283 protein-coding genes, 2 tRNA genes and 1 pseudogene (1 of these 286 running past the window's edge) are annotated in these 331,729 nt (G+C 40.4%); 172 read left to right on the top strand and 114 right to left on the bottom strand.

All coding sequences use genetic code 11. The features are described 5' to 3' along the window. Positions 1-115 precede the first annotated feature (115 nt). The 4 genes and pseudogenes from DFQ04_RS07590 to DFQ04_RS18425 form a co-directional block, all read right to left on the bottom strand. Complete coding sequence (locus DFQ04_RS07590; protein WP_133554262.1) at positions 116-790, bottom strand: ABC transporter ATP-binding protein; 675 nt, start codon at positions 788-790, stop codon at positions 116-118. 7 nt (positions 791-797) lie between these two features. Beyond that, positions 798-2,054, bottom strand: coding sequence for an ABC transporter permease (locus DFQ04_RS07585; RefSeq protein WP_133554260.1), 1,257 nt, complete (start codon positions 2,052-2,054; stop codon positions 798-800). After that, entirely contained in the window at positions 2,051-3,193 is a 1,143-nt protein-coding gene (locus DFQ04_RS07580) for an efflux RND transporter periplasmic adaptor subunit (RefSeq protein ID WP_243739647.1), read from the bottom strand. The genes DFQ04_RS07585 and DFQ04_RS07580 overlap by 4 nt, the downstream gene beginning before the upstream one ends. Before the next feature lie 63 nt (positions 3,194-3,256). After that, positions 3,257-4,465, bottom strand: a pseudogene (locus tag DFQ04_RS18425) (serine hydrolase domain-containing protein). A gap of 76 nt (positions 4,466-4,541) precedes the next feature. Between DFQ04_RS18425 and DFQ04_RS07565 the strand changes: the two are divergent. Continuing rightward, positions 4,542-5,378 carry an alpha/beta hydrolase gene (locus DFQ04_RS07565; protein WP_133554254.1) on the top strand — a complete coding sequence of 279 codons (837 nt, stop codon included), beginning with the start codon at positions 4,542-4,544 and terminating at the stop codon, positions 5,376-5,378. A gap of 6 nt (positions 5,379-5,384) precedes the next feature. On the opposite strand, the gene DFQ04_RS07560 is transcribed toward DFQ04_RS07565, so the two are convergent. Both DFQ04_RS07560 and DFQ04_RS07555 read right to left on the bottom strand, forming a co-directional pair. Beyond that, positions 5,385-5,873 (bottom strand): VOC family protein, encoded by a 489-nt coding sequence (locus DFQ04_RS07560; RefSeq protein WP_133554252.1) that lies wholly within the window; start codon positions 5,871-5,873, stop codon positions 5,385-5,387. A gap of 12 nt (positions 5,874-5,885) precedes the next feature. Further along, positions 5,886-8,045 carry an alpha-glucuronidase family glycosyl hydrolase gene (locus tag DFQ04_RS07555; protein ID WP_133554250.1) on the bottom strand — a complete coding sequence of 720 codons (2,160 nt, stop codon included), beginning with the start codon at positions 8,043-8,045 and terminating at the stop codon, positions 5,886-5,888. A gap of 155 nt (positions 8,046-8,200) precedes the next feature. On the opposite strand from DFQ04_RS07555, the gene DFQ04_RS07550 reads away from it, so the two are divergent. Together DFQ04_RS07550 and DFQ04_RS07545 are read left to right on the top strand one after the other, a co-directional pair. Further along, positions 8,201-11,449: a UvrD-helicase domain-containing protein gene (locus DFQ04_RS07550; protein WP_133554248.1), complete on the top strand. Its 3,249-nt coding sequence runs from the start codon at positions 8,201-8,203 to the stop codon at positions 11,447-11,449. Continuing rightward, positions 11,446-14,283: a PD-(D/E)XK nuclease family protein gene (locus DFQ04_RS07545; protein WP_133554246.1), complete on the top strand. Its 2,838-nt coding sequence runs from the start codon at positions 11,446-11,448 to the stop codon at positions 14,281-14,283. Before DFQ04_RS07550 ends, DFQ04_RS07545 begins: the two co-directional genes overlap by 4 nt. Before the next feature lie 32 nt (positions 14,284-14,315). On the opposite strand, the gene DFQ04_RS07540 is transcribed toward DFQ04_RS07545, so the two are convergent. Next, positions 14,316-14,768, bottom strand: a complete 453-nt coding sequence (locus DFQ04_RS07540) for a YciI family protein (protein WP_133554244.1) — start codon at positions 14,766-14,768, stop codon at positions 14,316-14,318. A 609-nt stretch (positions 14,769-15,377) separates the two neighbouring features. On the opposite strand from DFQ04_RS07540, the gene DFQ04_RS07535 reads away from it, so the two are divergent. The 4 genes from DFQ04_RS07535 (at position 15,378) to DFQ04_RS07520 (ending at position 18,480) form a co-directional block, all read left to right on the top strand. Then, the gene (locus tag DFQ04_RS07535) at positions 15,378-15,737 is read left to right on the top strand and encodes a response regulator (protein WP_133554242.1); all 360 of its coding nucleotides are present in this window, start codon (positions 15,378-15,380) and stop codon (positions 15,735-15,737) included. A gap of 206 nt (positions 15,738-15,943) precedes the next feature. Beyond that, on the top strand, positions 15,944-16,741 hold the full coding sequence (locus DFQ04_RS07530) for an MlaE family ABC transporter permease (RefSeq protein WP_133554239.1): 798 nt from the start codon (positions 15,944-15,946) through the stop codon (positions 16,739-16,741). 3 nt (positions 16,742-16,744) lie between these two features. Then, entirely contained in the window at positions 16,745-17,503 is a 759-nt protein-coding gene (locus tag DFQ04_RS07525) for an ABC transporter ATP-binding protein (protein WP_133554238.1), read from the top strand. Further along, positions 17,500-18,480 (top strand): MlaD family protein, encoded by a 981-nt coding sequence (locus DFQ04_RS07520; RefSeq protein WP_133554236.1) that lies wholly within the window; start codon positions 17,500-17,502, stop codon positions 18,478-18,480. The genes DFQ04_RS07525 and DFQ04_RS07520 overlap by 4 nt, the downstream gene beginning before the upstream one ends. A gap of 30 nt (positions 18,481-18,510) precedes the next feature. Here the strand turns inward: DFQ04_RS07520 and DFQ04_RS07515 are convergent, their stop codons facing one another. Then, positions 18,511-19,263: an energy transducer TonB gene (locus DFQ04_RS07515; protein ID WP_133554234.1), complete on the bottom strand. Its 753-nt coding sequence runs from the start codon at positions 19,261-19,263 to the stop codon at positions 18,511-18,513. 29 nt (positions 19,264-19,292) lie between these two features. Next, positions 19,293-20,066 carry a hypothetical protein gene (locus DFQ04_RS07510; protein WP_133554232.1) on the bottom strand — a complete coding sequence of 258 codons (774 nt, stop codon included), beginning with the start codon at positions 20,064-20,066 and terminating at the stop codon, positions 19,293-19,295. 111 nt (positions 20,067-20,177) lie between these two features. On the opposite strand from DFQ04_RS07510, the gene pgi reads away from it, so the two are divergent. After that, complete coding sequence (gene pgi, locus DFQ04_RS07505) at positions 20,178-21,827, top strand: glucose-6-phosphate isomerase (protein WP_133554230.1); 1,650 nt, start codon at positions 20,178-20,180, stop codon at positions 21,825-21,827. Here pgi and DFQ04_RS07500 read toward each other — a convergent pair. Together DFQ04_RS07500 and DFQ04_RS07495 are read right to left on the bottom strand one after the other, a co-directional pair. Next, the gene (locus tag DFQ04_RS07500) at positions 21,824-23,362 is read right to left on the bottom strand and encodes a hypothetical protein (protein WP_133554228.1); all 1,539 of its coding nucleotides are present in this window, start codon (positions 23,360-23,362) and stop codon (positions 21,824-21,826) included. The two genes, pgi and DFQ04_RS07500, sit on opposite strands and share 4 nt — an antisense overlap. A gap of 73 nt (positions 23,363-23,435) precedes the next feature. Next, positions 23,436-24,677 carry an S-adenosylmethionine:tRNA ribosyltransferase-isomerase gene (locus DFQ04_RS07495; RefSeq protein WP_243739646.1) on the bottom strand — a complete coding sequence of 414 codons (1,242 nt, stop codon included), beginning with the start codon at positions 24,675-24,677 and terminating at the stop codon, positions 23,436-23,438. 29 nt (positions 24,678-24,706) lie between these two features. On the opposite strand from DFQ04_RS07495, the gene DFQ04_RS07490 reads away from it, so the two are divergent. Continuing rightward, entirely contained in the window at positions 24,707-25,789 is a 1,083-nt protein-coding gene (locus DFQ04_RS07490) for an o-succinylbenzoate synthase (protein WP_133554226.1), read from the top strand. Here the strand turns inward: DFQ04_RS07490 and DFQ04_RS07485 are convergent. Beyond that, a complete protein-coding gene (locus DFQ04_RS07485; protein ID WP_133554224.1) occupies positions 25,786-26,943 on the bottom strand; it encodes a lactonase family protein in 1,158 nt (385 codons plus the stop codon). The genes DFQ04_RS07490 and DFQ04_RS07485 overlap by 4 nt on opposite strands. A 171-nt stretch (positions 26,944-27,114) precedes the next feature. Between DFQ04_RS07485 and DFQ04_RS07480 the strand changes: the two genes are divergently transcribed. Further along, positions 27,115-29,649: a phosphoenolpyruvate carboxylase gene (locus DFQ04_RS07480; RefSeq protein WP_133554222.1), complete on the top strand. Its 2,535-nt coding sequence runs from the start codon at positions 27,115-27,117 to the stop codon at positions 29,647-29,649. A 50-nt stretch (positions 29,650-29,699) separates the two neighbouring features. Here DFQ04_RS07480 and DFQ04_RS07475 read toward each other — a convergent pair whose 3' ends face one another. The 9 genes from DFQ04_RS07475 to DFQ04_RS07435 form a co-directional block, all read right to left on the bottom strand. After that, on the bottom strand, positions 29,700-30,344 hold the full coding sequence (locus DFQ04_RS07475) for a hypothetical protein (protein ID WP_133554220.1): 645 nt from the start codon (positions 30,342-30,344) through the stop codon (positions 29,700-29,702). Between the two features lie 23 nt (positions 30,345-30,367). Then, positions 30,368-30,841, bottom strand: coding sequence for a hypothetical protein (locus tag DFQ04_RS07470; RefSeq protein ID WP_133554218.1), 474 nt, complete (start codon positions 30,839-30,841; stop codon positions 30,368-30,370). Positions 30,842-30,905: 64 nt separating this feature from the next. Further along, the gene (locus tag DFQ04_RS07465) at positions 30,906-32,132 is read right to left on the bottom strand and encodes a BamA/TamA family outer membrane protein (protein ID WP_133554216.1); all 1,227 of its coding nucleotides are present in this window, start codon (positions 32,130-32,132) and stop codon (positions 30,906-30,908) included. A gap of 146 nt (positions 32,133-32,278) precedes the next feature. Next, positions 32,279-32,935, bottom strand: a complete 657-nt coding sequence (locus DFQ04_RS07460; RefSeq protein ID WP_133554214.1) for an outer membrane beta-barrel protein — start codon at positions 32,933-32,935, stop codon at positions 32,279-32,281. A gap of 140 nt (positions 32,936-33,075) precedes the next feature. Further along, a complete protein-coding gene (locus DFQ04_RS07455; RefSeq protein ID WP_133554212.1) occupies positions 33,076-34,248 on the bottom strand; it encodes a helix-turn-helix domain-containing protein in 1,173 nt (390 codons plus the stop codon). A gap of 84 nt (positions 34,249-34,332) precedes the next feature. Continuing rightward, positions 34,333-35,055 carry a porin family protein gene (locus DFQ04_RS07450; RefSeq protein ID WP_133554210.1) on the bottom strand — a complete coding sequence of 241 codons (723 nt, stop codon included), beginning with the start codon at positions 35,053-35,055 and terminating at the stop codon, positions 34,333-34,335. Positions 35,056-35,228: 173 nt separating this feature from the next. Next, positions 35,229-35,777 (bottom strand): hypothetical protein, encoded by a 549-nt coding sequence (locus tag DFQ04_RS07445; RefSeq protein ID WP_133554208.1) that lies wholly within the window; start codon positions 35,775-35,777, stop codon positions 35,229-35,231. 3 nt (positions 35,778-35,780) lie between these two features. Further along, complete coding sequence (locus tag DFQ04_RS07440; protein WP_133554206.1) at positions 35,781-36,800, bottom strand: HAD family hydrolase; 1,020 nt, start codon at positions 36,798-36,800, stop codon at positions 35,781-35,783. A 54-nt stretch (positions 36,801-36,854) separates the two neighbouring features. After that, on the bottom strand, positions 36,855-38,423 hold the full coding sequence (locus DFQ04_RS07435; RefSeq protein WP_133554204.1) for an arylsulfatase: 1,569 nt from the start codon (positions 38,421-38,423) through the stop codon (positions 36,855-36,857). A gap of 479 nt (positions 38,424-38,902) precedes the next feature. On the opposite strand from DFQ04_RS07435, the gene DFQ04_RS07430 reads away from it, so the two are divergent. The 7 genes from DFQ04_RS07430 (at position 38,903) to DFQ04_RS07400 (ending at position 47,785) form a co-directional block, all read left to right on the top strand. Then, positions 38,903-40,303: a sugar porter family MFS transporter gene (locus DFQ04_RS07430; protein WP_133554202.1), complete on the top strand. Its 1,401-nt coding sequence runs from the start codon at positions 38,903-38,905 to the stop codon at positions 40,301-40,303. 601 nt (positions 40,304-40,904) lie between these two features. Continuing rightward, on the top strand, positions 40,905-41,633 hold the full coding sequence (locus tag DFQ04_RS07425) for a DUF2092 domain-containing protein (protein WP_133554200.1): 729 nt from the start codon (positions 40,905-40,907) through the stop codon (positions 41,631-41,633). Positions 41,634-41,638: 5 nt separating this feature from the next. Beyond that, on the top strand, positions 41,639-42,667 hold the full coding sequence (locus DFQ04_RS07420; protein WP_133554197.1) for a DUF6515 family protein: 1,029 nt from the start codon (positions 41,639-41,641) through the stop codon (positions 42,665-42,667). 214 nt (positions 42,668-42,881) lie between these two features. Continuing rightward, positions 42,882-46,031: an Eco57I restriction-modification methylase domain-containing protein gene (locus DFQ04_RS07415; RefSeq protein WP_133554195.1), complete on the top strand. Its 3,150-nt coding sequence runs from the start codon at positions 42,882-42,884 to the stop codon at positions 46,029-46,031. 176 nt (positions 46,032-46,207) lie between these two features. Further along, complete coding sequence (locus DFQ04_RS07410) at positions 46,208-46,882, top strand: hypothetical protein (protein ID WP_166637275.1); 675 nt, start codon at positions 46,208-46,210, stop codon at positions 46,880-46,882. A gap of 8 nt (positions 46,883-46,890) precedes the next feature. Continuing rightward, positions 46,891-47,448, top strand: coding sequence for a hypothetical protein (locus DFQ04_RS07405; protein WP_133554191.1), 558 nt, complete (start codon positions 46,891-46,893; stop codon positions 47,446-47,448). 127 nt (positions 47,449-47,575) lie between these two features. Beyond that, a complete protein-coding gene (locus DFQ04_RS07400) occupies positions 47,576-47,785 on the top strand; it encodes a hypothetical protein (RefSeq protein WP_133554189.1) in 210 nt (69 codons plus the stop codon). A 903-nt stretch (positions 47,786-48,688) separates the two neighbouring features. On the opposite strand, the gene DFQ04_RS07395 is transcribed toward DFQ04_RS07400, so the two are convergent. From DFQ04_RS07395 to tamL, 3 genes are read right to left on the bottom strand one after another with little or no spacing between them, the layout of a single operon-like run. Beyond that, positions 48,689-49,264, bottom strand: coding sequence for a phosphatase PAP2 family protein (locus tag DFQ04_RS07395; protein WP_133554188.1), 576 nt, complete (start codon positions 49,262-49,264; stop codon positions 48,689-48,691). Next, positions 49,261-50,172 (bottom strand): oxygen-dependent coproporphyrinogen oxidase, encoded by a 912-nt coding sequence (gene hemF / locus DFQ04_RS07390; protein ID WP_133554187.1) that lies wholly within the window; start codon positions 50,170-50,172, stop codon positions 49,261-49,263. The genes DFQ04_RS07395 and hemF overlap by 4 nt, the downstream gene beginning before the upstream one ends. Before the next feature lie 6 nt (positions 50,173-50,178). Beyond that, positions 50,179-52,626, bottom strand: a complete 2,448-nt coding sequence (gene tamL / locus DFQ04_RS07385; RefSeq protein WP_243739645.1) for a translocation and assembly module lipoprotein TamL — start codon at positions 52,624-52,626, stop codon at positions 50,179-50,181. On the opposite strand from tamL, the gene DFQ04_RS07380 reads away from it, so the two are divergent. Continuing rightward, the gene (locus tag DFQ04_RS07380) at positions 52,616-53,365 is read left to right on the top strand and encodes a TrmH family RNA methyltransferase (protein ID WP_133554186.1); all 750 of its coding nucleotides are present in this window, start codon (positions 52,616-52,618) and stop codon (positions 53,363-53,365) included. The two genes, tamL and DFQ04_RS07380, sit on opposite strands and share 11 nt — an antisense overlap. After that, positions 53,362-54,360 (top strand): bile acid:sodium symporter family protein, encoded by a 999-nt coding sequence (locus DFQ04_RS07375; protein ID WP_133554185.1) that lies wholly within the window; start codon positions 53,362-53,364, stop codon positions 54,358-54,360. The genes DFQ04_RS07380 and DFQ04_RS07375 overlap by 4 nt, the downstream gene beginning before the upstream one ends. Here the strand turns inward: DFQ04_RS07375 and DFQ04_RS07370 are convergent. The 11 genes from DFQ04_RS07370 to DFQ04_RS07320 all read right to left on the bottom strand — a co-directional run bounded on the left by DFQ04_RS07370 (position 54,345) and on the right by DFQ04_RS07320 (position 65,731). Then, positions 54,345-56,942 carry a mechanosensitive ion channel family protein gene (locus tag DFQ04_RS07370; protein WP_133554184.1) on the bottom strand — a complete coding sequence of 866 codons (2,598 nt, stop codon included), beginning with the start codon at positions 56,940-56,942 and terminating at the stop codon, positions 54,345-54,347. The genes DFQ04_RS07375 and DFQ04_RS07370 overlap by 16 nt on opposite strands. A 174-nt stretch (positions 56,943-57,116) precedes the next feature. After that, positions 57,117-57,377, bottom strand: coding sequence for an acyl-CoA-binding protein (locus DFQ04_RS07365; protein WP_133554183.1), 261 nt, complete (start codon positions 57,375-57,377; stop codon positions 57,117-57,119). A gap of 121 nt (positions 57,378-57,498) precedes the next feature. Then, on the bottom strand, positions 57,499-58,785 hold the full coding sequence (locus tag DFQ04_RS07360) for a citrate synthase (protein WP_133554181.1): 1,287 nt from the start codon (positions 58,783-58,785) through the stop codon (positions 57,499-57,501). Between the two features lie 246 nt (positions 58,786-59,031). Beyond that, positions 59,032-59,454, bottom strand: a complete 423-nt coding sequence (locus DFQ04_RS07355; RefSeq protein ID WP_133554179.1) for a BrxA/BrxB family bacilliredoxin — start codon at positions 59,452-59,454, stop codon at positions 59,032-59,034. A 24-nt stretch (positions 59,455-59,478) separates the two neighbouring features. Beyond that, positions 59,479-59,820 (bottom strand): DUF59 domain-containing protein, encoded by a 342-nt coding sequence (locus DFQ04_RS07350; RefSeq protein WP_133554403.1) that lies wholly within the window; start codon positions 59,818-59,820, stop codon positions 59,479-59,481. Between the two features lies 1 nt (position 59,821). Further along, the gene (locus DFQ04_RS07345; protein ID WP_133554177.1) at positions 59,822-60,253 is read right to left on the bottom strand and encodes a SufE family protein; all 432 of its coding nucleotides are present in this window, start codon (positions 60,251-60,253) and stop codon (positions 59,822-59,824) included. Then, a complete protein-coding gene (locus tag DFQ04_RS07340; RefSeq protein ID WP_133554175.1) occupies positions 60,250-61,473 on the bottom strand; it encodes a cysteine desulfurase in 1,224 nt (407 codons plus the stop codon). Before DFQ04_RS07340 ends, DFQ04_RS07345 begins: the two co-directional genes overlap by 4 nt. 6 nt (positions 61,474-61,479) lie before the next feature. After that, positions 61,480-62,748 (bottom strand): Fe-S cluster assembly protein SufD, encoded by a 1,269-nt coding sequence (gene sufD, locus DFQ04_RS07335; RefSeq protein WP_133554173.1) that lies wholly within the window; start codon positions 62,746-62,748, stop codon positions 61,480-61,482. Between the two features lie 17 nt (positions 62,749-62,765). Next, entirely contained in the window at positions 62,766-63,527 is a 762-nt protein-coding gene (gene sufC, locus DFQ04_RS07330; RefSeq protein ID WP_133554171.1) for a Fe-S cluster assembly ATPase SufC, read from the bottom strand. A 43-nt stretch (positions 63,528-63,570) separates the two neighbouring features. After that, on the bottom strand, positions 63,571-65,016 hold the full coding sequence (gene sufB / locus DFQ04_RS07325) for a Fe-S cluster assembly protein SufB (protein WP_133554169.1): 1,446 nt from the start codon (positions 65,014-65,016) through the stop codon (positions 63,571-63,573). Positions 65,017-65,257: 241 nt separating this feature from the next. After that, positions 65,258-65,731: an Lrp/AsnC ligand binding domain-containing protein gene (locus tag DFQ04_RS07320; RefSeq protein WP_133554167.1), complete on the bottom strand. Its 474-nt coding sequence runs from the start codon at positions 65,729-65,731 to the stop codon at positions 65,258-65,260. A gap of 384 nt (positions 65,732-66,115) precedes the next feature. Between DFQ04_RS07320 and DFQ04_RS07315 the strand changes: the two genes are divergently transcribed. From DFQ04_RS07315 to DFQ04_RS07305, 3 genes are all read left to right on the top strand, one after another. Next, a complete protein-coding gene (locus tag DFQ04_RS07315) occupies positions 66,116-66,631 on the top strand; it encodes a hypothetical protein (RefSeq protein ID WP_133554165.1) in 516 nt (171 codons plus the stop codon). Positions 66,632-66,718: 87 nt separating this feature from the next. Continuing rightward, positions 66,719-68,638, top strand: coding sequence for a M14 family metallopeptidase (locus tag DFQ04_RS07310; RefSeq protein ID WP_133554163.1), 1,920 nt, complete (start codon positions 66,719-66,721; stop codon positions 68,636-68,638). 3 nt (positions 68,639-68,641) lie between these two features. Next, the gene (locus tag DFQ04_RS07305) at positions 68,642-71,449 is read left to right on the top strand and encodes an alpha/beta hydrolase family protein (RefSeq protein ID WP_133554161.1); all 2,808 of its coding nucleotides are present in this window, start codon (positions 68,642-68,644) and stop codon (positions 71,447-71,449) included. Between the two features lie 70 nt (positions 71,450-71,519). Here the strand turns inward: DFQ04_RS07305 and DFQ04_RS07300 are convergent, their stop codons facing one another. Continuing rightward, on the bottom strand, positions 71,520-72,314 hold the full coding sequence (locus tag DFQ04_RS07300; RefSeq protein WP_133554159.1) for a thymidylate synthase: 795 nt from the start codon (positions 72,312-72,314) through the stop codon (positions 71,520-71,522). 116 nt (positions 72,315-72,430) lie between these two features. Between DFQ04_RS07300 and DFQ04_RS07295 the strand changes: the two genes are divergently transcribed. Next, positions 72,431-74,710 carry an efflux RND transporter permease subunit gene (locus DFQ04_RS07295; RefSeq protein ID WP_133554157.1) on the top strand — a complete coding sequence of 760 codons (2,280 nt, stop codon included), beginning with the start codon at positions 72,431-72,433 and terminating at the stop codon, positions 74,708-74,710. Here the strand turns inward: DFQ04_RS07295 and DFQ04_RS07290 are convergent. Further along, a complete protein-coding gene (locus tag DFQ04_RS07290; protein WP_133554155.1) occupies positions 74,688-75,728 on the bottom strand; it encodes an endonuclease/exonuclease/phosphatase family protein in 1,041 nt (346 codons plus the stop codon). The two genes, DFQ04_RS07295 and DFQ04_RS07290, sit on opposite strands and share 23 nt — an antisense overlap. A gap of 209 nt (positions 75,729-75,937) precedes the next feature. Between DFQ04_RS07290 and DFQ04_RS07285 the strand changes: the two genes are divergently transcribed. The 83 genes from DFQ04_RS07285 (at position 75,938) to DFQ04_RS06875 (ending at position 178,219) form a co-directional block, all read left to right on the top strand. Continuing rightward, positions 75,938-76,504, top strand: coding sequence for a DUF2911 domain-containing protein (locus tag DFQ04_RS07285; RefSeq protein WP_133554153.1), 567 nt, complete (start codon positions 75,938-75,940; stop codon positions 76,502-76,504). A 124-nt stretch (positions 76,505-76,628) separates the two neighbouring features. Next, complete coding sequence (locus tag DFQ04_RS07280; protein ID WP_133554151.1) at positions 76,629-79,043, top strand: penicillin acylase family protein; 2,415 nt, start codon at positions 76,629-76,631, stop codon at positions 79,041-79,043. Positions 79,044-79,049: 6 nt separating this feature from the next. Continuing rightward, a complete protein-coding gene (locus tag DFQ04_RS07275; RefSeq protein WP_133554149.1) occupies positions 79,050-79,421 on the top strand; it encodes a hypothetical protein in 372 nt (123 codons plus the stop codon). A gap of 105 nt (positions 79,422-79,526) precedes the next feature. Next, positions 79,527-80,045: a DeoR family transcriptional regulator gene (locus DFQ04_RS07270; RefSeq protein WP_133554147.1), complete on the top strand. Its 519-nt coding sequence runs from the start codon at positions 79,527-79,529 to the stop codon at positions 80,043-80,045. A gap of 144 nt (positions 80,046-80,189) precedes the next feature. After that, positions 80,190-82,790 carry a polysaccharide biosynthesis/export family protein gene (locus tag DFQ04_RS07265; RefSeq protein WP_208110508.1) on the top strand — a complete coding sequence of 867 codons (2,601 nt, stop codon included), beginning with the start codon at positions 80,190-80,192 and terminating at the stop codon, positions 82,788-82,790. Between the two features lie 18 nt (positions 82,791-82,808). Beyond that, the gene (locus DFQ04_RS07260; protein ID WP_133554145.1) at positions 82,809-84,128 is read left to right on the top strand and encodes a UDP-glucose dehydrogenase family protein; all 1,320 of its coding nucleotides are present in this window, start codon (positions 82,809-82,811) and stop codon (positions 84,126-84,128) included. A gap of 21 nt (positions 84,129-84,149) precedes the next feature. Then, a complete protein-coding gene (locus tag DFQ04_RS07255; RefSeq protein WP_133554143.1) occupies positions 84,150-85,223 on the top strand; it encodes a DegT/DnrJ/EryC1/StrS family aminotransferase in 1,074 nt (357 codons plus the stop codon). A gap of 3 nt (positions 85,224-85,226) precedes the next feature. Further along, positions 85,227-85,841: a DapH/DapD/GlmU-related protein gene (locus DFQ04_RS07250; RefSeq protein ID WP_133554141.1), complete on the top strand. Its 615-nt coding sequence runs from the start codon at positions 85,227-85,229 to the stop codon at positions 85,839-85,841. Between the two features lie 5 nt (positions 85,842-85,846). Beyond that, positions 85,847-86,947 (top strand): Wzz/FepE/Etk N-terminal domain-containing protein, encoded by a 1,101-nt coding sequence (locus DFQ04_RS07245; RefSeq protein ID WP_133554139.1) that lies wholly within the window; start codon positions 85,847-85,849, stop codon positions 86,945-86,947. 4 nt (positions 86,948-86,951) lie between these two features. Beyond that, entirely contained in the window at positions 86,952-88,079 is a 1,128-nt protein-coding gene (locus DFQ04_RS07240) for a DegT/DnrJ/EryC1/StrS family aminotransferase (RefSeq protein WP_133554137.1), read from the top strand. Beyond that, positions 88,076-88,657 (top strand): acyltransferase, encoded by a 582-nt coding sequence (locus tag DFQ04_RS07235; RefSeq protein ID WP_133554135.1) that lies wholly within the window; start codon positions 88,076-88,078, stop codon positions 88,655-88,657. The genes DFQ04_RS07240 and DFQ04_RS07235 overlap by 4 nt, the downstream gene beginning before the upstream one ends. 39 nt (positions 88,658-88,696) lie before the next feature. Next, the gene (locus DFQ04_RS07230; RefSeq protein WP_133554133.1) at positions 88,697-89,662 is read left to right on the top strand and encodes a Gfo/Idh/MocA family protein; all 966 of its coding nucleotides are present in this window, start codon (positions 88,697-88,699) and stop codon (positions 89,660-89,662) included. Between the two features lie 18 nt (positions 89,663-89,680). Continuing rightward, positions 89,681-90,823, top strand: a complete 1,143-nt coding sequence (locus tag DFQ04_RS07225; RefSeq protein WP_133554131.1) for a TDP-N-acetylfucosamine:lipid II N-acetylfucosaminyltransferase — start codon at positions 89,681-89,683, stop codon at positions 90,821-90,823. Beyond that, a complete protein-coding gene (locus tag DFQ04_RS07220; protein WP_133554129.1) occupies positions 90,823-92,295 on the top strand; it encodes a lipopolysaccharide biosynthesis protein in 1,473 nt (490 codons plus the stop codon). Before DFQ04_RS07225 ends, DFQ04_RS07220 begins: the two co-directional genes overlap by 1 nt. After that, positions 92,288-93,418, top strand: coding sequence for a glycosyltransferase (locus DFQ04_RS07215; protein ID WP_133554127.1), 1,131 nt, complete (start codon positions 92,288-92,290; stop codon positions 93,416-93,418). The genes DFQ04_RS07220 and DFQ04_RS07215 overlap by 8 nt, the downstream gene beginning before the upstream one ends. After that, a complete protein-coding gene (gene wecB, locus DFQ04_RS07210; protein ID WP_208110507.1) occupies positions 93,415-94,473 on the top strand; it encodes a non-hydrolyzing UDP-N-acetylglucosamine 2-epimerase in 1,059 nt (352 codons plus the stop codon). Before DFQ04_RS07215 ends, wecB begins: the two co-directional genes overlap by 4 nt. Before the next feature lie 3 nt (positions 94,474-94,476). Continuing rightward, a complete protein-coding gene (gene asnB / locus DFQ04_RS07205; protein WP_133554125.1) occupies positions 94,477-96,354 on the top strand; it encodes an asparagine synthase (glutamine-hydrolyzing) in 1,878 nt (625 codons plus the stop codon). 17 nt (positions 96,355-96,371) lie between these two features. Then, positions 96,372-97,520 (top strand): glycosyltransferase, encoded by a 1,149-nt coding sequence (locus DFQ04_RS07200; RefSeq protein ID WP_243739644.1) that lies wholly within the window; start codon positions 96,372-96,374, stop codon positions 97,518-97,520. Between the two features lie 3 nt (positions 97,521-97,523). Then, positions 97,524-98,810: a glycosyltransferase gene (locus tag DFQ04_RS07195; RefSeq protein ID WP_133554123.1), complete on the top strand. Its 1,287-nt coding sequence runs from the start codon at positions 97,524-97,526 to the stop codon at positions 98,808-98,810. Continuing rightward, positions 98,800-99,963, top strand: coding sequence for a hypothetical protein (locus tag DFQ04_RS07190; RefSeq protein ID WP_133554121.1), 1,164 nt, complete (start codon positions 98,800-98,802; stop codon positions 99,961-99,963). The genes DFQ04_RS07195 and DFQ04_RS07190 overlap by 11 nt, the downstream gene beginning before the upstream one ends. Continuing rightward, positions 99,926-100,999 carry a glycosyltransferase family 4 protein gene (locus tag DFQ04_RS07185; protein WP_133554119.1) on the top strand — a complete coding sequence of 358 codons (1,074 nt, stop codon included), beginning with the start codon at positions 99,926-99,928 and terminating at the stop codon, positions 100,997-100,999. The genes DFQ04_RS07190 and DFQ04_RS07185 overlap by 38 nt, the downstream gene beginning before the upstream one ends. Beyond that, positions 100,996-102,591 carry a DUF4091 domain-containing protein gene (locus tag DFQ04_RS07180; protein WP_133554118.1) on the top strand — a complete coding sequence of 532 codons (1,596 nt, stop codon included), beginning with the start codon at positions 100,996-100,998 and terminating at the stop codon, positions 102,589-102,591. The genes DFQ04_RS07185 and DFQ04_RS07180 overlap by 4 nt, the downstream gene beginning before the upstream one ends. Further along, positions 102,584-103,675: a DUF1972 domain-containing protein gene (locus DFQ04_RS07175; protein WP_133554116.1), complete on the top strand. Its 1,092-nt coding sequence runs from the start codon at positions 102,584-102,586 to the stop codon at positions 103,673-103,675. Before DFQ04_RS07180 ends, DFQ04_RS07175 begins: the two co-directional genes overlap by 8 nt. 56 nt (positions 103,676-103,731) lie before the next feature. After that, on the top strand, positions 103,732-105,390 hold the full coding sequence (locus DFQ04_RS07170) for a capsule assembly Wzi family protein (RefSeq protein ID WP_243739643.1): 1,659 nt from the start codon (positions 103,732-103,734) through the stop codon (positions 105,388-105,390). 217 nt (positions 105,391-105,607) lie between these two features. Beyond that, positions 105,608-106,912, top strand: a complete 1,305-nt coding sequence (locus DFQ04_RS07165; RefSeq protein ID WP_133554114.1) for a nucleotide sugar dehydrogenase — start codon at positions 105,608-105,610, stop codon at positions 106,910-106,912. Between the two features lie 175 nt (positions 106,913-107,087). Further along, positions 107,088-107,825, top strand: coding sequence for a polysaccharide biosynthesis/export family protein (locus DFQ04_RS07160; protein ID WP_133554392.1), 738 nt, complete (start codon positions 107,088-107,090; stop codon positions 107,823-107,825). Between the two features lie 10 nt (positions 107,826-107,835). Then, positions 107,836-110,220 (top strand): GumC family protein, encoded by a 2,385-nt coding sequence (locus tag DFQ04_RS07155; protein ID WP_133554112.1) that lies wholly within the window; start codon positions 107,836-107,838, stop codon positions 110,218-110,220. An 11-nt stretch (positions 110,221-110,231) separates the two neighbouring features. Continuing rightward, positions 110,232-112,025: an ABC transporter ATP-binding protein gene (locus DFQ04_RS07150; RefSeq protein WP_133554110.1), complete on the top strand. Its 1,794-nt coding sequence runs from the start codon at positions 110,232-110,234 to the stop codon at positions 112,023-112,025. A gap of 13 nt (positions 112,026-112,038) precedes the next feature. Beyond that, positions 112,039-113,130 (top strand): glycosyltransferase family 4 protein, encoded by a 1,092-nt coding sequence (locus DFQ04_RS07145; RefSeq protein WP_133554108.1) that lies wholly within the window; start codon positions 112,039-112,041, stop codon positions 113,128-113,130. Positions 113,131-113,141: 11 nt separating this feature from the next. After that, entirely contained in the window at positions 113,142-114,140 is a 999-nt protein-coding gene (locus DFQ04_RS07140; RefSeq protein ID WP_133554106.1) for an N-acetylneuraminate synthase family protein, read from the top strand. 5 nt (positions 114,141-114,145) lie between these two features. Continuing rightward, positions 114,146-115,303 carry a UDP-N-acetylglucosamine 2-epimerase gene (gene neuC / locus DFQ04_RS07135; protein ID WP_133554104.1) on the top strand — a complete coding sequence of 386 codons (1,158 nt, stop codon included), beginning with the start codon at positions 114,146-114,148 and terminating at the stop codon, positions 115,301-115,303. A gap of 113 nt (positions 115,304-115,416) precedes the next feature. Then, positions 115,417-116,109, top strand: a complete 693-nt coding sequence (locus tag DFQ04_RS07130) for a class I SAM-dependent methyltransferase (RefSeq protein ID WP_133554102.1) — start codon at positions 115,417-115,419, stop codon at positions 116,107-116,109. After that, entirely contained in the window at positions 116,106-116,801 is a 696-nt protein-coding gene (locus DFQ04_RS07125; protein ID WP_133554100.1) for an acylneuraminate cytidylyltransferase family protein, read from the top strand. The genes DFQ04_RS07130 and DFQ04_RS07125 overlap by 4 nt, the downstream gene beginning before the upstream one ends. 5 nt (positions 116,802-116,806) lie before the next feature. After that, on the top strand, positions 116,807-118,504 hold the full coding sequence (asnB, locus tag DFQ04_RS07120; protein WP_133554098.1) for an asparagine synthase (glutamine-hydrolyzing): 1,698 nt from the start codon (positions 116,807-116,809) through the stop codon (positions 118,502-118,504). Next, on the top strand, positions 118,501-119,904 hold the full coding sequence (locus DFQ04_RS07115) for a glycosyltransferase family protein (protein ID WP_133554096.1): 1,404 nt from the start codon (positions 118,501-118,503) through the stop codon (positions 119,902-119,904). Before asnB (DFQ04_RS07120) ends, DFQ04_RS07115 begins: the two co-directional genes overlap by 4 nt. 3 nt (positions 119,905-119,907) lie before the next feature. Beyond that, on the top strand, positions 119,908-121,050 hold the full coding sequence (locus DFQ04_RS07110) for a glycosyltransferase family 4 protein (RefSeq protein WP_133554094.1): 1,143 nt from the start codon (positions 119,908-119,910) through the stop codon (positions 121,048-121,050). Continuing rightward, the gene (locus DFQ04_RS07105; RefSeq protein ID WP_133554092.1) at positions 121,047-122,189 is read left to right on the top strand and encodes a glycosyltransferase family 4 protein; all 1,143 of its coding nucleotides are present in this window, start codon (positions 121,047-121,049) and stop codon (positions 122,187-122,189) included. Before DFQ04_RS07110 ends, DFQ04_RS07105 begins: the two co-directional genes overlap by 4 nt. Next, complete coding sequence (locus tag DFQ04_RS07100) at positions 122,182-123,255, top strand: glycosyltransferase family 4 protein (protein WP_133554090.1); 1,074 nt, start codon at positions 122,182-122,184, stop codon at positions 123,253-123,255. Before DFQ04_RS07105 ends, DFQ04_RS07100 begins: the two co-directional genes overlap by 8 nt. 233 nt (positions 123,256-123,488) lie before the next feature. Continuing rightward, a complete protein-coding gene (locus DFQ04_RS07095; protein WP_133554088.1) occupies positions 123,489-124,688 on the top strand; it encodes an O-antigen ligase family protein in 1,200 nt (399 codons plus the stop codon). A gap of 21 nt (positions 124,689-124,709) precedes the next feature. After that, positions 124,710-126,026 (top strand): phenylacetate--CoA ligase family protein, encoded by a 1,317-nt coding sequence (locus tag DFQ04_RS07090; RefSeq protein WP_133554086.1) that lies wholly within the window; start codon positions 124,710-124,712, stop codon positions 126,024-126,026. A gap of 470 nt (positions 126,027-126,496) precedes the next feature. Beyond that, on the top strand, positions 126,497-128,152 hold the full coding sequence (locus DFQ04_RS07085) for a hypothetical protein (protein WP_133554084.1): 1,656 nt from the start codon (positions 126,497-126,499) through the stop codon (positions 128,150-128,152). After that, entirely contained in the window at positions 128,145-129,206 is a 1,062-nt protein-coding gene (locus tag DFQ04_RS07080; protein ID WP_166637274.1) for a lipid II:glycine glycyltransferase FemX, read from the top strand. Before DFQ04_RS07085 ends, DFQ04_RS07080 begins: the two co-directional genes overlap by 8 nt. Beyond that, entirely contained in the window at positions 129,203-130,399 is a 1,197-nt protein-coding gene (locus DFQ04_RS07075) for a glycosyltransferase family 4 protein (RefSeq protein WP_133554080.1), read from the top strand. The genes DFQ04_RS07080 and DFQ04_RS07075 overlap by 4 nt, the downstream gene beginning before the upstream one ends. Then, on the top strand, positions 130,396-131,277 hold the full coding sequence (locus DFQ04_RS07070) for an NAD-dependent epimerase/dehydratase family protein (RefSeq protein WP_133554078.1): 882 nt from the start codon (positions 130,396-130,398) through the stop codon (positions 131,275-131,277). Before DFQ04_RS07075 ends, DFQ04_RS07070 begins: the two co-directional genes overlap by 4 nt. Next, on the top strand, positions 131,277-132,311 hold the full coding sequence (locus DFQ04_RS07065) for a glycosyltransferase (RefSeq protein ID WP_133554076.1): 1,035 nt from the start codon (positions 131,277-131,279) through the stop codon (positions 132,309-132,311). The genes DFQ04_RS07070 and DFQ04_RS07065 overlap by 1 nt, the downstream gene beginning before the upstream one ends. Continuing rightward, positions 132,312-134,159, top strand: a complete 1,848-nt coding sequence (gene asnB / locus DFQ04_RS07060) for an asparagine synthase (glutamine-hydrolyzing) (protein ID WP_133554074.1) — start codon at positions 132,312-132,314, stop codon at positions 134,157-134,159. A gap of 122 nt (positions 134,160-134,281) precedes the next feature. After that, a complete protein-coding gene (locus tag DFQ04_RS07055) occupies positions 134,282-135,250 on the top strand; it encodes a glycosyltransferase (protein ID WP_133554072.1) in 969 nt (322 codons plus the stop codon). A gap of 296 nt (positions 135,251-135,546) precedes the next feature. Next, complete coding sequence (locus tag DFQ04_RS07050) at positions 135,547-141,714, top strand: PKD domain-containing protein (protein WP_133554069.1); 6,168 nt, start codon at positions 135,547-135,549, stop codon at positions 141,712-141,714. A gap of 243 nt (positions 141,715-141,957) precedes the next feature. After that, positions 141,958-142,932: an MraY family glycosyltransferase gene (locus DFQ04_RS07045; protein ID WP_133554067.1), complete on the top strand. Its 975-nt coding sequence runs from the start codon at positions 141,958-141,960 to the stop codon at positions 142,930-142,932. Between the two features lie 460 nt (positions 142,933-143,392). After that, the gene (locus DFQ04_RS07040) at positions 143,393-143,863 is read left to right on the top strand and encodes a nucleoid-structuring protein H-NS (RefSeq protein WP_133554065.1); all 471 of its coding nucleotides are present in this window, start codon (positions 143,393-143,395) and stop codon (positions 143,861-143,863) included. A 25-nt stretch (positions 143,864-143,888) separates the two neighbouring features. Beyond that, a complete protein-coding gene (locus tag DFQ04_RS07035; RefSeq protein ID WP_133554063.1) occupies positions 143,889-144,464 on the top strand; it encodes a hypothetical protein in 576 nt (191 codons plus the stop codon). Further along, complete coding sequence (locus tag DFQ04_RS07030; RefSeq protein ID WP_133554061.1) at positions 144,461-145,300, top strand: hypothetical protein; 840 nt, start codon at positions 144,461-144,463, stop codon at positions 145,298-145,300. Before DFQ04_RS07035 ends, DFQ04_RS07030 begins: the two co-directional genes overlap by 4 nt. Further along, the gene (locus DFQ04_RS07025) at positions 145,287-147,737 is read left to right on the top strand and encodes a leucine-rich repeat domain-containing protein (protein ID WP_133554059.1); all 2,451 of its coding nucleotides are present in this window, start codon (positions 145,287-145,289) and stop codon (positions 147,735-147,737) included. Before DFQ04_RS07030 ends, DFQ04_RS07025 begins: the two co-directional genes overlap by 14 nt. A gap of 389 nt (positions 147,738-148,126) precedes the next feature. Further along, positions 148,127-149,074: a glycosyltransferase family 2 protein gene (locus tag DFQ04_RS07020; protein ID WP_243739642.1), complete on the top strand. Its 948-nt coding sequence runs from the start codon at positions 148,127-148,129 to the stop codon at positions 149,072-149,074. A gap of 14 nt (positions 149,075-149,088) precedes the next feature. After that, positions 149,089-149,772 carry a GNAT family N-acetyltransferase gene (locus DFQ04_RS07015; RefSeq protein ID WP_133554057.1) on the top strand — a complete coding sequence of 228 codons (684 nt, stop codon included), beginning with the start codon at positions 149,089-149,091 and terminating at the stop codon, positions 149,770-149,772. 66 nt (positions 149,773-149,838) lie between these two features. Then, positions 149,839-151,029 carry a dTDP-4-amino-4,6-dideoxygalactose transaminase gene (rffA, locus tag DFQ04_RS07010; protein WP_133554055.1) on the top strand — a complete coding sequence of 397 codons (1,191 nt, stop codon included), beginning with the start codon at positions 149,839-149,841 and terminating at the stop codon, positions 151,027-151,029. A 399-nt stretch (positions 151,030-151,428) separates the two neighbouring features. Beyond that, on the top strand, positions 151,429-152,907 hold the full coding sequence (locus DFQ04_RS07005) for a hypothetical protein (RefSeq protein ID WP_133554053.1): 1,479 nt from the start codon (positions 151,429-151,431) through the stop codon (positions 152,905-152,907). Beyond that, entirely contained in the window at positions 152,904-154,460 is a 1,557-nt protein-coding gene (locus tag DFQ04_RS07000) for a hypothetical protein (protein ID WP_133554051.1), read from the top strand. The genes DFQ04_RS07005 and DFQ04_RS07000 overlap by 4 nt, the downstream gene beginning before the upstream one ends. 365 nt (positions 154,461-154,825) lie before the next feature. Next, positions 154,826-155,647: a hypothetical protein gene (locus tag DFQ04_RS06995; RefSeq protein WP_133554049.1), complete on the top strand. Its 822-nt coding sequence runs from the start codon at positions 154,826-154,828 to the stop codon at positions 155,645-155,647. Positions 155,648-155,880: 233 nt separating this feature from the next. Further along, a complete protein-coding gene (locus DFQ04_RS06990; protein WP_133554046.1) occupies positions 155,881-156,387 on the top strand; it encodes a winged helix-turn-helix domain-containing protein in 507 nt (168 codons plus the stop codon). Next, a complete protein-coding gene (locus tag DFQ04_RS06985; protein ID WP_133554044.1) occupies positions 156,377-157,087 on the top strand; it encodes an O-methyltransferase in 711 nt (236 codons plus the stop codon). Before DFQ04_RS06990 ends, DFQ04_RS06985 begins: the two co-directional genes overlap by 11 nt. A gap of 81 nt (positions 157,088-157,168) precedes the next feature. Then, on the top strand, positions 157,169-158,083 hold the full coding sequence (locus tag DFQ04_RS06980; RefSeq protein ID WP_133554043.1) for a glycosyltransferase family 2 protein: 915 nt from the start codon (positions 157,169-157,171) through the stop codon (positions 158,081-158,083). Positions 158,084-158,483: 400 nt separating this feature from the next. Next, a complete protein-coding gene (locus DFQ04_RS06975) occupies positions 158,484-159,260 on the top strand; it encodes an ABC transporter permease (protein ID WP_133554041.1) in 777 nt (258 codons plus the stop codon). 249 nt (positions 159,261-159,509) lie between these two features. After that, positions 159,510-160,382, top strand: a complete 873-nt coding sequence (locus DFQ04_RS06970) for a class I SAM-dependent methyltransferase (RefSeq protein WP_133554039.1) — start codon at positions 159,510-159,512, stop codon at positions 160,380-160,382. Between the two features lie 109 nt (positions 160,383-160,491). Next, positions 160,492-160,755, top strand: a complete 264-nt coding sequence (locus DFQ04_RS06965) for a glycosyltransferase (protein WP_166637272.1) — start codon at positions 160,492-160,494, stop codon at positions 160,753-160,755. A gap of 172 nt (positions 160,756-160,927) precedes the next feature. Then, on the top strand, positions 160,928-161,719 hold the full coding sequence (locus DFQ04_RS06960) for a glycosyltransferase (protein ID WP_262709432.1): 792 nt from the start codon (positions 160,928-160,930) through the stop codon (positions 161,717-161,719). Between the two features lie 431 nt (positions 161,720-162,150). Further along, positions 162,151-162,411, top strand: a complete 261-nt coding sequence (locus DFQ04_RS06955) for a hypothetical protein (protein WP_133554033.1) — start codon at positions 162,151-162,153, stop codon at positions 162,409-162,411. 76 nt (positions 162,412-162,487) lie between these two features. After that, positions 162,488-164,020 carry an MBOAT family O-acyltransferase gene (locus DFQ04_RS06950; RefSeq protein ID WP_133554030.1) on the top strand — a complete coding sequence of 511 codons (1,533 nt, stop codon included), beginning with the start codon at positions 162,488-162,490 and terminating at the stop codon, positions 164,018-164,020. Next, positions 164,020-164,946 carry a hypothetical protein gene (locus DFQ04_RS06945; RefSeq protein ID WP_133554028.1) on the top strand — a complete coding sequence of 309 codons (927 nt, stop codon included), beginning with the start codon at positions 164,020-164,022 and terminating at the stop codon, positions 164,944-164,946. Before DFQ04_RS06950 ends, DFQ04_RS06945 begins: the two co-directional genes overlap by 1 nt. 51 nt (positions 164,947-164,997) lie before the next feature. After that, the gene (locus DFQ04_RS06940) at positions 164,998-165,750 is read left to right on the top strand and encodes an FkbM family methyltransferase (RefSeq protein WP_133554026.1); all 753 of its coding nucleotides are present in this window, start codon (positions 164,998-165,000) and stop codon (positions 165,748-165,750) included. Between the two features lie 252 nt (positions 165,751-166,002). Then, positions 166,003-166,803, top strand: coding sequence for an FkbM family methyltransferase (locus tag DFQ04_RS06935; protein ID WP_133554024.1), 801 nt, complete (start codon positions 166,003-166,005; stop codon positions 166,801-166,803). A 41-nt stretch (positions 166,804-166,844) separates the two neighbouring features. Continuing rightward, positions 166,845-167,786 carry a glycosyltransferase family 10 domain-containing protein gene (locus tag DFQ04_RS06930; RefSeq protein ID WP_133554022.1) on the top strand — a complete coding sequence of 314 codons (942 nt, stop codon included), beginning with the start codon at positions 166,845-166,847 and terminating at the stop codon, positions 167,784-167,786. 15 nt (positions 167,787-167,801) lie between these two features. Beyond that, positions 167,802-168,554, top strand: a complete 753-nt coding sequence (locus DFQ04_RS06925) for a class I SAM-dependent methyltransferase (protein ID WP_133554020.1) — start codon at positions 167,802-167,804, stop codon at positions 168,552-168,554. Between the two features lie 9 nt (positions 168,555-168,563). Then, positions 168,564-169,409 carry a DUF5672 family protein gene (locus DFQ04_RS06920; protein WP_133554018.1) on the top strand — a complete coding sequence of 282 codons (846 nt, stop codon included), beginning with the start codon at positions 168,564-168,566 and terminating at the stop codon, positions 169,407-169,409. After that, on the top strand, positions 169,402-170,664 hold the full coding sequence (locus tag DFQ04_RS06915; protein WP_133554016.1) for an ABC transporter ATP-binding protein: 1,263 nt from the start codon (positions 169,402-169,404) through the stop codon (positions 170,662-170,664). Before DFQ04_RS06920 ends, DFQ04_RS06915 begins: the two co-directional genes overlap by 8 nt. Then, complete coding sequence (locus tag DFQ04_RS06910; protein ID WP_166637269.1) at positions 170,657-171,583, top strand: glycosyltransferase family 2 protein; 927 nt, start codon at positions 170,657-170,659, stop codon at positions 171,581-171,583. The genes DFQ04_RS06915 and DFQ04_RS06910 overlap by 8 nt, the downstream gene beginning before the upstream one ends. Continuing rightward, positions 171,580-172,752, top strand: coding sequence for a glycosyltransferase WbsX family protein (locus DFQ04_RS06905; RefSeq protein WP_166637268.1), 1,173 nt, complete (start codon positions 171,580-171,582; stop codon positions 172,750-172,752). The genes DFQ04_RS06910 and DFQ04_RS06905 overlap by 4 nt, the downstream gene beginning before the upstream one ends. After that, positions 172,746-173,552: a glycosyltransferase family 2 protein gene (locus DFQ04_RS06900; protein WP_133554010.1), complete on the top strand. Its 807-nt coding sequence runs from the start codon at positions 172,746-172,748 to the stop codon at positions 173,550-173,552. The genes DFQ04_RS06905 and DFQ04_RS06900 overlap by 7 nt, the downstream gene beginning before the upstream one ends. An 18-nt stretch (positions 173,553-173,570) precedes the next feature. Further along, positions 173,571-174,563 carry a glycosyltransferase family protein gene (locus DFQ04_RS06895; protein WP_133554008.1) on the top strand — a complete coding sequence of 331 codons (993 nt, stop codon included), beginning with the start codon at positions 173,571-173,573 and terminating at the stop codon, positions 174,561-174,563. Positions 174,564-174,566: 3 nt separating this feature from the next. Continuing rightward, on the top strand, positions 174,567-175,577 hold the full coding sequence (locus DFQ04_RS06890) for a glycosyltransferase (RefSeq protein ID WP_133554006.1): 1,011 nt from the start codon (positions 174,567-174,569) through the stop codon (positions 175,575-175,577). 4 nt (positions 175,578-175,581) lie between these two features. Then, the gene (locus DFQ04_RS06885) at positions 175,582-176,430 is read left to right on the top strand and encodes a glycosyltransferase family 2 protein (protein WP_133554004.1); all 849 of its coding nucleotides are present in this window, start codon (positions 175,582-175,584) and stop codon (positions 176,428-176,430) included. Further along, complete coding sequence (locus DFQ04_RS06880) at positions 176,427-177,311, top strand: glycosyltransferase (RefSeq protein WP_133554002.1); 885 nt, start codon at positions 176,427-176,429, stop codon at positions 177,309-177,311. The genes DFQ04_RS06885 and DFQ04_RS06880 overlap by 4 nt, the downstream gene beginning before the upstream one ends. After that, positions 177,308-178,219 carry a glycosyltransferase gene (locus DFQ04_RS06875; protein ID WP_133554000.1) on the top strand — a complete coding sequence of 304 codons (912 nt, stop codon included), beginning with the start codon at positions 177,308-177,310 and terminating at the stop codon, positions 178,217-178,219. Before DFQ04_RS06880 ends, DFQ04_RS06875 begins: the two co-directional genes overlap by 4 nt. Here the strand turns inward: DFQ04_RS06875 and DFQ04_RS06870 are convergent. Further along, positions 178,216-179,043, bottom strand: a complete 828-nt coding sequence (locus DFQ04_RS06870; protein WP_133553998.1) for a hypothetical protein — start codon at positions 179,041-179,043, stop codon at positions 178,216-178,218. The genes DFQ04_RS06875 and DFQ04_RS06870 overlap by 4 nt on opposite strands. Positions 179,044-179,200: 157 nt before the next feature. Here DFQ04_RS06870 and DFQ04_RS06865 point away from each other — a divergent pair, with 157 nt between their 5' ends. The 3 genes from DFQ04_RS06865 to DFQ04_RS06855 are packed head-to-tail and all read left to right on the top strand — an operon-like array spanning position 179,201 to position 184,142. Continuing rightward, positions 179,201-180,370 (top strand): glycosyltransferase family 4 protein, encoded by a 1,170-nt coding sequence (locus DFQ04_RS06865; protein WP_133553996.1) that lies wholly within the window; start codon positions 179,201-179,203, stop codon positions 180,368-180,370. Continuing rightward, positions 180,364-181,974 carry a glucosamine inositolphosphorylceramide transferase family protein gene (locus DFQ04_RS06860; RefSeq protein ID WP_133553994.1) on the top strand — a complete coding sequence of 537 codons (1,611 nt, stop codon included), beginning with the start codon at positions 180,364-180,366 and terminating at the stop codon, positions 181,972-181,974. Before DFQ04_RS06865 ends, DFQ04_RS06860 begins: the two co-directional genes overlap by 7 nt. Continuing rightward, positions 181,971-184,142: a glycosyltransferase gene (locus DFQ04_RS06855; protein ID WP_133553992.1), complete on the top strand. Its 2,172-nt coding sequence runs from the start codon at positions 181,971-181,973 to the stop codon at positions 184,140-184,142. The genes DFQ04_RS06860 and DFQ04_RS06855 overlap by 4 nt, the downstream gene beginning before the upstream one ends. A 485-nt stretch (positions 184,143-184,627) precedes the next feature. On the opposite strand, the gene DFQ04_RS06850 is transcribed toward DFQ04_RS06855, so the two are convergent. Then, positions 184,628-185,851, bottom strand: a complete 1,224-nt coding sequence (locus DFQ04_RS06850; protein ID WP_133553990.1) for a hypothetical protein — start codon at positions 185,849-185,851, stop codon at positions 184,628-184,630. 527 nt (positions 185,852-186,378) lie between these two features. Between DFQ04_RS06850 and DFQ04_RS06845 the strand changes: the two genes are divergently transcribed. The 7 genes from DFQ04_RS06845 (at position 186,379) to DFQ04_RS06815 (ending at position 192,526) form a co-directional block, all read left to right on the top strand. Beyond that, complete coding sequence (locus tag DFQ04_RS06845) at positions 186,379-187,032, top strand: Crp/Fnr family transcriptional regulator (RefSeq protein ID WP_133553988.1); 654 nt, start codon at positions 186,379-186,381, stop codon at positions 187,030-187,032. Between the two features lie 72 nt (positions 187,033-187,104). Then, a complete protein-coding gene (locus DFQ04_RS06840) occupies positions 187,105-187,314 on the top strand; it encodes a hypothetical protein (RefSeq protein WP_243739641.1) in 210 nt (69 codons plus the stop codon). Between the two features lie 241 nt (positions 187,315-187,555). Beyond that, the gene (locus DFQ04_RS06835) at positions 187,556-188,197 is read left to right on the top strand and encodes a DUF6266 family protein (protein WP_133553986.1); all 642 of its coding nucleotides are present in this window, start codon (positions 187,556-187,558) and stop codon (positions 188,195-188,197) included. A 514-nt stretch (positions 188,198-188,711) separates the two neighbouring features. Beyond that, entirely contained in the window at positions 188,712-189,461 is a 750-nt protein-coding gene (locus DFQ04_RS06830) for a hypothetical protein (protein ID WP_133553984.1), read from the top strand. Next, a complete protein-coding gene (locus DFQ04_RS06825) occupies positions 189,461-189,889 on the top strand; it encodes a hypothetical protein (RefSeq protein ID WP_133553982.1) in 429 nt (142 codons plus the stop codon). The genes DFQ04_RS06830 and DFQ04_RS06825 overlap by 1 nt, the downstream gene beginning before the upstream one ends. A 316-nt stretch (positions 189,890-190,205) precedes the next feature. Beyond that, positions 190,206-190,457 carry a hypothetical protein gene (locus DFQ04_RS06820; RefSeq protein WP_133553980.1) on the top strand — a complete coding sequence of 84 codons (252 nt, stop codon included), beginning with the start codon at positions 190,206-190,208 and terminating at the stop codon, positions 190,455-190,457. A gap of 806 nt (positions 190,458-191,263) precedes the next feature. Further along, positions 191,264-192,526: a glycosyltransferase gene (locus tag DFQ04_RS06815; RefSeq protein ID WP_133553978.1), complete on the top strand. Its 1,263-nt coding sequence runs from the start codon at positions 191,264-191,266 to the stop codon at positions 192,524-192,526. Positions 192,527-192,541: 15 nt separating this feature from the next. Here the strand turns inward: DFQ04_RS06815 and DFQ04_RS06810 are convergent, their stop codons facing one another. Further along, positions 192,542-193,522, bottom strand: coding sequence for a polysaccharide deacetylase family protein (locus DFQ04_RS06810; RefSeq protein ID WP_133553976.1), 981 nt, complete (start codon positions 193,520-193,522; stop codon positions 192,542-192,544). Positions 193,523-193,901: 379 nt separating this feature from the next. Between DFQ04_RS06810 and DFQ04_RS06805 the strand changes: the two genes are divergently transcribed. Continuing rightward, complete coding sequence (locus DFQ04_RS06805; protein WP_133553974.1) at positions 193,902-194,153, top strand: hypothetical protein; 252 nt, start codon at positions 193,902-193,904, stop codon at positions 194,151-194,153. Positions 194,154-194,470: 317 nt separating this feature from the next. Here DFQ04_RS06805 and DFQ04_RS06800 read toward each other — a convergent pair whose 3' ends face one another. Further along, positions 194,471-195,400, bottom strand: coding sequence for a GNAT family N-acetyltransferase (locus DFQ04_RS06800; protein WP_133553972.1), 930 nt, complete (start codon positions 195,398-195,400; stop codon positions 194,471-194,473). Between the two features lie 278 nt (positions 195,401-195,678). Here DFQ04_RS06800 and DFQ04_RS06795 point away from each other — a divergent pair, with 278 nt between their 5' ends. The 7 genes from DFQ04_RS06795 to DFQ04_RS06765 all read left to right on the top strand — a co-directional run bounded on the left by DFQ04_RS06795 (position 195,679) and on the right by DFQ04_RS06765 (position 203,677). Then, entirely contained in the window at positions 195,679-196,494 is an 816-nt protein-coding gene (locus tag DFQ04_RS06795; RefSeq protein ID WP_133553970.1) for a polysaccharide biosynthesis/export family protein, read from the top strand. A gap of 3 nt (positions 196,495-196,497) precedes the next feature. Continuing rightward, positions 196,498-198,960, top strand: a complete 2,463-nt coding sequence (locus DFQ04_RS06790; protein ID WP_133553968.1) for a GumC family protein — start codon at positions 196,498-196,500, stop codon at positions 198,958-198,960. Positions 198,961-198,975: 15 nt separating this feature from the next. Further along, positions 198,976-199,701 (top strand): 3-deoxy-manno-octulosonate cytidylyltransferase, encoded by a 726-nt coding sequence (kdsB, locus tag DFQ04_RS06785; RefSeq protein WP_133553966.1) that lies wholly within the window; start codon positions 198,976-198,978, stop codon positions 199,699-199,701. Positions 199,702-199,872: 171 nt separating this feature from the next. Beyond that, a complete protein-coding gene (locus DFQ04_RS06780; protein WP_133553964.1) occupies positions 199,873-200,154 on the top strand; it encodes a GIY-YIG nuclease family protein in 282 nt (93 codons plus the stop codon). A 352-nt stretch (positions 200,155-200,506) separates the two neighbouring features. Next, positions 200,507-200,905, top strand: a complete 399-nt coding sequence (locus DFQ04_RS06775) for a GNAT family N-acetyltransferase (RefSeq protein ID WP_133553962.1) — start codon at positions 200,507-200,509, stop codon at positions 200,903-200,905. 145 nt (positions 200,906-201,050) lie between these two features. Next, complete coding sequence (locus DFQ04_RS06770; protein WP_133553960.1) at positions 201,051-202,556, top strand: S10 family peptidase; 1,506 nt, start codon at positions 201,051-201,053, stop codon at positions 202,554-202,556. Between the two features lie 38 nt (positions 202,557-202,594). Beyond that, entirely contained in the window at positions 202,595-203,677 is a 1,083-nt protein-coding gene (locus tag DFQ04_RS06765) for a serine hydrolase domain-containing protein (protein ID WP_243739640.1), read from the top strand. Here DFQ04_RS06765 and DFQ04_RS06760 read toward each other — a convergent pair. From DFQ04_RS06760 to DFQ04_RS06750, 3 genes are all read right to left on the bottom strand, one after another. Beyond that, a complete protein-coding gene (locus DFQ04_RS06760; protein WP_133553956.1) occupies positions 203,674-204,060 on the bottom strand; it encodes a response regulator in 387 nt (128 codons plus the stop codon). The genes DFQ04_RS06765 and DFQ04_RS06760 overlap by 4 nt on opposite strands. 168 nt (positions 204,061-204,228) lie before the next feature. Then, entirely contained in the window at positions 204,229-205,857 is a 1,629-nt protein-coding gene (groL, locus tag DFQ04_RS06755; RefSeq protein ID WP_133553954.1) for a chaperonin GroEL, read from the bottom strand. A 35-nt stretch (positions 205,858-205,892) separates the two neighbouring features. Next, entirely contained in the window at positions 205,893-206,171 is a 279-nt protein-coding gene (locus tag DFQ04_RS06750; RefSeq protein ID WP_133553952.1) for a co-chaperone GroES, read from the bottom strand. Positions 206,172-206,396: 225 nt separating this feature from the next. Here DFQ04_RS06750 and DFQ04_RS06745 point away from each other — a divergent pair, with 225 nt between their 5' ends. After that, the gene (locus tag DFQ04_RS06745; protein WP_133553950.1) at positions 206,397-207,107 is read left to right on the top strand and encodes a hypothetical protein; all 711 of its coding nucleotides are present in this window, start codon (positions 206,397-206,399) and stop codon (positions 207,105-207,107) included. Position 207,108: 1 nt separating this feature from the next. Here the strand turns inward: DFQ04_RS06745 and DFQ04_RS06740 are convergent, their stop codons facing one another. The 8 genes from DFQ04_RS06740 to DFQ04_RS06705 form a co-directional block, all read right to left on the bottom strand. Further along, complete coding sequence (locus tag DFQ04_RS06740; protein ID WP_133553948.1) at positions 207,109-208,050, bottom strand: sterol desaturase family protein; 942 nt, start codon at positions 208,048-208,050, stop codon at positions 207,109-207,111. Positions 208,051-208,193: 143 nt separating this feature from the next. Next, complete coding sequence (gene secG, locus DFQ04_RS06735) at positions 208,194-208,547, bottom strand: preprotein translocase subunit SecG (RefSeq protein ID WP_133553946.1); 354 nt, start codon at positions 208,545-208,547, stop codon at positions 208,194-208,196. Positions 208,548-208,557: 10 nt separating this feature from the next. Next, positions 208,558-209,301, bottom strand: a complete 744-nt coding sequence (locus DFQ04_RS06730) for a hypothetical protein (RefSeq protein WP_133553944.1) — start codon at positions 209,299-209,301, stop codon at positions 208,558-208,560. Between the two features lie 18 nt (positions 209,302-209,319). Then, entirely contained in the window at positions 209,320-209,853 is a 534-nt protein-coding gene (gene lptE, locus DFQ04_RS06725; RefSeq protein ID WP_133553942.1) for an LPS assembly lipoprotein LptE, read from the bottom strand. Further along, on the bottom strand, positions 209,840-211,129 hold the full coding sequence (locus tag DFQ04_RS06720) for a sigma-54 interaction domain-containing protein (protein WP_133553940.1): 1,290 nt from the start codon (positions 211,127-211,129) through the stop codon (positions 209,840-209,842). The genes lptE and DFQ04_RS06720 overlap by 14 nt, the downstream gene beginning before the upstream one ends. Before the next feature lie 61 nt (positions 211,130-211,190). Beyond that, positions 211,191-212,666 carry a tRNA (N6-isopentenyl adenosine(37)-C2)-methylthiotransferase MiaB gene (gene miaB / locus DFQ04_RS06715; RefSeq protein WP_133553939.1) on the bottom strand — a complete coding sequence of 492 codons (1,476 nt, stop codon included), beginning with the start codon at positions 212,664-212,666 and terminating at the stop codon, positions 211,191-211,193. A gap of 139 nt (positions 212,667-212,805) precedes the next feature. Then, the gene (gene dinB / locus DFQ04_RS06710; protein WP_133553937.1) at positions 212,806-213,909 is read right to left on the bottom strand and encodes a DNA polymerase IV; all 1,104 of its coding nucleotides are present in this window, start codon (positions 213,907-213,909) and stop codon (positions 212,806-212,808) included. A 91-nt stretch (positions 213,910-214,000) separates the two neighbouring features. Continuing rightward, entirely contained in the window at positions 214,001-214,726 is a 726-nt protein-coding gene (locus tag DFQ04_RS06705) for a YceI family protein (RefSeq protein WP_133553935.1), read from the bottom strand. 129 nt (positions 214,727-214,855) lie between these two features. Between DFQ04_RS06705 and DFQ04_RS06700 the strand changes: the two genes are divergently transcribed. The 7 genes from DFQ04_RS06700 (at position 214,856) to DFQ04_RS06670 (ending at position 220,976) form a co-directional block, all read left to right on the top strand. After that, complete coding sequence (locus tag DFQ04_RS06700) at positions 214,856-215,374, top strand: gamma carbonic anhydrase family protein (RefSeq protein ID WP_133553933.1); 519 nt, start codon at positions 214,856-214,858, stop codon at positions 215,372-215,374. Positions 215,375-215,447: 73 nt separating this feature from the next. After that, entirely contained in the window at positions 215,448-215,969 is a 522-nt protein-coding gene (locus tag DFQ04_RS06695) for a hypothetical protein (protein WP_133553931.1), read from the top strand. A 108-nt stretch (positions 215,970-216,077) separates the two neighbouring features. After that, entirely contained in the window at positions 216,078-216,791 is a 714-nt protein-coding gene (locus DFQ04_RS06690; RefSeq protein WP_133553929.1) for an esterase family protein, read from the top strand. 41 nt (positions 216,792-216,832) lie between these two features. After that, entirely contained in the window at positions 216,833-217,789 is a 957-nt protein-coding gene (locus tag DFQ04_RS06685; RefSeq protein ID WP_133553927.1) for an ATP-grasp domain-containing protein, read from the top strand. 8 nt (positions 217,790-217,797) lie between these two features. Then, positions 217,798-218,916, top strand: a complete 1,119-nt coding sequence (locus DFQ04_RS06680) for a carboxylate-amine ligase (RefSeq protein WP_133553925.1) — start codon at positions 217,798-217,800, stop codon at positions 218,914-218,916. A gap of 42 nt (positions 218,917-218,958) precedes the next feature. Continuing rightward, positions 218,959-219,789 (top strand): type 1 glutamine amidotransferase, encoded by an 831-nt coding sequence (locus tag DFQ04_RS06675; protein ID WP_394345579.1) that lies wholly within the window; start codon positions 218,959-218,961, stop codon positions 219,787-219,789. After that, positions 219,786-220,976 carry a hypothetical protein gene (locus DFQ04_RS06670; protein ID WP_133553923.1) on the top strand — a complete coding sequence of 397 codons (1,191 nt, stop codon included), beginning with the start codon at positions 219,786-219,788 and terminating at the stop codon, positions 220,974-220,976. Before DFQ04_RS06675 ends, DFQ04_RS06670 begins: the two co-directional genes overlap by 4 nt. A gap of 30 nt (positions 220,977-221,006) precedes the next feature. Here DFQ04_RS06670 and pyrE read toward each other — a convergent pair whose 3' ends face one another. Then, on the bottom strand, positions 221,007-221,654 hold the full coding sequence (gene pyrE / locus DFQ04_RS06665; protein ID WP_133553921.1) for an orotate phosphoribosyltransferase: 648 nt from the start codon (positions 221,652-221,654) through the stop codon (positions 221,007-221,009). A gap of 98 nt (positions 221,655-221,752) precedes the next feature. On the opposite strand from pyrE, the gene DFQ04_RS06660 reads away from it, so the two are divergent. After that, positions 221,753-222,439 carry an NUDIX hydrolase gene (locus tag DFQ04_RS06660; protein WP_133553919.1) on the top strand — a complete coding sequence of 229 codons (687 nt, stop codon included), beginning with the start codon at positions 221,753-221,755 and terminating at the stop codon, positions 222,437-222,439. On the opposite strand, the gene coaD is transcribed toward DFQ04_RS06660, so the two are convergent. Genes coaD through DFQ04_RS06640 form a run of 4 tightly spaced genes read right to left on the bottom strand, consistent with a single transcriptional unit; the run spans position 222,427 to position 224,861 of the window. Continuing rightward, positions 222,427-222,882: a pantetheine-phosphate adenylyltransferase gene (gene coaD / locus DFQ04_RS06655; protein ID WP_133553917.1), complete on the bottom strand. Its 456-nt coding sequence runs from the start codon at positions 222,880-222,882 to the stop codon at positions 222,427-222,429. The two genes, DFQ04_RS06660 and coaD, sit on opposite strands and share 13 nt — an antisense overlap. Positions 222,883-222,885: 3 nt before the next feature. Then, positions 222,886-223,704, bottom strand: a complete 819-nt coding sequence (locus DFQ04_RS06650; RefSeq protein ID WP_133553915.1) for a DUF3822 family protein — start codon at positions 223,702-223,704, stop codon at positions 222,886-222,888. A gap of 12 nt (positions 223,705-223,716) precedes the next feature. Continuing rightward, the gene (locus tag DFQ04_RS06645) at positions 223,717-224,301 is read right to left on the bottom strand and encodes a hypothetical protein (protein ID WP_133553913.1); all 585 of its coding nucleotides are present in this window, start codon (positions 224,299-224,301) and stop codon (positions 223,717-223,719) included. A gap of 50 nt (positions 224,302-224,351) precedes the next feature. Then, the gene (locus DFQ04_RS06640; RefSeq protein ID WP_133553911.1) at positions 224,352-224,861 is read right to left on the bottom strand and encodes an NUDIX domain-containing protein; all 510 of its coding nucleotides are present in this window, start codon (positions 224,859-224,861) and stop codon (positions 224,352-224,354) included. Positions 224,862-224,876: 15 nt separating this feature from the next. Here DFQ04_RS06640 and DFQ04_RS06635 point away from each other — a divergent pair, with 15 nt between their 5' ends. From DFQ04_RS06635 to DFQ04_RS06615, 5 genes are all read left to right on the top strand, one after another. Next, positions 224,877-226,322: an ATP-dependent DNA helicase gene (locus DFQ04_RS06635; RefSeq protein ID WP_133553909.1), complete on the top strand. Its 1,446-nt coding sequence runs from the start codon at positions 224,877-224,879 to the stop codon at positions 226,320-226,322. A 144-nt stretch (positions 226,323-226,466) separates the two neighbouring features. Continuing rightward, the gene (locus DFQ04_RS06630) at positions 226,467-226,865 is read left to right on the top strand and encodes a DUF1573 domain-containing protein (RefSeq protein ID WP_133553907.1); all 399 of its coding nucleotides are present in this window, start codon (positions 226,467-226,469) and stop codon (positions 226,863-226,865) included. A 158-nt stretch (positions 226,866-227,023) separates the two neighbouring features. Further along, positions 227,024-228,769, top strand: coding sequence for an ABC transporter ATP-binding protein (locus DFQ04_RS06625; protein WP_208110506.1), 1,746 nt, complete (start codon positions 227,024-227,026; stop codon positions 228,767-228,769). 8 nt (positions 228,770-228,777) lie between these two features. Then, a complete protein-coding gene (locus tag DFQ04_RS06620; RefSeq protein WP_133553905.1) occupies positions 228,778-229,194 on the top strand; it encodes a hypothetical protein in 417 nt (138 codons plus the stop codon). 13 nt (positions 229,195-229,207) lie between these two features. Next, the gene (locus DFQ04_RS06615) at positions 229,208-230,173 is read left to right on the top strand and encodes a metallophosphoesterase family protein (protein WP_133553903.1); all 966 of its coding nucleotides are present in this window, start codon (positions 229,208-229,210) and stop codon (positions 230,171-230,173) included. Positions 230,174-230,251: 78 nt separating this feature from the next. Here DFQ04_RS06615 and DFQ04_RS06610 read toward each other — a convergent pair whose 3' ends face one another. Next, a complete protein-coding gene (locus DFQ04_RS06610; protein ID WP_133553901.1) occupies positions 230,252-230,635 on the bottom strand; it encodes a single-stranded DNA-binding protein in 384 nt (127 codons plus the stop codon). Positions 230,636-230,888: 253 nt separating this feature from the next. Between DFQ04_RS06610 and DFQ04_RS06605 the strand changes: the two genes are divergently transcribed. The 6 genes from DFQ04_RS06605 to DFQ04_RS06575 all read left to right on the top strand — a co-directional run bounded on the left by DFQ04_RS06605 (position 230,889) and on the right by DFQ04_RS06575 (position 237,532). Then, positions 230,889-231,776, top strand: a complete 888-nt coding sequence (locus DFQ04_RS06605) for a DUF695 domain-containing protein (protein ID WP_133553899.1) — start codon at positions 230,889-230,891, stop codon at positions 231,774-231,776. A gap of 163 nt (positions 231,777-231,939) precedes the next feature. Further along, the gene (locus tag DFQ04_RS06595; protein WP_208110505.1) at positions 231,940-232,467 is read left to right on the top strand and encodes a RidA family protein; all 528 of its coding nucleotides are present in this window, start codon (positions 231,940-231,942) and stop codon (positions 232,465-232,467) included. Positions 232,468-232,575: 108 nt separating this feature from the next. Next, positions 232,576-233,469 carry a sugar phosphate isomerase/epimerase family protein gene (locus DFQ04_RS06590; RefSeq protein WP_133553895.1) on the top strand — a complete coding sequence of 298 codons (894 nt, stop codon included), beginning with the start codon at positions 232,576-232,578 and terminating at the stop codon, positions 233,467-233,469. 184 nt (positions 233,470-233,653) lie between these two features. Further along, positions 233,654-235,015 (top strand): Gfo/Idh/MocA family oxidoreductase, encoded by a 1,362-nt coding sequence (locus DFQ04_RS06585; protein WP_133553893.1) that lies wholly within the window; start codon positions 233,654-233,656, stop codon positions 235,013-235,015. Positions 235,016-235,048: 33 nt separating this feature from the next. After that, positions 235,049-236,083: a DUF6807 domain-containing protein gene (locus tag DFQ04_RS06580; RefSeq protein ID WP_133553892.1), complete on the top strand. Its 1,035-nt coding sequence runs from the start codon at positions 235,049-235,051 to the stop codon at positions 236,081-236,083. A gap of 108 nt (positions 236,084-236,191) precedes the next feature. Next, positions 236,192-237,532 carry a DMP19 family protein gene (locus DFQ04_RS06575; RefSeq protein ID WP_133553890.1) on the top strand — a complete coding sequence of 447 codons (1,341 nt, stop codon included), beginning with the start codon at positions 236,192-236,194 and terminating at the stop codon, positions 237,530-237,532. A gap of 37 nt (positions 237,533-237,569) precedes the next feature. Here DFQ04_RS06575 and DFQ04_RS06570 read toward each other — a convergent pair whose 3' ends face one another. From DFQ04_RS06570 to DFQ04_RS06545, 6 genes are all read right to left on the bottom strand, one after another. Further along, a complete protein-coding gene (locus DFQ04_RS06570) occupies positions 237,570-238,274 on the bottom strand; it encodes an HAD family hydrolase (protein WP_133553888.1) in 705 nt (234 codons plus the stop codon). A gap of 236 nt (positions 238,275-238,510) precedes the next feature. Then, positions 238,511-239,428 (bottom strand): alpha/beta hydrolase, encoded by a 918-nt coding sequence (locus DFQ04_RS06565; RefSeq protein WP_133553886.1) that lies wholly within the window; start codon positions 239,426-239,428, stop codon positions 238,511-238,513. 56 nt (positions 239,429-239,484) lie between these two features. Further along, complete coding sequence (locus tag DFQ04_RS06560; RefSeq protein WP_133553883.1) at positions 239,485-239,820, bottom strand: L-rhamnose mutarotase; 336 nt, start codon at positions 239,818-239,820, stop codon at positions 239,485-239,487. Positions 239,821-239,898: 78 nt separating this feature from the next. Next, the gene (priA, locus tag DFQ04_RS06555) at positions 239,899-242,418 is read right to left on the bottom strand and encodes a replication restart helicase PriA (RefSeq protein WP_133553881.1); all 2,520 of its coding nucleotides are present in this window, start codon (positions 242,416-242,418) and stop codon (positions 239,899-239,901) included. Between the two features lie 4 nt (positions 242,419-242,422). After that, positions 242,423-244,447: a thioredoxin domain-containing protein gene (locus DFQ04_RS06550; RefSeq protein ID WP_133553879.1), complete on the bottom strand. Its 2,025-nt coding sequence runs from the start codon at positions 244,445-244,447 to the stop codon at positions 242,423-242,425. 102 nt (positions 244,448-244,549) lie between these two features. Continuing rightward, a complete protein-coding gene (locus DFQ04_RS06545; protein ID WP_133553877.1) occupies positions 244,550-245,530 on the bottom strand; it encodes a GSCFA domain-containing protein in 981 nt (326 codons plus the stop codon). Positions 245,531-245,626: 96 nt separating this feature from the next. Here DFQ04_RS06545 and DFQ04_RS06540 point away from each other — a divergent pair. The 3 genes from DFQ04_RS06540 to DFQ04_RS06530 all read left to right on the top strand — a co-directional run bounded on the left by DFQ04_RS06540 (position 245,627) and on the right by DFQ04_RS06530 (position 246,916). After that, positions 245,627-245,699, top strand: a tRNA-Gly gene (locus DFQ04_RS06540). 124 nt (positions 245,700-245,823) lie between these two features. Then, positions 245,824-246,309, top strand: coding sequence for an RNA polymerase sigma factor (locus tag DFQ04_RS06535; protein ID WP_133553875.1), 486 nt, complete (start codon positions 245,824-245,826; stop codon positions 246,307-246,309). A 10-nt stretch (positions 246,310-246,319) separates the two neighbouring features. Then, entirely contained in the window at positions 246,320-246,916 is a 597-nt protein-coding gene (locus tag DFQ04_RS06530) for a hypothetical protein (protein WP_133553873.1), read from the top strand. Positions 246,917-246,930: 14 nt separating this feature from the next. Here DFQ04_RS06530 and DFQ04_RS06525 read toward each other — a convergent pair whose 3' ends face one another. The 6 genes from DFQ04_RS06525 to DFQ04_RS06500 all read right to left on the bottom strand — a co-directional run bounded on the left by DFQ04_RS06525 (position 246,931) and on the right by DFQ04_RS06500 (position 254,240). Continuing rightward, entirely contained in the window at positions 246,931-247,677 is a 747-nt protein-coding gene (locus tag DFQ04_RS06525; protein ID WP_133553871.1) for a DUF1835 domain-containing protein, read from the bottom strand. Further along, on the bottom strand, positions 247,674-248,099 hold the full coding sequence (locus DFQ04_RS06520; protein WP_133553869.1) for a DUF1801 domain-containing protein: 426 nt from the start codon (positions 248,097-248,099) through the stop codon (positions 247,674-247,676). The genes DFQ04_RS06525 and DFQ04_RS06520 overlap by 4 nt, the downstream gene beginning before the upstream one ends. Positions 248,100-248,101: 2 nt before the next feature. Continuing rightward, entirely contained in the window at positions 248,102-248,491 is a 390-nt protein-coding gene (gloA2, locus tag DFQ04_RS06515) for an SMU1112c/YaeR family gloxylase I-like metalloprotein (RefSeq protein WP_133553867.1), read from the bottom strand. Positions 248,492-248,573: 82 nt separating this feature from the next. Then, a complete protein-coding gene (locus DFQ04_RS06510; RefSeq protein ID WP_133553865.1) occupies positions 248,574-250,643 on the bottom strand; it encodes a S9 family peptidase in 2,070 nt (689 codons plus the stop codon). Position 250,644: 1 nt separating this feature from the next. Further along, a complete protein-coding gene (locus tag DFQ04_RS06505; protein WP_133553863.1) occupies positions 250,645-251,955 on the bottom strand; it encodes a D-alanyl-D-alanine carboxypeptidase in 1,311 nt (436 codons plus the stop codon). A gap of 65 nt (positions 251,956-252,020) precedes the next feature. Further along, positions 252,021-254,240, bottom strand: a complete 2,220-nt coding sequence (locus tag DFQ04_RS06500) for a sodium-translocating pyrophosphatase (RefSeq protein WP_133553861.1) — start codon at positions 254,238-254,240, stop codon at positions 252,021-252,023. Positions 254,241-254,508: 268 nt separating this feature from the next. Between DFQ04_RS06500 and DFQ04_RS06495 the strand changes: the two genes are divergently transcribed. Continuing rightward, complete coding sequence (locus DFQ04_RS06495) at positions 254,509-255,207, top strand: response regulator transcription factor (protein WP_133553859.1); 699 nt, start codon at positions 254,509-254,511, stop codon at positions 255,205-255,207. A 10-nt stretch (positions 255,208-255,217) separates the two neighbouring features. Further along, positions 255,218-256,666, top strand: coding sequence for a HAMP domain-containing sensor histidine kinase (locus tag DFQ04_RS06490; protein WP_133553857.1), 1,449 nt, complete (start codon positions 255,218-255,220; stop codon positions 256,664-256,666). A gap of 168 nt (positions 256,667-256,834) precedes the next feature. On the opposite strand, the gene DFQ04_RS06485 is transcribed toward DFQ04_RS06490, so the two are convergent. Genes DFQ04_RS06485 through DFQ04_RS06470 form a run of 4 tightly spaced genes read right to left on the bottom strand, consistent with a single transcriptional unit; the run spans position 256,835 to position 259,245 of the window. After that, complete coding sequence (locus DFQ04_RS06485) at positions 256,835-257,284, bottom strand: DM13 domain-containing protein (protein ID WP_133553855.1); 450 nt, start codon at positions 257,282-257,284, stop codon at positions 256,835-256,837. 12 nt (positions 257,285-257,296) lie between these two features. Then, entirely contained in the window at positions 257,297-257,908 is a 612-nt protein-coding gene (locus tag DFQ04_RS06480; RefSeq protein WP_133553853.1) for a Crp/Fnr family transcriptional regulator, read from the bottom strand. Then, a complete protein-coding gene (locus DFQ04_RS06475) occupies positions 257,905-258,795 on the bottom strand; it encodes a hypothetical protein (RefSeq protein ID WP_133553851.1) in 891 nt (296 codons plus the stop codon). The genes DFQ04_RS06480 and DFQ04_RS06475 overlap by 4 nt, the downstream gene beginning before the upstream one ends. Next, positions 258,796-259,245, bottom strand: coding sequence for a DM13 domain-containing protein (locus DFQ04_RS06470; RefSeq protein WP_133553849.1), 450 nt, complete (start codon positions 259,243-259,245; stop codon positions 258,796-258,798). Between the two features lie 109 nt (positions 259,246-259,354). Between DFQ04_RS06470 and DFQ04_RS06465 the strand changes: the two genes are divergently transcribed. The 3 genes from DFQ04_RS06465 to DFQ04_RS06455 all read left to right on the top strand — a co-directional run bounded on the left by DFQ04_RS06465 (position 259,355) and on the right by DFQ04_RS06455 (position 260,331). Beyond that, positions 259,355-259,633, top strand: coding sequence for a hypothetical protein (locus DFQ04_RS06465; RefSeq protein WP_133553847.1), 279 nt, complete (start codon positions 259,355-259,357; stop codon positions 259,631-259,633). Between the two features lie 282 nt (positions 259,634-259,915). Beyond that, positions 259,916-260,164, top strand: coding sequence for a hypothetical protein (locus DFQ04_RS06460; RefSeq protein ID WP_133553845.1), 249 nt, complete (start codon positions 259,916-259,918; stop codon positions 260,162-260,164). Positions 260,165-260,256: 92 nt separating this feature from the next. Further along, positions 260,257-260,331, top strand: a tRNA-Pro gene (locus tag DFQ04_RS06455). Between the two features lie 100 nt (positions 260,332-260,431). On the opposite strand, the gene DFQ04_RS06450 is transcribed toward DFQ04_RS06455, so the two are convergent. The 8 genes from DFQ04_RS06450 to DFQ04_RS06415 all read right to left on the bottom strand — a co-directional run bounded on the left by DFQ04_RS06450 (position 260,432) and on the right by DFQ04_RS06415 (position 273,022). Next, entirely contained in the window at positions 260,432-261,742 is a 1,311-nt protein-coding gene (locus DFQ04_RS06450) for a hypothetical protein (protein ID WP_133553843.1), read from the bottom strand. Between the two features lie 11 nt (positions 261,743-261,753). Then, the gene (locus DFQ04_RS06445; RefSeq protein ID WP_133553841.1) at positions 261,754-262,503 is read right to left on the bottom strand and encodes an HAD family hydrolase; all 750 of its coding nucleotides are present in this window, start codon (positions 262,501-262,503) and stop codon (positions 261,754-261,756) included. A gap of 61 nt (positions 262,504-262,564) precedes the next feature. After that, positions 262,565-263,923 carry a glutamate-cysteine ligase family protein gene (locus tag DFQ04_RS06440; protein WP_133553839.1) on the bottom strand — a complete coding sequence of 453 codons (1,359 nt, stop codon included), beginning with the start codon at positions 263,921-263,923 and terminating at the stop codon, positions 262,565-262,567. Between the two features lie 5 nt (positions 263,924-263,928). Further along, positions 263,929-264,993 carry a deoxyribonuclease II family protein gene (locus DFQ04_RS06435; RefSeq protein ID WP_133553837.1) on the bottom strand — a complete coding sequence of 355 codons (1,065 nt, stop codon included), beginning with the start codon at positions 264,991-264,993 and terminating at the stop codon, positions 263,929-263,931. Next, positions 264,986-265,957, bottom strand: coding sequence for a glutathione synthase (gene gshB / locus DFQ04_RS06430; protein WP_133553834.1), 972 nt, complete (start codon positions 265,955-265,957; stop codon positions 264,986-264,988). The genes DFQ04_RS06435 and gshB overlap by 8 nt, the downstream gene beginning before the upstream one ends. 82 nt (positions 265,958-266,039) lie before the next feature. Then, positions 266,040-271,451: an AAA family ATPase gene (locus tag DFQ04_RS06425; protein ID WP_133553832.1), complete on the bottom strand. Its 5,412-nt coding sequence runs from the start codon at positions 271,449-271,451 to the stop codon at positions 266,040-266,042. A 3-nt stretch (positions 271,452-271,454) separates the two neighbouring features. Beyond that, positions 271,455-272,171: a hypothetical protein gene (locus DFQ04_RS06420; protein ID WP_133553830.1), complete on the bottom strand. Its 717-nt coding sequence runs from the start codon at positions 272,169-272,171 to the stop codon at positions 271,455-271,457. A gap of 50 nt (positions 272,172-272,221) precedes the next feature. Beyond that, positions 272,222-273,022 (bottom strand): gamma-glutamylcyclotransferase family protein, encoded by an 801-nt coding sequence (locus tag DFQ04_RS06415; RefSeq protein ID WP_133553828.1) that lies wholly within the window; start codon positions 273,020-273,022, stop codon positions 272,222-272,224. Between the two features lie 228 nt (positions 273,023-273,250). Here DFQ04_RS06415 and DFQ04_RS06410 point away from each other — a divergent pair, with 228 nt between their 5' ends. Further along, positions 273,251-275,392 carry an alkaline phosphatase family protein gene (locus DFQ04_RS06410; protein ID WP_133553826.1) on the top strand — a complete coding sequence of 714 codons (2,142 nt, stop codon included), beginning with the start codon at positions 273,251-273,253 and terminating at the stop codon, positions 275,390-275,392. A 242-nt stretch (positions 275,393-275,634) separates the two neighbouring features. Here DFQ04_RS06410 and DFQ04_RS06405 read toward each other — a convergent pair whose 3' ends face one another. The 7 genes from DFQ04_RS06405 to DFQ04_RS06375 all read right to left on the bottom strand — a co-directional run bounded on the left by DFQ04_RS06405 (position 275,635) and on the right by DFQ04_RS06375 (position 282,659). After that, a complete protein-coding gene (locus DFQ04_RS06405; RefSeq protein WP_133553824.1) occupies positions 275,635-276,492 on the bottom strand; it encodes an SDR family oxidoreductase in 858 nt (285 codons plus the stop codon). 39 nt (positions 276,493-276,531) lie between these two features. Further along, complete coding sequence (locus DFQ04_RS06400; RefSeq protein ID WP_133553822.1) at positions 276,532-277,692, bottom strand: serine hydrolase domain-containing protein; 1,161 nt, start codon at positions 277,690-277,692, stop codon at positions 276,532-276,534. A gap of 99 nt (positions 277,693-277,791) precedes the next feature. After that, positions 277,792-278,352, bottom strand: a complete 561-nt coding sequence (locus DFQ04_RS06395) for a hypothetical protein (protein WP_133553821.1) — start codon at positions 278,350-278,352, stop codon at positions 277,792-277,794. A 142-nt stretch (positions 278,353-278,494) separates the two neighbouring features. Then, a complete protein-coding gene (locus tag DFQ04_RS06390; protein WP_133553819.1) occupies positions 278,495-278,710 on the bottom strand; it encodes a hypothetical protein in 216 nt (71 codons plus the stop codon). A gap of 214 nt (positions 278,711-278,924) precedes the next feature. After that, positions 278,925-279,545 (bottom strand): CatB-related O-acetyltransferase, encoded by a 621-nt coding sequence (locus tag DFQ04_RS06385; protein WP_133553817.1) that lies wholly within the window; start codon positions 279,543-279,545, stop codon positions 278,925-278,927. A gap of 100 nt (positions 279,546-279,645) precedes the next feature. After that, the gene (locus DFQ04_RS06380; RefSeq protein ID WP_133553815.1) at positions 279,646-280,872 is read right to left on the bottom strand and encodes an MFS transporter; all 1,227 of its coding nucleotides are present in this window, start codon (positions 280,870-280,872) and stop codon (positions 279,646-279,648) included. A 5-nt stretch (positions 280,873-280,877) separates the two neighbouring features. After that, positions 280,878-282,659, bottom strand: coding sequence for a tetratricopeptide repeat protein (locus tag DFQ04_RS06375; RefSeq protein WP_133553813.1), 1,782 nt, complete (start codon positions 282,657-282,659; stop codon positions 280,878-280,880). Between the two features lie 412 nt (positions 282,660-283,071). Between DFQ04_RS06375 and DFQ04_RS06370 the strand changes: the two genes are divergently transcribed. Then, positions 283,072-283,722: a hypothetical protein gene (locus DFQ04_RS06370; RefSeq protein WP_133553811.1), complete on the top strand. Its 651-nt coding sequence runs from the start codon at positions 283,072-283,074 to the stop codon at positions 283,720-283,722. Positions 283,723-283,965: 243 nt separating this feature from the next. Here DFQ04_RS06370 and DFQ04_RS06365 read toward each other — a convergent pair whose 3' ends face one another. Further along, a complete protein-coding gene (locus DFQ04_RS06365; protein WP_133553809.1) occupies positions 283,966-284,889 on the bottom strand; it encodes a DMT family transporter in 924 nt (307 codons plus the stop codon). A gap of 103 nt (positions 284,890-284,992) precedes the next feature. On the opposite strand from DFQ04_RS06365, the gene DFQ04_RS06360 reads away from it, so the two are divergent. The 5 genes from DFQ04_RS06360 (at position 284,993) to DFQ04_RS06340 (ending at position 289,757) form a co-directional block, all read left to right on the top strand. Beyond that, positions 284,993-285,487 carry a GNAT family N-acetyltransferase gene (locus tag DFQ04_RS06360; protein ID WP_133553807.1) on the top strand — a complete coding sequence of 165 codons (495 nt, stop codon included), beginning with the start codon at positions 284,993-284,995 and terminating at the stop codon, positions 285,485-285,487. A 107-nt stretch (positions 285,488-285,594) separates the two neighbouring features. Next, complete coding sequence (locus DFQ04_RS06355) at positions 285,595-286,113, top strand: hypothetical protein (protein WP_133553805.1); 519 nt, start codon at positions 285,595-285,597, stop codon at positions 286,111-286,113. 24 nt (positions 286,114-286,137) lie between these two features. Next, entirely contained in the window at positions 286,138-286,686 is a 549-nt protein-coding gene (locus DFQ04_RS06350) for an RNA polymerase sigma factor (RefSeq protein WP_133553803.1), read from the top strand. Further along, positions 286,673-288,004, top strand: coding sequence for a porin family protein (locus DFQ04_RS06345; protein WP_133553801.1), 1,332 nt, complete (start codon positions 286,673-286,675; stop codon positions 288,002-288,004). Before DFQ04_RS06350 ends, DFQ04_RS06345 begins: the two co-directional genes overlap by 14 nt. A 136-nt stretch (positions 288,005-288,140) precedes the next feature. Beyond that, a complete protein-coding gene (locus DFQ04_RS06340; RefSeq protein ID WP_133553799.1) occupies positions 288,141-289,757 on the top strand; it encodes a mechanosensitive ion channel family protein in 1,617 nt (538 codons plus the stop codon). Between the two features lie 59 nt (positions 289,758-289,816). Here the strand turns inward: DFQ04_RS06340 and DFQ04_RS06335 are convergent, their stop codons facing one another. Continuing rightward, on the bottom strand, positions 289,817-290,536 hold the full coding sequence (locus tag DFQ04_RS06335) for a DUF4397 domain-containing protein (protein WP_133553797.1): 720 nt from the start codon (positions 290,534-290,536) through the stop codon (positions 289,817-289,819). A gap of 204 nt (positions 290,537-290,740) precedes the next feature. On the opposite strand from DFQ04_RS06335, the gene DFQ04_RS06330 reads away from it, so the two are divergent. Together DFQ04_RS06330 and DFQ04_RS06325 are read left to right on the top strand one after the other, a co-directional pair. Beyond that, a complete protein-coding gene (locus DFQ04_RS06330) occupies positions 290,741-292,219 on the top strand; it encodes a pyruvate kinase (protein ID WP_133553795.1) in 1,479 nt (492 codons plus the stop codon). A 101-nt stretch (positions 292,220-292,320) separates the two neighbouring features. Beyond that, positions 292,321-292,695, top strand: coding sequence for a nuclear transport factor 2 family protein (locus DFQ04_RS06325; RefSeq protein ID WP_166637267.1), 375 nt, complete (start codon positions 292,321-292,323; stop codon positions 292,693-292,695). A 73-nt stretch (positions 292,696-292,768) separates the two neighbouring features. Here DFQ04_RS06325 and DFQ04_RS06320 read toward each other — a convergent pair whose 3' ends face one another. From DFQ04_RS06320 to DFQ04_RS06285, 8 genes are all read right to left on the bottom strand, one after another. Beyond that, entirely contained in the window at positions 292,769-295,036 is a 2,268-nt protein-coding gene (locus DFQ04_RS06320; protein WP_133553792.1) for a xanthine dehydrogenase family protein molybdopterin-binding subunit, read from the bottom strand. Positions 295,037-295,046: 10 nt separating this feature from the next. Beyond that, positions 295,047-295,505 (bottom strand): (2Fe-2S)-binding protein, encoded by a 459-nt coding sequence (locus DFQ04_RS06315; RefSeq protein ID WP_133553790.1) that lies wholly within the window; start codon positions 295,503-295,505, stop codon positions 295,047-295,049. 100 nt (positions 295,506-295,605) lie between these two features. Continuing rightward, positions 295,606-297,846: a xanthine dehydrogenase family protein molybdopterin-binding subunit gene (locus DFQ04_RS06310; RefSeq protein ID WP_133553788.1), complete on the bottom strand. Its 2,241-nt coding sequence runs from the start codon at positions 297,844-297,846 to the stop codon at positions 295,606-295,608. Between the two features lie 85 nt (positions 297,847-297,931). Beyond that, the gene (locus tag DFQ04_RS06305) at positions 297,932-298,822 is read right to left on the bottom strand and encodes an alpha/beta hydrolase (protein WP_243739639.1); all 891 of its coding nucleotides are present in this window, start codon (positions 298,820-298,822) and stop codon (positions 297,932-297,934) included. Between the two features lie 2 nt (positions 298,823-298,824). After that, positions 298,825-299,931, bottom strand: coding sequence for an aldo/keto reductase (locus DFQ04_RS06300; protein ID WP_133553786.1), 1,107 nt, complete (start codon positions 299,929-299,931; stop codon positions 298,825-298,827). 63 nt (positions 299,932-299,994) lie between these two features. After that, a complete protein-coding gene (locus DFQ04_RS06295) occupies positions 299,995-301,599 on the bottom strand; it encodes a carboxylesterase/lipase family protein (RefSeq protein WP_133553784.1) in 1,605 nt (534 codons plus the stop codon). A 21-nt stretch (positions 301,600-301,620) separates the two neighbouring features. Next, the gene (locus DFQ04_RS06290) at positions 301,621-302,073 is read right to left on the bottom strand and encodes a nuclear transport factor 2 family protein (RefSeq protein WP_133553782.1); all 453 of its coding nucleotides are present in this window, start codon (positions 302,071-302,073) and stop codon (positions 301,621-301,623) included. Positions 302,074-302,092: 19 nt separating this feature from the next. After that, a complete protein-coding gene (locus DFQ04_RS06285; RefSeq protein ID WP_133553780.1) occupies positions 302,093-302,542 on the bottom strand; it encodes a cupin domain-containing protein in 450 nt (149 codons plus the stop codon). A gap of 159 nt (positions 302,543-302,701) precedes the next feature. Here DFQ04_RS06285 and DFQ04_RS06280 point away from each other — a divergent pair, with 159 nt between their 5' ends. Beyond that, a complete protein-coding gene (locus DFQ04_RS06280; protein ID WP_133553777.1) occupies positions 302,702-303,610 on the top strand; it encodes a helix-turn-helix domain-containing protein in 909 nt (302 codons plus the stop codon). Between the two features lie 223 nt (positions 303,611-303,833). On the opposite strand, the gene DFQ04_RS06275 is transcribed toward DFQ04_RS06280, so the two are convergent. Next, positions 303,834-304,376, bottom strand: a complete 543-nt coding sequence (locus DFQ04_RS06275; RefSeq protein ID WP_133553775.1) for a fasciclin domain-containing protein — start codon at positions 304,374-304,376, stop codon at positions 303,834-303,836. Between the two features lie 179 nt (positions 304,377-304,555). Continuing rightward, complete coding sequence (locus DFQ04_RS06270; RefSeq protein ID WP_133553773.1) at positions 304,556-305,434, bottom strand: hypothetical protein; 879 nt, start codon at positions 305,432-305,434, stop codon at positions 304,556-304,558. A 249-nt stretch (positions 305,435-305,683) separates the two neighbouring features. Between DFQ04_RS06270 and DFQ04_RS06265 the strand changes: the two genes are divergently transcribed. Next, positions 305,684-307,024, top strand: coding sequence for an ammonium transporter (locus tag DFQ04_RS06265; protein WP_133553771.1), 1,341 nt, complete (start codon positions 305,684-305,686; stop codon positions 307,022-307,024). A gap of 62 nt (positions 307,025-307,086) precedes the next feature. On the opposite strand, the gene DFQ04_RS06260 is transcribed toward DFQ04_RS06265, so the two are convergent. The 6 genes from DFQ04_RS06260 to DFQ04_RS06235 all read right to left on the bottom strand — a co-directional run bounded on the left by DFQ04_RS06260 (position 307,087) and on the right by DFQ04_RS06235 (position 313,074). Then, positions 307,087-307,827, bottom strand: coding sequence for a family 16 glycoside hydrolase (locus DFQ04_RS06260; RefSeq protein WP_133553769.1), 741 nt, complete (start codon positions 307,825-307,827; stop codon positions 307,087-307,089). A gap of 108 nt (positions 307,828-307,935) precedes the next feature. Then, positions 307,936-308,457, bottom strand: coding sequence for a DinB family protein (locus tag DFQ04_RS06255; RefSeq protein ID WP_133553767.1), 522 nt, complete (start codon positions 308,455-308,457; stop codon positions 307,936-307,938). A 77-nt stretch (positions 308,458-308,534) separates the two neighbouring features. Continuing rightward, positions 308,535-309,119, bottom strand: a complete 585-nt coding sequence (locus DFQ04_RS06250; RefSeq protein ID WP_133553765.1) for a Crp/Fnr family transcriptional regulator — start codon at positions 309,117-309,119, stop codon at positions 308,535-308,537. Positions 309,120-309,183: 64 nt separating this feature from the next. Further along, the gene (locus DFQ04_RS06245; protein ID WP_133553757.1) at positions 309,184-310,584 is read right to left on the bottom strand and encodes a Gfo/Idh/MocA family protein; all 1,401 of its coding nucleotides are present in this window, start codon (positions 310,582-310,584) and stop codon (positions 309,184-309,186) included. Between the two features lie 29 nt (positions 310,585-310,613). Continuing rightward, positions 310,614-311,957, bottom strand: a complete 1,344-nt coding sequence (locus DFQ04_RS06240; protein ID WP_133553756.1) for a TolB family protein — start codon at positions 311,955-311,957, stop codon at positions 310,614-310,616. Between the two features lie 127 nt (positions 311,958-312,084). After that, positions 312,085-313,074 (bottom strand): aldo/keto reductase, encoded by a 990-nt coding sequence (locus DFQ04_RS06235; RefSeq protein ID WP_133553753.1) that lies wholly within the window; start codon positions 313,072-313,074, stop codon positions 312,085-312,087. Positions 313,075-313,378: 304 nt separating this feature from the next. Between DFQ04_RS06235 and DFQ04_RS06230 the strand changes: the two genes are divergently transcribed. From DFQ04_RS06230 to DFQ04_RS06195, 8 genes are all read left to right on the top strand, one after another. Next, entirely contained in the window at positions 313,379-314,146 is a 768-nt protein-coding gene (locus tag DFQ04_RS06230) for a hypothetical protein (RefSeq protein ID WP_133553751.1), read from the top strand. A 5-nt stretch (positions 314,147-314,151) separates the two neighbouring features. Next, positions 314,152-315,051, top strand: coding sequence for a helix-turn-helix domain-containing protein (locus DFQ04_RS06225; RefSeq protein ID WP_133553749.1), 900 nt, complete (start codon positions 314,152-314,154; stop codon positions 315,049-315,051). Between the two features lie 65 nt (positions 315,052-315,116). Further along, entirely contained in the window at positions 315,117-316,097 is a 981-nt protein-coding gene (moaA, locus tag DFQ04_RS06220) for a GTP 3',8-cyclase MoaA (protein ID WP_133553747.1), read from the top strand. Further along, on the top strand, positions 316,094-317,281 hold the full coding sequence (locus DFQ04_RS06215; protein WP_133553745.1) for a molybdopterin molybdotransferase MoeA: 1,188 nt from the start codon (positions 316,094-316,096) through the stop codon (positions 317,279-317,281). The genes moaA and DFQ04_RS06215 overlap by 4 nt, the downstream gene beginning before the upstream one ends. A gap of 4 nt (positions 317,282-317,285) precedes the next feature. Next, the gene (locus DFQ04_RS06210; RefSeq protein WP_208110504.1) at positions 317,286-318,023 is read left to right on the top strand and encodes a sulfite exporter TauE/SafE family protein; all 738 of its coding nucleotides are present in this window, start codon (positions 317,286-317,288) and stop codon (positions 318,021-318,023) included. Positions 318,024-318,318: 295 nt separating this feature from the next. Then, positions 318,319-318,558: a MoaD/ThiS family protein gene (locus DFQ04_RS06205; protein ID WP_133553741.1), complete on the top strand. Its 240-nt coding sequence runs from the start codon at positions 318,319-318,321 to the stop codon at positions 318,556-318,558. Between the two features lies 1 nt (position 318,559). Then, positions 318,560-319,630, top strand: coding sequence for a HesA/MoeB/ThiF family protein (locus DFQ04_RS06200; RefSeq protein ID WP_133553739.1), 1,071 nt, complete (start codon positions 318,560-318,562; stop codon positions 319,628-319,630). A gap of 6 nt (positions 319,631-319,636) precedes the next feature. Further along, complete coding sequence (locus tag DFQ04_RS06195) at positions 319,637-320,083, top strand: molybdenum cofactor biosynthesis protein MoaE (protein WP_133553737.1); 447 nt, start codon at positions 319,637-319,639, stop codon at positions 320,081-320,083. On the opposite strand, the gene DFQ04_RS06190 is transcribed toward DFQ04_RS06195, so the two are convergent. From DFQ04_RS06190 to DFQ04_RS06180, 3 genes are read right to left on the bottom strand one after another with little or no spacing between them, the layout of a single operon-like run. Beyond that, positions 320,084-321,301, bottom strand: coding sequence for a carcinine hydrolase/isopenicillin-N N-acyltransferase family protein (locus tag DFQ04_RS06190; protein WP_133553735.1), 1,218 nt, complete (start codon positions 321,299-321,301; stop codon positions 320,084-320,086). A 30-nt stretch (positions 321,302-321,331) separates the two neighbouring features. Further along, entirely contained in the window at positions 321,332-322,693 is a 1,362-nt protein-coding gene (locus DFQ04_RS06185) for a flavin monoamine oxidase family protein (protein WP_133553733.1), read from the bottom strand. Positions 322,694-322,724: 31 nt separating this feature from the next. Next, positions 322,725-323,303: a TlpA family protein disulfide reductase gene (locus DFQ04_RS06180; protein WP_133553731.1), complete on the bottom strand. Its 579-nt coding sequence runs from the start codon at positions 323,301-323,303 to the stop codon at positions 322,725-322,727. A 265-nt stretch (positions 323,304-323,568) separates the two neighbouring features. On the opposite strand from DFQ04_RS06180, the gene DFQ04_RS06175 reads away from it, so the two are divergent. Then, complete coding sequence (locus DFQ04_RS06175) at positions 323,569-325,830, top strand: Tex family protein (RefSeq protein WP_133553729.1); 2,262 nt, start codon at positions 323,569-323,571, stop codon at positions 325,828-325,830. Positions 325,831-325,943: 113 nt separating this feature from the next. Here DFQ04_RS06175 and DFQ04_RS06170 read toward each other — a convergent pair whose 3' ends face one another. The 4 genes from DFQ04_RS06170 to DFQ04_RS06155 form a co-directional block, all read right to left on the bottom strand. Then, positions 325,944-327,242: a hypothetical protein gene (locus DFQ04_RS06170; protein ID WP_133553727.1), complete on the bottom strand. Its 1,299-nt coding sequence runs from the start codon at positions 327,240-327,242 to the stop codon at positions 325,944-325,946. Between the two features lie 72 nt (positions 327,243-327,314). Next, the gene (locus DFQ04_RS06165) at positions 327,315-327,965 is read right to left on the bottom strand and encodes a response regulator (RefSeq protein ID WP_133553725.1); all 651 of its coding nucleotides are present in this window, start codon (positions 327,963-327,965) and stop codon (positions 327,315-327,317) included. Beyond that, positions 327,943-329,850: a tetratricopeptide repeat-containing sensor histidine kinase gene (locus DFQ04_RS06160; RefSeq protein ID WP_133553723.1), complete on the bottom strand. Its 1,908-nt coding sequence runs from the start codon at positions 329,848-329,850 to the stop codon at positions 327,943-327,945. Before DFQ04_RS06160 ends, DFQ04_RS06165 begins: the two co-directional genes overlap by 23 nt. A gap of 176 nt (positions 329,851-330,026) precedes the next feature. Beyond that, on the bottom strand, positions 330,027-331,729 hold the 3' portion of the coding sequence (locus DFQ04_RS06155) for a TonB-dependent receptor (RefSeq protein ID WP_133553721.1). Its footprint extends 1,054 nt past the window's final position; 1,703 of the gene's 2,757 nt are visible here — the last part of the coding sequence; its start codon lies beyond the right edge, outside the window — the gene reads right to left on this strand; its stop codon occupies positions 330,027-330,029.

Here is a 331,729-nt window from a genome sequence, read left to right as displayed (position 1 = left end):
AAATGACGGACTGGTTGATGCGATTGATGTTGATTTTCCATGTCTTGAAAGTTGTGTAACTCTCAAAAACGGTCAATCTATTTTAGACCTTTACAAGCTGAATACTGCCCACTGCCTACTGCCTAATTACTCGCCCATCTTTCATTTCAATAATTCGATCAGTACCCTCTGCAAATTCGGGATCATGGGTAACGATCAACATGGTCTGCTTAAATTCTTGAGCTAACTCTTTGAATTTATTGAATACGATGTCGGAGTTTTTCTTGTCGAGATTTCCTGTAGGTTCATCTCCCATGATCAAAAGCGGATCATTGATCAATGCTCTGGCGATGGCGACTCTTTGCTTTTGTCCTCCGGAAAGCTGATTGGCTTTTTTGAGTGCATGGTCCTGCATGTCAAAAATCCTAAGCTTTTCCATTGCTCTGTGCTCCAATTGCTCTCGGGAATATTCCCCCAATTTCAATCCCGGAATCATGACATTCTCCAAAACTGAAAATTCATTGAGCAGGTAATGAAACTGGAAAACGAAGCCGATTTTCTTGTTTCTGAGGTGGGAGAGGTAGTTGTGAGGCTTTCCAGTGATCAATTCCTCATCCATATATAGCTCGCCTTTATAGTCCGTATCCATGGTGGACAGGATGTATAATAAGGTGGACTTTCCACAACCTGATTTTCCCACTACCGAAACAAATTCACCTCTATCTACCTTGAAACTCACTTTTTTTAAGACCTGGGTTTCGGTAGGATTGTAAAAAAACTTGTCAATATTTCTTGCTTCCAGTACGGGCATAAAGCATTTATTTACCGCGGATGATTTCTACAGGATCGATTCCAGATGCTTTTCTGGCAGGGAAAAATCCCGCAAAGTAAGTGGTAATCAAACTGAAGGTGCCACCTATGATATAGTATTTAGGATTGTAATCCACGGGAAAAGTCTTGATCGTAGGAAGGGCTTCCGTTTCAAATGGAACCTGATCTATGCCAAGCCCAGCCAGAAATCCAAAGATCAAGCCCAAAGTCCCTCCAACGATTCCAATGGCCAAGGCAATGGAGATAAAAATTCGATTGACATCCTGGCTATTGAATCCTGTGGCTTTTAATATGGCTATGGTATCCAGTTTTTCATAAATCATCATGTTCAGGATATTGTAAATCCCAAAGCCTGAAACTACCAAAAGGGTAATTCCTACGGCATAGCTGATTAAAGTTCTGATTTGAGTTCCGGTTTCAAATTGGGCATTCACCGTCTGGATATCATCTGCGTCAATCTGAAATATTCCCCCCAATTCTTTTGCCATGGCTGGAGCTTGATTGAAGTCTTTCAGCTTGACTTGGATGTCTGTGATATAAGAAGATGGTTCACCAAGCATTTTTTGGACAGTGGTGATAGAAGCATAGCTATTTACATTGTCAAAGTCCCCCAATCCACTTTGATAATAGCCCACTACTTTCAATTGAACCCGATTACCTTGAGCGGTGGTGACTTGAATGACATCTCCGATTTCTGCCATCATCCGATCCGCTGCTCCTTTTCCGAGGATAATGGTGTTGATCTGATTGAGGTCTTGATAATTTCCTGCCGTCACATAATCCGTAAATGCGAAGAGTTCGGCTTCTTTTTCTACTTCAATTCCATTTACAATTCCTGTCAAGTCAATTGTTCCAACATTGAAAAAAACCTGAGCAGAAATCTTAGGGCTGACACCCAAAACACGGGAATCTTGCTCCAGATTTCGAATTATGTTGGAGCTATTGTGAATGGCCAGTCTGCTTGTGCTCGGTTTGATGGAGCGAATGATGTTGAGTGAGTTTTTGAATTCAGGACTTTGGTCAATCGGTTGATTGGGATTGGGTTTGATTTCATTGTAAAAGCGGATATGAGGCGTTCGGTTGAGCACCAAGCCATCAAGCATGGAATTCAATCCATTCATAAAGCCCAGTAAGGCTACAAACATGGTGATGCTAAACATTACCCCAGTTGCGGCAATCAAGGTTTGCTTCATTCTGGCAAACATCAAGGCCTTCGCTATTTCCAAAATCAAGGACCACTTCATTTTCCAGGCTGGATTAATTCAGTGGTTGAGCTGATTCCTTCCAGAATTTCAGCGTATTGATAGGTTTTGATTCCTACTTTCACCGGAATCGTGTCCCCATCTACGGTAATCACCTCATTGTCATTCCAGAGGTAATTTCTGGGAATAATCAGGGTATTCTCCTTGGTTTGGGTGATGATATTAGCCTCCAATGTAAGGTTGGGATAAAGTCGGCTTGGACCTTTGGTGAAAACCGCCTCAACTGTAAAGGTCTTACTTCTGCTATCCATAATCGGATAGATTTTGGTCACTTTTCCTTCAAACACTTCCTCCTTGAAGCTATCCATTTGGATCATGACTACCTGATCTTTTTTGACCTTGGCAATATCGTACTCATCCACTTGGAGCTCAAGAATAAACTCTCCGGCCTTTCCGATTACAGCCAAAGGAATCTGTGGACTTACCATTTCCCCGATCTCTTTGGGAATAGAATAAACCACTCCTTCAATTTTACTTTTCAGAATGTACTCTTCCTCCAAAACTTCACTTATGCGGAGATTTTTACTTGCGCTTTTGGAATTGAAGTCAATTTCCCTTTTCAAGTCTCGATATCGAAGTAGGGCGGATTCGTAGCTGGTCTTGGAGTTTTTATAATTCAGCTCCTTTTGCTCCAAATCTACCGCTGTGCCGATTCCTTTCGACCAGAGGTTTTTGGTGCGAACCCACAGCAGGGAATCATTTCGAAGTTTGCTTTTAGCTAATTCGATGGAAAGTTCCAGATCCTTAAGCCGAGTTTGATTGGCTTGCTGATCGGCGTAATTCTGCGCAAGCTGGGCATTCTCTCTCCTCAATTTTTCGGCTTCACTGAAGATTTTTAGAATTGGAGTGCCAATAGCTACTGTATCCCCTTCCGAGACAAAAATCTCCTGAATTGGACCATTTGCCAAAGCAAAAGCCTCATACTGGTCTTTCGCCTTGATCAGGCCTGAAGCGTAGACTGATTCGGTAATGGATTGAGTAGTTGGGGTGATGGTTGGGGTGTCAGACGTACCACAAGAAAAAACCAAAACTCCCAGACTTAGAGCCAGTGTTCCAAAGAGGATTTTTTGTTTACCAGAACCAGACATATGCATGAAACCGTGAATTGTATTGGTTGTCAAAGTAGGGATTTTTTAAAACGGAAAGGGTGATAAATATCATTTTCCATCCTTTGGGTCCCTCACTTATTCAATAGCCTGATAAACCATTTGCTTAAACTTGTTTTCATAAAACCCGCTAAATGGAGTCAGCTGGGTCATGAAAATTGCGACCGTATTTTCCTTTGGATCTATGAAGAAGTAGGTGGAATATGCCCCACTCCAATAAAATGTTCCCTCCGAACCAAGCGCATTGGTCGCTGCCAAATCATCCACCACTGCGAATCCATATCCAAAACCTTTTCCAGGATCTCCAAAAAGCCCATCCTCATGAGGTAGAGTCATCAGCTCTAAAGTCTTTGAACTGATAAATCTTTTTCCATTCCACTCTCCCCCATTGAGAAGCATTCTTGCGAAAAGGGAATAATCCTGAGCGGTTGAAAATAGTCCGTGAGTTCCTCCAAAAACCGTATTTCCAGAGGTTGGTGTTTGATTTTCGGTTTTGATGAGTTCTCCTTCCTTGTCATAGGCATGAAGTTGAGCCATTCTTGGTTTTTGGGAATCACTGAGATTATAGCCTGTATCCTTCATTTCAAGTGGACCGAAAAGTCTTTCCTGAAGAAAATCAGCCAGGTTTTTCCCGGAAATCACCTCGATCATTCGTCCCAAAATATCCGGTGAGGCAGAATAATTCCACTGCTTTCCGGGTTGTCCCACTAATGGAAGTGAAGCCAGGGTTTTAACCCTGCTTTCCAGATTCTTTTGTGGAGCATAGTAAAGTGCGTTTCGGACTTCCTCGTCAAGTTTGCTTGCAGAAAGTCCATGGGAAAAGCCTGCGGTATGGCTTAATACCTGGGCAATTGTGATCTGAGAATTTGCCGGTACTAACCCGCCTTCTGATCCCTTTGATGGATCTACGGCGACTTTTTATTCCTTGAATTCGGGTAAATATTTCGAAACCGGGTCAGTTAGGAAAAAGTGACCTTCCTCATACAGCATCATAAATGCAGTAGTTACAATGGGTTTGGTCATGGACTGGATATAGAAAATCTGGTCTGTGCGCATTGGCTTTTTGCCGGCAATGTCCGAATAGCCCAAAGCGGATTCATGTACCTTTTCTCCATCCTTATAGATCAAAGTGACTATGCCCGGCAGCTTTCCTTTTTCTATTTCACTTTGAAAAAACTCGTCGTAACGGTCTAGCCTTTCGGATGAGAATTTGGATTGGGAGAAGCCTGGAATGCTGAAAACAAGAGCAAAAAATAAAATCAGGATAAGGTTTTTTGAGTTTTTCATGGTTAGGAATGTTGACTTTTCCCAAATTAATTGAAATACCGCACTTTTAGTATCTTCATGGGCAAACAGATCGGATATGAATCATTTTGAGACCAGCTATTCTACCCATGACGGGAAAAAATTATATCTCCAAGCTTGGATGCCAGAAAACCCAAAGGCCAGCTTGCTCTTGGTTCATGGCCTAGGGGAGCATAGCGGGAGATATGCGCACCTAGTTGAAAAGCTGGTGGATGCTGGAGTTGCTGTTTTCACCTTTGATGGAAGAGGGCATGGAAAATCTGCCGAGGGAAAGATTAGCGCCTATTTTGACTCATACGAAGATTATCTGAAGGATATCGATGTGCTTTATGGCAAAGCTAAAAACTACCTTAAAGGTATACCCAGCTTTATCTATGGGCATAGCATGGGCGGAGGATTGGTTGCGGCTTATGTTTTGAAATACAAGCCTGAAGCCACAGGAGTGGTTTTAAGTAGCCCAGCCATCAAGGAAGCCGAAGGAACTTCCAAAATTCTGATTGCACTTTCTGGCTTGATGAACCGATTTTTACCAAAACTCAAGGCAGTCAAATTGGATATTTCGGGAGTTTCTAGAATTCCCGAGGAAGTAGAAAAATACATTTCCGATCCCCTGAATTATCAGGAAAATATACCTGTTCGAACCGGCTACGAATTGTATCAAATGATGCAGTTTATCCAGCAAAATGCGGGTCAATTCGAATTGCCTTTTTTACTGATTCATGGAGACTCAGATCGACTAACCAATCCAATGGGCTCGGTGGAGTTTTTTAAGCAGGCCAAATCATCCGATAAAACCTTCAAGCTTTTTTCCGGAGGCTATCATGAACTGATCAATGATTCGGATAGGGAAGAGGTGATGGAATTGATCAAGAATTGGGTTGGCGATAGGATTTAAGCCCTTTCACTCCGCTAATCTCAATAAACCGGGAATATCCAGTTGTCGGGTATACATGACCAATTCCCCATTTTCATCCTTTGGCCAGAGTTCCTTAGGCCTATCCCAATACAATTCTACTCCGTTTTCATCTGGGTCATCTAAATAAATAGCCTCAGAGACTCCATGATCAGCTGCACCTGAGAGAGGATAGTTGGCATCAATTAATCGGTTTAAAATGATGGCCAAATCCTTTCTCGTTGGGTAAAGAATGGCGGTATGAAATAAGCCAGCGGCGTTTTTGGGCGCCGGAATTCCTCCTTTGCTCTGCCAGGTATTTAGTCCGATATGATGATGGTAACCTCCAGCAGAAATAAACGCAGCATCTTTTCCATACATGGTAACCAATTCAAAACCCAACAAACCACAATAGAAATCCAAGGACTTTTGAATGTCACTTACTTTCAGGTGAACATGTCCAATTCTCGTGGAAGCTGGAATAGTATAGTTTTTCATGACTGGGAAAGATTACCACCTAGGCCGGATACCCGGTGCGAAAGGGAAATCCAAGCTTTTGTAATATTCCAGATCCCCTTCAGGCTTTTCGATTTCTGAAGGAAAAGGCCTATTGGAGAAGGTTTGGAAATAAAGTAAACATGCATTTCTCCACCATTCTGCTTCCTGAACCTGGATGGCTAGCAATTGACTAATGTGTGAAAATCTTTCTGGGTCTATCTGGCCTTCCAAGGAATCCCAAGTTGACTTCATTTTTCTGGCAGATTTTACTCCTTGGTCGTAATGCAAAGCGATTTCATTCCATAGCGTGTTACCCGATTTCATCCTGTAATCCCATGGAAGGTGATGAAACCAAAGCAGATATTTTTCCGGAATTTGGGTTGGGTCTGACCAGGAATTGGCGATTTCCGGCGCATATTGAGCCAAAGCATTTGAACCTGAATCTGTCCGATCGAATCCAATACCCAAACTGTCTGCCCGATGATAATACAGGGAGGTCCAATCCGCACGACCACCTTCAACCCAAGGACCTGGACCATAATGATGGCTTCTGCCCATGATGTGATGCAAGCCAAGTGGAGTCATGTAATTCACCGCTGCTTCATGGGAATCCAGCATAATTTCCTTGATTTTGGCATTGGAATCTGGTTTTTGACCAAAGGTCATTTTAATCCATTCAGAAGCAATTTCCTCTGAGCTCAAGTATGGATCCCAAGCCAATCTTCCGAAAGCAAACCAGTTGGATTGGGCCATTAGGTGTCCGGTCCAATTACGGTCAGTGCCGATATTAGACACGCCGGCCATTAGCGTAAGCTTTTGGTTTGAATCGCTTCCATCTACAATTCCTGCTACTGTTGAATTAGAACTTGGGCTGTAAGTTTTGGTATCCAATACCTCTTTCCACATAGGAGCGAGGTAAACCAATTGGGTTGCCTGTCCCAAGTATTCTTGGGTAATCTGAAATTCCATTCCCAGGTTGGTGTTTTTAACCGCTCCAAAGAGTGGGTGGAAGGGTTCTCTGGGCTGGAAGTCAATTGCCCCATTTTTTACTTGAATGATCACGTTATCCCTGAATTTTCCATCAAGCGGAACGAATTCCAGATTGGCCTGCTTATGCCGATCTTCATCGATTTCATGGGAATAGACAAAAGCCCTCCAAATCAAAATCCCACCATGCGGAGCCAAGGCATCAGCCAACATGTTTGCTCCTTCGGCATGGGTTCTTTTGTATTCATGTGGGCCTGGCTGTCCTTCCGAATTGGCTTTAACAAGAAAACCTCCAAAATCAGGGATAAAAGAATACATCTCGTCCGTTTTCTTTTTCCAGAAGCTAATTACTTCAGGATCTAAAGGGTCAGCTGTCTTAAGTCCTCCGATTTCCATGGGTGCAGAAAAGCGAGCAGTCAGGAAAACCTTGATGCCATAAGGTCTAAAAAGGTCCGCCAAAACCTTTGCCTTTTTCATAAAATCAGTGGTCAGGATTCTCGCATTTGCATTGACATTGGTGAGGGAAACCGCATTGATTCCCAAGCTTGCATTGGCTCGGGCATATTCGATATATCTAGGATCGATGTAGCCGGGAAGCTTGTGCCAATCCCAAATCGAAAAGCCTGCATAGCCTCTTTCAACGGTTCGATCCAAATTATCCCAATGGTTGAGCATTCGTAGTTTAACCTTTGGATAATCAGATTTTTCTGATTTTAGATTGAAAGTTTCGGTTTGAATACTTTTTAGCCAATCAAACACCCCATAGAGTACTCCAACAGGCTTATTTCCTATGATGGCGTAATAGGTATTTCCCTGAAAATCTATAGGTCCTCTCCAATATCCATCTTCGTCCAACTTCTGAATTTCAACCTGCTGCTGAAGGCCCAAGACCTGACTTAATTGTTCTCTCGTACCCAACCAGAGCTTGGTTGGGTTTAGTCGTTCAGTTCGGAAAACTGGGTCTTGATTTACCAGCTTTAATCCTGAAATAGCCAGTTCTTTTTTGACGATATCAAAGGTTGGGTTTTGACCAAAAAAATAAACTCCGCTAAACAAAGAGCTTACTTCATTTCTCAGTTGGGGATTGGAAATGGGCTGATAATCCAGCCAAAGTTCATAGCCATCCTTGGCCTGGGCTCCTAAGGAAAATAGAATTAAGAAAAGTATAGAGAATAGGTTTTTCATGGGTTTGAGAATTAATCGCCTTCAAAATGCCCAAAAATCAGGGTATTTACAACGCATTTTCTTTGAGGGGTTTTCCGACAATATTCGTCGAAGTCCTCCAACTACCAAAGGAAAAACCAAAGGCTTTTTTATCTTCGGACATTGACTTTTTTTCCATGGATCACAAACCCTTCATTATTTACAAATCTTCCGCTGGCTCAGGGAAAACCTATACCCTGACTTTGGAATACTTAAAGCTTGCCCTTCAGCATCCCAAATCGGCCTATAAGCAGATTCTGGCAGTCACTTTTACCAATAAGGCTACTCAAGAGATGAAGGAAAGGATTTTGAAAGTGTTGGGAAGATTGAGCAAGGAAGTGAATCCTAGTGAGCCTTTAGATCAAAAATTAATGAATTCCTTGGGCTTGGAGCCATCTCAGCTTCAGTCCAGAGCCAGAGAGACTCTGCTACATATCCTTCATGGCTATGGATTTTTTGCAGTAAGTACCATTGACTCCTTCTTTCAGCGGGTGATTAGGTCTTTTGCCAGAGAGATGGATTTGCAGGCAAAATTTGATCTGGAACTCGATACGGATGCGGTCTTGGAGCGACTGGTGGATAGGATTGTGGAGAAAGTCACTCAGGATAAAAACCTTCGAAAATGGCTCGTGGAATATGCTGAGGAGCAAATAGAGGACGAAAAGTCCTGGGATATTCGAAGTGGAATCAAAAGCCTTGGGCAGGAGATATTTAAAGAAAGGTTTAAAGCCTATCGAAGCCTATTTCAGCAAAGTGTAGCCAAGGAAGGATTCTTGGGAGATTTCCGAAAATATATCCGTGAGGAGCGTGCCAAAGCTATCAAGGAAGCTGAGGCAATGAGGCAAAAAGCGGAGGAAATCCGTGCGACTTTCGGTTTGGAATGGCTGGATTTTAAGGGTGGATCCAGAGGCTTCGCTTTAAATTTTTCCAGACTTGGAGATCCTGAAAATCCATTTTCCAAGCTGGAATCTACAAGAATTGAGAAGTTGAATGAGTTTTCCGAATGGAGTTCCAAAACTTCCAAGTTATTGTCCCAAATAGAAAGCGCTTATCAAGAAGGCTCATTAATTGGTATTCTAAACCAATTGCCTGAAAAGCAAAAGCATTGGAATACATTGCAAGCCTTGCATAAGAACCTGAATGCTTTTGGAGTCTTCAGGGATTTGATTTTGGAATTGAGAGAACTCAAAGAAGAGGAGGGAATTTTGCTGATTTCTGATGTCAATGACTTTCTTCAGGAAATCACCAAAGACAATGACGCTCCTTTTATCTATGAGAAAATCGGGAATCAGTACCGCAATTACCTGATCGATGAATTTCAGGACACCTCAGATTTTCAATGGACGAGTTTTAAGCCTTTACTGGAAAACTCACTGGCATCCGGAAATACCAATCTGCTGGTTGGGGATGTCAAGCAATCCATTTATCGCTGGAGAGGGGGAAAGCTGGAATTGCTCTTAACTGACGTTCAACAGCAGATTCGAGAAGACTACATCAAGATTGAAAACTTGGATACCAATTACCGAAGCCTTCCAGGGATCATCCAGTTTAATAATTCCCTTTTCACTGCTCTTCCTCATTTGATGCAGGAAGGAATGGAGCGGGAATTTGGATTAGATCCCAAAAATCTGCTTCAGGAGGCCTTTCATGAGGCAATTCAGAAGATTCCTGAAGAAAAAAAGAGCTTTGACTTTCAAGGGAAAATCCGTTTGGAATTTGTCCAAAAGGAAGCTAGTTCCAGATATTCCTCAACTGAAGAGGAGGAGGATGAAGATGAAGATGATGTTTTGAGTAAAATTCCTCCCTTGTTGAAAAAGCTTCAGGATCTAGGGTATGAGTTAAAAGACATTGCTTTCTTGGTTCGGAAAAATGCCCAAGGTGCCGAAATAGCCGATTATTTGATGACCTATGATCGTGAGCATCCAGACTCTGGGTATCGATTTGATGTCCTTTCAGAAGAGTCTCTCTTTTTGGATAAATCAGCTGCAGTGAAATGTTTGGTGGCCTTGTTTACCTATTTGAGCAATCCTGCTGATCGCGTTTCTATCAAAACTGCTTGGTACTATTATGCCCTTATGCATGAAATTCCATTTTCGCATGCGCTTTTTGAAAAGGATAAACTCGCTCCTGAACTCCAGTCAAAAGATGCGGAGTTGAAGTCGAATCTTCAAAATCTGCTTCAATTGCCCCTTTTGGAGCTATTGGAGGAATGCATTGAATTTTTGGATTTGATGAAAACCAGAAGCGATCTGGCATACATATCGGGATTCAAAGAGGCGGTTTTTGATTTTGTGAAAAAGAATCGGGCTGACTTGATTGGATTTCTGGATTGGTGGGAATTAAATAAAGGGAAAAGGACCGTCAAAATCCCCGAAGATCACGATGCCATGCGGATTTTGACGATTCACAAGTCCAAAGGTCTTCAATACAAAGTGGTTTTGATGCCATTTTTGGATTGGAAAATTGTAGCTACTGGATTGCAGGCTCCGGTGATTTGGTCTCCATTTGGCACTGAAAACGGACTAGAAACTGTCATACCCCTCAGCCATAGCACATCTTTGAAGAATTCCCTTTTTTCCAAAGCTTATGAGGATGAGATCAGATTGGCTTATTTGGATTCTTTGAACATGCTCTATGTGGCCTTCACTCGGGCGGAAGAGGTGATTTGGGGCCATTCTAATTTTACCAATAGCCAATCCAATGGTGTTTCTCAAAAGTCTACAGGGAATATTCTTTACCAGCTGTTTTCCTCGGGTTTTCAGATTTCTGAATTCGGTTCAAATCAAAGTTGGGACGCCGAGAATTTGATTTTTGAAGCAGGAGAATGGGGAAATAGCCCTGATAAAAAAGAAAACGGAGCCTTTGTCCCAAGATCCTTGCGTTGGGAATCCCATGACTGGAGAAGTAAGTTAAAGACTAAGAAAATGGCTTGGGACTTTTCTGGTTCCGGCCTTCAGGCAAGAGCCCAAAGAAAGTTGGGAGTGATCGTACACGAGATCTTGGCGGCTTCTCAAAATGAAAAAGATGCGGAGCTTTTGCTTCAGCAATATACTTTCGAAGGTCGTCTGGATAGTCAAACCGCAGAGGAAGTTGGGGGGCAGCTAAACAAGCTTTTTTCACTGAGCCAATTTCAAACCTGGTTTGGAAAAGAATATCAGGTTTTAGCTGAGCAGGGGATTTTACTTCCAGGAGGGAGCCAAAAGCGCCCAGATCGCATTTTGATCGGGGAGAATAAAATTCTCGTAGTGGACTTCAAAACCGGAGAAAAATATCCATCCCATATCCAGCAAGTCAAAGAATACATGGACTTGGTGGCGAAACTCAGTCCTAAACGGGTGGAAGGATTCCTTTGCTACCTAGAACCTACCGAAATTATCGAAGTATGATTCCTTTTTTGAAAGATACTGCGCGGCAAATTCTAGATTCTCAAAGAGATTTGAAGGATTTGGTGATCGTGCTTCCCAATAGGAGAGCGGGTTTGTTTTTTACTCGATACTTAGGCGAACTGATCGAAAACCCGGTTTGGATGCCTGAAGTCAGGACGATTGAGCAGGTGTTTTATGGGCTGGCAGGAAATACTCCGGCGGATGAGTTGACCCTGATTTTTGAACTGTACGAATTGTATCGTCAGATTCAGGAAGAGCCCGAGGATTTTGATCGATTTTATTTTTGGGGTGAGTTGATTCTCAAAGATTTTAATGATCTGGACCAGTTTATGGCTCCCGCCAAAGTCGTCTATCAAAATCTCGCAGAAATCAAGGAATTTGAGTCTGACTTAAGCTTTTTAACGGAGGAGCAAAAAGAGTTGATTTCTCAGTTTTGGTTGGCTTTTGCCAGACAGAATGAGCAGGAAAAGGAAAAATTCCTTCGGTTTTGGCAGATTCTGGGCCGATTGTATGATGACTTTCAGCATCGCTTGAAGACCGCCGGTTTAGCTAATTCGGGCCAGTTGTATCGGCAAGTGGCTGAAAACCTAGATCAGATACCCGGGCCTAAAAAGCATTATATTTTTGTCGGTTTCAATGCTTTTACGTTGACCGAAGAAAAGCTCATTAAACATTTTGTCAAGGAATTTGGAGCTGAGGTTTTTTGGGATTTGGACCAATATTATCTCCAAGATCCCCTCCAAGAGGCAGGTTTATTTTTCAGGGATTATCAAAAAGACAAAGTCTTTGGCAAAACCTTTCCTGAAGAAATTCCAGATCAAATCCGGCAAAAGAAAGATCAGATAAAAATTCATTCAATTCCCCTGAAAACCAATCAGGCCAATCTGGTTGGGAAGCTGTTGGAAGCGATTTCGGAAGAGGAGCCTTTGGAGGAAACGGTGATTATTCTGCCAGATGAGCAGCTGCTTTTTCCGGTATTGCATTCCCTTCCTGAGCAAATTGATAAGCTCAACGTGACCATGGGATATCCGGTCAGAAATGCCCCCGTTTATGCTTTTTTGGATGCGGTATTGGAGCTCCAGCGCTATGTCAAGGAAAAAGAAGCAGGAATTAGTTTTTACCATAAGCCGGTGACTGACCTCCTGTCTTTTCCCTACTTGATGGGAAAGGATGAGGACCATTTTTCGGCCTTGCTGGAAAAAATCAAAAAGGAAAATATACTTGAGGTACCTCAGGAATTGCTTTTGGGGAATTTGGAGATTTCCCACTTGGTATTCCAAAAAGTAGCTCCTTCTGATCTTTTTGACTATTTGGGGAAATTAATTGAGCATTTGGCAAAGGAACTTCAAGAAGATGAGGTTCAGCGAAGCTATTTGTTTCAGGCCTACAAGCAACTCAATCGAATTAAGGAGATTTTCCATTCCAATTCTTCGCATTCCCTGAAAATGGACTTTGTACTGAAGCTGTTTAGACAAATTTTCAGGGAGCTGAAGTTGCCATTTGAAGGCGAGCCCCTGCAGGGACTTCAGATCATGGGGGTTTTGGAGTCGAGAAACTTGGATTTCCGAAGAGTAATCATTTGCGACGTGAATGAGGGTAGTTTTCCTCCTGGTGGAGGAATCAATTCGATGATTCCATTTAACCTGAGAAGGGCTTTTGGACTGCCGGTTCAGGAACAAAACGATGCGATCTATGCCTATACCTTTTATCGCTTGCTGCATAGAGCCGAGGAAGTCCATTTGATCTACACTACTTCAGCAGATCAGGGGAAAGCAGGAGAAATGAGCCGTTTTATCCAGCAAATGCAAGCTGAAATGGAGGTTTCCAAACCTGAGATTGTCTTGGTTCCTGTGGGTTTGACCCCTTCAAAGGAAATTTCTATTCAAAAAACTCCTGAGGTTTTGGAGTCCATGAAGGTCTTTTTGGCGAAAGAAGAATCAGAAGGATTTACCAAGCCTCTATCTGCTTCGGCCTTGAACATGTATCTGGACTGTCCCCTGAAATTCTATTTCCGATATGTGGCAGGACTGAAAGAAAAAGAGGAAGTGGTGACAGAAATCGATCCTTCTACTTTCGGTACCATTTTGCATGGGGCAATGGAGCATTTGTATGGATTGGGAGAAAACAATCCACCAAGGAAAATCGATAGCCATGAGTTTGATCGATTGATTCCTCAAGTTCCTGCAGCAGTAGATTTGGCTATTCGGGATTTTTATCAAGTTCCTGAAGGCCAAACCATGGAGTATTCAGGTCAGCTGGAGATTGCACGGGAGATTTTCAAAAAGTATCTCCAAGCCATTTTGGAATACGATCAGAAGAATGGAGAATTTACAGTATTAGGTGTAGAGATGAATATTCCAGCTAAGATTCCGGTCACCCTGAATTCCGGAGAAGTAAAAGTGGCTCTTGGAGGAGTGATTGACAGAGTTGATCTTAAGGATGGCATGGTTCGACTAATAGATTATAAAACCGGAAAGGACAACAAGAAGGTTAAATCAATTGCTTCCCTTTTTGACCGAAAGGAGAAAAACCGAAATAAGGCGGCTATGCAGACTTTGTTGTATGCTTACTTTTTCCAATGGAAGCATCCCGACAATCAAAAGCCTCTCAAACCAGGAATTTTCAATATCAAGGAAATCTACAACCCAAAATTCAATCCATTTCTGCAACTGAATGGAGAGGAGATTCAGGATTACAGGGAAGTGGAAGGGGGATTTATGGAAGGAATTACCAATCTATTGACTGAGATTCTTAATCCCGAGAATCCATTTAATCAGACCGAAGATTTGAAAAAGTGCGAATATTGTCCATACAAGGAGATCTGTGGGAGATAGGTTATTGATTTAGGATAAGTTTGGAAAATCTCCTAGAAGCTTTTTTTAGCGATTTTTTCATGGAGTTCATTGACCATCAACAGAGCTGCTGAGCCATACCATTCTTTCAAATCCATTTTCAGGACCCCGGCCTTGATAGCAGGATCAGTTTCCGTCAAGGCTTTAGCTTCTTCAATACTTTGGACATCGAAGATGTAAATACCCCGAAGATCTTCATTTCCGAAAAATGGACCAGCCAAAACCAGCTTTCCCATTTCGGCCATTTTTCCAATATTGGCCATATGGCCTGCTTGAATTTCTTGTCTTTGCTCGGCGCTGTATTCGCTTATCCGATCCCCCCGGAGGAGGAAGGCCATGACGTATTTTTTCATTCCCAACTCATCCGCTCCCAGCTTAGTTGCTAAGGGCTCGTCGTATTGATTTTGAGAAAAACAAAGGGTGGAAAATCCAAGTAAGAGCGAGAGGGAAAACAGTAATTTCTTCATGTTGCTTAGGGTTTTTGAGTGGGTGAAAATGGGCTAAATTCTAGGTGTTCGTTGATAAGAAAACTATCTTATCTGGACAGGAAATTAATCGAATTGACTAGGCATAAAATAGCAAATTTTTAATGTTATAAACCAAGGTATATGGGTTTGGAATTTTCTATTTCTGTAATTCGGATTCATGAAGAGCTTATGAAATTAGGGTAGGGGAGCCTTGGTTTTTTCAAAAAAGTAGCCCCTCAAATTCAATGATTCTAGAATAGGCAAATCAGTTTCTTTCATCCAAAAGGGAGCGTTTCGATGAAAAATTATGGCCTGATCCTTGCAATTTCTAAGAGAATCCAAAATAATAATGGATGCCTTTGAGCACCTAAAATCCCTCCATTCTTATTTAATTTTATGATTTATTGAATAGGATTTAACTAGCTGATTTAAAATAGGATAAGACTGGTTTAGATAATACTTAATTTGCCGAGACTAAAAAATTTAGATTGAGCTAAAAAAGAAAGTTTCCATCCTTCTAAGTCCAACCAAGCTAGATATACCGTTTTTAATTTTAGTTTTAGATTTAAATAGACCTAATCAAGAAAATCGCAAGAAACCAGTTTTTCCATGCCAACTATTGCCTACCTAGATGACGACAGGATTCAGCATATTTTGATGAAGAAGCTTTTCCAGATTCATCTACCTTCTTTCGAAGTACAGACTTTTTCAAAACCAAATTCTATGGAAGATTGGCTTGGAAATAACGTGGTGGATATCATTCTTTCCGACCTGAATTTGGAAGGAGAATCTGCTTGGGATTGGATTGAAAGATTTACCAAAATTTCGTCTGCCCCTTTGGTTTTTTTGACAGCTCATGCTACTCCAGAAGACCTGGGTAAAATGGCTGATTTCCCTCAGGTGAAAATGATTTTTGAAAAGCCTCTTGCTGAGGATGACTGGCAAAAAATTGCTGGAATGGTATCCTGAAAAATGTCCCAACTTTTAAATAGAATTCTTTAGTAACGCGTTATTGCAATTAGTTTTTATTCAGGAAACGAAGGAAAATTTAAAAAGGAATTAACCATTTATAATTCAAAAAAACTCTTGTTCGGGCAGGGGATGGTTTTAATTTTGTTTTCTTTGTATAGCTTGCTTGATAGTGAACAATTGGCAAGTAGATAGCTTCTAAAACTATGGCCGAAGGATCGGATGTTAGAAAGCCTTTGCTTTCAAAGAAAATTGATAAGTTTTTTACAGGTCTGGCAGATGCCTGGAATTTTGTCAGGCGCTTCTTTCAGGAGGTGTTTTTGCCTCCCTACGAATTCAAAGAAGTAATTCATCAGTGTTACAGAATAGGGGTTGAATCCCTTCCATTGATTTCCTTGACTGGATTTATCGTCGGGATAGTATTTACAAATCAGTCCAGGCCCTCACTTTCAGAGTTTGGCGCTACTTCCTGGTTGCCTTCTTTGATTTCCATTGCCGTGGTAAGGGCAATGGGACCTTTGGTGACTGCCTTGATTGCAGCGGGTAAAGTCGGATCCAGTATCGGTGCAGAAATTGGCTCCATGAAAGTAACAGAGCAGATTGATGCCATGGAGGTTTCTGCTACCAATCCTTTCAAATTTCTGGTTGTCACAAGAGTTCTGGCCACCACCTTTATGATCCCTATGCTTGTGATGTACACAGACTTTGTGGCGTTAATTGGATCTTTTATAAATGTGAATAAAAATGAATTGGTAAGTCTTTCGACCTTCTTTGTTCAGGTGTTTGATTCTATTTCATTTTTGGATGTCTTTTCATCTGTATTAAAGTCCCTGGTTTTCGGTTTCACGATTGGGATTGTGGGTTGCTATAAAGGCTATAATTCTTCAAAAGGAACTGAAGGTGTGGGTAGAGCCGCCAATTCGGCTGTAGTAATGGCTATGTTTCTGATCTTTATCGAGGAGTTATTGTCTCTTCAGATTGTCAATGCAATACGGAGTCTATAGGTTATGGGAAATAGAGATGTTGTAGTCGAAGTAAGGAATTTGTATAAATCATTTGGTGATTTGGACGTTCTTATGGGCGTTGACTTGGATTTGTATAAAGAAGAAAACTTAGTCGTTTTAGGCCGTTCCGGAACCGGAAAATCTGTTTTGATCAAAATCATGGTTGGTTTATTGAAGCAGGACAGTGGCTCTATGAAGGTTTTGGGAAGAGAAGTTTCCGATTTGAATACCAAAGAACTCAATGCGCTTAGGCTGAAAATCGGCTTTTCCTTTCAAAATTCAGCACTTTACGATTCCATGACCGTAAGAGAAAACATGGAGTTTCCTTTGGTTAGAAATGTTAAAAACCTGACCAAAAAAGACATTACCTATAAGATTGAAGAGTTGTTGGATGCCGTAGGGCTTCCTCAAACGATCAATCAAATGCCTTCTGAATTGTCAGGTGGACAGAAAAAAAGAATTGGGGTAGCTCGAACTTTGATTTTGAATCCAGAAATCATGCTCTATGATGAGCCTACAGCAGGACTTGATCCGATTACCTGTGTGGACATCAATAACCTGATCAATGAAGTTCGGGAAAGGTATAAAACAACCTCAATTGTTATTACACACGACTTGGCCTGTGCAAAAATGACAGGAGACCGAATGGCTGTTTTATTGGATGGTCAATTTAAATCAATCGGAACCTTTGAAGAAATCTTCCCAAGGGCCGAGGATGAACGAGTGAAATCATTTTACGATTATAATTTTATAAACTCATGAGAGGAGAAAATAAACGATCCGTATTAGTTGGGATTTTTGTCTTTATCGGGATTGCAATCTTGGTGACAGGTATTCTGACCTTAGGAGGGCAACAGAAGAAGTTTGTCAAAGCGATCCATCTCAAGGCCGTCTTTGATGACATCGGAGGTCTTCAAACAGGAAACAACATCTGGTTTTCCGGGGTGAAAATAGGAACGGTTCGAAAAATCAATTTCTACGGAGATTCTCAGGTAGAAGTAGAAATGAATGTAGAAGAATCTGTTTCTGAATTTATCCGCAAGAATTCCAAAGCTACCATCAGTTCTGATGGTTTGATTGGTAATAAAATCATCGTGATTTACGGTGGAAGTACTGATTTTCCTCCTGTTGAAGAAGGTGACAGACTTGAGGCCGTAATGCCTTTGGACACAGATCAAATGATGGAGACCCTTCAGGTAAATAATGAAAACCTAGTAGAAATTACCGCTGATCTGAAGCTTTTGACAGGAAAGTTGGCGGCTGGTGAAGGCATTGTGGGAGCTGTAATGACTGATTCTACGCTTGCGGTTCGCTTTAAAGAAATCGTAAATAATCTGGATAAAGCTTCAGCAAATAGCAACAGAATGTTAGCCGAACTGAACACTTTCGCTGGAAAGCTAAATAAAGAAGGGAACCTTTTCAATGATCTAGTCACTGATACCGAAATTGCTGACGAGTTGCGCGCAACTATCGCAAGCTTCAAGGCAAGTGCAGAAAATACCCAGCAACTCACCAAAAAGCTGGAGGAGATTTCAGCAAAATTGGATGATCCTGATAATGCTTTGGGAACCATGCTTAATGATCCAGCTTTTGCTGAATCCTTAAGAAGCACACTTCAGAATACAGATTCTGCAACCTACAATTTGAACAGAGGTCTTGAAGCTTTGGAATATACCTGGCCTTTCAGAAAAGGATTCAAGCGGAAAGCAAAAGAGGAAGAAAAAGCAGGAGGAAATTAAAAGGAAAGCCGATCATTTGATCGGCTTTTTTTATCCCAATTTGAATCTTACCGGAACGTACATCCATTTCTGAATTGGATTTCCTTTTGCATCCAAGGCAGGAAAAAATGGTCCGGAATATAGCTCAATTACCCTCAAAGCTTCTTTTGCCAATAACTTACTCACCTCTCCAGGATTGGCAACTTCTGTTTTAAGCACTTTTCCATCCTCTGAAATCAACAAGGCTATTTGGACAGTTCCCTGTTCCATTTTTTGTCTGGCAGGAATAGGGTATTGGAGGTTTTTGGCAAAAATCTCATTCAACTTAGTTTTATCTAAACCAGGATAGAAATCATCTCGATCTGACATTTTTTTTGATTCGGGATTACCTCTCCAAACTTCAAATGAGTCAATTCCCACATAACTCACCTCTGCAATTTTTTCTCCTTCCTCGTAATAAAAAGAGATGTATTTCCCATTATCCAGATTTTTGATGGTTTGCTTGATCAGGCGATTTAAGGAATCAAATTCCTCAGAGATTTCTTGGTTGAATCCTCCTTCCTGATTTACTCCGACTTTCTTTTGGATTACCATTCGGTTTTCTGAATTCAAAATGTAAAAAACTTGCTCTTTTGCTTTATTTCTGAAGCTTTTCTGGGTATAGGCCAAGTTTTCTACATCCCCTTTTGGGATTTGGTAGAAATGCTGATTGAGATAGCTTATTGTTTCCTTTTGAGCAAAAGCGCTAAAAGAAAATCCGATTAGTAAAAACAAGAAAATTGAAAAGTAGCCTTTACGTTTCATAGATAAGGTTTTAATGAGTTGGGTTAGTTTTATTGGTAAATAATTCCTTTTTGGATCTTTTCAGGTTGATTTAGATTTAAGGGAATAGTGATCCATTCTCCTTTAGGATTTCCAAATGAATCCTTAGCAGGAAGAAAACTCCAGTTCCATTCCTTTATCAGTTCTATAAATCGGTCTGCAAATTTCTTTTCCCCACCCAAGGGATTTGCCCATTCAGTCTGGGTCACCATACCCTTTTCATCCACATAAAGAGCAGCAATGATCTTTTGGTCATAATCGGGTAATTCTGAAGGCCGAACCTTTAGGTTTTTACTCAGATAATTTATCCATTCCTCCTTTCCCGTGAACAGTTGTGGCAAAAAGTCATTTTCGAAATTCAGGGTTGGTTCTGGTTCGCCCGCTCTTTGGGTAAAATACTGACGATTCCCCTCATAAAGAACCTGTCCGACCTGTTCATTATCATGGAAATAAGTCTGGATAAATTTGTCATTCAAAAGATTCTCTGTCCTTCTCCAGAGTAATTTCCCATTTTCCTCAAACTGCTCCGTTGTTTTTTCATGGATATCTGGAGTAGGGGGAAAGGTTTTGATTTGACGAATCATTCGGTTTTCCAAGTCGAAAATCCGCTCGATCTTTATCGAATCAGGAGTATAAGAGACCAGCTTATTGAACTGATGAGTTAAGCTGTCCTCTTTGGGGATCTCATAAAAATGTCGATTAAGTCGAATAGGGACTCTTGACTGGGCAAAACTTGAAATAGAAAGAAGGACTTGAAAAGATACAAGGGAAATCCAAAAATGCATTGTTAAAACTTAGACTTTAATTGTTGAAAAATACGATCTAAATCCTTCTTTCCAAACTTAATCCAAGGGATAAACCTTATTTTTGCCCGAACCTAATACAAACCTTCACTAATGAATTCTATTAACCCTTCTCAAACCCAAGCCTGGCAAAGGCTGGGTACTTTGGCTGAGAAATACAACCACCTAGAAATAAAAGACCTTTTTAAAGAAAGAGAGCGATTCGAGAGATATTCGCTGGAGCTCGAGGATATTTTAGTCGATTTTTCCAAAAACCGGGTCAATGACGAGATCCTTCATGCACTTCGGGATTTGGCTGAGGAAACCAAGCTTCATTCAGCTATTGAAGCCATGTTTACCGGCAAGCATATCAATGGCACAGAAAACAGGGCAGTTCTTCACACGGCTTTGAGAAATCCTTCCAAGCAATCCGTCTATTTGGACGGAGAAGATGTGATGCCGGAAGTGACGGCAGTTTTGGCAAAAATGAAGTCTTTTGCTGATCAAATTAATGAAGGCAAGTGGCTTGGCTATACAGGAAAGCCTATCAAATCCTTGATCAATATCGGTATTGGTGGTTCCGATTTGGGTCCTGTGATGGTCACTGAGGCTTTAAAGCCTTATCAGAATCCAAATTTGGACGTATTTTTTGTTTCCAATGTAGATGGAACCCATATCGCAGAAACCTTGAAAAAGGTGGATCCTGAAACAACCTTATTTTTCATCGCTTCCAAAACTTTTACCACCCAAGAAACCATGACCAATGCCCATACGGCAAGGAATTGGTTTTTAGAAAATGCGAAAGATGAGAAAGCTGTTGCTAAGCATTTCGTGGCTCTTTCTACCAATGCAAAAGCTGTAGAGGCATTCGGAATTGACACCCAAAATATGTTTGAGTTTTGGGATTGGGTTGGAGGCCGATATTCTTTGTGGTCTGCGATCGGACTTTCCATCGCTTGTGCAATTGGCTTTTCCAATTTTGAAAAGCTTTTGGCTGGAGCCCACTCCATGGATGAGCATTTTCGCCATTCCCAATTCAATAGGAACATCCCAGTTCTGCTGGCCTTAATTGGTATTTGGAATACGAATTTTCTGGGAGCGACTACCGAGGCTATCCTACCTTATGATCAATATTTGCATCGCTTTGCAGCCTATTTCCAGCAAGGAAATATGGAAAGCAATGGAAAATATGTGACCAGAAATGGGGAAAAGGTAAACTACACCACCGGGCCTGTCATTTGGGGTGAGCCAGGAACGAACGGACAGCATGCTTTTTATCAGTTGATCCATCAGGGCACACATTTGATCCCATGCGATTTTATTGCTCCTGCAATTTCCCACAATCCAATCGGAGACCACCATCAGAAATTGCTTTCTAATTTCTTTGCTCAGACTGAAGCTTTAATGAATGGAAAGTCTTTGGAGCAGGTAAAAGCTGAAATGAATAAGGCGGGCAAATCTGTAGAAGAAATCGATAAAATCGCTCCTCACCGGGTTTTTGAAGGGAATCGACCAACCAATTCCATTTTGGTGAAGAAGATTACGCCCTACACCTTAGGCCAGTTGATTGCCATGTACGAACATAAAATTTTCGTGCAAGGCGTGATCTGGAATATTTACAGCTTCGACCAATGGGGAGTTGAATTGGGGAAAGTTTTGGCCAATGGCATTTTGCCTGAATTGGCTGGAGAAGAGGAAGTAAACTCCCATGATTCTTCCACCAATGGACTTATCAATGCCTATAAAAAAATGAGAAAGGCTTAATCAAGAATTCCTTTCAAATCGATTTCCATCAATCTCGGGGGAACAGTCAGCCCACCTACGCTGATTTGTTCTCCCGAGATTTTTATTTTCTCAGAAGAAAATAGAGCAATGCCCTCCGTTTGACTGGTTTGGGAAACACTTCCTAAATAGAAGGAATAAGCTGTGGAAGATGAAGGAATGGCTGCAGGAAGGGTATTGGGGTAGGCCAGAATGAATGATCTGGAGTTGAATCCAGTGGTTTCATAGCCAATAAAGACCAAACTTTTTCCATCAGGACTAAGGTCAGCGCCTGTTAATTTACCTGTTGCTTCAAAAACTCCAATTCGCTGAGCGATCCGATTTCCGGGAATATCATCAATGGCAAAAATCCCGGACTCATTGGTACTGGTTTCTTTGGTGAAAAGGTAAATCTTACCTCCCAAGAACACCATGGCTTCACAATCATAGGGAAGATCCGCATTGGCAGCACCACTTGGATCTTGGTAAATAAAGTTGATCACTTCGGCCTGAACCTGAGTTTGGTTCAAAACTGACTGGATTGGAATTCGGAGAATTTTAAGATCCTTTCTCGTTCCTCCATTATTTCCAAAATCTCCAATATAAAGGAAGTCTGGACCGGCAGCTAGGTCTTCCCAATCTACATTGGGAGCATTACTCACCTGGATAGTTCGAAGTATTAATCCCGTATCAGGGTTGATTTCCTGAATTTCAGCAAAATTTCCTCCATCGTTAATTGAAAAAAGTCTATTGACGATCCACTGGAGCCCGGATGTTTCTTTCAGTCCCTCAGCTAAGGTCCGAACTCGGTATGGATTCAATTGCTCCGGAAAACCATTGTTTTTTAGGGTGATGACTTGATTGAGATAAGTGAAATAAGGGTCGGAAATTAGGGCAGGCGGAGGATCTCCAGTTTCTCTTTGAAAATAAAATCCTCTGTGAGAAAATGCCTGGGCATCCCATCCCCATCGAAATGATTTCCCATTGCTTAGAGGGATTTCTACGGTGACGGGAGATTGACTCTTTGCATAGACGAAATAATAATTCCCTTTAGAGCCTAGAGGAAGGGTTTGAGGAAGTATGGTCTTAGGAATTCCTCCAAGATTATTTTTCTGAAAACTTAGGAGTTGAAAGTCTGAAACACCAGAAAGCCTTGTTTTCACTTGGCTTGAATTCACGGTAAGATTTCCACCAAATTGAATGGGAAGGGTGGTAGAGGCTTGCTCCTGAATTGGACTGGACTCATAGGAATATATTCCAAAGGGCAATTCAAAACTGCTTGAAGAATTGCCAAAATCAGAGCTGAATTGGATAGGGTAGGATTGTCCCGATTCCTTGGACGAAAATACCAAGAAGAAATTTGGAGGAAGTGGATGTTCCCAAACCTCATCGGCCAGGATTCTTGCACCTCCAGTTGAGGGCGCAGATAAATCAATGCCCTCAACTGTGACCAAAGCCTTTCCAGATTCTGGTTTTTCCTTGTTACAGGAAATCAGAAAAATTAAAATCAGGGGAAGTAAAAAACGGCTTGATTTCATTTTAAAAAGATTTATACCCATAATTAACGAAAGAGTGGGCAAAGGATTCAGTTTTTTATAGCTTTTCTATACCCTAAAGCCAAAGCAAACTGCTGTCTCCATAACTCAGGAATCGATAGTCATTGTCCAAGGCTTCTTGGTAAACCTTTTTCCAGTCCTCACCAAGAATGGTGGCAATCAATAAAACTAAGGTAGAACCCGGCTGATGGAAGTTGGTAATCAACCCTTCAATCATTTGGTAAGAGTACCCGGGGAAAATAAAAATTTCAGTTTGACCGAGAATAGTTTCCACCTGCTGTCTTTCCATTAAATCTAAAATTGCCTGCATAGCTTCAGCTCTGGATGGGATTCGCTCTCTTTTTTCGTAGGCAAATAGCTTTGGAACAAAGAAATCCTCGCCTTTTCCCTCGATCAGCTTTACTCCGTACCAAAACAAACTTTCTAAGGTTCGAACAGAAGTAGTCCCAACAGCAACGGTTTTCCCAGAATTGGAAAGCAGAATTTCTAAAGTCTCCCGATTCACTTGGATCTGCTCACTGTGCATGGGGTGTTCCAAAACATTATCCACTTTAATTGGCTGGAAAGTCCCCGCACTTACATGAAGTGTCACTTGCGCTTCCCTGACTCCTTTTTTTCTCAGTCTTTCAAAAACCTCCTCAGTAAAATGAAGCCCAGCTGTGGGAGCCGCTACAGCTCCTTCTTTTTTAGAATAAACTGTCTGGTATCGATCTTTGTCAGAGGCTTCGGCTTTTCGGTTTAGGTAGGGAGGAAGTGGAATTTCTCCGCTCGCTTCTACCAAATCCACAAAAGCAATTTCTGGATCATTCCAAGAAAATTCAACCTGCTTGGACTCCCGATCGACCAATTTTGCTTGAAGAACAACTTCTTTAGCTCCCATTTGGATTCGACCTTGGAGAATTTCTCCATCCTTCCACTTTTTCGCATTTCCGATCATCGTTTCCCAGGTCACTGGATGTTTGGCCAGCATGATTTCTGGAATTACTGTGGTAGGAGCCACCGGAGCCAATAAGAAAATCTCAATTTTAGCTCCTGTCTCTCGTTGAAAAATAAGGCGGGCAGGAATGACTTTGGTGTCATTGTAGACCAAAAGCGTATCCGTGGGAAGCAGATCCGGTAAGTCGTAAAAGTGATAATGGCGAATCTCTCCTTTGAGATATTGCAAAAGCTGGGAATGGTCCCGCTTTTCAAGAGGAAACTTCGCGATGCGTTCGTCTGGGAGTGTATATTCGTAATTCTTTAGGTCGATCTGAGGAATTTCCATCGGATTGGCTGATTTGGGTGCAAATATAGGCATCTAGAATTACCCAAAAATTGATTTGAACCATGTCGGAGTCGGTTAAGCTTCAGTTTTCTTTCATTAAACGTACACTTCAATTCAGATTTGATGCAGGGACCTCCCGTGGAGTTTTGAAAACTCGGGATGTGTATTGGATAAAAGTGCAGGATCCAAAAAATCCAGAAGTGATAGGTTGGGGAGAAGCTGCGCCTTTGGTTAAACTTAGTCCAGATTACCGAGAAGACTTTGAGGAAATACTAGCACAATCCTTAGCGAAACTCTCTCAGGAATCCTGGGAAATGGAAGAAAATTCTCTTTTAGAAAAAGTGAAAAGTCTTGTTTCCTTTGATTTACCCTCTCTACGATTTGGAGTGGAAATGGCACTTTTAGATTATTTTAATGGAGGAAAAAAGCGCTTTTTCTCCAATCCATTTTTTGACAAAAACCAGCCAATTCCGATCAATGGACTGATTTGGATGGGGGACAGAAGCTTTATGCTGGAGCAGATTGATCAAAAATTAAACGAGGGCTTTGACTGCATCAAAATGAAAATTGGTGCGATAGACTTTGAGCAGGAACTCGAGCTTTTGGGCTATATCCGGGAGCGGTATTCCAAAAAGCAAATCGTCCTCAGGGTAGATGCAAATGGGGCTTTTTCTCCAGAAAATGTGATGGAAAAATTGAGCAGATTGGCTCAACTGGATATTCATAGTATCGAGCAACCCATTCCTGCCGGAGATTGGAAAGCGATGCATGAGCTATGCAAAAAAACACCTTTGCCAATTGCCTTGGATGAGGAACTGATAGGGGTTCAGAAGAAATCTGAACTTTTGGACACCATCCAACCCCAACATATCATTCTTAAGCCCACGCTTCTGGGAGGGTTTTTAGAGACCAAGGAGTGGATCAGATTGGCTGAGGAGAGAAATATCGGTTGGTGGATGACCTCTGCCTTGGAGAGTAATATCGGCTTGAATGCAATATCTCAATTGGCTTCCTCCTTCAATACTCAGATTCCTCAGGGATTGGGAACAGGGAAATTATACCATAATAACCTCGATTCGCCCCTTGAAATCAAATCTGGAAAGATTCACTACAACGCAGCTAAACCTTGGGAAAATCCAGCCTAATTGGACAATCGGAAAAGGTACACCGGTTTATGTATCGTGGCTTTCCAAAGAGTCTGGGTAAGTTTTCCGGTTTCTGAATCTCTTTCGAAAATCACAATATCATTGCTGGCCTGATGAGCTGCCAGCAAATATTTTCCATCTCCGGTCAGGTTGAAATTCCGAGGCATTAATCCCCCTGAAGAGATATTTTGGATCCTTTCGTATTCACCATTTTGATTTTTCCCAAAGACAGAAATGGTATTGGCATCGCCTCTGTTGGAAACATAAACATGTTTTCCATCGGGTGAAATTCTGATTTCAGCTGCGCCCACATTTCCAGTAAAACCTTCATCCAAAAGACTCAACCTTTGCTTTGGAGTAAGTTTTCCTTCTTCATAAGAAAATACATCCATGGAAGCAGCCATTTCTTCGACTACCAAAACCTCTTTTCCATCTGCCGAAAAAGCCAAATGTCTTGGGCCATCACCGGGTGTTACTGGAAATTCATAGGATAAGCTCAGGGGTTCTGAATTTTCAGGATTGAAGTCGTAGACATAGATTTTATCAGTTCCCAAATCCGCTACCAAGACTCTTTTACCTTCCGGATCAAAGGTGGTGGAATGAACATGTGGTTTTTCCTGTCGATCGGGATTGATGCTTTTTCCGGTATGTTGAAATAGTTGCACGAAGTCCAACTGGCCTTCTGGCCCAACCTTAAAAATGGAAAGGCTTCCCCCCGTATAATTTCCCAAAATGATAAAATCCTCGTTTGGAGAAATGGAAATATGGCAAGGATGATCACCTTTAGATTCATCCTGATCCAATAAAGTCAATGAGCCATCTTCTGGATTTCTGGAAAAACTCAATACGTTTCCTCCCTGTATTCCGGCCTCTTCCTCAAGAGAATATACTCTTTTTCCGTCTTTAGTCGCGATCACAAAAGAAGGATTGGCCACTCCGGCAGCAATGGTCTCCACGGTCATCAAATTTTCCGAAGGAGAAAAGTAGAGATGGTTTATTCCTTGATTGATTGAATCGGTGTAGGTTCCGACTAAGAATTCATAAGAGAGATTTTCCACAGGGGGTACGGTTGATTCAGTAGAATTGGGCGAAGAACAGGAAGCCGTCAAAGCTATTGCAGTTGAGAAAAGACCGAGGTAGGGATTGAATTTCATAACTTGAAAGTAAAAAAATAATCGAGACTATTATTTTATGTTTTATTTAAAGATCATTTCAAAAAAGTATAAAAAAGGAAATTAATTACCTTTTTGTTTAGAGAATATCTAATTCTATAAAATAAAAAAGCAAAAATTGTTAATTTGCTGTGATCTATTAAAAAGACCCTAATGCAGCAAATTTATGACACGCAAGTCGCCAAGCGATTTACGATTTACAACAGTTTATTTTTAGACCTGCCTTTTGATGACATCTATGTTACAGGAACGCTTTTGCCCTTTTTGGGAAAAGCCTGTGAAAAAGGCTACCAAGAGGGAAAATCTCCTGTGGAAATCATTCAGGGCTTCTTCGAGGAAATGATGCCCAATGAATCTGAGCAAAGAAAAAATGATTTCTTATTTCAGATGATCCAATATGTCGAGCGTCAGGTGGTGCTTTTTGATTCTATTGAGGACGCGGCCTATGATAAAATCAATGACATAAACGGAAAGGGATCGGTCAAGGCTTTGATCAGTAGGGTAGAGACAGACAAGAAAAAGAAGGAATTGATCGAGAAGTTGAAGACTTTTTCGGTTAGGCTTACGCTCACAGCACACCCAACTCAGTTCTATCCTGGAAATGTATTGGGAATTATCACGGATCTGGAGCAGGCGATCCGAACTGATGATTTGGAAAACATCAACCTACTTCTTCAGCAATTAGGGAAAACAGGCTTTATCAATCGGGAAAAACCAACCCCATTCGATGAGGCGGTCAGTTTGATCTGGTATTTGGAGAATGTTTTTTATCATAGCATCCCGGATATCATTGTCCGACTTTTAAAAGGACTTGGAGAGCCTATTCATACTTGGGAAAATCCGGGGATTCTCAAAGTTGGTTTTTGGCCAGGAGGAGACCGAGACGGAAATCCATTTGTGACTCATGATATTACGGTGCAGGTAGCAGATCGATTGAAAAAATGGCTGATGCGCTGCTACTACAGAGACCTAAGAAAGCTCAAAAAGCGCTTGACTTTCAAGCATGTGGAGGAACTGATCACCAAGGCGGAGCGGGGAATCTATTTCACCCTTTTTGAAAACAAGAATGTCTATGAATCCAAGGAAGATCTTTTAGCCATCCTGTTAGAAGCGAGAGAAGTTTTGGTAAATGAACATGAAGGTTTGTTTTTGGATCTCTTGGATCAGTTTATCCTGAAAGTCCGAATTTTTGGGTTCCATTTTGCACATATGGACCTTCGTCAGGATAGCAGAAAGCATGACGCACTTTGGGAGGAGATTTTTTCTATTCAAGGAAAAGAATTTACTGGCACTGAGGATGAGTTAATTTCCAAAGTCATGAAGACCCGAGGAATTCCTGCCTTGGATGATTTCCAGGAGCCTTTTCATAAAGAAATGCTTCAGTCTTTGGCGACAGTAAGGACCATTCAAGCCCAAAATGGGGAAGATGGCTTGCATCGCTACATCATTTCAAATTCCCAATCAGCATTGCATGTTTTGGAAGTTTTCCAATTGGCAAGATTGACTTTGGGTGCTAAGGCGGATAATCTTCCTTTGGATATTGTTCCGCTTTTTGAGACCATCGACGATTTGGCCATGGCCCCGAAAATCATGGACAAATTGTACAAGTTGCCGGAATATGCCGCTCATTTGAAATCTAGAGGGATGAAGCAAAATATCATGCTGGGATTTTCTGACGGAACAAAAGACGGAGGATATCTTAAGGCGAACTGGTCAATTCTAGTGGCCAAGGAGGAGCTATCCGAAATCTCCAGAAAGCATGGAATCAAGGTGGTTTTTTTCGATGGTCGTGGAGGTCCGGTTGCACGTGGAGGAGGAAATTTGCATAATTTCTATGCTTCCCTTGGGCAGAAAGTGGAAAACTCAGAAATCCAAGTGACCATTCAGGGTCAGACTATTTCTTCTAATTATGGAAAGCAAGTCTCCTGTACCTACAATTTGGAGCAGCTGCTCAGTGCTGGTTTGGAAAATCACCTCTATCCTGATGCCGAAAAAAATCTGAATAAAGAACAAAGAAAACTCATTCAGGAATTGGCAGATTCGGGCTATGAGGCTTATAAAAAGCTTAAGAATCATCCCAAGTTTGTCCCTTATTTGGAGCATGTGGCTCCATTAAAGTATTTCGGAATGACCAATATCGGAAGCAGACCTTTGAAAAGAGGGAAGGGTGCCGGATTGAAGTTTGAGGATTTGCGCGCGATTCCTTTTGTAGGATCATGGGCTCAAATGAAGCAGAACATCCCCGGGTTTTTCGGAGTAGGTGCTGCAATTGAAGAATTGGAAGCAAAAGGGAAAATCAAGGATATTCAAGACTTGTATCAAGAGAGTTTGTTCTTCCGCACCTTGCTCAGTAATTCCATGCAGTCACTTAATAAGTGTTATTATCCTGCTACAGCTTACCTGAAGAAAAACAAGGAATACGGAGAGTTTTGGGAGATTTTATTCGAGGAGTTCAACAGATCTGTGGAGAAAATAAAGGAAATATCCAGTATGAGTGAATTACTGGAGGACAGTCCGGTTACCAAAAAATCCATTGAAATCCGGGAAAAAATAGTTCTTCCCTTGATCACCATTCAGCAATATGCAATTCAGACAATCTTGGATTCAGGAGGATCATCAGAGGTTTTGGATAAACTCATTCTCAGGGCCATGTTTGGTATTATAAATGCAACCCGGAATGCAGCATAAAAAAAGCCCTTGGATGAATTCCAAGGGCTTTTTCTTTTATTGGCTACTGCTTATTTCTTCTTTATAATAATTCCATCCTTAATCATTTGATCAGAAATTACCATGGCAAATGCTCTTGCAAACGCTTCCAAATTAGCAGGGTTGGTAGTTTCAGACTGGGAAGACCATACTAACTGCTCTGTGTTTACATCGTATAGGTTAGCCTCTAGGTAATAATTCTTGTCAGTAGTGTAATATCCTGGATCATACATCAAAGGACTATAGTAATTGTAGTATCCCCAATAAGATCTATAGTACCCTCCATAGCCCATAGGGGCATATGCTGTGGTTCCAGGAACATATCTTGTTTCATTAGTTTGATCCAAAAGTGCAACGGTAAGAATTGCATCATGTCCTTTTGCTCTTAATTGTTGCGCGAATTTCTCCTTTTCAGACTCAGACGGACGAGTTCCTGGAGGAATAATACTGGAGGAGTTAGAAGCCTTAATTCCATCCTGAGTCAAAACATTTTGGACCTGATCTTCAAAAGTTTGACGTCCAATTACGCTTTCAGAAATACCCAAAATCATAATGTCATTATATCCGCCTGCTTGTTTTTCTGGACTAGCCCAAGATCCTAGAATCTTTGTGCTCGGGGAGCAAGCAAACAGGATCATTCCAAGGGAGAGAATGAATAGGTTTGTAATCTTTTTCATAATAGAGATAGTTGATAGATTTTTTATTTGTACTCATCGATAAATGGCAATTCTTGCTGAATCGCATTTCGGATGGTGTTATGAATGTAAGTATCCAATTGAAGGAATTTAGCAGCATCTAAAGCCGAAACTGCTTTTTTAAACTTCTTGTAGTATTTCGAATGAAGTTTAGCAAGGGCCTCATCATTTTTGAGCGTTCTAGTAGCCAGATTATCGGCCTCCATTTCGCCAATTGTCGAATATCTCTTCATGTAATCGTCAATGATCATGAATCTTTCTCTGGCTAGGGTTCTACGCTCTGTTTCATACATTTCATAAACCGGCCAAAAGGCTACAGCCTTTGCATCGGACAGCTTTAAAACTTCCTGAACGATTAATTTTTTGTCTTGACCAAAGGCTTCTTGGATCATTTTTACCTCATCTTCGAGGGACTGTGCGCAAAGCAGGCTGCTCGTACTAAAAAATAGACCGAGAGCAATAAATAGAATCTTTTTCATGGGTTTGATTGGAGTTTTTGGGATAAAATTTTCGATATAATTTAAAGTTTTTCAAGGGTTAATTCTAAAACGACTCATTAATATTTAGGTAAAATCCAGAGTTTCCTTTTTGCCCAAAGGCATAATCCGCAGTGATAGTTGTTCTCTTTTCTTTGTTAATCATCACCCGAAGACCTAAGCCATAACCAGGATTGATTTTATCAAAAAGCTTTTCATAGGTATTTGGAACTCCTATAAAGTCCTTTCTTTTTGCTCCGCTAAAAGTCGCGCCATTCACGAAAATCGTTCCTCCAAAAGTGTCCTTCTCTTTTTGAAGAGGGAATCTCCATTCAGCTTCTCCATAGACCATGTTTTCTCCTCTAAATCTTCCCTGAGCATATCCTCTTCCGCCACGACCAAACATATCCCAACCGATAGAAGGTAAATTCATATAAGGAAGATTTCCGGAAACCAGAAAATTACCCATTCCCCAGACAGCAATCAGGTTTCGTTTTCTTTGCTTATCAAGGTTAAAGTAATGCCTGTAATCCAAAAGGAGGGTACTTGAACTTTGGTCTGAACCCAGAAATTCTGGATTGATTTTGTATTGAATCCAGGCAAAGTTTTTCTCATAGGGAGATACTGCCACATCCCGGTTTTCCATTACAAAATTTAGGGTAACACCAGACAAGGTGTATTTTTCAGTATCAAATCCTTTGGAGATGTTATAGGCGTCATGTGAAAATTGAAGTAAAGGGTCAATTCCATCCTCATAGAAATTTTCCACTTTACTATGAATGTCTAAATGGTATCCAAGGCCAAGGTAAAAAGGAGAATCTCCTACTTTTTTCAAAAAAGCTTCATGAAACCTAAAGAGGTTAAAATTCATTTGCTGCTCGCCCCAATAGGAAAGAGGTTGGTTTGGATTCTGCTCTGGTTCATTTGGAGCAGAGCTCCCCAGGCCGAAAGTAGGCTGTGAGGTGATGAAGTACCTCCAATCACCCATCAAAATGGTCTTGTTTTCGGAAAGGTAAATATTGTGTCTCGAGCTTAATATCCACTGTTTCTTGGTTGTATAAAGAAGGTTTCCTACCAAATTGGACATTTTGGTATTGGCCGGATTGCCCATATACCAAGAAGCAGAAGGCGCTAAACCAAACATCCAACCATTGGCAGGATTGGAAGCCACGGCCGGGAGAGGCACAAAGCTGAAATTGTAAATTTTATTGGGAGTATAGGTGCTTGTGTCTACCTGAGCTATTGCCACAGATGCCAAAAAAAAGCTGATAACAAAGGGTAAAATTGATTTCATAGGTGGATTTTGACAGGATTATATTTGGTAAGGACGAAAGATAAAATCACCTAGCCAAAGGATAATCTCAATTTCTACTATTGCTAAGAATTAGATTAGTACCAAATCCCTCAATTTTATGATTTAGTCCCAGCTTCGAATTAATCTCAGTTTTGAGGGAATTTAAATACCAATCCACCTTGGAAGCCAAACTGATAAATTGAAGAATAGGTGGAAACGCCTGTACCAATTCCTCCAGTACCAAAATAGAATCCGCCTCCAGCACCTTGCACAGCGGACATTAAGGAAGCCTGGATTTTAATCCCAACATTTTCTGCCAACCAAAAATTAGAGCCTCCTCTGATTCCCCAAGCAAACTTGGTGAAGTTTTGAGAATTCCCACTATCTGGATTTTCTACACTGGAAATAATCATTCCTATACCAGCACCAAAATAAGGTTCAACTTTATCGTTTACCTGGAAGTAATTGTTTCCGTTAACCAAGATATAGTTATTAGCCAAATCAAAAGTGGTTCTTTGGATTTGCCCTCCCAAGATTCCACCATCTTGGTAGACCATCGGAGCTTGAGTATCCTGACGTAGATATTGAAGTTCTATTCCCTTACCATTTGGAAGCTTGTATTCCAAGCCGGCTCCCCATTGGAATCCACCTTTGATAGTTCCTTCATAATAACTGGTTGAGGAGTAATAGCTATCCACGCGGTCATCAAAAACATAGCCTGCATAGGTATTCAGGCGAACTTCCTGAGAATTGGAGATAAATGAAATTAAACAGAATAAGCCGATGAGATAGATCTTTTTCATAGGTCAATGGATTACAGAATCGTATAGAAAGGTAGAATTATTTTAACTCAAGGTAGTCAATTTAACAGTTAAAATCAGGTTAAATCCTAGTCCTAACTCATCAAGATTTGAGGAATTGGAGCAAAAAATAAGGGGAGAACTTACTTTACCTGCTGCTCTTTCGAAAATTGTGAAGGAGTACATCCCTTGAATTTTTTAAAGGAGGCAATGAATGAATTTCGGTTATTAAATCCGCAATCCTCAGCCAAGGCTTCCAAAGTCAAGTGTCCAAATTCTCCTGAACTGATTTTAGCACAGCAGGCTTCAATCCTCTTTTTATTGATCAAATCTGAAAATGAGATGTCTAGGTTTCTATTTAAGTATTGAGTCAGTAAATAGGAGGGAACACTGGAGTCATTTGCCAAATCGTTAATTGAATATCCTTTTTCAAGGAACTTTTGATTTTGATCCAATACTAATTCCAGTTGCTGCTGAATGAATTGTGCTTTTTCCTCTGGAATTGGTTCGGGATTTTCATCTTTTTGGCTTTTTTGATTTCCACCATACTCAATCGGACTATCACTTAACCCATAAAGAACTTTTGGAAAGAAAAGAATCGTAATTGAATTTGTTAAAATCACCAAAGCGCCGGTAAAATGAATTAATTCAAAATAAAGTTGGGAATCCGCAATTTGATATAGGATGAAAAATGGTAAAAAAAGTAAAATATGACAGGAAATATAAATTTTCATCCAGAGGGTCCATTCTTTACCAAATGTGGAACCTGACTCCTTTTGGCTTTTGGAATATTGTTGAAGTATTCTGAAGGAAAACAGCCAATACACTCCAATCAAGATGGTTCTTCCTAGGGTATAAAAGTTTGGGGGAAAGAATCGACTTTGATTGAAATAAACAAAAACACTGGGGTCAGCTATTTCAGATTGGATTAGCCGGGCTTTTTCTTCGACAGAAGTCAGGAAAAGGATCGGAAAAAAATCAATAGTATATATTATTGCAGGAAGGAAGTGGATGAAATCTGTCCAAGCTAATTTTTGCTTTTTGGCAGTATTTCGGATATAAAGGTAGGAGAGCGGAGCAAACAAAAGGCCTGCAATATTACCTGTCCTATATAACTGAGGAATAAAGACATGGTATCCAGAACTGATTAGAAATGCCAGAATTATTCCATAGGAGATTGCCAAAAAAGAGAATCCAATCAGGATATTGGATTTTTGTCTTTTTTGGGCATAAAATATAAGAACAGCACTGGTGAGAAATCCTATAAATATTGAACCCAAATAAATTAGGTCCTTCAATCCTAATACAAACTCCATTGGAGACTTTGAAATTAAGACTTGAAATTAGGATTTATTTGGAAGGAACAAACAAGAAAAAAAGGACTTAGATTTTTCGCTTTGTTATTCTTTTTCAGCCGATTTCATTTTACCCCTTCCAATTGGCAGGTTTACAAAAAGCGCCCATTGACTATTCGTCTGTTTCCCCGGCTCCTCGATGAGCACATCTGACCAGCTTTCATGATGGCGAATTCCAAGGGTATTCACCTGATCCTTGCCGATCATAAATCCTATTCCGGTCAAATAGCCAAAATCCCATCGATTTACCTGATCTCTGATATCTTTTTTGTAGGAGAGAATATCCTTATCCTCACTGGATTCAAAAATATCTTTAGCACCAGTTCTCAAAGATATTTGTGGGCCGGCTTCCAAGAAAAATCGCTCCCCAAGAAAGTATCTGGCTGAAAGAGGAAGAGACAAGTAATTTATTTCCCGAGTTACTGAGGTGTTTTGAAAGAGCTGATCTAAGTTCTCATCTCCGAGGCTATATGCTGGAATTTCATTAGCCCCGCGTCGATATTTGGCAAGCATCTCCAGGTTTAGCATCCATTTATCATTCATTCGCTTGCTAAAAAATAAGCCCAAATTGAAGGAAGAAGTGGATTGAGACGGTTCGAAATTTGAAATGGTATTTAGACTTTCATTGAGGTGGATTCCAAAAAGATTGTCCTCTGAATTCAGTTTGTCACCAAAAATAAGACTCATGAGGACCTGACTATTTCCCACTAGGGGAAAGGTCATCCCCAGTCCAAAAACAAGAATGAGAAGGATGATTTTGATTTTCATGGAGATGGGGTTTTATTTTTTTGAGGATTTAAATCCTGGGAATCTGTAGTTCAAGTTCAGAAGAAATTGACTTCTTCTACCAAATACTCCCATTTCAGTTCGAAGCATCCAATTTTTATCCAATTGGTATTGGGCACCTAAAATCATGTTGAATGGAGCGGTTACTTTTTTGTCTAGTTACTTTTTCTCCAGATTCTTTTGTTGAAAGCAATCCCGAAATTCCAAGAATCATAGATTTCCTGTTTGTTTTCGTAAGAAAGATTGAGTGCAATCTCAAACTTTTCAGTGATTTCAAAGCTATACTCAGTGCCCAATTTCCAGAGGAAAAGACTTTCGTTTTTTTCAAATTCCCAGCCTGGACCGAGGTAAACGGACCAGTGTCTTTTGAAATGATAATGAGCTACAGCCGCTAAAGAAAAAGGATAGCTTCTTTCCAAAAGAACCCCTTTATGTTCCACCTCGAAACTTTGCAATTTCAAATCTCCTTGGAGGGCAAATGACCATCTGGGGTGAACAAAGTAATCGACATCAAATCCCCAATAGGGAATAATGGACACCTTTTTGTTTCCTTCGAATGCATTTGGTACATGGGAATTTCCTGTGATTATTGCTACTCGTATTGCAGGACTAAACTCCTCCTCAGATTCTGTTTCTTTTTCTTGTCCAAAGGCAAAGCTTACCACCAAAAAAGTTACTAAAAAGCCTAGGAAAACAGATTTCATTTCTTAATTGGGATAAATGGTGGACCAATCTTTTGCCATATCTACCACCACCCATCCTCTGGTCGGTGCTTCGATAAGCCCTCTTTTCAGATTTCCAATGGAAGAAAGACTGTCATAAGCATATTCCCGAACCGAATCGGTGTGGTGGATATAGATTCCTAATCTAGGACCTCCTGCTTCGGTGGCATATTGGATCATCTCAAAATCCCCATCAGAATTACCTACAGCGATGACTGGTTTCATTCCGATTTGCTGATGGATTCCTACAGGTTTACCGGCTTTGTCATCGATAAAGTTTAATTCCGGGATTTTTACTATTTGCATTTCCCCATCTACTTCCTCGTATTTGGCTTTGATCGATGAGCCCATCACTTGATAAGGAGGTATTCCATAGGCTTCTTCAGCCCATACTCTCAAAAAGTCAATTCCACCACCGGAAACGATAAAAGTCTTGTATCCATTGGCTCTCAAATACTCCAGAAGTTCAAGCATGGGTTGATAAATCATTTGGTTGTAGGGTCTTCCAGTTTCAGGATGCTTGCTGGAATTTAGCCATTCTTTGACATTGGATTTGAACTGATCTTCCGTCATTCCTGAGTGAGAAGCCATTACTACCTCAATGATACCATGCTCTCCTTTGGAAAGAATTCCCTTAAGATCGCCTTCCATAGCACTTTTAAGCACTGGAGATTTTCCCCATTCCGGATGATTTGGTCCTTCTTTTTTTACATAATCTATGGCATAAGCCAATTGGTAATAGAAGGGCTGCTCTCCCCAAAGCGTGCCATCATTGTCAAAAACTGCGATCCGCTCTGCCTCAGGAATAAAATCTGGATTTTGTGGATCAGTTGTCTTTGCGACAAAGTCCAAAATAGAACTTTTTGAGCTTCCTTCCTGCCAGGAGGGAAGGGATGGTTTTTCCTCAGGTGTGGATGTTACTGGCTCCTTTGAAGGGGGTTCGCAAGCTAGGAGGATTAACAAAAAAGCAGCGAAGAAATACGAGTGTTGGTATGATGCTTTCATAAAAAAGAAAAGAGCTATGCCAAGGATTGACATAGCTCTTAATTTAAGTGAATTTTATTGATTTTGGCCTTTGACCATGTTTTCGATTTGCTGTTCAACCTTTGTCAAACTCCAATCCCCAGCGGTTTGGCTAGGTGGATAATCTTTGAAAGTCGAAAGGAAATTAAAGGCATAGCCTTGAATTGCCATGATAATAAATGCACGATCGATGTACCAGTCATAATAGGTGTTGGAACCTTTCAAAGCTTTTTCAAATGGATCTCTTCTTAAGTTAAATAGGTAAGGGGCTCTTAATTCAACAAAAGGCTCTAACCAAATTTGGAGTTGGTCTGCTCTATTTTCCTGGAACATTACCTTCCAATCGTTATATCTAATGGCAGAAATACTTCCACCATCCGTCACGTAAACAAAACCTTCTCTTGGTGATTCTTTAACTTTTCCTGTTAGGTAATCCAATTGATTTACCCCATCAATGTAATTTTTATAAGTTTTGCCTCCAGCAGTGTATCCTTTCATGATTTTGGACTTGATGTCAGGATCTCCACCTGCTGCTGCAAATGTTGGCAACCAGTCTTCATGAGCCACAATACCATTAAGAGTTACTCCTGCAGGGATTTTACCAGGCCATCTTACGAAGGCAGGCACTCTGTAAGCACCTTCCCAGCTGGAGTTTTTCTCTCCATGGAAAGGAGTAGTTCCGGCATCAGGCCAAGTGTTGTAGTGAGGACCGTTGTCAGTAGAATAGAATACGATGGTATTGTCAGCAATTCCCAATTCATCCAAAAGAGCTAAAAGCTCACCCACATGCATGTCATGCTCTACCATGCCATCACTGTATTCGTCCTGTCCAGAAATACCTCTATGCTCCTCTTTTACGTGAGTTCTGAAGTGCATTCTGGTTGCATTCCACCATGTAAAAAATGGCTTTCCATCCGCAACTTGCTTTTTGATAAATTCCTTAGCGGCTGCCATACTTTCGTCATCGATGGTTTCCATACGCTTTTTGGTCAAAGCACCGGTATCTTCGATTTTTTGTCCACCTTTTCCATCAGCCCAGCTGTGGATTACTCCTCTAGGACCAAAGCGATCTTCGAATTTGGTTCCGTCTTTCAAAATCAATCCGGTTGGATAATCAGCTTGCTCAGGCTCTTCCTCGGCATTTAAGTGGTAGAGATTTCCGAAAAACTCATCAAATCCATGCATGGTAGGCAAGTGCTCATCCCGATCCCCTTGGTGGTTTTTACCAAATTGTCCAGTGTTATAGCCCAAACTTTTCATTACACCAGCAATGGTGATATCTGTCTTTTGCCACCCTTCTGCAGCACCTGGAAGACCCACTTTAGTCATACCAGTTCTCACAGGAACATTTCCGCCAAGGAAGGCAGCACGACCAGCAGTACAACTCTGTTGGCCATAGTAATCAGTAAAAGAAACACCCTCTTTGGCAATTCTGTCAATGTTAGGGGTCATGTAACCCATCATGCCCCGGTTATTGTGGCTGATGTTCCAAGTGCCGATGTCATCTCCCCAGATGACGAGGATGTTCGGCTTCTTTTGTTGGGCATATCCAAAAACGCTGATGCCCAGCGAGAGAAGGGAGAGTAAAAGAAGTTTTCTTTTCATTTTTTTTGAATTAAAAATTTTTTTCGATTCTAAAATTTAGAAAACAAAGTTGGAAAAATTGAGACCCAGTCCAATTTTTTAATGGTATAATAACATTTGTAGGTGTTAACATTTGTCTGATTTTGGCAAATAGACATGTTTTGTCATGCGGAAGCGAGAAGAAGGATGGTAGTTGGGAAGTAAGGAAGTAGGGAGGTCGGGAAGTAGGTCGACCGATGACCGGTCCGGGAATTTAAAAAGGTTTGACCCCTGCTAAGGGCTTTAATTCCAATTGGAAGTCATTGATTGAAATTAACACCGACAAGCAGAGCGATTTCAGGAGGATCAAACTGAAAAAACAAAGTCTTTAGATTAATCTTTTGGCGATTTTGAAATTTAAATTGCCTCAGGAAAAATGCCCAGGCCATTTTTCCGAACAAGCAGGATTGCTGGTCTAAAAATTTCCGGTATTTTTTGCTTCACCATTGAACCCAAGACCTATGTCCACTTCCTACTCCTATAACCAAACCTATCTCTGGCTGATCTCTCTTACCGCTGCTCTGGGAGGCTTTTTATTTGGCTATGATTGGGTCGTGATCGGTGGGGCCAAGCCTTTTTACGAACCTTACTTTGGAATTACCAGTGCAGCAGATCAAGGTTGGGGGACTAGTTCTGCCTTGGTCGGATGTATGATAGGGGCTGGGCTATGTATTTTTTTAAGCGATGCCTTGGGAAGAAAGCGGCTGTTGATTGCAGCGGGTTTTCTCTTTTCGGTATCGGCTATTGGTACCGCACTGGCGGAGAGTTTTTGGAGCTTTAATTTCTATAGAATCCTGGGTGGAATAGCCATGGGCGTGGCGCTCAACCTATCTCCACTTTACATTTCTGAAATGTCCCCTGCCGAAAAAAGAGGACGCATGGTGACCATCAACCAGCTCTTGATCATGTTCGGAGTTCTCCTTGCCCAACTGGCAAATTGGCAAATCTCTCTGCTGGATACCGAAATAGGAGACGAGGCTACTTTCGCCCAGATTGCTCAAAGCTGGAACGGGCAGGTAGGTTGGAGATGGATGTTTGGTGCTGAACTTTTACCTGCTGCTTTATTTTTTGTACTGATGTTTTTTGTGCCAGAAAGTACCCGATGGCTAATCAAAAACGGGCAACTAGAGAAAGCCAGAATGGTCTTGACAAAAATTGGAGGAGAGAGCTATGCCACTTTTTCTCTGAAAGAAACTCAGTCTACTTTGAAAAAAGGTGATGAATCCCAAGTAAACTTAAAGGCGCTATTTCATCCGAAAATCCTGAAGCTTTTGGCTTTGGGGATCTTTTTGGCCTTTCTTCAGCAATGGAGCGGGATCAATGTGGTGATCTATTATGCTGCCGATATCTTTCAGGCTGCCGGCTATAACCTAAAGCAGATGATGCTCAATATTGTGGTCATTGGTGGGGTGATGGTGGCTTCAGTTTTTGTGACCTTGGCGACTGTAGATAAATATGGAAGGAAGACCATTTTGATGATTTGTCTGGCGGCGATGACCTTGCTCTATGCAGGAATTGGCTATTCTTTTTATGCAGACTTGGGTGGAGGAATAGTGGTGGTTTTGGTTTTGGCCAATGTGATGTTTTATTCCATTTCTCTGGCACCTTTGCTTTGGGTCTTGCTGTCAGAAATCTTCCCAACGCGTGTTCGTGGAGCGGCTATTTCAATTGGAGCTTTAGCTCATTGGGTGGGGAATTTTACGCTGACTTATTTTTTCCCGGTGATCAAAGAAAACCTGGGCTGGGCCAATAACTTCTGGCTTTATGGACTGATTTGCGGGTTTGGGTTCTTCGTTCTTTGGAAGCTTCTTCCTGAAACCAAAGGAAAATCTCTGGAGGAGTTGGATAGGGAGTTGGGATAAGCAGTATGCAGTGGGCAGTGGGCAGTTTGCAGTAGGATGTTGGGGAGTAGGGAAGTATGGGAGTAAGGAGGTATGGAGGTTAGGAAGTAGGATGTCGGATGCCCGATGTTACGTCATTGCGAAGGGCAGTTTCACACTTTTTCTTAATGTTGAAATTTAAATGCCCTGAAGCAATCTTTTACTAATTGCTAGAAGTTTGATAACGGATAATGGATAGTCGGTATTCAATTTCAGTTTTTCCTTGTGCGATTCTCTATGTTCCTATGTGGTTTGGAAGTTGGGAGGTTAGGAAGTTGGATGTTGGATGCCTGATGACCGTTGTGGGGATGTTGGATGTCCGATGATCTTAATTCGATAATCAATATTCGGTGTTGGATATTCGATATTTTTTTGAACCCTTAATTCCTTTTATCCTTATCTACAAACCTGATGTTCCTATGTGGTTTTGAAAAATATTGGGCAGTGGTTTGCAAAAGCCAAAAGCCAAATAAAACCTTGCATTTTTTTTCATTTGTCAACATTTGGTAAATTAATGCAGGTTGAACCAGAATTTTTGGCTTGATCTCCAAGTGTTTTTCGATTTTTACTAAAACCTCCCTTTATGAAAAAACTATTGCTTTTCACCTTAGCTTTTTTGAGCTTTTTCTTTGCCGAAGCCCAAGAAACCTATCACGACTCCACAGCCCTGGCAATTTTGGATAAGATGAGTCAGACCATCGGGGAATTGAAATCCCTGAAGTTTAAAACTCATACCTCCCAGGATGTAGCCTTCAGCAACGATTATTTAATCAAGGATTTTAAATCCGGAGAATACATTTTCCAGGGCCCAGACCGCCTATTGGCAAAGGTTTCCCATAACGGAAAAGATCAGTTTTACCTGTATGATGGGAAGCAAATGGTCTATTATTCCCTAGCTGACAACACCTATGCAGCAGCAGATGCACCTGCTTCTACTTTGGAAATGCTGGATCAGATCAGCGATGAATTTGGGATAGAATTGGTGGTAGCTGATTTCCTTTATCCTGATTTTACAGCCAATCTGATGGAAAATATGGATTACATTGAGTTTTTGGGAAAGACCGAAGTTCAGGGGGAAAAGTACTTCCATATAGGAGGAGCCAATGATACCATGACATTTCAGATTTGGGTTTCTCAGGATTTAATTATGAGACCCAAGCGGGTTGTGATTACCTATATGGGGGATCCTTATGCCCGTCAATTGGAAGTCACATTTGAGGATTGGCAAATCAATCAAAGCTATCCGGAGTCAATTTTTGAGTTTATGCCCCCACCGAATTCCCGTCAAATTATTTGGACTAAAAAAGATTGAAGATCATGAAAACCTTGAATACTAAATTTTCTCTTGCCATCGGCTTAGTCTTTCTGATGGTTTTTTCGATTGCTGAAGATAGCCTAGCCCAGCGATTTGCGGGAAGAGGGGGAGGAAGAGCCAGCAGGCCAGCCATGTCCAGACCCACTACTTCCAGACCCACTCAAGCCAGACCAAGTACCCGTCCTGCCCAAGCTAGACCCAGCAGCCGTCCTGCTCAATCCAGACCGACTACAAGTCAGGCAAGACCTACCACTAGACCTACCAACAGAGAATCTGTCAATGGTGGATCTAATCGAGTCACTAGACCATCAAGGCCAGAAAGTAAGGTTGGTTCTTTTAAAGGCAATAATTCTGGTAATCGTACCAATAACATCAATACCGGTGATAGAGGATCAAACAATCGGGTGAATGTCGACAAAAGCAGAGGAGATGTTAATGTCAATATCAACAACAGTCGAAATACTGTCGTAAGAAACAATAGAAATGTAGCCTACAGACCTCCTTATCGACCCTATCCAAGACCTCCATATATGTGGGGTGGGTTTGGCTTTTATTGGTATAGACCCTATTACTACCATCCATTTGTTCCCTTTTATTGGGGGCCAGTATGGCATCCATGGGGCTTTTTCGTAGCGACCCTTGCAGTTACTGCAATTGTGGTTTCGGTGGATAATCAGGATTACCACTACGATGAAGGAGTGTTTTATGTCAAAGAAACGGATGGCTATGTGGTGGTAGAAGCCCCACAGGGTGCAAATGTGACCGTAATTCCAAAAGAATCTGAAGTGGTAGAAGTGAGTCCGACGGTCAATAATTACTACTACGGGGGTACTTTCTATGAACAAAAAGATGGAACCTACACCGTGGTACCACCTCCGGCAGGTTCGGTAGTTTCAGCCCTTCCTGAAGGAGCCGAGGAAGTAAAAGTAGGAGACCAAACCTTTGTGAAATATGGAGATACCTACTACATGCCTGTGGAAGTGGATGGAAAGAATATGTATGAGATTGTGCAGGTAGAGGAGGATAAATAAGAAATTTGAATTTTACCGCCAAGCCAATTAAGCCCGAAGGAAACTTCGGGTTTTCTTTTTAATCTCAGAGCGATGGGCGTATTCGGAAAGGTAGAGATCCCTACGAAAAGAAAAGAGACCAAGTCTTTGACAATTCCCGCCCTTCCTATTTCAAGCATTTTTCGTTTTGCGGCAAACTGATATCTTTAGGGATAAGTTTTTGATTTGTTTTTTGATGGCGCTATTCCAAAGTTCAGTTCTTAAAAAATACCTTGCCGCTCAGGCATCCCAACCCATTCAGGAAGCATTAGCTGCCTATCTGACTTATTTCCACAATCCCAGAATCAAGGAAAATATCCGCGCTGCCAAGGAAGAGCAGTTTCAGGAAGGTTTCCTTCGGGAATTGTTTGTCAAAATCTTAGGCTATACCATCAATCCTGAACCGGATTTCAATCTGACCACGGAACTCAAGAATATCAAAGATTCCAAAAAGACAGACGGAGCGATCCTTCTGGATGGAAAAGCTCTCGCCGTGATCGAGCTCAAAGGCACCGATACCAAAGACCTGGACAAAATCCGAGATCAGGCTTTCAATTACAAAAACAACCAACCCGACTGCGTCTATGTGATTACGAGCAACTTTGAAAAGCTGCGCTTCTACATCGACAATGCAGTGGACTTTGTGGAGTTCAATATCCTGGCTATGGATAATGAACAGTTTAAGCTACTCTGGCTGCTACTGCAAAAAGACAATCTTCTCCAAGGACTTCCCAAAAAAATCAAGGAAGAATCCCTGCTGGCCGAGGAACAAATCACCAAGCAACTCTACAAGGATTACTCCTCCTTCAAGCAGGAACTCTGGCAGGATTTGGTGGCCCAGAATCCCGAACAAGACGAACTCATCCTCTACAAGAAAAGTCAAAAACTACTCGACCGCTTTCTCTTTATTTTCTTCGCTGAGGACAAAGGACTGCTTCCTCCCAACTCCATCATGGAGATTGTCAATCAATGGAAAAAGCTTGGGGAACTGGACGAATACCGCCCCATCTACGAGCGATTCAAAAAATACTTCGGCTACCTGAATACCGGAAGAGTACAGCCGGGAAAAGCCGAAATCCATGCGTATAACGGAGGACTTTTCGCTACCGATCCGATACTGGAAGGTCTGAAAATCTCCGATAGCGTACTGGAAAAACATGTACGCAAGCTGACTGAGTACGACTTCGACACGGAAGTAGATACGAATATTCTGGGGCATATCTTCGAGCACAGTCTGAACGACATCGAAAATGTCCGTGCCCAACTTGCCGGGGAAACCGTAGACAAGTCCAAGACCAAGCGCAAGCGGGACGGGGTCTTCTATACCCCCAAGTACATCACCAAGTACATCGTGGATAATACCTTGGGAAGACTCTGCACCGAAAAGAAAGCCGAACTCGAACTCGTGGACGAGGAATTCTCCAAATACCACAGCTACAAAACCCCTCAAGCGGAAAAGAAACGCAAGGCTGAACTCAAGCAAAAGCTAGACACCTACCGCAACTGGCTCCTTCAACTCACCATCTGTGATCCAGCTTGTGGTTCCGGGGCATTTCTAAACCAAGTGCTGGAATTTCTGATTTCCGAGCATCGCTTTGTAGACGAACTGGAAGCCCAACTCTTCGACACGCCCCTGATTCTTCCTAACGTGGAAAACCATATCCTCGAAAACAACATCTTCGGGGTCGATATCAACGAGGAATCGGTAGAGATCGCCCGCCTCTCCCTCTGGCTGCGCACCGCCAAGAAAGGACGTAAACTCAGCAGTCTGAACTCCAATATCAAGGTAGGCAATTCCCTAATCGATGATCCTGAAGTAGCCGGAGACTTAGCCTTTAACTGGGAACAAGAATTCCCTCAAGTCTTTGCTAAAGGAGGGTTTGATGTGGTGGTAGGGAATCCGCCGTATGTGAGGCAGGAATTATTTGGTGAACTCAAACCATATTTGGAGCGGAATTATATAGTATTTGAAGGCACTTCAGACCTTTTCGCATACTTCTATGAATTGGCTTTCAAAATCTTAAAAAGAGATTCTTTATTTGGATTTATTTCAAACACATTTGATAAAACAAAAGCTGCAATCAAATTAAGAGAATATCTAAAGACCAATACTGTCTTTGTGGAGTATGTGGACTTTACTGAAGTTCAAATTTTTGAAGGAGCGACAACTTATCCTATTATACTAATTGCAAAAAATAATATCAAAGAGAAAAGTGAATTTGCATTTAAAAAAGTGCCAAAGAATTTGCAAGGCTTTGTGATTGATATTGATTTATTAGGAGAGTCCAAGGTAAATCAAGACACTCTTGTTTCAGAGAGTTGGAGTTTTAATCCAAATAGCGTTTTTGAAATCATTGAAAAAATAAAGAAGAATAAAACCATTAGGGATAAGTTTAGTAAATGTTTCTATGGAATAAAAACAGGGTATAATGAAGCATTCATTATTGACGGAAAAATTAAAAACGAATTAGAAATATTACATATAAGTTCAAAAGATCTGATCAAGCCATATTTTGAAGGAAAGGATCAAAGTAAATGGGTTTCAGAAGAAATTGATAAGTATATAATATTCACTCGTAGAGGAACAGATATAACTCAATATCCAGCTATTGAAAATTATTTAAATCAATTTAAGGAGCGATTGACTCCAAGGAATTCAGAAGATCAAGTAATTGGAAGAAAACCTGGGCCGTATAAGTGGTTTGAGATTCAGGATTCTGTGGATTATTATAGGCTATTTGAAAGCCCGAAAATTACATGGCCAAATTTGCAATCACAGCCAAAGTTTTCAATTGATTCGAAAGGATATTACATCAACGCACCTTCCGTAATCCTACCGTCAGAAAACCTCACATTATTATGTATTGTAAATTCAAAATTGATTTGGGAGTTTTTAAAATCTATTTGTGTAGTAAGGAGTGGGGGATATATTGAAGTCAAGCCACAATACTTTGAACAAATTCCGATTCCTGAATTAAAGAATGAGGATCAGTTTGAGCGACTTGCAAAATCAATAATCGAAGCTACCGCGTCAAAGCAAAGAGTTGAATCAAATTTTTTAAACCTTCTAAAATCAAAATTCTCAATAGAGAAGCCAAGTGGAAAACTCCAAAACTGGCCTGACTTGGAATTCAAGGGATTTTTGGGAGAGTTAAGCAAGGCCAAGGTAAAGTTAAGCCTAGCCGAAGAAGCCGAATGGATGGCCTATTTTACTGAACAAAAACAAAAAGCCAATACCCTCCAAGCCGAGATCAATCGAATCGATCGAGAAATCGATCAATTGGTCTATGAATTATATGGCCTGACCGAGGAGGAGATTAGGATTGTGGAAGGGGGTGAGGGGTGAACTGTTTTATAGACCAAGAATCTATTTCAAATAACTCTAGTTGGTTATTAGAAATTTCAATTACTTTTTTAGCATTTTTATTAGGCTTAATATCAACTATTATAATCAATAGATTTTCAGAAAGAAAGAAAAGAAAAAGACTGAAAGAGTTTTATTTGTCTTGGATTGAATTTTCTTTGGAAGCATTTGACAGACAAATAATCCTATTTAATGAATACATAAATGAAATATCCAATAAGAAATCTATAAGATTAAAATTTAATAATAATCAAATTGATAAACTAAATGATCTTAATAATGAGGAACTTTTTGATGCCTTCGTAATTAGTAATAAGGGAAATACAAAACTAAACTCTGAGAATTTACATAAATTAGGAAGTCATATATCTTATTTAGAAATTTCAATTCAGAATATTAAAGAAAAGTTCAATGAATTTAGGGAAGAAAACAAAAATTGGACTGAACATTGGAACACATCCTTTTTAGAATTTGGAAAAATAATAATGGATTATATCACAAAGCATAAAAGGAATTATGGAAAAAATATTGAAGATATTTTTTTATTGAAAGAAAAACTGAATGAATTGGGAAAAACTGATCAAGTTCCAAGTGAGGTAGTCTTTAATGAATTTATTACACCCATAAGAAAAATTTTTTCGCATCACCTAAATTTAAATCATGACGATATTTCCTTAAATGGAATAAAATCAAGCGAAAGATTAAATGCTTTAATTCTTCAAAAAAATCATCTTTATAAAACCCACATTGAAGGGATTGAAGATTACAAAAAACAAATAAGCTATACACTTGAAAAATCAAAAGAAATTGTTGAATATTTTAAAAATCAATAATACATAATATGAAAAAACTAATTTTTATACTTGTTATTTTATTTCCTATATATTCGTTCAGTCAAATTAATAATGAACAAATAGATAAATATTTGCAAGATGAAATTATTAGAGGGAACAATTTAAGGTTTATCTCAAATAAAGGATTAAGAATTTCAGTTTACCTAGAAGGGTTGGATGATATAAAAACTAAACTACCGTTTGATAAAGAAAGTTTAGAAAGGGATATCGAATTAAAATTAAATATTCACAAAATAAATTACACTCGAGAATATGACTTAATCGAAAGACCTGTCCTTTACTTATCTGTTATTGCATTAATTGACGAATATAATACAGTTTTTTATGGAGCAAACCTAACAATTGAAACTACTATAATTGAGGGAACAGATTATCGGAATCCAAATGAACCAATTTATAAATTTAATTCCTTAATACTTTATGACAAAAATACAATTGGTAAAGCTGGTGAATTAAGGTATTCCGGAATTAGGGATAATTTATTATCCCTCGTAGATAATTTTATTGCGGATTTTAATTATGCCAACCATAGTAAAAATCAGTAATGATTCAGTCACCCCCTTCTGGGAGTACAATACATGACTTAGCGTAGTCCACGATAGCGATCGGGAGCATCTACGCTTTTTTATTTCAAGGAATTTGTAATTTCCTAGGTATTAAAAGCTAAATCCCATGACCCACCTCTATACCCTATACCTAGGTGATTCCGATATGACTCTGCTTCAGGGATTGATGGAAGAAAAAATCAAGGAAATCAAAGCCCGGAATCCTGAGCAGCACAGTAGGGAGGCCCATCATCTAGGGAAGATAGAGGATTTGCTGGCCTTATTTCAGAATGGAGATACGACCATAGCTTCCTCTAATACCATGATGGGTGGGTAAAATACCTTCAGCTGGATACGTATTCCGAATGAACCCAAGGCTATTTTTTAAGCTATTCCCCTAGAATTTGTAATTCCTATTGCTCTACACTCATTCCATCCTTTATCCCGTAGGGATTATATCTCGGTAGAAATAATTAGACACCCGGATTTATTCGACCCCCATAGGGGTCGTACCAAAGGAATGATCTTGGATTTCTACCCATATCCGACCCGTACCGGGTCAAGCTCACCTAGGAGTAGAATACATGACTAAGCATAGTCCACGCTAGCGATCGGGAGCATCTACGCTTTTTTATTTTTTGATCCCGTACAGCTGTCGGGATGAAATTCCGAAACCCTAAATGGCTAAAGCCATTCTTAAATGTCGGTTTTCCGTGATATAGCCCCGGGTTTAAACCCGGGGCTATATTGGATCCCACCCTTGATAAAACCATTTCAATGGTTTTGCCAAAATCCCTTTCCCCTCTCGCCGGATTTATTCGACCCTGCAGGCCCAATGGGGGTCGTACCGAGGAAATGATCTTGGATTTCTACCCATATCCGACCCGTACCGGGTCAAGGCTATCATTTTGGTGCATCGTTCTACCCCGACAGGGGTAAAACCTTTCAATAGCTCAAAAACCAAGAATCCTCTCCCAGACCCCGAAAGGGGTCTAACTCTTCTAATCAGGTTCAACCCCTCCGGGGTTGCCGTTTAATTAGGACAATTTTTTCTATTCAAAGATTTGATCCTTTCAGGATCATATTCTTATCAATAATTACCCTCTGACTTTTATGACCCCGACAGGGGTCTAAATTTTTCAATAGTCTTGAGACCATCCACATTTTACCTCCAAATGCTGGGTGGGATTTTAGAACACCAGATTGTTGTTTTGTCAGGCGATTTTTCTTGCTTTTACATTTACTTCAAAGCAGATTTGATGATTTCCCGTTTGACAAATACGATAAAAAACCAGGAAATAAACCCTATAATGGCCCCGATGCTAGCGCCTAGAAGAATATCAAAAGGGTAGTGGACTCCGAGGTAAATTCGGGTATAGCTAACGACCACTGCATAGAGATACAGCCAGCCCAGATGCTTGATTTTACCTTTCATTTTCAGATTGAGGAAGGTGGCCAATCCAAAGGTGTTTGCAGCATGGGAGGAGACAAATCCATACAAGCCTCCGCATCGTCCATAATTATGCATCAATCCTTCCCATCTAGGGTCATGGCAGGGGCGAAGTCTCTCCATCAAGGGCTTCAAAAAACCTGAGGTAAATTGATCCGCTGCCAAAATAGTCAGCATCACTCCACCAAATACCCACCAACTTGCTTTGGGGTCCGCTTTGTAAATTTTGTAAGCCAAAAAAGCATAAAGGGGAATCCAAGTAACTGTTTCGGTCATTTGAAACATAATCGGATCCAGCCAGTCTGCGTGAAAGGAGTTTAGCCAGAGGAAAAACTCCTCATCCCATTGTTTAAAAAGCTCTATCATAGCTCATAAGTTAACCAATCGAGGTCTTTTTTCAGATGCTCCAGGGTAAAAGCTTCCGGACTGCCCGGAGCAGGCTGATGCATGTATTCCCATTCGGCTTGTGGAGGCATGCTCATCAGAATACTTTCTGTTCTCCCGTTGGTGTCTAATCCGAATTTGGTGCCTGAATCCCATACTAGGTTAAACTCCACATATCGCCCGCGACGGAGATTTTGCCAAGCCTTTTGTTCCTTGCCAAATGGGATTTGGCTATTCTTTTTCATGAAATGGGTATATACTTCTGGGAAAAGCCTTCCAATCGCTAAGGAGAAATCCAGTAGATGCTGAAATTCCTCATCAGATTTGGCACTCATCCGGTCATAGAAAATCCCTCCAATTCCACGGGTTTCATTTCGGTGTTTCAGGAAAAAATAATCATCCGCCCATTTCTTGAATTTGGGATAATAGTTCAGATCGAACTGGTCACAGACTTTTTTCACTTCCTGATGGAAATATCTTGCATCCTCCGGATTGATGTAATGGGGAGTCAGATCAATTCCACCCCCAAACCAATGCACTCCATTTTCCATCTCGAAATACCGGATATTCATATGGATAATCGGCACCATCGGGCTGAAAGGATGTAGGACAATGGATACTCCGGTAGCAAAGAAATCGGCCTGTTCCAAACCGAGTTTGGCTAGGATCTTTTCAGGAGTTGGCCCATGCACAGCCGAAAATGCAACGCCTCCTTTTTCAATGATTGCTCCATTTTCGAAAATGCGGGTTCTCCCTCCACCGCCTCCAGGTCTTTCCCAGGCATCTTCCTTGAAGTTGCCTTTTCCATCACCCAGTTCTAATCCTTTGCAGATATGATCCTGCATTTGACGGTAGATTTCCGCGATTTCTTCTTTAGTCTTTCTGCTCATCAAGTGTTAGAAGGGATAACCTATCCCGAAATTAAATACTGTTTGTCCCTTTGCTCCAAAAGGTCTGGAAAACGAAATATTATCCAAAACCCAACGACTTCCTTCATCTTGGGCTGGATCTACGGCTTTGGTTGCCAAATCTAAACGAATGACCAAAAAGTCAAAGTCCATTCGTAATCCTATCCCTGCACCCAAGGCAATTTCCTTGTAAAATCTATCCCATCTGAAATCTGCTCCAGGTCTGGCCGGATCCACTCCGATCATCCAGGAATTACCCGCATCAATAAACAGGGCCATATCAAAGAAGCCAACCAGATTTCTTCGGTATTCCAGCATACTTTCTAAAATCATCTCCGCCGGCTGCTCATTGATGTAGTCATAGGGTCCTCGTTCGCCGATCACCGGTTTGGAACTACCTGGTCCAAGACGTCTGGCTTGCCAGGCACGGATACTCGTTCCACCACCTGCAAAGAAGTATTTTTCGTAAGGTAAAACTCCCGCGGATATACCATATGGTGCTGCCCAACCGAAATTTAGGCGATAGGCAAAGGTTTGTTTCGTAGACACTGGGTAATACCTTCTAAAATCGACCTGAGTTTTTAGCCATTGGAAATTGGCGTATTCGATATCCGGTTCATCGTTGCTTTGCACATCAAAGAAATTCAAGGTCGTACCCCCGCTTTCTACAAAAAGTCGTAGCAAGGAAGCTCTCTTGGTAGTAAAGTCACCGTATCGATTGAAGTTTATAATAGTCTGTCCTGAAATACTGCTCACAAAAGAGGGGAGGAAAGACCAGATCAAGTTGTTTCCTCTACTTTGCAGGTCCTCCAATACGGCCAAAAATTCGGGAGTGAGTTTAGGTGTCCGGATATAACTCAAGTCAGCCGCATTGACAGTGAAGGATTGCCGGTTGTTTCGGGTATGCCAGGTATAGGAAAGCAATCCGTTAACTGAGTTTCTGGTGTATTCCGGTCTATTGGTATAGGTGTAGCCAAACTGAACTCGGGTGTTTGGATTGTATCGACCGAATTTCTGAAGTGCTCCAGGAGCAAAAGGAATCAAGAATCTAGGGAAAATTACAGAAAGAGAGGTGTTCACTTCCTGGCTTTGGTAAACACCCAAACCAGTTGCAGAAGCTACACCTTCCAATCCTGCTCTGAAGTTGAATTCCAAGATTTCTCCTGCCCGGAAGAAATTCCTGTTTCTCAGAGCTGTACTGAAAAATGGCCCTGGAAGCTGTTCGGTAATTGTCAGACCCACCTGATTGGTCAGCTGGTATTTTTGGTTGGGCTGGGTAAATATGTTTGCCGTCAGGGAAGTACCAAGCGTGTCAAATGAAATATTGACAAACCGAAAAAGATCCAGATTACTTAAAAGCCTTTGAGTTTCAATGGCATTCTGTCGGTTATATCTTCCTCCTTTTTCCATCATGATCCTGGAGGCAAGGATTTTTTCAGAATAGCGATCTCTGTAGAAAGAGAAATCGATTCCTCTAAAGTCCTTTTGGATTCTTTGGTCTATGAATTCATTATTGGGAGGATTGATTCTGAAATTAATGGAGTCCAGGGTATAAGGCTCATGCTTTTCTGCAAAAGTGGGTCTTTGGACTATCTCTTCAATGGTGACAATTTTTTCAGCGGTATCTTTGTAGACAATATAGTTGAGATAGGTCCGTGAAAACATGTAAAAACCATTGTTTTTCAACAAGTCTTCAATCCTGCTTCTTTCGGAAATGATATTATCCTGGGAATAATTTTCCCCCTGATGGAGAAAGGTTTGCTTTTGATTGGAGTCTAAAATCCGCTTGATCTCCTCGTTATCAGTTTTCCGATAAATGGAATCGATGATGTAAGGTTCTTTCTCTTGAATAAGGTAATTGACAAAAGCCTTTTGATCCTTTTTTTCTATTTCATAGGTGACTTTTGCATCAAAAAAGCCATGGTTAACCAAATATCCGGTGAGGTTATTCACTGACTTATCTGTGAGAGTCTCATCCAATATCACGACAGGATTCCCTGTTCGCATGACGCTATTCCCATAGTCCAGCTTTTTCTTCAGGCCCTCAATTTTTGAGGTTAGTTTATCTTGCCTTTTTTCCAGTTTTCGATTATCAGGAAGAGTATCTATTGATGCTTTTACACTCGCAAGTTCAAGTCGAGCCTCATTCCATTTTTCTGCTACTTGGCTGCTATCATAAAATTGTCTTCCGAATCGATAGATATTTACTCCAAGAGAGGTGCCCAAAAATCTGGTGTTCGGTTCTTGTTCGAGTAAACCGTAAAGATCCTCCTCGTTTGCCTTTTCTACGCCTTGAAGTTTATTTTCATAAACTACCAATTCATCCTCTTTCAGGTTTCTGGTCAAGGAGCAGCCAAAGCAAACCCAAAGCAGAGCGATAAAAAGTATATATTTGGAGGATTTCAACTTGTGGTAAACTAAGGGGATGCTGAGCAAAAATACAGTTAAGTTTATAAAATCCTTGCATCAAAAAAAATACCGAAGCCAAAGCGGGCAGTTCTTTGTGGAGGGTGAAAAAAGCGTTTTGGAAGTTTTGGATTCAGATTTTTTAGTGGATTTATTGTTGGTGACGGAGAATTTCCAACAAAAGTATGCCCGAAGACTGGAAAGATTTAAAGGAGAGAAAATTCTGGTCACACAAAATCAACTCGAGCAAGTGGGACAGTTCCAATCCAACGATTCTGCATTGGCTGTGGTAACCATGAAATCCAATGAGGCTTTTACTCCAACTCGGGATGAATTGATTTTAGCTCTGGATGAAGTAAGAGACCCGGGAAACTTGGGAACCATCATTCGAATTGCAGATTGGTATGGAATCAAAAAAATGGTTTTTTCTCTGCATACAGCAGAATTCTACAATCCTAAGGTAATTCAGGCCAGCATGGGTTCCTTTACTCGGGTAAAGTTCTTTTATGGAGACCTTCAGGAGGTTTTTACAAAATGGAGGCTTCCGGTTTATGGAGCCTTTTTGAAAGGGGAAAACATCCACGAAATGAAAAGTATTTCTCCTGGAGTAATTGTAATGGGCAATGAGTCTAATGGGATTTCTGGTGAAATAGAAAAGCTGGTAAACCATAAAGTTACCATTCCGGCATTTGGAGAAGCGGAGTCGCTCAACGTGGCTATTGCCACAGCTATCCTTTGTGATAATTTCAAAAGACTATTGGGTGCATGAGTAGACTTTCCCAAACCCTACAAAAAGTCGGAATTAATGGATTTCTCCTGGGCTTGTTTTTTGCCATTGGCATGGCCTCAATTTTTCCAGAAGTTGGTTCTTCTGAATCTGGGATTCCCTGGAAGCCCATCATTAATGTGGGGATTGCCTTTGTGTTTTTCTTTTATGGAGTAAAGCTTGATCCGGTTCAATTGAAGCAGGGGCTTTCCAATTGGAAACTACATTTGCTGATTCAGTCTGCCACCTTTTTGCTTTTCCCCGTCTTGGTTTGGGCTTTGATGAAGTTCATTCCTTGGATTGATGAGGACTTTAAATTGGGAATAATATACCTTTCGGCTCTGCCCTCGACAGTAAGTGCATCTGTGGTCATGGTTTCCATAGCTGGAGGAAATCTGGCAGGGGCGATTTTTAATGCCAGCATTTCAAGTTTGCTTGGCGTAATTTTGACCCCTGCTTGGATGGGTATTTTGGCGGGAGGAGTAGAAGGGGAGATAGACTTTTGGAGTACCCTTGGGGAGCTTTCTCTTAAAGTGATTTTGCCCGTTTGTTTAGGGATTTTAAGCCATGGCTGGCTTTTTCCTAAACTGAAAGGTCTTTTGCCGAAGTTGAAGTATGTAGATCAGTCCGTGATTATGATCATCGTATTTACCTCCTTCGCAGAATCCTTTGCGCAGCATATTTTTTCTTCCTATGAACTATCCACCTTAGTCCTAGTCGCCCTGACTATGCTTGGGATTTTTCTTTTGGTGATGGGGATTTTGGAAGTCCTTAGCAGAGTTTTGGGATTCTCATTTAAGGATCGGATTACCACACTTTTTTGCGGATCCAAGAAATCTCTGGTTCATGGGGTGGTCATTGGAAAGGTGATTTTTCCAAATCCAGCTGTATTGGGATTGGTGCTGCTGCCTGTGATGCTTTACCATATTCAGCAATTGATTATCGGAAGCATCCTAGCTGGATATTTTGGGAGAAAGCAAAATCAACTGTCTTCTTGATCCTTCTTCTTAGGAATTTCTAAGTTAGAAGGAGGAGAAATGACGTGTAAATCCCGCTGTGGGAATGGGATTTTGATACCGTTCAGTTTGAAGAGTTCATTGATTTTACTCACCAGATCTCCTTTGACAAAAGGGTAATCAAAATAACTGTTTAACCAGAAAACCACTTCGATATCAATACTGCTATCCGAAAATTCCATAGGAACGACTCTTGGGATAGGGAAATTTCTAATTCTTGAATCTTCGGAGACAATTCCTTTGATAACGGCGACAGCTTTTTCAAGATCAGATTCATAGGAAATCCCCACAACCAGGCTGAGTTTTCTTCCTTTTCCGGTAGTCCAATTGATTAGCTGCTTACTGATCAATTCTCCATTTGGAATTACTACCATGGATCCTTCAAACATGTTGACCACGCTGCTTCGGAAGCCGATGGATTTCATTGTTCCAGGTTTCCCTTCGATTTCTATCAAATCGCCAACTTTGACGGTGTTTTCAAAAGCTAAGATCAATCCACTGACCAAGTTGTTGACCAATCCCTGAAGACCTAAACCTATACCTACAGAAAGCGCTCCAAGGATGATGGTGATTTTATCCAGAGGAATTCCCGAAGCTGCAAATGCCAAAAATAATCCCAAGCAGATGACAAAGATCTGAACCAATAGCAGCCAGCTTCCAAAACTGATTCGCTTCCGCTGATCGTCCGAGTTGATGGCATCGGGGTCTGCAGAAAATAAGGAGAGTAGCTTTGAAATCAGTACAGAAATAAACAGGATGACAATAAAGACAAAGACCCCATTAATTGAAAAAGCATAAGAACCAATTACTCTTTCCTCGGTCAGGAATTCATTGATGCTCTGTGAGAATTGAGTGAATGCATAGAAATTTTTACCGATCAATAAGGCCCAGCCCAGGATCAAAAAGAAGTAAAATATTCCCGGTGCTCTTGTTCCTATTTTATCAAAATTGATGAAGAAATTCCCTTTCTCCGGGGTAGAATAGACCTTATTGGCAATGTTTAGCCCTTGATTGATCAGTCGGACAGTCCAAAGGAGAAAAATCCCCAAGACTATTCCCATATATCCTGAAACCATAAAGGATTTGGCCAAATTGAATCTTCCTGTAAAGTTTAAAACCATGGAAATGAATTCAAGTATTCCCAAAAGCCAGATGAAATACATGATTCTTTTTTCCTTGAGGTCTTCGGATTTTTTATTGAAGACCATATAGATCAAAAAGATCACGCCAATAGAAGCAATTCCATACATCAAGTAGTGTTCTTGAATTGTCGGAAGCAAAATCATATTTGCCAAGCCTGCCAAAAGGAAAAAGACAACGGTACAAACCCAGAAAAAGCTCCAGAAGGCTTTCAAAAATCCTTTGAAGACAAGAGAAAGAGCTATGCTTGAAATTAACCAAACTGTCCAATAAAAGATAAATGGAGGGTTAATGAAAAAGAATTGGAAAATTCCCAAGGTAATGACCAAGGCCGATTGAATTGGACTCTTTAAGATCAGGTTGTTTTCATCAAAAGGGTCATGACTCAGGGTTTCTGTAGTTCTATTTTTTAGGCGATTGATGAAAAGCCAAACGATTAAGAAAATCACTACTGTGAATAAAATTCTGCCTTGGTAAATGTTTACATAATATCTCAAAGCATATTTTTCCTTGATTATCGATGCTTCTATCGATTCTTTCAGGGATTGAGTATAGTAACGGTCCTGAGAATCAGAGGGAACTTCAGACTCAAAAATCTTAGTGTTCAGCTCACTTCTAGAAACATCAATTCCATCAACCAAAGAATTGAGTTGAAATATCAATTCATTTAATGAAGTTTGGATTCCGTCAACCTGTTTTTTTCTGAAAAGTAAGGAGTCTTCTATTGGGCGTGTTTGGATGGATATTTCAGTTACATCTTTAGAGTATTGAACTGCTTCCAAAGTATCCAAGGGAAGTTTGAAAAGTTCTGGTTGGGCTGAAATGGAATCAATTCTATAATGCGAAAGCCTCATTTCTTTCGCGTAAGTATCTACCTCCTCTTTTCTAGCCTCTGTTTTTTGGGAGATTTCTCTCAATATAGCCGAAGAAACTGCCAGGTTTCTTTCTGATTTGATAGTAGAAAAATTGTCATTAATTCCTTCTAGAATTTTTGGAAGAAGGTCTTGAATTTCAAGAAGTTCTTCAGAAATAAGGTCAAAGTTTGGGTGATTTGCCAAAATCCTTTTGAGCGCATTGATTTCATTTTTCAGATCAGAAATCAGGCTGTTTTGAGTAAGGTAATTTTTGCGGCTTTGATATTTTTCGAGGTTTTTGGAATAGGCCTTATTCAATTCCTCTTCCATTGCCTTCATCAAGTCAATTTCCTGGTTTTTTTGCAAATTGACCAAAGAAGAGTCTGAGGGAAAAATTCGAGTAAATGTGGGTTGATTCTGGGAAGAAAGCTCTTGGACTTTCAAGGTATCAATTACCGATAAAGAATCTGGAGTTTGAGAAAAAGCATGGAAGGAAGAAAGAAGAAAAACAAAAATGAATGTCAGAAGCTTTCCTAGTAAAAGAGGTTTTGAAGAAATTATTTTTCTCATTAGTGAGGAATAAATTGTTCATCAAACTAAATAAAAGAGGTGTAATAACCAAAAGCCCTTATTTCCAGTCAGGAGGGCGATTTAATTTCTAAAAATTTACGGTGGTAAAGGTTTGACCTTGAAAAAATATCCTTCATTAAAAATAAAAAGGAGAGCATTGCTCTCCTTTTTTATTTACATGTATTTTTTCGACAATTCATCTACTAAATCAAGATAAGCTGCTGTTGATTCTTCCTTAGATTTTCCTTTTAGCATTAGCCAAGCGTTATATTTTGCGGCAGCTTTAAAATCAAATCCACCAGGTCTTTCTTCTTCATTGTCTCCCTCAGTGGCTTGTTTGTATAAGCCATAAAGTCTGAGTAATTCTTCATTGCTAGGTCTTGTGGTGAATTTTTGGGTTAGCGCAACTGCCTCCTCTAATGTTGTTGGTTTCATGGTAAACTGGCTTGGGTATTTTCAGTTTCCAAATATTGTATCATTTTGGGGATTAAAAAATAGCTTGGGAATAAAAAAGGCCAGCTTTTGGCTGGCCTTTGAATTTATTTCAAGAATAGATTTAACGTCTGTTCATGCTAACGTAATCTCTTTCTGTAGCTCCAGTGTAGACCTGACGAGGACGGCCAATTGGTTCTCCGTTTTCTCTCATTTCTTTCCACTGAGCAATCCAACCTGGGAGACGTCCCAAGGCAAACATTACGGTGAACATATCGGTAGGAATACCCAAAGCACGGTAGATGATACCTGAGTAGAAATCCACGTTTGGATAAAGCTTTCTATCTACAAAATATTGGTCATTTAGTGCAGCATATTCCAATTCCTTGGCGATATCCAAGACAGGATCTTTTACACCTAGTTTAGCCAAAACGTCATCAGCAGCTTTCTTGATGATTTTTGCTCTTGGGTCAAAGTTCTTGTAAACTCTATGACCAAAGCCCATCAATCTGAATGGATCGTTTTTGTCTTTGGCTTTGTCCAAGTATTTCTTAGCATCTCCACCATCGGCTTTAATCGCTTCAAGCATCTCAATCACAGACTGGTTTGCACCACCATGAAGCGGTCCCCAAAGTGCATTGATACCTGCGGAAATTGACGCATAGATTGAAGCTTGAGAAGATCCTACAATTCTTACAGTAGAAGTGGAGCAGTTTTGCTCGTGATCTGCATGAAGAATCAACAAAGAATCCAATGCCTTAGAAACTACTGGATCTACTTCATATCGCTCTGCAGGAAGAGCAAACATCATTTTTAGGAAGTTGGAGCAATAGTCGAGTGAGTTATCTGGATAATTCACTGGATGCCCCATTTTGTTTTTATATGCCCAAGCAGCAAAAGTTGGCATTTTTGCAATGAGTCGAATGATGCTTAGGTTGATGTCATCAGCACTTCTGTTTGGATTCAAAGAATCCGGATAGAAAGCAGAAAGAGAACAAATCAAAGAAGAAAGAACGCCCATTGGGTGAGCATTGGAAGGGAAACCATCCAAAATCTTCTTGATATCTTCATGTACCAAAGTATGGTAAGTAATTTCCTTTGTGAAGTCTTCGTATTGAGTCTGAGTAGGCAATTCACCATAGATCAAAAGGTAGGCAACCTCGATGAAACTAGACTTTTCAGCTAAGTCTTCAATTCTGTAGCCTCTGTATCGAAGAATTCCCAATTCTCCATCTAAAAATGTGATTGAACTAGTAGTTGAACCTGTGTTTTTGAAGCCGGAATCTAGGGTGATTAGACCAGTTTCGCTTCTAAGTTTTGCAATGTCTATAGCAGGTTCGTTTTCTGTACCGATAATAACCGGGAATTCAAATTCTTGTCCGTTGTAGGACAGCTTGGCGGAGTCAGACATATATCGTTAGTTTGGATTTCTATTAAGTTGAAAACTCTAAAATCGGCCTTAAGTTAATAAAATCGCCCATTTTTTAGGGATTTTATTCCATAAGGAATACGATAATTATTTAAGAGTAAAAGAAAGGATTATTGGTATTTATAAAGAGTTGAAAATAAAGGTTTTGAAATCACCGTGTTCAGGGAATTTTCTTTGGCTGGTTTTAGCTTTGCTCCAAAGAAATAAAAAAGCCCCGAGGGGCTTATTTTATTCACAGAAATGTTCGAATACTTCAACCAAATGATCACCGATCATTTTGGCGTTTCTTCCTTCGATGTGATGTCTTTCAATAAAGTGTACCAATTCTCCGTCTTTGAATAAGGCCATAGCTGGAGAGGATGGAGGATAAGGAAGTACCAATTCTCTCACTTTTGCCACTGCGTCACGGTCATTTCCTGCGAAAACCGTAGCAAGCGTGCTTGGCTTTTTGGCAGCATTTTCCAAGGCATATTTTACACCCGGTCTTGCAGCACCTGCCGCACATCCACAAACAGAATTTACCACGACAAAAGTGGTTCCTTTATGATTTGGACCCAAATGCTCAGCAACTTGCTCTGCAGTTCTGAATTCCTGGAATCCTACATTTGAAAGTTCAGCCCTCATGGGCGCAATTAATTCTTCAGGATACATATTGTTGATTTTTTATTTACTGGTTTAGAGAAATCCTAGTTCAAGTTTCGCAGCCTCTGACATCATGTCTTGAGAATAAGGGGGATCAAAAGTCACTTCGACTTCCACATTGTTCACTCCTTGGATCTGCTGGATTTTATCCTTCACTTCAGAAGGAATAAACTCCGCTGAAGGGCAATTGGGTGAAGTCAATGTCATCTGAACGTAAACGTTGTTGACTGGATAAACGGTGATTTCGTAAATCAGCCCCAACTCGTAGACGTCCACGGGGATTTCAGGGTCATAGACCTGCTTGATCGCCGTGACTACTTTATCCCTTAAATTTTCCACTTGGCTTGCGCTTATTGTTTCGTTTTTAGCTTCCATTTCAGGCATTTTGCTTGGTTTGAAAAGCTAGAGCATACAATTTCATTTGTTTGATCATGGCTGCCAGACCGTTTGATCTTTGGCTTCCGATGATACTTCCCATGCCTATCTTATCAATAAAATTAAGTTCAGCATGGATAATCTCCTGAGGAGTACGATTGTTTAAAACCCGAATCAAAAGGGAAATCAGACCTTTGGTGATGTCCGTATTGGAATCTGCCTGATAGTGGACTTTTCCATCCTGATCATCTGCAATCAACCAAACTTTGGACTGACAGCCTTTGATGATGTTTTGTTCTGTTTTTTCTGATTCAGGAAAAGCCTCAAGATTGTTTCCGAGTTCCATGATATAGAAAATGGTAGACTCTTTATCATCTCCCAGGATTTCAAATTCTGAAATAATCTCCTCCTGAATATCTTTTATCGCGCTCATTTATTTTTAAATCTTGCTATCTGGGCCACACCCTCAGCTAATTTTTCAATTTCTGATTTGGTATTGTAAACCGCAAAAGAGGCTCTGACAGTTCCCTCAATCCCAAAACGTTTCATCAAAGGTTGAGTACAATGGTGGCCTGTCCTCACGGCAATGCCTTTGGCATCCAACATTTGCCCCACATCGAAGGGATGCATTCCGTTGATATTGAACGATAAAACGGATACTTTTTCTTTCGCAGTTCCAACGGGAATAAAGCCTTTTATGTCTTTTGTCAATTCTTTGGCATAGGCTAAAAGTGAATCTTCGTGCGCTTTTATCTCCGGTTTTGTGAGATCCTTGATAAAGTCCAAAGCAGCTTTGAAGGCAATCACATCTGCGATATTTGGTGTGCCCGCCTCAAATTTAAATGGGATTTCGTTGTAGGTGGTTTTCTCAAAAGTCACCTCTTTGATCATTTCCCCTCCCCCTAAAAACGGAGGCATAGATTCCAGGACTTCTCTTTTTCCATACAAAACTCCAAGACCGGTAGGACCATAGAGCTTGTGGGCAGAAAAGGCCATGAAATCACAATTCAAATCCTGGACATTAATTTCCAAATGAGAGGTAGATTGCGCCCCATCCAAAAGGACTTTTGCCCCAAATGAATGCGCCGCGTCAATCACTTTTTTCACAGGATTGATTGTCCCAAGGGCATTGGATGCGTGGACAATACTGACCAATTTGGTTTTTGGAGAAAGCAATTTTTCGAATTCTTCGTAAAGAATTTCTCCAGCCTCATTAATTGGAATTACTCTAAGAATTGCTCCTTTTTCTTCACAGAGCATTTGCCAAGGAACAATATTCGAATGATGTTCCATTGTCGAGATGATAATTTCATCCCCTTTTCCAATGAATTTTGAGCCAAAAGTCTTGGCGACCAGATTGATGCTTTCGGTAGTTCCCTTAGTAAAAATGATCTCTGCAGCTTCCTTGGCGTGGATGAATTCCCGCACAGCCTCCCGAGTCTCCTCGTAATACCGAGTGGCCCGATCAGCCAAGGCATGAGCTCCCCTGTGAATATTTGAGTTGTCAAACTCATAATATTTCGTCAAGGCCTCAATTACTGCCAGAGGCTTTTGGGTAGTAGCAGCATTATCAAAATAAATCAGGGGCTTGCCGTGTACTTCTTGATGAAGCACAGGAAACAAGCCCCTGATTTGGTCTATATTTAAACTCATGTGGGATTAAAATTTACTTCCCAAGCGATCCTGAATCAGGCCGACAGCGTAGTTTCGGAAGCTTTCTTCCTCAATTTTCTCCAAAACTTCCCCTGCAAAAGCATAAAGCAAAAGACCTTTGGCTGTAAGCTTATCGATTCCTCTAGCTTGAAGGTAGAAAAGAGCCTCTTCATCCAATTGACCCACTGTACATCCGTGAGAGCATTTTACATCGTCTGCCCAAATTTCCAATTGAGGTTTGGTGTTGACGATGGCATCCTCAGAAAGGAGAATATTGTTGTTTTGCTGGAATGCATTGGTTTTTTGAGCATCCTGACGAACAAAGATTTTTCCGTTGAAAACTCCTCGGCTTTGATCTGCCAAAATACCTTTATACAATTCATTGGATTCTGCGTGAGGGATAGTATGATCCACATTAGTATGGTTGTCTACGTGGCTTTTGCCATTCAACAAATAGATACCATACATATTTCCCTCGGAGTTGCTTCCCAAAAGATTTAAGCTCAGGTTGTTTCTAACCATATCTCCAGAAAGGGATAGGTTGACAGAAGTGAACTTTGCGTCTTTCTGAATGTCTGTCTCGATATTACTTACTTCAACACAGTTTTTTCCTTCGTTTTGAATTCGGTAATAATTGATTTGGGAATTGATTCCACCTTTAATTTCTACGACTTTGTTCAAGAAATAACTTTGCTCACCCAAAGAAACGCTTTGATCTAGAAAAGTCACTTCAGCAAAATCTCCAACTTGAATCCAAACTCTAGGTTGAACTACTTGGCCAGCATTTGCTCCATTGAAGGAAAGCAAAAGAATAGGTTTCTCGATCTGAGCTTTTTTAGGAACTGAAATAAAGATTCCATCTTGGAAAGAAGCCTGATTCAATGCTGCGAAAACATCTTTATTAGGTTTGGCGATGCTTCCAAGAGCAGTATCTTCTTTACCAGACAATAAAGAAACCTCAACTCCTTCAATTTTTGAAGAAAGCTCAGGGACAAAACTGCCGTTAGAAAATACCAAAACGTCACCTTCAAATCCTTCAATCAGGGCTGATTTCACTTGCTCTGCTGAAACAGCTAAAGGAAGGGCAGGGGAGAAGTTTTGAATCGAAGATTCTAACTTCTTGGTGATGTTGGTGAATTTATATTCTTCAGCTTTTACTGCAGGAAGACCTTGGGAAATAAAACTTTCCTTCCCGGTTGTTCTTACCGAAGGAAAATTGGAAGGAGATGCTGCAAGAAAAGCTTGAAATGTATCTTGTTGGGTCAAGGTACTCATGGTTTTAGGTTTTGATTTCAGACAGTTGCAGAGTCAACTTCTTCTTTTATCCAGTCGTAGCCTTTTTCTTCAAGCTCTAGAGCGAGTTCTTTGGTGCCGGACTTTACAATTCTTCCTTTATAAAGGACGTGAACGTAATCCGGAACAATATAATCCAGCAATCTCTGGTAGTGGGTTACCACAATGGTAGCTGTCTTATCAGACTTCAATTTGTTTACGCCATTGGATACAATTCTCAAAGCGTCAATATCCAAACCTGAATCAGTTTCATCCAAAATGGAAAGGGTTGGCTCTAACATCGCCATCTGGAAAATCTCGTTTCGCTTCTTTTCCCCTCCGGAAAAACCTTCATTCAGGGATCTGCTCAATAATTTTTGATCAATTTCCACCAAAGCCATTTTCTCTTTCATCAGAGAAAGAAATTTAACCGCATCCAAAGGCTCCAAGCCTCTATATTCTCTTACCTGGTTCAAGGCAGTTCTAAGGAAGTTGGTAGAAGAAACCCCAGGGATTTCAACTGGATATTGGAAAGCAAGGAAAACACCTTCTCTTGCGCGATCTTCAGGAGCTAAATCCAATAAATCTTTTCCTTGGAAAATTACCTCCCCGTCAGTTACCTCGTATTCTTCACGACCGGCAAGAACAGAAGCTAGAGTAGATTTTCCTGAGCCATTTGGTCCCATGATTGCGTGAACCTCACCGGCTTTTACTTCCAGATTGATGCCTCTTAGAATAGGAGTACCTTCCACTGAGGCGTGTAGATTTTTTATGCTTAACATGATTCTAAATTTTCAATTTTAACTTTCCAATTTTCCAATCGGATTAACCAACAGAGCCTTCAAGGGTAAGGGCAAGAAGCTTTTGAGCTTCCACCGCAAATTCCATTGGAAGCTGATTCAAGACTTCTTTTGCATAACCATTTACGATCAAGGCCACTGCATCTTCAGTAGCTATTCCTCTTTGGTTGCAATAGAAAATCTGATCTTCTCCAATTTTTGAAGTTGTGGCTTCGTGTTCCACCTTGGCGGAAGGGTTATTGATATCGATATATGGGAAAGTATGTGCTCCACATTGATCGCCCATCAACAAAGAGTCGCACTGTGAGAAGTTTCTAGCGTTATCAGCACGCTTCATCACTTGTACTTGACCTCTGTAAGAGTTTTGGGATTTTCCGGCAGAGATACCTTTGGATACAATTCTTGACTTGGTGTTTTTACCAATGTGAATCATTTTTGTACCTGTATCCGCTTGCTGGTAATTGTTGGTCACAGCAACGGAGTAGAATTCACCGATAGAATAGTCTCCTTTTAATATACAAGAAGGGTATTTCCAAGTCACGGCAGAACCAGTTTCAACCTGAGTCCAAGAAATCTTAGAGTGGTCACCGGCACAAATTCCTCTTTTTGTTACGAAGTTATAGATACCGCCTTTACCTTCTTTATCACCTGGAAACCAGTTTTGAACAGTTGAATACTTAACTTCTGCATGTGCAGCCGCATAAATTTCTACAACTGCAGCGTGAAGCTGATTTTCATCACGCTGAGGAGCTGTACAACCCTCCAAATAAGAAACATAAGAAGACTCTTCAGCAACGATCAAGGTTCTTTCAAACTGACCGGTGTTTGCGGCATTAATTCTGAAATAGGTAGAAAGCTCCATTGGGCATCTGACTCCCTTTGGGATATAGCAAAAAGATCCATCAGAAAATACAGCTGAGTTTAGCGCAGCGTAGTAATTGTCGGTCATAGGCACAACAGAACCAAGATACTTTTTCACTAGTTCTGGGTGTTCCTTTACTGCCTCACTGAACGAACAAAATACAATTCCTAATTTCGCTAGAGTACCTTTAAAAGTCGTAGCAACGGACACAGAGTCTAATACTGCATCTACTGCAATTCCCTGAAGTCTTTTTTGCTCATTCAAAGAAATTCCCAAACGCTCGTATATGGCGATCAATTCGGGATCTACTTCCTCTAGGCTTTTTGTTTTTTTGATCTGCTTAGGGGCAGAGTAATATTTTAATGCTTGCAGGTCGATCTTTGGGTATGTGACATTAGCCCATTCAGGCTCAGGCATATTCATCCAAGTCCTAAAAGCCTTCAATCTCCATTCGAGCAACCATTCCGGTTCTTCTTTCTTTGCAGAAATCCAACGGATGATGTCTTCGTTTAATCCAGCAGGTGCTTCATCGGCCTCGTAATTGACCGACCAACCATGCTCATATTCTTTAGAGGTGAGTTCTTCTAAGATTTGATTGTCTTTGCTCATGTGCCGAGTTATTTAGACTAATTACATTTTGATGCGAAGGTATAACATATTCTCAAAAAATAATGTTCGATGTCATTTGAAAAATCTATAGGGTATTTCCTATATGTATTGATTTTGTTTGAATTTGGCTCAAAAATCAGGGGTTTTAGAAAAAATAAAAATGCCCGATAATTTTCGGGCATTTGATTTTTTGGAAGAGGCAAAGCTTCTTTTTATTAATCTAGATTTAATCTAAATAGACTTATTTCTCTTTATCGAAGAATTGTATTGGTCTGTTGATACTCTCCTCCAATACAATCAAAGTTTCTGTTCTGTCAATTCCATCTACTTTTTGAATGCTGTCAAGAACTAATCTTAAATGGTTGGTATCTCGACAAATGATTTTTGCAAAAATCGAATAGTTACCGGTGGTATAGTATGCACTTACCACTTCTGGGATTTCTTTCAACTTTTCAATCACATTATCATAAAGGGAGCTCTTTTCTAAATAAATTCCCAAGAAAGCAGAGATGTCATAGCCCAATTTTGAAAAGTCTATATTTAATGTGGCGCTTTTAACTATTCCCATGTCTTCAAGCTTCTTCATTCGCACATGCACTGTGCCCGAAGAAACAAATACCTTTTTCGCAATTTCGGTATAAGGAGTTTTGGCGTCCTCGTTTAAAAGAGAGATGATTTTTAGGTCTATGTTGTCGATATCTAAAATTTTGTCCATTTTCCTTGAGAGGATTTAGATGATTTTTAATGAAAGTCGTGGTAAATTAGAGATTGTTCAAAATATTGCAAAATTATTTTTTCAATTTGTAATTATTAGTAAAATCCATTTACTTTGGCACTGATAGGAAGTTTCAATTAATTATTTTGTTTTTTTCTTCAAGACATATCAATTCAGTTGAGTTTTGGATTTAAGGCAAATAATTGATATTCAAAAGAAAACTTTTAATCTCTAAAGTTATATTTGGGTTTATATTCTGAAAAGGGTCTTGCTGCTGGCAAGACTTTTTTATTGGAAAAATTTTAATATAAAATGCAAAAAAATGTATTTGAAGTTTTTTTTATTGTCTAATTGTTATACTTTCGCATTGTTATGCTACTAGTCATGAAACTACTTTTCTCCTCCATTTTGATTTTGTTTTCTTCTTTCCCAGTTGAAAACCATGCTGCAATTGCTCAGCAAAACAATGAAGTATTTTCTGCTTCAGCTTTTTCTGTAACTTATAATCATTTGGTGATTAATAAATTAAATGAGTCGAATGAAGGAACAGAAATCTCATTAAAGGAAGAATTGAATTTTGAGCCTTTGACTATTGTTGAGGAAAAATTGGCAAAAAGCCTGAATTCTCATTGGGTTTGGCCGGAGTATACTCTAGACATGATTGATAGCTATTCTCCTTTTTTATTCAGGACAAAGAAAAGTCAGGCTATTGAAGAAGTTTCCGTTTTGCTTCAAGTCAATTCCAAAGGGGAAGTATCTGGATTCAAAATCCTGAGTGAAGTGGATAAGGGCCTTCACGAACGTTTGGATTACGTCATAAGGAAGTTGCCATCCTGTAAGCCAGTCCCGGGTTTTTCATCATACAGCCCCACGCAATTTGAATTGATCATCAAAAAATAACAGACCGAGTAATCGGTCTTTTTTTTTGAGCGGTTGGTAGGGCAATGGCTTCAATTTCTATTTTTAGCCTCCCAACCTAGTAAAATCATGAAAAATTTGATTCTCATTCCTGCATTTTGCCTTGTGGCAGGATCGGCCCTAAGCCAGGTGAAACCTTTCCAAGCGGAAAAGCTTTTTCCCGAGAAAAATCCCAAACTGAAATTTCATACAGTCTCAGGAGAGAGGCACGGACCTTCCTTTTTCAGAAAATTTGAATTCCCGGAAGTAGAATACACTCCTCAGGAAAAACTGACTTTTGATAAATACCACACCGTGGATGTCATGTATCACTGGTATGAAAAGTGGGCTCAGCAATTCCTAGATATTGTGGATTTGTATGTTGTTGGAGAATCTTATGAAGGTCGCCCGATTTACCAAATGACAATTACGAATAAAAAGACTGGGAAAGATACCAATAAGCCTGCTGCTTATTTTGAAGGGGGAAGGCATTCAGGAGAAATTACATCCAGTGAATCTATACTTTGGTTGACCCAGCATCTGTTGGAAAACTATGGAAAAGATGCCGAAATCACTGCCTTGATTGACTCAAAAGCCATCTACCTGCGTCCGCAGAATAATCCTGATGGCTCCAACCTTTATCTTTTTACTGAGCAAAGAAACCGAAGTACAGTAAAACCAGATGATACGGATCGGGATGGTTTGCTAGATGAAGATCCGGAAGAAGATATGGATGGGGATGGAGTAATCTATCAAATGCGTAAAAAGGCGGTAACCCCAGAAGAAAAAGAAAAAGCCAACTTTATCATTGATTCTCGAGATCCAAAAGGAAGGCTAATGAAAAGGACTTTTCCCGGAAAAGGGGAATACCTGATGTATACTGAAGGCATCGATAACGATGTTGACGGAAGCTACAACGAAGATGGAATCGGAGGATTGGATCTTCATAGAAATTACCCTGAAAACTGGAGACCGAATACCGGAGGCGACTTGACAGGGAGAGGATACACGCAATTTGGTGCGGGTGAGTATCCCTTGAGTGAAATCGAAACTCGTCACACTGCTCTTTGGGTTTTGAGCCATCCCAATATTTCTGTGGCCAACTCTATGGATACTCGTGTGCCCATGCACTTGAGACCACCGTCTACCTCTAAATCCGAAGAAAGAATGTATCCAGAAGATTTGGCGATTTATAAGGAGATCGATGAGTTAGGACTCTCTTTTACCAATTATCCTTGGGCTGGAGACGTGTATGAGACCTACGCCACACGATATAAAGTCAATTCAATGACTGGGGATCCTTTAAAGCCTGAACCTCTTTTTGGGCATGGACCTGATTTTGGCTATTTCTATTATGGAAGTATCTGGTATGGGGATGAGCTATGGAACAATGGTGCCATGAAAGATTATGACGGGGATGGAATCTATGATGATTACGACGGACTGATGTGGGATGATGAGGCAAATGAAAGCAAGGGCTTTAAAGTCTGGACTCCATTTACACATCCAGTTTTAGGGGAAGTTGAAATTGGAGGATTTCATCCTAAGTTTTTTGGTCAAAATGGCCCAACCTGGCAATTGGAAAACTGGGCGAAAAAGCAGGCTCAGTTTAATCTAGCCATGGCTAAAATGCTTCCTCAATTGAACATTTCTGATCTCAAGGTGAAGAAAATTACCAATGGTGAATTTGAAGTCACTTTAGAGTGGTCCAATACAGGTAAGCTCCCAGTGGCTTTGGAACAGGCTAAACTTGTCAAAATCGTTCAGGAAGATCGGGTGAGTTTGGACTTTGAAAAGGAACTGACCAAGGGATATGAAAATGCCAAGGTGAAAATAACCTCCCCGGAACTTTACGATAAGACAATCTATGCTGGCTACACCGGAATAGGTGAAAAGAAGTCAGCGACTTTCAAAGTTAAAGTTGAAGGAAGTGAGCCGGTTAAAGGAAAAATCAAGCTTTCCTCAACCAGAGGGGGGTATTATGAAAGAGAGTTTACATTAAATCAATAAAAAATGAATCGAAAGAAAATAGGTTTGGGGCTTTGGGTTCTTCTTGTCGTTCAGATTGCCGTTGGACAGCAAAAAAGATCCTTAACCCATGCGGACTACGATGGATGGGAGAGTCTTTCTTCAGCCAAAATCACTAAAAATGGCTTGTTTGTAGGATACCAGATTTCGCCTCAGGATGGGGATGGAAGGTTTGAGGTTTTTCCCTATAAAAATCCAGATCAAAAGACGGTTATTTCGAGAGCCTCTGCGGTAAGTTTTACTCCAGACGATGCATTTTTGGTTGGTAAAATTGTCCCTCAGAAGGATTCTGTCCGGGTTTTGAAATTGAAGAAAAAGAAAAATGACGATCTGCCTAAGGATAGTTTGTTCATTTTCAATCTGGCTTCAGGAGCGATGGAAAAGCTTCCAAGGGTAAAATCCTTTGGGATTCCTACCGAAAAAGGCAGCTGGATTGCCATTCATTTTGAAAAGGAACTTCCTCAAAAACCAGATCCTGCTGACTCTACGAAAAAAGCTGAAAAGCCGAAAAAGACCGATGGAACCAAGTTGTTGGTTCGCTCTTTGGATGGAAGTAAATCCTGGGAATTTGACAGAGTGAAATCCTATTCATTTGCTCCTAACGGGGATTATTTCCAATACACTTTAGCTGAGGAAGACACTTTAGATAACAGTGCAGTGTTTGTTCTGAATCTTTCCTCTGGAGAAAGCAAACTGGTCTTGGAAAAAATGACCACGTATTCAGATTTGACCTTTTCTCCTCAGTCTTCCAATCTTGCGCTAATTGCTACAGATGATTCTCTAAAGGCAAAAAAGCCAGTGCACTCGCTTTACCTCTATGATGTAAAGTCAGGAGCCATCTCCAAAAAGCTTGAAAAAACTGATTTGAAATTCAATCAAGGCAGAATCAGTCCGGATGGAAATATCAGATTTTCAGAAGATGAAAATAAGCTATTTTTTGGGGTAGCTCAGGATTATAAAGATTACGCCTACGCAGAGGATACCACAATTCTGGATGAGGAAAGAGTTTCACTGGATATTTGGGGATGGCAGGATGATGAGATTCAGCCCATGCAGTTGAAAAACAAATCTCAAGAGGAAAAGAAAACTTATTGGTCTGTCCTTGATCTTTCCTCAGGTCAGATCACCCAATTGACTACTCCTGAAGTGGATAATTTGGTCTTGGAAAATAAAATCACCAAAAACATTGCTCTGGCCTGGACCGATGCTCCTTACAGAAGAAGTTATTCCTGGGACATTCAAATTGGTAGAGATCTGTACTGGGTGGATTTCTCTACGGGTCAAAAGACCTTGATTGAGAAAAATGCCTCAGGCTTTGCCAGACTATCCCCGGAAGCTAACTATGCCTATTGGTACGATGGAAGAGATAGTTCTTGGGTTGCCTATGATTTGAAGGCTAAGTCAAAAATCAATCTTACCAAAGCTTTGCCTATTCCTTTTTACGAAGAATTACATGATTCCCCTTCTCTTCCGGGAAGTTATGGAGCAGTAGGATGGATGGCTGGAGACCAGGCAATTCTGATTAATGACCGATATGATATTTGGAAAATTGATCCTAAAAATCCTTCAGCGGCCATCAATTTGACTCAGGGCGAAGGAAGAAAGAATGCGATTACTTTCAGAAGAGAAACATTGGATTTTGAAGAACGAGCAATAGATCCAAAAGCTCCGTTCTTGTTATCAGCCTTTAATGAAGTGACCAAGGACAATGGCTTTTACATGGGATCCCTCGATGGAAAGTCCGCTCCAAAGCAACTCCTGATGACTGCACATAATTACAGTGGATTGCTAAAGGCGAAGGAGTCAAATCAGGTTTTGGTAAGAAGAAGTACCTATCAGGATAACCCTGATGTTTACCTGACTGACCTTAATTTCAAGTCTTTACAAAAGGCTTCAAATCTCAATCCTCAGCAAGCCAACATCAAGTGGGGAAGTGTGGAATTGGTTTCGTATTTAACCCTTCATGGAGATCCACTTCAGGGGCTTTTATTCAAACCTGAAGGATTTGATCCTTCTAAAAAATACCCGATGATGGTCTATTTCTATGAAAGAAATAGCGATACCTATCACAATTACCGAGCTCCTGCTCCAAGTAGATCGACTATCAATATTCCATATTTTGTAAGTAATGATTACTTGGTATTTGTTCCTGATATCAAATACGAAATGGGCCTTCCAGGACCTAGTGCCTATGATTGTATCATTCCTGGTGTTCAGGCAGTGATTGCCAAAGGCGGAGTGGATACCGAAAATATGGCGATCCAAGGACAAAGCTGGGGCGGATATCAGGTCGCCTACCTAATCACCCAAACCAATATGTTTAAAGCTGCCGGGGCAGGAGCTCCTGTGGTCAATATGACTTCTGCATATGGTGGAATCCGTTGGGGAACCGGTATGAGCCGCATGTTCCAATACGAACAAACCCAATCCAGAATAGGAGGGACGCTTTGGGACAAACCTTTGTACTATTTAGAAAATTCTCCACTGTTCATGATGGATCGTGTGCAGACTCCAGTATTGATCATGCATAACGACGAAGACGGCGCTGTTCCATGGTATCAGGGAATCGAAATGTTTATGGCCTTGAAGCGTTTGAACAAACCGGCATGGTTACTTCAGTATAATGGAGAGGATCATAACTTGACCCAAAGAAAAAATGCCAAGGATCTTTCAGTCCGATTAAGTCAGTTCTTTGACCATTACTTGAAAGGTGCTCCAACACCACTTTGGATGAGCGAAGGACTTCCTGCGGTTGAAAAAGGAAAAACACTCAAATATGAGTTAGGCGATTAAATGGAAAAAGCCCCGGATTTTCGAAAATCCGGGGCTTTTTTTAAATATCTGATTTCAAATATCTGTTTTCTTAAACCGCCACAGCTGCCTTGATATGAGGATGTGGATCGTAGCCCACTAATTCAAAGTCCTCATATTTAAATTCAAAAATATCCTTCACTTCTGGATTGATTTTCATGGTTGGAAGTGGACGGATATCCCGGCTTAACTGCAATTCTGCTTGCTCAAGATGATTAGAATACAAATGTGCATCTCCGAAGGTGTGTACAAATTCTCCTGGTTCAAGATCACAAACCTGAGCCACCATCATGGTGAATAGGGCATAGGAGGCAATATTGAAAGGAACTCCTAAAAAGACATCTGCACTTCGCTGATAGAGCTGGCAGGAAAGCTTCCCATCTGCCACATAAAATTGGAAAATAGTATGGCAAGGAGGCAAGGCCATGTGGTCCACATCAGCTACATTCCAGGCGCTTACGATATGTCTTCGGCTATCGGGTTTGGTTTTGATCTGATGAATCAGGTTTTTGATCTGGTCGATTTCTCCACCTTTCCCATCTGGCCAATGTCTCCACTGGTATCCATAGACCGGACCTAAATCTCCGTTTTCATCAGCCCATTCATCCCAAATGGATACTCCATTTTCTTTCAACCATTTGATATTGGATTCTCCCCTCAAAAACCAAAGCAATTCAATGATAATGGATCTAAGGTGTAGTTTTTTGGTAGTAACTACCGGAAAGCCATCGGCAAGGTTGAATCGCATCTGATGTCCAAAAATACTGATGGTGCCTGTACCGGTCCGGTCAGTTTTTTTTACCCCCTCATTCAGGATTCTCCTCATCAAATCGTGATATTGCTGCATGGTCTTCGAATTTATTATTGGGTGCCAAGTTAAGGGTTTGGGCAAAACTTGGAAACAAAAAAAGGACTTTGCTACTTTAAAAACTGACATCAATTTTCTCAAAACTTTGCTCCTGAATGTTTTCTAGAAAAAAGGCATTAATATTTTTTTGGTTGGGTTGGGTGCTGACTGCCTTGATTCTGATTTTTCCTCCTCAGCCCAGATTCAATTATGACTTCGAACAATTTTTCCCAACCGACGATGAAAATTTGTCTTTTTATCAAGACTATGAGTCCAAGTTTGGAAGTGATAATGATTATGTTTTAGTGGCTATTTCTAATCCAGCTGGCGATTGGCAGGATTCAGCCTTTTTGGAAAAAAGCTATAGAGCGCAAAATTCAATTCAGGAGATTGAAGGAATTGATACAATCATTTCCATTTTGGATTTGAAGCTTCCGCTGATCAGTCCTTTTGGGCTAAGATTTGAGAAGGTGTTGGATTGGAAAAGTCCTCAAAATCTTCAAACTAGTGAGCCTAAACTTGAGCAATTTCAATCTTCCCTGATTTCTAAGGACGGGGATTCCTTTTTGTTTTTGATAAAAAACTCCCCCCAACTGACCAAGGAGGAAGGAGATAAAGTATATCAGCAGATTCAGCATGTATTTGCCGAAAATGATTTGATTCCCAAAGCTTTGGCTGGAAAAATCCAAACCCAAAAGGATTTTGTAGAACTGATGCAGGCTGAGTTTGGGATTTTCTTGGGGATTTCCTTCCTGCTCATTTTGGTGATGTTGCTTCTTGTTTTCAGGTCTTTCTGGGGAGTTGGAATTCCGATTTTAGTCCTTTGCATTGCAATACTTTGGGCCTTTGCGATGATTCTATATAGCGGGAAAGCCCTGGATATCATGTCCGTGATGCAGCCTACTTTATTTTTGATTGTTGGGCTAAGTGCTTTAGTCCATTATTTCACACACCTGATTCAAAATCTCCGAAAAAATATTCCTCAAGAAGAGGCAGTAAGGCAGACTTTTACCCAATTAACTCCAGCGGTCGCCTTGACTATGGTTACCACTTCTTTTGGGTTTATTTCCCTTTATTTCACTTCTATTCCGGCTTTGAAAGAATTTGGTTTAGGAACAGGGCTTGGGATTTTTGTGGTCTTTTTAGCTATTCTACTTTTCACTCCTGGTTTCTGTTATCTCTTTTCGATCAAGATTTCTGGTTCCCAATCTAAAAGCATTCCAATATCAATTTTTCATACCTGGTTTTCATGGATTTTGAAAAGCAAAAGAACCATCGTTTCAGGATTTCTTTTGGTTAGTATCCTGTGTATTTGGGCAAGTAGCCAACTTAAAATCAATGGTTTTCTATTGGATAATCTTCCACTTTCTCATCCCATTCAACAAGATTTTAAGTATTTCGATGCCCAATTTGGGGGATCGAATCCTTTGGAATTGGCCTTAGAAGTCGGACCAAAAGCCTCGAATTTATTGGATAGAAAAGTACTGGAGTCATTAGATAAGCTTGAAAAGAAAATTCAGGAGGTTTTTGAGAATGGAGAATTGATTTCCCCTTTGAGTTTGGTGAAGACTCTGAATCAAGCCCAAAATCAGGGAAACCCAAAAGCTTTTTCTTTGCCTTCTCTAGGTCAATATCAGCGAATGACCAGGTTTTTTGGACAATTGGATAGGTTGGGAGGCAATCAGGTTATTTCGCAGGACTTAAAATCCGGAAGGATTTCAGGACGAACTGCCGATTTTGGAAGCTATGAAATGGGTTTTAAACGGCAAGAAATAATTGACTTTGCTGAAAAAGAACTAGATCCTGAATTAGTAAAAGTCAAGTGGACAGGAACGGGATACTTGATTGATCAAGGTCATGAATCAGTCACTTGGCAATTGGCAAAAGGGCTTGGAGTGGCGTTTTTGTTGGTTGGTCTGATTGCTGGGATATTATTTAAGTCTTGGAGGATTTCATTTATCCTTTTGATTCCCAATATGATTCCCTTACTATGGATGCTGGGGATGATGGCTTTGTTGGGGATTGATTTCAAGCTGACTACTGCTATTTTATTTACTGTCGCTTTTGGGATTGCGGTGGATGATACCATTCATTTTATGGCCAAACTGAAATCAGAATTAAGCCAAAGCAAGGATTTTATTTATGCCATAAAAAGAACCTTTTTGGAAGCTGGAAGAGCGATTTTTCTGACTTCCCTGATTTTGGTAGCTGGATTTTCTGTCTTGATTTTCAGCCAATTTGGGGTGGTTCACTTTACCGGTTTACTGATTAGCTTTTCCCTGATTTTTGCCTGGCTAGCTGATGTGTTTCTACTTCCTGTTTTGCTTTTTCCGCTCAAAAAAGTCTGGCAATCCAAGATTAAAATCTCAAAAATCAATTCATCCCATCCCAAGTAAAAGTCGCTGAAACAGGGTAGTGATCAGAGTAATCCACTTCCCGGTGCGTATGAAAATAAACCGGTTTCAAAGAAGGATCCGCAAAAATGTGATCAATTCTAAGGAAGAAAAGAACTCGGTTATAGGTAAATCCAAAGCCTTTTCCCGCTAATTCAAAAGCATTTTCCAGCTTTTGACTTAACCTGAAATAGGCGTAGGAATAGGGGATTTCATTAAAATCTCCCATCACAATCACGGGATGGGGACTATTACTCAAGTGCTCAAAAAGAATTTCCAATTGTTCGGCCCTCGCTAAGCTGCCCCGATGGAGTTTCCCTAAAGTCTTTCTGTAAACTGCCTTTGCTTGTTCATAATTATCCAAAGCTTCCGCTTGAATTGCCATGGATTCCAAGTGAGTATTGTACACACGGATTGTATCTGAGTTTACTCGGATATCTGCGAAAATTGCTCCATTCGAGTACTTTGCATCAAATACAACCCCCTCATTGACTATGGGGTATTTAGAAAAAATTGCCATCCCCACGGATCTTCTTGATTGATTTCCCTCGTTTGGATGATAGCTGTACTCATATTCTCCGTCCTTGCTCAGGATCTTTAGGGCGTCTTTAGTAGCTGAAGTATTATCCTGATAAAACTCCTGGAATACTTTTATCTCCGCCGGATGATCCTTTAGCCAGGTGAAAATATTTGGGTCAAATTCGCCTGTGGTTCTTCTTTTGTAATCAAACAAATGGGCATTGTAGGTCAATACTTTTAATCCCGGAGAATTCTCTTCTGTTAGATTATATTGGTAGGTGATAAGAAAAAATTTATAGCCAAATAGTAGGGCAGCAAGTGGGATAAAAGCCGATTTTTTTAGAGAAAAACCTAAAATGAGAAATAAAAAAAGGTTAATAAGCAAAAACCCAGGTATCAAAAATGGCAATAAACCTGCATATGGGAAATTCACCGGGGACACCAACACACTTAGGTATAGGAGGATAGTCAAACTAAAAATTACCCAAGAGATAAATTTCATGCGGTGAAAATAGACTTTTTGATTGGTGTTGGTTTCATTGACAATTTTAGGTCCAAAAAGGCAATAGGCAAAGGAACTGGAAAATCTTTGGACTTGGAATAGTTTGAAAACGTGAAAATTTGTTTTTCGTTATGGCTTGATCTTGTTTGATGTGAATCCAAAAACTTACCTTTACGTAATTACCCTAACGTCACCAAGCTTTACTAATCATGAAAAAGCAAATTTTATCTTTTCTTTTGACCACATCGCTGATGGGTTTTTATGGATGTGAATCCAATAAATCTGAAAAACAAGAAGAAGTCGTAGAAGCTACAGAAGAGGCTTCCGAAGGAGAACAGCGCCCAAGTCCTTTGGAAATCAAAGAAGGAACTATCGGTTCTAAAACCATCAAGGTTCAATATGGCTCTCCTTCAGTAAAGGGAAGAAATCTTTGGGGAGACCTGGTTCCTTACAATGTGGTTTGGAGAACTGGTGCCAACGAGGCAACCTTTATAGATGTAGCGGAGGCTGTAACTGTAGAAGGAAAAACCTTGGCTCCTGGAAAATATTCCCTCTTTACCATTCCAAAAGAGTCAGGTACTTGGACAGTAATTTTGAATTCAGATTGGGATTTGGAACATGGACATTTTCAGTATGACGAGAAAAATGATGTGCTTCGTGTAGAAGTTACACCAGTTTGGGAAACTACTTCTACGGAAAGACTTTCTATTGATATTGAATCACCAGGCTTGGTAATTCGTTGGGAAAAATTAAAACTTCCTATTGCTATCCAATAATCTTCTTGATCCCCGGTTTGCCGGGGATTTTTCATTACAGCTAAATTTTATTTAGTTTTCACTTCTCTTTTTGCCATCACCCAAAATAGGCGACAAAGAACCCAAATTAAACAAGCATTTGCCCATGAAATACGTGTCTTTCTTTCTGACCCTTGCAGTAAGTGTGGCATTGGCTATTCTGGTTTCCAGACCTATTGGCCAAATACCTCCATTAGCTCCCCTATTGGATCCTAATCATGGTTTTTGGCAAAATTCTTACAGCGAAGATCAAATTGCGAAGGAAGAATTATCCCTAGAAAATCTTTCTGCGCCGGTGGAAGTTGTTTACGACGAGAATTTGATTCCACACATTTTCGCCCAAAATGAGCAGGACCTTTACAGAGCCCAAGGCTACGTGACCGCCCAGCATCGACTATGGCAAATGGAGTTTCAAACTTTAGCAGCAGCAGGAAGGATTTCCGAAATCGTGGGATCCAGAGCCTTGGAGCTGGATAGAATGACCAGAAGGAAAGGTTTGGCTTATGGAGCTGACTTGGGTTTAAAGTTTTTGGAAGAAAACGATCCTGAAACCTTGGCTTTGGTGGAAGCCTATGCAGATGGGGTAAATCAATACATTGATCAGCTTTCAGATGCAAGATTACCCGTTGAGTATAAAATTCTTAATTACAGACCGGAGCATTGGTCTGCTTACAAGTCCCTTTTGTTGCTTAAATACATGTCAGATATGTTGGTGGGTGACCGGGATTTGGAATACACCAATCTGAGAAAAATTCTAGGAGAGGCTGGATTAAACAAACTTTTCCCTGAGTTTCCCAAAGAAAATGATCCTGTAATTGAAGCAGAGCGTGTTTGGGATTTCACTCCTTTGGCAGTCACCAAACCAGACAGCCTTTCTTATCCTGACCATATGTTGGCCATGAATCCCTTGAACCAACCCATTGATGGAACTGGATCAAACAACTGGGCTGTGGCTGGGAAAAAGACCAAAAACGGAAATCCAATTTTGGCGAATGACCCTCATCTCAGTTTGAATTTGCCATCCTTATGGTATTCCATGCAGCTTTCTACTCCGGAACATTCGGTGAAAGGAGCCACTTTGCCAGGTGCTCTTGGGGTTATTTCCGGTTTCAACCAGCATATTGCTTGGGGAGTAACCAATGCCACCAAGGATGCAAGAGATTGGTATAAAATTACTTTCCAAGATGAAAGCCGAAAAGCCTATCGCTATGGAAATGAATGGAAGCCAAGCCAATTCAGAATTGAGGAGATCAAAATCAAAGGAGAAGAGGCATTTTTGGATACGGTAGTTTATACCCATTACGGTCCAGTGGTTTATGACCAAAGTTTCCGATCAGATCGAGCCGATGTGAATTTTGCCTTGAAATGGACTGTCCATGAAGGCTCAAACGAGCAAAAGACTTTCATCCTGATGAATAAAGCCAAAAACCATTCGGATTATAATTTGGCTTTGGATAATTATTCAGCACCTGCCCAAAACTTCGTTTTTGCTTCCAAGTCCGGGGATATTGCCATGAGAATTCAGGGGAAATTTCCTCTTAAGTGGAGAGAGCAGGGGAAATTTTTTATGGATGGAGCGGATCCTAGAATGGAATGGCAAGGCTATATTCCCTTTGATCAAAACCCAAGTACGCTTAATCCTGAAAGAGGCTTTGTTTCCTCTGCCAATCAGCATCCGGTTGATCCCTCGTATCCATACTATGTTTTTGATAATTCCTATGAGCATTATCGAAATAGGAGGATAAACAGAAGACTTAGGGAAATGGAGCAAATCACGGTCGATGACATGAAGGCTCTTCAATTTGACGATTTCAATCTTCAGGCTTCTGAAGCCCTTCCAGTTTTGATCAAGCTTTTGGGTTCAGCTCAGGCTGGTAGTCCTGAGGCTGAGAAATATCTTGGGGAATTGAGTTCTTGGGACTTTTTCGCAGACCCGAATCAAAAAGCCCAAACACTTTATTCTATTTGGTTTGCAGAGACGGCAGAAAGCATCTGGAGGGAACTGAGAAGTACCGATCTTCCGATTGTTACTCCAAATTCCTATCAGACGATTGATTTGATGGCATCAAGTCCTTCTGATTCTGTTTTTGATATGAAATCAACAGAGGCTTTGGAGGGGGCGGATTATCATGTGAAAGTCGGATTGGATTCGCTGATTAGCATTATGAATAAATGGGTTGCGGAAGAGGGAGACTATTCTTGGGCAAATTACAAGAGAACAACTATTCAACATTTGGTACCAGATTTCAAACCCTTTTCAGTAGGTAATGTATATACTGGAGGCGGTTCAGGAATAGTAAATGCCACTGGCAGCCGGCATGGGGCAAGCTGGAGAATGGTTGTCGAGTTAGGAAATGAAATCCAAGCTTTCGGAGTATATCCAGGAGGTCAATCCGGAAATCCCGGAAGTAGATTTTATGATAATTTCATTTCCACTTGGGCTAATGGGGAATACCTCAATTTCAATCTTCGTACCCCAGATCAGCAAGAAGGCGTCCTATTCAAAACAACATTTAATTAAGCGCACATGAGATTTATATTATTGACCATACTGTCTGTCTTATTAGTGGTTTTTCTTGGCCCAATTGCTTCTTTTTGGGTGGTGATGATCGGAATTGGGTTACTTTCAGCTTTGATATTCCCAAATTCTTTTGGGGCCTTTATGGGAGGAGCTTTAGGAATGGGCTTAGGATGGGTTGGCCTAAGCATCTATATTGGGTTGACGACGGCAAGTCCTTTACCTGATCGAATGGGAGAATTAATGGGTTTAGGATCAGGTATGACTTTGGTAGCTGCGACAGGGGTTTTGGGATTTCTTCTGGGTGGATTTAGCGCATTATCAGGAGTTCTTTTCCGAAAAATGATCCGACCCGTACCTCAAAATGTATACAAAGGCTAAATTAGGCCTGAAATAAAAAATCTATTTTTAGTCTGAAATTTGGCTGATTATTTTTTCGATTTGATAGAATGAGTACCTTTGTTACTCATTACTGAATTATTTTTTATGCTGGAATCATTGATCACTTCCAAGACCCGTCTGAGGCTTCTGGTCAAGTTTTTTGTCAACTCCCAAAATCAGAGTCATCTGAGGGGACTTGCTGAGGAATTTGGTGAATCTACCAATGCTATTCGGAAGGAACTTAACAACCTCACCCAAGCCGGGATTTTGGTCAAACATTCCGACAAAAACAAAATCGAATACCAAGCCAATACCAATCATCCCTTTTTCACCAATATCCGGGATATCATCAGAAAATATCTAGGCCTAGATATGCTCTTGGAGCAGATTTTGGAGAGAATGGGTGAAGTGGAGCAGGTGGTTTTAACTGGAGATATCGCAAGAGGTAGCGATACCGGCACCATTGACGTTGTGATCACCGGGGAAAACCTCAATGATGAATATATCAATCACCTAACCAAACGAATCGAACAGTTAATTGACCGTAAGGTCATCTTTACGCTATCCTCTGGTCGTATTTCTTCCGGAGGATTATTGCTTTTTGATCGTCAGGCAGGTATTTGATTTAGCTTACTTTCTCTTTGAAGTAGGTCCCAAACTGGGACTGAAAGGGCGAAGCTGTAGGGTAAATGCAGATATATTTAAGAAAAAATGCAATTTTAGTCTCGGATTTTACCGTTGAATAGAAATCTTCTAGTGGAAAATAAATTGAAAAAACTTTTAGCATTTCTTGTCCTATTTTGGGGCATTTGCTTCATAGGATTCGCCCAAAATCTAAGCAATCTAAGTACCCTGAAGGTTGATAATCTTTCGGATGCTCAAATTGAGCAATTAATTAAACGAGCTGAATCAAGCGGGCTTACCCCAAGTCAACTTGAAGCTATGGCCAGAGAGCAAGGTCTTTCGCCCATCGAGGCCAATAAACTCAGGGAGAGAATTAGAAATCTTCAAAATGGAATTCAGGGTGAGTCAACTGGAAATACCTCTTCTGGAAGATCATTTTCCTCTTCAGGAAATGGGGCAGATCCTTTTGATTCCATTCGAAGAGCTGATCCGTATTACGATTTGACTCCTTTCCAAAAGAAGATTTTTGGATTCAAGCTTTTTCATAACAGAAACCTTGATTTTAATCCAAGCCTGAACCTTCCAACTCCTCAAAACTATATCATTGGAGCTGGAGACCAGCTGTTAATTGACGTGTATGGAGCTTCCCAACAATCATTTGATTTGACAGTAACTCCGGAGGGTAGAATTTTAGTACCCAATTTAGGTCCTATCCAATTGGGTGGAAGCACGATTGAAGCTGCCTCAGCGAGGATAAAAACATCTCTTTCAAGAATCTATTCTGGCTTGTTAGGCTCAAATCCAAACACCTTTTTGCAAGTAAGATTGGGGAATATCAGGTCTATTAAGGTTTCCATGGTCGGAGAATTGACTAAGCCTGGAACATACACGCTACCTTCATTTGCCACTGTATTTAATGGCCTTTACGCTGCCGGTGGACCAAACGAAAATGGAGCTTTTAGAAATATTCAGGTTTACCGAGATAGTAGATTGGTTGCTACTGTGGATATTTATGAATTCTTGTCCAAAGGAGAACAAGCCTCCAATATCACTTTGCAGGATAATGATGTAGTGATCGTGCCCCCAGTCCAAGCAAGAGTGGAAATTACAGGCCCTGTTAGAAGAGAAGGGTTTTTCGAAGTTAAACCCAATGAATCATTAGCGGATCTATACATTTACACAGGAGGATTTTTGCCGACTGCTTATCAAGAAAGAATTACAGTAAGAAGAATTGAGGATAATCAGCGAAAAGTCGTAGATGTGCCTCGAGACCAATATTCTACATTTTCTCCTAAAGATGGGGATGAGATTTTGGTGAGTGAATTTTTGGATAGATATACCAATAGAGTTCAGATATCGGGAGCTGTTTTCCGACCAGGGGAATATTCACTCAATGGAGAAAAACTGACAGTAAAAGAATTGATCAATCGTGCAGATGGTCTTAAGCCAGAAGCGTTTGTTAATCGTGCGACCCTTTACCGCACCAACGCTGACCTTACACTTGGTGCCGAGCCCATTGACCTGAAAGGAATTCTAAATGGTACAGCTCAGGATATTGAGTTGAAAAATGAGGACTTACTTTTTATCCCAAGTCGCTATGATATCCAGGAAGAGTTTTATGTGAAGATTTCTGGGGAGACCAATATTCCGGGAACTTACCCTTATGCCTCCTCAATGACCGTCGGAGATTTGATTTTGAGGTCTGGTGGTCTTCTGGAATCCGCTACCAATTCCTCCATTGAAATTGCCAGAAGAGTTAGGGAAAATACCAATACAGGTAGAATTGCTGAAATTTTGAGTTTGACCATCAGACCAGATTTGAGTCTTTCTGAGGAAGAAAAAAATATGCCTTTGATGCCATTTGACCACGTGTTTATTCGCAGAAGTCCAGGTTTTGAGCGTGAGCAATTGGTGAAAATCTCTGGTGAGGTGATTTACCCTGGGGAATTTGCCATTTCCGGAGCGAATGAAAGAATTTCTGATGTGATAAAAAGAGCTGGAGGTTTAACTCAGTTTGCTTATCCCAAGGGAGCTAATTTGATCAGAAGAACAGTTTATTTCAAAGATTTGACTGAACAAGAGAAAAAGGAATTGGTCATGTATCAAATCCGCTCCAAGTTAGATCCTAAAAAAAATAGGGTAGGGAATGAGGCTGAAAATATCTTATTCGAGCGCCTGAATCAGAAATTAACTGAAATTGAAAATCAGAAGTTGGAGGAAGAGGAAAAAGCAGCTGAAAACAGACTGAAGAATTTCTATTTATCAGACAGTTTGTTTTTGGATTCGGCCATCAATGCAGTTCGAGTAAAAGAGCAAGATTTGGTAGGGATTGATTTGGAAGCAATACTTTCAAACCCTGGTGGACCAGAAGATTTGATTTTGCAAGAGGGCGATATTATTCAGATTCCTAAGCAGCTACAAACTGTGCGAATGGTAGGAGAGGTTTTGTTACCAACCACCACTCGCTATACTAGAAATCAGGGCTTGAAGGGGTACATTTCCAAGGCAGGTGGATTCACTGAAAATGCCCGAAGAAGCAAGACTTATGTCATCTATGCGAATGGTGACGCGCGAAGGACTCATTCGTTTTTAGGTTTAAAGTTCTACCCGAATTTAGAACCCGGTGCAGAAATCGTAGTGCCGGAAAAGCCCCAAAGAGAAAGGCTTTCAACAGCAGGATGGTTAGGCTTAGCTTCCAGTTTAGCGACTATTGCCATCCTAGTTCAAACAATTGTTAATAATTAATACAAACAAAAGATATTTATGAAGATTGCCGTAGTAGGAACTGGTTATGTAGGATTAGTCTCCGGAGCTTGTTTTGCGGATGTAGGAATTGAAGTTACCTGCGTAGATATTGATCAAAAGAAAATTGACAAATTGAAAAACGGGATCATGCCAATCTATGAGCCCGGATTGGAAGAGATTGTTGTCAGGAACTATAAAAGTGGGCGTCTTCATTTCAGTACGGATTTAGGTGAGGCGATTCAAGGTGCCGAAGTGGCATTTATTGCTGTGGGAACACCTCCAGGCGAGGATGGATCTGCAGATTTGAAATATGTTTTGGCTGTGGCAGATGAAATTGGTCAAAAAATGACCGATTACATTGTGGTAGCGACCAAGAGTACTGTTCCAGTTACCACAGGAGAAAAAGTAAGAGCAGCGATCCAAGGAGCTTTGGAGAAAAGAGGATCCAATCTTCCTTTTGCGGTAGCGTCTAATCCTGAGTTCTTAAAAGAAGGAGCCGCCGTGGAGGATTTTTTAAGACCCGACAGAATTGTAATTGGCGTAGACGACGAGCGTGCTGAAAAAATCATGCAGCGTTTGTACAAGCCTTTCCAATTAAGCGGAGAGAGAATCATCTACATGGATATTCCATCCGCTGAGATGACCAAATACGCTGCAAATGCCATGTTGGCAACCAAGATTTCATTTATGAATGACATCGCTAACCTATGCGAAAAAGTAGGTGCAGATGCCAATATGGTCAGAAAAGGAATTGGATCTGATCCTAGAATCGGAAATAAGTTTATCTATCCGGGAGTTGGTTATGGAGGTTCATGTTTTCCAAAAGACGTGAAGGCAATCATCAAAACTGCCCGTCAATATGGTTATGAACTGAAAGTTTTGCAGGCTGTAGAGGATGTGAATGACTTTCAGAAATATGTTTTAGCAAAGAAAGTCAAAGCCCATTTCGGCGAGGACCTATCAGGAAAGACTTTCGCAATGTGGGGTTTGAGCTTCAAACCAAATACCGATGATATGCGAGAATCACCAGCAGCTGTCATCATCGACGAATTAAGAGCTGCAGGTGCACAGGTTAAAGCCTATGATCCCAAAGCAATGGAAGAAGCAAAAGCACACTACATTTTTGATAAAGTGACTTATTGCAAGGATGCCTATGATGCATGTGTGGATGCCGATGCCTTGCTATTGGTGACCGAATGGTCCGAATTTAGAATTCCAAGCTGGGATGCAGTTGGGAAGCTTTTGAAAAACAAAGTGGTGTTTGACGGAAGGAATATTTATGACCGCAAATACTTGGAATCCTTAGGATTCACTCACTATGGCATTGGGGTTAAATAAGAAAGAAATCCCGAAGAATCTATGATTCCAGTTACCAAACCCTTTATTCCTCCTTTAGCCGAATACAATAAGTATCTCAAAGGGATTTGGAAAAGGTCTTGGCTCACCAATAACGGTCCTTTAGTTAATGAACTTGAGATTCGACTAAAGGAAAACCTAGGTGTCCCTTATTGCCTTTATGTAGGGAATGGCACCATCGCTTTGCAGATGGCTATCAAGGCCTTGAAACTTGAAGGAGAAATAATCACCACACCATTTTCCTATGTGGCTACTACCAGCAGTATTGTATGGGAGGGCTGTAAGCCGGTTTTTGCTGATATACATCCCAAAACCTTAAATATTGATCCTTCTAAGATTGAGGCGCTGATAACTCCGAAAACCTCAGCCATTTTGGCAACTCATTGTTTTGGTAACCCATGTGCAATTGATGAAATTGAGCTATTGGCTAAAAAGCATGGATTGAAGGTTATCTATGATGCCGCTCATTGTTTTGGGACAACCTATAAAGGAAAATCTGTTTTTCATTACGGAGATATCAGTACCACGAGTTTTCATGCAACCAAGCTTTTTCACTCAGTAGAGGGTGGAGCTGTTTTTACCACAGATCATGGGCTATTTGAAAAATTAGGCTACTTGAGAAACTTTGGGCATGACGGTCCTGAGAAATTCAATGGGGTAGGGATCAATGGGAAAAATTCGGAATTTCATGCCGCTATGGGTTTGGTAAATCTCCGCCATGTGGACCAAATTAAAAAGAGACGTAAAGATCAATATTCTTATTACCTGAATAAACTCTCGGGCTCTTCAGTTCAGTTTATTCAACTTGAAGATGAAGTGGGATTTAATTATGCCTATTTCCCAGTGATTTTTAAGAGCGAAAAGGTGGCGTTGGAAGTAAAAAGAGTTTTGGAAATAAACCAGATTTTCCCAAGAAGATACTTTTATCCAAGCCTGTCCAAATTGGATTATGTAAGTGGTAATACTCCGATTTCAGATGACATTTCTTCCAGAATTTTGTGCCTGCCTGTATACCACGAATTGACTGTGGAAGAGCAGGATTTGGTTTGCAGGTTTGTCCTAAACACATTGAATTAAAAGATGATCATCGCAGGGGCAGGGGGGCATGCTATTGAAGTTTTAGATTCTATCAAGCCCTTGGTTGGTGATTTATTCCCTGTTTTTTTCAGTGAATTAGTAGAGGGAAACTCAAAATTAGCTTCAACCTTTACCTTAGTCCATTCTGAAGAGAAAATCTTAGAACATTTGAAAATAGATGACAAATTTTTTCTTGGAGTAGGAAATCCAAACTTGAGAGAAAGGTTTTTATTAACCTTTGAGAATCTTGGAGGAAAATATCAGCCTGTTCGAGATAAGACTTGCTCCGTTAGTTCAAGTTCCCAAGGAGAATTTGATGCGATGGCATTTGCTTTTGTAGGGCCAGATACCGTGATAGAAAAAGGAGTTTTGGTTAATGCCAGAGCCTCTATTCATCATGAATCGAGGATTGGAGAGTATTCAGAGATTGGGCCTGGAGCAATATTATTGGGAAATGTCCAAATTGGTAAAAAATGCAGAATCGGTGCAGGGGCAATTATTCTTCCAGGAATTACTTTGGGTGATGAAGTAGTCGTGGGTGCCGGGGCTGTGGTTACTAAAGATGTTCCTGATAAAGAGGTTGTAGCTGGAGTGCCTGCCAAATCTTTAAAGAAGTAAAACGCATGGAGAAATCTAATATATCACCTCAGAAAAATCCTGCTTTGGATTACTTGGGGCTAATTCAGCAGGTTTTCGAAAATAAGAAAAGGCTCGGTCTATTTGCTGCTATTGGTGCTTTACTTGGACTTTTAATCATTTTCACCACTGCCAAGGAATACGAAGCTTCAACGATGGTGGTACTGGAATCCGAGTCCAATTCTCTGGGAGCATTGGGACAGTTTGGAGCTTTGGCAGGTTTTGCAGGAATCAACATGAATCAAATGCAAAACAACCAAATTGCCTTGACTTCGGATATTTTTCCGGATGTGATAGGGAGTAGGGATTTTTTAAAGGAGATTTCCTCTAGGGAATTTGTTTTTGAATCTCGGGCAGGAGAAAAACTTACCCTTGGGCAATATTATGTGGAAGAGAAGCCGGGAAATATTGTAAAGAAAACACTCTCTTTTGTTATAAATCTCCCGGCTGTGGTTTTGGGTTGGTTTTCATCTCCAGATCCTCTTCCTGTTAATCCAAGTGAGGTAGTGGAAGGAGAACCGGAATTGTTAAATATTTCTGGAGAGGACCTGTTTGCCATTTCAGAAATCAAAAAAAGAATCGTTCTGGAAGAAAAGGGGAAAATCATCCGCCTTTCCGTATCGATGCCTGAGCCGGTTATTGCAGCTCAAGTCAATAATATGGTTCTAGAATCCTTGATTGATTACGTGACTGATTACAAAACCGAAAAGCAAAGGATCAATTTGAAATTTATTGAGGAAAGGGTGGAGGAATCTGAGAAGAAATTTGAAGAGGCTCAAATGCGACTGGCTTCATTTAGGGATTCGAATCAAGGTATAGTTTCTCAAAGGCTGAGAACCAGAGAAGAGCAATTGCAATTCGAGTTTAATATTGCCTACAACGTTTACAATACGCTGAAGCAGGAATACGAGCAGACTGCCATTCAACTCAAAAAAGAAACTCCAGTGTTTACAGTTCTTGAAAAGGCTGCTGTTCCATTGGGGCCATCCAAGCCAAACAAACCTTTGATTCTAATTTTTTCAATTTTCGTAGGCTTGTTTGTAGGATTTTTGATCAACGTGTACAAAGTACTTATCGCTAGTTTATAATTTGATGTCAACAATTCAAATGGTGGACCTCCGCGCCCAATATGAGCGGATCAAGCCAGAAGTAGATCAGGCCATTCAGGAGGTTTTAAATTCCACTGCCTTTATCAATGGTCCCGAAGTGAAGCTATTTGCGGAGGAATTATCCCAGTATAGTGGGGCTAAATTTGTAATTCCTTGCGCAAATGGTACAGATGCATTGCAGATTGCCATGATGGCTTTGGGATTCAAACCGGGAGACGAGGTGATCGTACCGACTTTTACTTATGTGGCTACCGTGGAGGTAATTGCTTTATTAGGGCTAAAACCTAGCTTTGTGGATGTTTTGCCAGATACCTATGAGTTGGATCCAAAAGGATTGGAAAAGGCTTTGACTTCTAAAACTGTAGGGATTGTCCCCGTACATCTATATGGTCAATGTACTGATATGGAAGGGGTTTTAGCTTTTGCAAAAAAGAATAACCTCAAAGTTATCGAAGATACAGCTCAAGCCATTGGTGCAGTTTACACCTTTTCAAATGGTACCAAAGCGCAAGCAGGGACGATAGGAGATATAGGTACCACTTCCTTTTTTCCATCCAAAAATTTAGGATGCTTTGGTGATGGCGGGGCGATGTTTACCCAAGATCCGGAGCTTGCTGAACGCCTCAGGATGATTGCCAATCATGGACAAAAAAAGAAATATTACCATGATTCAATCGGGGTGAATTCTCGATTGGACACACTCCAAGCTGCTGTTTTGAGAGTGAAATTAAGACATTTGGATAAGTATTCTGCCTCTAGAAATGAAGTGGCGGACCGCTATGATGAGGCTTTTGGGACGCTGTCCATGGTGAAGATTCCTAAACGTGCCAAGAATTCTACCCATGTATTTCATCAATATACTCTTCAGATAGAGGGAGGAAAAAGAGATGAATTGAAGGCTTATTTGCAAGAAAAGGGTGTTCCAAGTATGGTTTATTACCCTGTCCCTCTTCACCTGCAAAACGCCTATCGAGAATTTGGATACAATGAAGGAGATTTTCCTGTGGCCGAATCTTTGTGCAAGAAAGTTTTGTCTCTGCCAATTCATACCGAAATGAATCCGGATGAGCAGGAGTTTATAATTGATACCGTTAAAAGTTTTTTCAAATGAAAGAATACTATGCTCATGAGACAGCTGTAGTCGATGAGGGTTGTGAAATAGGGAAAGGAACTAAAATTTGGCACTTTTCCCACATCATGCCGAATTGTAAGATCGGAGAGAACTGCAACATCGGACAAAATGTAGTCATATCCCCGGAGGTAGTTTTGGGCAGAAATGTAAAGGTCCAAAATAACGTGTCTATCTATACAGGAGTCACTTGTGACGACGACGTATTTTTGGGTCCATCCATGGTTTTTACCAATGTGGTCAACCCAAGGAGTGCAGTGAATAGAAGAGGTCAATATTCCAAAACCCATGTCGGAAAGGGAGCATCAATTGGTGCTAATGCAACTATCGTTTGTGGACATGATATTGGAGAGTTTGCCTTTATTGGAGCAGGAGCAGTGGTGACCAAAACAATTCCTGCTTATGCTTTGGTAGTAGGTAATCCTTCTAAACAAATTGGCTGGATGAGCGAATACGGTCACCGACTTAATTTCAATGCCCAAGGTGAGGCAATTTGTCCAGAGTCAGGTGAAGTTTATTTGCTTCAAAATGGTCAAGTAACCAAGAAATCGGGGAGCTGATTTTTTGGATCAATTTCAAAAAGAAATCCAATTCTATCAATGAAGAATTTTGCTTTAATCGGTGCGGCTGGATATATCGCACCACGTCATATGAAAGCCATCAAGGATACCCAAAATCAACTTTTGGCTGCGTACGACAAGTTTGACAGTGTTGGCGTCATGGATAGTTATTTTCCAGATGCTGATTTTTTTACTGAGTTTGAAAGATTTGACAGACATGTAGAGAAGCTCAAGCGTACAGAACAGAAAATAGACTATGTCAGTATTTGTTCCCCTAATTACCTGCATGATTCTCATATTCGTTTTGGCTTGAGGGTAGGAGCTGATGTCATCTGTGAAAAGCCTTTGGTCCTAAATCCCTGGAATATTGAAGCCTTGAAAGAAGTTGAAAAAGAACATGGAAAACGTGTTTTTAATATTCTTCAATTAAGACTTCATCCTTCAATTGTTGCCTTAAAGGAAAGGATAAGCAATGGGCCAAAAGACAAAATATATGATATTGACTTGGCCTACATCACTTCCAGAGGGCACTGGTATTATACCTCCTGGAAAGGTGACGTAAGCAAATCTGGAGGTATTGCCACGAATATTGGGGTTCACTTTTACGATATGTTGACTTGGGTTTTTGGGAAGGTAAAAAGCAACCAAGTTCACCTGCATACCCATGACAGAGCCGCAGGATATCTGGAATTGGAAAATGCCAGAGTTCGTTGGTTTTTAAGTATCAATGCGGATACTTTACCGGAAAATGTAAAGGCTAAAGGTGGAAGAACCTATAGGTCTTTAACTATGGAAGGAGAGGAAATTGAATTCAGTGATGGATTTACCGAACTTCATACGCACAGTTATCAGCATGTTTTGGACGGAAAAGGATTTGGTTTGGAGGAAGCAATGAATTCCATTCAGCTCGTTCACGATATCCGCCATATGAAACCTCTGGGCCTTGTGGGGAATTATCATCCTCTGGCTGCAGGTGAATTGGCAAAGCACCCTTTTGAGAATTAAAGGAAAACAATTCCTGATTTGATTCCTGTTGCTGAAAACTTAGTTTTTTTTCCGGATTCGCCTTTCGCTGATTGGATCATTGATCGATGCGAAAAGCTGTTTCCAGGATTAAATGACTATTATACATTCGGAGAAAATCCCAAAAAAATTCACTCAGAAAAGGTAAAGACCATTGGTCTTTCTGAACCTTCACTGAAAGAATTTGCCAATCAGCTCAGAAAATATAAGCGGGTAATTATCCACTATCACCATGAACTGACAGCTTATCTGATCGAGTTGGCTAATATTCCTTCTGATCGGATTATTTGGATGCTCTGGAGTGGGGATTTATACAATAGTCCTTTTTATTCCAGACAGGTTTATCTTCCTCTAACTTACTCGCTAGAATCAGTATTTAAATTCCCCGAACTCACCCTTTTTTCAAGGGCAAAAGAAGGAATGAAATACATACTCAAAAAACCCGGGTATTATCTCTACAAAAAATCCTTTCGGAGATTAAAGTACGTTGGGAGCTTTTTTCCCGGGGATGTATCCAATGCATCCCAATCCTTTCGTAAGTCTTATTCCCATGTTTTTCATGGGATTTTGTCTGTTAATGAGCAGTTGGATCACCTTGACTTGGAGGGAATTCCTCAGTTAGGGGATGGGATATTGTTAGGACATGCAGGCGTACCAGAGTTGAATCATTTGGATATTATCGACCAATTTGGGCAGCACTTTCAAAATAGTGAAATTATCTGTCCTTTGGCTTACGGAAATCCGGACTATATCCAAAACGTGAAGGATTTCGGACAAAAGACTTTTGGGGAATCCTTTAAACCAATGGAAGATTATCTTCCAAGGAACGAATATTACCAAGTTCTAAAGCAATCTTCCTTTGCTGTTTTCGGGTCTTTGATCCACCAAGGTTTTGGAAACATCATGACTTTGCTCCAATTAGGTCTCAAGGTCTTTTTGTTTGAGCAGAACCCCATTTATCAGCAGCTCAAAAGCATGGGAATGATCTTGTTTTCATTGGATGAAGTATCCAAAGAGGATTTTCAAATCAAATTGTCTCCCGACCAAATTTATCACAACAGAAAAATTTTAGCAGAGGTACTCAGCGATGAGGCTGTGGATGGCTACTATCGGTCTGTTTACCAATTAGAAGCCGGCGCTTAGTGTCTCTTTTCGTTCAGATAAAAAAACTCCTTTCAGATAGTGCCATTTATGGGCTTTCAGGAGTTTTGACCCGTTTCATATCGGTTTTTTTGACGCCGATTTATACCAGAATTTACACTCCGGATGACTATGGGGTGATCAGTATTCTGACCAATGGGTACATTCTGGTATCAATTATACTGGTATTCTCCTTGGATGCATCCACAGCAAGGTGGTACTTTGATACTGATTCCAGAGAAAGAAGAAAAAAGGTAATCAATACCTGGATTTGGTTTTATTTTTTCTCCAGCCTCTTCTTTGGAGCGCTGCTGTTTTTCTCAGCTGATTTCCTCCAACAAAGGTTCCTGCCCAATGAAGAAGAAGGGGCTTGGTTTATTCAGCTAATCTCTTTATGTCTTCCCATGACAGTTTGGACCACTGTAGCCGTGAATGTGCTCCGGTTTGAATTGGAAGCCAAAAAATCTGTGGCGCTTTCTTTAATTCAAAGCTTGGTCTTAATAGGATTCAATGTGCTTTTTGTAGTCATCCTTCGCTGGGGACTTTCAGGAATTTATTATGCTCAATTGGTTTCAACCCTTATTTTGATTCCTTTAGCCTATTACTTTTTGCGAAATTGGATTGGAAGTCCCAGTTGGTTTGATTCCTCACTTTTTCGTGGGATGTTCAAATTTGCAGTTCCTTTCATTCCGGCCAGTTTGGGGTATTGGGTGGTGAATTTATCAGGAGTCTTTTTTCTGAATGAATTAATGGATCAACGGGAGGTAGGATTATATCAAATCGGAATTAGTATTGCCTCTGTAGCAGGATTAGCAACAACGGCGTTTCAGCAGGCCTGGCCTCCATTTGCATTTTCCATCCTCCATCAGCCTAATGCCAAACAGGTTTTTGCAGTTTCGCTTCAAGTTTACCTTCTTTTAGTGGGTATGTTTTGTACGTTTATTTCTGTTTTTTCCTTGGAAGCGCTTAAGATTTTGACTACTCCCGATTATTATGAAGCCACTTTGGTTGCCAGTATTCTTACCTTTAATGCCTTGCTTTTAGGACTGGGGAGTATTTCAACTTTAGGGGCGACAATTGAGAAAAAAACCACTCCGGTAGGATTGATTCATCTACTTTCTTCACTGGTCTTGGTTGGCTTGAATTTTCTTTTGATTCCTTGGATTGGAAAAGAAGGAGCAGCCTTAGCTGTGTGTTTTTCCCAACTTTTGATTCCCGCTTACATGTTTTGGAAAAGCCAGCAATACTATTTTATCCCATTTGATTTTCTGAAAAACTCAGTAATCCTTTTGATTTTTATTGGAGTAGTATTTGCTTCTTACTGGTTGCCTTCAGAATCCTTTTTTCTTAGCGTGATATTAAAATTGATTTTGTTATCATTTGCGACTGGGTTGATTTCCTTGATGATAAAAAAGGAGTTGCTACTCGTAAAAAATCTCGTTTTCAGCAGATTTAAAGCTTCTTCAATTGAGTAAGATTTTAATTTTAACCACCCGGCCTCTGCACAACGGCCCGAGGATGATTCGGGAAATCGAAGCACTTAAAAATGATTTCGAATTGGTAGCGACCGGAACTACCCCTCCTCATGATTCTAAGGTTGGTTTTATTCATTCTGATACATTTTTATTTTCTCATTTCGAATATACTTTGGGGAAAATCTATCGGGTTTTGAACTTTAACAAAACCTTTCTGGGAAGATATCCAAGTACCCAAAGTAAGATCAATAGCCTTCTTGAAAAGGTTAATCCTGATATGGTTATCGTTCACGAACCGGCCTATTTGCCTTACTTTTTCAATAGCTCAAAAAAAACAAAAGTTGTCTTTAATGCACATGAATATCACCCTTTGGAGGTAGAGGGTGATTTGCATTGGACTAGGACTTGGGGTAAAATTTACACCAAAATCTATCAGGATTATCTTCCCAAATTGGACCTATTGATAAACGTCAATCAGGAAATCGCTGACCAGTGCGAAAAGGAATTTGGTGTTAAATCTTTGGTCGTTCCGAATGCCTCATCCTATCATACCCCTCAGAAGGAAAAATGGGAATTTAATTTTCCACTTCGCTTTATTCACCATGGGGTTCCAAATCCTGACAGGAAACTGGAAGTCATGGTGGAAGCATTTAATATGCTGGGAGAGAACTACCAATTGGATTTAATGTTGGTCCAAAACGGTTCGGAATATTATCGATTTTTGGAAAAAATGATCGAATCTATTCCAAATGTTCGTTTGATTCCTGCTGTTTCTTTCAAGGAGATTATTCCATTCATCAGTTCGTATGATTTGGGGGTGTATTCCTTAGCACCAATCAGCTTCAATAACCAAATGGCTCTTCCCAACAAGTTTTTTGAATTTGTTCAGGCAAGGCTTCCGATGGTAATTGGACCATCTCCTGTCATGCAGAAATATTTGGAGAACTATCAGCTGGGAAAAGTGGCAAAAGACTTTAGCGCTGTAGCATTGGCCGATTCCATTCGTTCGTTAAGTAAAGAAGATTTGATTACCTACCGATCTAATTTGGAAATAGCGGCAAAGGAACTTTCCATGGAGCATTTTGAATCCGAATTGTTAGAAAAAATAAAAGAAATCAATTGAGCAGACCTTGTATTATTTCCGTGGTAGGAGCCAGACCGCAGTTCATTAAGCATGCTCCTATCCAACTCGCTTTGGAAAAATACTTCCGGGCATTGACTATCCATACGGGGCAGCACTACGACGAGAATATGAGTCAGGTCTTTTTTAATGACCTTGGACTTCCAAATCCTGATTACCTATTTGACCAGCGAGAAAATTCCCTTCAGGGTGCCCAAACAGGAAAAATGCTCTCTGAAATTGAACAAGTGCTTATTCAGGAAAAACCGGATTTACTTTTGGTTTATGGAGATACCAACAGCACATTGGCAGGGGCCTTGGCAGCTTCCAAACTCCATATTCCAATTATTCACATTGAAGCGGGATTGAGAAGCTTTAACCGTCAAATGCCCGAAGAAGTCAATCGTGTTTTAACAGATCAGCTTTCTGAAATGCTTTTTTGTCCGACTGATTTAGCTGTAGAAAACCTAAAAAAAGAGGGAATCAAATCTTCGAAAATTTTCCGATCTGGGGATGTGATGTGTGATATGTTGAGGCTAGTTGAGCCTAAACTCCGACCTGTGGTTTCGGGAAAATATTACTTTGCCACAATTCACAGACCTTATAATACAGATGATCCTCAACGATTAAAGGAGATTTTTGATAGTTTTGCAAACTTGGAACATAAGGTTTATCTGGCATTACATCCCCGAACACAGGTTAGGCTTCAGCATTTTGAAATAAACCCTGATCAATACCAAAATTTGGTATTACTTGGACCTCAAAGTTATTTAGACTCCCTTTCTCTTCAGAAGTTTTCTGAGGGCGTTATCACCGACAGCGGAGGGATACAAAAGGAAGCCTATATGCTTCAAAAAAGATGCATTACCATAAGAAAAGAAACCGAGTGGGTTGAAACCTTGCAAGAGGGTTGGAATCAACTGGTTTTTGATGATTTAAAACCCATATCCTCGCTTTTTTCTGAATCTTTGGGAACTCATTTTCCTGAGCTTTACGGAGATGGAAAAGCTGCGGTAAGTATAACAGAACAGATTAAAAATTATTTTTTTCAAAATTAATCCATGTGCGGAATAGCAGGAATACTTTCTGAAAACCCCAATTTAATCACCAATGAAAAGTTGGTGAAAATGACAGATTCAATCGTTCATCGAGGACCTGATGGCTCAGGGCATTGGATCAGCGAAAACGGCCAGGCTGGATTTGGACACCGTAGACTTTCTATTATTGATCTTTCCGAATCAGGGGCTCAGCCCATGCATTACATGGATCGATATACCTTGACATTCAATGGGGAAATCTACAATTACCTCGAAATCAAAGAAAAACTCCTAAAAAATGGGTATCAGTTTAGAAGTCACTCTGATACAGAAGTTTTGTTGGCATTATTTGACCTGAAAAGAGAAAACTGCCTTCAGGATCTGGATGGAATGTTTTCATTTGCTTTGTATGACAAAGAATCTGGGGAAGTTTTCTGTGCCAGAGATCGATTTGGAGAAAAGCCATTTTTCTATACCCAAGTAGATGGAGCATTCTATTTTGGATCAGAAATGAAAGAATTTTGGGCGGCAGGGCTACCCAAAACTCCAGATCCAGAGATGATTTTCAACTACCTTCATTTTGACCTGCTTGACAATCATGCCGATCTGGGTCAAACTTTTTTCAAAGGAGTGAGAAAACTTCCTCCGGGGCATTTTCTGATTTGGAAGCAAGGAAAAATCAGGATTAAAAAATATTGGCAGATAAATCCACTGGACCAAAAACAAACCATCAGTCTGGAAGAAGCGGAAAATCGTTTCAGAGACTTGTTTTTTGAATCGGTCAATAGAAGGCTCCGATCAGATGTTTTGGTGGGATCAAGTTTGTCTGGAGGAATAGATAGCTCCTTGGTCGTATGTGTGATGGATCAGCTTTTGAAGGATCATCCAGAATCTATTCAAAATACATTTTCTGCCCGATTCAAGAATTTCCATAAGGACGAGGGGTATTTTATACAAAAAGTCAGAGAGAAGACTCGGATTACTTCCCATGAAGTATATAGTGAGATCGATGAGTTGGATTCAGTTCTGGATAAGATTTGTCATCACCAGGAGGAGCCTTTCGGTTCTGCCAGTATTTTGGTGCAATACCAAGTCTATGAATTGGCGAAGAAAAAGGGCGTAACTGTTCTTTTGGATGGACAGGGTGCAGATGAAATCCTGGCTGGATACCATCCCTATTTCACCACTTTTTTCAATGAGATCAAAAAGCAGTCTGGATCTAAGTTTGAAAAAGAATTCTCTGCCTATCAGGAATTGCATAAAGAGAATCAGATCAATGCGAAAATTGCTAAACCTGGAATTAAGCAAGCTGTAGCTTCTAGATTTCCTGGTTTGATGAATAAGGTGGGTAGAAAAGTCATCAATATGAAGATGAAAAATTCCACTTTGATGGCTGAGGACTTCTTCGGTGAATTCCGCAAAAAAGCCCATAATGATTTCAGTTTTGATATTGGTAATCTGAATAGCCACCTGTATTTCTCCACGTTTGAAGTAGGACTTCCAACTTTATTGAGGTATGCGGATCGCAATTCAATGGCTCATAGTCGGGAAGTAAGATTGCCTTTCCTTTCCCATGAATTAGTGGAATTTGTGTTTTCTCTACCTTCGGAATATAAAATCCATAATGGATGGACAAAATATCTCATGCGAAAGGCTTTCGAAGATATTCTTCCAGAAGAGATCGCCTGGAGAAAGGATAAAATTGGATTTGAGCCTCCCCAAAAATCCTGGATGGATGCTCAACATACCCAAGAAAAAATTAAATCTGCTCGGGAAATTTTAAGTAAGGAGGGGATTCTTAAAAAAGGGGCAGAAAATTTGCCAATAATAGCTCAAGCTGCTCATACTAAGGGTGATGGAAGCTGGAATCACCTCATGGTAGCAAATCTTTTTAAAAGTTGAGAAAAACTGTACTCATATTGTCCTTTTCTAGAATGCATGCCGATCCGAGAGTGCTTCGGCAGATGGCGTTTTTAGAAAAATTAGGATTCGATATAGTTTTGAGTGGATTGGAGTATGAAGGGAATCTTCCATTCTTTCCGCTTACAAAGGCAAAATCCCCATTTTTCAGAGCGCTCAAACTTGGGATAATGGTGGCAAGGCTCTCAAAACTTAGAGTTAAGGAATTTCTTCTTCACAGTAGTTTGAAGGAGCTAAATTCATACCAACCGAAATTTGATTTAATCCTTGCCAATGATGCAGAAACATGGCCATTGGCAATTGAATTAAAGAAAAATCATCCCAAAGCCAAAGTAATATTTGACGCCCACGAGCAATATGCCAAGGAATTTAGCGACATGATTCTTTGGAAATGGTTTCATAAACGCTTTGTCAATTATGTCTGTCGTCACTACATCCCCAAAGCCGATAAATTTCTAACAGTTTGTGACGGAATTGCAAAAGACTATGCGGCTGATTATGATGTAAAACCTTACCTGATTTTAAATACTCCTGAATACGAGGAGGGACTTTATCCTAGAGAGGTAGGAGATACCATCCAAATAATCCATCATGGAATTGCAAACAGAAGTAGAAAAATCGAGAAAATGATCCAAATGATGGATTTTCTCGATAGTCGATTTGTATTAAAACTCATGTTGGTGCCTACCGATCCTGCTTACTTCGGGGAATTAAAAACTTTAGCAAAAGGAAAAGCAATTGAGTTTTTACCCCCCGTACCCACTCAGGAGATTTCAAGTTTTATCAATGCATTTGATTTGGGCTTGTTTATCCTTGAGCCAGTGAATTTCAACTACGCCAATGCGCTTCCCAATAAATTTTTTGAGTTTATTCAAGGAAGATTGGCCATAGCTATTGGTCCATCTCCAGAAATGGAAAAGATTGTAGTAGAGGAGAAAAACGGAATTGTTACCGAGACTTTTGAGGAGCAGGAGATGGCTGCAAAATTGAACGCCCTTACCAAAGAAGAGATTTGGGAAATGAAAGAAAACTCTCATCGGGTAGCTAAGAAATATTCAAATGCTCAAAACGAGGAAGTGCTCAGGGAAATCCTGATTGATTTACGATTGCTTACGGAGCGACCTGTGGCACAAACTGCCCTTACCTAAGGTTTGAAAAAAGTTCTTCTTGTTTCTTTTTATTACACTCCATGCACTTTGACACCTGCTCAAAGAATTACTTTTTGGGCAGAAAATTTTCATCGGCATGGGATATATCCGATTGTAGTTACCCGCGCCTGGAATCAGGACATAAAAACTCATCAGGACACCAAAAGGCCTTTGGGAGAAAAAGTTGTGGTAGAAAAGTATTCCACTCATGAAGTCCATTACCTACCATTTAAACCAGGGATTTTGGATTGGGCCTATCTTCATTTGGGTGAAGGGATCTTTCGCCCGATTTTTTTACTGGTGAAAGTGTTGGACGTCCTTTTTGCCAGGTTCACTTTGGCCTTTACTTCTTTTTCCAATTTTTTACCATACCTAAGTACCCTCATCCAAAAAGAAAACCCAGAGAATATGATTATTTCTGGGGAGCCATTTTATCTGTTTAGGCTAGGATATCAGCTTAAAAAGCGGAAAGGAATCTCATGGATTGCGGATTATCGTGACGATTGGACGACCAACGAACTTCAAATGGAGAAGGGAGGGAGCCGGGTTAGAAAGTGGATTGCCAGCATAGAATCCAGCTATGAGAAGAAATGGGTTGGTTCTTCAGAACAGATTATTTCAGTTTCAGAACCTTATACCAAACGGATTTCCGATTTCCTAAATCTGCCTGGGATCACAGTTCAAAATGGATTTGAGGAATCCTTGCTTAATCTTCCAGAGGTAGATTTAGAAAAGGAATTTACCATCATGTATAGTGGGGTGGTTTATCCCTCACAAGATTTAAAAGTTATCTTAGGAGCATTGGAACTTGCCTTTGCTGAAGGGAATCCTTTCCGATTAATATTTCTAGGTGCTGGATTTGATGTCAAAGAAAAAAGACGAATTGAAGCTCTAGTTCCTTCCCATTTGACCGATAACGTTGAGGTCACTTCACGATTTCCTCGTGCAGAGGCTATTCGGAGACTTCAAAAAGCTCATGTTCTCCTAGGAATGGCTTATGGAAATATGAAAGGGATACCTTCTTCCAAGCTGTATGAATATTTGGCTTTGGGAAAGCCAGTTTTGCTCTGCCCAACAGACGGGGATTTAATGGAGAAAATCTTGTCAGAGTCCTCTTTGGGCTTTTTTGCCAAAGACTCTAAAGAAGCATTCCTATTGATCAAAGAGATAAGAACTATCTATGATGACCTAGACAAAATGGATAAGCTAAAGCAAAACTCAAGGAAGGCCATTTTGCCTTACTCCAGAGAGAATCAATTAAAAATCTTGGCTACTCACCTTGGAAACTAGTCTTAGGCTTCCTTTATTTTTAATCCAAAAGTCAACCCGTGTAGGTTTGATTTTACTTTTCTTTTTGATTTCCTGCACTGAGTTAGTTGGATTTCAACTGGATAAAGCGCTGATGGTTTTGTTGGTTGGGGTCTTACTTTTTCACTTTTTCTATCAAAAGAATCAAGTACCCACCAAAGCTTTTGCAGTTTTGGTACTCACGTTTCTTCTAGCATTTGCATCCTACTTACTCAACTTACCTGAATCTTCTCTTATAGTTTTCTTTCCCTTGATTGGATTGACCTTTGTGACTTTACTGGGAGAGGAAAGTGATTTTTTGGAAATTATTTACTGGGGGATTTTCTTTCATATCCTTTTGGGAGTCTTCTTCGTCTTTTCTAGTTATTTGATTGGAATGAATCGCTTTGTCCACCCTATGTATGACAAAGGATTGCCATTCCTTCATGCAGCAAAAGGTTTGACTACAACAGTTCAGGCTTTTGGAACCTTAATCATTTCTTGGTTCTTGATTTATTATTTCAAAAAAGCCAAGGCTCAACTTTCTGCTTGGGACCGAATGGCTTATTTGGTTGTATTGCTTGGGCTGATCTTGACATTCAACAGAAACAGCTTTTTGATCTTTTATATTTTATTGTTTTTCCAGCATAAGCGATTTTTCTGGCTGACAGTGATTGCAGGAATAGCCTTTTACCTTTACTTTTTTGAATTCATCAACAAGTTGATTTTTAATGTATCAACCCTGAACTCGAGGGCTGATTTGCTTCAGGCATTTCGGATTGCCTTCTTTGAGCAAACCGATTGGATGGGCTACTTGATCGGTCATGGAAATAATATTGTAGGAGAGGCCATCGCAAAAAATACCATTTATAATACAGGCTATATCGAGAATGGAACCTCTGTTTTACTCTACACCTATGGATTTATTGGGTACTTCTTGTATTTGGTTTCAGTGGTGACTTTTGCCTTTATGTTTTTTCGGAAACGAAACTTCTTTTTTGCCTCCATGTTCTTTTACATTTTCATCATTGCTCAGCAGTTTACCCACGAATTTTATTCAACAACGATTTATCTATTGATTTCAGTTTTTCTATTGATCTACAATCAATTACCAGGTTTTGGCCAAAAAGATCCTATTCTTTCACCTGCTGAATAACTTCACTGGAAGTCCTCAGGTCTTGAGAAACGTGATTGAAGTAGCAAAACTTGAAGGACATCAGGTGGAGCTTTATACCAGTTCAGGTACTGGCTTTCTTTCAGGAATATCAGGGATAAGGTATCGATCCAATTTCTATTACAGATCAAATATTCGACTGATCACTTTGGTCACTTTTTTTATGAGTCAAGTATTTTTAATGGGAAAGCTATTGAGGCACAGAAAGGAAGACTGCCTTTTTTATGTCAATACCATCCTTCCATTCTCGGCGATTTGGATGGGCAAAATGCTGGGTAAAAAAGTAATTGTCCATGTCCATGAATATGAAATCAGTCCTAAAATATTAAGTCGGTTTCTGTTTTGGGTAGTAAGATCTTGGGCAGATCAAATTGTGGTGGTTTCCAGATTTTTGGCGATAAATCCAGCACTTGGAAGTCGAAAATCACTCGTGATCCACAATTCTGTAAAAAAGGAAATTGAGGAAGAAGCAGTAGTCTTTGTACCAGAAAAGAAATCTAAATCAGTCCTAATGCTGGCTTCTCTAAGACCCTATAAGGGGATTTATGAATTTGTAGAATTGGCAAAAAGGCTTCCTAAACTTGATTTTGATTTGATTTTAAGTGATTCATCGGAGGATGTGGAAAAATGGAAGTCTGGATTAAATATCACGCCTAATCTTCACATTTGGCCAGTTCAAAAGGAGGTGGTCCCTTGGTATAAGCAAGCATTTCTCGTGCTCAACCTAGCTCACCCTGATAAATGGCTGGAGACCTTTGGAATGACAATTTTGGAAGGAATGCATTTTGGGGTTCCAGCTATCGTGCCTACCAAAGGTGGAGTGACTGAACTGATTGAATATGGAATTAATGGATATTTAGTCGATTATACTGATTTAGATAAAATTGAGGAGCTGATTAGAAAGATCGACTCTTCTGAAGAACTTTGGAAACAGCTAGGCGCAAAGGCAAAAGAAAAAGCCCAGGATTTCACCGGGAGGAAATTTTCCTCCGAGATTCGTAACTTGCTTTCAGCATGAAAAAGATTTTAATTTTTTTAGTTGTTGGCATTTTTGGGAATCTGTTTTACTCCCATGCCCAAAAGGCTCAAATCTATAATTTGGAAAAATTGTACTCCCCTGTGGTCGGGGACGGGAATTTTTCGGTTTGGAGGGAAGAAAGTGTTTTGATTCCTATTCGCTTTGATTCCAAAGATTTATCCGCAGTATCAATTACTTACGAAGGACCAAATTCTCAAGTGGAATTCTATAAGCTTCATGAGGTTTGGGCTGATTTTTCGGCGGGAAATTGTGGAGAAACTAAAACTCAAGGGACTTTCGAAAAGGTAAAAGTTCCAGATAGAGCTGAGTTGATGACAGGAAACAGTTTCAATCCAGATTCTGAAAACCAGTGGATTCTCCTAAGTCTTAGGCTAAATCAAGAAGTTCCGGCAGGAAGCCAATCCTACAAGATCACGTTCACCCAAAAACAAAAAAAATCTGAAGTCAAAGGAAGCTTATCGATTCGAGATAGAAGTCTTGAAGGTATTTCAGGATTAGACTTTTACTCTGATTTTTGGCAATTCCCTGTTGCTATGGCAGATTTTTACAAAACCAAACCATGGTCAGCCTCTCATTGGAAGGAAGTAGAGCGGATGTTTGATCAGTTGGGAGCGATAAATCAGCATTCGATTACGGCTTTCGTTTTTTGGGATTTGTACAATACCCGAATTCGGCCTTTGGATGAAATGTTGATTCAGGTTAAAAAATTACCGCAAGGAGAGTATCGCTATGATTACTCCACCTTTGATAAATATATTCAAACAGCAATTGATCGAGGGATTTCCGACCAGATATCGATTCATAATTTGTTTCCCTGGAATGGATTCTTATTCTATTTCGATGAAACCAAAGGAGAAGTTGTTTCTATTCAAACTCAGCCTGGAACTCCTGAATATCAGGAATTCTGGAAACCACTCCTGGTGGATTTAGAAAAGCATTTAAAAGAGAAGAATTGGCTGGATAAGGCAGTTTTATTTGTCGACGAGCGTGATCCGAATCAAACTTTGGCTCTAGCTCAATGGGTGAAAAGTATTGCTCCTGGCTTTAAGATGGGATTTTCAGGTGATTTTTATCCTTTTCTATCACCTTGGATGGATGATTATTCTACTCCAGTCAATGTAGTTCTGGATCCTGCTGAACTTTCGAAGCGGATTCTTTCCTCGCAAAAAACTTCCATTTATACCTCCTGTTTTGAGCAGCCCAATCAGCCTAATTTTTTATTGACCTCCGATTTGAGGGATATTTATTTTCTTACCCAGCTGTCTAATACAAGAGGGTATAATGGTTTTTTGAGGTGGGCCTTTAATCTTTGGTCATCCGAAATTGAGAATTCCGCCATCTATTCAGACCTTCCTTCCGGGGATGCTCATTTGGTTTATCCCAATGGGCAAGTCTCCATTCGATATTTGGTTTTAAGGGATGCACTTGAGGAAATAAAAAAGTTTAAACTACTAGGCAAACTATCCTATCCGGGGGATATGGTAAATGCGACTAATAGATATTTTTTAATCAATATCGAAGAAGAGCGTTATCAAATGGTCCGGGCATTGAAAAATTACCTGAATGAGTAAAAGAAAACTTGCAATTCTTGGGATTGTCGGCGTTCCCGCAAATTATGGGGGATTTGAGACGCTTGTTGAAAACTTACTAGATCTTCTCCCAAAGTATTTTGACATCACTGTTTTTTGTGAAAGTAAATCGTATCCAGAAAAACTAGATACCTACAAGGAGGCCAGGCTTGTTTACCTCGACCAAAAAGCTAATGGGGCGAGTAGTATTATTTATGATTCAATTTCCCTATTGAAAACGTATAGGAATCAAGATTATATTTTACTTCTAGGGGTTTCAGGAGCAATAATGATCCCTTTTCTTAGACCATTTACTAAAGCAAAAATCATCACTCATATAGATGGCTTGGAATGGAAGAGAGATAAATGGGGATTTTTCGCCAAGCGATTTTTGAAATTTTCGGAGGCTTTGGCTGTTCGCTTTTCGCATGGAGTTGTGGCCGACAATAAGCATATCCAAGATTATGTAGAAGAGGAGTATGGAAAAGATTCCTTTTTGATTGCCTACGGTGCGAATCACGTGAATGCAGTTGAGCCAATTGCTTATCAAAAAAAGTTCTCATTTCTAGGTTCGCCTTATGTTTTTACAGTTTGTAGAATCGAGCCAGAGAATAATGTGGAAATGCAATTGAGGGCATTTAAAGAATGTGAAATTGGAATGCCTTACGTAGTTGTAGGAAACTGGAATGCAAATGATTACGGGATGAAACTTTATCAGGAGTATTCTAAAGTCAAGAACATCATTCTTTATAATCCAATCTATGAGATGGAGGAATTGAATGTATTGCGATCTAATTGCTTTTTTTATTTACATGGGCATAGTGCAGGTGGAACCAATCCTTCTTTAGTGGAAGCCATGTATTTAGGTTTGCCCGTTATCGCTTATGGAGTCAATTATAATCGAGAAACGACTTTTGGTAAAGCCTTGTATTTTAATTCTTTTGAAGAATTGAAGGCTCTTTTGTTTCAAATTAGGACTTTGGATAGAGACCAAATGAAGGAGGATTTATCCAAACTTGCCAAAAAGAATTACTCTTGGAAAGCTATTACCAAAAAGTATGTAGCAATGCTGGAGTCCTTAGGTTAAGCTTCTTGAAAAAACACGTATTTCTTTGGTTTCTGGGAATGACAATTTTGTCAATAATGGCAAATGCTCAGACTATTCCTGCAGGTTTCCCTGTCTTGGAAGAGGGTGCGAGAAGAAGCAATCTTTTAGGAAAAGGATTTGAAAATTATTCTTTTGCCCTAAGACCTATTCGATCTGAGGAAGGTTTATTTTCAAATAAGATTCAGTTTGACCAATCCGATTCTATTTCAGATTTATCTAAAGAAGAGAAGAAAACGAGGACGGATTTTCAACTTCTTCCGCTTCTTAATACCACAGTATTCAATTCCAATAGACCTTTTGGCTGGGGAAACTCTTCCTTACTCAATGGAGCTGGATGGCAAAACCTCATCTCTCCAGGAATTTTTGCCAAAGTTTTTATTCTACAAATTCAACTTAGACCTGAATTCGTGTTTAGCCAAAACAAGCCCTTTCAAGGCTATGGAGATAATTTTTCTGATAATGTGAATTTTGCCAGGTTTCGGTATTGGAACTTTGGAGATCACCCAGAATATTTTGGACAAGCCTATCAAAATTTCATCACCCCAGGTCAGTCATACATCTCCCTTAATTTTGGAAAGGTTGAAATGGGGGTAGGGACACAAAATATCTATTGGGGGCCTGGCCAGTTTTCAGGTTTGATTTTTTCTAATAATGCCAGAGGAATTCCCCATGCATTTATCAGGACTTCAGCTCCACTAAATATTGGGATTGGACATTTGGAAGGGGAAATTATTTCCGGAAGGGCAGAAGATTCAGGTATCGAACCTTCTCAAAATCAAGCGTTAAATAATCAATACTTTAGGCAGTTTTCTGGTGACTGGCGATATGTAAGTGGGATATCAATAACTTATCAGCCCAGTTTCCTTAAGAATTTCTTTATTGGCTTCAATCGGACCTTTCAACAATACAATGAAGATGTAGAAAAAAACCTTCAAGGGAGATTTCCAATCTTTGAGGCCTTCCAAAAAGAAAGGCTTTTTCAAAATGGGAATTCAGTGGATTATGATGGTTTGGCTCAAGATCAGTTAGTTTCTATTTTTTTCAAATTTAGGAGTGAAAAAGGCCGATTTGAAGTCTATTCTGAACTAGGAAAACACGATCATAATTTTAACTGGCGAGAATTCATTCTTAATCCTGAACATGCCAGATCTTATCTTTTTGGATTTTCGAAGTTGATTCGATTAAATAAACCTAACCAATTTTTACAGGTGAGGGGAGAGATAATTCATCAAGCTGAATCTGTAAATCGTTTCCTGAGATATCCGGTTTTAGGAGTTTCCAATACCAGTTGGCAGACCCATTATCAAGTAAGGGGATTTTCCAATTATGGAGAATCCATGGGTGCTGGAATTGGAGTTGGGGCTAATGCGCAAATCTTGGAAGTCGCTAAAGTCAATGGTTTGAATAAGGTTGGAGTTCTTTTTCAGAGAATTGAAAACCACCAAGATTTCTTCTACTTGGCATTAGGTGGAAAAAGTCAGAAAAAACCATGGATTGATATGAGTTTGGGTGCTTTGTATACCCACCAATGGAAAAATTTCATTTTTAGTGGGAATGCTCAGTTTGTTCAGGCAAAAAACTACCAATGGAAAGATGAAGGTATTTCTACTATAGATTTTCCCAACGGAAAGTCTTTATTTACCTTTTCAAGCGAACTTCATTTTATTTACTTGTTTAAAAAGAATAAACTTTAAGCATCTTTTTCTTTAACCAAATTCTTTGCCTAGAAATTAATATGAGTAATTTTGGTACTCATTTTAAAGTCATTTCAGGATATACTAGACCTGCCTTTTTTTCTTTAAAAATCAATCACAAAAACGGCATTCTACAGCTATTTCCCGAAATCCTATGCTAAGTCTTTGTGACTGAAGGGGCGAAGCTGTAAAAAAATAGCGTAAAATTTTAGAATATATGTTAAAACCATTGAACGAAATTAAACTAGGCATTATCGGTCTAGGCTATGTTGGGTTACCACTAGCGGTAGAATTTGCTAAGAAATTCCCTGTTATAGGATTCGATATTGATCAAAAAAGAGTAGGAGATTTAAAATCAGGAAAGGATTTCACTTTGGAGGTTGAGGATGAATTGCTTCAATCTGTGCTTCAGGAAAAATCTCCAAAATCTCTACAAAAGGGTCTTTTTCCGACTTTTGATTCCCAAGAGCTTGCCGATTGTGATATTTATATAGTTACTGTACCTACCCCAACAGACAAACATAACAGACCTGTATTGACTCCCATGTTGAGGGCTTCTGAAAATATCGGCAAATACCTCAAAAAAGGGGATATTGTGATTTATGAGTCGACGGTATATCCTGGAGTCACAGAAGAGGAATGCGTGCCTGTATTGGAAAAAGTTTCAGGGCTAACTTATAATAAAGACTTTTTTGCAGGCTACTCACCTGAACGAATTAATCCAGGTGATAAGGAACATACGGTTTCTAAAATACTAAAGGTTACTTCCGGAAGTACTGCAGAAGTGGCAGAATATGTGGATCAATTATACAAGCAAGTGATCACCGCAGGTACTCATAAAGCCTCGTCCATAAAGGTAGCAGAGGCAGCTAAAGTGATTGAAAATTCCCAGCGTGACATCAACATTGCCTTCGTTAATGAACTGTCTAAAATCTTCAATTTACTTGGAATAGACACCCACGAAGTTTTGGAAGCTGCTGGTACAAAATGGAACTTCTTGAAGTTTAAACCTGGATTAGTTGGTGGACATTGCATCGGGGTAGATCCATTTTATTTAGCCCAAAAAGCTCAGGAGGTTGGGTACCATCCAGAAATCATTCTTGCTGGAAGAAGACTAAATGACAGCATGGGAAAGCACGTCGCAACTGAAGTGATCAAGTTGATGATGAGAAAAGATTTAAAAGTGATCGACTCAAAAGTTCTAATCTTAGGATTTACTTTCAAAGAAGATTGTCCGGATGTTAGAAATACCCGAGTAATAGATATCTTTCATGAGCTCAAATCATTTGATATGGATGTGGATATTTATGATCCTTGGGCTAATCCATCAGAAGTCCGTCATGAATATGGAATAGATATTATCTCGGGTGATAATTCGCCTAATTTGGATGATTATTCCGCTGTTATTCTGGCGGTTTCCCATAAACAATTTCAAAATCTCCCAATTCGGAAATCAAAAAGTCAAGTAGTCTACGATGTTAAAGGGTTTCTATCCAAAAAAGATGTCGATGCCAGACTTTAAGGTCAATTTTGGAAATAAAGAATTTAATTGTGATTAATTTTTATTTTTGGCCTGTTTTTAAAATTACATACTAATCTTTCTATAAATGCTTCAAAAGTGTTTCAAGTCCGCAAGTTTGTTCGCGGTAATAGCTCTGTTCTTAATTTCTTGTGTTTCTAATGAAAAACTCATTTACATGCAAGAGTTGGATAAAAGTACCGGTCCCTTGGTAGAAACAAGCAAAAAATATCCATATCAAACTGAAGAATATCTTTTGCAGGTAAATGATATTGTTGAAATCAATATCAAAACTACTGATGACAAGCTTAACCTTGTTTTTGGAGCAGTGTCTAATGATCCTCAAAACCAAGCAGCTGCTGCAGGAAACCAGGGTTCTGGAGATGCTTTTTTTATGAATGGATATACTTTGGATGATGAAGGAAATGTAGAAATCCCACTTATCGGTAAAATGAAATTATTGGGATTGACAACGGAGAGCGCCAAAGAACTGGTAGAAAAAGAGGTTTCCCGTTTTATCAACCAAGGAGAGTTTTTTGTAAGAGTTAGATTGGGCGGGATTCGATTTAGTGCTTTAGGTGAATTTAACAGGTCCGGAAAGTATACTATTCTTCAAAATAGAGTTACCATTTTTGAGGCTATAGCCTATGCTGGGGATTTAAGTAGGGTTGCCAAGAGAGATGAGGTTCTTCTTGTAAGACAATATCCCGATGGATCTCAAATTCATAAAATCAACTTGCTGGATCAAGAACTATTGGGGTCTGAATATTATTTTTTGAAACCAAATGATATGATCTACGCTGAACCAATGAAAGTTAGGGAAATAGGCGCTGGAAATACCTTAGTTGAAACTCTTACACTTTTGACAACCTCCATTACAGCCATTGCTTTGATCCTTACCCTTGTTAATAATTAATCTATAAATAATGAGCTTTGAAGCTGAAGACATCGATCTTTTTAAAGGAGAGGAAAGTAGTTTTGATTTAAAAACTATCCTTCCTAAGATTTTAAAAATTTGGCCTTGGATTTTACTGAGTTTACTGTTTTTTATTGCCGCTGCATTTTATCAAACAGAAACTACTCCTCCGCTTTATAATGTTTCTGCAAAATTTTTTATAAAGGAAAATGAAAAAGCATTTTCATTTTTTGAGAATCCCGCATTAACTCAAGATCAGGGCATGGGATTGACAAATGAAATGATCATCATTAAGTCAAGGCCAATTGCTGAGGCGACTCTTGCAAAACTTGACTTCCAGGTTGAATATTATCAAGAAGAGACATTTCGTAATGTTGAGGTTTATAAGCAAACCCCTATAGTCGTTGAAGTAGATTGGAAATCTCCTCAATTGCTCAATGGGAGGATAAAAGTAGATTGGAATTCAATTGATTCATTCACTCTTTCCTTTCCAGAAGAAAGCTATTCACAATTATTTCCAGACGGCAGCTATGGTGGATCAGGAAAATTAGAATCTGCGAATTTTAAGTTTGGCGAATGGGTCGACACTCCAAATTTTAAAATCAAGATAAATAATACCTCAGGACAAACTTCAGGTTCATCCATTTTTGTCCTTAGAGATAAAAATTATCTGATCAATTTTTATTCATTAGGGCTAATAATCGCCCTCGAGGATAAAAATTCTTCTATTTTAAATATCAGTCTTCTATCTCAAAATAGGTCAAAGGGAGAAGCCTATCTCAATGCTTTGATGGAGACCTATTTGGAACTTGAGTTGTACGAGAAAAATGAAATTGCAAACAGGACTATCAATTTCATCGATTCCCAAGTTGCAGGGGTTGCCGATTCTTTGAGCTTTTTTGAAAATCAAATGCAGGATTATCGAGCCTCAAATCAGATTTTTAATTTGAGCTCTGAAAGTTCCGCGGTATTTACTCAATTGACTGAAATAGAGACCCAGCTTGCTAATGAAAACCTCAAAAAGAGGTATTACCAGTCTTTAAAAGATTATTTAGTAAGGGAAAATTACAATGAAATCGTAGTTCCATCGGGCTTGGGTATTGATGATCCTTATCTGAATGGGTTGATTGAAAATCTGCTTGCAGTGCAAGTGGATAGGTCAAGATTAAGAGCAACCCAAACTGATATATCACCCCAAGTAAGGGAAGCGAATAAAAAGCTAGCCGACCTTAACAATTCCATTTCTGAAATTCTATCCAATGTTGATAGAAATAATGCTATGGTTATTGCCGATTTGGAGAATAGAAAGAAGCAAATAGAAGCCTCCTTCCGTTCTTTGCCTCAAGCAGAGCAAAATCTAATTAAGCTTCAAAGACAGGCCACCCTGAATGAAAACATATACAATTACCTTTCAGAAAGAAGGGCGGAATCGGCAATTTCGAAAGCATCAAATACGCCGAGTAATAAAATAATAGAGTATGCAAAGGCGGGAGTTCTTCAGGTGAGTCCAAAGCCAGCTCGAAACTACCTCGCTGCCATTTTTGCTGGAATTCTTTTACCAATCCTAATTGTATTAGGTAGAGAATTCTTCAGAACTAAAATCGAGGAACCAAAGTATTTGGAGAGAAAACTTAAAATTCCAGTTCTCTCCACAATTTTGGCAAGTAAAACCAAAGACAGTTTAGTAGTTTTTAATGCAGGGAAATCTGGAATAGCAGAAGGCTTTAGATCATTGAGATCAAATATTAAGTTTCTGGTTCCTAAAGAAAAACAGCTTACGTTAATGATTACCTCTACCATTTCGGGTGAAGGTAAAACGTTTTGCGCCATGAATTTGGCATCGGTTTATTCCTTAACAGGAAAGAAAACAATCCTGATTGGTTGTGATATGAGAAAGCCAAAAATCTTTAATGAATTTGGCTTGAAAAATGATATTGGCCTATCCAACTTCTTAAGCGGGCAAGAGGAGGATTTTAAGAAAATCATTAAAACTACCCAATATGAAAATTTGGATTTGATCCTTTCTGGTCCAATTCCTCCCAATCCTTCAGAGCTTTTATTTTCTTCAAACTTTGAAAAGTTGGTTAATAGTCTAAAAGAAGTTTATGATGTCATAGTTCTGGACACTCCACCAGTTGGCCTAGTTTCTGAGACTCTTGATCTATTGACAATGGTCGATTTTACGCTCTTTGTATTCCGTCAGAATTATTCCGAAAAGATTTTTATTGATGCCCTCAATGGGTTAAAAGAGCAAAAAGGAATTAAAAATCTCTATGCGATTTTTAATGGCCTTGATGCGAATAAAGTTTCTTACGGAGGTTATGGATACTCATATGGATACGGGTATGGGTATTACGATGACGACAATAAAAAGAAGAAAAAATTCAAATTCTGAACTAACATAGATTGAAAGGATTTATCCAAAAATATTTCAGGTACTTCTCGTTTTTTTATGAGTACCTGGGAATAAAGGTTATTTTTTTAGTAGGAGTAAGCTTTCTGGTAGGATTACTTGATGGGTTTGGATTGGCCCTTTTCATTCCGGTATTTCAATTGGCTGCAGATGGTATTACACCTGAAAATCGAGCGGCTTTAGGGAATTTGGATTTCCTTTTAGACTGGATAGAGATGTTGGGATTTGGCCTAAATCTCAATGTGATACTGGGAGTGATGGTAGTTTTATTCATTTTAAAGTCGGCGCTAAAGTTTTACGATGGGATGTTTAAGACTAGACTTCAGATGGAGTTTGTAAAAAAACTCCGATATGAAATGGTGGATGGGCTTGGTGGAATGACCTTTAAAAACTTTGTAAATCTTGATGCCGGGAAAATCCAAAATACGCTTTCAGGTGAAGTATTTAAGGTTACCTATTCTTTCTTAACCTATTTCAGTACTATTCAATATGTAGTTTTATTGCTTGTTTATGTGGTTTTGGCGATGATGTCAAATTTCCAATTTGCTCTTTTGGTTAGTGTTGGAGGATTTTTATCGAATTTCATTTTTAAGATAATTTTCAAATTCACCGAAAAAGCTTCCGTAGGCGTCACCGCTTACAATCATGAATTCCAATCTTATCTAATCCAAGCTGTCCATAATTTTAAATATCTAAAAGCAACGGATTATTTTTCCAGGTATAAAATGAAGCTTAAGGCAATCATTGATTCTATTGAGTTTCAGCAAAAGAAAATCGGGATTTATAATGCCTTTTTGGGGGCGATTCGAGAGCCAATTGTTTTAATAATTGTAGTCTTAGTGATCCTTGTCCAAGTAAATTACATGGGGGGGCAAATGGCTACTATTCTAGCCAGTTTGCTTTTCTTCTATAGGGCATTAAATTATCTGATAAGTCTCCAGACAAGTTGGCAAGGATTCGTTGCTCATTACGGAGGAATTGTAGCCGCAATGGAATTGATGGATGAGTTCCGCTCACTTGCAGAGCCTCAAGTTCATAAATCTTCAATTTCTCAAATAAGTCAAATAAGCCTTATAGAACTTAATTTTTCCTATAAACCAGGGATTCCCGTCCTGAAGGATATCAATTTGGAAATTGAAAATTTGAAAACTTTGGCTCTTGTAGGAGGCTCCGGAAGTGGAAAGACCACCATGGTAAATTTGGTAATAGGTCTTTTGGAGCCGAGCTCAGGTTTAGTTCAGATTAATGGTCAAGATCGAGTAGATTTTGACAAATCTTCAATAAGAAGAAGGTTTGGGTATATCACCCAGGAGCCTGTGATTTTTAATGATTCGATTTTTAATAATGTGACTTTTTGGGACAATCCAACTCCTGAAAATTTCAGAAGATTTGAGGAGGCCATCCGATTGGCCAATATTCTGAATTTTGTAAATGGATTGCCAGAAAAAGAAAACACTAAACTTGGGGATAATGGAATGCTGGTTAGTGGAGGCCAAAAGCAACGGATTTCAATTGCCCGAGAATTGTATAAAGAAGTCGATGTCTTAATTCTTGATGAAGCAACCTCTGCGCTAGACAGTGAAACAGAAAGATCTATTCAAGAAAATATTGAAAATCTTAAAGGGAAATACACGATTATCATAGTTGCACATCGATTAAGTACGGTAAAAAAGGCAGACAAAATTTTAGTGCTGGATTCAGGTAAAATTGTAAGTCAAGGGTCCTTTGAAGAATTGATCGAGGAAAGTAGGTTGTTTCAAAGGATGGTAGAATTGCAAGAATTTTAAATCATTTTCTTACTTGAATAAAAAAATAAACGTTCTAGTTTCCAATATAGGACTTCCTTCTAAAGGAATTGGAAGTTGGACTTATGAGATTGATTATTTTTTGAGATCTAATTCGGTAATTGATATTGTTCTTTCCCCATCTCAATCTCCATCTTCAAGATTTATTTTTTGCCAAAAAAGAGCTTGGACTAGATTAGCCTTGGTAAATAAAAACTACTTTTTAACCCACCAGGTAGCTAAAGATTATATAGCCAAGTTATTGGAGATTGGAAAAAAAGGTCTTCCATTAAATATTTTGGTAGTAGATGACCAGGTATTATTAGCCGCTATTTCGTCTGCAAAGCACCAATTACCAAAGGGCTCAAAGTTGATTTTTTATTACCACGGTCATTCTTTATCTCTTTCTTCCCAAACCCAAGAAAAAACAGATGAAATTCTATTTTTGACAAAATTGGGATATGAGGAGAGTATTCGAATAAATGAAAGATTTACTCCGGAGGTGAAAATTGTGGGAAATGGAATTGATTCCAAACTTTTTTATCCTTTATCCAAAGAAGAAAAACAATTTAAAAGAAAACAAAAGGGGTTAGGGAAACAAGATATCTTGGTTACTTGGATGGCTAATTCTAGAGTTGTTAAAGGTCTGCATCTCTTTCAAAAGATGATCCCCTCAATTTTAGAGCTTTCTCCAAATATTAAAATTTTGATTATTGGTAACAAACAGCCTATTCAAGAATCTGAAAGGATTGTTCAAACCGGCTCTTTGCCATTGGATCAAGTAGCGGAATATCTCCAATTAAGTGATTTTTATTTCTTTACCTCCCTTTGGAAAGAAGGTTTTGGGCTTTCATTAGGTGAAGCAATCAAATGTGGTAATTATGTTTTGGCTTCAAAAAATGGTGGAATTCCAGAAGTTCTAGGAAATTATCCCAAAGCAAGATTAATAGATCATCCTAATTTGATATCTGAGTGGATTGATACTTTTTCGGAAGTTTTAAGAGATTTTGAAAATAATTTGGAAACAAATTATGGAGATTTTGATTTTGAAAACTTTCATAGCTTAAAGGCTTGGGAATCACGCCTTATTCATGTTTTTGAATCTTAAATAATTTCAACTTGATAATTGCAGAACTTGCTCAAGCTCACGATGGAAGTCTCGGTACAGCTCATGCTTATATTGATGCATTAGCTGAGACTGGGGTTGATGCAGTGAAATTTCAGACCCATATCGCTCTGGCAGAAAGTTCAGTATATGAGCCCTTTAGGGTCAAATTTTCAAAGCAAGATGCCACCCGTTTTGATTATTGGAAAAGAATGGAATTTTCTCTTTATCAATGGAAGGAATTGAAGGCCCATTGTGATGAAAAAGGATTGGAATTTATTTCATCTCCCTTTAGCAATCTTGCTGTGGATTGGCTAGAGGAAATTGATGTAAAGCGGTATAAAATCGGGTCAGGTGAGGTTTCCAATTGGCTAATGTTGGAAAAAATTGCCAAAACTGGTAAGCCAATTATTTTGAGCTCAGGAATGAGTAGTTGGGAAGAAATTGACTCCACAGTCAATTTTATTAAAGGTTATGGAAATGAATTAAGTATTCTTCAATGTACTACAGCATATCCTACACGCCCAGAACAATGGGGACTCAACGTAATCGTAGAACTTAAAAATAGATACCAAATCCCAGTGGGATTTTCTGACCACAGTGGAGATATTTTCGCTTGTTTAGCTGCTGCTACTTTAGGTGCTGAGTTATTTGAATTCCATGTTGTATTTGATAAAAGGCAATTTGGACCAGATACGCCTGCAAGTATAACTATTGATCAAACTCGGGAGATGGTAAAGGGAATTCGGCAAATTCAAACCTCTCTTACCCATCCAATTTATAAGGATAGAATTGAGTCCTTTCAAGAACTCAAAAAGATATTCGAAAAGAGTCTCGCGATAAATAGACCGCTAAAAAAAGGAGAAATCCTAACTTCCGCTTGTTTAGAAGCTAAAAAACCAAAAGGGTATGGAATTCCTGCTAAGGACTTTGAATTGGTTTTAGGTAAAAAATTATCTAGAGATTTAAACCAGTGGGATTTCTTGAACTGGGACGACTTAGAACAAGGATAATTCTTATGACTAAAAGAAAAATAAGCGTCGTAATTACCGCAAGGCCTTCCTACTCAAGGATTAAGACTGCCTTAAAAGCAATTCAAAATCATCCAGATCTGGAGCTACAATTAGTAGTGGCAGCATCTGCACTTTTAGACAGGTACGGATCAGCCGTGAATTACATAAAAAAAGACGGGTTTGATATTGCGGCAAAGGTTTTCAATGTTCTTGAAGGAGAAAATTTAACTGCTGCTGCAAAAACTACCGGAATCGGCATTCTTGAGCTATCAACCGTATTTGATAACCTTGCCCCAGACATCGTAGTCACAGTTGCAGATAGATTTGAAACAATGGCTACTGCTATTTCAGCAAGTTATATGAATATACCCTTGGCCCATGTACAGGGAGGAGAGGTTACAGGGAATATTGATGAAAAAGTAAGACACTCAATTACCAAACTTTCTGATTATCACTTTGTGGCTTCAAAAAGTGCATATGACAGAGTTATTAAATTAGGAGAAAATCCGGAATTCGTTTTTAATACGGGATGTCCAAGTATTGATTTGGCGGCAGAGGTAAGCCAGTCTCCAGAATTTGATTTTGATGTTTACCAGAAATATGGGGGAGTAGGATCAGCTCCAGATTTAACCAATGGATATTGGGTAGTTATGCAGCATCCCGTTACTACGGAAATTAGTTCTTCCAGAAAAGATATAGAGGAGACTTTATTTGCGCTTAAAGAAGTCAATCAACCCGTACTTTGGTTTTGGCCAAATGTGGATGCGGGAGCAGATGGTACTAGTACGGGAATTAGAGCGTTTCGTGAAAAATTCAAACTTGAGAATTTTCATTTTTTCAAAAATATGGAGCCTAATGATTTTCTCAGATTATTAATCAACAGTAACGGATTGGTAGGAAATAGTAGTGTAGGAATTAGAGAATGCGCGTATTTAGGAGTTCCCGTTGTGAATATTGGAAGTAGGCAGAATTCAAGAGACAGAGGTAATAATGTCATTGATGTAGGGTATGACAGAAATCAAATCCTCTCAGCCATCATTACTCACCAAATGGAACCAAAACCTAATTCTTCTCACGTTTATGGAGGAGGAAATGCGGGTCAGCAAATAGCGGATTTACTAGCGTCCTTGCCTTTAAAGTTTCATAAGACTATAACCTATTGATAATAGCATAGTAAATCACGATTTTACTAAAGTTGAAACAATTAATCGAAAGGTAATTCGAGAAAATAAAAATTTAGATAGGTTAAAATAGATGTGTTTTTAAATAGAAATAGATGGATGAATTTAAAATAGCTTCGAAAGTTTATAAAGACTATTCGATTAAGGAAGGTAATCAGCATATTGCCTCTGAGTATAATCTGTTTCATATCCTTAAATATTGCAAGGATAGATCCCTTATTAATATTTTGGAGATTGGAACAGGGATCGGTACAATCCTAAGTTTATTTCAGGAAGCAAAAAGTTCAAATTTTCTAAATGTTGAGAAATATATTGGTACTGAAAAGAATCAATATTGCCTTGATCAGATAAAAAGAAATTGCATTGATAACGATCCATCTGAATTGAATTTCAAAATTGTAGGCGATGGAAGTGACATTCAGGATAATGGATATGATTTTGCAGTTGTCGATGGAAGTGCGGAATTCTTAGATCAAATCATTTCAAAAAGGCTAAAGAAAAATGCCTTAATTCTTGTGGAAGGTTACCGTGAAGATCAGGTAAATAAGATTAAGTCAATTCTAAAGGAACTTGGTTGGTCATATACCTATTTCTTAAGATTTTCAACCTGGAAAAATCCTTCTTATGGTCCTTTTCAGCAAAAATTTCAAGCAGGTCATACCATTTTCTTTTTGAATCCATCCCAAAATGACATTGATTTTTGCTCAAAAATGAAAACATGGTCAAGGTTTCGGTACCACTCAAGAAAGTTTTTTAATTACCGAAGTTTACACAGATTTTTAGATTGAGAATCCTTGGATTAATCCCGGCTCGGGGGGGATCGAAAGGGATTCCGGGCAAGAATATCAAGCATCTAGCTGGTAAGCCCCTTTTGGCTTATACTTATGAATCAGCTAAAGAATCGGATCTCCTAACTAAAACAATTCTAAGCTCGGATGATTTAGCGATTATCCAGGAAGCGAAGAGATTAGGAATGGAAGTTCCGTTTATTCGGCCTTCGGATTTAGCTGAAGATTCATCTCCCACTTTACCGGTTATTGTACATGCATTGAACTATTTTTCAGCAATTGGTGAATTTTTCGATGCAGTCTGTCTTCTTCAAGTTACTAATCCATTTAGAAGGAAAGGTTTCATTGACGAGGCAATCAAAAAATTTAAAGAAACAAATGCAGACGCTCTTGTTTCAGTTTTGCCTGTTCCGCATGAATTTAATCCACATTGGGTTTTTGAACCTAATGCCAACGGAATGCTTTCCATCGCTACTGGAGAGAAAAAAATAATATCAAGACGGCAGGATTTACCCCCATCTTATTTTCGGGATGGGGCAATTTATCTTACCAAAACCGAAGTAATTCTTAAGCAAAATTCTCTTTATGGAGCTAGTTTAGCTTACCTGATTGGAGATCAGGAACGGTATGTTAACCTGGATACCATGCAGGATTGGGTTAAGGCAGAACAATTGGTTAAGACTCTTTTTTAAAAGCGATGTGCGGTATTGCAGGTATTGTCGGTCCATTAGCTTCTGAGCGTAGACTTTCTGCTATGCTGAAAACCCAGGCCCACCGTGGACCCGATAATTTGGGGAAGTGGGTTATGGAAAACCAAGTAGCCTTTGGTCACAATAGGCTCTCGATTTTAGATCTCTCTGATGCAGCAAACCAACCGTTTCACTTATTTGACGGTAGATATCAGCTAATTTTCAATGGAGAAATTTATAACTACTTAGAAATTAGAAAAAGACTAGAGTCAAGCTTCAATTTTAAGACCAAATCAGATACTGAAGTCCTTCTATATTCTTTTATCCACTGGGGAGAAGGTTGTCTAAAAGAGCTCAATGGAATGTTTTCATTCGCTATTTGGGATAGCAGAGAGGCTAAACTATTCGCTGCTAGAGACAGATTTGGGGTAAAGCCTTTTCATTATTCGGTTCAGGATACTTCTCTTTGTTTTTCTTCAGAAATTCCACCTCTTTGGAAGGCAGGAGTCCCCAAAACCCCCAAAGACTCGGTTTGGTCTGGATTTTTTACAAAAGGAACCTATGGAAATCCATCAGAAACATTTTGGGAAGGGATTTATCAGCTTCCGGCTGGCCATTATTTGATCTACCAAAACTCAAAACTTGAACTTAGATCATGGTATGATTTTATTGGAAATCTCAACGAGCAACCTGAAATCCAGCCTCATGATCAAGAAGACTATATTCTACAACTTCTTCTTGATTCAGTAAAGCTGAGGTTTAGAGCAGATGTTCCAGTAGGATTCAATCTGAGTGGAGGCTTGGATTCGAGTACTTTATTGGCCTTAGTATCAGATCTTTTTCCTGAAAATGACAGCATAGAGGCTTTTACTTTTATTACAGGAGATGACAGATATGATGAGCTGTTTTGGGTAAAGGAAATGCTGAACGGCAGGCCTTACCCTTTGAATACCTGTTTACTTCAGGCCTCAGAAGTCCCAGATTTAACTTCAAAGATCAGTGAGCTGCAGGCTGAACCTTTTGGAGGAATTCCAACATTGGCTTACAGCAAGGTTTTTAAAACCGCCAGAGAAAAAGGAATTCTTGTTTTATTGGATGGACAAGGATCCGATGAAGCTTGGGCTGGTTATGATTATTATGTCAAAAATTCTGATTCCGTTGTTCAAGGAGTCAATAGTTCACCTGTGAGGCCAGAGGCCTTGGATCAAGAATTTGCTGGTAAAAGTCATCATTCAACTTATCCTGCGCCTTTCGGAGAAAGGCTGTTGAATCTTCAATATAGGGATCTGTTTTATACTAAAATCCCAAGAGCCTTGAGGTTTAATGACCGTGTAAGTATGGCTCATAGTACAGAATTAAGAGAGCCCTTTTTAGATTTTAGATTAGTTGAATATGTGTTCTCGAGGCCTACAGAGTTTAAAATAAAAAATGGAAGTCAAAAATGGCTTCTTAGACAAATTGCTAATAAGTATTTGGGTGATCAAATTGCCTTAGCTCCAAAAAGACCCTTACAAACTCCACAACGAGAATGGTTGGCGGAAGATTTGGGAGATTGGGTAGAGTCCCAATTAGAAATTTTGATTGCAAAGTGCAATTGGTTTGATTCTAAAGTTGTTTGGAGACTTTGGAATGAGTATAAGAAAGGTGATAAGGACAACAGCTTTTATCTGTGGCAATGGGTGAATGCTGCTGAATTATTGAAATGAAGAAGATTTGTTTTTTAATTCCAGACGGAGTAGGTATTAGAAATTACCTCTATTCTGGAGTTCTTAGTGAGCTCAGGGATCAAAATATTGAAGTCCATATTTGGCATTCCTTAGATGAGGAAGTTATTGCCCAGTCTGAAAGGATTACTGGATTTAGGCCTTACTCTCACCAGCTAAAAGTCTTCACCGAAGACGCAGTGACTCAAATTCTGAGAGAATCTGTTTCCTATGCCAGACTGAAATATAATATCCAGCTTACCGAGAATTCTACCTTAATGTTGAATTGGTCTTTTGGAAATCCATCTTTTCAAAAAAGGCTTTTGATAAAAATGTCTGAGTTTCTTGGGACTTCTATGAGGTCGTATGATTCCATTCTATCAGTTGAGGGAATCCTTTGGAAAAAACTGAGAGGCACTGCATCATACAAATACAGCTTACAAAAATTAAAGGAAATCGGACCTGATATTCTTTTTTGTACCCATCAAAGAATGCCAGGCGCTAGTGCTGCGATGCTAGCGGCGCAAGATTTGGGGATTCTTACTTCAACAGCCATTTTCTCATGGGATAATCTTCCCAAAGCAAGGTTAGCCATGAGAACTGATTATTATTTTGTTTGGTCAGATTATATGAAAGAAGAGTTGAGTTTCTATTATCCAGAAATTCCTAATGAAAGGATTTTGGTAACAGGAACTCCTCAATTTGATTTTTATTCTGACCCAAATCTGATTCAGTCCAGGGAAGAATTCGCGGCCCAATTTGGTTTAGATCCAAAGAAAAACTGGATATGTTTTTCAGGAGATGATGTTAAAACTTCTCCATTTGATCATGATTATCTCAGAAATGTGGCTGAGTCTCTTCAGAAATTAGAAAATGTCCAAATCATTTTCCGCCAAGTTCCTGTGGAGGGCACTTCAAGATATGATGAAATTTTAAAGACTTATCCTCAGATCATCCATATCAATCCTTTTTGGAAAAAGGGGCAATACTGGCAACAATTTTTTCCTTATCCCCAAGATTTGGGGCATCTTGTGAATTTGGCCTACCATTGTGACACCGTGATAAATCTAGGATCCACGATGGCCTTGGATTTTGCCTTTTTTGATAAACCTGCCCTTTATCTTAACTACGATCATTACCCTGATCAGGATTGGACGGTAAAAGATATCTATCGCTTCCAGCATTTCAAATCCATGGAAAATTTAGATCCGGTGGGTTGGATCAATTCTAAGGAGGAAATTAGAGAAAAAGTCGAAGCCGCAATCTCAACTCCATCCAAAATAGGAAAGGATAGAAAGTTGTGGCTGGAAAGAATAGTACAACCTGCCGAAGGTAATCCATCCTACAGAAGAATCTCGGATTTTTTTTCGCACGCTATTTCGAAGCAAAACGTAAAAGCCTAAGAAATGCATATTTGTTTTTTGTCGCAGGAGTTTCCTAGAAGAGGAGTTACCTATGGAGGAATAGGAACTTTTTTATTGACGTTCTCCACGAGTTTGATTCAAAAAGGTCATCAGGTTACAGTTGTTGGAATTTTAGGTGATGACTTTATAGATGAAGTGATTGATGGAGTTCGTATCGTGACTTTCCCAAGAAGCCAAGCAAAGCTGATCGGGTGGTGGAGAAATTTTAGCAGAATCTCCAAGTTTCTAAAAGAACTGCATTTGGTTCAACCCATCGATATCATTGAAGGATCAGAACTTACCTTTGCTTTTTTGGATAAGATACCTGGAATTCCATTTGTGATCCGGCTACATGGAGGGCATCATTTTTTTGCAGAGGGAGAAAAAAGGCCGATCAATAAATGGAAGGGGCTTCAAGAGAAAATTTCCTTCAAGAAAGCAGATGCATTTATCGCCGTTTCTGAATATGTCAAATCACATACGGGTAAGCTCCTATCTTTTGGTGAGAAACCTATTCGGGTTATTAATTATCCAGTCTCCCTTCAGAAATTTTACAAGTCAGACCCTAAAAATACCATTCCATTCCGTTTAGTATTTGCAGGTACAGTCTGCGAAAAAAAAGGGATACGTCAGCTTATTTTATCCTTAGGGAAAGTATCTAGTCATTTTCCAGAAATCCATTTGGAAGTATATGGGAGAGATTGGTTCTTTCAAGATGGTAAATCTTATGTCCAATTTCTAAAGGAGGAAATAGATCCGGAATTGTTGAAAAGGGTCAATTTTCATGGTCCAGTATCCCACGATGATCTTCCAAAATACTATGAACAGGCGGAACTTTGCATCTTCCCATCCCATATGGAAACTCAAGGTCTGGTGGCTCCGGAGGCAATGGCTATGGGTAAGCCTGTTATATTTTCAAAAACTGGCCCAGGTCCGGAAACTATTGACCACAGAGTGAATGGTTGGCTTTGTGATCCTCATTCTTCAGAAAATATTGCAGATACCATAATTGAAGCATTGAGTTCCAGGGAAAATCTTGAAAAGATTGGAGAAGAGGCAAGAAAAAAAGTTTTCGGGAAATTTGATCCTCAAAAGATCACCGAACTAAACCTTGACTATTATAAGACCTTAGCAAGCTCGATTTGAATTTGTTGGTAGTTGGCCATGTGGTCCATAAGAAAAAAGAAAACCGTTTTTTTGCCTATGGTCCATATGTGAGAGAAATGAATTTATGGGGCGAATATGTTGACCAAATCACCATCTTGGCCCCATTCAATCCTTTGGAGCACCCTGATCCAATTGATTTGCCTTTCTTTCATTCTCAAGTCTCTTTAGTACAAGTACCCCAGTTTAATCTTACATCTGGAGGAGAAATCATCAAGACTTTTTTCAAGCTTCCTTTCCTAGTGATTAAAATCTGGAAAGCAATGAGGAAAGCAGATCATATCCATTTAAGATGTCCAGGAAACATGGGATTAATAGGCTCCGTGGTTCAGATTGCTTTTCCAAGTAAGATGAAGTCAGCTAAATACGCCGGAAACTGGGATAGAAAGGAGTCAAAACCATTTTCCTATAGAATTCAACAAAAAATTCTCTCCAACTCCTTTCTAACCAAGAATATGCAAGTTTTGGTATATGGAGATTGGCCAAATGAATCAAAAAATATCAAGCCTTTTTTTACGGCTTCTTATTCTGAGACAGAAATTCAGCCATTTAAAGAGAGAGTTTTGGAAAACCAATCTCAATTGCGTTTGGTATTCGCAGGAGGATTGACTGTAGGGAAACAACCATTGATTTCGGCTAAAGTAGCTGAAAGTATGATTTTAAGAGGAATAGATGTGAGGTTGGATTTTTATGGAGAAGGAGAGGAACGTGGCAGACTAGAGTCCTTTATTGAAGAAGGTCAACTTCAAAATTCTATTTTTCTCCATGGAAATGTGAATGCGGAAACCCTTAAACAAGCTTTTCAGGAAACTCATTTTCTAATTTTTATTTCTCAAAGTGAGGGTTGGCCAAAAGTCGTTGCAGAAGCAATGTTTTGGGGATGTGTTCCAATAACCACAGAAGTTTCCTGCGTTCCTCAAATGCTAGGTTATGGAGAAAGGGGAGAATTGGTGAAGGGCCAAATTGAAGAGATCATCAATATTTTGGAATCCTATATCTTGAAACCAGAATTATTCAAGGAAAAGAGCCAAAAAGCTATGGAATGGTCTAGACAATTTACCTTGGAAAGGTTTAAAAAAGAGCTCCAGTCTATACTACAAGTCAAAATAAAAATTGACTAAACCAAAAATAGTTCAGCTGATTGATACCCTAGATCCGGGTGGGGCGGAGCGAATGGCTATCAATATGGCCAATGAGTTTACAAAAAGAGGATTTCATCATTCCTTGATTGTATCTAGACACTTTGGCTCTTTGAAGGATCAGATTTCTGATCTTTCTCTTTTAAAAATTCTTGGTAAAAAAAACACCTTTGACATTAAGGCATTTAGAGCGCTACTACGGGAATTGAATAGATTTGAGGCTGAAATTCTACATGCGCATGGCACTTCCATTTATTGGGGAGTCATGGCAAAATGGTTTCGGCCAAGCCTAAGATTGATTTGGCATGATCATCTTGGGATTTCAAAAGATGTAATAGAACACAACCCTAGAAATGAAATAAAATGGCTTTCCAGGTGGATTGATTTTGTGATTACTGCAAATGAGTCCACTAAAGAATATTGGCTTAGCAAAGGATACTGGAAAGAGGAAAGGGTAACGTATTTACAGAATTTTCCCAGTTTAAAATTAATGCCTAGGAAAAAGAATCCTGTATTTACTTTCGTCCATTTGGCAAATTTTAGAAGTGAAAAAGGACAGGCCGTATTGGTACAGGCCGTTAAGAAACTCAAATCAAAAGGTCTTGATTTTAAGGTCAGGATGGTTGGTAAAGAGGTAGATCCAGAATGGAAAAGAGGTATCAAGGATTCCATCAGAGAATTTGAATTGGAAAACCAAATAAGTTTAGAGGGAGAAATAAATGATGTTTCCAAACTTTTAAGTGAGGTGGATGCAGGATTGGTCGTATCAGAAAGGGAAGGACTTCCCGTTGCCTTGTTAGAGTATGGATTAGCAGGATTACCAGTTATTTCATCTCAAGTCGGCCAGTGTCCAGAGGTTTTGGAAAGAGGAAAATATGGATTTTTATTTCCTCCTGGAGATATTGATTCATTGGTGGATTTAATGGAAAAAATGATTTTAAATCCGCTGGTATTAGAAAATCTTAGCCAAAAATTCAGGATTCATGTTGAAGGGAATTATGGACCAACTCAATTTTTTGGAGGATATGAAAAGATCATCAATCTTTAGTTTCTTATTTCAATAGCGTGATAAAATCACTACTACTTAATAGATATCCTTTAGTTTGGATAATTTTTCATATCCTTTTGGGGTTATCGGCGACTTTTTCGCCATTCCCATTGATCATTTGGTTTTATCTGGTGATTTTGACTTCTGCGGTTTATTTAATCAGGAAGACTCCATCTCCTACCATACTTTTTGCTGTTTTGCTGTACTTGGTATCGTTTGAACTTTTGGCGAGAATGGCAAAAACCTCTCCTTATATCCCATATGAACTAGGTAAATATCTTTTTAGTGCTGGAATGATTTGGGGAATTTTGAGGTATCAAACAGGAGGTAAAGCGGGTTGGGTAATGTTGATGTGCCTCTTGCCTGCACTTTTTATTGATTTTTCAGGAAAAGTCACTCAAGCGGATTTGGTTTTTAATGTTCTTGGACCGCTAAATGTGGCCTTGGTAGTAGTTTTCTTTTATCATCAAAAAATCCATGTCAAGCATTTTGCATCTCTGATCCGACTCATGATTTATCCCATTCTTGGGGTGTTAAGTTATTCCATCATAAAATCTCCTGATTTTGATCAAGTAGAATTTGCTTTAGGAGCTAATGTGGATTGGTCTGGTGGGTTTGGATCTAACCAGGTATCCACACTTTTCGGGCTTGGAGCACTTTTGATGTTTATTTTAATGATTAATCGATGGGTGTTTTCAGGAATTTTTCTTTTAGATGCACTTATTCTTTTTGGATTGTCCTTCCAAGGATTATTGACATTTTCAAGAGGAGGTATGTTGGGAGCTGTTCTGGGGATATTTATTATTCTCCTTTATTTAAGAACTGCCAATCTAAAATCAAGGATTAAATACCAGCTTCCTAAAGTGGGCAAATATGTGATTCCTGCAATTCTTGTGGGGGTTATGGCTTACTTGGTAGTTGATGAATTGACTTCGGGAATGCTTAGTTTGAGGTACACTGGAGAGACTGCCGGCACTCTTCAGGGAACAAAGGTTAAGTCTTTAAATACTGTTACCACAGGTAGATTAGAAATCTTTTTGGGAGATGTGGACCTTTGGCTGGATCATTTTTTCATTGGAGTAGGTGCCGGCGCATCTGGATTTTTGAGAGAAACTATGCATGGAACAGTAGCCCATGTGGAGCTGAGTAGGCTATTGGCAGAGCATGGATTATTTGGGTTTATTTATTTTCTTATCCTCTGTTATTTAGGTTGGAAATTGGTTGCTGAACATCCCAATCCTATGATTAGAGGGATTTTGGTCGCATTTTTTGCTGTGGCCATTTATACCACCTTCCACGCAGCCATGCGAACGTTTGTGACTCCAGCTTTGGTCGGATTGAGCTTATTAGCAGTCCAAATTCCTAAGACCACACCTGCAAGGCTGCCAAGAAGAAATATAAAAAACACAAAGGTTCTGGTGCCGGTCAAATAGTAATTCGAAAAATCGACATAGGTGATTCGTACTAATTTTTTTCTTGAAAAGGTTGTTCTTCCTCTTTCTGATAGATTCAACCATTCTCCATTTTATGCAAAACTGCTAGATTGGAGAAGAATAAGTGTATTGGATAAAGATCAACTGGAATCCTTACAAAAAGAAAAGTTAACTAAGATGCTGTCTTTTGTAAGTCAACATTCTGAATTTTATTCTCTTCAGAATATTGCCAAAAGTCGAGACCCTTACCATTGGCTAGCTTCTTTTCCGGTTCTGAAGAAAGGAACATTCAAGGAAAACTTAAATTTTTTTCTGACAGCTCCCAATGATAATCAGCTGACTTCAATCATGTCATCAGGCTCTTCAGGGCCACCATCAAAGGTGTTCTTCAATAAAACTGAATTGGCAAATAATAGGGCCATTCAAATATTGTGGTGGGAATGGGCAGGGTATAAGTTCGGAAATTCTTTGCTTCAGACAGGCGTAAATATGAAGCGCTCAAAAGAGAAAAAGATCAAGGATTTCTTGCTTAAAACTCGATATATCGACGCAATGAGCCATTCAGAGGAGGAGATTTTGAAGGAACTTGCTTACCTATCAAAAAATCCCAAAGATCACTTCGTGGCATACGCATCCAGTTTGTACCTTTTTGCCAAGGTGGCTTTGGAGAAAAATATTACCGGAGTCAAATTCAAATCTGTTATTTCCCTAGGCGAAAAATTACTCCCAAATTTCAGGGATACCATAGAGAAAGTATTCTCATGTAAGGTTTTCGATACTTATGGGGCTTCTGAAGGTTTCCTAATTGCCAGTCAATGCAAAGCGGGAAAATACCACATCATGACTCCACATCTCGTTTTGGAGGTATTAGATGAAAGAGGTAATGAGGTAAATCCCGGAGAAATGGGAAGAGTGATATTAACAGGTTTAGATAATTTCACTACGCCTTTGATTAGATATGAAGTAGGTGATTTGGCAGTAAAATCTAAAGATAATACCTGCACTTGTGGTCTTCAATTTCCTATTTTGGATGAAATTATTGGAAGGCAAACTGAATTTATCCTGACACCAAAAGGGAAATACATTACGGTACAAAATGTGGTGAGAGTAATGAAGCATTTTCCTGAAATTGAGCAATTTAAAGTGGTTCAAGAAGAACCTGATACTGTAAATATTATTTACATCCCTGATCCGAAAGTGCTCAAAATCCGTGAGGAAGAAATTCAAAAAATGTTTGAAGAGGTATTCAATGAACCTTTGAAATTTAAATTCCAATCGGTTAAGGTTCTTCCAAAAGCCAAAACAGGAAAATTCCAACTCATTGAAAGAAAATTTTAAATGAATGAAGTGGTTAAATTTTTAAACAAACTGAAGCCTCAATGGGCTGACATGTTAGTTTTTTATTTTCCACAAGATTCCCCAAAAGTGGAGCCCCCAGTAGTAAATGGGATTGATCTCAAAGAGGAAGGAAATGAATTTATTTTTCAGGAAAATGGACTTTTGATCCATAGGAGTAGGGTTTTTTATAAAAGTAATTTCCTGTCAAATTTTAATTTTTCTGGACCTCTTATTACAATTGGTGATTGTTTTACCGATGACCGATACCGCGGGAAAGGTATATATCCCCAAGTATTAAAGTATCTAGGAAGCAAATTTTCTCCTGAAAGACAAGTGTTCATTTTGGTGGCTCCAGAAAATCTATCCTCAATTAAAGGAATTGAAAAAGCTGGTTTTATTTTTTTGGGGAGACTCCAAGGTCTTAGAATTTTAATTTTTTATTTCTTTAAAAAACTTTCGATTTCAAGGCTTTGATTCTAAAAACTTCCTGGAATCTTTTCGATAAAAATGGAGATACCATAGCTCCTGACAAATTTGAAGTCCAGGAATCTATTACTGATTTTAGCTTTGATTTTTCATTGAAATTTCAATTTCAAACGGAAGTTTCCAAAGTATTCTTGGATATTGTATTCCAAAATCCTATAAAGGCATGGAGGAAATTTGATTATTCTTGGAAAAAGCCAAATGACTCATTCTTACTATCTAATATCCATAGCCCAAAAATTTTAAAAGCTCATAATGATCTAAAAGTAGTGGCCATATCCACTTTGGGTTGTTGGGAATATATTTCAAAGGGTAATATTTTGAGATGGCATTTTTTTAATCCCATGCTAAGTCCCAGCCTAATATTTGATCAAAATGATAAGCGCCATTTTCTCCAATTTCAAGCAATCAAAGCTGGAACCAAGATTAATTCTGGACTGATTTGGGGTAAAGGTCTGGTAGAGGAATGGGCCAGGACTCCTCATGGATTTATTCCAACACTTTGTTTTACAGATCACTCGGATTTTGATACTCTCAAAAATCTACAAGTGCAGAGGAGGTTTTTTAAGGATATTGGTTTAAGGACTACCAAAGGATTTTTTTTATACGATTATACTCACAAGCCCGAGAATGCAAGTTTTGAAGATCAAGAATCGCGGGATGAGCTCATTCTATGGGAGCAAGATGGTCATGAGCTGGCCTATCACGCGCTTAGCCAAAGTTATAGGGGAGAAATTAGTGAAATGGAGTTTGATAATTTTGTTTCCCCAAAAGAAATTCAACAGGTAGAAACCTATATAGATCATGGCTTCCACCCTTATAATTACACCAAACAAAAACTTGGGAATTGGGAAAAATGGTATCAACATATGGGTGCAAAGGGGATTCAAAGAATCTGGACCTATGTTGATGCCGGTGAGGCCAATTACTTTAATTTGAATCAAATTAATCCTAAGAACTTCACTTGGCAAAAGATGAGGGAGTCCTCAAATCTGGCAAGGAAAAAAGGATTAAATAGAAAAAGGTTAACTGATCTCAGAAATTTTTTGATGTATGGGGTCTCGGAATCAGTCCTACGAGAAGGGAAGTCTTTAGGAGGTAGCTTTTCAGCATTAAAATCCAATCCTTCTCTTTCTGGGTTTTCAAGATTTACAAGATTAGGACTGAAGTTCATCTATGAATCGTTGCAGCCAAATAGTATTAGGGAGCTTTTAAAAAAATCAAAGCAGGTTTTTCCTGTTAGCACTTTCGGTCCCTTATTTTTTGATTCTCCAAATCAGCAATCCACCTCAATACAATCATTTCAAACTTTGGCGATTCGGGACTTTGATATCGCTTTTTCCGAATTGGCATTAGATGCTTTAAAGGATGAATCCGGGGTCGTTATTGCACATACTTATTTTGCGTATACAGGTCAAAATCATGAGGGAAGGCTTTTTGAAGATGAGAGTTGGAACTTAAGAGTGGAGGCAAAAAAAGGGTTTGAGAGAGTCGGAAAGATGGTTAAGGAAGGAAAACTTTGGAATCCCACTTTAAGGGAAATGCATTCATTTTATAAGCACTTGGAGGAAATAGAATACGAAAAGGTTGGAGAAGATCTTAGAATTAAAAATTTCAAAGGAGTTTCAAGACAAATTGACTAATAATACCTGGATAACGACCACTGAGGATTTTTGGCTGGATAAATGGGATTCCATCCAAAAAGAAAATGTTTCGGGCATGTTTACCCAAACCTCCTCTTGGCTTAAATCTTATATGGCTTATGGTTTTGATTTTGAATTGCTTTTGAAGGTCAATCCCGAGGGAGAAATCTTAGCAGGACTCGGAAATTTAATCGTCAAAGCAGGCCCTTTTCGATCTTATATCTGTCCTTGGGGCCCTTTTTTAAAAGAAGTCAACGACTTTGAAGAAGCTTTGGATCAGTTTCTTTCAAGAGCGAGGGAATTAAAATCCTTCTTGGCCCAATTAAATCCCGGTGTTTTTGATTTAAACTCTAATTGGAAAAAATCCTTAGAGGGATTTAAGTTTCAAGAAGGTGATATCTTAAAAAAAATTTACGCGCCTCAACATTTCAATTTGATTCAGTTGCCCGAGCAATCAGAGCAAGAATATGAAAAAATACTTTTGAAAAGCTTTTCAGAAAATGCAAAGAGAAATATCAAAACGGGTTTAAAAAACAACCTTATCCTTCATCGGGTAAAAACCAAAGAAGAGCTAAAAAATGCTTATCAATGTTTTGAGAGTAATGCAGCTCGGGAAGGATATCCCATTCGTGCTTGGGAGGATGTTGAGGAATCTTTGGAAGATGCCGTTCAAAAGGAAAACTCAATTCTTTTTTATGCTGAAATCGAAGGGCAAATTATTGGATCCATTTGGGCTGCAAAGGGAGGAAAAATGCTTTCCTACATCATGGGGGGAGTAGACCGTACCGAAAAAGACTTCAAATTAGGCCATCTTTTGCAATGGAAATGCATGCTCGAAGCAATTGAACAGGGGTATAGCCAGTACAATATTTCTGTTGGAGGAAGCGACGGAGTGGTTCGATTTAAAAATAGTTTTTATCCAACAACCCAAAGCACTCATGGGCCTTTTTATAAAGTTTTGGACCCTTTGAAGTTTTCTATTTTCAAATCTGTTTTCCCATTTTTTGAGAGAAATAAGAAGCTGGCAGCAAAAATCTTAAAACTGATTCGTTGAAAATCCTTTATTTCTATCAGTACTATTCCACACCCAAAGGATCTTGGGGAACTCGGGTTCATGAGTTTGCCAGAGAATGGGTCAAGCAAGGTCACCAAGTACAAGTGGTAAGTTCAATCTATTCCAAGTCAGACTTAAAAGCCGAAAAGTTTATTGAGCATCAAAATTTTGAGGGAGTAGATGTAACGGTAATAAATGTCCGAATAGACAATAAGCAGCCTTTTTTAAAGAGGATTTTTACTTTTATCGCCTATGCCGTTTGTTCCATTTGGTATGCCCTGACTGCTAAGGCTGATTTGGTTATAGCTTCTTCAGGGCCCATTACAGTTGGAATCCCAGGTTTGGTAGCCAGATATCTCAGGAGGAAGAAGTTGGTTTTTGAAGCAAGGGATCTTTGGCCAGAAGGAGCGATAGAGCTAGGTTTAATAAAAAACCCACTTCTTAAGAAAATAGCCTATGCTCTTGAGTCTAGATGTTATAAGGCCTCAAGTTTGGTAGTTGCCCTATCTGAAGGAATGAGAAAGGATATCCAAAGAAGATTCTCAAAGGTAAAAGTGATTGATGTTACCAATGCAGCCAATATTCCTTTGTTTTCTACCCCGGCTCCATTTGATGGAAAAGGACAAATAGAACCCAAGAAATACCTGATTTATACTGGTAACATAGGGGAAGTCAATAATTCACTTTGGATACTTGAAGCTGCAAAAATTCTAAAATCTGCTGGAAATACAGAATACAAGATTTTGATGGTTGGGGAAGGTCAACAGAGAGAGTTTATTGAGCAGCAGATTTTGAAATTAAACTTGGATAACTTGATGATCTGGGGGCTAATGCCTAAACATAAATTAGTTGGTCTGATCCAAAATGCTGTGGTTTCTTTAGTTCCTCTAAAAGGTACGCCAGTTTTGGACACCTCCTCTCCAAACAAATTTTTCGAATCACTTTCAGCAGGAGTTCCTGTTGTCCAAACTACTCAAGGATGGATGAAGGATTATTTAAAAAAGCATAGAGTTGGTTTTACTTTAAATCCCGATGATCCGAATTCCTTGGTAGATTTTATTCTCTCGCTTAAGGAAAGGGAAAAGGATTTAACCGAAATGGGAGATAGGGCGAAAACTTTGGCTGCAAAGGAATTCAGTACAGAATTTCTTGCCCAAAAAATGTTGAATGGATTGCTAGAAGCCGCCCGATGAAAATCCTTATAACAGGAGGGAGTGGGTTTTTAGGTAGGATTATGGGAGAAAAGCTCTCCTCTTCTCATGAAATCATTTCATTAGGAAGAGGAAAAAGCAATTCAATCAGTTGTAATCTTAGCACCTCTATTCCTGAAATACCAAAAGTAGATGTAATCGTACATGCTGCAGGAAAAGCTCATGTAATTCCAAAATCTGAAATTGAAAAGCAGGAATTTTTCTCGGTTAATTTAAATGGCACTTCCCATCTGCTTAAAGGAATCAAAGAACTTCCTCAACTTTTTATTTTTATAAGTTCAGTGGCCGTTTACGGAAAAGAAGAAGGGGAAGAAATTAATGAGGATTTCCCTCTTCTAGGTGAGACTCCCTATGCAAAAAGTAAAATTGAAGCAGAATCCCTTATCCAAAAATGGGGCGAGGAAAAAAAGGTTCCTGTTGTTATTCTAAGGCTACCACTACTTATTGGGCCTAATCCACCTGGAAATCTTGGTGCGATTATTAAGTCGGTAAAAAAAGGCTACTACTTTCGCTTAGGAGATGGAAAAGCCAAAAAATCCATGGTTTTGGCCAGTGATGTAGCCTTTCTTATCCCCACTTTATTGAATAAAACAGGAGTTTACAACTTGACAGATGGGGTTAACCCTAGCCTTGCAGAATTGGATCAAAAAATTGCTTCTCATTTTGGAAAAAGTGTTAAATCCTTTCCAGAAAAGCTTCTTTATTCCTTAGCCAAAATTGGAGATGCCTTTTCCTTTTTTCCCTTAAATAGCTACCGGGTAAACAAGTTAGCGCTTACATTAACCTTTTCTGACCAAAAAGCGAGGAAGCAATTGAACTGGAACCCTAAACCGGTTCTGGACCATTTATTTGAAGATTAATGCGAATATTATTTTTAGGAGAAACCTACCGAGCAGATGCTCAAACCTGGATAAGAGGAATTGAAAATGCATCGGGAATTAGCATTGAAACGAAAGAGATCCCAAGAACTGGGGGAAGAATTTCGAGGATGGTTCATGCCATTAAGTTTTTATTATCTCTGGCTTTTTCCAGAACTAAATATGATCTCGTGCTGGCGGAAAGAGCGACCAGCTATGGTTTTTTCAGTCTTTTAGTCAATGCCAAAGTTCGTGCAGTTGCCCAGCAAGGTATATCTGATGTATGGCCTGAACATGGATTTGCGGGTTGGTATAAGGGAATATTACAAAGCTCAACATATAAAAAGGCGGATTTAATTCATGCCTGGGGTTATGTGATGACTTTTGCCATGATTACTTCTGGTGCTACTCCTTCAAAAATTTTGGTCAGGCCAAAAGGTCTTGATTTAAGAAAATTTCAATTTGAGGGGATGGAGAGAAAAAAAGCCAATCTCGCCATTGTTACCAGAAGTCTTTACCCGATTTATAGGCATTCAGAAATTTTGGAGGCCATTTCAATTTTGAAAAGAAAAGGAATTGAATTGTCCTGCAATATGGTTGGGGATGGTGAAGAGTTGGCAAATTTAAAATCGATTACCAAGGCATTGGATCTTGAGAATCAGGTGAATTGGTTGGGGAGAATTCAAAATGACGACTTACCCAATTACCTTAACCAAGCTCAGCTCTATATCGCTGTCCCAGAAACAGAAGGAGTTTCTGCCTCCTTATTTGAGGCTATGGCCTGTGGATGTTTTCCAATAGTAAGTGATTTGCCTGCAAATCGTGCCTTTATTCAATCGGGTAAAAATGGCTTTTTGGTGCCAGTTGGCGATTATACAGCATTAGCCCATGCAATTGAAAAATTTCTGAATAATACTGAGTCGTATCATGAAGCTATTCATCAAAACAGAATATTTATTGAAAGAAATTGCAATTTGAAACTCAATATGGAAGACTTTTTTACTAGATATTCTCAACTATTAAACCAAAAAGCATAGATGTGCGGAATAACCGGTTTTTGGAATAAAAACAGAAAACCAGCTTCTCCTTTGGTGCTCAGAGCCATGCGGGATTCCATGATTCACCGAGGGCCTGACGCTGGGGGAGAATTAATACTTGAGGATTTGGCCTTAGCCCATCGTAGGCTCTCAATTCTGGATTTATCCGAAGGTGCAAATCAACCCTTTCATTCTCCTTGTGGTAGATTCCACCTGGTCTTTAATGGAGAGATTTTTAACTATCAGGAATTTTACCCAGAGCTGAAGCAAAAAGGATTTGAATTTCACACCACATCGGATACTGAGGTGCTGCTTTATCTTTTGATGAGTTATGACTTGGGAGTTCTAAACCGCTTAAATGGCTTTTTCGCCTTTGCATTTTGGGATAATCAAGAAAGAAAGCTTGTACTTGTTAAAGACAGATATGGAGTAAAACCTCTGTATTGGACAGAAACCGAGGAAGGACTTGCTTTTGGATCCGAACCAAAATCTCTATTTCCTTGGGGTTTGGAGAAAACCATGGATGAGACCCAATTGGATGAATTGTTTTTTTATCGACATGTGAGCGGTCCAAATACAATTTTCAGAGGAGTTAAAAGATTCTTGCCGGGGTATTACCAAGTTTGGAAAGATGGAGTCATTCTCGAAAGAGAAGAGAGATGGTACCACCTAGGAGAAGAGTCTGCCAAACATTCTGAAATAGCTGATCCAAAAAAATGGTATGAAGAGACTTTTTTGGATTCAGTTCGCCTGAGGATGATTTCAGATGTTCCCGTGGGGACTATGCTAAGTGGAGGATTGGATAGCAGTAGTATTTTATATGCCCAGCATCATCTAGGTTATAAAGACTTAAGCAGCTGGAACCTTAAGTTCCCGGGTTTTGAAAAAGATGAATCCTCTCTGGCTATGAGACTGAGTGAACTCTACGGGGTGGAATACAATGGCTATGAGTTTGTAGGTGAAAAATTAGCGGATTTACTCACCGAAATCATCCTGGTAAGTGACGAACCTTTAATGCATTTTACCGATAGCGTGTTACTCGGTCTTTCCAAGCAGGCTAAGGAAAAAGTAACCGTTTTACTTACAGGAGAAGGTGCTGATGAACTAATGGCGGGATATGTACGGCATAAGGTATTTGGTGATCCTGCGAGATATCGATTTCTGCAATTCCTGAAATATATCCCTGAGAAATATTTGGGGCAGGAGAGGCTTAAGAAAATGAAGCGCTACCTCAGTTCTGGAAATCCTGATTTCCAATTAATGACCAATGCCAATGAGCTTTATCTTGGAGACCTAGAGAAATTGGGTTTGGAGTTCATAAACGTTCTGCCAGAATATCGAATTCAACTTTTGGAAGAAGCGAAGAAGTATTACCCTGGTGATCGCTTACGGCAATTACTTTATCTGGAAATGCATACTCACCTGTGCAGTCTGAATGATAAAAACGATAGAACTACCATGGGTGCTTCTATTGAGTGCAGGGAGCCATTTTTGGATTATAGGTTGGTGACAGGCTTGTTCAGTTTAGATACCAAATATTTCTCTACTTCAGGAAAGGGAAAGTGGATGTCAATGAATACGATTGGGAAAAAACTTCCGGATTTTATCCAGAATCATGAAAAGGTTGGCTTGGCTATCCCTTGGGCAAAATACATGTTGGAAAATCCTATATTCCGTGACCATTTAGAGCATATGGAGTATAGTCCAATGTTTAAATCAGGATGGATGACCTATCTTAAAGTGAAAGATTTGGTTTCTGATTTTAAAAAGGATCCTATTAAGAATTATCCTATCATGCGATCTCTATTTTTTAATTCCTATTGGTATAAAACCCAATTTGAGGATTGAAATGGATCAGAACGCTTAGGAATTTCCCGGTTAGGTATAATCTCCCATAAGGAATTTCAGAGACTAGTGCTGTTGATTTCTAATTCTTTATTCCGTTACTCTTTCCCCGCAAAAAATTTAGAATGTCGATTTCTTCGAAAATAGAATTACTAAATATTCCCAATTTCTATTCATCCTACTATGTGTTAGGTTTTAGAAAAACAGGGAATCTGATTTATAAACCGGATAAAAAATTCTCAAAATTCAATAATAGAGGGTTTATTATTTTTAGGGTTGAGGGCAAAATTGGAATAATTGATAATCATGACCCTGTTGGTGTTGACCAGGAACTTTACGAGGCATGTGATTTGTATTTTGCAACCAATAAATTATTGGGACACTCTGGGTATGAACAGGAAAAAGTAAGGCCAATCTTTCCTCATTTCCCTGTAAATATCTTATCCACCTATATTCAACTCTTTGGGAAAGATTTACTTTTCAAATTAAAGCCTAGAGATCTTGCCAGAGAAATTTATGTTTTGAGTTCAAGACCAACCTACTCGAAACTTCCAGAAGCTTATACTTATGGAAATTACATTTTCTTTTCAGGCAGTACTTGGAAAAAAGAACCTTGGGCAAATCAAATCAGAGCAGAATTTATCAGAGCTTGTAAATCAAAGGAAGGAATTGAGTTCGAGGGAGGATTTATCCCAAGGTCAGATGGGAATAACTTTGGATTTGATCAGGAATTGAATCAAAAGAAATATTCTCCTAAAGAGTTTTCAAACCTCAGCGCTAAATCTTTAATTAATTTGAATAATCCTGCCGTTCTTGGAGCGGTAAGTTGGCGATTGGCGGAATACTGGAATTTTGGAACATTTGTTCTCTCATTCCCTTTTGCAATTGATTTGCCTATAGCCCCGGTACATGGTGAGCACATCCATTATATTTCCAGTTCCTCAGAATATGCAGAGGTTTTGGATTTTGTACAAAAAAATCCTGAATACCACCAAAAGATAGCCAAGGGTGGTAAATCTTTTTTTGATCGCCATTGCACCCCCCAAGCTCAATCAGAATATATCTTAAATACAATTCTTGGTACAGGAAACTAATTAAAGAGTATATCATTTTATTGACATTGAAAAAGCCGCAAAAGCGGCTTTTTTGCATTATTTTAGCCTTTGTGAATGGATTTTAGGATTGGGCAAAAGTTTAGGATTAATGATTCGAATAAAGTTCCTTTGGTATAATTATTGACAAGATTTTTAACGTCAAAAAAATAATTCAAACTGGAAAGCTTAATAAACCCAAGCACCTGGAAATCAATATGATGGGAAGATCAAAGATTTAAAAAATAAATTGTTTAATTTTTAAATTAGGTCTCCATCGTTAGGTTAACGTAGGATAAATGAATGTTTTAAAGAACAATCTTCTTTTTTTGTTCCTTCTCCTTTTGGTTTCATTAGGTTGGGTTGGAGAATCGCTTTCTCAGGTAGTTATTATTCCCCGGGATGGATTTCCTTACTGTGAGCCCTTTACCAATTCTACTTTTAGACCCAATACGGTTGTAGACGGCGTTCCGAATAATCCCATTTTGACTGGTGGAGGGAATGGGGTGCTCCAACTAACTCCGGACGACTTTGATCAAAGAGGCTGGGTATACGTTGATCTTCCCTTTTCTTCAGCCTATGGGATCAAAGCTTCTTTCGAATATTTCGCCTATGGTTCAAGTCCCATTAATGAAAAAGGGGATGGATTTAGCTTCTTCTTATTTGATGGTTCTATAGATGCATCCACCTTCGAGATTGGAGGTCTGGGAGGGTCTTTAGGTTACTCTCCTTTACGCTACTCATCAGATAATAACTTCCTTGGAGGTTATGGTTTGAAAGGGGCCTATATGGGTATTGGGCTAGATTCTAGAGGAAATTGGGGAAATAACTTTGAAGGAAGGTATGGGGGATTTGCGCAAATTCCTCCTTCTCCTTTTGCTTATGGTTCGGGTTTAGGAGGTGCCTTGATTCCCAAATATCCAAATTCTATTGCTATTCGGGGTCCAATTGATGCTTTGGATGTACAACGAGATAATGGAATGACTGGCTTGGGAGTTGCACCATCTCCACTAACATTTCCTCAGCCTCTTCCTGGCTACCAAAGTTATCCTTTTGTTGACGGGAGGATATTAAATAATGATCCCACAGATGGAGGATTCTTTACCGGATTACCGGGTAAGTTTTTCTTGCCATCGAGTCAAAGATTTACAGTTGCTTCAGCTTCAAATTCAAGGGTGACGGATTGTACTGTTGACGGATACCGAAAGGTCTTTATTGACCTAAGACCAAATGGGGCAGGTTCTTACACCATTTCGATGAGTATCCTAGCCACCTTCAATGGTTCTCAGCAAGTAGTCCCGATTTTCACAAACGTACCTTATCCATACGCCGCCCCACAAAACTTAAAAGTTGGCTTTGCTGCTTCTTCAGGGGCTTTTAAAAATAGACATGAGATTAGAAATGTAACCGTAGAGGTTTCTAGCATTGACCCTGCTTTGGCACCAAATCCGCCTAATTTGAATGAAAAGGTTTGTTTCAACGAGAATTTAACCTTTGATTTTAATGTCTCTCTACCTGCTGACAACCAGTTTATTCGATGTTTGCAGCTTTATGAAACTAATCCGGGACCACCTGATAATTCTCCAAATACAAATGGAGATCCAGTAGTTGGAAATTGCGGGCTTTCAAATGTTTGTATTGAAAAATGTAAGCCTGAAAATAAAAAAATCACGATTCCTGGAGTTGGTACTTTTGAATCGATTTTAGATGACTTAACCGATCAAAACTTTGGCTCAGAAAGGAGCGAAGCAAAAATTAAATTTATTCCTGAGCCAGGCTTTTTTGGTACTCATACAATTTATTATACAGTTATTGATAACTACGGATTGACCTCAATGCCAAAAACTGTAACTGTTACAGTTAATCCAACTCCTAAAATTGACGGCACTGAGACAATTATAGGCCCAACTTGTAATGGTCAAAATGATGGAACCATTTCCAATGTAATAGTAAAGGATTTAGTGCCTGGTTATCAGTTTGTATGGAAAGACCAGGCAGGAAATATTTTGCCAGCTGCTAATTACACCAAAAGCGAAACTACCTCCAACGGCTATATCAGAGCTACCTTAGGAGTCACAAATGTAAACCTTGGTAAATATTACTTAACCATAAATAACCCTGCTACCAATACGGCATGCGAGGATACTTTTGAATTTGAAGTAAAAGATGTGCGGGGTACTCCTGTGGAGGTAGTACTGGATGATCAGGAAATATGTCAAGGTACTCCTGTGATTTTTACCCCTCAACTGGAAGACCCTACTGATGCAAATAATCCTTCATTTAAATGGTGGAAAGATAATAATAAGACCCAGCAGATTACTAATGGACTGAGTCAGGGGGGTGTTACGTATACCATTACTGCACCTGGGATTTTGTCTATAACTGGACTTGCTGTCAGCAATGTACCTTATGAGTTTTTTGTTGAAGTGGCAGCAGATGCTTCTCAAAATCTTTGTGCTACTCCTGTAGGTCAATTAAAGCGGGTACAAGTATTGGTTTCGCCTCCATTAGTCATAAATGCCACCATAGTGGATGACTTGTGTCGGGAAAATATTGGACAGATTACAGTAAATGCTTCAGGTGGATTAGGTACATATACCTATAGTATCAATGGTTCTCCTTTCCAATCAAGTAATGTTTTTAGCGGGTTGGCTTTTGGCACCTATACTATTGATGTTAATGCAGGAACCAATTGTATTGGAAGCATTTCTGCAGAGGTGAAAACATCACCGGAAATTATTTATGATTTCAAGCAGGTAGTACAGCCAGCTTGTGGGCAAAACAATGGATTATTGGAGGTTAATTTTTCGGGTGGAACGCCTCCTTTTACCCTTGAATTCTTGAAAAATGGAGTACTAGTGGAAACCACCAATTCTGCGACCTCTACCAAAATTTATCAAAATTTAAGTCCGGGATCCTATGAGGTTAGGATTAAGGATGCGAACTGTACGAAAGTTCTAACTCAGGTCTTGGCAGACAATCCCGGAATTCCAATTTCTGTGGCTCCACTCTCCGATGAATTATGTGAAGGAGATATTGCTTCAATCATCCCAAGCGTAACAACCACCGGGAATGCGGTATTAAAATGGTATAAGGATGCCGCAGCTACCCAGCCAATTACTTCCAGTGCCACTCCAGACGCAAATGGTCATGTATTTACCATCAATAATTCAACTTTAGAATTGACAGTGGGAGGATTGAAAGTAGGAAATTATAAATATTATTTAGTGGCTACTGGACCAGGATATTGTCCAATTCCTCCATTTGAAGCATCAATTAAAGTCCTATCACCAATCACAGCGACTGTAGCTAAGACAGATGAAATTTGTTTTAATGCCAGTGATGGTACTATCGCTGTCACTGCAACCGGTGCTGACGGTAGTTTTGAGTATAGCCTAAACAATGGTGCTTTTGTAAGCTCAAATACTTTTACAGGCCTGGCTCCTGGAAATTATACAGTCACCATCCGAAGTACTGGTCCTAATGGATGTCAGGCTCAAGTAAGCACCACCATTCTAGGACCTCCATCGGCCATCTCTGTAAATACTCCAGCAATTATTCGGAATTCATGTGATCTACCCAATGGTGCTATTGAAAATCTTCAAATTTCTGGAGGATGGGGAGGCTATACTGTAGAATGGAGAAAAGGCAGCCTAACAGGACCTGTGGTAGCAGGAGACCTTAAGGGTGCCCAGAACCTGATTTCAGATACCTATTACCTGATTGTAAAAGACGCCAAGGGTTGCGTGGCGAATTTTAATTTTGTGGTACCGGAAATGCCTGATCCTAATTTTGTGGTTGCACCAGTTGAAGTTTGTGCCGGTCAAGTGGTGACTCTTAGTCCAATTAACACAGTTACAGGTTCTGCCCAAACAGAAATTAAATGGTATAAGGATGCCGCAAAAACCAAGGAAATCACCTCTGGACCTGATAGTACTGATCCTTCCATCAGCTACACTATAGATGTAAATACCGACCAATTGATAATTACTGGCCTGAAGGGAAATAGCACTCCTTATAGCTTCTATTTTAATGTAGTTTGTACCAATCAACTAGTAGAGGCTAAGGCTTTGGTTAGAGTTGTGCCTGCTCCGATTTTTGCCACCGAGCCAGTTTCCTGTTTTGGAGGAAATGATGGAGTAATATCAGTTTCTTCTGGAGGAAATTCTAATTATACCTATTCCGTAAATAATGGAGCAATATTAACTGAAGCTCAACTCAAAGCTCAAACTTGGAAGGCTGGAATTTATTCCATTAAGGTTACCAATCAGGGTTTTTGTGAACAGACTTTTTCAGTTGAGGTCAAGCAACCTGCTTCTGCTTTGGCTATTTCTCCATTGACAAAAGTTGACCCTTCTTGTGGATCGGATATAGGAATTATTACAACACAAATTACGGGTGGATGGTCTCCATACACGGTAACGCTAATTAAAAATGGAGTTGCTACTCCTTCAGTGACGGTTGCTGGACCTACTTTTGAGGCCAAGAATCTTTCTCCTGGAACCTATTCAATCTCAGTGGTGGATAAAGAAGGCTGTTCCATCTCTTCAACGCCAATCACTCTTGTTTATGGTCCTACTAACATTACTGTTCCAAATGTGGAGATTTGCGAAGGAGAGCAGGCGGTACTGATTCCGACCGCTGTGCCGACCGCAACGGGTGCCACTTTTGAATGGTATAAGGATAATAACTTAACTCAGAAAATAAATTCAAGTCCAGTTCCAGATGGAAATGGGCATACTTTCACCATTGCTTCTAATGGTGCTTTGACTGTCTCAGGGCTTTCAGCCAGTAATTCTCCAAGAACATATTATGTGATAATTAAAGGCGGAAATTCTTGTCCAGGTCAAGTTACTCCAGTGCAAGTCAAGATAAATAGAGTTCCAACTCTAGTGAGCCAAATCCAAAATGAAGTTTGCTTCGGAGAAAAAGGTACAATTCGTCTAACTGGTGGTGCCGGTGATGGTGTATTTACCTATTCTCTAGATGGTACAAATTTCCAAACCGGAAACACTTTCTCTGTTGTTCCTGGTACTTATACAGGATACGTAAAGAGTGGTGCCGGATGTATTGTAAGTCTTCCGAATTTAGTGGTTGCTGGACCTCCATCAGCACTACAAATAACTACCCCGACTAAAAAAGACTCCGATTGTAATGCTTCTAATGGAAATGTAGTATTTGATGTCTCTGGAGGGTATGGTCAATATACGATTGACATCTTAAGAAATGGAACTCAAATTTCAAGCAGACCTTTTGCTGGCGGCACCTTCAACTCAGGTAATCTAGCTCCAGGTTCGTATCAATTTATTGTCAAGGATGCTGGCGGATGTATCATTAGCTTGCCATCAGCAATCACTGTTGATGAATTACCCACTCCAATTTCAACTACCGATGATGTGATTTGTGAAGGAGAAACTGCACAGCTTGTTCCTTCTACAACTCAAACTGGAATAACCCCTGTCTATACTTGGTATCAAAATTCAAATGGCACAGGTCAAATTTCATCAGGTACAAGCAATGGAGTAACTTATCAAATAGCACCAAATGGATCTTTAAGCATTTCAGGTTTACAAGGTAGAGATGACGAATATGTCTATTATGTCAAGGTCTCCGGGACTGGAGTTTGTGAGTCCGCTTTAATTCCTGCAAAGGTTAAAGTTTATGATATTCCTAATTTAAGAGTGTCAAACCCATCAATAGTCTGTGATCCAAAAGGTACTGTAGACCTTACCAAGCATATTGAAGGCTTCAATCCATCGATTTATGATTATCAGGTAATCAGTCCAAGTGGTGCTGCGATGAAGATTGATGAAATTGGCGCGGTTAACCAAAATGGAAATTACTTAGTCAGCAGCTCAATAAAGGGAGCTGGATGCTGGACACCAACCCAGAGAATTCAAGTTAAGATTGCAGAGGAAGAATTGATTTCAAATTTCGATTATCAAGCTGATCTTGGAGGAGGGAATTTCATTCCAAACGGTGTTGCACAGATTCTAGAGCCAGTCAATTTTAATGATCTTACTCTTGGAAAAGCCATTATTTGGAATTGGGAATTTGGAGATGGAGCTATAAGTTCTGACAGAAATCCCACCCATATTTATGGCAAAAAGGGTTTCTATACGGTTACTTTGACAACAATTGATGCAATCGGATGTATCTCTGTTTTTGAAAGAGTGATTGAGGTGAAAGATGATTACGTCATCATCATTCCTAATGCCTTCACACCAGATGGGTCTAAAAACCTTTTCTTTAAACCTCAATTCAGAGGGATTGCTACCGTTGAGTATTACATTTTCAATACATGGGGCGAATTAGTATTCCATACCACTAGTGGAGAGGATCCAGGATGGGATGGAACTCACCTTGGTCAAAAGGCTCCAAATGGAAATTATGTTTACCGGGCTTTATTTACTACTCGTTCCGGTGAAAAAATAGAGAGATCTGGTGTATTTATTTTGATTCGCTAAGGGTATAAGGCTTTCATTTTTAGAGCTTTATTTCAATATTTCACCTAAATTTTCGCTAAATCAGCGGGAAATAATTTCCTTAAAATGATTCCTAAATATTTTCTAACATTTGAATAAAAAAGAATGAATTGATTCCTTTGCGTAAATAAGTTCACTGTCTTTTTATTCAGATATAATTAATTAGTACTCAAAATCACGATTGACTTTTTGTTGTATTGATCATTCTTTATTTGTCTTTAAAAAATGCTATTAAATTATACCATCGTATTTCTGATCCTTTTGCTTATCGCCTTGGTTTACCAAAGGCTGGCAATAAGGTATGGAATAGTGGATGTGCCCAATGGCCGAAGTTCACATTCTCTGCCCACGGTTAGAGGAGGTGGAATCCTTTTCCCATTTGCTGTACTATTTTGGTGGATGTCCTTTGACTTTATCCATACATGGATGGTTTTGGGAATTATTTGGATAGCTGCTATCAGTCTCTTGGATGATATGTATTCTATTTCCAGAAAGCTGAGATTTGGAGTGCAGGCCTTGGGATTGACCATGGCTTTTTATGATTTGGGTCTTTTTAGTCAGGAATCATGGATTGTGATTCCCTTCCTGTATTTTGTTGCACTAGGAATTATGAATGCCATTAACTTCATGGATGGAATTAATGGAATAACTGGGATTTATGGTATTGTATTTTTTGGATCCATACTCGCAATCAACCAATACATGCCTATTTTCGAGGAAAGCCTTATTCGCTATCTCATTGTAGCCATTATAGTTTTTCTCATTTTTAATATGCGGAAAAAGGCGATCATGTTTGCGGGGGACATTGGTAGTATTTCCTTAGCCTACATGATTATTTATTTTTTAGCTCAATGGTACTTAGCTACTAAAGACTGGACAATAATTCTCATGCTGTTGGTCTATGGAATGGATTCTTTCCTCACACTTACTCAAAGAATTTTAAGAAAAGAAAACCCAGCTATTCCACACAGAACACACCTTTACCAATACCTGGTCAATCAGCTCGGCAGGGATCATATCACTATTGCCTTAGCATTTGGGATACTTCAGTTTCTGGTAAACTTTTTCCTTTTCATTTATCCTAAAAGTATGCCTTCCTCAACTGTGGCGTTGATGGTTTTACTGGGATCAATTGGGCTTTACTTGGTAATCAAGCTTCCCCTAGAAAAAAGGTTTAAACTAGGGAAAACTAATTTCTAATCTCCAAGAAAAAAAAATCCCCCGGAAGCCGAGGGACTTTATTGAGGCCATTGCCTTTTAAACTTAACACATGTCAAAAATCGGGTATTATTAAATGCTTGTAAATACCCTATATGAGGTATTTTTTGAGGGTTTTCTTAGTGAAAATCCACCTTTTGGGAATTTTGCCTTTCAATTAGATCTCTTACCGCTTATTGGAAGAGTTGGATTTTTTATATGAAATGTCCTTGCCCTGCCCGCTGTTTTTTGTAGCTTAAAGTAAGTAAGAGGTTAACATCCATAGACTGACAATCCCATAATTAGCCATTTAACAAAATTTAAATTAGCCTATGAAAAATATCCAATCTATCGGGTACGGCATTTGTCAGGATATGCTTGGTTTTTCTTTACTTTGTCCCGTGAAATTCACCCCACAATCGAATAAAAATCAAATTAATTCTTAAACATCTAATCTATCCAAATGAAACAGTTCGTATCCTCTATTTCCTTGAAGAGAATCCTTTTCATGGGACTTGTAGTCACCTTGGCTATGGGTGCGTGTAAAAGCAAGAAGAAGGCTGTACAACCTGAACCTGCACCGGCACCAAAACAAGAAGTAGTGCAACAGGCTCCTCCGCCTCCTCCAGCTAGATCTGCAGAGGAAGTTGCCGCTGAAAAGCTTGAAAACAACTTCAATGCAATCGCAGCTGCAGGAAGTGTAAACTCCGCCAATCAGTCTATTCAAGAGACTTTGGCCATGTTTTCAAACCAAGAAACTCCAGTTTTGATTGTGATCCACGAAGAAAATGGAATCAAGGATTATGACGAACCTACAACGATCAAGAAGTACTTGGACTACCTTAAGGACACCAAGAAAAACTTGAACTACATCTCTGATATCCGTATGGATGCCAATGGGAAAGTTTCTGAACTTGAGCTAAGAAGAAAATAATTCAACCCCGAAAATCTAGACTCTAATGAAAAATAAATTTATCCTCTTCCTGGGTTTGTTTCTTTCTGCATCCCTGGCAGTAATGGCACAGGACAATATCAGTCCTGCAAGAAAGCAAGCGATTGATTCACTTGCTTTGGAAAAAGTAAAAGACCTCTCTAAGTATGTCGCAATTATCGGTAGCAAGGAAACTCAATTTTCTGAGGCAAACCGCGTTATGGATAGAGCTGAAGAACTTTTCGCACCAGGTGCTGAAATGGGCGTTTCCTCTATCAATACTCAGGAGATTGCTTATTACAAAGTCAGAAGATATTTCGAGCGTTTGATGGCTTTGAACTATGACCGAGTAAATATTACCTGGTACGATATTCAGTATATTTCTGATTTGGAAAGACAGCCTGACGGCCGTTACGTAGGGGTTATCACCATCTACCAGCGATTTGAAGGTACATCTATTGAAACAGGAATGAACTATAGAGATACTACCAAAAAAGACATCACTATCTACGTGGAAAAGAAGCAGACTCAAATTGCAGGTCGCACGATCGAATTCTGGGACGTCATGTTGGGTGATGTAAGAGTGACTGAAACCTCCGCATGAGATTAACCTTTCTGATTTTTGCGTTTTTTATCGCAATCATCTCTTCAGTTCCGGGGCAGGGCATTGGCGGCCCCGGAACTATTAAAGATGATGGTAGATTTGCAGCTTCAACCAAACAGCTCAATCAATTTTTTCGAAGATTTAATGGAGAAGAATCGGTAGATGGAAACATCCGGTTTTATCCAGGTGATTCTCTTTATCAAAATCCTGCATTACGAAAAGGCTTCCTTAATATCCTTTTCGACAACCAAACCTCCTCCGTTTCTCCTCAGCTCAAAAGTGAGTTTATTCAATATGTCCTTTCGGACGTATATCCATACTTCCTCAATTTTCAAAGAGAAGGATGGTATGCAGAAGTAGATACTGAGTTTTTCTTTAAAGGGAAAAGAGAAAAAGCAACCCTGATTATGAAAATCCAACCAGAGCGACTTGGCTTTGAATGGGTAATTGATCAAGTAATTTTCCCTCCCTTCAAAAATCTATTCAATAAACCTGTTGGAGAATCCAAAGAATTTCTTCACCCTTTGAGTCATGAATTAGGTTTTATGAACCTTAGAAGGGCTTTTCAAGATTCAAATTTACCGGAATCCTTTACAGCCAATTCCTATAGCCCGGATTTCCTATCCATTTTCCTATACGAAATGAAGCAAAATAACCTTCGTTTTGATACGGTTTCAGGGGTGAAATTTCATTTCTTCCAAATCGGTGGCTGGTATTTTGAAGTAAATCAATTTAACCGTCCGGGATTCAATACAGGTTGGTTGATTTCCAATCTGGTTCGTCTAGGCCCTGGCGACAAAGAAACTATCCTTAAATACATCTATGACCAGGATTAAGTATATCCTTGCTGTATTCGTTCTTTCCATTTCTAGTTTTTCCTCTTTTGGACAGACTATAAAAGGGTATTCCAAAGATCAGGTCCAGGAGCTCTCGACCAAAGTGGAGGACCAGATCCAGTTTTTAGAGTTTTTATTGAATACCCTGGGTAATAAAGAAACTTCTGCCAGAGATAAAGACGTCATTATCCGTGAAAGTTACCTCAAAATCTTTCGGGATGAGAAAGTCCAAGTCGAGGATGATCTACTACTTGATAGAAAAGTAGTCACCAATAAAGATGTGACTGCCTACCTCAAAGACATTGAGTTCTTTTACAAAAATGTACAGTTCAAGTTTAAAGTCCGGGAGGTAAAACCCAATCAAAAAGACAACGGAGAGGTGTATTTCGTGGCTTCTATGGATAGAACCATTGAGGCAATTGGCAATGCAGGAGAAAAAATCACCAATACCAGACCTCGATTTGTAGAAGTAAACCTGGATGAAAAGACTCAGGAACTTAAAATCGTGAGCATGTACACCACCAAAGTCAGTAGGGATGAGGAATTGACGGCTTGGTGGAAAAGCTTGAGTCCGGCTTGGGTAGCTTATTTTAAAAAGAGGTTTGGGCTAAATGCCCAAGATTCAGTGGCTTTGGATATGATTTACAAGTTCGTTGGAATAGACACTTTGGATATTTCACAAAACCGATCCATTCGAACTTTAGCCCCACTTTCTGAGCTAAGAGACCTCAAAGTGATCAATATCAGCCAAACAGAAATTGCAGATTTGGCTCCGATTTCTAATGTGACTTTCCTGGAAAATCTGAATATTTCCAATACCCCAACTCGAAATATCAAATTCATTAAATATTCTGATAGGCTTAAATCGTTGGATATCTCAAATACCCAAGTGGACAGCATCAATGAACTTCTGAATCTGAAGAATTTAATTGCAATCAAGGCCGACGGGGCACCGATATCGAGTTTTGCCGTTCTGAACCAATTTAAAAATCTAGAAGAATTATCTCTCAGGGAAAGCGGTTTCAACAATCCTGAAAATATCAAAGAGCTCAAGAACTTAAAAAGTCTGGACTTGAGTGGGAATTATATGGTAAACCTTTCCTCTTTTTCAGGATTCACGAATCTGCATTCCCTCAATTTATCCAAAACAAATATTCAGGATCTGAGCAATTTTAAAGATTTTGAAGGCTTGGAGGTTTTGGACATTACAGGTACTGTTGTCAGTGATTTGACTCCATTGAACAATTTGCCCAATTTGAAAAAGGTCTTGGCTGATGAAACTCAGTTGAGCAAGTTGGCTGCGGATAATTTTGTAAGGCAAAATCCGGAAGTCCTGCTGATTCACCATGTCAAAGATTTGGAAAGCTGGTGGAGCACCTTGAGTGATGGATGGAAAGCAGGTTTGAAGAGAGCAAACCCTGCTATTCAAAATGACAATCCAAATGTGGAAATCCTAACTAAAACGGTAACTGTCTCAGCAATCGATTTAAGTGGTTTGGGGATTGAGTCTTTAAACCCATTGGTAAAATTTGTCAATTTATCTGAAGTTGATTTCTCTGATAATTCCATTAATGACTTGCTTCCCTTGACCGAGGTGAAAACTCTGAAGAAAATAAAGGGTAAAAACACTTCAGTTTCTAATTTGAGCATGCTCAAGGAGCTGGAATTATTGGAAAGCCTGGATTTTGAAGGTAGTCCTGTTCAAAGCATTTCCGACCTTGCAGGTCTTGAGAAGCTGAAGTACATCAATGTGGATGGCTCCTCAGTGAATCGTCAGGAACTTCCGAGTTTCTTGCTAAGAAGACCAGACATCAATGTGATTTTTAGATCCCAAGAACTTCAAAATTGGTGGACAGAGATGGACCCTACTTGGAGAGATACTTTCAGAAGACAGTTTTCTTTGCCAGAAAGTCCAAGTGCAGAACAACTGCACACGCTTACTGCAAAATCGGAACTTTCCTTTGAACGAATTCTAGCTAATAATCTTCTTCCCATTCCTGCATTTATCAATTTGAGATCGTTCTCAATTTTTGATGCTCCAGTTTCATCCATTTCTGAATTAAGTGGGATGGCATTGCTGAATCAGGTGAAGATATCTCAGGTTCCAGTCATCGATTTCTTGCCATTATCGAGTTTAACGACTTTAGAAGAACTTGATATTTCTAACACTGGAATCGAGGATTTAAGCCCAATAAGTAATCTGATCAACTTAAAGAAGCTGAATATATCTGGCACCAATCTTAAAGGTCTTAAAGGATTGGAGCCATTATTGGCTTTGGAGGAATTGGATGTAGCTAGCACAAATTTGCGTTCATTGAAGCCAATTGATGGGTTACCAAATTTGAAAAAGCTTTCATGTTTTAATACCCGCCTTACTACGAGAGCTGTCGATTCCTTTAAGACCGAGCATCCAAATTGTGAGGTTCGCTTCTACTAATCCTACCTAGGGTATAAATAAAAAAAAGACTCGTGAGAGTCTTTTTTTGTTTCTGAATACCGTGAAAAAAATAAAGGGTAAAAAAATTTTAAGAAAAGTCCCTTAATGATTTTCTAGGAAAAATCCGGAGAAAAGTCGCTTAATCACCCTGAATCAAAATTACCAAAGTGCTAGACCAAAAAAATACCCACTACTGGGTATTTTTCAGGGCAAGTCTCGCTTAGTTTTCCACAAAATATAATTATTAGGGGCTTGAATTATATTTTTATAATAAAAAGTCAATTAGGAAATCGTTTGAATTTTCAAATTCTGGTTTTCATCATTTATTATTCAATCCATTCAAAGATTAGTTTAATTTGGGTAATGAAATTAAGTTCAAACCTCCAGTCTTGATCAAAATCGAAAAGCAAGTCCTCATTTCCGTAGTAGTTCCAGTCTACATGGGAGAAAAAACCTTAAGCCCTTTGGTGGCAAGGATAAAAAACTCATTGCAGGATTATTCGGGAGAACTGGAGGTCATTTTGGTAGAGGACCGAAGCCCGGACTCTTCTTGGGAGGTCATTCAGGAAATCTGTCATTCCAACCCATTTGTGAAGGGGATTAGGCTTTCCAGAAATTTTGGACAGCACTATGCAATCACTGCTGGATTGGATAAGGCAAAGGGGGAATGGACCGTAGTCATGGATTGTGATTTGCAGGATCAACCTGAGGAAATCCCAAATCTCTTGCAGGAAGCTCAAAAAGGCTTTGATGTGGTTTTGGCAAAAAGGAATAATCGCCAAGATGGATTTTTTCGAAGGATGAGTTCCAAATTATTCTATAGAACCCTCTCTTACCTAACTGGCTCAGAGCAAGATGAAACCATCGCCAATTTTGGGGTTTATCACAAAAAAGTAATCAAAGAGGTGATTCGGATGAGAGAATCTATTCGGTATTTCCCAACCATGGTCAAGTGGGTTGGGTTTCGACAGACCTCCATTTTTGTAGAGCATGCCCCGAATCTAGATAGGAAAAGTTCCTATTCTATCAAGAAGTTATTTAATCTGGCCTTAGATATCATGTTGGCCTACAGTGATAAACCAATTCGACTCACGGTAAAGCTCGGAGTTCTAGTTGCGATTACAGGTTTCCTCTTTGCCTTGTATACCTTATTTAGATATCTCCAGGGAGAGATTATTGTGGCCGGCTACGCAAGCTTGATCATTTCGATCTGGCTATTATCCGGTATTCTTTTGATTACTTTAGGAGTGGTTGGGTTGTATGTGGGGAAAACCTTTGAGGGAGTTAAAAATCGCCCAGCCTACATCATAGAGGAACAATTGAATGAAAATTCCTAAGTCTGAAATCAAACATGGTGATCCAGTCTCTTCCATTTGATTCCGAACTTTTTGGCTACTCTGTAGGGAAAGTCAATTGGGAACCAGATTTTGATGAAAAAGAATTTTTGGAAAAAGCTAAAACTCACCAATTGGTCTATGTTTTTTCTGGAAAGCCAATCTCATTTCAATCCCCAAAAATCCAACTTGCAGATCAAAGGCTTGTTTTTAGGAAAGAAATTCTGGAGGCTAATGCTCCAGAGGGAATCCTCTCTATTTTCGATTATTTAGGAAAATTTTCAGCTCCAAATTTGCGAAAAACACTTCTTGATTTGGCTTTGGCAAGTGGGGAATATTCTCGATTTAAGATGGATGAACGGCTAAAAAATGGAGAATTTGAAAAGCTCTATAAACTCTGGTTGGAAAAAGCTTGGGAGCAAAACCAGATCCTATTTCCAAAAGGATTAGAGGGAATGGTAAGCTTTAATTTAAAAGACGATGCTGTTCAAATAGGATTACTGGCAGTAGGAGAGGAGCATCGAGGCCAAGCTTGGGGAAGGAAACTTATCCAGGCTGCGGAGCAATTAGCCTTTTCAAAAGGGAAAAAATACTTGATCATTCCGACACAATCCAGGAACCAATCGGCTGTTCAATTTTATGAAAAACTCGGCTATCAGGTGGTTGAAGAAACATGGATCTATCATTATTGGGCTGATTAGCATTTTAGGATAAAGGACCCTGATCTTCCTCATTTTTTTATCTTGCCACTAGTTTAAGAAAGTCAAATGCCCTTTTTCGAAAAACATAAATTAGCTATCCCTTTTAACAAGCCTTACTTGTCTGGTAAAGAACTGGATTATGTAAGGGATGCAGCGATAAATCAGGGCAAACTTTCGGGAAATGGCTTTTATACCCAAAAATGCCAGCAGTTTTTTGAGGAGAAGTATGGGTTTGGATGCTGTTTATTGACCAATTCCTGTACCGATGCCCTGGAAATGGCTGCTTTGCTATTTGATATCCAGGCTGGAGATGAAGTGATTTTGCCTTCCTTCACCTTTGTCTCCACAGCTAATGCCTTCGCTCTTCGCGGAGCAAAAATGGTCTTTGTCGACTCCAAACCCGATTTTCCGGGGATGGATGAAAGTTTGGTGGAATCCTTGATAAACTCAAAAACCAAGGCAATCATAGCCGTTCATTATGGGGGAGTACCCTGTGATATGCTAGCCCTTCGGACCTTAGCGAATAAGTATGGGATTTACCTGCTGGAAGATGCTGCTCAAGCTGTGGATAGTTATTTGGAGGATAAGGCTTTGGGCTCTTTTGGACATTTGTCTGCCTTTAGTTTTCATGAAACTAAAAACATCCATTGTGGGGAAGGAGGGATGCTAGTCGTGAATGATCCCAATCTCGAAAAACGGGCAGAAATCATCTGGGAAAAGGGAACCAATCGAAGTGCTTATTTCAGGGGTGAAATAGACAAATATTCATGGGTGGATTTGGGCAGTAGTTTTTTGCTTTCCGAACTTAATGCTGCATTTCTTTGGGCTCAACTAGAGAATCTGGATCAAATTCAAACCCGAAGAAAACGGATTTGGGAGGATTACTTTTACTGGTTTTCAGGGGAAAGCCGCCAGCCACAGGTTCTTCCAAAAACCTATTTAATTCTTCTTCAAGAGGTTTTGGAGGAGGTGGTAGGTGATCTTTCTACAATCAACTTCCAACAAGAAAAGGGGAATTATCATCTCTTTTATTTGCTTTTTGAAAATGCAAAACAAAGACAAGCGGTAATGGACAGATTGAAGCAAAGGGGTATTTTGGCAGTTTTCCATTACCAAAGTCTTCATAAAAGTCCCTTTATAGCCCAAACCCAAGCAGAATCCTTCAAGCTACATCTCCCCAATGCTGAAGGGTTTAGCGATTGCCTTCTTCGTCTGCCCTTGTTTTATGACCTTCCCAAACTGATTAATGAGGAATAGTGAATGAGGAATGAGGAATAGAGGAATCGATGAATTGACTAACCGAGTAATTGAGATTGAGGAATAAGTTTAAAATTAAAAAAGCCCCATAGGGGCAAAAGCTCGGTAGAAAAAAGTACACCCAAGCAATTGCTGCGCTGGAGCACATTTTTGATTTGGAAATGACATTCGATCCCAGCGCAAAGAATCAGAAATAAAAATGATGAATTAGGAATGGGAAATATGGATTTTCACCCGTCTTCTGTCTCCGGTCTTCTGCCTCCCGTCTCCCGCCTTCGGTCTTCCGTTTCCCATCTTCCCTCTTCCAACTCGATTTTCAATGGAAATCCGACCTTTGATTCAACTATTGATTTTCTGAACCATAAATTTTCCAATCTTTAAATTTTCTAATCCTTCCCAATGCCTAAAATCCTCCTAGGAGCTTCTGTACTTTCACTTGTCTTGGTTCTTGCTGGGATTAACCGGGGATTTGACTTCACTGATGAAGGCCTTTATGGCTTATTGGCGCATCCATTTCAGGAAAATCAGGGAGGAATTTTCAATTATGATCTTTTTTTTAAGGCGGTGTTTGAGCTTTCTGGAGTCCATTTTGGAATTGTTGGATTGCGGATACTTAGACTCTTGAGTTATTGCTTGGGGGCTTGGTTCCTGCTCATTTTTTACAAAAATACCGGTGGAAAAATTCTTAGTAAGTCCACCGTTTTCCTTCTTTCCCTACTTGGGTTGTTTGCGGGCTATGGTTTTCTTCCAGCCAGTCTATCCTATAATCATCTTTCGGTGGTTTTAGCATGTGCTTGGTTGGCAGGAATGTCTTCCCATAAAAAAGGGTTTCAAACCCAATTGGGCTTGGGATTGCTTTTGGCCATTTTGTTTTATGTAAAGCTAACTTCGGCTTTGGTTTTAGGAGCCTTGACTTTGCTTAGTTGGGTTCTGGAGGAGAAGGTTTCTTGGAAAGGAATAAGTGGACTAGTGTTTCCGTTTTTGCTTTTGGAAGGATTCTTCTTCTTGATTTTCAAGGAAAATTCCTTGCTGAGACTAAGTGAAGGGATTTTTATTCAAGCATCTAGGACAGATTACCAATGGTTTGGACTGATTAAGTACACAGGAGTAGGTCTATTTTGGTGTCTTTTGGTTTTTATTCCTGCCCTTCTTATTAGGATTAAGGTTTCCCGATTTATTTTTCAGCTCATTTTAATTGGTTCATTGATGAGCTTGGTATTTTACCTCACCAAGACCACCGAAGAATGGAATCATCTCTTCCTACTTCTGGGAGTTGGGATTTGGGGGGTATTACTTGCAGATTCCGATTTCAAAAACTTTTCCCTGAATGACAAACAGTGGCTTCTAGTCTTATTTTTTCTCCCTTTTCTTCTTCATTTCGGGAGCAACGTGTATTGGCTAAGAATAGGGATTCACTACCTGGTTTTTTGGATTTTGGGTTGGTGGATGATGCTAGAAAAGCAAGATAGAAAATGGATTCCCGCTTTTAGTTTGGGGATATCACTAATGAGTTTGCTATTGGTTTTCAATGGACTTTGGTGGCATCCTTTTGAGCAAAAATCCTTATGGAAAGCAACGGAAAGTTGGGAATACCTCCCCGGAAAATCCATTTATTTAGCCTCAAGTCAAATCAAAGAATTGCAAAAGCTGAAAAATGAAATAGGAGAGGAACAGCAAGTTTTAGCAGCTTATCGCATTTCCGGGATTCCTTTTCTCTTAGGAAAAACCCAGCCCAGAAGTCCGGGATTTTGGGACCGTAAACAGCTGGAGCATTTCTTTCCTGAGGGCTTTTCCTCAGGGAAAATGGTATATTATCCTTTAGATTCCTTGCCGGAAAATTTCACCCAAAAGCCTATTTTACTCCATACTTTCGAATGAAGAGATTGTCCTTACTTCCTTTGAACCAGATTTTTTGGAGCATAGCCCTAACTGCCAGTATCCTGATTGTTTGGTTTCTGCCTTGGAGATTCCAGACCAATGACGATGTGCTGATGATGTGGTTGGTTTCTGGAGCTTATACCGGAGAACCTGAATCCTATGCAGTCTTTATCCACCCTTGGTTGAGCTGGGTTTTATCGTCGATTTATAAGGTCTCTCCTGATATCAATTGGTATGGTGCAGTATGGTTTTTAGTCAATTGGGCTTCTGGACTTGTTTTGCTCCATCAGGTTCACCAAAAAGAGTTTTCAACTGAATGGAAAAACTTTTGGAGTCTTTTTACCTTGCTCATTTCTATTCATTTGGGTTTTTTTCCTCAGTTTACCCTGATTGCTGGATATGCTGGACTTGCTGGATTCCTTATCATTTTACAAAAACCTAAAATTTCTAATTGGGGAAAAAGTATGGCTTTCCTTCTCCTATTCTTCGGCTTAATGATCCGCTGGGAAGCTGTGGCCTTGATTGGAATGGGCTGGACTTGGAGCAATTGGGTCTTTTCAAGATTTTCGGAGAAAAGAGTATTTCAAAAAATACTGCTGCCACTTTCTTTGGCCGGTTTGGTTTTATTGGGAAAGTGGACCTATGAGCAAAACTATGTGGATCAGGATTTTTTAGCCTTTAATCGATCGAGAGCCAAAGTAATTGACCATCCCGTCTTTGTGGAGAAAACCAAAAGCGGGGAAATAAATACTGGTTCAGATTGGTATTTCTTTGGCAGATGGATGTTTGAAGAACTCCCCATCGGGCTGTCTGAGCTGAAGGCCGAAAAGAAAGTATTGGATAAGCAATTTTTCACCCGGGAGCAGGTAGGTTTTGGAATAGTAAGGCTAATGAAGATTCAACTGACTGAGCTTTTCAAGTCCATGTTGATCTTGGCGCTCTTGATAAGTTTTATGGCTTTACAGCTTTCCTTTCGGAAAAAGCTTGAATTCCTCCTAGGATGGTTAGCCTTTTTTTTAGTATTCAATCATTTCAATCTATCCTTGGGAAGGGTGAATTTGGTCTTTTTTAGTGTTTTACTCTTTCCCATTCTCTCTGAAAGAAGTATTCGATTTTCCCCAAAGATTTTTTCTTCAGCGGGCTTGATCCTTCTGCTTTTTTTAGGAATTCATTCGGCTAATTTTTTAAATGAGGCAAAGGGTAGAAAGCTTGTCAATGAAGAATTTTATAGCCTTTTGGAAAATGTTGCCTCGGGGGAGATTGTGTTTTTGGAAGGGTTTTTTGAATACAATTTTCTGAATCATTTCAGCCAAAAGAACCCTGTTCCTGTGATCAGCCAAGGTTGGATTTCCAGAAGTCCTTTTCAGAAAAAAGCTTTTCAACGCATGGGAATTTCCGGGCAAAGTGAATTAAAGTCATACGCTCTAATCGCATTTCAATTTCCAGAACCATTGGTATTCCCTGACTACATGAATCGAATTTCCAGAGGGGAATTTACCCAAGTTTCCATCCTTTCAAGTGCAAATTTGAAATTGCTTCAATTTACCAAATGAGTATGGAAAAGGGTTTTTTTCATTCCATAAAGTCCTATTCATCAATTTTTTGGATATCCAGTGTGATAGTCCTTTTAGGATATTCTTGGATTACCTATTTAATGCTATCAGGAGATATTTTTTCGGATTTTCCAGCTCACCTTGATATTTGGGAATTTTACTATGAAAGGGGAAAAATTCCATTTCCCCCTTTATACTACCTTACTTTTTTTGGTTTGAGTTTCCTTTTTCCTGTGGAGGACAATTTAAAGCTTGGTTTATTGCTTTTGATGGCGTTTAGCTGGCTGGCTAAGTATAGTTTGACTTACAGGTACTTACTTCCCCAAATTCGGACTTGCTTAGTTTTTCAATGGATCCCATTAGGCATGCTCTTTATATTTCCGATTTATCTATTGGGTTGGGAGGGAGAATATTGGCTTTTGGGAAAAATGACACCAAATCTTTGGCATAACGGCAGTACTATTTATGTCTTTCCTTTCTGTTTTTTGCTATTTCAAGAAGTCTCCAGATGGTTTGAATCCCAAAAGGTAAATCTCTCAAGAGGATTGATTCTAACCTCTTTAATAGTTCTGATAAAGCCCAATTATTTGTTTGGTCTGCTTCCTGGAATGCTTCTGCTTTTTCTGTTTTCCAATCATGTCCCCAAATTCCGCCAAAGGATTCTGACCTACTCAGGTATTACCATAGCTTTATTAGTAATAAGCAAATACCTGATCTTTGACATGGCATCAGAGCAAAGCTTATTTTACAATTTTCGCTCAAGTGGAGCTATACTTTTTCAACCATTTAGTGTTTGGCTTGAGTATTCAGAAAGTCTGGTTTTGGACCTAATCAGTAGTTTGGTTTTTCTATTGGGAGGGGTATTTCTGTTTAGAAAAGTTCTTTTTAAAGACAAAGAGTTTCAATTGGCTTTTGCAGTATTTTTCTTTTCCCTCTTAGTCTTCTTTCTGTTTGCCGAAAGTGGGCCTAGGTACTTGGATGGGAATTTTTATTGGCAAGTGCCGATTTCTCTATTTTTGCTTTACCTAGTACTGGTTAAGATTGTGTTGAAAGAATGGTGCTTGAAATCCTCAAGTGAAAATGCAAGTCTATCGAAATTTATCCTTTTGATAGTCCTGTTTGGCTTCCATGTACTTTCTGGCTTATTGTATTTACATAGCATGGTTCGAACCGGCAATAACCTTTAGTGATCCTACCCAGAAAGGATTCTTAAATCTAATTTTCCGCACCTTCCTTTCTAATTCCCCAAAAAATATTTGCATATCTCAAGACACTGAGTAATTTTATTACTCGGTCCTTATTGCGAGGTAGTCTAAAAGACTAACGAAGCAATCTTTTTTGATTAGCTCCTAGTTCCCAAATCAAAATGGGAGTGACCGGGCGAAGCTTTGGAGTTTTTAATTATCAATTCTTAATTTATTTGTTAGACTCTCTAGTCACATCCAAAACCAGAGTAAAACTCCTGCTTAAGTTTTTTGCGCATAGGAATTCAGGTTACTTGCGTTCATTGGCAAAGGAATTCGAGGAATCTACCAATTCCGTAAGGGTGGAGCTCAATCGCTTAACGGATGCCGGTCTTCTCTTGGCAGAGGAGGATGGGAAAACCAAACTTTACCGGGCAAATGAGCAGCATCCCTTTTTCTCAGAAATCACAGCCATGGTCAGCAAGTTTCTTGGCTTGGATGACCTGATGGAAAGAATCGTGAAGCGTATGGGTGAGGTAGATAAAGCCTATATCGTAGGTGACTATGCCCAGGGAATTGATTCCGGGACGGTAGAAATGATCCTGATAGGTAAAAATCTGGATACTGATTACTTGGAATTTATCCGGGAAAAAACCTTCGAAAAAGTAAAGAGAAAAGTCAATGTCTCTATTCTTGAAGAGGAGCCAAAAGACATTACCGGAATTCTAGTTTATGGAAAGTAAAAGAAGACAATACATTAAGCCTGCTTATAAAATTGTAGGAAGATTCCTGAGTGAGTGGATTCAATTTGTAAAGAATGGAAATGGAATCACAGAGCCTATCCGAGATTTTAAGGCCTATTATCGTTATAACAGGTTGATGAAAGGAACTTTGGAGGCAAAACTTCCTTGGATTTCCCATAGGGCTTACCTGAAATTAAATCAATTAGTTAAGCCCGATTGGAATGTGTTTGAATTTGGATGTGGAGGAAGTACCTTATTTCTTAATGGCAAAGTCAAAACCATGACCAGTATAGAACATGATCCGGATTGGACTCAAGTGGTGAGTAAAAAATTGGCTGACAATCCGAATTTTACTGTTCGATATATCTCGGAAGACGAGGAAGGGGGGGAGGAGTTTAAGAGCGTCCATGGCCTAAATGAGGTAGGAAGTTATTTTGAAACCTATGCCAAAGCCGCTTCAGACCTTCCAGACGAAAGCTTGGATCTTTTGATTATCGATGGAAGAGCTAGACCTGCATGTCTTAAATATTCCCATACCAAGGTAAAATCTGGAGGATATCTTCTTTTTGATAATTCTAACCGGGATTCCTATCATGAGGCAATAGAAGAATATTTAAAAGATTGGGAAAGAGAAGATTTCAAGGGAGTAACCGTCTACGATGCCTTTTTCAATCAGACTAGTTTATTTAGAAAAACTTGAAGATATTATTATTGAAAAAGCTTTAACTATTATGTTGAGCGCAATAAAGTTTTTTATCAGAACCTTAATTTTTAGTAGACTTTGAGGCCAAACCTTGTTTCCATCCTTATTCCCAACTACAATAAGGAAAGACTTTTAAGAAAAACCCTGGATTCCATACTGAGTCAAAAATATCAGGAATGGGAATGCATTATTGTAGACGATAGAAGTACGGATAATTCTTTTGAGATCCTTAAAGAATATGGAAATAAGGATTCCAGATTTAAGATTTTTGAAAGGCCCTTGGACATCCCAAAAGGAGCCAATTTTTGCAGAAACTATGCTTATTCTTTATCACAGGGAGAATTTATCCAGTGGTTTGATAGCGATGACATCATGTATCCTTGGTTTTTGGAAAAGAAGGTAAACTACCTTAAAGGTCATCCAAAAACTCCAGTGGTAATTGCAAAAGGAGACCTGAAGATTGATGAGAAGTTTGAAGGAAATACCAAGTTCAAGCAAAGCTATTTTTCTGAAAATCCTATTGAGGATTACCTGGAATTTCGACTGATCTTTTTTACCGGAGGCCCAATGGTCAGAAGATATGTTTATGAAAAGGTAGGCCTGTTTAATATAAAATTAAGAAGGCATCAGGAATGGGAACTCTATCTAAGGGTCATTCTTCATCAGGCTAAATGGGGGGTTATAGAGCAGCCTTGTTTTAGGTATCTGCTTCATGGCAACTCGATCACGTCCAGATATCAGGAGAAAAAGAAAGTAGTAGAATCCGAATTGGTTCTTTTCCAAGAGGTTTTAAATCTTCCTTCGGATAGGTTTAAAAATCAGATTCCTAAAAAAACTAAAGTGCGATTGGCCTTTAGATATTTTATGGTAGCCACTTACCACAAAAGGCTTAAGTACTCCATAACTTATCTAAAAACCTTCTTTAGAGAAACCTTCAAACCCGAAGAGAAAGAAGTACAGGAGGGAGTTTATTCAGTGGGCAGTAGGCAGTAGGCAGGGGGCAGTTGAGAGTAAACAGTGGGCAGTTTGCAGTAAAGAATAAGCAGTAGGCAAATTCTGGATATAAATTCAACTGTAATAACATTTGGATCGTCACTGCGAGCGAAGCGAAGCAGTCTTTAATCATAAATTCCAAAAGATTGCTTCGTCGCAAGCAAATCATCGAATGAATCAAAATTCGGTTCTTGGCTCCTCGCATTGAGGTGGATCGTCACTGCGAGCGAAGCAGTCCTTAATCATAAATTCCAAAAGATTGCTTTCTTATCTGAAAGCAATCAATTAAATCAAAATCGAATTCCAGGCTCCTGGCCATGACGTTCAACTTTAAACTTTAAATTTTAAACTCATCAATTCTCCCCACTACAAAGTAATCGAAGCCTCCTCCGGCTGGAAAATGGTCGACTTCAAGGAGATCTGGAGATACAAAGACCTTTTGTATTTCCTGACCTTGAGAGGAATCAAAGCCCGCTATGCCCAGTCTATTTTGGGAGTTTCCTGGGCAATTATTCAGCCCTTGTTCACCACTTTGGTATTTACACTGGTATTTGGAGGATTGGCGAAGGTAGATTCGGATGGGATGCCCTATGTACTCTTTTCTTACTTGGCCCTCTGGCCTTGGAACTACTTCAGCGGAACATTGACTGAATCCGCCAATTCCCTGATTCAAAATGCCAATATGATCACCAAGGTCTATTTCCCCAGAATGGTACTTCCTTTATCTGCAATTCTCTCCAAGATGCTGGATTTTACCATTGCCTTTGTGGTGGTGATCTTTATGCTGATCTACTTTAAGCAAGTCCCAGGTTGGGGAATTCTCTTTACTCCTTTTTTGATTATCCAATTGTTGCTTTGCAGTTTGGGTATTGGCATGTTTCTATCCGCCTTGGCGGTCAAATACCGAGACGTGAAGCATGCGCTCACCTTTGTAGTCCAACTCCTGCTCTATGCAGCCCCTGTGGTCTACAGTACCTCAGCAGTACCCGATCAATACCTGAATTTCTATATCCTAAATCCCATGGTCGGCGTGATTGAGGGCTTTAGAGCGGCCTTTCTGGATAGACCTATGCCTTGGGAATGGATCTGGCCGGGAAGTATAGTGGCAGTGGTGTTCTTCGTTTTTGGGATGTTTTATTTCCGCCGAATGGAGAGGATTTTTGCGGATGTTGCGTAATTGATTAGGAATTAAAATGAGTTTAAAGTTTAAAATGAAAAGTTTAAAGTTGCTTGAATTGAGAATTAAAAATCAGGAATGTGTCACTTCGAACAAGAAAAACCGAAGCTTCTTTTAATGTATATTTTACTCGATGTGAGAAGTCTGTTTCCTCTTTAATGGATTTCTCTTCTATGCCTTTCAAAAAGAAAACAGCTTTAAATTTTCACCTTTTTTATAAAGTTTTTCCTTCTTTAATATTTGGCACAAATGCCCAAAAAGAATTCAATTCTACATTCCCTTCGACTTTGGCTTTATGTCAAGAGACTAAACTATTTTCAAAAAAAACTCAAGAATGACATCCAGAAGTTTACGTCTAGTCAGGAAGGTGGAAAATATAAACAGGAGGGTAACTTTATTTCCCAGAATGGCTTAAAGATTTTTCCCTATCCTTTTCAATTTCAATACATCAAGGATGCCATAGAATTAGGATATGAGGAGGGTTATCCATTCTTTAATTACAAAGGATCTAACTTGTATCTACCTAATTCAATGTCAGCTGAGAAGGCGAAAGGGTATGCCAATGAGGTTTTGATGGAGCAGGATGAGCGATCACCACATGTCTACCAAACCCCGCTCTTCAGCCTGGACCAAGAAGATATATTACTCGATATAGGATGCGGGGATGCCAATTTCTCCCTGGAGAGCATAGAAAAAGTGAAAAAAGTCTTCCTTTTTGAAGCAGATCCCAAGTGGGTAGTTCCTATTCAAAAGACCTTTAAAAACTGGAAGGAAAAAGTCCTGTTCTTCAATAAGCGGGTAGGGGTAGATGCAGACTCCATAGACCTAGTCACATTAGAAGAATTAGAATCCCAAAATCTGTTTTTTAAAATCGATGTGGATGGGGCAGAGCGGGAAGTACTAAAATTGATAGATCCTTTATTTCCCAAGTTAGGCTCCATCAAGGTAGCAATCTGTACTTATCATCAGAATGCAGATGCAGATGAATTTGAAGCATGGTTTAAGTCCAGAGGATTTGAAACCAGCTTTGGAAAAGGATATATGCTTTTCCATCCTGATAGAAAAATTAAAAAGCCTTTTTTTCGGCCAGGAGTGCTTTTCGCTTATCGAAATGCTGGATAATTCTTCAAGGGGATTTTCTAGAATTCTTATCTGGAAAAAGTGTTAAATGAAATGAGTTAAAAGCTCTTTTACCAATTCTAAACCCAGTTAATACTTTTTATAAATACCTGTGACTCTTTCAATCGTTTCTCCTGTATATCAAGCCGAAAATGTTCTCGAAGAACTACTATACCGCATTCAAGAGGCTGTTGTAAAGATTACAAGCACGTATGAGATTATGTTGGTTGAAAATGGGAGCCCTGATAATTCGTGGCAAAAAATCAAAGAACTTTCTAAAAAGTATCCTGTAAAAATGGGAATTGCTATGATTGGATTTCTATTCGCTGCTTATACGCTTTTCGGATGGTCTCTGGCGGCTTCCGATGTTTTATGAATGGACGGAAATTTCAGACTCCAGCAGTGACTTCAACCATTGAACCAGTCACTTCGACCGGTAGGGAGAAGTCCTAAACAATAACAACTACTCTAAATACAAAGATTTCTCACGACGTTCGAAATGACCCTTCGGGTCTCCCCAGACAATAACCACTGCTCTTCATCTTCCTTTGCTACTTTCAGTCATCATCCCCAATTTCAATTCAGGGCCCTTATTGGAGATTTCTATCAGAAGACTTTTTCAATATCCCTCTGCCATCTCCTTCGAAGTTTTGGTCATGGACAATTGCTCCACTGATGGTTCCACAGATTTTATCAATGAAGCCCAATTTCCTGAAGTCTATCTCATCTCCCAAAAGGACGGTGGAGTGTATTATGCCATGAATGAAGGAATCCGTAGATCAACAGGAGACTGGCTTTATTTTTTGGGTGCTGGCGACTGTTTTTTTCCTGAACAGCTTAAGGAATCCTTTTTTCAATCTCAAGCGGATTTTATCTATGCGGAAGTGGATCAAAGCCCAAGTAGCCTGAGAGGCAAAGTCAGTCTTTCTCAGCTCCTGCATGAAAATATCTGTCACCAAGGCATATTCTATAAGCGATCTGCGATTACAAGGTTCGGTGGCTATGATCCAAGATATCGGTATTTGGCAGATCATATTCTCAACATCAGGTTCTTTTTTGATCCCAGGATGAAAAAGATCCACCTTCCTCTGACCATCGCCTCTTACCTTGGTGGAGGGATTTCTTTAACTAGACAAGATGGTTTTTTTCGTAAAAACAAAAAGAAACACATTCTCAGAGAACTCTACCGTAACCCCGGTTTTCGAAATGGACTGGCTGTAGCCAACTATTTCTGGACAGTGGGATCTATACAATTTACAAGGGCCTTTGCCCGATATTCCCCCAGCAGTCCTCTCGAACGACCTAGTCACTTCGACCATAGCAGTCACTTTGACCATTGAACCAGTCACCTATACCGAAAGAGAGCATATCCCAAAGAATTGAGGGAAGGTCTCATAGGTCGAATAATGCTCTTCCCCAGAAGATTTCTCGCTTCGCTCGAAATGACGGCTCCCCCCTTGCAATTCTCCTACAACCGAGTAATTTTATTACTCAGTCGAGGCTAGCTTCCATCTTCCGTTTAAATACTCCTTCACGGAGGGGTAAAGTAAAATTCCCCCTCAAGGGGCCTAGGGGGTGGGAGTGAAAGGGCGAAGCATTGATCAATTACCAATTACTTCCAAACATCCTTCTCCCTCTTCAGAGCTTTTACTTGCCCATGACACCCGACAACTTTGACAACAGCGCAGCGGACAACTTATACCCTGAGCACCTGACCGACGAGAGGCGGGAAGTTCTAAGTGCGACAACGCGCAGCTGAAAATCACCTATTATGCCCCGGATAACTAACCTGTTCCAAAAGTTAAGACATTGGTTTAATGTACTGAGGCAAAACCGCTTTCGGGAAAAACTGACGAAAAAGATTCTAACCTTTACTTCCTCTCCTAAAGGGAAAAAATACGAAGCCGAAGGTGCATTCATCTCCAGCCATGGCCTAACTGTTTTTACTTATCCTTTTCAAGTTAACTACGACAAAAGCAAGGTTGAATTGGGGTTTTCTAGAATTCTTATCTGGAAAAAGTGTAAAGTGTAAAATGAAATGAGTTTAAAGTTAAGCCCTGACGCAAAGCCACTTTAAACTTTAAACTCCCAAACTTTAAACTCTAAACTTGCTTTTTAACTCTTTTGAATTTCTGATAATTCTCCCATTAGTCTTCTTAGGTTATTGGTTTGTATTTCAGAAGAACTTAAAGTTTCAAAACGCCTTTATTCTTCTGGCCAGTTATGTTTTTTATGGCTGGTGGGATTGGAGGTTTTTGGCCCTGATTGTTGCGAGTTCGGCGGTTGATTATTGGTGCGGTTTAAAGTTGTCAACCGTCGATAGTCCACAGTCCACGGCCAATTCCGGTTCATCCAGAATAAACTATTCCAAAGCAGGATTTCAAAACCCTGATTCCACGACTGTTCAGCCGTTGACCGTGGTCAGTGGACCGTTGACAAAGAAAAAACTCTACCTCACACTCAGTCTCGTATTTAACTTAGGCCTCCTCGGATTCTTCAAATACTTTAATTTCTTTATTGAATCTGCGACAGATTTTATTAACCTTTTAGGATTTCAGGCTCATCCCAGCACGCTGAATTTAATTCTTCCAGTAGGGATCAGTTTCTATACTTTCCAAACGATGAGCTATACCATCGATGTGTATCGAGGGAAAATGGAAGCGACCAAGGATCCTGTTGCCTTCTTTTCCTATGTAGCATTCTTTCCCCAATTGGTAGCAGGTCCTATAGAAAGAGCATCCCATCTTCTTCCCCAGTTTTTGAAAAAGAGGGAGTTCGAATATCAGCAGGGATCTGATGGAATGAAGCTTATCCTTTGGGGTCTATTCAAAAAAGTCGTGGTGGCAGACAACTGTGCCTTGATGGTCAATCCCATTTTTGAGAATTACCAAACTGCTTCAGGTTTGGAACTGGCGATGGGAGCTATTTTATTCTCTTTCCAGATTTATGGAGATTTTTCAGGCTACTCAGATATTGCGATCGGTACGGCCAAGCTCTTTGGCTTCGATCTGATGACCAATTTCCGAACGCCTTATTTCAGCAGGGATATCGCCGAATTCTGGCGAAGATGGCATATTTCACTCTCCACCTGGTTTCGGGATTATGTCTATATCCCATTGGGAGGAAGCCAAGTTTCAAGAGCCAAAGCAATTCGAAATATCTTAATCGTCTTCCTAGTTTCAGGCTTTTGGCATGGGGCTAACTGGACCTTTATTGCCTGGGGAGCGATTCATGCTGCCTTGTTTGTCCCGCTTTTTATTTTCGAGAAAAACCGAACCTATCTTAATGAAGGCAGGCATCTTATACCAAGTGTGGGAGAAGTATTTCAAATGTTCCTGACTTTTAGTCTCGTGACCTTGGCTTGGGTGTTTTTCAGAGCTGCAAGTATTGGAGATGCTATAGGATATTTGAATGGGATCATCTCCCATTCTTTCAGCGAAGGATTCAGACTTTCTCTTTATTCCCTTTCTTTAGCTGCGGTGGGGATGATGCTTGCTTTCGAGTGGATATTCAGAGGGAAACAGATTCTTGCTTTCCAATTTCCTACACTTCGCTACGTCGGGTACGCCGGAGTAGTCATGACCATCTTGTTCTTTGGTGCGTTCTTCAACCCTCAGGATTTTATTTATTTCCAGTTTTAGTGAAGGCGTTTTTGGGTAATTCGGCAATTGCAGGTGGAATTCTTTTTGGATTCATCCTGGCTTATGGGACGTTTTGCGACTATTTTTTTCAAAAGCCTGAATACATGGATTTCACGGAAAAACGCACCTGGAATATTGCTCAAAAGGGAGGAAATTACGACTACGCAGTTCTTGGCTCAAGCCGCGCTTTTGGGGCCTTTGATATGCCCCTCTTGGATAGCTTAACAGGGTGGAAAGGCATTAATCTGGGAGCCAATGGGAGTGGGTTCAAAGACAATTATTTGGTCTTGACTCTTTTTCTAAAAACCAATCAAGTAGATCGTCTACTTTTGCAGGTAGACATGGGAGTTCTTAATTCCAAAATGGCTTTTAGTAATGAGTTTCATGCCTTTACTTTTTTCCCCTTTTGGGAAGAAAAGGAAGTTCGGGAGGTATTACAGGAGGAAATTCCGGTAATGGCTCATCCGTTGACTGAGCTGGCCCCTCAGTGGAGGTATTTCTATTTCAACAAGTATTTTTCCCCCAAGGAGGTGATTCGAAGGTGTCTCGCCGGAGGGGAGCCTAGCAATGTGTTTCTAAAAACTCGGGGTGGAATCCAAGAAACTGAGAAAGCCCCTCCAGCAACTAAAATCACTCCAACTCCCTTACCCGAGACACCCGAAGAGGAGGACTGGAGGTATCTGCTAAAGGTCAAAACACTGGCCGAACAGGCCGGAGTAGCCGTTTTATTTTTTTCTGCACCCAGATACCAAGATGAACAAAGAGAAGTGGGCACTCTACTTTCACAGTTTCCCAATAGGTATATTTCTCCCGAAGGGTTTGATCAAAGCAATTTGTCCTTTTTTCAGGATCAGGGGCATTTGACCAGTAATGGAAGAAAATTATTTACATTATATATGGGTAAGAGTTTTCAAGAATCCATTTAGAGAAATATTAAATATGAAAGAAAATTTAAAATTAGATCGTCATTATAGAGGATGAATGTGAAAAAAATAATTTTGAAGAAATTAAAATCATTTTTTTCACCCATAGCAGCAAGGCTCGGTTTTTATTCCAAAGGATCGAATGAAGATGGAAAGACTTTTCTTTTAAGCCAATCACTTTCCTATCTCAAGGAAAATGGGTTTTCCCCAAAATATATATTGGATGTTGGGGCAAACCATGGAACATGGACTAGAGATGTTATCACAATTTTTCCTGAGGCAAACTTTATACTAATCGAACCTCAAGCTCAATTAGAAAAATCAATTGAGGATTTAAAAGAGTCGTTCAAAGTCAGGTTTTTTTCAATTGGATTAGGTAATGAAAACTGTATCCGAGAATTTTCAATAAATGAAAGTGATGACAGCAGCAGTTTTAATAGATCAAAAACAAATCTTAAAGGGTATGATTTTATTGGATCGAAGATGATCCAAATGAGGAAGTTGGATTCATTTCTTAATGAGGAAAATATTCCAATTCCAGATTTGGTAAAAATTGATGCCGAAGGTTTGGATATGGAAGTTTTGGAAGGAGCATCTTCCATTTTTGGGATTACACAGGTGATTTTTTTAGAGGCTTCAATTCACCAAAAAACTTTTCCTAATTCATTAATTCGCGTTATGAATTATATGGATCAAAAGGGTTATGAATTATTTGATTTTACAGATTTAAATAGACCATTTTCTAACGGGTTGCTTTGGTTGGTTGAGGTTATGTTTGTTAAGAAAGGCTCAAGTTTTGGAAAATAAACCTCTGGTTTCAGTTTTTATGATTACTTATAATCATGAAAAATTAATTGAAGAAACAATTAATGGTGTTTTATTCCAAGAGGTGGATTTTTGAATGAATTATTTATTTCATAAGGCTGGATTTGAGATAATGCAAATCGAGAATCTCTTTTTTTGAAGATATTTGAGCGAAAGGGATTGGTATATACATGGAGTAAATAATTTAAAGTTAGCATTCCAAAATGCCTGCTTTTTTTAGGCAAATACTTTCAAATGAGTTTTAAAAAAAGAACTTTCCATTGGATCACACGGCAGAAAAGAACTGCTTTTGGAAGATTATTGAGCCGGTTTTCTCTTGGAATTCACCATGCATTGGAAAATAAGATAAATGACAATGAACTCAGCGGAGAATATTGGGTTTTGCGCAAGCTGGCAAAACTCCAACTTCAGATAGTATTCGATGTCGGAGCCAACGTAGGCAATTGGACGAAAGAACTAAAAAAGAATTCTCCTGGATCCCAAGTGTATTTATTTGAGCCAGTACCGGAGACTTTTGACAAGCTCCTACAAAATCTTTCAAAATTGGAAAGTGTTTACCCGAATCAACTGGCTCTTTCTGATTCGGAAGGAATGCTGGAATTTAATTTTTATCCATCCCAATCCTACTTTTCTTCGGTATACCCATCTTCATTTGGCAAGGAAAGTGTAATCAAACAAGTCCCCTCGACCGCAGGGGATTATTTCTGTCAAAAGAACCAACTGTCTCAAATTGACTTGATGAAAATTGATGTTGAAGGCTTAGAGGGAAAGGTATTGGCTGGATTCAAAGAAATGATCAAAAATCAAAAAATCCGCACAATTCAATTCGAGTATGGTCCACAGGCGATCGATTCGAAATTTTTGCTTAGAGACTTCTATGATTTTTTTGAGGAAAATGGATATCGGGTTGGGAAGATTTATCCCTCTTGGATTGATTGGTCTACCTATTCTTCAGGAAAAGAGAACTTTATTCTTTCGAATTTTCTAGCGGTGGTTTCTTCTGATACTAAAGTGTTTGATCTGTTTCCAAACTAAATTTTAAACTTAATTCCTTTCTTAATGGGAATTCTGAACTTATGATCAGATTAAAATTCGTTGACCATTACCAAGGATTTGTTCCTGAAACAGATCGTTTATTTACTTTCTTGAAGAGGTATTTTCCAGTTGTTTTGGTGGAAGAAAGTCCCGATTTTATCATCTATTCCTCTTGGGGGGGCACACATTTAGATTACAATTGCCCAAAGATCTTCTATACCGGAGAGAATCATCGGCCCAACTTTTTCCTCTGCGACTATGCCTTGGGATTTGATTTCATAGACCGACCAAATTACCTGAGGGTACCCTTGTATTCCATTCTTTGGTATTATGATTTTTCCACCTTGCTTTTCCCAAAGCATTTGGAAACCATCCAGCAAAATCCCAAGTCTAAATTTTGCTGTTTTGTAGCCTCCAATTATGGAGCAGATGAAAGAAACAAAATTTTTAAAAAACTTTCTTCCTATGCTCTGGTCGATTCGGGGGGAAGAGTACTAAATAATGTCGGAGGTCCAGTTCCTGATAAAATTGAATTCATGAGGCCTTATAAATTCTGTATTGCCTACGAAAACAGCTCCTATCCAGGCTACGTGACCGAGAAAATCATGGATTGCTTTATTGCAGGTTGTATTCCGATTTATTGGGGAAGTCCCTGCATAGAGAAAGATTTTAATCCTAAAAGAATCGTCAATCGTCATAATTTCGCTTCTGATGAGGCCATGATTCAACGAATCCGGGAACTGAATGAAAACGAGGAAGCCTACAAGGATTTTATTAAGCAACCGATTTTTAATGGGAATCAATTGACAGAATATTTTGATCAGGAAAGGCTCCGAATATTCTTTGAACAGGTGTTTGAAGGCCCAAAAACTACCCGATCTATTGGGGTAAAAAAATCCATTGGTTTGGGTATCCGACAGACTAAAATTTGGGAAAGTAAAATCAAGAGAAAAATTGGGGGCTTTGAACGGGTATGGTATTAATTTTAATATTTAATTATGATTCCAAGAATTAAATACCCATACTCTTGGGTTGGACACATACCTTTTACATTCTTTTTAGTAGATTTTTTTAAGCCTAAACTGATTGTTGAATTGGGCACCCACACAGGGAATTCGTTTTTAGCATTCTCCGAAGCTGCTAAGCATTTTTCCCCATCTTCCAAAGTTTATGGGATTGATTTGTGGCAGGGTGATGAACATGCTGGATATTATGAGGAGAATGTATTTTTTGAATTAGAAAAACATGTTTTTGAAAACTATAAAAATCAATCTTTCCTAGTGAGAAAAGATTTTAATGTAGCGGTATCAGATTTCGAAGATGGTTCGATAGACCTTTTGCATATTGATGGATTGCATTCATATGAGGCCGTCAAGAATGATTTTGAGACTTGGAAATCAAAATTAAGTGACGAAGCGATAGTTATTTTTCATGATATAAGAGTATTTAATTATGATTTCGGAGTATTTAAATATTGGGAAGAAATTTCAACTAAGTATAAATTTATATACGAATTCGATCATTCTAATGGGCTAGGAATTTGTGCAATTTCAGAAAATACTAGAAACCATGAGTTCTTTACTATATTAAATATTCGTTCTTTGAGATATATTTTTGAATCATATGGAAATAGTATTTTGAGGGATATAAGAATAGTTAATCGATTAAATCATTTTGAAAATTCCTATTACATCAGAATTAAAAAAATGATAAAAAAAGTATGGTTTTTTTTAAAAGGCTCAAAAAATTAATAATGGGTTGTGGGTAAATTAGGTGTTATTATTCCCATTTATAAGGTCAATCCTTCTAAAGATGAGCTAAAGTCTTTGGAATCATGCCTTCGAAATCTTTCTCACCAAAAGCTTATTATTATTACCCATGATGAGTTAGACTTGTCAATTTATTATAAGCTATTTGATAGCTATGGTTTAAAAGCTATTGTGGAGTATTTTTCTAAATTTTATTTTAACTCTCTATCCGATTACAATAGATTGCTTCGTGGATTTAAATTTTATAATCGTTTTTCAGATTTTGAATTTATCCTCATTTTTCAGTTGGACGCCTATGTTTTTTCTGGAAACCTTGATCATTGGCTATCGAAAGGGGATTCTTATGTGGGTGCCCCATGGTTTAGACAAATAGAAAATGAAATTGAATTTATAGGGGTTGGCAATGGAGGAATATCATTGAGAAAGGTCGATGATTTTATGAGGGTGTTTCATTGGAAATACTTCCTGATTCGATTTTGGATGGTTTTTAAGTATAATTTTAAATATGTCGATGTAAGGAAAAACTCTTGGAAGTTCTTTTCCAGTTCTTGCAAAGAGTTTAGCTTTTCAAAGCTCGCAGGAATTTTCACCTTACTAGATAAAAATGAGGATATCTTTTGGTCCAAAGTAATTCCCAGAAAATTTACTTGGTTTAAAGTAGCGGGATTGAATGATGCTTTGTGCTTTAGTTTTGAGGCATTTCCTCAGCATTGTTTTGGTTTAAACAATCATCAATTACCTTTTGGCTGTCATGGCTGGCAAAAATACGACCCTCAATTTTGGAGCCAGTTTATAGAATTGGATGCGGATTTAAAATTTAAAGAAGAGAATGTCTAAGGCTATAATTTCTGTTTCAAATTTGTCTAAAAGATATAGGATAAGTCTTAGAGAAAAATCACCTGAAACCCTTATCGGAAAGATTTCTAGCATCTTTAGGTATCCGATCAATAACCTAAAAAAACTTACCCAATTAAATCAATTTGCTCAAGAAGATGATTCCGTTTTCTGGGCCTTAAAAGACATTTCCTTTGAAGTTCAGGAAGGGGAAGTCTTGGGAATTATTGGTCGAAACGGGGCTGGGAAGTCGACACTTTTGAAGATTCTTTCCCAGATTACAGAACCCACATCCGGGAAAATTGAAATTCAAGGACGGGTAGCTTCGCTTTTGGAAGTGGGAACGGGCTTTCATCCTGAACTTAGTGGAAGGGAGAATATCTACATGAACGGGACGATTCTCGGCATGACCCGACGGGAGATTGATTCCAAACTGTACGAAATTATTGACTTTTCCGGGGTAGAGAAGTTTATCGATACTCCTGTCAAGTTTTATTCCTCCGGAATGAAAGTCCGCTTAGGCTTCTCCGTAGCCGCCCATTTGGATCCTGAAATTTTGATCATTGACGAAGTCTTAGCGGTAGGGGATTATGAATTCCAAAAGAAGTGCTTGGGAAAAATGAAAGATGTGGCTGGACAGGGAAGAACAGTACTTTTTGTCAGTCATAATTTGGAAGCGATAAAATCTTTATGCTCGAGCGCAATTTTATTTGAGAATGGAATTTTAAAAGATTCAGGAGCTCCATTAGAAGTGATAAAAACCTATTTGAAAGATTCCTCAATATCTAATTACCAATTTTTTTGGGACGGCGAAAATAGGCCTGGAAATGAATGGATAAGGGTAAATTCAATTCTAGCCTCGACCCCGGATTTTCATTTTAAGGGATTTTTTGACCGAAAAGATGAAATCGAAGTTTCGGTTGAATTTGAGTTGTTAAGAAATAAAATTCCTACTAATCTTAGTTTGGTTCTGCTTTCTGATACAGGAGAAATCATTCTGAATGCTTATTCTCAGATTCCAGTTCCAATTTTAAATGCCGGGAACTATTCAGGAACCTGCAAAATTCCGGGCAATTTTTTGAATGATGAAGTATATAAAATTACTATGATGTTTGTAAAGGATACCTCAGAAGTAATGTTTTCTTTGGAAGAAGCCTTGAGGTTCGAAATATTAGATACAGATAAAAGAGAAACCGTTTGGCTTGGCAAGCAAAGCGGCTATGTTCGACCTTTGCTTGATTTTGTTCTTCATGGATAAACCTACACCAATTGTCTCAGTTTGTATGATTACCTATAATCAAGCCGAGTTCATTCAACAAGCCATTATTGGTGTTCTCAATCAAAAGTGCAACTTTGAATTTGAATTAATTCTTTCTAACGATTCTTCAAAGGATCAATCAAATCAAATAATTCTAAATACAATAAAAAATCACCCAAATGGGGGGAGAGTAAAATATTTTTTTCAAGCCAATAATCTGGGGATGAATAAAAATTTGAAATTTGCTTTGGAAAACTGCTCTGGTAAATATGTAGCTATGTGCGAAGGAGATGATTATTGGATAGACACTTTGAAACTCCAAAAACAAGTTGACTTTTTAGAAGCTAATGATGATTTTGCTTTATGTTTTCATTCGGTTGATGTACTTTTTCAAGATGGATCCATCGTTAAAGATTTTTTTATAAAGGATGTATTTGATAAATCAGATTCTACGATTTATGATTTAGCTGCATTTGGAAATTATATCCATACGCCAAGTGTGGTATTTAGAAATAACTTTCTGAAACTCTCAGATAATTTCATAAAGTCTCCAATAGGAGATTATTATTTATGGATATTGATTTCTCAACATGGAAAAATAAAAAAAATTAGTGAAGTAATGGCTACCTATCGTATTGGCGTAGGTTACTTTTCCTCAAAATCTGAAGAAGATAGGGCATTTTTATTTTTGTCAACACTTGAATTAATTTCAGCTAATGTAGAAAATAGGACAGTTTCTCAAGTTTTAAAGTGTAAAATTGATGCATTGAAATTTCGAAAACTTCCTCATTATTTAAGGAATTCACATTTTAATGATGAATTCTCGAATCCAAAATTCATTTCTTCATTTATATCAATAAAGACCTTGATTTTGGCAATTTTTGAAAAAGTAAAAAGAAGATATAAACTGATATTTTGAGCCTAAAAAAAAATGAAATTGTTTTATTTAAGCAATCAAATTTGAAACTTATAGCATACTATCTACCACAATTTTACCCAATACCAGAAAATGATAATTGGTGGGAACCTGGTTTTACAGAGTGGACAAATGTTACCAAGGCAAAGCCATTATTTGAGGGTCATAACCAACCCAGATTTCCTTTGGACTTAGGGTATTATGATTTGAGGGTTCCAGAAACAAGAGAAAAACAAGCAGAATTGGCTAAAACACATGGTATTCATGGTTTTTGTTATTACAACTATTGGTTTGGAAATGGTCGAAAAATATTAGATAAAATTGCTAAAGATGTCCTAGATTCAAAAAGCCCTAACTTTCCTTTTTGTTTTTGCTGGGCAAATGAATCATGGAGAGGAGTATGGTTTGGTGTAGAAAATCAAAATATTTTAATCGAACAACTTTATTTAGGTGAGGAAGATTATAAAAATTATTTCTATTATCTGCTCGACTATTTTAAGGATGATAGATATATAAAAATTGATGGTAAACCTTTTTTGCAGATATATAAAGTAAATGAAATCCCTGACTTAGAAGTTTTCATTGAAACTTTTCGTAAGCTTTCAATTAAAGAAGGCTTCCCAGGAATATATCTGGTTGCTGGAATCCCTTCAAATAATCCGGATTGGAATCCCATTGAATTTGGTTTTGATGCTGCGATTGGATCTGAATTTTCCCAAATGAGGTATTGGCAGAGGAATATAGTCCGATCCAAATCAAATTTATTCTATCAAGTAAAAGATAAAATTAAGGCAAAGTATTTTCGGGAAGAGAAAGATTTTAATAAGCGGAATTGTCCTGTTATTATTAAATATGAGGATGCAATTAAATTTTTAATATCTGATAAAAAATTCAATTTCCCTTATTTCCCTGTTTGTGTCCATGATTGGGATAATTCACCAAGATCTACTTCTAGAAGTTTGATATTTACAGGATCTACTCCGGAATTATTTCGAAACCATTTAACAAAGGGTTTACAAAAGGTTGAAAATCTTAAGACATCCGAACAATTTGTTTTTCTAAAATCTTGGAATGAATGGGGAGAAAGTAATGCTTTGGAACCAGATAAAAAATGGGGTAAAGAATATTTAAGAGTTATAAAAGAGGAGATGTCTAAATATATTGAATGGTAGTTTCCATTATAATTCCCTGTTTTAATTCTGGTGCTTTTCTTTTGGAAGCATTAGCAAGTTGTTCTGAATCGACCTTTAAAAATTATGAGATACTAATTGTCGATGATGGTTCTACTGATTCATTCACCTTACAAGTCTTAGCTGATTTAAAATCAGATCCTACATTAAAGATATTAACTAAAGAAAATGCTGGCCCAGCCTCAGCAAGAAACCTAGGAGTCAAGCATTCAAATGGACAGTTTCTCCTTTTTTTAGATAGCGATAACTTAATCCGACCGGAATACATTGGTAAAGCATTGAAGGTTTTTAATCAAGACACTGGTGTTGGAATGGTTTATAGTCGGCCGGCCTTTTTTGGAGATACTTCAGAATCCCTTACCGTATTTGAGACCAGAGAATTTTCACTAGATAAATTACTTGAAGGAAATTACATTGATATGTGTTCCTTGATAAGGAGAGATGCTATTATGGAGCTTGGGGGATTTGATGAACATCCGGACTTGATTGGATTTGAGGATTGGGATTTATGGATTCGACTGGGACAAACATCCTGGAAATCAGTTTTTATGCCAGAGCAGCTTTTTGATTATCGAGTAAGGAAAGATTCAGTTATGGGTTCTTTAGGAGATGAGAAAAGAAAGCGGATGTTTTCCTACATAGGGAAAAAACATGGGGTTCTAATCCACCAACGGTATCGGCAATATTATAGGATAGTGAACAAGATTCAGGCTAGACCTTTTTCCTTTTTTCTTCGAATTCTTTATTACAAATATATTTTAAGAAAACCGCTTCTTGACTAATCTAACCAGCCATTTCATTTGACCACAATCTATTTCACCCTCTGCTCCAATAACTACCTGCCTTTTGCACTTTCTTTGGGAAAGTCGATTCGGCAATTTTTGTCTGATTCCCGGTTTGTGGTGGGCTTGGTGGATCGTATCCATCCCGAAATCGACTATTCTTCTTTGGGTGATTTTGAGTATTTGCCCTGCTTTGACTTGGGCTATCCAGAATTTGAGATCATGCTGTCCGGATACAATATCATTGAATTCAATACGGCAGTGAAGCCTTTTTATTTTGAGTACCTGTTTCGAAATAATCCGAATGTGGATCGGATTTATTACATCGATCCGGATATTTTGTTTTATCAGTCTCCGGAATTGCTGGATAGACATTGGACCAAAGATGCCAGCATACAGCTGACTCCCAATTTACTTCGCATTCCCGAGCATCTCGTCCGTGGGGAATTGGCCTCCCTCAAGCATGGCTATAATAATCTGGGCTATATCGGGATGCAGCGGGGTCCTGAAACAGACCGAATCATTCAGTGGTGGAAGGAACGCTTGAGAACCCACTGCAAGTTGGATAAATGCCGGGGAATTTTTGTGGATCAGAAATGGATGGACTTGGCCCCTCTGTTTTTCAAAGGAATAGTATCTGTAAAGCATTCCGGTTGGAATATGGCTTGGTGGAATCTCAGCGAGCGAAAGCTTGGGAAAAATGAGCAAGGTTATTTTGTCAATGATCCTAATATACCCTTGGTGTTTTTTCATTTTAGCGGTTTTAAACCCGGAGCCGCGACCATGACCGAGCGAATCCAATCTTCGGAGTTTGATATGGAATCGGAAGGGGCTTTACGGGAACTTTTCGATGACTATGAAAAAAAGCTTTTGGCTAATGGGTTTGAAATCTTAAGCAAGAAAAAGCCCTTGCTGAAGTTTAAAGAACTACCCAATCAGCTCAGGCATCGGATTGGCCGCAAGCTAAAATCCAAAATGACTAATGCCATTTTCCGGATTTTTGGGGTCTGATTGATGGGAGAGGGAGTCAGTATCATTCTTTGCACCTTCAATGGAAAGGATCGGCTGCCCTCCACACTGGAGGCCATCCAAAAACTTGATTCTAAAGTACCCATAGAATTAATTTTGGTGGACAATGCTTCCACAGATGGCACGGGGGAATGGGTGAATGACTATTTTAAAACAAGTAATCTTGACTTTCCTGCCCGTTATATTTCAGAGTCTAAGCCTGGCTTGATCCATGCCCGAGTGGCCGGAATAAAATCAGCCAGTTTTAATTTTTTATTGTTTTGCGACGATGACAATTCCTTGGCAACTGACTACCTATCCGTAGGATTCCAGCTTTTCAAATCCAATCCTAAATTGGGGGTCTTAGGTGGAAATGGAATTCCGGATATGGAAGGGCCTGAACCTGATTGGTTGAGTCGCTACCAGAAGAGTTTTGCACTTGGTCCTCAGGCCGAGCGATCAGGGAAAATTCAGGAAAGACCCGGTTACGTCTATGGGGCGGCAGCCTTTTTTCGGAAAAAGCCATTGCTAAATCTGATAAATTCCGGATATCACTTTTACCTAACAGGTCGGACTCAAACTCAGGTAATATCGGGAGATGACTTGGAGCTTTGCTGGCTGATGCAATTGATGGGCTATGAAATTCACTACGCTGAGAACTTGAAGTTTTTTCATACAATGCCTCCATCCCGTATGACTACAGACTATTTGATAAAAATGAAGTCCGGGACAGCAGCAGGAAGTGGTCTGCTCTATTCCTACCGATATTTCATTCAGCATCCCAATTCCTCCTCATTCAAGTTTAAACTGGCCTATTTTAGTCAACTACTAAAGGCGGGTTTAATTTTTCAAAAACATAAGTGGAAACAAGCCGTCAAATCCCAATCCTGGGAAAAAAACCTGGCTTTAGCTATTCTTTCTTCCCGATGGACTTCATTTAAGGAGAATTATTCTTTGGCTAAAGCTCTGTTTTCACAACTTCAATCCAAGAGTGAATTCTGGAAACTGAATCCCTGAACACTTGAAGATTTCTATCATCATTCCTACTCTAGACCGGCCGGAGGCCCTAATGCGACTGATTGATCGCCTCAGAATTCTTGTCCTTGAGGACGTCGAAATTGTTGTTGTGGATGACAGCAAAGTGCCTTTGCCAGAAAGCTGCCTTGGAGAATGGGAAGAAAAGTTGACTTATCTCCATAGAGGAGAAAAGCTGGGGGTAAGCTCCGCACGAAATATTGGAAGTCAACATTCCAAAGGAGAGTACCTGATTTTTTTGGATGATGACGATGCCGTTACGGAATGCTGGATGGACGATTTTTATTCCAACTTGATGAATCACCATGACTTGGTGTACTGTAACATGAGATTAATCGCTCCTAGCGGTAAAGTTTCATCCGTTTCTGCTTCCAAAAACAACAGGGGGATCGTGATTCCGGGAGCATGGATGATACGCAAGGAAGTTTTTGATCAGGTAGGCGGTTATGATGAACGATTGAAATTTGCAGAAAACACAGAGTTGTTTTTTCGCTTGGATAAGCTTCACTTGAACAAGCACTATATCGAAAAGGAGAATTTTATCTACCATCAATCATACGATGGAGGAAGCAAAAATCTTCAAAATATGCTTGAATCCATTCGAATTATTTTGGAAAAGCATGACCAAATCCTCACTGATCATGTGAAACATCTATATCACCAAAATATCGGAGTGATTGAAATGAGATTTGGGAGGTTTGGATTGGCAAAGAAGCACTTATGGAAATCCTGGAGATTTAAGCCTCAAAAAATCAGTACTCCGATAAGGATTGCATTGGCCTATTTCCCTTTTTTAGCTAAAAGATTTTACACTCTAGAAATTCCTAAAAGATGAGATTTGGTGGATTTGTGATCACTTATAATCGACCGGAAATCGTATTGGACACTTTGGAAAAGCTGTTTGCGCAAACACATCCTCCCGAGCTAATTTGGGTAATCGATAACTCAGAAAATCTTGAGACTGATCATGCCATCGCAAGTCTGTTGAATCCAAAAATAAAGTATTTCCGAATGGGTTATAATGCAGGTCCTGCTGGTGCAGCCATGAAAGGTCTTCAGCTGTGTACCCAGGATGGACTGGATTGGATCCTATGGGCAGACGACAATGATCCTCCTTTTTTTTCGGATACGTTTGAGAAGCTTCTGACTATCCGAAATGAAAATCCTTTTTGTGGAATAATTGGTGCTGTGGGTCATTTTTTTGACCGTAAAAAGGGAGTAATCAAGCGTATTCAGTCAAGACTATTAGAAAAGAAAGAAATTATTGAAGTTGACTGCATAGCAGGAAATATGTCCATGATTATTAATGCCCAAGTTGTCAAACAAGGAATATTGCCAAATCCAGACTTATTTTTCGGATTTGAAGAACTTGATTTTTGTTTAAAGGCAAGTAGGAGAGGTTTTACCTTATTGGTGCCAGCTAAATTGTTTTTAAGATTAAGAAACTACCATAATCGAGTTGATTTTGAAAGGCCAATTTATTCCAAAAAGAGAAATCACGCTCGAGAATATTACAGCCTTAGAAACTTATTAATAATCTCTGATTGCCTGACCTTAAACACTATGAGAAATAGACTAATCGGAAAATGGTTGGGGAAAATGGTGTATGGATTTCGGTACGGCCCATCTTATGGATTGGAAAACGCCAAGATGATTTTTTTGGCTTTTTTTCATTATTACAGAGGGATTAAAGGTAAAACCTTATCAATTTCATGAGCCTTTCGACTGATACAATTGGTGTTGTGGTTGTAACATTTAGACGGCAAGTTCAGCTACAGAGGACACTAAAGGCAATTTTGGGCCAAGGAATTTTGGGTCACCATATTTGGGTAATTAATAATGACAAAAATGATAATCTAGACTATCTAAAGAATGAAATAGGTCTTGACCTTTTAAATATTATTGTTTCTGAAGAGAATATTGCTTCAGCAGGAGGGTTTGCCTTAGGGATGAAATGTGTGTTGGAAAAAGGATTGGACTGGGTTTGGCTTTTTAATGACGATTCTAGGCCTATAGAGGGCTCCTTGGAATCAATTCTCCGGTACAAGGAAATCCTTGAAAAACCTAGAGCAGGGATGGTAAAGCTCGCAAATCTTAACGCAAAAGGCGAAGCTATTTTGCAATTTTGGAAAGGAAGGCGATTTCCAAAATATGTCCCTGTATCCAATGATTTAATTAAAACAGATTTGATCACTTTTGATGGCTGCCTTATTTCATCCAACCTAATAAGAGAAATTGGTACCTGCGATCCAAAGTATTTTATGGGTACTTATGAATTTGATTATTGCCTTCGAGCAAAAGACCATGAGTTTGAAATTTTCACTCTTCCGAATGGATTAATTGAGGATGAAAAGGCCGGTTCTATAGGAGGCACTCCACCTTGGAGGCAATATTATAATACCCGAAATCACTTGTGGCTAGGATTGAATCGAAGAAGTGCCAAGACAGTTTTAGCTTGGCTGGTTAGGGAGTTAAAGTTTACCTATGCTATTTTGAGATGGGAAGATAAAAAAGGGGAGAGGCTAAAAATTAAAGTTTTGGCTACTTGGCATGCATTGAGGGGGAAAAGAGGAAAGACCTTGGATCCAATTCTTTTTTCCAATGGCACTAAAAATTTGAATTAAATTAATTTCTTTATGTTGCTTTTGATTGAATTTAAAAAAACCACAGGAAAGCTTTTAATTAGTTTGCTCAAACTGGAATATTTCGGATGAGAGATTTCAATTTGCCTCAAAAAGGTGCTTGGATGAACAAGTGACCAATTCGATTTTAAAGGATCAAAATAGGCTTTCAATTCAGGGATACCCTCAAGTCTCTCCCTTTTGACAAAAAGGATTGTGTTTTGTTTATACCAAGTTTTGATGTTATCATTTTGCCAGATTTTTGGTCGAATTAAATCTAAAGGCAAGTAGTCTTTCTCCTTAAACTTTTTTATCCAGTAATCAGGCCATTGTTCATTGACATGTCCAGACCCTCTTTGGCCTGGTATGGCTGCAGAAAAAAGAACTACATCTGAAGCTTTTGTTAAATTTTCAATAAAGACTTTCGAATATTTTTCTTCTATGTGTTCAGCTACCTCAAGAGAAATTGCCAAGTCAAATTTTCTCGATAGTATGATCTTGGAAGTAAGATTATTGGTTAAAAAAGCAGTTTGTGGGATTACTAAATATTCTGATTTTAGCCATTCACCTTCTATTCCCAAAATTTCTCTTACTCCGAGATTATTTCCTGTCTTTAACCAAGTTCCAACCCCGCACCCAAAGTCTACCATAGAATTTGGTTTGAAGAAGGAAAATAGTAGACTTAAAATTTCAATTGCGGAGTTTTCAGTTTCAGAATTCCGTGATTTATAAAAGCTATCTTGATATAGTTTATTGGGGTTCATTAAAGACAAATGGTAAATTTTGAAAGGATATAAAGGTGTCTCAAAATATCCAAATCTTTCCAAGTTTTTCACTTTTATCCACAAAAGGAATCATTTTACTTTTGGTAAGTTTTTTTTCACCAAATGGTAAATTCCCATTTAATTGTGTGAAATGGAGAATAATTAACAGGTCCGAAATTTCTTCGTGGCCTAGTCTTCTTAATTCTCAAACTTCGATATTTTGAAAATCCTCTTTACCCAAGACGCTTTAGTAAATGCCGGAGCAGAGCGAAGCCATTTAGAGATTTTGTCCAGATTTTCTAATAAGGTATATGTTAGCATGGTCTACTTCTATCCCAAGAATGAATTAAGCGAAGAATATCAACGAGCCGGAATACGGCTCTTTTTTTTGGATATCCCTGAAACCTACCATTTCTCATTAGCTGTTTCCCGTTTGGTAAAGCTAATTCGCCAAGAAAAACCAGATTTATTGGTCTCCTGTCTTTGGAGAGCCGATATGATTACCCGAATAGCTTCTTTCATTTCAGGTGTCCCAGTGGTTGGTACTTTAGTAAATGATAGCTATTCTCCCCTAGCTTGGAGAGATAAGAAGGGTTTGAAATTCAAGTTGGTCTATTGGTTAGATCAATTGACTTCCCGCATACCGATACACTGGATCGCCAATGCAAAGGCCTTGGTGGACTCCCACCAGAGAACTTTGGGATTAAACCCGAGAAAAATCTCTGTGGTTTATCGGGGGAGAGAGATTCCGAAGATTCCGCCGAAAGCTTCCCAATCAATCCGTAATTTTGTCTCCTATGGGCGGTTTCTGGAGAGAAAAGGCTTCCAAGATGCTATACAGGCATTTTTTGAGGTTTTAAAAACCTATCCAGATTGCACCTTTACCATCTTCGGAGAAGGACCCTATCGAAAAGAATTGGAAGAACTGATTCAAGATTTAGGCCTTCAAGACTTTGTCTTTTTACCGGGTAAAATCGCTAATCCAATGAATTTATTGATCCATGGGTACTGCCCACTGCCGACTGCTCCCGATAGCTATCGGGATTGCCCACTGATCACTGCTGACTGCTTCCTGTTCCCCTCTTGGTACGAAGGTTTCTCTGGTGCTTTGGTTGAAGCCATGATGGCTGGAATTCCCATAATTGCTTCAGATATTCCCATGAACTTGGAGGCTTTGGAGGATCAGAAAACAGGTCTGATTTTTCAAACTTCGAATTCTTCTGATCTGGCTCAAAAAATGATTTGGGCAATTCAAAATCCCTCCTTATTTATTCAAATGGGAGTGGAAGCGAGAAAGACCGCCATTCAGAGGTTTGATATTGAAAAGATTTCAAAAGAATACGAAAACGTTCTCTTGGAAATAGCTGAGAAAACTACGAAAAGGTGGTAAGAATTGGTCTTTTGTTAGATGGATTTGAGATTCAGGCTTGGCAAGAAACCATCATTCACCAATTACTTGAATCCAATTTTGCTAAAATTGAGGTCCTAATTGTTAACCAAAACCCCAAAGCTTCTGGAGGAAATTCTTCTCTTGCTTACAGAATTTATCGAAAACTCGATCGGATAGTATTCAAAGAAAGGTTAGATGCTTTTCAAGCCCGTTCTATCAATAGATCTTTGGTAGAAAAATTACCCCAAATTCATGTCAAACCCATCCAAAAGAAGTATTCAGATTCTTTTCCAGAAGAAAGTATAGAGGAAATAAAAAAGCTGGATTTGGACGTACTGCTTCGATTTGGTTTTAGAATACTAAAAGGGGAAATTCTCCAGCTTCCAAAATTAGGCATTTGGTCCTTTCATCACGGTGATCCGGAATATTACAGGGGAGGGCCTCCTGGTTTCTGGGAGGTAATGAACAAAAAACCAATCACGAGCTATGTATTGATGCAGCTAACTGAAGACTTGGATCGGGGAAAAATTCTGTATCAATCTTGGGTGCAAACGGATCCGCTTTCAGTTCAGAGGAATGCAAATAGATTATTTTGGGCCTCAGCTAATGCTCCTGTTAGAGTTATAAAAGAAATTAAAAGGATAGGATTGGAGAATTGGATTGAGAAAATTTCCAATGCTCACTTCCCACAAAAAGCTCCTTTATGGAAGCCTCCGGGTACCATTCAGATGCTGAGCTTATGGACTTCTTTGGTAAAAAGAAGCATTAAGAGGAAATGGGACGAGTATCAAAATCAAGCCCATTGGCAAATAGGAAAAGTTTCAAGCCCTTCTTCTGATTATACTTTATCCCTTAATCCTTTATCTACTCCTTTACTTGAGCATCCCAGCCCAGATCAATATTTTTTGGCAGATCCTTTCTCTATTCATTTCAAGGGAATAGACTATTTGTTTGCAGAGGAATTTGATAAGAAAAAAGGTAAAGGAAGAATTGTGTGGATTTCACTTTCAGAAATAGGAATTCAAATTCATCCCGTTATAGAAGAGGTCTGGCATTTATCTTATCCCTTTTTATGGAAAGAAAAAGATCAGGTTTTCATGATTCCTGAATCTTCAGATTCAGGAAAGATTTTCCTTTACCAAGCGATTGATTTTCCTTTAAAATGGGAGAAAAAGAGAGTTCTTTCTGAACAGGAAGGGTATGATCCAACCTTAGTGAAAAAGGACGGCCTTTATTGGATGTTTATTACGCAAAAAGCACATCCAGCTTGCTGGCCTTTTGATGAGTTGAATCTGTATTGGGCAGAGGATTTGGAAAATCCCCACTGGATGGCTCATCCCAAAAACCCTATTATTTCAGATGTTAGGCAGGCTCGGTCAGCTGGTAGATTATTTGAAAAAGATGGGGAGTGGTTCCGCCCTGCTCAAGATTCAGGAATTAGGTATGGACATGGGGTGAGAATTCAGAGAATAAAGACCTGGACAAAACAGGAATACGAGGAAGAAACTTCGCAAATTATTCAAGCTAATTCACTCGCTCTAGGAATTCATACCTGGAATCAAACAAGTTCTGGTACTTGGGTAGATTTTTATTTTAGAAAATGAAAATTGTGTTGATTATCCAAAAACCGCAAGCACGTGGAGCAGAACTTTTTGCTGCCCAATTAGGGCAAGGTTTGGAAGACAATGGACATCAAGTAATGCTAATTAGTTTGTTTCCGGGAAATTTTGATTTGCCTTTTTCAGGAAAGCATATCCGGCTGAATCGAAATTCATCCTATAGGCTTTGGGATTGGAGTGGTTGGAAATTAATTCAGCAAGAAGTCAAATTTTGGAATGCTGATTTAGTCTTGGCAATGGCTGGAGATACGCTTAAGTATATGGTCATGAGTAAAGTGGTTTTTGGTTGGAAAGCTAAGTCGGTATTTTATAATGGAAGTTTGGTCTCAAATTATATCCATTCCTCGATAATCAGGAATTACAACTCTTTTTTGTTCAGGAAATTGGATGCAGTGATATCTGTAAGTCAAGCTTCGGCTCATGATTTAGATCAGCTTTTCCCTTCCCTACCTACCCAATACGTGATACCCGTTGGAATCGAAATGGTGGAAAGGAAGAGACGGGATAGCTCAACCATAGATTTGATCCATATAGGTGGGTTTACTTTTGAAAAAAATCATGAGGGTCTACTAAGAATATTTTCAAAAATACTTCAACAATTTCCCGATATCCGATTGATTTCTTTTGGAGCAGGTCCATTAGACCAGGAGACCAAGCAAAAAGCGATTGACATGGGAATTGCCGATAGTATTGACTGGAGAGGAGTTGTAGAAAAACCTTTTGAAAAAATTGAAAATAAGGCTGTTCTTTTATTGCCAAGCTTAATCGAAGGATATCCAGCTGTTATAGTCGAGGCATTTTTGAATAAAATTCCTGTTGTTGCCTATGATGTTGGAGGAGTAGGGGAATTAGTGGTTCATGAAAAAACAGGTTGGTTGGTTCCGAAGAATGAGGAAGATGCATTTCTTGAAAAAGTAATTGAAGTGTTGAACCTTACTTCAGCCAAGCTTCAGTCAATTTTAAAAGAGGCAAATAGATTTGCGGTCCAAAACTGCCTGTTGCCTGAAACGGTACTTAAGTACGAGGGAACTCTTAATGAAATTATTTCTCCTAAGAGAAAGTCTTCCTTGCAAATTCTTCAGCTGATTACTCAAAAGCAAAGGAGAGGAGCTGAGATTTTTGCAGCTCAGCTTTCAGAAAGGCTTGAAGAAATGGGCCATGAAATCCGTATGGTTTCAGTTTTTGAGGGAGATGGAGAACTCCCCTTTTCGAAAGAGGTGGTTTGTCTTGGAGGGAAAAGGGAATATCGTTTTTGGGATTGGAAGGCTTGGAAAAAGTTGAATGATCTAATTCGAGATTTTAACCCGGATATTGTTCAAGCCAATGCCTCAGATTGCCTGAAATATGCTGCCTTTTCAAAGAAAATATGGGGATGGGATAACCCTTTAATTTTTAGAAATGCAAATCAAATGAGTCTTTTTTTAAATCATCCTATCCAAAGAGGATTAAATAATTGGTGGATAGGATCGGTAAATGGGGTGGCCTCTGTTTCAGAAATTTGCAGGAATGATTTCGGGGAGCTTTTTCCTCATAAACAACCTATTTTATTGCCTATTGGGATCGAGCCATTGGATATTCAGGAAAAAAGAAAGGATAATTTTTCGCTTCCCCTACCAAAACGATTTTTGCTTTTTGCGGGAGGCCTAGTTCCGGAAAAAGACCCTTTAGGCTTATTGGAAATATTCCATTCTATCCTGGACCCTAACCTTTCTTTGATTTTTATAGGTTCAGGGATTTTGGAGAACTCACTTCGGGAAAGGATAAATTCACTTGGTCTTCAGGAAAGGGTAAAAATATTTGATACCCAGAAAAATATTTTTCCCATTCTAGTCAATGCGGAGGCCTTGCTTCTTCCTTCTAAAATAGAGGGACTACCCGCAATTGTGTTGGAGGCCATGTTTTGTAAAATACCTGTAGTGGCCTATGGGGTAGGAGGAATACCTGAAGTGGTAATTAACGGAGAAACGGGATGGTGTATCAATCCCGGAGATCAAAAATCATTTGCCTATGCTGTTGCTGAAGTAGTATACCAAGACCCTGAATCAAAGGATAAAATTTTAGAAAACGCTTTTTTGATGGTTCAGGAAAATTTTACCCTTGAAAAAGTAAGTCCTCAATTTGAGGCTTATTACCGATCAATTCTGGATTCCTGATTTTTTATTTTCAGGTCATCGACTTTTTGTACTTTATTCCTTCCCCTTGATCTGGTTCACAAAAGACTAAATAGTATGCACTTTTGCGCATCCGTTGTTTGGAAATATCATCCAAAGAATTGCTAATTCATTAATCATCAATTTTTTTGTAAAGCTGTTTCTCGAGAGGCGGCTTTTCTTATTTTCATCCTTTTCCCTTGCGCAGGTACTTGATTTTTTTCCCCATAACAGGATATTTGAACAGCGCTTAAACTTCCCGATTATTTCTACGCTAAGGTTAAAACCATGGGCCATTCAAAGTTTGCCTATAGGGGGTCTTTTGAATTAGGAGCCAAAATAAAGTTTTCAGCCAACTAACTGTGGTCTTACACCTTGAACCCCCGCCAACAACCACCATTTTTTTCTGACTCAGTTTGGCTTTTGTCTGTCGTCGGTGGACTGTTGACTGTAAATCAATCCAAAATAAAAACTTTTCGCTTTCAACTTTAAACTGTCACTTCTCCCTCCGCCAACTCCCTCTTTCTTCTTTCTTCTTCAACAATTCGATTATAAATTTCCGCTCGTTTTTTAATTCTGTTAGTCTTCTCCCAATCCATAAAAGCTACAATTACAAATAGCATATAATACATAATCTGCGACTTTTGACGAATAATGATTCCAAGGTTGGACATTACATAAGTCATGGATATTGAGATGGAAAAAAATACAACTGCAGACATTTTTACCATCGCAGGTGCGATTCGGATATAGTCAATAAAGCTCTTTTTGAAAATCCTCGAAAACATATAGATATACAGGGCATTTTCCATTGAAACCACCAATCCTAATGCATTTGGAGAGTCGATAAATAAGGGTCGAAACCAAAAAGTAAAAAGTTTCATAGGAAGACTATAGGAACTCATATCTACTCCAGATCCAGCGGAAGAAAGTCTTTGTGCATTTAAGGTAGATTCTTCTTCAAAGCTTTCGACTACATTGTTGGGATCATATCCCAGATAGATCAATAATTTATCATATACCAGGATACTGATCACAATCCCTGCAATGGCAGCCAGATACTTTTGGTAGGTGGGGACCTTCTCTCTTCCCAAAATAAATCCAATTCCCATTCCGATAAGGACCGCAAAAAGAATATGAGGGCGGATCATGTAGCATATAAATCCACCCAATGCTATTAGAATTATTCTTTTTCCTGGCCAAGAAAGTCCATAGGTCAAAAACCCTAACCCTGCAAAAATAAATGCCCCCTTTCCCAAAGATGCAGTCCAAAAGTGCATGTTCGGCAAAAACATAAAAATGGTAATCGCATCCCAGCCCTCAAATTTCGGATTGAATTTGAGGTTTTCTTTCATAAAGCAATAGAAATAGACAAATCCCCAAAATCCTACCCAGGTAGAAAAAAACATCATCATGTCATAATTGAAACCCAGCCATTTGGCAAAGGGATAATTAATCCATTCAATAAATAGGGTTCCTGGTTCAAATGTGTCAAACCAGCTATTGTACCACTTATAACTAATGAAGTATTGTTGAGAATCAGATCTATTAAACATGGCGTAGGTCCAATAGACCAAGCCAAAAAACATGTGATACCAGTACATCTGGTTCAAAAGGCCAGCTTTTAGCCACTTATGCTCTTTCTGCAGCTCATTTAGAATAGGCTGAGAAAGGAAGAAAAGAAAAATGACTAGAAATACCGCTCCTAACAAGGGAATTAAACGTTTACCTGCTTAAATATAAAAAATGGATTGAAAGGACCTGAGTCATTTTATTAATGTTTTTTGATCAATTGAGTATATCGATTGCTTTTTAAGAGTTTAACTTATTTGAATCATGCGATAAAACAGTTCTAAGTAGCTCAAAGATCTAATTCTAAAAAGATTGCTTCGTCGCCTGAAATTCTGACTATAAAAAATCATTTCGGATCAGGCTTCCCGCAATGACGTCACTTTTCATTTTAAACTTTAAACTCATTTCTAATTCCTAATTCTCAATTCAACATTGAAGCAACTTTAAACTTTACCTTTTAAACTTTAAACTCCTTCTCAATTTCCCCAACTTTTAACTCTTCCATTTAAATTTTTCCCTTAAAATCAGCCATTTGGCCTAAATCCACCTAAAAATTTATCACAGTGGCGGATTGGATTAGTATTTTTTAGTTTTCAATTCCTAACTTTCAGCATAAACTTTAGTGGGAGGCCGATTTTTAAGCAGATTCCTCACTAAGCAAGAAATTTTGTTGTACCTAATTTTTATCATCAAAATGGAAGTTTATGTCAAACAATTGAAAAGAGATTTTAATCATTTGATGCTCTTATCAGATGATTTTTATGGTTCCCTCTCCAGGTATTTATTTTTAAAAAGGAAAAAGAAAGGGGAGGTCATCAAAGCACTGGGTCAAAAAGGGAGTTATTCTCGCTATTTGTGTAAGGGATTAATTGGGGTTTATAAAATTGAAAAGGAGACTGAATATCTTCTTTATGTTTTTAAAGAAACTGATCTAATTCATGATTGGATTTCTTATGCCTGCTGCAAAAAATCATCTATCGAAATCAAGGCTATTTCTGAGGTTTTATACCTGGAATTTTCTCTTCTGGATTTAAAATGCATGTTGGCCAAGCACCCTGAAATAATTCATCTGCTTCTCCTACTTAACCATAGAATTCAGGTAAGAATCTATCAACAAGTGGATATACTAAGAAAGGGGATTAAAGAAGGTCTTCCTTTTTTCTGCAAGGCCTATTCAGGAATTGAGTTACACCTTTCCTACCAAGATTGGGCTTCCTTATTTTCCAGCAGCATTAGAACTGTGGGAAGGGTATTGTCGAAGCATACTTTGGGTTATAGAATTCCGAAAGAAATTCCTGAACAGGAAACCTTGATTTTCTAGAATTAAAATTTCAACTATAGGATTTTAAAGGATCAGTTTTTAATTATCTCGGTTTAGTCATTTTCTCTTTAAATGAAAGGAGGATTTATGTTGAAAAAGCGAGCAGTTATTTATCCAAAAGATATTCAATTGATCACAGGTAGAAGTGAGCGATATGGTCAGCTGGTTTTGGGAAAGATTAAAGCTGTATTCCGGAAAAAGCCCCATCAATATGTGACTATTGAAGAATTCTCAGAGTTTTCAGGTATTCCCAAGACAATTATTGAGGAATTTATCCACTAATCAAGCTCTTGGAAAAGTAATAGCAAAGCCATAGATAAGCTTATGCAAATCCTTAGATAATCCATATTTCTAAGGACTTTGTTACCTGGTCTTTACGGGGTTCTTACGACTTTCTTACCACTTTCCCTGCTAAGAAAGCCCCGGCCAAATCAGGCATAAGTGGTAAAAACAATGAAGTATGTATGGATTTGGTCTGGGTTTACTTCCTAGTTAATCCAAAAATTCATAATCCAAGCAAACCATGGGAAAAATTGAATCATCTTTTTTAAAGCTGATCTCTGGTAGAGTAGGAGATATGGTTATTTATAATTTGAACGGGAAGACAATAGTCAGAAAAAGACAAGGTCAAAGAATAGCCCCCCTTTCAGAGCTTCAACGCTACCATCAGGAAGTTTTCCGATTGGCCAACGCGTTTTTCATTCCACTAAAAGAAGAATTAAACTTCACTTACAGTGCTTTTGAAATTGGTTCCAAAAAGGGTTTCCATCAGGCTATCGGAGAGTTAATCAAGCAATCGGTTATCCATGGGGAAAAACCTAGCGTTGATCACATAAAAGCCACTATTTCATCTGGTCCCTTAATCGGAGCAAGAGAGGCAAAGGCAATGCGAATCAATGCTTCTCAGCTTTTAATTGAATGGAGCCCAAATGCCTGGGAGGGTTCGGCCAGAGATGGGGATCTAAGTTATTTTTTAGGCTATGACTTCTCCAGAAAGCGATATTTTTCTATTCGGAATGGGGCCTTTAGAAAAGAAGGAAAATTCCTTTTGGAGATTCCTTGGGATCAGCTCGATCCAGAAAGTTTTTGGCTTTATATGGCTTTTTATAGGAAGGAAAGGGGAAAACTCTCCTTTTCCAATTCTCAATACCTTGGGCTGTTTTAGTCAAAAGGTTATTGTGCAGAAAATGGCCTTAATGTCATTTCGACGAAGCAATAGGGATGCAAATTTGTAACCTCAAACCCGCGCTGAGGAGAAATCTATTCCAGTGAACTGTCGCAGTCTTCATACCCAGAATGCTATAAGGGCTTCACTGCAAGCAACCCCGATAAAAATCGAAGGGAAGTAGTCCTTAGCATTATTCCTCAAACCAAAAGATTGCTTCGTCGCCTGAAATCCTGACACTAAAAAACCAATGAGAATCAGGCTCCTCGCAATGACGTTGCTCCTCATTTTAAACTTATACCTCAATCTCAATTCATCGATTCCTCAATTCCTCAATTCCTCAATTCATCGATTCCTCAATTCCCCGATTCCTCAATTCCACATTCCTATTTCCCTTGCTTTAAAAGCATTATTAACATTAATCCAAAGATTACGCAAAATCCGCACATTCAATTGATAGTCAGTCTATTTGATTACAATTTTCACCCATGTTTTACTTAAACCCAACTATAACATGGCGAAACAAACAGGAGTAATCACTTTAGAAGGAAGAGTCGGGAGACTTTCTTTCTATAAAACCAAGGATGGGTATTTGGCCCGGGAGAAAGGTGGAGTAAGCAAAAACCGGATTCAAAATGATCCTCGCTTTGCAAGGACCAGGGAGAACATCCGGGAGTTTAGTGACAATGCCAAATCTGCCAAATTGATCCGGGATGCTTTAAGACCGGTAATTTCTCAAATTGGAGATAAGCGTTTGAATCAAAGAATCACCCAAAGCTTGATGCAGGTACTGAAGGCAGACGACCTTAATGTTCGGGGTGATAGAAAAGTGAAAGATGGGAATTGGGATCTGTTAAAGGATATGGAACTTAATGCAGGTTCATCATTGGGAAGTACACTCTATTTTGAGCTCTTGATTTCCAATTCCCCAAGCGCTTTTTCCATACAGTTGCCGGCATTTGTTCCCAGAGATATGGTGGGTATCCCCAATGGGGCTACACATTTTAAAATCTCAGCAACGGGAATTGGGGTTGATTTTGATCTGGGAACTCGCAGTATTCAAACTGCCAATGGACCAGTGCATTCTGTTTTGGATCCCTTTTCTTCTCAGAGTCTTTCGGTTGATAAGACCCAATTAGGTGGTTCCCACTTTGCTTTTTTGGTTAGTGTGGAATTCATTCAGATTGTAAATGGGGTGGAATATGCGATCAATAACGGAGCGCATAATGCCGCAAAAATTCTGGCAGTAAGCAAGCAAGCCTAATGAGACTCTTGCTCAAGCGTCACTATACTCCTGGCAATACTCTGGGAAGGCTTTTCCTTGGAGACCGTCCAATTTGCTTAATTCGGGAGGCTCCCAATCCAGCTTATGGTTTTATGGAAAAGTGCCTTGAGGAAGGAGTATATGAATTGGAACCTGTTTACGAGGAAGATACCGGCTGGAGAGTACGGGTTGGGAATGAGGGTTGGATTTTGCACAGACCTCCTGATCAACAGCCGCGGAGAAACGAGATTTGCCCAGTTTCCTCATTTCGTGAAAATGGTGCACCTATGTTTACACAATTGGCTTTTTTAAAGCTATTGGATCAACTGGGGGTATTTTGGGAAAGAGGGGAAATCTTGGACTTGCAGGTAGTATCTAAAGGGATTCCATATGCAATGCCCTCATGTCAGATACCCATGTACTCCTAGCTTGGGTAGGAGCGGTGTTGTCACTACTCCTCTCGGTTATTGCCTTTTTCCTGAAATTATTAATCCAGGACTATAGGCAAATTCGAGATCAATTTCTGGTACTGAAAGAAGCTGTTATCCGCTTGGAAAGTAAATGGCAAGGCTTGAAATCAAGATTGGGTAAATTCTGATTTCAGCTTAAAGGCATAGAGTCCAATTAAGGGAAAATTCTCTTTCAGGTAATATGGAGCCCTGTTTTTTGAAAAACAAGGTCTCTTTTTAGGAAGCATAATCCGATTTACTATGGATTTATTCAATTAACAAACTACAATTTACCATGAATACAATCGATGAAATAAAGTATAGGGCATCCTTGCCTACACCACCTTTTTTCCAAAAATTGAAAAAGGTAGGGTTGATAATTGCAGCTATTGGATTGGCAGTTTTGTCAGCTCCCGGATATGTTCCGGAGGTTTTGACTCAATATGCTGGGTATGCGATTACTGCCGGAACAATCCTGGTCAGTATTTGTCAATTGACTGTGGATGAGGTTCGTTTGGAGGAGGAGTTGATGACTCCGATTAAGTAATTTTCTTGCATTTAATAATTAAACCGGGCAAGGGTCTTGTCCGGTTTTTTTGTTTTGGATTGGTGCTAATAGACTTCTTACATCGAGCGAAATACCCGCTAAAAGAAAGTACTGCATTTCTCGTTCGAAGTGACATGAAGGCATGCCCCTGATGTCATTTCGACGAAGCCACGAAAGCCTTAAAGTTATTTGTTAATCACCGCTGAGGAGGAATCTATTTTACACTTTAGTATTCATTCCGAATTCTTCATTAAAGCAACTTTAAACTTTACCTTTTAAACTTTAAACTTATTCCTCATTCTCAATTACTCGATTCATCAATTACTCAATTCCACATACCTGATTCTTCATTCTCAATTCAAAAAACTTTAAACTTCTCATTCCTTGCGCTGGGATCGAAAATCATTTCCAAATGAAAAATGTGCTCCAGCGCAGCAATTGGCAGGTTGGGCTTTTTTCTACCGAGCTTTTGCCCCTACGGGGCTTTTTTAGTTTTAAAAAATAGGAGGCTCAGGTTTGATGATGCAAAACCAAAAGATTGCTTCGTCGCCTGAAATTCTAACTATAAAAAATCATTTCGGATCAGGCTCCTCGCAATGACGTTGCTTCTCATCTTAAACTTTAAACTTATTCCTCATTCTCAATGACTCGGTTAGTCAATTCATCGATTCCTCATTTCATCGATTCCCCGATTCCTCAATTCCTCATTCCCAATTCATAATTTTTAATTCATAATTTCCTAGCTTTCCTTAGGTTTGCAGACCAAGTGTTTTTAAGACGTGAATCAGAAAATCAAAGTGCTCCATATGATCAAATCCCTGGGTAGGGGTGGGGCGGAAAAGTTGATTCCTGAGACTGCGCAGGTTCATGATCAGAGTCGCTTTGAGTTTCACTGCCTATATTTTTACCATCAGGAGCAAAACATTATTGATGAATTGGAAAGGGCAGGAATCCAAGTTCATCATATTCCTTCAGGTAATTTGGGTTTGTTTTTTCAGGTTAGGAAAGTAAGGGAATTCGTAAAAGAGCAAGGTTTTGATATCATTCATGCCCATCTCCCATGGGCAGGGATTTTGGCCAGATATGTAGGCAAGAAACTACCTATTCCCATTGTATACACAGAACATAACACCTGGGATCGATATAACAAGGTTTCCTATTGGGGTAATCGTCTGACTTTTAAAAATCAGGATGTGGCCATCGCAGTATCCAATGAGGTAGCCCTTTCCATGCAGTTGAATTCCATTTGGGATCCTTATAAGCGTGGGGGAAGACTTAAGGTCAGGGTGGTGCAGAATGGGGTGAATACGGAAGTGTTTTGTAAGTATCTAGTATCTAGTAGCGAGTATCAAGAAGCAAGAGAAGAAAAGCAAGAGGCAGGAGACAGTTCAGATAGCTATAAGGAGAAGTTGGCAGTCCCGATAGCTATAGGGTCCAGTAAGGATTCGGAGGAGGGAGAGAGTTCAGATTCTAAAAAAGGGATAGAAAAATTAAGAAAGGAATTAGGGATTCCACAAGGAATGCCTGTGATTGGTAAAGTCGCTGTATTTCGCTCACAGAAGCGACTTTGGCTTTGGGTGGAAATTGCTGTTCGGATTTTAAGAAAGCATCCGGAAGTTCATTTTTTACTGGTGGGTGATGGGGAATGGAAATCCAGAATCGTCAAGCAAATCAAGGAATCGGGCTTTGAACAAAACTTCCATTTGGTAGGGGTACAAAAGGAGGTAATACCCTATCTGAACCTGATGGATATTTATTTGAGTACTTCTGAATTTGAGGGTTTGCCTATTGCCATGTTGGAAGCTATGGCCTGTGAGGTACCGGTAGTGGCTACCCGGGCTGGGGGAATTGGGGAGGTGATTCAAAACGGAAAGCAGGGATTTTTAACTGAGATAGATGCCTGGGAAGAATTGGAAGGGCATTGCTTGGCCTTGTTGGAAAATTCAGAATTGAGAAAAGAAATGGCCTTGGCTGCGAGGAATCAGGTCATTGAAAACTTTAGTATGAAAAAAATGGTAGGAGCCTTAGAAAAAATTTATGCTGAAGTTTTAAAGAAGAGGGTAAAATAGCCCTGTATTTTAACCTCAAGCAAACGCTAAGCTCGCTTTGGCTTTTTCCCCCAGACTTTGCATGGAATGGGACTCAAATCCATATTTCTCCTGCAGCTTTTTGAAATGTTGAATCAAAGCTTTGAGCTCCTTCATGCTGGATTCTGGATCATTCCCAAAATTATGGGGGTGCCACCAGAGATGATAAACCTCTCCATTTTTAGCGGCATAGCTCATTTCATTCAAAATCCTTTGGAAGCGAATGGAATTGAAAAGGGGATTTCGTGGATTTAAAGGACGCAAAATCCTTGAGGCAGGAATGATTAAAGGTTCCCTTTCAAATTCCTTGATCTCCTGAATGGCATAGGAGGATTTACTGCTTATAGGGAAAAAGCAATCCGCTGAGCGAAAGAGTTTTTTGCTAAAACTTTCATGCTGGGTTTCCTGCCAAAACCAGTTTTTTGGATTTCCTCGGACATATTCATACCCTTCTTCCAGACAAAGTCCCAGGTAGAGTTCGTTGATATGGTTTCTCGGAAAAACCAGGGATTTTAGACGTCTGCCAAACTTTTCTTGGGCTATTTTCTGGGTAGATTGCAGGTCTTGACGGAATTGTTCCGGGCTTTGTCCCCGCATTAGGGTATAATAATGTGCATAGGAGTGTGAACCCAATTCCTGAAAAGGAGTGGAGAGGATTTCCCGGATCAGCTCGGGTGCAAAATGAACCTCGGGTCGAAGCCCGTGGATTTTTGCGAATTCATAAGCAGAAAGTCTTTTGTCCCGGTAGGAGGGAAGGAATTCCGGAGCATACAGCCTCCATTCCTCCTCATTTTCAGCAAAAAGCATCCCTACTGTAGCCCAGGTTACCGAGATTTCATTTTTCCCGAAGAGTTCCAGCATCTCAGGGATTACTTTTCTGGTATTGCTGAAATACTCGGGTTTGTATCGCGTCCCCACCTTATCAAAAATCCCCCAAAGGAGTTCGAAATCTAGGCTGATGGTTAAATTTCCCTGCATTTAATTTAAATTTTACTCCTGTCTAAGTTAAAGCGATTGCTATTTAGAAATCGATTTTTGGGTTTACTAAGCCAACTACCCCTCCCGATAGCTATCGGGATAAAGAGAGTTGGGGGATTTTTTCTATTTGACTCGAAAAGAAAATCCATCCTATGGTTTATTTACTCTCTTCCAAAAATGGTTTAAGTCGAAAATAAATAGAATTTTCGATAATCCTTATTTTAGGCATTTGTAGGTGATCACTTAATAAAGTTTGAAATCCCCCTAGCCCCCTTTGAAAGGGGGAATTAGTGCCTGTTTAAAATCTAGGAATCTAGCCTCCTCTTGCGATTAACCTTCTATTAATTCCCCTATTTTTGAGCTTATTTGAAAATCGTTCATGTTCGACAGTTCCGATTACCCCAAATCCCTAAAAGAGTCTCAATTTGAAGATTGGCTTGAAACAGGCCGAGCCAGCAAATTGTCTTATGCCTATCTGGCGATTATTTGGGATGAACTCGAGGGGAATTATTTTCCGGCTTTTGTAGAGAATAGGGAAGATTTGGAAGGGTATGGACGGTATGGGCAATCCTTTGAGCGTCAGACTTTGGTGGCAGCTTATGATTTGTATTCAGAGTCGAGAGTGAAGTGAAAGTTTCAGTAGGCAGTGGGCAGTCCCTATAGCTATCGGGAGCAGTTGGCAGTACCCAGCTAGCAGTATGCAGGGGGTAGTGGGAAGTAAGCAAAGTACAGTCCTGATTACTATAATCAGTTTGACAGGAGAATACTTTAAACTTCTCATTTTAAACTTTATCCTATTAAAATTCTCTGCGCTGGAAACGAGAATAATTTCCAAATTCATAAAAGGGATTTTAAACTTCACATGGGTAAAACTCTGAAGGATAAATTCAGAAATAGTTCATCTGTGCAAATCTGTGTCATCTGTGAGCCTAAAAATCATAGTCTCTATCAAAAAACCTCCAAATCCCCGATACTCCAGGACCAGTTCATCAACATGGGTTCCAATTCGTGATTCACTTTTCTTAGAGTGACCAAAGGACCTACCGATAATTTGGGTAAGAAATTTAGGGCCAAGGCACGGTTGTCTTTCATGCCGGAATAGGAAATCAAGCTGCAACCCGAAAGGCTTATTGCATCATTCAGTTCTTCCTGTAATTGATTCTGCTCCTTTTGTCCAAATTCAGGTAGTGTAAATAGCTCGCAGATTCTGAATTCATTGGCCCATTTTCCCTCTTTTATTCTAAAAATTAGGAGGAAGGATTTTTTATCAGAAAGGGCATAATAAGGAAATAGAGGACAATTGGAATATCTCCATTGAATGTATCCCTTCTTGATGTGGGTAGAAAGCTTGGCAGATTCGGATTTATTCGATTCGATTTGGGAGATTAACTCGGTCAAGGAACCCCAATCTGTTTTATCAATTTTAGATTCAGATTTCAATCGGGGATTTATACCCAAAAAGAGGGGGAGTTTGGCATATTTCTCCCAACCCATTTTAATATAGCCCGGAGTACTTTGTTCATTGGGTGTATTGAAAATCAATTGAATTCCATCCTTACGGATTTCTTCCAACATGCTTTTGGTTAATTGGGTGAAAATTCCTTTCCCTTGGAAATCGGGATGAACCGCCGTGTCCACTGCCCTGCAAGCGTGAATGACTTTGCCCTGAGTTTCAAACTCCCATTTCAAAAATGTCCGCAAACCCAGCAAATCCCCTTTTTCTTCAGCCAAAAGCGTAGGAGAGGCTCCAAAAGGATTCTCCAAATGTTTCCAATTCCATAATTTTTCGGATTTGGGGATCAGGCTTTCACCCAGGGATTTCTTGAGCAAGTCTACGATTTTGGGAATGTCTTCGGCTTGGGCTTTTCTGATTTCCATAAATGAAGATAAAAGTTTAAAGGCAAACTCTTATGAGGCAGACTTTGAAAAAATACTCCATCAGAATCTCCATCTTGCATTTAGGCAGCAATTATTGAAATCGGCATACCCGCTTTTTTACCATCAGAAAATAAAGGTTCGAAATTTCTAGCTTTCGACCGTTGACCGTCGTCCGTTGACTTTTAGGCTATAACTTCAAATCGATTTCCCACTTTCTAACTAGATTGCGAACAATCATAATTTAATTATATTTGATTTGTTGTTTCAACTCACCCTTCATGATCCGAAGATTATTTTTCGTTGGACTGATCGCATTAGCCAGTTCCTGTATCAGTAACAAGCGAATAACCTATTTACAAAACCTCTCCGATAGTACTACCTACAATCTGGATGAGTTTATCCCATTTGCTAAGGTGGATTACAAGTACATTTTGCAACCCTTTGACATCGTCCAGATAGACTTTGCCAGTTCGGATCCTTTATTGGTGGAGGGCTTTGCTTTTCAAAGAGGACAACAGCAAGGCATGGCTATTGGAGGAGGCGGTGGTGCAGGAAGTGATCCCTTGTATATGAATGGGTATTCCATTGATGAAGAAGGAATGGTAGAAATCCCCCGAATCGGGAAAGTCAAAATCGCAGGAATGAATGAAGAAGAGGCTAAAAACCTGGTTCAGGAAAAAATCAATGCCTTTTTCAAAGACGACGTATATGTCCGTCTAAGAATGGCTGGGATTAGATATACCACATTGGGAGAGTTTAATAGTGTTGGGGTACAAATTATCTATAAAAATAGGGCTACTATTTTTGATGCCCTGGCAAACTCAGGGGAAACCTCCATATTGGGTAAGAAGAACAGGATGTTCTTAATCCGTCAATATGGAGAAGGGGTTAAAATACACCAGATCAATTTGAATGATCGGGCGCTTTTGGCCAGTCCTTTTTACTTTATTCAGCCCAATGATATTTTGTATCTGGAACCTATGAAAATCAGGCAATTTGGTGCCGCAGATAATTTAACTGCTTCATTAGCATTGTTTGGCGGGATATTGGCTTCTGTACTTTTAATCGTTAATTTGGTAACAGGGGGGATATAAGCAATGGAAAAGCTCGATCTCAGTCAATTAGACAATGAGGAAAAAGCATTAGAGATCAGGTATGTGGTGGCCAAATACATCCGGTATTGGCCATGGTACACACTTTTTATCTTCCTTTTCGTCACTGCTACCTATATTTTCCACAGATACACCGTCGATGAATTTGAGGTAAGGGGGTCCATTGTGATCAAAAACAGCAATACCCCTGAGGCCAAGATTTTGGACAGGTCCAATATTTTTAATCAGGGCATAAATCTGGAAAATGACATCCTTCGCCTGAGATCTAAAAATCTTTCCCGTTTGGCTTTGGAGAAGCTTCATTTTGACGTGGAGTATTTTGCCAAGACCAATATCAAGGACATTGAGCTTTACGATCGCTCTCCCATTCGGATCGAAGTGGATTGGGATCATCTTCAGGTAACGGAGACCATGGTCGAATTGGAGGTGCTTTCTGATAAAAACTTTAAGCTTTCCCAAGCTCCGGGCGGGATTATGGATTTCAATACGGTACAAGCTGCCGGGGATGAATCCATTTACAACAAGACCTATACTTTCGGAGAAATAGTAGAAACCCCAAGATCAAAATTTATCGTCCACTTGGTTAATCCTGGAAGAGTTGGGGATGTAATTCTCTTCAAATTGGTTAATCCTACCTCCTTGGAAGATTATTGGGCAAGGGCAGTACAGGTAGCGACTGTCAATGAATATTCTTCAGTACTTAATATCACCACCACCACCAAAGTGGTAGAAAAAGGAAGGGATTATATCAATGCCTTGATGCAATCCTACATCGATTACGATCTGAATGAGAAAAATAAAATTCAGGAAAATTCCATCGCCTTTATCGAAGAGCAGCTAGGGTTTTTGGAGGATTCCATGAAGGCTAAGCAAGGGGAATTGCTAAACTTTAAAGTTGAAAACAAACTCCTCGATGTATCTGCAGAGTTTTCCAATATCCTTGGGAAAATGAATGCCCTCGATGAGAGAAAAGCTGAGTTGGATTACCAGTTGCAGTATTTCGAGGAGATCAAGGATTACATGGAGCAAAAGAGCAAGGACTTTACCGATGTAATTGCTCCATCGGTTATTGGAGTTCCTGATCCTTTGTTGAATGGTTTGATTCAGACTTTGGTAACTCTTTCTCAGGATCGCAGAAAGCTACTTGCCACGGTAAATGAAAACCATCCTGAAGTCATCAAGATTGATGTGCAGATGGAAAAAGTCCAGGATGCTCTTTTTGAAAACGTAGTCAACCTGATAGAAAATACCAAGAAGCAGAAAGAGGGAATCCAAAGAGAAATTCTGGCTTACGATTCAGAATTTTCCACACTTCCTCAGTCCGAGTCTCAGTACACAGATATTTTTAGGGAGTTTCAGCTAAGAGAAAATGTCTATACCTATCTATTGGAGAAAAGGGTGGAAGCAGGAATTGCCCGTGCTGCCAACGTTTCGGATAATGCGATTCTTGATGTGGCCAAAGGTGGAGCTCTGGTTTTTCCTAAAAAGACCCAGAATTATGGTTTGGCAATTGCTTTGGGCTTTTTACTTCCTTTTGGGTTTATCGTTGTTCGGGATATGTTTGATGATACCATCAAGGATCAAAGAGACTTGAAAAAGCACTTTATGATCCCTCAGTTGGGGGTAATTGGCTATAGTACCAAAGGAACCAACAAGGTGGTTTTGGAGCACCCCAAGTCTGCTGTGGCTGAGTCTTTCCGATCTCTGAGATCAGCGATTACCTATTTGGCTTCCGGGAAGAATACCAAAAAGATTCTGGTAACCTCATCCGTATCTGGTGAAGGTAAAACCTTTACTTCCTTGAATTTAGCCTCTGCGATGGCCTTGGGTTCCAAGAAGACGGTAGTGGTTGGAGCAGATTTGAGAAGGCCCAAATTAGCAACGTATTTTGACCATTCCGAAAAAGTCGGGCTTTCAACTTATTTGATAGGGAAAGTAAGTGCCGAGCAGATTGTTTTCCCAACTCAGCACGATAATCTTTATTTTGTTCCTTCAGGTGTAATACCACCAAACCCAGCAGAATTACTTCAGACCCCAAGATTGATCGAGTTTCTTCAGTATTTGGAAGAGCGATTTGATATCATTGTCTTTGATACTCCTCCTATGGGCTTGGTGTCTGAGACCATTGATTTGATGCGTCTTTTTGATATCAACTTGTATGTCGTCCGCCAGAAATACACCAATAAAGATCACCTCGTAATGATCAATGACTTGTTCAATAACAAACAGGTGAAAAATGTGTATGGGGTGTTTAACGGTATCATCAATTCAGGTTACCACTACGAAGGCTATAACTACGGTTACGGAAATACTTACCTCTACTCCCAGAACAATAAGTACATGTACAATTACTATGGGGAGGATTTGGAAACCAAGCGTAAAAAGATCAAAACACCCAAGAAATTTGAGCCTCTAAAATCTTTGAAAAAGATTTTCAGAATCTCTTAATTCCTCCTTTTAATAGTGAAGACCGCCGCCTTAATACCTGCCAGATATGCCTCAACCCGCTTGCCAGCCAAGTTGGTTCAGGACTTGGGTGGGATTTCTGTAATCCAAAGAACTTATGTGAGCACGCTTGCCACTGAGGTATTTGATGAGGTTTGGGTGGTTACCGATCACGAGAAAATCCGGGAACAAATTCTTGATTTGGGAGGGAAGGTATATTTCAGTTCCAGACCCCATGAGAGCGGTTCTGACAGAATCGCTGAAGCTTTGGAAGTGGTGGATGCTGATCTGATTGTGAATATTCAGGGGGATGAACCTTTTCAGGATGCCAAATCACTTTTGGACTTGGTGAAAGCCTTTGAAAGACCCAAGGTGAAAATGGCTTCCTTAATGTGTCGCATTTCTGAAGATGAATCCTACAATCCCAATTCGGTGAAAGTGGTTTTGGATGAAAAGAACAATGCAATCTACTTTTCCAGATCTCCCATTCCTTTTAACAGGGAAAAAAGAGAGGATTTAGTGTATTGGAAGCATATCGGGGTGTATGCCTATACCCGGGAGCTTTTGCAGGAATTTACTTCTTGGCCAAAAGGGAAGCTTGAGCAAATAGAAATGCTGGAGCAGCTAAGATTGGTAGAGAAGGGGGTAAAAATCAAAATGGTAGAAACCACTCATCAAGCCATAGCCATAGATACTCAGGAAGACTTAGATCGGGCAAGGAATTTTTTAAAGAGCGTATTTTAGTTTGCTTTGGTCTCGGAATCGGATCACAAATATCGGTCTGAATGTCACTTCGAACGAGTGAATCATACTTTTTGGTGGAAACAAACTCTACACGATGTGAGAAGTCTGTTCTAAAAACTTCATATAGTTTCTTATAAATCCCTATATTTTAGAGGAATAACTATATTTTTTATGTATTTCACATATATCCTAACCAATTTTTCCAAAACGGTCTTATATATCGGAGTGACAAATAATTTAGCAAGAAGGCTGGCTGAGCATAAAGAGGATGCATTTAATAGGAAAAAGTCCTTTTGTGGTAGGTATAAGGTATTCTATCTACTTTATTTTGAGGAATTCCAATGGATCCAAGAGGCTATTTCAAGAGAAAAAGAATTAAAAAATTGGAGAAGAGAAAAAAAGGAGAGGTTGATATCTTCCCAAAACCCAAATTGGGATTTCCTTGATATTTAGATTTCTCCTCGTCGTACCTCCTCGTCGAAATGACAAAAAAAAGCGCCCTGATCTTCAAGATGTGCTTGATTAAAAAATCCGGCTAATTATCCAGACAATTACCAAGAGGATAAGCACTGATATCAGCACAAGTTTCCAAGACCCTCCTTTGGCCTGAACTCTTTTCAAATTCTGAAATTGTAGAGATTCTTCTAATTGGCTTGAGTCCGAATTTTCAACTTTTCTACCTAATGAAGTTCTCAAGGAATTATTTCTAATTTTTCCCAATTTGTGATTCTCTTCAAAGGACTGCTTGCCTTGTCTGCTGAAACCAATACCTCCGGTCATAGTCTTAAAATTTAAAAGTAAGTTAATGATTTCAATTCAATTAGAAACTAATCTGAGTCTGGAAGAATACCAATTTATTCTTGATGATTCTGGATTAGGACTGAGGAGGCCAATGCATGATCCTGAATTCTTAAATCGGGTAATCCAAGGCTCTAATTTGGTGGTAACGGCCCGTGATGAGGGTAGGATTGTTGGATTGCTAAGGGGCTTGACAGATTTTAGCTACCGAACCTTTGTGGCGGATTTGGCAGTTGCAAAAAATCATCAGCGACAGGGGATTGGTAAGAAATTGTTAGAATTTGCTCGGAATTTGGCTCCTGAAGCCAGGCTTTTTCTTTTTTCCGCGGAAGACTCTGAGCCTTTTTACCAAAAGTTAGGCTTTGACTTGCATAACAGATGCTACCAGCTTAAATCGAAGTACTAGGCTTCCCCAGTTTTCAATTCCTCAATTAATGCTTTATCTTACTTTTTCTTCCGAATAGGAATCCACTAAGGGATTTCTATCCCAGAAAAGAAAAATTCAATGCCTTTCGCTTTAAACTCAAGTTCAAAATCTTAATCTAATCCCTATGAAATTCAAAGTTTTACTCTTTTTCGTACTGATTTCCACTTTTTCCTTTGCTCAGGATAATAAAGATGAAGTCAAGGAAACCCCAAAAGCCCAGGTTTTTGAATCGAAACAAAGCGTAACCATTGATGGAAAGGTGGTTAACCTTCAGGCGAAGGCCGGAACTTTGGAATTGAAGGATGAGAACAATAAGCCTATTGCTCTTTTTGGTTTTACTGCCTATTTCAAAGAAGGAGCCGGGAAGGATAGACCAATAATTTTTGCATACAATGGAGGACCGGGATCATCTTCCTATTGGTTGCATATGGGAATTATGGGGCCAAAAAGAATCGCAGTTGACGATCCCAATTACAATCAGCCGGCCCCATACCAGTTGGTGAATAATGAATTTTCCATTTTGGATATGGCCGATGTGGTCATGATGGATCCAGTGGGGACGGGATTGAGTATTCCGATTGGGGATTCCAAAGGTTCAGATTTTTGGGGAGTGGATCAGGATATCCGAAGTGTGAGTTTGTTTATCATGCAATTTTTGAAGGAGCACGGGCGCCTAAATTCTCCCAAATATATCTTGGGTGAAAGCTATGGTACCTTCAGAAATGCAGGAGTGATGAACTATTTATTGGGAAAAGGCTATGCCCTAAATGGAGTAGTTATGGTTTCTGCAGTTTTCGATTTGAGAACCTTGTTTTTTGCACCTAATGAAGATCTTCCTTACTTGGTATATCTACCTACTATGGCCGCTACCAGCTGGTATCAGGGAAAGGTTATGAGTAAAGGAGGAGATCTTGCAGCTTTTGTTCAGTCTGCAAGGGAATTTACCGAAAATGAATATGCTCCGGCTTTGTTTAAAGGAAATAGGATTTCGGCAGCCGAAAAAACAGCGATGGCTCAGAAACTGGAAGGGTTTACCGGTATTTCTTCCGCTGTTTGGGAGAGGGCAAATTTGAGAATTAATGCTGATGAGTTTTATCAGGAATTATTGAGATCAGAAGGACAAACAGTGGGTCGTTTAGACTCCCGATACAAAGGAATCAACTTAGATCTTATGTCCATGTCTGCATTTACAGATCCTCAAAGTGATGCTATTTCCCCAGCCTATACCATGGGCTTTTTGGATTACTTCCATGGAAGTTTAGGAGTAAGCAAAGATTTACTTTATGCAACTTCTGCTTATTCAAAAGAAGGATTCCGTTGGGATTGGAAACATCAGGGGAATAACTTCTGGGGAGCAGATGCAGCCGTGACCACGCTTCCTGATATGGCTGAGGCCTTGAGTAAAGATCCAAATGTCAAAGTTTTGATCATGAATGGATATTACGATCTGGCTACGGTTTTCCATGGGGTGGAGCATTCTATTTCCAGGCTAGAACTTCCAAAATCCGCTACAGACCGGATTATCATGACCTATTACGAAGCTGGACATATGATGTACACCCATTTGCCTTCTGCGAAGCTTTTCCGTGAAGATTTGAAAAAGTTCATCGAAGATACCTTGAGAAAATAAATATGAATCGAGTTTTTATTCCTCGTTTAAAAAACACCATGAAAGCCCTTCTTTTAGGATGGGCTTTTTTTTCCTTTTCTTGTGCGGAGGCTCAAAAGCCAAAACCAGCTCCATCTAATTTGTATTTCCCTCCGATTGGTTCAACCGAATGGGAGGAGACTCCACTTTCAGAATTGGGCTGGAATCAAACCGAATTGGCTGAATTTTTAGCTTGGCTTCCTACTCAGGATACCCGGGCTTTGATCATTCTCAAAGACGGAAAAATCGTCGTGGAGGAATACTGGGGAAGTAAGCTCACAGGCTTAGGAGAGATGGATCAAAATTCCCTTTGGTACTGGGCCTCTGCCGGAAAGACCCTGACTGCCGCCTTGGTTGGAATAGCCCAGCAGGAAAAATTGCTTAGCATAAAGGACAAGACCCAGAAATATTTGGGTGAGGGTTGGACTTCCATGAGCAATTCTCAGGAAAGCGATATCAAATTGGTGCATCACCTGACTTTTACCACAGGCATCAATGACAAGGTGCCTAATCTGGATAAGTCTGATCCAGCTTCCTTTACTTACTTGGCCAAGCCTGGAACCCGCTGGAGTTACCACAATGGAACTTACACTGTTTTGGATAGGGTATTGGAAAAAGCAAGTGGGATGAATTTTCAAGCCTTCTTTGAGGAGAAATTGGGGAGTAAAATCGGGATGAAAGGATTTTGGCAACAGACTGGAGACAACAATGTCTTCTATTCAGATGCAAGGTCCTTTGCGCGTTTTGGATTATTGCTTTTGGCCCAAGGGAATTGGAATGGGAATCAGATTTGGTCTGGAAGTTATTTTAATGAAATGAAAGAAAGCTCCCAAAAGCTTAACCTAAGCTATGGATACCTGACCTGGTTGAATGGAAAATCATCTTACATGCTTCCCGGAGCTCAGACAGTCTTGCCTGGCTCAGTGATTCCTTCAGGTCCATCCGATATGTATCAGGCCTTGGGGAAAAATGGACAGTTTTTGATGGTAATACCTTCTAAGAATTTGGTAATTGTGCGAATGGGAGGGGCTCCTGGAGATTTGCCTGTTCCTTATCTTTTGGCTAGACAAATGTGGGATAGGCTTTCTAAAATTTTCCCTTAAAAGGAATTCGGAAAGTAACTTTCAATTTTATCCAAGGTAAGTGGCTTTTCTAAAAAGCCGCTTACAATGGCAAATTCCTCCGCTTTTTGACGGTCTTGAAAGTCGATTGAACTGGAAAGGATAAGGATTTTGTCTTTTCTGGAAGGAAATCTTTCCAAGTATTTATTCAGGAATTCCCAACCGTTGAGAACCGGCATATTGATATCTAAAAAAATCAGGATTTGGTGATGTAATGGTTCCAAATCAATTCTATCTAAAGCTTCTTCACCACCTAAAAATTCCTCTATTCTTTGACTAATCACAGTTTTCCCCAATAACCTTTTGTTAATCAAATTGTTGATAGGGTCGTCGTCCACCAAAAAGATTGCATCAAACTGGGACATGTAGTACTGAGGTGCGATTAAAGATTAATATTCTTCAAAATACAACTATTCCTGCGCAAAGATCAAAGGTTTGAGAGGTTTTTTGTTAGATTATTTCCTGAATTCGAACCAAACAAATAAAAAAAGGAGGCCAAATTGACCTCCTTAATTTTTAGGATTTATTGGGAATTACATCATTCCACCCATTCCTCCGCCGCCCATTGGAGGCATTGCAGGAGCATCTTCTTTCACGTCAGCTACCACACATTCGGTAGTCAATAAAAGAGCTGCGATGGAAGCTGCATTTTCCAATGCCAAACGGGTCACCTTAGTTGGGTCAATTACACCTGCATCGAACAAGTCTTCGTACTGGTCAGTTCTGGCGTTATAGCCAAAGTTGCCCTTGTTTTCTCTGATCTTGTTGATTACTACTGAAGGCTCTCCACCGGCATTAGCTACGATAGTTCTCAAAGGAGCTTCGATAGCAGTTCTTACGATATTGATACCGGTATCTTGGTCTTCGTTGGATCCTTTTACTTTATCCAAGGCAGCTGCAGCTCTTACAAGCGCTACACCACCACCAACGACAACACCTTCTTGTACAGCAGCTCTGGTTGCATGCAAAGCGTCATCTACACGGTCTTTCTTTTCTTTCATTTCTACTTCAGTAGCAGCACCGATATAAAGGATAGCTACACCACCAGAAAGCTTAGCCAATCTTTCCTGAAGCTTCTCTCTGTCGTAGTCAGAAGTAGTTTTCTCGATTTGAGACTTGATCTCAGCAATTCTGCCTTTGATAGCAGCTGCATCACCAGCACCGTTTACTATAGTGGTATTGTCCTTATCGATATTGATTTTTTCAGCTCTTCCCAACATGTCAGGAGTAGCATTCTCCAATTTGAATCCTCTTTCTTCAGAGATTACAGTTCCTCCGGTTAGGATAGCGATGTCTTCCAACATTGCCTTTCTTCTGTCACCGAAACCAGGAGCTTTTACAGCAGCTACTTTCAAAGCACCTCTGATTTTGTTTACTACCAAGGTAGCCAAAGCTTCTCCGTCAACATCTTCAGCGATGATCAACAAAGGCTTACCAGACTGAGCAACTGGCTCCAATACTGGAAGTAATTCTTTCATGGAAGAGATCTTCTTGTCGTAGATCAAGATGAATGGATGATCCAATTCAGCTTCCATTTTCTCAGTGTTGGTTACGAAGTATGGAGAAAGGTAACCTCTGTCAAACTGCATACCTTCTACAGTCTTCACTTCAGTTTCGGTACCTTTTGCTTCCTCAACAGTGATTACACCGTCTTTTCCAACTTTATCCATCGCATCAGCGATCATCTTACCAATTTCCTCGTCATTGTTTGCAGAAACGGTAGCAACCTGAGCGATTTCTTTAGAAGTAGAGATTTGCTTGGAATTGTTTCTCAATTCAGTAACTACAGCCGCTACAGCCTTGTCAATTCCTCTTTTCAAATCCATTGGGTTAGCACCGGCAGCTACGTTCTTGATTCCGACGTTGAAGATTGCCTGAGCCAAAACAGTAGCGGTAGTAGTACCGTCACCTGCGTTGTCAGCGGTTTTGGAAGCTACTTCCTTCACCAGCTGAGCACCCATATTTTCAATTGGCTCAGCCAATTCGATTTCTTTTGCTACGGAGACACCGTCCTTAGTGATGGTAGGTGCACCGAATTTTTTGTCGATGATGACATTTCGTCCCTTAGGACCCAAAGTTACTTTTACTGCATCTGCCAATGCATCTACGCCTTTCTTCAATTGATCTCTGGCGTTGGTATCGAAAAACAGTTGTTTAGCCATGTTTTTTTAAATTTTTTCAGTTTATAAATGAATGATTAAAGGATTGCGAAAATGTCAGATTCTCTCATGATGAGGTAGTCTGATCCATCTACGCTGAGCTCAGTACCGGAATACTTTCCGTACAAAACAGTGTCTCCAACTTTTACAGTCAATGGCTCATCTTTTTTACCGTTGCCCACTGCGACTACTGTTCCTCTTTGAGGCTTTTCTTTAGCAGTGTCCGGGATGTAAAGGCCGGAGGCTGTTTTCTCTTCTGCTGCGGCTGGCTGTACCAGCACTCGGTCTGCAAGAGGTCTGATGTTCACTTTTGACATAGTATGTAATGTTTAAGGTTAGATTAAAATGCTATTGCCCCTTGTGCACTTCCTGTGCCAAGCAAAGCTTTGGCTGACTTTATGACAAATCGGCCGTAAATGTGGCTTTTTTCTCTGAAATCAATTAAATTTTTTGACAGATGGCACTGCCAAAATTTCCCGGATGTCAGCAAAAAATGTCAGAATTCCGTATTTTAAGACTAACCTTTAACACCTAGACGACCTATGAAAAACTTACCCAAAAATTGGATCACTGAAGGGCTGATTGACTTTGAATACAAAAAGTATCAGCTCCTGGCGTATCTGCAGAATGCAGAAAAGGAATTTCAGGCGGTCAAGTTGTATCCTGTACTTGGAGATTTGATCGAGCACCACCGGACTTTGAAGGAGCTGGAATCGGGAAAGACTGAATTGAGGAATCTTTTTCCCAAGGCATTAAATGGAATTGATTTACAAAATGCCCAATTGAAATACGAATCTCAAGTTCAGGACGGAAGAGTAATGGAAGAAATTGCCCAGATTACCTCTTTCGCCTTGCCCAAACTCAAGCATCAAATAGAAGAAGGGAAAAGCATTTATGATTTTGTGGAGGAGCAGATTGAGTTTGAGCCAGTCGGGATTTTACCGATTTACAATCGGGAAGGATATATTTTGCTTACTCAAGAGAACAGAAAGGAAATCCATGCCTTCCGCTATAAATCCAATTTTCTACAACTGGCAGGGGAGAGGTTTAGAAGTATTACCCTTTGGCTGGTGGGAATATTCCAGAAAACCTTGGTGAATACCTTGGAAAAACTCAAAATGGAACTGGTCAAAGAAATCAAGGAATTGCCGAATCCTGCCACCTGGAGAATGCATAGTCAGGGAGCTTTTCCCATTGAAGAAACCTTGGTGCCTGTTGGGAAAAGATTGTTGCTACGCTCGGTGACCGAATAGGCTATTTTTCCATAACCAACTCTTTGGGGTTCTCTTCCGCTTGGGAGAGGACCTTTTTTATTTGGCTTTCCTGGATTTCACGATTTCGGATGATTTCAGCCCCAGGTTTTTCAAAAAGAATTTTCCAGGCTTCCTTGAAGTTTTTGGCCTTTTTCATGTCCGAGACAATGTCCCTCCACTCGTGAAAAACCAAATAGATGGGGTTATAAGAAGTCACAGGTTTAGTGATGCCATAAGTTGGTCTTTCGGCTTCCGGCATAAAGGTTCCAAACATTCTATCCCAAATGATGAAGGTTGAGCCATAGTTCTTATCCAAATAATGCGCATCACTCGCGTGATGAACCCGATGGTGAGAAGGGGTGGTAAAAAAGAATTCAATGACTCTTGGAAGCTTGGTGATGTATTCGGTATGTATCCAAAATTGATACAAGACGGCAATCTGATGACAAATGAAGAATACAAATGGATCAAAGCCCATCAACATCACCGGAACAAAAAAGATGATCTTGATGTGCTGAGTCCATCCTAAACGGAAGGAAACTGATAGGTTGTATTTTGAACTGTTGTGGTGTGTAATATGCGTGGCCCACCAAAAGCGCTGTTCATGTGCCACACGATGTGCCCAGTACCTCGCGAAGTCAATTCCTATAAAGCACAGGACAAAAGACCACCAGGTAGCCGGGATCTGAAAAGGGGAAATGTTGTAGCAAAATATGGCTATACCGAAAGTCAGAAGTTTAATGGCAGCACTGATGCCAACGTTCACCAATCCTATCGTGGAGGCTGCTAAAAAATCCTTGGTATTATAAGAGTCTCTTTTTTGGTAAATGCTGATGCCCCATTCGATGAAGACAAGGAGAAACATCACCGGTGCGGCCCAAAGAATGATATTCGGCCAATTTTCGATCTGGAGATCTTCCAGACGTACAGGTTTTTCTAACATGGAAATCCAATTAGGTTTTGGGATAAAAATCAATACAAATCCCGCAACAAAACCGGACTGAGCATCAATTATGAAAATTTAAGTTAATAAAAAAAGTCTGCCCTTTTGGACAGACTTTCTTAAAATGTCATAAATGACTAGGATTAATTTCCTGAAGTAGTGTCGCCTTCGGCTGCCGGTGCTTGCAAAGCATTTTCTGTCTCTCCGAATGCAGGAGCCACAACTTGCTGCTTAGCACTTTCAATGTTTGGAGAAGAGAATTGATTTGGCTGGCTGGTCGTGTAGAATGCAGAAGAGGCCAAGGAAAGAACCAAGATGGCAACTGCCAAGATCCAGGTAGCTTTTTCCAAAACGTTTCCTGTACGGGTCACACCCATGATTTGGGATGCACTGCCTCCGAAAGCTGCTCCAGCTCCACCTTTTGAGTTTTGGCCTAGGATTACCAAGATCAGCAATACCGCCAAAATCAAAATGATACTAATTAATAAGGTAAACATATCGAGTTAATTATTCTTTCAATTTTTCAATTAAGTCCGCAAAGTAAGTCCTTTTATCGGGAAACTTCAAACTCAATTTCTCATAAATTTCCATGGCCATGTCCTTTTTACCTTGCTGGATGAGAATTTTTGCAAAAGTCTCAGTAATCAGATTCTCATTGAATTTGGTGCTTGGTTCGGCTAGGTTTTCTGTATTTTGATTAGCCTCGATTTCCTTGATGGTGGCCAGTTTGATTTCTTTTTTGCTAAAAGCCTTGATCAAATCAATTTGCTCCCGGGTCTTTGAGGCAGGAATATCCTTTTTCTCCTTCTTTTTGATAGATTCAATCAGATCATCTTTAGGAGGCTTTCTTTTCTTAGCTTTTGGTTTTACCTCAGGCTTTTCTTCTGGTTTTACACCTTTAAGTTGCTCGCCTAGCTTAACCAGAGATTCGGTTCGTTGAATTTGATCCTTTGGAGGATTCACTTCTTCAGGAAGTAAATCTTCCTTCACCTTGCGCTCAGTAGTAGAATTCCCCTCAACTGGCTTTTCTATAAACTCCTTAAGCCAAATCCTATTTGGACTGGTGAGAGCCGCCAGTGCGAGATTGGGAGTTTTTTTCTCTGGATTCTTAAGCGCATCGTATCTAGCAGCCAAGACATGGCTGATCTGGAAGTAAGGGAAATTCTCCTGAACCTTCCTCAATTGAAGAAAATCAGCTTTCTCAAGCTGGTCTGATCGATGAATAAGGTCTAGAAATTGGCTGGCGTTCATTTTTTGAATATACTAAAATTACCAGTTGGCCACGGTGGCAGTGAAGATATCCTGAATAATTACTTCGAAAATTTCCTCAACCAATTGGTTTTCCACATCCAATAAGGTTGTGGTTCTTGGGTCGTAATCTTTGAAGAAGCTGAATGTTCTCTTGAGATTTTCTTCCTCATTGGTGGTATTAAGGTATTCCACATCGATGGAAATCGTCAATCGCATCAATCCCGCACGGTCTGGGAGATTCGGATCTCCGCTGGAAACAGCAGCCTGTGGAGTTAGCGTATAGCGACTAATGGCTCCGGCAAATTGAAGATCCCCATTGGTACGAACTAGCTCCAGTTGGGTGTTTCTTTGGTAATATTCCTTGATGGCTTCGGTAAAACGCTGCTCCATGTTGGCAGGGCCCCCACCTGAATCATTGAAGAAATTCTCCACCGAAAAGGTCTTGACCAATTCATAATTGATATTGGTACCCGTGAAGCTGTATTTAACTGCACAAGATTGAAAGATCAGCAATAGAGCCCCATAAAGGGTGATAGCTTTACTCAATTTCATATTGCTTGATTTTTCTGTAAAGCGTTCTTTCTGAAATTCCCAAGTCCTGAGCCGCATACTTTCGCTTGTTATTGTGCTTGCGCAATGCTTTCAGAATCATTTCCTTTTCCTTTCTTTCCAAAGAAAGAGAATTATCATCTTCTTCGTGCTGAATGTCTTCGATCACATCATCCTCATACTCCACATCGGATAGGGAACCGCCTTTTTGAGATTCCAAAACCAAAGGAACCTGATAAGAAGAGACGTTTTCCATGGCTTCTTTGGGCGAAACATTGCTGTCCAAATCCTCGAAAAGACCCTGATGCTTTTGCATGATATTGGCGTTCAAACCCCCACTTTGAAAAGACTCCAGAACCAACTTTTTCAAGTCGTTCATGTCCTTTTTCATATCGAAGAGCACCTTGTATAAGATATCTCTTTCAGAAAAATCCATGGATTCTCCGGAACCTGAACCCGAAGGCAAGGTCATAGGAAGTCGATTGGCTTCGTTGGGCAAATATTTGGATAGAGTCTGGGCATTTACCTCTCGCTGCTCTTCCAACAAAGAAATTTGCTCAGCGATATTTTTCAACTGACGGATATTTCCAGGGAAAGGGTAACGCATCAAGACATTTTGAGCCCCTGCATCTAAGGTGATTGGTTTGACATGATAGCGCTCAGAGAAATCAGTGGTGAATTTTCTGAATAGCAAAACCATGTCCTCACCTCTTTCCCTCAATGGGGGAACGAAGATCGGAACCGTATTTAATCGGTAGTATAAGTCCTCACGGAACTTTCCCTTTTCTACCGCTTTGATCAAGTTTACGTTGGTTGCAGTGATGACCCGAACATTTGTTTTTTGGACTTTGGAAGAACCTACACGAATAAATTCTCCATTTTCCAAAACCCTCAATAATCGAGCTTGGGTACCAAGAGGCATTTCTCCGATTTCATCCAGAAAAATGGTACCTCCATCAGTCACTTCGAAATAGCCTTTTCTAGCCTCGTGAGCACCTGTAAAGGAGCCCTTTTCGTGACCAAAAAGTTCAGAGTCAATTGTGCCTTCCGGAATAGCACCGCAGTTGATTGCGATGAATTTCCCATGCTTTCTCAAGGAAAGGGAATGGATGATTTTTGAAAAGCTTTCCTTACCACTACCACTCTCCCCGGTTATCATTACAGTCATATCGGTGGGAGCGGCTTGCATGGCTACCTGAATCGCGTGATTGAGTAAGGGGCTATTCCCAATTATTCCAAAACGCAGTTTTACACTATGGATTTCTTGGGGGGTAATCATGCCTTCACTGGTTTTTGGGCTGAAAGATTGCTGCGCTTCGCTCGCAATGACGTACTACTCCTCATGCTAAGGCTGGATTGATTTCCAAAACTTCTCCAAATAGGGTAGCAGGGGAGCAATCAGCGATTTTTACTTTCACATAGTCACCCAATTTCAATCCTTCTGCAGGGACGATGACGACCTTATTGGCTGAGTTTCGACCTTTGAGTTCTTCTTTGGACTTTTTGGAAGTTCCTTCGATGAGGATGATTTGTTCCTTGCCCAAATCCAGTTTATTTCTTTCGAAAGAGAGTTGGTTTTGCTTCTCTATAATTTCGGCAAGCCTTCTCTTTTTTACCTCCAAAGGAATATCATCTTCATATTTCTTCGCGGCCAGAGTTCCCGGGCGCTCAGAGTAGAAGAACATGTAGGAGAAATCGTATTTCACGATATCCATCAAGGTCAGGGTGTCTTGGTGTTCTTCCTCAGTTTCTGTGCAGAATCCTGCAATCATATCGGAGGAAATGCCACATTCCTCACCTAGAATCTCTCGTATCGCACGAACTCTATTCAAATACCATTCCCGGTCATAAGTTCTGTTCATCATCTCCAGAACTCGTGAGTTTCCGGATTGAACTGGCAGGTGAATGTATTTGCAGATATTGTCGTACTTCTTCATGGTATAAAGTACTTCATCCGTGATGTCTTTTGGATGAGAAGTAGAGAATCTCACTCTAAGGAGCGGACTGACTTTGGCCACCATTTCCAACAAATGGGCAAAGTTTACCACCTGGCTCACTTCCTCTTCTTTTTTGTTCAGTCTGGCTTTATTGTTCTCCTCAGGGGACCATTTGTAGGAGTCTACATTTTGTCCTAGAAGAGTCACTTCCCTGTAGCCTTTGTCAAAAAGATCCTGAGCTTCAGCAACAATAGAATGAGGATCACGGCTTCTTTCACGACCTCTGGTAAATGGCACCACGCAGAAAGAACACATGTTGTCACAGCCTCTCATGATTGAAATGAAAGCTGTCACCCCGTTGGAATTGAGTCGTACAGGAGCGATATCCGCGTAGGTTTCTTCTCTGGAAAGGAAAGTATTTACGCCCTTTCTTCCATCTTCAGCAGCATTGACTAAGTTGGGAAGGTCGCGGTAGGCATCTGGTCCTACGACTACGTCTACAATTTTTTCCTCGCTGAGCAGGTTTTCTTTCAGTCGCTCAGCCATACAGCCAAGTACACCAATGGTCAGTTCTGGCTTGTTCTTCTTAGCCTGTTGGAATTGACTGAGCCTTTTGCGTACGGTCAACTCGGCTTTTTCCCGGATGGAGCAGGTATTTAAAAAAATCACATCGGCCTTTTCAAAGTCAGCAGTGGTGTCAAATCCATTTTCTTTCATGATGGAAGCGACGATTTCAGAATCGGAAAAATTCATTTGGCAGCCATAGCTTTCAATGTAAAGCTTCTTGGTTTTACCGGTATTCTCCTCAGGAGTGGTTTTGTAATCTTGTGCCTTTGCCTCCTCTGGGGAGATAATGTCAATATCTTTGATCAGATCCATGAACTGGAAGTTTTCTTAGTTTTTGGGTGAATAGATCAGGTTAGAAGACAATCAAACCGAAAATGATTTATTCAGGTTGCGAAATTACGAAAATGCGGACAAAATGGCAGTTTGAATTCGCTTATTTCTTCCAAATTCCTTACTTCCCTTCGAAAGGGATTTTCAACTGCTCACCAAAATGAACCTGCTCTTCGGTAATATTTAAATTGGAAAGTCCCAGGCCTAAAAGGCGAACGGGTTTAGGGATTTCCTCCTGCTGTAGGAGTTCCAATCCCACTTCCCAGATGGTTTCTGCGTCTGGATATTGTTCTAGGGTTTTGCTGCGGGTTTGTAGTGTAAAATCGGCGTATTTGATTTTCAGCGTGACCGTCCGGCCTTTGATCCCGCTTTTTTCAATTCTTCGGATAACTTCTTCAAAAATAGGGTGGAGGTTTGCTTTCATTTCCTCCAGAGTGATCAAATCCTTTTCAAAAGTATTTTCTGCACTTAAAGACTTTCGAACCCGGTGAGGCTGCACCTCCGAAAGATGGATTCCCCGAACGATGTTAAAGTAATGAAGTCCTGATTTCCCGAATTTCTTGGTCAAAAACTGGAGAGAGTATTCCTTTAAATCCTTTCCGGTATGGATTCCTAGATTTTGCATTTTTTCGGCTGTAACCTTCCCGATTCCAAAGAATTTGCCGATAGGTAATTTTTCCAAAAAGGCTTCAGCATCCTCTGGAAGAATCACTGCCTGCCCATTAGGTTTATTTAGGTCGGAGGCAGTTTTTGCCAAGAACTTATTGTAAGAAACTCCTGCAGAAGCGTTCAATCCGGTTTTCTCTTTAATCTTTTCCCGGATTTGCTTGGCTATAAAGATGGCGGATTTCAATCCTGCCTTATTCTCGGTTACATCTAAAAAGGCTTCGTCCAAAGAAAGCGGTTCTACCAAATCGGTGTATTCATAAAAAATCTCTCTGATCTGCAGAGAAATCTCCTTGTATCGCTCAAATCGAGGCTTTGCAAAAATCAAGTTGGGACATTTTTTGGCGGCTAAGGCTGAGGACATGGCGGAATGAATTCCAAATTTTCTGGCTTCATAGCTTGCTGCCGCAACCACTCCTCTGGCTTCATTTCCACCCACTACCAAGGGTTTTCCTCTCCATTCCGGATGATCCAATTGCTCAACGGAGGCATAAAAAGCGTCCATATCCACGTGGATGATTTTCCGGATTTTAGGGGTTTCTTGCTCTTTTGCTTCCATCAAAACTTGATCATCAAACTGCTAAGAACAAAAAAAAGAGGAATTCTTCAGAATTCCCCCTTTCGCATCATTGTGGTAGTTGTGTTATTAATTAATTCGCTGTTACGTCCAATTCCAAAGAAACGGTATTGTAGATGAATTTGTCTTTTGCTTTATCTACTGCAGTAGCTTCGTCACCATAAGAAAGTCCCCAGGCGGTACGGTCAATGTTGAATCCAGCTTTTGCCATTAATTTTCCATTCTCCATAGCAACAGTGGCAGGGAACTTAATGTTTTTGGTAGTTCCTCTCATGGTTAGGTTTCCGCTGATCCAGTGGGTTGGGTTAGCAGGAGTCAAATCGCTATCAGACTTAGGAGTAAATTCAGTAGTAAACTCTTCTTTATTAGAGACTACGTCTCCAGCTGCAAAAGGCTCGACAGAAGTGATTTCGAAAGTAGCAGTTGGGTGGTTAGCTGCATCAAAGAAGTCAGCTGACTGCAAGTGACCGAAAAGCTTACCATAGCTTTCGTCTTCAGCAGGAATATCTTCGATTTTCAAACCAGTGATGTCGAATGTGAATTTACCGGCAGTGATTTGGTCACCATTTACAGTGATTACTCCTTCTGTAGCAGGGATTTTACCAAAATGACGTCCAGTTGGCTTATATCCAGCCCAAGAGATTTTTGTTTCAGTAGGAACTAAAGTTAGCTCCTGTCCTTCAGCCATTGCTACTTCCTGAGCTTCTGATGTTTCGATAGTATCAGAGGCAGGTTTGCTGCAAGCAAAAGTGATCATGGCAGCAGCCAAGAAAAAGCCAATTTGTTTTGTGGTCTTCATAATTTGTTTGGATTGAATTGAAATGTAGGTTTAGAATTTAAATGTCTATACACGTAAACTCATATTCAAGAAAAAAGTTCGGAAGAGATTCAAAATTTTTATTTTTCCTCTCGAATTAAAAAAACGCACATGGCTTTAGTAATGGAAGTACAGGGAAAGGGACCTGAATTTGGAGAAAACTGCTGGTTGGCACCAAATGCCACTGTAGTCGGAGATGTGAAAATGGGGAAGAACTGCACGGTTTGGTTTAATGCGGTAGTCAGGGGAGATGTGCATGAAATTAGAATTGGAGACGATACCAATATCCAGGATGGAGCCGTGATTCATTGCACTTATCAAAAAGCCCCGACCTATATCGGTAATCAAGTCTCTGTAGCGCATAATGCTATAGTTCATGGTTGTACGATTCATGATCGGGTGCTAATCGGAATGGGGGCGATTGTTATGGATGGAGCTGTGGTTCATTCTGATTCTGTGATTGCAGCCGGGGCAGTAGTTCTTGCTGGAACTGTGGTGGAATCAGGATCTATTTATGCTGGGATGCCAGCAAAAAAAGTCAAGGATATTGGTCCTGAAATGAAGGAAGTGATCTTACGGACAGCCAGAAATTACCCTATGTATTCGACCTGGTTCCCAAAAAGCGAATAAAATTTTAGAATATTTTAGACTCTTAGTTTTGAAGAATTTTTCAAAAGTCTTAGATTCAGACGCTTAAACTTTTATGAAATCATTTTTTGAAAAAATATCCACGAAGCTGGTTCTGGTAATCTTAGCCTTGCTTTTCATCTGGTTTAACCTCATGTTAAATCAATTTCTTTCCAAGGACCATGCTTTGGATTTGAAGTTTGCCTATACTGCGGAACAAGCCTATCTCTCTATAGGCCAATTGTCATTTGACCAAAGGAAACTGTATCGGTTTGGGATTTGGGCACTGGACATGCCTTATTTATTGGTCTATTCTATATTCCTTTCTGGAATTCTTTATAGGCTTTGGGGAATCAGAAAAATAGTCTTTTTGCCTTTTGTAGCTGCTTTTTTTGATTTATTTGAAAACTTGATGATTCTTAGAATTTTAAAAGTGTTTCCTCGGCATGAGGATTTTTTGGCGATTTGTGCTTCAGTATGTACAAGTTTAAAATGGATTTCTGTGCTATTTATCTTTTTGGGGATAGTAATTGGCCTTTTTAAGACATTATATTTTCGTCAAACTGTTCCTTTCAATTCGAATAATATCAAATCTTAATTTTTTCATCATTTCTCGTTTTCAGGAATTCTTTTCTTTATCCTGAATTTTGTTTAGTATTTGTTTTCGGTAGCTTTTTTCGAAATAATCAGATCTAATCACTCCTCTATGAAAGAAGAATATTTTAAGTGGTACTCTCCCTACGTAAATAGGGATGTCCAAATGTTGGTTTTTGGGCATGCAGGGTATCCTGTTGTCCTTTTTCCCACCTCCAAAGGATCATTCCATGAAAATAAAGACATGGGCTTGGTCGGTTCAGCTCATTGGTTTATTGAGCAGGGTTTGATTCAGATTTATTGCCCTGATAGCAATGACAGTTTGAGTTTTTACAATAAAGGAGTTCATCCTCATCAACGAATCCAGAATCATGTGGCTTATGATAAAATGATTTGTCATGAGGTGGTGGAAAGGATTCGATTAAATACTCCCTCTGCAAAAGTAGCCATGGCGGGTTGCAGTTTCGGAGGCTATCATGCAGCCAACTTTGCCTTCAGGCATCCGGGCTATGTGAGCCACATGTTTAGTATGAGTGGAGCCTTTGATATTCGAGACTTTATGGACGGATATCAGCATGATGATATTTTCTACAATAGTCCACTGGAATATTTACCTGGACTGCAGGATTATGAGCTTTGGAATATGCGGATCATTTTAGGTACCTCCAATTGGGATATTTGCTATGACGCCAATCTGAAATTGCATCATGCGCTAAAAGAAAAAAATGTGGACCACTGGCTGGATATTCGTCAGGATAAACAACACGATTGGCCAGTTTGGAAGGAAATGTTCCCTCATTATTTGTCCACTATCAAATTTGATTAACTTAAACCTTTATAATTCTATCATTTTAATCACTAGTAATCATGAAGAAAATCGGGATACTTTTTGGCATGGAGGACACATTTCCTCATGCTTTTGTGGAGAGAGTCAATGAAAAAGCTGAAAAGGGAATTGTGGCTGAGCCCGTGAGGATAGACAAAGTCGTCCAGAATCAATTGACCGAGTATGCGGTGATCATAGACCGGATTTCACAAGATGTTCCTTTTTATAGAGCCTATTTAAAGAATGCTGCGCTGACCGGGACAGCTGTAATTAACAATCCTTTCTGGTGGAGTGCTGATGATAAGTTTTTCAATAACTGTCTCGCAGATCAGTTGGGGGTTCCTTTGCCAAAAACGGTGATTCTTCCATCTGCTGAGCATCCAACAGATACCACCAGCAAATCCTTCAGAAACTTGGCTGCCCCATTAGACTGGGAAGGCATTTTTGGTTACGTGGGATTTCCAGCCTACATGAAGCCCTATGCCGGAGGAGGTTGGAAGAATGTTTATCGCTTGGAAAACAAGGAGGAGTTTTTCCAAAAGCATCCCGAGACCGGACAGTTGGTGATGTTGCTTCAGGAAGAAATCGTCTTTGACGAGTATTTCCGTGTGTATTGTTTGGGGGGAAAGGCAGTGAGAATCATGGAATACGAACCAAGAAACCCACATCACCTTCGCTATGTAGTGGATAAGGCACCTGCCTCCAAGAAATTATTGAATACTGTAAAGGATTACACTCTCCGGCTCTGCCAAGGCTTAGGCTACGATTTCAATACGGTAGAATTTGCCGTAAGAGACGGAATTCCTTACGCTATAGATTTTGGAAATCCAGCTCCTGATGCGGATGTCAATTCTGTGGGGCAGGCCAACTTTGACTGGGTAGTGGAGGAAGCTGCAAAAATGGCTATTGCTTATGCAAAAGCCCAAAAACCTGGAAAAATGAACCTCACTTGGGGTACATTCATGAAAGGTTCTGTGGAAAGCGCCAAGAGATTTTAAGCTGTGTTATGACAAGTACATCCAAAAAGCTTCCCAAATTCACCTTGGGTGTGGAGGAAGAATACATGATCATTGATCCTAAGACCAGGGATCTGCGTTCTCACATGTCCAAAATTGTGGATGGAGGAAAAATACAGCTCCGGGAACAGGTGAAGGCAGAAATGCACCAAAGCGTGGTGGAAGTAGGAACCAACATTTGCCAGAATATTGGAGAGGCAAGAAAAGAAGTTTCCTTTCTGAGAAAAAAGATTGATGAATTGGCCAAAGCACAGGGTTTGGTGGCTGGAGCATCGAGTACTCACCCTTTTGCCAAGTGGCAGGACCAGGAGATTACGGATGATCCCCGATACCATAACATTGTCAATGAACTAAAGGACATCGCCCGATCCAATTTGATTTTTGGTCTGCATGTCCATGTGGGAATTGAAAGCCGGGAGATTGCCCTCCAGCTGATGAATCAGGCCTGTTATTTCCTGCCCCATATCTATGCGCTTACGACCAATTCCCCTTTTTGGGAGGGTAGAAATACGGGTTTCAAGGCTTTTAGAGCCAAGGTTTTTGCCAAATTCCCAAGAACAGGTTTGCCGGAATATTTCGATTCAGTGCAGTCTTATGACAATTTCCTTGAGATTTTGGTCAAGACCAATTGCATAGACAATCCAAAAAAAATATGGTGGGATCTTCGCATGCATCCTTTCTTCAGCACGATTGAATTCAGGATTTGCGATATGTGTCTCACTGTGGATGAGACCATTTGCATAGTGGCTTTGATTCAGGCTGTAGTAGCCAAGTTGTATAAGCTTTTGATGAGCAATACCAGCTTTAACATTTACCGAATAGCCTTGATTCGGGAGAATAAATTCCGGGCCGCTAGAAATGGGGTTGAAGGTTTATTGATTGATTTTGGAAAGAAAATAGAAGTTCCTACTCGGGATTTGATCATGGAACTTTTGGACTTTATTGATGATGTGGTAGACGAATTGGGTAGCAGGGAAGAAATTAATTACGTTCACAAAATTCTCGAGCGGGGTACTGGCGCTGATCAGCAATTGGCAGTATTCGAGCAAACTGGAAGTTTAGAAGCTGTTGTGGACTTTATTACCTCTAAGTTTACGGAAGGGTTATAAGGTAATTCCTAACTTTGCCCCAGAACAAACCAACTTAACACCGTGGGAAGAAGAAAAATACAGCTGGCGATTTTGGACATGTACGATGGTGAGCCTAATCAAGGCATGCGCTGTATCCATGATATTCTTACCCGATTCGAGGATAGGATTTCTTGGAAAGAATTTGATGTCAGAGGAAAATCCCAGATTCCCAATATTTTGGAATACGACCTTTTCATTTCTACAGGCGGTCCTGGAAATCCTTTAGAAGGAAACGGAGACTGGGATTTGAAATACTACGATTTTCTTGATCAGATTCTGATTTGGAACCAAAATCATAGCCAAAAGAAGCATTTGATGTTGATTTGCCATTCTTTTCAGATGGCTTGCAAGCACTTTGGATTGGGACAAATCACCAAAAGGAAATCAACCTCTTTTGGGGTGATGACTGTGCATAAAACTCCTGAAGGATTTAATGATCCTGTTTTCCTAGGCTTAGAAAATCCTTTTTGGGCGGTAGATTCCAGAGATTATCAGGTTGTCCAACCCAATTCCAAAAAATTCAAGGCCTTAGGTGCCAAGATCATTGCGCTTGAAAAAATCAGAAACCATGTGGAGTATGAAAGAGCCATCATGGCTATTCGCTTTACGGATGAAATTGTTGGGACTCAATTCCACCCAGAGGCTGATGCAATGAGCTTTTTGGAGCATCTCAAAAAACCGGTGGTTCGGGAAAAGATTATTGAACTCAAAGGGAAGGCAAAGTTTAGAACTATGCTGGAAGATTTGGTGGATGAGAATAAAATCTACAAAACCAATGAAACCCTGATCCCTAATTTCCTCGAACAAGCGCTTAGAAAAATCAAACTCGCTCAAACCCCTTCTCTGACATGATAGAGGATCTTCGAAGTCGGTTTAATGCAGAATTTTCCAAGGAAAAGTATGAATCCTTTCTTAAGGATATTGAATCAGATTTTGGATATGCTCCGACATTCCGAATTGCTGAAACTCCGTTTTTTATCCCCAAAAGTTTAAAGAATCAGCTTTTCGAAGCTTGCGGGCAGGTAATTGACTTTATCAAAAGACCGGATTTCAAGGCGATTACTCAGCGTTCCATTGAGTTGAATACGGCTGTTCCCAATGAGGATGAGCATACCCAGTTCTTGGCGATAGATTTTGGGATTTGTGAGGAAAACGGAAAGTTGATTCCCAAACTGATCGAAGTGCAAGGTTTTCCTTCCATTTTCAATTTTCAGTTTAATCTCAATCGAAAGGTCAAAAAATATTATCCCTTTTTGGAGTCACTTTCCCCATATCCAGATGGAATTTCCGAGGAGAAATATCTCGAAATTTTAAATCGTGTTGTATTGGGTATGCATAAGAATGAGGAAGTGGTTTTGCTGGAAATTGAACCAGATAAACAGAATACTAAGATCGATTTTTATTACGCCAAAAGGGATTTGGGTATACCCATTATATGCGTGACTGAGGTGATTAAAGAGGGGAAAAAACTCTTTTATCTCAATCCAAAAGGCCAAAAGGTTCAAATCAAGAGGGTTTACAACCGTGTGATTTTTGATGAATTGGACCTTAGAAAAGACCTTAAGCTTCAATTTAGCTTCACAGAAGAATTAGATGTCGAGTGGGCTGGTCATCCTAATTGGTATACTCGGATTTCAAAGTTTATTCTTCCATACTTACAGGGGCCATATTTTATTGAAACAAAATTGCTTAGTGAATTGGAGCAAATACCTGAGGACTTGGAAAACTATGTGTTGAAGCCTCTTTTTTCATTTTCAGGATCAGGTGTGATTTTTCATGTTAAAAAAGAGGATGTGGAATCAGTAAAGGAAAAGGATCTCTACATTCTCCAGAAAAAAGTAAACTACCTGCCTGTAATTCAATCTCCAGATGGAAAAGTAAAAGTAGAGGTAAGGATACTTTGTCTTTGGCCTGAGGGAGATGAAAGCCCTACAATCGTCGGAAATCTTGCAAGGCTAAGTAGAGGAGAAATGATCGGAGTAAAATTCAATAAGGATAAGGACTGGGTAGGAGGGTCGATTGGACTCTTTGAAAAATGAAAAAGCTGAGCAAAACTCAGCTTTTATTATTTATTCTTGTTTCCACTTGGAAGGGTCTTTTCTCCATTCCGCAAGAGATTCCAAGGTGTCTTCATTGATGTATTTTCTATGGACTGCTCTAGGAAGTAGGTGATCATAATTGCACAAGCAAACCAGTTTGACGTCAGCATTTTTGAAATTTTCAGTTGCCACATCAAAGCCATAGCTAAAAATGGCAACCATTCCCAAAACCTCAAAACCTGCTGCTCTTAAGTCATCAGCAGCTTTAAGGGAGCTACCGCCTGTAGAAACCAAATCTTCGACTACGACTACTTTTTGGCCAGGAACCACTTTGCCTTCAATCATATTCTCCATCCCATGACCTTTTGGTTTAGAGCGAACATAGATGAATGGAAGGTTCAGTTCATTGGCGATCAAGGCACCTTGAGGAATTCCAGCAGTCGCAACGCCGGCAATGGCTTCTGCTTTTGGGAAATGATGCATGATGCTTTTCACCAATTGCTCTTTGATCAGATTTCTCACTTCCGGGAAAGAAAGTGAAAGCCTGTTGTCACAATAAATAGGTGACTTCCAGCCTGAAGCCCAAGTGAAAGGTTTTTCGGGTTGAAGGCGAATGGCCTGAATTTCAAGGAGCTTGTCCGCGACTTCGGCGGCTGTACTTAAATCTAGAATTTCCATAAGCTCAAAAATAGCAGATAAAAAAAGTTTAGAATTGTGCCGGCTGATTTTTTTATGCATTTTTGACCAAACCAGCAGTTTATCCACCTCCTTTTCGCATGAAAATTTTTGTTAACGACAAGCCTTTGGAGCTGATCAGCTATGAAGAACTTGATCCCTCAAAAACCTACGAGCACATTTATACCCAAAGTGATGAATTGCCTGCAGAAGTGGAGTGGGAGGAAGATGTGATTTTCCATGAACCTTCCCATGACCTGATCATTCGGCTTTTGTACTTGTTGAGAACCAGGAAAATGAAAAAGCTGGATTCCGTAACCTTGGTTACCAAGGACAGAAAAGCCTTGAAAGCATTCGTTAAAAGCAGATTTTTAATTGTTAAAGCTGCCGGAGGGATCGTTGCCAAAAAAGACAAAGTCCTGATGATTTTCCGATTGGGTAAGTGGGATTTTCCAAAAGGGAAATTTGACAGAGGGGAGACTCCTGAAGCTTGCGCCAAAAGAGAAGTGGAGGAGGAGTGTAATATCAAGGTAAAACTCGGACCTCATATCGTAAACACTTGGCATACCTATACCCAGAACCGAAAGTCAATTCTTAAAAAGACCTATTGGTATGTAATGGAATCATCCAATGATTCTACCATGAAACCCCAAGCAGAAGAAGGAATTGAGGATATTTTGTGGATGTCAGAGCAAGATGCCAAAACTGCACTGATCAATTCTTATCCTTCTATGAGGCATTTGTTCAAAGAATACCTCAAAAAACACATGAAACCTCAGATTTCGTAAGGAAGAAATTCTGACACATCGCCACCGTATCTATGAACTTCTCGAATGATGGTGGAGCTAATCGGTGCGAATTCAGGAGAAGTGATCAAAAAAACCGTTTCCAATTCTTCATTGAGATATCGGTTTAGCTGACTGATGGTGTTTTCGTACTCAAAATCAGTGGTATTTCTCAAACCCCTAACTAAAAATTGGGCTCCCAACCTTTTAGCCAAAGTGGAAGTAAGTTCGTTGTAAACTTCAACTTTGACTCGTGGCATGTCCGCATAAACCTGCTGGATTTTTGGAACCATGTAGTCTATTTCAAAATACCTCGACTTTTTCGTGGAATTGTAGCCTATTCCGATTACGACTTCGTCAAAAAGCTTGAGGCTTCTCAATACGATATCGTGATGCCCTTTGGTAAATGGATCAAATGATCCCGGAAAAATTGCGATTTTTTTCATGGTTTAGTCCATTTGCCAATTGGCTTCGAATAGATTCTCAGACTTCAGGTGCTTGAACCCATGTCCATAATTCTGATTGGCATGTGGTTTTACCATTCTAAAATGGTGAAAATAAGTTTCCCCCCACTCCTGGGTGATTTCATTTTCCTCAGGTGATCCAAATACACTTACTCTAGCATGTTTCTTATCAAACTTCAATTGATCCATAGCTATGAGCGTGTACTTCAAAACGTCTTCAGGGCTTTCGATTTCAAACATATTGAACAGACTCAATTCCTGATCTGTGAACGCAGCCAAATACATCTGGCCACCATTGTAATCGATCAGAATTTCCTGCCCAATCAGATTGAATCTTTCTTTGAAAAGATAGGAGAGGAAAGAACATGCTCCATGATAAAAGCTCACTTCCGGAAATCTGGATTCCAAAGCTTTCTGTTGTTGGCTGGTGATGGAAGAGACAAGGATTAAGTTATTGCTGTCCAACCCGCAGGTAAAATAATGATGCTTTCCTGAAGGTTCGCCTGCAAATATGAGGTATTCGGCTTCCTGCCCAGGTTGAAAAAGTAAACCAGGTATTAGGGCAAATACAGGCTTATGGAAATATACTTTACAAGGCACATCCTGCTTGAGCAACTGGTCTGCACTTAGTAATTGCTCCAATTCCTCTAATCCTAGATTGAGGTGATGATGTACTGCGATGTTTGCCCCGTTTTTGTCTTTCGCAAAAACGAAGGCAGAATTTGGGTATAAAAAAAGTGATAAGCCCGCTGTGTCCTCCACATCAAACTTATCACTTTTATAAACTTTAGTTTCAGTTTTCAAAAGCTGTTTGGATTATTTCCAGTTACCTTCAGTAGAAGCGTCGGTTCTGGAGCCTACTCTCAATGCTTTTTCGTTGTTGTTCAATCTTCTTTTTGGATTAATTGGAGCCGGGTCACGAATTTCAAATACGTTAACCATGTATCCACCTGTCTTCTCGATTTTGTCTGAGAAGAACTCAAATTGCTTTCCTCCTGATCCTGGTACTACCGGTAGAAGATCCAAGTTGAAGTCAGGGAACTTTCTTTCATTGAACAAGGAATCCATTACTCCGACTGAACCCAAGGTGTCATAAGAAACATTAATTTCTTCAGCACCATAATCCAACAACTTGGTGGTCTCAGTTCTTTGTACCAACCAGATTTGGCCATCTTCGATAAACATTCTCAAGGAATCCCAGGTGCTTGCATATTTTCCGTTGGAAGCTTGATAAGCCAACTGAGCATCGCGAAGCATCTCCAGTTTCTGAATAGTTGCAGCCTCTAGGAGGGCGATTCTTTTTTCCTCTTCTACTACGTCGTTGACACCTTTCCAAAGAAGGTAACCCAAAAACACTGCAGCTGCGAAGAAAACTAAGGATAGAACTCTAGTAAGATTCATTTTGATAAGATTTAGAAATCTGGTTAAGGTTGAAGGTTTTTAAAAACGTGCTATTTTATAGAAATATTTCCAAAATTAAAATATCCTTTCCACAATCCTAGGTCAGATAGACTTTTAATTCCCCAAAAGACCTGATGAAGGGATTCTTTTGGAAGATTTTTTAGCTGATCGGTACTCATCCAGGTAAGTTCAAGAAGAATTTGTCCATTTTGGTCCAGCTCCGGGTCAATGCCTAATTTTAAATTTCCTCCCAATTTCCTCACTTCAAAGAAATGTTCCATGGCATGAAGGGGAGGATCTAGGTATTCGTGAACAAATAAATAAGGCCCTATTTCAATTTCCAATCCGGTTTCTTCCAAGAATTCTCTTTTCAGGTTTTCCGGGGCAGAGGTTCCGTATTTCATACCACCTCCTGGAACAGACCAAAAGACCCGATTTTCACTCATTTGGTGTTTTACCATAAGGATCTTATCCTCTTCAATCAAAATCCCGTTCACGCGGCTTCTAAGCCTATGTCCAAATTTTGATTCGATTTCTTTGCTGATTTGATCTTGTGGCATTTACCTTCGCTGAATATGGGTAAAGATAGTCAGGCAAAGATTAAGCCCTCAGACCTTTTAATCAAATATTTTCCTTTTTCTCCAACTTCTGGACAGGCTTCTTTTTTCCAGAAGATGAATTCCTTTTTGGAAAAGACGCCTGATGAAAAGCCCACTTTTGTTCTCAAAGGCTATGCTGGTACGGGAAAAACCTCCCTGATTTCTGCTTTGGTCAAAATACTTCCCAGACTGGATATGAGGTCTTTGTTGCTCGCCCCCACAGGTAGAGCTGCCAAGGTGATGAGTAATTACTCAGGTCGTGGAGCTTATACCGTCCATAAAATCATTTACAAACCCAAAGGTGATCCGGGCACCATGGGCGGGGGATTTATTCTTCAGAAAAATTATTACAAAGACACTCTATTTGTAGTCGATGAGTCATCCATGCTGGCCGATGACGGAGGGATGTCTGGTAATTTGCTTTGGGACTTAATTCAATTTGTTTTTTCAGGAAAGGATAACCGCTTGCTTTTGGTTGGTGATACTGCCCAGCTTCCTCCGGTGGGAAGTGAATATAGCCCTGCTTTGGAAGCTGGATATTTGCTGCGTCATTTTCGACTTCAGGCTGATGAAATTGAATTGACAGAAGTCATGCGTCAGCGTTTGGAGTCTGGAGTATTGTACAATGCCACCCAGCTTCGTCAGCAATTGAAGATTGAAGTTCCGGCAATTCAGGTGCATACCATGGGTTTTAAAGATATTTTCCGAATGACATCAGAGCGGTTGGAAGATGGGCTTCGCTATGCCTATGATAAGTTTGGGACTGAAAATACTACCATAATTACCCGCTCCAATAAGGCAGCTGTTCAATACAATCAATACATCCGAAGGGTGATTCATTTTTATGAAGATGAAATCAGCGCAGGGGACTTGCTGATGATTGTCAAGAATAATTACACCTACATGGCCGAATCTGACAAGGTTAACTTCCTTGCCAATGGGGATATGGCTGAGGTGATGAAGATTCGAAATTTTGAAGAAATGTATGGACTTCGCTTTGCGACTTTGGAATTGAGACTGTTGGATTATCCGGAGGAACCTTTTTTTGAGGCAAAGGTGATTTTGGATACCCTGTATTCTCCAAGTCCTTCTCTTACTCGGGAGCAATACCGAAGTCTATATGAGCAGATTTCTGAGGATTATGCGGATGTAGCCAATAAGACTGAAAGACAGGAACTGATTCGAAAAGATCCCTATCTGAATGCGCTACAGGTCAAATTCGCTTATGCTTTGACTTGTCACAAGGCGCAGGGTGGACAATGGAAAGCGGTTTTTGTGGACCAAGGCTATCTCAAAGATGAGCAGGTGGATCGGGATTTTGTGCGCTGGCTATACACCGCAATGACTAGGGCAACCGATGAATTATATCTGGTTAATTTTGCTCCTAACTTCTTTACAGGGTTTAAAAAAGAGATTGAATAAAGGAAGAAAGATTTCTTCACAGAATTTAACAGGGTTGACAAATGAACTTTGGCAAGGTATTTTCGCATTTATATAATTGATGGCTTTGAAAGTTTGTAAGGCCAAAAAAGATTTGAATATTTAAACCACAAATACAATACGACTATGAAAAAATTAGGCATCATCTTCAGTTTGTTGGCTTTCGCTTTGGTATTCCAAGCTAATGCTCAAACCTCAGGATCAGGAGCGGTAATTACCTTCAAGGAGAATTCCGTGGATTTTGGTGATATCGTTCAAGGAGATAAAGTCGAGCATACTTTTGTGCTGACTAATTCAGGTACCGAGCCTTTGGTAATTTCTAACGTGGCAGCGACTTGTGGATGTACAGTTCCAGTTTGGCCAAAAACTCCAATCGCTCCAGGTCAAACCGCAGAAATCAAGGTTTCTTTCAACTCAGCTGGTAAAATGGGTAAGCAAAACTCTGTAGTTAGAATTTACTCCAATGCCTCTGAGCCAATCGAGAAAGTTTCTTTGATCTCCAATGTTTTGCCAAAAACCAATTGATTAAGACTTTTCAACCTTCAATTAGCCTGTCAGTTTCCTGACAGGCTTTTTTATTGGTTGGTGAGAAAATATCCACTTACTCAAAAGAAATAGCTTAAGAATCCCTCATTCTGAACTTAGGATGAATTTGAGGGGTTTCTTTTTCATAAATTATCCCCATGGCACCGAAGAAAGAAAGAAAAGTCACCATGAGCCAGGTTTTCAAAACCATTATCTGGCCCAGACGAAATCACCTGTTTTTAGGATTATTTTTAATCATCATCAGCCGGCTTGCTAGTTTGATTTTGCCTGGTGCAAGTAAGTATCTGGTCGACGATGTGATTCCCAGCAATGACCTCAACATGTTGAAATGGCTGATTTTTGCCGTGGTAGCCTCGATTGTGGTCCAGTCTGTGACTTCTTACGCTTTGACTCAGATCTTGAGCGTCGAAGCCCAAAACCTTATTTCAAAACTCAGATCCCAAGTTCAAAGTCATATCATCAAGCTTCCCATCCGCTTTTTTGACAATGCCAAAACCGGGGAACTTGTCAGTCGGATCATGACCGATGTAGAAGGAGTGAGAAATCTGGTAGGAACTGGCTTTGCCCAGATGATTGGAGGGATTTTGACTGCGGTCATTTCCTTGGTTTTGTTGATTAGCATTAGTCCCTTGATGACGCTTTATGTACTCGTTCCTGTGGTTGTTTTTGGATTGGTTTCTTTAAAAGCCTTTGGGAAAATCCGCCCTATCTTCCGGGAAAGAGGAAAAATCAATGCTCAGGTTACCGGTCGATTAACCGAAACTCTGGGTGGAATCCGAGTGATTAAAGGCTTTAATGCCGAAGGACAAGAGATTAAGACTTTTGAAAAAGGAGTGGATGAGTTGTTCCAGAATGTAAAAGCGAGTTTGACCGCTACCAGTTTTGTGACCTCCATGGGTTCCTTGTTGCTGGGATTGGCCTCAGCTGGGATCATGGGTATTGGGGGTTGGATGATTATGAAAGGGGAAATGACTTTCGGTGACTTTTTGGCTTTTACCCTGTTTTTGGGCTTTATGATTGCCCCGATTGTGCAGATGTCCAATATCGGTAGTCAGCTTACCGAGGCTTTTGCCGGTTTGGACAGGACAGAGGAGATTATGAATACTCCTTTGGAATCTGATGATCGAAAAAGAACCAAAGCGCTTAATTCCATCCAAGGTGATGTGGAATTTCAGGATGTTTCTTTTGCTTATGAATCAGGAAAAGAGGTCGTGAAAAATATCAGTTTCAAAGCTCCTTCTGGTTCAGTAACCGCTTTGGTAGGGACTTCAGGATCTGGAAAAACTACCATAGCAGGCTTGGCGGCCACATTTCTAAATCCAGATTCAGGACAAATTTTCTTGGATGGAGTGGATTTGCAAACCGTGACTTTGGAGTCGTTCCGCTCTCAATTGGGCGTAGTACTTCAGGATGACTTTTTGTTTGAAGGTACAATTCGGGAAAATATCCTTTTCCCAAGACCTGATGCTACGGAGGAAGAATTGAAAAAAGCCGTGATTGCTGCCCATGTGCAGGAATTTACTGACAGATTTGAAGACGGTTTGGATACCTTGATCGGGGAGAGAGGGGTGAAGCTTTCTGGAGGTCAGCGTCAGCGGATAGCCATTTCCAGAGCGATTTTGGCGAATCCGCGAATCTTGATTTTGGATGAGGCCACTTCGAATTTGGATACAGAATCGGAGACTTTGATTCAAGCGAGTTTGAAAGAACTGATGAAAGGCAGAACCACATTCGTGATTGCCCACCGATTGAGTACCATCCGACAGGCAGATCAGATTCTGGTCATCGAGCAGGGTAAAATCGTAGAACGAGGCAAGCACGAGGAATTGATTGCTCTGGAAGGAAGATACTATCAATTGTACACGTATCAGGCAAGAATTTAATCCAGAACATGCTAAAGCGGATTCCAAATCCTTCAAAAGTCAAGGGAATCAAGGTGGTTGAAAGCTTCGTGCTAGCAAAAGGATCAGCGATTTGCCTGCCTGGATTTGGGATTTTGATTTCCTCTTCTATTCCAGAATCTATTCGCTTGGAGATCATCCAACATGAATACGGACATTACCTGGATTATCTTTTTGGAATAGAAGGGGATCGCAAGAAGTTTCTGGGTTCAGCTTTTTTGGGTTTTTACCTGAAGATAGGCCTTCCAAGTTTGCTTAATTTAATTCCAGGTTTCAATCGCTTACCTTGGTTTAAAGGTTCTCATCGAGTATTTTGGACAGAAATCCGAGCCAATCGTCTGGCTCATACCTATTTTCAAAACGATTTGGCGGAAGGTTTCTCTCGTCGTTTTCCAACTCAAGACTAGCTGAAAATTTGCCATGAACCAAAGAAGAAGATTTCTCAAGACCCTAGGAATAAGTTCACTGCTTATTACCCAGAGCTCTTCTTGGATATTGGCCAGATCCTTTTCCAAAAGTAAAATCAAGCTCGGCTTGATTTCAGATTTGCATCAGGATGTGATGCCAGATGGGAAAGCCCGATTGGAGGTCTTTTTGGAATACATGAACCAAAAACAAGTCGATGGGCTGATTCAGCTGGGTGATTTCGCAGTTCCTTCTTCCGAAAACCAAGAGTTGATTTCGCTTTTCAATTCATTTCATCCACATGCTTTTCATGTTTTGGGAAATCATGATGTGGATTATGGGCATTCTTGGGAGCAATGTTTGCAGGCCTATGGAATGAAGTCGCGATATTATTCCCTGGAGTTTAAGAGGATTCAATTGATTGTTTTGGACGGAAATGATACCGGCTCGCCCGCACATAAAGGAGGCTATCCTTCATACGTTGGTCCTCAGCAGCAGGAATGGCTAAAAGACGAACTTGAAAAAACCGAATTACCTGTTCTGCTTATTTCCCACCAACCCATAGCAGGGATTTACACCATCGATAATGCTCTGGAGATGCAGGATTTATTGGGGAAGTATTCGGATAAAATACTTTTAGCGATCAATGGACACGCTCACGTGGATCAGCATCTCGTGGTAAAAGGGGTAAACTATCTCCATATCAATTCTGCATCCTATTATTGGGTGGGGAAGGGTTTGGCCCATGAAAGCTATCCAGCGGAGGTTCATGAAAAATATCCTGAGTTGGCATTCACTTGTCCTTATTCCCAAAGCCTTTTTGCCCTGCTGACCCTTGACTTGGAAAAAGGAGAGATCCTTTTGGAAGGGAGAAAAGCGGAATGGGTGGGCCCATCTCCACAGGAATTGGGTATTTCGTATTTGACTGAAAAGGAGAGGGTGGAGAATTTGATACCGGGAATAAGCTCAAGAACAATTTGAATTTTTAAGGCAAGAAAAAAAGCAGCTGAGATTTACAGCTGCTTTTTGCTTTTAATAAAGATGAAATCAAATGATTGATTAAAAAGGCAAATCTGCCTCAGCTTCTTCGAGAGCTGCTTTTTCGGATTTGCTTCCACCCAAAAGGAGGATTTCATTGACGATCACTTCTGTGACGTATTTTTTCTCCCCGTTTTTGTCGGTGTAGTTGCGATTGCTGAGTTTGCCTTCGATGGCTATCTCCGAACCTTTGTCTGTGTACTTGTCCAGGATTTCTGCGTTTTTGCCCCAGATGACCAGATGGGTCCAGGTAGTTTCGGTGATTTTTTCTCCCTTGGCATTTCGGTAAACTTCGTTGGTAGCGATGTTGACATTACCCACGATTTTACCATTTTCGAGAGTTTTGATTTCTACTTTGTCACCTAGGCGACCGATGAGTTGAACTTTGTTTCTTAGCGCGTTCATGATTTTAAAAGAATAAGTGTGAAAGATTTGGTTTAACAATTTCCGCTAGAGGATAACTGATGGACCAAAGTTGGGAGGAAGCGCAAGAAAGAGTCGGGAGCTATTCGCTTGTTTCCGATTGTATTCGTTTGTTGTCGGATAAAATAGCCTTAGATGCTGGAAATGGATTTTTTTAATGAAAAGAAATGATTAGGTTGAGTGGTGCTTATATATGAGTTACCCGCAAGGGTAGCGGACGACACAAACAACGACAATGAAGAAAAAAATAATAATCGGAACAACAATTTTAGCAATAACAACAACTGCATTTACAATGGGACTTTTTGACAAATTATTCGGTAAGACAAACCCTGAAAAACCGACAACTACTTCTCAACCAAAAGTTGGACATCAAGAAGAGTGGGAATTTTATTTCAGTAATGTAAACGACAAGTTAGGTTCACTCTTTGTTGACCTTGGCCTTCGCAAAGTTGCACCAATGGCAGACAAACCAAATGTTGTTTGGGTTTCCATTAAAATGAATAATCCACGAGAAGACGGACTTTCATCACAAGAAGAAAGCGAGTTGCTTGGCGACATTGAAGACGCTTTGGTTGACAAAATTATTTCCAAACACAACTCCATTTACGTTGGACGACTGACATCGGCAGGCGACAGAGATTTGTATTTTTATTTTGGTGACACCACGCTTTACGACAAGACAATTTCAGAAGTAATGGTTGCTTATCCAAAATATCAATTTGACTTCGGCTCAAAGGAAGACAAAGAATGGGGCGGCTATTTTGACTTTCTCTATCCTTTACCACAACAATTTCAAAGCATTCAGAACAGACGAGTAATTGAACAATTAGAAAAAGGCGGAGACAAACTGACAAAAGAAAGAGAGGTATTTCATTGGATTTATTTCAAATCGGACAGCGACAGAGAAAAGTTTTTAGAGAAAATTAAAAATGACAATTTCTCAATCGTAAGTAAATACAGCGACAAATCTTGGGGAGAATTTGCTTACCGACTTCAACTAAAACGAGTTGACAAGGTTGACCAAAACAGTGTTGACGACTACGTTATTTATTTATGGAAACTTGCAAACGAATTAAATGCAGAATATGACGGTTGGGAAACTTCAATTGAAAAAGACTAACTATGATGACAGACAGAACGCCAGCAGGTAACAGCACATTTGCATTAGGCGGGGTTTCGTGCTCCGCAGACAGGTTTGTGGTAGCCGAAAGTTTGGTTCTCCGCATCAACATTTGTGTTGAAAATCGCCACCTTCGCCAAGCCCGAAAACGTTCAATTTACTTATGAAAAACCCTATCCTTATCCTCCTTATTTTTCTTACTGTTTTGAGCAGTTGCCAGCCTGAGTCTGTCAATCAGGAGTCTTTAAGCACAAACCAAGAAGCGTCTCAGACAAAGGGACTAGCTGAAGGTAAAATGCAGGAACCCGTCTTTTTTCCTTCCGAACTTCCCTATCCTTTTTCCAGTGCAGTACAGGTAGGGGATATTCTATATTTATCCGGTGAGATTGGAGATGCAGGAAATGGAACAGGTGTAGTCCCGGGCGGGATAGAGGCCGAAACGCACCAGATGTTTAAGCGAATTCAGGCCACCCTTGCCCAACATGGACTAGGCTTGGAGGATGTGTTTAAATGTACCGTGATGCTGGCCGATATGTCCGAGTGGCCTGCCTTCAATCAGGTCTATGCGACCTACTTCGAGAAAGGTAAATACCCCACCCGTTCGGCAATGGGAGTAAATGGCTTAGCCCTTGGGGCAAGAGTGGAGATGGAAGTTTGGGCTTATAATCCTCAGAAAAAGGCTTCTGAATAGGATTAGATGTGATTTTATAGCGAATACTTTTTCATTGCTTCTCAATCGTTTCCGTTGATTTTTGCGATAGGGGAGATTCCCCTCCTTTTTTATGGCTATTTTAAGTAGATGATAGCAAAGGACTTATCCAGAAGGGACTTTATTCAAAAAAGCTTGGCTGCCGGCTTGGGTTTGGCAGCATTTCCGAGTATTGCTGGGCTTGCTTCCCAAGCCGAACCCAAAATGAAATTTGGCTTGGTAACCTATGAATGGGCCAAGGATTGGGATCTGCCTACCTTAATTTCCAATTGCGAAAAGACCAGAATTTTGGGAGTGGAGCTTCGTACCCAGCATGCGCATGGAGTGGAAATTTCCCTTTCGAAAACCCAACGGGAGGAAGTCAAAAAGCGCTTTGCGGATAGTCCTGTGACTTGTTTGGGATATGGGTCCAATTACGAATACCATAGCCCAGACCCTGAAAAGCTCAAGCAGAATATCGAGGGGACCAAAGCATACATTGAGCTTTGTCATGATATTGGAGCAACGGGAATCAAGGTGAAACCCAATTTTCTGCCTCCAGACGTACCCAAGGAAAAGACCATCACCCAAATCGCAGCTTCTTTTAATGAAGTCGGAAAATATGCCCAGGATTTTGGGCAGTTGATCCGGGTGGAAGTGCATGGGCAATACACCCAAGAGCTACCCGTGATGAAGGCGATTTTTGAGCAGGTCACAGAATCCAATGTCAAAATTTGCTGGAACTGCAACGAGGAGGACCTTTTGCCTCCGGGTTTGGAAGCCAACTTCAATTCTGTCAAGCAATGGTTTGGGGACACGGTTCACGTTCGGGAATTCAACGTAGGCACTTACCCTTATCAAGACCTTTTCAGATTATTCAATCAGATGAATTACGAAGGTTGGATTCTGATGGAAGCCCGAACCCAACCTACTGACCGAATTTTGGCTTTGCGTGAGCAAAAGGAAATCTTTCAGCAATTAACCACTGCGAGTACCTCCCTCTAACTCCATCAATTAACCGCTCCATGGAAAATAAACAGTGGTCAGTCTCAGTCATCAGACCCAGGGATCGGTCTCAGTTTGCAATGAAGTAGGAAAATTGAATAGTAGAAATTCAGACAACCCAAAATCAATAACCAATAACTCACAACTAATATTCATCCGACATCAAACAAAAACCCATAAAACCATGAATTCAGATCAATCACGCAGAGACTTTCTCAAAAAGTCAGCGCTTACCACCGCAGGTCTAAGCCTTGGCGCTATGGCCTTTTCTCCAAAAAGCTATTCCCGAATCCTCGGTGCCAATGACCGGGTGAATGTCGGCATCGTTGGTTTCTCTGACCGATGTCGGGGAGCCTTGATCCCTGCCATGCAAATCCATGCCAAGGAAATGAACTTTCAGTTTACGGCAGTTTCGGATATCTGGAGCAGAAGAAGAGAAGAATGCTTGGCCTATGTTAAAGACAAAGCAGGAGTGGATATCGCGGCTTGTCGAAACAATGATGAATTGTATGATCGAAAAGATGTCGACGCAGTGATCGTTTCCACTGCCGATTTTCAGCATGCCTTGCACTGCAAAGAAGCAGTGGAGGCTGGGAGAGATGCCTATGTAGAAAAGCCTTTTGCAGAAACCATGGCTGATGCCAGAGCAGCCAAAGAAGCTGTACTTCGGACCGGAAAAATCGTTCAGGTAGGTTCTCAGCGCCGCAGCGGGATCAATTACCATCAAGCCCATGACTTTATCAAGGCTGGTAAATTTGGAGATATTGTGGCAGTGGAGATGACTTGGAATGTGAATCAGCCAGGTCGATGGAGAAGAGCGGATTTGGTTAGCCAGATCCGAAAGGAAGATACCGACTGGGATCGATATCAGATGAATCGTCCCAAAACCGAATGGGATCCAAGAAAATATTTGGAGTTCCGTTTGTTCTGGCCGTATTCCTCCGGCATTCCAGGACAGTGGATGGCTCACCAGATCGATACCGTTCACTGGTTTACTGATCTTCCGCACCCCAGAAGTGTAGCCGCTAATGGAGGAATTTACCTTTGGAAAGATGGTCGTCAGAATTTTGATACCATGACCGCCGTCTTTGATTACGGACCTTTGAATGATCCAAGCAAGGGTTTTCAGGTGATTTACTCCTCACGCTTCACCAATTCTGCAGGGGGAACCAAAGAAATCTATTATTCCAATGCCGGTGAATTGAACCTGGATACCAATAGGATTTCTCCAAATGGAGGCCTATCTGCCAACCAAGCCAGGGCTATGGGAATGCAAGAAAATCTTTTGCCTGAAATGGCCTTGGGTGATGCAGTTAAAGTAGAAACCGGAGCAAATACCGGAGCTGATGACATGACTTCCGCCCATATGCGAAATTGGATGGAGTGCGTTCGCTCTCGCAAAAAGCCTAATGCCGACGTGATGGCCGGATATAATCATTCCATCGCCAATATCATGACCACAGCTGCTTTGCGTACAGGTCAGTTTGTGACCTTTGATGAGGAAAAGCAGGAAGTTTTGGCCGGAGGAAAGCCTTTCCAATACTAAGTCATGGTTCGGATGAAGCAAATTCAATGGGGGATGGCAGTCATACTGCTGTCCCTTTTTTCAGGGATAACACAAGCGCAAAACAAGGCAAAGAATTCCGTCCAATTGGTTCGAAAGGATGGAGAAAAAAAGGTGGAAGTTCTGATTGATGGAAAGTTGTTTACTAGTTATTACTATCCTGAAAGTCTGGCCAAGCCAGTTTTGTACCCCATCATTTCAGCAGGAGGTCATGAAATTACCCGAGGATATCCTCTTGCCCCTAGAGCCGGAGAGCGTGTGGATCATCCGCATCATGTGGGTCACTGGATGAATTATGGGGATGTAAATGGATTGGATTTTTGGAATAATTCCGATGCAATCCCAGCCGACCAAAAGAGTAAGTATGGAACTATCGTTCATACCGGAATTTTAGAAGCCAAGGAGACTCCAAAAGGGGCGGAATTGGAAATTGGAATGGATTGGGTCAGGCCAGATGGAAAAATTTTGCTCAAGGAAAAGACTCGCTTTGTCTTTTCTTCCGAAGGAGAAAAGCGGAGCATTACCCGAATCACTACCCTGACAGCTCAGGATTTATCGGTTTCCATGAAGGATAATAAAGAAGGAGTTTTTGCCATTCGGGTGGCCAGGGAATTGGAGCATCCCTCTAATAAACCTGAGATTTTCACGGATGCGAATGGGATTCCAACCACGGTTGCTAGTTTAAATAATGAGGGAGTAAGCGGGAAATATCGAAGCAGTGCTGGAAAGGAAGGGGATGAGGTCTGGGGAACCCGAGGAACTTGGGTGACTTTGAATGGACAGATTGGAAGTGAAACTATCACCGTAGCAATTGTAGATCATCCTTCCAATCCCGGCTATCCCACCTATTGGCATGCGAGAGGCTATGGTCTTTTCTCCGCCAATCCCTTGGGGCAAAAAGAATTGAGTGGAGGAAAGGATGTCTTGGATTTCAAGCTTCAGCCGGGAGAGTCGGTGACGTTTAAGTATGAAATTTTGGTCATTTCTGGTTATCAGCCCAATGATCAGGAAATGAATAAGGAAGCGCTAAAGTTTGGTAATTGGAGGTGAAAATTAAAGTTTGAAGAAAGATGAAAGAAAATAATCCTACCAAATGGTAGGTTATTTTTTCTTGACTAAAGATTGTTTTATAAATATGCTTCGTGGTATTTTCGAGCCATGAGTTCAATATTTCGTCAGCCTTTATTTTTACCACTTTGGTGCTTCCTCTTTTTTGGGTTTTTACTGAGTTCGTTTCCTCTTTCAGCCCAAGAAATAAAGCTAGAGCAGCCATTACTTAAAGACTTTCCTGATCAGGGCTATTCCAGAATGACTCTTGGAGATTATTTTACTTTGGAAAAGGAAGACTTTCTGTATAAGATTATTGATGGACTGCCACATTTTTATTCATCCGAAGAGTTTGAACAATTGATCCAAAAACTCCGCCCAGAACTCAAGGAATTATATTTTTATTCCTATTGGGCTTGGAATGTTTCTAATGGAGGTGTTTCCTATTTCTATGATAATGGCTATGGTTATATGATGCCGGAGATCCGGAAGTTTTATGAGCGGATAGGGGATTCAAAAGGATTAGAACTATTGGGAAAAGCTGAAAATTGGTATAAAAATAAACCTGAAGAAGAGGTTTGGTTTGATCTTAATCTTGAAAGCCTAAATCAAGAAATCAATGCTTATAATTCTCGATTTGACATCCTAGTAGAAGAATATATTAGAGCTAATTCGCATTTCTACCTTCGGGATCAAAATGGTGAAATTTTTCCCAAGAACTTTTCCGGCAAGGCCCTGTCCTTCGATCCTTTGGCTCAAGGACTAAAGGAAGTGGAAATTGTAAATAATCGTAAAGAGGGGAAAATGAAAATTCATTCTCCTGAAGGGGTGGTTGTAAAAGAATTCAATTTTGAAAATGGAATTCAAGTTGGTGTGCAGCGTTATTTTGACGAAAATGGAGTTTTGGATAAAGAGGAGGTGCTTTTTCCAAATTCTGACACCAAAGAAATCCGGAATTATTATCCCAATGGGCAACTTAAATACGAGGGGAAAGAGAAAGAGCTTTATAAAAATGTAGGATTACAAACTTATTGGTATGAAAACGGGGTGGTAAAGTATGCCTTTGTTTTAGATGAAAACGGAAATCATACGAACCCATATTTCGAGTATTATCCCGATGGATCAAAAAAGTTAGAGGTGGATCGTCGCAAAGAAGAGCCAATCTATCTTAATTTTTGGGATGAAAACGGAGTTCAGCGTCTTAATGACGGAACAGGAGAGTACTTTTATGAATATGCCTATGATGGAGATACCACTCGTTACGAATACCAAATTCTAGATTACAAGAAGCATGGAGTTCAAAAAGAATTTCGAAATGGAGTCCTAGTCAAATACACCGAGATGAACCACGGCCAATATGATGGCTACCATCGGGAATATTATCCTGACGGAAGACTAAAAGAGGAGTATTTGATGAAAGCCAATAAAGTGGTCTCCCATCGGAGTCTTTGAAGAATCAAATTTCGGATTTGGTTGGAAGAGGGAAATCCTAAGAATTAGTCCCCATCTTTTTGAGCAATTCAGAAGCTTCAGCAATATTGTCCACAGTGAAAAACCGCTCATGCTCCACCGTATGGTCGACTTGCTCATGGATCCAAGTCGTATGAAAAGGAATATGAATTCCATAACCCCCCAGTTCCAAAACAGGAAGAATATCTGATTTGAGGCTATTGCCCAACATCATAAACTCAGAAGGCTGGATATCTAGGTGTCGAATTAGTTTTTCATAGTCGGCTACCCGCTTCTCACTCATGATTTCGATATGGTGGAAGTGCTTCTCCAAACCGGATTTCTTGAGCTTTCTCTCTTGGTCGACCAGGTCTCCCTTGGTGGCCATCACGATTCGGAAGTCTCCATTGAGTGCCTGTAGTACTTCTTCTACACCCGGCAAAAGCTCCACCGGTTTAGCCAACATTTCTTTTCCGATTGCCAGAATTTTATCGATTAGCGTGATAGGAACTTTGTGATCCGAGATTCTCAAGGCCGTTTCGATCAATGAAAGCATAAAGCCCTTGATCCCGTAGCCATAGAGTTGAAGGTTTTCGATTTCGGTTCGATAGAGCTCCTTCATGATGGCATGCTCAGGCATAAAATCTTCCAAAAGGCTGGCGAATTTTTCCTCTGCCTCCCGGAAGAAAGGTTCATTCACCCAAAGGGTGTCATCTGCATCGAAGGCGATTACTTTGATAGGCATGGTTCTTTTTGTCAACGGTCGACAGTCCACAGTCGACGGATTTTAAATGTATAATTGAATTTAAAAATTGGCACGGAACGTCATTGCGAGTGACAAAAATCTAGACTATCTAAATTAAGATTTCATTATCTGTCACGAAGCAATCCATAATTACAAAAAGACTGCTTCGTCGTGCCTCCTCGCAGTGACGACCTTTTTTTGGTAATCCCCACTGGCTTCTGCCGACTGCCAACTGCCTACTGAACCGTCTCTTTCATCCAAGCCAATAGCACCTCTCTCCAGCCTTCCACAGCTCCTTTTCCTAAGCCAAAGCTGAAGCCATGTCCTCCGCTTGGGTAGATATGCAAGGAAGCCTTGACTCCATTTTTATGAAGGGCTTGAAAGTAGAGCAAGGAATTTTCAATCGGCACCCCTTTATCGTCTTGAGCATGAACCAAGAATGTTGGAGGTGTTTCAGCATTGACATTGAGTTCTCCTGAAAAGCGATCCATCAACTCTTGCGAGGCATTTTCTCCGATTAGATTTTTCCTTGAACCCGAATGAACTGCTGCATCCCGGAAGGAAATCACCGGATAAACCAAAATCGAAAAATCAGGTCTTGCCGAAAGGGCGTCAATGGCGTCCTTTGGACGATTTACCTCATGAGAATATTGCGTACTCACGGTGGAAGCTAAGTGGCCTCCGGCTGAGAATCCCATCACCCCAACTTTAGAAGGATTGATATTCCATACCTCAGCATTTTGTCGGACAAGGCGAATGGCCCGCTGAGCATCCATTAGAGGAACCTCTTTTGGATCTGTTAAAGACTTGGAAATTGGAAGTCGATATTTGACTACAATTCCTGCTATTCCTTGGGCATTGAGCCATTTGGCAAAATCAGTTCCTTCCCAGTCATAGGCTAGGATTCCATAACCACCACCCGGAAAAATCACCACAGCGTCACCTGTTGCGATCTGTTTGGTTGGCAGGTAAACTTCTATCGTTGGAATTTGCACATTGGCAATTCGAAGTATTCCTTGTTGAGTTGCCTCTTCCTTGAGATCGGATGGATTCTGAAGTGGGGGAGTGCCTACCCAAAGGGGGAGGGTATAATTTTGGGCAAAAGTCAGGATAGACAAGAGCATCAAGGCTAGGGTTAGAAAGGGTTTTTTCATAGCATAAAAGGCATTCTAAATTCTAAAATCACATATCTCAAATCCGACATCGGACATTACACTTTAAACTCAAAAATCTTCTCAGTCAACGCCCATCTCCAATTGGCTGGGGTCCCGGGAAGATTGGTTTGGTATTGTCCTAGAAAGGCTTCCCATTCCTGAACTTTCGGGTTGGCATTATCCAAGGCGGCTTTTTTCTCAAAGCTGAAGTCATCCTCCGTGATCATGATCATGCTCAGTCTATTTCTCCAGCGGTAAATACTCATTTGAAGAACTCCTGCCATTCGAATACTTTCCAGGATTTCAGGAGCTACTGCCTTGTGGCAATCCACATACGCTTGAATGGCTTCTGGTTCGTCTTTTAGGTCACAGATTAGGAGGAAAGTTTGCATGAAATGGACACAGGAATAAGCTTCAATAAACCGAAAAAATCCCAAAATTCTTTCCTAATGTTTCAAAAAAGGAATGGATCAATTCGGATCCACATCCACGATCCAGCGGACAGACCTAAACTCGGGCACCGATTGTAATTCCTCCAAAATTTTGCTTAGGCCCTCTTTGAATACGGACTGTGTATTTCCGGCCTTATCCAGTTTAATCAAGCTCTCAAACTGGTATTGGTTTTTGATTCTGGCGATGATTCCTTTTTCCGGGCCCAGAACAATTTTTTTAACTGGCAGATTAGCCATCTGATGATGCAGGGCATGGGCAGCCTTTTCAGCTACTTTAAAATCGGTGTGTCTGGTCGTGATTTTGACCAGTTTCACAAAAGGGGGATAGAAAAACTTTTTCCTATCAAACATTTCCTGTCGGAAAAACTCGAAGTAATCTCCCCGAATTACCTTTTCAAAGAGGTCATTTTCTGGGTTTCGGGTTTGAATTATTACCTGCCCTTTAATATCTCTACGTCCAGCCCTTCCTGCCACTTGGGTGATTTGCTGATAGGCTCTTTCTCCGGCCCGGAAATCAGGAAAATTCAAAATTCTATCTCCATCCCAAATCCCTACCACAGTCACCTTGCCAAAATCCAGTCCTTTGGTAATCATCTGAGTCCCCACCAAAATATCGATCTGCCCTGCAGCAAACTCATCCAATAAGCGCTGATAGCCATATTTATTTCGAGTCGTATCCAAATCCATCCTTCCCATCCTGGCTTCTGGAAAAAGCAAACTCAAGGATTCCTCAATTCGCTCGGTACCCATGCCTTGAGTGCTCAGTTGGGAACTACCGCATGCTGGACAAGTCTGAGGGACTTTTTCCTTGTAGCCACAGTAGTGGCAGCGAAGCTCCTCTGCGAACTGATGATAGGTCAAGCTGACATCGCACTGCACGCATTCTGCAGCCCAGCCACAATCTTCACATTGGACATAAGGGGAGTAGCCCCGGCGATTTTGGAAAATGATAATCTGTTGTTGGTTTTCCAGCGCATTTTGGATCTTTTCCCGAAGCAGTCGAGTCGAATCCAGTTTGAGCAGGTTTTTCTTTCGGTCTGCAGAAAGATTAGCCAAATGGTACTCAGGCATACTTGCCTCACCAAAGCGATGGCTGATTTGCACATAACCGTATTTGCCCTGAGTGGCATTGAAATAGGTCTCAAAGGAAGGTGTAGCCGAACCCAAAAGTGTTCGAGCCTGATGAAAATAGGCCAGCATGATCGCTGCATCCCGGGCATGAAATCTAGGCGCAGGATCAAACTGCTTGTAGCTTGGCTCGTGCTCCTCGTCGATAATCACTAACCCTAAACTATCAAATGGCAGGAAAATAGAAGATCGTACACCTACTACAAAAGTAAAACGTCCTGAGAGGACTCCATTCCAAACTTCCACCCGTTCGTTGTCAGAATATTTGGAATGGTAAACTCCCATTTGGGACCCGAAGACTTGCTTCAATCGACTCACGATCTGCGTAGTCAGCGCGATTTCAGGTAATAAAAGCAAAACCTGAGATCCACTTTCCAAAACTTCCTGAATCAGCTTGATGTAGATTTCTGTTTTTCCCGAACCCGTCACCCCATGCAAAAGCACGGATTGTTTGGTTTCGAAATGGGTTTTGATTTCCTCCAAAGCCGCCTGCTGGGTAGAGGACAGGGCAGAGGCTTCCCGCTCAGGTTCCTCCTCCTCGATCCGGTTTACCACCAATTTGAAAGATTCGAAAACTCCATTTTTGATCAGGGTTTTCAATGAGCTTTCTGAGTCACCCTCTTCCAAAAGAGTGGCTTTATCCAGCCCTTTTTCATTCAGATGGGGTTTGTTGAAAACCGGAATATCCCTGAGGTATTTCAGTAGAATGGATTCTTGCTTGGGTTTGCCTTGAACAGCCTCGAAAACCGCTTGGAGGGCGTTTTTGTCTTTGGCAATGGCAGGGACCAGACGAATTCTTGTTTCTACTTTTGGAGTATACTTTTCCTGAACTTTCTCAAAAATCAAAATGGCCTCCTTGGCTACCAGGCTTTTTAGAATCGGGTGAATGGTTTTTACTCCAAGGATTTTTTCGCAGTCTTCGTAGCTGAGTTCATTCTGGTTTTCCAAGGCTTCCAGAATTAATTCCTCACGGGTATCCAAAGGGTAAGGGCTGGATTCCAGATCAAAGTTAGGATTAGCCTGGATTTTACTTTCTGAAGAAAGCCGAAGCCCAGAAGGCAAAGCCGCAAACATCACCTCCCCGATATGGCAGAAGTAGTATTCCGCCATCCACACCCAAAACCGAATCTGCAAGGGATTGACGCTGGGTTGAACATCCAGAATATCCAAAATGGGCTTGGCTTCGTAGGCTTGGGGAGGTTTGTTGTGAACCTTACCGATGATTCCGGTTAGGATTTTTTTCTTTCCAAACTGCACAATGACCCGCTGTCCAATTTGAATTTCTGATTGGAAGTTTTTGGGAATCCTGTAGGTAAACATCCTCGGGATCGGAACAGGCAGAATGATATCGGCGAAGTTATTTCCGCTGTTTTTTTCCAAAAAATCTTGATCTGCAAAGAGACTTTCCACCAATTCAGGCCAAATAGGGTAATTGAGTAAGGGCTTCTTCCAAGGAACTTACCGGACGTCGGCAGGCTCGATCGAAGCAAACATAAATTAAGGCATTTCCATTTGAATCGGGTGTTTTTCCCTGAAGAATCGGGGCATTTTCTGTCAAAGTCTCCGACCAGGCCAAAACCGAATTGGGGAGGTAAGCTTGTTGAAATTTAAAAGCAAGGGCTTTTGCTCCCTTTCCGACTATGGCGATTTCAGCACTGGGAACCAGATTCTCCAGATATAAAGTCGCCCAATTGCAAAGGAAACCCGGATCTCGGGTGATGAGCTCTTTCATTCCGCCCAGCATTTTCAGGGCTAGTGAAGAATACTTTTCCTCATAGGTCAAAAGTCCTAATCGGTGAAGATTTCTCGCCATGACCGAATTTGAAGAAGGAATCACATTGTCAAAAAGCTCCTTTTTATTAGCTATCAACTTTTCTGCTTTTGGATTATTGAAAAAGAAAAAGCCATCTGATTCATCAAAAAACTGATCCAGGCAAAAGTCGGTGAGTTCCTGGGCGAAGTTCAAATAGGAGCTTTCTCCAGAGCTTTCAAAAGCCATAATACTTGCCCGAATTATTGCTGCATAATCTTCAAGGAATGCCGGAGTGTAAGCCTGACCGTTCTTGTAGGATCTATGTAAAACCCCATTAATCATCATTTTGGATTGAATGAAATCCAGGTTTTGAAGAGCCAAATCTAGCATTTTCGATTCTCCAGTGGCATGATAAGCCTGAATCAGTCCCGCGCTCATGATTCCATTCCAACCTGCTAAAACCTTATCGTCTTTTCCAGGGAATATTCGTTGGTTTCTGACTTTTAAAAGGATCTTTTTGACAACCTCTAATTTGCTCAGGAGCTCCTCTTCCGAAAGACCAAATTCTGAAGCTACCTCGTAGTAGCTTTGAGTTTGAAAGAGGATATTGACTCCGTTTTCCCAGTTTCCCTGAGGTTTTAAATTGTATAGTTTGCTAAGCCAAGGCAATTCATCCCCGACCAAGCTTTGGAGTTCGGCATAGGTCCAGGTATAGAATTTTCCTTCTTCGCCTTCGCTGTCTGCATCTTGAGCTGCATGAAAACCGCCTTCACCTTGAAGCATTTCGGATTCCAGCCAATTTACAGTTTCCCTAACTTTTTCCAGAAAAAATGAATCGTGACTGGCTTGATAAGCTTTGGAGTAAAGCTCTAAAAGTTGCCCATTGTCATAGAGCATCTTTTCGAAATGCGGAGCAAACCATTCCCCGTCAACGGAATAGCGGGCGAAGCCACCACGCAATTGATCGTAGATTCCGCCCATTCCGATTTTTTTCAAGGTGAAAAACACCTTCTCTTTCAAATCTTCCCGCTTTGAAAGGAGGGCATAGTCCAGAGTAAAAAGCCAGATAGCCGGCATGGGGAATTTGGGAATTCGGTTCATTCCTCCCCATTCCGGATCAAATTGTGAATTCAACTTGGTTACAATTTCTACCAATTCGTCAGCATCAAGTTCGGTCTCCTCAGCAGCGATGCCATACTTTTCTGTTTCCTTTCGGCTCAAGCTTCTCCCAAAACCTTCCGCACTTTCAGCCAATTGGTCTTCATGTTTGGCAAAAGCATCCGCGATATTGGCCAAAAGCTGCTTCCATTTCAGATTGGGAAAATAGGTTCCTCCGTAAAACGGTTTTTGATTGGGCATCAGAAAGACATTCAGAGGCCAGCCACCCTGCAAGCCCATTGCCTGAACTGCATCCATGTAGATATTATCCAAGTCGGGTCTCTCTTCCCTGTCGATTTTGATGCAGACAAAGTGCTCATTCATCAATTCTGCAGTCACTTCATCCTCGAAACTTTCACGTTCCATCACATGGCACCAATGGCAGGCAGAATAACCAATTGAAACCAGAATTGGCTTATTTTCCACTTCAGCCTTTTTCAATGCCTCCGGTCCCCAAGGATACCAATCCACTGGATTATGAGCATGTTGAAGGAGATAGGGGCTTTGAGAGTGGAGGAGACGATTCATGTATTGAAGGATTGGAATTTTAAGTCACCCTGAGCGGAGTCGAAGGGTCCTCGACTCCGCTCGGACTGACAAAGATTGATGATGAAATTTGAAATTGAGAATTTAATTGGAGCCATGAAGGCGGTTTTCAATCAGTTGAATTTCTCTTGAAAAATCAAATTCCCCATTCAATCGTTCCAGTTTAGCCAGTAAGTTTTCCAGAAATTTCCGGTAAGAATCGGAGTCGGGGTTCATGGGTCTATGCGCCAACTCCAAGTTGATTTTTTCGATTTCCTTGACTTTTTCCTGAGTCTCTGAATCAAAAATGGCTTTTTTCCATTTTTCCCAGATGTAGTTTTCAGCTTCTTCGGAAGGATGGATCCTATCACTTTTATAAAATCTATAATCCCGGAGTTCATCCATCAGGATTTCATAAGCAGGGAAATAGGAAACCGATTCGAATTGATTTTCAAGATTTGAACAAAGAACACGAAGTAGGCTTTTGCTCAGCTGGTTTTCTGGAATTCCGTCTTTGATATGCCGAACAGGACTAACTGTTAGGACTATTTTTAGCTTTGGATTTAGAGATAAAACCTTTTGTAAAATGCCAACAAGGCCCTTTTCCATTTCTTCTATAGTAGTCAGCCTTTTCCTGAATAATTTTTGAGGCTGCTTATGGCAGTTGGCCACAGGTCCATATCCATCCAACTCGTAAATCCAGGAGGTTCCTAGTGTCAAAATGAGATGACTGCCTTCTGACAGATAGGTTTTAGTTTTCTGAAGTTGAAATTGGAAAAGGTCAATTAACTCCTCTTTCGTCTTTCCCCTGAGATCCGAATGGGCTTGGTAATGAAAAAAGCTTTGATCCCTTTCCAGAATTCCTTGAAGATTGGGTGAGTTTTCATTTACAGCCATTTCAAGCAAATCCGCCAAATTGAGTGGATGAAAAATCGTCCCAAAAGGATTGATCAAAATATCAAACTTTGAGGTCTCCATTTTCTGCCCAATTGTCTGAGCAAAGCAGGAGCCCAAACTCAGGATTTTACTCTGATGTGAAATGGGAAAGGGGGATTCAGGGACAGGAAAATCTATAAACCAAGACATGGCTTGAAATTAAGGAAAATCATGGAGGTGAGCTTGAAAAAAGGTTTTTGGTCGATTGAAAATTACCAATCCATGTTGCTAAATTCGTTTTAGAAAGCGGGTGTAGCTCAGTTGGTAGAGCGTCAGCTTCCCAAGCTGAAGGTCGTGAGTTCGAGACTCATTACCCGCTCTGAGGACAGCTATTAAGTTTGCTGTCCTTTTTTATTTCCTTGAAAATGAGTTTTTTAAAAAATATTTAAGATTTCCTGTGATTTTTTAAGCAGACTAAAGACTAATAGTTCAAAAGCAATTCAATGAGCCAAGAAGAAGAATTTGTAAATCTAATCCATGAAAATCAAGGACTGATTTACAAGATTTCTTCCATCTACACCCAAAACACTGAAGAGCAGCAAGATCTCTATCAGGAAATTGTGTACCAGACTTGGAAGTCTTTTGACCGGTTTAAAGGGGCTTCCAAAACAAGCACTTGGCTTTATCGGATTGGAATGAACACGGCGATTACCCATCTCAACCAAAGGAAAAGAAAGGTGCAGTTGGTGCCGATGGAAGGATTGAAATTGGATATTCAGGATGAAGCTGATCCTGAATTGGAGGAACGAATCCAAGTGCTTTACCGGCATATCCGCCAACTCAACTTATTGGATCGAGGAATTATATTTCTCTTTTTGGAAGGAAAAAGTCAGGCGGAAATTGCGGAGATCACCGGGATTTCGGTAAGTAATGTGGGCACTCGGATGTCCAGAATCAAGGAAAAATTAAGGTCTGAAGTCAAAGCCTAATCGAAAACTCATGGAACTCGAGGATATGAAATCGCTTTGGGCTGAGCACAGCCAACAAATCGACAAACAAGAAAAAATCAAAAAGGAACTACTCATGAAAATGACGAAGAAAAAATATTTGAATAAACTCGGAGGTATCTACCTACCGGAAATACTGGGAGCAGTGATCTGCTTAGCTTACGCAGGCTTTTTTATTTTCCAAATTGGAAAATTGGAATTGCCTTGGAATCAGGTTTTGTCAATTTTCAATACGACACTGTTGATAGTATTGCCAATCCTGAGTCTTTATTCCCTGTTTAAACTCGGGAGGATAGATATCAGTGAAGGAAGCTCGGCTGAAATTCTGGAACGATTCACGAAAAATCGAATTTTCTTCTGGAAGGTTCAGCGATTTGCCATGGTCATTTCTGGTCTTTTTGCTATCAGTATTTTGCCACCTTTGGCAGAATTGGTTGGGAAAATCGACCTACTTTCCAGTAGACAATTTTGGATGGTCTATGTCCCAATTGGGGTCATCTTGGTCTATATTTTCACCAAAGTCACGATGAAAAAATACCAAAAGGCGCTCTCGAATTCGGAGCAGGTTTTGAAAGAATTGGAAGTTTGAATGGAAGAGGGCGTTTAGCCCTCTTTTTTTATTGTCTCCCACATCCTTTGAACCTGGGTATCTCCAAATCCATAGTTTGGAAGCCTTTTTTGAAATTCTTGAAAGACCTTTCCAAAGTCATATGTAGCTGTTTCTCTTTGAATTTCTTTTAGGGTTTCGATTGGTTTTCCTTGAAAATCACCCAAAGGGATCATATCCCGCCAAGCTTCCACGGCTGGCTTCAAGAATGGAAATCTTTCCAAAAACAGGTCTGCAATCTTCAGTGCTTCAAAAACGTCCTGATTTTGGTAATGAATCCAAAGCTTGGCAAGGATTTCTCTTTCTTTTTCACTTAGGAAATGAGCTTTATGCAGGTAGGAATCCACCAATTCCTTGTCGCTCAAAACTGTAAAATTGTAAGGTGAATCAGGATAAGGAAGGGCTAAAAAGACCTCTACCTTTTTCCCCTGAAGTAGGTTTAAAACAAACCATAAATTGACCTGGCAAAAGAGATCTTCTTCAAACCAACAGTAAACTTTAGAGTCGATTGGAATATGCAAAATTCTTTCTAATTCCGCTTGGGAATAGCTTTGGTAGCTGAAATTTGCAGGATTAGGGTAGGAGCTGGCAATGAACTTTTCCCGGATAGCCCAGAATTCCTTTAAGTTTTCTGCCTTGACTGGTCCATCGATCAAGCATTCTCGAAAGGAGATTCGTTCTCCAGGAATTTCCTCCGGAAATTTTCCCAAAAGCGCATCCCCATTTAAAATATGATAAATCATGAACTGGGGTATTTCGACTTCATGTACTGATATCCCTTGGCTATCAATTCCCGAAGCGCATCCTGATTGATGGAGGAAAGTTTATTGATGTAGATGCAAGAAGCCCCTGTCTTTACTTTTCCGAGTTTTTCGATAGGAAAATCAAAATCCTGGTGCATGCAGCCAATGATGTACAGAGAGATGGCCGATTTTCTGGGTGAAAACCCGACTGTTAAAAAATCTCCTTCTCTTCCTGAATCATACTTGTAATGGTAGCTTCCAAATCCTATTATGGAAGGGCCCCACATCACGGCTTTTTCTCCGGTGATTTCCTCCATCATTTTTTTGAGAATAAAAGCATCTTCTTTTTTGCTGGGGGATTCTACTTGGTTGATAAAATCATCCACTGAGGCGTCGGTAGGTTGAGTTTTGTTTTCGGACATGATTAGTGCTGGTAAAGTTCTATAGGTAAATCATCTGGGTCTGAGAAAAAGGTGAATTTCTTTCCGCTGGATTCATCGATTCGGATTTCCTCAACCTCGATACCTAAGTTATGAAGTTTGGCCACTTCTTTTTCAATATTCTCAACAGCAAAAGCCAAATGCCGAAGGCCACAAGCTTCAGGTCTGGAAACCCGCTTTGGAGGATTGGGAAAGGAAAATAGTTCGATTAAGTAGTTCCCATTGAGCGCCAAATCCAACTTGAACGAATCTCTTTCTTTTCGATAGATCTCTTGGATAATGGTGAATCCCAGAACTTCGGTGTAGAACTTTTTCGATCGCTCGTAATCTGAGCAGATGATGGCGATATGGTGGAGATTTTGGAGTTGGAGCATGATATTTTTTAGTCAACAGTCGACGGTCCACAGTCCACTGCTTTGGTCAGTTGACCGTGGACTGTGGTCTGTGGACAAAGAATTAATCCATTAAATGTTTTTTCAGGAAGTCTGCGGTCAAGTTTCCCACTCGCACCATGTTGCTCCATTTCATCCAATGATGGGTGTCTCCCGGGATCATTACGGCTTCATAAGGCTTTTTCAATTCCTCAAATCTTCTGATCAAATCAGAAGTTTGGCTGACATAGACATTGCGGTCATCATCTGCATGGATAAAAAGGACAGGGCTTTTCCAAGTGGCTAGGTCTGCCATAGGAGAGGACTTCCAAGCTATTTCCTTGGCTTTTTCATAATCAGGTGCGACCTCAAACCCATCGGGAATAGCATATCGATTATCCAAATCATGAACTCCATGAATATCTACTCCGACTTTGAATAAATCCGAATCTCTAGCTAAAGCCAGTGAGGTCAGATAACCTCCATAGCTACCTCCATAGATTCCAATTTTATCTCCATCTACCTGTGGTAGGCCAGCAAGAAATTCTCCTCCAGCTTTGATGTCTTGGTATTCCACAGCGCCTTGGTGATAGGCATTGGCTGGTCGATGAAATTCATAGCCATATCCGATTCCCAAGCGGTAGTTGACTGAAAGGACGACAAAACCCATTTCTGCCAGATACTGATTGTAGGCATAGGTATTGGAATAATAATCCATGTAGCTCCAACCCAAAAGCATTTGCCGCTGAGGTCCGCCATGGACAAAAACCACCCCGGGCTTTTTCCCTGATCCACCTTCTTTTTCAAAGAGTTGGCCATAAACCCGGGTACCATCAGAAGCCAAAAAGCTCACTTGCTTAGGAGTCACTAATTTGGATTGAGGAAAATCGGCTGGGATGATCGATTCCTGAAGAATTTTTGATCCTTGACCTGTTTTAACCGCAACCAAATGAGGACGCTGGGTGGTAGCTGAGAAGTAAGCTATTTTTCCTTCATTGCCCAAAACCACGGGATAAGCCTCAATCCCTTGGCCTGTAGTTTCCCAAGTCAGTTTCTTGGTAGATAAATCAATTGACCCGATATGCCTTCTATCCAAGTCTTCTTTTTCAGGACCTGTATTGGCTGAAAAAACAACTCGGGATCCATCTTTGCTTAAAGAAATCTGCTCTACCATGTACTCTCCAGGCGTCAGGGACTGGACTTTTTTACTGGCGATATCTAAAGCAAAAAGATGCTGCCAACCCTCGTGATAAGATTCGAAGACAATTTCTTTGGTGTTAGGAAAAGATAGAAAGCCATTTCTAAAAGATCCTCGCAAGGTCTCTGGAGCTTTCCAAAGCATTTTTGCGTCCCCAGACTTTACATCTTCTACCCAGATTTCCCAAGGATCATGTCTGGGTTCGAGTAGGGGAAGGGCTGCCCCATTTCCACCCAATACTTTGAAAAAAGCGATTTGGCTTCCATCAGGCGACCAAGTAGGCTTTATGTATCGATGAAAAGAAGGAGCAATCCATTGAATTGGGGTGTTCTGATTTTCATAAATCCCCAGCAATTGATGTCCCCCACGATTGACTGTAAAAGCTAATTTTTTCCCATCTGGAGAATACTCAGCGGAGTTGACGTTTCCTTTGGTTTGGAAAAGCTGGGTAGGTTTTTCTGAACCGCTAAGAGTTGTGGACCATACTTGTCCACCCTTCAGAAAGGAAAGTTGGTCAGGAAATCCCAAGGAAATATCCTCTCCCTCGGTTACGACTTCTGTCTTTTTGGAACTGAGGTTGATTTTCCAGATTTCAACTTTAGGAGGGATGGGAAGATTGTCAGGATTTACCGTTCCGGAATATTGATATCCTCCATGGTCTCCGCCTCTGACAAATACCAGCCAATTTCCATCAGGGGAAAAGCTTAAACTAGTAATTTCCTGTCCGTCATCCTCATTGAATTGAGTAAGACGAACAGGGTTGAAATCTGGAGCCCCTGCGAAATAGACATTCCGTTTCCCCTGTTCAAACATTGCCCAGGCGATTTTTTCGCCAACAGGAGAGGAGATGAGTTCCGATGGAAAACTGAATTTCCCAATCTGCTCCATGGTAAAGGATTGGGCATTTAGGAGAAAAGGGAGCAGAATGAGCAATAAGAAACTGAGGGATTTTTTCATATCAATAGCGGTCATGGATGAAATAGAGAACCTTTTGTAATTCCGTTCTCAAGTCATTGGTTGGGATTTGGTAATTGTTTAGCAGGCAGGAGAAATGCAGAATTTTGCCGCTTTTGGTAAGTAAGTAGCCACTCAGCGCGGTAGTCATGCTCAGTGAGCCAGTCTTGGCATAGATGTATGGTGGTTGGCCTTCATCGGCTTTGTACCAGTTTCGTATAGTCCCGGATTCTCCACCAGCAGGAAAATAGGCTTTGATTTTCTCCAAAGGGACTTCCTCCCGGATTTTTCCCAGCAGGGCGATGATAGATCTTGGAGTAAACATGTTTCGGGCAGAAAGCCCCGAACCATCCACCCAAATGGGTTCATCTGGTAAATCCTTCAGAAGATTTTCCTTAGCATATTCGATAGCATCCGCTGTGCTGATGGAGTTATTGAGTTGATCCGAAACCAATAGAAGCAGCTGCTCAGCGAGGAAGTTGTCGCTGATTTTCATCATTTGCGCATAGATGCTATCAGCAGGAGCGGACAGAAGTTTCTTGGGTTCTTCGAGGAGGTATTTTGAAGATTGGATGAGCGTGATTGGTTTTCCTGAAGCTTCTTCCAAAAGTTTTTCTGTCAATTCTGCTGAGGTGATGAATGGAATATCCACTTCGAAAGCATTCTCCTTAGCTTGCTCACTCAGGAAATAGGGGAATCGGTTTGAGTTTTCTTTTCTTGAAAAAGAAAAGGGATAGGAGCCGAATTGGGGAATAGATTCAAGATCTGACTTGAATCGATTGGGATAAACTGAAAAAATCTGCTCTCCTGCGTCTTTTTTAAACCGAACTATATTCCCAAAAATTGGAAAAGAAGAACGCTCCGCAGCATAATAATACGGATACCAATCCCAGGACCATCCAGGGCCGAAAGCAGAGACCTGATTAAAATTATCTAACAGGTAAAGATTCTTATTGCTTGCCTTTAAGAATTCGATAGCACGATCGTTTTTCAGATCTGGATGAAGCAAACTTGGATCGCCTGTTCCCCAAAAGATCAGAGAATCCCCTCTTTCTAAATAATTTAAACCATTGACCAAGCCATCTCCCAAGATGGAATAGGAGGTATAAAAAGTGAAAATCTTGGTATTGGAGGCGGGGATGAAGTATTTGTCAGCGTTGATTTCTACCAAGGTTTTTTCCTTTCCAGGGTCCTGAAGCATAAATCCCATGTGCCCCTGAGAAAAAACTTCGGACTTTTTCAATTGGGAATTGATTTTCTGGACGGTACAGGAGGAGAGGGCCAGAACGATGACCCAGAGTGAAAATTTCTTCATTCCCTTAAAATAGAAAAAGCCATCCAGAATTCTGAATGGCTTTTAGCAAAGGTTGGTTGGGTTGATTATTTAGTAATAGTGACGGTTTCAGTTTCTACCTTTTTACCATCTATTATTTTGATTTCTTTTTTCACTTCCTTCTTGATCATTTCAGATCCGTCAGCCATGGTGTGATGTCCTTTTTCAGAAATATGAGGAGCAATCACCAAGGCAACGATGGACATCAACTTGATCAAGATGTTCATGGAAGGACCAGAAGTGTCTTTGAACGGATCACCTACTGTATCACCCGTTACGGAAGCTTTGTGAGGCTCAGATTTCTTGTAGAAAGTTTCACCATTGATGACCACGCCTTTTTCGAAGGACTTCTTAGCGTTATCCCAAGCACCACCAGCATTGGATTGGAACATACCCATCAATACACCGGATACGGTAACACCGGCCAGCATACCACCCAATACTTCTGGGCCAAATGCAAAACCAACAATCAATGGAGAGATCAAAGCGATAGCTCCAGGAAGGATCATTTCACGGATAGAAGCTTTAGTAGAAATTTCCACGCATTTCTCATACTCAGGCTTAGCCTTGTATTCCATGATACCAGGAATTTCTCTGAACTGACGTCTTACTTCGTTTACCATGTCCATGGCAGCGCGTCCTACTGCAGCGATAGCCAAGGATGAGAAGATGAATGGAATCATACCACCCACAAACAAACCAGCCAAAACGTCGGCTTTATAAATATCAATTGCGTCGATTCCTGCGATTCCTACAAATGCTGCAAATAATGCCAAAGAGGTCAAAGCTGCGGAAGCAATAGCAAATCCTTTTCCGGTAGCTGCAGTCGTGTTACCTACAGCATCCAAGATATCGGTACGTCCACGTACTTCCTCAGGAAGCTGGCTCATCTCTGCGATACCGCCCGCGTTGTCCGCGATAGGTCCGAATGCGTCAATTGCCAACTGCATAGCTGTAGTGGCCATCATACCGGCTGCAGCGATCGCTACACCATAAAGACCTGCAAATTCATAAGCTCCATAGATACCACCTGCCAAAACTAGGATAGGAAGGACGGTAGATTCCATACCTACAGAAAGTCCACCAATGATATTGGTTGCGTGACCTGTAGCAGATTGCTTAATGATAGATAACACGGGGCGCTTGCCCATTGCAGTATAGTATTCTGTGATGATGGACATCAAAGTACCTACAACCAATCCCAAAATGATCGCATAGAAAACGTCCATATTGGTGAATTCATAACCTCTGATTGACAAGGTCTCCGGAAGCATGTGCCTTACGATGAAGAAAGAAGCGATCCCAGTAAAAATGATAGATGACCAGTTACCCATGTTAAGGGCTTTTTGAACATCACCTTTGTCATCCTTGATGGTCACGAAAGCCATACCCATGATAGAGAAGATGATTCCCAAACCAGCCAAAACCATTGGCAATAGGATAGGAGCGATTCCTCCGAAGTTATCCAAAGAAACGATTTCTCGTCCCAATACCATGGTAGCCAAAATGGTCGCTACATAAGAACCGAACAAGTCAGCTCCCATACCTGCCACGTCACCAACGTTATCACCTACGTTATCAGCGATGGTGGCTGGGTTACGAACGTCATCCTCAGGAATTCCAGCTTCTACTTTACCTACAAGGTCAGCTCCTACGTCAGCAGCTTTGGTATAAATACCACCACCCACACGGGCAAAAAGAGCAATGGATTCAGCTCCAAGAGAGAAACCAGCCAATACTTCAAGTGCTTTCTCCATTTCGATGCCATTCACGCCGGCACCTACAGAGACTACATAAAGTTGGTAGAAAATGATAAACAGGGATCCAAGACCCAAAACAGCCAGACCTGCTACACCAAGACCCATTACAGATCCTCCTGTAAATGAAACCTTTAGTGCTTGCTTTAAGCTAGTTCTAGCAGCTTGTGTGGTACGAACGTTTGCTTTGGTGGCGATTTTCATCCCGATGTAGCCAGCCAATGCAGAGAAAAATGCTCCGATTACGAAAGAAATGGCGATAACCGGGCTGGAGGTTTCAACCAAAGTTCCAGACCAAGCCAATAAAATACCGGCGATTACAGCAAAGTAGCCGAGGATTTTCCATTCAGCTTTCAAAAACGCCATTGCACCTTTGGCAATGTAGCCGGAGAGTTCTACCATGTTGGCATCTCCTGTTTGTTGCTTGCTCACCCATGCAGATTTAACCGCCATGGCTAGCAAGCCTACCAATCCCAGCGCAGGGACTACGTAAATAAGCGCTTGTTCCATAATATATAGTGATTCAATTTGGGTTTTGAATTAATAATTCGGCAAAGATAGAATTAATCGTCTTCCTGCCAATTCCATTTGTGAAGAACCTCGAATTCATCAATTGTCGATTTCCAGGATCACCAAATAAAATGAGGAAAATGGGAATTGGAGGATAATTCTGTTAAGTACCCGATCTGTCTTTAAAGGCACATTTTCAAAAGAAAAAAGTCAATGTGATACTTTCGTGAACATTTACTTTTAGTTTTCTTGACTTATTGGACTAAGCATGAAAAAAATCCTTGTCGTCGAAGACGATCCCAATATCAATCAACTTTTACTCCTTCATCTCCAGGATTTGGATTATCAAGTGGAAGTGTGTGATAATGGCAGGCGTGGTTTCGAAAAAGCCCGATCCGAAGAGCTTGATTTATTGGTTTTGGATGTGATGCTTCCTGATATGGATGGGATCAGCATTTGTCAAAAATTGAGGGCTTTGGAAGTTTTTACCCCCATTTTAATGCTCACCGCCAAGTCTGAGGAAATCGATAAGATCATGGGCCTAGAATCCGGAGCTGACGATTATCTGACTAAGCCATTCAAAATCCGGGAATTTCTCGCCAGAGTAAAGGCAATTTTGAGAAGACAGGAATTGATGCGATTGGCTTCTTCAAAAGAAAAATCCACGCTCAGATTTGGGCAGCTGGAAATTGATCTGGAAAAGCGAAAGGTGCTTTTTGGAAATAAGCGGATTGAATTGACCCCGAAAGAATTTGATTTACTCTATCTCATGGCTAAAAATCCAGGAAGAAGTTATTCCCGAGGTGAATTACTGGAATTAATCTGGGGCTATGATTTCAGCGGGTATGAACATACCGTGAATGCCCATATCAATCGGCTTCGAGCCAAGATCGAAGCCGATGCAAATAATCCTTCCTATATCCTGACCACTTGGGGAGTGGGATATCGATTTAACGACGAACTCTAAATCTCCCGCCATGAAAAGTTTATATTGGAGAATCTCTCTTTCCTTCATTTTGGTCTTGTTGCTCGTAGGGGCCTCCTACGTTTACATCACCACCAAAAATGCTCAGGAGTATTATCAGGAAACCACACAAAAGTTAAACTCTGATGTTGCCACCTACTTGATCAAGGAAGTCAATCCTTTCAAAGATGGTCAGGTAAATGAGGAAGCGCTGGGGGTGATCATGCATTCCATGATGGCGGTAAACCCCGGAATTGAGGTTTACTTATTAAATCCTCAAGGAGAAATCCTTTCCTATGTAGTTCTGGATCAGTTGGTAAAATTGAAGTCAGTGGACATCAACCCAGTCAAGCAATTTATTGATACTCAAGGAGAGGAATTTGTTTTGGGTGAGGATCCCAGAAATCCAGGTGGCTTTTCTGTTTTTTCGGCAGCTCCTGTCTATGAGAATGACATCCTTCAAGGCTATGTCTACATCACTTTAGAGAGTGAAAAATTTGATTCCATCAGTGCTCAACTTTTGGGTTCGTACTGGATGAGACTTTCCCTGAATTCCGTCCTGATCACTTTAGTGGTTGGTTTGTTGATTGGGTTAGTATTGATCGCCTGGTTGACCAGACATTTGAGAAAAGTAGTGGATACCGTAGAGGAGTTTAAGGAAGGAAATCTTTTGGCAAGGGTTCCTGAAGCTTCCTCTGATTCCGATTTAGCCATGTTGGGAAAAACCTTTAATTCTATGGCGGATACTTTGGTGAAAAATATTGAGGAGCTCAAAAACGTAGATACCCTTCGCAAGGAATTGATTGCGAATGTTTCTCACGATCTCAGGAATCCTTTGGCTATAATCAACGGTTATGTGGAAACTCTCCAAATGAGAGAGGATAAACTGACCCCTGAGGAAAAGGCGAGGTATTATAAAATCATCCTTAACTCAGTTGATAAGCTGACCAAGCTGGTAGGAGACCTGTTTGATTTGTCCAAGCTTGATTCGGGCCAAATGCCCGTTAAAATGGAAAGATTGAAGATTCAGGAGTTGATTTTTGACTCTAGCCTTAAGTATGAATTGCTGGCAGGAACCAAAGAAATTCAGATTAAATCCAGCATTTGCCCTGATCTTCCACCGGTTCAAGCGGACTTGTACTTGATGGATCGTGTGATTCAGAATCTTTTGGACAATGCTGTAAAATATACTCCCCCAAGCGGTGAAATTGAATTGGAAGCTTGTGCAGCACCTGGTGGTGTTTTGATCCGTGTGAAAAATTCTGGGACAGGTATTCCCAAAGAGGACTTGGATTCCATCTTTGACCGATACTACAAGGTGGACAAAGATTACAAAGGAATCGAAGGGTCTGGATTAGGCTTGGCAATAGTTAAAAAGATCCTGGAGATCCATGGGACTCAGATCCAATTGGAGTCGGATTCTGTTTCTTATACAGAGTTCCAGTTTGTCCTTCCAGCTTAAAAGATTGATTTCGAAGACATAAAAAAAGAGGCTGTCTCAAAAGCAAGGTTTGTCAAATTGAGCGAAGTCGAAATGTTGTCCAGAATGTTGGAAAATGCCTTCGACTCCGCTCAGGCTGACAAAGAAACTATTGATGAGACATCCTCTATTTCAGTTTTAGGGCATTTCTTAATTCAAGGGTGCAAATCCAAAAGGAATTGCAGCGGCTCCACACCAAATGATGGCATGGTTAAACTTCGAATCTGGAAGGCCGGGTAAAGCAAAGAATTGCTCCCCAGGTTTTCCTACAATGGAAACCAATTGAAAGGTACTGGAAGAATTAAGGTTAAGCGTTTGGGAAGTGGCCAAATAGACTGTAACTGTTCCTGTGCTAAATTTAGTCGTGAAATTTTCTGAAAGTCTCAGGAAGTATTTACCAGCATTATCCTTAACGATTGAAACCGTTCCAATGGTATTGGTGGAACTTTGGGCGGTCAAGGTTCCTGATTTAATTAGATCCAACTGACCCATAACCATGGTGTTGTCATCTGGAGCACTAGGATTTCCATCCTCACTTCCGCAGCTTACTAAAAGAGAAAGCACTAAGGCTAAACTTGCAAGTTTTAGGTAATTTTTCATATCTGATTGAAATTAAAAGGTTTCTAGATTTCTAAAGAGGATTCGACCTCTGCTATATGTGATTTTATTTTGAGATTTTAGTCCGGATAGGACCATGCTTACGGTTTGCCGGCTGGTGTCCGTCAGAATTGCCAAATCCTCATGGGTTACTGGAAGTTTTAGAAGGGTTTCTCCTCCAAAATTTCTTCCCATTCTTAAAGCAAGGTCCTTTAGAGTAAGCTTGATTCTTTGCTCTGCATCTTGAAAAAGAATCCTTTCCAGTCTTGTTCTGGCCTGTAGGATTTCCAATTGAAGATTTTCCAGAATTCTCAGCAATTTCAAATGACTAGGATCCTCAAATGGAATAAGCTCGACAACTGAATTTTCTTCCAAGGCGATTGCAGAATAGGAATGCTTTTTCCCATGCTCAGTTTCTACTAGTTCACCCATCAGTTCTCCCTGAATTTTGAAAGAAAGGATAGCCCTAGCTCCAGATTCATGTGCGCGAATGGTTTTTACCAATCCGGATTTGACCAGGTAATAGCCTTTGAATTCCTCATTTTGATGAAAAATGGTTTCATCTTTTTTCAAGGTTTTCAAGCAGGGGAATGAGCGATTCATTCCAATTGGATTGGCTTGATTCATGGTTGCTTGGGTTTTCGTTCGTAATAAAATCCCAAAGAGAAAGTACCCGCTGAATAGAGGTTTTTTCTTTCAAAAAGGAAGTCAGCATAATTACGATAATTCAAAGAAAGGTGGATTCCTTTGAATAGGGGCGCCGAAGCTCCAAAGCTATAGCTGGTATATTCTGTCCCGTCTCCTCTTACAAAGTCTGTTGCTACGGGTACATCTTGGGTAGAGGTCAAGGCATTAATTCGGCTGTTGATCCAAACCAGATCAGCGATTTTATATCCCAATTCTACTCCTAAACCGATTTGATTGGTAAAACTGATATCCTGATAGGAAGTCCTGTAGTTATAGGAACCGAATAAATTCCCGTAGAGTGGAGCATTCGGTAAGGAAAAGGAAGTAGCCAATGTAGTCCACACATTAAACTCACCATCTCCAGAAGGCAAATTGATGGATTCAAAGTCATTGAGTTTGCTTTGTGCAAAGTTGTTGGCTTTGCCAATCGGAAACTCTGGCGCAACAGAAATGGAAAGAGGCACGTATTTTTTCAAAAGCGCTTGCTTGAATTCCAGTCTCAAATCTCCCAACCCGCTGACCGTCTCGGTGGAAGAAAATCCGTTCCAAACCTGAAGCGGCCAATTTGCTATCACGGTTAACTTATCTGTAAGCCCATATTCCCCATAAAAAACAAGTGAATTCTGTGTGAATTGATTGGTTTTTAATTTTTCTCCTTCCAAAGTAAAATAGTCGTCCGAGGAGAATCTATTAAAGCTGAGTTGGTAGAATCCCTCTTTTTTGGCTTTAGTCCATCCGCTTTGGGCTTGAATGGAGAAAGGGCTTAGGATAGCCAAAAGTCCAAGAATAATCCCGGACTTTTGGATAAGTTGAAATTGATTCATCATTTATTGAAGTCTGGCGTTTCCAAAAGGGATTCCTACCGAACCGCACCATAAAATCACGTGTGTGTATTTGCTGGTAGAGGCTCCAGTTGGAATGGCGAAGAAATTTTCTCCTGCTTTCCTAACTGGCCCCAAGGCTAATAAGTTTGGATTCCCATTCGCTGGATCTGGTGTAAAAGTGGCTGAGGTGGAAAGGAAAACAGTGACAGTTCCCGTGGCCAAAGCGGTGTTGAAAGATGAACTGAAGGATAAAAACTCTTTGCCTTTGGTGTCTACACCCAAATTGGCGGAACCAGTGGAACCAGCTCCATTTTGATCTACGAAAGATCCCATTCGCTGTACAGAAAGTGATCCCGAAGGAACAGTAGGATCAATTACTACCGGTTCTGTATCATCAGAACAAGAGACTAAGCCTAAAAAGGCGACATAGAATAGAAACAGTACTTTTTTCATGATAGTTAGAGTTTTGGTTGTTTGTATAATTCAAAAATCGCCTTAGACTATCACGAAAAGTTCACGAAAAAATAAAGCTTTATTTTAGGACCAAATAATTCATTAAGGAATGAGTTTCGAGGAATTCAAAAAATTAAACCACCCAGAATCCGATTTCTCCCCGGAGTTATTAGCCCTGTGGTACGATGGAAAAGGTGACTGGAAAAGTGCCCACGATCAGGTCGATCATTTAGAATCTCGTACTGCAGCTAGGGTACATGCATATCTGCATCGCAAAGAAGGAGATAGCTGGAATGCGGACTATTGGTATCGCAGAGCAGGGGAGAAGATACCTACCATCAGTCTCGATGAGGAGTGGAAGGAATTAGTCCTTCGATTTTTGGTCTGATTCGGGTAGGGGCTTTAAAATAAAATTCAGCCTTTCTACATAATCTCCGTCTGCCAAGGCCTTGATCTCGAATTCGAGGAAACCGCAAGCTGATTAAATTTTTACGCAGCTATACAGATTTTTTTTTGCATTGGTGAAAAAAAATGAAACGGTTATAGGTTTCAAATTCAAAATTCATCTTTTTCCAATGAAAAAGTCAATTAAATGCCCCAAAAATACCCAATATAGGGTATGTTTTGGCTTTGGGCTTCTGGTTACTTTTGCTCTAAGACCTTTTATACTATGAAATTCTTTTATCTATCTTCCTTGCCAAATGCGGAGGGGCTGTTTGAGATTCACGACAAGGAATGTGAACTAATTCCCGAATCAATTAATCGGGATTACCTGGGTCCCTTCAATAATGGAAAAGAAGCCTTACGCGTAGCTTCCCAAAAGAATCCCAAAGCTGCGCTTTGTGCCAAATGCTGCTCAGGGATTTCCCAGGCCATTATCTTCTCTTCCAAGAATAAAGAATCCTCTCAGGAAATTTGAATTTGTTGAAAAATGAGTATCATTTTTTGAAGCCTAAAAATTCTGATTTTTCTGGGGAAAACTACCAAAAAGTTTAATTTCGCATCCCATATCGGGGTGTGGCGCAGTCCGGTTAGCGTACACGTCTGGGGGGCGTGTGGTCGCAGGTTCAAATCCTGTCACCCCGACAAAAAAAGGTATAGTCCACAACTATACCTTTTTTCTTTATATGACTTCACAAATTTTAGATTGAAATTTTATTTCTATGGAAATTGATCTACCCTAGAATTATCTGTCATCAGGCTTGATGTCTGGACAGCAAGGATTTCCTTCGTCCTTTGCTTTTTGGCATCTTTCCATAGCCTCCTCAAAAGTGTATTTCGGATGTGGTTTTGGATCATGTGCAAAGAATAAATCCATTTGGGCCAAAGCACAAAGGATTAATTTATCCCGATCATCTGCAGGGGTTGGAGCTCCTTTTCCGTCAGTATTTCCGAACCAACGATTGCAGGCGGCTGCCCGTACTGCTAATGGATCCAAATTTGGATTGTCTTTGTAAATCTTCAAAAATGTAGCTGCTACCAAATCTTGAGCCTCATAAAGTCTGATATCAGGCATTACGGCTGGATTATTTGTACAGCGCCCGGTTACGCTTGCAGCAATCATGTGATTCACTATTAAGTAAGGAGTTTCACGCTTCGAGTGAGGATAAACTCTGAATTTTCCTGCCTGTAGCACATTTACCTGAGGAATCCCATTTGCATCTTGAGGGAGAATATCGGTGTAAGTAGTTCTAAACCATCCAGGAGACTGTGGGTCATAAAGTGGAGAACCACCAATCAATATTGGGAGAGTGTATTTATTCTCATCTGGCCAATCCGGCGGAGTAAGATAAAGCTCCATCATGGATTTGATATAGTCCCGATCTGAAGGTCCGTCAAAAAATGCTTTTGCCATCATGATGGGCATATAATCATTTGGATATTCACTTTCCCCTGAGCCTGGGGCAGCAACCGGATTAACATCGATGAAGGTTTTGTATCGGCTAATTTCATTTTCAGGAATCCCCGCTTGGACTAATAGCCTACTCCATCGTTGCATGGTCATGGCATTGTCAAATGTTCCTGCTTGAAGTACTGCCCATGGGGGATAGTGTAGCAAGAGCATCCCTTTTTGGCCCATTACATTTAAGCCTAAAGGTGGGAAAAGCGTCCATTTTGACTTCCCGTCCATAGGATTCCAATTTACCGGATAGCCTTCCATAGGATTCCATACCCCAAACTCCTCCATCAATTCCTTTCCTCGAATTGCCTTAAAAGCATATCCGGAACTGAAGATTTGTTGGTGTCTCTTCTTAAACTTTTCCATTTGAATAAGATCATAGTATCCCAGAATTTCGATCTGATATTTTCCCTTTTTTAGAGAAACTTTGACCTCAATATCCCCCTCGATCCCGTCTGCATGAATAGAGTTTTTGGTGTAATGCCGGATAACATCCGTGGTGTCTTGAAACATTAAATTATGGTCTGCATACTTGGCATCAGGAAAAAGTTGATCCAAGTCTTTAGCATCTCCAAGTGTATAGGTAATTGTTTCCATAGTGCCTGTTTTTAAGCGCTTTCGATATTCCAATCCAAAAAATCAGTAATTATTAAAAGATTATCCGTGGGAGCCTTATCATCAGGATTCCAGGTAGTCTTCATCCAGAAATTAAGTGCATTTGGGAATTTTTGGGAGTATAAAACAGAGTTGGCGGGCTCATTATCAAATGTTGCGATGACCTCGCCTTTAAGGGAATTTATGGATGTAATTACCCTGTTTTTATAATCCACGTCTTTTTCGGATTTATTGATTTTCAGGTTAAGCTCACACCGTCCTTGCCAATATGGGAAGCCTCTTTCTGTGAAAGAAAGTGTAGTTCCTTGCCCCATCCCATTATTGAGACTTGGATCACCTTCATGCCTACCAGTAAGATAAAAGATCATCGCACCGGCGTCATGGCAGGCATTTGCAAAAGCTACTGCTCCCGGATTAGGAAGGTCTAATTGAACATAATCATTGGTGAAAAAAGTATTGCCCCAATAAATAAGAAAAGCAGCCAAGGATGGACTTTTGGGATCAAGCCCAGCATTGGTGAGTGCCAAACTTACACTCCAATTCATGTCTTTCAGTGTAATACTACTAGCAATAGCGGCAAAATCCGGGTATTTATCACCTTGGTCGGCGGCAAAATTTTGGATAATAATCAAATTTCTTCGAGCTGTAGAGTAAAGGGTGTCATCCAAATCAAAAACTACAATAGGGAGAAGATTACATGATTTAATTTTTGGAATGACTTGTTGGAGAGGAGTAGGAGTCATGCTAAGTTTAGGTTAAAATGTAGATCCAATAAGATAGTCAAAATATCAGAAAATCAATAGGTTATTCATTAAGTGAGCTTAAAAATAAATCTGCCGGTGTTATTTTTTTCCAGGTTAAGTTTTCTAGGTATTGCCGAAGAAGTTCTACTTGTTGATTGGATCTGAAAGAAGATGGAAGGGATTCAAACCCTTCCAAAGCCCATTCTGATAGTTTCAAAGTCATCTTAAAAATCTCTGGATTGTCAAGTCCATCGCTTGCCAAATCTTGAAAATCTTCTAGCTGATGCAAGTGATTGATTAAGAGATCATAGGTTTTTTGAAGTGAGCTTGGAAAATACAAAATTCCAGAAATAAAGGACGAAGGAACCATTTGCCACTTTCTGGGAAGAGCATCAGTAGCTCTAATTTCTAAAAATCCTTTCATCCTAACCTGGGGAAAAAGCAAGGTCAAGTGATATTCAAAATCTTCCAAGCTGGGATAAAGGCCAAGAATAGGATTATTAATCCAATACTTCATGGTGAATTTTCCGCCAAAATATTCTTGATCCCATTTCTTTAGGTGAATCAATGGAGCATTTAGAGCAAATTTGGTATAAGAATCTATTAAATCATTCTTGCTTATCTCATTTTGAGGCATCCAAAATCCGCTTCGTCGGGAGTCCAAGGTTCTCCAAAGAACACTGCGATAGGATTTTTTACCTGTAAATTTTCCCTCCAAATGAGATGAGTTTGCAAATACTGCCGTTAAAAATGGAGCTAAAGCCTGAGCTACTACCATTCGCCGGACCTGAACTTCCTCATTTTCTCCCAAGTCAATATTGATATGCTGGGAACAGGTTTGAAGCATCATTCTTTGTCCATTCGGATTTAAAGAATTAAAGTAATTCTGTAACTGTCGGTATCTTGGCTTGGGAAGTTGAAGTCCTATTTCTTCGCCGGAAAACCAAGGCAAGGTTCCAAATTGCCCAAATCCTATTTGGTTTTTGATTCCAACTTCATCCAAAATTGATTGCATTGCTTCCAATTGATTTTGGACTTCAATTAGACTTTCACAGGGGGAAGTTGCTATTTCTACCTGTCCTCCAGGCTCAAATTGAAAATTGTCCCCAGAAGGAAATGTTATTCGATCTGGTTTGAGTCCCACCATGCTTTCAAAAAGATGGGTTTGGCCTCCTTTTTCTAAACTCATTTTCAGTAAAAGGCTCGAAAAATCATTTTGGCCATAATACAGAGGTATGATTTTTTTTGGAATAGGGGAGTCTGATGGGGTTTCCCAAACAAAAGCCTCCTGTTCTAACCCAATCCTTCCGGGAGATTTTTCAGAAATTTTGGTATCCCATATCTTGGGCTCAAATAGATTAGTTTGGATGAAATCCCGAAAATCAGATTCTGTGAGTTTTGAAGACTTTTTGTAATCCATAAAATTCAGGGATTATCCTTATGGATATCTTTTTCAAATTTTTTTTCAACCTGAGTAATCGCTTCAAAGAAATTCTTCAGCGTGGAATTTTGAAACGCAAGTCCTCCGCCTCCCCGTTTATCTTGGCTTACTTGCCTATTAATATCAGCAATAACTACCCAAAATGATTTATTGTCGCAGGAAAATCCCCATTTGGAATGGTCTTGGTCAAAAGTCCAAGAGAAACCAGGGAACCCAGCCTTGGATAGATCAATATCTACAATGTCTTCCGTGGTTTTGGAATCCTTTTCATCTTGGTCTCCAAAGACCATTCCCCGTCTCCAGGTTTCTACATCCAAATCACAGTCTAAAGTAGGTCCGACTAAATCTTTCCAATAATCTTTGCCATTGGAGTCCACTTTATCCGGCTCGCTCCATTTTTTACTTTTCGAAATATGCTTGAATTGAACTTCCTTTTTGCTTTTTAAATCCAACACAGAAGGAGTTGGCTCTTCTAAGTTATTGGAGTTTTCAACTAGGTTGACCAAAGGATGATTTTTGTCGATTCCAAGTAAATTGGATGCATAAACTTGCCCTTGAATATGGGTTTGAATAACATCAGCCAACTTGCTGATTTCATCAAATTCAAGACTTATGCAGATGTAGGTTTGTCCAAACTTTCGTTCGTTCTCAGGAAGCACTGATTTTCCGATTTCCGGAAACCTAGGAGTAGAATGAAGCAAGTAAAGTCCAGAATTTGTATTGGGTGAAAAAGCTAAAACTCCCTTGCTATGCCCCTTTGAATTCAAATTTTTTGGATCCGGATTTTTTGGTGTGGGAGGGATTTCATCATTCCATGCCACGTAGCCAATTTCCTTTTCATCGGAAAAAATCTTTTCCAAGGTCAGTCCCAAGGCAGACTCAGGGTGGTCCAGGCCAATTTTTGAGAATTCAATTTCCTTACCGGATGAATCTAGATATAAAAATTCAAACCCTGAAGAATCTTTTTTTGGCCCAACTTTCATTGGGAGCTTGTAAATAAACCACCAATCTACAGGGTTCCCTTCCTGATTGCTGAGGGGACTAAGCATCTGCCCTTTTTTTTAATTTTTCCTCAACTTTTTCCCAGAACAAAGACGCAATGTGCGTTCCATGGAATTTGTCTATTTCTTTAATTCCTGTTGGGCTGGTGACATTTATTTCAGTCATAAACTCACCTATGACATCTATCCCTACAAAGAAGAGCCCCTTTTTTTTCAAGGTAGGTTTGATTTGATCACAAATCCATAAATCTCTCTCGCTTAATGGAAACCCTTTTGCAGATGCTCCTACAGCCAAGTTGCCTCTATGGTCATCTCCTTCTGGAATTCTGGCAATTCCATAGGGGACTGGTTCTCCATCTATAAGAATGATTCTTTTGTCTCCCTGAGTTTTGATTTCAGGAATGTAGGCTTGAGCAACAATGAAAACAGTTCCTCTTTGAGTAATTTCCTCTAAAATCACTTGGGTATTAGGATCTCCTTCAGTTAATATAAAAATGGATTGCCCGCCCATTTTATGAGTTGGTTTTACCACAATCTTCTTATGGTGGGTAAGGAATTTCCTGACTTCAGCAATGGATCTGGTCATCAATCCCGAAGGACAACATTGGGGAAACCAAGCTGTGAAAACTTTTTCATTTACATCTCGAATAGAAGAAGGTTTGTTGATTACCCAAGCGCCGCTCTCTTCTGCTTTTTCCAGAATGTAGGTGGCCATGATGTATTCGATGTCGAAAGGAGGATCCTTGCGCATTAAAATCACATCGATGTCGGATAGCTTTTCATAGGACGTAGCTACTTCTTCAAACCAAGGTTGTTGATCTTTAAAAAGCTTTACCTTTCTAAGCAGTCCTTCTGCATCACCATTTTTAAGAAAAAGATCTTTCATTTCCAGGTAAAAAACCTCCCAACTCCGATTTTGGGCTTCGATCATTAACTCTAGGCTAGTGTCTTTTTTTGGATTTATGGATTGCATTGGATCCATTACCACCGCCAGTCGTTTGGGTCTTGTCATAGAAAAAAGATCAATGAATAGTAAAAATGATTGTTAGTAAGGAAGGTAGAAAATTATTTTTTATTGAGCTGAAAGTCTATTCTTATTTATGCTGCATTATTTCATAACCCTGCCACTCCTGACCAGGGGGATGTTCTTGATATTTTTGACATCTTTCTATGAAAATCTTAAATGTCTGATCATCAGGGTCAAGTTTGTAGCCAGAATCAAATAGATTCAATGCTTTTTCAAAATCCCTGGCATAATAAGCTTTCAATCCATCAGCTAAAACTTCTTTGGTAGCTTCTTTTTTAGTCCTTCTTTCTTCAAATTCAGCATCCAGGACCTCATATAGATCGACTGCTTTTGCTTTTCCTTTTACGGCAACTCGATCCACTTTTCTGAACGAAAATGCTTGTGGGTTTTCTAAAGAATAATAAGTGTGTTCACTGATCAAAAACTGAGCACCATAAACTTTGGTAAGATTTTCAATTCTGGACCCGAGATTAACTGTATCCCCGAGAACGGTACATTGCATGCGGTCATCTCCTCCCATGGTACCCAATACCAAAGGCCCGGTATTAACACCAATTCCCATTTTTAAAATCGGCCTTCCTAAAGAAACTGATTCCTGATTGAATTCATAAAGTGCCTTAGCCATGTTAATTCCTGCTTCTAAAGCCTTCTGAGAAGGAACTGCGAATAAGGCAAGAATCTCATCTCCGGCATAGGAATCAATAAAACCGCCAGCCCGGGTTATATGACTTCCGATTTTGGAAAAATATTGGTTTAGAATGTTGATTACTTTTTCAGGTGATAGTTTTTCTACCAGTGGAGTAAAGTCCCTTATGTCTGAAAATAAAACGCTCATTTCCATCGCCACTGATTCCCCAAGGCTAACTTTAGAAATGTCCTCATGCCCCAAATGGGCTAAAAACTGATCGGGCACAAATCTCTGCTGGGCTTTGAGTAATTTTTCCTGATTTTCATAAATCCTGGAATTTTCAATAGAAATAGCTGCTTGAGCCGCTAAAAGCTTGATGATTTGGACCCTCTCTTCTGTAAAAGCACTGTGTGTGAGGTTGTTTTCTAAATAAATAACCACTTTCCACTGCCTATTTGTGGTCAAAGGAATACAAAGGACAGATAGGGGTTTTGATTTGAGTATGTAAGGGTCGTTAGAAAACGGATTGGATTGACTGGCATTAGCAATCACAATTGGCTCATTGGTTCTAATGGCTGTATTAATGAGGGATATAGGGAGAAAATCTATATTCTCGGAGTCCAGAAACGACTCTTTCATGTTTTCATTTTCCAAAGAGCTGGCTTGAATATAAAAGTTCCCATCCCGCTTTTCTATCAAATAGCCATGCTGTGCACCTGCATTTTCTAAAAGTACCTGAAGAGTTGCTTTAAGCAGTTTTTCTAAAATCAACTCTCCTGAAATCATCTGAGAGGCTCTAAATACCGAGCTCATATCCAGTAAATTATTTCCGAATTCTTCTGTGATGGAAGAATTGAGTCGAATGGATTGAGTTTGAGAAGGACTTTTAGAGAGTGTTCCAGAAGTTAAAATTTGAGGGTAGTTGGCAACCATTTCTTCAGTTTTTCTGATTGCTCCCCAACGATAATACAGGTAATGGGAAGCCTTTAGATAGCCTTCTGATGCTTTTTCTAATCCATTTCGGATATAGAAATTAGCAGCAAACTCATTGATCATAGCCTCATCTCTGAGGAATCCATGTTTTTGGGCAAATGACAATGCTTTTTCAAAGCCTTGTAAAGCTTCACTTACTTTTCCCAAATGTCCCGCCATTTCGGCTTCCATAAACCATCTGAGGTGTTCAAAATTTTCCTCACATTGCTCTGCCCAATGGAACATTTTGGAATAGTTGTACTCCATTTTTTTTACATATTCCTTCCGTTTATTCTCCTGCGTGATTTCATGAAGTAGCATCGACCTAACTAAGAAAGCCACGATATGAAACCTTACCAACTGAGGCAAGGACATTACTGATGGCATAAGATTTTCTTGAGCCAAGACATGGGGGAGAGCCCCTTTAGGATCATTGTAAAGCAGGTGTATTTCGGCCTTATAAATGTGATAATTGGCAATTCCGGTTAGAAAATGCCTTTCATTCATTCCTTTTAAGCAAGCTTCTTCGTCAAAGTATTTTGAGGTTAATGAATATTTGCCTTCTGTTTTACCCTGAAAGTTTTTTTGCATTTGGAGGAAGAGTGTGCCTGAATCCAGGGAGTCTTGGTAATTGCATTCCGCGACGATTTTCAGCAACCTTATCTGTTCTTGTATGGCAGTATCCAAATCCAATTTTGGATCCCAAATGATACAATCCTGCGCACTGTAAGCCAAGTAAAGTAAATCTCCCGATTGATATCCAGTATCTATTCCCTTCCTAAACCAAGGAGTCATGGAAGACCAATGATTACTCCAGTGATGGACAAACATGGTGTATACATAGAGAATACGGGATTTTAGGGCGATATCTCCATAAGCTTCTATCATTTCCACCCCCAATTTCCCATATTGATACCCTAAGGCTGTGTTTTCAAAATACCCGCAAAGAATCATTCCATATCCAGCATAAGAAAATGCCGTCTCTGGACAGTTTCCATAGGTTAAGGCAAGGTTGACAGACTTGATGACTAAATATGGAAACTTCCGACCTGTTCCAGAAAGAAAGGCTGCTGCGAAAGTCTCCATCAACAATTGGCTTGCAATTCGGGCTCTTTCATCCGTCATTTCAGGTAAATGAATCAGGTCTGCTACCCTTCTTTCACCTAGTTTTTGCTCCAAAAGGTATATTTCCCTGTCCAAATCCTCATTGCTTGGATTAGATATAAAATCGAACCCTAAAATTCCCAGTCCTTGATAGGCAGCTTCAATGGATTCTTTCATTCTACCTGTGGTGGCATATTGACGAGTTCTTGCAGCCAGGACCAATCCTTTCTCTATATCGGTTTTTGCCTGAATAAGTATCACTTCAGACCATTCTTCGGCTTCTTTTTGATTGCCTGTTAAGTAAAAGCAGTTTTGAAGTTCCTCGCCCAGTTTCCACATGAGAGGATAATTAGTCTCCCAAGTTTTCGCATCAAGAAGATCTAAACTTATCAATAGGTATTGAAGTGCAGAATCGTAGGCTGAAGATTGTTTTGCCTTGATACCAGCTTTTAAGTTTAATTCAGCGAGTTGAAATTTTTCTTCATAATCGGTAATCCAATTTTTCCCTTTGTTGAGGTGCTCAACTACGTCGATTAATATTTCCTGAAGGTGGATTTGATCGGAATGTAGCAGTAAAAGTCTCCCAATCGAAAGATGCATTAATTCCTTCCTTTCGTTTGGAATAGTAGAGTAGGCAGCCTGTTGTACCCGGTCGTGCTGAAATTTATAGGTAGGGTTGATCTGATGTTCCTCTTGGTCCTTACCTACATAAAGTTTTTGAGTTGCGTGATCAAAACTTAAACCAACCAGACGATAGCTTTCATGAAGGGGGAAAATCAAATTGGCCATCAGGGCATCATAGAGATCAGCGGCTGCCTTCTCCATGGAGGTCTTACTGATCATTGCCAAGGTTTTGAGGTCGAAGGTGGCTCCGATACAAGCTGCAAGTTGAAGGGCTATTTGAGTGTTTTCGGGTAGTTTACTCAGGTTTTTCACCAAGAAGTCCACCACGTTTTCACTTTGACTAATCCCCTGAAGTTTTTCAGGATCCCAAGTCCATTTTCCAGATAAGGAGTCAAAAGAAATGATTTTTTGGGAGTGAAGATCTTTGAGAAATTCTATGGAATAAAATGGGTTTCCTCCTGTTTTTTCAATCAAAACCTTTCCTAAATCATTTGCTAGTTCAACACCGCAATGCAAAGTGTCTTGGACAATTTGATCTATGACCGATTGCCCAAGTGGAGGAAGGGTGATGTTTTCCACCCACCTTTTTTTCTTTATTTCCTCCAGAGTGAGCATCAAAGGATGAGCTTCATCCACGGCGTTGTCTCTAAAGGCTCCTATCAAAAGGATATAGCCTAATTCTTGGCTACCAAGAAGTCTGTTAATCAAATTGAGGGTGGGGATGTCACTCCATTGAAGATCATCCAAGAAAATTACGAGAGGATGATTTTTTTGCGCGAAAACCTTCACAAAATTCAGGAAGGTTAATGAAAATCGATTTTGATTTTCAGAAGGGGAAAGTTCCTGGACCTTAGGCTGTTTGCCAATGATCAATTCCAATTCCGGAATCAAATCCAGTATGAGCTGTCCTTGGTGATCAAGAGCATCATTTATTTGCTTGGACCAAATATCCAATCGCGCCTTGGATTCACCCAGGAGATGATGAATTAATTCCTTGAAAGCACCTGCCAATGCACTATAGGCAGTATTTTGACGAAACTGTTCGAATTTTCCTTGGATTAAAAATCCTTTTTTTCGAGCTACAGTTCTTCCAAATTCATGGACAAGAGCTGATTTGCCAACTCCAGAGTATCCGGAGACTAAGCAAAATTCGGCAGAGCCATTGGTAGCTTTTTGGAGATAAGTTTCAAGTTTTTGAATTTCTATTTCTCTACCGTAGAGTTTTTGGGGAATTTGAAATTTTCCTAAAATATCTCCTTTAGCCAATTCAAGGGGAAAATCTTTTGCTCCTGCTTCGAAAGCACTATTGATTTGCTCGAGATCGTGGGATATTCCTTTGGTACTTTGGTAACGATCTTCTGCATTTTTAGCCATTAATTTTCCCAAAAGATCGGAAAGAGCTGAAGGGAACTCAGGGTCGATTTCTTTCGCAACCTTTGGAGGTTTGGAAATATGGCAATGTACCCACTCCAATGCATCGGAAGCTTGAAAGGGTAATTGTCCGGTGCCTAATTCAAAAAGGGAAACTCCTACAGTGTAATAATCAGTCCTATAGTCAATATCCCGGTTCATTCGTCCGGTTTGTTCTGGGGAAATATATGGCAATGAACCAGAAATACTGTTGGGGAATGTAACTTCCTGATGTTCTCTGGAAAGCTCCGTTGAAGAGCTGAAATCAATAATTTTTACCTCAAAATTTTCTGGATTTACCAGAATGTTCCTTGGAACTAAATCTTTGTGAATGATTCCCTTATCATGAATTCTCCCAAGGGTTTTCACCAATTTCAAGGAAATTGAAAGAAGAAGGGGGAGGGGGATTTTTTTTGGACTTTGGCTATGTCTATAATCTTCTAGAGACAATCCAAAGTTTTCCATTTCAATAGCAACATTTCCATTGCCATACCCGAAAAAGTCAAACACTTCGACCACACCTTCCACCTGAGCTTTAGAAAGCAGCTGGTATTCTCTGGTTATGCCTGCGATATGTTCCTTTTTCGGGTATTTATCCTGAAGAGTTTTCAGTACAATGGATTTACCATCCTTTATTCTTTTTCCTTTCAGAAGAAGATGTGGATAGGAATTGTAAAGAATTTCCAGCTCGACAAAGCCGGGAATATTTTCTGTAATTAGTTTGCCGGGCTTATTCTTCACTAGTTAAATATTAAAGAATCTTTTGAATGTCTCATGGTATGAAGCCATTGCATTTCCAATAAATGGATAGCCATGTCCGCAAAAGGCATGCTCAAAAGGGATTTCTTTTAATCTGATAAAATCATCAGGCTGGGGTTGACATTCGTTCATCCAAGCAAGGCCTAAATTGGCAGTTTGGAAAAAACCAATTTCTTCCATTTTTGGAATTGTCTCCTGATCAAAGAATTCATCAGGCTCTATCCAGTTTTGTAGAGAGTCGCAAGCGATCATGATTCCGCCTTCTCGATCTAGCCTAACAATGCATTCAGGTCTTTTAGAGGTCCTAAAAACGAATAAAGATGCATTTTTTAGCGGTAGAGGACCTCCTTCAACTAATTCATGATCGACCTTTAATCCTTCTTGAACTTTCATACCGGGCATAGCCCAAAATTTCGCCTTATACCGATCTACGTAAAATGGATCGTCTACTCCGTGCATGTCTCCAATACGGACTACATGGGAGATTTTTCCAAGTTTTTCTAGCTCCTTGAGCCCATCTTCTCCGAGTCTCACGGTGTTAAAAAGGATAAGATTTCCGTCTTCCCGGACAACAGTCATGTTTCGGCTAAACTGCCACATGGATCCGAAAAATTCATTTTTCATGGTTCCCATTACAAAGAAAACGTCTGGTAGAATTTCTTTGATAGGTCCATGAGGCATTGGTGGATGATAATTTTTCATGGATAAATTAGTTAAAAGGTAAAGAAAATTTGAAAATTGAAATAATAAAACTAAGTCTTTTCATTTGAGTAAATAAGCTTTCCAACAAGTTTAAATTCCTTGTCATAGGCATGTAAGTAGGTATTAAGGTAATTCTTTGCTGAAGAAGAAATTTTCCCGTTCAAAACTTCTTCCAGGGTTTCTTCCCCAGTACTAGAATCATGTCTTTTCGCATGGAACAAGGTTAAATCCTTTCCTCCAAAAATCGGAATTATAGGTTCAAATTCTATTCGTGAATTTTCCAATGAAAATACAGCTCCACAAAGACTGGTGAATTTTGGAAAGTTTTTCAAATCCTCTTCTTTAAAAACGGGAAAATAACCTTCAGGAAATTCAAATTTCGGTAGCGTAGGAATTTCTAAAACAGGGTGATTTTTTAACTTTTCTATGTAAGGATCACTCAGCGAAGCCGCCATTGCTCCTTTTAAAATGATATTTAAATACCTTCTGGTTGGAAGAAGTCCATTTTTCAAATAAGGTGGTAGACCCGTATAAACCCAGGCCTTTTCCGAACCAGATTGGGTAGTGACCTCTACCACTATTCGGTCATACCCTATGCCGTAAGCTTCCAGAAGATCCAAGGAATGAAGATGCTCATCAGGACAAGTATGCAAAACACCTTCAACGCAATCCCTTGAATTTGAAGATTCAATTATATTCCCCATTCCCCCTTCGTGGTCAAACCAATGCTTGACATTAAAGTCCAGTTTCCAGCCTTTCAAAATAGCCTTCTCTGATTTAATGGGAATTACTCCCTTGGCTTTTAGGGAGGTGAGATTCAGATTTGATCCATATCCAAAATAGTTAAACATCCGATTTGACCTAAATGGATTGAGATTAGAGTTTATTAAAAAACTGATTCTTGCTTATTCAATTGCTCGCCAGCTCGGTATTTTTTCCTTTTTAGGGAATTGAATAAAACAAAGATTAATTTATTACTTTTTTTAGATTAATAATTTAAACACTGGAATTATTTCTAAATTACTGAAGGATATTCTTCCTTATTTTCAGTTTTTCTAAGTTTTTAAATTTTATAACCCATGTCCACTTATCTGATTTCCAGAAAACCATCATCATCATCTTATTCTATATGGCAGTTTTCTTTTGATGGGAACCCACAATTTGAACAATTACCAGTTGATCCTTCAGCCAGTTTTGATCCAAATCATCGATTAGCTCAAGTAGGGGGCTTTATGTTAGAATGGGGTCCTGCTACCGCAGTTGACTCACAGAAATTGTACCCTTATCGACTTTTTACTCCTGACATCAACTCAAAAGATCCTCTAAATGGAAAATCCGTTCAGCAGGGGTATTGGGATGTGAAAAAGTTTTGGGGGTACCGGGCTCATTATTCCGAAGACGTCCATGAACAGGACCATATTCCTTTGATTTCCTTGGGCAACTTTATGCTCTTTTTTGTAGGAGGAAGAGGTAGAGGCACCTATATGCTTTACAATTTTGACCCGAATTTGGACAAGCCTAATACCTCGGATCCAATTCCAAATCTTCAAGTGCCTCAGGGTGGATTTCCTACCATTCAGGCAGGCCATGAATTAATCCGATTGGGGAATTATGTATTGGACCGGCATAATGGAGGTAAATCTTACCGCCTTTGGAGTTTTGATCCACAGAATCCTGTTCCACTTTCCATACCCGCGATCAAAGAGGGGGAATTTGATCAAATCGGTCCAGACCATCAACTGCTCGCAGTAGATGGGAAAATTCTCAGTTGGATTCCAGGCTCTGGGGAGTTTAGTCTTTGGGAGGTCAATCCCCTTCATCCCCAGCCATTCAAAGCCTTGGTCAAAAGAGGAAAATTTCCAAAAGAAATGGGTGATTTCTCCTCCTTAGTGTCCTATACAGGCAAATCTACCGAAGCTGACTCCTCGAAGCCTGGAACCATGGCTTACATGAGATCCAAAATCAAACACGTGGTGTTCTATATGGCCGAAAGCCGGTCTTTCGATAATGTGGTTGGCCTACTCTACGATAAAAATCAAAAAGACCTGAATACCATTGGTTCTCACGAACCATTTGAAGGGGTAGATCCCAAATTCTTTAACTTAAAAGGAGAGGAAAAGGTATATCCTTCCTTGTTTAAGGATGGTGTACTTAGCGACCAATGGGATCTTTCTGATCAGACCCAAGACCCCTTTCATGACAATTCGGATGGGCTTCAGCAGATGTTTTATACCAAAAAAACGGGCTATGCCGAAAAGGCCAAGCCGGACATGAAGGGATTTGTAGCCAATAATCCCAGTACAGGGGTGATGCTCACGTTGACTCCAGATCAGCTACCTATCCTGAATGGATTGGCGAAAAATTTTGCCATTAGTGATCGGTGGTTCTCCTCCGTACCGGGAGGGACCGATATCAATCGGGCCTTCTCCATGTGTGGATCGGGGATGAATCGATTGGATACTTGGGAAGGAGGCAGCCTCTATGCCAATTGGCCTCAATATCCGCACCGGGCCTCTGTCTGGAAGGTGCTCCTCAATCAAGGAATCAAGGATTGGAAAATATTCAATGCCATCCAATGGAATGGACACCCGTTCACTTATCACCTCTATTTGGAAGGACAAGCACCCAGCATTGATTCGCAGGTGGGGAATTACATCGACTCGGTGGATAATTTCAAAGCTCAGGCTAGTCAGGGCAATCTGCCTGCTTTCAGTTTCATAGAACCCGTTTGGATGGCTCCCAATGGTACCACTTCCTATCATCCAGGAATGAATCTCGTGCCAGCCGAGCGATCGCTCAATGATATCTACGAAACGCTCAAGAATAGCCCTGCTTGGGAGGAAACCCTATTGGTTGTCACCTTCTCCAAGCCGGGAGGACTTTGTGATCATGTGGCGCCACCTTATGCAGCGAAGCCATGGCCAAATGACTGTACGGATGGATTTAGATTCGATTTATTGGGTCCGAGGGTGCCTGCGATTTTCGTTTCCCCTTGGGTTTCCCCCAAGACGGTGATCCGATCTGGGCAGGAGACGCCTTTTGATTCAACTTCTTTTATTTCCACTCTGCTGAATTGGTTTGGTATACCAAAATCCCAATGGGGCTTGGGAGATCGGGTGGACCAAAGTCCGACCTTTGAGCAAGTTCTCCAGCAGACCAGTCCAAGAAAAGATGCCCCAAACTTGGATCCTCCCTATGATAAGTCTTTTCCAAAGCAATAAGCTGATTTGAGACACTAAATGAATAGCCCTTCGGGGCTATTTTTTTTTCTTTAATGGACGTTTTCAGCATTTTTTTTCTAAAGTCAACAAAACCATGGTTAACAAAATCAGGATCGTTCCAATCCATTTCCAGAAAACTAATTTTAATCCGGGAGACAGATGTTGAGGCCGTTACACCCAGCTCCCAAATGAAGTACAACCTTTCTTTGCCGAAACTTTACCCAGGTGGCGAATTTAACTTTTCATATTCGATCACTTTCCTCCCGAAAAAAAGTTTCCAATCTATGCACGCCCTGCCTTGGGGCAATATTGTCCCTAGCCATCATATTCAGGAAAAACTCGATGGGACCGTAAGTTTTTGAGCTGGTAAGTATGCGCATCATACCGAGTACGCCTCGCCGTATCCAATCGGGCAAATGAACGATTTTCACTTTCTTTCCCGTGGCCTCCAAAGCCAATTTTCCGATTTCATTTTGTGTGAAAATGTCAGGACCACCGACTTCAATTTCCTGCTGCGGGGAAGCTAAACTATCAAGGACCACCCGTGCCAGATCTTGTCCATGAATGGGATTTAGCTTGAACTCCCCATCTCCAAATAGATATATCCGACCAGACTTGGCCATGGTCAAAAAGTCCTTCATGTCTGAGAAAAAACCATTAGGGCGGACTATGGTGTACTTCATTCCTGATTCTTTCAAGGTGTCGACGAAGCGCTCTTTGGCAGCGGTGATTTCCAAATGACGCATTTGAGCCCCATTCAGTACAGATACGTACACAAATTTCCTCGCCCGATGTCGCATTGCAAATTCCAGCAGGTTGAGGTTGGCTTGATAGTCTACATCCATGTAGCTTAGTCCGTCCTTTTGCCGGGTGATTCCCACTGTAGAAATGACCGTATCGATCGGTTCTTGTATTTTTGGAAAGGATGCCAGTTTGGTGACTTCGACCAATTGCCATTGATTTTCATTCAGGTCTAGATTTCTGAGTTTTTCTTCACTGCGGCCAAAGGCCAGAAAATCATGTCCTTGGCGCTTGAGTTCTTTGGCAAGGTAAGCTCCCAAATAGCCGGTAGCTCCTGCCAAAATAATTTTTCCTTGCATGTTGAATAGGGGTTGTACTGTTAATACTTAGCTGAGTTTTTAGGACTTTGTCCTCGTGTCTTTAGGCTCCATCAAGACCTTTATTAGGAACTCCACGGATCCTTTTTGAAACTCCGACTGATTGAAAGTTCCAGCTAGATATGCATCCAACTCGGGACAGAAGTACATGTAGGATCCTGTAAAACCAGAATGTCCAATTAGGGTAAGCTTAGGTAGAAGTGGAAACAATTCCTTTAGATTCCACTTCATCAGGCCAAATCCGTAATACGTCCCTTTGCTAGCTGGAGTCCAATGTTGCATCTCCTCGAGGGTTTCCTTCTGAATGAGTTTTCCTTCGAAAAGGGCTTTGATAAAGATTAGAATATCCTTTGACGTGCTTTGAAGTCCCCCACCTGCCCAATCGCTGGAAAGGCTGATCATCTGACTGACTTCCAGGTCTCCAAAGTAGATTTCCATCATTGGCGTGCTAGGCTTTTCAATAGGTTCTGACCTCAGGTGCATGGAGGTATTCATCATTCCTAAAGGGCTAAAAATCCTGTCCAGAAATACCTCATGCAAGGGCTTTTGCTCTAATTCTTCAATGATCAACCCCAGCAATAGGTATTCAGTATCAGTATAATGGTAGTTAGTTCCGGGTACAAATTGAGCTTGAAACCGGCCTAGGTAGAAGTCCAGAAGTTCTATCGGCTCCCAAAATTTGTTGGGCTCTTCGAAAGCTATCGTAAGCATGTTTTCACCCTGGTAAGGCTGGTCTTCGAAATAGTCGGAGAGTCCGGATCGATGCTGGAGCAAATGAGCAATCGTGATTTCCCGAGTCCAATCTTTTCCATCCAAAACATGCAGTCCTTGAGTCAAGGAGTCCGGAAGAAATCGGTACATCGGGTCCTCAAAGCTCAATTTGCCCTCCTCCACCATTTTTGCAATAGTCACTGCTGTAAATGTTTTGCCCAGGCTGGCAGAATGAAAAGGACTATCCTTTTCTACTTTTTGGCCGGAGGCGAATTCTCCGTAGGCCCAGCTTTTCTGAAAGTTCAAGGCTTTAAATTCTAGAGAAAAAACTCCCTGATGCAGATTTTCCTTTTTCATAGTCTCTAGGAAAAGCTTATCGAGTTTTTCTTCGAGGGTATGAATGTCTTGAGCAAAAAGAAATTGTAGGAAAAAGATGGCTGGAAATAGAAGAAAGATTGTCCGAGTTTTCATTAGATAGAATGGTTTGGGAAGAGAAACCCGGCAGGGGAAGCAAATCGAAACTATTGGCCTATCCCTGCTGGTTTCTTTTGGTTTAGTTTTTCCTCTTTTTTAGAAAAGCGTGATGCCTATTCCGATGGAGAAATTGGTTCCATCCAGATTCCCGCCCTCATTGCGGGTGACCCGGGCCATGTAGAGTCGACTTTGAATATCCAAGGCCCATTTTGGACGCTGGAGAACTTCGTATCCGCTAGAGATCAATACGCCTTTACCCCATTCGCTTTTTTTGGATTCTCCATCCGATTCATAAAGCGCTTTCATGTCAAGGGCAGCGCCGTATCCTCCGCTGATCCACCATTTATCGGTAGCCCAGTATTGAATGGATGGGATGATGCCCTCAAAGCTCCTGTCCACCCCTTCGGATTCGTAGATCTGTCCGACTGTATTGACATAGAAGGCTGTTCGCGGGGAGACAAACCAACCCATTTTTAGATTGGGAAGGGAGATGCCTCCCTGAGTGGCTTTTTCGCTCAATCCATCAGAGAAATGTAAGACTCCTCCACCCACTGAAGCTCCCAGAGTAAAGCCTTTTCGGATGGGCTGTTCAGTTTGTGCCTGAATATTCAAGGTTGTAATCAGACCGATAAAGAAGATGAAGATTAACTTTTTCATTTTTTTCTGTTGTTTAAGTTTGACTTGTGTTTGTTTTAAATTGATAGGACAAATTTGGGAAGTAGGGGAAGGCCAGTCGTCTTGATTTATGATTTCGGACGTTTTGGTGAAACCCCGGACTTTTTGCCTATTGGAGACTGAATCAGTCGTTTTTGGCGGATTTGAGCATGAAGTTGACCAGACTAAATCCTCCGCCTACGGCCATTCCTGTGCTGATCCAGAAAGTGATTTGATGGTCAAAGTCCACTCCCAATAACCCAAGTGAGATAATTCCGGTAGCCGTACCGACGGCCACTCCGATGAGGGTACCAATGGCCGCCCCAATGCATGTTCCCAGAGTAATTGCTTTGTTTTTCATTTTTTGATTTTGATTAAGGACTGGGACAAAATTGGGGAGCAAAGACAGGCCAGTCGTTTTGAATTATGATTCAGGAGTTTTTTGGTGAAATCCCGGACTTTGAAGGAGTGGAAAATGAAAAATCAGGCCTTAGAAGGCTTCTAAAAAAGAAATGCCAAAAGAAAATTGAGATTCCTTTTGGCATTTGAAAAAAAGTAAATTGACTAGCTCTGGTTCAGAGAAGATTCTCTAGCTGGTCCCCCGTTAGATTTTGCACGTTTTCGGTGATTCGCTCGATGGGCCAATCCCACCATTTCAAAGCGAGGAGTTGATTGATCTTTTCTTGGGAAAAGCGCTTCTTGATTTCTTGAGCTGGGTTTCCCCCTACTATGGCATATGGCTCGACATCTTTGGTTACGACAGACCTCGTGGCAATGATAGCCCCATCCCCGATTTTGACTCCAGGCATAATGGTCGCCCCGTATCCGATCCAGACGTCATTTCCGATGACCGTATCACCTTTGTGCGGGTAGCTTTTCCCCTCCATGGCATTTTCCCAGCCTTTTCCAAAGATGGCAAAAGGATAGGAAGAGATGGATTTAGATAGGTGATTGGCTCCGTTCATGATGAAGGTGACATCCGAGGCGATCATGCAAAACTTCCCGATAATCAATCGATCTCCGACAAAATCGAAGAGGTATTTGACATTTTTTGCAAAATTCTGAACATCCTCAAAGTCATCGTAATAGGTATAGTCTCCGACCTGAATTTGAGGGTTTTTCACCACATTTTTCAGAAAGCAAAGTCGGTCATAGCCGTTTAATGGAAAGGCTTGGTTTTTATCTGGTGCTGTCATGGTTTGAATTTTTGATGGAACGAATCAAAGTTGCAGGAAAAAGGATGGTCAATCGTCCGGCTTTATGATTTAGGACTTTTTCGGTCCGAATTTTTGGTCATTAAGATTCTTCTGATTTGGAATTGACTTTCACCTGATTGCTGACCAAAAAGATTAAAGCTGACGAAAGCAGCATCAAGATGGCCATGAGCCAGCCTATTTGAGGATAGTATAGCAGACTTCCATTCTCGGTTTGAAAAATCACCAAGCCGGCAAGTGCGGCAGCAAGGCCTCCTGCTACCTGCTGAATAGAGGAGTCAATCGCCAGAAAAGCTCCCCGGTCTGATTTTTTGGGAACAGCCGTGGTCAGAGCTGTTGCAGAGACCATTCGTGCATTTATCCCCATATACAAGCCTACATGCATTAAAATTATCCATTCGAAGGACTGAATTACCCCCGCCGTGTAAACCACTACTGCTCCAATGGAAAGTAAAGTTCCAAAGGCGAAAATGGGCCATTTTCCGAAGCTGTCGGCCAGTTTTCCAAAAATTGGAGCTGCCAAAAGGCTAGTCAATCCTACAGCTCCATACACATAGGGGAGTTGGCTATCATCTAGGCCTAGGTTATTGGTGAGAAAAGCAGCATTAAAGGTCATGAAAATCACATCTCCTCCCACGATCAGCAGGTTGGCGCTGTAAACTATCCAATAGGTTGGTTTTTTAAGATTAGAAATAATATGAACCCAAGGTGTAGAAAAGCCAGTCTCTGAATCCCCTAATGGCCGGATCAGTACCACCACCATCAAGAGTGCCAAAATTCCCAAACTGAGAATCAACCCATAGGCCATTTGCCAAGAAAAAGAGCTTGCAATAAAGAGAGATAAGGGAAGTCCAATCACCAGGCTTGCGGCAAAGGCCATTTGAATCCAGCCTGTAACTCTTCCCCTTTGCGATAGCGGAAACAAATCGGCCACCATCGCAAAGCAAATCGAGGCCATCACCCCTCCAAAAGCTCCGGTCAGAACCCGGGCAGCCAAGAGGAATGGAAAGGAGGGTGAAAGTGCACAAAGGAGAATTCCAAACAAAAATCCTCCATAAAAAACCAATAGAAATGATTTTCGCTCAAATCGATCTGCATATCCGGAAGCAAGCAGGGCAGAAATTCCCGCACTCAAGGCATAAGCGGAGGTGATCAGGCCAAATTGTTGAGTGGTGAGTTGTAGTTCGTACAGCAGGATACCACTCAAAGCCGGAAGGAGCATATAGTCAAGCACCACCGTGAAGAGCAAGCAGGCAAGACCCAGAATCACTAGCTTTTGATAGGAGCTGAATTTTCCGGGTTTATCCATGAAATTCAGTTTCGATGCGCTTTCACCCAAGCTTTTGGAGTAAGCCCGGTGGATTTTTTGAAAAAGTCATTGAACACGGACTTGGAGGTAAACCCGCTTTCATAAGCCAATCCCAAAAGGGTGATATGGCTATTAGCCTTATCTGTTGCCTTTAGCTGGAATATTCCCAGACGATGGGAATTGATATAGTCGTTGAAGTTTTGCCCGAGTTTCATATTGATCAGCCAAGAAAGTTTATTGGGGTGTAAGTCGACCTGCTCTGCCAGAGATCGTAAAGTTAGATTGGTGTCAGTGACCACTTCTTCCATGGTCATTTTTTCGCGCAGGATTTGCAGGAAATGCTCGCAATCTTCATCGGCTATTTGACTGGATTGGGCGATGATTAGCTGTTGACTGGAAGGATGATGGCGGTGGGGTTTGTGATCCTGGAAATTCATCTTTTCATAGATTTCCTGAAATCCCGCATGCTCCCGTATATTGTCCCAAACCCACCAATATTTTAGACTGACCATCATGCTGGATTTTTCCTCAAGCCCTTTTTGGAGGAAATGGACCGCTTCATCAGGCCTATTCATCAGACTATACAAGGCTGCAGGATCGCAGGGATCGATGTAGTGACTGTTTTCTAAAGCCTCGAGTACTCCTTCTGTTTCTCCGCTCAGGACTTTGACCGTCATCAGGTCCAGCTTGACCAAACCTTCGCCATTAGTCATGGTCATGGCTTTTTCCAAAGCACTAAAAGCTTCTTTAAATTTCCCCAAATATCCTAAGACCAAGCCTTTCCATCTTAAAGCCTCGCTGAAATTAGGCTCAATTCGAAGACTCTCCTCAAAGGCTGGAAGCGCCTCTTCAAATCGACCTGACAAGTAGTAGCATAGCCCAAGCCACCAATAGCTAATGATGTGGAGGGGATCCCGGGACTGGTTTTCCTTGGCTATAGAAATGGCCAAATCGTAGTCCTTTTGGATGAAAATGTAGTAGTTGGTGATAAAATCGATCTCGTTGTTCAGTCCAGCTGCCACTGCCTGATTGTAGGACTCAATAGCAGCTTCCCAATTCCAGTCATGAAAGAGATGCACATAGGCCATGACCTTGTGGGCCCGCATATCTTTTGGATTGATCGCTAGTGCTTTTTGGGCAAACTCTCTGGATTTCTGAAAACCTTCCTTTGCTGAGAACAAATTAAAGCCTGCGTGGTGAAGGTAGGTTTCTCCGATGTAGGAGTAGGCTTCTGTGAAATTTGGATCTAGTTGGGTGGCTTTGGTAAATAGGACCAAGGCTTCCTTGACATCGACCAAGTCCTTGCGCTTGAAATGATAACTGGCTTTCAGAAAAAGGTCGTAGGCCTCAGGATTGCTGGTTTTCGAAGATACCAAGCGATCTTCGATATCCATATGCCCAAAGTTTTCCCGGATTCGGTCGGCTACCAAGAGGCTGATTTCATCCTGCAGCTCAAAAATATCCTGAAGTGTGCGGTCAAAGGTTTCGGACCAAATATGGAAGCCATTGTCGGTACGAATCAGTTGGACTGCAATCCGAACCCGATTGCCTGCTTTTCGGATACTTCCTTCAATGACCGAGGAAACACCCAGCTTGTTTCCTATGATCCGCACATCCAGTTTTTGACCTTTGAAGGCAAAGGAAGAGGTTCGTGCGATGACCTTCAGGCCTTGAATTTTGCTAAGCGCGTTGATGATTTCCTCGGCCATTCCGTCAGAAAAATATTCGTTTTCCGGATCTGAGCTAAGGTTATCAAAGGGAAGTACGGCGATGGAGCGTTGATTCATCCAATGGAAAAGAACACCAAAAACGTGTTCTGTCAGTGAAAATTAGGTTTGCAGAGCTTTCAAGATAAAACTTCCAGAAGTTTTTGACCAAACTTTTTAGCTAAAAATAGATGAGTCTGGCTTTTCCTTTTTCCTAAAAAACGCTTTGAATGGAAATAGATCTTATTTTTTTCTTGCAAAATGGTAAATGCAAGTGGCCCGTCCTCCATTTTTCTGATCAGGTTTATTCCCACAGCTGAAGTTCTCCATAAAAGTTTTTGATTTATTCTATCCTGACTTTCTCCGCTTTTTAAAGTCCGAAATCTCATCCAAAGGTCCGCAATTACATTTTGGGACGACTGACCTTTCACTCTATGGCAAATTTGTCCTACCAATTCGAAACAAATACAAGTCTTACTTAAACACGAAAACAATGAAAAACTTATTAACCTTTATTCTGATGATGGTGACCATGAGTGCTTTTGCCCAAGGCAAACTCTCCCAAAAGAATGAAAACGCGGTAGCCTATAAATACCGGATAAGTACACCGGGAATCACAGTGCCCCAGTTTTTTACTAAATCCTGGGATGACCGAACCAATACGCAGCACATCGAACTTCATGTGAAGCGCAACTTGGACAATAAGAATATTATTGGACTAAAATTGGCCACTTGGCGACTATTTCAGCCAATGGGAATTCTTTGGTGGGATGGACTTTTGGATAAGGTGGAGTCCGAAACGGAGTTCTATCCTGGGCATGTGCGCGAAACGGGAATAGGGATAAGCTACCAACGAATGCTCTGGAAAGGCCTTTTTGCGACTGTAGAGGTTTTGCCTCAGTATAAAACCTATCTGGATGAAGACAATAACAAAATAGGAAATGGATTTAAGCTATATAATTCTTTCCACCTCGGGTATCATCTGGCATTTGGAAAGAGTAAACGGTTTTTCGTAGAGCCTCAGGTTCATTCCCAGTTCTGGGTATTTGATACCAAAACTCCCGATGGTTTTAAACAACTGGATGAAAAATGGAGAAATTACTTCCTCTTTGAGCCCAATATTTACATTGGAGTTAAGTTCTGAACGATGATCGCCTTGACTGTAGCAACTACAGTTTCAAAGAGGTTCTATTCCCTTTAAAATCCAAAGATTAAGTCCTCAACAAAAAATTAGAATAATTCTTTTGGTAAACTTTTAAACAGTTTTCTCCCTTTTGTGATAAAATCTTGGCCTAAGAGTAGTTGTTATTTCTTTTTTGAAAAAATAAATCCTACACCGAGAGCCTAAATAAAATTCGTTGCTTTTAAGAATAGGAAGGCATAGTTTTCAAACTGTGCCTTTTTTCTTTTCCTCCTTGCTCAAAGTCAGCAATCCGACTGTTGCCAAAATCAAGATCGTTCCAATCCAATCCATACCCAGAAAACTAACTTTTAGCCAGAAGACAGCTGTAAGGGCAGCGGCAAGTGGCTCTACACTACAAAGCAAGCTGGCAGTTGTGGCTCCTATAATTGTGACTGATCTTAGAAAGAAGTAAAAGGCCAGAACTGTCCCAAAAAGAATGATATAGGAAAAAGCCGCAAAAGTTCCCCAGTCCCATACTCCTGAGATGCTCCAAGGTTGGGTGATTAGGGAAAAGGAAATCCCTCCAATTAGCATTCCCCAGCCTGTAACTGACGCAGGAGAAAACGTCCGCAAAAGACCAACCGGCTGAATGGTATAAAAAGCCAAGGCCAAGGCTGATAAGATCCCCCAGAAAAGGGCTTGTTCAGAAATGACTAAGACTTCGATCGATCCATGAGTCACCAATAAAAAGGTTCCCGAAAGAGCAAGAACTAATGCCCCATATTCAGCCAAAATAGGCCATTTCCGGTTCTTTAGCGCATAAAAGGCGACCACGAACACCGGTCCTATATACTGAAGAATAGTTGCTGTAGCTGCATTGGAAAGGGAAATGCTGTAGAAATAGGTGTATTGTACGGCTACCATTCCGAGGATTCCAAAAAGTAAAATTCGAATTATGTCCACAGGCTTTTTCCATACAGAAAAAGCAGCTTTCTTTTCTTGTGTCAAGGAAAAAATCACCAAAATGATTCCAGCAAAAATCATCCTCCAGGTTACCAACCATGCAGGATCGACCTCTTTTTGCTCAAAAAGATACTGGGCGCAGGTTCCTGAAATACCCCAAAAAACTGCCGATGAAAGAGCCATCAGGATTCCGGGGATTTTCTGGTAGGAGGTGGGCTGGGTCATTTTTGAGCAAATTCAAGCGAAGATATTCAGCCTTCCGAGATTTTAAATCAGGGCATTTGAAATTTCAATTGGTATTTTGGGAATTAAATAGATAAAGAACGCAATGAACTCCGAATTATATTTTAGAAAAGCGACTTCGAAGGATGAAAATGCGCTTTGGGAGATAATAGAACCTGTAATCAGAAATGGAGGAACCTATGTTTTTGATACTGAATCTTCCAAAGAAAAGATTATGACCTATTGGCTAAGCCATGACAAGGAAACTTATGTGGCCGAAATATCCGCTAAACTAATTGGGACCTTTTTCATCAAGCCTAATCAACCTGATCTCGGAAATCACATTTGCAATGCAGGATTTATTGTTTCTCAGGAATTTTTGGGGAAGGGATTTGGAAGGAAATTAGGAGAGTTTGCAATTCAGGAGGCCAGAAAACTTGGATTTCAAGCCATGCAATTCAATTATGTGATCGAAACGAATCATAATGCGGTAAAACTTTGGCAAAGTCTGGGATTTGAGATTAAAGGAAAGATTCCTGAAGCGTACCGGCATCCTGAACTCGGTCTGGTTGGAGCACTGATTATGTACCAGAAGTTTTAGGGTTTAACTTTTTTCAGATTGGCAAGTAATTTTCTTATGAAGTCCTTAGTGATTTTTTGTAGCGTTTTACCCTCATTTTCGTTCTAGTCCCAAAGAACCAATCCACCATGAACTGGATTTATCGATTTTCTTTATTTCTACTTCTTTTCTCTTGCACTCCTGAAGAGCCAGATCAGTTTTTGGCGACAGGAATTTCCTATGAGGTGAGTTTTGGGAAAGCAAAGTTTCAGGCGGATAATAAGCAGTTTCAAAAGTTAAACTTTGAAAGAGCCTCTGACCCAATCTGTAATCAAGCCAATCTTGAAATTAGAGGAATCAAAAGGACAGGGGATAGGCTTTTACTCACGGTTCTAAAAAAGGCAACTTGCCAGGGGAATTATCGCTTGGTTTGGGATGGGTTTACTCAGGAAAGTAGTCCGGAAAGAGTCCAGTTTTTTCTGTTTCCTGAGTTTAATTCTTGTACCCAAACTGACGAAATGGTGCTTGAAACAATTGAAATTGATCTAAAAAAAGCATTCTATTCACTTGACCCTAAAGTCGTAGATCGGATGATCCTATATATCCGGGAGTATTGCAACTTTGTAGATTATCTCTGTGAGGGGAATTGTGAATGGATAAAAAATTAAATCTGAACAGCTGGAATTTTCGCGTTGAATTGGTCTGACCCAGAATTGATCGACGGTTGCAAACGCCGATCTAAGAAGCATGAGGAAGTATTCTTCAAGAGATACTATGGCTATGTCATGGGGATCAGTCTTTCCTATGTCAAAAATCATGACTTGGCCCTGGAAATCACCAATGATTCCTTTTTGAAATGCTTTGATTCCTTTAAAAAAATGGAAGAGGCTCCTCAGCTCAAGCCTTGGCTTAGGAGAATTACCGTCAATACAGCAATAGATTATTACCGGAAAAACAAAAAATTCCAAAATCACTTAGAAGCCGATGGGGAAACCCCGGTTTTCGATGAAGTATATGCTCCAGATCAGATGGCCTACCAGGATATTCTCAAAATCCTGCGTCAGCTGCCGGATGATTTGCAGTTGGTCTTCAATCTCTATGAGGTCGAAGGATATAGTCACAAGGAAGTCGCTGATCGCTTGAATATCACCGAGAGCTCTTCCAGAGTTTACCTGACCAGAGCCAAATCCAGACTCCGTCAGTTGATTCAAACCCATTTGAAAGAATATGCAGGAAGATAAATTGGATAAGTGGTTGGCGTCCTCCCTCAAACGAGCTCAGGAGCAAGCCCCGATTTCCTACGAGGAAGGGGCCTGGGAGGCTTTTGAGAAAAAGCGCCAAGCCAAAAAAATCAAAGCCATCACCTATTGGGTAAGTGGAGTTGCGGCCTCATTGATCATTTTATTAGTGGCCTTTAATTCCTTTGATTTTCAAAGTCAAACTAAGCCCGAGATGCTAAGTCTGGGGTCAAGCGCTGATAGCAGTCTTGGCAATGAAAACCCGACAAATGAAGAGCAAGTAAGCCCGGAGAATCAAGTTGGGAATTCCAATTCTTCTGGAAGCAAAATAGATTTACTTGCGGATGATCAAAGTAAATCTGAAGGTTCTAAAAATGCCCCAACATCTCAATCTAAGGGGATTGCTGAAAAGCGGGAATCAAGTAAAAACGCTTCCCAAACTTCGAACATGGCTCAAGTAGATAATCCTGAGAAAAGGGATGTAAGTTCGAATGCAGAGGATAAGAACGCTGTAGTCACAAATTCAGAAATGGCTAATACTACTTCAACGCAACTGACTTTGGCAGAAACTCAAGCAGATTCAGTAGAGGCTGCAAAAGTTGAATTGCTTAAAAAGCAAATTGCCGACCTTACTGGGGATAAGGAGGAAGTAAAAACCCAAGAGTCCAGTCCCATTGCAATGGCCTTGGGGGTTTCGCCAGGCTATGGAACTGGCCAACAGGAAAATCAATCCGTGATGAGTTCCAGCATTGGTTTGGGCGTGCAAATGAATTTGGATTTGGGTAAAAAACTGACTCTAGGCTCCGGAATGGGCTTAAATTACTTCAATCAAACCAGTGAGGGAGAAGGAGTAGTGAGAATTGCGAATGCCTCCTATCCAGGCAATGAACGTACTGAAATCCAGCAAGTACAGATGGACATCCCAGTCTTTGTGACGTATGCCATCACGAGAAATAAATCGATTTCAATTCAAGCTGGCTTTTCCAATTTAGTGGCGTTTAATCAGAGTTCTCAGCGAGAATTTTTATATACCCGTCAGGTATCTGTAGTGGATGCTCAGTCTGCTTTGGCTAATTCGGTTTCTTTCAAAAATGAGTCTGTGGCAAATCTTTCTACCCTCGATACTCCAAGCTCCAAATTTTATCCTTTTGCCACCGCAAATTTGGGAATCAATATCCGTTTGTTGGAATCCAAAAAGACCAGCTATCTACTGATGCCATTTTACAATTACCCGATTCAAGATATTACCGCTACGGGTACTAATATTGGGTTCTTTGGGGCTGCGCTGAAAGTGAACTTTGGGAACATTCAAAAGAAATAAAATCGAACTCTAGACCAACCTAAACCACCCAGAATTCATTTTTTGGGTGGTTTTTAATTTGAAACACTATTTTCGATTTTTTGAAGAGAGGTGAATTTGAATTTTCGAAGTATCTTAAAAGTCAATTCGAATTTCTATGAAATATACAAGAAGCACTTTTTGGATTTTAGTTGGATTGGTCTCGTTTTTTCTTTTCTCTTTCACCATTGCCTTCGGACAAAATTCAACTTTAACTAGTGAAATTATTTCTGACACTTTAACCCTTCCGGGGTATCCAGTATATGGATCCAATCAAGATACGCTCTTTTTAGTCTATTCGAGATTAGGCTCCTTGAAAGCAGAGGACCGTGCAGCTCGGGTTACTCAAAGGATTTATGAATTGGCTAGAAATGACAGATATAATTCTGATTCCTTAAAATTAGAAGAGATTGAAGGTACCATGGATGTGCTTTATGGAGACCAAATTATCGTTTCAATTTCATCGCTGGATGCGAAGAATTATGGAGCTGGAGTTGAAGAATTGGCATTGAGGTGCAGAAATAGAATCGATCAATACATTTTGGAATACCAAAAGGAAAACCAAGCTGAAGCTTGGCTTTTACGAATTGTGATGACTTTGGCAGCTCTTTTATCTGCCATTCTGATTTTTTACTTGGTGGGGAAAGGAACGAAGAAATTGGAAGGTTGGATAAGAAGAAAAGAAAAAGTGATCTTCAAAGATCTAAGCTATAAGGGCTATACATTTTTGAATAAAGATCAAGAAATTATTTTGGCCACCAAGGTTTTACATTTCTTTAAATGGGTTCTAATCTTTTTTTTCCTTTACCTATTACTGCCAATTTTATTCAGCATTTTTCCCTTCTCAAGAGATTGGTCTGAAATCATTTTAAATCTTGTCTTAGATCCAGTTAAAGATGGAATCAGGGCTATTTGGGACTACCTTCCCAATCTTTTCAGCATTCTAGTCATTGTCATTTTTGTCAATTATTTGATTCGGTTTGTCAGGTTTGTTTTTAAGGAAATTCAAGATGAAAAGCTGAATATTTCTGGATTTCATCCGGATTGGGCCATGCCTACCTACAACATCGCCCGGTTTCTCCTGTTAGCTTTTATGCTGGTATTGATTTTTCCCTATTTGCCTGGATCAGATTCTGTTGTCTTCAAAGGAGTAAGTGTATTTTTAGGCATTTTGTTCTCTTTAGGATCTTCTTCTGCGATTACCAACATGATTGCAGGTCTGGTAATTACCTACATGCGACCTTTCAAATTAGGAGATAGGATAAAAATCGCAGATGCAACTGGTGATGTGATTGAAAAAACTTTGCTGGTGACCAGAATCAGGACCACCAAAAATGAGATTATTACAATTCCCAACTCATCAGTACTTTCCGGCAACACAGTGAATTATTCGCTTCAAGCTGAGAAAGAAGGCTTGATTCTTCATACTACCATTACTTTGGGCTATGATATTCCTTGGCCAAAAGTCCATAAAGTTCTAATAGATGCTGCTATTGCCACTGAGCATGTAATGACCGAGCCAAAGCCCTTTGTGCTCCAAACCAGTTTGGACGATTTTTATGTCTCTTACCAATTGAATGCCTATACCAAAATGGCTAATATTCAAGCGAAGGTTTATTCAGAGCTTCATCAGAATATCCAGGATTTTTGTAGGGATAATGACATAGAAATTATGTCCCCTCATTACCGAGCCAATCGAGATGGCTCTGATAGCACCATTCCTTCCAAAGAATAAGCAAAAATAAATCCCGAAGCTTTAGGCTCCGGGATTCCAGCTTAAAAAATGAGGCGCTTTTAATAGTTGATGTAGTTGGTCAAAATCTGCAAATCCAATTTTTTATTTCCGCTGCTTTCTGCTTTGAGCCCTCTAATGAGGACAGAATACACCCTGTTTCCTTTAAGATCGAGGACATCAGAAGTTAATAGTGTTTGATTTGTGGTCTTTGATCTAATCACCAGTGTGGTTGTTCCTTTAGGAATTTCAATAAATTCACTCGATCCCTTAAAAGCCACATTTTCGATAGTTTTTGTAGATTCTTGAGTGATGACTAGGGACACATTTTCGGTGTCTGGAGAAAGGTGAACTAATCGTACTTGTGCACTTTCAGCTTTTGGCTCCTCCCAATTATCTTGGATTAAGACTGCATCAAGATTTGAGCTTTCATTGACCACAAATAGGGAGTAAACCGAATCAGCTTCCAGCTTGAAGTCCTTTTCCAAAAGAGAAGTGGCTGAATTGAATGAAGCAAATCTGAAGTCTCTATCACCCGGGAAAAATGCATTGTATGGCAATGCTTGGGAAAACAACATCGGATCCCGATTCACCTTGTTTTGATTGGCGAAAATATCCATGGCTGGAGCATCTGGTGATCCTTGATAAATGGAAACGTAGGCAGTAGGAGGAAAATCTGGAGCTTCCAAGTCTCCCATGCAGGAAGAGAGAAGAGTCACTGAGGTGACAACAGAAAGGACTAGGTGAAATTTTGCTCTCCAAGTGCTTTTGGCTGGGTACATAAATAGTTTGGGTTAGTTTAGAATTTGATCCCTAGACGCCTCTATGCCCTTTTTCGCTACCATTTTAATTTGAAATAAAAATTCGGGTAGCCTAATCCATTGACTATGAGCGGGATTTTTTAATCCCTGATTTTTATCAGTTTGGAAAGAAAATACCTGTATTTGTGCTGCTTTATTGGGAAATTGGGTGAAAGATCAGATTATATGAACCCAGAACTATTGGAGATAAAAAATCAGCTAACTGAATTGGAAGCTGAAATGCAGGAGGTGAGTAAAAAGTATAAAGATTTACTCGGTAGGGTAGACCCAAGCCAACAGGAATCGGCTAAAAACTTGCTGCATTATTTGATCCTTAGAAAAACCCCAATTCAGGAATTGCAGGCTCAGTTGCATCGATTTGGGCTTTCATCTTTAGCCAGCTGCGAAAGCCATACGCTGCATCAGATTCAAGTTACTTTAGAAAGGCTTGGACTTGATTTTTCAGCCTCATCGGCGGTTACTATGGAATTTGGTTCTCAAAAAATCAAAGCTTCCAGTGAACATTTGTTTGGGAGTCATTTGCAGGAGTGGCCCACTTCAGTCATGGTTACTTTTGATAAATCTTTTTTAAGGGAGAAAGATTTAGTCAGATCGCTTCTGAAAAATGGAATGGGAGTAGCAAGGATAAATTGTGCTCATGATGAGGAGCTTATCTGGCTTCAGATGATCAAAGAGATTCGAAAAGAAAGTCGGAAATCAGGGATTCCTTGTAAAATCCATTTGGATTTGGCAGGGCCAAAGATCAGAACTGTTTTACTCAAAAAGGGAAAAGAAAGTGGGAGAGTGGAAATCGATAAGGGAGAAAAATTCTGGCTCAGTGATTCAGGAGAGGGCTTTTCAGATAAGGACGTGGTGGTAAGTCCCAACGAAAAGGGAGTTGTGGAGGCGCTAAACGTTGGGGAAAGGGTATTTATCGACGATGGGCTGATTTTAACAAGAGTTTTAAAGAAGAATAAAAGAGGAGCACTACTAACTGTAGAAAGGAACTCAGCCAAAAAGAACAGATTGAAGGAAGAGAAAGGGATCAATTTTCCTGATTCGGAACTGAAAGTTCCGGCTTTGACAGACTTTGATCGTGCTTGTCTGCCGTTTGCAGTCGAATATGCTGATACGGTTGGTTTTTCTTTTGTAAAAAGTCCGGAAGACCTGATAATGCTGCGCACTGAAATGAGGAAGCTTTCAGATGAAATTCCTCCTGTGATCTTGAAAATCGAAACGCATGAGGCGGTGGTCAATCTGCCGGAATTGCTTCTGGAAGGAATGAAAGAAGAATTTTTCGGAGTGATGATCGCCCGGGGAGATTTAGCTGTGGAAATTGGTTTTGAAAGGCTGGTCGAGATTCAGGAAGAAATTTCATGGCTTTGTGAGGCTGCTCATGTGCCGGTGATTTGGGCAACTCAGGTTTTGGAGAACTTGCACAAATTCGGTGTCGCCTCTCGAGCAGAAATTACCGATGCAGGTCGTGCAGCTATGGCTGAGTGCATTTTAATAAACAAAGGGAATCATACTTTGGAGGTGCTAAAAACTCTGAAAGACATTGCAAAAAGGAGCAGGGCATTGAAAAAGAAGAATAGGTTGGTGTTTAGACCATTGAAAATTGCAGAGCACTTTTTCGAGAAAATTGCTCAACATGGGTTTTCCTAAGGATAAATAATTACCCAAAATTGGACTTTTTTAGACTTTAATCATTCTTTTTCTGGAATTAGCACAGGGTTTGTATGACAAAAGCTATACCGCTACAAACTATGATTTCAGAATCAGAATTAATCGAACTATCCCGTCAAAAATTCAAGATCTGGGAAAACAGTGATCTGGAAAATCTGGAGAAGATTTTTGATAATGAGGGACTCTTGATTTGCTCAGAGGGAAAGCCGGAGACCAAAGCTGAATTAACTCGCCTTATCTCCAAAAGAACCAAAGAAATTAAGGAGCTAATCTTGAAAAAGACTTTTGCCAGGGTTTATGGAAATACAGGTGTAGTACATGGAGAAGGGCAAATAACCCTTTCTATCGAAGGAATTCAGCAATCCTCCGGGGTTAATTTTCTTGATGTTTGGATAGAACGAGAAGAAGGTTGGAAGTTGGTATCTTCTCATCTTCATACCCCTGATATTCATTAATTATTTGTCAACTGCATAAAAAAGCCTTCCTAATTCAAGATCAGGAAGGCTTTTTCTTTTCTATCTAATTAGGTTACATCTTCAAATTCTGCATTTCCAATTGAGGCGCAAATGGCTGATCGTAGTAACGCTTGCCTGTTGCTTTGTAGAGGGAATTTGCCAAAGCTGCAAACACAGGAGGGAAGAGTGGTTCTCCCAATCCGGTAGGGTCTTCGCCATTATCCACAAAATGCACTTCGATTTTCTTCGGTGCTTCTTTGTGACGGATCATTCGATACTTGTCGAAATTGGTTTTGGTTGGAACTCCGTTTTCAAAGGCTAACTCTCCAAAGAAAGCATTTCCAATTCCGTCCACAATAGCACCTTCACCCATATTTCTAGCCGAATCTGGGTTAATCACGATTCCGCAATCCACTGCTGCATATACAGCCTCCACCACTGGTTGATTATCTTTGATTACTGTATCTACCACTTCGGCCACATAAGAATTATGACAGAAATAAGCAGATACGCCTCGGCTTACATTCGGTTGTGGACTATTCCAATTGGATTTATCTCTTACTAATTCCAGCACGCTAGCATATCGCTTAGGAACATAATCATTGTTTTCTCCCACTGGATTAGTCTCAGCTCTCTTGAGTAATTCCAAGCGGAACTCAATTGGATCCTTGCCCATGGCTTCAGCTAATTCATCCAGGAAGCTTTGTTCTGCACCAGCGATAAAGTTGGATCTAGGTGCTCTAAATGCACCTATGGTGATGTTGGATGGAATTTCCCAGCTTTCTGCCAAGTAATTGTCAATAGCTCCTGCAGGAAAACGATTGGCATGAAGCGGAGATTCTGGAATCCCTCCAGCTTTCACGTGAAATGCCAAAAGGTTATTGTTTTCATCCAAAGCAGCTCTGTAGGTTGCAGAATAGGTTGGACGATATACTCCAGCCGACATGTCATCTTCACGAGTATAAACCATAGAAACAGGAGCCTGAATTTTCTGAGAAATTAAAGCAGCTTCTACCATATGGTGGCTATAGGCTCTTCTTCCAAAACCTCCACCCATTCGAGCAAGATTGATTTGGATGTTTTCCTTTGGTAGGCCAAGACTGCTAGAAAGTGCATTCATGATAAAATCCGGAGCTTGAGTTGCTCCATAGACCACCGCTTTATCTCCTTTGACATCCGCGAAGCAATTCATGGGTTCCATGGTGTTATGAGCCAAGAAAGGAACAGTATAGGTTCTTTCGATCACCTTTGCTGCTTTCTTGAACCCTTCTTCTGGATTTCCATCTCTTCTAACTACAGTTCCGCTTTTCTTTATGTATTCAGCCATTCGCTCCTTGTGAGCTACAGTATTTTCCAAGCCGGCTGGAACTTTCACTTGAGTGCTTGGTCTACCCCCAAAGCCAGCCATGCTAAAACTGGTCTCAGGGGCATTTTCCCATTCTGCGACTAGTGATTTTTTGGCTTGCATTACCTCCCATGTGGAGTTACCTACGATGGCTAAAATCTCAGGGAAAGTTGCAGTATCAAAGAAGTTTCTATCGTAATCTTCTTTAAAAATATTTATTGGGAAGACATCTAAAATCCCGGACATTCCGCTTACTGAGCTTTTGTCAAAAGATTTGAGCTTCATTCCAAATGCAGGAGGATGCACGATAGCCGAATATTTCATTCCCTCAACTTTGTGGTCAATTCCAAAAAGAGGTTTTCCGGTTACGATTTTTTTACCATCGACATTCTTTTTGGAGTTTCCGACGATAGTGAAGGTATTGACGTCTTTTAAAGGAACTTCTTCAGGAACTTCCAAAGTGGCAGCCAAGCTTGCCATTTCACCATAATGGGCTTTTTTTCCACTTGCCTTATGTTCCAAAATTCCAGCGGAAGTAGTAATCTCAGCGGCCGGAACATTCCATGTTTGCGCAGCTGCATTGATCAGCATAGCGCGGGCAGTTGCCCCTGCAGTTCGCATTGGCTTCCAGCCTTGGCGAATCCCTTGGCTTCCTCCTGTAAACTGACGATCATATCGCTCTGGATAAAAGTCAGCCTGCTCCACAAATACATTTTTCCAATCGGTATCAAGTTCTTCCGCCAAGATCATCGGCATGGATGTCTTGACATTGGAGCCAAATTCCGGGTTTGGGGAATAAAGCGTAACCGCTCCGTTTTCTCCGATTTTGATGTAGCTATTCAATTCAAACCATTCTTTGGGCATCGCCATAAGTTCCTCCTTGGAAGAAGGCTTACATCCTGCCAGCCAGCTAAAGCTGAGCATCATTCCTCCACCTGCTAGGGCAGATACTTTCAAAAATGATCTTCGATCTAATTTTGTATTTACAGTTGCCATAGTCTAGTAATTAAAGGTTTTTGGATGCAGTATGAATAGCTGCTTTGATTCGGGTGTAGGTTCCACAGCGGCAGATATTTCCGTTCATTGCGTTGTCAATATCTGTATCAGAAGGATTTGGATTCTGTGCCAAAAGTGCTGCAGCACTCATGATCTGTCCAGCCTGACAATAGCCGCATTGAGGTACATCATGCTCCAACCAGGCTTTTTGAACTGGATGATCCCCCTCTTCGGAAAGACCTTCTATCGTGGTGATTTTAGCTCCTTCTGCTGCAGAAACCGGAAGCTGGCAAGAACGGACAGCGTTTCCGTCCAGATGAATGGTGCAAGCTCCACATTGAGCGATGCCGCAACCAAATTTAGTACCCACTAAATCCAGATGATCTCTCAAAACCCAAAGCATGGGGGTATTTGGATCAACATCGACTTGTTGGGATTTGCCGTTAATTGTGAGGTTGAAAAGGGCCATAAAATTTTCAATTTAGATTTTAAATTTAGTTACTTCTGCTTACTTGAACCTTACGAAATTCAAACTGAAAGCTTTAGAAATCAAGTAGGTAAAACTAGAATCAGGTGTTTAATTGGTTTATAAAAGGTTGATTATAGAATCGTTTTCCAGTGGCTTGATAAAGGGCATTTGCCAATGCGGCAAATACTGGAGGATAAGCAGGCTCGCCCAAACCGGTTGGATCCACCTGGCTTTCCACAAAATAGGTTTCAATTGTTTTTGGAACCTCTTTCATTCGGATCATTCTGTATCCATCAAAATTAGTCCGGTCAGGGGCTCCTTCCACAAACTTTAATTCTCCAAATAATGCTGTTCCGATTCCATCTACAGCAGCCCCTTCACAAAGGTTTTTGGCAGCATCTGGATTGATCAGTAATCCACAATCCACGGCCTGAACTACTTTTTCTACGACTACCTGTCCATTTTCGATTTTCAAGTCTACCACCTGCGCTGCATAGCTGTTGTGGCAGAAATAAGCCGAAACGCCTCTTGAAATTCCAGCTGGAGTTTGTCCCCAAATGGATTTGCTTTTTACTAATTCCAAAACGCCTGCATAGCGATCTGGATCGTAATCATTTCGCTCACCAACTGGGTTTTCCTTTGCTTTTTTCAAAAGCTCCAAACGAAAATCGATCGGATCTTTTCCCGCCGCTTCTGCCACTTCATCCAAGAAAGACTGCTCAGCAGCCGCGATAAAATTGGATCGGGGAGCGCGGAAAGAACCAACCGTAATATTAGAAGCAACGGTCCATTCTTCCGCTAGATAATTTTCAACAGCTCCAGCGGGAAATCGATCGGCGTAGAGTGGGGGCTCGACTAATCCTCCCGCATTCACCTGAAATCCAATCAGGTTGTTATTCTCATCTAGGGCAGCTTTATAGGTAGCCCGATACATGGGACGATAAATTCCCCCGGTCATGTCATCCTCTCGGGTGTATTGCAGGTGGATCGGTGCGTTCATTTCCTTGGAAATCACGGCGGCTTCGATCAGCCAATGCGCATAAGAGCGACGGCCATACCCACCACCCAAACGGGTCATGTCGATGTAAATGTTTTCAATTGGAACTCCCAAACGAGCAGAAAGTGCCTGTTCGGTTAATTCAGGTTTCTGAAGCGGGCCGGCACAATCGATACGGTCAGGTTGCACATGTGCAAAGAAATTCATCGGCTCCATGCAGTTATGGGCTAAAAATGGACCATGGAAAGTTCTTTCAATGACTTTAGCAGCCTTTGCAAAAGCAGTTTCAGGGTTTCCGTCCTTTCGAGCGATTCTGGCCTTTTTGGAGGCTTCCGCCATTTGTTGAATTTGGCTGGCTTCATTTTCTAAGCCACCCGGAATGGTTCTGATTTCCTTTCTTCCGTTCCAATCTCTTTTTTCTTCATAGGTAGAAAAAGGCTCCCACTCAACTTTTATTGCCTTTTTGGCATTCATCACTTCCCAAGTGGAATTGCCGACGATCGCTACCAAATCCGTAAAACTTGTAGTATCAAAGAAGGTTCGTTCATACTCATCCTGATGGGATTTGATTTGAAAAATAGCCTTGATCCCAGGCATGCCTTTCGCAGCAGAATCGTCAAAAGACTTCAAGCGCAAGCCATGTGCTGGGGGATGAATAATCATCGCTTTAAGCATTCCGGGCTTTTTATAATCAATCCCGAAAAGCGGCTTTCCGGTGACGATATTTTTTGCCTCCACATTCTTATGGGAATGACCAATAATTCTGAATTCGGAGATTTCCTTAAGAGGAATTTCTTCAGGAACGGGCATGGTTGCTGCCAAAGAGGCCATTTCACCAAAGTGCGCTTTCTTGCCGCTTGCGGTATGAAGTACAAAGCCAGGTTCGGTGGTAATTTCTTCTGCAGGAACATTCCACGTCTGCGCGGCTGCTTGGATCAGTAGGTTTCTCGCCGTTGCACCTGCAGTTCTCAAAGCATTCCAGCCTATTCGGATCGCTTGGCTTCCTCCGATAAATTGACGAGTGAAATTGTCCGTGTCAAGCGGAGCTTGTTCGACCACCACATTTTTCCAGTCTGCATCCAATTCTTCCGCCACAATCATCGGCATGGAAGTTTTGACGTTCTGTCCGCCTTCTGGATTAGGGGACATGATGGTGACCAATCCATTTTCCCCGATTTTGATATACCCATTGAGTCTAAACCATTCCTTCGGCATTCCCAAGGTTTCCAATTCCTTTGGCTTGCATCCCGCCAGCCAATTGAAGCTCAGAATCATTCCACCTCCTGCAAGTGCGGAGACTTTGAGAAAGGATCTTCGATTGATTTTGTCAGGAAAAGTCTTCATGGAATTTGACTTATTTATTCTTTGGTTTTGATTGTTAAGTACTTGGAATTTTTCAGTAATAGCAAGGTGATTTTGATTAGCGGGTTTATTGCATGCTTTCTTTTAAGAAGTTTAGGACTTTTGTTCTGATTTCCTCCACATCAAACATAGCTCCGAAATGTGGAGCGTCTTTTACAATGATGAGTTCGGAAGGAACTCTTTTAACCTTCAGCCAAGAATGCAAAAGTTGAGATTGTCTAGGTGAGACTAAGTCATCTTTTTCTCCATGAATGATCAAAAATGGAGGGTCCTTTTCGTCTACATAGCTTACCGGACTTGCCGCTTTGGCTAAATCGGGACGATCCAAAGGAGCAGCTCCGATAAGTAATCCTTCGGGTGATTTGGGATCATTTGCTCCTGGAAACAGGGTTAAATCTGCCGGTCCATAGAAATCAACTACTGCCCTAAATCTGAATTTTTGACTAGATTTTGGGATAAAGAAATCTGAAACCTTGCCGTTTTTGGATAGGCCGACCATGGATGCCAAATGTCCTCCAGCAGAAAAACCCATCAAGGCAAAGCGATCTCTATCCAATCCATATTCCTCAGCGTGATCATACAAAAAGGAAATTGCCGCATTGCAATCCAGCATCTGAGCGGGAAAAGTAGCTTGGGTACTAAATCGGTAATCGATGGAAGCCAGCGCATATCCTTCTTTCATTAAGGCGGAAATGGTTTCCTTCATGTAGCTCATGTCGGCATATTTGTCATTGGTCAGCCAGCCTCCTCCATGTATCCAAATCACCAAAGGAGTTTTTTCTTGTGCATTGGGAGGAAGGTAAATGTCCAGCAGGTGTTTCCTCAGCGTATCGCCTTGGTAGGGAATATTTCCGTGTAGGAGGGTTCCCTCAAGAAATAAATTCATCACCCGGTTGGTTTGTGAAAAACCAAAACCACTAATTCCAAGGTAGAGGAAAACCAGCAGGAATTTTTTCATAGTTATTGATCAATGAAGGCTGTTTCTGGAGCACGAACGCCCATTATTTGGTATGGTTCCATTTCTTTTCTGATTTCAGCGAGTTCTGCTGCGGTGAATTTCACAGACAAGGCTCCCAGATTCTCCGCAAGATGCTGAGGGCTGGTAGTTCCAGGAATAGGCACGATAAATGGTTTTTGAGCCAAAAGCCAAGCTAGAGAAAATTGAGCCATTGTAATTCCTTTTTGCTGCGACCATTTTCTTACAATTCTTAGGAATCCCATGTTTTGCCCAAATCCTTCAGCTGAAAAGAAAGGTAGTTGTGATCGTCGGTCTTCACTGGAAAATCTGCTGTATTCATTGAATCTTCCGGTAAGGAAAGAGCGATGCGTAGGCCCCCAGGGCACAAAGCCGATTCCTAACTCTTCACAAGTAGCTAGGATCTGATTTTCCACCACACGCTCTGCCATATTGTATTCAGATTGCAAAGCAGCAACTGGAAGCTCACCATGTGCTTTTCGTAGGGTAGCAGGAGATACTTCCGAAAGCCCCCAATGCTTTACTTTCCCGGCTGAAATTAGATCTTTTACTGCACCAGCGACATCTTCAACTGGTACATTGGGATCCATTCGATGTAAATAGTACAAGTCAATTGCCTCAACTCGAAGTCGTTTCAGTGAACCATCAATTACTTTCTTTATCGATTCTGGGGTAGCATTTCTCCCCATTCTTCGGCCATTTTGAATTTCAAATCCAAATTTGGATGCGATGGTGATTTTTCCCTTAAATGGTTCCAGTGCCTCTCCAACCAATTCTTCACTGCCATAGGGTCCATAGACTTCCGCAGTATCAAAAAAGGTAACTCCCATTTCCACAGCTTTTCGAAGATGAGCAATCATCTCATCTTTGGGAGGGGTGGGATTGTAGGTGCCTGATACCATGCTCATGCAACCCAATCCGAGTCCTGTAACTGTGAGGGGTCCAAGTTTTCGGGTAGGTAAGGAGGGAAGTACTTCCTCATTAGAGCTAGTGGAGGCAATGGCAGCACCTGAAGAAAGAATCAGTCCTGCTCCTGCTAAGCTGGCATTTTTGAAGAATTCTCTGCGATTTATTTCTGAATGCTTTTTCATGAATTTATTAGGAATGGATTCTTCTCTTGGTTTGAGTAGTTCAATTTTCTTTAAGGAATATATTTAGATCCCACGGGATTGACGTCTTGCTCTATTTTTAAAAGCCTTTTCAATCACATCAAATCTAGATTTACGGGGATCCGGCATGCTTGCAACTCTTCCATCCAAATCTACATCCAAAATTTGCTCCGTTTGCAAGTTGAAGCTTGGCCAAGTCGGTAGATTGTTTCCATTTGGATTTCCAGTTTTGGCAAAGTTTGCCCAATAAGTGTTCATTATTCTTGCAAGTCTAATTTCCTCTGGACTAGGTTCCCCTTGAGCTCCCCATCGGGCATTGAGCGTATTGAATACAAAAGGGATATCTGATCCATGACCTGCACCATAAGGTGATCTGGCACGATTGGCGGGAGGCACATACCCAAATTGAAACATATACACCGGCTGATCTTGCTTCAAAAATGCTTTTGCAGTCATTCGTGCAGGTTCACCCCAAACCCAATCCGTGTTGAACTTAATTTGAACTTCGGCAAACTCCTTATTTCCTTCGGGATCAAAAGCAGCTTTGAATTCATCGGATAGTTCATCAAATAGAGCAAAGAGTTCTTCTTTTGATGTGCTGTTGTTGACAAAAGCTCCTCCAACTTCCGCACTGGAATTACCAATCATCAAAGGGACTTTAGGCTGTCTTCCTGCCATGTAAGCACTTTCTGCAGTTTCTACCACCAGTTTACCATCCAAGATTGGACCTGAATAGGTTCGGTTTCCGAGACTATCAGTCTCTTGTCCTCCATCCACAATTTGATCTGCCGACAAGGCGCGTAGTTGGGCTAATGCCGTTTGGTCTGTCCCATTTATCCCATGTCTTCGGGCAAAGTTGATTCCGATGGTTTCTGCAGAAATGTTATAAAGTGGATCGGCATTTTCTTTGTCAATTGGTCTACCAGTCAAAACACCATCTCGACCTCCTCCAGAGTGGCTGATGGCTTTATGGAATAATCCTTTGGCAGATGGAATGGATAATAAGGAATGAACAGAGACACCGCCAGCGGAAAATCCAAAAATGGTCACATTGTCAGGATTTCCTCCAAATGCAGCGATGTTTTCCTGTACCCATTTTAGGGCAGCAATCTGATCCATATAAGCATAACTGCCCTTGAATTCATCTGGATTTTCCTGACTCAAAGCTGGAAAGGCAAAATGACCTAATCTTCCCAATCTGTAATTAATGGTTACCAAAACAACTCCCTGTTTGGCAAAAGAATCCCCGGCTGATCCTGGGCCTGCACCGCTTCCTCCTGTAAATCCACCTCCATGGATCCATATCATCACAGGTAATTTGGACCCTTCCGATGCCAAAGCCGGAGTCCATACATTAAGAAAAAGACAATCTTCTGAGGTGACCACAGTTGAGCCTGGCCAAGTTCGCTGCGGGCAATCTGCACAATACTTAGTAGCTTCTCTCACCCCCTCCCAAGCTTCGACTGGCTGCGGAGGTCTCCATCTAAATTCGCCGACCGGAGGTGCTGCAAATGGAATTCCTTTGAAACTTGAAACGCCTTCTTCGATGACTCCTTGTACTCTACCGGATTTGGTTTGAACCAAGGGGCCTTGTCCAAAAGAGGAAAAGGACAGGATGGCTAATAGGCTGAAGAGGAATAACTTTTTCATGAAATTTAAATTGAAGGGAGTTTACTTCTCAATCTGATGCGTATCTCTGACACTGCTGAAGGTTAAGGCAAGCATTTTCCAATCAGAGCCTTCTTTTTGGTAAACCTCCGTTACGGTAAATTCAGTCACGACATCATTGCCTCTTACATTGGCCGTCAATGCAATTCTATTCCAGACAATAGCTGTGTTTCCTACAATTTCGATGGCAGTATCTTTTACATCGGCATTTTTGTACCAGATGCTGCCTGTCTCGATGATTTCGAGTTCTCTGGCAGTGCTCCAGGTGCCGCTCATGTGGACAAATTTGGCTTGCGGATCAAAAAGGGGGGTAAGTTTGGCGATGTCCTTATCGGCCATCCATTTCCATTTGTCCATGGAGAGTTTGATGACTTCTTGTTCGGTAGGAGTGGTCTGCGCTTGAGAATTAAAGCAAACCAAGGTAAATAGAAGGGCTGTATTGAGTAAAGATTTCATAGAATTAGAGTTTAGTCAATTATTTGGAAGGGTATTCACCCGGTTTTAGTGCTTCGTGCCAGATGGTGGCTCCTTTGCCAGCAGGAGATGCTGCCATGTAGATTACTCTTGAATTTGGGGTAGCTCCATGCCAATGCTGAATCCCCGGCTGGCATTTGATGATGTCTCCTTTTTTTACGGTTTGGAGGGCTTGGCCACGCTCTTGGTATAATCCTTCTCCATCCAAAATGAAAAGGATTTGACCTGCGGGATGTTCATGCCAATACAGGTGTGAGCCTGCTTCCGAGACTACATAGCCTACTCCAAACTCAAAAGTGCTATCCGGCTGGACAAGTGAACTTAAGTAAATGTCACCGATATGGTGGACATTTGCTGCTTTTGGTCCTTTTGGGAAAATTTCCGAATCCTGTGCTTTGACCTGAAAGCCTAAGCCTAAAAGAATTAGACAAGAGAAAATTATTTTTTTCATGTAGAATTAATTTAAAAGAAATTCTCTTTCAAAACTATATCCCTTTAATTCTAAATGACTTACCCGGATTACTGAATTACTTACCATTTTTACAGAAAGGCTGTTTTGTCGCCTTTTTATATGGGGACTCTTCCTATTTTTGATTCAAATCCTTTTGCCATGGAAGAAATCGTAGATCTCTGGAATGTAAACGACTACTGCAGCCCTTTGAAATTATCCAGCATGCACCCTCTGGTCACAGTCGTGGATTTATCCAAGGGAGAATGGCCCAAGAACACGGGGACCAAAGCAGTTCGCTACCATTTTTATGGGGTTTTTCTCAAAGAAGGGGAGGAATGCGAGATTAGGTATGGTCGAAAGAATTATGACTTTCAGGAAGGAACCTTGGTGTTTGTCGGTCCTGGTCAATTGGTTAATATTTCGAAAATCGGAGAGCGACCAAAAATGTCCGGATATGCGCTTTTATTTCATCCGGATTTACTTTTAGGCACTCACCTTGGTAAAAAAATCGAGGATTATAACTTTTTCTCCTACGAGACCTATGAGGCGCTGCATATGTCACCCAAGGAAAGACAAATCGTTTTGGATTGCTTCGCAAAGATTCAAGACGAGCTTTCAGAGAGGATTGATAAGCATAGTAAAACAGTCATCCTATCTGCTATTGAACTGTTTTTGAATTATTGCCAGCGCTTTTACGATCGACAGTTTATTACCAGAGACACAGTCAATAGAAATGTGGTGGAGCAATTCGAATCGGCTATCAAATCTTATATCCGATCGGGAAAGGCGCAAGAAAAAGGTATTCCTTTGGTGGCTCATTTTGCAGAAGAGCAGAATCTTTCCCCGAATTATTTTGGGGATCTGGTGAAAAAAGAAACCGGAAAAAGTGCCCAGGAATTTATCCAATTGAAGCTGATCGAAATCGCAAAACAGCGGATTTATGACCGAGAACTTTCAATCTCAGAAATAGCCTACAGTTTGGGATTCAGATACCCCCAGCATTTTACACGGTTGTTTAAGCAGCAGGTAGGAGTGTCTCCTAAAGAATTTAGGGAGTCGGTAAATTAAATTCAAAAGCCAATAATCGTCTACAGACCATGGTCAACAGTCCACCGCCTGTCCAAATGAACTTGATCCAAAGTTACTTTTGCTGCTAAGAAACGGATGTCCAGCTCTAGTGAGTGAAATGGGGTTTCTTTAATTAATTATTCAGATTTATTTTTTAACCGAAGTGCATAAAAAAAAGGCTAGCTCTTAAGAACCAGCCTTTTAGTATAAATCTTTTTAGAGATTATTTTGGAAGTAATACTGAGTCAATTACGTGAACCACGCCATTGCTTCCAGCTAAATCTGCAGCTACAACAGTTGCGCCACCGATCATAACTTTTCCATCCTTAATAGATACTGTTAAAGTTTGACCATTCACAGTGGTTACCACTTGGCCATCACTTAAATCTCCAGACATCACATTTCCAGCTACTACGTGGTAGGTAAGGATTCCTGTCAAAGCGTCTTTGCTTTCAGCCTTCAGAAGTCCTTCCACTGTTCCTGCAGGCAAAGCTGCAAAAGCTGCGTTGGTTGGAGCAAAAACTGTAAATGGACCTGTTCCGCTCAATGTTTCTACTAAGCCGGCAGCCTGAACCGCAGCCACCAAAGTAGTATGGTCCTGAGAACCAATTGCGATGTCTACTACAGTATTGGATGGGGCAGGAGTTTCTTCCACAACCTCAACCACAGTTTCTTCAGTAGTTTCTTCTTTTGGAGCACTACAAGCAGTCCATAATCCCATAGCAAGGAAACTTCCTGCCAAGGCTAAAATTTTTGTTGATTTCATTTACTAAGTAGGTTTTTATATTTCCCCTTAATAACAAGCTGGAGAGGAGATAGTTTAAAAATATTTTCAAGCACAACCCACCTGACAAGGAATTCCTTAAGTTGGTTTTGGTTTTTGGATGGCCTTTTTTGATCCAATACCTTTTAGATTTTGATAAAGGCTTAAGAATTTGGTCTGTACTATTTTTGAAATTTCTTCAATTCCTTTTTATCCAACTCCAAAATGATCACTTCTTTGGGATGCTGGGAAATAAGTTCTTCAGATGGAATACTACTTTCTGACTCGCCGCTTGCGCTTAAAATTTTTATAGGAAAGTTGATCCAAATCATTCCCATTTCCCCCATTTCCCAACGGCTTTGAATCATTTTTACATGGGGATTTGCTTGCTCGATAGTCTCAGCAATAGGCTGTCCAGGGATGACAGTTTCACCGAGAGATGCTTTTTGAGAATTGGCTTTCAAGCCAGAAAGACGGGTAAATGTCCCATCCTGATGGTAAATCTCCAGATAGTTTTCGGATTCGAAATCCGTCGGTCCTGAGGTATTTACTTCCTTATCCATCTTTATCTCAGAAATAATTCCTTTTCTGGGGGCACAAACCAATGCAGGTTTTTCAAAGAAAAATCCGACTCCAGAATAGGGTGGATTTGAAGATTTGGGTCCTGATGAATTGACTTGAACAATCAATGGCCTCATAGACAGTTTGGTACCTTCTTCCAATGGAATCAGATAGGGCTGATCCTTTTGAGTTGGCAGAGTAAAATCTCCCTTGAATAATTTGGTATTGTACCGGAATCCTGTCTTCTCATTAACATAGATCGACTTCAGCTTTACCAAAGTGCTTTTTCCGGGCTCAGCTACCGAAAAAATGATGTTTCCCATCATGGATTCAAGATTCTCTAAACTCGAAAACTCTATCCGAATGGTGTAGGGTATTTTTTCAGGATTCATCGAAAATAGGGTGAGGTTTCGATCCTGATCCTGCTCTGCAACGATTTGAACTTGAGCGAAAAGTGAATTTACGAGAAGAAAGAGGAAAAGTGAAGCGATAATTCTCATGCAAATAAAGGGGCCTTTCAAAGTTAAAGTATCAGTAAAATGTGAAAACTAAACTAGTCTTCAAAAGTAATTTTTAAAATTATTTCTCACTACCTCAAATCGAAAAAGAGGAAAAATAGGATTAAACTGAAACCTTTTGATTTGTAATTTTATATCGGTTTATCTGCTTAGTTTAAAATTAAATATCTGATTGATTAAATTTTTTGCAATAAAAGACCGTATTATTGCCGCCGTAAAAAAACAGAATTCATGAAGATTAAATGGAAATTGGCGTTTCTGATCACCATAGCAGCGCCCGTAATCAGTTTCTTTTGGAAAGCAAAAGAACCCATCCTTGATCGGTTTGGAACGGAAGATCAGTTGGTATTTGCAGACATTGCCTGGTTGCTGACGGCCTCTTGTTTGGTTTTATTGATGACTCCCGGACTTTCCCTGTTTTATGGAGGAATGGTAGGCAAGAAAAACCTGATTTCCACTATGCTTCAGAGTTTTATCTCTTTGGGCGTAGTTTCTATGCTTTGGGTGGTTGTTGGATTTAGTCTTGCCTTTGGAGATCCTTGGTTGGGAATTACCATTGACGGGACTTATTATGGGATACTCGGAAATCCATTCCAATACACCTTTTTTGACCAGGTTTCTGTACTTCCTCATTTAGCTTTAGGTTCGACAATCCCATTCGTTTTGTTTGCGCTGTTTCAGATGAAATTTGCCGTGATCACTCCGGCAATCATTACTGGATCTTTTGCGGAGCGGGTAAGATTTATCGGGTACCTGTTCTTCGTTGGCATCTTTACAGTCTTGGTTTATACTCCGCTTTGCCACATGGTTTGGCATCCCAATGGACTGATAGGAAGTTATTTTGGGGTAGTTGATTTTGCTGGGGGAACTGTGGTTCACATCAGTGCAGGCTTGGCATCCTTGGCAGGAGCATTATTTATTGGGAAAAGAAAAAGCCCAAATCACGATCCTTCGAATATTACCTATGTGATTTTGGGAACCGGTATGCTCTGGTTTGGCTGGTTTGGATTCAATGCAGGTTCTTCTTTGGCAGCCAACGGAACAGCAGCCATGGCTTTTGCCACTACGACCATCAGTTCGGCTACTGCCATGATGACTTGGGTGCTTTTTGACCGGATTCAGGGAAGAAAAATTTCGGCTTTACAGGCCTGTATTGGAGCTGTAGTTGGTTTGGTAGTGATCACTCCGGCAGCAGGATATATTACGGTTCCGCAAAGTTTCACTTTTGGTTTTATCGGTGCGATTGTGTCCAATGTCCTAATGAATTGGAAGGCTTTGAAAAGAATTGACGATACGTTGGATGTATTTGCTTGTCATGGAATCGGAGGGATTATGGGGATGATTTTGACGGCAATTTTTGCAAATAAGGAAGGGGCTAGTTTGCTTTATGGGGGATGGGGAGTGTTCTTTTCCCACATGATGGTATTGGTAGGAGTGGTGATTTTCTCTTTTGTCATGTCGTATCTGATTTTCTTCCTTCTCAATAAAGTAGTCACGCTGAGGGTGCGGGAAGAATACGAAGAACTTGGACTTGATCTTTCCCAGCATGGTGAATCCTTGAAAAGTGTTTAGAATCTAATAAAACCAAAAAAAGAAGGGAGACCGATTCGATTCAGCCTCCCTTCTTTTTATTTTTAAATATCAGAAATCTTTTCTCCTGTCTTCTTTTCCTGATAAGCTCGTTTGGTCACTTTCAGGTCGCGGAAATACCCGATGGTCCCAATATCTACAAATAAGCCTACGAAACCCTTTTTATTTTTTCCAAACATCTTATCTACTATAAAAGAGGAGTGTTTTTCGTCGTTGATGAACATTTCGGCGGATTCCCCATTAACTTCAATTCGCATGGTAAACCATTCGTTTAGAGCAGTGGGGGCTGAACCTTCATACTCATAAGGAGCTATTTTTCTAAGGGTGTCAAATTTGTAATCCGGATAAGAAAAGTATTGAACAGAGTGATTTCTCAATCTTTGACTGCTTGCTCTTCCAACTTTGGGACGGACATAAATACTTTCAAACTCCGAATCATCCTCTTTCACTCGGAAAAACAAACCTATAAATCCAGCTATACCTGAAAAAGGAGCAGGAACTTTAAGTTTACTGTACATTTTTACTTCTATGGTTCCATTTTCGAAATCATCCAATCCAAGAAGTCTAGCATAGTGTGGTTCATCGACTGTTGCCTCCAATCTGGTGGAATCAAAAGGCAAGGCATTCAAATCACGCTCAATTTTCAGGACTTTCTTTCCCTGAAATTTGACGATTTCACCAGTCACGTTATGAAGTTCAAATTCCTGTTTTTTGAGCTTGAGAACCTGGGCCTGAATATTCAATGAAATGAATATAAGCCCTAAAAGGAGAGTGTGTTTTTTCATTTTTTCTTGAAATAGAATTCCCTGAAGGGAGTGTTTTGACTCACTTTAGCTTGGGATCAAGTCAGTGTTTATTGACCTAATCTTAAAGAAAAGGGTATTTAGATTTTCTTAAAACAGCTTCTCCTGTGGAGGTGTGGCCCCACCAAGTCGAATGTAAACGGTAGTCTGGCCTCTATGATGTGTCTGATGCTCGAAGCACTTCTCCAGTGCCTTGGCCTTGGTCATTTCAAATCTACCAAACAGAGTGGCAGATTCGGCTAATTTTTCAGGAGTCATAGTTTTGATACTGCTGATCACAAAATCATATCCTGCCATGACTAATTTGGTGACATTTTCCTTGGATTGATCGGCAGCTTTTTCAGATTCACCCATTCCAACTGGGCTGGCAATCCCTGTAGCGGCTGAAGTAAATCCATAATTTCCGTCCGTGAGGTGAAGCATTTGCTGGGCAAAACTTCTCATTTCTGGAGTTGGCTTTAAATTATACTTATCCGCGGGCATGGCATCTAAATATTCTTTGGTATAAGCCTTAGCTCTTTCCCAGTCTTTGACCATATCGTCAACAGAACTTTGGGCAAGGCTTAGTGAAGTCAATCCCAAAAAGAGGGCGAGGGTTGCTAAAATTTTCATAAGTGTCAGGTTTTATAATTAGAAGATACAAATTTCCTATTTCTGCGAGCCTTTTATCCTTAACCTAGTTTAAGAAATTACCCCTTCTCAGCTAGGTTTCTGCGAATTTTACTCAAAAATTCAGGAGTGATTCCCAAATAGGAAGCAATCTGAGTATTCGGGAGTCTGTTGGACAAAATGCGATATTGTTCTAAAAAATCAAGGTAACGCTGCTCAGCGGTGGAACTGAAATTTTGTAAAACCCGATTCTGTAATTCGATGTATTTCTGTTCGATTGTAACTTTAAAAATCCTGTTGAGCTTGTATATTTCTTCGAAAAGAAAATAAAGATCAGTTTGGGAGATTTGAAGTACTTCGGAGGATTCTATGGCTTCAATATTCAAAGAACTGGGTTTGCCCGTGTAAAAGCTTGCTATATCTGCTATCCAGTCATTTTCTGCTGCAAACTGGATGTTGTGTTCAAAGCCTTTGTCATCCACACCGTACATTCGGAAGCACCCCGAGACCACAAAAGTGTAAACCTTACATGTGTCTCCAGCCTGTAGAATTTTCCCTTTTTTATTGATGAATTTTAATTCAAACCTTGGTTCGATCAGGGCCTTTTCCTCGGCAGAGATTGGAAAATAATTCAGAAAGAATTTGAGTAAGGCTTCTTTGGCCATAGATTGGGTTTAAGAAAAATACACCAAATCCAACCCCTTAAAGGTTGGATTTGGTAGTTTGGATTTACTTCAATTTCAATTTCACCGGGTCCCAGTGAATGATCTTTTTGTCGAAATAACTTTGGTTACAGGCTAGGGCAGGAGCGGCTGCTCTGAATCCAAATTCAGCATCTTCTACCACAGGCTTACCTGTTCGGATCGCATCGAAGAAGTTGGTAAAGTGATCTAAATGATCGCTGTATCCGTCTGGAGCTTTGAATACGAAATCCTCTTTTGTCGGTCTTCTTCTCTGCTCCGGAGTCCATTTGGCATCATACTCGGCCCGCATTTCATCCTGCATTTTTTTGGAGAAAGTAAATAAGGAATCATATCCTCCAAATCCCGGTGCCTCCGGTAAAATGCTATGGGTCACACTCAATCCATTTCCTCTTAGCGTCATCACCCCTTCAGAGCCTACCAATTGGACGATTTCCTGTCCCCCAGTTCCACTGATAAAATTCACCTGCAAAGTCATCATGTATGCAGGGTGCTCAGGACTATCCGGGTATTGCATAATCCCAGACATCACGTCAGGGAGATTTCGGCCGTCTTTCCAGTAACTGAATTGACCTGTGCTGAAAATGGTCTCAGGACCTTTGGAATTGGTGATCAGGTGGGTTCCACTCAAGAGGTGGATAAATAAATCTCCAGCCACACCAGTTCCCACTTCCTTGAAAGCTCTCCACCAGAAAAACTTCTTGGCGTCGAACTCCATTTTTTCCGTGACTTCGATAAACTTATCCCAATTGGTTGTTTCCGCGCTGGCATCTTTTGGAATGGTGTATTCCCAAGCCCCAATCGAGCTCTGACGGTCATAGACTGCATTGACCATATTCAATTGGCCGATTTCACCAGCTGCCAAGAGTTCTTTCGCCTTTTGGTAGCCTATGCTGCTCACCCGTTGACTTCCCACCTGAACTACTTTTCCGGATTTCTTCGCAGCTTCCATAATTGGATAGCCTTCGGAAATCTTGGAAACCATAGGCTTCTCGATGTACACATGCTTTCCTTTTGCCAAAGCATCCAAGGTCATCTGGGCATGCCAGCAATCCATAGAACAGATCAAAACCGCATCAATATCCGGACGATCCAATAAGTCTTTATAATTTCTTGTGGTATATAGATCTGGCCCAAATTGCTCTTTTGCATTTTCGATTCTTCCAGTATACAAATCACAAATACCTGCCAGTTCCACTCCAGGAACTTTTAAAGCGGTGGTCAAGTCAAAATGACCCTGAACTCCATAGCCAATCACACCAATTCGAATGGTGTCGTTGGAGGAGATTTTTCGCTCGTAGTGGAGGATTCTTTCTTCGGCTTTTTCCTGTGCACCTAAAGAAAGAAAGGGAGTGGCTGCGGTGGCAATACTTGTTGCTCCCAATTGTTGAAGAAATCTTCTTCTAGAAGCGGAAGAATCGTTTTTCATGGGTTTAATGGGTTATTGGAAATGGTAATTTATTGAATGGCATAACTGACAAAAGCAACTTTCTTGCTGTCAGGACTCCATGAAGGTACATTGAAAGTGCCTTGTCCCCCAAAAAACACAGGGGTTAAATCTTTAATTTCTTTGGTTTCCAAGTTCATCAGACGGAGTTTGACCTGTTTTCCGAAAGGATGTCCCTGTGCTTGATCCTCCAGGTAAGAAATATAAGCGATCCATTTTCCATCCGGTGAAGGATGGGGGAACCAATTGGAATAATCATCAAAAGTCAATTGCGCTGGATTTTTTCCATCAGCATCAATTCTCCAAAGCTGCATATGGCCTGTGCGGAAAGAATTAAGGTAAATGTATTTTCCATCAGGGGAATAATCCGGTCCATCATCCAGACCTTCTGAGTCAGTCAGTCTTTTTTCCTTTCCTCCATTAACGCTGATGGTGTAGATGTCAAAATTCCCATTCCGCTCTCCCGTGTATGCCAAAGTCTTCCCGTCTGGACTCCATCCATGCCAATAGGATACGACTTCAGGAGTTATTCTCCTTGGCTCCCCTCCGGTTATCGGAAGGATATAAATGACGGATTTGTAAGGTTTAGGGGAAGGGTCATTTCGATCGTTATGGCTTATAGCTAGCCATTTATTGTCCGGAGAGATTCCGTGGTCATTGTTGCAAGCGGTGGCAAATCCAGTATCCAATACCTTCATCTCTTTTGTCGCCAAGTCCAGGGTGTAAATTCTCCCCTTACTATTGACAATCAAATAATTGTCAGGATGCCAGTTGGGCGCTTCAATGTGCTTATTTGCAGAATAGACGGTTTCAATTCTACCTGTGTAGATGTCCGCAGTTTGGATATAGCTTGTCGTATCTTTTTTCTCTGCTGGAGGCATAAATTGATGATTAGATTGACCTACAAGTTTCCAGTCGTTGCCCACTTTTTCAAGCATCCTTATCTCTGTGGAGAAATTTTGTTTGCCTTCTTTGGAAACTGATACTTCATCGTGACTTACCCAAGCGCTGTTGCCTTGAATACTCATTTTAAAATTCGAAAGAAAAGCCATTCCACCCGAACCGATCATGGAAGGGGGAGGGTTTTTCATCAAAGAAACTGGGGCATCAAAGAATTGGCCTGTGGCAGTTGAAACCAGAATTTTCCCATAAGGCCGTTCTTCCCAGCAATCTGCATGGGCTTGGATGTCCCCCATTCTCCAGGTTAAAGCTTCTCTTTCCAGCAGATGAATAATGGCCACCGAATCGCTCGAACTTTGGCCAAATGAATTGATAAATGAGGAAAGGACCAGAAAAGTCCCGAAAAACACATTCAGAAATTTGAGCGGAGAGGAGGAGGTCTTTTGGGGTTTCATAGGCGTAAGGAATGGGGAGATGGAGAACTGATTCTTGCTTAAGCTAATTTTATTTTCCTAGAAAAGGAAAGAAAGGGCTCATTCATAGAGAGATGAGCCATGATTTTAGATTTCCTAATAGATAGAATTACCGGTCAATCATCTTTTGGGCTGATTCTGGATAGCGGTTTCCGATGATCCTTAAGGATTCAAAAGCCTTGTCAATTTCCATCAATTCAGATTCTGAGAGGATGATTGCTGTAGCACCAATATTTTCTTCTAATCGATGAAGTTTGGTGGTCCCTGGAATTGGCACAATCCAAGGTTTTTGGGCTAGAAGCCAGGCCAAGGCAATTTGGGCAGGAGTAGCCTGATACCCATTGGCAATGATTTCCAACTGGTCCACCAAGGCTTGGTTTGCTTTCCTTGCTTCTTCAGCGAATCGTGGAACCACATTTCTGAAGTCAGTGGGATCGAATGTAGTTTGTTCGTCTATCTTCCCGGTTAAGAACCCTTTCCCCAATGGACTGAAAGGAACAAATCCGATTTCCAATTCTTCCAAGGTGGAAAGAATTTCTTCCTCAGGTTCTCTCCACCAAAGCGAGTATTCACTTTGAAGTGCAGCGACAGGCTGGATAGCATGAGCTCGACGAATGGTTTTTACTCCAGCTTCAGAAAGCCCAAAATGTTTCACTTTTCCAGCTTGAATCAAGTCTTTCACTGCACCCGCCACTTCCTCAATAGGTACATTTGGATCTACCCGATGCTGATAAAGCAGGTCGATCGAATCTATCCTTAATCGCTTTAATGAGCCTTCTACCACTTTCTTGATGTGATCAGGTTGGCTATTCAGTTGCGTCCATCTTCCATCTTGGTCAGGACCAAAACCAAATTTGGTAGCGATGACTACCTTGCCTTTAAATGGTTCAAGAGCTTCACCCACCAATTCTTCATTGGTATAAGGGCCATAAACCTCAGCTGAATCAAAGAAGGTTATTCCCTTATCCACTGCTGCGTGAATTAGTTGGATCATTTCCTTTTTATCCTTGGCAGGTCCATAGCCAAAGCTCATTCCCATGCATCCAAGTCCCAATTCAGAGACTTCCAATCCGGTTTTTCCTAGTATTCTGGTTTTCATGCTAGTTCTATTTTGAAGTCTATCTATGCTAAATCAATTTTTTAAGGATTACTCATTTCAAAAGTCGGAAACTATATAAAGAACTACCAATACGAATCAAACAGAAACTTATAGAATTCAAATAGAGCAATGATAGTAAAGTCAAGTCTTTAGGATTTCTTGAATAGGCAAAACATCGATTTGGGTGCTAATTCCTACAAATGTTTGAAAAATGTAAGTTTTTGCTTGAATTCTATTGGATTATATAAGTATTGTGCTTGACCTTTGTAATCTAATTTTGAAAAATCGCCTCCTTAAACTTATCATGAGATCTTCAATTACCCGCCTTTTCCTTATGGGATTTGCCTGTGTTCTTTTATGCAATTCAAATCCTGCCGCTGCTCAAGGAATCAAACATTTCAATGGAACTATTACCGCAACCAATAACGGGATTTCCATTATCCCATCTTTCTCTTTGGGAAGACCAGCCGTTTTCTTTGATTTAAGTGTAGGAGGAGATAGGCTTTCCTTTGATCCCATGTTTCGATTCGGAATGAATGGGAAGCCTTGGTCTTTTGTCCTCTGGTGGAGATATAAGCTCATCAAAGACAGTCGTTTTACGCTCACTGCCGGTGCTCACCCTGCTTTCCTTTTTCAGGATATGGAAGTGATTGTGGACGGTAAGCCTCAAAAGATGTTCATTGCCAACCGATACTTGGCGGGAGAGATCAATCAGATGTATAAGTTCTCGGATAAATTCAGCGCCGGGATTTATTACTTACACGGAAGTGGATTTAACCCAACGGGTCCGAAAAACTCTGATTTTCTTGCCTTAAATACTGTGATTTCAAACCTGAGATTAGGTAAGGAGTTTAAACTTAGAATGAATCCTCAGTTTTATTTTCTGAGTGTTGATAAGGGAAATGGATGGTATGTGACTTCCAGTTTTACACTTAGCAAGGATAATTTTCCGATTTCCTTCCAGACCTTATTTAACCAAAAGCTGAGCTCAACTGTCCCCGGGGATGACTTGGTCTGGAATGTGAGTTTGCTTTACAATTTTGCGAATAACTACAGAAAAGAAACCCGCTGATAAAAATGGAGAAGCCAGAGACCTTAGAGGAGTTTTATAAGCGAAAATTCAAGTGGATCCCTGAAAGTCTGAAAAATGACTTTGGGCACTTTAATATTTTTAGGCTTGAGCCTTTTCTGGAAGGGAAAGTAAAAAGTGTTCCCTATCGAAAAAGAGATTTTTACAAAATCATGTTGGTCAAAGGAGCAAGCACCGTTCACTATGCAGATCGGGTGTATGAAGTAAAGAAGCAGGCTCTTTCCTTCTCTAATCCTTTGGTTCCTTACAAATGGGATCATTTAGGCGAGCATACTTCGGGAGTTTATTGTGTTTTCAATCCTCATTTTTTCATGAATTTTGGTCAAATCCAGCAATATGAGGTGTTTCATCCCAATGGAACCCACGTATTCGAACTCAATGACCAAGAGGCTGCTGAAGTGGAATCTATTTTTGAAAAAATGCAGGAAGAGCTGGAGTCAGAATACAAGTACAAATACGATAGGCTGAGAAACCTGGTGTTTGAACTCATCCATTTTGGGATGAAGCTTCAGCCTGCCGAACTCCAAATTGCGCAGCGGGGAAGTGCTTCCCTGAGGATTGCTTCTATCTTTTTGGAGTTATTGGAAAGACAGTTTCCAATCGATGAAAACCATACCTCGATACAACTTCGGACACCATCTGATTTTGCCGATCAACTCAATATCCATGTAAATCACTTGAACAGGGCTGTAAAAGAGATGACTGGAAAGACTACCTCTCAGCTCATTTCGGATCGATTGCTTCAGGAATCTAAAATTTTACTCAAACAGAGTAAATGGAATGTTTCCGAGATCGCTTACGCTCTCGGCTTTAATGAAGTGACCCATTTCAATAACTTCTTTAAGAAATCCATGAACCAAAGCCCAACCCAATTCAGAAAAGGGTGAAAATTCATTTTACCGTCTAAAAGAAGATGATTTCAAATCAAGATATAATTTCCTAACATAGCATCATGCTTCAAGACTCGTTTGGACGTATTCACGATTACCTCAGGATTTCTCTGACAGATCATTGCAACTTCCGATGCACGTATTGCATGCCGCAGGAGGAGATGGAGTGGATGCCCCAATCCAAACTGATGAGTCAGGAGGAAATCATCCAATTGGCGGAAACTTTTATCCGATTGGGAGTGAAAAAAATCCGATTGACCGGAGGAGAGCCCTTGGTGAGAAAGGAGTTTGACTGGATACTGGAAAAGCTTTCTGCACATCCTGTGGAATTGACCCTGACTACCAACGGGATTTTGATTCATAAGCATATTCAGGCTCTGAAGAATGCAGGAGTTAGGTCGGTAAATGTGAGTCTGGATACGCTGAATAGAGAAAAATTCAAGAAATTAACCCGAAGAGATCAGTACGATCAGGTTTGGGAAAATATCCTGTTACTTCTTCAGGAAGGCTTTCGGGTTAAAGTCAATTCAGTAGCCCTTCACGGATTAATTGAGGATGAAATCTGTGATTTTGTCCAATTGACCGAAAAGCTTCCTCTGCACGTACGATTTATCGAATTCATGCCTTTTCAGGGGAATCATTGGGAAAGCAAAAAAGTTATCACAGCCGCTCAAATGCTTGATTTGGTCAAGGAGAAATTTGAAGTGGTCAAGTTGGAAGACAAAAAGCACGACACGGCTAAGAAATATAAAGTGGAGGGTTTTGAAGGGACTTTTGCCTTTATCACCACAATGAGTGAACATTTCTGTGGAAGCTGTAATCGAATGCGGCTCACCGCTGACGGTAAAATCAAGAATTGTCTTTTTGGAAAAGAAGAACTGGATTTATTGGGAGCGCTTCGCAAAGGAGAGGACTTGGAATCCATTATTCGACTTTCCGTTTCCCGAAAACATGCGGTTTTGGGAGGGCAGTTTGATCCGGATTACCTAAAAGCCATCCCAGAGCAAATTCAAAATCGCAGCATGATCAAAATTGGTGGATGATGTACGAGTTTGTAGAAGTGGGAAAAGCTAAAGAATTGCTTAAATCCCTGTCAATTCCCCGAAAATCAAAGAAAGTCAACATCCAAGAAAGCTTGGGAAAATTCACCTCATCTCCGGTGGTTTCCCCGATGGCAGTTCCATCTTTTGATAATTCAGGCATGGATGGTTATGCCATTTCCTGGTCAGATCAAGGGGAAAGCAGAAAAGTGGTAGATGTCATCCAGGCAGGAGCCAGCCCAGACTTCGAACTTCCAAAAGGCTGTGCTGTCAGAATTTTTACAGGCGCACCTGTTCCCAAGGGAGCAGATACTGTCATCCAGCAAGAATTGGTAAACCGGGTGGGAGAGGTGATTTTTTTTGAAGCTGAGCAAGTAAGCTTGGGAATGAATGTGAGAAAGGCCGGAGCTCAGTGCCAATTGGGTGAAATAGTAATTCCCTCTCAAACTCAGATTACTCCAGGGACAATTGGCTTATTGGCTTCTTTGGGAATTCTTGAAGTAGAGGTCTTTGAATCACCAAAAGTCGGGATAATCCTGACAGGTGATGAAATCATAGAAATAGGCAATCCACTCAGACCGGGGCAGATTTATAATGCCAACGGTCCTTCTCTTCAGGCTTTTCTAGAAAAGCTCGGAATTGAGGAAATAAAGATTTTCAAAGTAAAAGACGAGGCGTCTGAAGTCACACGTGTCGTGCGTGAGGCCTTGAATGAGGTGGATGTTTTGTTGCTGACTGGAGGAATTTCTGTAGGAGATTATGATTTTGTGAAGGGAAGTTTGGAAGAAAATGGCGTGAGTCAGGTGTTCTACAAAGTCAAGCAAAGACCAGGGAAACCATTGTTCGTTGGCTCAATGCAGGAACAATTGATTTTTGCTTTACCGGGAAATCCCGCTTCGGTATTATCCTGTTTTATTCAGTATGTGAAGCCGATTTTGCAGGAATGGATGGGGAACCCTGAGGCCTGGTCAGGACCTGTTTATTTGCCTATTTCTTCAGATTTTACAAAAAAAGCCCCTCTGACCTTTTTCTTGAAGTCCAAAATCAACCAAGGGAAAGTTGAAATTTTACCCGGACAGGAATCTTTCAATCTTTTGCCTTTTGGGATTGCAGATGGACTGGTGGAAATTCCGCAAGATCAAGAACATGTGGAAGAGGGCAGTTTGGTAGCATTTTATTCTTGGTAATATTATGGAAGCTTGGGATTGGTTTTTGTATTTCCTGATGCCTTTTGCAGCCTTTATGTATGCTTCAGTCGGGCATGGAGGAGCAAGTAGCTATTTGATGATTTTGGCGCTTATGGGTTTTGCCCCGGAGGAAATTCGCCCTTCTGCGCTGATTTTGAACATGTTTGTGTCTATGATTTCCTTTCTGAATTATAGGAAATCAGGCAAGTTTCCGCTGAACCTATTTTTGTCCCTGATCATTTTTTCAATTCCCGCAGCCTACTTGGGTGGTACATTGTTGCTAGAGACTGGGATTTACAAGAAAATATTGGGAGTCTTATTACTCTTTCCTGTTTTACGATTTGCTGGGGTTTTTCCCATTTCTGATACTGAAAAAATCGAGCGAAAATGGTGGATGGGACCTTTGCTGGGATTTGCCATAGGATTACTTTCCGGAATGATAGGCATTGGTGGAGGAATTATCCTTTCTCCGATTATTCTGATGTTAGGTTGGGCAGGAGTTAAGGAAACTGCAGCTTTAAGTGCCTTGTTTATATTCTTGAATTCCGTTTCTGGATTCTTGGGAGCATCGGTATTTCATATCGAGTTTTCCACCCAATTGTGGATTCTTCTACCCTTGACCATCGCAGGAGGAGCGGCTGGTGCCTATTTGGGAGCCAATAAATTCAGTCCGAAGATTCTCAAATACCTACTTGCCTTTGTTTTGGCCTTTGCTGCGGTTAAATTGATTATTGGGGGATAGGAAGTTGGGAAGCAGGGAAGCAAGGAAGCAAGGAAGTCCGGTGTAGGAAGGGAGGGATGTTTTAATTTCTAAATCAATCTATGTCCCTATGTGGTTTAGAAAGTAGGGAAGCAAGGAGGTTGGGAAGTCGGGAAGTTGGATGTCCGATGACCGGTGAAGGAATGGAGAGAAATTTAAATTTCTGAATCGATCTATGTTCCTATGTGGTTTAAAGAGTAGGGAAGTTGGAATTTGTTTTTTTCTTTCTGGTTGAAAATTGGTTCAATGACTAAATTGAAATTGAATTTCTAGAACAATGTCACAAACGATACAGATCAAAGCTTTTGGAATGATTGCTGAGAAAATCGGTTCATCCGACCTTTCTCTGGACAATCCAGGAACTTTGAAGGAATTAAGAGCCCAGCTGGAAAGTCAATTTCCAGATTTAGTTGGGGTAAAATTCAGTTTCGCTTTAAATAAAAAAATGCAACTGGCCGACTCCGAAATACCGGCTGGAGCAGAGGTAGCATTACTTCCACCATTTTCTGGAGGATGACATGAATCGCTTTTCAAGACAGGTCATATTGCAAGGTTTTGGGCTTGAAGGCCAAAGAAAGCTTCAGGCATCTTCTGTGCTGGTTGTCGGTGCAGGAGGCTTGGGTTGTCCGGCTTTGTTGTATTTGGCAGCTGTAGGAGTGGGTAGAATTGGAATCGTAGATGGAGACCAGGTTGATTTGAGTAATTTGAATCGGCAGGTACTTTATGGAGAACAAGATCTGGGAAAAAATAAAGCTGAAGTTGCTGCTGCCTATTTTCAGAAAAAGTACCGAGATATAAAATGGGAGATTTTTCCTGAGGTTTTGGAAACTGGAAATGCGAAGGAATTGATTTCAGGTTATGATTTGATTCTGGATGGAAGTGACAATTTCCCCACTCGATACTTAGTCAACGATGCCTGTGTGCTCTTAGGAAAGCCCTTGGTTTTCGGAGCTATTTATCAGCATGAGGGGCAGGTTTCAGTATTCAATTGGGGAAAAAACTCCGCAAACTATCGGGATCTGTATCCGGAAATGCCAGCTGCTTCAGAGATTCCCAATTGTTCAGAAACAGGGGTCTTAGGAGTTTTGCCTGGAATAATCGGAAATTTGATGGCCTTGGAAGCGATCAAAGTGCTTACAGGATACGGAAAGCCATTGGCTAATAAGGTTTTGTTTTTCAATAGTTTAAATTCTCAGTCTTACGAAGTGGAACTAAGCCCAAGGCCTGAATCTTCCCTTCAATCCCCCCAAACCTGGGAAGCCTTAGAAAGCCTGGATTATGCCTTAGCCTGTGAGGGAGTGAAGCAAGTTTCCTGGGAGGAAGTCATGGGTAAAATGAATTCAAATATTGCTTTTGTGGATGTTAGGGAACTTGATGAAAAACCGGAATTGAACTGTACAGGACTTTGGAAAATACCGATGTCAGTTTTGTCGGAAAAGCAGGATTTCTTGGCTCATTCCGAGGAAATCCTATTGTTTTGTCAAAGCGGAGTTAGAAGTCTAAAAGCTGCACAAACTCTGATTTCGGTATTTCCTGATAAGAAAATCTCTTCAATCAAAGGCGGAATGAATGCCTTGAAAAAATCGTAATTACCCATGGAAAAGGAGCGTAAACCCAAAAATATTTTTGTTCAAGGACCTATTTCTCCTGAGAAAATAGCCCAATCTATTGCCAACCATTCAAGCAAAACCGATATCGGAGGACATAGCATTTTTCTAGGTCAGATTCGTGCGGATGAAAAGCCTGAGGGAAATGTAATTGCCATTGATTATACCGCCTACGAGGACATGGCTTTGGAAAAGGCTTTTGAAATCCGGGAGGATATTTTTGAAAAGTACCCCCTGACCTGCATGCATATTTACCATAGCCTTGGAGAAATCAAAGTAGGGGAGATTTGCCTTTTTGTTTTTACTTCTTCCAAGCATAGAAAAGCGGCTATGCAAGCCTGCGATGAGTTAGTTGAGAGAATCAAAGCCGAATTGCCTGTTTGGGGGAGAGAAATTCTTGACACCGAAGGGCACGTCTGGAAAGTCAATACTTAATTAACCTCCTAGAAGATTTTCATAGGTTTTAAGGCAGGAGAGAGAAAACTCAGCCAACTCTTGTTTGGTGGCATTTCCATGAATTAGTTCTTGGTCTTTCTTGATCCAATCTTTTTGAATCTCATCCCATTTTGCTCTCAATTCAGGTTGTTTTTTGGAATAATCCAATAGGATTTTCTTTTGAAAAGCTTTTGCCTTCCACCACAGACTTTGATCAGGTTTTGCAGATGGATTCAGGAGTGGATGATTTAAATTGCATCCGAAGTAAAATGGAACATACAAGCTTATGCATGGATGGGGAGTTCCAGTAAGCCAAAGGGTAGAGGGTTTCCCTTTCCGTATTTCCGCTACCATACTTCCTGTGGTATCTGAAGGATTGGTAAATCCAGTAGCATGCATACAAACCGATCCCGTAGTGGCTTTTTTGGGATGAAAATCCTCTAGGTTATGCTGTCTTAAGGATCCCATAAAATCCGAGACTCCAGAATTCTCTGAAGTTGAAATAAAGTTTAGAGTACAGGCTTTTCGAATTTCAGGCCGTCCCGCTTTGGTATAAATTAGGTCAGAAAAGTAGTTTTTGAAGTTTGGTTTTTTACCCGAAAAAAACCTCTGAATCGTTTTAGGCTCCTCTTTGAAGCTCACCTCTTCATAATCCTCCTCAATGCTCAATCCATTGGAAATGCTTCCCAATGCGATAACTTTTTTGAAAGTCCAAGATTTCCCGGCTGTTTCCAAAATATAAGCCTTCTCTGGGTCTGCAATCAGAAAGCTGTTGTGGTAATAGAAATTCCTGTTTTGATAACCTCCGCAGGCATTTTGGCCATAGGTTTCCAAGAGTTGAATAATTAATCGTAAAGCTTCCTGAGCAGTTTTTGTTCGCTCCAAAGCCAAACGAAGAAGATCCATCCCCATCAGTCCAAGCTCTTTTTTATTGATTTTTACATTGGTGAAAACGGCCTCATTCCCAATTACAACTCCCCATTCATTGGCGCCCATTTCAGCACCCCACATTTGAAAAGGTTTGGAAAGAATAACTTCATACGTCTGCTCAACTTGCGGAATACTTCTAAAAGTGCACTGCAAGTTCGAGTTGGAATGCGAGGTTCTAGGTACATGAACTACCGCCTGAGCTTCCAAAGGTTCCCGGTCTGAGTTTTTTCCAAAAATCAGATTTCCTGAGGCAGTTTGATTGGGTAGGGCAACTAGAGTATCGCACATGAGATTAAGGATTTATTGGTCTAAAGAAGCTTAGGAATCCAAATTTTGAAGGACTTTTTCAGCCGCAGCTTCTCCAGCCAAAACAGCTCCTTCGATATAGCCATGCCAACGAGTAGCTGCTTCAGTTCCGGCAAAATGGATATTTCCGACTGAGTTTCGGTATGCATCCTGAAAACTAGTCCAAGCTTTTGGCTGCATTAAGGCTGCATAGCAACCCTGAGACCAAGTTTCGTCGGTCATGAAAAAGTCCTCGTAATTCAGATAGTCATCAGCCATAGGTCCAAAATAGCGATTGGCAACTTTTCTCATGGTTTTCTCTCTTTCTTCTTTTGGAAGTTTGAATAGGTTTCTTGCCCTGCTTCCTATCGAAAAACCCATAAGAATCCCCTTGCTTCCATCAGAGGGCGAGCAATCGAATAAAGTTTGGTAGGGCGTATTTTCATCTGAAACAGATTGCCCCGAAAATCCCTGAGTTCGCCAAAATGGTTTTTCATAAATTAAAAAACATTTCGCGACTTGCCCCATCGGATAGTTTTCCAAAAGCCCTGTTTTTGTTTGGGGTAGAGCAGGCTGAAATCCTATTTCTTTTAGCAAGGGTGGGGGGATGGCAATAATGACCTGCTTGCAGATTATTTCCCTTTCAGAAGTGAATACGGTGTATCCATTTTCACGGGTTAGGATTTGCTTTACGGGAGAATTGAAATGAATGTCTTCTTGGAATCCTTCGGAAATTTTCTCTGCCAAAAGCTGCATTCCACCCTGGATTCTATGTTGCTGAGCTCCGTTTTTGATATTAATCAGGCAGTCGAGAGAAGTCCCGGATTTGATGTAAAACAAGGCATGAAGAAAGCTTAGCTCCTCAGGGTCACAGGCAAAAATTGTCTCGCATCCGGCTCTCAAAACAGCATAGCTTGAATTGGTCTTACATTCACTTTTGAGAAAATCCTCTAAAGTCATATGATCCCATTTTTGGGCTTTTGGATGAGTCCATGGAGAATTCATCGGGATTTTTTTCGCAAGTCTTTCCAATTTGCGAATAACCCAATCCAAATTCAGCAAGGAAAAAAGATCGAGTTTGGGAATAACTCCTGAATAAGTTTTGATTTTTCCTTTTAGGTCAAGGATGTTTTTCCCCTGATTATAAGTTTCATAGAAAGAAACGCCATATTCTTCGCACAGCGCATACATTCGATCTTGGGTTGGGCCAATCCATTGTCCACCAAAATCCAGGTAATATCCTTGGTCAAATTTTTTGGTATAAACTCTTCCTCCAAGCCTATCTCGGGCCTCCAGAATTTCAAATGCTATATGGGATTGTTTAAGGATTCGGGCAGCAGCAAGACCTGAGAATCCTGCGCCAACGATGACCACTTCGGTGGAGGCTATGTTCATATTTCAAGTTAAAAAAATGAAGGAAATATTCTTACCGAGCGGATTCTAAAAGGAAATTTTCGAATTCATCTGTGTTGAAATTGCTCATTCCTTCCTGGTAAAAGATGATTTTTCCGTTTTTGCCTACTACCAAGGTGGTGGGAATAGATTCGCTTTGGAGGCTTCTGTTTAATCCAAAACTGGCATGGACAACAGGGAACGCCCAGTTTTTTCCCTCGATGAAGTTTTTGCTCTTCTGAAAATCATTGTCAGTTCCAATTAATAAAAACTCCAAATCCGGCTGGTTTTTTACTTTTTTGTACAATTCTGAAATATGGGGCATTTCGGCTCGGCAAGGGCCACACCAAGAAGCCCAGATATTGATGAAAACCACCTTTCCACGGTAATCTTGTAGATCAACGAGATTACCATCCATATCCTTGAATTGTCCTCGGTAATCAAATTGCTGATTGGTTAGGTCTGGAATTTCCAGCTTGGGTTTGATGAGTCCAGTCGCCAAAAACACCGATTGTATGCCTCCCTGAATCACTGGAAGCAATCCTGTGAAATATAACAAGGCAAAAAAGGCTAGAATCAGCCCCCAGGATTTAATTTCTTTTTTCCAATCCATTTAGAATTAAGAGTTAGGAAGTACGATTTACGAGGTTTTATTAATACCGCTAAGGTCTGCTAGTATTATCAGGGTTTTACTAGGGAAGTTTAGATTCTCAGTTTTACGCTACCTAATTTCTTCTTGCCCTCACATCCCAAATCTGAAATCAAAATTACTTCCACAATTCCAGCCGGTTAGTGACCCTTGGCACATTTTAACCTTTTTCTCTAATTAGGCAGTCTTATCTTGCGGTTTTAATTCTGATTAGTATTTCCAAAAATAGATGAATTACGAAAGTAAAATTGCGTCCGAACTCGGCGTAAGGCCTCATCAGGTGCAGGCTACTATAGAATTGTTGGACGGAGGAGCAACTGTTCCTTTTATTTCAAGGTATAGAAAAGAGGTGACCGGGACTTTGGATGAAGTTCAGGTAGCCACCATTCGGGACCGTATTGAGCAATTGAGAGAACTGGATAAGCGAAGAGAAGCCATTCTTAAGTCGATCGAAGAACAAGGGAAATTGACTCCAGAGCTCAAAAAATCCATCGAAGGAGCCGAAACGATGGCTAAGCTGGAAGACATCTATTTACCCTACAAGCCCAAGCGAAGAACCAAAGCGACTATCGCCCGAGAAAAGGGTTTGGAGCCTTTGGCAGAGCTGATTTTCGCCCAGAATTCGATTGATTTAGAAGCTGAGGCTGAGAAGTATTTTAGTCCTGAAAAGGAGGTTAACTCAATTGAGGAGGCCCTACAGGGTGCCCGAGACATCATCGCCGAATGGATCAATGAAAATGCTCCACTTCGTGAAAAAATGAGGAAGCTCTTTTGGGAAGAAGGAATTTTCACCTCCAGAGTTATTCCTGGAAAAGAAATTGAGGCGATTAAATACAAGGACTATTTCGACTGGTCCGAACCTATAAAAACAGCGCCTTCTCATCGGGTTTTGGCCATGAGAAGAGGAGAAAAGGAGCTTTTTCTGATGCTGGATTCTTGCCCAGATGAGGCTTCTTCTCTTTCAATAATGGAGCGTGAGATTCTTCAAGGCTTTGCGAATAGCTCTGCTGATCAGGTGAAGTTAGCGATCAAGGATTGTTACAGAAGGCTTTTGAAACCTTCCATGGAAACAGAAATCCGACTTATGACTAAGAAAAAGGCCGATGAGGAAGCAATTCGGGTTTTTGCCGAAAATCTCCGCCAGTTACTGCTTGGAGCTCCTTTGGGAGAAAAATCCGTGATGGCAATCGATCCAGGATTCCGCACAGGTTGTAAGTTGGTCTGTTTAGGCCCACAGGGACAATTGATGCATTATGAGGCTATTTTTCCCCACGAACCCCAGCGTCAAACCGCAGCTGCGGGCATGACCATCAAAGGATTGGTAGAACGATTTAAAATTCAGGCGATAGCCATAGGAAATGGAACAGCAGGAAGAGAAACAGAGGCTTTTGTCAAGGGATTAGGATTGCCGAAATCCATCATCATTACCATGGTCAATGAATCAGGAGCCTCGATTTATTCCGCTTCTGAAGTGGCAAGAAATGAGTTTCCGGATTTGGATTTGACAGTCCGAGGTGCTGTTTCGATTGGAAGAAGATTGATGGACCCTTTGGCAGAGCTCGTCAAAATTGATCCCAAGTCCATTGGGGTAGGCCAATACCAGCATGATGTGGATCAAAATGCGCTTAAGAATTCCCTGGATGATACCGTGATGTCAGCCGTGAATGGAGTAGGAGTCGAAGTCAATACCGCTTCCAAAGAATTGCTGACCTATGTTTCAGGTTTAGGTCCGGTTTTGGCTCAAAATATCGTAGACTACCGTATGGAAAACGGACCTTTTTCTTCTCGGGCTCAGCTCAAAAAAGTGCCAAGATTGGGGGAAAAGGCCTATGAACAGGCAGCAGGGTTTTTAAGAATCCGAAATGCCAAGCATCCCTTGGACAGTTCTGCGGTTCATCCGGAGCGCTATGATTTGGTAGAAAAAATGGCAAAAGATCTAAAAGCTTCTGTGCAAGATTTGATGAGTTCTGAGGAACTTCGAAATCAAATTATCTTAAAAAACTATGTGTCTGAAACAGTAGGCTTACCAACCCTTCAGGATATTTTGGAGGAATTAGCCAAACCTGGACGTGACCCGAGAGAAAGTTTTGAAGTATTTCAATTCCAGGAAGGAGTCAATTCTATGGCCGATTTAAAGGTGGGAATGAAGCTTCCAGGAATAGTAACCAACATCACCGCCTTTGGGGCTTTTGTGGATATCGGGGTTCATCAGGATGGTTTGGTGCACTTAAGTCACTTAGCGGATCGATTTGTAAAAGATCCAAATGAGGTCGTATCAGTGGCTCAAAAAGTTCAGGTAACTGTAATGGAAGTAGATATTCAGAGAAAGCGAATCGGGCTTAGCATGAAAGCCGACCCGTTTGCGGAGCGAGTTCGTGATTCCAAGCCCCGAACAACCCATAACTCAGCTGCAAAACCTAATAAGGCAGAAGAACCTGGAGGCTCCATGGCTGATAAATTGGCAATACTCAAAAAGCAGTTTGGGAAATAATCCTTACAGCCCTCTTTGGATTAATTCCTCGGAGGGCTTTTTTCAAAATCAGAATAGAGTGGGAAAAAACGGCCCGGACTATCGCCCGGGCCAAGCGCTCACCCAGCAAAAAATCAATTTTTCAAATACACCAAGTCTGCGGCAATACGTTTTGGGCCGCCATTTTGAAGTATCGTGGTAAGTCCCACATAAAGACCATCTGCACCACCTTCGATTGCGGTAAATGTATTATCTAAGGTGAGGAGATTTTGTCCGATGACTTCCCATTCTTTTCCTTTCAGCTTGTATAGCCTTTTGTCTGCTTGGGCAATCATGTACACATTGCTCCCTGTGAAGGCAATTTCTTTGAAATCACGCGTAACTCCGTTGGATGCAGGAAGTGTTGTTGGAAGGTTGACACCTTCAGCTACAGTTTCAAGGCTAGATCCTGTGTATTTGTAAATGTCCAAGATGTTTGGATTGTTCCATCTTCGAATCACGATATAAGGTTGGTCCAGATTGTTTGGATTTTTATAGAGGACTGGCATGTGTTTTTTCTCCATGGAAAGTGTCTCTCCGACGGGCCCGATTGCTTTTGAAGTGATGGTGCTGAAGTTATTGCCGTCAAAGGAAACGCAATGGAGTTTTCCATTAGTGGTATTCACCGCATCATAGCTTATCCAAGTCCAGAAGACCTTGTTTGGATTTCCGGCTTTGGAAGCATCATTGGTAAAGTTTATTCCGACATTTTTAAAATTGGGAAGGTCTGTCAAATCCCATCGATCTGCTGCTGGAGGTACGCCTGGAACAAAGGTGTAAAGGCTTGGAAAACCAGTGTTTGAATTCAAACCCATACTAAATACAAAGCTCTTGCCTTTGAGATTAAGTAAATATCCCTGGTCGGAATTAGTCATTGGGGTTTGATTATTCTTTTGGGTGCTTAGGTTATGCATTACCCCTCGTGAATTTCCATATACACCATGAGTCACGGCACCAGAAGCGTATTGATAGACTACCAGCTGATCTTCGGCATTGATTTCATTTTCATTTCGTGGATTCAGCTGATTTCCACCAAAGATCGGATCAAGAATCAGTTCACCTGTCGCATTTATTTTGTAGACGAAGGTGGTTCCTCCGAAAGTCGTCCAAGACTCAGAGATAAAGGAGATTTTCCCGTTTCGTTCAAAAATCTCTTTCAGGAACATCCAATGCTCATTGTTCAAGTCTCCGTTGAATGCATGCACCCGAAATTTGAACTGAGCCCCCTGTTTGGTGTAGAAGGCCTTGGCCTCTGCCACTTCCTTGGCCAATTGGTCTGCTCCTGATGAGCCACCGGAGGAGCCATCCGTGTTGTCATCTCCGCCATTGATCAGATCGCAGGAAGCCATGCTTCCCATCAAGGCCAGAAAAAGAAAAATATATTTAAACTTCATAGCTGCTTTCGGTTTTTTTTCTCCGAAAGTAGAAGGGAAACTCAGCTTTGGAAATACGCTATTTTCAGTATTCTATCCGATCAGTCGATTGGATTTTGCTTTTTGGATGGCTTCAAGTTTGTTGTGAGCCTGAAGTTTGGAGTAGATGTTGTCCACGTGTTTTTTGACGGTGCCGACGGATAGGAAAAGATTGTCTGCGATCATCTTGTATTTCAGTCCTTTACTGAGCTGTTCCAGGATTTCGATTTCTCGCTTTGAAAGTCTGACTTCTTCAGGATCTTCAAGATTTTCGGGGAGATGTGGATTTCTGAGCAGACGAAGAGTTTTCAGTGCGATGGATGGGGTCATCGCAGCACCGCCTTCTAAGGTGTCCCGGATCGCTTTTTCCAGATCTTGATTTTCGGCATCTTTCAGCAGGTAGCCATCTGCACCAGCCCGGATGGAATTGAAAATTTTATCATCTGAATCAAAAACAGTCAGCATGACTACTTTGATCTGGGGCCAGCGCTGTTTGATCTGGTAAGTTGCCTCTATCCCGTTCATTTCGGGCATTTCGATATCCATTAGAATCAAGTCAAGGTTACTGTCCAGCTGGATTTTTTCGAGTAAGTCCTTGCCATTCAATGCCTTTATTTTCAAAAGCACCTCGGGTATCGAGCTCAGTTTTTCGATCAGCGCTTTTAATATGTAGGGGCTATCTTCAGCTATTCCGAGTCGAATCATGGAAGTTTTCGGGTAAGTCAATCCTGATTTTGGTGCCTTTTTGGATCGTGGATTCAATATCTATTTTTCCCCTCAAATCCGAAACACGCTTCCTGAGATTTAATATCCCGTTTCCATATTCGGCCTCTTCCAAGGAAAAGCCTTTTCCGTCATCTTCGATCAGAATTTCCAGTCCATCGTTTCCTTTTTTTCGAAGGCAAATGGTGATATTGCCAGCCTCGGCATGCTTGAAACCATTGTGAACGCCTTCCTGAATGATCCGGTAGATGGTGATTCCCTCAAAGGAACTCAGCTTCTGTTCCTCCAATGCTTCATCCATTTCAAAGCTGAAGGCGATTGTTTCTGAATATTTGGCCTTTTCGATAAAACCCCACAATCGTTCCTTCAAATCGGCGAAGTTCATTTTGGGTTTGTTCATGGCCCAAATGGTATCCCGTAGTTCGATGATGGTAGATTGGGTAAAGGACTTGATCGAATCCAAGCTGTTGACGGCCCTCTCACTGAGCGGTTGAAGGCTTTTTTTCAGCTGATCGACAGATAGAATGATGAATGTGAGTTGTACGCCGATGTTGTCGTGTAAATCTCTGGAAATTGTAAATCGCTGCTCCTGAAGCCGGTTTTGGATATCTACCTGAGCTTTGATTTTTTGGAATTCAATCTCCTGTTGCTGCTGATGGTTTTTAAGTTTTTGCTGCTTGACAGTTAAAAAGCCAATCCCGATGGAAGCCAACAGAAAGATTCCCAAAGCCGCAGCGCCAAACGTGATCCGTTGGTTTTTGAGTTTTTCCTCTGCCAAAATCCGCTCCTTTTCTGCGACCTGGTATTTAGTTTCGGTCTCGGTAATCAGCTGGGCATTTTTCTCATTGAAAATGCTGTCGTTGATTTGGGTGAGGAGTTCGTGGTAAAAAAGAGCAGAATCTGGGCGTTGGGAATTTTTGAAAAACTCATAAAGCGCCTCATAATTGTCGCCGATTTTTTCCTGACTTTGACTTCGGAACGAGTAGAATTTTCCTTTGGTCAATGCCTCTCCGGCCTCTTTGAGATTGCCTGTTTTGGTGTTGATCCTTCCTAGGTTGGTGTAATAAGTGGCCAGATCATAATCTTCCGAAATCCCGGACTCTGAGTTGATCTCACTGATTTTGATGGCTGTTTGGATCCAGGGTTTGGCTTCCTCGAGTCGATTGAGTTTGATCAGCGTATTCCCGATGTTGTTGTAAGTAAAGCCAATTTGAAGCGTATCGAGAGAACTTTTTAGCTCCATCACTTTGGAGTGGAAAAAGAGTGCGCTGTCGTATTTGCCCCAGTCGTCATAGTTGATTGCAATGGAATTCAATGCGAGTACCACACTCATGGGGTCATTTTCCTGGTTTTGAAGGAGAATCTCATAGGCTTTTTTGCCATAATAAACTCCCTTTTCATATCCTGAGAAGTCGTGGTAATTGTTGGAAATTCCCTGTAGCAACCAACCCTGCCAGGATAGACTTTTTAATTCTTCCGCCAAGGGAAGTGCCTCAAAGGAAATCTGAATTGCTTGTTCGTAATCTCCGGCACTGCGGTAGGCTTTGCCCATATTGTGACGGACATAGATCATTTTGTTCAGGTCATGTACTTTTTCGAAATAGGTAAGGGCCTTCTCTCCATAGTAAATGCAACTATCCAGTATTCCATGATCTGAAAAAAAGGCGTTTTTCGCAAAGTCAAAATCAGCCTGATCCGCGGGGTTTTTGACAAGGGATTTTGCAGCTGAAAAGAAATAGACACTTGAATCGGCTGACATGACTCCTTTTTGGAGAGTCTTTTTTAAATCCTGGGCGGCGGTGTTTTTTCCCATCAACAAAAAAAAGAAAGCCAAAATGACTCTGGAAATCAAACGCTTGCTGGGCATTTTTTTAAAGATTAGAAAGGGATAGGGTCGGGGAGAAATTCTTTGGTGAATTCATGATTTACCAATGAATAATTCAGGATTAAGATAAGGTTATTTGAAAAAATCTCTTTGCGATCGACCAGAATAAAAATAAAAAAAAGCCTCAAAAATTGAGGCTTCCAGTGGCTTTTGTCATTTCAGTTTTCCTGATCTTGATACATCTCATTGTAGGAATCTTCGTCCATTCCTTTACTGAATCTTCTGAGGTTATACGTAAAGGAAATCATAAAGTATTGCTGAAGCACATTGGTTTGGATGTCCTCAATGAAAGTCTCGGTGATATTTCTTCGCACATTGGCATTTTGCTTCAATAGGTCATAAACCATGATGCTGATCTCGCCTCTTTGGTTGGCAAATATCTTTTTACCCAAACTCATATTGACCAAGGAGAAACTGTTATCGAAGCCTTCGCTCAAACCGGAATTGATCTGATGGTTTAAGTCAAGTCTATAAATAAATCCTTCCCAAATGATCCAGTTGAAATTCACACTGAATCGCTGCTGGAAAAATCTATTGTTGAGGTTTGCATTAAGTGTATTCTCCACATTGTTAAAGGAGGATCGAGACCAAATATTGAAATCAATCTGATCGCTGATGCTGCTGTTGATCGAAAATCCAGTGCTTAATCTTTGGGAATTGTTGAATCCGATTTGATCATTGACCTGCCCAGGTCTTTTGCTCACACCTAAACCAGCGTTGATATTGAGTTTGGATTTAATAAAGTCCAAAGGCATCCCATAACTCAGCCAGGAACGCATATCCCAGTATCCATCCAAATTCACGGGTTTATTCAGCTGAGATCCCTTTTCCAAAATGATTCCATCCTGGATTTCGGTGGGTTCGCTTGCAATAAAAGTACTGTTGCTGATGTAATTGTTTATGAGGCTAGATTGGGCAAAAAGAAACCAGCTTTTATCTGAATCAGGATTTTGACTTCTGAATCTGACTCTAAACTGATGGTTGTAAGCTTGATTCAAATCAGGATTTCCTGTTCTAAGTTGCAAAGGATTCGAATTGTCAATTACCGGTTGAAGTTGTCGGATTTGAGGCTCATTAGTCCGGGTATCGTAGTCAAACTGGATATTGGTGTTAGGACTGAATTTATACTCCATACGAAGCGTAGGAAGGACAGCTGAGAATCGTCTTTCCAAGTCGAATGGCTGAGGGAATTCCTGCTTGTTGTCCAATTTGGCATCCTGATATTGGACTTCGGTCTGCATTCTTAGCTTGTCATTTTTGAATTGATAGCCTAATTCAAACTCCTGAGTAAGGTAGTCGCTTTGGAAAGTGTTACTTAGAGCTGTATCCAAAGCCATATTTCCAGAATTGAAATCTCCTCCTTCCACATCAAAAATCAGCTGTTCTGAATTGTTGTCCCTGTTTCCTATTTCGTATTCTATTTCTATTTGGCTCTTTTCACCTAAAGCCTCTGTAAATGAAATTCCGGTTTCCCAGCGGTTGCCAACCCTTGCTCTAGTGGTTCTTTGGTTGATCAGCTCATTTCGCTCACCATCCTCTTCAAAATATGTATTTCGAGCCACGCGATCACTAAGGTCATTATCCCAACCTCTATGGTAAATGGTTCTAAGTGTTACTGTTCTACCGGGTTTATCAAATTTATGGCTATAGAGAAGTCTATTGAAGAAATCAAACTCTTCGTAGTTTCCGGTTTTTACGTTTTCTACTTGGTTGATAGGCGTAAAGCCATCGGTTGTCTCACCGAAAAATCCTGAATTTTCTGTTTCAAATCTGGCCGTGAACCTTGGTATATAAAGAATCCTGTTTTTAGAATCCGGATTGTAGTCCAATCTTAAATCCGCCTGATGTTCATTGTTTACAC

This window comes from Algoriphagus boseongensis, assembly GCF_004362805.1.
GTDB classification, from domain to species: domain Bacteria; phylum Bacteroidota; class Bacteroidia; order Cytophagales; family Cyclobacteriaceae; genus Algoriphagus; species Algoriphagus boseongensis.
The sequence above is the reverse complement of the archived record's forward strand: the minus strand, read 5'-3'. Positions and strand labels throughout refer to the sequence as shown.

Bases quoted from the DNA above. Each gene is read 5' to 3' on its own strand.
- DFQ04_RS07590 (WP_133554262.1), bottom strand. From the start codon at position 790: ATGCCCGTACTGGAAGCAAGAAATATTGACAAGTTTTTTTACAATCCT.
- DFQ04_RS07585 (WP_133554260.1), bottom strand. From the start codon at position 2,054: ATGAAGTGGTCCTTGATTTTGGAAATAGCGAAGGCCTTGATGTTTGCC.
- DFQ04_RS07565 (WP_133554254.1), top strand. From the start codon at position 4,542: ATGAATCATTTTGAGACCAGCTATTCTACCCATGACGGGAAAAAATTA.
- DFQ04_RS07560 (WP_133554252.1), bottom strand. From the start codon at position 5,873: ATGAAAAACTATACTATTCCAGCTTCCACGAGAATTGGACATGTTCAC.
- DFQ04_RS07555 (WP_133554250.1), bottom strand. From the start codon at position 8,045: ATGAAAAACCTATTCTCTATACTTTTCTTAATTCTATTTTCCTTAGGA.
- DFQ04_RS07550 (WP_133554248.1), top strand. From the start codon at position 8,201: ATGGATCACAAACCCTTCATTATTTACAAATCTTCCGCTGGCTCAGGG.
- DFQ04_RS07545 (WP_133554246.1), top strand. From the start codon at position 11,446: ATGATTCCTTTTTTGAAAGATACTGCGCGGCAAATTCTAGATTCTCAA.
- DFQ04_RS07540 (WP_133554244.1), bottom strand. From the start codon at position 14,768: ATGAAGAAATTACTGTTTTCCCTCTCGCTCTTACTTGGATTTTCCACC.
- DFQ04_RS07535 (WP_133554242.1), top strand. From the start codon at position 15,378: ATGCCAACTATTGCCTACCTAGATGACGACAGGATTCAGCATATTTTG.
- DFQ04_RS07530 (WP_133554239.1), top strand. From the start codon at position 15,944: ATGGCCGAAGGATCGGATGTTAGAAAGCCTTTGCTTTCAAAGAAAATT.
- DFQ04_RS07525 (WP_133554238.1), top strand. From the start codon at position 16,745: ATGGGAAATAGAGATGTTGTAGTCGAAGTAAGGAATTTGTATAAATCA.
- DFQ04_RS07520 (WP_133554236.1), top strand. From the start codon at position 17,500: ATGAGAGGAGAAAATAAACGATCCGTATTAGTTGGGATTTTTGTCTTT.
- DFQ04_RS07515 (WP_133554234.1), bottom strand. From the start codon at position 19,263: ATGAAACGTAAAGGCTACTTTTCAATTTTCTTGTTTTTACTAATCGGA.
- DFQ04_RS07510 (WP_133554232.1), bottom strand. From the start codon at position 20,066: ATGCATTTTTGGATTTCCCTTGTATCTTTTCAAGTCCTTCTTTCTATT.
- pgi (WP_133554230.1), top strand. From the start codon at position 20,178: ATGAATTCTATTAACCCTTCTCAAACCCAAGCCTGGCAAAGGCTGGGT.
- DFQ04_RS07500 (WP_133554228.1), bottom strand. From the start codon at position 23,362: ATGAAATCAAGCCGTTTTTTACTTCCCCTGATTTTAATTTTTCTGATT.
- DFQ04_RS07495 (WP_243739646.1), bottom strand. From the start codon at position 24,677: ATGCCTATATTTGCACCCAAATCAGCCAATCCGATGGAAATTCCTCAG.
- DFQ04_RS07490 (WP_133554226.1), top strand. From the start codon at position 24,707: ATGTCGGAGTCGGTTAAGCTTCAGTTTTCTTTCATTAAACGTACACTT.
- DFQ04_RS07485 (WP_133554224.1), bottom strand. From the start codon at position 26,943: ATGAAATTCAATCCCTACCTCGGTCTTTTCTCAACTGCAATAGCTTTG.
- DFQ04_RS07480 (WP_133554222.1), top strand. From the start codon at position 27,115: ATGCAGCAAATTTATGACACGCAAGTCGCCAAGCGATTTACGATTTAC.
- DFQ04_RS07475 (WP_133554220.1), bottom strand. From the start codon at position 30,344: ATGAAAAAGATTACAAACCTATTCATTCTCTCCCTTGGAATGATCCTG.
- DFQ04_RS07470 (WP_133554218.1), bottom strand. From the start codon at position 30,841: ATGAAAAAGATTCTATTTATTGCTCTCGGTCTATTTTTTAGTACGAGC.
- DFQ04_RS07465 (WP_133554216.1), bottom strand. From the start codon at position 32,132: ATGAAATCAATTTTACCCTTTGTTATCAGCTTTTTTTTGGCATCTGTG.
- DFQ04_RS07460 (WP_133554214.1), bottom strand. From the start codon at position 32,935: ATGAAAAAGATCTATCTCATCGGCTTATTCTGTTTAATTTCATTTATC.
- DFQ04_RS07455 (WP_133554212.1), bottom strand. From the start codon at position 34,248: ATGGAGTTTGTATTAGGATTGAAGGACCTAATTTATTTGGGTTCAATA.
- DFQ04_RS07450 (WP_133554210.1), bottom strand. From the start codon at position 35,055: ATGAAAATCAAAATCATCCTTCTCATTCTTGTTTTTGGACTGGGGATG.
- DFQ04_RS07445 (WP_133554208.1), bottom strand. From the start codon at position 35,777: ATGAAATCTGTTTTCCTAGGCTTTTTAGTAACTTTTTTGGTGGTAAGC.
- DFQ04_RS07440 (WP_133554206.1), bottom strand. From the start codon at position 36,800: ATGAAAGCATCATACCAACACTCGTATTTCTTCGCTGCTTTTTTGTTA.
- DFQ04_RS07435 (WP_133554204.1), bottom strand. From the start codon at position 38,423: ATGAAAAGAAAACTTCTTTTACTCTCCCTTCTCTCGCTGGGCATCAGC.
- DFQ04_RS07430 (WP_133554202.1), top strand. From the start codon at position 38,903: ATGTCCACTTCCTACTCCTATAACCAAACCTATCTCTGGCTGATCTCT.
- DFQ04_RS07425 (WP_133554200.1), top strand. From the start codon at position 40,905: ATGAAAAAACTATTGCTTTTCACCTTAGCTTTTTTGAGCTTTTTCTTT.
- DFQ04_RS07420 (WP_133554197.1), top strand. From the start codon at position 41,639: ATGAAAACCTTGAATACTAAATTTTCTCTTGCCATCGGCTTAGTCTTT.
- DFQ04_RS07415 (WP_133554195.1), top strand. From the start codon at position 42,882: ATGGCGCTATTCCAAAGTTCAGTTCTTAAAAAATACCTTGCCGCTCAG.
- DFQ04_RS07405 (WP_133554191.1), top strand. From the start codon at position 46,891: ATGAAAAAACTAATTTTTATACTTGTTATTTTATTTCCTATATATTCG.
- DFQ04_RS07400 (WP_133554189.1), top strand. From the start codon at position 47,576: ATGACCCACCTCTATACCCTATACCTAGGTGATTCCGATATGACTCTG.
- DFQ04_RS07395 (WP_133554188.1), bottom strand. From the start codon at position 49,264: ATGATAGAGCTTTTTAAACAATGGGATGAGGAGTTTTTCCTCTGGCTA.
- hemF (WP_133554187.1), bottom strand. From the start codon at position 50,172: ATGAGCAGAAAGACTAAAGAAGAAATCGCGGAAATCTACCGTCAAATG.
- DFQ04_RS07380 (WP_133554186.1), top strand. From the start codon at position 52,616: ATGCTGAGCAAAAATACAGTTAAGTTTATAAAATCCTTGCATCAAAAA.
- DFQ04_RS07375 (WP_133554185.1), top strand. From the start codon at position 53,362: ATGAGTAGACTTTCCCAAACCCTACAAAAAGTCGGAATTAATGGATTT.
- DFQ04_RS07370 (WP_133554184.1), bottom strand. From the start codon at position 56,942: ATGAGAAAAATAATTTCTTCAAAACCTCTTTTACTAGGAAAGCTTCTG.
- DFQ04_RS07365 (WP_133554183.1), bottom strand. From the start codon at position 57,377: ATGAAACCAACAACATTAGAGGAGGCAGTTGCGCTAACCCAAAAATTC.
- DFQ04_RS07360 (WP_133554181.1), bottom strand. From the start codon at position 58,785: ATGTCTGACTCCGCCAAGCTGTCCTACAACGGACAAGAATTTGAATTC.
- DFQ04_RS07355 (WP_133554179.1), bottom strand. From the start codon at position 59,454: ATGTATCCTGAAGAATTAATTGCGCCCATGAGGGCTGAACTTTCAAAT.
- DFQ04_RS07350 (WP_133554403.1), bottom strand. From the start codon at position 59,820: ATGGAAGCTAAAAACGAAACAATAAGCGCAAGCCAAGTGGAAAATTTA.
- DFQ04_RS07345 (WP_133554177.1), bottom strand. From the start codon at position 60,253: ATGAGCGCGATAAAAGATATTCAGGAGGAGATTATTTCAGAATTTGAA.
- DFQ04_RS07340 (WP_133554175.1), bottom strand. From the start codon at position 61,473: ATGAGTTTAAATATAGACCAAATCAGGGGCTTGTTTCCTGTGCTTCAT.
- sufD (WP_133554173.1), bottom strand. From the start codon at position 62,748: ATGAGTACCTTGACCCAACAAGATACATTTCAAGCTTTTCTTGCAGCA.
- sufC (WP_133554171.1), bottom strand. From the start codon at position 63,527: ATGTTAAGCATAAAAAATCTACACGCCTCAGTGGAAGGTACTCCTATT.
- sufB (WP_133554169.1), bottom strand. From the start codon at position 65,016: ATGAGCAAAGACAATCAAATCTTAGAAGAACTCACCTCTAAAGAATAT.
- DFQ04_RS07320 (WP_133554167.1), bottom strand. From the start codon at position 65,731: ATGGACAAAATTTTAGATATCGACAACATAGACCTAAAAATCATCTCT.
- DFQ04_RS07315 (WP_133554165.1), top strand. From the start codon at position 66,116: ATGAAACTACTTTTCTCCTCCATTTTGATTTTGTTTTCTTCTTTCCCA.
- DFQ04_RS07310 (WP_133554163.1), top strand. From the start codon at position 66,719: ATGAAAAATTTGATTCTCATTCCTGCATTTTGCCTTGTGGCAGGATCG.
- DFQ04_RS07305 (WP_133554161.1), top strand. From the start codon at position 68,642: ATGAATCGAAAGAAAATAGGTTTGGGGCTTTGGGTTCTTCTTGTCGTT.
- DFQ04_RS07300 (WP_133554159.1), bottom strand. From the start codon at position 72,314: ATGCAGCAATATCACGATTTGATGAGGAGAATCCTGAATGAGGGGGTA.
- DFQ04_RS07295 (WP_133554157.1), top strand. From the start codon at position 72,431: ATGTTTTCTAGAAAAAAGGCATTAATATTTTTTTGGTTGGGTTGGGTG.
- DFQ04_RS07290 (WP_133554155.1), bottom strand. From the start codon at position 75,728: ATGAAATTTATCTCTTGGGTAATTTTTAGTTTGACTATCCTCCTATAC.
- DFQ04_RS07285 (WP_133554153.1), top strand. From the start codon at position 75,938: ATGAAAAAGCAAATTTTATCTTTTCTTTTGACCACATCGCTGATGGGT.
- DFQ04_RS07280 (WP_133554151.1), top strand. From the start codon at position 76,629: ATGAAATACGTGTCTTTCTTTCTGACCCTTGCAGTAAGTGTGGCATTG.
- DFQ04_RS07275 (WP_133554149.1), top strand. From the start codon at position 79,050: ATGAGATTTATATTATTGACCATACTGTCTGTCTTATTAGTGGTTTTT.
- DFQ04_RS07270 (WP_133554147.1), top strand. From the start codon at position 79,527: ATGCTGGAATCATTGATCACTTCCAAGACCCGTCTGAGGCTTCTGGTC.
- DFQ04_RS07260 (WP_133554145.1), top strand. From the start codon at position 82,809: ATGAAGATTGCCGTAGTAGGAACTGGTTATGTAGGATTAGTCTCCGGA.
- DFQ04_RS07255 (WP_133554143.1), top strand. From the start codon at position 84,150: ATGATTCCAGTTACCAAACCCTTTATTCCTCCTTTAGCCGAATACAAT.
- DFQ04_RS07250 (WP_133554141.1), top strand. From the start codon at position 85,227: ATGATCATCGCAGGGGCAGGGGGGCATGCTATTGAAGTTTTAGATTCT.
- DFQ04_RS07245 (WP_133554139.1), top strand. From the start codon at position 85,847: ATGGAGAAATCTAATATATCACCTCAGAAAAATCCTGCTTTGGATTAC.
- DFQ04_RS07240 (WP_133554137.1), top strand. From the start codon at position 86,952: ATGTCAACAATTCAAATGGTGGACCTCCGCGCCCAATATGAGCGGATC.
- DFQ04_RS07235 (WP_133554135.1), top strand. From the start codon at position 88,076: ATGAAAGAATACTATGCTCATGAGACAGCTGTAGTCGATGAGGGTTGT.
- DFQ04_RS07230 (WP_133554133.1), top strand. From the start codon at position 88,697: ATGAAGAATTTTGCTTTAATCGGTGCGGCTGGATATATCGCACCACGT.
- asnB (WP_133554125.1), top strand. From the start codon at position 94,477: ATGTGCGGAATAGCAGGAATACTTTCTGAAAACCCCAATTTAATCACC.
- DFQ04_RS07180 (WP_133554118.1), top strand. From the start codon at position 100,996: ATGAAAAAGATTTTAATTTTTTTAGTTGTTGGCATTTTTGGGAATCTG.
- DFQ04_RS07175 (WP_133554116.1), top strand. From the start codon at position 102,584: ATGAGTAAAAGAAAACTTGCAATTCTTGGGATTGTCGGCGTTCCCGCA.
- DFQ04_RS07170 (WP_243739643.1), top strand. From the start codon at position 103,732: ATGGCAAATGCTCAGACTATTCCTGCAGGTTTCCCTGTCTTGGAAGAG.
- DFQ04_RS07165 (WP_133554114.1), top strand. From the start codon at position 105,608: ATGTTAAAACCATTGAACGAAATTAAACTAGGCATTATCGGTCTAGGC.
- DFQ04_RS07160 (WP_133554392.1), top strand. From the start codon at position 107,088: ATGCAAGAGTTGGATAAAAGTACCGGTCCCTTGGTAGAAACAAGCAAA.
- DFQ04_RS07155 (WP_133554112.1), top strand. From the start codon at position 107,836: ATGAGCTTTGAAGCTGAAGACATCGATCTTTTTAAAGGAGAGGAAAGT.
- neuC (WP_133554104.1), top strand. From the start codon at position 114,146: ATGACTAAAAGAAAAATAAGCGTCGTAATTACCGCAAGGCCTTCCTAC.
- DFQ04_RS07130 (WP_133554102.1), top strand. From the start codon at position 115,417: ATGGATGAATTTAAAATAGCTTCGAAAGTTTATAAAGACTATTCGATT.
- asnB (WP_133554098.1), top strand. From the start codon at position 116,807: ATGTGCGGTATTGCAGGTATTGTCGGTCCATTAGCTTCTGAGCGTAGA.
- DFQ04_RS07115 (WP_133554096.1), top strand. From the start codon at position 118,501: ATGAAGAAGATTTGTTTTTTAATTCCAGACGGAGTAGGTATTAGAAAT.
- DFQ04_RS07110 (WP_133554094.1), top strand. From the start codon at position 119,908: ATGCATATTTGTTTTTTGTCGCAGGAGTTTCCTAGAAGAGGAGTTACC.
- DFQ04_RS07095 (WP_133554088.1), top strand. From the start codon at position 123,489: ATGGCAAAAACCTCTCCTTATATCCCATATGAACTAGGTAAATATCTT.
- DFQ04_RS07070 (WP_133554078.1), top strand. From the start codon at position 130,396: ATGAAAATCCTTATAACAGGAGGGAGTGGGTTTTTAGGTAGGATTATG.
- DFQ04_RS07065 (WP_133554076.1), top strand. From the start codon at position 131,277: ATGCGAATATTATTTTTAGGAGAAACCTACCGAGCAGATGCTCAAACC.
- asnB (WP_133554074.1), top strand. From the start codon at position 132,312: ATGTGCGGAATAACCGGTTTTTGGAATAAAAACAGAAAACCAGCTTCT.
- DFQ04_RS07055 (WP_133554072.1), top strand. From the start codon at position 134,282: ATGTCGATTTCTTCGAAAATAGAATTACTAAATATTCCCAATTTCTAT.
- DFQ04_RS07050 (WP_133554069.1), top strand. From the start codon at position 135,547: ATGAATGTTTTAAAGAACAATCTTCTTTTTTTGTTCCTTCTCCTTTTG.
- DFQ04_RS07045 (WP_133554067.1), top strand. From the start codon at position 141,958: ATGCTATTAAATTATACCATCGTATTTCTGATCCTTTTGCTTATCGCC.
- DFQ04_RS07040 (WP_133554065.1), top strand. From the start codon at position 143,393: ATGAAACAGTTCGTATCCTCTATTTCCTTGAAGAGAATCCTTTTCATG.
- DFQ04_RS07035 (WP_133554063.1), top strand. From the start codon at position 143,889: ATGAAAAATAAATTTATCCTCTTCCTGGGTTTGTTTCTTTCTGCATCC.
- DFQ04_RS07030 (WP_133554061.1), top strand. From the start codon at position 144,461: ATGAGATTAACCTTTCTGATTTTTGCGTTTTTTATCGCAATCATCTCT.
- DFQ04_RS07025 (WP_133554059.1), top strand. From the start codon at position 145,287: ATGACCAGGATTAAGTATATCCTTGCTGTATTCGTTCTTTCCATTTCT.
- DFQ04_RS07015 (WP_133554057.1), top strand. From the start codon at position 149,089: ATGGTGATCCAGTCTCTTCCATTTGATTCCGAACTTTTTGGCTACTCT.
- rffA (WP_133554055.1), top strand. From the start codon at position 149,839: ATGCCCTTTTTCGAAAAACATAAATTAGCTATCCCTTTTAACAAGCCT.
- DFQ04_RS07005 (WP_133554053.1), top strand. From the start codon at position 151,429: ATGCCTAAAATCCTCCTAGGAGCTTCTGTACTTTCACTTGTCTTGGTT.
- DFQ04_RS07000 (WP_133554051.1), top strand. From the start codon at position 152,904: ATGAAGAGATTGTCCTTACTTCCTTTGAACCAGATTTTTTGGAGCATA.
- DFQ04_RS06995 (WP_133554049.1), top strand. From the start codon at position 154,826: ATGCTCTTTATATTTCCGATTTATCTATTGGGTTGGGAGGGAGAATAT.
- DFQ04_RS06985 (WP_133554044.1), top strand. From the start codon at position 156,377: ATGGAAAGTAAAAGAAGACAATACATTAAGCCTGCTTATAAAATTGTA.
- DFQ04_RS06975 (WP_133554041.1), top strand. From the start codon at position 158,484: ATGGTCGACTTCAAGGAGATCTGGAGATACAAAGACCTTTTGTATTTC.
- DFQ04_RS06970 (WP_133554039.1), top strand. From the start codon at position 159,510: ATGCCCAAAAAGAATTCAATTCTACATTCCCTTCGACTTTGGCTTTAT.
- DFQ04_RS06955 (WP_133554033.1), top strand. From the start codon at position 162,151: ATGCCCCGGATAACTAACCTGTTCCAAAAGTTAAGACATTGGTTTAAT.
- DFQ04_RS06940 (WP_133554026.1), top strand. From the start codon at position 164,998: ATGAATGTGAAAAAAATAATTTTGAAGAAATTAAAATCATTTTTTTCA.
- DFQ04_RS06935 (WP_133554024.1), top strand. From the start codon at position 166,003: ATGAGTTTTAAAAAAAGAACTTTCCATTGGATCACACGGCAGAAAAGA.
- DFQ04_RS06930 (WP_133554022.1), top strand. From the start codon at position 166,845: ATGATCAGATTAAAATTCGTTGACCATTACCAAGGATTTGTTCCTGAA.
- DFQ04_RS06925 (WP_133554020.1), top strand. From the start codon at position 167,802: ATGATTCCAAGAATTAAATACCCATACTCTTGGGTTGGACACATACCT.
- DFQ04_RS06915 (WP_133554016.1), top strand. From the start codon at position 169,402: ATGTCTAAGGCTATAATTTCTGTTTCAAATTTGTCTAAAAGATATAGG.
- DFQ04_RS06910 (WP_166637269.1), top strand. From the start codon at position 170,657: ATGGATAAACCTACACCAATTGTCTCAGTTTGTATGATTACCTATAAT.
- DFQ04_RS06900 (WP_133554010.1), top strand. From the start codon at position 172,746: ATGGTAGTTTCCATTATAATTCCCTGTTTTAATTCTGGTGCTTTTCTT.
- DFQ04_RS06890 (WP_133554006.1), top strand. From the start codon at position 174,567: ATGGGAGAGGGAGTCAGTATCATTCTTTGCACCTTCAATGGAAAGGAT.
- DFQ04_RS06880 (WP_133554002.1), top strand. From the start codon at position 176,427: ATGAGATTTGGTGGATTTGTGATCACTTATAATCGACCGGAAATCGTA.
- DFQ04_RS06875 (WP_133554000.1), top strand. From the start codon at position 177,308: ATGAGCCTTTCGACTGATACAATTGGTGTTGTGGTTGTAACATTTAGA.
- DFQ04_RS06855 (WP_133553992.1), top strand. From the start codon at position 181,971: ATGAAAATTGTGTTGATTATCCAAAAACCGCAAGCACGTGGAGCAGAA.
- DFQ04_RS06840 (WP_243739641.1), top strand. From the start codon at position 187,105: ATGAAAGGAGGATTTATGTTGAAAAAGCGAGCAGTTATTTATCCAAAA.
- DFQ04_RS06835 (WP_133553986.1), top strand. From the start codon at position 187,556: ATGGGAAAAATTGAATCATCTTTTTTAAAGCTGATCTCTGGTAGAGTA.
- DFQ04_RS06830 (WP_133553984.1), top strand. From the start codon at position 188,712: ATGGCGAAACAAACAGGAGTAATCACTTTAGAAGGAAGAGTCGGGAGA.
- DFQ04_RS06825 (WP_133553982.1), top strand. From the start codon at position 189,461: ATGAGACTCTTGCTCAAGCGTCACTATACTCCTGGCAATACTCTGGGA.
- DFQ04_RS06820 (WP_133553980.1), top strand. From the start codon at position 190,206: ATGAATACAATCGATGAAATAAAGTATAGGGCATCCTTGCCTACACCA.
- DFQ04_RS06815 (WP_133553978.1), top strand. From the start codon at position 191,264: ATGATCAAATCCCTGGGTAGGGGTGGGGCGGAAAAGTTGATTCCTGAG.
- DFQ04_RS06810 (WP_133553976.1), bottom strand. From the start codon at position 193,522: ATGCAGGGAAATTTAACCATCAGCCTAGATTTCGAACTCCTTTGGGGG.
- DFQ04_RS06805 (WP_133553974.1), top strand. From the start codon at position 193,902: ATGTTCGACAGTTCCGATTACCCCAAATCCCTAAAAGAGTCTCAATTT.
- DFQ04_RS06800 (WP_133553972.1), bottom strand. From the start codon at position 195,400: ATGGAAATCAGAAAAGCCCAAGCCGAAGACATTCCCAAAATCGTAGAC.
- DFQ04_RS06795 (WP_133553970.1), top strand. From the start codon at position 195,679: ATGATCCGAAGATTATTTTTCGTTGGACTGATCGCATTAGCCAGTTCC.
- DFQ04_RS06790 (WP_133553968.1), top strand. From the start codon at position 196,498: ATGGAAAAGCTCGATCTCAGTCAATTAGACAATGAGGAAAAAGCATTA.
- DFQ04_RS06780 (WP_133553964.1), top strand. From the start codon at position 199,873: ATGTATTTCACATATATCCTAACCAATTTTTCCAAAACGGTCTTATAT.
- DFQ04_RS06775 (WP_133553962.1), top strand. From the start codon at position 200,507: ATGATTTCAATTCAATTAGAAACTAATCTGAGTCTGGAAGAATACCAA.
- DFQ04_RS06770 (WP_133553960.1), top strand. From the start codon at position 201,051: ATGAAATTCAAAGTTTTACTCTTTTTCGTACTGATTTCCACTTTTTCC.
- DFQ04_RS06765 (WP_243739640.1), top strand. From the start codon at position 202,595: ATGAAAGCCCTTCTTTTAGGATGGGCTTTTTTTTCCTTTTCTTGTGCG.
- DFQ04_RS06760 (WP_133553956.1), bottom strand. From the start codon at position 204,060: ATGTCCCAGTTTGATGCAATCTTTTTGGTGGACGACGACCCTATCAAC.
- groL (WP_133553954.1), bottom strand. From the start codon at position 205,857: ATGGCTAAACAACTGTTTTTCGATACCAACGCCAGAGATCAATTGAAG.
- DFQ04_RS06750 (WP_133553952.1), bottom strand. From the start codon at position 206,171: ATGTCAAAAGTGAACATCAGACCTCTTGCAGACCGAGTGCTGGTACAG.
- DFQ04_RS06745 (WP_133553950.1), top strand. From the start codon at position 206,397: ATGAAAAACTTACCCAAAAATTGGATCACTGAAGGGCTGATTGACTTT.
- DFQ04_RS06740 (WP_133553948.1), bottom strand. From the start codon at position 208,050: ATGTTAGAAAAACCTGTACGTCTGGAAGATCTCCAGATCGAAAATTGG.
- secG (WP_133553946.1), bottom strand. From the start codon at position 208,547: ATGTTTACCTTATTAATTAGTATCATTTTGATTTTGGCGGTATTGCTG.
- DFQ04_RS06730 (WP_133553944.1), bottom strand. From the start codon at position 209,301: ATGAACGCCAGCCAATTTCTAGACCTTATTCATCGATCAGACCAGCTT.
- lptE (WP_133553942.1), bottom strand. From the start codon at position 209,853: ATGAAATTGAGTAAAGCTATCACCCTTTATGGGGCTCTATTGCTGATC.
- DFQ04_RS06720 (WP_133553940.1), bottom strand. From the start codon at position 211,129: ATGATTACCCCCCAAGAAATCCATAGTGTAAAACTGCGTTTTGGAATA.
- miaB (WP_133553939.1), bottom strand. From the start codon at position 212,666: ATGGATCTGATCAAAGATATTGACATTATCTCCCCAGAGGAGGCAAAG.
- dinB (WP_133553937.1), bottom strand. From the start codon at position 213,909: ATGGAAGCAAAAGAGCAAGAAACCCCTAAAATCCGGAAAATCATCCAC.
- DFQ04_RS06705 (WP_133553935.1), bottom strand. From the start codon at position 214,726: ATGAAGACCACAAAACAAATTGGCTTTTTCTTGGCTGCTGCCATGATC.
- DFQ04_RS06700 (WP_133553933.1), top strand. From the start codon at position 214,856: ATGGCTTTAGTAATGGAAGTACAGGGAAAGGGACCTGAATTTGGAGAA.
- DFQ04_RS06695 (WP_133553931.1), top strand. From the start codon at position 215,448: ATGAAATCATTTTTTGAAAAAATATCCACGAAGCTGGTTCTGGTAATC.
- DFQ04_RS06690 (WP_133553929.1), top strand. From the start codon at position 216,078: ATGAAAGAAGAATATTTTAAGTGGTACTCTCCCTACGTAAATAGGGAT.
- DFQ04_RS06685 (WP_133553927.1), top strand. From the start codon at position 216,833: ATGAAGAAAATCGGGATACTTTTTGGCATGGAGGACACATTTCCTCAT.
- DFQ04_RS06680 (WP_133553925.1), top strand. From the start codon at position 217,798: ATGACAAGTACATCCAAAAAGCTTCCCAAATTCACCTTGGGTGTGGAG.
- DFQ04_RS06670 (WP_133553923.1), top strand. From the start codon at position 219,786: ATGATAGAGGATCTTCGAAGTCGGTTTAATGCAGAATTTTCCAAGGAA.
- pyrE (WP_133553921.1), bottom strand. From the start codon at position 221,654: ATGGAAATTCTAGATTTAAGTACAGCCGCCGAAGTCGCGGACAAGCTC.
- DFQ04_RS06660 (WP_133553919.1), top strand. From the start codon at position 221,753: ATGAAAATTTTTGTTAACGACAAGCCTTTGGAGCTGATCAGCTATGAA.
- coaD (WP_133553917.1), bottom strand. From the start codon at position 222,882: ATGAAAAAAATCGCAATTTTTCCGGGATCATTTGATCCATTTACCAAA.
- DFQ04_RS06645 (WP_133553913.1), bottom strand. From the start codon at position 224,301: ATGAATCTTACTAGAGTTCTATCCTTAGTTTTCTTCGCAGCTGCAGTG.
- DFQ04_RS06640 (WP_133553911.1), bottom strand. From the start codon at position 224,861: ATGCCACAAGATCAAATCAGCAAAGAAATCGAATCAAAATTTGGACAT.
- DFQ04_RS06635 (WP_133553909.1), top strand. From the start codon at position 224,877: ATGGGTAAAGATAGTCAGGCAAAGATTAAGCCCTCAGACCTTTTAATC.
- DFQ04_RS06630 (WP_133553907.1), top strand. From the start codon at position 226,467: ATGAAAAAATTAGGCATCATCTTCAGTTTGTTGGCTTTCGCTTTGGTA.
- DFQ04_RS06625 (WP_208110506.1), top strand. From the start codon at position 227,024: ATGGCACCGAAGAAAGAAAGAAAAGTCACCATGAGCCAGGTTTTCAAA.
- DFQ04_RS06620 (WP_133553905.1), top strand. From the start codon at position 228,778: ATGCTAAAGCGGATTCCAAATCCTTCAAAAGTCAAGGGAATCAAGGTG.
- DFQ04_RS06615 (WP_133553903.1), top strand. From the start codon at position 229,208: ATGAACCAAAGAAGAAGATTTCTCAAGACCCTAGGAATAAGTTCACTG.
- DFQ04_RS06610 (WP_133553901.1), bottom strand. From the start codon at position 230,635: ATGAACGCGCTAAGAAACAAAGTTCAACTCATCGGTCGCCTAGGTGAC.
- DFQ04_RS06605 (WP_133553899.1), top strand. From the start codon at position 230,889: ATGAAGAAAAAAATAATAATCGGAACAACAATTTTAGCAATAACAACA.
- DFQ04_RS06595 (WP_208110505.1), top strand. From the start codon at position 231,940: ATGAAAAACCCTATCCTTATCCTCCTTATTTTTCTTACTGTTTTGAGC.
- DFQ04_RS06590 (WP_133553895.1), top strand. From the start codon at position 232,576: ATGATAGCAAAGGACTTATCCAGAAGGGACTTTATTCAAAAAAGCTTG.
- DFQ04_RS06585 (WP_133553893.1), top strand. From the start codon at position 233,654: ATGAATTCAGATCAATCACGCAGAGACTTTCTCAAAAAGTCAGCGCTT.
- DFQ04_RS06580 (WP_133553892.1), top strand. From the start codon at position 235,049: ATGGCAGTCATACTGCTGTCCCTTTTTTCAGGGATAACACAAGCGCAA.
- DFQ04_RS06575 (WP_133553890.1), top strand. From the start codon at position 236,192: ATGAGTTCAATATTTCGTCAGCCTTTATTTTTACCACTTTGGTGCTTC.
- DFQ04_RS06570 (WP_133553888.1), bottom strand. From the start codon at position 238,274: ATGCCTATCAAAGTAATCGCCTTCGATGCAGATGACACCCTTTGGGTG.
- DFQ04_RS06565 (WP_133553886.1), bottom strand. From the start codon at position 239,428: ATGAAAAAACCCTTTCTAACCCTAGCCTTGATGCTCTTGTCTATCCTG.
- DFQ04_RS06560 (WP_133553883.1), bottom strand. From the start codon at position 239,820: ATGCAAACTTTCCTCCTAATCTGTGACCTAAAAGACGAACCAGAAGCC.
- DFQ04_RS06550 (WP_133553879.1), bottom strand. From the start codon at position 244,447: ATGAATCGTCTCCTCCACTCTCAAAGCCCCTATCTCCTTCAACATGCT.
- DFQ04_RS06545 (WP_133553877.1), bottom strand. From the start codon at position 245,530: ATGTCTTGGTTTATAGATTTTCCTGTCCCTGAATCCCCCTTTCCCATT.
- DFQ04_RS06535 (WP_133553875.1), top strand. From the start codon at position 245,824: ATGAGCCAAGAAGAAGAATTTGTAAATCTAATCCATGAAAATCAAGGA.
- DFQ04_RS06530 (WP_133553873.1), top strand. From the start codon at position 246,320: ATGGAACTCGAGGATATGAAATCGCTTTGGGCTGAGCACAGCCAACAA.
- DFQ04_RS06525 (WP_133553871.1), bottom strand. From the start codon at position 247,677: ATGATTTATCATATTTTAAATGGGGATGCGCTTTTGGGAAAATTTCCG.
- DFQ04_RS06520 (WP_133553869.1), bottom strand. From the start codon at position 248,099: ATGTCCGAAAACAAAACTCAACCTACCGACGCCTCAGTGGATGATTTT.
- gloA2 (WP_133553867.1), bottom strand. From the start codon at position 248,491: ATGCTCCAACTCCAAAATCTCCACCATATCGCCATCATCTGCTCAGAT.
- DFQ04_RS06510 (WP_133553865.1), bottom strand. From the start codon at position 250,643: ATGAAAAAATCCCTCAGTTTCTTATTGCTCATTCTGCTCCCTTTTCTC.
- DFQ04_RS06505 (WP_133553863.1), bottom strand. From the start codon at position 251,955: ATGAAGAAATTTTCACTCTGGGTCATCGTTCTGGCCCTCTCCTCCTGT.
- DFQ04_RS06500 (WP_133553861.1), bottom strand. From the start codon at position 254,240: ATGGAACAAGCGCTTATTTACGTAGTCCCTGCGCTGGGATTGGTAGGC.
- DFQ04_RS06495 (WP_133553859.1), top strand. From the start codon at position 254,509: ATGAAAAAAATCCTTGTCGTCGAAGACGATCCCAATATCAATCAACTT.
- DFQ04_RS06490 (WP_133553857.1), top strand. From the start codon at position 255,218: ATGAAAAGTTTATATTGGAGAATCTCTCTTTCCTTCATTTTGGTCTTG.
- DFQ04_RS06485 (WP_133553855.1), bottom strand. From the start codon at position 257,284: ATGAAAAATTACCTAAAACTTGCAAGTTTAGCCTTAGTGCTTTCTCTT.
- DFQ04_RS06480 (WP_133553853.1), bottom strand. From the start codon at position 257,908: ATGAATCAAGCCAATCCAATTGGAATGAATCGCTCATTCCCCTGCTTG.
- DFQ04_RS06475 (WP_133553851.1), bottom strand. From the start codon at position 258,795: ATGATGAATCAATTTCAACTTATCCAAAAGTCCGGGATTATTCTTGGA.
- DFQ04_RS06470 (WP_133553849.1), bottom strand. From the start codon at position 259,245: ATGAAAAAAGTACTGTTTCTATTCTATGTCGCCTTTTTAGGCTTAGTC.
- DFQ04_RS06465 (WP_133553847.1), top strand. From the start codon at position 259,355: ATGAGTTTCGAGGAATTCAAAAAATTAAACCACCCAGAATCCGATTTC.
- DFQ04_RS06460 (WP_133553845.1), top strand. From the start codon at position 259,916: ATGAAATTCTTTTATCTATCTTCCTTGCCAAATGCGGAGGGGCTGTTT.
- DFQ04_RS06450 (WP_133553843.1), bottom strand. From the start codon at position 261,742: ATGGAAACAATTACCTATACACTTGGAGATGCTAAAGACTTGGATCAA.
- DFQ04_RS06445 (WP_133553841.1), bottom strand. From the start codon at position 262,503: ATGACTCCTACTCCTCTCCAACAAGTCATTCCAAAAATTAAATCATGT.
- DFQ04_RS06440 (WP_133553839.1), bottom strand. From the start codon at position 263,923: ATGGATTACAAAAAGTCTTCAAAACTCACAGAATCTGATTTTCGGGAT.
- DFQ04_RS06435 (WP_133553837.1), bottom strand. From the start codon at position 264,993: ATGCTTAGTCCCCTCAGCAATCAGGAAGGGAACCCTGTAGATTGGTGG.
- gshB (WP_133553834.1), bottom strand. From the start codon at position 265,957: ATGACAAGACCCAAACGACTGGCGGTGGTAATGGATCCAATGCAATCC.
- DFQ04_RS06420 (WP_133553830.1), bottom strand. From the start codon at position 272,171: ATGAAAAATTATCATCCACCAATGCCTCATGGACCTATCAAAGAAATT.
- DFQ04_RS06415 (WP_133553828.1), bottom strand. From the start codon at position 273,022: ATGTTTAACTATTTTGGATATGGATCAAATCTGAATCTCACCTCCCTA.
- DFQ04_RS06410 (WP_133553826.1), top strand. From the start codon at position 273,251: ATGTCCACTTATCTGATTTCCAGAAAACCATCATCATCATCTTATTCT.
- DFQ04_RS06405 (WP_133553824.1), bottom strand. From the start codon at position 276,492: ATGCAAGGAAAAATTATTTTGGCAGGAGCTACCGGCTATTTGGGAGCT.
- DFQ04_RS06400 (WP_133553822.1), bottom strand. From the start codon at position 277,692: ATGAAAACTCGGACAATCTTTCTTCTATTTCCAGCCATCTTTTTCCTA.
- DFQ04_RS06395 (WP_133553821.1), bottom strand. From the start codon at position 278,352: ATGAAAAAGTTAATCTTCATCTTCTTTATCGGTCTGATTACAACCTTG.
- DFQ04_RS06390 (WP_133553819.1), bottom strand. From the start codon at position 278,710: ATGAAAAACAAAGCAATTACTCTGGGAACATGCATTGGGGCGGCCATT.
- DFQ04_RS06385 (WP_133553817.1), bottom strand. From the start codon at position 279,545: ATGACAGCACCAGATAAAAACCAAGCCTTTCCATTAAACGGCTATGAC.
- DFQ04_RS06380 (WP_133553815.1), bottom strand. From the start codon at position 280,872: ATGGATAAACCCGGAAAATTCAGCTCCTATCAAAAGCTAGTGATTCTG.
- DFQ04_RS06375 (WP_133553813.1), bottom strand. From the start codon at position 282,659: ATGAATCAACGCTCCATCGCCGTACTTCCCTTTGATAACCTTAGCTCA.
- DFQ04_RS06370 (WP_133553811.1), top strand. From the start codon at position 283,072: ATGAAAAACTTATTAACCTTTATTCTGATGATGGTGACCATGAGTGCT.
- DFQ04_RS06365 (WP_133553809.1), bottom strand. From the start codon at position 284,889: ATGACCCAGCCCACCTCCTACCAGAAAATCCCCGGAATCCTGATGGCT.
- DFQ04_RS06360 (WP_133553807.1), top strand. From the start codon at position 284,993: ATGAACTCCGAATTATATTTTAGAAAAGCGACTTCGAAGGATGAAAAT.
- DFQ04_RS06355 (WP_133553805.1), top strand. From the start codon at position 285,595: ATGAACTGGATTTATCGATTTTCTTTATTTCTACTTCTTTTCTCTTGC.
- DFQ04_RS06345 (WP_133553801.1), top strand. From the start codon at position 286,673: ATGCAGGAAGATAAATTGGATAAGTGGTTGGCGTCCTCCCTCAAACGA.
- DFQ04_RS06340 (WP_133553799.1), top strand. From the start codon at position 288,141: ATGAAATATACAAGAAGCACTTTTTGGATTTTAGTTGGATTGGTCTCG.
- DFQ04_RS06335 (WP_133553797.1), bottom strand. From the start codon at position 290,536: ATGTACCCAGCCAAAAGCACTTGGAGAGCAAAATTTCACCTAGTCCTT.
- DFQ04_RS06330 (WP_133553795.1), top strand. From the start codon at position 290,741: ATGAACCCAGAACTATTGGAGATAAAAAATCAGCTAACTGAATTGGAA.
- DFQ04_RS06325 (WP_166637267.1), top strand. From the start codon at position 292,321: ATGATTTCAGAATCAGAATTAATCGAACTATCCCGTCAAAAATTCAAG.
- DFQ04_RS06320 (WP_133553792.1), bottom strand. From the start codon at position 295,036: ATGGCAACTGTAAATACAAAATTAGATCGAAGATCATTTTTGAAAGTA.
- DFQ04_RS06315 (WP_133553790.1), bottom strand. From the start codon at position 295,505: ATGGCCCTTTTCAACCTCACAATTAACGGCAAATCCCAACAAGTCGAT.
- DFQ04_RS06310 (WP_133553788.1), bottom strand. From the start codon at position 297,846: ATGAAGACTTTTCCTGACAAAATCAATCGAAGATCCTTTCTCAAAGTC.
- DFQ04_RS06305 (WP_243739639.1), bottom strand. From the start codon at position 298,822: ATGAAAAAATTCCTGCTGGTTTTCCTCTACCTTGGAATTAGTGGTTTT.
- DFQ04_RS06300 (WP_133553786.1), bottom strand. From the start codon at position 299,931: ATGAAAAAGCATTCAGAAATAAATCGCAGAGAATTCTTCAAAAATGCC.
- DFQ04_RS06295 (WP_133553784.1), bottom strand. From the start codon at position 301,599: ATGAAAAAGTTATTCCTCTTCAGCCTATTAGCCATCCTGTCCTTTTCC.
- DFQ04_RS06290 (WP_133553782.1), bottom strand. From the start codon at position 302,073: ATGAAATCTTTACTCAATACAGCCCTTCTATTTACCTTGGTTTGCTTT.
- DFQ04_RS06285 (WP_133553780.1), bottom strand. From the start codon at position 302,542: ATGAAAAAAATAATTTTCTCTTGTCTAATTCTTTTAGGCTTAGGCTTT.
- DFQ04_RS06280 (WP_133553777.1), top strand. From the start codon at position 302,702: ATGGAAGAAATCGTAGATCTCTGGAATGTAAACGACTACTGCAGCCCT.
- DFQ04_RS06275 (WP_133553775.1), bottom strand. From the start codon at position 304,376: ATGAAATCAACAAAAATTTTAGCCTTGGCAGGAAGTTTCCTTGCTATG.
- DFQ04_RS06270 (WP_133553773.1), bottom strand. From the start codon at position 305,434: ATGAGAATTATCGCTTCACTTTTCCTCTTTCTTCTCGTAAATTCACTT.
- DFQ04_RS06265 (WP_133553771.1), top strand. From the start codon at position 305,684: ATGAAGATTAAATGGAAATTGGCGTTTCTGATCACCATAGCAGCGCCC.
- DFQ04_RS06260 (WP_133553769.1), bottom strand. From the start codon at position 307,827: ATGAAAAAACACACTCTCCTTTTAGGGCTTATATTCATTTCATTGAAT.
- DFQ04_RS06255 (WP_133553767.1), bottom strand. From the start codon at position 308,457: ATGAAAATTTTAGCAACCCTCGCCCTCTTTTTGGGATTGACTTCACTA.
- DFQ04_RS06250 (WP_133553765.1), bottom strand. From the start codon at position 309,119: ATGGCCAAAGAAGCCTTACTCAAATTCTTTCTGAATTATTTTCCAATC.
- DFQ04_RS06245 (WP_133553757.1), bottom strand. From the start codon at position 310,584: ATGAAAAACGATTCTTCCGCTTCTAGAAGAAGATTTCTTCAACAATTG.
- DFQ04_RS06240 (WP_133553756.1), bottom strand. From the start codon at position 311,957: ATGAAACCCCAAAAGACCTCCTCCTCTCCGCTCAAATTTCTGAATGTG.
- DFQ04_RS06235 (WP_133553753.1), bottom strand. From the start codon at position 313,074: ATGAAAACCAGAATACTAGGAAAAACCGGATTGGAAGTCTCTGAATTG.
- DFQ04_RS06230 (WP_133553751.1), top strand. From the start codon at position 313,379: ATGAGATCTTCAATTACCCGCCTTTTCCTTATGGGATTTGCCTGTGTT.
- DFQ04_RS06225 (WP_133553749.1), top strand. From the start codon at position 314,152: ATGGAGAAGCCAGAGACCTTAGAGGAGTTTTATAAGCGAAAATTCAAG.
- moaA (WP_133553747.1), top strand. From the start codon at position 315,117: ATGCTTCAAGACTCGTTTGGACGTATTCACGATTACCTCAGGATTTCT.
- DFQ04_RS06215 (WP_133553745.1), top strand. From the start codon at position 316,094: ATGATGTACGAGTTTGTAGAAGTGGGAAAAGCTAAAGAATTGCTTAAA.
- DFQ04_RS06210 (WP_208110504.1), top strand. From the start codon at position 317,286: ATGGAAGCTTGGGATTGGTTTTTGTATTTCCTGATGCCTTTTGCAGCC.
- DFQ04_RS06205 (WP_133553741.1), top strand. From the start codon at position 318,319: ATGTCACAAACGATACAGATCAAAGCTTTTGGAATGATTGCTGAGAAA.
- DFQ04_RS06200 (WP_133553739.1), top strand. From the start codon at position 318,560: ATGAATCGCTTTTCAAGACAGGTCATATTGCAAGGTTTTGGGCTTGAA.
- DFQ04_RS06195 (WP_133553737.1), top strand. From the start codon at position 319,637: ATGGAAAAGGAGCGTAAACCCAAAAATATTTTTGTTCAAGGACCTATT.
- DFQ04_RS06190 (WP_133553735.1), bottom strand. From the start codon at position 321,301: ATGTGCGATACTCTAGTTGCCCTACCCAATCAAACTGCCTCAGGAAAT.
- DFQ04_RS06185 (WP_133553733.1), bottom strand. From the start codon at position 322,693: ATGAACATAGCCTCCACCGAAGTGGTCATCGTTGGCGCAGGATTCTCA.
- DFQ04_RS06180 (WP_133553731.1), bottom strand. From the start codon at position 323,303: ATGGATTGGAAAAAAGAAATTAAATCCTGGGGGCTGATTCTAGCCTTT.
- DFQ04_RS06175 (WP_133553729.1), top strand. From the start codon at position 323,569: ATGAATTACGAAAGTAAAATTGCGTCCGAACTCGGCGTAAGGCCTCAT.
- DFQ04_RS06170 (WP_133553727.1), bottom strand. From the start codon at position 327,242: ATGAAGTTTAAATATATTTTTCTTTTTCTGGCCTTGATGGGAAGCATG.
- DFQ04_RS06165 (WP_133553725.1), bottom strand. From the start codon at position 327,965: ATGATTCGACTCGGAATAGCTGAAGATAGCCCCTACATATTAAAAGCG.
- DFQ04_RS06160 (WP_133553723.1), bottom strand. From the start codon at position 329,850: ATGCCCAGCAAGCGTTTGATTTCCAGAGTCATTTTGGCTTTCTTTTTT.